Genomic DNA, 456513 nt, shown 5'->3' with positions numbered 1-456513 from the left:
GTTCCGAAATGCTCACGCCGACACCTCCGGCAGGGCCACCCGCACCGTTCCGCGCACGTGCTCACCGGTTCCGTTGCGCCCGAGCACTTCCACCGAGAACCGCGTCTCGCCGTCCTCGACGACGCGATCGAGGACCTGCCCGAACAACGTCAACGTGTCGTAGGCGTAGCAAGGCACCCCGAGCTTCACCGACACACCGCGCACCAGCGCCTCCGGTCCCGCCCAGTCGGTCACGTACCGCTGCGCGATTCCGGTGGTGGTGAGGATGTTGACGAAGATGTCCTGCGATCCCTTGGCATGGGCCAGGTCGCGGTCGTGGTGCACGTCCTGGAAGTCCCTGGTGGCCAGTGCGGTGCTGACCACGAACGTGGGCGTGACCTCGATGCTCTCCTCCGGCAGGGCCGCACCCACCTGCACCTCTGCGGCCGTCCGGGTCCTGGGCAACGTGCTCATGCCGCACCCCCGTCCTGCCGCGGCCGCCAGAACGGCATGGTGACCTCCTCGGTCAAGCGCTGGAATCCGACTTCGACGCGCAGCCCCACCGCCACCTCGCCGGGATCGATGCCGTGCAGCTCGCCCAGCATCCGCACCCCCTCGTCCAGTTCGACGAGCGCGATCACGATCGGCAGTTCTTTGCCGGGGATCGGCGGGTGGTGGTGAACCACGTAGCTGTAGACCTCGCCGTGCCCGCAGGCGACGAAGTGCTTGCGGGCGGTGGAGCCGCATTCCGGGCACATCGGGCCGGGCGGGTGCCGCAGCAGCCCGCACTGGCCGCAGCGCTGGATGCGCAGTTCGCCTTCGGCGGCGCCTTCCCAGAAGTACGCGGTGTCGCGGTTGATGGGCGGCAGGATCTGCGCGCCCGGCGCGGGCTGCGACTGCGGCTTCGGCGGTTCCTGTTCCTGTTCCTGTTGCGGGGGGCGGAATTTCAGCACCCGGAACAGCATCTCGGCCACCGGCTCCGAGCCGACGTACCAGACGTTGCGGGTCGTGACGAACCAGCCTTCGCCCAGTCCGGTGCGCTTCGGGCCGACGACCGATTCGAGCCGCGCGGTCACCGCGACCTGCTCACCGTGGCGCAGGTAGCGGTGGTAGGTCTGCTCGCAGTTCGTCGCGACCACGGAGGTGTAGCCGAGCTCGTCGAGCGCGCCCATCATGGCGTAGAGCGGATCGTCGGTGTCCCGGACCGGCCGCAGTCCCGGCATCGTCCACACCTGCGCCATCGCGGGCGGCGCGACGAGTCCACCGTGGACGGACGCGGCGGCCTGCTCCGCCGAGGTGTACACCGGGTTCCCGTCGCCCAGCGCCTCCACCCAGTTGTTGATCATCGGCAGGTTCACCGGGTCGCGCGCGGCCCGGCTGGCGGACTCCCCCGCCTGCCTGATCCGCTCGGCGATCGCCGGGATGGCTTCCTCGCCGAGGGTTTCCTCCGGTGTGTCGACGGTCATCGCGTGCTCCCTCCGGTCAACGCGGCGATCGGGGCAGCCCGAGCCCGGCCGTGGCGATCAGTTCCCGCTGGACCTCGCTGACGCCGCCGCCGAAGGTGAGCACCAGGTTCCGCTTGGCCTGCACGTCCAGCCAGCGCAGCAGGTCCGCGGTCGCGGGCTCGGCGGCGTCGCCGTGGCGGGCGACGACCTCTTCGAGCGAGCGGCCGAGGACCTGGATGCGCTCGGAGGTGAACACCTTCGTCGCCGAGGCGTCCGCCACCTGCACCGGACCTGCCGCCGACGAGGCCGCGACCTGCCAGTTCAGCAACTCGTTGACCCGCGTGCAGGCGTGCGCGCGGGCGAGCGCGCGACGCACGTCCGGCAGGTCCAGCAGCGGAGTCCCGTCCGGGTCGCTGCGCCGGCCGGCCCAATCCCGCACCCGGGCGCACATCCCGTCGATCCGCCCGGCCGGGCCGAGCATGACCCGCTCGTGGTTGAGCTGCGTGGTGATCAGCTTCCAGCCGCGGTCCTGCTCGCCCACCAGCATCGACGCGGGCACCCGCACGTCGCTGAAGTACGTCGCGTTCACGTGGTGCGCCCCGTCGCAGGTGATGATCGGCGTCCACGAGTAGCCGGGGTCCGAGGTGTCCACGATGAGGATGGAGATGCCCTTGTGCTTCGGCGCCTCCGGATCCGTGCGGCAGGCCAGCCAGATGTAGTCGGCGTCGTGCGCGCCGGTGGTGAAGATCTTCTGGCCGTTGACCAGGTAACCGTCCCCGTCGCGCACTGCCGAGGTGCGCAGCGCCGCGAGGTCGGTGCCCGCTTCGGGTTCGGTGTAGCCGATCGCGAAGTGCACCTCACCGGCGAGGATCTTCGGCAGGAACAGGTCCTTCTGCTGCTGGGTGCCGTAGGCCAGCAGCGTCGGCCCGACCGTTTGCAGCGTGACCGACGGGAGCTGGATGTCGGCGCGCGCCGCCTCGCTGGCGAAGATGTGCTGGGCCACGTCGCCGAACCCGTGCCCGCCGTACTCGACGGGCCAGCCGACGCCGAGCCAGCCGTCCCGGCCCATCCGCCGCACGACCTCGCGGTACACCGCGTTGTGCCGGTCGGCGGCCATCTCCGCGCGCTCTTCCGGCGACATCAAGCCCGCGAAGTACTCGCGCAGCTGCGCGCGCAGCGCCTCCTGCTGTTCGGTGCATTCGATGAACATCAGCACTCCATCGCGAGCTGGTCGGCGAGCGCGTCGACGCGGTGGCCGGCGCCGCCCACCAGCCGCGCCAAGTCTTTGACCAGCGAATAATGCCGGTGCAACGGGTAGGTCGAATCCACCCCGACGCCGCCGTGCAGGTGTTGGGCCACGTGCATGGCCGCCGGTGCCTCCTCGGCGAGCCACAGGGCCGCGACGGCCAGCTCGTCGTCGGCATCGCGGCCTTCGGCCAGGCGCCAGCACGCGGACAGCGCCGCCAGGTGCAGCGTGCGCGCGGTGACGTAGATGTCGGCGGTTTGCCCCGCCACGGCTTGGAAAGTGGCCAGCGGGCGGCCGAACTGGGTGCGGGTGCGCACGTGCTCGGTGGTCAGGTCGAGCGCGCCGCCCACCGCGCCGTCGCCGAGCGCGCACATGCCCGCGAGTGCGCAGCGGTACAGGTCCGCCACGGCGTCGGGATCTTCGCCGAGCCGTTCGGCCCGCACTTGCTCGAACCGCAACGTCGCGGCTCGCGCGCCGGACATCGGGCCGGTTTCCCGCGAAAGCCCTGCCGCATCCGGCCGCACGACGGCGATCGCGGTGCCGCCATCGTCGACCGTGACCGGCACCAGGATTTCCCGCGCGACATCGGCGTGCAGCACGTCGGTCTTCGTACCGGACACCACGAGCGAGCCCTTTTCCCACCGTGCCGACGTTTTCGGCGCACCCGGCAGCGGGGCGGACGGCTCGTTCACGGCGGCGGTGAGGATCTGCCCGGAGTCCGCTTCGCCCAGCAGGCGATCCTGCTGCTGTTCCGTGCCGTGCCGCGCGATCGGCAGCACACCGAGAGCCAGCGTGGCCAGCGCGGGGACTTGCGCCGCATACCGGCCCACTTCGGTGAGCAGTACGCCGGTGGCCATCGGGCCGAGGCCCGCACCGCCGAGCCGTTCCGGCACCGCCAGCGAGAGCAGGCCCGCCGCCGCCATCGCCTTCCACAGCGAAGCGGTTTCCGCATCGGCGGGCTGCTCGCGGTCCCGCTCCCGGCTCAGCACCTCGGTCGCCAGGTCCCGCACGGATTGCTGCGTGTCGTCGAGCGCGAACTCCACACCGGCTCCTCGCCTCGTCCAGCCATCCCAAATGAAACTTGTTCTAGTTCTAGCGGTCGAGCGGGATGTTCCGCAAGCACGGCTCAGGCCCGCGGGAGGCCGAGGATTCGTTCGGCGGCCACCGTGCGCAGGACCTGGGTGGTGCCGCCCGCGATGCTCAGGCACCGGGTGAGCAGGAATTCGTGCGCGGATTCCGCGGCGGCGCCGTCGGTCGCGGCACCGTCGGTCGCGAGGAGTTCGAGCGCGGTCTCGGCGGCTTCCTGCCGGTGCCGGACACCGACGAGCTTCTCCACACTGGACTGAACACCCGGATCCTGGCCGTTGAGGCTGCGCAACGTCCCCCGCAGCCGCAGCAGCGACACCGAGAGCCCTTCGGCCACCCGCGCCCCGACCCGCTCCTGCGCGGTTTCCGCCAGCGCGAGCAGCCGCTCGACCTCCTGCCCCAGCGACGATCCGCCGCTCATCGCGACGCGCTCGTTGGACAGCGTCGTGCGCGCCAGCCGCCAGCCGCCGCCCGGCGCGCCCACGACCAGCTCGTCCGGCACGAACACCCCGTCCAGGAAGACCTCGTTGAACCGCTCTTCGCCGGTGATCTCCCGCAGCGGACGCACTTCGAGGCCCGCGGCGGCCATGTCGACCAGGAAGTAGGTGATCCCCTTGTGCTTCGGCGCGTCCGGATCCGTGCGGGCCAGGCAGATCGCCCAGTGCGCCTGCTGCGCCATCGACGTCCAGACCTTCTGGCCGTGCAGCCGCCAGCCGCCGGAGACCCGCTCGGCGCGGGTGCGCAGCGCGGCCAGGTCGGAACCGGCGCCCGGCTCGCTGAACAGCTGGCACCAGGTGATCTCGCCGCGCATCGTCGGCCGGACGAACCGCTCCTGCTGCTCGGCGGTGCCGTGTTCGAGCAGGGTCGGCACCGCCCATGCGCCGATGACGAGGTCGGGCCGGTGCACTGCGGCCCGGTGCAGCTCCTCGTCGATGAGCAGTTGCAGCGGCGGCTCAGCACCGAGGCCGTACGGCTCGGGCCAGTGCGGGGCGAGGTAGCCGGACTCGCTGAGCCGCTCCCGCTGCCGATCCGGCGGCAGCGCGGCCAATTCCGCGGCGATTCCGCGAACTTCGGGCCGCATGGCCTGCACGTCGTCCGGGATGTCGCCGCTGATGCTCAGGTTCCGCCTGGCCCCGTCCAGCGCCAGCTCGGCCGTGCGCTCGCGCCACGCGGCGCCGCCACCGAGCCATTGCCGCAGCGCAACGGCTCTGCGCAAGTACAGGTGCGCGTCATGTTCCCAGGTGAATCCGATGCCGCCGAGCACCTGCACGCAGTCCTTCGCGGTGTCCACCGCCGCGTCCAGCGCCACCGCACCGGCCGCCGCCGCGGCAAGCGGATGCTCGTCCGGGCTCTCGTCGAGCGTGCGCGCGGCGTCCCAGGCGAGCGCGGCGGCCTGCTCGGCGCGGCACAGCATCTCCGCGCAGAGGTGCTTGATCGCTTGGAAGGTGCCGATGACCTGCCCGAACTGCTCCCTGCTCCGAGCGTGCTCCACAGCCGTGCGCAGGCACCACCCGGCGATGCCCGAGGCTTCGGCCGCGGACAGCGCCACCAGCGCGTCGCGCACCTGAGCCGCATCGAGCCCGTGCACCACGGCGTCCGTCGCGACTTCGAGGTCTTCGCACCCGACGTCGCCCAACGACCGCGACAGGTCGAGCGCACGCCGCTCGTCCACGCGCACCGCACCGGATTCGACGAGGAACCACACCTCGCCGGAGTCCGGAGTCCGAGCCGCCAGCAGCAGATGCGATACCTCCGGCGCGGACAGCACGGGACCGACCGTGCCGGAAACGACCCAGCCGCCGCCCTGCCGCACAGCCGTCAGCTGCCCCGAATCCGCCGCCACTGCAACGGAAATCTCGCCTCCGGCCAATTGCCGCAACAATTCGCCAGGGACGTCCGCGCGGCCGAGCAGCACGCTCGCCGCGCAGGTGCTCAGCACCGGCCCGGGCACCAGCGCCTCGGCCGCCGCTTCCAGCGCTGCCGCGAGATCGGCGACTCCCGCACCGGCGCCACCGACTCGCTCGGGCAACGCGATCGAGAACACGCCGATCTCGGCGAGCCCCTTCCACCCGGGCCCCGGCGCCGGACACCCGCCCTCCCTGATTGCGGCGGTGTCGAGCTCCTGCGACCAAGCCCGGACCGACTCCCGCACGTCCTGCTGCACCTCGGTGATCGCGATCGCCATAGCGCCTCCTATCCGCCGGAACAGCAGCGTAATAGAACAAGTTCTACCTAGACCAGAGCATTCCTGCGTAGGCTCGTCGGCGACAGCGACCGTGGAGAGGAAAACCGTGAGCAGCACCGCACCGACCCCGGGCGACCGATCGAACGCGGAGCCGGCGATGCCGCCGGACCTGCTGGCCGTCGCCGAGCAGGCAACCGGCTTCATGCCCGCGGACGAGGGGCTGGCGCTGCACCGGGCGGCCACCGAGTTCCTGGGCACCGGGCTCGCGGCGGAAATCGGTTCGTACTGCGGGAAATCGACGGTCTACCTCGGCGCGGCGGCCCGCGCCACCGGCGGTCGCGTCGTCACGGTCGATCACCACCGGGGGTCCGAGGAGCACCAGCCCGGCTGGGAGTACCACGATCCGAACCTGGTGGACCCGCAGGTCGGGCGGCTGGACACCTTGGGCGAGTTCCGATCCACCATCGCCCGCGCCGGGCTGGAGGACGAAGTCGTCGCGATCGTCGGCAGCTCCCCCGTCACCGCCGCCTTCTGGCGCAGCCCGCTGAACCTGGTGTTCATCGACGGCGGGCACACCGACGCCGCCGCGAACGCCGACTACGAGGGCTGGGCGCCGTGGATCAACCCCGGCGGCGCGCTGGTGATCCACGACGTGTTCCCCGACCCGGACGACGGCGGCCAAGCGCCGTACCGCATCTACCGCCGCGCCCTGGACGGCGGGAACTACCGCGAACACAGCGCGACCGGCTCGCTGCGGGTGCTGGAACGGGTCGGCGGGAGACTCGGCGAGCTCTGAAGCGAACGCGGCGCCGCTACCCGGAGCAGTTCAAGGTGAGTCCGGTCCCCCAGCACTTCGGGCACGTGCGGGGGCGGGAATCGAATTGCGGCGCCGCGGCGCCATCGGTGTAGCGCGCTTGGAGCGCCTCGACTTCGCGTTGTCCTGTGCAATGTTCGCACTTGGCGCGCGGCCAGACGGCGCTCGGCAGCGCTTCGGCCCGGCGGATCACGATCGATCGCAGTTCGTGCAGGCGCTCGTCATCGGCGTCCGGGCTCGCGTGCCGCTGCCCGTCCGGGGCGATCTCGGCCAATCTGGCTTCGAACACGCGCAGCGCCTGTTCCAGGTCCTTGCTGTGCGGATTCGGGGTGTCGGTGTCGCTCACGTGCTACTCCCTTCGCCTGGCCAGACATTCCGGACGTGGACTCCCGCCCGTGAAAACGCGCTGCGGCAGGCCACGTCGACATGCTCTGACGGACCGCGCTGCGCTGCGGCGCGGAACGGCTGGATTCAGTTTCAGGACCCCGACCATGCGAAGGGCAATCCTGACAACGGAAGCGGCGGAGAAATAGGGCAAGACACACATCGCCGAAAACGATTCGATAACTTCTGCGAATCAATGCCGACAGTACGGTGAGTTGCTTGTAGTTACCAAACACGAGCCGAGCCGTCGATTTCGAAAAGCTCGCACGTTCATTTGTGGCAGTGCTCTCACAAAGTAACGCTCAATACGACTTGTAAATCGCCGAGCCGGACTCGCACGATCCCGGCGACGAGCTACCGCCCGCGAGATCCGTACGTTGATCAACCTGGGCAGGCCGCCCAGGAGAGCACCGCCGCGATCCCCACAGCCGCTCACTGGCCAACGCGGCACCTTCGGTCAGCTGTAGTACTCGTTGCGCTGCCCGACCGCCGCGCTCGCGGGCGCGACCACCGGGAGGAACGCCTCCACCGCGTCGCTGCCCTGCAGCGCGCTGCGCAGGTTCTCGATATCACGGCGCACCTGCGTGGGGTCGTACTCGATCGGACCGGTGCACACCGGCGTCTGCGCACGGGCCGTGGCCACGAGGCTGTTCGTGTTGCCGTACCAAAGCCCGTTCTCGATGGCGTCCGCGTAGTAGCCGGGGAAATCGCGCTGGTCCTGACCGTTCAGCGCCTCGGTGCGCTCGGCGGGCCGATGTTCGAAACCGGACAAGCGGCTCGTCACGTACCAGGACCACTCGGGCTTTCCCATCTCGCCGTCGTTGACCACGTCGAGACCGGCGGCGCGCTGCTGCTCGACGACGCCCGCCACGCTCCGCGGCAGGAGATCGGCGAAGGACTCCGGCTGGTGCGGCCGGTCGACCATGGTCTCTTCCACAGGGCTCCGGCGTGGGTGGTCAGCAGCCGATTCGTGCTGTGCTCCACGAACTTCCTCCATACCTCGACTCGCCCGTGGCACGAGCCGGCCGCGAAACCACAGCACGGATCAACTCGTGCACCTGTTGTCACCAGGCAACCGATCACACGATGTCAAAGGAACCGGGTCGGCGGACAGCTTCACGAACTCGCCGGGTTCACGACCCCATCAAGCGCTCCTGTTGCGACTCGGACGCAGCCGCGCCGGAGTGGGCGACGGAACTGGACGACCCGGTGCAACGGGCGCACGAAGTCGCGGCTACTCGCCGACCGGGATCGGTGCCGAGCAGCCGCAGCCGTCGTCGACCGGTAAGCCCGCGCGCGGCACGCCGGTGCGGAAGATGTCGCCGCCGGGCGTGGCCCCGGACAGCGCGTCGGCGGCGAGGATCACCGCCGCGCCCGTCCACGTGGTGCGCTCGTCGGGCCAGCGCTTGCCGTCGGCGTGCACGTACCCGGTCCAGTAAGAACCGTCCTGCTCGCGCAGGTGCTGCATGGAAGCGAGCACCTCCACCGCGTGCTCGCGCCAGCCGAGCAGGTCCAGGCTGAGCACCAGCTCGCACGTCTCCGCACCGGTGACCCACGGGTGGTCGTCCACGCACAGCACGCCGAGCCCGTCGACCACGAAATCCGGCCACCGCCGGACGATCCGGTCCCGCCCGGCGTCGTCGCGCAGCGGGCCCGCCAGCACCGGGTAGTACCAGTCCATGGCGTAGCGGTCCTTCTCCGCGAACGCCTCCGGGTGGTGCCGCAGCGCGTGCGCGAGCCGGTCCAGCGCCACCTCCCAGTCCGGTTGCGCGCACCCGAAGTGCTCGGCCAGTTCGAGGGCGCACACCAGGCTGTGATGAATGCTGGAGGAACCCGCCAGCAGCGCCTCACCGGTCGCGGTACCGCCCGCGCCGCGCGCCCAGTCGATCTCGCCGCGGTCGCGTTGCAGGCCGAGCACGAAATCGATCGCCCGGCGCACCACCGGCCACATGCGCTCGGCGAACCGCTCGTCGCGAGTGATCCGGAAGTGGTGCCACACCCCCACCGCCGGGTACGCGCAGAAGTTCGTGTCCGCGGCGGCGTCCTCGACCACACCGGCCCGCACCCGCAGCGGCCAGGAGCCGTCCCGGCGCTGCGTGCGGCGCAGCCAGTCGTAGGCGCGCTCCGCCTCGGGCAGCAGACCCGCCGCGGACAGCGCCATCGCCGACTCGACGTGGTCCCACGGGTCCACGTGCCCGCCGTGGAACCACGGCACCGCACCGGAGCGCTCCTGCACCGCGGCGATGGACCGGGCGGTCGCCAGCGCATCCGCCGCCGAGAGCACCCCGTCGACCGCGGGCGGCTCAGACACCGCCGGGCTCCGAGTCGTCCAGCGGCTTGTACAGGTAGACCGCGAGGCTCTTGCCGAGGAACGGGTCCAGCGCCTGCTCGGCCGCCCGCGTCACCCACGGCTTGCTCATCAGGTCCCACACCAGCAGCTTGTGGTAGAGCTTCGGCAGCGGGTGATCTTCGCGATCCACCCCGACCGCGCACTTCAACCACCAGAACGGCGCGTGCAGCGCGTGCGCGTAGTGGTGGTGCACCGGTTTCAGACCGGCGATCCGCAGCCGCTCGACCAGCTGCTCGCGCCGGTAGATCCGCACGTGCCCGCCTTCGGCCTGGTGGTAGTCGTCGGACAGCGCCCAGCACACCCGCTCCGGGAACCAGCGCGGCACGGTCACCACGACCCGGCCGCCGGGCTTGACCACCCGCACCAGTTCGCTCATCACCCGCCAGTCCTGCGGGATGTGCTCCAGGATCTCGGAGGCGATCACGTGGTCGAAGTGGTCGTCCGGGAACTGCAGGGCGAGCGCGTCGCCGGTGACGGTGGTCGCGGTCGCGCCCGCGGGCGCTTCACCGCCCGCCTCCATCGCCCCGAACATCGTCTTGACCTCGGTCAGCGCCTCGGCGTCCTGGTCGAACGCCACCACGTCCGCACCGCGCCGGTAGCACTCGAAAGCGTGCCTGCCCGCACCGCACCCGAGGTCGAGCACCCGCTGTCCCGCACGCACCCCGAGCAGTTCGAAATTCACCGTCAGCACTGGTCAGCCGCCATTTCCGTTCCCGCTTCAACCGCTTCTGCGTAACACTCGGCGGTGGCCGCGGCCACCGAAGCCCAGCTATACCGGCTCAGCACCCGGCGCCTGCCGGAGGCCCCCAGCCGCCGCCTGCGCGCCGGATCGTCGAACTGCGCACCGAGCGCCCCGGCCAGCGCTTCCGCGTCGCCGGGCGGTACCAGGTCGGCGCACTCCCCGTCCGGTCCGACCACCTCCGGGATCGCGCCCGCACGGCTGACCACCAGCGGTGTCGCGCAGGACATGGATTCCACGGTGGGCAGCGAAAAGCCCTCGTACAGCGACGGCACGCACGCGATCTCCGCCGAACCGAGCAGCGCGGCCAGCTCCTCGTCGCTGATCCCGCTGACCGTGCGCACCGCGTCCTGGATGCCGAGCTCGTCGATCAGCCGATCGGTCGGGCCGCCCGGCGTCGGGTCCGCCACCAGCACCAGCTCCACCTCCCGCTCGGTGCGCAGCTTCGCCACCGCTTCCAGCAGCGTGCCGATGCCCTTCAGCGGGGTGTCCGCGCTGGCCATCGCGACGATCCGGCCCGGGACCCGCGGCGTCTGCGGCGGCTCGAACACCTCGTGATCGACGCCGAGCGGCACCACCCGCAGCCGGTCCGGCCGCACCTGGAAGTCCTCGACGATGTCGCGGGCGGAGGATTCGGAGACGGTCAGCAGCTCGGGGATGCGCTGCACCACGCGGCGCTGCATCCGCAGGAAGCCGTACCACCGGCGGACGCCGAGCTTGCGCCAGCCCTTGGCCGCGGCCAGCTCCAGCCGCCGATCGTGCGTGATCGGGTGGTGCACCGTCGCCACCAGCGGCAATCCCGCCTTGCGCAGGCCGAGCAAGCCGTAGCCGAGGGACTGGTTGTCGTGCACGACGTCGAACTCCGACGCCCGCTGGCGCAGCAGCTTCGCCGCGCGCAGCGTGAACGTCAGCGGCTCCGGGAAGCCCGCCGACCACATGGTCGCGAGTTCGAGCACGTCGGTGGAGTCCCGGAACTCGCGCCAGTGCGGGGTGCGGAACGGGTCCGGATCCCGGTACAGGTCCAGGCTGGGCACCTTGGTGAGCTCGACGCCCGGATCCAGCTCCGGGTACGGCGGGCCGGAGAAGACCTCGACGCGGTGCCCGAGCCCGGCCAGTTCCCGGCTCAGGTTCCGGACGTAGACGCCCTGCCCGCCGACGTGCGGCTTGCTCCGATAGGACAAAAGAGCTATTCGCACGAGTTCACCTCCTGAGTCAGAGTCCCGGAGCTCGCTTTGCGTAGCTGGTCGCTTGGCGGAACCCCGCGGCGGTGCCGGTTGCATATGTGGTGCAAGCGGCTTCGCCGCTTCGAGACATGCAACGACCACACCGAACATGGGTTCCGAGACAGGTGTTGCAGCCGCCGCGGCACGCAACGGGTAGAGTGGAACATGTTCTCTTTTGAACATGAGGTCAGCGCAGACCCGCCGAGCCAGGCAGTACTTGAACAGTCGGGCGCACACCGACTCCGACGCACGAGAGGACCGACCTCATGGGTACGACGCCGCGACGCGGCTCCGCTGCGGCGCAACCGGTCAGTCTGCTGGCCGACCAGGGCGGGTCCGCGGCGCAGAACGCGCGCCGCAAACGCATCATCGACGCCACCATCGCCCTGGCCGGAAAGGGCGGGTACGAGGCGGTGCAGATGCGCGCCGTGGCCGAACGCGCCGACGTGGCGCTGGGCACGCTCTACCGCTACTTCCCGTCCAAGATCCACCTGCTGGTGACCGGCCTGGCGCGCGAGTTCGAGCGTTCCCAGGAACGGCTGGACCGCGCCAAGATCCCCGGTGAGACCCCGTACGACCGGGTGCTGTACGTACTCGGCCGCACGACCCGCACCATGCAGCGCAACCCGCAGCTGACCGAGGCGATGACCCGGGCGTTCATGTTCGCCGACACCTCGGCGGCGAACGAGGTGGACGCCGTCGGCTCGCTGACCGAGACGCTGTTCAGCGGCGCCATGGTCACCGGCGAGGACGAGCCGACCGAAGAGCAGCGCGCGATCGCCCGGGTGATCGCGGACGTCTGGCTGTCCAACCTGGTCGCCTGGGTGACCAGGCGCGCTTCGGCGACCGACGTGTCGAACCGGCTGGAGCTGACCGTTCGGCTGCTGCTGCGCTGAGCCGGGCGCGGGTTCGGGAGCTTTCCTGCGCGCCGCCATCAGATCGCCCGGTACCTCGCCACCCCGTCCACGACCCGGTGCAGCCGGTCGCGCGCGACGAGTACGTCCAGGTGCGCCGCGGTTTCACCCACGGCCAGGACCTGGTTGAACGGGTCGAGGTCGGTGAAGGACCGCTCGCGCCGGGTCCACCCGAGTTCACCCGCGACTTCGCGGGCCGTCGCCGCCCCGGTGCGGACGGCCCGCTCGGTCCGGTCGAGCCGGTCCTCGTGGTGCGCGAGCAGTTCGTCCACCCGGGAGTGCGCGCTGCCGGTCACCGGCCCGTGCGCGGGCAGCAGCCGCAGGTCCGGGAGTTCGCGCACGCGCCGCAGCGAGTCGAGGTAGTCACCCAGCGGCAGCTCCGTCCGCGCGGCTTCGAGCCCGATGGACGGCGTGATGTGCGGCAGCACGTGGTCCCCGGCGAACAGCAGCGAGTTCCGCTCGTCGACGAACACGACGTGCCCGCGGGTGTGGCCGGGAGTGTCGACGACTCGCAGGGTGCGGTCGGTGAGTTCGATCTCGGCACCGCCCTCGAGCCATTCGTCGGGGTGCTCGAAACCTTCCTCGGGCCGCTCGGTCTCGGGGCCCTTCGCGGAGCGGATGAGTTCGGCGAGCTCGGTCGCGCCGCCCCGGTCCAGCTGGGACAGCTGCTGATCGTGCGTGCCCGCCAGCAGAACCTCCAGCGACGGCCGCTCCCCGGCGCCCACCGCCACGGGAGTGCCGAACGTGCTGCGCAGCTCGATGCCCAGGGTGTAGTGGTCCCGGTGCAGGTGCGTGATCAGGTAGCGGCGCACGTCACCGAGGCCGCAGCCCAGCTCGCCCAGCGCGGTCTCGAGCGCGGCGCGGGCTTCCGGGATGGCCCAGCCGGAGTCCACCAGCACGAGCCCGTCGCCGTCCCGGATCGCGTACACGTTGACCGCGCGCAGCCCGTCGCCCGGCATCGGCAGCGGGATGCGGTGCACCCCCGGCGCCACCTCGAACGCGCCGGCGCGCAGCCAGTCGTGCCGCCCGTGCGCCACGTCGACGCTTGCCAAGTGCACCTCCCGAGTCGTGACAGTCGCCCTGACAAGGTAAACGTGAAATGCCCTCAGATGGTCACGTGCGTGCTAGAACACAATCCGCCCGCGATCATCGCGAGCCGTTCCGGGCGGCGATCCCGCAGCGAGGCGGCCGCCACCCGCGCGAACGCGAGCAGCGGCGCCGGCCGCTTGCGGTGCCCGAAACCCGGCCCGGCCAAAACACCTGCGCAAACCGCTCCCCGAACAATTCCTAGAGCCGCTCGAGGATGGTGACGTTGGCGGTGCCGCCGCCCTCGCACATCGTCTGCAGCCCGTACCGGCCGCCGGTGCGCTCCAGTTCGGAGAGCAGCGTCGCCATCAGCTTCGTGCCGGTCGCGCCGAGCGGGTGGCCGAGCGCGATGGCGCCGCCGTTGGGGTTGACCTTGGCCGGGTCGATGCCGATCTCCTGCTGCCAGGCCAGCACGACGCTGGCGAACGCCTCGTTGATCTCCACCACGTCGATGTCCGCGGCCGAGAGCCCGGACTTCTCCAGCGCGTGCCGGGTGGCCGCGATGGGTGCGCTGAGCATGAACACGGGATCGTCGCCGCGAACGCTGAGGTGGTGCACCCGCGCCCGCGGCGTCAGGCCGTGCTCGGCGACCGCCCGCTCCGACGCGATCAGCAGCGCTGACGCCCCGTCGGAGATCTGGCTGGACACGCCAGCCGTGAGCCGTCCGCCCGGACGCAGCTCCTTGAGCCCGGCGAGCTTTTCCCGGCTGGTGTCGCGCCGCGGCCCTTCATCGCTGGTGACGCCCTCGATCGGCGCGAGCTCCGCGTCGAAGTGCCCCGCGTCGGCCGCTTCGACCGCCCGCCGGTGGCTGGTCAGGGCGAACTCCTCCATGTCGGCGCGGGAGATGCCCCACTTCTCCGCGATGAGCTCGGCGCCCTGGAACTGGGTGACCTCCTCGTCGCCGTAGCGGCGTTGCCAGCCGGTGGAACCGGAACCGGGACCGTAGGCGATCGGGAAGTCCAGGCCGTCGGCCGCGCGCAGCGCGCTGCCGATCGGGATGCCGCTCATGTTCGCCACACCGCCCGCGATGACCAGGTCGTCCGTGCCGCTGAGCACCGCCTGCGCACCGAAGTGCACCGCCTGCTGCGAGGACCCGCACTGCCGGTCGATGGTGACGCCGGGGACGTGCTCGGGATAACCGGCCGCGAGCCAGCCGGTGCGGCCGATGTTGCCCGCCTGCGCGCCCACGGCGTCCACGCAACCCCAGAGCACGTCGTCCACCCGCCCCGGGTCGATGCCGGTGCGTTCGACGACGGCCCGGATCACGTGCGCGGACAGGTCCGCGGGATGCACGCCGCTGAGCCCGCCGCCGCGCTTGCCGACCGGTGTCCGCAGGGCCTCCACGATGTACGCCTCGGTCATGCTCGATCCCTCCCGGGTTGCGCTGAACGAGCGATCACTGAGCAAGCGCCCGCTTGGTAAATGTAACATGTTATTGTTGGCTTCAACCAGTTTCCGCCAGTCACCGGAACTCGCTACGGCCGCGGAGCACAACCCTTCGGCCGTTCGGGGCCGGGCCCCGGTACCTGTACGGCCGAGCGGAGGAACATGGGCACCATCGCGATCACCGGTTCGGCATCGGGCATCGGTGCGGCGACCCGCGAACGGCTCGAACAGCAGGGGCACCGGGTGCTCGGCGTCGACATGCACGGAGCCGAGGTCGCGTGCGACCTCGGGACGGGCGAAGGGCGCGCGGAGGCCGTGAACCGGATCACCGCGGAGTGCGATGGCCGCCTCGACGGCCTGGTGACCTGCGCGGGCATTCCCGGCGTTCCGACGCGGCAGGGGTCAGCGCTGGTGTCGGTGAACTACTTCGGCACCGTCGCCCTGCTGCGCGGCCTGCGTCCGGCGCTGGCTGCCGCCGAGCGACCGGCCGTGGTGTGCCTGAGCTCGAATTCCGCGACGTGCCAACCGAATTGGCCGGTACCGGTCGCCGAAGCCTGCTTCGCCGACGAAGAGGAGCGGGCGCGGGAACTGGCCGACGAGCACGGAGCCGTCGGCGCATACCCGGCGACGAAGGCCGCGATCGCCTGGTACGTGCGCAGCCACGCGCCCGCGGCGGAGTGGACCGGCGCCGGTATCCGCCTCAACGCCGTCGCGCCCGGGCACATCGAGACGGGCATGACCGCCGAGGTGCGGCGCGATCCGGCGCTGGGTGAAGCGCTCGAAGCCTTCCCCACTCCGCGCGGAGCTCCCGGACGTCCGGCGGAGGTGGCCGCGCTGATCGACTTCTTGCTCGGCGCGGAAGGCGCGCTGCTGTGCGGCTCGGTCGTCTACGCCGACGGCGGCACCGACGCCGCGCTGCGCCCGAAGGACTGGCCTGCGGTCTGGTCGCTGTAGCCCGGCCTCACGAACGCCCACCCGTTGCGGACGGCTGTCCCCTCCATCCGGCTCCGCGGTCCCGGCCCCGTCGCCCGACACGCCCGTGCGTCCCCCGCACCGCGGAACCCCGCCCGGAGTGAACGGAACTTTCGTCCGAATAGATTGGGCGAAGAGGCCGTTCACTCGGAAAGTTCGGAGATCAGGTGGTGCCGTAGACGGGTTCCGGGCGCGGATCCCGGTCGAGCAGGTCGCGGACGACGGGACCGAGTTCGGTAGGGGACCAGCGGCGGCCCGCGTCGTGCTCGGCGCCGTGGCGCCAGCCGGTGGCGACGCGGACCGCGCCGCCCTCCACCTCGAAGACCCGCCCGGTGACGTCGGCGGATTCCGCGCTGCCCAGCCACGCCACCAGCGGTGAGACGTTCTCCGGCGCCATCGCGTCGAAACTCCCGTCGGTGGGCTGCGACATGGCTTCGGTGAACACGTCCTCGGTCATGCGGGTGCGCGCGGACGGCGCGATCGCGTTGACGGTGACGCCGTAGCGGCCGAGTTCGGCGGCGGTGTTCACGGTGAGCGCGGCGATCCCGGCTTTCGCCGCGGCGTAGTTGCTCTGGCCGATGCTGCCCTGCAGACCGGCACCGGAGCAGGTGTTGATGATCCGCGCGTCGACGGCCTCCCCGGCCTTCGCCAGGTCCCGCCAGTGCGCCGCGGCGTGCCGCATGGTCGCGGCGTGGCCTTTGAGGTGCACCCGCAGCACGTCGTCCCACTCCTGCTCGGAGAGGTTCACGAACATCCGGTCCCGCACGACACCGGCGTTGTTGACCAGCACGTCGAGCCTGCCGAAGCTGTCCACGGCCCGCGCCACGAGCTGCCGGGCCTGATCCCAGTCGGCCACGTCCGCCCCGTCGACGACCGCTTTCCCGCCCAGCGAACGGATTTCCGCGGCGACTTCGACAGCGGGCTGCTCGTCACCGCCGGTGCCGTCGAGCTGCACGCCGACGTCGTTGACCACCACCGAAGCTCCGTGGCGAGCGAACTCCAGCGCGTGCGCGCGGCCCAAACCCCGGGCCGCGCCCGTCACGACGACGACCCTGCCTTCGCAGATGCCGGGCACTGTGGACTCCCTTCGGAATGATGTTGCCTAGCGGACCCTCGGCGGCTTCCCCGCTCCGGAAGCAGCCCCCGCTGAACCGGCTACCTCCCGCGCCGGATCAGTCCCGGGAAAATTCCCGGGCGAGCTGCTTGAGGTGCGGGTGCGGTTCGCCGCCGCCGTCCACGGCCAGCACCGCGCCGGTGAGGTATTCGGCCAGCGGCGAGGCCAGGAACGCGCAGGCGTTGCCGACCTCGACCGGCTCGGCGGGCCTGCCCATCGGGATGGTCTCGGCGAAGCCGGACTGCTCGGCGTCCGCGCCGAAGTGCTCCCGGAAGTTGTCGGTGCGGGCCACCCCGACGGACACCGCGTTGACCCGCACGCTCGGCGCGAACTCCAGCGCGAGGGTGCGGGTGAGGCTTTCCACCCCGGCCTTGGCCGCGGCGTAAGCGGCGATGGTGGGCGCGGCGCGCTGCGCGGCAACGCTGCTGATCATGGTCATCGAGCCGCCGCTCTCGCGCATCACCGGCCAAGCCCGCTGGCACACCAGCAGCGGTGCCAGCAGGTTCAGCTCGACGATCTTGGAGTGGAACCGGGGCGACGCGGTCGCGGTGTCCGCGGGCGGTGCCCCACCGGCGTTGTTCACCACCGAGTCGAGCCTGCCGCTGCGGCGCACGACCTCCTCGATCAGCCCGTCCACCTGCTCGGGATCGCGCACGTCCGCTTGCACGAACTCGGCGCGAACGCCGTCGTCTTCGGGCAGCCGCTCGGGTTCGCCGCGCGAGCAGACGTGCACCCGCGCCCCTGCCCGCAACAGTACTTCGGAGATTCCGGCGCCGATGCCGCGCGTTCCGCCGGTCACCAGCACCACTCGGCCGGAAAGGTCGATCTCGACGCCCACGAGTTCCTCCGGGGTTCGCCCCTGGCGGGGCCTTCGCCTCGGTTGCTAACGTACCAACCCAACCTAACAAGTGCTAGGTTTGGTAGGTGCGGATGAGCACGAGAATCCGGCGCCACGACAACGGGATCGTGGTGCTGACCATGGACAACCCACCGGTGAACGCGCTGCCCGCGCACGGCTGGCAGGAACTCGCGGAGTCGCTGCGGCAGGCCGGTGCGGACGAGCGGACCCGCGTCGTGGTGCTGCAGGCCGAAGGCCGCGGCTTCAACGCGGGCGTGGACATCAAGGAACTCACCGCGGATCCCGGGCACAGCAAGCTCGTCGCCGTGAACCACGGCTGCTACGAGGCGTTCAAGAGCGTCTACGAGTGCCCGGTCCCGGTGATCAGCGCGGTGCACGGGTTCTGCCTCGGCGGCGGCATCGGCCTGGTGGGCAACTCGGACATCATCATCGCCTCCGCGGACGCGACGTTCGGACTGCCCGAAGTGGACCGCGGTGCGCTCGGCGCGGCCACGCACCTGCAACGGCTCGTGCCGCAGCACTACGCGCGGGCGATGTTCTACACCGGCCGCACCGCGACCGCGCACGACTTGGCGCGGTTCGGCTCGGTGTGGGAGGTCGTCGAACCGGAGCGGCTGCACGACGCCGCGCTGGAGCTGGCCGGCTCGATCGCGGACAAGGAACCGCTGGTCGTGCGCCGGGCCAAGGAAGCGCTCAACGGCATCGACCCGGTCGACGTCAACCGCAGCTACCGGTTCGAGCAGGGCTTCACCTTCGAACTCAACCTCAGCGGTGTCTCCGACCGGGCGCGGGAGGCGTTCGTCGACGGCGAGCGCCCGGCGGACGGGTGAAAGGCGGGCAGGTGCGGGACAAGCAGGTCAACGTCGACGAGATCGTCGGATCGTTGCGGGACGGCATGACCATCGGCATCGGCGGCTGGGGATCGCGGCGCAAACCGATGGCGCTGGTGCGCGCCATCCTGCGCTCGCAGCTTCGCGATCTGACGCTGGTGTCCTACGGCGGTCCGGACGTGGGATTGCTGGCGGCGGCGGGCAAGTTGCGCAAGGTCGTCTACGGGTTCGTCTCGCTGGATTCGATCCCGCTGGACCCGCACTTCCGGGCGGCGCGCCAGCGCGGGGAGCTCGAAGTCGCCGAGTACGACGAGGGGATGATCCTCGCCGGGCTGCGCGCGGCGGCGGCGCGGGTGCCGTTCCACCCGACGCGGGCCGGAATCGGCTCCGACGTGCCCGCGTTGAACCCGGGGCTGCGGACCGTGCGCTCTCCCTACGACGACGGCGAAGAGCTGATGGCGATGCCTGCGCTGCGCCTCGATGCCGCGCTGGTGCATCTCAACCGCGCCGACCGGCACGGCAACGCGCAATACCTCGGGCCGGACCCCTACTTCGACGATCTGATGTGCGCGGCGGCCGATCGCGGCTACGTCACCTGCGAACAGGTGGTGCCCACCGAGGAACTGCTGCAGAAGGCCCCGGTGCAGTCGTTGCTGCTGAACCGGACGCACACCGACGCCGTGGCCGAGACGCCGAACGGCGCGCACTTCACCAGCTGCGTCCCCGACTACGAGCGGGACGAGGCTTTCCAGCGGCGGTACGCGGCCAGCGCCTCCGACGAGGAGAGCTGGCGGGCGTTCCGCGACGAGTTCCTCAGCGGCGACGAGCAGGCCTACCAGGCCGCCGTCCGGGCACCGGAGGTGGCGCAGTGAACGCAGAAGTGACCCGCGCGGAGATCTGCGCCGTCGCCTGCGCCGACACCTGGCGCGACGCGGGCGAGGTGCTGGCGTCGCCGATCGGGCTGATCCCCTCGCTCGGCGCCCGGCTCGCCCGGATGACCACCGCACCGGACCTGCTGCTTACCGACGGCGAGGCGCTGCTGACCGCCGAACCACCGCCGCTCGGCCGGGAAGGCGGCGTCGTCGAGGGCTGGATGCCCTACCGGCAGGTGCTCGACCTGCTCGCCGGCGGCCGCAGGCGGGTGATGATGGGCGCCACCCAGATCGACCGCTACGGCAACCAGAACATCTCCCGGATCGGCCCGTGGGACCGGCCGAAGGTGCAGCTGATCGGGGTGCGCGGCGCGCCGGGCAACTCGGTCAACCACACCACGAACTACTGGGTTCCCAAGCACGGCAAGCGGATCTTCGTGGGGTCGGTGGACCTGGTCTCCGGTGTCGGGCACGACCGGGACGGCGGGCCCTTCCACGACGTGCAGGTGGTCGTCACCGATCTCGGCGTGCTCGACTTCGCCGGGCCGGATTCCGCGATGCGGCTGCGTTCGGTGCATCCCGGGGTCACGGTCGAGCAGGTGCAGGACAGCACCGGGTTCGAGCTGGACACCGGCTCGGTGGAGCAGACCCGGATGCCGTCCGATGTGGAATTGGAGCTGATCCGCACGGTCCTCGACCCGGACGGTCTGCGGCACCAGGAGGTTCCGGCGTGAGCGGGCTCGGCACGGCGCTGACCCGGCTCGTCGGCGTGCGGCATCCCGTGGTGCAGACCGGAATGGGCTGGGTGGCCGGTCCGCGGCTCGTGTCGGCCACCGCCGAAGCGGGCGGGCTCGGCGTGCTCGCCTCCGCGACGATGACCATGGATCAGTTGCGCTCGGCGGTCCGGGAAGTGCGCGAGCGCACCGAGGAACCGTTCGGCGTGAACCTGCGGGCCGACGCGGGCGACGCGGAGGAGCGCGTGGACCTGCTGATCCGGGAAGGCGTGCGAGTCGCCTCGTTCGCCCTGGCGCCGGACAAGCGGCTGATCGGCAAGCTCAAGGACGCGGGCATCGTCGTGATCCCCTCGGTCGGTGCCAAGCGGCACGCGGAGAAGGTCGCCTCCTGGGGCGCCGACGCCGTGCTCGTGCAGGGCGGCGAAGGCGGCGGGCACACCGGCTCGGTCGCCACCACGCTGCTGTTGCCGCAGGTCGTCGACGCCGTGGACATTCCGGTGATCGCCGCGGGCGGGTTCTTCGACGGCCGCGGGCTGGCCGCCGCGCTGTGCTACGGCGCCGCGGGCATCGGGATGGGCACGCGGTTCCTGCTGACCAGCGACAGCGCCGTGCCGGACGAGGTGAAGCAGCGGTACCTGGCGGCAGCGTCCGGGGACACCCTGGTCACTTCGCGGGTCGACGGGCTGCCGCACCGGATGCTGCGCACCGGGCTCACCGACGCGGCCGAGTCCGCGAGCCGGTTGCGCCGCCTGCCGGGCGCGCTGCGGCAAGCGGCCGCGTTCAAGGCGATGAGCGGCATGTCCTGGAAGCAGCTGATCAGCGACGGAATCGCGATGCGCCGCAACAGCGAACTGCCGTGGAGCGCGGTGCTGCTGGCCGCGAACACGCCGATGCTGATCAAGGCCGGTCTGGTGGACGGTCACGCCGACGCGGGCGTGCTGCCCGCCGGGCAATCCGTGGGAATGATCGGCGAACTGCCCAGCTGCGCCGAACTCATCGAGCGGATCGTGGACGAGGCCGTGCGCGCGCTCGAATCCGCTTCGCGCGGCCCGCGGGAATCCGCTTCGTGACCACCGATCGCGCGCTGCCGGCGAACGCGGCCGGGCAGGCTCACCCCTGCCCGGTCATGATCCCTTCGCACAGGATCGTGATGTGCTGCTCGGCGATCACGTCGGCGTTCAACCGGCCGCGCGGGTTGTACCAGTGCACCGTGGTCCAAACGGTGTCCCGGATGAACCGGTAGGCGATCTTCACGTTGAGGTCGCTGCGGAAGATCCCGGCCTGCTGGCCCTGCTGCAGCACCTTCATCCAGGTGCGCTCGAAGTCGTTCGCGGCGCGGCGCAGGTAGCTGAAGCGCTCGAACTGCTGGAGGTATTTCGCCTCGTTCTGGTAGATCGTGACCGCCGAGCGGTATTCGTTCATCGCGCGGAACGACTGCCGGACCAGCTCGGTGATGGTGCCGCGCGGGTCGGTCTTCTCGTGCAGCACCTCGTCGTAGAGCCGCTGCTGGAAGTCCAGGAACTCGCGCAGGATCTCGTCGACCATCGATTCCTTGGAATCGAAGTGGTAGTAGAGGCTGCCGGAGAGGATGCCCGCGGCGTCGGCGATCTCGCGCACGGTGGTGACCACGAAACCGCGCTCGGCGAACAGGTCGGCGGCGATCGCCAGCAGCTCCGCGCGCCGCTGCGAACCGCCCGCCTCAGCCGCCGCCGGGCGCTGCGCGCGACCGGTCGAGCGCTTGGTCTCCGCCATGTCCTCATCCTCTCACTGGCCGTTGCCGACCCCGCGCACCCGCTCGTTCCGCCGGCAGTGCCCTTGTTCTCGGAGTGCTCTGGTTTTCGGAGCGAACGGCCCGTTGGCCCAATCTATTGGGACGAGCGGTCCGTTCGCTCCGGGGGCGCGCGGGTGTCACGGATGCTGGTTGCTGGCGGAGATGACCTCGCCGGTGAGGTAGGACGAGTAGTCACCGGCCAGGTAGACGATCACGTTGGCGATCTCCCAAGGTTCGGCGGAGCGGCCGAACGCCTCTTTGGACTCCAGCTCGGTCAGCAGCTCGTCGGAGGTCACCTTCGCCAGGTTCTCGTGCATCACCAGGCTCGGCGCCACCGCGTTCACCCGCACCCCGAACTCCGCGGCGTCCACCGCCGCGCACCTGGTCAGCGCCATCACGCCCGCTTTCGCCGCGGCGTAGTGCGCCTGCCCGGCCTGCGCGCGCCAGCCGACCACCGAGGCGTTGTTGACGACCACGCCCCCACCGCCCTGATCTCGGAAGCGCTGGATCGCGGCCCGCGTGCACCGGAACGTGCCGTTCAGCGTCACGTCCAGCACGCGGCTCCACTGCTGGTCGGTCATGTCCTGAATCGGCGCCGTCCCGCCAAGCCCGGCGTTGTTGACCAGCACGTCGAGCCGCCCGAACGCCTCGGCCGCGGCGTCCAGCAGGTGCTCGACCTGCTCGACGTCGGTGACGTCGCAGGGCACCGCGATGACTTCGGCACCGGGCAGTTCGGCCAGCTCGGCGCGGGTGGCCTCCAGCCGCCGCTGGTGCGAGTCGCTGATCACGACGCGTGCGCCTTCCCGGATCATCCGGCGCGCGGCCGCGGAGCCGATGCCGGTCCCGGCGGCCGCGGTCACCACCGCGGTCCTGCCCGCCAGCAGGCCGTGCGGTTCCGGTTCGGTCGGTGTTCTCAAGGCCGGGCCTCCTTCGGCAACCCGAGCACCCGCTCGGCGATGATGTTGCGCTGGATCTCGTCGGAACCGCCGTAGATCGTGTCGGCGCGGGTGAACAGGAACAGCCGCTGCCGCTCGTCGAGCTCGCCGTCCGGCGCGACCAGGCCGCACGCACCGGCGACCTCGACGGCCAGCTCACCGAGCCCGCGGTGGAAGTTCGCCCAGTACAGCTTCGCGATGGACGCCTCCGGTCCCGCGGTCCCCTCGGCGACCCCGGTCAGCGTGCGCAGCGCGTTGAACCGCATGATCTCCAGGCCGATCCAGGCCCGGCTGATCTTGTCCCGCAGCACCGGATCGTCCAGCGCACCGCCGGAACGGGCGAGCTCGGTGATGCTTTCCAGCTCGCGGCGGAACACCACCTGCTGGTCGACGGTGCCGATGCCACGTTCGAAACCGAGCGTGCCCATCGCGACCCGCCAGCCGTCGCCGGGCTCGCCGACGACGTTGGTCGCGTCGGTGCGCGCGCCGTCGAAGAACACCTCGTTGAACTCGGAAGTACCGGTGAGCTGCACGATCGGCCGCACCTCGATGCCCGCGGAATCCATCGGCACCAGCAGGTAGGACAGCCCGCGGTGCCTGCGCTCGGCGGGATCGGTGCGCGCGAGCAGGAAGCACCAGTCGGCCACGTGCGCGTGCGAGGTCCAGATCTTCTGGCCGTGCACCACCCAGTCCGAGCCGTCGCGGTGCGCCGCGGTGGACAGGTTCGCCAAGTCGGACCCGGCGCCGGGCTCGGAGTAGCCCTGGCACCACAGCTCCCGCACGCCCACGATCGGCGGCAGGAACCGCCGCTGCTGCTGCTCGGTGCCGAACGCGATGATCGTGGGACCGATCAGCTCCTCGCCGATGTGCCCGACCCGGACCGGCGCGCCCGCCTTGGCGTACTCCTCGTGGAAGATCACCTGCTGGGCGATGGACGCGCCGCGGCCGCCGAACTCCTCCGGCCAGCCCAGGCAGGTCCAGCCCGCTGCCGCGAGGTGCCGGTCCCATGCGAGCCGCACGTCGAACGCTTCGTGCTCACGTCCCGGTCCGCCGAGTCCCCGCGCCTGGGCGAACTCGCCGGTGAGGTTGTCGCCGAGCCATTCCCGCACTTCCCGGCGGAACGCCGCTTCCTGCGCGCTGTCGGTGAGATCCATCCGAAGCACCTCCGGCCGATCACGGTGTGAGCCCTGCTGGAAAAGCGGTGTGCGCCCCGCTGGAAGCTCCGACTGGACCGGAAGCCTACCAAGCACTTGCTAGTTTCGCTAACCTCGGAGCACGACGGCGCGACTCCCGGACGAGGAGGGTGACGATGGCCGAAGAGGAACCGATCGTGCGCTACGAGCGCAACGGTCCGACAGCGGTCGTGACGATGAACCGGCCGAACTACCGCAACGCGCAGAACTCCGCGATGACCTACGCACTGGACGACGCGTTCTACCGCGCCTGCGCCGATGACGAGGTCCAGGTCATCGTGCTCGCCGGCGCGGGTGAGCACTTCTCAGCAGGGCACGACATCGGCTCACCGGGCCGCGATGTCGACGTGGACTACGAGCGCCGCGCGGGCCTGTGGTGGGGCCACACCGACAAGGCGGGCGGCGAGTCCAGGTTCGCCCGCGAGCAGGAGGTCTACCTGGGAATGTGCCGCCGCTGGCGGGACATGCCGAAACCCGTCGTCGCGAGCGTGCAGGGCGCGTGCGTGGCCGGTGGCCTGATGCTGGCGTGGGTGTGCGACGTGATCGTGGCCGCCGAGGACGCGTTCTTCGCCGATCCCGTGGTGCGGATGGGCATTCCGGGCGTGGAGTACTTCGTGCACCCGTGGGTGCTCGGGCCGCGAATCGCGAAGGAGTTCCTGTTCACCGGCAAGCGGATGAGCGCGCAGCGGGCCTACGAGGTGGGGATGGTCAACCGGGTCGTCCCGCGCGAGCAGTTGACCGATACCTCGCTGGAACTGGCCGGCGAGATCGCCGCGATGCCGCGGTTCGGGCTGGCGCTGGCGAAGAAGGCCGTCAACCAGGCCGAAGACCTCATGGGGCGGCACAGCGGGCTCGATTCCGCGTTCGGGCTGCACCACCTGGCGCACGCGCACAACGCCGAGGTCGAGCAGGACTCGCTCAGCGGCATGGACGCCAAGAGCATGAAGCGCGCCGCCGAGTGAGCGCGGGGAGGCTGCCGTGGATCTGACGTTCTCCGCCGAAGACCTCGCCTTCCGCGACGAGGTGCGCACCTGGTTGCGGGCGAACGTGCCCGCCGAACCGCTGCCGTCGCTGGAGACCGAAACCGGTTTCGCCGCGCACCGGCAGTGGGAGAAGACCCTGCACGCGGCCGGTTTCTCGGTCGTGTCCTGGCCCGTCGAGTTCGGCGGCCGGGACGTCTCGCTGGTGCAGTGGTTGCTGTTCGAGGAGGAGTACTACGCCGCGGGCGCGCCCGGCCGGGTCGGGCAGAACGGGATCTTCCTGCTCGCGCCGACGCTGTTCGAGCACGGCACGGCCGAGCAGCGGGAACGCTTCCTGCCGCGAATGGCTTCCGGCGAGGACGTCTGGGCGCAGGCTTGGTCGGAGCCGGAAGCGGGCAGCGACCTGGCCGGAATCCGCAGCCGAGCGCGCCGGGTGCCGGGCGGCTGGCGGTTGTCCGGGCAGAAGACGTGGAGTTCGCGGGCCGCGTTCGCGGACTGGGCGTTCGGGCTGTTCCGCAGCGATCCCGATGCCGAGCGGCACCGCGGGCTGACGTACTTCCTGTTCCCGCTCGACGCCGCGGGCGTGACGGTGCGGCCGATCGGGCGGATCGACGGCAAGCCGGCGTTCGCGGAGATCTTCCTCAACGACGTCTTCGTGCCGGACTCCGACGTGCTGGGCGAGGTCGGCGAAGGCTGGCGGGTCGCGATGAGCACCACCGGCAGCGAGCGCGGGTTGTCGCTGCGCAGCCCGGGCAGGTTCCTCGCCGCGGCGCAGCGGCTCGTCGAGTCGTGGAACGGTGCCGCGCAGCTGCAGGACCGGGTGGTCGACGCTTGGATCGGCGCGAGCGCCTACCGGCTGGCGACCTTCGAGACCGTCACGAAGGTCCTCGCGGGCAGCCCGGTCGGGCCGGAGTCCAGCATGAACAAGGTCTTCTGGTCCGAATTGGACATCGCGCTGCACGAGGCGGCGATGGACCTGCTGGGGCCGGACGCCGAACTCACCGCCGGATCGCCCGCCGCACCGGATGGCGGCGCCTGGCCGGACGGCTACCTGTTCGCGCTGGCCGGGCCGATCTACGCGGGCACCAACGAGATCCAGCGCAACGTCATCGCCGAGCGCGTGCTCGGCCTGCCCAGGGAGCCGCGTTGAGGTTCACCCGCACCACCGAACAGCAGGACATGGCCGAGGCGTTGCGCGCGTTGTTCGACGCAGGCGACGGCGCGGCGATCGCGCGCAGCTGGGCCGCGGGCGACGCGGCTCCGTGGCGCCGGGTTTGGGCGCAGCTCGGCGAGATGGGGTTGTGCGGGGTCGCCGTTCCGGAGCGGTTCGGCGGTCTCGGCCTCGGGCCGGTCGAGTTGGTGACCTGCCTGGAAGAGCTCGGGCGCGCCGGACTTCCCGGGCCGTGCGTCGAGTCGATCGCCGTCGTGCCTGCGCTGCTCGCGGACACCGCCGCAGCCGAGCGGTGGCTGCCCGGGATCGCTTCCGGGAACGCGGTCGGCACCGCGACGTTCACCGAGCACGTGCCGCGGGCGCTGGACGCCGATGCCGCCGACGCGGTGTTCCAGTGCGACGGGGAGCGCGCCACGGTCGCGGAACGGCCGGATGCGGTGGCGCAGCACTCCATCGACCCGGCCCGTCGCTTGTGGACGATCGAATCCGCTGGTGAGCCGGTTCCGGGCGCGCAGGTCGCCGAGGCGTTCGACCTCGGCGCGCTCGGCTGCGCGGCGCAGCTGCTCGGCATCGGGCAGCGGCTGCTCGACATGTCCACCCGGTACGTGCAGGAACGCCACCAGTTCGGCCGGCCGGTCGGGCGGTTCCAGGCGGTCAAGCACCACTTGGCGAACGTGGCGGTGCGGCTCGAATTCGCCCGGCCGCTGGTGCACGGCGCTTGCCTCGCCGAGCCGCGGCACCGTTCCCGGGACATTTCGGCAGCGAAGATCGCCGCCTCGGACGCCGCGTACTTCGCGGGCCGCATCGCGCTGCAGGTGCACGGCGCCATCGGCTACACCGCCGAGCACGATCTGCACCTGTGGTCGACCAAGGCCACGGCGCTGCACGCGGCGTGGGGCACCACGACCTGGCACCGGCGACGGGTCGCCGCTGCGCTGGCCGCCGGTGAGACCGCGCCGGTCGGCGCGTAGGTGCGGCGTCGGCCGCTTGCTATCGGCCACCTGAGCACCGGCACCGCCGCGGTTCCGCTAGGCGGCGACCTACGCGAACCACCTTCCAAAAACCCGAGTTTCGAAGAGGAATCCGATGCGTTTCGCGTTCACCGAGGAGCAGGAAGACCTGCGGCGGGCAGTCCGCGCGCTGGTGGACCGCGGCGGCGGGCCGCACATCCCGGATCCGGAGGCGTCGATCGCCGAGCACGACACGGAGTTGTGGCGGCGGCTGGCCGGTGAGATCGGCGCGGCCGGGCTCAGCGTGCCCGAGGAGTTCGGCGGGATCGGTTGCGGCATGGTGGAAAGCGGCATCGTCGCCGAAGAACTCGGCAGGCGGCTCGTCGCCGGTCCGTTCCTGGGCAGCGCGGTGATCAGCGCGGAACTGCTGCTGGCCACCGACGACGCGGACGCGCGCTCCCGGCTGCTGCCCGGGATCGCCTCGGGTGAGCGGGTGGTCGCGCTCGCGTGGGCCGAGCCGCAGAGCTGGTGGAGCACTTCGACGTGCGCCACGAAAGCGCGCCGTGACGGCGAAAACTGGCACCTGACCGGTGAGAAGAGCTTCGTGCTGGACGGGGCGCAGGCGGATGCCGTCCTGGTCGTAGCGGCGACGGAGCACGGGCTGTCGCTGTTCGAAGTGGACGCCGCGGAGCCGGCCGCTTCCGCCCCGATGGACCTGACCCGGCCGATGGCCGAGCTGCACCTGCACGAAACGCCCGCTCGGCTGATCGGAGCCGAGGGCCAGGCCGCACCGGCGCTCACCCGCTGCCTGGACGTCGCCGCCGCCGCGCTCGCCGCCGAGAACGTCGGTGCCGCCACGCGATGGCTGGAGGAGACGGTCGCCTACGTTCAGGTGCGCGAGCAGTTCGGCCGCGCGATCGGCTCGTTCCAGGCCGTCAAACACCGGCTCGCGGACCTGTTCGTGGCGGTCGAATCGGCCCGTTCGCTGTCCCAAGCCGCCGGCTGGGCGGTGGCCACCCGCGACGACCGCGCCGCGGAATTCGCGGCGATGGCGAAGTCCTTCTGCTGCGAGACCTACGCCGACGTGGCCGCCGAAGGAATCCAGCTGCACGGCGGCATCGGCATCACCTGGGAGCACGAGGCCCACCTGCACCTCAAACGTGCGCACTCCGCAACCCACCTGTTCGGCACACCCCGACGGCACCGGGAGCGGCTGGAGGATCTGCTCGGGTTGGCCGGTTCCGCCGCGGGCTGAACCGGCTCAGCTGCCCGTGCTTTCCCAGACCCTCGCGAACGCGGTGACGGTGTTCTTGGCCGGATCGAACGAAACCTCGTCGATGTAGGCGATCCGGTTGCCGGCGGTGCGCACGCAGAACCGGCTGGAGTCGGTGAGCGTCAACTTCGCGGCACCCTGCTTGCCGATCCGGTCCGCGCACTGCTGGCGGTTCGGGTCGTCAGGACCGTTCCACGCAGCGATGGTGGGTGGGGCGTTGGAGGTTCCCGAGCCGAGTCCGTGCAATTCGGGCTCCCCCGCCTCGTCGTGCGGATCGATGCCGCTGGCCCACACGCTGCGTTGGGACCCGTCGGACTGGATGTTCGGCGGTTTCAGGTCGAGGTTCACGTTGCGGAGATCGACCCTGCCTTCCGAACGGACCGCGGCGATTCCCGAATTGGCGGTGCCCGAGCTCGGCTGCCCGGCGGCCGGGACACCGTCCTCGCCACGACCGAACCGATCGACCGCGGCCAGGACGATGACGACGGCCAAGGCACAGGCCAGGATGATGCCGATCCACTTAACCGGGCCGCTCGGCCTGCCGAAGTAGATGTCGCGCGCCGAGCCGGTTTGCACCGTCGGTCCCCGGGACTCGCCGGAGATCGAGTTGCGTGTCTTCTCTCGGTCGTCCGATTCACGCATCGGCCGAGTATCGCGCGGTTCGCAGTCGTCCAGGGGGCACGAAACGCAGTGATCAACCGAATGCAGCAACCGCTGGGTGATCGGGTGCCGACGCCGCGGCGGTCGACCGGATCGGGGTGACCGGGCCGATCTCGCACAACCGCGCAGCTCGACGTCAGTGGTCGTACTGACCGGCCTTGATCGCGCCGATGAAGGCGCTCCACCGTGGATTGGCGATTCGCAGGGCTGCACCGCCGCGATTCTTGGTATCCCGCACCCCTGCAACGCCCGGTGCACGGCCGACTTCGACGCAGGTTTGAGTTGCGCTCGTGCGGCTGCTCGTACGCCATCCGGCGATCTCACTGGGTGTCACGTTTTCTCCCCTTCTCACCCGTAGTTCCCCCGCAGTCCTAGTATTCGCCGGTGTCGCCGGGCGGTTGGAGCTGCAGGGTCGCCTAGCTGTCGAACCGATCGGCCTTCACTGCCCGGATGAGGTCGCCGAACCTAGTTGTGTCTAATACCAGGGCTTCTGCACCAAGCTGCTTGCTGTCCCGGATCGCGCAGATCCCCGAGATGTTCGTCGCAACTTCGACGCACTGTCCGTGTGCTGAGCTGCGGCTGGACTTGCGCCATCGGGCGTGCGTGCGGTCCATGATCGCTCGCTTTCGACTCGCTGAACAGGGGCCAACCAGGTCGATGTCAGCAGTCGTAGCGACCGGCTCTGATCGCCGAGACGAACGCGGACCACTGGTGTCGGCTCGTCGTGAAATGGCCCGCCGCGCGGTCCTTCGTGTCGCGGACGGCGGTGTGCTCTGCGGTTATGCGGACCTCTACGCACTGCTCGGGCCGGTGCAGACTTTTGGTGGACTTGCGCCACTGCGCGGGCATGATCACTCCTAGGTTGCCGGGGTGGAGCGCTCGGACAAGTCCGCGGAGATACCGACCAGCAGTCGTCGTGCCTCGTCACCTTCTACCGCCGCGAGCCACAGGTTGTCGATGAGCCGGTGGTAGAGGGCGAGATCGTCAGGGTCGTCGGTGTTGATCTCGGTGTTGACCGTTTCGACGAACACGGCGTCGCCCACGATCCAGAACCCGCTCGCCGGGATGTACGGCAAGCGCGTGTCGAGCGGGATGATCCCGAACCGGACGGTGGACAAGCCGCACAGCGCCAGCAGCCGGTCGAGCTGCGCCAACATCGTCTGCGCCGGGCACGCGAAGTAGCGCAGGGCCGATTCCGCGATGAGCAGTTCCACATGTTTCGCCGAGTCGTACAACGCGTGTTGCCGTTCAAGGCGTACTTGGACGGCAGCGTCGGTGTCTTGCGGTACTTGCTGGAGCTCAGCGGAAGTGCTGAACACGCGACGAGCGTAGTCCGCCGTCTGCACGAGGCCGGGCACGACTACAAGCTCGAAGGCGCGGATCGCGTCGGCTTGCTCTTCGGCCTCGCGACTTTGATCTTGCCGTTGCTGATGCCCGGTCCGCAGTTGCCGCTTCCAGCTCGCCACTTCGAGGTCGCCGGGCTTCTGCGAACCGATGCGGTACGGCTCCCCCACTGCACCTCCTGCGAACGAAACTCTCAGTATTCGTATCTACCGGACTTGATCGCGCTGATGAAGTCGCTCCATCGTGGTGACGTGATGCGGAGGGCGCCGCCGTCGCGGTCCTTGGTGTCCCGCACTCCCGCGATGCCCGGAGCGCCGCCGACTTCGACGCAGGTTTGGGTCGCGCTTGTGCGGCTGCTGGTACGCCACCCGGTGATCTTGCTTGATGTCATGCTCTCTCCCCTTCCAACTTCTGCGCGTAGCTGCCCAGCAGCTCGACGGAGTCGCCAGTGCTGAGCGCTGACGTGAGGCTGGAACTGCCGGTTCACCTAGCTGTCGAACCGGTCGGCCTTCACTGACCGGATGAGGTCGCCGAACCTGGCTGCGTCTAACACCAGGGCTTGTCCACCAGGTTCCTTGCTGTCCCGGATGCCGCAGACTCCCGGGATGTTCGTCGCAACTTCGACGCACTGGCCTTGTGCTGAGCTGCGGCTGGATTTGCGCCATTGGGCGTGTGTGAGGTCCATGCTCGTTCGCTTTCGGATCAACGTGTGTACTGCGCGAGCAAGTGCGCCGTGTCGTGCTCCGACAGCGCGCGTTCTTGCAGCCCGTCGAACAGCGTAGCGAGCGATTGCACCGCCTCGTGGTCGTCCACCAGGTGGCCGCCGACGTTGTACTCCTGGTGTCCGGTTTCCGGCCAGGTATCCGCAGGGAAGTTCAACAGCACGAAACCACCGGCCATGGCCTGGTGAATCCCCGAATCCATTGGCATGACGCGGATCGACACGTGCGGCAGGTTCGCGGCGTTGATCAAGTGGGCCAACTGGTCGTCCGCGAGGTCGCGCTCTGCTGCGCACCGTTGAATAGCCGATTCGGATACCACCGCCACGAGATTCAGAGGGTCGTCCTTCGCTGTGAGCCGATCCTGGCGACGCATCCGGGCCGCGACCCGTTTGTCCACTTCGGCATCCGATGCGGACGGATCGCCCATGGCCACCCGACGCGCGTACGCCTCGGTTTGCAGCAGGCCGGGGATCAGCTCGGCTTCCCAGTTGCGGACCCGTGTCGCCTCGGACTCCAAGGTCACGTAGTTCGCGAGCCACTTGGGCAGGCGGTGGGTCTGCCACCAGCCTGGTTTCTGAGCCTCCGACCGGGTCGTGAGCAGAACTTCGCGTTCATCTTCCGGAACGCCGTAGACCGAGCACATCACGATCAGGTCCGGTCGGGACGGCGTATTGCGGCCGCTCTCCAAGTGGCGCACCCGGTCAGGGGTGCAGCCGAGTTCGGCCGCGATGTCGGCGCGCGTGACCCCGGCACTCTCGCGCCACCTTTCCAGGCTCTTGCCCAGCATCAACCGTCGCAGCGTCATGTGATCAGCCTAAGACGCAGTACGCGGACACCTCGAATCACCTGATCGTGATCATCTATGACAGTACCCGTACTTGGTTAAGTATGTGACAGTACGTGTACTGGATAATCCGGTTTCTGAGTGCGGAACCGCGGCGATACGGGCCGCGACAAGAGGAGGTCTGCGTGGTGGAAGCAGCGGTCAAAGTGTGGGCGGCGTCGTGTGGGCCGGTGGATTCGTTCTGGCACGCGGTGCGGCGGACGGATGGGGGCGTTTTGCCGGCGGTGTGCGGGGTTTTCGTGTACGGGCCGCTGCATCTGAGGCGTGGCGAGTGTCCGGACGGGGAGTTCGACCGCGATGCGTGCCGGAAGTGCCTGGATGCCTGCGATGTCTGAGGAGTCCGCGCGGCATTTCTGGCGTCCGAGCGGTGATGTGGTGCGACACGCCTTCCGCGGGCGCCGCTGGTGCGGGCAGACCGAGGCGACCGCGGTGTGCGGAACCGAAGTAGAGCTGGCCGCCGAGGTGCCCGAACTGGACTGGGTCCGGGCTCCCACCTGCGAAGCCTGCAACGCGGTGCTGCGCAGCGAACTCCCGAAGATCACCGGATTCTTCGGCTGATCCCTGAACTTCCTCGGGCCCGAGCGGCTCTCCCGCCCCTCCGCCGCCGGGCCCCGAGGACGGCCTCCTGCCCGCCGCGACGCCCAGCCCCGACACGGCGCCGCGCGACGGAGGCCCGCGGGGGCACGCCATTCCTCCCCGGCGCGCCCCCGCACCCTTCCTTCCCGAGCGAACGATCTCCCGAGCGAACGGACCGTTCGTCCGAATAGATTGGACGAACAGGCCGTTCACTCAGAACGGGACGTGCGCGAACCCGGGCGGGGTTTCCGAGTGAAGGGGTCCTTCGACCGATCTGTCGGGGCGAAGAGGTCCGTCCCTTCCACCGAATCTGATTCGCGCGGGAAATCCCGCGCGTCGCCACCGGGGTTTTCCCGGATGTTCCCGGAAGTGGGCTGTGACCTGGGGAAACGGCCGTGCTTCGGCGGTGCGGGTGGTCGCGCTGACGTTCTACGGTCGCGACCGCATTTTCCTGGGGATATCGAGTTCAAGGAGGCGTGATCATGAAGATGTCCGCTGCGAAGCGCGCGATCATCGGCGGTCTGCTGGCCGTCACCGGTGTCGTCGGAGCCACCGGTATGGCGGCCGCGAGCCCGGGGTCGCCGAGCCAGGTGCTGATCGACAACCAGGGCAACTACACCCTGACCTACAAGCTCATCGACGACAACGGCGAAGTCCGGCGCGCTGAGGTGGCGGCCGGTCAGCAGGACCAATTCGAGCCCGTCACCGGCGAAACCATCGAGTTCTGGATCGGCGACGAGCGCCTCCGCGAGTACGGCCCGCTGGACAACGCGACCTCGGTCAAGTGCAATACGGCCGGCTCCGCCGCGGCTCCCGAGGCCGCCTGCCGCGACCTCAACAACTGAGCCGATCTCGGCGCGTTCGGCCGGGCAGCCACCCATGCTGCCCGGCCGTTCCGCATCGGCTTCACCCCGAGTGAGCGGGCCGTTCTGGCCGAACGGTTCCGTTCTGAACCGGCGCAGGTTCCCGGCAAGCCGGTCAGTTGAGCGGGAACGGTAGTGGCGGCTGGCCCTGTTGGGGAGGTGCTACCGCGTCGGGGATCGGGGCGCGCGGCACGTTGGCGGAGCCGCGGACGTTGGTGGGGCTGCCCGGAGGTTCCTGGCACTCGATGTTGCGGTTGGTCGGGGCCGGTGTGGTGTCGCTGCCGGGGCGGCGCTGGGTGTCCTCATACCCCTTCTCGCACGCGAGCGGGTTGAAGAAGTTCAGCACCACGCCCAGATGTCCGCGGCCGTCGCCGTCCTGCGCGCTGTGGCTGGCCGCCGACATGATCGGCAGCGCGACGAGCATGTTCTCCAGCGCGGGCGTGCGGACCTCCAGCAGCTGCATGGTGGTCAGCAGGTTCGCCGTGGTCTTCTCGAAACCGGAGCGGCTGGTGCGCAACAGCTCGTCCACCTCCTGCGCGGCAGGCGGCGCCGCGTTGATCAGCCGCCGCAGGTCCGGGTCGGAACTCTTGAGCTGCCCGGAGATGTCCCGCAAACCCTTGCTGAAACCGGTGATCCGCTCGGCTTCCTGCTGCTGCGTCCGCAGCACCACATCCGAGTTGTCCAGCAGCCCCGTCGTCTGCGGCAGGTTCCGATCGGCCGCTTTGACCAGCGAACTGGTGCTGTCCAGCATCTGCTGCAAGTGCGGGCCGGTGCCTTGGAAAGCCTTCCCCGTCTCGTCCACGACGGTGCGCAACGAGTCGAGGGGCACGCTGGTCACCAGGTTGTCCAGGTTCACCAGCAGGGACTCCGGCGGTGGCGGCAACTCGGTGCGCTCGACCGGGATCACCGAACCCTCCGCCAGCATCGGCCCGCGGTTGTCGTCCGGGCGCAGGTCGATGTACTGCTCGCCCACCGCCGAGCGGTTCGCCACCGCGGCCCGCGCGTCCGCGGGAATCGGCGGTGTTCCGTTCTCGATGTGCAGGTCGGCGGCCATTCCGCGGTCGGTGAGCCGCAGCGCGGTGACACGGCCGACCGCCACGCCGCGGTACGTCACCTCGGAATTGACGAAAACCCCGCCGGAATCGGGCATGTTCACGGTGACGGCGTAACCGTTGCCGCCGAACAACCGGTCCACGCCCGCGTACCGGGCACCGGTGAAACCGATCCCGATGACCGCGATGGCCAGGAACAACCCCAGCCGGATCTTGGTGCCTCGGCTGAACATCACTTCCCCCCGAGCAGGTGGTCGAGCAATCCGCCGGACTGACCGGGCGGCGGAGCCTGTCCCGGCTGAGCCGAGTCCGGAGGCAGGCCGGGAACCGGGGACCGGCCGGGCTCCTGCGGTGCCTGCGGCGTCGCGTCGTTGAGCCCGGGCAGCGGCAGCAGCGGCCCGGAACTGTTGGAGAGATTCCCGAGCACGCTGGTCAAGTCGAGATCCAGGTCCACGTCCACGTTCACGAAATCGCCCTTGAGCGGGTGCATCGCCTCCTCCGGGAACGGGTAGGTGGCCAGGTAGCCGATCGCCTTCGGCAATCCCTCGCCGGCCTTGGCGAGCTCGCGCAGCGTCGGCTCCAACGCGCGCAGATCCGCGACGAGATCTTCCTGGCTGGCATCGATGGTGTGCGTCGCAACCCCGGAGAACCGGTCCAGCGACTGGAGCATCGCCACCAGCTGGTCGCGTTGCTGCTCGATCGTGCGCAATCCCGGCGACAGCCCGTCCAGCCCGGCGACGAGGTCACCGGTCTGCGCGCGCAGATCGGCCGAGAGCCGGTTGAGCCCGTCCAGGGCGCGGGTGATGTCCTGCTTCTGCCCGTCCAGCCGGGTGACCGCTTCATCCACTCTGGACAGCATGGAGCGGATTCTGGGTTCGTTGCCGGACATCGCGGTGTTCAACTCGTCGACGATGCCGCGCAGCTCGCCGACTCCGCCGCCGTTGAGCAGCAGCGACAGCGCGCCCAGCACCTCCTCCACCTGCGGGTTGCGGTTCGTGCGCTCCAGCGGGATCACCGCGCCGTCGCGCAGCGAGCCGCGCGCCGGTTCGTTCGCCGACGGAGCGAGTTCGACGAACTTCTCGCCCAACAGGCTGGATTGGCGCAGCCGCGCCTCGGCATTGCCGGGAAGCCGCATGTCGCCGTTGACCGCCAGGGTGGCGACCGCGGTCGTGTTGTCCGGGGCCAGCCCGATCTTCTCGACCTTGCCGACGGTCACGTCGTTGACCTTCACCCCGGCCTGCGGCACCAGATCCAGCACGTCGGCGAAGTGCACGCGCACCCGGTACGGCTCATCGCCCAGATCGGCACCGCCGGGCAGCGGGGCCTCGTACAGCGAGGTCCCGCAGCCGGACAGCAGCAGCGTCACCAGCGCGCAGACCAGCAGGCGTCGCATCACGGCCCCCCGTTCGGCGGCGCGGCCGGAGCGCCCCCGGTGGGCGTGTTCGCGGCCAGCGGCAACGGCAGCGGCGGCAGTTGGCCCTGGCCGAGGTGGTGCACCGTCTCGCCCACCGACGGCAGCTTGAGCGTGCCGTCCAGCACCGGCGCCAACTCACCGCACGCCTTGCGCAGGTCCTCCGGGACCTGCTGCGGCGTGGAGTGCTCCAGCAGCTTGCAGACCATCAGCACCGGCGGATTGGTCAGCTCGTTGATGTTCGCCCGCACCGCGACGGAACCGGACGCGGCGTCGTAGGCGTTGATGAAGTTGCTGGCCCCGGTCGGCGCGATGTCCAGCACCTCACCGAGCGCTTCGCGCTGATCCACCAGCGCCTGGGTGACCCCGGCCAGGTTGTGCACGTTCGCCGAAGCGGATTCCCGGTTGTCCCGGACGAAGCCCTCCAGGTCGCCGAGCGCGGTCGCCAGCGAACTCAGCGAAGCCGCGGTCTGCTGCCGCTCGTCGGCGAGGAAACCGGAAACATCGGCGATCCGGCCGTAGAACTCCTGCACCTGCGCGTCGCTGGAAGCCAGCGTCGCGGTGAACTCGTTCAAGTTGTCCACCGTGGCGAACAGGTCGCCCTGCGAATGCTCCAACGTGCCGGACAATTCGCCGAGCCGCTGGATCGTGCCGTTCAGCTTCTCCCCGTTGCCGTCGAGGTTGGCTGAGGCCGTGTCCAGCAGGTTCGACAGGTCCCCGCGCTTGTTCGCGCCATTCGGCCCGAGCGCCTGGGACAGCGCGTTCGCGCTGCGGTAGAGGTCGTCGAGGTCCGCGGGCGTCATGGTGCGGTCCTTCGGCACCACCGCACCGGAAGCCATCGTCGGCCCGTCGGTGTAGGCCGGGGTCAGCTGCACGTAGCGGTCGCTGACCAGGCTCGGCGCGACCATCACGGCCTTCGCCCCGGCCGGGACGGCCACGCCCTCGTCGACGGTCATGTCGACCCGCACTTGACCGCCTGCCGGGACGACCGAATCGACCTGGCCCACTTCGACGCCCAGCACGCGCACCGACGAGTGCTCGTAGAGCCCCACCGCCCGGTCGAAGTAGGCGGTGATCCGCAGGTCCGGGTTCCGGAAAGCCCACCACAGCCCGCCGCTGATCAGCAGCGCGAGCACGCAGCCGAACGCGATCAGCGCCGTGGCCGCGGGATGCCGCGCGGTCGCGGTGTTCATCGTCCGCCCCCCGATCCTTGCTGTTGCGCGAGATCGCAGCCCTCGGGATTGACCTGCAGCGGACCGGCGCTGACCGAAGGCGGCAGCAGCCCGCAGAGGTAGCCGTCGAACCAGCGCCCGTTGCCGACGGTGTTGTTGAAGCCGGTCACGTACGGCTTGAGCGAGGCGATCGTGTTCGCGAGGTTGTCCTGGTTGCGCTGCAACATCGAGGTGACGTTCTCGAGCTCGCGCAGCGCGGGGTTCAGGTCCGCCTGGTTGTCCGCGATCATGCCGCGGATCTGGGTGGAGACCGCCTGCGTGCCGCGCAGCAGCGAACTGATCGACTCCTTGCGGTGCTGCAGTTCCGCGAGCAGCAGGTTGCCGTCCTCGACGAGCTTGCGGACCTGCTCGTTGCGGTCCGCGGCGACCTTGCTGACCCCGGCGGTGTTGTGCAGCAGCTCGGAAAGCTGCTGGTCGCGGGAAGCGATCGTGCGCGACAGCGCGGAGAGCCCGTCGACCGCGCCGCCCAAGTGCTGCGGGGTGTCGCGCAAGGTCTCGGAGAGCACCTGGAAACTGCGGCCGAGCTGGTCGGTGTCGATCCGCTCGGTGGTGCGGGTCAGCTCGTCCAGCGCGTCCGGGATGTCGAACGGCACCTCGGTCCGCGAGGCCGGGATCGTCTCGTCCGGGTCCTGCTCGGCGCTGCCCTGCGGCTGCAACGCGAGGTTCTTCGCCCCCAGCAGCGTCTTGATCTGCAACGACACCCGGCTGCGGTCGCCGACCCGCGCGTCGTCGACGGTGAAGTGCACCAGCACTCGATCACGTTCCAGTCGCACGTCGCTGACCTCGCCGACCTTCACGCCCGCGAGCTGGACCTCGTCGCCCGCGGTTAGCCCGGCCGACTCGGTGAACCGCGCCGAGTAGGTGGTGCCCCCGCCGATCAGCGGGAGGTCCTTGGCGAAGAACGCCACCAGGCAGGCGGTGATCAGCAGCCCGAGGGCGACGATCCCGACGGTCGCCTGGTCGCGGTCCCGCAGTGGTGTGCTCATGACTGGCACCTCGTCGCCGTCTCGGTCAGGGGCAGCGGCAGCACCTGCGCGGTGATGTCCAGACCGGCGATGCCGACCGTCCCGTTCATCTGGCACAGGTAGAAGTTGAACCAGCTTCCGTAGCTGACCGTGCGGGTCAGCGAATCCAGCCGGTTCGGCAGCGTTTGCAGGTCGTGCTCCAGGCCGGGCAGCCCGGCGTTGAGGCCCTTCGAGAGGTCCTTGAGCGCGGAGACGTCCTGCTTCAGCGGCGGCCGCGCCTGCTCGAGCAGACCGGCCGTGGTGTTGGTGAGCTCGTCCAGCGCGCCGACCGCCTCGCCGATCGGTTCGCGCTGCTCGGCGAACCCGCTGACCAGCCGTTGCAGCGAGGTGATCAGTTCGGACAGCTGCGGGCCGCGGGAGTTGACCTGCCCGAGCACCGCGTTCAGGTTGTCGATGACCTGCCCGATCACCTGGTCCTTCTGCGCCATCGTGGCGGTCAGCGATGCGGTGTGCTGCAGGATGCTGTCGATCGTGCCGCCCTGGCCCTGCAACACCTGGATCAGCTCGCCGGAGAGCTTGTTGACGTCCTGCGGCTGCAGCGCCTGGAACAGCGGGCGGAACCCGTTGAACAGCGCCGTGAGGTTCAGCGCGGGCCGGGTCTGGCTCACCGGCAGCGTGCCGCCCGCCGGCAGCACCGGCTTGCCCGGCGACATCGCCGCGTCCAGCGCGAGGTAGCGCTGTCCGGCGAGGTTGCGGTACTTGACGGTGGCGACCGTGCTCGTCGGCAGCTTGCGCGCGGAGTCGACCTCGAAGCGCACGAGCGCGCGGGTGCCGTCCACGACCTCCAGCGAGGACACCTGGCCGACGCGGACTCCGGCCATGCGGACCTCGTCGCCCTCGCCGATTCCGGACGCGTCGGCGAACTTCGCGCCGTAGGAGGAAGTTCCGCCGACGTTGGAGGCGGCCACGGTCATCGCCAGCAGCGCCGTGAGCACGACCGTGACGACGGTGAACGCGATCAGCTTCAGCAGCGGCCCGGTCAGTCCCCTCATCGCAGCTGCACCTCCGTTCCGCGGTAGACGGGGCCGACGAGCAAGCTGCTCCACTCCGGCACCTCGCTCGGCTGCCGGTGCAGCGACGGCGCTTGCAGCGCGGCGATCAGATCGCGTTCGGCGGGTGAGTTGGGTTCCAGCGGGCCGCCCGAGCTCCCTCCGGCGGACTGCGGGCTGGTGGACGCGGGAGCCGCGGCCTCGCCCCCGGCAGGCAGCTGCTCACCGGGACCGTGCGGCGGAGGCGGATGCGTCGAACCGTCCTTCAGCGCCCCGCCCGGCGGGTATTGCGGGAAGCGGGCGGGCGGCTCGACCCACGGGTAGCACCGCGGGCCGCGGCTGTCGTTGTACTCCGGGGAGTCGGTGCCCGGCAGGTACTTCCCGCGGCTGCCGGTGACCTCGATGGTCACCTTCTGCATCGGCACCGGATCGCCCTTGCCGAACGCCTTCTCCGCCAGCGGGATACTGTCGTTGACCTGGTCGAGCACGCATTTGTACTGCGGCGCGTAGCGGCCGAACAGCTCCAGCGTCTGCCGGGAGTCGGAGGCGAGCCGGATCATGTTGTCCTGGTTGGCTTCCAGGAACCGGGTCGCGTTCACCGCGGTGACGTTGGTGGCTTGCCACAGGTGCTGGAGCTGATCCTGGTGCTGTGCCACGGTTTTGCTCGTCGTGGTGAAGTCGTTCATCGCGCGCAGCAGGTCCGGGGCCGCTTCGTGGTAGGTCTGCGCGACGTCGTCGACCCGGTCGATGACCGATTCCAGCCGCGGCAGCTGCGGGTTGAACTTCGCCAGGTAGCTGTCCAGGTCCCGCACGGTCTGGCCGAGCTGCTCACCGCGCCCGTCCAGCGCCTGCGACACCGCGTTCAACGTCGCCGCGAGGTCCTGCGGCTGCACGGCCTGCAGCAGCGGCAGCAGGTCGCCGAGCACCTTCTCAATCTCCATCGCGGCCCCGCTGCGGTCCTGGCCGATCACGTCACCGCTGGCCAGATGCGCACCGGAGTTCTTCTCGGGCATCTGCAGCGAGACGTAGCGCTCGCCGAACAGCGTCTTCGGCAGCAGTCGCGCCGAGACGCCGGCCGGGATCTCGGCGGCCATTCCCGGTTGCAGCGCCAGGTTCAGCACCGCGTTGCCCTGCCCGGAGGTCACCGAACGCACCTCGCCGACCACCACGCCGCGCACCTTCACGTCGGCGCCTTCGCGCATCTGGTTGCCGACGCGGTCGGTGTGCAGCGCGACGGGCACGACCGGCGTGAACGCCTTCTGGTAGACGCCGATCATGGCGGCGAAGAACAACGCCGAGACCAGCAGGAAGACCAGCCCGTAGAGCTGGTAGCGGCGCCGGCCGCGGTGTTCACGAGTCCTCATCGGACACTCCTCGTTCCCCGGTCAACCCGCGATTCGGACCGTGGTCGTCGAGCCCCAAATGGCTAGGCTCAGGAAGAAATCGAGCACGGCCACCAGCACGATCGAGGTGCGCACCGCCCGGCCGACCGCGGTCCCCACGCCAGCGGGCCCGCCGCTGGCGGTATAGCCGTAGTAGCAGTGCGTCAGGATCACCACGAGGCTGAACACCAGCACCTTGCCGAACGACCACAGCACGTCCTGCGGCGGCAGGAACAGGTGGAAGTAGTGGTCGTAAGTACCGGCCGACTGCCCGTAGAACAGCACCGTGATCTCCCGGGACGCGAAGTACGAGCCGAGCAGCCCCACCACGTACAGCGGGATCACCGCGGCCAGCCCGGCCAGCACCCGGCTGGTCACCAGGTACGGCACCGTGCGCACCCCCATCACTTCGAGCGCGTCGATCTCGTCGGAGATCCGCATCGCGCCCAGCTGCGCGGTGAAGCCGCACCCGACCGTCGCCGACAGCGCCAGGCCCGCGGCCATCGGCGCGACCTCGCGGGTGTCGAAGTAGGCGGCGATGAACCCGGTCAGCGCGGACGTGCCGAGCTGGTCCAGCGAGGAATAGCCCTGCAACCCGACGATCGCGCCGGTGCACACGGTCATGCCGATCATCACGCCGAGCGTTCCGCCGATGACGGCCAGCGCGCCGCTGCCGAACATCACCTCGGTCAGCAGCCTGCCCGTCTCCCGCGGGTACTTGCGCAACGTCAACGGGGACAACGCCAGTGCGCGCAGGTAGAACGACAGCTGCCAGCCGAGCCCGGCAATCGCGTCACCGGGTTTGGACACCAGCAGGGACAGCCGGCGGCGCCAGGCCGTCGGCGGCGGCAGGTACTGCTCGGTCGCGGCCATCGCTCACAATTCCTTCGGCGGGACCAGCTGCAGGTAGATGCCGGTGATCACGAGGTTGATCGCGAACAGCAGCAGGAAGGTGATCACCACGGCCTGGTTGACCGCGTCGCCGACGCCCTTCGGCCCGCCCGCGGGGTTCAGCCCGCGGTAGGCGGCGACCACACCGGCCACGAACCCGTAGATCAGCGCCTTGAGCTCGCTGACGTAGATGTCCGGCAACTGCGCCAGCGCGTTGAAGCTGGCCAGGTACGCGCCGGGCGTGCCGCCCTGCAGCACCACGTTGAAGAAGTAGCCGCCGACCACACCGACCACGCTGACCAGGCCGTTGAGCAGCACCGACACGAAGATCGCGCCGAGCACCCGCGGCACCACCAGCCGCTGGATCGCGGAGATGCCGAGCACTTCCATCGCGTCGATCTCGTCGCGGATCTTGCGCGCGCCGATGTCCGCGCACACCGCGGAACCACCGGCGCCCGCCACCAGCAGCGCGGTGATCAGCGGACTCGCCTGCTGCAGGATGGACAGCGCGCTGGCCGCGCCGGTGAACGACTGGGCGCCGATCTGCTGGGTCAGCGAACCCAGCTGCATCGCGATCACCGCGCCGAACGGGATCGCGACCATCGCGGTCGGCAGGATCGTCACGCTGGCGAAGAACCACGCCTGCTGCACCCATTCGCGCACCTGGAACGGCCGCCGCGGCATCGCGCGCAGCACCTCCCAGGACAGCGTCGCCAACCGGCCCACTTCGACGAAGGCGGCGCGCAGCGGGACGCGGTGGCTGGCACCGGGAGAACTCATGGGCGATCACCGGGGCCAGGCCGCGGCGGGGCGCCCCACTCGCGGCGTTCGGCGTCGGACAACCCGGCGAGCACCTGCTCGCGCACCGCGGGCGGGTAGGCGTTCAGGTCGCGCATCATGCGCTGCTTGCGGCGGCGCACCGCGATCCGCTCCGGCAACCCGGGGCCGGGGGTCAGCTGCGGGACGACGGTGCGCGGGGCCGGCGCGCTCGTGGCGTCCAGCCCGGCCAGCTCGGCGGCCACGGTCCCCGAGTCCTTCTCCTCGCTCATCCCGATCGGCCCCGCGCGGCGACCGTTGACGAACTGGTCGACCACCGGTTCTTCGCTGGTCAGCAGCACCTCGCGAGCGCCGAAGAGCACCAGCTTGCCGCGGAAGAACAACCCGATGTTGTCCGGGACCGTGCGCGCCACGTCGATGTTGTGCGTGACCAGCAGGATCGTCGCGTCGATCTGCGCGTTCAGGTCGATCAGCAACTGCGAGAGGTAAGCGGTGCGCACCGGGTCCAGCCCGGAATCCGGCTCGTCGCAGAGGATGATCTCCGGTTCGAGCACCAGCGCCCGCGCCAGCCCAGCGCGTTTGCGCATCCCGCCGGACAGTTCGCCGGGCAGCTTGTCCTCCGCCCCGGAAAGGCCGACCAGCTCCATCTTCTCCAACACGACCCGGCGGATCTCCGCCTCGGACTTGCGGGTGTGCTCGCGCAACGGGAAGGCGACGTTGTCGAACAGGCTCATCGAGCCGAACAGCGCACCGTCCTGGAACAGCACGCCGAAGCGCTTGCGGACGTCGTAGAGCTCCCGCTCGGAGCACGAGCACATGTCGACGTCTTCGACCATGACCCGGCCGCGGTCCGGGCGCAGCAGCCCGATCAGCGACTTCAGGAACACCGACTTGCCGGTTCCGGACGGGCCGAGGATGGCGCTGACCTCCCCGTGCGGCAGCGTCAGCGACACGTCCGACCACACCTGGTGGGCGCCGAAGGACTTCGTGAGCCCCTGCACCCCGACTTCGACACCCAACTCGGGTCACCACCTAAGAAGTTCCAAGAAGTTCTTTCAGAATGATTTGCGTAGCGGTGCCGGTAGCGGAACCTCAGCGGCTTCCTCGCTGCGGGATCGATTTCTGACGTATGCCCATACGCGGCGAAATCGCTGTCCTCGCGAGGAAGCCGCTGAGAACCCGCCGCGGTGCCGGTTGCTGGCATGGTCACTGCTCAGCGGCTCCGCCGCTGACAAGACAAGACCGAAAATCATACTGAAACGACTCCTGCGAAGCGTTCGTTGCTACGGGTCGAGCAATGGCACTGATGCCTTTCGTCGCAGCGGGTTGCAGTGCTATCGGGACAGCGAGTGCGTGGCGGTGGCGCCGCCGTCGGCGACGAATTCGGCGCCGGTGGAGTACGAGCTCTCGTCGCTGGCGAGGAAAACCGCCAGCTGCGCGATCTCGTCCGGCTGGCCGACCCGCTTGAGCGCGACCCGGGCGCCGACGTGGTCGTTCATCTCGGGTCCGCCCAAGCTGCGCACCATGTCGGTGTCGATCATCCCGGGGTGCACCGAGTTCACCCGGATGCCGCGCTCGCCGAGTTCCATCGCGGCGACCTTGGTCATCCCGCGGATGGCGAACTTGGTAGCGGTGTAGGCGACCGTGAACGGCATCCCGCCCAGACCCTCCACAGAGGACACGTTGATGATCGAGCCGCCCGCGGGCATCGAGCTCAGCACCGCGCGCATCCCGAGGAAGGTGCCGATCTGGTTGATCCGCACGACCCGCTCGTAGTCGGCCAGCGCGGTCTCGCCGAGTTCGGCGAAGTGCAGCACTCCGGCGTTGTTGAGCAGCACGTCGACCGGCCCGAACGCGGACTCGGCCGCGCGCACCGCGACCGGCCATTCGTCCTGTTCGGACACGTCGAGGTGCTCGAAGCGCGCGCTCTCGCCGAGTTCGTCGGCCAGCGCCTTGCCCGGCTCGTCGGCCACGTCGGCGAGCAGCACGCTCGCGCCCTCCGCGACGAAGCGCCGCGCCGCAGCCGCGCCCTGACCCCTCGCCGCGCCGGTGATGATCGCGGTCTTTCCTTGCAAACGCGCCATAACGGGACTCACATCATCTCGTCGGTCAACGGCATGAGCACCGTTTTGAGTTCGGTGTAGGACTCGAAGGAGCTGCGGCCGCCTTCCCGGCCCAGCCCGGACTGCTTGTATCCGCCGAACGGCAGGTGCGGCTCGACCTGGAAGCCGTTGATTCCGACCGTCCCGGCGCGCAACCTCCGCGAGACCCGGAACGCGCGCTGCGCGTCCGCGGTGAAAACGCCCGCGCCGAGGCCGTATTCGGTGTCGTTGGCCAGCCGCACGGCTTCGTCCTCGTCCGAGAACGGCACGACCGAGAGCACCGGCCCGAAGATCTCCTGCTGGGCGATGCTCATCTTGTTGTCCACGTCCGCGAAGATCGCCGGGTTCACGAAGTTCCCGGCACCGAGTTCGCCGTCCGGCCGGTCTCCGCCGGTGATCAGCCGGGCGCCGTCCTGCTTGCCGGATTCGACGAAGCCCAGCACCCGGTGCAGCTGCTTGTCGTTGATCAGCGGGCTGGAGAGCACGGCCGGGTCGAACGGGTCGCCGTAGGTGACCGAACCCGCGATCATCTCGGCCGCAGTCAGGAACTCGTCGTAGACGTCGCGGTGCACCAGCGCCCTGCTGCACACCACGCATCCCTGCCCGGACAACCCGAGCGTCACCATGCCCATCGCGGTCATCCCGGCCAGCGAGGCGTCGGTGTCCGGGAAGACGATGGCGGGGCTTTTCCCGCCGAGTTCCAGCGAAACCCGCTTCAGCGTGGCCGCGGAGACCTCGACGATGCGCTTGCCGACCTCGCGGCTGCCGGTGAAGCTGATCTTGTCCACCAGCTCGTGGCCGATCAGCGCTCCCCCGGTGGGTTCGCCGGTGCCGGTGACGACGTTGACCACGCCGTCCGGCACACCGGCATCGGCCAGCAGTTCCACCATCCGCAGCACGACGAACGTCGCGTACTCGGACGGTTTGAGCACGACCGTGCAGCCCGCCGCCAGCGCGGGAGCGATTTTCTGGGCGTAGAGCAGGAAAGGCGCGTTCCACGGCAGGATCGCGGCGGCCACGCCGATCGGTTCCCGCAGCGTCATCGCGAGGTGCTCGCCGCCCTGATAACCGGGCAGCGTCTCGCCACCGGCCTTGTCGATCCAGCCCGCGTGGTGGTCGAAGACGTCCGCGGCGGCGTCCACCGAAGCCGCGTAGACGTTGCCGAACGACAGCGGAACTCCGTTGTCGAGCGCTTGCAGCCCGCGCAGCTCGTCGGCGTTCTCGCGCAGCAGATCCGCGTAGCGGTGCAGGATTTTCACGCGCTGCCCGGCAGGCAGGTTCGGCCAAGGCCCCTCGTCGAAGGCGCGGCGCGCGGCGCGGACCGCTTCGTCGACGTCTTCGGCATCGGCGACCGGGAACGTACCCACCGGTTCCTGCGTCGCCGGGTGCAGATGCGTCCACGTCTTGCCGGAGCGGGCCTGCCGCCACTGGCCGTCCACGAACAACGAGCCGTCCTGCAGCCCCACCTGTGCGCGATGCTGTTGCACGGTCAGCGACATCGTTGTCACTCCTGTCGGTCGTCCGGCGCAGGTTGCTCGTGAATCCGCGGCACAGCCGGAAGTTCTCCGCCGCGCGCCTGCCTGCTGCGCTAGCCCAGCGAGAGCAGGTCGGTGCTGGAGAACATGCCTTCCCCGCGGTCGGCGAAGTAGCCGCCGACCACCTCCGCGAGTTCCGCGGTGCTCCAGGTATCGCCTGCCGCGTCGAACCGCTGCTCGATCTTCGGCGGCGCCATCAGCGCGACTTTCCCGCCGTGCACGACGAAAACCTGTCCGTTGATGGCGTCGGCCGCGGGTGCGGCCAGGTAGCTGACGAACGGCGCCACGTGCTCGGTGGACAGCGGATCGACCCCGGTTTCCGGAGCGGGGCCGAAGATCTGGTCGGTCATCGCCGTCCGCGCACGCGGGCAGATCGCGTTCGCCCGCACGCCGTAGCGCGCCAGCGCGCGAGCGGTGGAAACCGTTAGCGAGGCGATGCCCGCCTTCGCCGCGGCGTAGTTCGGCTGGCCTTCGGCGCCGAACAGGAACGCCTCCGACGCGGTGTTCACGATCCGCCCGTACACCGCCGACCCGGTGTCCTTGGACTGCTGGCGCCAGTGCGCCGCGGCCCCGCGGCAGACCAGGAAGTGCCCGCGCAGGTGCACCCGGATGACGTCGTCCCACTCCTGGTCGCTCATCTTGAAGACCATGCGGTCGCGCAGCAGGCCGGCGTTGTTCACCACGACGTGCAGTCCGCCGAAGCGCTGCACCGCGGTCGAGAGCAGCTCGTCGGCCACGGCCTGTTCGCTGATGTCGCCGCGCACGGCGGCGGCTTTGCCGCCTGCCTCCTCGATCTCGCCGACCACCGCGTCCGCGGCCGCCGAGACGTCGTTGACCACCACGTCCGCACCGGCGCCCGCCAGCGCGAGCGCTTCCGAACGGCCGAGCCCGGCGCCCGCGCCGGTCACCACGGCGACCTTGCCGCGCAGGTCCAACGCCTGACTGTCCACAGTAGAACTCCTTCGTCGCGGGTTTCGCGGTTGCGCACCGCCGCGGCGGTTCGTGCGCGGAGCACGGCCGCGGCGAACGGCGGCCGGACTCCACTAGTCGAAAGTGACGATCTGGCGGACCAAGGCGGCATCACCGCTGCTCAGCGCGCTCAGCCCGTCGTTGATGTCGGAAAGGGCGATCCGCCTGCTCACCATGCCTTCGAGGTCGAGCAGTCCGGCCCGCCAGAAGTCCAGCAGCCGCGGGATGTCCCGGCGCGGGTCGGCCGAGCCGTAGAACGACGGCAGGATGTTCCGCTCGTTGACGAACAATTCCTGCGCGGAGAACTCGACCTTCTCGTCCGGCCCACCGGCACCGACGAGCACCACGTCGCCGCCGCGCCGCGCCGCGTCGTAGGCGGCGCGGATCGTGGCGGAGCGCCCGACGACCTCGATGGCGTAGTCGAACCCGGCACCGCCGGTCAGTTCCTGCTTGAGATCGTCCAAGCCCTCCGGCGTGGTCGCGTGCGTCGCACCGAACCGCTTCGCCCCGGCGTGCTTGGCGGTCACCGGGTCCACGGCCACGATCTGCCGCGCACCGGCGATCCGGGCGCCCTGGATGACCGAGATCCCGACGCCGCCCGCGCCGATCACGACCACTGTGGACCCCGGCTCGACCCGCGCGGTGTTGAGCACCGCGCCGACCCCGGTCAGCACTCCGCAGCTGAGCAGCGCGGCGACCTCGAACGGCACGTCCGGTTCGACCTTGACCACGCCGTCCCGGGGCACGACCAGCTCCTCCGCGAACGTGCCGGTGCCGGTGAATCCGAAGGCGGGCGCGGCACCGACCTTGAACCTGGGCGAGGTGAACGACGCGACCACGTGCACCTGGCACAGGTGCGGCTGCGCGTTGAGGCAGTCCCGGCAGTTGCCGCACGGCGGGACGAACGCGATGGTGACGCGGTCGCCCGGTGCCAGGTCGGTCACCTGCTCGCCCACCGCGAGCACTTCGCCCGCCCCTTCGTGGCCCAGCACTCCGGGAGCGAGCGCGGGAAGGCCACCGTTCATCGCCGAGAGATCGCTGTGGCAGATCCCCGCGGCGCGGACGCGCAGGTGCACCTCGCCCGGCCCCGGCGGCACGACCCGGACGTCCGTGCGGACGTCCAGCGCGTCGTCGCCGATCTGGTTGAGCACCGCTGCCTTCACCGGCCCGTCTCCCCACCAAGTCCGAGAACGCCGCATAGCGGCTGTTATGTGCGACACACACTAGAACTTGTTTTCAGGATGTTCAAGAGTCGTCGTCAGCTTCACTTCCTGCAATGAACAGTGCACCTTTCGGACAAAGATGCACGGCTTTCGCAACACGTTCTACATCTTCGTCCGGTACCGGGTGCCGGATCTGCAACAGCTCGTCGTCGTCCAGCTCGAACACCGCCGGGGCCAGCCCGACGCAGACTCCGTTCGCCTCGCACAGCTCGGTCCGCACGCCGATCTCCATCGCTTCCTCCGCGTTCGTAGGGCTCGGCTCATCGGGCGCTCGACGCGGGCGGACCTAGAAGGGCAACGAGACGGTGCCGCGGGATTCACTACTCCATTCGGAGGCCATCGGAACTTGACCGCTCATGCGACACCGGCGCGCACCGCTCCGGCCTGCCCGCTCATCGCCGGCACACGATGTAGAACAAGTTGCATATTAGCGACCCAGGGAAGCCTGCGCGGAAAAAGACGTTGTCACCACGCTGGTCGACTCCGGGGCACCCGGCGGTCTAAAGTAACTGAAACTTGTTGCACACAGCGCCCGGCCGGGTCGCTCGCCCAGGAGGCCCCATGCGCATCGGCTTCAACTCCGACCAGGAACGGCTGCGCAAGCGCCTGCGCGACTACTTCGCGCAGCTGATGACCGACGAGCTCCGGGAGGAGCTGGCGACCGGGGGTGATTACGGCGACGGCGAGGCGTACAAGCGGATCGTCCGCCAGCTCGGCTCCGACGGCTGGCTCGCGCTCGGCTGGCCCCGGGAGCACGGCGGGCACGGCGGCACGATGCTGGAGCAGCTCATCTTCACCGACGAGGCCGCCATCGCCGGAGTGCCGGTTCCGTTCCTGACGCTCAACAGCGTCGCGCCCACGATCATGCGCTACGGCAGCGCCGAGCAGCGGGCGCACTTCCTGCCCGGCATCGCCGCCGGTGAGATCCACTTCTCCATCGGCTACTCCGAGCCGGAAGCGGGCACCGACCTCGCTTCGCTGCGCACCACCGCGGTCCGCGACGGCGACGAGTACGTGATCAACGGCCAGAAGATGTGGACCAGCCTGGTGCAGTACGCCGACTACGTGTGGCTGGCCTGCCGGACCGATCCGGAAGCCCGCAAGCACAAGGGCCTGAGCATGCTGATCGTCCCGACGGACGCACCGGGTTTCTCCTGGACACCGGTGCACACCGTCGCCGGGCCGACCACCAGCGCCACCTACTACGAGGACGTGCGGGTTCCGGCCACGGCGCTGGTCGGCGGCGAGAACGAGGGCTGGCCGCTGATCACCAACCAGCTCAACCACGAGCGGGTCGCGCTGACCTCGGCCGCGCCGATCCGCTCCGCCCTGGCGCAGGTCCGCGAATGGGCGCGGGAGACCGAGCTGCCGGACGGCCGCCGGGTCATCGACCAGGAGTGGGTGCGCACGCACCTCGCGCGGGTGCACGCGGGTGCCGAGGTGTTGAAGCTGATGAACTGGAAGATCGCCTGGACCGCGGAGCAGCAGCCTGCTCCCGCGGCCGCCTCGGCGACCAAGGTCTACGGCACCGAGCTGGCCACCGAGGCCTACCGGCTGCTGATGGAGGTGCTCGGGCCCGCCGCGCACGTCCGCGGAGGTTCGCCCGGCGCCGCGCTGCACGGCCGGGTCGAGCGGATGCACCGCTCGGCGCTGATCCTCACCTTCGGCGGCGGCACCAACGAAGTCCAGCGCGACATCGTCTCGACCGTTGGGCTCGGACTGCCCCCTGCGCGGCGCTGACCCCCTGCGCCGACCCCTGCCGAACACGTTCACCGCCGAGGTTCCGCCCGGCAGTTCCTTCCCGAAGGAGTCCGCAGCCGATGGATTTCGCACCTACCGAGGCCCAGCAAGATCTGACCGAGTTGACCCGCAGCATCCTCACCGACCGGGTGACGACGGCTCGGCTGCGCGAGGTCGAGTCCCAGCCCGACCGCTTCGACCGTGCACTGTGGACGGACCTGGCGAAGGCCGGGGTGCTCGGCGCGGCGCTGCCGGAATCCCTCGGCGGCGGTGGCTGCGGACTGCTCGAGCAGTGCAGCGTGCTGGTGGAGCTGGGCCGGGCGGTGGCGCCGGTGCCGTACCTGACCTCGATCGCGGCGGGCGCCTCCGCGGTGGCCCGCTTCGGCGACGAGCAGCAGCTGGAACGGTTCGCGCGCCCGGCAGGTGACGGCGAGATCGTGCTGACCGCCGCGCTCGCCGAAGATGCCGACCCGCTGCCGGAAACCCCCGCGACCCGCGCGGATCGCTCCGGCGGCGAGTGGTTCCTCAGCGGCCGGAAGGTCGCCGTGCCCGCCGGTTGCGCCGCCGACTTCTTCCTGGTGCCCGCGGCCACCGAGCGCGGTCCGCTGGTGTTCGTGGTCGGGGCGTCCGACGAGGGCGTGTCCGTGCGGCGGCAGGAAGTGGTCGACTCCGACAGCGAAGCGCTGCTCGACCTCACCGAGGTCCGGCTGGGCGATGATCGGGTGCTGGGCGGCGAGGACGCCGCGAGCTGGCTCGCCGCGCGCAGCACGCTCGGCCTGTGCGCCGAACAGCTCGGCGTGCTGGAACGCGCGCTGGAGCTGACCGCCGAGTACGCCCGGGAACGGACCCAGTTCGAGCGTCCGATCGGGAGTTTCCAGGCCGTTTCGCAGCGCCTCGCGGACGCCTTCGTCGACGTCGAAGCGGTCCGGTTGACCACCTGGCAGGCCGCTTGGCGCGCGACCGAGGGCCTGCCCTGCCACAGCGAGGTGGCGACCGCGAAGTTCTGGGCCGCCGAGGCAGGTCACCGCGTGGCGCACACCGCCGTGCACGTGCACGGGGGCGTGGGCATCGACCTCGAACACCACCTGCACCGGTATTTCGTCGCCGCCAAGCGCCGCGAGTTCGCCCTCGGTGCCGCCTCCGCCAACCTGCGCCGGATCGGCGCCGCGCTGGCCGGTGCGGACGGACCCGACCTGGACTGAGCGGCGACATCGTTCGCGCAGTCACCCGGCGGGCGTCCGCGAGTGCATTCGGCCGCCCGGCATCTGACGAGGGAGTCGCATGTCCGAGCACGTTCCGACGGTCACCGAACTGCTCGTCGCGCGCGCCGCCGACGAGCGCCCGGGACTCAAGTTCGAGCAGCAGGAATGGTCGTGGTCCGAGCACGTGCAGTGCTGCGCCGACCGCGCCGCCCTGCTGCAGGCGCTGCACCGCGGCGATCGCCCGTTCCACGTCGGCGTGCTGCTGGACAACGTTCCCGAGTTCTCGTTCCTGCTGGGTGCGGCCGCGCTGTCCGGCTCTGTCCTGGTCGGACTCAACACCGGGCGGCGCGGCGAGTCGCTGGGCCGCGACGTGCGGTTGGCCGACTGCGAACTGGTCGTGACCGAGAGCAAGCACTCGGCGCTGCTCGCGGGAGTGGACTTGGATTCCGCGCGGGTGCTGGTCATCGACGATGCCGAATGGGCGGGCCTGCTCGCCGAGCATCGCGGCTCGCCGCTGGACCCGGTGGCGGCCGAACCGGACGACCTGCTCGCGCTGCTGTTCACCTCCGGCACCGGGGGTGAGCCGAAAGCCGTCCGCTGCACCCACGAGAAGATCGCCTTTCCCGGGCGGATGCTGGCCAACCGGTTCGGTCTCGCGCCCAGCGACGGGGTTTACCTGTCGATGCCGATGTTCCACTCGAACGCGCTGTTCGCGGGGTGGGCGGTCGGATTGGCCGCCGGTGCCGCGCTCGGGCTGCGCCGGCGCTTCTCCGCGTCCGGGTTCCTGGCCGACGTGCGGCGATTCGGCTCGACCTACGCGAACTACGTCGGCAAACCGCTCTCCTACATCCTCGCGACCCCGGAGCGGGACGACGACGCCGACAACCCGCTGCGGATCGTTTACGGCAACGAGGGCGCCGAAAACGACCTGGACCGGTTCGCCGAGCGCTTCGGCTGCCAGGTCGTGGACGGTTTCGGCTCCACCGAAGGCGGCGTGGTCGTGCAGCGCACCCCCGACACACCGACCGGCGCGCTCGGCCGTCCCGGGCCGGGAGTGGCAGTGCTCGACCCGGCGACCGAGCAGCGCTGCCCCGCCGCCGAATTCGACCGCGACGGCCGGGTCACGAACCCGGATCAAGCGGTCGGCGAACTGGTCAACACCGCGGGCGCGGGCTCGTTCGCCGGCTACTACAAGGCGCCGGAGGAGAACGCGCAGCGGATGCGCGGCGGCATGTACTGGAGCGGGGACCTCGCCTACTTGGACAGGGACGGGTTCTGCTACTTCGTCGGCCGCTCCGGCGACTGGTTGCGGGTGGACGGCGAGAACCTGGGCACCGCCCCGGTCGAACGGATCCTGCTGCGCCACCCCGGCATCGCGCAGGCGGCGGTCTACGCCGTGCCCGACGCCGAGGTCGGCGACCAGGTGATGGCCGCGATCGTGCTCGCGGACGCACCGCTTACCGCCGCCGAGCTCGGCGATTTCCTCGCCGCACAGCCGGACCTGGCCCCCAAGCAGCTCCCCCGCTTCGTCCGCATCGCCGCCGACCTGCCGCGCACCGCCACGCACAAGGTCCTCAAACGCCCGCTGGCGGCGGAACGCTGGAACTGCACCGACCCGGTGTGGTGGCGCCCGGGCCAGGACCCGTCGTTCGAGCTGCTGACCCCCGAGCGCGCCGCCGAGCTCACCGCCTCTGAGTGAACGACCTGTTCGTCCCACTAGATTGGTCAAACGGTCCGTTCACTCCGAAAGTTCGGCTCGCGGGGACCTCCCGGAATCGGACGGCAGCGCGGAATCGGGCGGCAGCGCAACGCTCTGCCGGTCCGGGGTGATGGTCCACTGCCACGCCGACAGCGGCGGTTCGCCGCGTTGCTGCCACCACCGGTAGGCCGCCTCGGCCGCGTCCCACAACCGGCGCGGACCGAACTGGCGGACCACGTACCGACCGTTGCCCTCCGGGACGATGCTGGCCCACGATCCGGACAGCGGATCGCGCAACCACGCCACTCCGGGCCGATCCTCGGTGCGGTCCCACACGTTCACCCGGCACGACGGCACCGCGACCGCGATCGGCCAGCGGTGATCATCGGCCAGTAGTGGCACCCACGGCGCGAGATCGGTGAAGCCGAGGTCCGCCGCCGGATCGTCGAAGCGTTCCGCCCCGACAGGATCGGACGCGACCCGGTGCGAACGCAGCTCCATGAAACCGACTCGCAGGGCGGTGGCGCGCCCGGTCGCCGTCCCGTCCTCGCCGACGACGAACCGCACCAGCGGGCCGGAAGCGAGATCGGTCCGCATCGGCGCGAGAATCACCCCGCCCGGACGGGTGTTCGCCACCCACGGGAACGGCAACTGTCCTACGTGGACACCTGCGGTCGAGATCACGCGATCCACCCGGTCCGGCAGAACGTCGGCCACCCCATCGGCCAACCTGGCGTCCACCGCTGCGAAACCCGCCGTCTCCAGGCGCTTCCGCGCGTCCGCCGCCAACACCGGGTCGATCTCCACCGTGGTGACGCTCCCCCGCGCACCGACGATGTGAGCGAGCAGCGCAGCACTCCACCCGGTACCTGTGCCGACCTCGAAAACCACGTGCCCCGGACGCACGTCCGACTCGGCCAGCATGCCGAGCACCACCGACGGCATGGACGCCGAGCAGGTAGGCCGATCGCCGACCACCGGCCAGGCGGTCGCCCCACCGTCGAACTGGGTCACGATGACGCGGTTGGAGTAGACCGCCGCGAGCCAGCGGTCCGGTTCCGCGGCCCGATCCAGCGCCAGGTACGGCCCGTCCTCGGCCTCTCGCACCCACATGCGATCGGGGATGAACCACTCGCGCGGGACCGCGGTCAGCACCGAACGGAAATCGGCCGGGAGGCCCCCGGCCGATTCCAATTCGTCGATCAGCGTACGCACGCCGTCATCATCGGCGGCGAGGGTCACGCGTCGTCCTCGTATTTTTTCGGGTCCACGTCTCCGCTGGTCTTGCCGGTCTGCTTGTCGTCCTCGACCGAGTGGTCGTTCTTTTCTTCGCCCACTGCCGTGACCTCCTTCGACCTCGCCAAGATTAGGAAACGCGCCCGGTAGCGCGGAACCCTACTCGCTCGCCCGGACCAACGGCCCCGGCAAACGAATTCCGGCAACTGAATAATTGCCAGAAGCGCAAGGCGAGATCTACGAAATCACGGAGGACGGCGAGTCCCTTCCGGACCCTCGGCCTGCGCAACGGAAACGCGGGAACGCCATGCGCAATGGCATCCCCGCTCCCGCGCTTCAGCGGATCTTGTCCAGCCGGTCGAAGGTTTCGCCCGCCTCGCGCAGCAGGCTCTCCATCACGTCGGCGACCGGGCGGACCTCGTTCATCCGGCCGACGATCTGGCCGACCGGCATGGACACCACCTCCGGATCGCCGGATCGGGTGATCCGCTGGTGGGCCTCGCTGACCAGGATGTTCTGCAGCGGCATCGGCAGCGGGTCCGGTGCGTCCGGCTCGGCCCAAGCGTCGGTCCAGCGGGTTTTCAGCAATCGCGCGGGTTTTCCGGTGTAGATCCGGGTGCGGACCGTGTCGCTGGAGTCCGCGCCGACCAGCGCGCGCTGCATCGCCTCGCCGCCGAGGGCGATGCCGTACTCCTTGGTGGCCAGCCAGCACGAGCCCATCCACGCGCCGCTGGCACCCAGCGCGAGCGCAGCCGCGACCTGACGCCCCGAGCCGATTCCGCCCGCGGCCAGCACGGGTACCTCCTCGCCCACCGCGTCGACGATCTCCGGCACGAGCACCATCGTGGCGATTTCCCCGGTGTGCCCACCGGCTTCGTGGCCCTGCGCCACCACGACGTCCACGCCCTTGTCCACGTGGCGGCGGGCGTGCTCGGCCTTGCCCGCGAGGGCCGCGACCAGCACGCCGTCCTCGTGCGCGCGCCCGATGACGTCCGGCGGCGGCGATCCGAGTGCGTTCGCGATCAGCTTCACCGGGTGCTTCAGCGCCACGTCGACGTGCGAGCGCGCCACCGAGTGCAGCCAGCCCAGCACCGCGTCCCCGCTCCGCTCGCCCTCCGGGAGTTCGGGCAACCCGAGCCGGGTCATCGTCTGCTGCACGAATTCCCGGTGCTGATCCGGAATCAGCGACTCGATGTCCACATCGGACACTTCGGTCGGCACGGTGGACGGCATCACGACGTCCACCCCGTAGGGGCGGCCGCCGGTGTTCTCGTCCATCCAGTCCAGCACCGAATCCAGCTCGTCGGCGTCGTTGAACCGCACGCAGCCGAGCACGCCGAGCCCGCCGGCGCGGCTGATCGCCGCGGCGACGTGCTCGGACGGGGTGAACCCGACGATCGGCTGCTCGATGCCGAGTCGGTCGCAGAGGGCGGTGCGCATCACGGCTTCCTTTCGACTGCGTCGGCCACCGCTGCGGTGCCCGGCTGCTTGGTGCTGCTGGGTTCGTGCTGCTCGGCGTGCTGCTGCGCCCAGCGGTAGTCCGGTTTGCCGCTGGGTGAGCGCTGCACCTGGTCGACCAGCCACAACTTGCGCGGCACCTTGTAGCCCGCGATCCGCTCGCGGTTGTGCGCTTCGAGCTCCGGCCAGGCCAGGTCCGCGCCCGGCCGGGGCTGCACGACGGCGGCGACGCACTGGCCGAGCCGCTCGTCGGGCGCGCCGAACACCAGCGCGTCGAACACGTCGGGGTGCGCTTTCAGCACGCCCTCGACTTCCTCGGGGTAGACCTTCTCGCCGCCGGTGTTGATGGACATCGAGCCGCGGCCCAGCATCGTCACCGTGCCGTCGGCCTCGTAGCGGGCGTAGTCACCGGGCACGACGTAGCGGGTGCCGTCGATCTCGACGAACACCTTCGCCGTCTTCTCCGGGTCGTTGTAGTAGCCCAGCGGCACGTGCCCGGCGCGGGCGAGCAGGCCGACCTCGCTGGAGTCGGCGGGCAGCACGTTGCCGTCCGAGCCGATGATCGCGGTCGACGAGTCCGCGTTGACCCGCGGGCCGCCGGTCTGCGCACCGCCCTTGGACAGCACGCCGATCCCGCTGAACCCGGTCTCCGAGCTGCCGATCGAGTCGGTGAGCACCACGTTCGGCAGCGCCTCCAGGTACTGCTCCTGCACCGACGGCGAGAAAAGCGCCGCACTGCTGGAGATCGCGACCACCGACGACGCGTCGTAGCCGCCCGAGTGATACGCCTCGATCAACGGCCGGGCCATCGCGTCACCGGTGATGGCCAGGACGTTCACCGAGTGCTGCTCGACGGCCCGCCAGATCTCGTCCGCGTCGAACTCGGGCAGCAGCACGACCGTGCTGCACGCGAACAGGTTCCCGAACGTGGCCCACTGCGCCGCGCCGTGGATGAACGGTGCGGCCGGTAACCGGACGAGGCCGCCGCTGTCGGCGCCCTCGCGCGCCTGCTGCCACTCGTCGGCGACCGGCTCACCGGTCATGAAGTCGATCCCGCCGCCGAGGGTGCGCCAGACGTCCTCGTGGCGCCACATCACGCCCTTCGGATTCCCCGTCGTGCCACCGGTGTAGAGCAGGAACAGGTCGCCGTCCGAGCGCGGCTCGAAGTCCCGCTCCGGTGCGGCGCCCTGCAGCGCCGACTCGTAGGAAACCCCGCCGTAGCGGGCGAAATCGAGGTCGCTGCCGTCCTCGATGACCAGCACGTGCCGCAAGCCGTCGGGCAGCGACTCGGCGACCCGGTCGGCGTAGCGGCGCTCGTGCACCAGCGCGGACAGGTCCGCGTCGTCGAAGATGTAGCGCAGTTCGTTGGGCACGTAGCGGTAGTTCACGTTGACCGCGACGGCCCGCAACTTGTAGGCGGCGAGCATGGCTTCCAGCGCCTCGATGCCGTTGCGCGCGTAAACCCCGATGTGCGAACCCCGGCCGAGGCCGCGTTCGGCGAGGTGGTGCGCGAGCCGGTTCGCCCGCTGCTCCAGTTCGAGGAAGGTGACCCGGCGTTCGCCGCAGATCACGGCGACGCGGTTCGGTGTCAGGTCGACGGCGTGCTCGAAGAGATCTGCGATGTTGTGTGCCACCCGATCGAAACTAGAACATGTTATCGTGCGTGGCAACGGGCCGCCGCACGACATCCTCCGGAGGACGCCCATGACCGCCACGCCGGCGCAAGAGAACCGAGAAGTCTCCGAGCAAGCGCACTGCCTGGTGCAGCGGCACGGCCCGGTGCTGGTCGTGACGCTGAACCGGCCCGAAGCGCGAAACGCGCTCTCCGCCGAGATGATGTCGATCATGCGCGAGGCGTGGGACGAGGTCGACGCCAACGACGAGATCCGGGCCTGCGTGCTCACCGGCGCGGGCGGGGCGTTCTGCGCCGGTGCGGACCTCAAGGCGATGAGCAGCGCGCATCCCGGGGACAACGACAACGGCGACCTCTCGGTGATCGAGCCGCTGCTGAAGGGCCGCAGGCTCAGCAAGCCGCTCATCGCCGCCGTGGAAGGCCCGGCGGTCGCCGGTGGCACGGAGATCCTGCAGGCCACCGACATCCGCGTCGCGGGCAGCAGTGCGCGCTTCGGGGTTTCCGAATGCCGGTGGGGACTGTTCCCGCTGGGCGGTTCGGCCGTGCGGCTGCCGCGCCAGATCCCGTACACGCTGGCGGCGGAAATCCTGCTCACCGGCAGGCACCTGACCGCAGAAGAAGCACGCGAGATCGGCCTGATCGGCCGGGTCGTGCCGGACGGCGAGGCGTTGAACACCGCGCTCGAACTGGCCGAGGCGGTGGCCGCCAACGGGCCGCTGGCGGTGCGGGCGATCCTGCGCACGATGCGGGAAACCGAAGGCATGCCGGAGAACGAGGCGTTCGCGGTGGACACCCGCCTCGGCCTCGACGTCTTCCGCAGCGCCGACGCCAAGGAGGGCCCGCGCGCCTTCGCCGAAAAGCGCAAACCCGAATTCCGCGGCGAATGACTTTCAACTTCCGGAGTGAACGGCCTGTTCGCCCAATCTATTCGGACGAACGGTCCGTTCGCTCACGGAGCACCGCGCATAGGCACCCCGTGCTGACACCCCGACGCGCCACCCCAACCGGGCAGATTGAGCCGAGTGAACGGCCTGTTCGTCCCACTAGATTGGTCGAACGGTCCGTTCGCTCGGTATCGTCCCGCGCGAGCAAGCAAGATTTCCGCGTTTAGCTGCGGGTGACGCCCGGAATCGCTGTGACAGCTGGGCGCGGGCGTTGCCGTGCCGCCTGGTACGAGCGCCTGAGTTCGTCGAGCACGGCATCGGGTTCGGTACGTATGCGCGCAGGCAAGCTGTGCACGACCACGATCCCCGCAGCGGTCATCATCGTGTGCCGCCGGACGGTGTTCTCGTAATCAGCGGGCGATAGGTGGTAGGCGCGAGAGTCGATCTGCCAAGCGAGGCCGACCTCGTCGATCCATCCATCAGGGACGCCGAGCAGGGTTCCGTCCGCAGCCAGCAGTCGCGCGTTCCACCACATCGCGGGCAGGTCGGAGCCCCGCACCAACCGGTAAGCCCATCCCTCAGCAGCGGAATGGACGTTGACCGACATCTCGCCCAGCGCCACTCTGCACCGGGACGAACCACGTTGTGAGCCGGCAGCGAGCTCCGCGGCTAACGCCGCCGGGGTCACCATGCCCCGTTGCACGGCCTCCGCGAGCAATGCGCGCACCTCGTCCAGCGAGGTCAGCTGACGTGCCGCGTCGAGCAGTGCGCGGACCAGCGGCGCCACCCTGAAGCCGCTCCGGATTACGGCTGTCGGCAAGCGCTCGGTTCGCTCGACCTCCACGAATCCCTTGCTGGCGCGCTTGCGAGCCACCGGTATCAACACGTGGACAGCGTCGGTCTCGGGCCGCCGTCGAATCCCGTGCAACGCGCATCCAGCCAAACCGGTGATCATCGAACCGTCACCTGCATAGCGCAGCGCCGCTGCATAACGTTGTTCGGTTGTCGCTTCGCCCGAGCGAAGCAGCATTACGCCGGGCAGCAGTCTGGTCCACGATCCGGCGTCCGATGCCCGGTAAAAGACCGTCTGGCGCGGTACGCCGAGCTGATCAAGCTCGCGGACCGTGATGACATCACGATCCGCCGCAGTGACCACTGCGTCCCAATCTGCACGCGCTCGAATCGGCATCCTTCCAAGTTGCTCCGATGCCGCTCCGTGAGCAAGTGTGGTTTCGCGGATCTGTGGACAAATCCGCTCCCTGTGGACAACCCTCGCCGATGTCGGTGAGCGAACGGACCGTTTGACCAATCTATTCGGACGAACAGTCCGTTCGCTCTAATGCTTGGCGGTGGAGTCGGCCCAGTACGGCTCCTTCAGCTTGCGCTTGTAGAGCTTGCCGTTGGGGTCGCGGGGGAGTTCGGCGGTGAACTCGACACTGCGGGGGAGCTTGAACTTGGCGAGCTTGCCGCGGGCGAAATCCAGGAGTTCGGCGGCGAGTTCGTCGCCGGCGGCGGCATCCTCGGCGGGCTGGACCACGGCTTTGACCTCTTCGCCCCAGTCCTGGTGCGGCACGCCGAAAACGGCGATGTCCGCGACCTTCGGATGCACCGACAACACGTTCTCGATCTCGGCCGGGTAAATGTTCACGCCACCGGAAATGATCATGTCGCTCTTCCGGTCGCACAGGTACAGGTACCCGTCGTCGTCCAGATACCCCATGTCCCCGAGCGTGAACATGTCGCGGACGCGGGCTTTCCGCGTCTTCTCCGGATCCTGGTGGTACTCGAAGGTGGACGCGCCCATCCGCATGTAGACCGTGCCGACCTCGCCCACGGGCAGCTCCCCGCCCTCGTCGTCGAGGATCTGCACCACCGAACCGGGCCACGGCAACCCGACCGAACCCGGTTTGCGCAGCCACTCCTCGGCCGGAATCACCGTTCCGCCGCCTTCGGTCGCGGCGTAGTACTCGATCACCACCGGACCCCACCAATCGAGCATCTGCCGCTTCACCTCGATCGGGCAGGGCGCGGCACCGTGGATCGCGGCCCGCATCGACGAAACGTCGTAGTGCTGCCGCGTTTCCTCCGGCAGCGCCAGCAAGCGGTGGAACTGCGTGGGAACCATGTGGGTGTGCGTCACCCGGTGCTGCTCGATGAGTTGCAGCATCCGCTCCGGATCCCAGCGGTCCATCAGCACCGCCGTGTGCCCGAGCTGGATCGAAATGCTCACGAAGTTCAGCACCGCCGTGTGGTACAGCGGCGAGCCGCACAGGTGCACGTGATCGTCGAACGCCTGCAGGCCGAAGATCCCGAAGAATCCCTGCGACTGCGCCGGAACCTCGTCCGGGTCGGCGCCGCTGAGCGCGCGGCGCACGCCCTTCGGCCGCCCCGTGGTCCCGGACGTGTAGAGCATCGGCGAACCGGCGGTGCGAACGTCCGGCCGCGCCACGGGTTCCTTCTCGCCGAGTTCGGACAGCGGCCGGAAACCCGCCACTTCACCCACGGCGAAGCAGCGTTCTTCCGCAAGACCGGCCTCCGCGGCGGCCTCGCCCGCCGCCTCGGCGAACCGCTCGTGCGCGAGGAACGCCTTCGCGCCGCTGTCCCCGACGATGTAGGCGATCTCCGCGCCGACCAGGTGCCAGTTCACCGTGACCACGTACAGCCCGGTCTGCATCGCCGCGAAGTACGCCGCGACCAGGTCGAATCCGTTCGGCAGCAGCAGCACGATGCTGTCGCCGGGCGAGAGGCCCATGCGCTGCAACCCGCGCCCGATCCGGTCGGCTTCGGCGGCGAGTTCGCCGTAGCCGGCCTCCCGCCCGTCCGGAGTGACCAGCGCGGTCCGGCTGGGCTGTTCCGCGGCGATGTTCCACAGTCCGATAGCGGTCACGGTGCACTCCTGTTCCCGGACGCCGACAATGCCCACGAAGCTAGAACGTGTTTCACGATTGCGGCAAGTCCGGGCCGAGCACCGCATCGGCGACCGCGCGCAGCTGCGCCGCGTCCCGGCAACCGACCAGCAGCGTGTCCACACCGGACTCCTCCCAGCGCCGGACGCCGGCGCGCACCTGCTCGCGGTCGCCGATGATGGAGACGTCGTCGACCAGCTCGTCCGGCACCGCGGCTGCGGCCTCAGCGCGCTGACCGGCGCGGAAAAGCGCGGTGATGTCCTCGACCACCTCGCCGTAGCCCATCCGGCGGAACAGGTCGGCGTGGAAGTTCACCTGCTCCGAGCCCATGCCGCCGATGTAGAGCGCCAGGTAGGGCTTCACCTTCGCCTTCTCCGCAACGGGATCGTCGGTTACGACGACCGGGCAGGTGGCGGCCACCTCGAACCCGGAGCGGTCGTTGCGCGCGCCGGGACGCGCGAAACCGTCCGCGAGCCACTGCTGGTAGACCTCGGCGATGCGCGGCGAGAAGTACACCGCGATCCAGCCGTCCGCGATCTCCGCGGTCTGCGCGACGTTCCGCGGACCTTCGGCACCGAGCCAGATCGGCAGGTCGGCGCGCAGCGGATGGGTGATCGGGCGCAGCGGCTTGCCGAGCCCGAGCGAGCCGGAACCGCCGAACGGCAGCGGATAGTGCGGACCGTCGTTGCGCACCGGCGCTTCCCGCGCCAGCACCTGGCGGATGATCGAAACGTATTCCCTGGTGCGCGCCAACGGTTTTCCGAACGGCTCGCCGTACCAGCCCTCCACCACCTGCGGGCCCGAGACGCCGAGCCCGAGCACGCAACGGCCTCCGGAAAGGTGGTCCAGCGTCAGCGCGTGCATGGCGCAGGACGTCGGCGAGCGCGCGGACAACTGGGCCACCGAAGTGCCCAGCCGGACCCGGTCGGTTCCCGAGCCCCACCAGGACAGCGGCGTGAACGCGTCGGAACCCCAGGACTCCGCGGCGAAAACGCCGTCGAAGCCGGCGCGTTCGGCTTCCGCGACGAGTTCCGCGGCGTTGTCCGGCGGTGCGGCACCCCAATATCCGAGCTGCAGACCGAGACGCACGATGGACCTCCTGACGTGGCGGGCGGCCGGTCCGGCCGCGGTCCTCCCATCCTGCGCCAGCGTTGCCCGATTGACGAGAACATGTTTCACTAATCGACGTGACTGAGATCTCCGAACCGCTCAGCGCACCGCTGGAAGTCGGTTTCGACTACACCCGTTCACTGGGATCCGTGCTCGGCCGCTTCGCCACCGCGCTGCGGCAGCGTCGGATCACCGGAGTGCGCGGATCGGACGGCCGGGTGCACGTGCCCGCGATCGAGTACGACCCGAGCACCTTCCAACCCCTCGACGAACTCGTCGACGTCGGCCCGGAGGGCACGGTGCTGAGCTGGTCCTGGGCACCGGACCCGCTGGAGGGCCAGCCGTTGCAGCACGCCTTCGCCTGGGCGCTGGTGCGCCTGGACGGCGCGGACACCCCGCTGCTGCACGCGGTCGACGCCGGTTCCGCCGACGGGATGCGCACCGGGATGCGCGTGCGTCCACGTTGGACGGACGAGCCCTGCGGGAGCATCCGGGACATCACCTGCTTCGAGCCCGCCACCGGCAACGCGCCGCAGCCGCCCGAGGCGCCGGAATCCGATGAACCGGTCACCATGCTGACCACCCCGATCCACCTGCACTACCAGCACTCCGCCTCACCGGAGGAGAGCCGCTACCTGCGCGGGCTCGCGGAAGGCAGGCTGCTCGGCCAGCGCTGCCCCGTCTGCGAGAAGGTCTACATCCCGCCGCGCGGCTCGTGCCCGATCGACGCGGTGCCCACCGAAGACGAGGTCGAACTCCCGGACACCGGGATCGTGACCACTTTCTGCATCGTCAACGTGCCGTTCCTCGGCCAGCGCATCGACCCGCCCTACGTCGCCGCTTACGTGCTGCTGGACGGCGCGGACATCCCGTTCCTGCACCTGGTTCTGGGCTGCGCGGCCGAGGACGTGCGGATGGGGATGCGGGTGCGCGCGGCGTGGAAACCGCGCGAGGAGTGGGACACGACGTTGCAGAACATCGACCACTTCGAGCCGTCCGGACAGCCGGACGCGCCCTTCGAGTCCTACTCCCACCACCTCTGAGGAGTCCTTTCGGAATGATTTGCGTAGCGGTGCCGGTAGCGGAACCTCAGCGGCTTCCTCACTCCGGGATCGATTTCTGACGTATGCCCATACGCGGCGAAATCGCTGTCCTCGTGAGGAAGCCGCTGAGAACCCGCCGCGGTGCCGGTTGCTTGCATGGCCACTGCTCAGCGGCTCCGCCGCTGACAAGACAAAGATCCGGACACCACACTCAAACGCCCCCTAAGAGCACCCCACCGCGTTCCCGACGGGGCGTGAAACCCCACCGCTGCGCGGGAAAACTCAACCGACATCGGGAAGGAGCGCGCATGGCCGACAACGATGTCGCCGTCGTCGGATTCGCCCAGGCGCCGAACGTCCGCGCCACCGACGGCACCACCAACGGCGTCGAGATGCTGGTGCCGGTGTTCGAGCAGGTTCTCGCGGACACCGGACTGTCCAACAAGGACGTCGGGTTCTGGTGCTCCGGCTCGTCGGACTACATGGCCGGTCGCGCGTTCTCGTTCCTCGCGGCCATCGACGCGATCGGCGCCTTCCCACCGATCAACGAGTCGCACGTGGAGATGGACGCCGCGTGGGCGCTCTACGAGGCGTGGGTGAAGATCCGCACCGGCGAGGTGGACACCGCGCTGGTGTACGGCTTCGGCAAGGCCTCGGCGGGTGACCTGCGGCGCACGCTCGCGATGCAGCTGGACCCGTACTTCGTCGCGCCGCTGTGGCCGGATTCGGTCGGTGTCGCGGGATTGCAGGCCCGGCTCGGCCTGGAATCCGGGCGGTTCACCGAACGGCAAATGGCCGAAGTGGCGGCCCGATCCCGGGCCGATGCCAGGAAGAACCCCAACGCGCAGTTGTCGGGCGAGGTCGAAACCGCCGACCTGCTCCGCGAGCCGTACCTGGCGGATCCGCTGCGCAAGCACGACTGCGCCCCGATCACCGACGGAGCCTCCGCGATCGTGCTGGCCGGCGCGCGCCGCGCCCGCGACCTCTGCGACCGTCCCGCGTGGATCACCGGCCTGGAACACCGCATCGAATCCGCTCACCTGGGCATTCGCGACCTCACCACCTCGGAGTCGACCGCAGGCGCGGCGCGCGCGGCCGGTACGGCGGAGGTCGAAGTCGCCGAGCTGCACGCACCGTTCACCCACCAGGAACTCCTGCTGCGGGAGGCGATCGGGCTCGGCGACGACGTGCGCGTGAACCCCTCCGGTGGCGCGTTGTGCGGCAACCCGATGTTCTCGGCCGGACTCTCCCGGATCGGCGAAGCCGCGAGCCGGGTTTGGGACGGCGCGGCTCGGAAAGTGCTCGGACACGCCACCAGCGGCCCCGCGCTGCAGCAGAACCTCGTGTGCGTGATGGAAGGCGGGAATCGATGAGCAAGCAGCACACCGCCGTACTCGGCACCGGGCAGACCAAGCACGCCAGCCGCCGCACCGACGTCTCGATGGCCGGGCTCTGCCGCGAAGCGGTGGACCGCGCCATGGCCGACGCGGGCGTGGACTGGCAGGACATCGACGTGGTCGTGGTCGGCAAGGCCCCGGACCTGTTCGAGGGCGTCATGATGCCCGAGCTGATGCTCGCCGATGCGTTGGGCGCCAACGGAAAACCGCTGATGCGGGTGCACACCGCCGGTTCCGTCGGCGGCTCCACCGCGAACGTCGCGGCGAGCCTGGTGCAGGGCGGCGTGCACCGCCGGGTGCTGGCGGTCTCGTTCGAGAAGCAGTCCGAGTCGAACGCGATGTGGGCGCTGTCGATCTCACCGCCGTTCAACATGCCGGTCGGCGCGGGCGCGGGCGGCTACTTCGCGCCGCACGTGCGCTCCTACATCCGCCGTTCCGGCGCGCCGGAGCACGTCGGGGCGATGGTCGCGGTGAAGGATCGGCTCAACGGCAGCAAGAATCCCTACGCGCACGTGCGCAAATCGGATCTGACGGTCGAGTCGGTGATGGGCTCGCAGATGCTGTGGGACCCGATCCGCTACGACGAGACCTGTCCGTCCTCGGACGGCGCCTGCGCGATCGTGCTCGGCGACGAGACCGCCGCCCGCGACGCGGCGGCACCGGTCGCGTGGGTGCACGCGACCTCGATGCGCACCGAGCCCATCACCTTCTCCGGCCGCGACCAGGTGAGTCCGCAGGCGGGCAAGGACGCCGCCACCGCGCTGTGGCAGCAGGCGGGAATCACCGACCCGCTGTCCGAAGTGGACGTCGCGGAGATCTACGTGCCGTTCTCCTGGTTCGAGCCGATGTGGCTGGAGAACCTGGGGTTCGCCGCGGAAGGCGACGGCTGGCGGCTGACCGAGTCCGGTGCCACCGCGATCGACGGTCGGCTGCCGGTGAATCCTTCCGGCGGCGTGCTCTCCTCGAATCCGATCGGAGCCTCCGGCATGCTGCGCTTCGCCGAAGCCGCCAAGCAGGTGATGAAGCGCGCCGGGGACAACCAGGTCGACGGCGCGCGCACCGCGGTCGGGCACGCCTACGGCGGCGGTTCGCAGTACTTCTCGATGTGGGTCGTCGGTTCGGATCGGCCGGGTGAGCGCTGATGAAGTTCACGTTGTCGGTGGCCATGTGCCCGCTGGAAGAACTCACCGAACTCGCCCGAACCGCCGAGCAGGCCGGATTCTCGGCCATCGCGCTGCCGGATTCCCTGTTCTACTCCGAAGATGTCGCTGCCGACTACCCGTACACCGCGGACGGCAAGCGGATGTGGAACGCGGAGACCCCGTGGGTCGATCCGCTCGTGGCCGCGGGCGCGATGGGCGCGGTGACCGAGCGGATCCGGTTCTACACCTCGGTGCTCAAGCTCGGTCCGCGCAATCCGGTGCTGCTGTCCCGGCAGGTCGCCTCGGCCGCCCGGCTGACCGGCGACCGCTTCGGGCTCGGGATCGGCATCGGCTGGACCCCGGAGGAGTTCGAGTGGTGCGGTGCGCCGTTCGAGCACCGCGGGCCGCGGGTGGACGAGGCGATCGACGTGCTGCGGCTGATCCTCGGCGGCGGAATGGTGGAGCACCACGGGGAGTTCTTCGACTTCGACCGGCTTCAGATGTCGCCGGCACCGGCCGAGCGGGTGCCGATCTACATCGGCGGGCACAGCAAGCGGGCCTTGCGCCGCGCCGCGCTGCGCGGCGACGGGTGGGCTTCGGCGATGATGAGCCTGGATCAGCTGCGCGAGACGATCGACCGGCTCACCGAGCTGCGCACCGAATTCGGGCGCGCGGCGGAACCTTTCGAGATCCAGGCGGTGTGCGTAGACCGCTTCGGCTTGGACGGCTACCGGGAGCAGGCCGACATCGGCGTCACCGACGCCATCACGGTCCCGTGGCTGCTGGACGGTCACCCCTTCGACGCGGACCTCCAGGCCAAGAAGGACTCCATAGCCCGCTTCGGCGAAAAGATCATCGCCCAGCTCTGACCGCCGCTCCCATGGGAGTCCGGCGCGCGGCCGACACTCCCGGACGCCACCCGATCAGCGCATCTTCCCCCGGAGTGAACGGACCGTTCGACCAATCTAGTGGGACGAGCGGTCCGTTCACTCGGATCGATTCACCGGATCGGGCTAGGCGCAGGCATGTCGGCGCAGCGCGTCAGTTTCCGGAGTGAACGGACCGTTTGACCAATCTAGTCGGACGAGCGGTCCGTTCACTTGGATCAATCCGCGTACGAGGAGGAACCATGCACCCCGATGTCGTCTGGACCGCCACCAAGAACGCGCACCCCGCCAGGCAAGCCGCGCTCGCCTCGATGGATGCCGTGGTGCGCGGCGCGAAAGCCGAATGGCTCGAGCTGTTCGCGCCGGACGCGGTGATCCAGGACCCGGTCGGCAAGTCCCCGCTGGACCCGGAAGGCAACGGCCACCACGGCAGGTCCGGGATCGAAGGGTTCTGGGACAACACCATTTCCACGGCCGCACGCCTGGAATTCCACATCCACGAGTCCTTCGCGGCGGGCGACGAGGTCGCCAACGTCGGCTTCATCCGCACCCACCTGCCGGACGGCTCGATCATGGACGCCGAGGGCGTGTTCATCTACCAGGTGGACGGCGACGGCAAACTCCGCTCCATGCGGTCCTTCTGGGAGTTCGAGCGGGCGATGGCCACGCTGCGGCAGGGCTGACCCGGCGAAGCCGATCCAACGAAAAGCGCGGCACCGGAACTCCCGGTGCCGCGCTTTCGCTTCGCCTCAGCGGTACTTGACCTGGAACTCCTTGATCCCGTTGAGCCAGCCCGAACGCAGCCGCCGCGGCTCACCGGCCTTGGTGATGTCCGGCATCTGCTCCGCGATCGCCTGGAACATCAGGTCGATCTCCAGCTTCGCCAGATTGGCCCCGAGGCAGTAATGCGCGCCAGTGCCACCGAACCCGACGTGCGGATTCGGGTCCCGGGTGATGTCGAACTTCTCCGGCGAGTCGAAGACCTCCGGGTCGAAGTTCGCCGAGCTGTAGAACATCGCGACCCGCTGGCCCTCCTTGATCGGCACCCCGCGCAGCTCGGTGTCCGCGAGCGCGGTGCGCTGGAAGGACATCACCGGAGTCGCCCACCGCACGATCTCGTCGGCGGCGGTCGATGGCCGTTCGGCCTTGTAGTGCTCCCACTGCTGCGGGTTCTCCAGCAAGGCGCGCATGCCGTGGGTGATCGCGTTGCGCGTGGTCTCGTTGCCCGCAACGGCCAGCAGCAGCACGAAGAACCCGAACTCGTCGTCGGTGAGCGCGTGCCCGTCGACGTCGGCCTGCACCAGTTTCGTGACGATGTCGTCCATCGGACAACCGCGGCGCTGCTCGGCCATGTTCATGCTGTAACCGAGCAGTTCGGTCGCTGCGGTGACCGGCTCGATCTCGTACTCCGGGTCGTCGTAGGACACCATCTGGTTGGACCAGTCGAAGATGTCCTTGCGGTGCTCCTGCGGGATGCCCAGCAGTTCCGCGATCGCCTGCAGCGGCAGCTCGCACGCGACGTCGGTGACGAAGTCCCCGGTCTCGCCGGCCAGCGCGGTGCTGACGATCTTCTCGGCCCGCTCGTTGAGCGCGTCCCGCAGGTTGTTGATCGCCCTCGGGGTGAAGCCGCGGGAGACGATGCCGCGCAGCTTGGTGTGCTCCGGCGGGTCCATGTTCAGCAGGATCAGCCGCTGCATCTCGATCTGATCGCGGCTCATCTCGTCGTTGAAGCGGGTGATCGCGGTGTTCTTCCAGGAGGAGAACACGTCGCTGCGGCGGGACACCTCCCGGACGTCCGCGTGCTTGCTGACCACCCAGTAGCCGTCGTCGTCGTACCCGGCCTTCCCGTGCGGCAGCGGGTTCCACCACACCGGGGCGGTCCGGCGGAGTTCGGCGAACTCCTCCATCGGCACTCGGTGGGCGTAGAGGTCTGGGTCGGTGAAGTCGAAGCCGGCGGGGATGCGGGGCGCGACCACGGCAACCTCCTGCGGTCGGATCCACGGGATCTCAGTGAGAACTTGTTCTATGTGAACGGAACCACAGTGATCTCGAAAAGTAAACCCGTGTAACCAGCGCCGAGCACCGGCATCTTGCTCCTGACAACGGAAGATCGTTCGCGGGCGCACAAGCACCCGCGCGGAGCCTTGCCGACCGGGAGAACACGTTCTACATTCCTGGTCGAGTCCGTTCACACCGAGGGGAGACGACGGTGGGCTATCCGGTGATCGTGGACGCGGCGCGCACGCCGATCGGCAAGCGGCGGGGCGAGCTGTCCGGCTTGCATCCCGCGGAGATCCTCGGCGGCGCGCAGCGCGGCCTGCTGGAACGCGCCGGGCTCGGCGCCGAGAACGTCGAGCAGGTGATCGGCGGCTGCGTCACGCAGGCGAGCGAGCAGGCGGGCAACATCACCCGCACCGCGTGGCTGCACTCCGGCCTGCCCGAGCAGACCGGCTGCACCACGATCGACTCGCAGTGCGGTTCGGCGCAGCAGTCCACGCATCTGATCGCGGGGCTGATCAGCGCGGACGCCATCGACTTCGGCCTCGCCTGCGGCGTGGAGGCGATGAGCCGGGTGCCGCTGGGCGCCAACATCGGCGAATCCGGCCGGCCCAGGCCGGAATCCTGGGACATCGACATGCCGAACCAGTACTCGGCGGCCGACCGGATCGCCGGGCGCCGCGGGCTGAGCCGCGCCGACATCGACCGCTTCGGCCTGCGTTCGCAGCAACGCGCCCGCGTCGCGTGGGACGAAGGCAGGTTCGAGCGCGAAGTGCTGCCGACCCGCGCGCCGGTGCTGGACGCCGACGGGGCGCCCACCGGTGAAACCCGGCTGGTGACTCGGGATCAGGGGTTGCGCGACACCAGCGAAGAAAAGCTCGCCGCGCTCAAGCCGGTCCTCGACGACGGCCTGCACACCGCGGGCACGGCCTCGCAGATCTCGGACGGCGCGGCCGCGGTGCTGCTCGCTGATTCCGATCGTGCCAAGGCTTTCGGGCTGCGGCCGCGGGCGCGGATCGTCGCGCAGTGCCTCGTCGGGGCGGAGCCCTACTACCACCTGGACGGCCCGGTGCAGGCGACCAACCGGGTGCTGGAACGCAGCGGGATGAAGATCGGCGACATCGACGTGTTCGAGGTGAACGAGGCGTTCGCTTCGGTGGTGCTGTCCTGGGCCTCGGTGCACCAGCCCGACATGGACCGGGTCAACGTCAACGGCGGTGCGATCGCCCTCGGCCACCCGGTGGGCAGCACGGGTGCCCGGCTGATCACCACCGCACTGCACGAGCTGGAGCGCCGCGACGCCACGACCGCGCTGGTCACGATGTGCGCGGGTGGGGCGCTGTCCACCGGCACCATCATCGAGCGGATCTGAGGCGTGGCGGCCCCCGGCACGATCCCGGCCGCGCTCGCGCGCGCGGCCGAGCGGTTCCGCGACGAGGAGGCGCTGGTCGACCACTCGGGCGGCCGCGAAGTGCGGCTGACCTACCGCGAGCTGCACGAGCAGGTTCGCGGGCTGGCGCGGTTCTTCCTCGCCGAGGGCGTCTCGCCGGGTGACCGGGTGGCGCTCAACTCGCCGAACACGCATCACTGGGTCATCGCGGCATTGGCCGCGCTGCACATCGGCGCGGTCGTCACGCCGATCAACACCCGGTTCACCGCCGTGGAGACGCGGGACGTGCTGGCGCGCAGCGGTGCGCGAGTGCTGGTCGTGGCGGGGATCTTCCTCGGCCGCGACCGGCTCGCCGAACTGCGGGAGTCCGAAGAGGACGGTCTGCGAGGTCTGCCGTCGCTGCGCACCGTCCTGCGGTTACCGGTGGAATCGGCCGAGCCGTCGGTGGCGGATTGCCACGACTGGGCGGATTTCGCCGACCGCGCGAGTTCGGTGCCGATCGAGCGGGTGGACGAGGCCGCGGAATCGGTGGACGCGGGCGATGTGAGCGACGTGCTCTACACATCAGGCACGACCGGCCGCAGCAAAGGAGTGCTCAGCACGCACCGGCAGGCGCTCGCGGTCGCCGACGCCTGGGCCACCTGCGGCGAACTGGACCGGACGGATCGCTACCTGGTGGTGAACCCGTTCTTCCACAGTTTCGGCTACAAGGCGGGGATCCTGGTGTGCCTGCTGCGCGGGGCGACGATCGTGCCGGTGCCGGTCTTCGACACGCACGCGGTGCTCGGCCTGGTGCATCGGGAGCGGATCACCGTGCTGCCGGGGCCTCCCACGATCTACCAGTCCATTTTGGACGAACCGGCGCGGAGTGCGCACGACCTTTCCAGCCTCCGCCTCGCGGTCACCGGTGCCGCGTCCGTGCCGGTGGTGCTGGTCGAGCGGATGCAGCGGGAGCTGAGCTTCGACACGGTGCTGACCGCCTACGGGCTCACCGAAGCCGTGGTCGCCACGATGTGCCGGCCCGATGACGACGACCAGACCGTGGCGAGCACGTGCGGACGCCCGACCTCGGACTTCGAGCTGCGCATCGCCGATCCTTCGGGCGCCTCGCTGCCTGCCGGGTCGGTGGGCGAGGTGCTGTTGCGCGGGCCGAACACGATGCTCGGCTACCGCGACGAGCCCGAGCAGACCCGCAGCGCCATCGACGCGGACGGCTGGCTGCACACCGGCGACCTCGGCCGGGTCGACGAGCACGGGCGGCTCACCATCACCGACCGGCTCAAGGACATGTACATCTGCGGCGGCTTCAACGTCTATCCGGCCGAGGTGGAGCAAGCAGTGGCCAGGCTCGACGGGGTCGCGGAGAACGCCGTGGTCGGCACCGGCGACGCGCGCCTCGGCGAGGTCGGCAAGGTCTACGTGGTGCCCCGGCCCGGCCACGAGCTGACCGAACGCGAGGTCCTGGAGTTCTGCCGCGAACGCCTGGCGAACTACAAGGTGCCCCGCCACGTCGAGTTCCGCGCGAGCCTCCCCCGCAACCCCAGCGGCAAGGTCCTCAAGCACGAGCTGCGCTGAGCCACGCACCCCCGCGCTTTCCGAGCGAACGGACCGTTCGACCAATCTAGCGGGACGAACAGGCCGTTCACCCGGGGAGAAGTGAGCGCAGCGCGAGTTCGCGGGTGCATGCCATGCAGGGCATTCCGAGCAGGTCTGAGATCAGTTCGGTGTCGGCGCTCGGCAGACGCAGGTCGCAGGGTGCGTGGAAGTCGCCGTTCGGCAACGGCATCGCGATGTGCACCACGCGTTTGGTTTCGCCGACGACGCCCGAGCGGTAGCGCACGCGTGCCGGATTTTCCGGGGCGTCCGCGGGAGTGCAGCTCGGTTCTGCTCGCTGATCCGACCGAGCTGGCTCACCGTGGGCATGGCCGGAATCCCGCAACAGCTGGCGGGCGCGATCGAGTGTGAACGCGCGGCTTCGGCGATCACCGAGTGGTCGCCGATGGGCGTGCCGGGCTTGTTGCAGACGGCCGACTACACCCGCGCGATCTTGGAACAAGTCGACCTGCCCGGCCATGAGCTGGACGCACGGACCATGGCCCGCGCGGGTCGTGATGAGGTGCTGCTCAGACGAGAGCCCGCGTCGTTCGAGGCGCTGATCAGCGAAGCCGTCGTGCACGAGCCGATCGGTTCCGCGCGCATCATGAGCGCTCAAATCACGCACCTAACCGAAATGGCCCGACAACCGAACATCACGATCCGGGTTATCCCTCTGCAAGTGGGGTGGCACCCAGGATGGGCAGGCCCATTCGTCGTCTACGACTTCGCGAACGTACCCGCTGTCGTGCACTTCGAGCACTATAGTTCCGGAGCATTCGTCCCGGACCAACACGATGTTGGCGAATACCGCAAAGCACTGGTCAAGATGCGTGATTTCGCCTTGAGCTCGTCCGACTCGGTAGACTACTTCACGAAAGCCCGGAAGAAGTGGGAGACGGCAGATGAGTGAGATGCGCTGGCAGAAGTCTAGCTACACCAACCCCAACGGCAACTGCGTGGAGTTGTCCGATCCGCGTGGCCAGATCCGCGACTCCAAAGACCCCGGCGGCCCCAAGCTGCACGTGCACATCCCGGAGTTCCTCAACGCCATAAAGAGCGGACGGTTCGATCAATGAGCGATGTGCACTGGCAGAAAAGTAGCCACTCCAACCCCAACGGCAATTGCGTCGAGATTTCCTGGCAAAAGTCCAGCTATACCGGCCCCAATAGCAATTGCGTCGAATTGTCCGATCCGCGCGGCCGGGTCCGCGACTCCAAAGACCCCGACCGCCCCAAGCTGCACGTGAACATCCCCGAATTCATCGATTCCGTGAAGAGCGGCCGCTACGACCCGAAGTAGCCGCGCCGAACGGCTCCCCCGGCAGCGTGCGGGTGGCACCCAGCCACCTGCGCCAGTTGCCCGTAGCTGTGGGACGGAGAGGATCAGCTGCCGAGCGGATCATCCCGCTCGGCGAAGACCTCGCGGGCCACGAAGGTCGCGTTCAGGGCTCGGGGGAATCCGCAGAACACGGCGGCGTGCAGGAGCGCTTCGGTGATTTTCTCGCGGCTGATGCCGACGTTGAGGGCGGCGCCGATGTGGACCTTGAGCTGCGGTTCGCATCCCCCTAGAGCGGTCAGGACCCCGAGGGTCACCAGCTGGCGGCTGCGGGCGTCGAGGCCGGGTCGGTCGTAGATGTCCCCGAAAGCGAACGCGGCGACGTGGTGTCCGAGGTCGGGGTTGATGTCGGCGAGCGAGTCGATGACAGCCTCGCCCTGATGTCCGTCGATCTTGGACAGGACCGATTGCCCGTGACGGCGGCGGGCGAGATTGTCGGGACTGTTGATGTCGTGCTGCGGGGCGGTGCTCGTCATAGCTGGTGCACTTCCTGGTAGGTAGCGATCTTGTACTCGGTGGTGGCAAGGGCGAGCTGTAGTTGGGCGATCTGGGACCGCAAGGTGTCGCGGTGCTCCAGCAACATGTCCATGCGTTCGGACACGGTGTCTTGGTCGGCGTCGGCGAGGTCGATGTAGTGGCGCAGGTCGCTGATCGGCATGCCCGAGGTGCGCATCCGGGTCAGGAACACCAGCCGGCGCACCGCGGGCGCGTCGTAGCGGCGGTGACCGGCTGCATCCCGGGCGACGTGGACCAGACCGATGCGTTCGTAGTACCGCAGCGTGTGGGGGTTCACCCCAAGGTGCTTGGCCGTTGTGGCGATGTCCCACTCGGTTGCGTCGTCATCGCGCGCGAGCTCACGCAGAGCCTCGATCGAGACCCCGCCGGGCGGATCCACTGCCAGGCGTAAGGCCTGTCGCAGTGCCTCGTCTTGTTCCACACCAACCGAAGGTAGGGGTATGAGTGCGCTCAAACGCAAGAACGCGCTCGATCAATGTCCCCGGTCACTACAGCGAGCTGGTAGCGGTACGGCTACCGAAGTCATGGCCAACGGGAAATCGTGCTCGCCACCGTCCGATGTCGAAGTGGTGGCAGGACGCCTCGATGTGGTCGAGGTGCCGGCTGCTCCAGTCGCCCATTCCGCCGACGATGTTGCGCAGATCCAGGCCCGGCGCGCTGAGCGCGAATTCCGACGGGCAGCGACGCCCGGGGACGGTTCCGGCGGCGAACTCGATCAGGCAGGCTGGCGGGATGAGTTCGACAGCGCTTCCGGACGCCTTGAACCGCGCCCTGCCGCTGCTCGCGGAGGCACCGGACTCCCCAGAGGCACCCGACGGCTACCTCGATCTGCTCGGCGAAGACCAGGGCAGTCCGCAAGAGGAAAAGGCGGCGATCTGGTCCTCGCAGGCCGTTTCCGCGCTCTACGACTACGGCCAGTCGCTCGTCCGCACGGTCGCGACCACGCTTCCCGCCTCGGCGACCCGGCTGCCCGAAGGCACGCGGGTGCTCGACGTCGGCTGCGGGCCCGGGAACATCACCGGCAAGCTCGGCCGCGTGGTGGGGCCGGACGGACTCGCCCTCGGCGTGGACATCTCCGCTGCGATGCTGGAACGCGCCGTGCAAGCAGAAGACGCGCCGCAGGTCGGTTTCCTGCGTGCCGATGCTTGCCGGCTTCCGTTCCACGACGGCAGTTTCGACGCGGTGACCAGCATCGCCGCGGTGCACAACACTCCTGATCCGCTGACGGTGCTGAGCGAACTCGCCCGCGTGCTCGCACCGGGCGCACGCCTGACCGTCCTCGTGCTGGCCACGGGCGGCCTGTTCGATCAGGGAGCGAGCCTGATCGAGCACCTCACGAGTCGGTTCCCCAGGCCCAACGCGGTGCGCCCGGAACAGGTCGCCGAGGTGCTGCACGCATCAGGAGTGGCGACCGTGCACACGCACCGCAACGGCTCCCTGCTGTGGGTCGACGCGCTCAAGCAGCAGTAGCCCAACGGAGCTCGGAGGCGCGTTCACCGGCCCACGGCCGGAAGTTCGGGCCTGACGGCCGGTGATCCGCTCCGCGGAGCGCTCGCTCTCAAGCGGGTCGCAAGGCAACCGCGCGCGGAAAGCTCACATCCAATCGTCGTGGCACGGCCACGTGAGGAAGTCCTCCAGGCCCTCCGCGCGCGTCAGACGTTCCACGTTCGCGTAGGAGCCCTGGTAGAACAGCAGCGGCGAGTCCTCATCGGACTCTCCCAAGGAGTTCACCCGGCCGATCACGACGTAGTGGTCCCCGGCCTCGTGCACGGTCTCGACCGTGCAGTCGATCCAGGCGAGAACGCCTTCCAGCACCGGAGAACCCGACGGCGCAGGCCGCCACGGCGCCTCGGCGAACTTGTCCGCGCCGCCGCGGCCGAACACCGAACTCACCGCTTGTTGGGGCTGTGCAAGGACATTGACGCAGAAGCTGCCGGAAGCGGCCAGCAGCGGCCAGGTGCGCGAGCTCTTGCCGGGGCAGAACAGCACCAGCGGCGGATCCAGCGACAACGCCGCGAACGACTGGCAGGTGAAGCCGACCGGCTGCGCGCCGTCCAGCCCGGCGATCACCGTGACGCCGGTGCAGAACCGCCCGAGCACCCGCCGGAAATCGTGCTGATCCACCTCGGCGGCTGGTGCGGACACCGCGCTCACCCCTGCATCCCGACGCTGAAGTCGTGGCCCCACAGGCTCACCGCGGTGCTCTCCCGCGCGATCCAGTCCTCGTCGTCGACCTGCCTGCCCTCGCAGCCGAACTCCACGTCGAAACCGCCGGGAGTCTTCATGTAGAACGACAGCATCAGGTCGTTGACGTGCCTGCCGAGCGTGGCCGACATCGGAACCTTCCGCCGCTGCGCGCGATCCAGCGTCAAACCCACGTCGTCGACGTTCTCGACCTCGATCATCAGGTGCACGATCCCGCTCGGCGTCGGCATCGGCAGGAACGCCAGGCTGTGGTGCCGCGGGTTGCAGCCGAAGAAGCGCAGCCACGCCGGATCGCCGTCCTTGGACCGTCCGACCAGCTCCGGGGCCAGGCGCATCGAGTCACGCAGCCGGAAACCCAGCACGTCCCGGTAGAAGCGCAGCGCAGCCTCGTCGTCGTGGGTGGACAGCACCACGTGCCCGAGGCCCTGCTCTTCGGTGACGAAACGGTGGCCGTAGGGGCTCACCACGCGGCGGTGCTGCAACACCGCGCCGTGGAAGACCTCCTGCGTGTTGCCGGACGGGTCCTCGAAGCGCAGCAGGCCGTTCACCCTGCGGTCGGCCAGGTCGTCCGCGCCGCCTTCCTTGTAGGGCACGCCCGCGGCTTCCAGATTACGCGCCACCTCGCGCATTTCCGGCTCGTTGGCGACCTCCCAGCCGGTCTGCGCGAGCCGGTCGGTCTCGCCCGGCACGATCACCAGCCGCGCCGGGAAGTCGTCCATCCGGAAGTACACCGACTCCGGGTCCGGCCCGCTGCCCTCGACCATGCCGAGGACCTTGGTGCCGAACACGCGCCACGCCTCCACATCGGTGGCCTCGATCCGCAAGTAGCCCAGCGAACGGATGCCCATCACGATCCCCTCAATCCAGCAAGAAGTCCTGCGTGATCCGGTTGAACTCGGTGGACTTCTCCACCTGCGCCCAATGCCCGCAGCGGCCGAACACGTGCAGTTGCGCCCGCGGAATCATCTTCAGCGCCAGCAGCGCCCCGTCCAGCGGGTTCACCCGGTCCTCCCGGCCCCACACGAGCAGCACCCGCTGGCGCAGGCGGTACGCCTCGCGCCACAGCAGGCCCTGCTCATAGCTCTCGGCGCGGGCGAAAGATGCGCCCATCGCGCGCATCGCCGCCAACGCCTCCGGGTCGGACGCGTTGGCGTAGCGCTCCTCGATGAGATCGTCGGTGATCAGCGACTGGTCGTACACCATCGTTCGCAGGAACTCGGCGAGCTTCTCCCTGCTCGGGTCCCCGCCGAACGCCGCGAGCCGCTGCACCCCTTCGGTCGGGTCGGGCGCGAACAGGTTCACGCTCAGCCCGCCCGGGCCCATCAGCACCAGCCTGCCCGCCCGTTCCGGGTGGTCCAGCGCGAACCGGACCGCCGTCCCGCCGCCGAGCGAATTTCCCAGCAGGTGAGCCTTTTCCACGCCCAGCGCGTCGAACAGCTCGTGCAGCGCCGATGCGCTGTGGGTGAAGTACTGGCCGTGCTCGGTGGGTTTGCCGGAGCTGCCGAAGCCCGGCTGGTCCGGCGCGAGCACGTGGAACCGCTGCGCGAACTCCGCGAAGTTGCGGCTGAAGTTGCTCCAGGCGGCGGCGCCCGGGCCGCCGCCGTGCAGCATCACCACCGTCGTCGCGTGCTCGGTCCCGGCCTCGTGGTAGTGCAGCCGCAGCCCGGACGGCAGCTCGACCGAGCGGCTGGTGGACCGGTAATCGATGGCCGGTTCGTCGTGGACGGTCGCCACGGTTCCTCCTACCTGTTCGGGCGGAACTCAGTTCTGTTCAGGAAGCGGCGAAGCCGCTTGCGCCGACCACCTGAGCAACCGGCACCGCCGCGGGTTCTCAGGCGTCTGCTCGCGAGGACAGCTCCGACGCCTAGTAGGGCGCTACTTCAGGAGGAGATCCCGCAGCGAGCAGGCGCCTGAGGTTCCGCCACGCAACCAGCTACGCAAACCACTTTCCAATACTCATTTGGCTCACACCATCGAATCCTTGACCGGCAAGCCGAATTCGCCGGTGCCGAACATCGTGTAGGCGCGTTCCGGATCGTTGGCCGCGTGCACCCGGCCGGCGTGCGCGTCCCGCCAGAACCGCTGGATCGGGGTGCCGTTGGCCAGCGCGCGGCCGCCGGAGTTCTCGAAGAGCCGGTCGATCGCCTCGATCGCCCTGGCGGTGCCGCGGACCTGGTCGCGGCGGGCGCGCAGGCGCAGCGCCATCGGCACTTCCTGCCCGTCCCGCAGCAGTTCCAGCTCCTCGGAGATGTTGCGGGTCAGCTGCAGCCAGGCGGCATCGATTTCGCTGGCCGCCTCGGCGATCCGCACCTTCGCGAACGGGTCCTCTTTGGACCGCTCGCCCGCGTAAGCCGCTCGCACCCGCTTGCCCTGGTGCTCCACGTGCGCGTCGTAGGCACCTTGGGCCATGCCGACGATCGGAGCCGTGATCGTCGTCGGATGCACCGTCCCCCAAGGGAGTTTGTAGAGCGGGGCGGTGTTCACCTCGTGCCCCGGGCACTGCGTCTTCGACATGGCCATGAAGCTCAGCGCCCGGTGCGCCGGGATGAACACGTCGTCCACGACGATGTCGTTGCTGCCGCTGCCGCGCAGGCCGACGGTGTCCCACACGTCGTCGATGCGGTAATCGCCCAGCGGCAACAAGTAGGTGCAGAAGTCCACGGCCTCGCCCGCCGCGTTGTAGGCGGGCCCGCCGACGAACGCCCACCGCGCGTGGTCGCAGCCGGAGGAGAAGCTCCACCGCCCGGACAGCCGGTACCCGCCGTCGACGAGCGTCGCCTTGCCCATCGGCGCGTACGACGAGGAGACCAGCGTGTCGGAGTCCGAGCCCCACACGTCGTCCTGCGCCTGCTGCGGGAACAGCGCGAGGTGCCAGGGGTGCACCCCGATGATGGAGGCGACCCAACCCGTCGAGCCGCACGCGCTGCCGATCAGCTTGACCGCGGTGTAGAAGTCGACCGGGTCGGCTTCGGCGCCGCCGTAGCGGGCCGGTTGCAGCAGCTTGAAGAAGCCGGTCTGCTGCAGCGCCTCGATCGACTCCTCGGGGACCTTGCGGGCGTCCTCCGCCTTCTGCGCGCGTTCGCGCAGATCCGGGAGCAACTGCCGCACCCGGTCGATGACCTGCCGGCCGTCCTGGTCACTCATCCATGCGCTCCCGTTTCCTCGTGCACGGCGCGAGCACGGCGTGCAACTCGTTCTGCCGATGAATCGATGGACCGAAGCGGAACCACCGTCGTCGAACCACTCCTCCGCGGATCACGACGCTGCTCCAACACTAGAACTTGTTCTCGTTTTTGTCGACAGCCGCGCCGCGCCACCGTCGCGAACTCGCGAGTGAAGGACTCCTGCGACCAACCTCGCGGGGCGAGCGGCCCCGCACTCCGAGGCGCCAGCGGGCAGCGTCAGGATTCGGCGCGCAGCTCCAGGGCCAGCTGGATGAGCTGGTCCTCCTGGCCGCCGACGAGGTTGCGCTCACCGGCGCGCACCAGCAGCGCCGCGGCATCGACGCCGTAGCGCTCGGCCTGCTGCTCGGCGTGCTTTAGGAAGCTCGAATACACGCCCGCATAGCCCATCATCAGCGCCGACCGGTCCAGCAGGCATTCCTGCGGCATCGCCGGACGCACCACCTGCTCGGCGGCCTCGGCCATCGCGAAGAAGTCCACACCGGTGCGGATGCCCAGCTTGTCGCAAACCCCGACGAACGCCTCGACCGGCGTATTTCCCGCGCCTGCGCCGAATCGGCGCGCGCTGCCGTCGATCTGCACGGCACCCGCCCGCGCCGCCGCGATCGAGTTCGCCACACCGACACCGAGGTTCTCGTGCCCGTGGAAGCCCACCTGCGCCTCGCCACCGACCTCGGCCACGATCGCCGAAACCCGGTCGGACACCTGCTCCAGCACCAGCGCACCAGCGGAGTCCACCGCGTACACGCACTGGCAGCCCGCGTCGACCATCACCCGGGCCTGCTTGGCCAGCACCTCCGGCGGCTGCGAGTGCGCCATCATCAGGAAGCCCACGGTTTCCAGGCCGCGCTCCCGGGCGAGCTGGAAGTGCTGCACCGACACATCGGCTTCCGTGCAGTGCGTGGCGATCCGGCACACCGAGGCGCCGTTGTCCTGCGCCGCGGCGATGTCGTCGAGCACGCCCACACCGGGCAGCATCAGGAACGCGATCTTCGCGTTGCGCGCGGTGCGCACCGCCAGCTCGATCAGCTCTTGTTCCGGCGTGCGCGAGAATCCGTAGTTGAACGACGAGCCGCCGAGCCCGTCGCCGTGCGTCACCTCGATCACCGGCACCCCGGCGCCGTCCAGCGCGGTGACGATGTCGCGGACCTCGTCGGCGGTGAACTGGTGGCGCTTGTGGTGCGAGCCGTCGCGCAGCGAAGTGTCGGTCACGCGCAGGTCGAGGGAATCGGAGTACGTCCTGGGCAGTTCGGTCACGGGACTCGCTCCCCTTCGGTGTCGAGCGCGCCCGCGCGGGCCAGTCCTTCGCCCACGCGCACGGCCGCGGCGGTCATGATGTCGAGATTTCCGGAGTACGGCGGCAAGAAGTCGCCCGCACCAGCGACTTCGACGAACGTGGCGACCCGGGTGTGGTCCGCGGCGGCGTCGAACTGGGGCTCCGCCAGCAACCGGTAGCCGGGCACGTACTCCGCGATCTCACCGGCCATCCGGGTGATCGACTCGCCGACCGCGTCGGTGTCCGAACCCGGCGGGATGGCGCAGAAGATGGTGTCGCGCATGATCATCGGCGGGTCGGCGGGGTTCAGCACGATGATCGCCTTGCCGCGCTGCGCACCGCCGATGGTCTCGATACCGGCGCTGGTGGTCTTGGTGAACTCGTCGATGTTCGCGCGGGTGCCCGGACCGGCGGAGACCGACGCCACCGAGGCGACGATCTCGGCGTAGCTGACCGGTGCGACCCGGGAAACCGCGTGCACCATCGGAATCGTCGCCTGCCCGCCGCAGGTGATCAGGTTCAGGTTCGGCGCGTCCAGGTGCGCACCGATGTTCACCGGCGGGATCACCGACGGCCCCACCGACGCCGGAGTCAGGTCGATCGCCCGGATCCCGGCGGCGGCGTAGCGGGGCGCGTTCGCGCGGTGCACCGACGCCGACGTCGCCTCGAAGACCAGGTCGGGCCGCTCGTCCTGGTCGAGCAGCCAGTCCACCCCGGCGGCGCTGGTGTGCACGCCGAGCTCGGCTGCGCGGCGGAGCCCTTCGCTGGCCGGGTCGATGCCGATCATCCAACGCGGCTCGACCAGCCCGGACCGGTGCAGCTTGTAGAGCAGGTCGGTCCCGATGTTGCCGGATCCGACGATCGCCGCGGTCGCTTTCCTCGCACTCATCTGCGCTCCTCGAAACCTCGCTGAATCTCGCTGGCCCGGAACCTCGCTTGCCCGGAACCTCGCCGGCCCGGTCACACGAACGACACGGAAACCTCGCCCAACCGCCGACCGTCCGCGCTGAACTCCGCAGCGAACCGTTGGCCTGCGGAAACATCGACCGCGCGGGTGCACGAGCCGGGCAGCACGACGTTGCCCGCCCACAGCCGGACGCCGAAGCTCGCGACCTTGCGCGCCAGCCACGCCACCGCGGTCGCCGGGTTGCCGAGCACGGCGTCCGAACTGCCCGCGGCGATCTGCTCGCCGTCCCGGCACAGCACCGCGTCGATCGCGCGCGGATCGACCTCGTCCGGACGAATCCGCTCCTGCCCCAGCACGAATCCGGCCGAGGACGCGTTGTCGGCGATGGTGTCGGGCAGGCTGATCCGCCAGTCCGCGATGCGGCTGTCGATGAGTTCGATGGCGGGGACGAGCGCCTCGGTCCGGTCCAGCACGTCCTGCTCGGTGCAGGACTCGCCCGGCAGGTCCGCGCCGAGCAGGAAGCCGACCTCGACCTCGACCCGCGGATGGCAGTAGCGGCCCGCGTCGACCGGCCGGTCCTCGGTTAGCCGCATGTCCGCGAGCAGGTGGCCGTAGTCGGGCTCGTCCACGCCCATCATCCGCTGCATCACCGGTGAGGACAGGCCGACCTTGTGCCCGACCACCTCGGTCGCCGACAGCCGGCGGCGGATGTTGCCGAGCTGGATCTCGTAGGCGTCCACCGCGGTCAGCTCGGGGTGCGCATCGATCAGCGGGGCGATCGGCGCCCGGTCGCGCTCGGCGCACCACAGCCGCTGCGCGAGCCCGTCGCGCTGTTCACTCGTGAGCACATCGCCTCCCGACTCCGTGCCGCAGCGGCCGGGGACGACTGCGGCGGCGCCCCTCGTCAGCACCGATTGGAACAGGTTCTCATCGTCGTCCGACCGGGCCGAATCCAAGTTTCTGCGACACACCATAGCGCCATCCCGCCCAAGAACTATAACATGTTTCAATAACAACTGCGATGGAGGTGCCATGAGCGCAGCCGCCCCGGAGACGCCGGACCACCGGTTCGACGTCGTGGTCGTAGGCAGCGGCGCAGCCGGGCTGTCCGCGGCGATCACCGCCGCGCGGCAGGGCTTGCGCGCCGTGGTGGTGGAGAAGGCCGCCCGCTACGGCGGATCCACCGCCCGCTCCGGCGGCGGGCTGTGGGTGCCGAACAACCACGTGCTCGCGCGCGCAGGCATCGAGGACACCACCGACGACGCCACCGCCTACCTCGACCACATCGTGGGCAGCACCGCGCCCGCCGAGCTGCGCAGGGCTTTCCTGGAGCACGGACCGGAAATGCTCGCGACGGTGCTGCGGCGCACTCCGCTGCGGATGCGGTGGGTGCCGGGATACTCCGACTACTACCCGGAGGCGCCCGGCGGCCGTCCCGGCGGGAGGTCCATCGAGCCCGCTCCGCTGGACGGGCGCGTGCTCGGGCAGGATCTCGCCGAGCTGGAACCGGACTTCACCAAGGCACCACCGAACTTCGTGGTCACCCAGGCCGATTTCCGCTGGGTGAACCTGCTCGCCCGGCATCCGCGCGGCGTGCTGCGCGGTGTCCGGGTGGGACTGCGCTGGGCCTTCGCGCAGCTGATGCGGAAACGGCTGCTGGTGCGCGGGCAAGCGCTCGCCGCCGGGCTGCGCGTCGGACTGCGCAACGAGCAGGTGCCGCTGTGGCTGAACACCCCGCTGCTCGACCTGGTCCAGGACGACGAAGGCCGCGTGACCGGCGTCGTCGTGGACCGCGCGGGCGAACGCACCACACTGCACGCGCGCAGCGGCGTGGTGCTCGCGGCCGGCGGTTTCGAGCACAACGAGGTCATGCGCAAGCAGCACCAGCGCGAACCGATCGGTACCCAGTGGACGGTCGGCGCGAAGGCCAACACCGGCGACGCGATCCAGGCCGCGCAGGCGATCGGCGCCTCGATCGACCTGATGGATGACGCCTGGTGGGGACCGTCCATCCCGCTCACCGGCGGCCCGTGGTTCTGCCTGGCCGAACGCACCCTGCCGGGATGCATCCTGGTCAACGGCGACGGGCAGCGGTTCGTCAACGAAGCAGCGCCGTACGTGGACGCGGTGCACGCGATGTACGGCGACGGCGACGGGCCCGCGCGGAACATGCCGACCTGGCTGATCGCCGACCAGCGCTACCGCAACCGCTACGTGTTCGCCGGACTCGGGCCGCGGCAACCGCTGCCCCGGCGCTGGTACGACGCGGGAGCGGTGCGCCGGGCGGGCACTGTCGAAGAACTCGCCCGCAAGATCGACCTGCCCGCCGAGACCCTGCGCGGCACCGTGGACCGGTTCAACGGCTTCGCCCGCAGCGGCGAGGACACCGAGTTCCACCGCGGCCGCAGCGCCTACGACCACTACTACGGCGACCCGCGCAACCGCCCCAACCCGTGCCTGGCTCCGCTGGAAGTGCCGCCGTTCTACGCCGTGAAGATCGTTCCCGGAGACTTGGGCACCAAGGGCGGCCTGCGCATGGACGTGCACGCGCGGGTGCTGCGCGACGACGACACCCCGATCCCCGGTCTGTACGCGGCGGGCAACGCCAGCGCCGCGGTGATGGGCCGCACCTACGCGGGGCCGGGAGCCACGCTCGGCCCCGCCATGACCTTCGGCTACCTGGCCGCGCTGCACATGGCGGCGCAGCCGGCCGCACGGCAACCCGAATGACCGAGCTGACGAGAACCGCATCGAGCCCCGTTGGGGGGCGGACGGAGGAGACAGCGATGACTCAGCCGGAGCACAACGGCCACAGCGACGTGCGGACCATCGACGTCGGCACCCCGCCGACCAGGTTCGCCCGGGGCTGGCACTGCCTTGGGCTGTCCGAACCATTCAAGGACGGCAAACCGCACTCCGTCGAGGTGTTCGGCACGAAGCTGGTGGTCTTCCAATCCAGCGACGGCGAGCTGAACGTGCTCGACGCCTACTGCAGGCACATGGGCGGCGACCTCAGCCAGGGCACGATCAAGGACAACGCGGTGGCCTGCCCGTTCCACGACTGGCGCTGGTCGGGCGACGGCCGCTGCGCGGGCATCCCGTACGCCAAGCGGGTTCCGCTGCGCGCCCGCACCCAGGCGTGGACCTGCATGGAGCGCAACAAGCAGCTGTTCGTGTGGAACGACCCGGAGGGCAATCCGCCGCCGCCGGAGATCACGATCCCGGAGCTGCCCGAGGTGTTCTCCGACGAGTGGAGCAATTGGAGCTGGAACTCCGAGCTCATCGAGGGCTCCAACTGCCGCGAGATCATCGACAACGTGGTGGACATGGCGCACTTCTTCTACGTGCACTACGCCTTCCCGACGTACTTCAAGAACGTCTTCGACGGCCACATCGCGACGCAGTACCTGAACACCAAGGGACGCCCGGACGTCGGCAACAACGAGTCGAACTACGCGGGTGAGGACAACCTCGGCCGCTCGGAGGCTTCCTACTACGGGCCGTCGTACATGATCGACCGGCTGTGGAACGAGCACAACGGCACCACGATCGAGACGATCCTGATCAACTGCCACTACCCGGTCACCTCGAACTCGTTCGTGCTGATGTGGGGCGTGCTGGCGAAGAAGCTGCCCGGGCTCAACGACCGGCAGGCGGACAAGATCGCGCACAAGATCTCGGAGAACACCAGCGTCGGCTTCCTGCAGGACGTCGAGATCTGGCGGCACAAGACGCGCATCGACAACCCGCTGCTGTGCGAGGAGGACGGCCCGGTCTACCAGCTGCGCCGCTGGTACGAGCAGTTCTACGTGGACGTCGCCGACGTCACCGAGGACATGACCGGCCGGTTCGAGTTCGAAGTGGACACCACGCGGGCGAACAAGGCGTGGGAGCAGGAGGTCGCCGACAACCTCGCCCGCCGCGCGGCGCAATCCACGGACGGGGCGTGAGCGTGGCTGCGGACAGCTGGGCCAAGGCGCCGTCCTTCGACGACCGGCCGGAGGTGCGGGCGCGGCTGCGGGAGCGCACCGCCGCGGACCGCCGCGAGCAGCTGGAAGGCGGGCTGCGCCCGGTGGAGTGCGCGCGGTGCGGCTCCTGCGTGCTGGCGAAGAAGAACAGCCCCGACCACACCAGCATCCAGTGGACCGCCGAAGCCGTCGAGAACTGCCCCGAACTGACCACCCACGCCCCCGGCGGCAACACCGCGCACGTCGACGGCTGTCCGGACCTGTCGGCCAGCGTCAACCAGTCGGCGCACGCCCCCGACTCCGAAACGAGATGAGCGAACGGACCGTTCGACCAATCCAGCGGGACGAACGGTCCGTTCACCGACTGCGTGCCACCGGCGTCTCCCACCGCGAGCGGCTTGGCCGCTGATGAAACAGATCCTGGGAGTGTTCATGTCCGCACCACGGACCCCCGAATCCCATCGGCTGAAGGTCGACGAGGTCGTCGAGGAGACCGCCGACGCCCGTTCACTGGTGTTCGCGGTTCCCGAGGACGCCGACGAGGCGTTCAGCTACGCACCCGGCCAGTTCCTGACCCTGCGGGTCCCGGACGACCGGGGCGGGTCGGTGGCCCGCTGCTACTCGCTGTCGAGTTCCCCGCACACCGACGGCGCGCTGCGCGTCACGGTCAAGCGGGTCGACGGCGGGCACGGCTCCAACTGGTTGTGCGACAACATCACCGCCGGGTCCACTGTGGAGGTTCTGCCGCCCGCGGGGGTGTTCACGCCGAAGTCGCTGGACGGGAACTTCCTGCTGTTCGCGGGCGGCAGCGGGATCACGCCGATCATGTCCATCGTGCGGTCGGCGCTGGCGCGCGGCGACGGCCGGGTCGTGCTGGTCTACGCGAACCGGGACGAGAGGTCCGTGATCTTCGCGGATGCGTTGCGGGACCTGGCCGCGCGGCATCCCGGGCGGCTGACCGTCGTGCACTGGCTGGAGGCGGTGCAAGGGCTGCCGGAGGCGTCGGCGCTGCAAGCGCTCGCCGAGCCGTTCGCGGACTACGAGACGTTCGTGTGCGGACCGGCGGCCTTCATGGACATCGCTGCCCAGGCGCTCAAAGCCGTGAGCACGAACAAGGTGCACGTCGAGAAGTTCCTGTCCCTGGAGCAGAACCCGTTCGAGGACGCGCCGGAGCCGGTCGAAGCCTCCGGCGAGGACGCCGCGACCGTCGAGGTCGACATCGACGGGGAGCAGCACCGGATCACCTGGCCGCGGCAGCAGCGCCTGCTGGACCTGCTGCTGGAACGCGGCATCGACGCGCCGTTCTCGTGCAGGCAGGGCGCGTGCAGCGCGTGCGCGTGCCGGATCAACAGCGGCGAGGTCGCCATGCAGCAGAACGACATCCTCGAGCAGGAAGACCTCGACGAGGGCATCGTGCTCGCCTGCCAAGCGCTGCCCGTCACCGACGAGGTGCACGTCAGCTACGAATGAACGGGCTCAGGGTCGTCGGTTCTTCGGCTCGGCGACTCGGCGCGCGAATTCTCCCGCACCGCCGGAAAACGCACTGCGAAAGGACGCCAGATGCCGATCGATCCGGACGTCGCCATCGGGGCGACGGTGGCCGCCCAGGACGTCGAGTGGGATTCCTCCGACGTGCTGCTCTACCACCTGGCCCTCGGAGCCGGAGATCCGCCGACCGACCCCGGCGAGCTGCGCTACGCCTACGAGCGGGACCTGCGGGTGCTGCCCACGTTCGCGGTCGTCGCGCCGAACCTGCGGCAGTCCGAGCCGCCCGCGGTCTCCTTCCCCGGTGTCGAGATCGACCTGGCGAAGGTGCTGCACGGCGGGCAGGAGATCGCCGTGCACCGCCCCATCCCGACGAGCGGCCGCGGACGCTCGACCACCCGCATCGCGGATGTGCAGGACAAGGGCAAGGCCGCGGTGATCGTGCAGGAGAGCACGCTGACCGTGGACGGCGAAGCGCTGTGCACCACCCGGTCGTCGATCTTCGCCCACGGCGAAGGCGGATTCGGCGGTGAGCGCGGGCCGTCGCACCGCGTGCAGCCGCCGGAGCGCGAGCCGGACATCGTCGCGGACTCGGTCACCCAGCCGCAGCAGGCGTTGCTCTACCGCCTCTGCGGCGATCGGAATCCGCTGCACGCCGACCCCGCGTTCGCCGAGGCGGCGGGCTATCCGCAGCCGATCCTGCACGGCCTGTGCACCTACGGCGTGGTGTGCAAGGCCGTGGTGGACAACGCGCTGGGCGGCGAGGCGGAGCGGGTCTCGTCCTTCGCCGCGCGGTTCACCGGCGTGGTCTTCCCCGGCGAGACGATCCGGACCCGGATCTGGGACGAGGGCGGCAGCCTCGTCGCGGAGTCCTCCGTCGTGGAGCGCGACTCGCGGGTGCTTTCGGACGTGGTGCTCGCGGTCGGCTGATCGCGGTCGGCTGATCGCGGCTCGCTGCGGCGAATTGACAGTCGCCGCACGACCGCCGGATAGTCGGATTCGCGCATCGCGTTTCGAGATGTGCAACGCGGAGTCCGACTGGCTGCTCGTGCGAGTGTCGATTCGCAGGAACCGGAGGGAGCGCAGCATGGTGTACTACCGCCGAATCGGTGAGGTGCCACCGAAGCGGCACACCCAGCACCGCAGCGCCGAAGGCACGTTGTACTTCGAGGAACTGATGGGCGAGGAAGGCTTCTCCTCGGATTCATCGTTGCTGTACCACCGCGAAATCCCCTCGGCGATCGTCGACGCGACCCCGTGGGAACTGCCCGATCAGTCCACGGTGGCCAACCATCCGCTGAAGCCGCGGCACCTGAAGCTGCACGAGCTGTTCGACGATCGGGAGTGGAAGGCCCGCGACGTCGTGACCGGGCGGCGGCTCGTGCTCGGCAACGGCGACGTGCGGATCTCCTACGTGGCGGCCGGGGAGGCTTCGCCGCTGTACCGCAACGCCATCGGCGACGAGTGCGTTTACCTCGAGTCCGGCGATGCCGTCGTGGAAACCGTGTTCGGCGAGCTGCGGGCGGGTGGCGGCGACTACGTCCTGCTGCCGCGCGCGACGACGCACCGCTGGATTCCGCAGGGCGACGAGCCGCTGCGCGCCTACTGCATCGAGGCGAACAGCCACATCGCCCCGGCCGCGCGGTACCTGTCGCGGTACGGGCAGTTCCTGGAGCACTCGCCGTACTGCGAGCGCGACCTGCACGGCCCGACCGCCCCGCTGCTGGCAGCGGGCACCGACGTGGAAGTGCTGGTCAAGCACCGCGGCCGCGGTGACGCACCGATCGGAACCCGGTACGTGTACCCGCAGCACCCGTTCGACGTGGTCGGCTGGGACGGGTGCCTGTACCCGTACACGTTCAACGTCGCCGACTTCGAGCCGATCACCGGGCGGGTGCACCAGCCGCCGCCGGTGCACCAGGTGTTCGAGGGCGCGAACTTCGTGGTGTGCAACTTCGTCCCGCGCAAGGTGGACTACCACCCGCTTTCCATCCCGGTGCCGTACTACCACTCCAATGTGGACAGCGACGAGGTGATGTTCTACTGCGGTGGCGACTACGGCGCCCGCAAGGGTTCCGGGATCGGCCAAGGCTCGATATCGCTGCACCCCGGCGGGCATTCGCACGGCCCGCAGCCCGGAGCCTACGAACGCAGCATCGGCACCGAACGCTTCGACGAACTCGCCGTCATGGTCGACACCTTCCGCCCGCTGGAACTCGGCGAGGCCGGCCGAGCCGCCGACGACGGCGCCTACGCCTGGACCTGGGCCGGCCGGGGCCCGCTGTCGTGAACGCGCGGCGGCTGCTGACGGCCCGCTCCGGCACGCCCTTTCCGCTGTTCAGCCACGACGAGATGCGGAACTGATCTCTCTTCGCGAGCGGCTGGTTCGCCGACCGGGAGGTCGATCAGGCCGCGGTGTCGATGCCCAAGAGGGCGGCGGCGTTGGCCGAGCGAACTTTGTGCCGGTCGGTGGTGAGGTGGCCGAAGAAGGTGTCGATCTCCGCCCGGGTGGGCTGCTGGAAGGGGTAGTCAGTGGAGAAGATCAGCCGGTCGGTGGTCGTCACCGTCAGGGCGTGGTGCAGCAGAGCGGGGTTGAGCATTCCCGAGGCCGTGAGAAAGACGTTGGTCCGGACGTAGTCGGAGATCGGGCGATCGAGGCCGGCGATGCGGGAAAGGCTGTCGGCGCGGTCGAGCCAGAAGGGCAGCAGTTCGCCCCAGTGACCCAGCACGATCTGCAGGTCGGGGTGGCGGTCGAAGGTGCCGCGCAGGATGAGCCGCAGCGCAGCGGTCGCCGCCTCCAGGTGCCAACCCCAGCCGAAGGTGGCCAGCCCCAGGTCGGTCATGGGGTCGAAGCCCCGGTAGGCGGCATCGCGCAATTCCTCGGAGGGGATCTGCGGGTGGATGAAGACCGGCTGGCGCAGGTCGGCTGCGGCGGCGAAGAAGTCCTCGTAGGCGGGATCGTCGAGGAACCGGTCGCCAGACCGCCCATAGACCATGGTTCCCACGTGGCCCTGGGCTGCGGCGCGTTCGAGTTCGGTGGCGACGTGGCCGGGGGAGGAGATCGGCAGGGTCGACAGCGACCGGAAGCGCGTCGGGCGGGTGCGGACGGCTTCGGTGGCGGTGTCGTTCGCCAAGCGGCTGAGCGCGACCGCCTCCGCCGGGGGCAGCGCCTGCGTTCCCGGAGGGGTGAGAGCGAGGACGGCCAGGTCGATGCCCTGGGCGTCCATGGTGGCGATCCGGCCGGCTCCGAGGTCTTCAAGCCGCTCGCCCACATCGCCCCGCTCGTTGAAGTGGAGACTCTCGTCCGGCTGCGGTACGGCCTTTAGGGCGGAGGTCAGTTCGGGCAGCATCCAGTGCTCTTCGATGCCGATGAGGGTCATGGTCGGCGTTCCTCCGGTCTCGCGACGCACGCCCCTGCGCGCTGGTGGACGGGGATCGGTGGGATTGCGGTTCCGCACCACACGTGGCGGAGCCGTGCGCGGCCAGCGCGCTGGCCCGGTAAGAGCGCACCTGAAGCAGGTCGTCGAGCGACTCCGGCCACCTGGCAAACGTAGACCCAGGGCCGGACCAAGTCGTCTCGGATGCCGCTGAGGCGGACGTGGTGATCGCCACGCGTCGCCGCATCGAGTCGGGGCTCTTCCGCATCCCCAACCCCGGCACAACGAAGAAGCCGCTCCCGCCTCAGCCGCGGAAACGGCCTCGAAAGGAGCGGTTCGCACCATGACTAAATCGGTGGAGTTTGCACGAGCCCACTCGAACACAGAACCGCTATTCAGAGCCCAGGCCGGGAACACCACCCGCCGGGAGGAGCCGACAAAAGCAGCCACCGCACCGTAGGGGCCTGCGGGGGCTCGGCCCCCGCAACTAATACACGAAACGCAAAAAAGGCCCGCGCCCTCCGCGAGCACGAGCCTCCTACTGCGAGAAGCCCACCGAACCTCACGCGAACACCCAACCGCTAGTCCGCAACCAAGCCGACAACCACCCCAAAACACGGAGCCAACGGAGAGCGACCACCGCACCGTGGGGGCCTGCGGGGGCTCGACCCCCCGCAACTAATACGCGAAACGCAAAAAGGCTCGCGCCCTCCGCGAGCACGAGCCTACTACTGCGTGGAGGTTGGGGGAGCTTACTCGAACACAAAGGACCAGGTCAGCGCCTTGGAAACACTGCGAATGAAGCTGCCGGACCTGGCTACACCGTCCCAACCGATACCGAAGCGGGCAAAGCCCGGCCGCACCCGGCGACTCCCCGACGACCAAGTGCAGCGACTGATCGAGGGCTACAAGTCCGGCGCCACCGTCTACGAGCTGGGTGATCAGTTCGGCATCGAGCGCCGCACCGTCAGCACGATCCTCCACCGCCACGGCGTCCCGATGCGCCGCCGCGGCCTGTCCGAGAAGCAGATCGACGGCGCAATGCGGCTCTACAACCAGGGGTGGTCACTGGCCAGGATCGCCGCACGCATGGACGTCGCCGCCGGCACCGTCCGCCAACGCCTACACGAGCGCGACGTCCCGATCCGCAACACCCAGGGACAGCCTCGGGCGGGTGACGCCCGATGAACAACCGACCATCCCCGTCGAGTCCCGCCCCCGATCGATCACTGCATCTGCAGTGCGCTTGCACACTCCTTGTAGCTGTTGGCGCGGCCTATGTCTCCTACCGACACGGCCGCGAATTCGCCCTCCGGTTCGGCGCCGACGAGACGACCGCCACCCTCTGGCCGCTCATCGTCGACGGCTTGTTGACGATGGCGACCATCGAACTGTGGAAAACCGGCCACCACCGGACCACCGGGCAGTGGAAGGCATGGCTGTCATTCACCCTCGGCATCGGGCTGTCGCTGTGCGCCAACATCGCCTCCGCACCCGAACTGAACAACTTCGCCATCGCCGTAGCCGCCTGCCCACCCCTGGCACTGCTGCTCTCGGTGGAACTGCTCAATCAGGCACTCAAGCGGCACCGCACGGAGACAGTAAGGGAGGCCGTTCATGAATCCGACGAGAGCCCGTCAGCGCACCCGAACTCGACGGACTCGGGCGATGCCAGCCAGCCGCTGAAGGCTCCCGAGGAGGCCGAGGATGTGCCAGCGCTGCGCACAGTGGAGAACAACATGCCTGGTCACAGCGCCAACAGTGCGGGCGCCGTCCAGGAGACAGCGTCCGGTGAGGATGATGATCCGCTGCGCGAGGAGGCATACCGGCTCGACGCCGAACACTGGAACCTATATCAACGTCCGATCTCAGCCGACACCCTCCGCCGAAAGCTCAGCATCGGCTCAACACGAGCCCGCGCCCTGACCCGCCACATTCGCCAGCACCACCAGCCAGGAACAGTGTTGGCGGCGGTGGAATGAGCACCGGCCTGGCAATGGGTTGCCGAGCCTCAGGCAGCCCGCCGTGGCAGGTCCTTCATTGATCGAAAGCGTGCCCATGCTGCTCCGACCCCCCGCAACTGCGTTGTCACCGACTTCCGGTGTGAAGAAATGCGGTGATGGAACCGATCCGGCACCCGATGGTGACCAGGTGTGCCAGAGCGGGGGACCTGTGGCGGGCTTGCCACCGGGGTCGACGCCGGCTGGTCATGAGCCGTCCTCGGTGACTGGCATCGGGCGTGGTGCGTCGGCGAGTCCGATCACCGGTCGGGTGGTGATGCGGTGGCCGAGGAAGACCGGCCGGTTGGCCTGGCCCAGGAGCAGCGGTAGCAGTTCGTCTGCGCGGACGTTGCCCCACCAGCCGTGCCGGGCAGGCAGTTCTCCCCATTCGGTGACGGTGTCCGGTCGGACCGTTGGGCCGGCCACGAGCAACGGGGTCGGGTCGGCTGTGTGCATCACCCCGTGAGTGGAGGGTGTGGCGTGGTCGCCGGTCACCGCGACGATCGCCCGCTCGGCCAAGGAGGCCAGGCCGGCCAGGCCCCGGTCGAGCGCTTCCAGGACGTCACGTTTGGCATGGGGTTGTTTGGTGTGGCCGGCCTCATCGGTGGCCTTGGTATGGACGTGCACGAAGCGGGCACCGGACGCAACGAGGTCGTCAGCGGTTTCGAGCCGGGCCGCGATGTCGCAGGCTGGGTCGTCGGCCGAGGACAGGTGAACCGAGGCCATGTCCAGGGCTGTGGCGATCCCGCGGTACAGGCGCGTGCTGGTGACCGCGGCACCGGCGACGCCGACCTGCTCGACGAACGAGGGAATGTCGCCGTAGCGGCCGGACCACTTCGTCGTGAGCACGTCCAACGCGGGCAGCCCGCGGCGTTCCCGCGCGGCATTGATGTCGCTGGCGAGCAGGTAGCGGTGTGCTGCCTGTAATGCCGCGGTGAGCGCTTCAGCGAAGGCCGATCCCTCCGCGCTGGTCGGAATCGGCTGCATCCAGGGGTGGAAGTTCTCGAACAGCGGATCCGAGTCAGTCACCTGCGCACACCCGTGAGCGGGGGCGGTCAGCAGCGCTTCGCCGGTCTTGCCGTGGCGTTGCAGGCTCATCCCGTGCTCGGCGAGCACCGGCCCGAGGCCGCTCAACAGGGCCGCGATGTCGGCGTCGTCGTCGACCCGGGCTCGTCCGGTGATCCACAGGCGGTTGCCGTCGCGGCGCGAGGTGCGCAGCGCCGCGTGGGTGACCGCGCAGTCGCGGGCGATGTCGAGTCCGGCGCCGAGTGCTTCCAGCACGGCGCGACCGGGGAAGGGCACCGTGGCGTAGCCAAACATCGCCCAGTGGGCCAGTTCCGAGGCCGGCGCTCGCCCCCATCCGAAAGGCAAGTGCCATCCGGAAGCGCCGTCGTGGGCCAGGGCATCAAGGTGCGGGGTGTGGGCCGCCTCGGCGGGAGTGCGCCCCCCGAGTTCCGGGATGGGGCGATCGCCCAGCCCGTCGAAGATGACCAGCACGACCGGCAACCGGTCGTCGTCCAGCCGAGGCTGGGTTTCGCCGTATCCAGGTGGCGTCATCATCGACCTCCAGTGCGTGCTGCTGACCGCTCTTTCAGCAGCTCAGTCAGGATCGGTGCGATGGAGGCTGGCACCATGTCCGTCCACGTCGCCGTCTTGTCCTCCAGGCGTGCGCGGATGTCGGTGGCGGAGACCTTGGCAGCGGGATCACCGTCGAGCACCGTGAGCCAATAACCCGCATCAGCCAGCAGCCCCGCCTTGTAGCGCTCCCAGTCGCTGTAGACACGCACCACCTGCCGGGCGCGCAGCGGGACATAGTGCGGCCAGCACTCCGGCCGGGTGAGATCGAACGGCACAATGGTCGTCTTCTCCACCCAGCCCCGGTCGGCCAATGCCGCGTACAGGAGCCGGGCACGTTCGAAGTAGGTGAAGGGATTGGCCGCGGACAGATGCCGGTGCGCCGAAGTCGATTCCTCCTGCCGCGCACCGGGATCAGGGTTGGTGATCGCAATGATGAGATGGTCGGCATCACGCAGCGCGATTTCGAACAGCTCCAAGTGCTGCTCATGAACCGGTTGGAACCGGCCGGTCACACAACTCAAACGGTCCATCCCGACTCCCCTCCACCGGCGCCTGGCGGTGTCTCGATCGCGACGTGTCCAGGACGTCCGGCTACGAGCTCTCCGACCACGGCTGCATCCGCATCACCCCGCTCGTCCAAGGCCGCGACCGTCGAGCTCGCGATGGCCGGGGGGACGCACAGCAGCAGACCGCCGGACGTTTGGGCATCTGCCAGCAGCAGCTGCGTGGTCTGGTCGGCGGTGGAGGGGTCGAACCAGCCCGCGGCGAGCGCGTCGGTGAGAGTGCGACGGCTGCCATCAGGGGCACAACCCTGCCGCACGAGCTCAGCAACCGAGGGCAGTAGCGGCACGGCCTCCGGCCGGATTCGGGCCTCGAGACCGGCCGCAAGCGCCATCTCGTGCAGGTGGCCGATGAGGCCGTAGCCCGTGACATCGGTCCCACCGCGCAGCCCCGCGGTGGTCGCCACCCCGGCCGCGGACGCGTTGGAACGGCTCATCGTGGCGACCGCCTCGCTGACGGCCGAGCCCGGTGCCTGCCCCCGCTTCACCGCCGTGCCGATGACCCCAGCGCCGAGCCGCTTGGTCAACACGAGCAGGTCACCGGCACGACCTCCGCCCTTGCGCAGGATGGAGTTCTCGTCGACCTCGCCCACGACGGCCAGCCCGTATTTGGGGGCCGGGTCAACGATGCTGTGCCCGCCGGCCAGCACCGCGCCAGCATCGGCGACCGCGCCCGCGCCTCCCCGCATGACCTCCGCGAGCAGGGCACGGTCAAGGTTCTCCGGCCAAGCGAGCAGGTTCAGCGCCAACAGCGGGCGCCCACCCATCGCGTAGACGTCCGACAGGGCGTTGGTGGCCGCAATGCGTCCCCAATCGTAGGGATCATCCACCATCGGAGTCAGGAAATCGGTGGTCACCACCAAGGAACGGCCCTCAAGGCCAGGCACGTCAAGAACAGCCGCATCATCTGCGGGCGACAACCCGACCCTCAGAGCCGCACCAGCAGGACTGGTGCGGCCACTGCCCGCGGGGTCGCCATCGCCCGCATTCAACGACGCCAACACGTCGTCGAGCAGGCTCTGCGGCATCTTGCAAGCACACCCCCCGCCCGACGAGTACTGCGTGAGCGGGGTCGTCAAGGTCGTCATGCAGCTCGCCTCTTCAACAGGCCTCGCGCAATCCCGTTGCGCTGGATCTCAGACGTTCCTGCCGGGATGCGGAGGTTTCGCGCGACCCGGAACAGCTTTTCCTCAGGCGAGTCCTGCATGAGCCCCATCGCACCGCGCACCTGCACCGCGGTGTCTGCGACGCGGAAGAACGCCTCGTCGTTGATCACCTTGACCAGACTGATCAACCGGGGAGCATCGGAGTGCATCGGGATCGCGAACGGCCCTAGTTCATCGAGCTCGGCCTGCGCCACCAGAGAAGTCGCGCGGGCCTGGTAGATGTCGGCGTCCATGTTCGCCAACATGTGCTGCACCGCCTGCTGCGCGGCGATCGGCTCGCCACCCGAGGTGCGCTGCTGGGTGTAGTCCAGGGCCCGCTCGAGCAGCCAGGCGCCCCAGCCCGCGCACATGCCACCGCGGCAGAGCCGGCGCCAGTTGATCCACGACATCGCCAGCGCGAAACCGTCGCCGATCTCGCCGACGACGTTCTCGGCCGGAACCCGCACGTCGTTGAACTCCAGGGTGCCGGTCAGACCGTCGGCCATCATCGTGGGCAGATCACGCCCCCGGGTGACCCCGGGCGCGTTGGCGTCGACCAGGAACATCGACAGCGACCGGGTCCGGGCACCGGGCTCGGTGACGGCCACGACCTGCAGGACGTCGGCGAAGTGCGAGTTGGTGATCCACGCCTTTTTCCCGTTGATGATCCAGTCGTCGCTGTCCCGGGTCGCGTGCGTCGACATCGCCAGGACGTCGGAGCCGACGCTGGGTTCGGTGTTGCAGAACGCCGCCGTGATCTCCCCCGCGATCAGCGGCTGCAGATATTGCTCCCGCATGGTCGGCGAGCAGTGTTCGATCGCCGGGTTCGGCCCCTCCGTCCAGGCCAACGCGGCCAGGCCGAGCCCAAGCCCGGACCGGCGGTAGACGAACTCCTCCACGTGATGCATCTCAACCCGGTTGAAACCCCTGCCACCAGCAGAGACCGAGTTGTGCGGCGCGTAGAGGCCAAGCGCACCCGCGCGGCGCTGCACCTGCCGCCGCGCCTCCCACACCGCCGGATGCATCCGCCCCAGCTCGTCGAACTGCGGCCGGCTGGCCGTGCCAGCACCCTGCTGCGCCAGCTCTTCTTCGATCGGGGCGACCTCCTGGTCGAGGAAGGTCTGGAAGCGGTCGGTGCAGTCGGCGACTCGCTCGCTGGCACCGATGGCGGCGACGGCAGTCATGAACTGACTCTCCCTCTCGACGATTGAACAGTGTTCATTCGATTGAACGCTGTTCACAGGGTAGCGTCACCGTCAACACGAAGGAAGGGCAAAGGACATGTCTGAGGGTGCGCGCGCGGACCGACTCGACGCGGTGAGCGAGACCAAGCGAGCGCTGATACTCGAGGGAGCGCTGAGCGTTTTCGCACGTGACGGCCTGCGTGAGGCCAGTATGCGGGCGATCGCCAAAGAGGCCGGCTACACCCCGGGAGCGATCTACAGCTACTTCCCAAGCAAAGAGCACATCTACGCGGCGGCACTAAACGAATCGCTCAAGCGGCTACAGAACGCGACCGAAACCGCCGCGTCCCAAGCCGCCACCGCAGCGTCCCGCTACGTCGCCACCGGGTTGGCCTTCTTCGACTTCTACGACGAGAACCCCCGCGACCTGGACATGGGGTTCTACCTGTTCTCCGGCGGAATGGCACCGCACGGGCTCTCCGACGAGGAAACCAATCGCGATCTCAACGCGGCACTGCTCGCCACCCTGGAACCGGCCCGCCGTGCCGCGGAAGAGTTGTTCGGTGCAGCGGCGGCCACCCGCCTGACAGCGGAAGCGTTCGCGCACGCTTCCGGGTTGCTGCTGTTGCGGCACACCCGTCGGCTGAACCTCTTCCGGCTCGATGCTCGGGAGTTGATGCAGCGCTACCTCACTGAGCAGGTCAGCCGAGACGAGGTGTCCGGAACCGAATGACGCTTGCCGCGGGCGGGCCGCGCTCCCGCGGCACGCCGACCGCCTGGGCTCGAACCGCGGCGCTCGGAACAAGTCGTCGCGATACCGGCTCGCAAGGGCTGCGCGAGCCGCGCTCTACCGCATGCACAACGAGCTCCCCCCACGCTGCGTTCACTACGCCTCGTAGCTCTACGACCAGGTTGCGATCACTGAACTCGTCACCACCCGTTTGAAACAGGTCGGCGCGGCAACGCAACGGGCAGGTGCTCAGCCATGAACGGCGACCGGCCGTGACGACTCAGCTCCGGCAGTGACCGCACGTCACCATGAGCACACTCCTGCAAGCCAAGGACAAGCCGGACGAAGACAGCTACGACGAGCGTCATGCAGGAGAGCGCTATCGCCGCGTTCGTGGTCGGCCAGGATGCGCGTGCGATCGTCGGCTCCAAAGACGTGGGTGGCCACGAATTCAAAAAGCTTCACCATGAGCGACCTAGCTCTTGCCGCCAAGCAGACCGCCAACGGCCCTTCCCGGATCCACTCACCCGGCGGGAGCGTGCCGTCAGCAATGTTCTCGCGGATGCGCTCGTACACCGCGGCGCGCGCGCCACCGGACGTAGTTGGTGTTGCCGTGGTGGACAAGCAACCTCCTCAGAACGTAGTCAGTCACCATCGTCCCTTATGGCGCGTACGTGGCCGCGTTCTACGGGAAGAGACAGCAAGGCCGATTCAGATCGGCAGATGGTCGCAACGTAGTCACTGCTGCTCTCCGGCGATGCGTTCGAGCAGTGGAGCGAGGCGGTAGGTGACCATGTCCCGCATGACGAGCGCGGTGTTGGTGCGTTCGACTCCCGGGATGGCCAGCACCTTGCCTGCGATCCGGTACAGATCGTCCGCGTCCCTGGCGACTACGCGCACCAAGAGATCCGCCTCACCGCTAAGTCCGTGGACTTCGACCACCTCTGGAACGCAGCTCAGCGCGTCGGCGACGTCGTCGAGTTCCCGCTGCGTCACGACGGTCGTGACGAACGCCAGCAGAGGGTAGCCCAGGGCCTCGGGATCGATGCGACGCTCGAAGGCGGCCAGCGCTCCGCGCTGCTCCAGCTTGGTTAGACGCGCCTGCACGGTGTTGCGGGAGATGCCCAGGAACTCAGACAGGGCCAGGACGGTGGCTCGCGGCTGCGCAGCCATCGCCATAAGCAGCCGAGCATCGACGGCGTCGATGCCGCCGTCGTTTCTCATCGTGCTCGACCTCGCCGCAGACACAGAGGGGACTGTTGTGCATTATGCTCAACTTTTTCTCGACACATTGTACTTGTGTCGGTCTTCTGTTGGTCTGTGGATCGATCTGCACTTCCACCGCAGCTCGCATCCGCACGGAGGTGAACGACGGATGACCAGTGTCATTCCTGCGCACAACGACGTTCCCGCCCGCGGTGAGGGGCCCAGCCCCGATGTGCTCCGCGAGGTGGAGGAGCGCGTGCTGTGGCTGTCCACCGCGATCATCGACCACGCCAACCGGGTACGTCCGAATCCGTCAGGTCTGAAGGTGGGCGGACACCAGGCGTCGAGTGCCTCGATGGTCTCGATCATGACCTCGCTGTGGTTCACCCAGCTCACCGCGGACGACCGGGTCTCGGTGAAACCACACGCCTCCCCGGTGCTGCACGCGATCAACTACCTCCTGGGTGAGCTGGACGAGTCCTACCTGACCTCGTTGCGTTCTCTGGGCGGCCTGCAGAGTTATCCGAGCCGGTCGAAGGACCCTGATCCGGTCGATTACTCGACCGGATCCGTCGGGATCGGCGCCACTGCCCCCATCTGGGGCGCCGTGGCCCGCCGGTACATCGACAGCCACCTCGGCGGTGCAGGCTGGGGTCGGCAGTACTCGCTCCTGGGTGACGCGGAGCTGGACGAGGGCGCGGTATGGGAAGCGATCCTCGATCCGACGGTGGGCAAGCTGGGCGAAATCGTGTGGATCGTCGACCTCAACCGCCAATCCCTGGACCGGGTCGTCCCCGACATCGCGGCCAGACGCTTCGAAGGCATGTTCGCGTCCGCCGGCTGGCAGGTGCTCACCGCAAAGTACGGTCGCCAGCTGGAGGATCTGTTTACCGAACCCGGTGGCGACGCGCTGCGCGCTCGCATCGACGCGATGAGCAATCCCGAGTACCAGCGCATGCTCCGCTGCACGGCGAAGGAACTCCGCGAGCGCCTCCCCGGCACTGGCTCGGCGGCGGGCGAGATCGCGTCCCTGCTGCACCAGCTCGACGATGCCGCGCTACGCTCAGCGATCCACAACCTCGGCGGGCACGACTTCGACGCCCTGACCAACGCGTACGCCCTGATCGACGATACGCGCCCTACCGTGATCTTCGCGTACACGGTCAAGGGCTACGGGCTGCCCACCCGGGGCCACCCGCAGAACCACTCGTCCCTGCTTACCCGCGCGCAGATGCTCCAGCTGGCTACGGACACCGGCACAAACCTCGAGAACCCGTGGGTACGCTTCGCAGCCAAGAGCCCCGCAGGACGACTGTGCACGGCGACAGCTTCCCGCCTCCGGCGAGACGAGCCGCCCACGGCGCAGTCGTTCGCGCTGCCGAGTGACATCGGCCGGACTCCCGGCGGGACGGCGACGACCCAGGCGGCCCTGGGGCGGGCGCTGCTCGACCTGACGCGGGAATCACCGCAGGCGGCAGAACGCGTAGTGACGGTGAGCCCCGATGTATCGTCGACGACAAACCTCGCCGGCTGGTTGAACAAGGTGGGGACGTGGTCACCGGCCGAGGGCACGAACTGGTTCGCCGACGACCCGGAGACGATGCTGCACTGGAGGGAAAATCCGGAAGGGCAACACGTCGAGCTGGGCATCGCCGAGACCAATCTCGTCGGCCTGCTGGGAGAGCTGGGTGCCACATGGAGCCGGTGGAACCAACCATTGCTACCTATCGGCGTGCTCTACGACCCCTTCGTGGAGCGTGCCCTGGAACCGTGGTCGTTCGGCACCTACGCTGGTGGGCAGTCTATCCTCGTCGGAACGCCATCCGGAGTGACCCTCGCCGCCGAAGGCGGTGCTCACCAGTCCGTTACGACGCCGTCGATCGGTATCGAACAGCCCGGGTGCACGACCTACGAGCCGGCGTTCGCGATCGACGTCGAATGGTGCTTGCTGTCCGCGCTGGCACGGCTGGGGCAACCAAGTGGGAGCTCCACCTACCTGAGGCTCTCGACCAGACCGGTGAACCAGAAACTCGCGCGGGTTCCACAGGACTCCGCAGCGCGCGAACGCCGCCGCCAGCAAGTCGTCGCAGGCGCGTATTCGCTGCGCCGACCGCGCGAACCGACCGTGACGATCGCGGCGATGGGCGCCCTGCTGCCCGAGGCGCTGGCAGCAGCGGACCGCCTCGATGAACTCGAGTGCTCCGCGGACGTCGTGTGCGTCACCAGTCCAGGATTGCTCTTCCGCGCCCTACAAGCGCGGCGTGGAAACGGGGACGATTCCAGCTGGATCCTCGACCAAGTATTCCCCGCCAACCGCGCCGCACCGATAGTAACCATCCTTGATGGACACCCGCACACGCTCGCGTTCCTAGCCAACATCAACCAAGTGGCCAGCAACAACCTAGGCGTGACCCGGTTTGGGCAGTCCGGAGATCTCGAGGACGTCTATCGCCACCACGGCCTCGACACCGAGAGCATCATCCGAGCCGCCCTGGACCTCGTCCATTAATAGATCTCACCCGTCTTGTCAAGCGGCATCTCTACGACCGCTACTTACAGTAAGTTGGCAAGTGGTCACAAATAGTCCCGGTGTCCCCAATGGTGCGGCGCCACTGAAGCGGCATAGCCGGACGATCGAAACTGCCCGTGTGTGATAGGCCGAGCGGAAAAACCACGTCACACAGGCCAACTCAGCGCTTAAACGGCTGCTGAGCAGCAAAGATAGACCGAGTACAGCATCGAGTGATTGACAAGCTCGCCCGATGTCCAGTCCTGACGCATGTGCGGACGCTAATGCCCCGACCAGCGCCACGATCGAGTGATCACTACTTTGCGGTTGGTCGAGTAACCAGAGACCCGGGGCCCACTTGAGCTGGTCCTTGTCTGGATTTCGGGGATCAAGGGTTCTCGGGTGCCCACCGGTGTCGTGCGATCACGTGGAGGTTGCTGAGGGGACTCCAGTCGGGTTCGCGTGTGTGGGGTAGGTCGAAGCGCTTGCGGACTTCGCGGTCGAAATCGTCGCGATGGGGTAGGCCGGGCACGTGGTCGTCCCAGGTGGCGTTGGGGGCGCGGCCCTGGTGCTGGTCGTCGGGTGGGTATCGCCGTGCCGCGTGGCCCCAATAGGACGAGAGCAGAAGCGCGGCGCAGATCACGGTTTCGGGGTAGCGACTGATCAGGGTCCGTGTGGCTCGATGTAGGTCGGCGCCGAGCTGCTGTTCACGGTGCTGCCAGCGCTGGGTGAGCGGGTGGTGCGGGCCGGGATCACCGATGGTGACGTTCCGGGCGTCGCGGAATGCGCTGGCGACGGCGGCTGCGCAGCCGAACCGTGATCCGCCCCTCGGCGAGATCGACCGTGTGCAGCGCGTCCAGGAACCCCCGCAGGACCTCGGCGTGGATGTCGCTGGGGTCGTCGGCGTAGCGCTCGGTCAGCCGGGCCGCCAAGGGGGTCAACATGGGCAGCGCCAGCCCAACCGCGGTGATCGTCCAGGTGCTGCCTTCGATGCGGGCACGGCTGATCACGTGTGCCCAGACCTGGTCCCACACCCGGCGGGGGCAGCGCTGGTCCAGCAACAGGTCCCGGAGTTCGTCGACCGAGATGATCCGGGCCGGAAGGTGGTCGAACAGGCGGCCGTCCACAGCCACCGGGTGATCCCCCGCGGTCAGCCAGCCGAAGGCTTCACGGGCGGCATCCAGCGGATTGTGTCGCCACTCTTCGTGCTCGGCACAAGTGGGGAGAGCCATCGCTCGGCTCCTCTCGAACGGCGGTTGATGACGCCGCCGAGAGGGCCAGGAGAGGAACAGCGCAGCGCACGGTTCCGTACTAAGACGAAACTAAAATGATCTTCTTGTTCCGGAACAAGAAGATCATCTTCTGAGCAACTTCAAGATCGCGATCTAGACGAACAGCAATCCTGTGCGCTGCGGCGTTAGTCAGACGCTGTTCCGTTGCTGTCATCCCGAGCAGACGGAGAGACGGAACAAGAAAAAGGATCTTGAGAAATTTCCGGGACGATCTTGGACAAGCCCACCGCGGGCTCTACTGGCCCCCGCCAGCCGGAGCGGCCGTTGATCTTGCATAGGCCATCTCAAGATCAACTAAGCGGAGACGAAGCCAGTGACGCTAGGTGTCCACTCCGGCTGAGAACTCTTCAAAAAAATCTTGGAGGCCGGTGGCGAATCGAGGCCGTTTTCGCGGACTTCAGGGGTGTCCTTGGCAAGACCGACCGATCACCGGAGCACGCGATGTCTGCCCTCCCGCTCCCGGAGGTACCGCCTCCCGACACCCCCGACAGCCACGAACCGAGCCCTCGCATTGGGGTGGTCCGCGAACGCACAGGCCCGCCGGTGTCGGCGACGGTGCGGCTGTGCCTTGTCGACCCCGCCGCAGACGCCGACGAGATCGTCACCGCCGCGGTCTCGATGATCACCACCACCTACACCGCGCCCGGAGACCGGATCATGCTCGCAGCCCCCGAGTCCCCGACGACCGGTTCGAGCCGGACGCGTCGGGACCGACTCGTGGAGTCCGTCCTCCGACTCGGCCGCGGCGCGACCACCGATCCGGACTTCCGGTCTCACAGCGATCAGGAATTCGCCGCGGCGGGTGGGGAGCTGCCTGCCGCCCCGGGGTCCGGGTCCGGACTCGGACCCCGGGGCGGCGACACGACCGATCCCGTCGCGAACCCGACCGACCGGCAGTCCCCGGCGAGCAGTCCGGTCCGGGTTCCGACGGCTTCGAGTTGATCATTACGGGCTGGTCCGAGCAGCCCGCGGACCCGTTCGCGATGGCGGACTTCACGGCCGCGCTAGCTCCTGCCGGCACCGTCGTCGTACTCACGCACAGTAGCGATCACCGGGCGCGAGTGGGCCATTCGGGGCAGTTGTCGCGGGCCGCGGCATTGGCCGGATTGATCTTGAGCGACCGGCTGATCCTGGTTCACGAACCCCCGTCCTCCCCTCGGCCGGCGACCCGGCGCAGGCGCCGGGAGATCGCTCTCGGCGGCCACCGCCGCATCCACACCACCGCCTCCGTGTTCCGTCGTTCGACCCCGCTTCCGGAGGTCCGCCATGCCTAAGACCGCCCTGCGCCCCGGCAGCGTCTGGGACACCGGCCGCACCACCCCTGCCCAGCAGGTCGCGGACCGACACGTCGGGGCCACCCGCAGCGATACCGCACTGACCCCGGAGGTCGCGCGGCAGATCATCACTACCTACACCGCTCCCGGCGACACCATCTGCGACCCGAACCCGGGACCGGGACTGGTCCTGGCCGAAGCCCTCCGGGCGGGCCGGGACGCGCTCGGCCTGCCCGCCGATCCTCGGTGGGAATCCGCCTTGGAAGCCAACCTCGACCTCGCCCGCCTCGCCGGCCCGGTCGGCCCGCGACCCTGTTGGACAGCGTCGACGACCCCCGCGCCGCCGAGCTGCCCGGTGCCGTCGACCTCGTGTTCACGGGGCTACGGCACACCCCGCGCAGCGACCCCAGCCGGGTGCTGGTCGGGCTGTATGAGGACTTGGACGCCGTCGCCGACTGGGTCTGGCCCGGCGGGCACATCGTCATCACCTGCCGCCCGTGGCGCCGTCACGGCCGGCTGCTCGACCTGCCCGGCAAGATCCACGACGCCGCCGACGCGATCGGTCTCGTCCCCGCCGACCACTGCATCGCCCTGACCGCGCCCATTCGAGGAAACCGGGTGCGCCCGAGAATCGTCAGCCGCGCGGGGCGCCTCCCGGAAAGCACAGATATTCACGGCCCCACGACCGCCATCTCTGCTCATCTTGACGTGCTCGTTTTCCGCCTCCCCGCAACCGCACGTCGCGAAGAAACTCCCGAACGAGGTGTCGCGTGAACAGGCTCTACTATCGTAAGGACGCCATCGAATTGCATGTTGGCGATGCACTTCAGGTCATGGAATCGATGTCCAGTGCCTCGGTGGATTGTGTCGTCACCTCGCCGCCCCACTGGGGATTGCGTGATTACGGAACTGCGGTCTGGATCGGCGGAAACCCGGAATGCCGACATACCTTGGGAACAACACCCCATCAACGCCGGACTACCAAGAAACGTACATCCTCGTGGCTTCGTTCGAGCGTGAACAAGCGTTGCAGGAAGTGCGGCGCTCTTGCGCATGATAGGCAATATGGCCTGGAGCCGACGATCGATGATTACGTTGATCGGCTGCGGAAGGTGAGCGCGGAAGTCTGGCGCTTGCTGACCCCACGGGGAACGTACTGGCTCAATCTCCGAGATGGTTTTAGCTACCACAACAGCGGCACGGGAAGCACGCGCAAAATAACGAACGAAGAGACCACCTCGATCGTTCGTCACAAAAGCCTTATGGGAATTCCGTGGCGGGCTGCTCTCGCCTTGCAACACGACGGGTGGATTATTCGCAACGCGATGGTCTGGCACAAGCCCAACGGCATACCGGACCCGGCATCGGATCGATTCTCCGCGCGCTACGAGATGGTTTTCTTCTTGGTGAAGCAGCCGGATTACTACTTCGACGCAGCCCGCGCGCTCGAACCGTTGTCGCAGAGCCGTCCGGAGCATCGGAAGAACCATCGTGGGGGCAACAAGCCGCACACGGTCCGGTCCCCGTGGCAGCCGCGGGGAACCGGGAAGAATGTCGGCGACGTCTGGTCGCTCTCCACACGACCGTTGCCGGATGCGCACTGTGCTCCGTTTCCGGTCGACCTTCCGCAGCGGTGTATCGCGGTGGGCTGCCCGGAAAACGGCCGCATTCTCGACCCCTTCTCTGGCGCTGGCACGACGGGCCTCGCCGCGCGACAGTTGGGCCGATCCTTCCAAGGAATTGACCTGCGGCCGGATTATCACGACATATTCATTCGTCGGCTGCTCGGTGAACTACCCAGCGACGCCGGAGAGGCGGCCTGACCGAAACGAGGACGATCCGAAACGTCGCGTCCCCAACGCCATAACGCGCTATCGGGAAGGGAGTACGAGCTACGAGCTGAATCGTGATTGCGAATCAACAGAGTGAGACCGCCTGATCCCGCTTACTGAAATCTGGACCGCGCGTCGACCGTCCCGCGCCGCCCACCCAGTACCGAGCGCTTCCCGTACGGGTGTGCCCCGGGGCGCCGAGGTCCAGTCGGTCGGTGGAGTACTGGCCCCGATGAGTGCCCGAGAGCAGTCGGGGAGTCGAAGTCCCACTGATCGCCCACGCCGACACCCCCAGCCACCACAGCGCGCGTCATGGCGCGTGCCCGCGCCCGATCAAGCCCCCGTGGTAAGGGCCGCGGGTGACCCGGCTGGGGTGTGTCCGCTGCGTCGACGGTTGCCCAACCGGCCGACCAGCGCCCGCGACCTCCCGCTCGGCAGCGGGCTCGCGGGCTCGAAAGGTGCGCTCATGTGCCCCGACGAACCCCACGCCCAGCACGCCTCAACCGATGGAGGCGAACACGAACCCGGCAACGTCGCCAAGTTGCCCCACGTCGACGACAGCGCCGGCGTTACGGTTCCGACCGAACCCCAGCCGCGGGGCAACGCCAGCGCATCAGCCAGGAAGACGCGAAGGCGAGGCAACGCCCGCCGGACCGGCCAGAACCTGGTCGTTCGCGGTGTCCGCCGCGATCCACCAGATATCCACAAGCTCGCGCAAGTGGTCGCCAGCCTCGCGGCAGAGATGTTGGAGGACGAGACCGACGATGAGCAACCGGCCCTGGCCGACACCGACGCATCGGACAGCGCAACGACGGCTGACCAGCGACAACCTCGCCGGGCAGCGTAGGTCCGGGAGTTCCCTTCAACACGCACCGCCACCACACCGAGCACGCGGTTACGCAACACTCGCAAGGAGGTCTGACGATGTCCCACGCACCGCCTCAACTACACGACCTCAGCCGGGGAACAGCGAGCCTGAACTCCCCGGAATCGGTCCGGGTCGGGATCTACACCCGGTGGCCTTCGGCCGGAGAGGACGACTTCATCCAGTCCTATGTGGAGTCTCGACCCGGCTGGCACACGGTCATGCGATGTTCTGACCACGCGTCCGGGCGCACGTTGAACCGACCGGGTCTGCAACGGGCTCTGAATGCCGCCCGCGCCGGACTGCTCGACGTCCTGCTGGACCACGTCCACAGCCTGTCCCGCAGGGTGCGTCACTTGCACTTCCTGCTCGGAAAGCTGGACGCCTACGGCGTGGCCTTCCGCTCGGCTATCGACCAGTCCTTGGACACCTCGACGCCCGAGGGGCGGTTCCAGGTTCAGATGCTGGGCTCTTTTGCACAGTTCGAGGAAGAAGGAGTACTCGAAGATCGCCGTGCCGCACGCGCCTCCAGCACTGGACTGAGCGACGGTTGCTCCCCTAGCCATGACCTGGGCCGCGAGGTCAATGGCCGACAGGTGGGCCACAGCGCCGCTGTTGACCAGTGAGCCGTTGGACGAAAATCCCTTTGCTCACACCGAATCACGAAGGGCTGTCATGACCAGCGCATACGCTGACTCCAACGACGAGTTGCAGCAGGACATCGCTGTTCCTGTCGAGCACCCCGCGGATGACGTGGAACCAGGCGCGCGGGCGGTGATCTACCTGCGCGTGTCCTCTACTGGGCAGGTTAAGACCGACTACGACCCCGAGGGCATCTCCATCCCGGCCCAGCGGGAGGCGTGCCTGCGCAAGGCCAAGGACTTGGGCCTGACCGTCATCGATGAGTATGTCGAGCCCGGCCGCTCAGCGACGGAGATGACCAAACGGGAAGCATTCCAGCGGATGCTGGCACGCGTGCGCGCTCAGGGTGATGTCGACTACGTCATCGTCTACATGCTCTCCCGCATGGCGCGGAACCGCTACGACGACGCCATCGTCATGGCTGACCTCCGCAAGCGCGGCGTCACGCTCGTCTCCGCCACCGAAGCGGTCGATGACTCGCCCGTCGGACAGCTCATGCACGGCATCCTGGCCACCTTCAACGAGTACCAGTCCCGCCAGTCCGGCGCCGACATCGCCAACAAGATGGGGCAAAAAGCCCGCACTGGCGGCACTCTCGGCCGCGCCAAGATCGGGTATCTCAACCACATCGACCACTCCGACGGCCGGGTGATCCGCACCATCGTCCTCGACGACGAGCGGGCGCCTTTCGTACAGCTCGCCTTCGAGCTGTACGACACCGGCAACTACACACTCGATGAGCTGGCCGACGAACTCTACGACCGCGGCCTGCGCACCCGCCCTACCGCCAAGCACCCGGCGAAGAAGGTCTCGATCAACAAGCTCTCCCAGATGCTGCGGGACCGCTACTACATCGGCTACGTGACCTACAAAGGCGAAGAGGTCCGAGGCCGGCACGACCCGTTGATCGACGAAGACCTCTTCGACCGGGTTCAGGACCGGATCAACGCCCGGTCCGCCGCCAAGGAGCGGCGACGGGTGCACCACCACTACCTCAAGGGCTCGCTGTTCTGCGGGCGCTGCCGCCGAGCCAGAGTCACCCAACGGATGATCATCCAGCGCACCGTCAACTCCAAGGGCGCCGAATACCTGTACTTCTTCTGCCGCAACCGGCAGAACAGCACCTGCGACGCCCCACACGTCAACGCCGAACTCGTCGAGGACGTCATCGAACGGCACTACGCCACGATCCGCTTCAGCCAGGCGTTCATCAGCGACGTCCGAACCCAGATCGACACCGTCATCAGCGAACAGGAGAAATCCGCACGACTGCTGCATCAACAGCTCTCCACCCAGCTCGCCGAACTCGACACCCAGGAGGAAAACTTGATCGACCTCGCAGCCGACGGCACCCTGCCGCAAACCAAGGTCAAAGCCAAGCTCCGCGACATCGAACGCCAGCGGCGGCACCTCAACCAGCGCCTCGACACCGCCTCCGCCGACCTCACCGATGCCGCCCGCCTGATCGACGTGAGCCTGAAGCTGCTCGAACGCCCCGAGGAGCTGTACCGGCGGTGCAACGACGAGCAGCGGCGCCTGCTCAACCAGGCGATCTTCCACAACATCTACATCGAGGATGAGGAGGTCACCGACCACGACCTCCAGGAACCGTTCAGTCAGCTCCATGCCATCCAGCAGACGCAACGGTCAACGCGAGACGCACAGCACAACATGCCCGCCATTCCGGAGCCCCGAGACAGCAAAAGGGCCACTCGCCAAGCGGGTGGCCCGTCCTCGCCTTCCGGCGTCGCGGTACTACTCCAGGGCCTTCAATCAGGCACGTGTTCTAGTAATACCTCTAAGGTGGAGCTGAGGGGAATCGAACCCCTGACCTTCTCGATGCGAACGAGACGCGCTACCAACTGCGCTACAGCCCCTTTTTCCGAGTGCTGTTGCAGCTTAGCAGGCCGCCGACAGCACTCGGAGCACCCCCCTCGCTTGCGGGCGGGAGGTTCATTCGCCCACCGCACGGCGGTACGGCTGCCAGGTGCGCTCGTCGAGTTCGTCGAACATGGGGTCTTCGTCGTCGATCTCGACGACCACCGCGTCGGAGCCGCGCCGGTCGTCGCGGCGGGGCTCGTAGTCGTATCGGTCGTCCGCGGCGGGCTCGGCCGGTTCGTCGTAGTACGTCTCGCGGTAGTCCGCGTCGGGTTCGTCGCGGGACTCGGACATGCGGGCGAGCCGCCGATCCCGGATGTCCTGTTCGATCCGCACCTGCCGCCGCAGGTAGGTGAGGTAGCCGACGATGCCGAGGTCGATCATGCCGTGCAGCCACCAGGCCGCGGTCCAGGCGAAGGCGGCGAGCAGTGCGGTCGCGACGGCGGCGGCCACGATGAGCAGCAGGACGCGCTGCCTGCGGGCGTACTTGGTGCGCGCGGCCAGTGCCGCGGCTTCCGGGTCGTAGCCGCCGCGGCCGGGCCGGTAGCGGCGGCCGGCGCGGACGTCGTCGCCGTTGACCGGCCGCCCCTGCTCGTCCTGCTCGTCGGGTACGTCGTCGAAGTCGGGTTCGATGTCGTCGTCGTGCCGGTCGGTGTCGGCCATGCCGTACGCCTCCTGCGCCCTGTCGGTTTCCGCGTCGCCGGGTTCCGCGGGTGCCCGGTCGCCGCCTCTGCGCACCACTCGTGCCGCCAGCGCTGAGTCGGTGGTCCGGGACACCTCCTGCCGACGGCGGGCGAACATCGGAACCAGCACGACGAGCCACGCCGCCGCCAACGCCGCGAAGATCAAAGAACTGGGCACGCGCCGCCACCTCCCCCTGGCTGCCTGCCGCACACTTCTGCGATCGCCACGCTAGCCACTTCTGTCACATCTGTCTCTGAGCCACGCCGATTCGTTTCCGTTTCGCCTGCGCTCGAGAGAAACGCACGCGGGGTCGCACGGGCGGGAGATGATGTACCGGCGTGTCGGCCCGCGCACGCCTGTGAACAGCGGAAATACACTCGATCGGGCGATGTGCGCGGACGGGCGCGGTGACGAAGCTCTCGCCGCGGTTCAGGCGCGTTCGGCCCACCCGGCGCGAACCAACGCGCGCACCGCGCCGCCCGGCACGTCCTCGGTGGTCAGCCCGTAGACGTAGTGATCGCGCCAAGCGCCTTCGACGTCGAGGTAGCGCTCGAACAGCCCTTCCCGGCGGAACCCGGACTTCTCCAGCACCCGCACGCTCGCCGCGTTCTCCGGGCGCACCGTCGCCTCCAGCCGGTGCAGCCCCGCCGGGCCGAAGCACTGATCGACCGCCATCGCCACGGCGGCCGTCGCAACGCCCCCACCGGCGCACTCGGCCGCGACCCAGTAACCGACCCACGCGGAGCGCAACGCCCCGCGCACGATGTTGCCGACGGTGAGCTGCCCGGCGAACCGGCCGTCCACGGTGATCACGAACGGCAGCGCCTGACCGCGCCGCGCCAGCCCGCGCAGCGCGCTCCACTGGGCCGGCCAGGCCAGCAGCGCGTTGCGGTCTTGCCAATCACCGAACGTCGTCGGCTCCCAACGCTGCAGGTAGTCCCGGTCCTGCAACCGCAGCCCGCTCCACGCGGAGGCGTCCCGCAGCCGGGGCGGGCGCAACGCCACCGCGCCCGCGCGCACCGCCAGCGGAGCGGGGCGGGCCGGCCAGCCGGGATGCCGCCCGGCGAAGATCTCGGAATCCGTGGCCATCGTCGCCGCGGGTCAGGCGCGCTGCGACAGGAAGCGGATCTGCACGTCCTCGCCCGCGGACACCTCGGAGACGTCTTCGTCGATCAGCACCAGGCAGTTCGCCTCGGCCAGCGAGGCCAGCAGGTGCGAGCCGGAGGTGCCCAGCGGTTGCACCAGGTAGGAGTCGGTCTCCGGGTCGCGCAGCAACTGCCCGCGCAGGAACCCGCGGCGCCCGGCCGTCGAGCTCACCGGGGACAGCAGGTTCGCGGTCACGGTGCGCCGGTGCGGGTTCTCGCGCCCCAGCGCTGCGCGGATCAGCGGACGCACCAGGACCTCGAACAGCACGAGGGCGCTGACCGCGTTGCCCGGCATCAGGAACGTCGGCACCTCGTCCGGTCCGAGCCGGCCGAAGCCCTGCATCGAACCCGGGTGCATCGCGACCCGAGTGGTGTCGAGCTCGCCGAGATCGGACAGCGCCGCGCGCACCTCGGCACCCACCGCGCCGCCGATGCCGCCCGCGATCACGACGATCTCGGACAGCAGCAACCGGCCCTCGATCACCTCGCGCAACCGCTTCGGGTCGATGCCGACGATGCCGACGCGGGTCACCTCGGCGCCGGCGTCGCGAGCCGCGGCGGCCAGCGCATACGAGTTGACGTCGTAGACCTGCCCCTGCCCCGGCGTGCGGTCGACGTCGACGAGCTCCTCGCCCAGCGAGATCACCGAGACGCGCGGGCGCGGGTGCACCAGCACCTTGTCCCTGCCGACCGCGGCGAGCAGCCCCACCTGCGCGGAGCCGATCGCCGAGCCGCGGCGCACCGCCACGTCACCGGTCTGCACGTCCTCCCCGGTGCGGCGCACGAACGCCGCCGACGGCACGCCCTCGCGCACCGTGACCTTCGCCGGGTGCTCGTCGGTTTGCTCCAACGGGACGACCGCGTCCGCGAGCGTGGGCAGCGGGGCGCCGGTGGCGACCCGGACCGCTTGCCCCGGCTGCAGCCTGCGCGGCTGCCGCGAACCGGACGTTATCTCGCCGACCACGGGCAGCACCGGAGCTTCGCCGTCGTCGGTCCGCACGTCCACGCTGCGCACCGCGTAGCCGTCCACCGCGGCCTGGTCGAACCCGGGCAGCGCTTGCCCGGCCACGACTTCCTCGGCGCACAGCAGTCCCTGCGCCTCCGAGATCGCCACGCGGACCGGAGAGGGCCGCACGGCGGCGGCGAGGACTCGCGCGAGCTGTTCGTCCACTGACCTCATGGCACTCGACCTCTTCCGCGCGGAGCCGAGGCCGCGAGTCCTCAGCTCCTGTTCAACCTCTTGCCGAGCCAGTCCCGCAGGCCCGGCCCGTACTCGGAATCCTCCAGCGCGAAGTCCACCGCAGCTTTCAGGAAACCGCCAGGATTTCCCAAGTCGTGTCGGTCTCCGCGGTGCACCACGACGTGCACCGGATGACCCTCCGAGATCAGCAACGCTACGGCATCGGTGAGCTGCAACTCACCTCCGGCACCGGGTTCGATGCGCTTGAGCGCGTCGAACACCGCGCGATCCAGCAGGTACCGCCCGGCCGCGGCTAGGTTCGAGGGGGCTTGCTCCGGCGCGGGCTTCTCGACCATGCCGTGGACCTGCTTGACGTCCTCCTCGCCGGTGTCGGCCACCTGGAACACGCCGTAGGAGGCAACCTGCTCGGGCGGGACGTCGAACGCGCACAGCACGCTTCCGCCGTACCGCGCCCGGGCTTCGGCCATCTTGCTCAGGACCCCGTGGGGCAGGACCAGGTCATCGGGCAGCAGGACGGCGACCGCGTCATCGTCCGGGCCGAGCTTCGGTTCAGCGCATCCGACGGCGTGCCCGAGCCCGAGGGCGCTCTCCTGCAGCGCGGTTTCCGCGGTGATCAGGCCGGGGCCGCGCTGCACCTTCTGCAGCAGGGTGTCCTTTCCGCGGTCGCGCAACGTCCCCTCCAGCTCCGGGGCCGGCTGGAAGTAGTCGGCCACGGCCTGCTTGTCCGGTGAGGTGACGATCAGTAGCCGGTCCGCGCCCGCCTCGGCGGCCTCGGTGGCCACCAGTTCGATCCCCGGGGTGTCGACGATCGGCAGCAGTTCCTTGGGGACGGATTTCGTGGTCGGCAGGAACCTCGTGCCGAGGCCCGCAGCGGGCACGATCGCGGTGCGGAATGCAGCGGTCGCGGGGTTGCTGGCAGCGCTGTTCATGGTCCCGGAGCCTATCGGCCGGGCCTACAGTGGAGCTGTGACCTCGCTGGGAGAACTACGGGAAGCCAAGACGCAGTGGCGGCGCGAGCTGGGCGAACTCCGGCGGTCCAGCGCCGAGACCACACGATCAGCGGAGGCGGAGGCGCTGCGGGCGGCGGTGCTGAGCTGGGCCGCCCGGCGCAAGCCCGGTGTGGTGGCCGGTTACGTGCCGGTGCGCGGCGAACCGGGATCGCTGGCGATGCTGGACGCCCTGCGGGAATCCGGTTGGCGCGTGCTGCTGCCGGTGGTCGTCGGCGCCGAGCCGCTGGAGTGGGCGGACTACACCGGCGCCGATTCGCTCCGGAGAGCCGAGTACGGCTTGCTGGAGCCGGTCGGCGCCCGGCTCGGCCAGGCGGCGATCTCCGCGGCGGATGCGGTGCTGGTACCGGCTCTGGGCGTGGACCTGCGCGGTGTCCGGCTGGGCCGGGGCGCTGGTCACTACGACCGGTCGTTGCCGTCGGCAGCGCCGGACGCGGTGCTGATCGGCGTGGTCCGGGACGAGGAATTCGTGGATTCGCTGCCGGGCGAGCCGCACGACGTGCGGCTGCACGCGGTCATGACGCCTGGTCGGGGCGTTGTGCAGCTGGCTGCCGACGCCGATCTCGGACGTCGTGTGACGTAGGAGTGTTTGCGCTGGGCACCCGATTTGGCGCATCATCGGGTTGGCACTCTGTCCGCTCGAGTGCCAATACCATGAACGCCCGGAGGTTGACCGCCGTGCCCACGTACCAGTACGCCTGCACCGAGTGCGAGCACCGCTTCGAGACGGTGCAGTCGTTCAGCGAGGATTCGCTGACGGAGTGCCCCGAGTGCGAGGGCAGGCTGCGGAAGCTGTTCAACGCCGTGGGCATCGTGTTCAAGGGCAGCGGGTTCTACCGCACGGACAACCGGTCGAACTCCGGCTCGACCGGTTCGTCGGATTCGTCGTCGTCCGGCTCGTCCGGCTCGTCGGATTCGTCTTCCGGATCGTCGTCTTCGGGTTCCGGCTCTTCGGAGTCGAAGAGCTCCGGTTCGGACTCGTCGGCGAGTTCCTCGTCGTCCTCGAGTTCTTCGAGCTCGTCCACCGCGACCGCGGCGTCCTGACTGGGGCCGCAGCTCGCGGCACCTGAGCTCGCCGCGTTCGAGCTCGCAACGCTGCAGTCGCAGCACTGAACTCGCAGCAGTTGCCGAATCGCCGATCGCTTGCAGCGGTCGGCGATTTTCGATGCTCACCCGCGGCCGAGTTGTCCACAGGCTGCCGGTTCATCCACAGATTCCGGATTTGACCCTGCCCGCCGGTTCCCGGCTCTTCTAGCGTCGATCACAGGTGGTCAACGACGCAGGGGGCGACATGAGCGGGCGAGGTAGCGGTGCGAGCGGGAACCCGGGTTCCGGTGGGAAGGCGGGTCCCAGCGGGAAGGCGGGCTCCGGCGGGAACCGGCGACGCGGGATGCGCCGGAGACGGCGGAAGGAGCTCTCGCTCGAACCGACGTGGCGGGACCGGGTCTCGGCCCGGCTTCCCTGGCTGCACGGTGCTCGCGTGCTGTTCGCCCGCCGAGCGGCCGCGGGGATGCTGATCGTGCTCGCGTTGCTGCTCGCGGTGCGGCCGGAGTCCGCTCCGCCGGATGACCGGGTCCGGGTCGTGGTGGCCGCGCACGACCTCGCGCCGGGGCACGTACTGACGGACTCGGACCTGGCGCAGCGGGCGCTGCCCGCAGATGCGGTGCCGCGCGGAGCGGTGCGCGAGGTCGCCGCGGCCCGCGGACGCACGCTCGGCGGCGCCTCGCGCGGCGGTGAGCCGTTGACCGACGTGCGCTTCACCGGGCCGGAGCTGACCAGGATCACCACCGGGCGGGAGGACCACGTCGCGGTGCCGATCAGGCTGGCCGACCCGGCCGTCGCCGACCTGCTGCGCTCCGGCACCCGGGTGGACATCGTCACGATCCCCACTCGGTCCGATACCGGATCAGTGCTGGCCGAGCGGGTACCGGTGCTCGCCGTCCGCCCTGCGGGCAGCGGCCCCGATCAGGGACGACTCGTGGTAGTCGGGCTGCCGGAGCAACGCGCCCCGGCAGTGGCAGGAGCGTCACTGACCCGATCGGTGACCGTTACGCTGCGCTGAGCAGACGTAGGGCCGAGCGGACGGACGGCTTCCGCCGCGCCTACCGGCCCGGGACGGCCCCGGGCATCTCGATCGAAGAAGGAGCGTGCCGTGCTCAAGGGCTTCAAGGACTTCCTCATGCGGGGCAACGTCATCGACCTCGCGGTGGCGGTCGTCGTCGGCAGTGCCTTCACGGCACTGGTCACCGCGGTCACGAACAGCATCATCCGGCCGGTGATCGCCTCCGCGGGCGGTGCCCAGGTGGACGGCCTGACGATCCAGCTGGTCAAGGGCAACGAGTCGTCGAAGATCGACTTCTCGCTCGTGATCAACGCGGTGATCACCTTCCTGATCACCGCCGCGGTGGTCTACTTCCTGTTCGTGCTGCCGATGCAGAAGATCCAGGAGCGGCGCAAGAAGGGCACGGAGGAGTCGGTCGACCCGACCGAGGCGGAGCTCCTGCTGGAGATCCGGGACCTGCTGCGCAAGGAGCAGGGCCTGCCTGCCATCAAGGGGCTGGCGGACGACGAGACGACCAAGGGCGGCGACGGCGAGGCGGCGACCGCGAGCACGTCCGCTTCGGCCTCCAAGAGCTCGAACGGGAACGGCAGCAAGAACTGAGGCTGCGATTCGAGTGGGCGCGGACGGCGTCCGGCAGCCTCGGCGTGCAGCACCGCGGCGTGGTCGACGGCCTTCGGCCCGATGCGGGCGGCACGCGGCGCGTCGGCCGTACGCGGGTAGCTCAGCCGCCGTGGTGGGGTGGGCGGTTCTCCGCGTACCAGCGGTCGGAGTCCCGCGCGGCGTCCGCGCCGGACTCGGAGGCGCTCTGCTCGTCGGAGGTCGTCTCCGGCAGCACCTCGCCGAAGATCTCCGCGAGTCGCCGCTGACGCCGCCGTTCGTCGTCGGTCACGCCACCATCGTCCCCCATCGCGGCGACCGCGGAAGCGCCGGGAGGCGGGTCGCTTCCTCCGCCAAGATCACGATGTCACCATGGGAATATCGGGAAACACCCGGTGACGGCACGGACACGCCGGGCCGCGACGAGCACCGGCTCGCGGCACCTGCTACCACCGGCCGGGCAGCGTCGAAGCGGAGGCAGCCGATGAGTTTCGTGGACAAGGCCAAGGACCTGGCCAACCAGGCCAAGGGCAAAGCAGGCGAGTTCGCCGAGAAGGCCGGGCCGAACGCCGCCAAGGGGCTGGACGCCGCCAAGTCGAGCGTGGACAAGGCTACCGGCGGCAAGTACCACGACCAGATCGAGAACGTCAGCGGCAAGGTCGAGGGCATGCTCAAGCGGGACGGGCAGGCCAAGCCGGACGGGCAGGACGGCAAGTCGTCCGGCGAATCCGGCTCCGGCCCTGACAAGCCTTCCGGGCCGGACAAGCCCTCCGGCAGCTGAGCCGGAACCGACCGCGAACAGCACGGTGGCGGCACCCGAGCGGGTGCCGCCACCGTTTTGTACGTCCCGCCCACCGCGGGCGGGGATCAGGCCGATTCGAGTCCGGACAGCTGCTCGATCACGTGCGTGACCAGCGGGGACAGCGTCGCCATCCCGTCGCGGACCGCGGCCCGCGAACCGGCCAAGTTGACCACCAGCGTGCTGCCGGAAACCCCGGCCAACCCGCGGGACACCCCGGCGTCGACCGCCCCGGCCGCCAGCCCGGATGCCCGCAGCGCCTCGGCGATGCCCGGCACCGGCATGTCCAGCACCCCGGAAGTCGCATCCGGTGTCACGTCCCGCGGCGACACTCCGGTGCCGCCGACCGTGATCACCACGTCCACCCCGCCGATCACCGCGGTGTTCAGCGCGTTTCGGATGTCCACCGTCTCACCGGCCACCGCGACGCTGCCGTCCACGATGAATCCGGCCTCCTCCAGCAGTTCGGTCACCAGCAGACCGATGCTGTCCTCCTGCTCGCCCCGCGCGACCCGGTCGTCCACCACGACCACCAGGGCGCGTCCCAGCCGCTGCGCGCTGCGTTCCATGTCGTTCACCGTAGTGGCAAGGAATTCGTCGTTGAGATCGAGTGACCCTTCGGGTTCGACCAGGCGTATCCGGTCGCCGGGCAGAACGGTGCCGTTGCGTTCGGACATCGGACGGGTCCTCCTTGTTCAACCTGCCCCGGTGGGGGCACGGGTCGGGGCGGCCGCGGCTGGTGGCCGGGCCGGTTCGCGTCAGCGCTTCTCGCCGGTGAGCACGACCTCCACGGTCTGCTCACCGCCGCCGTTCGGGGAGACCGTGGTCATCGGGACCTTCTGGCCGGGCGTGTGCGAGCGCACCGCGGCGATCAGCGAGTCGGCGTCCTCGATGGTGCGGCCGTCGAACTTGGTGATCAGCTGGCCCGGCTGGACACCGGCTCGCTGCGCGGCTCCGCCCGGGGCGACGGTGCGCACCAGGGCTCCGGGCTGGTTCGCCGAGACGATGCCGACGCCGAGCGTGGTGTGCGTGGCCGAGCCGGTGTTCTTCAGCTCGGTCGCGATGCGCTTGGCGTGATCGATCGGGATGGCGAAGCCGAGACCGACCGAGCCGCCCTGCTCCTGGCTGGACCCGGGGCTGTAGATCGCCGAGTTGATGCCCACGACGCGCCCGTCCATGTCGACCAGCGGCCCGCCCGAGTTGCCCGGGTTGATCGCGGCGTCGGTCTGCAGCGCGTTGAGCACGCTCGACTGGTCACCGCTCTGCCCGCCCGCGCGCACGGCCCGGTTCTTGGCGCTGATGATGCCGCTGGTCACGGTTCCGGAAAGGCCGAACGGCGAGCCGATGGCCACCACCGGAGCGCCGACCGGCAGATCGTCGGAACGGCCGAGATCGGCAGGCTGCAAGCCGTTGATGTCCGCCTTCACCACCGCCAGGTCCGAACTCGGGTCCGAGCCGATGACCCGCACCGACGCGGTTCGGCTGTCGCTGAACACCGCGGTCAGCCGTCCTTGCTGGGCGCTTTGCGCGACGTGCGAGTTGGTGAGGATGTAGCCGTCCGGGCTGAGCACGATGCCCGAGCCCTCACCGGATCCTTCGGCGCTCTGGATCTGCAGCTGCACAACGCTCGGCAGGACCTTCTGCGCCACGCCTTGCACGGAGCCCTGCGGGGCGTTGCTGGCGCTGCGCGCCGGTGGCTGCTGCTCGAGGCTCGTGACCGCGGAAGAGCCGTTGTTGCTGCCGAAGTGGTAGCCGACGTACCCGCCGATGCCACCACCGAGCAGGCCGATGAGCAGGGCGCCGCCGAGCGCCACCCCGACCGTCGAGCCCCGCCGCCTGCGGCGTTCCTGCTGCACCGGAACCGCACCCATCGGCGGGTGCGGTTGCTGCTGCCAACCTTGGTTCGGCGGTGTCCCCATATACGGGTAGTGCCCACTGGGAGCGCCGCCGATACCCGGTTCCTGCGCGCCGTAAGCAGCGGCGCCAGATTGAGTTCCGGGGTACTGCGGGTACTGGACGGTGCCGTACTGCCCGATGCCGGACTGGCCGGCGCCGTATTCCCCGGTTCCGGCTTGGCCGACGCCGTGCTGCCCGGCGCCGTACGGCCCGCCCCCGTACTGCTCGGTGCCGTACGGCCCCGTACCGATCTGATCGGTGCCGGCCTGGCCCGCATCGGGCCTGTCCGGCCGCCCGGTTCCCTGCTGGGCCGCCCCGTACTGCTGGCCCTGCGCACCGGTGCCGGACCGCCCGCTCTGCTCGCCACCGGTTGCGCCGTAGGCGTCACCGGCCGAGGTCTGCGACTGCGTGGTGTGCTGCTCGGAAAACCCCGCCGGCGGAGTGTCGGCGGAGGCTTTCGGCGCGTCCGTTTCGCCTGCTGCCTGCTGCTGCGGCTCCTCGGGTTGCTCGCCCGAACCGCGCTGGGGCGTGTCGCTCATGTTTCCCACTTTGGGGCATCGAGCTGAGAGGCACCTGAGACCCCCCTGTGGACGAGCAACGGAAATTCAACACGATGCGCAAGCTCATCCGCCCAGTCGGGAACGAGGCAGTTCACGCAGCGTATCGACGCAGCAGTCGACTCGGCGGGCGGCGCGGCAGGAGGCGCTCAGATCGCCTTGAGCCGGTCGGCGATCTGCTCCGGAGTCACGTCGTTGATCCACACCGCCATTCCGGACTCCGACCCGGCGAGGTACTTGAGCTTGTCCGCGGACCGCAGCACCGAGAACACCTCCAGGTGCAGCCACGACAGGTCCCGCCCGGTGCGGACCGGCGCCTGGTGCCAGGCGGCGATGTACGGCAGCGGCCGGTCGTAGAGGCCGTCCAGCCGACGCAGCAATTCGAGGTAGGTCACCGCGAAGTCGTCCCGCTCGGCATCGGTCAGGGCCACCAGGTCGGGCACCTGCCGCCGGGGCACGACGTGCACCTCCACCGGCCAGCGCGCCGCGGCGGGCACGAACGCGGTCCAGTGCTCGGAGTCGACCAGCACGCGCCGCCCGGAAGCGCGCTCACCGGCCAGCACATCGCCGAGCAGCGGCCTGCCGTGCTCGGCTCGGTACTGCTCGGCGACGCGCAACATCCGGTCCGTCTTCGGCGTGACGAACGGGTAGCCGTAGATCTGGCCGTGCGGGTGGTGCAGCGTCACGCCGATCTCTTCGCCCCGGTTCTCGAAGCAGAACACCTGCTCGACGCCGGGCACCGCGGACAGTTCGGCCGTGCGGTCCGCCCACGCCTCCACCACGGTGCGCACCTGCGCGGGCGTGAGCTGGCCGAACGAGGTGTGGTGATCGGAGGTGAAGCACACGACCTCGCAGCGCCCGCGCGCCGATCCGGTGGGCACCATCGGCATCTCCGGCACTTCGGACGTGTCGGCGGGTGCGGCGGCGAACGAGGGGAACTGGTTCTCGAAGACCGCGACGCCGTAGTCGGACTCCGGGATCTCGGTCGCGCGGCCCGGCGCGCTCGGGCACAGCGGGCACTGGTCGGCCGGCGGCTTGTAGGTGCGGCTCTGCCGGTGCGCGGCCATCGAGACCCACTCGCCGGTGAGCGGGTCGCGGCGCATCTCCGAAACCGGCGGGCGCGGTGGCAGCTCGCGGGTGTCCTCGGCCGCGCGGGGCGGCGCCTCGTCGGAGTCGAAGTAGATGATCTCCCTGCCGTCGGCCAGGTGCCGAAGCGTGCGCTTCACCGCGCGACCTCCTGTTCGGTGCCGGGGCCAGCCGGGCTCGCACCGGCCGAGCCGGAATCGGCCGGGACTGAATCGGCTCTGCCTGCATCAGCCGGGATGGAATCCGACGAACCGGGTTCTGCTGAGCCGGATTCCGCTGCGCCGGATTCCGCTGGCCCGGACCCCGCAGACGAGGACTCACCCGCACCGGCCCCGGCGTGCTGATCGGCCTTGAGCCCGGCCGCGGGTTCGGCGATCACCAGCTCGTGCACCTGCTCGGACAGCACCTGCCTGGCGTCCGCGGGCAGGCCGTCGTCGCTGATCAGCACGTCGACCTCGGCGAAGTCGACGATCGTGGAGATGCCCACGGTCGACCACTTGGCGTGATCGGCGACCACGACCAGCCGGCTGGCCGCCTCGGCCAGCGCCCGGTTCGCCTCGCTCTCGTTCAGGTTCGGCGTGGTGAAGCCGGCCCGCGGCGCCATGCCGTGCACGCCGAGGAACACCAGGTCCAGGTGCAGCGAGCGCAGCGCCTGCACCGCGACCGGGCCGACCAGCGCGTCCGAAGGAGTGCGCACGCCGCCGGTGAGCACCACGGTCCGGTCGGCCCGGCCGCGCTGCTGGAGCACGTCGGCGACCCGCACCGAGTTCGTCACCACGGTCAGGTCCGGGATGTCGTCCAGGTGCCTGGCCAGCGTCCACGTGGTGGTGCCCGCGGACAGCCCGATCGCGGTGCCGGGCCGGACCATGCCTGCCGCGACGGCCGCGATGGCTTCCTTCTCGGCGAGCTGGCGCACCGATTTGGCTTCGAAGCCGGGTTCGTCGGTGCTGCGCCCCAGCGTGGAGGTAGCGCCGCCGTAGACCTTCTCCACCAGGCCCTGCCTGGCCAGCGCGTCCAGGTCCCGCCGGATGGTCATGTCCGACACGCCGAGCCGCAGCACGAGTTCGCTGACCTGCACGGCGCCGGTGCGGCGCACTTCGTCGAGGATCACTTCCTGGCGTTGCCGCGCGAGCACTCCACCCGTCCCATCCGGCCCGGCAGGAACCGGGCGCTGTGTCCTGAGCAGTGAGCTTGAGTCCATCAAGTCAACACGAAACAACACTACCCGCAACTACCCGAACGAAAAATCCGGGTGTTCGGCCGAACTGATCACCAACCGTGTTCGGTGCTGTTGGATTATCGGCCGAACCGGGCAACCGCTCGGTCAGCCGAGCCCACCGGGCAACATCATCCGCAACAGCGCGCCGCCTTCCGGCGCGGGCCCGGCCCACACGCTGCCGCCGTGCCGCTCGGCGACCTGCTTGACGATCGAGAGCCCGAGCCCGGAACCGGGCAGCGTGCGCGCGTGCGACGAGCGGTAGAACCGCTCGAAGACGTGCGGCCGGTCGCCCTCGGCGATGCCCGGCCCGCTGTCGGCGACCTCCAGCGCCGCAGAGCCCTGCCCGTCCGGATGCAGCTCGACCCGCACCCGTCCGCCGTCCTGGCTCCACTTCGCGGCGTTGTCCAGCAAGTTCAGCACCGCGCGTTCCAGGGCGGTGGCATCGCCCGGCAAGGTCCACGGCTGCAGCCGCACGTCGAACTCCACCGAGCCCGCGCGCCGCCGCGCCCGGCTCAGCGCCCGTTCCACCACGTCGACCAGCTCGACCGGCTCGTGCACCGCCTGCGGAGCGTCCTCCCGCGCCAGCTCCACCAGGTCGCCGACCAGCGCGGACAGCTCGGTGATCTGGCCGCGCACGTCGGCGAACATCTCCTCGCGGTCCTCCTCGGACAACGTTGGCGCGCCCGGCTGGGCGGCGGCCATGAGCAGTTCGAGGTTGGTGCGCAGCGAGGTCAGCGGGGTGCGCAGCTCGTGCCCGGCGTCGGCGACGAGCCTGCGCTGGCGCTCCTGCGATTCGGCGAGGGCGCCGAGCATCCCGTTGAACGAAATGGTCAGCCGGGCCAGCTCGTCGTCCCCGGACACCGGGATCGGCCGCAGATCACCGGTCAGCGCCACCCGCTCCGTGGCCGCGGTGAGCCGCTGCACCGGCCGCAGCCCGGCGCTGGCCACCGCCGTTCCCGCCGCGGCGGCGAGCAGGATGCCCGCACCGCTGATCACCACCAGCACCAGGCTCAGCTGCGCCAGCGTCGCCTTCGTCGAAACCAGCGACTGCGACATCACCAGCGCGCCGTTGTCCGCGGGCACCGCCACGACGCGGCTGTTGCTGCCCTCGTCGGTGCGGACCGAGCGGGGCAGCTTGTCCTGCGCGACGGCCAGCTCCAGCACGCCGGTCGGCGGGCGTTTGCCCGGCGCGATGTCCGAGCCGTTCGGCGCGAGCAGGCTGATCTGCAGGTTCGCCGCGGAGTAGAACGCCAGCGGCACGCTCTGCATCCCGGGGGCGCTGATCAGCGGCCCGGCGGCGGCTTCCGCGGCACGGCGGGTCAGGTTGTCGTCGAGCTGCTCGTACAGGCTGTCCCGCACCGTGTAGAAGGCGCCGAGCGACACCAGCGCGACCGCTCCGGCCACGCACAGCGCGGCGAGCAGCGTGACCCGGTTGCGCAGCGAAACGCCTTGCAGCGAGCCACCTTTGGGCTGGGCGTCGCCCTCCTCGGGCGGTGGTTCGGGCGCGGTCACGGCGGGGTCTCGCGCAGCACGTAACCGACGCCCCGCACGGTGTGGATCAAGCGGGGTTCACCTTCGGCTTCGGTCTTGCGGCGCAAGTATCCGACGTAGACCTCCAGCGCGTTGCCGGAGGTCGGGAAGTCGTAGCCCCACACGTCCTCCAGCAGCCGACTGCGGGTGAGCACCTGCTTGGGGTGCGCCATGAGCAGTTCCAGCAGCGCGAACTCGGTGCGGGTGAGGCTGATCGGCCGGTCGCCGCGGCGCACTTCGCGGGTGCCGGGATCGAGGTCCAGGTCGGCGAAGTGCAGCGCGGCGGGTCCTTCGCCGCCGTCGGCCTCCGGCGGAGATGCGCGCCGCAGCAGCGCGCGCACCCGCGCCAGCAGTTCCTCCAGCGCGAAGGGCTTGGGCAGGTAGTCGTCGGCGCCCGCGTCCAGCCCGGCGACCCGGTCGGAGACCGCGTCGCGCGCGGTGAGCACCAGGATCGGCAGGTCGTCGCCGGTGCTGCGCAGCCTGCGGGCGACCTCCAGGCCGTCCAGCCGCGGCATCATCACGTCCAGCACCATCGCGTCGGGTCGCTGGTCGGCCAACCAGTCGAGTGCCTGCTGACCATCCGCGGCGAGTTCCACCTGGTACCCGTTGAACTGCAACGAGCGGCGCAAGGACTCGCGCACGGCACGGTCGTCGTCGACGACGAGGATGCGCATACCGACAGTGTTCCTCGGAGCCCTGAGAGGGAGCTGAGAAGCACGCCGCGACCGCGGACCCGATGTGATCGATCCCGCGCTGGACCTGCCGGACGCGGCCCCGCTCGCCCGGAAAGCCGTGACGAGCGGGGCCGCAGGCGGGTTCAGCGCTGCTGGAAATAGCGCACCAGGCGCCGCGGCACGAGCTTGCGCTCGCCGTCCACGACGACCGGCACCAGCTCGGGCGCGCTCGCCTTCCACTGCGAACGCCGCTGCCGGGTCTTGCTGCGGGGCTTCTTCTGCTTGGGGACCGCCATCGCTTCCTCCTCAGCGGGTTCGGCCGCCGTAGCGGCGGCGGAACTTCTCCACACGTCCCTCGGTGTCCAGAACCTGCTGGGTGCCGGTCCAGAACGGGTGCGAGTCCGCGGAGACGTCCACGACGACCAGCGGGTAGGTGCCGCCGTCCTCCCAGGTGGTGGTGTGCTCCGAGGTGGCGGTGGACTGCATCAGGAACTGCTTGCCGGTGTTGCGGTCCTGGTAGACCACCGGGCCGTAGTCGGGGTGGATGTTCGGTTTCACGCTTGCCTCCTCACTTCGGTTCCGCGTTCGCGGGTCATTGGTTGCGGCGCTCCTGCGAGGCCGGTTCTTGCTCGCCCTCGGCGGGGTCCTCGCACGGGTCCTCGTGCCATTCGCCGAACGGGTCCGGGTAGTGGCGCCACGCCGGTTGCCCCTCGGCGATCTCGTCGTCGGTGAGCACCGCGCCGAGCAGCGCCTGCCGGATCTCGCCGGGATCGGCCTCGTGCGCGATCACGACGAGTTCCTGCATCCGGTCGCCGTAGTCTTCGTCCCAGTTCAGCGAGGCTTTGAGCTGCTGCTCGGAGTCCAGCTCGGACCACTGCGGGCCAGCTTGCGAGGCCAGCCACGGCCCCGCGTGGCCCACCCGCATGCCGCCACCGGCGGATTCCAGCCACAGCGCGATGTCCGGCTGGCTCGCCACCCACGCGCGGCCGCGGGTGCGCACGACGCCTTGCAGCAGCACGTCCAGCGCCTGGTGCAGCCGCTCCGGGTGGAACGGGCGGCGTTCCTCGAACAGCAGCAGCGACACGCCCGCGTCGGTCTCCATGGACGGTTGCCCGCGCAGCAGCTGCCCGTGCGGGCCGTCGACCTCGCCGCGCCGCGCGTTGTCCGGGATGCGCCGCAGCAGCTCCGGCAGGTCCAGCCGGCCGAGAGCGGTGGTCGGCGCGAGCGGAGTGAGCCGGTCGACGACCGCCTCGGTGCGCACCTGCTGCCAACGGTCGGTCTCGCCGGCGAACACCACGGCATCGGCGAACTCGACCTGGCCGACCGCGACCTGAGCGACGGTTCGCTCGTCGTCCGGGCTGCCGCTGAGCCCGCGCTCGTGCAGCGGCTCGTCCCCACCGGCGTCGTCGAGCCAGCTCGGCAGGTCGACCGCCGCGACGACCGCGCGCAGCTCGACGTCCTCGACGACCGGGGACTCACCGACCAGGACGTGCTCCATCGCCCAGCAGATCGCCTCCGGCTCCACCGACGGGTCCAGCTGCACCACGATCCGTCGCACGTCGGGCGCCGCGGCCAGCCGCCGCAGCAGCGGCAGGAAGTCCTCGCGCAGCGTGCAGGACACGCAGCCGTGCGCCAGTTCCAGCGCGGTGACCTGGTCCGAGTCGCCCTGCCGGAGGTGGCGGCGGACCACGCCGTGGGCGATCTCGCGCAAGTCGTGGTGCACGAGCGCGGTGCCCTGCGGGTCGTCGTCGGCGGCGGCCCTGGCGATCCGCGCGAGGTGTTCGGCGTGCACCCCCGTGATCACGGTCAGCGGGACTCGGGACGGCTCGGCTTCGGTTCCCACGTGCGGCCCCAATCGGGAATGGTTTTCATCTGGTCCGGTGGACACGGTACTCTTGTTGAAAATGGATGTCGTTACCAGGAGGTCTCCGTGTCCGTCCGCTGCCAGGTGACCGGGAAGAAACCCGGCTACGGCAAGCAGGTTTCCCACTCGCACGTGCGAACCAACCGGCGCTGGCTGCCGAACGTGCAGCGACGCCGGTACTGGCTGCCCTCGGAAGGGCGCTGGGTGCGGCTGCAGGTGTCCACCAAGGGCGTCAAGACGATCGACAAGCGCGGCATCGAGTCGGTCGTCGCCGAGATGCGCGCCCGCGGGGAGCGCGTCTGATGGCCGCCTCCGAGATCCGTCCGGTGATCAAGATGCGGTCCACCGCAGGAACCGGCTTCACGTACATGACCAGGAAGAACCGCCGCAACAACCCGGAACGGCTGCGGTTGCGCAAATACGACCCGGTGCTCGGCGAGCACGTCGAGTTCCGCGAAGAGCGCTGAGGAGGACCCGAGTTGGCCAAGAAGTCCAAGATCGCCCGCAACGAGCAGCGGCGGGCGGTGGTGGCGCGCTACGCACAACGGCGCGCCGAGCTCAAGAAGATCATCTCCGCGCCCGGCAGCAGCCCCGAGCAACGCTCCGCCGCGGTCACCGAACTGTCCCGCCAGCCGCGCGACGCCAGCGCCACGCGAGTCCGCAACCGCGACGCGATCGACGGGCGCCCGCGCGGCTACTTCCGCAAGTTCGGGCTCTCCCGGGTGCGGCTGCGCCAGGCCGCGCACAACGGCGAACTGCCCGGCGTGACGAAATCGAGTTGGTGAGCATGGCCCAGCACGACCGGCGCGCACCGCGCCGCAAACCGAACCTGCTGCGCAGGGAAGGCGTGGTCGAAGTGGACTGGAAGGACACCGCGCTGCTGCGCAAGTTCATCTCCGACCGCGGCAAGATCCGTTCCCGCCGGGTCACCGGGCTGACCCGGCAGCAGCAGCACGAAGTCGCCCGCGCGATCAAGAACGCCCGGGAGATGGCGCTGCTGCCCTACCCGAGCCCGGCCAGCCGCTGAGCCGCCGCGGGTGGGCGGTGCGGCCGCCCACCCGCCGCGCCCGGTCCCCTCGTTGTCACGCGCGGCAACACGGCAGGATGGCCGGGATGACCACCATGCGCAACGCGCCCGAACCTTCCGCCGATCTCTACGACGTGCTCCAGCGCCGCCGCGACGTGCGCAACGAGTTCACCGGGGAGCCGATTCCGGACGAGGTGCTGCACCGGGTGCTGACCGCCGCGCACAGCGCGCCGAGCGTCGGGCTCACGCAGCCGTGGGACTTCGTGCTGGTCCGCGACGACGCCACCCGCCGCGACTTCCGGGAGCACGTGCTGGCCGAGCGCAGCGTGTTCGCCGCCGAGCTCAGCGGAGAGCGCGCCGAGACGTTCTCCAAGATCAAGGTCGAGGGGATCGTGGAATCCAGCCTCGGCATCGCGGTCACCTACGACCCCGCCCGCGGCGCTCCCGACGTGCTGGGCAGGCACGCCATCGCCGACGCGGGCCTGTACTCGGTGTGCCTGGCCATCCAGAACCTGTGGCTGGCCGCGACGGCCGAGGGCATGGGCGTGGGCTGGGTCAGCTTCTACCGCGAGGAGTTCCTGCGCAGGCTGCTGGACATCCCCGGCGGCGTGCGGCCGGTGGCCTGGCTCTGCGTCGGCCCGGTGCGCGACCTGGCCGATACGCCTGACCTGGAACGACACGGCTGGCGGCAGCGGTCGCCGCTGGAAGATGTGGTTCATCACGACAAGTACCGCCGGGAACGCTGCCGGTAGCCTGAGTCGGGAACGCGAGCGGCGGGGATCCCGCCGCGGATGAATGCGATCCTCGGAGCAGCCGTGCGGCAGGACGATCCAGTGATGGCCGGGCACCTCCCGGCGCAGGATCGCCACGTCCGGCTGCTGGTGGAAGCGGGCAAGCTGCACGCCGCCGACGTCGCGTTCGACGAGCTCACCGCGGCCGGGCTGAACCTGGTCGGCGAGCAGTGGAACCGCGCGACGGTGCTGGTGCATCGGGCGTGGCTGGCGTGGCGGCTCAGCCGCATCCCGCAGGCGCTGGAGCTGGCCGCGGAGGGCTGGACGGAGCTGGACACCGACCGGCCGGCGGATCAGCCGACCGCGCAGACCGTGAGCATCCTCGGCTACCTGCTGGAGAGCATCGGGCACCGCGAGTCGGCGATGGACCTGATGTCGCTAGCGGTGCAGATCGCCCGCAAGGCGGGCGGCGGCGAGACGCTGGCGCACTGCCTGGTGCGGGAAGCGCACGCGCTGCTGTTCCGCGCGTTCGCCCGCGAAGTGGACGTGCACGAGCACTACCGCACCGCCCGCGACCTCTTCGACGAGGCTTTGCTGCTGGTGGACGAAGGTCCGACGCAGCGCATGGCGCTCGGCGGCGGTGCGCAGAGCATGGCCGGTCTCGGGCAGCCGCGGCAGGCGGAACGGCTGGCGCAGGAGGCGCTGGTGCTGTCCCGGGACGCCGAGGACTGGTTCGCGGCCGCGGTGGCGAACTGGGTGCTGTCCACCATCCGCCGGGTGGACGGCGAGCTGGACGACGCGCGCACGTTCGCCAGCCGCGCGCTCGACGGCGCGGAGACCCTCGGCGACACCATGATGATGATGCGGTTCTCGCTGGACCTGGCCAAGATCTGCGATCTGCTCGGAGACCCGGTCGGCGAGGCCGCGGCGCTGCGGCGCACGGTGCGCGCCAGCAGTACCGCGGTGGAGACCTTGCAGGAAGGGCTCGGGCAAGCGCTGGAGCAGCGGCGGGTCGCGGTGCAGGCACAGCGGATGGCCACCGCCGCGCAGGAGGCCGCGGTGCGGGATCCGCTGACCGGCCTGGTCAACCGCCTCGGCCTGCAACGGCGGGCGCCCGCGCTGCTGGAGGCGACCGCCGCGCAGGGCCGGGTTCCGTGGCTGGTGCTGCTGGACGTGGACTGGTTCAAGAACGTCAACGACCTCGCCGGGCACGCCGTCGGTGACGCGGCCTTGCAGGAGGTCGCGCACTTGCTGCGGCGGGAGTGCCGCGAGCAGGACCTCATCTGCCGGTGGGCCGGCGACGAATTCGTCGTGCTGCTGGTGGACGAGTCGGAGGATTCGCGCAGCGCAGGGCCGGTGGTCGCGGAACGGATCCGGGCCGCGGTGGACGAGCACGACTGGCGGCTGGTGGTGGGCCGCACCCGGAAACCACCGACGGTGAGCATCGGCGTCGCGGGCGGACCGGCCAAGCTGGACCACCTGTTCGCGGCCGCGGACATCGCGCTGTACCGGGCGAAGCGCGCGGGCCGGAACCGGGTGGAGATCGACCGCACCGGACCGGAGCGGGACCGGCCGCAGATCAGCTGATTAGGATCGGCGGTCATGCCCGTGACCGACGCCCGGCCGCTGCCCGGTACGGCGATGCGCGATCAACTGGGACAATTCCGGCCGGAGAGCCGGAGAGCCGGAGAGCCGGAGAGCCGGAGAGCCGGAGAGCCGGAGAGCCGGAGAGCCGGAGAGCCGGAGAGCCGGAGAGCCGGAGAGCCGGAGAGCCGGAGAGCCGGAGAGCCGGAGAGCCGGAGAGCCGGAGCGGGCATGGCCGCTGAACGCGCCGACCGCTGGTCCACCGTCCCGGTGCGCCGCCGCGTGCTCGGCGTGGTCCGCACGCTGACCGCGCTGGACCGGCTGCACGACGTTTTCGGCGTGCTGGCCGACGATTTCCGCGTGGAGGTGCGGTTCGCGGTCGCGGAAGGTTCGGAGTTCTCCGACCGCCTCGCCGAACACCTGCACGCCGCGGGCATGACCGTCGTCGATTGGCAGGACGCGACGAAGGAGCACTTCGACCTCGCGATCTCCCCGAGCAGCAACGGCGCGCTGCACGAACTGGACGTCCCGCTGCTGACGCTGCCGCACGGCGCCGGCTACCACAAGCTGCGGCCGACGGATTCCGGCGTGGCGGGCGCGATTTCCGGTCTCGCACCCGAACAGCTCCTCCACAATGGACGCGTGGTGGCGTCGGTCCTGGCGCTGTCGCACGACGACCAGCTCGACCTGCTCCGCCGTTCCTGCCCGCAAGCGGCCGAGCGCGCGGCGGTCGTCGGCGACCCGTGCTTCGACCGGCTCCGGGCGAGCGTGCCGATGCGCGCGCACTACCGATCCGCCATGAGCGGCGGAAAACTGGTGATGGTGAGTTCGACCTGGGGCGGCGAGTCCCTCTTCGCCCGGCAACCGGACCTGGCCGCACGCCTGGTCGCGCAGTTGCCCGGCGATCACCGGGTCGCGCTGGTGCTGCACCCCAACATCTGGTCCCGGCACGGTGCTTGGCAGATCGACCGGTGGACGCGCGGTGCGCAGCGCGCGGGGCTGATCGTGGTGCCGCCGCACCGCGGTTGGCGGGCGGCGCTGGTGGCTTCGGACGTGGTCCTCGCCGACCACGGCTCATTGGCGCTGTACGCAGCAGCGCTGGGGAAACCGCTGCTGCTGGCCGAGTTCGGCGCCGCCGAGGTCGCTGCGGGAACTCCGGCGGCCGATCTGGGCACTCGCGCGCAGTTCCTCGGCCCTGGCGACTTGCGGTCCCAAGTGGACGGTGCGATCCCGCTGCCGGAACGCGCCTCGTTCGCCTCCCGGACGTTCGCCGAACCGGGCGGATCGACGGCTCGGTTGCGCGCGGTCATCTACGACCAGCTCGGCCTGCCGGAGCCCGACTACCCGGCACGTCCGGAACCGGTCGAGGTGTTCGCCGGGAGTTAGAGCTGTTCGCGCAGCTGCTCGGCGCGCGGACTACCGGCCTGTTCCAAGATGTTCAGCGCCTCCGCGGCGCATTCCCGCGCGGCCGCGGTTTCGCCGATGTGCGCGAGGGATTCCGCCAGCAGCTCCAACGGTTCCGCGAGGTCGTGCGAAACCCGCCGCTCCCGCGCGTCGGACTCCGCGGCACGCAGCACCCGCACGGCCTCGGCGTGGTCGCCGAGCCGCTGGTGCACCCGCCCCATCGCGACTCGGATCCGGCCCGGTGTGCGCTTGTCCTGCGGATAGTCCTGGAGCCGGTCCAGCGCGCTGTGCAACTGCCGCAGCGCATCGTCCGGTCGTCCATCGCCTCCGAGCGCGCGCCCGAGCATGTATTCCTGCAGCGCCATGGCGCGCGGCAGCCCCAACTCCGCGTTGAGGTCGCGGGCCCGCCGGAACAGCGGTATCGCTTCGGCCCACGAGCTCTGCTCGAGGTGGGCGCGGCCGTGGAACTCCAGCGCCGAAGCCAACGCCCGCCGGTGCCCGGCCCGCTCCGCCACCTCCCGAGCATGAGCGGCCTGCTCGTGCGCCGCGGAGAAATCGTGCTGTTCCGTGTACAACCGCACCAGCAAGGTCCGCATCCGGGCCTCGGCGACCAGGTCCTGCGCGCGCTCGGCGGAAGAAACTCCGTTGCGCAGCGCCGAGATCGTGTCCGCGTAGTGCTTGTGCTGGTTGTGCAGCGTCCACACCGGACTGTCGCAGAGCGAGATCACGACCCGGTCCCATCCCTGCTGGTGCGCGGTGTCCAGCACGGCCAGCAGGTTGACCCGCTCGCGCTCCAGCCATTCCAGCGCGGAGTCGTGGTCGAACGGGTTCTCGCCCAGCAGCTCGTCGTCGTGGCCGACTCGGAACCGCTGCGGCTCCATCACGGCCCGGTCCGCGTACGCCCCGCGCAACCGGTACCAATCCGCGAGCCTGCGCAGCGCCGCCGCGTCGACACGCCGCTTCTCCACCGCGTGCAGCCGGACGAGGTCGTGGAACCGGAACTCGTCGTGGTCGTTGCGTTCCAGGAGGTTCGCATCGTGCAGCTCGTAAAGGAGGTCTTCGGCCTCGTCGACAGTCAGCCCTGCCAGCGCGGCCACGGCGTCGGCCGCGAACGCCGGCCCCGGAACGTTGCCCAGCAGCGCGTACAAATCCCGCTGCGCCTGCGGCAGTTCCTCGACGGCGCGGTCCAAGGCGTTGCGCACCACCGGCTCCCCGCCTTCCTGCAAGCGGTCAAGCCTGCTGTGGTCGTCTTCGAGTTCCGCGGCGACCCGGGCGAGTTTCCAGCCGGGCCGCTTCGCGAGCCGCCCCGCGACGATCCGCAACGCGATGGGCAACCCGCCGCACAGTTCGACGAGCCGCCGCGCGTGCGCGGGTTCGGCATCGACACGCGCAGCGCCCGCGGAGCGCAGCACGTCGACCCCCGCAGCCGCGTCGAGCCTCGGCACTTGCAGCGACAGCACACCGTCGACCGCCAACTCCGCCATGCTCCGCCCGCTGATCACTCCGACCAGCGCCGCGGACGAGGCGGGCCGCAGCTGAAGCAGCTCCCGCGGTTGCACGACGTTGTCGAAGACCAAGGCGACCGAGCGACCGCTGGTCTTGCTGCGGTAGAGCGCCAGCGCAGCGTCCGACGACCCCGGATACTCCTCGCCCAGCGCGGACAGGCAATGCCACAGCACTTCGTCGAGCCCGACGCTGCGCCCCCGCATGTCCAGGTACACCACATCGTCGAACCGCGCCCGCGCACCGTGCACCCACCGCGCCACCAACGCGCTCTTGCCCGTCCCGCTGCCCCCGCTGACCAGGACGCACAAGGCTTGATCAGGAGCCCGCTGCGCACCCAACGCCGCGTCCAGCTCCGCCAGCACGTCCTCCCGGTCGACGAAAAGCGCCGGCGCGGGCGGCAACTGCTGAGCACGCAACGCTTCGCCGCGATGATTGTGAATGTGCACGTCGCCGACCGTCTGCGCCTGCACCAGGTTCCGGACGTCGCCGACGTTCTCGTTGCGGCCGAAGTTCTCGTTCTGGCCAGCGCTCTCGTTGACCATCCCACTCCCCAGGCACGACCGACTCGACCCCGTGACGATCACATCACCCTACGCCACCCGCCACCCCTGCCCCGGCCGTCCGCACTCCCTGCTGTCAACAACCACGCCCCGGCCGGTACCCTCCAGGGGTCGACACGTCGACCACGCCCCCGTAGCTCAGGGGATAGAGCACGGCTCTCCTAAAGCCGGTGTCGCAGGTTCGAATCCTGCCGGGGGCGCATACGCTGACCAGCGGAAACGCTGAGGCGGATCACGGGGTTCGAGCGCTGTGGGCATGGTTTGGGCATGAGTTGCCTTAGCCTTGAGGCCCATGTCAGCTCGCAAGCAGCGAGTCCGCGGCAGCATCGAGGAGCGCGGAGACGGCTTCCGAGTCCACGTCTACGCCAGCACCGACCCGATCACCGGCAAGCCGCACTACCTCCGCGAGACGCACGGCAGCTACGACGAAGCCGAGAAGGCTCGGACCCGCTTGCAGAACCAAGTCGACGAGCGTCACACCGCAGTAACGTCACTGCGACACAAGTTGTCAATCAATGGATGGACGTGGCGGGTCATGCGGAGTCCACTCGGGACCGCAACGAGAACCTGATCCGCAACTACATCAAGCCGAACTTCGGCACGATGTCCGCCGCCAAGCTCGATGCCGAAACCCAGGAGCGCTTCTACGCGCGCCTGCTGAGGTGCAGCGAGCTGTGCTGTGCATCGGCCGCCGGACCAAGAGCCACGAGTGCACTCCTCTGGCACCGAACACGGTCCGCAAGATTGACTTCCATCTTCCGCTCCGCGCTCGACCGCGCGGTGCGGTGGCCCTACCTGTCGGTCAACGAGGCCGAAATCGCCGAACCATCCCAGTTCGAGGCCACCGACCCGGACCCGACCACATCCAAGGAAGCCGCCAGCCTGCTCAACGAAGCCTCCCGCGACCCGCAGTGGTGCCTGCTGCTGTGGATGTCGATGATCACCGGCTTTCGCCGCGCCGAGCTGTGCTCGAGTGGCCCGGAAGCCATCATGTGCAAGGATCGGGCCATGGCCGTTTTCCGCCACCCCGCTCGCCACCACGTCGCCGTCCTGGTGCGGCAAGGCCTGCTGCCGATGGAGCCGGGCATCGTGCACCAGCTGTTCTCGCTGGCCGCGAACTCCGCGGGCGAGCAGCTGTACGAGGTCGTGACCTGCGGTGTCACTCCCGGCGCGGTGCGCACGACCGCCGATTTCAGCGTGTTCGTGGAGCACGGGCCGGAAGCGTTGGCCGAGGCGGACACGGTTTTCGTGCCCGCCTCCGACGAGGATTACGAGCCGACCGCGGGCGACCTGTCCGATCCGCTGGCGGCAGCTGTCGAACACATCCCTGCGCACGCCCGCGTCGCCTCGATCTGCACCGGTGCGTTCGTGCTGGCGGGGGCAGGGCTGCTCGACGGGCGGGCGGCGACGACGCACTGGAATTCCGCCGCGCGCTTCGAGCAGCGGTTCCCGGACATCCGGCTCGACCCGGACGTGCTCTACGTCGACGAAGGATCGGTGCTGACCTCCGCGGGCGAAGCTTCCGGGATCGACCTGTGCCTGCACCTGATCCGCAAAGATCACGGCACGGCCGTAGCGAACGACGTAGCTCGCCGGGCGGTCGTCCCCGCGCACCGCGATGGCGGCCAGGCGCAGTTCATCCGCTGGGCGGTGCCGGAGCCGCAACGCGCCAGCACCGGCCGTGCGCGGGCATGGGCGTTGCAGCACCTGGACCGCACGTTGCCCCTGAGCGAACTCGCGGCGCGCGAGTCGATGAGCGTGCGGACCTTCACGCGCCGATTCCGGGACGAGGTCGGGCTTTCGCCGCTGCAATGGCTCACCCACCAGCGCGTGGAACGCGCGCGGCAGCTGCTGGAGGAGACCGACCTGCCGGTCGACCAGATCGCCGAGGACTCCGGATTCGGCACCGCGGCCTCGCTGCGCCAGCACTTGCGCGCGAAGCTCGGCACCTCGCCGAGCACGTACCGCAGCACCTTCGGGTCGGCTCGGCCTGCCGGTTAGAACCCGCGCTGCTCCGTTAGGAGTGCACTCCCTGGGCACGGACCTGCCGCCCTGCTAAGCAAGAACGGGCGACGCTGCGGGAGGAACCGTGCAGGACGCGCGCAAGATCGTTCGCGAAGAATCCCGGGACCGGTGCCCGGTGCACCGGGATCCGGACGGGATTTGGCAGGTCAACGGCCACGCAGCAGCTCGTGCGGTGCTGCGCAGCTCCGACACCGTGCAGGCCGGGCTCGGCGTGCAGACGCTCGAGAAGATGCCGCCGAACATGCGCCGCCCCGTGCTGTACCGGGACGGGCAGGGGCATCGGGACGACCGGAGGCAGACCGCGCGGTTCTTCACCCCGCGGCGAGTCGACGAGCACTACCGCAGCGTCATGCAGCGCACCGCCGAAGCCCAGATGGCGACACTGCGCCGCGACGGCGAAGCGCACCTGGGCGACCTGGCCTTCCAACTCGCCATCGGGGTCGCCGCCGAGGTGATCGGGCTGACCGAAAGCCGTCCCGGTATCCGGCGGCGACTCGAGCGGTTCTTCCCCGAAGAGTTCGGCACACCCGGTTTCACCAGCATCGATGGACTCCGCTGGCTCTTGCGGCAGGTGGTCAACTGGAGCGCGATCCACATCCGCGACGTGCGCCCCGCGGTGCGGGCGAGATGGCGGGAACGTCGCGACGACGTCATCTCGCACCTGCTCGACGAGGGTTGTTCCAGCGCGGAGATCCTCGCCGAGTGCATCACGTTCGCCGCGGCGGGCATGGTCACCACCCGCGAGTTCGTCAACCTCGCGGCCTGGCACCTGCTCACCACACCCGAGCTGCTGGCCCGGTACCGCGCCGCGGACGAGCCGGAACGGCTGGCCGTGCTGCACGAATTGCTGCGCCTCGAACCGGTCCTCGGCCATCTGCGCAGGCGCACCACCGCACCGCTGGAACTGTCGGGCACGACCATCCCGGCAGGCGCGCTGGTGGACATCGCGCTCGGCGACACCAACGTCGACCCGGCCGAGATGGGCGCCGAACCGCTGCAGGTGTGCCCCGGACGCGAAGTTCCCGGTGACGCGGCGGGGCTTTCGTTCGGGGACGGTGCGCACAAGTGTCCCGGCGCAACGATCGCGATCTTGGAGACCGACGTGTTCCTGCGGGAACTGTTCGCCCTGCCGGTGCGGATGAAGACGCCCCCGCGAGTCTCGTTCAGCGAGGCCACGACCGGCTACGAACTGCGTGGCCTGGTGGTCGCGGTGGATTGAGCCGGTCAGCTCAACGCGGCTTGCACCGCGACGAGCCCGAGCAAGGCCGCGCCGACCGAGGCCAGCACGCTCACCACTACGTTCACCGCGGCGTAGAAGTACGCCTCCTGCTCGGCGAGCCGCAGCGTCTCGTAGCTGAACGTGCTGTACGTCGTAAGCGCACCGCAGAAGCCGACGCCTAGCAGCGCCGACACCTGCTCGGGCAGCACACCACCGGTCAGCGCTCCCAACAGCAACGAGCCGACGACGTTCACGGTGAGCGTGCCCCACGGGAAAACCGTGTCGTGGCGCTGCTGCACCGCGCGGTCGGTCAGGTATCGCAGCGGTGCCCCGATCGCCCCGCCGAGGAACACGAGCACGGCCGTCACTGTTGCACCTGCTTTCCCACGATGGAACGGGTGAGCGCCACGCCCGCCAGTACCGCGAGCAGCGCTCCCAGCACGGTGCCCACGAGGTACAGGCCCGCGGGCAGAACTGATCCCGGCCGCAGCAACCCGGCGAATTCCACCGCATACGTGGAAAAAGTGGTGAACCCGCCGAGGACACCGACTCCGATGAACGGTCGGAGCAGCCGATGCACCGACCACACCTCGTGGATCAGCACCATCAGCACTCCGATGAGCAGGCAACCGAGCACGTTGACCCCGAAGGTCGCCCACGCTCCGATCGGCAGCAGCACCCCCACCGCGTACCTCGCCAGCGCGCCGAGACCCCCTCCCAGCGCGATCACCAGCAACACCGCGCCGTGCGTGCGGACCAGCTCACCGCGTTGCTCCGCGACGTGCACGTCCACGTCGGGGTCGATGGGTTCCTCGCGATCGGCCTCGGTTGCCATGCTGCCTCCCGATTCCGGACGGGTTCGGGTCGAGCAGGGACCGTTGGCGGCTCGCAGCCGCGGTTCTCCGTGCCGGACCGGTGAGCCCCACCACCGCGGCCCGCGATGCTATCGCGCCAGGTCCGCACCGGTAGATTGGTCCGCGTGCAGGACGGGAGCCTCGGGCGGTGAGCGGTCAGCGCAAGACCCGCGCGTTCGAGAAGCGGATGGCCGAAGTGCTCGGAATCCGGGCGAACCAGGTCGAATCGGTGTTCCGGGGCGCGCGCCCCACGTCGATCCGGGTGAACCGGCTGCTGGACGAACCGCGCTACCAGGAGACGCTGGCCGAGGTGCGGGCCAAGGCGCCGAGCGTGCAGCCGGTGGATTGGTGCGAGCACGCCTTCTTCTGGCCGGAGCAGGACGGTTTCGACGACATCCTGCCGATGGCTCACGAAGGCCGGGTTTACCTGCAGAACGCCGCGAGCCTGATCCCGCCGGTCGCGTTGGACGCGCAGCCGGGCGACGACGTCCTCGACGTCGCCGCGGCGCCGGGTGGCAAGGCGTTCCACATCGCCGCGCGCACCGGCAACGAGTGCTCGTTGTGGCTGAACGATTCGGCGCCGCCGCGGGCGAAGAAGCTCGCCGAGCTGGCCGAGCTCTACGGCGTGCGCCATTCGGAGCTGACCACGCACAGCGCGCAGTACATCGACAAGTCGCTGCCTGCGGAATCCTTCGACCGGATCCTGCTGGACGTGCAGTGCTCCGGCGAAGGCCGGGTCAACCTGCGCAAATCAGACGCGCTGCGGTACTGGTCGGAGGAGCGGGTCGAGAAGTACAAGTTCCTGCAGACGAAGATGTGCGACGCGGCGTACAAGCTGCTGCGGCCGGGCGGGGTGATGGTCTACTCGACCTGCACGCTCAGCCCGGAAGAGGACGAGTTCCCGGTGCACAAGGTGCTGCAGCGGCATTCGGACCTGACCGTGGAACCACTCGGGTTCACCGAGGAGGAGTTCCTCGGCGGCGTGGGTTCGTGGCAGGGCACCAAGTTCGACAAGCGACTCCGGCACGCTGTGCGGGTGCGCCCGTCGGAGCTGTTCGAGGGCTTCTTCGTGGCGCGGCTGACGAAGGGCTGAAGCCACCCCTTCGTGTCATGGCGAACGACTGTTCGACCCAGGATCATGGAGTCATGGCCGCCGAGTTCCGCGACTCACACCCGGGAACCCGCAGGCGGTCACTGCCGACCATGTCAACGCCAGAGGTTTGCCCAGGACCACCGAGAGCTCCCCGCGAGAGGTAGACGATGTCCCCGACGGTTGCCGAAAACGACCAGGTCGAGCTGGCCGTGCGCGGCATGACCTGCGCCGCGTGCGCCACGCGCGTCGAGCGCAAGCTGAACAAGCTCGACGGAGTGCGCGCGGGCGTGAACTACGCGACCGGGCGGGCGAGCGTCGCGGGCGCAGGGGACGTCGACCTGCTGTTGCGGACGGTCCGCGATGCGGGCTACGAGGCCGATCCGATCCCGGAAGAGGCGCCGGAGTCCGCCGCCGCGGAGGAGCCGGATCGGGTGCGGGACCTGTGGCGGCGGATGCTGGTGGCGATCGTGCTGTTCATGCCGCTGTGCGATCTGTCCATCATGTTCACGGTGCTGCCGCAGTACCGGTTCGCGGGCTGGCAATGGCTGCTGGTGGCGTTGACGATCCCGGTCGCGGGCTGGGCGGCGTGGCCGTTCCACCGGGCCGCGTTGCGCGGCGCCCGGCACGGTTCGTCCTCAATGGACACCTTGGTGTCGCTGGGGATCACCGCCGCGGTCGGCTGGTCGCTGTATTCGATGTTCTTCCAGCCCACGCTGCCCGCCGAGGCGGGTTGGCACCTGCTGCTGAGCCCGCAGGGCGCGCTGTACCTGGAAGTCGCGGCCGGAGTCACGGCGTTCGTGCTGGCCGGGCGCTACTTCGAGGCGCGAGCGCAGCGTCGCGCCGGGGACGCGTTGCGCGCGTTGGCCGCGTTGCGCGCCAAAGCGGTGACCGTGGTCCTCGACGATGGCGCGCAGCAGGAGATCCCGGCCGAGGATCTGCAGGTGGGACAACGGTTCCTGGTGCGCCCGGGCGGCACGATCGCCACCGACGGCGTGGTCGTGTCCGGTCAGGGCGCGTTGGACCGCAGCTCCATGACCGGCGAGTCGGCACCGGTGGAAGTGACCGAGGGCGATGCGGTGCTCGGCGGCACAACGGCGCTGAACGGCCGGCTGGTCGTGCGGGCCACGCAGATCGGTGCGGACACCCGGCTTTCCGCGATGCTGCGGCTGGTCGCCGATGCGCAGTCCGGGAAAGCGGCCGTGCAGCGGCTCGCGGACCGGATCGCCGCCTACTTCGTCCCGGCCGTGCTGGCGCTCGCAGCGGTCACCCTGCTCGGCTGGTCGCTGCTGGACGGCTCGGCGGACCGGGCGTTCACCGCCGCACTGGCCGTGCTGGTGATCGCTTGCCCGTGCGCGCTGGGCCTGGCGACGCCGACCGCGCTGATGGTCGCTTCCGGACGCGGTGCCGCGCTGGGCATCTTCATCAAGGGCTACCAGGCCCTGGAGTCGACCCGTGCGGTGGACACGGTGGTGCTGGACAAGACCGGCACCGTCACCGAAGGCCGGATGTCGGTGGTGGAACTGGACTTCGTCGCCGATCAGGACCGCGCTTCGGTGCTGCGCCGCGCGGGCGCCGTGGAAGAGGCGTCCGAGCACGCGGTCGCCGCGGCGATCAGCGAACTCGCCCGCTCCGAGACCGGGCAGCTCCCGGCCGCCGAATCGTTCGCGGCACGGCCGGGCTTGGGCGCGAGCGGCACGGTCGACGGCCGCGAAGTCCTCATCGGCCGCCGGGAACTCTTCCAGGAACAGGACTGGTCCGTTCCTGAAGAACTCGACCGGACCCGCGAGCAGTGGCAGGAACAGGGCCGCACCGTGGTCCTGTCCGGTGTGGACGGAGCGGCGGTCGCGGTGTTCGCGCTGGCGGACGCGGTGAAACCCTCTGCGCCGCAGGCGGTTTCCGAACTGCATCGGCTCGGCCTGCGCACGGTGCTGCTGACCGGCGACAACGATGCCACGGGACGCACGGTGGCGGACGAGGTCGGCATCGAGCGGGTGATCTCCGAGGTACTGCCGGACGAGAAGGCCGAGGTGGTGCGCGGTCTGCGCGCGGAGGGCCGGACCGTCGCGGTGATCGGCGACGGCGTCAACGACGCACCGGCGCTGGCGACCGCCGACCTCGGCCTCGCGGTCGCGACCGGCACCGACATCGCGATCGACGCAGCCGACTTGATCTTGGTCCGACCGGACCTGATGGTCGCACCGGACGCGATCCGCCTTTCCCGCGCTACCTTGCGCACTATCCGCGGCAACCTGCTGTGGGCGTTCGGCTACAACGTGGCCGCGCTGCCGCTCGCCGCCTTCGGCCTGCTCAACCCGTTGATCTCCGGTGGCGCGATGGCGTTGTCGTCGTTCTTCGTCGTCTCCAACAGCCTCCGCCTCCGCCGGTTCACCGGGAGCGGTGTAGTCGCCGGTTCCCAGGCACCGCAACGGGAAAGGACAACGGCAACAGCCGAAGCCGCCGCTTGATCGCGCTCACCGAGCGCAGCACGGGCGCTTCGACCACCCTCGTGGCCGAGAAGTACGAAGTCGACGGGTGATGGGGTGGCCGGACAGCGCGCTTTTCGGGGAGGAACTGCGCGCGCTGCCCGGCCACTCGGTCCGTCGCTGCTCGGGAGAGTGGGCAGTTCCGGACCGCATCGGGAAAGCCGCGGGGGACTCGGCCTTCCCAGCCTTGGCGGTTGAGCTTCGGCGCGGCGATCAAGCCGCCGTGTCGTTCATCAGCGGTTGCACCAGCTCGCTGGGATTCCGTTCGTTTCCTGGCATGGGAGCGAAAACAGCGTGCTCACCGGTGATCGTCACGGGCCCCACCTGCGGACCGGGATCTTCCAGCACGATCCGCTGGTTGCAGGCACGGCAAAGCCACCTTCCGCTGCGAGGAACGGGAATCCGTTGCCGGTGGTGGACCGGCCCGAGCACGACATGACCGCATTCGGCGACCGGCGCCAAGAAGCCCCCGACCCGGCGGCGGCTCGCCAGCCGGTGCCACACCGACTCCGCGACACCGCACACCCACCGTTCAGTCCCCACGCGGCCCTACCTCCGGAAGCGGATTCCTCGCGTTGTGCCGTTCCGCGATCGGCCGGACCTTTTCCGCGCAGGTTGCGCACGTCGGCCACAGCCACGCGGCAGCCCCTTCCTCCGCCACCAGCGCAGCACCGCACAACGCCTCGACACACGTCCCCGCTCGAAAACCCAGCCGCGGCGCGGAATCCCGGCCCGCATGACGCTCACCCCTCGCCGGAAACCAACGAAACGGATACGGCAACGCACACCTCCAGGGAGCACTACCCGCGATCGATCACGGGCTCGAGAGCAATGAACCGCCGTCAACTTGTCCCATGAATCTATCTTGTCCCACGGGACACATCTATTCCACGTTGGAGTGATCTATCCGGTCGCGTGGTCGACATCGGCCCCGCCTCTAGGATCGCGACCATGGCGACCACACCAGCCAACTCACCAGCGACACGTGCACTCGGGGCTGAGCTGCGGAACGCGCGCACCCAGGCCGGATTGACCGTGCGGGCGCTGGCCGAGAAGTTGGACCTGCCGAAGACGCGCATCAGCAGGTGGGAGACGGGCAGCGGAGTCCCGCAGCCCGAAGACGTCGCTAGCTACCTGACCGCGCTCGGTGTGACCGGAGACGAGTACGAGCGCTTGCTGGAACAAGCTCGCAGCACCGAAGCGCCGAGCTGGGTGACCTCCGGCATCCCGGGAGTCCAGAAAGAACTCGCATCACTGGTCCAGTTCGAGCGGACCGCTACCGAGATCGTCGATGTCGCACCGATGCTGATACCCGGCCTGCTGCAAACCGCTGACTACATGCGAGCGGTCATGAACGGCATGGACGACAGCCAGATCGGTCCGCGCATCCTCACCCGCATGGAACGGCGCACGATCTTGACCAAGAAGCGAGCTCCGACCTTCACCGCACTGATCGGCGAGTACGCCCTCCAGGAACCCTTCGGTGGGCCGCACGCGATGGCGGAGCAGTTGGCCCACATCGAAGCTACGGCCGTCGACGTGCCGAACGTGACGGTCCGCGTCCTGCGTTCCGGGGCTGAAGGCTTTCACCCCGCGCACGCTGGGCACTTCGTGCTGATGCGCTTCCCGAAAGCCGATCCGATCGTAGAGGTCGAGCACTTCAGCAGCCTGGTCTTCCTCAAGTCACCGCGCGACATCGCTGCTCATTCCAAAGCCGTGGACACGCTGACCGATCTCGCCCTGAGCGAATCCGAGTCCCTCGACCTCATCGCAGATATCCGAAAGACGATGGAAGGATGAACGATGAATCCTGAGCTGCGCGGATGGCGCAAGAGCAGCAGGTCCGCCCAGCAAGGCTCCTGCGTCGAAGTCGGCGGAGCCCCCGGCCTCGCCGCCGTCCGCGACACCAAGGACCGCGACGGCGGACACTTGATCTTCGCCGCACCGGCTTGGTCCGCGTTCCTGCGGCACCTCCGCACAGGCGCCCTGGACCGCTCGCACACCTGAAGGTTCGCCGAGAACACCCGCTGGCGAGCGTGCCGCGTCAGTTGCCGCGGCGTTGGGCGAGTTGGGCGAGCATTTCGTTGTAGGCAGCGAGTTCCTCGTCGCCGGAGCGATCGGCGCGGCGGGCCTCACGCATGTCGTGCCGGTACCACTGGGTCATCAGGGCCAGCAGCACCACGATCAGCGGGCCTTCGCCCGCCGCCCAAGCGATCCCGCCCGCGAGGTACTGGTCGGCGAGCAGGTCGTGCGCCCACGGCAGGTCGAGGGTGCGGTAGAAGTTCTCCGCGATCACGCCGTCCATGCTCATCATGATCACGCCGAAGAAGGCGTGGAACGGCATCACCGCGAACACCATTCCGAGTTTCGCCAGGTGCGGCAGCGGTTTCGGCGCCGGGTCCACGCCGATCACCGTCCAGTAGTACAGGTAGCCGACCAGCAGGAAGTGGATGTTCATGAGCTCGTGCGCCCAGTGCTCGGACATCGCGGCCTCGAACAGCGACGTGAAGTACAGCGCGTAGAACGAGACGACGAACAGCACCGTGGCGATCGCCGGGTGCGCGAGCCACCGCGCGAGCGGCGAGTGCACGGCGGTGAGCACCCATTCCCTTGGGCCGTGCGGATTTCCGCGTCCGGCCGGGGTGCAGGCGCGCAATGCCAGCGTGATCGGCCCGCCCAGCACGAGCAGCACCGGAGTGAGCATGTTGAGCACCATGTGCACGAGCATGTGCACGCTGAACACCCCGGACGAGTAGACGCCGAGCCCGGAGGACGTGGCGATCACGAGCGTCGCGCACCCCACCAGCCACGCCGCCGTCCGGCCCGGCGGCCAGGAATCCCCGCGCCTGCGCAGCGAACGCACTCCCAGCAGGTAGAGCGCGGCGAGTGCTACGGCGGCCGTGCCGAGAATGAGGTCGAAGCGCCAAACCGTCAGCAGGTTCAGCAGGCTCGGCGGCTCGGGCAGGTCGTAGCCGAGGATCACTTCGGACGTGCTGGTCGTGCGGTCCAGCAGGTTCGGCGGTGGCGTGTGCGCCATGCCCATCGATACCCCGACCGACACGAGCATGATCGTGAGCTCGGTGCCCAGCAGCGCCGCCGGTGCCGCGAGCCGCCGTCGCGCCCACATCCCGGCCGCGCCCAACGCGGCCAGCAGCACCACCTTGGCCAGCACCAACGCGCCGTATCCGGTTGCCAGTCGACTCGGCGGCAGCAGCACGAACGCATCCACGAGCCCGGAAGCTGCCAGCACGAACCAGCAGACGGCCGCGAGCTTGCGGTAGCGCGCCAGCACCAGTTCCCGATGTCCACCGCCACGGCGCACGTGCGCGATGACGGCGATCAGCACGCCCAGCCACAACGCGGCCGCCACCACGTGCAGCACGATCACGTTGGTCCCGTAGTCGTGCCCGGCGTTGGATGCCGAATGACTCACCACCGCCGGTGGCAGCAAGCCGATCGCGGCCAGCGCCGCCAGTCCCATCGCGGGTCGCCACATCAACGCCATCCGCGCGCACACCGCGACGACCAGCGCGATGAGTGCCGTGGCCAGCCACGCCTTCGGCTCGTACAACGCGGACAGCAGACCGGTGAACGCCGATGGCTCCACCACGTCGGCCAACGACTGCCCGGACGAATCAGCCATTTCGAGCGGAATCATCAACACCGCTGCCACGAACCAGACCCAGCCCGCAGCGCCACCAGCACGCACCGCCGCGAAACCGTCCGGAGACACCCCACCGGAACCGCGCGGTGTGGTGAAGAACGTCGCGAACGCCAACGCTCCCAAGCAGATCGCTGCGGACACGTCGGCTACCAGCCGCACGAGTCCGATGCCGAGCTGCACCACCGCGCCCGGTGCCGACAGCCCTAGCTGCGCGTAGACGTCCGCGCCGCCGAGCGCGGCGACGAACACCGTCAGCAGCACCGCGAAGCCACCACCCAGCAGCCACGGCAATCCGCTCCGCACCCGGCCCGTACGTTCCTCCGACATCGGTGGTTGCTGCTCCCTGCGCCTATCGACACCGGCCGCCCGAGATGGCAGGCCGCACAGGACGGGTCGGCCGCGAGTTCGTCGCGGTTCCGGCAGATGTTGCGGCGTGACAAGGCACACGGCCGAACCGGCGCGGCCGTTCCCAGTTGATGGACGTCATTTTCCCGGCCGGGAACCGATGCCGATGATCCCGCGACTAGTGGTGCGACGACACGCGCCGAACGGTGGGAGAAGCGATGGCGACGGATCCGACGCTCGTGCGGCAGGACCCGCTACCGGAAGCCGGCGCCCCGGAGGACGTGCCGCCGGGGCGTTCCACCTGGGCGGTGCTGCGCCCGCTGATCATGCGGCTGCACTTCTACGCCGGGATCTGCATCGCACCGTTCCTCACCGTCACCGCGCTGACCGGCCTGCTGTACGTGTTCACCCCGCAGCTGGAGCAGTGGGCCTACGCGCACGAGCTGCACGTTCCGGCCGCCACGACCAGCGCACCGCTGTCCGCGCAGATCGACACCGCGAAGGCGGCGCTGCCGGACCGGGAACTCAGCGCGGTGCGCCCTGCGCCGACCGCGACCGACACGACGCAGGTCATCTTCGCGCCCGACGCAGGCCGCTCGGACAGCTACCACCGCACGGTGTTCGTCGACCCGCACACCGGCGAAGTGCGCGGGAACTTGGAGACCTACGGCGACGGCCAGTCGTTGCCCCTGCGCACCTGGGTCGACAACCTGCACCGGGGACTGCACCTCGGCGACGCGGGCCGGGTCTACAGCGAACTCGCCGCGAGCTGGTTGTGGGTGGTGGTGCTCGGCGGACTCGCCTTGTGGATCGGGCGGCGCCGCCGCGAGCGCCGCGCCCGGCTGCTGCTGGCACCGGAGTTCCGGCCCGCCGGGCGCAAGCGGGTGCTGTCCTGGCACGGAGCGGTGGGCATCTGGGCCGCGATCGGCCTGCTGTTCCTCTCCGCGACCGGACTGACCTGGTCGCTGTTCGCCGGTGAGAACGTGACCGCGTTGCGCGCCGCGCTGTCCTGGGAGACCCCCGAAGTCACCACCGATGTGCCACCCGCTCCGGCCGCGGGCCCGAGCGGAGACGTGGGCGTCGACCGGGTGCACCAGGTCGCGCTCGGGCAAGGGCTCAACGGACCCGTGGAGATCACCCCGCCCGACGGCCCCGGCAGCGCCTACACCGTGATGCAGGTGCAGCGGCACTGGCCGACGCAGCAGGACCAGATCGCCGTCGACCCGGCGAACGGGAACGTGACCGGAATCGTGCGGTTCGCGGACTACCCGCTCACGGCGAAGCTCTCGCGCTGGGGCATCGACGCGCACATGGGGATCCTGTTCGGCTGGGTCAACCAGGTGCTGCTGGCCTCGCTCGCCCTCGGCCTGCTCAGCATGATCTTCTGGGGCTACCGGATGTGGTGGCTGCGGCGGCCCACCCGCGGTTTCGGCCGGTTGCCGGAACGCGGGGCGTGGCGCCGGATCCCCGGCCGGGTGCTCGCGCCGATCATCGTCGGAGGCGCCTTCATCGCCTACTTCGTCCCCTTGCTGGGGGCTTCGCTGCTGTTGTTCCTGATCGTCGACATCGTGCTCGGGCTGCGCGCCCGGCGGATCACCGGAGCCTGACCGTGGTCGAATCGTCGCTGCTGCGCTGGGTCCTGACCGTGCTGTTCACGCTGACCGCGGTGTGGTGCGGATTCCGCGCCGCCCGCCCGGCCGGTGGGTGGCCGGACCGGCTCAGCTCGATCAGCCACCTCGCGATGAGCCTGCTCATGATCGCGATGGCCTGGCCGTTGGGCATGAGCGTGCCCGCAGGGCCGCAGATCGCGCTGTTCGCGGTCGCCACCGGGTGGTTCCTGGTGCTGACCGCGCTGCGGGTGCCTTGCGGCCACGCCCGGCGGGCGCGGATCGCGCACACCCACCATGCCGTGATGTCGGCGGCCATGGTGTGGATGATCGCGACGATGCCGATGCTGATGATGGGCGGATCCGACTCCGGCGGCGGGCATCATCACCACTCCATGGGCGCACCGTCGTCCGGAGTGCTGGCCGCCGCGGCGACGCCCGGGCCGCCGAGCGGTGTCGTGACGATTTCGGTGCTGCTGGCCGGTTTCCTGGTGCTGTCGTCGGTGGCGTGGATTTCCAGCGCCGTCGACACCGGCCGTCGCGCCCTGGCGGAATCCACCGCGACCCACCCGGCGTGGGACTCGGCCTGCCACGGGGCGATGAGCATCGGCATGGGCGCGATGCTGCTCAGCATGGTCTGAGGTTCACAAGCTGCCGAAGAAGGTCAGCAGCGCATCCGCGGTCTCCTGCGGCGCTTCTTCCGGCACGTAGTGACCGGACGGCAGTGCCGCCCCGCCCACGTTGTCGGCATAGCCGCGCCACACCGACAGCACGTCGTAAGTGGCGCCCACGAACCCTTCCGCGCCCCACAACGCCAGCAACGGCGCGATGACGCGGTTCGCGCGGTCGGCTTCGTCGTGTTCCAGGTCGACCGAGGCCGCCGCGCGGTAGTCCTCGCAGGACGCGTGGATCGCCGCCGGATCGGAGAAGCACCGCACGTACTCGTCCACAGCCGCGGGCTCGAGCAGCCCGGCGTCGCCGCTCCACGCGTCGATCCGGCTGCGCACCCAGAACTCCGGCGCGCCACCGATCAGCCGCTCCGGCACGCCATCGTCAGCGGCCAGCAGGAACCAGTGGTAATAGCCGAGCGCAAAATGCATGTCGGCGTGCCTGAACGCGTAGTGCGTCGGCACGATGTCCAGCACCGCGAGCCCGCGCACCGCGTCCGGATGGTCCAGCGCCATCCGGTGCGCGACCCGGCCGCCGCGGTCGTGCCCGGCGACGGCGAACCGCTCGAAGCCGAGCTCCCGCATCACCAGCACTTGATCCCGCGCCATCGTGCGCTTCGAGTACCCCTCGTGCCCCGGCCCGCCCGCTGGCTTGTCGCTGTCGCCATAGCCGCGCAGGTCCGTGAGCACCACGGTGTGCTGCTCGGCCAGCGCGGGCGCGACCCCGTGCCAAATCAGGTGCGTCTGCGGATAGCCGTGCAGCAGCAGGACCGGCGGGCCGTCGCCCCCGACGAGGGTGTTGATGCGGACATCGCCGACTTGGACGGTTTCGCGGCGGAACGAGTCGGGCAGCGGGACGCTCATGCAGGTGCTCTCCTGACTGTCTCGGCAGCTCCTCCCCGCACGCTAACCCGCCGGTCAGCGCTCGCGCGTCAACGTCGTCACGATCACTTGCTCGGCCGGGGACAACGCGGGCTCGCCGTCGTCGAAGTGCCACACCATCTCTTGCAACAACCGCCCGCACGTCCACGCGCGGGCGCGGGCCCGGTCCAGCTCGAGCACTTCGGTCATGAGGTCGAACCGCCGCCGCACCGCTCGCGCCGGGTCCCCGGTCGCGACCACGTCGTCCCACCGGTTGTGCAGCGCGGGCAGCAGCTCGAAGCACGGGTCGCCGGCCAGCGGTTGCGGGTCGATGGCCAGCCACGGTTCCCGCCGATCGGCGGGATGCGCGGCGAGCACGTTGTCGTAGTGCAGGTCCCAGTGCAGCAGCCGGTCGCCAGGTTCGTGCACGACCTCGCGGACCTGCGCGGCGCACCACGCCAGCCACCGCTGCTGCTCGGCAGGCAGCTGCGGCTCGATCTCGGCGGCGCGGTGCAGCATCACCCCGGCCAGGTCGGACAGCCTCCGCACACCGGCAGGAGCGGGCACGGCGACCAATCTGGACAGCAGTTCGGAGAGGATGTGCAACGCCGCCACGTCGTCCGGCACGCCGCCCAGCGTGCGGTCGCCGTCGAGCCTTTCGAGCAGCATCGTCCCGGTCGCCGGGTCGTGGTCGAGCAGCTCGACCGCGCCGGCGCCGTTCCAGGCGCGCAGGCCGACCGGCTCGGCTTCGGTATCCGGCTCGACGAAGCGGAGTTTGAGCACCGCGGCCCCGTCTGCGCGGTTCACCGGCAGCACCAGCGAACCCACGCCGTGCCAGGGGTTCCCGTCCGGTTCGAGTTCCCAGCGGCGCAGGAATTCCGCCGCCAGCCCGGGCAGCGCCGCCACGAACTCGCGGCCGGACCGGCCGTGGTGCCGGACGATCGACGCCGCGAGCTCGGCAGGCACGGTGATCGGCATCGTGACTCCGGGACATCCGTTGTTGAGTTCAGACAGCAAGGTAGCCGCTCTTGGACCGAATCCCAACCGAGTTCCTCAGCTGCTACGCAGTGTCGAGTTTTTACTGCCGCCAAACCCCTTCGGACCAGCAGACCCGCCAAAAGAGTCGCCAGCAAGAGGTTTCCGCGAAAGGTGATTAGTCAGCCACTTTGATTTGCGCTCTTGTTCAGCCAACATTCTCGGGGTGCATCGTCGAGGGCCGTCGAACGCAGGACCCACAGGGGGAACGTGCATGACCTGGATCGACCAGGTGATCGAGGCAGTAGAACACCAGATTCCCGATGAAGAGGGCCCCGTACCGGACAGGCGGGCAATCGCACCGGCCGTTCAGGTGGAGCCCGGTTGGTACAAGGTATCCACCCGCAACCGGCCGGTCCGAATCGAGAACTACACGGACCTCAAACTCGCCGCTGAAACAGCTGAACGAACGGATTCCTACCGCGTTATCGCAGCGGTAGAAGGTCACGAGGAGATTCGGGTCCAGGTCGGCAGACACGCACCGGACTCAGGCCTGAGCTTGTTCGGAACTCCGCGCCTGCCCGGCTTCCTGCCAAAAAGCCTGCGGGACGCGCTGTCCAGGGCACCGAGACGGAGCCTGGCAGACGACGTGGCCGCCGGCCGCGCCGGTGCGGTCCCGGACGCTGTGCCGGAAGTCGCCGGGCTCACCCCGGAGCAGCGATGTGCCCACCACGCTTGCGTAGCACCGGGGGTGCATCTTGTCTGGGGCCCACCCGGGACGGGCAAGACCACGGTTCTCGGTCGAGCCATTGACGACCTGCTGAACACCGGCGCCAGAGTGCTACTCGTTTCCGGCACAAACATTGCAGTAGACAACGCCCTCGAAAGCGCGCTTACCCTGCGGGAGCACGAGCCGGGTGAGCTGCTCCGGGTCGGTACTCCCCAACTGCCTCGCATCGCCACCGACGATCGGGTTTCGCTAACTCGTATCGTCGCCGCACGGCTCAAAGAACTTACCGAGCAACGCGACCGGCTCGAAACGCAACTCGTCGAACTCGAAGACCACTCCGTGCTGCGGAGGTTCTTCGAGCTGGACGAGCAGGTTGACGATGCGGAGATCGACAACTATTACGCCGCCCAGAGTCGGATCGAGGCAGGGAGGCGCATCGACTCCTGTGCCACGGCGGTGCGAAACGCCGAAACCTCGGTTCAGTCCGCGAACGAACAGTTCGACACCAACCGCAAGGCGGCAGAGGCAGCGGCCGAGGCGGTGGAGCAGGTACAAGCACAGCTACGTCACCGGCGGATCGCGAACGACTTGGCGCACAGGTTCAAGCAGTTGTCCGACGCAGTAGAGCACGCTCAACGCGACCGCGTGACGATCAACGCCCGGAGACAGCGGCTCGCCGAAGACATCAGTGCTACCGGGAGTTCGCTCTTCGCCCGGATATGGCGGCGGCGAACCTTGCGCAGACTCCACCAGGACAAGGATGCAGCCGACCACGAATCCGCTGCGGCAACGCTGCGGCTGCGCAGCGCCGAAGAAGAGCAGCGCAACCAGCTCACCGAATTACATCCGAAGTACGCCGAGCACGACCGGCTCGCCGGAAACGCCGACGCGAACATGCTCGAGCGGCTCCGGCTCCGCTTGTCCACAGCGCAGACCGCTTCGGACGAGGCCCTACGCATCGCCGGCGACGCGGAACGCCATCTGCAACGTTGCGAGGCGGAACTGAGGACGGCAAGCCAAGCAGAACGGGAGGCCGAGCACGATTTCCGCCTCGTACGTGACGTGCAGCAAAACGGACTGCTCGCCCGTTACGAGGAGCGTGAAGAACTTCGCGATGATGCAATCGACATCGACCAGCGGCGGACGGAACTCGCTGCCGAGCATGACGAACTCCTGGGGAGGCTGGAAGACGAACAAGCCAACGCGCAGCCGAAGGTGATCCGGGAAGCACGACTGGTGGCCACGACGCTTACCCGCTTCCACATCAACAGCACGGTGGCCGAAGGCCCTTACGACGTCGTACTGGTAGACGAAGCGGCTGCCGCCCCGCTGCCGGAGATCCTTCTCGCGGCCACCGCGGCGAAGCGCACTGTGACCTTGCTCGGGGACTTCTGCCAACTTGGACCGATCAGGCCGAAATCGTTGCCGGATGATACGAACGTCGCGCGATGGTCCACTCGGGACTGCTTCGAGCTGTTCGGGATTACGACTCCGGACGCGGCCAGTGCGCACGACGGCTGTGTCTGCCTGCGCAGGACGCACCGATTCGGCCCCCGCATGGTCGAGTTGGCGAACAGAATCGCCTACGGCCACCACCTGCGGACCGCCAACGGCACCCAGCAGGACACCGAGGTGGTGCTAATGACCACCGACGAACTCGATGACATGGCTTCGGTCAAAACCGCGCCCACGATGAATGGAAGATGGTGGGCTGCGGGAAGTGTGCTGGCCCATGCACTGGCTGAACACCACCTCGGTGCCGGGGAGACCGTCGGCGTCGTGACGCCGTACAAGATCCAGCAACAGGCGACCTACGAATACCTGCGCGACCGCGGCTTGGACCGGAATGTGGAGGTCGGCACAGCGCACAGCTTCCAAGGACGCGAGTTCGATGTCGTCATCTTCGACACGGTCGAGTCCGGATACGAATCGCAAGGCTGGGTAGCGGCGGGCAACATGCGCGGCAACGATTACGCCCGCACCGGTGCTCGCTTGTTGAACGTCGGTCTCAGCAGGGTCAAGCACCGTGTTTACCTGCTGGCCGGCTGGAAAGCGATCACGTCCGCGCAATCCGGTACCGCACTGGCCGCGGTTCGCGAGACGTTCGATCAGTTGCAGCTCAAGGGAGTCCGGGCCTTCAAGTTCCTCGGCGTCGACGAGCAGGAGCGCCCGGAAAAACTCGACGCGATCGACGAAGACGTGTGGAACGCATTCGACGAGCACGTCCACGTCACCGCGCATGGCTGGTACGACGAGCACAGCTACTACCCCGCAGTGCTCGAAGAGATCGACCGAGCAGAGCATTCGATCTACATGTGGTCCCCCTGGGTACACAAGCGGATGGAGTCCGTGCTGCCACAGCTGCACGCGGCGTCCCAACGCGGGGTCGATGTCCGCGTGTTCATCTCCGACGAGGGCGACATCAACGACCGCAAGGACGATGAGGCCGCGGAACGGCTCGACCGGCTCGAAAGCTCCGTCACCCGCATGGTGCGGATGCGGAACATGCACCAGAAAATCGTCGTCATCGACAAGATGACCGTGTTCCTGGGCAGTCAAAACACCTTGTCGAGCAGTCCGCAGAAGCCCCGGCGCGAGATCATGGTGCAACACCGCGGTGGCCGATACGCCGCGAAAATACTGGAACATCAACACGCGGATGTACTCAGCGATCCGCCGGACTGCGACCACTGCGACGTGCGGATGGAGGTCTACCGGTCGCAGTCGCAGCGCAGCGATGAGTGGCTGTTCGTCTGCCCAGTCGAGAGACGGCGGCATCGCAAACCCATCACGCGAGGGAGCACCGCGCCCAAGGCCGGCACCACCTGTTCCCGGAGACGCCCACGCTGATGAGGCGCCCGGTGAGCGCGGCCGGACAGGTGCGCTCACCTTGCACCGAACGGCGGGGCATTCATCGCACACCGCGTCCCGCATTCGCCCGAATCCATTTCTTGGCCTGCACGCGCACATCCTGGTCATCGATCCAATCGGTGCCGACCTGCACGGTGTCGACCAAACCGTCATCACCGTGCGAACCACGCGCGTCGCCGCGATGCACGGTGATCACTCCGGCGCCGCGGCCCCAGCGGAATGTGTAGCTCTCGCGCGCCGACACCCGCTCGAAGTGCCAAGCCATCGGCAAGTGCTTCTTGTCGTTCACCGCGCACCCCCGGGCTCCGCGCGACGTTGCTGCGGGATGCGCGGCCAACGCCGCCGGAAATGCGAATTCGCGCAGGTGTGCGCCTCGTCGCCGGCTGCGGGCGGAATCGGTGCTGCGGCTGAAGAATCCCGGGTTCGCGGAAGTTCCGGGACCACTGGTGAACCGCGCGCGCCGTGCACGGGTAACGCGAGCAACGCGGGAACCACCTGGTCCACGGGCCCGGATCGCCGCCACGACGCGAGCGGTTCGGGATTTTCCAGGTCCGCCACCCGATATCGGGCGGCGACCGAGTCGTCGGGCGCGCTGGCGAGGAACACGTCCAGCACACCTCGCACCACGCGGAATCCTTGCAACACCGGCGCCGCCGGGACGCGCGCGCACCGGAATCGGAACCCCTCGCGCGCCGCGGCGCGAATCGCCCGCGACTGCGGCTGGAAGAGCGCGTCGAAGTCCACAATGGCCACCTTTCGTCGGATCGCCTTCTCGAACGCGGGAAATCACCTGGAACAAGGCGGTGCCGCCACCCGAGAACGATCTCGGGAGCGCGCCGCGACAGCTCGCTCAGGCGCTGTCGAGAAGTGGGATTAGTCGGCCATCGGCCGCTATTGAGGAATGTTAGCGGCCGGATAACGACGGGCGCACTCTTTCAATTGGGTGAATATTTCGCAGCGGTCCGGCACGGCCACTTGCGCACTTTCCTCCATAAAGGACCGTGCCGCGCAAGTGGCCGGACCAGCCGGAATCCGCGTCCGCAGACTCCGGAAGTCACCGCACAGCAGGCAAAAACCGCGCGCCGCGCGGGCGCGCACCGGCATACCCGGGTGGACGAACGCGGCACCGTCCACCGAAGATCGTCAAGAACACCGTGGACAGTGCCCGCGCCCGGGACCGGCGCCCGGCCGGGCACGAGATTTTCCCCGCACAGCGCAAAAAAGAGCGCGCCGCTCGAACGTTTCCGCTCGAACGGCGCGCTCGCGCAGGAGTTCCACCGCGGCAACCGCGGCGGGCCCGGTCACCGCAACCGGTTCACCGGGATGCTTGCGCGCCCTGCTTGGCCTGCCAGTGCCGCATCGAGTGCTGCACCAGCGCGATCAGCGCGTGCTTGGTGGACTGCTGGTCCCGCGCGTCGCACGGGCCGATCGGCACGTGCGGGCCGATCGCCATCGCCTCGCGGATCTCCTCCATCTGGTGGCGCAGCTCCCCGTCGAAGCAGTTCACCGCGATCAGGTAGGGCAGCCCGCGATCCTCGAAGAAGTCCACGGCCGAGAAGGAATCCGCGAGTCTGCGGGTGTCCACCAGCACGACGGCACCGATCGCACCGCGCACCAGGTCGTCCCACATGAACCAGAACCGCTGCTGCCCGGGCGTGCCGAACAGGTACAGGATCAGATCCGAATCCAGCGAGATGCGGCCGAAGTCCATCGCGACGGTGGTGCTGGTCTTGTCCGGCGTCGCCGCGAGGTCGTCGACGCCGGAACTGGCCTCCGTCATCACGGCCTCGGTGGTCAGCGGGACGATCTCGGAGACCGACCCGACGAAAGTCGTCTTGCCGACCCCGAAACCGCCGGCGACGACGATCTTGGCCGAGGTGGTGGCACTGCGCTGCTGGGCAAGCGGTCCCTGAGCGCCTGCTTGGGGAGCTCTAAAGCCGACGGAGTCCACTCAAAACCCTTTCCATCAACATCATGTGTGGTGCGCTGCCGCTTTCCGTCACAGTCTGGTGCACCGTGATCATCCCCAGTTCAGCCATGTCGGCCAGCAGCACCCGGGCCACCCCGATCGGAACGGACAGCATCGCCCCGACCTCGGCAACCGACCGCGGGTGCCTGCACAACTCGGCGATCGACTCGTGTTCCATCCGTCCCGCCGCGCCGGATCGGTACGACTCGCTGGTGGACACGAGCGTTTCCATTTGAAGCTCGTAGTTCGACCGGGTCCGCCCCCCGGTCCAGGTGTAGGACCGGATGCTGGAAGCCGCCGGCACGTCCGATTCGGCGTCCTGCGCAGGCCACTCCGCCGCGGGCCGCTCCCACTCCTGCCCCGCGGGCCGCTGCCCGCCGGTGGCCGGGACTCCGCGCGCAGGTCCCGCGGAGCCCCAGTCCGGTGGCGGCTGCGGCGGAACCGGCGGCTGCGGACCCGTGGACCACCCGCCGGGCGGCTGCTGCGCCTGGAAATCCGGCGGCGGCCCGGGAGGCTGCCTACCGGGCTGCGGAGGCGGAGCAGGCGGCCCGGGCTGCTGCGGAGCCGGGCCGGGCGGCGGTGCCTGTCCCGGCCCCGGCGGCCCCGGCGACTGCTGCCGCTGCGGCGGCTCCGGCTGCTGCGGTTGTTCCGGCTGCGCAGGTCCCGCTTGCGGAGGCTGTTCCGACGGCTCCTCCGACCGCTGCGCGCGCTTGCGCCTGCCGCGCCTGCCGCCGCGACCGCTGTCGAAGCTGAAGCCGTTCATCACATCGGCGAACGTGGTGCCTTCCGGCCCCTCTTGCGGACCCGTGTCGTCCCGTCTTCGGTCCTCGTGTTCGCCGAAATCGGAGTCGTCCATCGGTTCACCTCACCGCGGCCGGTGGGGAGAACGGATTCCCGGCGCCCTGCAACTGGTGCCGCAGCTCCGGCGTGAGGATCTGGCCGACGCGCTCCACCAGCATCGCCATCTCGTAGGCGATCAGGCCCATGTCGCACTGCGGCGCCGCGAGCACCGTCAGGCACGAACCGTCGCTGATGCCCATCTGGATGAGCGTGCCGTAGTGCATCTCGACGATCGTCTCGGTCACCTCACCGGCCTCGAAGCACTTGGCGGCGCCGTTGGTGAGGCTGAGCAGACCGGACGCGACCGCGGCCAGCTGGTCCGCCCGGTCCGGGGGGAGTTTCGCCGACGAGGTCAGCAGCAGGCCGTCCGCGGACACCACGATCGCGTGCGCCACACCAGCGACGCGCTCGGTGAAGTCCGTGACCAGCCACCCGAACCGCCGGGACATCGTCTCCTGGGGAGTCATGCAACCTCCTGGCTGTTGCTAGTGGAGTCGCCGGTCGAGACGACCCCGTGTTGCCGTATCGGTGGAACCGGGCGCGACCGGCGCCCGCAGTGGCCTGGTTCAGGACTCCTCGTCGCAGCGCAGCTCATCCGCACCTGAGCAACGCATTCACACCATCTCCTAAGTCTTTTCCGCCGGCGTGCGTTCTCAGGACTCGTCCGGTGCGCGGTGGCGTCCACGTTGGACACCGGTCTGGAAGCTGGAGAGCCGTCCGCGCAGCGCGTTCGCGTCCCGCTCGAACGGTTTGTCCTGCTCCTCCTGCTCACCGAAGAACGTGCCCGCGCTGCCGGGTGCGAGCTGCGCCTTCGGCGTGCGCCGCGGCAGGCCGGAAGAGGTGAACGACTCCGGGCTGGAGCTCGTCGCCGCTGCGGCCTGCTTCCAGCCGTCGTCGGTGGCGAAGTTCCAGCCGTCGGCGCCCGCCTCGGCACCGTTCGAGTCCGCGCCGTGCGATTCGGCGGACTCGGTGATCCAGCTCGAACCACCGTTGCGGCGCGGCTGCAGCTGCCGGTCCGCCGCGGTTTCCGGCGCGGCTTCCTGTTCGGTCTCCTGCGACTGCACTGGCCCCTTCCTCCCGAAACGCAGACCGCCTTGGAGGTCGGCCAACCGGCGGCTCAGTTCGTGCGGGCTGCGTCCCGCGGAATCGGGTTCCGCGGCAGCCGTCCCGTTCCCGGCGGCACCGGAGCGGTCGAGATCTTCACCGCCGGTGCCGTTGCGCCCGTCGGCGAGGTGGTCGATGCCGAGCGGGTCGGATTCGTCGATGCGCGGCTCGGAACCGGCCGAGCCGCCGGGATCGCGGCGGGGCAGTCCGGAACCGGTGGCCTGCTCACCGGGGAACCCGGCGGTTCCGGAGTCCGCTGTGGACCCGCCGGTGGGTTCCCCGGTCGGCCAGGCGTGCTCGTCCGGAGCGGCCTCGGGTTCGGGGGCCGGCTGGAACCACTGCGTGGAGACTTCCTCGAAGATCGGCGAGGGCGCGTCCCCGGACGTGCTCGGCGCCTGCGTCGCCGAGTCCTCGATGGCCGGCGGCCACGCCAGGTCCGAAGAGGTCCAGTCGGAGCGGAAGTCCTGCCCGTCCTGCTGCTCCGGGATCTCCAGCGGCGTGAACAGGCTCGCGGTCGGCGCGTCGCCCGGATCGTGCGTTTCCTCGTCGCGCTGCGAAGGCGCGAACATGCCCGCGGACGGTTCCCGCTTCGGCAGCGCGTTGCCTGCGACGTCCTCCCCGGACCCGGTGAAGAAGCCGCTGTTGAACGTGTTGTCCGGCTGCGCGGTGGAGAAGCCGGTCTCGGCGCTGTCCACCCCGCTGTTGTTCCGCTGGAACGCGGTTTCCTCAGCGGTAGCCGCGCCCGAGGCCGATGCGCCCGACTGCGCGGACTGGGCGGCGCCGATCGCTCCCGAGGTCGGCATGTCGTGGTGCGCGAACCCGTTGCGCTGCCCGCCCTGCGCCGGGGTGGGCTGGGCGCTCGCGGGCGGCCCGGCGGTGGAGACCACGTGCTCGGCGGGCACGACCACGGTGGAGCGCACGCCTTCCACGTCCGGACCGCCGTAGAGCCGGACCGCGATGCCGTGCCGCAGCGCCAGCCTGGAGACCACGAACAGGCCCATCCGGCGCGAGGTGGCCAGGTCGTTCTCCTCGACGCGCGCGAGCTTGGCGTTCGCGTCGGCCAGCTCCGCCTCGCCCATGCCGATGCCTTCGTCGAGCACGTCGACCGTGATCGAACCGTCCCCGGCCTGGTAGGTGGAGACCGTCACCGAGGTGTCCGGCGAGGAGAAGTTCGCCGCGTTGTCCATCACCTCGGCCAGCAACCGCACCATGTCGCTGGCGGTGTGCCCGAGGATCTTCGCCTGCGGCGGCGGCTGCAGGACCACCCGCGGGTACTGCTCGATCTCGGAGACCGCGGCGCGCAGCACGTCGGACAGGTCGGTGGGCCGCACGAAGCGCCGCGCCAGGTCGCTGCCGGAGAGCACCATCAGGTTCTCGTTGTTCCGGCGCATCCGGGTCGCCAAGTGGTCCAGCTGGAACAGCCTGGAGAGCTGGTCGGGGTCTTCCTCGTCCTGCTCGAGCTGCTCGAACAGGCGCAGCTGGCGTTCCAGCAGGCTCTGGCTTCGCCGCGAGACGCCCACGAAGGATTCGCTGTAGCCGTGCCGCAGCACGGCCTGCTCGGCGGCCAGCCGCAGCGCCTGCCGCTGCACCTCGTCGAAGGCGCGGGCCACCTGGCCTACCTCTTCGGTGGTGGACACCGGCAACGGCCGGATCTCGTTGACCTCACCGCCCGCGCGGATGCCTTCCACCGCGTCCGGCAGCTCGTTGTCGGCCGCGTCCAGCGCGCCGCGGCGCAGGGCGCGCAGCGAGCCCAGCAGCTGCCGGCTGATCGTGATGATCACCGCGGCAGCCGCGATCAGCGCGGACAGCAGCAGCACCGAGTCCCAGCCCGCCGCGGCGCTGGCGTCCTCCTCGAGCTTGGCCGCGCCGCCGCGCACCTCGTCGGCGAGGTCGTTGTGCCCGTCGTCGATGAGCGCGACGACCTGGTCGGACACGGAGTTCCACTGCTCGGTCCCGACCGGGTAGCCGCCGGAGGACTTGTCGTCCATCGTCGCGGCGACGATCGCCGTGAGCAGCCCGTTGCGCTGCTGGATCGGCGGGCTGAGCAGCGTCGCACCGAGCCGCTTCTCCCAGTGCCGGGCCACCGTGGCGCGCGCGTCGGTGATCTTCGATTCGAGCCGGGCGCGGGACCCGAGCAGCTCGTTGATCGCCTGCTGGTCCAGGTTGCCCTCGGACAGCCCGGTGAGCACCCACGCCTGCTGGAAGCGGACTTCCTCCATCAGGCCCAACATGTCCTGCAACGCCGAGGCGGTACTGGAAAGGCTCGGCTCGGACACGGTGCTGGTGAGCGCACGGTCCATCGACAGCACGGTGTTGATGGCGGTGGTGTAGCCCTCGATCACCTGCGGCGCCGGGGCGAGGCCCGCCTGCACCGCGGGGCGCGCGGTGCGCAGCTTGTCCAGCGCGAGGTGCATTTCCCGCTGGCGGTCCTGCACGAGCTGGCCGAATTCGCCGGGCTCACCGAGCTGGGCGTCCACCTCGCTCGCCGTCTTGTCCACATTGGAAATCCGCTCGGCGAGGCCGACGTCCTCGCCGAGGGTGCGCTGCACCGCCGCGTTGCGCTCGGCCTGCAACGCCTCCACCAGCGGTTCCACCCGCTGCGCCGTGTCCAGCACTTCGGCCACGCGGTTGTACTCGTCCGCCTGCTCGACCTGCCAGCGAATCTGCGAGACGCCGAGGCCGACCGCGAACAGCACCGGCACCAGCACGACCGCCGCGAATTTGACGGGCAGGCTCCAGTTGCGCCACTCGCGGACTCCGGCGCGTCCGGGTGCGACGTCGTTGCGCGCCTCCGTCCGGGCGTCCGGCGTCGTCACGAGCACCACCCCGGCAGCAGCCGAACGGCCCGGCGAGGCAGGAGGTCTCTTTCGAGTGGACTTGGCGTCGGGGAACGGCGCATCCGTGTGATCCCGCAATCGTCGTCTGGGTTGTCGGTGGGAAAGGTTTCCGGCGGCGGGCAGGCTCGCAGGCAAGGGCTCGCACTACCAGCACGGAACCGTATCGGAACGGCGGCTCCGGCGAGACCGAGCGTTACCGAACCGAGCTGGCGCAGCCGCGGCGGAGGCATTCCGGACACTGGCACCTAACCGGGGCGGAGGAAGAGGAGCGGTCTGGTTTTCAGGTGCCTCGCACTATAAACCCCCCGTCCGGGAAACAGCGGAGGGCGTTTTCAGCGGAATCCACTGCTGTGAACACCGCACAGCGAAGGCCGTCCGGATGCGGCCGGAAGCGGCCGGAACGAGGAATTTTTCACTACGCGGAAGGGCCTCCGGCACCCGCCGAGCCGCCTCGACAACGAGCTGGTAACACTTCTTCCAAGATCATCGACAGTCGACTGAGTACCAGCCGTTCGCGTGACGCCCCACCCCGAACGTCGGTATGCCTGTGACCTACAGTGACAAAATTGGTCACTCCATGTGCCCCAAGGGTGTACTTTCTGCTCCACCGACAGAGTCGTTATGCTTCGCCGCCGCGAGGTCCTTCGCCTCCCCGCGAAGTCCTCGACGCCCCCAACTCCGCCGGGTCCTGAAGGGTTTGGCCGACCCGACGCACAACTTCCTGGAAGGAAGCATGAGCAACGCAACGCAATCCGCGCTGCGCGGTCGCCCCCACGACCGGTCCGGGAAAGCACGGACCGGCTTCGGGGGAATCGAGAAGAGCGCGGTCCGCACCCAGCAGACCGAGCCGAATTACCAGGCCATCGCGCAGAGTACGGAATTCAACGACCTGCGCCGCCGGGTGTCCGCGTTCGTATTTCCGATGACCGCGCTATTTCTGCTCTGGTACCTCGCCTACGTGATCATCGCGGCGTACCTTCCGGACTTCATGTCCCAGCCGGTGTTCGGCTCGGTGAACGTCGGGCTGCTGATGGGCATCGGCCAGTTCGTGTCCACTGTGCTCATCACCGCCGCCTACGTGCGGTTCGCCGATCACTACATGGACCCGCGGATCGAGCAGCTGCAGGCCGCTGTGGACGGTCGCGCTGAGGAGGGTGCGCAGTGATCCCGACGCTGTCCGCGCAACATCGGCAGCCGATCCTGGCGCAGGCACCCGGAAGTGACCTGCTGCCGTCCGAAGGCCCGATCATCAACACCGTCATCTTCGCCGGCTTCGTGCTGCTGACGCTGTTCATCGTGTACCGGGTCAGCAGCGCGAACACCTCCAGCGACTACTTCGCTGCAGGCAGCTCGTTCACCGGCGTGCAGAACGGTGTCGCGCTGTCCGGCGACTTCCTGTCCGCGGCGTCGTTCCTCGGCATCGCCGGCGCGATCGCGGTGCACGGCTACGACGGGTTCCTGTACTCCATCGGGTTCCTGGTCGCGTGGCTGATCAACCTGCTGCTGATCGCCGAGCGGATGCGGAACACCGGCCGCTTCACGATGGGCGACGTGCTGAGCTTCCGGATGAAGCAGCGCCCGGTGCGCGCCGCCGCGGCGATCTCCACGATGGCGATCACGTTCGTCTACATGATCGCGCAGATGGCCGGTGCCGGCGGCCTGGTCGCGCTGCTCGCGGACGTGCACAGCTACTGGGGCCAGGCGATGGTGATCGCCGTCGTGGGCCTGGTGATGATCCTCTACGTGCTGCTGGGCGGCATGAAGGGCACCACCTGGGTGCAGATCATCAAGGCCACGCTGCTGATGCTGTGCGCCGCGATGATCACGATCTTCCTGCTCGGCAAGTTCGGCTACGACTTCAGCCGGGTGCTCGACGAGGCGGCGGCGAACAACCCGAACGGCAGGGACATCCTCGGACCGGGCGTGGAGTACGGGAAGTCCGAACTGACCAAGTTGGACTTCGTGTCGCTGTCGCTGGCGCTGGTGCTCGGCGTCGGTGGTCTGCCGCACGTGCTGATGCGCTTCTACACCGTCCCGAACGCCAAGGAAGCCCGCCGCTCGGTGGTCTGGGCGGTGTGGACGATGTCGCTGTTCTACCTGTTCACCCTGGTCATCGGCTACGGCGCCGCCGCGCTGGTGGGCACTCCGACGATCGTCGGCGCACCGGGCGGGGAGAACTCCGCGGCGCCGCTGCTGGCCTACCGCATCGGCGGCACGCTGCTGCTGGGCATCGTCGCGGCGATCGCGTTCGCCACGATCCTCGCGGTGGTCGCCGGGCTCACGCTGACCGCGTCCGCGTCGTTCGCGCACGACGTCTACGCGAACATGATCAAGCGCGGCAACGTCGAATCGCACAAGGTGGTGCGGGTGGCGCGGCTGACCGCGCTGGGCATCGGGCTGGTCTCGATCGTCGGCGGGGTCGCGGTCAACGGCCAGAACATCGCGTTCCTGGTCGGGCTGGCGTTCGCGTTCGCGGCGTCGGCGAACCTGTCCACGTTGCTGTTCTCGCTGTTCTGGAAGCGGTTCAACACCACGGGCACGCTGTGGGGCATCTACAGCGGACTGATCTCCTGCCTGCTGCTGGTGGTGTTCTCGCCGGTGTTCTCCGGCGCGGCCGACTCGATCTTCCCGGACGTGGACTTCGCGTTCTTCCCGCTGAAGAACCCGGGCATCGTGTCCATCCCGATCTCGTTCCTGTGCGCGGCGATCGGCACCCTGTTCGGGCCGCGCTCGGACGACCACGAGCGGCAGTCCGAGATGGAGGTCCGGTCGCTGACCGGCATCGGCGCTCGCATCGGCTGACCGCGGGCAGCGGTCGAAGCGGCCGGGACGGGCATCGCCCGCCCGGCCGCTTCGCTTTTCCGGGCCGAACGGTGCCGCGGGCTCGCGCGTCCGGACTCAGGCGCACGGCGCCGGGGCCGCCGACTCAGCCGCCTGCCTGCTCGAACCCGACGCACTCGACGACCGGCAACCCCGGGTAGCGCGGCAGCCGCTCGTCCCAGGACGAGCGCGTGCAGCGCATGTAGGTCACGCCATGCCTGGTGCGGTTCAACGACGGATGCGCGCACCAGCGGCACAGGCCGGGCGGCACGGCCAAGCCGTCCCAAAGATCCGCCTCGCTCATCGCACGCCCCTCTCAGACCCGGCCGAGGTTAGTCGCCGCTCCGTCACGCGCGGCGAACGCACCGCGCCGATACCCCCACGTAGGTGGGCACTCCCGCGGGAATCCGCGTGGCGAACGGTAATCCACCTGCGAATTCCATTCAGGACTCCGCACGAAAGCGCGCAGCTGCCCCGATACCTGAACGGCTACTCCCGGAAACCGGGCCACCGCCGATAAAATGAGAGCGCGTTGCAGAGATCGACCGGCCGCGCCGAACGCCGCCGAGCGATCTTGTCGCGAGACTCCCGCCCAGGGCAACGGCCCCCGGCGGGAGTTTGGGGGGAAAACATGCATGCGATCCGGAATGCGGTGCTCGCCGCGGTGGCGACCCTGGTGCTGCCGATGAACGGCGTGGCCAGCGGCGTCGCGCACTTCGTTTTCGAATTCGGCGAGCGGCTCGGCGAACTCAGCCGCGCCGCCGATCGCACCGGCGACTTCCGGGTTCCGGGGGTGAACCTGCGGGCGGCGCCGGACACGGCCTCGGCGGTGCTCGGCCTGGGCAACGCCGGCGACCGGGTGCGGAAGAACCGGCAGGCGGAGGGCGAACCGGTGACCTGTCCGGGCGGCCGACCGGACCGCACCTGGTGGCACGTCCTGGACCGGCACACGCGCGTCGCCGGGTGGGTCAGCGCCTGCTACCTGTGAGCCGGTGGGGCCGCGCTGGACACGGCCCCACCGGCCTGCACACGGGGTTGTCAGCGGTGCGGCCCTGCGCGTCCGGGCCGCACCAGGCTCACGCCACGCCTTCGGGCGCGGCGCCCTCGATGGACATGCCGTCCGCGGTGATGCGCTCGATCTCGGCGAGGTCGTCCGCGCTGAGGTCCACTTCGGCCGCGGCCAGGCTGTTCTCGATGTTGCGCGCGCTGCGCGCCCCCACGATGGCCACGTGCACGCCGCGCTGCGCCAGCACCCACGCGATGGCCAGCTGGCTGACCGTGAGCTCGCGGGCAGCGGCGAACTCCTTCAGCCGCTGCACCACGGCCAGGTTCCGCCGCAGCATCTCGCCCCGGAACGCCGACGAGTTCGCACGCCAGTCGCTGTCCTCGAACGTGCTCTCCGGCGTCAGCGTCCCGGTCAGCAGCCCGCTGGCCAGCGGGCTGTAGGCGAGCACGCCGATGTCGTGCTCGCGGGTGTAGGGCAGCACCTCGTCCTCGATGCCGCGCCGGAACAGGTGGTACGGTGGCTGCAGCGTCTCGACCGGGCGGGTGCGGTCGAACGCGGCGAGCTGGGCGGCGTCGTAGTTGGACACCCCGGCGTGCCGGATCTTGCCCTCGTCGACCAGTTCCTGCAGGGCACCAGCGGTCTCCTCGGCCGGCGTGTCCGGGTCCGGCCAGTGCACCTGGTACAGGTCGATGTGCTCGAGCCCGAGCGCCCGCAGACTCTCCTCCACGCCTTGGCGCAACCAGGCGCGCCCGGCGTCGCGGGGACGTTCACCGCCGGGGTTGATGCCGCCCTTGGTGGCGATGACCAGGCCGTCCCGGTCCCTGCGCAGCTCGTCCGCCAGCGCACGGCCGAGCACCTGCTCGGAGCGGCCGAAGCCGTACGCCTGCGCGGTGTCGAAGAAGTTCACGCCCTGCTCGCGGGCGTGCCGGATAGCGGCCACCGCGGCGTCCTCGTCGAACGAACCCCACTCACCTCCGAGCTGCCAGGTGCCGAAGGCGATGCGGGACACGTCCAGTCCGGTCTTTCCCAGCACGATGTTTCGCATGTGCCCATCACATCACGGAACCGCGAATCGGTTCAGCCCGTCGCCCGCGCGGCCGCGCGCCCGGCGGTGCGCCCGGAGAACAGGCAGCCGCCGAGGAAAGTCCCCTCCAGCGAGCGGTATCCGTGCATCCCGCCGCCGCCGAAACCGGCGACCTCGCCCGCCGCGTACAGGCCCGGCAACGGGTTCCCGGACGACCCGAGCACTCGAGCGTCCAAATCGGTCTCCACCCCGCCGAGCGTCTTGCGGGTCAGCAGCGACAGCCGGACCGCGATCAGCGGGCCCGCCGCCGGATCCAGCAACCGGTGCGGCGGTGCGACCCGCGCCATCCGGTCCACCCGGTAGCGGCGGGCTTCCCGCACGAGGTTGACCTGCGCGTCCTTGCCCAGTCCGGAGTCGACTTCGCGGTCCCGCGCGCGGATGTCGCGTTCCAGTCCGGACGGATCGATCAGGCCCTCGCCGACCAGCTCGTTCATCCCGCGCACCAGGTCCGGCAGGTTGCGGCGGACCACGAAATCGGTGCCGCGCTTGACGAACTCGGCGACCGGCGGTGGCGTGACCTCGCCGCCGCGGCGCAGCACCTCGGCCACGTTGCGCTCGGTGAGGTCGGGGTTCTGCTCGGAGCCGGACAGCGCGAACTCGCGGCTGATGATCCGCCGGTTCAGCACGAACCAGGTGTGCTCGTGCCCGCTCGAGTTGATGTGCGCCAACGTCGCCAGCGTGTCCGCGCCGGGGAACAGCGGCGGCGGCAACCGGCGCCCGCGCGCGTCGATCCAGAACGGTGACGGGCCGGGCAGAATACGGATGCCGTGGTCCGTCCACACTGGACTGTAATTGCGGATTCCCTCGGTGTAGTGCCACATCCGGTCGGAGTTGATGACGCGGCCACCGGTCTCGCCGACGACTTCCAGCAGCTGCCCGTCCACGTGATCGGGCACTCCGGCGATCATCTCGCGCGGTGCCGGACCGAGCCGTTCCGGCCAATTCCGCCGCACCAGCGGGAGATTCGCGCCGATCCCGCCGGAGGTCACGACCACGGCCTGCGCGCTGAGCGCGAATTCCCCGGCCACGGCCCGAGAACTCTTCTGCCCGCGGGAGACACCGCTGGGCTCCAGCACCTCACCGCGCACTCCGTCGACGGTGCCGTCGGTAGTGCTCAACCCGGTCACGCGGTGCCGGAATCGCAGCGACACCAGCCCGCGCCGCTCGGCATCCCGCACCCGGCGCAGGAATGGTTCGAGCACGCCCGGACCGGTTCCCCAGGTGACGTGGAAACGCGGCACCGAATTGCCGTGCCCGGTGGCCAGCGACCCGCCGCGTTCGGCCCACTGCACCAGCGGGAACAGCGAAATCCCCTGCTGCCGCAGCCAAGAACGCTTCTCCCCCGCGGCGAAGTCCACGTACGCCTCGGCCCAGCGCGCCGGCCAGTGGTCGTCGTCCCGGTCGAAACCCGCGGTACCGAGCCAGTCCTGCCACGCCAACTCGTGCGAATCGCGCACCCCGAGACGTCGTTGCTCGGGCGAGTCCACGAGGAACAATCCGCCGAACGACCAGTGGGCCTGACCGCCCAAGGACGCTTCGGGTTCCTGGTCCAGCAGCAGCACCCGGCGGCCCGCATCAGCGAGTTCCGCGGTGGCGACCAGACCGGCGAGCCCGGCTCCCACGACGATGACGTCCGCGTCCACGTCCGCCTCCTTAACGCGCCAGTAGCAACGTCTCGGCACTATAGACACCGCAGCCATCGAGCGGTGCTGCGAGACGGCGCAACAGCCCGCTGGCACACGGCCCCGAGCAGATGGCGCCGATCCGCCGCAGCGCTTGCTGCGACCAGCCCAGACGCATTGCCTTATCAGCATCTGACAACGGCTCTTTGCTCCTCACGGGACGCCGTACACCCTGTGGTGCGGGACACAGCTCAACGGAGAGGAGCCCGCCGTGAAGGCAGTCAGAGTGCACGCCTACGGCGAGAAACCCGCGGTCGAATCGATACCCGATCCGGCCGTGCGGGACCCGCTGGACGTGCTGGTCGAGATCAACGCGGCGGGCGTCTGCCGCACCGACCTGCACATCATCGAAGGACAGTGGGCGGACAAGAGCGGTGTCGCGCTGCCCTACGTCATCGGCCACGAGAACGCGGGAACGGTCCGCGAAGTCGGCTCCGCGGTGAGCAACGTGCGCCCCGGCGACAAGGTCATCCTGCACCCACTGGTGACCTGCGGCTTGTGCCGCGCATGTCGCAGCGGCGACGACGTGCACTGCGAGAACTCGCAGTTCCCCGGCATCGACACCGACGGCGGCATGGCCGAACTGCTGCGCACCAACGCCCGCTCGGTGGTCAAGCTGGACGACGGGCTGGCACCGGCCGACGTGGCCGCGCTCGCCGACGCCGGACTCACCGCGTACCACGCGGTGCGCAAAGCGGTGCCGCTGCTGTACCCCGGCGCGCACGTGGTGATGATCGGCGCCGGCGGACTCGGCCACATCGGACTGCAATCCCTGCTGGCGCTCACGCCGGCGGAAATCACCGTGGTGGACCGGTCGGCGGAAGCCCTGCGGCTGGCCACTGAGCTCGGCGCGCACCACACCGTCAACGCCGACGGCAAGCACGTGGACACCGTCCGGGACATCACCGGCGGCAAGGGCGCGCACGTCGTCCTGGACTTCGTGGGCGAGAACGGCACCGAAGCCGAGGGCGTGGCGATGACCCGCGACGCGGGCTCCTACTTCGTCATCGGCTACGGCGGCCGGGTGGACGTGCCCACCATCGACGTGATCTCCCGCGAGATCAACGTGATCGGCAACCTCGTCGGCTCCTACAACGACCTCGACGAACTGATGACGCTGACCGCGCAGGGCAAGGTTTCGCTGCGCACCCGCACCTACCCGCTGGACGGCGCGCTGGATGCGCTCGCCGACCTCGACGCAGGCCGCATTCCGGGCGGCCGCGCCATCCTCGTCCCCTGATCGCTCCCACCACGGAGGTAATTCATGTACGAGAAGGACGGCACGAAGTACTTCATCGTCGACAGCCACATCCACGCCTGGGACGGAACCCCGGCCAACCAGGCCAACCGCTACGGCGAAGGCTTCCTGAACTGCTTCTACGACTACCACCGCAACCTGAGCCCGGAATCCGCGCTGTGGTCGCACGAGCAGTTCCAGAAGCAGAGCGAGGAGAAGATCCTCCACGACCTGTTCGAGGTCGGCTACGTGGACAAGGCGATCTTCCAGCCCACCTACCTCACCGACTTCTTCGTCAACGGCTTCAACACCACCGAGCAGGACGGCGTGCTGGCCGAGAAGCACCCGGACAAGTTCATCGTCAACGGCGGCTGGGACCCGCGTGACGGCGAGTCCGGGCTGGCGGCGCTGGAGCGGCTCGCGGAGCGCTGGCAGCTCAAGGGCACCAAGCTCTACACCGCCGAGTGGAAGGGCGAGTCGAAGGGCTGGAAGCTGACCGACCCGTGGTCCTACCGGTACCTGGAGAAGTGCCAGGAACTCGGCATCAAGAACATCCACATCCACAAGGGCCCGACGATCTACCCGCTGAACCGGGATGCGTTCGACGTCGCCGACGTGGACGACGTGGCCTCCGCCTTCCCGGAGCTGAACTTCATCGTCGAGCACGTCGGACTGCCGCGGCTGGAGGACTTCTGCTGGATCGCCACCCAGGAGCCGAACGTCTACGGCGGGCTCGCGGTGGCGATGGCGTTCATGAACCACCGCCCGCGCTACTTCGCGCAGATCATCGGTGAGCTGCTGTTCTGGCTGGACGAGAACCGGATCACCTTCTCCAGCGACTACGCGATCTGGACGCCGAAGTGGCTGGTGGAGCAGTTCGTCGACTTCCAGATCCCGGAGGACATGCAGTCCGAGTACGGCGCGCTGACCACCGACATCAAGCGCAAGATCCTCGGGCTCAACGCCGCCCGGCTCTACGACATCGACGTGCCCGCCGAGATGCGTGCCAGCGAGGCCGCGGTGCCGGCCGGTGGCGAGCCGGTCGCCTCCGAGCTGAACAAGGAGGTCCTGCCGTCATGACCACTGCCGTGAGCCTGGAAACCGAGGTCTGGCGGGCGCTGGGCACGGTGCTCGACCCGGAGCTGGACCAGCCCGTCACCGAACTGGACTTCGTCGCCGAAGTGCGCCTCGACGGTGCGGACGTGCACGTGGACCTGCGGTTGCCGACCTACTTCTGCGCCCCGAACTTCGCCTACCTGATGGTCGCCGACGCGCACGACGCGGTGGCCGAGCTGGCCGGGGTCGAGCGGGTGCGGGTGCGGCTGCTGGACCACTTCGCGTCCGAGGAGATCAACGCGGGGGTCGCGGCCGGGGACGGCTTCAACGCCGCGTTCCCCGGTCTCGCCGCCGGTGAGCTCGAAGAACTGCGGGTGACCTTCCTGCGCAAGGCGCACGTGGCCTACCAGGAACAGGTCGCGCAGGAGTTGTTGCGGGACGGCGTCACGCACGAGGAGCTGGTCACCAAGCGCCTCGGCGAGTTGTCCGCGAGCACCCCGCTGGACCGGTTGCGCAGGCGCCGGGAACAGCTGGGGCTGCCCACGGGCCCGGATGCCCCGCTGCTGCTCGACGAGCAGGGCGAACCGGTCCCGGTCGAGGGGCTCTCGGCGCGGCTTCGGTTCGCACGCACCACGAGGGTCAGCATCGAAGGCAATGCCGGTTGGTGCCGCGGGCTGCTGGACACCCGATATGGTTCACCCGTACGGCGTAACGGGTCTGACCTACATTGAGGAGTATGAACGCGCTACCCACCGGCGGATCGAACCCGCAGAACGGCGCGAAAGCGGCATCGGGAACGCTTCAGTCGGTGGGTCGCGCGCTGCGCGTGCTGGAAGCGATCGCCGCATCACCGTGCGGGATCAGCGCCAAGGACCTCTCCACGGCGCTGGGGTTGACGCTGCCGACCACGTACCACCTGCTGACCACGCTGGTGGAGGCCGGGCACGTGGTGCACCTGACCGACAAGAAGGTGTTCGCGCTGGGCTACAAGGCGCGCTACCTAGGTCAGGCGCTGTCCCGGCAGCTGGCGGTCCCTTCGGAGATCGCCTCGTCCATCCGGGTCGTGCACCAGCAGGCGGACGCGGCCGCGTACTACGCGATCTACCGGGACACCGAGGTGGTCATCGCGCACGTCGAGGACTCCGACCGGCGGCCGCGGGTGCAGCCGCTGGACGTGGGTTTCCACCAGGCCGTGCACGCCACCGCGTTCGGCAAGATCATGTTGTCCGCAATGGAGGCCGAGCAGCGGACGCAGTATCTGGACCAGGCGGGCATGGACCCGTGCACGCCGTCGACGATCCGTTGCAGAGACGGGCTCGAGGAGCACCTCACGCACGTGCGGCAGTCGCAGATCGCGCTGGAGATCGGCGAGTTCCAGCACGGGCTGGCCTGCATGGCCGCGCCGGTGTACGACCCGGCGGGCGGGGTGACCGCGTCGGTGGCGATTTCGCTGCCGATCGCGGAGTTCCGCGCCCGGCGGTGGTCGGTGGAGCGCGCCGTCCGGCAGGGCGCGGTGCGCGTCACGCGCTCGTTGGCGCTGGTCGGCAGGTCCGGAGCCTGAGTTCCGGCCGATCCCCGCTCGTCGTCCGCCGCCCGGACGACGGGCGGAGATCTTCGCATTTCCGCTCGGAGAAAAATCCCGGAACAGCACACGGTCGGGGTGTATCCGGTCGAAATGCTGGCGCGGCGATCACGGCTTCGGGAATCTGGATCTCATCGGGCCGCCGCAAGGCGCGACCGCCCGGAATCCGTTGATTTCCCTTGCTGTGAAAGGTGATCCCTGATGTTCGCTCGCGTCCGCATGATCGTCCGCCGCGGTTCCCGCATCCGTCCTTTTAGGACCAGCAGGGTCGTGATGCCCGCGGTCCTGCTCGCACTCGGCGCCGCGTCGACCGGGCTGAGCGGTGCCGCGCAGGCCGAAGCTCCGGCCGGCTGCGGAACCGGAACCTTCTGCGCCTACCCGGAACCGGACCACCGGGGCGAACCGCATCGCGCCGAGCTGCGCTCGACGACGTTGGAGCAGTGCATGCCGCTTCCCGCGCGTCCGGAGACGAAATCGTTCGTCAACAACACCGGCAAACCCGTGACGGTGTACCAGGACCCGGAGTGCGACACGCACGCCGACTTCGCCACTTACCCGACCGGGACCTTCGTACCCGGCTCAGACTTCGTCGCCCGCGCCATCAAGGTCTGGCCGCGGTGAGCCCGGCACCAGCACTTCGAGCAACCGTCGGGCCGAACGGTCCCAGCTGAACCGCTGCGCCTGCTCCCGGCCGCGGTGGGCGAGCCCGGCGCGCACCGCGGGATCGGTCACTTCGCGCACGGCCGCGGCGAAGGCTTCGGCGTCGCCGGGCGCGAAGAACCGCGCGTGACCGCCCGTGACCTCTCGGAAGATGTCCAAATCGCTGCACACCACAGGAGTTCCGCAATGCATGGCTTCGATGAGCGGCAGTCCGAAACCCTCGTCGCGGGATGCGGTGACCAACGCGGCCGCCCGGCTCAGCAAAGCGCGGTAGTCGGCTTCGGCGATTCCGCGCCAGAACACCACATCGGTCCCGTCCGGGACGAGCCCGCGCAGCTCGGCCTCCCGCGCCGGCGGGATCCGGCTCAGCAGGTGCAAGCGGTGGCCGGGCAACGAGCGCATCCCGGCGATCAGCGTCTCGACGTCCTTGTACGGCATGAAGGACCCCATGTAGACGAGGTCTCGCGCGCCGTCGGAGTCGGCTGCCTCGATGTCGGCCGTCTCGGGCAGCCCAGACGGTGCGTTGTGGACGACGGTCACCGGGTTCCGGGTGAGCCGGTGCCGCTCGATCAGCCGCCGGGTCGTCTCGCTGACCGTCACCACCGCGTCCCCGCGGTTGAGCAGTACGCGCTGCGGCCAGTACGCCTTGTGATAGATCCGCCAGAGCAAACGCACCGGCCACGGCAGGAAACCCGGCGGCTGCGGATGGCGGTAGTAGATCAGGTCGTGCAGCGTGAGCACGAGCCGGTACCGGCGACGGAAACCACCGATGACCTGCATCGGGCTGAACACGACGTCGGCACCGAGGGCGTCCAGCCGCCGGGAGACGGCGAGTTCCCGCACCGACATCGGACTGTTGATCTTGATGTGCGGCACGCCGTCCGGCAACAGCGCGAGCTGGCGTTCGTCGTGGATCAGCATCGTCACCGGGTGCAGCCGGTGCAGCGCTTCGGCCAGGCACGCGCCGAACCGGCTGATCCCGTCGTGGGCGTCGACGCGGGTCCACCGGGCGTCGATGAACACCCGCGGCCGCCCGCCTCCGTCGGCGGCGGTGCCGAGATCCGCGCCGGACCGTGATTCGCCGGTCAGCGATTCGCCGGCTGGTGATTCGCCGGCCGGTGATCGTTCGGGCACGGGACTCATCACCGCTCCACGAACCGCTCGATGGCCTCGGCCGCAGCCCGCGGCGTCTCGTAGTGCACCAGGTGCCCGACCTCGTCGAGCACGACGAGCTCGGCATCCGGGAGTCCTTCGACGAACGCGCGCTGCCCCTCCAGCGGCGCGATCTCGTCGGACTCGCCCGCAATGGCAAGCGTCGGAAGCTGCAACGCACCGCGGTAGTCGGCGACCGTACCGCTGACCGACGCGGTGTAGGTCTCCTGCAGCAGCTGAGGGCTGTGGAACCGGCTGAAGTGCCGCAAGTGGCTCTCGTGCACGAACCGGCGCACCTCCGGGTCGCGCGAGCGCAGCATCGCCCGGCTGGCACCCAGCACCACGAGCCGGTTGGACAGCAATGCGCGGCCCAACCGGCTCGGCAGTGCCGTGCCGAGCTTGTAGTAGAGGGAGGTCAGCCAGGACAGCAGGACCCGAGGTCCGCGCAACGCCGGGGTGGAGATCGGGTTCACCAGCACCAGCCGCCGCACCAGATCAGGCTCGGAGGACACGACGTGCGCCGCCACGATGGAACCGAAGGAGTGCCCGAGCAGCACCACGGGCCGCTGCCGACCACCCAGCGACTCGATCAGCTCGCTGATCGCGGCCGCGTACCCCTGCACGTCGTGCGTACGCCCCGGCATCGGGCCGGAATCCCCGAAGCCGGGCAGGTCCGGCACCACCACGTGGCGGCCCGGCAGGTGTTCGACGATCGGTTCCAAGCCGTGGTGGGTGCCGCGCAGGCCGTGCACCATCACGATCAGCGGTTCCTCGATCTGGGCCTGCGCGGCAGCGCTGGCGCGCTGCTCTGCGCCCGCACCGTAGACCCAGAAGTGCAGGTCGGTCCCTTGGATCCGCTCGACCCGCTCGACCGGCTGATCGGCGCTGCCGCCGGCCGCGCCCGGCTGGGCCGTGTCAGGAGTGCGTCCCATCCCGGCGGCTCAACTCGCCAGCTCAGCGGGCACGTCGACCGGCTCGGCCGCGTCCTCCTGGGCGAGCGCGTGCCGGTAGATCGACTCGAACCGCCCCAGCACCGCGTCGATGTCGTGCTTGCGCACCAGCTTCGCGCTGGCCGCGCCCATCCGGTCGATCGTGGCGCGGTCGGCGATCACGTCGTCGATCGCGTGCGCCAGGGAATGCACGTCGCGCGGTGGGTACAGCCAGCCGTTCTCGCCGGGCTCGACCAAGTGCGGCAGCGCCATGGCGTCGGCCAGCACGACCGGGGTGGTCGCCGACATCGCCTCCATCGTGGCCAAGCTCTGCAGCTCGGCGATGCTGGGCATGCAGAACAGGTCGGCGCGCGCGTAGGCGTCGAGCAGTTCTTCCTCGCTCACCAGCCCGGCGAAGTGGACCTGGTCGGCGATCCCGAGTTCCGCGGCCAGCTCGCTCAACGGCTCGCGGCAGCTCCCGTCGCCGACGATCTCCAGCCGGACCGGCTCCGTGGTCTTGCGCAACGCGACCGCGCGCAGCAGGTCGTCGATGTGCTTCTCCTCGTCGAGCCGCCCGACGAACAGGATGGAGCGGGTGCTCGGCTCCGGGCTTTCCAGGCGGTGCTGCTGGGCCCGCCGCCGATACCGGTCCACGTCGATGCCGCAGGAGACCGGCACGGCGGGGCGGTCGAACCCGTTCTCCTTGAGCAGCTGCACCGCACGCGGTGTGGGCGCGGTGACCAGCTGCGCCTTGGCGTAGTGCTTGATCAGGTAGTGCCAGAGCACCCGGGCACCCGCCTTCTGCAACGCCCGCGGGATCCGCACGTAGCCGAAGATGTTCTCCGGCATGAAGTGGTTCGTCGCGATCAGGCCGATGCCCAGGTCGCGCGCCGCGTTGATCAGGCCCCGGCCGATGAAGAAGTGCGACTGCACGTGCACCACATCGGGCTGGATCTCCTCGAGCAGCCGCCGCGCGACCGACTTGGCCTGCCACGGCGGGCAGACCCGGAACGTCGGGTGCGCCGGAGTCCGGTAGGAGGCGACCCGGTGCACGGTCACCCCGTCCTCCACCGACGTGCTCGCCTGCCGATCCACCGAGTGGCAGATGACGTGCACGTCGTGGCCGCGGCGGGCCAGTCCGATGGCGAGCCGGTGGCCGAAGTTCGCCGCGCCGCTCACCTCGGGCGGGTACATGACCGCGCCGAGCACGATGCGCAGCCGGCCTCCGCCGAACGGTTGCGAAGTCAAGTCACTCTCCCGTCAGAACGATCGGAACGCGACGCGATGGCGGCACCACCGGCGTCGACGTCAGTCGATTGCACTCGCCGCTGTTCGGTTTCGGGGTGGAACCGCGCGAGTGCGAAAACCCCGGCGCAGGCGACGAGTCCGCAAAGCACTTCGCCGACCGCGGTGGCGCTGCCGACCTTGTCGGCTTCGCCGAGCAGCCCGATGCCCAGGCTCACCGCGATCAGCGGGTCGATGACCGTCAGGCAGGCCACGACCAGATCGGGGGGACCACTCGCGTAGCCGTGCTGCAGCAGCCAGCCGCCCACGAGCATCGCGACGACGATCACCAGCAACGGTGCCGGGTTGATCTGCAGCAGCGGGGTGCTGCCGATCTGCTGCGCGACCGCGCGCACCAGCAGCGACACCAACCCGTAGGCGACCGCGCAACCGGCCGCGTAAGCCATGCAGCGCACCTTGGATCGGGTGAACAACCCGAGCACGCCCAGCAACACCACGGCCGCGCCGACGAGCTGAGTGGCCGTTATCTGGTCGTCGCGCAGCACCGGCGTGGCGGTCGCGCTGCCCGCGGCGAGCACGACGAACGCGGCGACCCCACCAGTGGCGCCGCACACCGCCAGCACGGCGTTGATGTTCAAGTTCCGGATCGCCATGCCCTGTTGCCTGGCGTTGAGCAGCACGGTGATCGGCAACGCCAGGACCCCCACCGGCTGCACGACGCTCAGCGGGGCCAACCCGAGCGCGACCGCGTGCAGCAGCGCACCGAAACCCAGCGCGAACAATCCGAGCAGCCAGCGCGGGTTGCGCAGCAACTGCAGCTGGCTGCGCACCTTCAGCCCGCCGTCACCGATCGTGGCGTGCACCGCTGTGTGCTGCACCCGCGCACCGACCGCCTGTGCGCAGGCGGCGATGACGACCAGTCCCACCGCGAACGCGGTCATGGCGCACCACGTCCCATGAAACCAACGACGGCCGTTGGTTTCGGACGACAGGAGGACGCCGAGTGCGGACGGGCGTCAGCGCTCGTCCGGAACGCCTGCGACAACCGCACGGGCCGGGCTGCGTCCTGCGCAGCACCGTCGTCTCCGGCTTCGAGCCGTTCCTCGACAGCTTCGCCCGCAAGGTCGCGCCGACCCGTCACTGGCAGCTTGTGCTGTTCGTCCACACCGCTCAATCTCGCGCATCGCGGATACGCCCCACATCGGGGTGCACCCTCAATTTCCCTGAGCCCGATCGCCCGGCCGCCCCGTGCAGCTCCCTCGGCGCGGTCGGCCGCGGCCCGTGCCATCGCGCCCAATAGTCCCGCGCCTTCGCGCCCCAATAGTCCCGCGCCATCGCGCCCCAATAGTCCCCGCGCCTTCGCGCCCCATAGTGCTGCAGGCGCACCTGCGCGCGCGGCGTTTCCAGCGATCCATCCGGTTCCGGCCGCGGACCACAACACCGCGTCGAGCGGCGCGCTTCGCCCGGCCAACACCCGGAACACCGCAAGCCCGCGTGGTTCCGGAATCCGCGCGCACCTGGGTACGCATCCGGCCGAACACCTTCCGTGGCCGCGGCCGCGACGGCGAATTCCGCAGCTGCGCCCACTTGACCGAAAGCGGACGCAGTCCGTCCAGAACGCGCGGGCGAACATTCGACGAATATTCGCGCCCTGCGCGGGAAAGGCGTCGGCGAAGCCGGGTCGGCCGCTGCGAACCGAACAGCGCTCGCTTCACGGGAATGCGCCACGTGATCGGCCGAGTGCGACGCGTGCAAGTCGGTTCGCGGTGGCTCGGCGACGGCCTCCGAATAAGCGGACGCGAGCCGGGACGGGGTATGCCTCGCGCACCCCGCACGCCCATTACCGTCCGCCGGATCCATGTGCCCGACTCTAGAACAACCCCTCCGGGGCCTTTGTCAGCAACACATCAACCCGGGAGTTTCCCTCAGCTACGCAGAGCTGATCCGCCGCGCCGGGAACCCGCCATTTGCAGGGACGACGACGTCCCGCTCGACCCGGCACGCACAATCAAGATCAACAACTTCGGTCGTCGAAATGGTGATCGGACCGACATGTCGAACCGTTTCGGCGCCCGCTCCCCGACGGGCTGCGGCCGGTCGTGCGGGCCCGCCGTGCTGCCCGCACGCCGACCGGAACCGGTGCAGCGGACTTCTCGCCGCCCGCTGCCGGTCGAAGTGCAACTCCGCAGTGGCTCACCGCGGGATGCGCAGCACTTGCCCCACGTAGATCAGGTTCGGGTCGGTGATGCCGTTGGCCTGCGCGACCGTCTGCCACGGCACGCCCACCTTGTTCCCGATGTCGGAAAGCGTGTCGCCCGGCTGCACCACGTAGGTCTCCGGCGCGGGCTGCGGAGCCGGTTGCGGCGCGGGCGCCGGTCCGGTTCCACCCGTCAGGACCTGCAGGTCCACCAGCGAAACGTTCAGGTCGGTCGCCCCGCCGATGCCGGGAACCTGGCCGTCGTCAGCGTGCTGGTGGATCGCGACCCGGTCGGTGAGGTAGCCCGGCTCCCCCGGTGGACGCCCGTAGTGCGCCACCCAGAGGGACACTCCGGGGTCGACCCACGAGTCGGTGGCGAGCTTCCCGGACAACCAGCTCGACGATGCGTACACGACGACCTCGTTGCGTCCGGTGTGCCCGCGCAGCGCGGCGATAAACCCCTTGGTCCAAGCGGCGAGGTCGCCGCCTTCGGTCTCCATGTCCAGGCACGGCGGCAGGTTCCCGCCCGCGCTGGAGTTGGTCCGCGCCAGCTGCCCCGCGAAGTCGGCCGCCTCGGCCTCCGGTGCGTTGGTGTCCGGTCGTGCGTAGTGGTACAGCCCGGTGACCAAGCCCGCCCCGCGCGCCCCGCCGAGCTGCGCGTCCAGCGTCGGGCTCACGTACCCGATGCCTTCGGTGGCTTTGATGTAGGCGAAGGCGTATCCGGCGCCGCGAACCGCTGCCCAGTCCGGTTCCCCCTGATGCTTCGAAACATCGATTCCCGGAATGTGACCTGCCATGCCGACCCCCTCACTGCGCCGAATTCCGGCGGCGCGCGCCGCGCGCCCGCGCCACGGCGATTGCGTTCGGTTCTGCGTTCTGTGCACGCCCCGGGGGCGGCATTTCCCGGGAAACCGCCGGAACGGTTCGCCCGCCGCACACCGGGCGCAACTCAAAGTATCGGAGGTCGACGATCATGCAGTTCCGCCGTTCAGGTCAAGGTGGCAACCCGAACGGGCCTGTTGCGGCAGTGCACGGCCGCGGTCCTCCCCGGCGACCTGTTCGCAGCGGTCCGGCAGGTCGCGACGTGCCGCGGGCAGCGGGAGGGTTGACCCGGCAGCACTGCCCGCCATCCGGGGGAACTCGGGCGGATCGGGCGCCAGACGTGCAACCGCCCACGGCGCCATACGTCCTCATATCAGCGGACCGGTAATCGAAAACCCGCCGCACGAGGCGGCCGACGGAGGTGGTCACCGTGACCCCGCAACGCATGGGCAAGCTGAACCGACTCGGACCTGCCGGAGCGGCGGTGCTGACCGCAGCGCTGCTCGGCGGCTGCGGCACGATCGCGAACCAGGCCGAGCTGCCGAACGCGGCAGGCAACGCGGTCACGCCGAGTTCCCCGGCGCCCGCACCGGCTCCGGAACCGGCGTCGAGGCCGTCCCCGGCTGCGGAAAGCAGTGCGGAGCCGGCCGCTGAACCGGCCACGGAACCGGCGCGCGAGCAGGCGCAGGCGCAGCCCTCCCAGGTGGAGCGCTGCCACACCTCGATGCTGTCCGGCAACGTGCAGCGCGGTGAGCCGGGTGCCGGCCAGCGCTACGCCGAGCTGGTGCTGACCAACACCAGCGGCGAAGCGTGCACGCTGTACGGCTACGGCGGGATGCAGCTGATCGACGAGAACGGCGACCCGTTGCCGACGGACGTCGAGCGGACGCCGAGCCCCGGCCCGGAGGTGGTCCGGCTCGCACCGGGCGATTCGGCCAGCGCGACCTTGCACTGGACGGCCGTGCCGCACCAGGGCGAGCCGACCGATGGCCCCTGCCAGCCGCGCCCTGCCAGCGCGCAGGTGATCCCGCCGGACGAGACCGACCCGCTCACGGTGAGCTGGCAGTTCGGCCCGGTGTGCGGCTTCGGCTCGATCGACGGCAGCGCTTACCACGCCTGATCGGGATCCGTGTTGCCCGTCGCGGAACCTGCTCCGGTGCCGGCTTTTCAAGCCGCATCAGCCGCTTCCGCCACACCGGCGCAGATCGAGTCGACGTCGTGCACCGGGGCGCGCGGCGGAGCCGACCGGGTTCCGCCGCGCGCCCACACGCGAGCGGCTCGGGTGCTGGCCGGGAAAGCAACGGTGTGCTGAGGTGAGGGCATGATCGAGCCTTCGCAGCGACGGGTGTCGGGTTCCGGCGGCGAGCGCGTGGTGCGCGAGTGGTCCGGGCGCTCGCCCGGCTGGATCGCCTTGCTCGCGCACGGCTACGGCGAGCACTCGGGCCGCTACCAGTGGCTGGCCGAGCAGCTGGTCGGCAACCGCGCGCTGGTGGTGGCCGAGGACCACGTCGGCCACGGCGAGTCGCCCGGCGAGTGGGCGGCGGTTCCCGACGCCGATCAGGTCATCGCGGACCTCGACGCGGTGCGCCGAGACGTCCTCGTGCGGCACCCGGACCTGCCGGTGGTGCTGATCGGGCATTCGCTGGGCGGCATGTTCGCGGTGCGCTTCGCGCAGAAGCACCCGGACGCGCTGGCCGCCCTGGTGCTCTCCGCGCCGGTGCTGGGCACCTGGCACGTGCTGGATCTGCTGGAGTGCGACGAGATCCCGCAGACCCGCATCGACCCGGCGACGTTGTCCCGCGACCCGGAGGTCGGCCGCGAGTACACCGAGGACCCTCGGGTGTGGCACGGCCCGTTCAAGCACACGACGTTGACGATGGTCGACCGCTGCCTCACCGAGATCAACGATGGCCCGGCGTTGCGGATTCCGACGCTGTGGCTGCACGGCGCGGACGACGAACTGGTTCCGGAAGCGGACACCCGGACCGGCATCGACCGGGTGCGCGGCACCGAATTCCACGAGCACATCTACCCCGGCGCGCGGCACGAGCTGTTCAACGAGACGAACAAGGCCGAGGTGGTCGAGGAAGTGCTGACCTTCGTCGGGCGCGAGCTCAACACGTGAAACCCGAACGGTCTGCTGCTATTACTCGTTCGTAGTGCTGACTGCGCACCCTCGATCACTTCGACTCGATCGCGCAGTTCGACTATCACTCACACGGGTCGACGTCGCCGGCCGACCGGTTGCGACCTGCTGTTTCGGAGCGCAGCGTTGGAAGCGTCGGCGACCGGCCCCCGGAGCGGGCTGCTTTTCCGGCGGCCTTCGGACGATCCCGAGCTGCTCCGGCAGCGACGAGTGAGGCGGTAGTCATGAAGGACGTGAAGCGTGCGCAGGACTTGATCGGCAGCGACGTGTACGACACCGGCGGCGAACGCATCGGCCGGGTCGGCAACGTCTACGTCGACGACAGCAGCCACCAGCCGGAATGGGTCACCGTGCGCACCGGGATGTTCGGCACGAAGGAGAGCTTCGTGCCGCTGACCGGTGCGGAGCGAAGTGACCGGGGCATCAACGTGGGGGTGTCCAAGGAGAAGGTGCGCGACGCCCCGCGCGTCGACGTGGAACACGGCCACCTCTCCGACAACGAGGGCCGTGACCTCTACACCTACTACGGGATGCAGCCCGGTTCGACCTCGCCGCAGCAGCGGGACGTGCCGCGGCAGCAGAGCACCGGCGGCACCGAGGGTGCTGCCGCGGGAACCGCGACCGCGGCTTCCGGGAGCCGTACCACCGAGCAGGAGAGCCGTTCGAGCGCCACCGGTTCCGAAACCGGGACCGCGTCGACCTCGGCTGCGGGCACGGCGTCGACCACGACGGGCGCGACCGAGACCGGCTCGATGTCCGGAACCCGCCAGTCGGGCGCCACGGCGCAACGCACCGCGGGCGAGAGCCCGACTCGCGGGGACAGCGCGGGCATGAAGTCGATGACCCGCTGCGAGGAACGGCTGCGGATCAACACCGAGCAGGCGGAATCCGGCCGGGTGCGGGTGCGCAAGTACGTCGTCACCGAGCAGCAGTCGGTGACCGTGCCGGTCAGCCACGAAGAGGTCCGCATCGAGCGCGAGCCGATCAGCGAGTCCGAGCGCGGTTCGATGTCCTCGGCCCGGATGGGCGAGGAGGAGCAGGAGGTCGTGCTGCACGAGGACCGGCCGACGGTGAGCAAGGAATCCGTTCCGGTGGAGCGGATCCGGCTGCGCACCGAGACGGTCACCGAGGAACGGACCGTGCAGGACGAGGTGCGGATGGAGCGCTTCGACGTGCAGGACCAGAGCGGCAGGCACCACGAGCGCTCCGACGGACGCGGCAGCTCCGGCCGGACCGAGACCGGCGGCTCCGGCACCGGCGGCCAGAGCGGTTCCGGCGGCCAGAGCGGCACCGGTGGCCAGCGCAGCGGTGGCGGCACTCCCCGCTCCTGACCCGCATCGACACCGATGGCCCGCACCCGAACGGGGCGGGCCATCGCTCGTTCGCAGCGCCGCCACCGGTCGCCGGGAGTTCACCTGATCAACCCTTCGCCGGGTTGCGAAGGATGCGGGACAATCTCCGCGCGATGACTGAGAACACCGGCCTGGAACTGCTCATCACCGTCGTGCTCGGCGCCGAGGACGACGGTCGCGCCCGCGAGGCGTGCCTGCCGCTGCTGCAGCGCGTCGGCGGCCGGATCGTGGAGTCCGGCGACTGCTCCGACGAGGAACCGGGCTGCTGGTCGGTAACGATCAGCAGGCCCGCGGCCTCGACGCACACCGGTCCGGCCGCGCTTGCCCGCGCGGTGCGCACCTTCCTGCGCGAGCTCGGTTCGCTCTACAGCGGCCAACGGGTGGCGTGCGAGCCGCCTGCGGCGTGGGCCGTGATCGACGATCCGGAACTGGTCGGCGAGCTGGTTCCGGGCGGGGAACGACTGCTGCTGGAGGCGTGGGCCGCCGGGCCGGTGCTGCAGGACGGAGCCGGTGCCGACGACGTCGCCGTCGACACCTTCGCGGACGACCCGGACGAACCCGCCCCGCCCGCACCGGAACCGGGCATCGACGACGTGGACGAGCACGGCAGGCCGCGGGCCCGGCTGCAACTGCTGGTCGACGTGGTCACCGAGCGCCGCGCGGGTGCCGAGTGGCCTGCTCGCGCGCTGGCGGCCAGGTTGTCGCGGCAGCCGACGATCACCGGCTGCTCCGAACATCCGCCGGTGGTGCGGGTTGCGCTGGATCTCGGCCCGTCTCCGGGAGAACCGGCCGAGATCGTGCTGGGCGCGGTCACCGCGCTCGGCGGCGACGGCTGGTCGCGGCTGCGGGTGCGGGACAGCAGCGCGATGTCGCGGTGGTCGGCGGCGCCGACGCCGCGGTCCGGGATCGCGGCCGTGGAGTTGAACGCAGCGGCGCCGGACCCGGCTCAGCGGCAGCCGGCGGGATGAGCGCGCACCGGCCGTCCGGGCGCGTCCGGACGGCCGAGCCGGTTCGTCGCACCAGGGGGCCACCCCTGATCAACACCGCCGCCCTGCCCGCGTCCGGGCGGGTGGCGCGGGATAACTTTGCACCGTCAACTGATCACCTTCGGCGGAAGGGTCGGCGAAGAACACATGGCAAGCGTGGATGAAGTTCGCCAGGAAGTTGCACGCGCCAAGGACAAGGCCGACGAGAGCCTCGGGAGGATTCAGGAAGCGATCTCGTCGCTGGACGAGGCGCGAACGGCTCTGCACGGGGCGACGCACGACAGCGTGCAGGACGATGTTCACCAGGCGTACGGAATGCTCTCCGAAGCCGTGAGCAACCTGACCGCGGTACAGGGCGCGATCCGGTCCAGCATCACGCAGGCCGAGGGCTACGCGGGACGGCTGTGACGTGTCGTCGCTGACGGAGCTGATGGCGGCGCTGCGCGCCACCGAGGCGAAGCTCGACGAGGCGAACCGCGGCCTCACCGCAGGCCGCCGTTCACTGGCGGAGGCGAAGGTCGCATTGGCGAAGTTGGATCCGGATCATCCGGAGACCGTGGTACCGGCGGGAATGTCCCACGCGGACGACCAGCTCGAGCGAACTCAGGCGGCGGTGGCGCACGTGGTGGACACGTTGCGTACGTACGCCGCAGGGCTGTGAGTCGACCGGCCGGACGGCCGTCTCCGAGCGGCCGCACCGGAATCCAGCGGTGGCGAGTGCCACCGGAACCGACTCCAGGAAACCTTCGGGTGGTAGTTTCCTCACGGTCCGTAACACCGGCTGCCGAGGTGGGGTGTGCGCAAACGCAACGAGCGGCGTAGCAGCATCGAGTCGGCCTTCGACCACCTGCGCAGCACCGTCGCCGGTGCCCTCGGCGCCGCGGAGAACGAACTCGACCGGGTCCGCGTCTCGTTCGCCGAGCAGGAATTCGCCAAGCGCATCGCCACGACGGGACTGGCAGCGGTGGAGCGCGATCCGGATTCGATCGAAGACACCCCGAGCCTGGCCTTCGACAGCGCGCTGCGGGAAGCCCGCGCCGAACGCGAGCGGTTGTTCACCGGCTGGACCGGCGACGGTCCCGACCAGCTCACCGAACTGGTCGCCGCGGCCGCACCGGGCACCGCGGGGCGGCCGATGCACGAATGGCTCGGCACGACCGGCACCGCGGAGCTGAACTCGCCCCCGCCGCAGCTGTGGCGGATCGGAACCGGCCACGTGCCGGAATCGCCGGACCCGCGCCCGTTCCCGGTGGCGATGCCGATGCTCGACGAGTCGCACCTGCGCATCACGTCGAGCTCGCAGACCACCGAGGCGCGCGAGGCGCTGGTGCAGAACCTGCTGCTGCGGATGCTCAGCCACTACAAGCCCGGGCTGGTGCGCGTGCACGTCTGGGACGTCGCGCAGCTGACCGGCACGCTGCCGGGCCTGTACCCGCTGACCAATGCGGAACTGCTGACCGCGCACGACCCGACGCGGCTCGGCGAGATGCTCGAAGAGCTGTCCGACCACATCCGCCGGATCCACACCAACGCGCTCAACGGCGGGCACATCTCGCTGCGATCGCTGGCCGAGCAGACCGGTCAGCGCGATGAGCCGTGGCGCGTGGCGGTCCTGTTCGGCGATGGCGAACCGCTGCGGGAGGAACGGCAGCAGCAGCTGCAGCGCGTGGCCCGCAACGGCCTGGCCTGCGGGATCCAGCTGATCGTTGCGGACCTGCCGATGACCGTGAACAGCTCGGTGGAGTCGGTGCGGCTGCTGGATGCCGACGATGTCCGCACCAGCATGACCGGCCCGGAAACCGCCGTGCGGCTGGACGAGGCGCCGCCGCGCGACCAGGTCACCAAGGCGTGCACCGCCATCGCGCAGGAGTTCATCACCCATCGCGCGCGCGTGCGCACGTTCGACGATCTGGTGCCGGAGCAGATCTGGACGCAGCGCTCCGCGTCCGGATTGCAGGCTCCGGTGGGTTTCCACGAAGGCGAGCCGTCGAAGGTGACCCTCGGCGACGCGAGCCCGCACACGCTGATCGGCGGCCCGAGCGGCTCCGGCAAGACGAACCTCCTGTACTCGATGCTCGGCGGGATGGCGGCCCGCTATTCGCCGGACGAGCTGGAGCTGTACCTGCTCGACTTCAAGGAGGGCGTCTCGTTCGCGCAGTTCACCCCGGGCCGCCGGGACCCGACCTGGCTGCCGCACGCGCAGCTGGTCGGGGTGAACGTGAACGCCGACCGCGAGTTCGGCCTGGCGCTGCTGCGATTCCTGTCGACCGAGATGCGCAGACGTGCCGACGCGGCCAAGGAGCACGAGGTCACCAAGCTCGAGGAGCTGCGCGCGGAGGACCCGGACGGGCGGTGGCCGCGGATCGTCGCGGTGATCGACGAGTTCCAGTACCTGTTCGCCGAACGCGACACCGTTTCCACGCAGGCGACCTCGCTGCTGGAGGACGTCGCCCGGCGCGGCCGCTCGCAGGGCATCCACCTGGTGCTGGCCAGCCAGGACGTTTCCGGGATCGAGGCGTTCTGGGGCAAGCCCGCGATCTTCGAGCAGTTCATCCTGCGCATCGCGCTGCCCAAGGCGCGGCGGGTGCTGGCCGAGCAGAACGACGCCGCGCTGGAGCTGCCGCGCTGGCACGCGGTGGTCAACCACGAGTCCGGCGTCAAGCACGGCAACGACGTCGCGCGCATCCCGGACGCCACCGCGAAGGGCACGTTCGACGTGTTGCAGCGGCGGTTGTGGGAGCAGCGCCCGGAGGGCTCGGCGCCACCGCGGCTGTTCGACGGCTCGCTGCTGCCCTCGCTGGCCGCGCTGGCTGATTTCCGCGCACTGAGCACCGCGGCGGGCACCCCGGCGGCGCTGCTCGGTCAGGTCATCGACGTGGACGGCACCGCGGCGGAGGTGCGGCTGGCCCGCTCGCCGGGGCGCAACATCGCGGTGCTCGGTTCGGTGCGGGTGGACGCCACCAGCGTGCTGGGCGCGGCGGCGCTGTCGCTGGCCCGCCAGCACGAGCCGGGCAGTGCCCGGTTCACCGCGCTGGGTCTGGTGGAGGAGGTCGAGCCGGACGTGCGGCAGCTGGTGCAGGCGCTGCTCGGGGACGGGCACGCGGTGCAGTCCTACGGTTTCGGCGACGTCGACAAGACCGTCGAGGAACTGGCCGCGGAGCTGGACAAGCGCGCTTCCGGCGCGGAGGACTCCGACCACACCCCGCACTACGTGCTGATCTACGGCGTGGACGCGGCGCACTCGCTGCTGGAACGCAAGGACCCGGCGACGCTGACCAGCGGCTTGGACCGGCTGCGCAAGCTGCTCAAGCAGGGCCCGGAGCAGCGGATGCACGTGCTCGGCTGGTGGCGCAGCCCGCAACGGCTGAAGAACACGCTGATGGGCCCGGTCGACGAGATCGGCGCGTGGATCGCGTTCGACGTGCACGGCCAGGAGCTGTCCAGCTTCGCCGCCGGGCAGCTGGTGAACTGGTCGCCACGGGAGCGGCGCGGGTTGTTCTTCGACCGCTCGGTCCACTCGCAGCCGGAAGTGGTGCTCCCGTTCGACCTCTCCGCCGCGCTTTCGCAGGAGGACGTGCAGTGACCGATCCGCAGGTCCCGGCTTCGTCCCGCTACAAGGAGATCATCGCCGCCGCGACCGGCGCCGCGGAGAAGATGCGCGAGCACGAGCGGGAGAAGGCGGCCCGGCTGGCCAAGGAGGTCGCGTCGGCGGACGAGCGGATCGCCGAGGCCGAGCAGCAGCGCGACGACGTGGTCGAGGGCGCCGAGCTGCGCTGGAACCACGCGATGGAAGCGCTGTGGGACGAGCGCTGGATGCGGGTGACCCCGATGCCGCAGCCGGACCACCGGGCGCAGCCGGGCCGCGCCGCCGACCTGATCGCGCTGATGCAATCCGCCTACCTCGGTTTGCGCCGCTCGCTGGAGAAGTCCCGCTGGACTCCCACGCTGCGCCGCGGCAAGCGGGAAGAGTAGCCCGGGTCGGGCACCGCGGCCGGTTCTGCCCTGCGGTGATCCGTCAGGTGGAATGGAGCGGCGGCCGCACGGCGTTGTCTCGTCGAGAGGCCGTCGTCGCGCCGGGGCAGCCGGTCGGATCCGGAACGGAGATCCATCCAGTGCGGAGACCCGTCCTCGGCGTGACATTTTCGGTACCGATAAGTTCCGTATATGGAGGTCAGTGTGACGACCCAGGCACTTCCCGACCTCGGCGTGGAGATCCGGCTCGCCGCCCGCCCGCAGGGCTGGCCGACCCAGGAGAACTTCGAGATCGCCGAGGCCCCGGTGGCCGCTCCCGGTGACGGCGAGATCCTGGTGCGCAACAAGGTCATGAGCGTCGACCCGGCGATGCGCGGTCGGATGAACGACGTGCGCTCCTACGTCGCACCGTTCCAGCTCGGCAAGCCGCTCGACGGCGGCGCGGTCGGCGAGATCATCGCGTCGAACTCGCCGAAGTTCCAGGTCGGCCAGCACGTGCTGCACGCGCTCGGCTGGCGCGAGTACGCCACCCTCAGCGCCGACCACGCGACCGCCGTGGACCCGGATGCCGCGCCGCTGAACGCCTACCTGGGTGTGCTGGGAATGCCGGGCATGACCGCCTACGCCGGCCTGTTCGACGTCGCCCGTTTCCAGGAGGGCGACACCGTGTTCGTCTCCGGCGCCGCGGGCGCGGTCGGCTCGCTGGCCGGGCAGCTGGCCAAGCTGAGCGGTGCGGCCAAGGTGATCGGCAGCGCCGGCTCCGCGGAGAAGGTCCGGCACGTCACCGAGGACCTCGGCTTCGACGCCGCGTTCAACTACAAGGACGCGCCGGTCGCCGATCAGCTGGCCCAGGCAGCGCCGGACGGGCTCGAGGTGTACTTCGACAACGTCGGCGGGGACCACCTCGAAGCCGCCATGGACAACCTCAACGACTTCGGCCGGGTCGCCGCCTGCGGCGCGATCTCGCAGTACAACAACGCCAAGCCGGAGCCGGGCCCGCGGAACATGTTCCAGATCGTGAAGAAGCGCCTGCACATCCAGGGCTTCATCGTGATCGACCACGCGAACCTGAAGGACCAGTTCGTCGACCACGTCGCACCGCTGGTGCGCGATGGCCGGATCCACTACACCGAGACCGTGGTGGAGGGCCTGCGCAATGCGCCCGAGGCTTTCCTGGGCCTGCTGCGCGGTGAGAACACCGGAAAGATGCTCGTCACGGTCTGACCGCCGACCGGATCTCCAGCGAACGGACCGCCCGCCGCTGCAACGGGGCAGGCGGTTCGTTCGCTCGTCGGCGACTGCTTTTCGAGCGGTCCGGCGGCCGCTCGGTCCAATCGCTTGCGGATGCTCGCGGGAACTCGCGATGCTCCGAGCCGATTCCCCGATTCCGCCATTTCCGATCTTCGCCGCGGATACCATGACTCGCGGTTCCAGCGCGCCGGCGCGGCTCGGCCCCGACTCCGGTCACCTCGAGCGCCCCCGCGCGGGAACCGGAGGGGGGAATCGATCATGAGCGGCTGGCACAAATCCAGTCGATCCGGAGCGAACAGCGGCTGCGTGGAAGTCGGCGGTTTCGCGGACACGGCGGCGATCCGGGACACCAAGAACCGTTCCGCCGGGCAGCTGAGCGTGCCGAAACCGCAGTGGTGCGCGTTCCTCGCGGCGCTGAAGCGAGGCAGGTTCGACGGCTCCGGTCAGTCCACCAGCTTGCCGGGGTTCAGGATGCCGGTCGGGTCCACCGCCCGCTTCGCCGCGCCCAGCACCGCCGTGCCGACCGGACCGACCTCGGATTCCAGCCACGGCAGGTGATCCGCGCCCACGGCGTGGTGGTGGGTCAGCGTGCCGCGGCCGATTTCGCCGCCGGGCGGGCGTTCGGCGATGGCGTCGGTGGCGGCCTTCTTCGCGCGCTGCCACTGGCCGATCGGGTCGTCGGAATCCCGCGCCGCGAGCACCGTGAAGTACAGCGAAGCTCCCGTTTCGTAGGCGTGCGAGAGGTGGCACATCACGATGGGCGTCCGGCCGTCGCCGTCCAACGCCCCGATCAGCGCCGCGCGCACCGCCGAGCGCAGCTCGGCCAGCCGGGACCAGTGCGTGGCGGTCTCCAATGTCTCCACGCACACGCCGACGTCCAGCAACGCATCCCGCTGCCGCGGAGCCGCGAACCTGTTGGCGCGCCAGGACTCGCCGCCACGCGCACCCAGCTTGAACGTGCGGAATCCGCGCAATGCGCGAAAAGTCGCCGCGCGGCGTTGTTTGAGCTCGGCCCCGGTGGCCGCCTCCCAGCCGAGCACCAACATGCACGGTTCGCTGATCCCCCTGCCGCGCAACAACGTTCGCAGCGCACGCGCCTTCGTCGCGCCGGACAGTTCCAGCTGCACCGCGGTCTCGTCCACATCGGACAGACGGGTCACGTCGGCGAGCACCCGCTGCTGGGCCAACGCCCGCACCGCACCGGCACCCGCCTGCCAGCCGTCCAGCACCAGTGCCTCGTAGCGGGTTTCGGAAGGCTTCGGGCGCACCCGCAACGCCACCTCGGTGAGCACGCCGAACGCGCCTTCCCCGCCGATGGCGAACTGGCGCAGATCCGGGCCTGCCGCCGAGTTGGGCGCGGTGCCCAGCCGCCACTCCCCGGCCGGAGTCGCCACCCGCACGCCTTCCACCAGGTCGGCGAACCGGCCGTAGCCCGACGACGCCTGCCCGGCCGAGCGGGTCGCCGCGAAGCCGCCGATGGTGGCGCGCTCGAACGACTGCGGGAAGTGCCCGAGCGTGAACCCGTGCGCGGCCAGCAAGGACTCCGCTTCCGGCGCGCGCACCCCGGCCTGCAGCACCGCCACCCGCGAGACCGGGTCGACCGACACCAGCCGGTCCAGCCGGGCCAGGTCCAACGCGATGACGGCGGTTTTCCCGCCGCGCAGCGCGGAAACACCGCCGACCACGGAGGTGCCGCCGCCGAAGGGCACCACCGCCACGTCGTGGCGCACGCAGATCTCCAGCAGCCGCTGCACCTGCTCGGGATCGGCGGGTAGCACCACGGCGTCCGGGACCGCGAAACCGGTGCCGTCGCGCCGTCGCATCAGGTCGCTGTAGGAGAGCCCGCCCGCCCGGCCGAGGCGGGCGCTGCCGTCGGTGTGCACGTAGCGCTCACCTACCAGGTCGGCCAGCTCGGCCCGGGCGCTCTCCGGCAGTGCACCGTCCGGGATGTCCAGCAGCGAGGCGGGCAGCGCGGGCGTCGTCTCGCCGCTGAGCCCGAGCCTGGCGGACAGCCACCGCAGCGCGTGCGCGGGCAGCGGTGCCGCACCGGCCCCCGAAGGGGTCCAACCGCTGCGCAAGGTGTGGTCGATCAACTCGCTCACCAGTACAGTGTTACACATGACGGCGCAATGTCACAGCGCCTCGGGTTGGTCGGGCACACCACCCCGGAGCACCCGCGTGGAAGATGCCGAGATCCTGCGCGCGGCGCGGGATTGCGTGCTCGCGCACGGCGTGCGGCGCACGACCCTCACCGGCATCGCCCGCCGCGCCGGAATCAGCCGGATGACGCTGTACCGCCGGTTCCCGGATGTGACCAGCGTGGTCAACGCGCTCATGACCGAGGAGTTCTGCGCGATCCTGCGCGGCGCCCAGTACGACGAGGGCACCGGGACCGCCCGCGAGCGCCTGGTGACCACGGCCGTCGAGGCGGTGCGGCAGTTGCAATCCTCCCCGCTGCTGCGGCGCGTGCTCGACACCGACGCCGAGCTGCTGCTGCCGTACCTGGTGGAACGGCTCGGCAGCACCCAGCGCGCGGCCGAAGCCTTCCTGCTCGGTTACGTCACCGAAGGCCACCGGGACGGTTCGGTGCGCCGATCCGATCCCGCGGTGCAGACGCGGGCGCTGCTGCTGCTCGCGCAGTCCTTCGTGATCTCCGCGAAGGTCGCCGCCGACGGGACCGATCCCGGGGCGCTGGCCGCGGAACTCGCCGACGTCCTCGACGCCGCGTTGCGGCCGAACCTCACCCGCGCCTGTTCGGAGTCCGCATGACCGCCACACCGCTGCCCGCCGGATCGCTTCGCGCCACCTCGCTGAACGCGGGCAGGCGCAGCGCCGAACTGTCCGCCGCCGCGGACGAGGTGCTGGACCTGCTCGTGGTCGGCGGTGGGGTGACCGGCGCAGGCACCGCGCTGGACGCCGCCGCCCGCGGGCTGCGGGTCGCGCTGATCGAGGCCGAAGACCTCGCCTGGGGGACGTCCCGCTGGTCGAGCAAGCTCGTCCACGGTGGACTGCGGTACCTGGCGCGCGGTGACGTGCCGCTGGCGCGGGAAAGCGCGGTCGAGCGCAACGTGCTCATGACCCGCACGGCGCCGCACCTGGTGCGCACGCTGCCGCAGCTGATCCCGCTGCACGACGAACTCTCCCGGAAATCCGAGGTGATCCTCAATGCGGGCCTGCGGGCGGGTGATGCCCTGCGGCGCAGCGCACGCACGCCGTCCGCGGTACTGCCCGCGCCGCGGCACGTTCCGGCGGTGCAGGCGAGCGCACTGGTGCCCGGGCTGCGCACCGACGGACTTCGCGGCGGGCTGCTCAGCTACGACGGACAGCTCATCGACGACGCGCGGCTGGTCGTCGCGATCGCCCGCACCGCAGCGGGATTCGGCGCGAAGGTGCTTCCCCGGGTGCGCGCCACCGCGCTGCACCGGGACGGCGCGGACGCCGTCGACCGGCGCAGCGGCGAGTCGCTGCGGATCCGCGCGCGGGCGGTGGTGAACGCGACCGGGGTGTGGGCAGGCGAGCTCGCGCCGGACGTCCGGCTGCGGCCGTCGCGCGGATCGCACCTCGTCATCGACGCCGCATCGGCCGGGTTGACCGGGACCGCGCTGGTGCTGCCCGCCTCCGGCGGGAGATTCCTGTTGCTGCTGCCGCAATCCGACGGCACCGCCTACCTCGGACTGACCGACGAGCCGGTGCGCGGGCCGATCGAATCGGTACCCGAGGTACCGGAGTCCGATGTGGACTTCCTGCTCGACGCGGCCCGCTCCGCGTTGAACGTCCCGCTGAGCCGCGAGCACGTCGTGGGCTCGTTCGCCGGGCTGCGGCCGCTGCTGGACGCCCCGGCGGGCCGCAAGAAGTCCGATTCCGCCGACCTGTCCCGCCAACACGCGGTGCGCACCTCGCCGGACGGCGTGGTGACCGTGGTCGGCGGCAAGCTCACCACCTACCGGCGGATGGCCGCGGATGCCGTGGACACCGCGATCCGGGCCGCGGGCCTGCCCGCCGGACCGTCCCGCACCACCGCGGTGCCGCTCGTCGGGGCTGCGCCCCGCGCCGACCTGGAGCGCGTCGAAGCCGACCCGAGGCTTCTCGCGCGCTACGGCACCGAAGCCGCGCGGGTCGCCGCGCTGGCCGAACTCGACTCCGACCTCGACTCACCCGTCGCCGAGGGCATCGACCTCACCGCCGCCGAAGTGCTGTGGGCGGTGCGGCACGAAGGCGCACTGGAAACCGAGGACGTGCTGGACCGGCGCAGCCGCATCGGCCTGCGGCGCGATCGGCGGGATCGGGCGCAGCCCGCGGTCGCCGAACTGGTCGACAAAGCACTGCACGGCGTTCTCGCCTAGGTCAGGAGCGGCGGAGCCACTTGCGCCAACCCGCTGAGACCGGCGTCGCAGGCGGATCAGCGCAGCGTGCGAACGGCCCTGGCCTGCGCAGCGCGGTCGGCCAGCCCCGCGGCGTCCGGATAATCGACGCCCACGAGGGTGAGCCCGTGCGCCGGCGCGACCGAACTGGTCCGCTCCCCCGAATCAGCCAGCTCGGCGGGCCACTCCCGGCCACGCCGCCCATCGCCGACCATGAGCAGCGCCCCCACCAGGCTGCGCACCATCGAATGGCAGAAGGCGTCCGCGCTGACCCGCGCGAGGATCAGGTGCTCACCCACCCGCTCCCAGGAGAAGCGCTGCAACTCGCGCACCGTCGTGGCGCCCTCGCGCGGCTTGCAGAACGCGGCGAAATCCTTGAGCCCCAACAAATCCTGCGCGCACGCATCCAGCACGTCCACATCGACCGGACGGTTCCAAGCCAGCGTGTCCCGCCGCCGCAACGGATCCACGCCCCACGGCGCATCCGAGACCTGATACCGGTAATGCCGCCGCAGCGCGGAAAACCGCGCGTCGAACCCCTCCGGAGCCACCGACACCCGCAGCACGCGCACGTCGCCGGGCAAGATCCGGTTCCACCGGTGCCGCATCCGCTCCAGATCCGGAACGCCCCGCTCATCGACGGGAACTCGTGCTTGCGCAGGCGACTCGAACGGCACGGCGTCGACGTGCACGACCTGCCCGTCCGCGTGCACCCCGGCATCGGTGCGGCCCGCCACGACGACCGAGCGCGGCACCGCACGCCCCGGCGGCTGCTTCGCCAGCGCGTCCTCGAGCAGGCCCTGCACCGTGCGCAATCCCGGCTGGCGCGCCCAGCCCGAGAAGTCGGTGCCCTCGTAGGCGATGTCCAGCCGAAGACGAACGAGCCCGCCGCCCCCGGAGGGAGCAGCGGGCTCGTTCCCGGCTTCGGGAGGAATCAGGACTCGTCCTTCTTCTCGGTCTCCTCGGCCGACTCGGTGGACTCGACGGCCTCGGCGTCCGCGGCACCGCCCTTCTCCTCGGCCGGCGTGGCCTCGGTGATCTGCTCGGCAGGGGCGGCGTCCTTGGCGAACTTGGTGCCGCGCGCGGCCTCCGCCTCGGACGTGACGGTCTTCTCCGTCACCAGCGCGATCACGGCCATCTTGGCGCTGTCACCGCGGCGCGGCATCGCCTTGATGATCCGGGTGTAGCCGCCCGGCCGGTCCGCGAAGTGCGGGCCGATCTCGTCGAACAGCTTGTGCACCACGTCCTTGTCGCGGATGGTCTTCATGACCTCGCGACGGTTGTGCAGATCGCCCTTTTTCGCCTTGGTGATCAGACGCTCGGCCAGCGGCCGCAGCCGCTTCGCCTTGGCCTCGGTCGTGGTGATCTTCCCGTGCTCGAACAGCGAAGTGGCCAGGTTGGCCAGCATCAGCCGCTCGTGCGACGGCGACCCGCCGAGACGCGCTCCCTTGGTGGGGGTGGGCATCGGTTGCTCCTCTCAAAGCGCGGATCGGGTAGCCCTCCGCGCAACACAGCTACAGCTGCTCTGTCTCCGCGTAGTCCTGGCCGTCGTCGTAGTCGCCGTCCTCGGCAACCGACAAGGAACCCAGCGGGGTGTCGTCGCCTGCGGCCCAGCCTTCCGAGGGGTACTCGGCGGCCGCGGCCGTCGGGTCGAACCCGGGCGGGCTGTCCTTGAGCGACAGGCCCAGACCGACCAGCTTCAGCTTGACCTCGTCGATGGACTTCGCACCGAAGTTGCGGATGTCCAGCAGGTCCGCCTCGCTGCGCGAAACCAGCTCGCCGACGGTGTGGATGCCCTCCCGCTTGAGGCAGTTGTAGGAGCGCACCGTCAGGTCCAGGTCCTCGATCGGCATCGCGTAGGCCGCGATGGTGTCGGCCTCCGCGGGCGACGGCCCGATCTCGATGCCCTCGGCGTCCACGTTGAGCTCGCGCGCCAGCCCGAACAGCTCAACCAGGGTCCGACCGGCCGAAGCCACCGCGTCCCGCGGGGTGATCGACGGCTTGGTCTCGACGTCCAGGATCAGCTTGTCGAAGTCGGTGCGCTGCTCGACGCGGGTGGCCTCGACCTTGTAGGTCACCTTCAGCACCGGCGAGTAGATCGAGTCCACCGGGATGCGGCCGATCTCCGCGCCGGTCTGCTTGTTCTGCACCGCAGGGACGTAGCCGCGACCGCGCTCGACGACGAGCTCGATCTCCAGCTTGCCCTTGCCGTTGAGCGTGGCGATGTGCAGATCCGGGTTGTGCACGGTCACCCCGGCCGGCGGCACGATGTCCGCCGCGGTGACCTCACCCGGGCCCTGCTTGCGCAGGTACATGGTCACCGGCTCGTCCTCCTCGGAGCTCGTGACGAGCTCCTTGAGGTTCAGGATGACGTCGGTGACGTCCTCCTTCACGCCCGGAATCGTGGTGAACTCGTGCAGCACACCGTCGATGCGCAGGCTGGTGACCGCCGCGCCGGGAATGGAGGACAGCAACGTCCGGCGCAGCGAGTTGCCGAGGGTGTAGCCGAACCCGGGCTCCAGCGGTTCGATGGTGAACCGGGAGCGGGTCTCGGTCACGGCCTCTTCGGCCAGTGAGGGTCGCTGGGAGATGAGCACTTGGGTTTCCTTTCCTCACGGCGCCCGCCATTTGACGCCGATGGGATGGCGGCCCGCGGAGATCGCGGGCGGGCGGCGGAATCCGATCCCGCCACCCGAACTGCCACCGCCGGCGACCACGCGTGGCCGCCGGCGGGAAGCGTCACTTCGAGTAGAACTCGACGATGAGCTGCTCGGTGACCGGGGTGTCGATCTGCGCGCGCTCCGGGAGCTGGTGCACCAGGATCCGCAGGTTCGACGGCACGACCTGCAGCCAACCCGGAACCGGCCGCTCGCCCAGGGTCTCCTTGGCGATGATGAACGGCGTCATGCCCAGCGACTTCGGCCGCACGTCGATGATGTCGAACTTGGACACCTGGAAGCTGGGGATGTTCACGTTCTGGCCGTTGACCAGGAAGTGGCTGTGGTTGACCAGCTGGCGGGCCATCCGCCGGGTGCGGGCCAGGCCCGACCGGTAGATGACGTTGTCCAGCCGGGACTCCAGCAGCTGCAGCAGGTTCTCGCCGGTACGGCCGGAGCGCCGGTTGGCCTCCTCGTAGTAGGAGCGGAACTGCCGCTCCAGCACGCCGTAGGTGTAGCGGGCCTTCTGCTTCTCCTGCAGCTGCAGCAGGTACTCGGTTTCCTTGATCCGCGCGCGGCCGTGCTGGCCCGGCGGGTACGGACGGCGCTCGAACGCCTGGTCACCGCCGACGAGATCGACCTTCAACCGGCGGGACTTACGGGTCGCGGGACCGGTGTAACGTGCCATCTTCTTCTACTCCCTTCCCGCGATCAGACCCGGCGCCGCTTGGGCGGCCGGCAGCCGTTGTGCGGCTGCGGGGTCACGTCCTGGATCGTGCCGACCTCGAGGCCGGCGGCCTGCAGCGAGCGGATCGCCGTCTCCCGGCCGGAACCGGGGCCCTTGACGAACACGTCGACCTTCTTCATGCCGTGCTCGGCGGCCTTGCGGGCGGCGTTCTCCGCGGCCATCTGCGCGGCGTACGGGGTGGACTTGCGGGAGCCCTTGAACCCGACGTGGCCCGCGGAGGCCCAGCTGATCACCGCACCGGTCGGGTCCGTGACCGACACGATGGTGTTGTTGAAGGTGCTCTTGATGTGCGCCTGTCCGTGCGCAACATTCTTCTTTTCCTTGCGCCGCACCTTCTTGACGGCGCCGGCGCGAGACTTGGGTGGCATAGCTGTCGTGGTCTCCTAGCGAGGCTTACTTCTTCCCGGCCTTCTTCTTGCCGGCGACCGTCTTCTTCGGCCCCTTGCGGGTGCGGGCGTTGGTCTTCGTCCGCTGCCCGTTCAACGGCAGGTGGCGGCGGTGCCGCGTGCCCTCGTAGCAGCCGATTTCGATCTTCCGGCGGATGTCGGCCGCGACCTCGCGGCGCAGGTCACCCTCGACCCGGTAGTTGTTCTCGATGTGCTCGCGCAGCCGCGCGAGCTGATCGTCGTCGAGGTCCTTCGCCCGGACGTCGAACGGGACGTCCGTCGCCTTCAGGATCTCCTGGGACCGGCTGCGGCCGACCCCGAAGATGTAAGTCAGCGCGATCTCCATGCGCTTGTCGCGCGGGAGGTCGACACCGCTGATCCGTGCCATCTCGGCAGGTCTCCTTCGGTTCGTTCCAGGTCTGCAACCCCTGCCGTCCCCGCGCCGGTGTCAGCGCGCGGAGCCCCGGCCTGGACCCGGGGGTCGCACCGGTCCACTCGCGGACCGGCTGGTCAGGGGAGTTCCCTCGGTTGTCTGGCTGCGAGTCGCGATCAGCCCTGGCGCTGCTTGTGGCGCTGGTTGTCGCAAATCACCAGCACCCGCCCGTGACGGCGGATGATCTGGCACTTGTCGCAGATCTTCTTCACACTCGGCTGGACCTTCACGGTCGTGCTCCTGCTCGGACGGCGTGCCCGGTCTCGCCGGACACCGTGGAGGTCACTTGTAGCGGTAGACGATGCGCCCACGGGAGAGGTCGTAGGGCGAGAGCTCCACGACGACCCGGTCTTCGGGCAGGATGCGGATGTAGTGCTGTCGCATCTTGCCACTGATGTGCGCGAGGACCTTGTGCCCGTTCTCCAACTCGACGCGGAACATCGCGTTGGGTAGCGGTTCGATCACCCGACCCTCGACCTCAATGGCCCCGTCCTTCTTGCCCATGTCCTCCGCGTTTCGTGACGGTGACGGTTTGTAGGCTTGCGCCTTCGGCCGCCCGCCCCGGAGACTTCCCAGGACAAGCGATCGGACGCACTTCGACCGGTTCGGACACCCCCTGGAAAACGGCGGCGAGCCGTGCGGCGAGAAGACGCTCCCAGGAAAAAGCCCCCTGCGAACCCCTCCGAGCGCAGCGCCCGGAGGACAGCAGCCCGAAAAGGACTTCCGTTCCTGGAACCAGGCTCCTCATGGGCCGGATCCTCGAAGCGGAACCGACTCCCCAAGGGGCCGGTGTTCCCTCAAGGCACGGCAAACCGGCGCGATGCGTGCGCCGATGCTCCACTGTACGCGCACGCCGAATGGGCACTTCACCCCGGGTGCGAGGCGGACTGCGCCGGTCGCGCCGGGCACGGCCGAGCGCACCGCCCGCAACACCGGAAACGCGTAGAAGATCACCGGTTTGCGCCCGCCGATCACTGGCGGGGGTGGTTGCGGTGCGCGTTCCCCGCTGTCTACGTTCAACTCGATCGGCTGCCCGACAACGCGGTCCGGCAGCAGTGCGTCCACGCGCAGGCCGGCGCACCGCCTGATCATTCCGCTCGTCCACCGCCGTGATCGTCCGATCGCTCGACCATCGGCGCGCGCGGCCCGTGCTCCGAGGAGAGACGTGACAGCCCAGCAGGACAGCCGCTCGTCCGCCCGCAGGAAACCGCTGATCAAACCGGCCGCCCGGATCGGCGAGTACCGCACGTTCTTCAGCAGCGCTTTCCACAACCCCAAGCAGGTCGGCGCGGCCACGCCCACCTCCGCCGCGGTCGCCGATGTCGTCGCGCAGGTGGTGCCGACCACCGGGCGGCCGGTGGTGGTCGAGCTGGGTCCGGGCACCGGCTCGCTCAGCAGCGGCATCCGGCAGCGGCTGCCCGCCGAAGCGCGGCACATCGGCATCGAGGTCGTCGCCAGCATGGTCGAACACCTGCGGGTGCACGCGCCGTGGATGGAGCTGGTGCACGGCGACGCGGGCGAACTGGTCGAACTGCTGGCGCAGCGGGGCATCGAGCAGGTGGACGCGGTGATCACCAGCATTCCGTGGTCGCTGCTGGAAGACACCGAGCAGGACCGGATCCTGCGCCAAGCCGCCGAGGCGCTGGCGCCGCACGGCGCGTTCACCGCGCTCACCTACGTGCCGGCCGAGCACAACTCGGGGGGTCGGCGCTTCCGCACTCGCCTGGCCGACACCTTCGACGAGGTCCTCACGCACACCACCTGGCGCAACTTCCCCCCGATCCTGCACTACATCTGCCGCCGGCCGCTGCGCTGAGCGGGCTCCCGCCGTACGCCTGCGGACCGCGCACCGGCCGCACCCGTACGGCCCACTACCGTGCGGGCAGGACAGCCCAGCCCGACCGAGCCAGGAGAAGCCGCCCGTGAGCAACCAGGCCAAGCTGCGCGAGTACCGCACGTTCGTCACGCGCGCCTTGCGGCAGCCCAGCACCGTGGGCGCCGTGCTGCCCACCTCCGAGCACGTCGCGAAGGCCGTGGCGCGGGTCGTGCCCGCCAGCGGCGCGCCGAGAGTGCTGGAGCTGGGGCCCGGTACCGGTGCGCTGAGCAACGCGCTGCACGAGCGGCTGCCCGCCGCCGCCGATCACTTCGCGGTGGAGATCGACCCGGAACTGGTGCGCTACCTGCGAAGCGCCAAACCGTGGCTGGAGGTCATCGAGGGCGACGCGCGGCACCTCACCGAGCTGCTCGCCGCCACCGGCCGCGACCAGGTGGACGCGGTGATCAGCAGCATCCCGTGGACGCTGCTTCCCGCCGAGCAGCAACGCGCCCTGCTCGGCGAGGTCGCGAAGATCCTCACCCCGCAAGGCGTGTTCACCACGGTCACGTACCTGACGACGCTGTGGCGGGCGAACACGATCGCCTTCACGCGGATCCTGGAAGAGACCTTCGAAGAAGTGCTGCCGCGCAGCGCGGTGTGGCGCAACGTCCCGCCCGCCCGGGTCTACGCCTGCCGCCGCCCGATCAACTGAGCGGCGGCCCGGCGGCCATCAGCGGGCGTCGGCGTCCTCGGCCTCGGTGAGCACCCAAGGGCCGTTCTCGGTGATCGCGACGGTGTGCTCCCAGTGCGAAGCGCGCGAACCGTCGAAGGTCACCACGGTCCACTCGTCGTCCAGTTCGCGGGTCACCGCCGAACCCAGCGTGAGCATCGGCTCCACCGCCAGCGCCATCCCGACCCGCAGCTTCGGGCCGCGGCCGGGCTTGCCGAGGTTCGGCAGGAACGGCTCCATGTGCATCTCGGTGCCGATCCCGTGCCCGCCGTACTCGGCGATGATCCCGTAGTCGACGCCGTCCACCGCCGACGAGGTCTGCGCCGCGGTCTGCACCGCGTAGGAGATGTCGGACAGGTGCTTGCCCGGCTCGGCGCGCTGCAACCCCGCCCACATCGCCTTGCGGGTCGCCTCGGACAGCGCCCGGTCCCGGGAGCTGAGCTCGCCGACGCCGATGCTGACCGCCGAGTCGCCGTGCCAGCCTTCCAGGATCGCCCCGCAGTCCACCGACAGCAGGTCGCCTTCGGCCAGCACCTCCGACTTCGACGGGATGCCGTGCACCACCTTCTCGTTCAGCGAGGTGCAGATCGACGCCGGGAACCCGTGGTAGCCCTGGAAGGACGGGACGGCGCGGGCGTCCCGGATCGTCTGCTCGGCTATCTCGTCGAGCTCGCCGGTGCTCACGCCCGGCTTCGCCGCCGCGGAAACGGCGGCCAGCGCGCGGGCCACGACCAACCCGGCCGCGCGCATCGCCTCGATCTCCCCCGCCGACTTGAGCTCGATGCCCTTGCCTCGCCGAAACACCCGCGATCCCGTCCGTTCCTGGTTGCTGGTGAGCTGTCTCAGGCCCGCTGCTTGCCCAACGCCTGCAGCGCGCGCTCGGTGATCTCCTCGACCGAACCGACGGCGTCGACCGTGATGACCTTGTCCCGGTAGTACTCCAGCAGCGGCGCCGTCTCCGACTCGTAGACCGCGAACCTGCGCCGGATCACGTCCTCGGTGTCGTCCGAGCGGCCGCGCTCGAGCATCCGCTTGACCAGTTCCTCCTCCGGCACGTCGAACTGCAGCACCGCGGTCAGTTCCATGCCGTTCTCGCCGAGGATGTCGCCGAGCACGTCGGCCTGCGGCGTGGTGCGCGGGAACCCGTCGAGCAGGAAGCCCTGCTGCGCGTCCGGTTCGGCCAGCCGCTCGCGCACCATCTCGTTGGTGACCTCGTCGGGTACCAGCTCACCGGCGTCCATGTAGGACTTGGCCTTCTGCCCGAGCGGCGTGGAGTTGCCGATGTTCGCCCGGAACAGGTCGCCGGTGGAAATGTGCGGTACGGCGAGCTGTTCGCCCAGCACGGCCGCTTGGGTGCCCTTGCCCGCACCCGGCGGGCCGACGAGAACCAATCGCACCAAGGGTCTGCCTCCGAATCAGTCCGGTGGTCTGCCGCCACCTTCGTCGAGCGCTCCGCATTTCACGCCGAACGCGGATGCTGATCGCCGTGCCCGTTGCCCGGCGCGGGGACCGGTGCGGATCGGCTCGACGTCCCGGAAGCTCCGGGCGGCGGCCGAGCCGCGCACCGCCACGAACGAACACCCTAACGCACGGGTTCCGCGAAACGGCTTTTCTATTTCGCGATGCGGAACCGGAAGCGTCGCCCGGTGCTCGTGTCGAGCGAGTTTACCGGAGGAATCCCTCGTAATTGCGCTGCGTGAGCTGGCTCTCGATCTGCTTCACCGTGTCCAAGCCCACGTTGACCATGATCAGCACTGCGGTGCCGCCGAACGGGAAGTTCTGGTTCCCGCCCTGGCCGGTCAGCCCCAGGAAGAAGTTCGGCAGGATCGCGATGATGCCCAGGTACAGCGAACCGGGCAGCGTGATCCTGGAGAGCACGAAGCTCAGGTACTCGGCAGTGGGCCTGCCCGGGCGGATGCCCGGGATGAAGCCGCCGAACTTCTTCATCTCGTCGGCACGTTCCTCCGGGTTGAACGTGATCGAGACGTAGAAGTAGGCGAAGAAGATGATCATCGCCATGTACAGCAGGATGTGCACCCAGCTGGACGGATCGACGATGTAGGTCTGGATGAACTGGGCCCACCAGGAGTTCTGGTTGCCCGCCAGCTGCCCGAGCAGCTGCGGCAGGTACAGCAGCGAGGAACCGAAGATCACCGGGATGACACCGGCCTGGTTCACCTTCAGCGGCAGGTAGGTCGAGGTCCCGCCGTACATCCGGCGGCCGATCATGCGCTTGGCGTACTGCACCGGGATCCGGCGCTGCGCCTGCTCGATGAACACGACCGTGCCAATGATCACCACGGCGAAGGCGCACACGACGCCGAACACCAGACCGCCGTGCGTCTGCAGGATCTTGCCGCCCTCGGCGGGGATCCGCGCCGCGATCGAGGTGAAGATCAGCAGCGACATGCCGTTGCCGATGCCGCGCTCGGTGATCAGCTCACCCATCCACATCAGCAGCGCCGCACCCGCGGTCATCACGACCACGATGGAGATCAGGTTCAGCACCGAGCTGTCCGGGATGACGTCCGCGCTGCAGTTCGGGAACAGCTGGCCCCGCTCGGCGAGCGCGACGATGCCCGTGCCCTGCAGCACCGCCAGCGCGATCGCGAGGTATCGGGTGTACTGCGTCAGCTTCGCCTGGCCGGACTGGCCTTCCTTCTTCAGCTGCTCGAAGCGCGGGATGACCACCTGCAGCAGCTGCACGATGATGCTCGCGGTGATGTAGGGCATGATGCCCAGCGACAACACCGACAACTGCAGGAGCGCGCCGCCGCTGAAGAGGTTCAGCAGCGAGAAAACGCTTTGACTGCCCTGCAACTCCTGGTAGCACGTCTGGACGTTCGGGTACGAAACCCCGGGAGAGGGAATCGTGGCGCCGAGCCGGTAGAGCACGACCATGCCCAGGGTGAACAGGATCTTGCGGCGCAGGTCCGGCGTCGCCAGAGCCGAGCGGAAGGCGCCGAGCACGCGAACCTCCTGTTGCGCGAGCCGGGTGGTACCGGCCGGGACGGTGGCCGGCTTCCCAGAACCTCGTAGCGGGGGCCGGCACGGCTGGAAAATCCGCAGCACCGTGCCCGGCACGGTGCTGCCTGGGCGACCCTAGCAGGTCGCCGGACACGCTCCGTCGGTCGGCGGTGATTCGCCGCACCCGGCGTCAAGCCTGCCCGCGTTCGCGCCCTGCCGGGCACGACCAGTGGTAACTCGAGGGGCCGCCCGGCGCGGTGCCGGACGGCCCTGTCGAACCGTTTCACCGAGGGTCAGCCGCAGTTGGCCTGGCGCTCCTCGTCGGTCATCGGGCTGGTGTCCTGGGTGACCGTGCTCGTCTGCTCGTCGGCCGGGCCGGTGACCTCCATCGGCACGTACCAGATGTAGTGGTCGTAGAACTTGTCCTCGAAGTGCAGCTCGTAGGTTCCCTTGACCTTCTGCATCTGCGGACCGTGGTAGACCCGCCCGACGTCGCCGCCGTTGACGTCGATGTTCGTCGTCTGGGTCTCGGTGTGCGACTGCTTCCACTCGTGCCCGTAGGTGGTCTTGAAGCTCACCTTGAACACCTCGCCGAACGAGGTCTCCATCGACAGCCCGAGGCTGTTGCTCTCGCTGGTGGTGTCCGACCACGAAACCGTCATGCGCTGCTTGCGGTCGGTGCAGTTGAACGTCGGGCTGCCCACCTGCTCGGAGTTGTTCTGGAAGTACTCCGGTTCGCCCTCGGGGTGGAACACGCAGCTGTCGGTGCCGTTGTCGCACTTCTCCAGCAGTTCCCGCGCGGTCGGCTCATCCGCCGCGGAGGCCGGTGGCGCGATCAGCAGTCCCGCCAAGGCGGTCACGCCCGCGGCGGTGATGGTGCGGCGGATCATCAGAAGATCTTCCTTCCTGCCCACGAGCGCGTCGTGATCACGGGCACTGGCCCTTCTCCTCATCCGTCATCGGCCGGACGTGCTGGCTGACCGCCTGCGAGGAGTCCTCGGCAGGGCCGGTGACCTCCATCGGCACGTACCAGATGTAGTGGTCGTAGAACTTGTCCTCGAAATGCAGCTCGTAAGTGCCCTTGACCTTCTGCATCTGCGGGGCGCGCTCGACCCACCCGACCTCGGCGGGCCGGGTGTCGACGTTCGTGGTCTGGGACTCGGTGTGCGATTCCTCCCAGGTGTGCTCGTAGGTCTGCTCGTAGGAGACCGCGAACGCCTTGCCGAAACCGGCCTCGGTGGTCATCGACAGGCCGACGCTGTTGCTCTGCGAGGTGGTGTCGGACCACTCGACGGCCGAGCGCTGCAGACCGTCGGTGCAGTTGTAGACGGGGTCGCCGACGGTTTTGGCCTCGTCGGTGTAGTACTCCGGTTCGCCTTCGGGGTGGAACACGCAGCTGTCGGTGCCGTTGTCGCACTTCTCCAGCAGCTCACGGGTGGTCGGCTCCTCAGCAGCCGCCGCCGGACTCGCGAACGCGACCGCGGCCAGCGAGCACGCTGAGGCCAGGACCGCGCACGAGCGTCGATGGGACATGGGGGCTCCTCGATCTGGGTCCGCCGGGCACGGCGCCCGCGACCGGCTGGGTTCGCGGGCGGCTCAGCTGAGCCCGACCGACCGGGTGCGGTCGTTCATCAGCTCGCCGACGTCGCCGGTGTTCTGCTTGAACGGACCGTCCCGATCGCCGCCGAGATCCGGTTCCGGATACAGCCAGATCCAGCAGTCGCCCCACGGCTGCACCGAGGACACCCGGTTCTGCCAGTCCTCCGGCAGGTTGATCTGGTAATCGACCTGGTCGTTCTTCTCGCACAGCCCGTCGCCGTAGACGGTGAAGCTGGCGCCGCCGAAGTCCTTCTCGTCGAACAACGTCGCCTGGGTGATCTCGCCTGCGCGCACGCCCGATCGGGCCCGGACGTCGGCGGTGGCCTCCTGCACGCTGCCGAAGCAGCGCTGCTGCCCGGTCATCGCATCGAAGTTGCAGTGCCGCGCGGTCTCGCCCGCGTCACCGCCCTGCGCACCCGCCACAGCGGGTGTGCCTGCGGCCAGCAGGGACAGCGCCACCACCGACAGCCCCGCTCGTAGTTTCCGATGCCGCATACCCGCTCCTCACGGTCGATCCGCGCCGATGTCGCCGCGCACCGGCACGGTCAACCTAAGCGGGTCGCGAAACGCCATGTACCGACCGATGGGAGCGCTCGCATGCATCGTTCGGAAGGCACGGTCAGCAATTTCCGCACCACTGTGCGGCGGAGCCGGGCTGCTCCGGACCGGTCCGAGCGCCCCGCACGGCACCGCTGACCAGCGCTCGCGCGCACCACCCGCGCATCGGCGCAATACCGCTGAAAACGCGAAAAGGCCGGCCGACCCGAAGGTCGACCGGCCCTTGCGAGGCGATGCGTTCCGGAGCTCAGCGCTCCAGCTTCGTCGCCGAACCGCCCACGGCGGTGATCTTCTCCTGGGCGCTGCCGGTGAAGGCGTGCGCGGTGACATCCACCTTGACGCCCTCCAGCTCGCCGCCGCCCAGCACCTTCACCAGCTCGCCCTTGTTGGCCAGCCCAGCGGAGATCAGCTCGTCGATGCCGACGGTGCCCCCGTTCGGGAAGGCCGCGGCGATCCGGCCGATGTTGACGCCTTGGTACTCCACGCGGTTGCGGTTCTTGAAACCGCGCAGCTTCGGCAGCCGCATCTGCAGCGGCATCTGCCCGCCCTCGAAGCGCGGGGAGACGTTCTTCCGGGCCTTGGTGCCCTTGGTGCCGCGACCGGCGGTCTTGCCCTTCGAGCCCTCACCGCGACCGACCCGGATGCGGTCCCGGTTCGAGCCCGGAGCAGGCCGCAGATCGTGAATCTTGATGACCATGCTCAGTCGACCTCCTCAACCGTGACCAAGTGGTGCACGGCCTTGACCAGACCACGCGTGTTCGGGTCGTCCGGGCGCACCACGGACTGCCGGATCTTGCGCAGGCCGAGGGAGCGCATGCTCTCGCGCTGGTTGCGCCTGGTGCCGACCAGACCGCGAACCTGGGTGATCTTCAGCTGCGACATCGGATCACACCCCCTGACCGGCGCGCGCCCGCAGCACGGACGCCGGGGCCACGTCTTCCAGCGGCAGGCCGCGGCGGGCCGCGACCTCCTCCGGACGCTGCAGGGCCTTCAGCGCCGCCACCGTGGCGTGCACGATGTTGATCGGGTTGTCGCTGCCCAGCGACTTGCTCAGCACGTCGTGCACGCCTGCGCCTTCCAGCACCGCGCGCACCGGGCCACCGGCGATGACACCGGTACCGGCGCTGGCAGGCCGCAGCATGACCACGCCTGCGGCGTCCTCACCCTGCACGGGGTGGGTGATGGTGCCGCCCAGGCGCGGGACGCGGAAGAAGTTCTTCTTCGCCTCCTCGACGCCCTTGGCGATCGCCGCGGGCACCTCCTTGGCCTTGCCGTAGCCGACACCGACCATTCCGTCGGTGTCGCCGACGACCACGAGCGCGGTGAAGCTGAACCGCCGGCCGCCCTTGACGACCTTCGCGACGCGGTTGATCGTCACGACGCGCTCGAACTGCATGCTCTTGTCTTGGGCCGCCCCGCCACGGCCACCGTCGCGGCGGTCCTTGCGGTCTTTGCCGCCGGACTCCGAACCGCCGTCACGCCGAGTGCGTCCAGGCATCAGGCGTCCCTTTCGATCGTCGTCATTTCAGTCGTACGCATGTCAGAACTCCAGCCCGCCGTCGCGAGCGGCGTCCGCCAGCGCGGCCACCCGGCCGTGGTAGGCGTTGCCGCCCCGGTCGAACACGACCTTCTCGACACCGGCGTCCTTGGCCCGGGCCGCGACGAGCTCGCCGACCTTGGTCGCCTTGGCCTTCTTGTCGCCCTCGATGCCCTGCAGGCCGGCTTCCTTGGTGGAAGCCGAAGCCAGCGTGTGGCCGGCGACGTCGTCGATGACCTGCGCGACGATGTGCCGCGTGGAGCGGGTCACGGCCAGGCGCGGGCGCGCGGGCGTGCCGCTGATCTTCTTGCGCAGCCGGAAGTGGCGCTTGTCCCGGGCGTTCCGACGCACGGTCGAGATGCTCTGACCCACGGGCTTGCGCTTCGTAGCAGTAGTTGTCTCGCTCATGGTCACTTACCCGTCTTCCCGACCTTGCGGCGGATGGCTTCGCCCGCGTAGCGCACACCCTTGCCCTTGTACGGGTCCGGACGGCGCAGCTTGCGGATCCTGGCGGCGACCTCGCCCACCAACTGCTTGTCGATGCCCTTGACCGTCAGCTTCGAGGGACCGTCGATGGCGAACTCGATGCCCTGCGGCGGCTCGATCACGATGGGGTGGCTGTAGCCCAGCGCGAACTCCAGGTTCGCGCCCTTGAGCTGCACCCGGTAACCCACGCCGTGGATCTCCAGGTCCTTCTGGAAGCCCTGGCTGACGCCCAGCACCATGTTGTTGACCAGGCTGCGCGACAGGCCGTGCAGCGAGCGGTTCTCCCGCTCGTCGTCCGGCCGGTTGACCAGGACCGACCCGTCGTCGTCCTGCGCGACGGTGATCGGCTCGGCGATCTGCTGCGACAGGGTGCCCTTCGGCCCCTGGACCGTCACCGCCTGCCCGTCGATGGTGACCTCGACACCGGAGGGCACGGTGACCGGAAGTTTCCCGATACGCGACATGCTCCTCCTCCCTCACCACACGTAGGCGAGGACTTCCCCGCCCACGCCCTGCTTGATGGCCTGCCGGTCGGTCACCAGACCGCCCGACGTGGAAATGATCGCGATGCCCAGCCCGCCGAGGACCTTCGGCAGGTTCGTGGACTTCGCGTAGACCCGCAGGCCGGGCTTGGAGACCCGCCGCAGGCCGGCGATGCTCTTCTCGCGGTTCGGCCCGTACTTGAGCTCGACGACGAGGTTCTTGCCCTTCTCGCCCTGCTCCTCGCGGGAACCCGAGACGTAGCCCTCGCGCTTGAGGATCTCGGCGATGTTCGCCTTGAGCTTCGAGTGCGGCATCACGATCTCGTCGTGGTATGCCGAGCTTCCATTCCGCAGACGGGTCAGCATGTCTGCGATGGGGTCGGTCATCGTCATGGTGACCTGGTCCACCTTTCTCACCTGGTTCCGACGGAGCCGGACGCACCCGCGCACGGGGGTCTGGATCCTGGCCTGGGCGAAGTCGGATCACGCCTGCCCGCGGGCAGGCCACGTCATCGGCGCGCGCGGGTCGTCGAACCCGGCAGCGCCCGCCCGCCGAAGCGGGTAAAAGCCCTGGTGATGCCCACCGAGCGTACCGATTGCCTATCGCAGCCCGGTGGGCGGGCGGTCACCAGGAAGCCTTGCTCACGCCCGGCAGCTCGCCGGCGTGCGCCATGTCGCGGAAGCACACCCGGCAGAGGCCGAACTTGCGGAAGACCGACCGCGGACGGCCGCAACGCTGGCAGCGGGTGTAGCCCCGCACCTTGAACTTCGGCTTGCGCGCGGCCTTGTTGATCAGCGCCTTCTTGGCCATCGGCTCAGTTCTCCTTGTTTCGACGCCCAGCGATGCCCGACATCACTGCTCCTTGAACGGGAAGCCCAGCTGGCGCAGCAGCACCCGGCCTTCCTCATTGGTGGCGGCCGTGGTCACCACGGTGATGTCCATCCCGCGCGGGCGGTCGATCGAGTCCGGGTCGATCTCGTGGAACATCGACTGCTCGTTGAGCCCGAAGGTGTAGTTGCCGTGCCCGTCGAACTGCTTCGGGGACAGGCCCCGGAAGTCGCGGATCCGCGGCAGCGAGATCGTGACCAGGCGGTCGAGGAACTCCCACATCCGGTCGCCGCGCAGCGTGACGCGCGCGCCGATCGGCATCCCCTCGCGCAGCTTGAACTGCGCGATGGACTTGCGGGCCCGGCGCACCTCGGGACGCTGGCCGGTGATGGTCGTCAGGTCGCGCACGGCGCCTTCGATCAGCTTGCTGTCCCGCGCGGCGTCGCCGACACCCATGTTCACGACGACCTTGACCACGCCGGGCACCAGCATCGGGTTGGAGTACTGGAACTCCTCCTGCAGCGCCGAGCGGATCTCGTCGCGGTACCGGGTCTTGAGCCGGGGGACGATCTTCTCCGTCGTCGTCATGATCAGATGTCCTTCCCGTTGCGGCGGGAGATGCGGACCTTCTTGCCGTCCTCATCGAACCGGTAGCCCACGCGCGTGGGGGTGCCGTCGGAGTCGACCACCATCACGTTGCTGATGTGGATGGGCGCCTCCTGCGTGACGATCCCGCCGGACTGCGCACCGCGCTCGGTCCGGGAGACCTTGGTGTGCTTCTTGATCCGGTTCACGCCCTCGACCAGCACCCGCTCGCGCTGCGGATAGGACGCGATGACCTTGCCCCGGGCACCCTTGTCCTTGCCGGAGATCACGACGACCGTGTCGCCCTTCTTGATCTTCATCACAGCACCTCCGGCGCGAGCGAGATGATCTTCATGTACTTCTTGTCGCGCAGCTCGCGGCCGACGGGGCCGAAGATGCGGGTGCCGCGCGGACCGCCGTCGGTCTTGATCAGCACCGCGGCGTTCTCGTCGAAGCGGATGTAAGAGCCGTCCGGACGGCGCTTCTCCTTCTTCTGCCGGACGATGACGGCCTTGACCACATCGCCCTTCTTGATCCCGGCACCGGGCATTGCTTCTTTCACGGTGGCGACGATGACGTCGCCGATGCCTGCATACCGCCGACTGGAACCACCGAGGACGCGGATCGTGAGGATCTCCTTGGCCCCAGTGTTGTCGGCGACACGCAGTCGCGACTCCTGCTGGATCACTTCTGACTCCTGACCCTAAGTGCCCGCACCCTGCGCCCGGGCACACTCTGGCACGCCAAATTCCCGACCTGACGTGCGCGGTCATCACCGCGCGCGGGCCGCCCGCCGGGGCGAGCGGCCCGCGCGACGATGCCTTACTTGGCCTTCTCCACGATTTCGACGAGCCGCCAGTGCTTCGTCGCCGACAGCGGCCGGGTCTCCATCAGGACCACCCGGTCGCCGACGCCCGCGGTGTTGGCCTCGTCGTGCACCTTGACCCGCTTGGTCTGGCGCATGACCTTGCCGTAGAGCGCGTGCTTCTTGCGGTCCTCCAGCGAGACCACGACGGTCTTGTCCATCTTGTCGGACACGACGTAGCCCTCGCGGATCTTGCGGTAGTTCCGCCGCGCCGCAGCGGTCTCCTCGGTCTGGCTGCTCATGCCGCGCCCTCCTCGGTCGCGTCAGGGGACACCGTCAGGCCGAGCTCGCGCTCGCGCATGATGGTGTAGATCCGGGCGATGTCCCTGCGGACCACGCGCAACCGGCGGTTGTTCTCCAACTGGCCGGTCGCCATCTGGAACCGGAGGTTGAACAGCTCCTCCTTCGACTCCCGGACGCGCTGGATGAGCTCCTCGTCGCCCAGTTCCCGGAGTTCGCTAGCGGTGACACCCGCTGCCATCAGAAGTCACCACCCTCGCGGGACACGATCTTGCACTTCATCGGGAGCTTGTGCGCCGCGCGAGTCAGCGCCTCGACCGCGGTCTTCCGGTTCGGGAAGTTCAGCTCGAACATCACGCGGCCCGGCTTGACGTTGGCGACCCAGTACTCCGGCGAACCCTTACCGGAACCCATCCGGGTCTCGGCGGGCTTCTTGGTCAGCGGGCGGTCCGGGAAGATGTTGATCCACACCTTGCCGCCACGCTTGACGTGCCTGGTGATGGCGATACGGGCCGACTCGATCTGGCGGTTGGTCACGTAGCCGTGCTCGAGCGCCTGGATGCCGTACTCGCCGAAGTTGATCCGGGTGCCGCCCTTGGCGAAGCCCGAGCGCTTCGGCGCGTGGGCCTTGCGCCACCTCACCTTGCGTGGGACCAGCACTGCTCAGCCCTCCGTCTTCTGATCGGCCTGCGGCTCGGCCACGGCCGGAGCGTTCGCAGTGGCCGCGTCGCCCGCGGTCTGCGCCTGCTCCGGGCTCTCCGCCGAACCGCCCTTGGCGGCGCGACCGGCCTCGGTACCGCCGGAGCCGGTGGTGCCGGAAGCGCCGGAACGACGCCGGCCACCGCGCTCGGAACGGCCGCCGCGCTCACCGCGTCCGCCGCCGCCCTCGCCGCGCGGCGCGCGCACCTCGGACTCCTGCTGCTTCTGCTTCAGGCCGCCGACCAGCTCGCCCTTGTAGATCCACACCTTGACGCCGATGCGGCCGAACGTGGTGCGGGCCTCGAAGAAGCCGTAGTCGATGTCCGCGCGCAGCGTGTGCAGCGGCACCCGGCCTTCGCGGTAGAACTCCGAACGGGACATCTCGGCCCCGCCCAGACGACCGCCGCACTGCACCCGGATGCCCTTGACCTGCGGCGAGCGCATGGCCGACTGGATGGCCTTGCGCATCGCGCGCCGGAAGGACACGCGGTTGGACAGCTGCTCGGCCACGCCCTGCGCGACCAGCTGGGCGTCCGCCTCGGAGTTCTTCACCTCGAGGATGTTGAGCCGGACCTGCTTGCCGGTCAGCTTCTCCAGCGAATCGCGGATGCGGTCCGCCTCGGCACCGCGGCGGCCGATGACGATGCCCGGCCGGGCGGTGTGGATGTCCACCTGGACCCGCTCGCGGGTGCGCTCGATCTCCACCTTGGAGATACCGGCGCGCTCCATACCGCGAGAGAGCCGACGGCGGATCTTGACGTCCTCCGCCACGTATTCCGAATACTGCTTGTCGGCGTACCAGCGGGACTTCCAGTCCGTGGTGATGCCGAGTCGGAAGCCGTGCGGGTTGATCTTCTGACCCACTACCGGGCACTCCCCTTCTGGCTCTTCGACTTGCTAGCCGCCTTCGGCCGCGACTCCACCTCGACGGTGATGTGGCTGGTCCGCTTGCGGATCCGGTAGGCACGCCCCTGGGCGCGCGGCTGGAACCGCTTCAGCGTCGGACCTTCGTCCACGTACGCCCGGTGCACCCACAGGGTGTCGGGGTCGAGCGACTGGTTGTTCTCCGCATTGGCGACCGCGCTGGCGAGCACCTTCGACACCTGACCGCTGGCGGCCTGCGGTGCGAACTGGAGCACGGCCAGGGCTTCGCTGGCGCTACGGCCCTTGATGAGCTCGACCACGCGGCGCGCCTTCATCGGCGCCACGCGGACGAAGCGGGCCCGCGCCACCGCGCGGTTGGCGTCCGCGGCGGTGTCGTCGGAACGGGCTGTCATCCTGCTACCCCTTGCTCTTGGTTCGCCCCCGCTCAGCGGCGGCGCGACTTCCGGTCATCCTTGACGTGGCCCTTGAAGGTCCGCGTCGGCGCGAACTCGCCCAGCTTGTGCCCGACCATCGCCTCGGTGATGAACACCGGGATGTGCTTGCGGCCGTCGTGCACCGCGAAGGTGTGGCCGAGCATGTCCGGGATGATCGTGGACCGGCGGGACCACGTCTTGATCACGGTCTTCTTGTTCGCCTCGTTCAGCGCGTCCACCTTCTTGAGCAGGTGGTCGTCCACGAACGGGCCCTTTTTCAGGCTGCGTGGCATTTGCTGCTACCTCCCTGCTCAGCGCTTCTTCTTGCCGGTGCGACGGCGACGGACGATGAGCTTGTCGCTGGGCTTGCTGCGGCGGGTGCGACCCTCCGGGCGGCCCTTCGGGTTGACCGGGTGGCGACCGCCGGAAGTCCGGCCCTCACCGCCACCGTGCGGGTGGTCCACCGGGTTCATGACGACACCGCGGACGACCGGGCGCTTGCCCTTCCACCGCATCCGGCCCGCCTTGCCCCAGCTGATGTTCGAGTGCTCGGAGTTGCCGACCTCGCCCACCGTGGCCCGGCAGCGCGCGTCCACGTTGCGGATCTCGCCCGAAGGCATCCGCAGCTGGGCGTGCGGCCCGTCCTTGGCCACCAGCTGCACCCGGGCGCCCGCGGAACGCGCGATCTTCGCCCCGCCGCCGGGGCGCAGCTCGATCGCGTGGATCACGGTGCCGGTGGGGATGTTGCGCAGCGGCAGGTTGTTGCCCGGCTTGATGTCCGCACGCGCGCCGGCCTCCAGCCGGTCGCCCTGCTTCACGTTGTTCGGCGCGATGATGTAGCGCTTCTCGCCGTCCACGTAGTGCAGCAGCGCGATGCGGGCACTGCGGTTCGGGTCGTACTCGATGTGCGCGACCTTGGCCGGCACGCCGTCCTTGTCGTTGCGGCGGAAATCGATCACGCGGTAGGCGCGCTTGTGGCCGCCGCCCTGGTGCCGCGTGGTGATCTTGCCGTGCGCGTTGCGGCCGCCGCGGCCGTGCAACGGGCGCACCAGCGACTTCTCCGGATGCGACCGGGTGATCTCGGAGAAGTCGGACACGCTGGAACCGCGACGGCCCGCCGTCGTCGGCTTGTGCTTGCGAATGCCCATCTCTGTAGAAACCTCGTCCTAATCAGCGCCGGTCAGGAAGCCGAGCCGCCGAAGATTTCGATCGGCTTGCTCTCCGGGGACAGCGTCACGATCGCCCGCTTGGTGTCCTTGCGCTTGCCGTACCCGGTCCGGGTCCGCTTGCGCTTGCCGACGCGGTTGATCGTGTTCACGTTGTTGACCTTCACGCCGAAGATCTTCTCCACGGCGATCTTGATCTCGGTCTTGTTCGAGCCGGGACGCACCAGGAAGGTGTACTGGCCCTCCTCCAAGAGCCCGTAGCTCTTCTCGGAGATCACCGGCGCCAGGATGATGTCTCGCGGGTCGGGGATCACTGCTGTGCCTCCTCAGCGCTCGCGGCCTCGGCCGACGTGGCCACGGCCTTGGCCGAACGACCCCGTGCAGGCCCGGCGACGAACCGCTCGAACGCAGCCTTGCTGAACACCACGTCGTCGTTGACCAGCACGTCGTAGGTGTTGAGCTGGCTCGGGTCGATCAGGTGCACGTTCTGCAGGTTGCGCAAGCTCAGCCAGGAGTTCTCCTCCTCCGAGCGGTTGAGCACCACCAGCACGCGCTTGGCCTCGGTCCAGGTGCGGACCGCGGACTTGGCGGCCTTGGTCGACGGCGTCTCGCCACCCACCACGTGCGTCACGACGTGCAGCTGACCGGCGCGCGTGCGGTCGGACAGCGCACCGCGCAGCGCGGCGGCCTTCATCTTCTTGGGAGTCCGCTGGGTGTAGTCCCGGGGCTGCGGACCGTGCACCGTGCCGCCACCGACGAACTGCGGGGCGCGGATCGAGCCCTGGCGGGCGTTACCCGTGCCCTTCTGCCGGTACGGCTTCTTGCTGCCACCGGAGACCATGCCGCGGGTCTTCGTGGCGTGCGTGCCCTGGCGCGCGGCCGCGAGCTGGGCCGTCACCACCTGGTGCAGCAGGGCCACGTTGGCCTGCGCGTCGAAGATCTCGGCGGGCAGCTCCACGCTGCCGTCGGTCGCGCCGTCCGGAGTACGGACGTCCAGCGTCAAGCTCATCACGCACCACCCTTCGCAGGGCTCTTAACCAGCACCAGACCGCCCTTCGGGCCGGGGATGGCGCCCTTGATCAGCAACAGGCCGCTCTCCTGCTCCACCCGGTGCACCGTGAGGTTCTGGGTGGTCACGCGGTTGCCGCCCATCCGGCCGGACATCTTCATGCCCTTGAACACGCGGCCCGGGGTGGCGCAGCCGCCGATGGAACCCGGCTTGCGGTGCACCGCCTGAGTACCGTGGCTCATCGGCTGCCGGTGGAAGCCGTGCCGCTTGATCGTGCCGGCGAAGCCCTTGCCCTTGCTCGTACCGACCACGTCGACCACGGCGCCGTTGTCGAAGACTTCGGCGGTGAGCTCCTGGCCGATTTCGTACTCACCGGCGTCGTTGGTGCGCAGTTCCACCAGGTGCCGCCGCGGGGTGACCCCGGCCTTGGTGAAGTGGCCGGTGCGCGGCTTGTTCACCTTGCGGGGGTCGATGGCGCCGTACGCCAGTTGGACGGCCGCGTAGCCGTCCTTGTCGGGGGTCCGGATCTGGGTGACCACGTTCGGCCCGGTCTGCACGACGGTCACCGGCACGACCCGGTTGTTCTCGTCGAAGACCTGGGTCATACCGAGCTTGGTGCCCAGAATCCCCTTGATCTGCCTGTCAGACATCAGTCTCGTTCTCTCCGCACTAGGCCCGTGCAGGCCCGCCTCACGATGGGCCGACCCTTACTGGATGTTCACGTCGACGCTGGCCGGAAGGTCGATGCGCATCAACGCGTCCACCGTCTTCGGCGTCGGTTCGAGGATGTCGATCAGCCGCTTGTGCGTACGCATCTCGAAGTGCTCCCGCGAGTCCTTGTACTTGTGCGGAGAGCGGATGACGCAGTAGACGTTCTTCTCCGTCGGCAGCGGCACCGGCCCGACGACCCGAGCGCCGGTGCGCGTCACGGTCTCGACGATCTTGCGCGCGGACGCGTCGATCGCCTCGTGGTCGTAGGCCTTGAGCCGGATGCGGATCTTTTGTCCCGCCATAGTGGCTTGCCGTTCCTCTAGTCTCGTGCCGCCAGTGGTCGGCGCGACGTCGCTGCGCAGCTCGGAAGCTGCCTGCGGCGCCTGGCGCCCATGGGCTTCGGGTGCCCGTCGCGGCCCGGGCCGGTCGAGCACCCCGCCGCGGGAATCCGCGCGGAGGAGCTCCAGCCCTTGGTCCGCCCCTGTTCAGGTTGCTGGTGCCCGGTACACGCGGTCGGGCGTGTCGCCCACTGTGCACAAACCGGTCCCACCGAACTCCGCCGCTGGGATGGGCCGCTGAGATGATTCCGCGCGAAGAACTCGCCGGAAAAGATCCCGAAGACCCGTACACCTCTTGCTTTGCACCCTGCCGGACCGGCGAATACCGCGAACCAGCGGATCGCAGCGCCCAGGCCCGGCCGAAACCGGTCCTGATCCGAAACTTCCAGGGCGCGGGCTTCTCGCAGCGGAGCGGCCGGGACTTCCCCAGCTCGACGGACAATTCTCCGAACGCCGAACGACTGGTGGAAACCGGCCGCTCCGAACGAGCAACCCATACAGGATGGCACATGCCTTGCGCCAGCCCGAATCGGGGGTGGCTTTCCGGGCAGCACCGCGGTACGGCCCCGGAAAACCGACGAGGACCCGCCCCTACTGGAACGGGTCCTCGCCCTCAGATCACTTGTTGATCTTGGTAACGCGGCCGGCGCCGACCGTGCGGCCACCCTCGCGAATCGCGAAGCGGAGGCCTTCCTCCATCGCGATCGGCTGGATGAGCTGCACCGACATCTCGACGTTGTCGCCCGGCATGACCATCTCGGTGCCCTCGGGGAGGGTCACCACACCGGTCACGTCGGTGGTGCGGAAGTAGAACTGCGGCCGGTAGTTGTTGAAGAACGGGGTGTGCCGGCCACCGTCCTCCTTGGACCGGATGAAGACCTGGCACTCGAACTCGGTGTGCGGGGTCGTGGTACCCGGCTTGACGACGACCATGCCGCGCTCGACTTCTTCGCGCTTGGTGCCGCGGATCAGCAGGCCGACGTTGTCCCCGGCCTGGCCCTGGTCCAGCAGCTTGCGGAACATCTCGACGCCGGTGACCGTGGTCTTGATCGACTTGTCCTTGATGCCGACCAGCTCGACCTCTTCGCTGGTCTTGATGATGCCGCGCTCGACCCGGCCGGTCACCACGGTGCCGCGGCCGGTGATCGAGAAGACGTCCTCGACCGGCATCAGGAAGGGCTGGTCGGTCGCGCGCTGCGGGTCCGGGACGTTCTCGTCCACGGCGTCCAGGAGCTGCATGATCTTGTCAGTCCACTCCGGGTCGCCTTCCAGCGCCTTCAGCGCGGAGACGCGGACGACCGGAACGTCGTCGCCGGCGTACTCCTCGCCGGTCAGCAGCTCGCGGACCTCCATCTCCACGAGCTCCATGATCTCCTCGTCGTCGACCATGTCGGCCTTGTTCAGCGCGACGAGGATGTAGGGCACGCCCACCTGGCGGGCCAGCAGCACGTGCTCGCGGGTCTGCGGCATCGGACCGTCGGTCGCCGCGACCACCAGGATCGCACCGTCCATCTGGGCGGCACCGGTGATCATGTTCTTCACGTAGTCGGCGTGACCGGGAGCGTCGACGTGCGCGTAGTGACGCTTCTCGGTCTGGTACTCGACGTGCGCGATCTGAATCGTGATGCCGCGGGTCTTCTCTTCCGGAGCCTTGTCGATCTCGTCGAACGGCGTGAAGGGGTTCAGCTCCGGGTGCTTTTCGTGCAGCACCTTGGTGATGGCCGCGGTCAGCGTGGTCTTGCCGTGGTCAACGTGACCGATGGTCCCGATGTTGACGTGCGGCTTGTCCCTCTCGAACTTCGCCTTCGCCACTGGATTGTCCTCCTGGACTTGTTCTCTTTCCGCCGTACGACTTGCCAGTCCCCGCGTTGCTGACGCGAAGATTCAGTGCCAGGCGGAGTCCTGTCGGGTTTGGCGGCGGACGACCGGCGGCCACCCGCCCCCGAACTACAGGGAATTACTCGCCCGTAGCCTTCGCGATGATCTCCTTCGCCACGTTCGCGGGAACCTCGGCATAGGAGTCGAACACCATCGAGTAGTTCGCGCGGCCCTGCGTCCGAGAACGCAGGTCGCCGACATACCCGAACATCTCGGACAGCGGCACCTGCGCCTTGACGACGCGCGCACCGCTGCGCTCCTCCATGGCCTGGATCTGGCCACGTCGGGAGTTCAAGTCGCCGATGACATCGCCCATGTAGTCCTCGGGCGTGGTCACCTCGACCGCCATCACCGGTTCCAGGATCGCCGGGGAAGCCTTCTGCGCGGCTTCCTTCATCGCGATCGAACCGGCGACCTTGAACGCCATCTCCGAGGAGTCGACCTCGTGGTACTGGCCGTCCAGCAGCGTCATCTTGACGCCGACCAGCGGGTAGCCGGCCAGCACGCCGTACTGCATGGCGTCCTGGGCGCCTTCGTCCACCGACGGAATGTATTCGCGCGGGATGCGGCCGCCGGTGACCTTGTTGTCGAACTCGTACGTCGCACTGTCCGCGGTCTGCTCGATCGGCTCGAGCGCGATGATGACGCGGGCGAACTGCCCGGAACCACCGGTCTGCTTCTTGTGCGTGTACTCGTACTTCTCGACCGGCTTGCGAATCGTCTCCCGGTAGGCCACCTGCGGCTTACCGATGTTCGCCTCGACCTTGAAGTCCGTCTTCATCCGGTTGACCAGGACTTCCAGGTGCAGCTCACCCATGCCGGACAGGACCATCTGACCGGTCTCCTCGTCGTGGTGGACGCGGAAGGTCGGGTCCTCCTCGGCGAGCTTCTGGATCGCCGTGGACAGCTTCTCCTGGTCGGCCTTGGTCTTCGGCTCGACCGCCACGTCGATGACCGGTTCCGGGAAGGTCATCGACTCGAGCACGATCGGGTTCTGCGGGTCGCAGAGCGTGTCACCGGTGGTGGTCTCCTTGAGCCCCACCACGGCGTAGATGTGCCCCGCCTGCGCCTCCTCGACCGGGTTCTCCTTGTTGGAGTGCATCTGGAACAGCTTCCCGATGCGCTCCTTGCGCTCCCGGGTGGCGTTCATGATCTGCGCACCCTGGGAGATCTTGCCGGAGTAGACCCGGACGTAGGTCAGCTTGCCGTAGAACGGGTGCACCGAAACCTTCGAGACCAGCGCCGCGAACGGCTCCTGGGTGCTCGGCTTGCGCTCGGCCTCGGTCTCGCCGTCCCGCAGCAGGCCCTGCACCGGCGGCACGTCCAGCGGCGACGGCAGGAAGTCGACCACCGCGTCGAGCATGGGCTGCACGCCCTTGTTCTTGAACGCGCTGCCGCACAGCACCGGGAACGCCTCGCGGTTGATGGTGAGCTTGCGGATGCCGGTCTTGATCTGCTCGGTGGTCAGCTCCGCACCACCGAAGTAGGCCTCCATCAGCTCTTCATCGGACTCCGCCACGGCCTCGATGAGCTCCTCGCGGTACTTGGCCGCGCTCTCGGCCAGGTCCGCGGGGATGTCCTCGATCTCGTACTGCTCGCCCTTCTTCACGTCACCGCGCCAGGTCAGCGCCTTCATGCTGATCAGGTCGACGACGCCCTCGAACTCGGATTCCCGGCCGATGGGCAGCTGCAGCACCAGCGGGCGGGCACCGAGCCGTTCGCGGATGGTGTCCACGCTGAAGTAGTAGTCCGCGCCCAGCTTGTCCATCTTGTTGATGAAGCAGATGCGCGGCACGTCGTACTTGTCCGCCTGCCGCCAGACCTGCTCGGACTGCGGCTCGACACCTTCCTTGCCGTCGAAGACGGCGACGGCACCGTCCAGGACGCGCAGCGAACGCTCCACCTCGGCGGTGAAGTCGACGTGCCCCGGCGTATCGATGATGTTGATCTGGCAGTCGCCCCAGAAGGTCGTGGTAGCAGCCGAGGTGATCGTGATCCCCCGCTTCTGCTCCTCGGCCATCCAGTCCATCGTCGACGCGCCGTCGTGCGTCTCGCCGAGCTTGTGGTTGATCCCCGTGTAGAAGAGGATCCGTTCGGTCGCGGTGGTCTTGCCCGCATCGATGTGGGCCATGATGCCGATGTTGCGGACCTTCGTGAGGTCCGTCAGCACGTCGCGTGCCACGAGTTTCTTCCCCGTTCCTACAGCAGGTAAAAGCCGTCGAATCGGTGAGCCGAGGCGGGCAGGAGCCGACCCGTCGTCACCAGCGGTAGTGCGCGAAGGCCTTGTTGGACTCCGCCATCTTGTGCGTGTCTTCGCGCTTCTTGACGCTCGCGCCGAGTCCGTTGCTGGCGTCGAGCAGCTCGTTCATCAGGCGCTCGACCATGGTCTTCTCCCGGCGCTTGCGGGAGAAGGTGACCAGCCAGCGCAGGGCCAGCGTGGTGGAGCGGCCGGCGCGAACCTCGATCGGCACCTGGTAGGTCGCGCCACCGACGCGGCGGCTGCGGACCTCCAGGGTCGGCTTGACGTTGTCCAGCGCGCGCTTGAGCGTGACCACCGGGTCGGTGCCGGTCTTCTCCCGGGCGCCTTCCAGCGCGCCGTAGACGATCCGCTCGGCCAGCGAGCGCTTGCCGTCGACCAGGACCTTGTTCACCAACTGCGTGACCAGCGGCGAGCTGTACACGGGGTCGGCGTTCAGCGGCCGCTTCGGGGCCGGACCCTTGCGGGGCATCAGCTCTTCTCCTTCTTCGCGCCGTACCGGCTGCGAGCCTGCTTGCGGTTCTTCACGCCTTGCGTGTCAGCGGACCCGCGGATGATCTTGTAGCGCACGCCGGGGAGGTCCTTCACACGGCCGCCGCGAACGAGCACGATCGAGTGCTCCTGCAGGTTGTGCCCCTCACCCGGGATGTAGGCCGTGATCTCGGTGCCGCTGGTGAGCTTGACACGGGCGACCTTGCGCAGTGCCGAGTTGGGCTTCTTCGGGGTCGTGGTGTACACGCGAGTGCACACGCCGCGCCGCTGCGGGCTCCCCTTGAGCGCCGCGGTCTTGGTCTTCGCGGCCTTGTCCTGGCGGCCCTTACGGACCAGCTGCTGGATGGTGGGCATGGACCGGCTTTCTCTTGAGCGTTCGCGTCTTCGTGGTTGCTCTCGCCCGGCGGCGCTCGCACGAGTCGGCGTCCGGGCACGTGCCCTGGCGCCGAGCACCTGGCAGGCACTGTGTACTTGGGACTCCCCCGCACCACGAGGTCGGGCGTGTCGGCCACTCCCCGGCCCTTGCGGCGCTAATGGTGTCTCCCACGGGAGCGAACCGACAGGAACGAACCCGATGGTTGTCAGGAGAGTTCCGCACGGCCCATGTCCATGGTCGCGGTCACCTCGATGAACCAGTCACCTCAACGACCACGTCGCACGCACGGGCATACGGACCGACCCGATCGCTTTCGGGTCCGATAAGCAAAGATACCCGCCCCGTTCTGAGGGGGTCAAAACGGGGTCCCCATGACCTGCTCGGTCGTCCCCAAGCGCCGCAGACCGAGCTAATGGTGTGGTGTTCTTCGCGACTTTACCCGCGATGACAAGGGGTGCGAGCGGACGCGGCGGCGGGCCCCGGCGCCCGGTGAGCCGCGCAGACCTCGAGGTGCTGCGACGCGGTCGTCCGCTCGTGGCGCTGTCCAGGACCGGCAACACCGCAAATGGACGGCGGGCCGCGCCGCGCGCCGACCATGAACTCCTCACCAGGCAGGATAGCGCCGGGTCCAAGCCGGGTCGGTAGGCGCGGCGGGGCTGAACTCAGTCAGCGCGTCGGTGGCCAGCGCCTCGATCACGTCCCGCAGTTCCAGCGCGCGCAGCCATTCCGGGGGAACGGCCCGAGTACCGTACAGCGCACCCGCGATGTTGCCGCAGACGATGCCGGTGGAGTCCGAGTCCCCCGAGTGGTTCACCGACAGCAGCAGCGCGCTGCGCAGGTCCTCGGTCGCCAGCACGGAGTAGAGCCCGATCGCGAGCGCTTCCTCACCGGTCCAACCCTCTCCCAGCGTCTCCTTGAGCTCTTCGGGACCGACCGGCCCCTTGCTCGCGAGCTGGACGGCGGCGTCCAACGCCCGCAACTGCTCTTCGTGACCCGGCCAGCGCACGAGGAGTTCACGCGCCATCCGCACGCTTTCCGGCAACGAGACGTCCCGCAGCAACTGGTGCACGAGCACGGCGAGCACGCCGGCCGACACGAAGCCGCTGGGATGACTATGGGTCAGCGCCGCCGTCCCGACCGCGGCCCAGAAGACCTCGGCCGGATCGTTCGACCACACCGCGACCGGAGCGGCCCGCATGACTCCGCCGCAGCCCTTGGAGTCGTTGATCCGGTGTTCCGGGGTCGCGTGCTGATGCGTCCGCGCGAAGTTCAGCAATGCCGACATGCAAGTGCTGCCCGGGGCCCGCGGCGCGAACAGCTCCTGGTTGCTGATCAACCACCCGTCCGGGACCTGGAGGTGCTGCGCGTAAGGACCACCGGCCTGCTCCCACGGCCGGTTCTGGGTGTGCAACCACCGCAGGTAAGCGTGCTGCACCTCGGGAACCGGGTCGTTGTCCACGGGCTTGATCCGGCGCGCGACGTGCGCGCGGATCAGTCCTTCCGCGGTGAACAGCATCATCTGCGTGTCATCGGAGATCTGCGCGACGCCATCCCGCAGGACCGGCTCGGTGAGCCCGTGATCCCCGTGATAGCGGCGGATCATCCCGATGTCGTGGAACTCGATCGCATAGCCGAGGGCATCGCCCAGGGCACCGGCGAGCATCGAGGCGATGAAGCGCTCTTGAGGGGTTCGGGGAGACATCGCGTCGGCAGGCGAAGTCGAGCCTGCCTGCGTCGAATCATCGCGCAAGATCGGGTACCGCCGTTACCACTCGTCGTCGTTTCGCGGACCATCCGCTCAGCCGCGCTGATGCCGCCGACCCGAACGCTCGCGACACCGCGCGGTCGACGTCCACGCAGCGCTGCGTCCTTGGCCGGCGAGAACGCTATCAACATCAACACTGGCCGAGAGTCGATTCACCGCATCCGGCCGCTGCATCCCGGATCACGGCGAAACCGATCGGATCGCCCTCAGCCCTCGCTGTCGTAGGCGGGCTGTGCACCGTGGATGCGGCGCGGAGCAGGCTTCGGCGCGGGGAACGCGGCCAGCGGCTCTGGATCCGCGGGCGCGTCCGGAGCCGCCTGCTCGGGCTCGGCCGGAGCATCGCCGGGCTGCGCGGACTCGGACGCCGGTGCGCCCACCGCGGGCAGCAGGGCCGTCGGCGAATCACCCCGCCCGGCGGCGGGCAGCGGCTGCACCGGATAGCGCTGGTCCCACTCCTCGTCGGCGGGCCGCTCATCGGCCGGGGGCTCCGGGGAGTCCGGATCGTGCAGCAGCGGTTCGCCGAACTCTGCGACGCAATCCAGCGCGATCTGCTCGACGACGTCGCGCAGTTCCAGGTCGGCCAGCCAGCTCACCGGGAGCTCTCCCACCCCGGTCAACGCGCCGACGATGTTGCCGCAGATCGCACCGGTGGAATCGCTGTCACCGTCGTGGTGCACCGCGATGCGCAGCGAGTTCGGCACATCGCCGCCCGCGAGCGCGGCGCACACCGCGATCGCCAGCGCCTGCTCGCCGACCCAACCGCCGCCGAGGGTCTCGGCGATCTGCTCCGGCGTGGGCTCGCCCTGCTCGGCCAGTTCCACGGCCAGCTTGAGCAGCTCGCTGGTCTCCTCGTGCCCGTCCCAGGTCTCGAGGACCTGCAACGCCAGCCACACGCCGTCGTCGAGGGTTTGGCCGAGCAGCGCCTGCTGGACGATCACGGCCAGTGCACCCGCGGACAGGTAGCCGGACGGGTGGCCGTGCGTCAGCGCCGTCACCCGGGCCGCGAACTCGAACGCGACCGGCGGGTCGGGCGAGTACAGCGCCACGGGAGCTGCCCGCATCACGCCGCCGCAGCCCTTCGAGTCGTTGACCGGCTCGGCCAACGAGCCCGCCTGCTGCCCATCGCCGAAGCGCGACAGCGCGCGGAAGATCGTCTTTCCGGGGGCGCGAGTGCTGAACAGGCCGCGCACCCCCATCAGCCAGCCGTCCGGTTGCGGATACCGGTCGTGGAACACGCCCGCGGCGGCCTCCCACTCGACGCCCTGGGTGTGCAGCCAGCGCTGGTAGGCCAGCTGCACCTCCGGCATCGGGTCGGTGCCGCCGAGGGTGCGGCGGGCGACGCTGCCGCGGATGAGGCCCTCCGCGGTGAACAGCGTCATCTGCGTGTCGTCGGTGATGGCACCCGGCACGCCGTACGCCTCGCGGAGTCCTTGCGGGCCGCCGGGCCCGAACCGCTCGGTGATCTGCTCGGCGGTGGCGAACTCCAGGTCCGAACCGAGCGCGTCACCGAGCGCGCCGCCGAGGAAGCAGCCGAGCACCCGCTCGGTCAGCGAGGGCGCGACCTCGTCGGTGAACTCGGGCTTCGCGTGGCCACCGGAGACCGGTTTAGCCGCGCGTGCCTCGGAAACCGGGAGCGGATCGGTGTGCGTCTCGGAGGGCTCCGGCTGGTCCGCGTGCTCGTCGGGGGATTCCGGAGCTTCCGCGGCGACCGCTTCGTCCGATGTCTGCGCCTGCTGGACGGGTGCTTCCCAGAGCTGCGCAGCGGAGTCCGCGGGCGCGGGCTCGGACTGTTCACCCGTCGACGGCTCCGACTCCGAACGCCCAGGATCCTGCCACTGCTGAACCGGCTCAGCAGGCTCATCCCAAGCCTGTCCGACGGACTCCTCCGGCACAGGAGCGGGCTGCTCGCCCACCGGCGAGTACGACTCGGAGCGCCCGGGTTCCTGCCACTGCTGAACGGGCTCAACAGGCTCATCCCAAGATTCGGCGGATTGCGCGAACGCCGACGCGGACTGCTCACCCATCGACGGGACCGACTCCGAACCAACAGGCTCCTGCCACTGCTGAACCGGCTCAGCAGGCTCATCCCAAGATTCCGCGGACTCCGCGAACGCCGACGCGGGCTGCTCGTCCGCCACCCCGCCGACTTCCGACGGCTCCGCAGCAGCCGCATCGGAGCGGTCGGCAGGCGCGTCCGCCCCCGAGCCGGCATCTCGCGCGGGCTGCGGTGGTGGCTCGGCCGGGATGCGGCCCGCTTCCTCGGGACGTAACGAGACCAGCCTGGCCAGCCTCGACAACTCCTCCCGGTCGGTGCGGTCCGCGGAGAGGCCGAACATGTTGTTGCTGAAGTCCGGCGTGATGCTCGGCGCAGGCCGGTCGGCGTCGACCGGATCGTCGTCCTCGCTACCGAAGTCCAGTCGGGACAGATCGGTGCGGTCGGTCGGTTCGGCGGAGGTGTCCGCGACCGGCCGGGGCTCCTGGTCCGCGGGTGGGAACTGCGGTTCGGGCTGCGCGGGTTCGGGCTGCGCGGGCGCGGGTTCGGCGGACCGCGGCCGATCGAAATCCACCTTGCTCAGGTCGATGACCATCGTCGGATCGTTGTTGCCGTCCACCTGCCGCGCCGGTTCCGGACCGCGACCACTGTCCACAGTGGTCATCGGCTCCGCGGGCGGCGCGGCGCCCAGCTCCCGCGGCGCAGGCGTGGCACGGCGCGGATCGGCGACGTAGCGCTGCGCCCACTTGGGCAGCGGCGGAGGCGGCGGTGGCGGCGCGAAGGCCTCCGCGGCATCCGCGCACAACGTCTCGATGATCTCGGCGAGTTCCAGTTCCTCGCGCCACCGCGGCGGAATCGCGTCCGGCCCGTACAGCGCTCCGGCGAGCTGGCCAGCCAGTGCTCCGGTGACGCTGCTGTCCGCGGAGACGTTCACCGCCGTGAGCACGGCCGCGGGGAATCCGCCGCCCGCTCCGACGGCGGCCAGCGCGGTGCCCAGCTCACCCGGCTGCTGCTCCGTTTCGAACTCGGCATCCAGTTCCGCGGGCGCCGGCCGCCGGCCGCCGCGGGTCGCGAACATCGCCGCGTGCACCGCCCGGCGCACCGCTGCCGGGGCGGCCGCTCCGGTGTTCAACGAGCTCAGCCGGGCATCGGCGAGCCCGACCGCGTCCCAGAGCCCGATGTCGCCCTGGATCAGCTGAGCCAGCACGTCCGCGTGGAAACCCGTCGCACCGTGCACGTTGACGTCGTCGGTGAGCAGCCGCGCGGTGTCCGCGCCCGCCGCGAAGACCCGATCCTCCGAAGTGCTCCACACCATCGTCGGCGCCGCCCACACCGCGCACTCGGCGAACCCCGGCCGAACCGACGGGCCGAACCGCGGGTCGTACGAGGCCTCCGCAGGCGGCTGCGCGGCGAGCTTGCCCAACCCGGCCAGCGCGCCGCCCCCGGGATTGCGGGTGGAGAACAGCTGCGGGCGTTCGAGCAGCCATCCACCCGGTTCCGGATGCGTGCGCAAGTAGCCGGACATGGCGAATTCCCACGGCACGCCCTGGGTGTAGAGCCAGCGCAGGTGATTCGTGCGGATCACCGGAGTCGGCAGCCACTCGGCGGCCGCGCCGTTGACGGCGCGCGCCCGCAACAGCGCTTCGAGGGTGAACACGGACAGCTGGGTCAACTCCGTGACACCACCGCGGCGGCCGAACACCGGCAGGTAGTCGGCGACCCCCTGCCTGCCGAACCAGTGCTGGATGTCCCACACGGAACGGGTGCGCACTCCCGAGCCGAGCGCGTCGCCCACGGCACCGCCGAGCAGCGCGCCGCGGAACCGCTCGGACCAGCTCAGCTCGGGCGGCTCTCGGCGCGACACCGCCGACGTGCCGGTGTTCGCGAACCTCGAGGTGTCACCGCTCATCCCCAGTCTCCTGTCGGGTCACCGTGCGGGGCAGCGCTTGCGTCCACGAGCGCGGGCCGTGGAGCGCCGGTCGGGAGCGGAGCCGGTCCGATCCCGAGACCTTCATCCACATGTTGCCGCACGGGCACGACGATCTGGGCGGCTCCCCCGGTGGATCGACGATCGAATTGCCCCGCTCCGGCGAACGCCGGAGGACACGAGGCGTCCGCCGGCCGAGCGAGATCTTGCTCACCGATCCAAGTGGTTCGCGCACCGAGCCGGGCCGCGGAAGACGCCGGAGCTGAGCCGGGCAGGGCCTTGCTACCCAGCGCGGATGCCGCTTCCGAAGCTCTGCGCGGCCATCCGAATCAGCGCTCGCCCGGCGCAGCCCACGGCGCGCGCGACCGAGCTGCCGCGTGCCGGTTCCGAATCACCGGAACGGTTGATCGACAACGGGCCCGGCGTCCGGCGCCGCTGTCCCTCAGCTGTCGCACCACGCACCGATCAGCAGGAGTCGGCGGCGCGGTCCGTTAAAGTCCGATCCCGTGACCGACCCACGGCCCGGATCCGCCGGGCTGGACCTGCACCTGGACTGGTCCGGGCGTCCGGACAGCAGCGGTCTCGCCGAAGCGCTGCGCACGGCGATCCGGGACGGGCGGCTGGCGGCTGGGACGCGAGTGCCGTCGACCCGCGCGCTCGCCCGAGACCTCGGCGTCGCCCGCGGCACGGTGACCCGCGCGTACACCCAGCTCACCGCGGAGGGTTTCCTGCTGTCCCGGCAGGGCGCCCCCACGACCGTCGCGGAACGGCTCCGCACCGGCGAGAGCTCCGCGCCGCCCGCGCGTCCCGCACCGCACCCGCCGCGCTGGGATTTCCGGCCGGGCCGGCCGGATCTGAGCTCCTTCCCGCGCAAGGACTGGCTCAGCGCGCACCGCCGGATCGTGCGCAACATGCCTGCCGGGGACCTCGACTACGGCGACCCGCAAGGACCACTGGAACTGCGCGAAGTGCTCGCCGACTACCTGCGGCGTTCCAGGGCGGTGGACACCGCGCCTGATCGGTTGATCGTCTGCAACGGCTACAGCGAAGCGTTGTCGCTGCTCAGCAGGGCCCTACTGGCGCAGGGAACCGGCTCGGTGGACTTCGAGGACCCCTCGCTGCCGCAGTTCCGGGACATCGCCGCGAGCGCGGGGATGCGGGTGCGCGGTGTTCCCGTGGACGACCAGGGCATCGAAGTGCAGCGGCTGCGCAGTCCGGTCACCGTGATCACTCCCGCGCACCAGTACCCGCTGGGGGTGACCATGCGGGCGCAGCGCCGCTCGGCGCTGATCCGCGCGGCGCGCTCGGCGGGAGGTCTCATCGTCGAGGACGACTACGACGGCGAATTCCGGTTCGACCGCCGACCAGTCGGATCGCTGCAGGGGATGGCGCCCGATGTGGTGATCTACGCGGGAACGGCGAGCAAGAGCCTCGCCCCGGCGCTGCGAATAGCGTGGCTCGCATTGCCCGCACGCCTCGTGGAACCGGTGCGGGCGATGAAGCTGCCCGGTGGGCACGGCTTCGATCAGCTCGCCTTGGCCGAGATGCTGCGATCCGGTGCGTACGACCAGCACGTCCGGCGATCGCGCAACACCTACCGCTCGCGGCGCGAACAGCTCTTGCGCGCGCTGGACGGTCTTCGCGCCCGGCACCGGCTCTACCCCGCGGGGATCTCGGCCGGGCTGCACCTGACCCTGGGACTTGATCCGGACGGCCCCGGCGAACGTGAAATCCTGACCCGCGCCCGCGCACGCGCCGTTGAACTCGAAGCTCTCGGGCCGCACTGGGTGAACGCGCAGTCCCGGCCGCCCGGCGTCGTCATCGGCTACGCGGCACCTGCGGAGCACGCCTTTCGGCCAGGGCTCGCCGCGCTGCTCGACGCACTTGACCCATGACAGCCGGTTCCCGTGGTCCGTCCCGATAAAGTGCGGTCTCGCGAGCGACCGCGGGACACCACAGGGGAACTGGTGTTCTACTCTATGCCGCAGGTTCGTGAGATCGAGGAGGAACTTTGGACGCGGAAGCAGATCAGGGCACCAGCGAAGGAACCGAGCAAGCCGCGGCGCCGGAATCGGGCCAGACCCCGGCCGCGGGCACCGACGAAGGCACGGGTGCAGCCGCCGCGGCGGAGTCCGCGCCGAAGAAGCCGAAGCCCCGCAAGCAGAGTTCGGCCAAGAAGACCCGCACCGTCGAGCTCACCCTCACCGTGACCGGCACCGCCGAAGGCGAATGGCAGGCCGAGCTGCTGCACTCCGGCAAGCGGGTCGTGCAGGGCCTGCCGATCCCGGCCGCCGCCGTGTCCAAGGCCGCGGCGGAACTGCACGAGGACATCTCGGAAGCCATCGAGGGGGTAATCAGCGCCGCGCGGGAACAGCACGAAGCGAAGCTGGCCGAACTCGAAGCCGAGGTCGAACGGGTCCGCAAGGCCCTTTCCGACCTGGAGGGCTGAGCCCCGCAGCGACGCAGCCGACAGGTGGTGGCGGCGCGCACGCCACCACCCGGCGGCCCGGCGGCTCAGAACATCAACACCATCCGCCCCCGCGCACCGCCGGCCTCCAAGGCGCGGTGCGCCTCCGGCGCCTGGTCCGCGGAGAAGGTCTGGGCCACCCGCAAGCTGAGCACACCTTCCTCGACCTGCGCGCGCAGCCGGTCCAGCTTCTCCTTCTCCAGCTGATAATCGCGCACTGACACCGGGTGGTACGTGATCCCGCGCTCGCCCTCAGCGGAGAAGAACCGCACGGTCGCCACCCGGCCTCCGTCGCGAACCGCGGGAAGCACGAGTTCGTTGTGCACGGCACCATCCGCCACGGCGTGCACGCCCTCCGGTTCGACCTCGCGGAGCCGTTTCGCCACGTCGTCGCCGCGCTCGACGATGACGTCCGCGCCCAGCGACCGGACCAGCTCGCGATCCTTGTCGGCCGCGTCCGCGATCACCTTCAGCCCGTCGGCCTTCGCCAGCTGCACGACGTGGCCACCGAACGCGCCTGCCGCGCCGGTCACCGCGAGCGTCTGACCCGGTTGCAGTTCCAGCAGGTCGAGGGCTTGCCGGGCGGTGAGCGCGTTCATCGGCAGACTCGCGGCGGCGACGTCGTCCGCGCCTGCGGGAACCCGCACGACCGACCGCTCGGGCAGCACCAGGCTTTCCGAATAGCCACCGTGCGCTCCATCGGGCACCACGATCGCCATCACGTGCTCGCCGACCGCCAGATCGGAGACCTCGGACCCGACCTCGTCCAGCACCCCGGCCACGTCCATCCCGGGCACGTACGGGGGCGGATTCGTGCGCAGGCGTTCGGCATAGGCACCGCTGCGCAGGACCGTGTCGGTGGGGTTCACCGCGGCGGCTCGAACGTCGATCCGCACTTCGCCGGGCCCGACATGCCGCTCGGGGATCTGGAATTCCCGCAGCACATCGGGACCGCCGAACTCAGAGACACCTATCGCTCGCATACGGCGTACAACCCGATCTCCGCGGGCGGCTATTCCGCGGCCGGACACCACCCGCACGTGTAATGGCGAACGGATGTTCGATGCTGGATGATCGAACACATGAACGCCAAAACGAAGCCGCTCGACTGCGGCCCGCACCTCAGCGCCGTGCCCGCCGATCGCGCCGGGCCGGAGGAGCTGGACCTCGACCCGCCGGCCCAGGAACAGCAACCGTCCCAGCAGCTGTCGGAGTGCTCGGACGGTTCGCTGGTAGACGCGATCCGGCAGTGCGAGGCGATCCGCTACCGCGCGCTGTCCGATCAGCTCGCCTTGATCACCGAGGCGCAGCGCCGCGGGCTGTGCCTGACCCCCGGGCCGCGCCCGGCGGACCGCCACGCCGCGGCGGGCACGGATGCGGAGGACCCGCCGACATGATCACCAACGCACGACACCGACGGCAGTCCGGAACACGGCAGCCGGAAAAGCGGAAGGCCCCCGCCCGGGAACGGGCGAGGGCCTTCCGAAAGCAGATCCGCGGCCGCGGATCGCGGACTTCGTTACCGGTAGTCGCGGCCGAAGTCGTAGTCGTCCAGCGGCACCGCAGCACCGGTGCCCGCACCGAACACGTCCGGGGTGTAGTAGCCGTCGTCGTAGGACGGGATCGCGTAGGCCGCGGCCCGTGCCTCCTCGGTCGGCTGCACCTGGATGTTGCGGTAGCGGTTGATGCCGGTACCGGCCGGGATCAACTTACCGATGATCACGTTCTCCTTGAGGCCGACCAGCTTGTCGCTGGCGCCCTCAATGGCGGCGTTCGTGAGGATGCGGGTCGTCTCCTGGAAGGAGGCCGCCGACAGCCAGGACTCGGTCGCCAGCGACGCCTTGGTGATGCCCATCAGCACCGGACGGCCGGAGGCCGGGTCGCCGCCCTCGGCCACCACGCGGCGGTTCTCGCCCTCGAACTGCGAGCGCTCCACCGGGGAGCCGGGCAGGAACTCGGTCGCACCGGAGTCGATGATGATGACCCGGCGCAGCATCTGGCGGACGATCACCTCGACGTGCTTGTCGTGGATGCCCACACCCTGCGAGCGGTACACCTCCTGGACCTCGCGGACCAGGTGCAGCTGCGCCTCCCGCGGGCCCATCACGCGCAGCACCTCGTGCGGGTCGACGGCGCCTTCCAGCAGCTGCTGGCCGACGTCGACGTGGTCCCCGTCGGAGATCTGCCGCTCGGTGCCGTCCACCGAGATCACCGCGAGCCGCTGCCGCTTGGACAGCTTGTCGTAGACGATCTCGTCGCTGCCGTCGTCCGGAATGATCGTGATCTTCCAGTACCGGTCGTTGTCCTCCATCCGGATCCGGCCGGGGGCGTCCGCGATCGGCGCCTTGCCCTTCGGGATCCGGGCCTCGAACAACTCGGTGACGCGCGGCAGACCGGTGGTGATGTCGTCACCGGCGACACCGCCCTGGTGGAAGGTACGCATCGTGAGCTGCGTGCCGGGCTCACCGATGGACTGGGCGGCGACGATGCCGACGGCCTCGCCGACGTCCACCAACTTGCCGGTGGCCATCGAGCGGCCGTAGCAGACCGCGCAGACCCCGTTACCGGACTCGCAGGTCAGCACGCTGCGGACCTTGGCCTTGGTGACCTTGGCGGCGAGCAGCTTCTCGATCGCCGGGTCGCCCAGGTCCGAACCGCGGGTGAGCACGATGTTGCCGTCGGCGTCGGTGACGTCGTCGGCCGTGGTGCGGGCGTACACGCTGGTCTCCGCGTGCGCGTCCCGCAGCACCGTGCCGTCCGGCAGCACCTCGGCGATCGGCATCCGGATGCCGCGCTCGGTACCGCAGTCGGCCTCCCGGACGATCACGTCCTGCGAGACGTCCACCAAGCGCCGGGTCAGGTAACCGGAGTCGGCGGTGCGCAGCGCGGTGTCGGCCAGACCCTTGCGGGCACCGTGGTTGGAGATGAAGTACTCCAGCACGGAAAGGCCCTCGCGGTAGTTCGCCTTGATCGGACGCGGGATGTACTCGCCCTTCGGGTTCGACACCAGCCCGCGCATCCCGGCGAGCTGCACGACCTGGGTCATGTTCCCCGCCGCCCCGGACTTCACGATCATGCTGATCGAGTTGTCGTCCGGGAAGTTCTTCTCCATGGCGTCGGCGACCTCGTCCTTGGCCTCCGTCCACACCCGGACCAGTTCGGCGTTGCGCTCCTGGTAGGACAGCGCACCGCGGCGGTAGCGCTTCTCCACCTGGTCGGCGCGCTGCTCGTAGGAGTCCAGGATCTCGCCCTTGGTCTCCGGAACCACCACGTCGGAGATCGACACGGTCACGCCCGAACGGGTCGCCCAGAAGAACCCGGCGTCCTTGAGCTTGTCCAGCGTCTGGGCGACGGTGACCATCGGGTACCGCTCGGCCAGGTCGTTGACGATCGCCGCCTGCCGCTTCTTCGGCAGCAGGTCGTTGACGAACGCGTAGTCCTCCGGCAGCAGCTCGTTGAAGAACACCCGGCCCAAGGTGGTCTCGGCCAGCCAGGGCTTGCCCGGCTCCCAGTCCTCGGGGGTGGCCTCCTTGGCCGGGACCACGTCGCGCAGCCGGATCCGGATCTTCGCCTGCAGCGAGAGACCGCCGCGGTCGTAGGCCATGATCGCCTCGCCGACCGACGAGTACGACTGGCCTTCGCCCTCGGCACCGTCGACCTGCCGCGTCAGGTGGTACAGGCCGGTGACCATGTCCAGCCGGGGCATCGCCAGCGGCCTGCCGGACGCGGGCGAGAGGATGTTGTTGCTGGACAGCATCAGCACCCGGGCCTCGGCCTGCGCCTCGGCGGACAACGGCAGGTGCACCGCCATCTGGTCACCGTCGAAGTCGGCGTTGAACGCCTCGCAGACCAGCGGGTGCAGCTGGATCGCCTTGCCCTCCACCAGCTGCGGCTCGAACGCCTGGATGCCCAGGCGGTGCAGCGTGGGAGCACGGTTGAGCAGCACCGGGTGCTCGGCGATGACCTCTTCCAGCACGTCCCACACCTGCGGGCGCTGGCGCTCCACCATCCGCTTCGCGGACTTGATGTTCTGCGCGTGGTTGAGGTCGACAAGCCGCTTCATCACGAACGGCTTGAACAGCTCGACCGCCATCTCCTTCGGCAGCCCGCACTGGTGCAGCTTGAGCTGCGGGCCGACGACGATGACGGAACGGCCCGAGTAGTCCACGCGCTTGCCGAGCAGGTTCTGCCGGAATCGGCCCTGCTTGCCCTTGAGCAGGTCGGACAACGACTTCAGCGGCCGGTTGCCGGGACCGGTTACCGGACGCCCGCGACGGCCGTTGTCGAACAGCGCGTCCACGGACTCCTGCAACATCCGCTTCTCGTTGTTCACGATGATCTCGGGTGCACCGAGGTCGATCAGCCGCTTGAGGCGGTTGTTCCGGTTGATCACCCGGCGGTAGAGGTCGTTGAGGTCGGAGGTCGCGAACCGGCCACCGTCGAGCTGCACCATCGGGCGCAGGTCCGGCGGTATCACCGGGACGCAGTTGAGCACCATGCCGCCGGGGTTGTTCCCGGTGGTCTGGAACGCCGCGACGACCTTGAGCCGCTTCAGCGCGCGCAGCTTCTTCTGGCCCTTGCCGGAGCGGATGGTCTCGCGCAGCGACTCGGCCTCGGCGTCGATGTCGAAGTCCTGCAGCAGCGCCTGGATGGCCTCGGCGCCCATGCCACCGGTGAAGTACTCGCCGTAGCGGTCGTAGAGCTCGCGGTAGAGCAGCTCGTCCGAGATCAGTTGCCGGGGCTCCAGCTTGGTGAAGGTCTCCCAGATCTCGTCGAGCTTGTCGATGTCGCGCTGGGCCCGGTCGCGCAGCTGGCGCATCTCGCGCTCGCCGCCTTCCTTGACCTTGCGCCGCACATCGCTCTTGGCGCCCTCGTTCTCGAGCTCGGCCACGTCGGATTCCAGCTTCTGGGCCCGGGCCTCCAGGTCCGCGTCCCGCTGGTCCGCGATCCGCTTGCGCTCGACCTGCATCTCGTTCTCGAGCGTGGACAGGTCGTTGTGCCGCATCTCGGTGTTCACCGAGGTGACCACGTAGGCGGCGAAGTAGATGATCTTCTCGAGATCCTTCGGCGCCAGGTCGAGCAGGTAACCGAGCCGACTCGGCACGCCCTTGAAGTACCAGATGTGCGTCACCGAGGCAGCGAGCTCGATGTGCCCCATCCGCTCGCGGCGGACCTTGGCCCGGGTCACCTCGACGCCGCAGCGCTCACAGATGATGCCCTTGAACCGGACCCGCTTGTACTTGCCGCAGTAGCATTCCCAGTCACGGGTCGGGCCGAAGATCTTTTCGCAGAACAGCCCGTCCTTCTCCGGCTTCAGGGTGCGGTAGTTGATCGTCTCGGGCTTCTTGACCTCGCCGAACGACCACTGGCGGATGTCGTCGGCCGTGGCGAGGCCGATGCGGAGTTCATCGAAGAAGTTGACGTCCAGCACGTCGGGTCTTCTCCCTTTGTCGAAAGGTCCGGCCGGCTACCGGCCGGGAATGCCAGGTCAGGTCCGTGGCCGGTCCGCGGGCGGGCACGCGCCCGCGGACCGGCGGCGAGGTCACTGAACGACGTCGTCCACCGACGGCGACTCGTTGCGGGACAGGTTGATGCCGAGGTTGGCCGCGGCACGCTCCAGGTCCTCGTCGTCGCCATCGCGCATCTCGATCGCCGCACCGTCCGTGGAGAGCACCTCGACGTTCAGGCACAGCGACTGGAGCTCCTTGAGCAGCACCTTGAACGACTCCGGAATGCCCGGGTCCGGGATGTTCTCGCCCTTGACGACGGCCTCGTACACCTTCACGCGGCCGATCACGTCGTCCGACTTGATCGTCAGCAGCTCCTGCAAGGTGTAGGCGGCGCCGTACGCCTGCATCGCCCAGCACTCCATCTCACCGAAGCGCTGGCCACCGAACTGCGCCTTACCACCCAGCGGCTGCTGCGTGATCATCGAGTACGGGCCGGTGGAGCGGGCGTGGATCTTGTCGTCCACCAGGTGCGACAGCTTCAGGATGTACATGTACCCGAGAGCCACCGAGTAGGGGTACGGCTCCCCGCTGCGCCCGTCGAACAGCTGCGCCTTGCCGTCCTCCTTGACCATGCGCTCGCCGTCGCGGTTCGGCTTGGTGGAGGCCAGCAGGCCGGTGATCTCCTCCTCGCGGGCACCGTCGAACACCGGGCTCGCGGTGTTCGTACCCGCGTCGACCTCGTAGAGATCGGCGGGCAGCCGCTTCGCCCAGTCCGGATCCCCGTCGATGGACCAGCCCTGCGAGGCGATCCACCCGAGGTGGGTCTCGAGCACCTGCCCGATGTTCATCCGTCGCGGCACGCCGTGCGTGTTCAGGATGATGTCGACCGGGGTGCCGTCCTCGGTGAACGGCATGTCCTCGACCGGCAGGATCTTGCCGATGACGCCCTTGTTGCCGTGCCGGCCCGCGAGCTTGTCACCATCCTGGATCTTGCGCTTCTGCGCGACGTAGACCCGCACGAGCTCGTTGACCCCGGGCGGCAGCTCGTCGTCCTCGTCCCGGTTGAACACCCGGACGCCGATGACCTTGCCGGTCTCGCCGTGCGGCACCTTCAGCGAGGTGTCCCGGACCTCGCGGGCCTTCTCACCGAAGATCGCCCGCAGCAGCCGCTCCTCCGGCGTCAGCTCGGTCTCACCCTTCGGGGTCACCTTGCCGACCAGGATGTCGCCGCCCTGCACCTCGGCGCCGATCCGGATGATGCCGCGCTCGTCGAGGTCGGCCAGCACGTCCTCGGAGACGTTCGGGATGTCCCGGGTGATCTCCTCGGCACCGAGCTTGGTGTCCCGGGCGTCGACCTCGTGCTCCTCGATGTGGATCGAGGTCATCACGTCGTCCTGCACCAGTCGCTGGGACAGGATGATCGCGTCCTCGTAGTTGTGCCCCTCCCACGGCATGATGGCCACGCGCAGGTTCTTGCCCAGCGCCATCTCGCCGTTCTCGGTGCACGGCCCGTCCGCGAGGACCTGCCCGGCCTCGACCCGGTCGCCCTCGTTGACGATCGGCTTCTGGTTGGTGCAGGTGCCGTGGTTCGAGCGGTTGAACTTCTGCAACCGGTAGGTGTGCCGGGTGCCGTCGTCGGCCATCACCGTCACGTAGTCGGCGCACAGCTCCTCGATGACGCCGGCCTTGTCGGCCACCACGACGTCGCCGGCGTCGACCGCACCGCGCAGCTCCATGCCGGTACCCACCAGCGGAGCCTCGCTGCGCAGCAGCGGGACCGCCTGCCGCTGCATGTTCGCGCCCATCAGAGCGCGGTTGGCGTCGTCGTGCTCCAGGAACGGGATCATCGCGGTCGCGGCGGAGACCATCTGCCGCGGCGAGACGTCCATGTAGTCGATCTCGGTCGGCGCCAGCAGCTCGACCTCGCCGCCCTTCCGGCGGCCAAGGACGCGCTCCTCGAGGAAGTTGCCGTCCTCGTCGATCGGCGTGTTCGCCTGCGCCTTGACGTGGCGGTCCTCTTCGTCCGCGGTCAGGTAGTCGATCTGGTCGGTGGCCTGACCGTCGATGACCTTGCGGTACGGCGTCTCGATGAACCCGAACGGATTGACCCGGGCGAACGTGGCGAGCGAGCCGATCAGGCCGATGTTCGGGCCTTCCGGCGTCTCGATCGGGCACATCCGGCCGTAGTGCGACGGGTGCACGTCGCGGACCTCCATGCCCGCGCGTTCCCGGGACAGACCGCCCGGCCCGAGCGCGGAGAGCCGGCGCTTGTGCGTCAGGCCCGCGATCGGGTTGGTCTGGTCCATGAACTGGGAGAGCTGCGAGGTGCCGAAGAACTCCCGGATCGCCGCCACCACCGGGCGGATGTTGATCAGGGTCTGCGGCGTGATCGCCTCGACGTCCTGGGTGGTCATCCGCTCTCGGACGACCCGCTCCATGCGGGACAGGCCGACCCGGACCTGGTTCTGGATCAACTCACCGACGGTGCGCAGGCGGCGGTTGCCGAAGTGGTCGATGTCGTCGACCTCGACCGGGACCTCGAGCTCGCCCTCGCCCATCGAGGTCTCGGCCGCGTGCAGCCGCACCAGGTACTCGATGGTGGTGACGATGTCGTCCTCGGTGAGCACGCCGGACTCGAAGGGCAGCTCCAGGCCGAGCTTCTTGTTGACCTTGTACCGGCCGACCCGGGCCAAGTCGTAGCGCTTCTCCTTGAAGAACAGGTTCTCCAGCAGGGTCTGCGCGCTCTCCTTGGTCGGCGGCTCGCCGGGGCGCAGCTTGCGGTAGATGTCCAGCAGGGCCTCGTCCTGCCCTGCGGTGTGGTCCTTCTCCAGGGTCGCCAGCAGCGTCTCGGAGAAGCCGAACCGCTCGCGGATCGCCTCCGCGGACCAGCCCAGCGCCTTGAGCAGCACGGTGACCGGCTGGCGGCGCTTGCGGTCGATGCGGACGCCGACGGTGTCGCGCTTGTCGACGTCGAACTCCAGCCACGCACCGCGGCTGGGGATGATCTTCACGCTGTAGACGTCCTTGTCGGTGCTCTTGTCGACCGACTGGTCGAAGTAGACACCCGGGGACCGGACGAGCTGGGACACGACGACCCGCTCGGTTCCGTTGATGATGAAGGTGCCCTTGTCCGTCATGACCGGGAAGTCACCCATGAACACCGTCTGGCTCTTGATCTCGCCAGTGGTGTGGTTGGTGAACTCCGCGGTGACGAACAGCGGGGCCGCGTAGGTCATGTCCTTGTCTTTGCACTCATCGACCGTGGCTTTGACCTCGTCGAAGCGCGGGTCGGTGAACGACAGGGACATCGAGCCGGAGAAGTCCTCGATCGGGGAGATCTCGCTGAGGACCTCTTCCAGACCACCGACGGGGTTGTCCTCGCCGGCGTCGACCCGGCGCTGGAACCAGGTCTCGTCGCCGACGAGCCATTCGAAGGACTGGACCTGCAGATCGAGCAGATCAGGCACTTCCAACGGTTCGCGGATGTTCGCGAAAGAGACCCGCTTGGGTGCCCCAGGGATCCCCGACGTGTAGTTGGAAGCTGCAGAGACCTTGGTCGCGCGGGAGACTGCCAAGATGCGTCCTTCCGGGACTCTGAACTGGCTACAGCCGCGTCAGAAGGCGTTGGCGACCAACTAACACGACTGTCAAGGGTGCAATGGCGCCCACGATCCTACGTCCCGGTTCGGGGCGGGCGGAAAGAGGGCAGCGCAAAGTAGCAGTCTAGATGCTACGACGCCACCTGTCGAGGGGCTCGCTGACGAACGTCCCGAAAGTCGCCAGCTCCAGCCGCACCCCGCGAGGCCCTGCCCGTGTTGCTGACCAGAGTGAACCCGCCGCCGCCGACAGTCAAGAGATCACGCTGCGATCACCCTCGTGGCGCAGGACACGATCACGGGCAGTGCCTGCCGATCAAGCACTTTTAGCTGCTCAACGTGCCAAAGGCGGCGCTGAAGAAGATCCATCCGGGGTTCTCCGGCGAGCCCGCGAACCGTCGGCGACGGCTGTTCCACGCGCGATCGCGGAGGCGTTCGACCGGGAACCTCGACGGCTTACCTATGCTCTGGGCGCGTTGCCGCTGCTGTAGGGCATCTCACCCGCCGGCCTCCGGGGGAACCGGCAGGTCAGCGGTGGACGCCTGGCCAGCGGGCTTGTGACCTCGGGGGAGGCCTGCCGAGCACGCGGCGCCCGCGCCTCGCGCCCGGCAAGGTTCCGCGTCGTGCACGGTCTACTCGGCGGCGGTCAACGCCGGTAGCGTGAAACGCCCCGCCACGCCGCGACGCTGTTAGTCGTGTGAGCACGCCACAGGAGAATCGCCGATGAATGACGATGCGGGCCGGCCGGAGGGCGACTCCGGCGGGCAGCAGCGTTCCAATGGAGGCAATGCGCACGCCGCGGCGGGGTCCACATGGTTCGCCGGCGAGCAGGAGCAGCCGTCCGCTCCGCAGGCGCGGCCCAGCCTGGAGCAGCGCTACGCCGACGCGATCGCCGCGATGAACCGGATCATCTCGACGTTGGAGTTCGAGGATCTGCCGTGGGTGACCGAGGTCTTCCGCACCACCGCGGGAGTGCTCGACGAGCGGGACCCGGCGCGCGCCGGTGTGCTGAACAACCTGGGCAGCGCATCCCAGCTGGCGCATTTGAACAGCAAGCAGCTCGGGGATCTGGAAGACGCGGTCGGCTACTACCGCGACGCCTCGACCAGCGCGCAGACCGACGATCCGGACCTGGTGCTGTACCTGTGCAACCTCGCCCTGGCGCTGACCGACCTGGGCACGAGGAGCGCAGCGGCGCAGCCCGCCGAGGAGGCGGTGCGGGCGGCTCGGGAAGCGGTCGAGCAGACGCCGCGCCGGGATCCAAGGCGCGTGATGGCGCTGGTCCGGCTGGCCAATTCGCTGAAGGCGCACGCGCGACTGGCCGATGACGCCTCCTCCGACGACGCCTCGATCGGCGCCTTCCGGGACGCGGCCCGCGCCGCCTCCAGCAGCGGCGGTTCCGACCCGTCCGAGCTGCGGATCAACCTGGGAGCCGCGTTGATGCGCAGGCACCAGCGCACCGGGTCCCCGCAGGACCTGGAAGAGGGGATCTCGCACCTGCGCGGCGGCGCGGACGGGCTCGCCGACGGGGAGCCCCGGCGCAACGCCCTGTGCCACCTGGCCAGCGCGCTGCGACTGCGCTTCGAGCAGGCCGGGGACCTGGGCGACCTGGAATCGGGGATCAGCGAGCTGATCGGGGTGCTGGGCGTGCTCGGCGCCGGGCATCCGCTGACCGGGCGGGTACTGGTCCTGCTCGCCGAATCGACTGTCGAGCACGTGGACAGCACCGGCGAGCCGGGGCCGTTGCGGCGGACGTTGCGCGCCTACGCCTCCAGCGCCCGCGGGATGGCCGCCGACGACGCTCGCCGGGCATTGGCTTTCGCCGGCTACGGAGCCTTGCTGCGCAGGCATTTCCAGCACGGTGGCGAGACCGACTCGCTGGATACGGCCGTCACCGCCGGGGAGGTCTCGGCGCAGGAGGCCGCGGGAGCCGACCGGCGGGCGGTGCTGAACTCGCTGGCGATGACGCTGCTGACCCGGTACGGCAACAACGGCGATGAGCAGGATCTGCGGCGTGCCGAGGAGGTCTGCGAACAGGCGGTCGCGGCCGGGCAGGATTCGCCGCACATCGCGTGGACGCAGCTCGGCGTGATCGCGGGGCACCGGTTCCGCCGCAGCACCCGCACCACGGACATGGAATCCGCGGTCGACTGGTTCGACCGCGCGCTGCAAGCGATGTCGCCGTACGCGCCTGAGCGTGCCTACGTGGCTACGCAGCTCGGACGCGCGCTGCGATCGCTGCACCAGCGCACCGGCAGGCGCCGGTACTACCGGTGGGCGCGCAGGGTGCTGTCCGAGGCGGCCGGGCAGCAGACGGCGCCTGCCGATCAGCGGCTGCGCGCGGCGAGCCTGGCCGGGCGGCTCGCGGCAGGGGCGCAACGCTGGTCCGAGGCGCTGGAGTCCTTCAGCGCCGCAGTGGAACTGCTGCCGCTGGTGGTGCGAGGTAAGCGCGCCGTGGCTTCTCCGGCCGTGCAGCAGCATTGGGCGCTGATCGCCGCGGATGCGGCCGCCTGCGCCGTGGAGAACGGCGAACCGGAACGCGCGGTCGAGCTGCTGGAGCACGGTCGCAGCGCGCTGATGTCGGACTTCCTGCCCGCCGAGGGCGAGCTGGGCAGGCTGCACCGGGACCACCCCGAGCTCGCGGACGAAGCGGTGCGGCTGCGCAGGCTGCTGGACCGGCCTCCGGGCGAGCCCGCGCTGGCCGATCCGGAAGACGGCACGGGCTTGCGCAGCAGGCTGGTGCACGCCTGGGAGGACATGCTGCGCGAGGTGCGTTCGGATTCGGCGCACGCCGAGCACCTGCGGGTCCGGTCGTTCGCCGAGCTCTCCGGCGGCGAGGAGGGCTCGGTGGAGGGTTCGGTGGTGCTGGTCAACCTGAGCCGGTACCGATCGGACGCGCTGATCTTGTTCGCCGGCCGGGTGGTGATCGTGCCGCTGCCGGGCGCCGGCCCGGACTCGGCGCGGGAGCAGGCGCGCGCCGCGCTGGCCGCCACCGAGCGGCGTGACCAGTCGGCGATGGTGGAGGCGCTGGATTGGCTGTGGCACAACATCAGCCGCCCCACCCTGGACCGGATGGGCTACGTGGGGACGCCCGAGGAAGGCCAGCGCTGGCCGCGCGTGTGGTGGTGCGTGATCGGCGCCCTCGGATATCTGCCGTTGCACGCGGCCACCGCGAAGGACGGCCCGAGCGCGCTGGACCGCGTGGTGTCGTCCTACATCCCGTCGCTGGGAGTGCTGGAGGACACGCGGCAACGGCCGCTGCCGGAGAACGGGGCGGCGTTGGTCGCCGCGAGCTCCAACGGCCGGGTGTCCCGCGAGTTGCCGCCGCAGAACCAAGTGCTGGCGCAGTACTGGCCGAACGCCGAGATCGTCTCACCCGAGACGGCGGCGCCGGACGAACTGCTGCGCATCCTCCCCGGCTACGCCTGGCTGCACGTGTGCGAACCGAGCGTGCAGTACCCGGGGCAGCCCGCTGCTGGCCGCCTCGTCGAGCGGGAGGCGCCGCAGCGCCCGGTCGGGCTGGTCGACCTCGGCCAGGTGGGGCTGCAACACGCCGAGTTCGGTTTCCTGGGCAACTGCTCGACGTTCGTGGACAACCCCTCGGCCGCCGCGCTGCCGCTTGCCACGGCGCTCGGCTTCGCCGGGTTCGCGCACGTCATCGGGACCCTGTGGGAAGTCGACGAGGACAGCGCGCTGCGCGTGCACACCGAGGTCTACGACGACGTCTTCGGTTCGGGTGAGAACGACACCGCCCGCTCGGCGCACGCGTTGCACGGCGCGGCCCGCCGGCTGCGCGCCGCGCACCCGGACTCACCGGCCCGCTGGGCGGCGCACCTGCACGTCGGTCCGTGAGGTGCGGCCGCCGGGCCGTCCGCGCGGGCGGTACCTGCGCGGACGGCTGATCACTTCTGCGAGATGTGGGTGATCTTCCACTGGTCGCCGTGCTTCTTCGCGTTGAACACGACCTGCGCCGGGCCGACCTGGTTCTGGCCGTTGTCGGTGCGGGTGGCGTTCTGGTCGACGAACAGCAGCACCTCCGCGCGGTCGCGCTCCAGCCGCAGCACGCTGCTGGCCTTCACGGTCGTGGTGACCACGAGCTTCTGCGCGGGAGCCTGCTGCTTGACGGTCGAGAACAGCTGGTTGTACTCGTTGATCGCGTCGCCTTCGAGGAGGTTCTTCGCCGCCTGCTCGGCCTTGCCGGTGTCGGCGAAGTCGTAGGAGAAGATCTTCGCCGCGGCGTCGCTCAGCTGCCCGTTGACCTCGCTGGTCGCAGCTTGGTCGACGAGTGCTTCGTTGGAGGTGGCGGCGCTGCTGCGGTACGTCTCGATGCCGAACCAGACCGCCAGGCACGCCAGCACGAACGCCGCGACGAATCCGGCCGCGATCAGGGGGACAGCGGGCTGCTTCGGCCCGGTCTGCACGCGCTGCTGCTCGGACTGCTCCGTGGTCTGCGTGCCGGATCGCCAGACCGACGTGGGCTCGGATGCCGCGGAATCAGCAGTCGCGGAATCGGTGCTCGCGGACCTGGACTGGCCGGACTGGGACTCCCCGGACTGGGCTGACTGCGACTGGGCGGACTGGTCCGTCCCGGATCGGGACGCGACGGCCGAGTCTTCGGATCGGACGTCGTCCGCGGTGGTCGCAGCGGCTGCCGAGCTCCGGACGTCCGCAGTTTCGTCGCTGTTCTCGTCCGACGCGTCCTGCGACGACTCGGTCCCGGAACTCTCCGGCGTCGTCTGGACCGCATCCGCGGCGGCATCAGCCGAGTCGGCGGCCGCATCTTCCCGGCTCCGGTCGCGCGAGGCCGCCGAGTCCTCGCCCGCCGGTTCGGTCCCGGCTTCCGCACCCGCCGCGGTGTCCACGGCTTCGACGGCGCCGTCGGCCTGCTCCTCCTGCTCCGGCGGGCCGCCGGGCCGGGTGAGGCCGACCCGGGACGACCGGTTCGACTTCGTTTCCGGTCGGTTGCGCTGCCCCGCGACGCGCTTGCGCGAGGTCGCTCTGGGACGGCGGGATTCGGGCACGGGAACCACTCCTCGAACGAACGGGTCAGCAGGTCTCGGGCGCGGCGTCAGCCGACGGGCACCGGACCGAGCACGCTGAGCTTCCACTCCTGGCCTTCGCGGGTGAGCTCGGCCTGGTAGCGGCTGCGCTTCTCGGTCGGCGGCTGGCCGTCCGGGGTCACGGTCACCTTCACGACCGCGATCATGCGGGCCTTGCCTGCGCGCTCGTTGAGCTCGGTCAGACCTGCGGAGAGCACCTCGGCGTTGGTGACGGTCTTGGCCTGGGTGATTCGCTCGGCGTTGGCCTGCCGCCCCTTCACGACCTCTTCGTGCAGCGGGCCGGTGGAGGACTCCGCCCACCGGTCCAGCCCGCGCTGCACGTCGTGGTAGTCGAGGGTGTTGAAGTTGATGACCGCCTGGGTGCCCGCTTGCAACGCCTCGTCGCGCGCGGTGGCGTAGCCGGCGGCGCCACCACCGGCGGCCAACGCCCAGGACACCCCGAAGAACAGCGCCGCGGCGGCCGCGACGACCACCGAGATCAGCGAGGCCATGGCCGGTAACCGCGTCCGCTCGGAGCTGCCGCGATCGGTCCCGACGGCCGTCTCGTTCTCGGACATCTGCTCACCTCGTTTCCCGGTCGGCCGGTCTGTCACTGGCCTGGGGCATTCTGCGCGCCGCGTACGTTGATCGGACTACCTGGTGGCTCCGCACAGTGTGCATCAGTGTTCAGCGGCATCGGAGCCAGGTCATTTCCGGCACGTTTCTCGGTCGACTCGTAACCCTTCGTGCAAGGCATCGGGTCGAAGACGTTCAGCGCCAACCCGAAGTGGGCGGTGCCGTCCCCGGGCACCACGCTGTAACCACCGGCGGAGACCATCGGATAGGTCACCATCAGCTGCTCGATGCCGTCGTTGTGCTGCGCCAGCAGCTCGGTGGTGCTGGTGAGGTTGCCGATCAACGTCCCCAGCTGCGGCCCCGTCTCCCGCAGCAGCCCGCTCACCTGCTGCGCGGCCGGTGGCGCCCGCTTGATCAGCTTGCGCAGGTCCGGATCGGAATCGCGCAGCTGCTCGGACAGCGCGCGCAGGTCGGAGCTGTAGGACCGGATCGCCGAGCCCTTGTCGTTCTGCGTCGCCAGCACGTCGGTGCCGTCCGCGAGCAGCTGCCGGGTCTGCGGCAGGTGCTGCTGGGCCTCGGTGGTGAACTCCCGCGTGGTGTCCAGCACCGTCTGCAAGTTGCCGCCGTTGTCCCGGAACGCCGTGCCGAGCTCGCCGACCACGGTCCGCAGCGAGTCCTCCGGAACCGACTTGGCGAACTGGTCCAGGTTCGTCATCAGGTCTTCGACGGGCAGCGGAGTGCTGGTGGACGAGCGCTTGATGACCGACCCGTCCTTCAGGTACGGCCCGCGATCGCGCTTCGGGTGCAGGTCCACGTACTGCTCGCCGACCGCGGAGCGCTGCGCGACCACGGCATCCACGTCGGCCGGAATGCGCGAGAAGCTCTTCTCGATGTCCAGCGGCACCTGCACGCCGTCCGCGGTCAGCTGCATCTCGCCGACCCGCCCGACCGGCACCCCGCGGTAGGTGACCTCCGCGTTCTTGAAGATCCCGCCGGAGTCGGCCAGCTGCATGGTCACCTCGTACCCGCGCGACCAGAACAGCCTGTCCAGCTCGGCGTAGCGGAAGCCCGCGTAGCCGACGCCGACCAGCGCGATGGCCACGAACGCGGCGATCTGCACGCGCATCTTGCGGCTGAGCATCAGTCACCTCCGAACAGGAAGCCGAGCAGGCCGCCGTTGTCGGACTTGCCCGGTTCCGGCGCCTTCGAGGTCTCCGGCGACTCCTTGCCCGGTTTGGCCGAGTCCGGTCGCGGTAGCAGGCCACCGGGTTGCTGCTCCGGCAGCGGCAACGGCAGCTTCGGCGGCTGGATCAGCGGCTGCCGGGAGCGTCCGATGTTGCCGAGGATGTTGGTGAGGTTGAGGTCGGCGTCGATGTAGAGGTTCGTGTAGTCGCCCTTGATGCCCTCGACCGCCTTGTCGGTGAACGGGTAGGTCAGCAGGATCTCGAAGGACTTCGGCAGGTTGTCGCCCGCCGCTTCCAGCTGGGTCAGCGTCGGCTGCAGCTGCTGCAGGTTGTGCACCATGTCCGCCCGGCTCTGGTCGACCACGTTGGTGGCCACCCCGGAGAGCTTGTCCAGCGACTGCAGCATCGTGACCAGCTGCCCGCGCTGCTCGTTGAGCACCCGCAGTCCGGGCTCGAGATCGCGCAGCGCGGTGTCGATGTTGCCGCGCTGGTTGTTCAAGCTGGCCGAGAGCCGGTTGACGCTGTCCAGCGCGCGGGTGATGTCGTCGCGCTGCGCGTCCAGCCCGCCGACCAGCTGGTCCAGGTTGTTCAGCAGCGAACGGGCATCGCCTTCGCGGCCTTGCAGCGCCGTGTTTAGTTCCTTGGTGATGTTCTGCAGCTGGGCCACGCCGCCGCCGTTGAGCAGCAGCGACAGCGCGCCGAGGACTTCTTCGACCTCGGGGTTGCGGTTGGTGCGGTCCAGGCCGATCACGTCGCCGTTGATGAGCTTGCCGCGCGGTTGCTCGGGTGCGGGCGGATCGGCCAGCTCGACGTACTTCTCACCGAGCAGGCTGGATTGGCGCAGCCGCGCGATGGCGTTGCCCGGCAGCTTGACGTCCCGGTTGACCTGCAGCGTCGCCTCGGCGTCCCAGGAACCGTCGGCGAGCCCGATCGCGCTGACCCGGCCGACCGGCACGTCGTTGACCCGCACCGCCGCGTTGGGCACGAGGTCGAGCACGTCCCGGAAGCGCACCTTGACCTGCAAGGGCTTGTCGCCGACGTCGGCGCCGCCGGGCAGCGGCAGCTGCGAGACGCCGGTGAACCCGCAGCCGGTCAGCAGCACCAGCGCGGCGACGGCCAGGCCGAGCAGTTTGCCCGCACGCCCGCGGTTGAGCGTGATCACTGGCCACCTCCGGTGACGAGCGGTGCCCCGGCCGAACCGAGCGGCATCGCCGGCCCGCCGGATGCCCCGCCGCTCTGCGCGGGCGGATTGCCCTGCGCCTGGGACAGCAGATCGGCGATGCTGGAGACCGGCAGCAGCCCGTCCAGCACCGGCTGGATCGCCTTGCAGGCGTCGAGCACGTTGCCGGGCAGTTCGACCGGGGTACCGCCGGTGGGCTGGCGGACGAGCTTGCACACCGAGACCAGCGGCGGCTGGTTCAGCTCGTTGATCACCGCGCGGGTGTCCAGCGTCCCGGACGCGGCGTTGTAGGAGTTCTGCAGGTTGCCCAGCGCCAGCGGCGCGTCGGTCAGCGACTCGGCCAGCGCCGACTTCTGGTCGACCAGCACCTTGGCCACCGAGTTGAGCTGGTCCACATTGGACTTCAGGTTCTCCCGGTTGTCCCGGACGAAGCTCTCCACCTTGCCCAGCGCCACGGCGAGTTCGGCCATCGAGGCGCCGAGGTCCTCGCGCTCGCCGGCCAGCAGCGAGCTGACCTCCTGCATCTGGTCGTTGAACCGGCGCACCTGCTGGTCGTTGGCCGAGAGCATCCCGGTGAACTTCTGCAGGTTGTCCACCGTGGCGAACAGGTCCTTGCTGCTGCCGGAGAGCGTGGTGCCCGCCTGCCCCAGGTGCTGCAACGTGTCGGCGAGCGCCTGTCCGTTGCCGTCCAGGTTGGCCGCGCCGGTGTTGAGCAGATCGGTCAGCGCGCCGTTCTTGTTCGCTCCCTGCGGGCCGAGCGCGTGGGTGAGGTCGTTGAGGCTGCGGTAGACCTCGTCCAGCTCGACCGGCGTGGCGGTGCGCTCCTTCGGGATCACCGCGCCGTCGCGCAGCTGCGGCCCTCCCTTGTAGACGGGCGCCAGCTGCACGTACCGGTCGCTGACCACGCTCGGCGAAACCGCGACCGCGCGGGCTTCGGCGGGCACGTTCACGTCCCGGTCCAGCGACATGGTCACGCGCACCGTGCGGCCCTGCGGGACCACTTCGTCGACGGTGCCCATCGGCACGCCGAGCATCCGCACGTCCCCGCCGGGGTAGATGCCGACGGCCGCGGTGAAGTAGGCGGTGACGCGCTTGTCGTTGCCGGAGAACATCCACCACACGCCAGCGGTGGCCAGCAGCACCACCGCGCAGCCGATGGCCAGCAGGCGGGTGATCGGGAATTTCGCGGACCGGGTGCTCATGGCTTGCAGCCCTCCGGGTTGATCGGGCCGACGGCGGGCGGCAGCAGCCCGCAGATGTAGGTGTCGAACCAGCGACCGGTGCCGAGCACGTTGGAGAACAACCTGGTGAACGGTCCGAAGGCGGCGATGCTGCGGTTCAGGTTGTCCTGGTTGCGCTCCAGCATCGCGGTGACCTTGTCGAGCTGCTGCAGCGTGGGGCCGAGCTGCGCCTGGTTGTCGTCGACGAGTCCGCTCAGCTGCACCGACAACGCGCGGGTGCCGTCCAGCAGCGAGCTGATCTGCTCCCGCCGGTCGCGGATCTCCTCCAGCAGCAGGTTCCCGTCCTTGAGCAGCTTCTCGAACTCGGCGTTGCGGTCGGCGACCGTCTTGGACACGTTCGAGGTGTTCTCCAGCAGCTGCTTGAGCTGCTGGTCGCGGGAGGCGATCGTCTGCGAGAGCGCGGAGAGCCCGTTCAGCGCGCCCCGCACGTCACCCGGGGTGTTCGCGAAGGTGTCGGACATGACGCGGAAGCTCTGCGCGAGCTGATCGGAGTCGATCGAACCGACGGTGCGCTGCAACCCGCTGAACGCCTCGATGACGTCGTAGGGCGCCATCGTCCGGGACATCGGAATCGGGTCCGAACTGGACTGCTCGGCATCGCCGCGCGGGTCCAGCGCGAGGTACTTCTGCCCGAGCAGCGTCTTGATCTTGATGGCGGCGGTGGTGTTGTTGCCCACCCAGGAGTCGGTGACCCGGAACTTCACCGCCACGTGGTCGCCTTCCAGCTCCACCGAGCTGACCGTGCCGACCTTCACCCCGGCGACCCGGACCTCGTTGTCGGTCTTCAACCCGGCGGCTTCGCTGAAGTTCGCCTGGTACGTGGTGCCGCTGATCAGCGGCAACCGCTCGAAGTTCATCGCGAGGACGAACCCGAGCACCAGCACCAGCAACCCGGCGATGCCGATCTTGAGCGGGTCGCGTTTCTGGAAAGACGTCATCCTTGGCACCTCGGCTGGGTCGCCGGCAGCAGCGGCAGCGGCAGGTTCACGTCACCGACACCGACATTCCCGGAGACCCCGCACAGGAAGAAGTTGAACCAGGCACCGTGCGAAGCGGTCCGCGAGATCGTGTTCAGCTTGTCCGGCATGTTCTGCAGCACCCGCTCGGTGATGTCCTCGTTGTCGTTGAGGTTCTTGGACAGTTCGCCGAGCTGGTTGATGTCCTCCCGCAGCGGCGGGCGGGCCTCGGAGAGCAGTCCGGCGGTGGTGTTGGTCAGCCCGTCCAGCGCGCCGACCGCGTCCCCGATCGAGTCCCGGTCCGCCGAGAGCCCGGAAACGACCTGCTGCAGCTGCACGATCAGTCCGGACAGCTGCTGGTCGCGGGCGTTGACGGTGCCCAGCACGCCGTTGAGGTTGTTCACGACCTGGCCGATCACCTGGTCCTTCGCCGCGATCGCCGAAGTCAGCGACGAGGTGTGCGACAGCAGGCTCTGCACGGTGCCGCCCTCGCCCTGCAAGACCTGGATGATCTCGTAGGACAGCTGGTTCACGTCCTTCGGCGACAACGCCTGGAACAGCGGCTTGAACCCGCCGAGCAGCGTGGTCAGGTCCAGCGCGGGCTTGGTCTGCGCCAGCGGGATGGTGCCGCCTGCGGGCAAGTGCTGGTTGACCGGGCCGGGGCCCTGCTCCAGCGCCAGGTAGCGCTGACCGACCAGGTTCCGGTACTTGATCGTGGCGGTGACCGACTTCGGCAGCTTGCGCTGGGCGACGCTGAACTTCACCTCGGCCAGCCGCCGGTCGACCACCCGGATGTTCTCGATCTCGCCGACCTTGACTCCGGAGATCCGCACCTCGTCGCCCTCGTTCAGCGCGGTCACGTCGGTGAACCGGGCGGTGTAGGAGTTCGAGGAGCGCAGGTCGTTGTTCGCGATGGTCATGATCAGCAGGCCGGTGGCCAGCACGGTGACCAGCACGAAGATCAGGAATTTGACCAGCGGGCCGGTGATGCCGCGACCGTTCATCGGTAGCTCACCTCCGCTCCGCGCAAGACCGGGCCGACCAGCAGCGATCCCCAGCCGGGGACGTTCTCGGCCGGCACGCCCATCGACGGGGCAAGCACCGTGGAAACCATGTCCCGCTCCATCGGCGAGTTCTGCAGACCGAGGTCACCGCCGGCGGCCCCGGAAGCGGACTGCGGCGACGTGCTCGCGGGCGCGCCGCCTCCTGCGCCACCGCCCGAGCCGGGCAGCAACCCTTGATCGGCCGGGCGGGCGGCGGGCGGCGGCACCGAGCCGTCGTGCAGCGGGCCGTCCGGCGGGTACTGCGGGAACGGATTCGGGCCGTTGCGGAAGTCGTAGCAGCGCGGCCCGCGCTTGTCCCCGTACTCCGGCTCGTCCTGGTTCGGTTCGTACTTGCCGCGGTTGGGCACGACCTCGAGCGTGATGTGCAGGCCCGGTTCGTCGGTGCCAGCGCCGAAGGCTTGGTTGACCCGCGGGATGAACTCGGCCATGTCCTTGGTGAAGCACGGGTAGGCCGGGGAGTACTTGGACAGCACGTCCAGCGTGGGCCGGGAGGTCTCGCCGAACCGGATCAGGTTCTGGCCGTTGGCTTCGAAGAACTTCGTCGCGTCCCCCGACGCCGTGGTCAGCTGCGAGGTCAGCGTCCGCAGGTTCTGCTGCTGATCCACCAGCGTCCGCGCCGTGGTCGAGAGGTTGCCCAACGCCTGCAGCACGTCCGGCGCCGCCTGCTCGTAGGTCTCCGCGACCCCGACCACCTCGCGCAGGTTCGCCTGCAGATCCGGCAACGACGGATTCAACTCGGACACGTAGGAGTTCAACCGCGAAATCGTGTCGCCGATCGACTGGCCCCGGCCCTCCAGCGCGTGGTTCAGCGAGTTCAGCGTCGTCGCCAGCTCGGCCGGATGGATCGCCTCCAGCACCGGCATCGTGTCCGACAGGACCTGCTCCAGCTCCACCGACGCCCGCGTGCGGTCCTGCGAGATCACATCCCCCGCCTGCAACCGGCCCGCCGGATCCTCGGGCGTGTCCAGCGACACGTACCGCTCACCGAACAACGTCCGCGGCAGCAGCCGCGCCGAAACGTTGGCGGGCAACAACTTCGCCTTGTCCGGCTCCAACTCCAGGTGCACCGCCGAGCCGTTGCGCGTCGGCTCCACTTCGGACACCCGGCCGACGATCATGCCGTGGGTCTTCACGTCCGAGTCCGGCAGCAGCTGGTTCCCGGTCGAAGCCGCCTTCAACACCACGTCCGTGCTGGAGGTGAACGCGCGCTGATACGTCGCCACCGTCAGGGCCAAGAACAGCACGATGCACATCAGCAGTGCTAAGCCCAATAGGCGCCGTCGCGCCGTGAACAGAGCGGTGCGAGTACTCATCCCGTGATCCGAACCGTCGTAGTGGTGCCCCAGATCGCGAGGCTGAGGAAGAAGTCGAGCAGCGCGGTCGTCACGATCGCGGTGCGCACCGCGCGGCCGACCGCGATGCCGACGCCCGCCGGTCCGCCGCTGGCCCGGTAGCCGTAGTAGCAGTGCGTCATGATCACCACGACGCTGAAGACCAGCACCTTGCCGAACGACCACAACACGTCTTCAGGTGGCAAGAACAAGTTGAAGTAGTGGTCGTAGGTGCCCGCGGACTGCCCGTAGAGCATCACCGTCACGGCCCGCGAGGAGATGTACGAGGTCAGCAGGCCCAGCACGTAGAGCGGCACCACCGCGACGAACCCGGCCACCACCCGCGTCGTCACCAGGTACGGCAGGCTCGGCACGCCCATGACCTCGAGCGCGTCGATCTCGTCGGAGATCCGCATCGCGCCGAGCTGCGCGGTGAACCCGGAACCGACCGTGGCCGACAGCGCCAGACCGGCCACCAGCGGCGCGATCTCGCGGGTGTTGAAGTACGCCGAGATGAACCCGGCGAACGCCGAGGTGCCCAGCTGGTTCAGCGCCGCGTAGCCCTGCAGCCCGACGACGGTGCCGGTGAACAGCGTCATGCCGATCATCACGCCGACCGTGCCGCCGATGACCGCCAGCGCCCCGCTGCCGAAGCTGACCTCGGTCAGCAGCCGCAGGGTTTCCTTGATGTAGCGGGTGAGCGCCTTCGGCACCCAGGCCAGCGTCCGCAGGTAGAACGACATCTGGTCGCCCAGGTCGTCCAGCGTCTCCAGCGGTCGCCGGAACACGCGCTTCGCGCGCTGCGAGATCGTCGTCATGACCCGCTCACATCCCCTTGGGCGGCACGAGCTGCATGTAGACCGTGGTGAGGATGAAGTTCACCGCGAACAGCAGCAGGAAGGTGATCACCACTGCCTGGTTCACCGCATCGCCAACGCCCTTGGGCCCTGGCGGCGGGTTCAGCCCGCGGTAGGCGGCGACCACCCCGGCCAGGAAGCCGAAGATCACCGCCTTGAGCTCGCTGATCCACACGTCCGGCAGCTGCGCCAGCGCGTTGAAGCTGGCCATGTAGGCACCCGGGGTGCCGCCCTGCATGATCACGTTGAAGAAGTAGCCGCCGAGCACGCCGACGACGCTGACCATGCCGTTGAGCAGCAGCGCCACCAGGATCGCCGCCAGCACCCGCGGCACCACCAGGCGCTGCACGACGGAGACGCCGAGTACCTCCATGGCGTCGATCTCGTCGCGGATCTTGCGCGACCCCAGGTCGGCGCAGATCGCCGAACCACCGGCGCCCGCGATCAGCAACGCGGTCACGATCGGGGCGGCCTGCTGGATGATCGCCAGCACGCTGGCCGCGCCGGTGAACGACTGCGCGCCGATCTGCCTGGTCAGCGAGCCGAGCTGGAGCGCGATCACCGCGCCGAACGGGATCGACACCAGTGCGGTCGGCAGGATGGTGACGCTGGCGATGAACCAGCACTGCTGGATGAACTCGCGGTATTGGAACGGCCTGCTCGGCAGCTGCCGGCACACGTCGAGCCCGAGCGCGAACAACCGTCCCGTCTCACGCAGCCCTCCCGCTCCCGGGAAGGACCGTGCGCTGCTCGCCCGCGACTTCGTGGGCGGTGCGCTCACTGCTCACCGCCTTTCCGGCGACCGAACCAGCGGCGCCGTGCGCGCACCGGTTCCTCATCTGGCTGGTGCCCGGACGAGAACGGGGGCTCGCCGGGGTGCGGACGCGGCCGGGGCCGCGGGGTCGGGCCGGGTCGGCCCCCTCCGTCCTGCGCCGGGTTCGGCGGGAACTGGCCGGGGCCGGACTGATTCGCCGGACCGGGTTGATTCGCCGGACCGGCCTGGTTCGCCGGCCCCGGCTGGTTGGCCGGGCGGGGCTGATTGGCAGGACGGGCCTGGTTGGCCGGGCCGGGCTGGTGTGCCGGCGCCTGCTGGTGCTGCGGCGCGGCTTGCTGCTGGTGCTGCGCGGCTTGCTGCTGGTGCTGCGGCGCTTGCTGCTGCGACGGAACCCGAGCCACATCGGCGGTCGGCAACGACCCGCTCATCGACGCGGCCGGAACCGGCGCAGCACCCTCGCGAATGCCGTAGTACTCGCGGTCTTTCGCGCTGAGGCTGTTGACGATCTCGCGCTGAGCTTCCGGGGGCAGCGAACCGAGATTCGCCATCACCCGGTTCTGCCTGCGCCGCACCGCGGCCCGCTCCGGCAGTCCCGCGGTGGCCTCCAGCTGCGGAATGATGTGCGGCACCCGCGACTCGTCCTGCAACTCCGCGAGCTCGGCGGCGGCCTGCCCGGCGTCCTTCTCCTCGCTCATCCCGATCGGACCCTGCTTGCGGCCGTTGAGGAACTGCTCCACCACCGGCTCGGTGGAGGTCAGCAGCATTTCCCGCGGCCCGTACATCGCGAGGTTGCGGCGGAACAGCATTCCGATGTTGTCCGGCACCGTGCGCGCGGTGTTGATGTCGTGCGTGACGATCAGGCAGGTCGCGTCGATCTGCGCGTTCAAGTCGACGATCAACTGATTCAGATATGCGGTGCGCACCGGGTCCAGACCGGAGTCCGGCTCGTCGAACAGCAGGATCTCCGGATCCAGCACCAGCGCGCGCGCCAGGCCCGCGCGCTTGCGCATACCGCCGGAGATCTCGCCGGGCAACTTGTCCTCGGCACCGATGAGACCGACCATCTCCATCTTCTCGAGGACCACTTCGCGGACCTGCGACTCGCCCTTGCGGGTGTGCTCGCGCAACGGGAACGCGATGTTGTCGTAAAGGTTCATCGAACCGAACAGCGCACCGTCCTGGAACAGCACGCCGAACAGCTTGCGCACCTCGTAAAGCTTGCTCTCCGAACAGTCGCAGACGTCCACGCCGTCGATCAGCACGCTGCCCTGCTCCGGTTTTAGCAAGCCGACCAGCGATTTCAGGAACACGGATTTGCCGGTGCCGGAAGGTCCGAGCAGCACGCTGATCTCCCCGGTCGGCAGGGTCAGCGTTACGTCCCGCCAGATGGTCTGCGCGCCGAAGGACTTGGACAAGCCCTCGACCTTCACCTCGACACCCATCCGGCACCTCCGCGTTCCGTCGTTGGCCGCGTTGCTCGTCGGCAGCGCTTCCGCCAGGTGCAGTAGTGCAACCCGGCCGGGAGCCTCGCATACGTGACTCGACTAACGAACGTCAGTAGCGTCACACCTGGCTAACGAGCGAGACCCGGACAGGTTACTCACGAGTTCAGTTGATTCCCAGAGGCGCACCGGAACTGTTCCGAAGTGTCCGAAACCATCGATCCGGCGGCCGAAATGATCAAGCGTTCGTGCGCGGAGCGCAAAAAAGCGGGCACTCTGCGCGAGTACCCGCTTGCAAAACCTTGCACGGCAGCCGTTTGAGCGGCAGCCGCATCCCGCGACGCTGAACCGCGGAACAGTCCGGCCACCCGCGAATCGTTATCGGATCGAACCTGCGGTCGTCGGCCACCGCGGATGAATGCGCGCGGAACGCGCGACAAAAGCCATTCGACGGGCGCGGAACGCGCGCCGGGGCGAACTATTCCGGAAAACGGAAAAGCCGTTCGGTCCCGGGACCCTTGCGGCCCCGGGACCGAACGGTGAAGATCACTTCAGGGAGATCTTGGCGCCGGACTCCTCCAGCTTGGCCTTGGCGTCGTCGGCCTTCTCCTTGTCGACCTTCTCCAGGACGACCTTCGGGGCGCCCTCCACCATTTCCTTGGCCTCCTTCAGGCCAAGGCCGGAGACGACCTCGCGGACGACCTTAATGACCTGGATCTTCTTGTCGCCGGCGTCGTCGATGACGACGTCGAACTCGTCCTGCTCCTCCTCCTCGGCGGCCTCGGCACCGGCGGCGGCCGGGGCGGCGGCCGCGACCGGGGCGGCAGCGGTGACGTCGAAGGTCTCCTCGAACTGCTTCACGAACTCGGACAGCTCCAGGAGGGTCATCTCCTTGAAGACGTCCAGCAGCTCGTCGTTGCTCAGCTTGGCCATGTCGGCATTCCTTTCAGATCTGCGCCCGCCGCAGGCACGTGCGGGCGAGCGGTGCGGTGCACGGGCGTGGTCCCCGGTTGCGCGGCGCAGTCAGGGCCGGGCGGGTCGGGGCCGGGGGCGGATCAGGAGGCCGCCTCGTCGCCCTTCTTCTCCTCCAGCGCAGCGGCCATCCGTGCGACCTGCGAAGCAGGGGCGGCGAACAGGCTCGCGGCCTCGTTCAACTTGCCCTTCAGCGCACCGGCCAGCTTGCTGAGGGTGGCCTCGCGGGAGTCCAGCTCCGCGATGCGCTCGACCTCGGAGACCGAGATCGGGCGGCCGTCCATGTAGCCGCCCTTGATGACCAGGTTGCTGTTGGTCTTCTGGAACTCACGCAGCGCCTTGGCCGCGTCCACCGGTTCGCCCTCGATGAAGGCGATCGCGGTCGGCCCCAGGAACAGCTCGTCGAGCCCCTCCACCCCGGACTGCTCCGCGGCGCGCTTGACCAGCGTGTTCTTCGCGACCCGGTAGGTCGTGCCCTCGCCGAGGGCGTCGCGCAGCTGCCCGAGCTGCGCCATGGACAACCCGCGGTACTCGGTCACTACGGCGGCCGTGGCGGTGTTGAACCGCTCGGCGATCTCGTCGACCGCGTTGACCTTCTCGGGCTTTGCCATGTCGCCTCCTCTCTTCTAACGACTCGCCAACCCGCGGTGCGGGTTCGTAGCCGGCAAGTGATCCCGAGGAGACGAAAAACGCCCCGGCGCAGCAGGCACGGGGCGTACGTGGCACCGGCGCGAAAGCGTCCTGAATGAGGTGCCGCCTCGTCCTCCTGCGCGGGCCGCCCGCATCGCACGGGACCTTCGTTCCCCGGACCGGCGTGCGGCGCGGGGAAAGACCAGCGGTCTTAGGTGGAACTGCGGCGACTATACACGGCGGTTCACCAGGCTCTCCGCGGCCACCCCCGGATTGCGCGGCAGGCCGCGGTGATATTCGGGCGCCCCAGCCGCGGTGACATTCGGGCGGCCCAGCCGCGGCGACATCCCGCAGCCGAGATCCGGCGACCTTGCCCGGCACGGCAGGATGTCAGGCGTGGCCGACCCGAACGAGTCGCACCGCGACGACCGATCCCAGCGCCCGGACGCGAAACCTGCTGCCGAGGCCGCCGACTCCGCCGAGATCGTGGAAGCAGAACTGGTCGAAACCCCGCCGGAGGCCGACCGGCAGCGCGCCGCGCCCGGCCCCGCCGACGACGAGCAGTTCCGGCAGTACCAGCAATTCCTCGAGTTCCAGCGGTTCCAGGAATGGCAGCGCCAGCAGGGCACGACCCAGCAGGGCGAAACACCGCCGGGCACGCCCCCGCCGGAGCAGGACGGCTCCGCCACCGGCTCGCCGCGGCGGCCCGAGCAGCGCGCACCCGGCTGGAAGAAGGCGCTGGGGCTGCTCCGGTACAAGATCGTGCGCAGGTTGATCTACCTCGTCGTGATCCTGCTGGTGCTGTACTACCTGCTGCACTCGCTGCTGGTCTCGTTCACCGGCGGAAGCGGCGGCTCCTCCGCGCCCGGCACGGGCGGTGGTTCGCAGGCTGCCGCGCCGATCGCACCGGGAGAGCCGGACCTGGCGATCTACGCGCTGTACAACTACATCGGCGGGAACTCGCCGGAACAGGCGTGCGCGTTGTTCACCGATACCGGCAAGGCGGCCTTCGCCGCGAGTTACGGCACCGGCGACTGCCCGTCCGCCGCGCGCCAGGCCCGGGCAGCGGTCACCGGACCGGCGAGCTACCGCGACCCGATGTTCCTCAACGCGCTGCAATCCACCGGCACCCAGACCAAGGTCGACTCCTGCGCGGTGCAGGTCGGCGGCGGCCCGGCGCTGGGCACCATGCGCATCAGCAGGCAGCCCGACGGCGGCTGGCTGATCGACCAGTACGCGCCCGCGAACTGCGGCTGAACGCAAAAAGGTGGGCCGCCCATCGCGGGACGGCCCACCTTCAGCTGCGGTGCTCGATCAGGCGGAAGCCTCGGTGAGGTTCCGCGTCAGCGCCGGGTCGACCGGGATGCCCGGGCCCATCGTCGTGGTGAAGGTGACCTTCTTCAGGTACCGGCCCTTCGAGGTGGACGGCTTGGACCGCAGGACCTCGTCCAGCGCGGCCGCGTAGTTCTCCACCAGCGCGTTGTTGTCGAACGACGCCTTGCCGATCACGAAGTGCAGGTTGGCCTGCTTGTCCACCCGGAAGCTGATCTTGCCGCCCTTGATGTCCGCGACGGCCTTGGAGACGTTCGGGGTGACGGTGCCGGTCTTCGGGTTCGGCATCAGGCCGCGCGGGCCGAGCACCCGCGCGATCTTGCCGACCTTGGCCATCTGGTCCGGGGTGGCGATCGCCGCGTCGAAATCGAGCCAGCCGCCCTGAATGCGCTCGATCAGCTCCTCCGAGCCGACCGCGTCCGCCCCGGCGGTCTCGGCCTCAGCGGCCTTGTCGCCGGTCGCGAACACGATGACCCGGGCGGTCTTGCCGGTGCCGTGCGGCAGGTTCACGGTGCCGCGGACCATCTGGTCGGCCTTGCGCGGGTCGACGCCCAGCCGCAACGCCACCTCGACGGTGGGGTCCATCTTGACCTTGGAGGTCTTCTTGGCCAGCTCGACGGCCTCCAGCGGCGCGTACAACCGCGCGCGGTCGACCAGCTCGGCGGCCTGCAGGTATGCCTTGCTGCGCTTAGTCATTTCCTCTGTCCTTAACGGGATCAGTCGTGGTCGAGCAGGGCTGCGCGAGCCCTCCCACACGGGCCTGGTCAGCCCTCGACGGTCAGGCCCATCGACTTGGCGGTACCGGTGATGATCTTCTCCGCCTGGTCCATGCTCTTGGCGTTGAGGTCGACCCACTTGGTCTGCGCGATCTCGCGGATCTGGTCCACGGTCACCTTGCCGACCTTGGACTTGTGCGGCTCACCGCTGCCCTTCTGCACGCCCGCGGCCTTGAGCAGCAGCTTCGCCGCCGGCGGGGTCTTCAGGTTGAAGGTGAACGAACGGTCCTCGAACACCGAGATCTCGACGGGCACCACGTCGCCGCGCTGGTTCTCGGTGGCGGCGTTGTAGGCCTTGCAGAACTCCATGATGTTCACGCCGTGCTGGCCGAGCGCGGGACCGACCGGCGGTGCCGGGTTGGCCTGGCCGGCCGAGATCTGCAGCTTGATGATCGCTGCGAGCTTCTTCTTCTTGGGCGGCATCTTCAGCTTCCTGTGTCCTCGGAGTGCTCGCCCGGCCCGTTCTCCCGGACCGGGCACGGGCGCGGGCCACGATGGCTTCGCCCGTCGCCGCGGGAGGTCCTGCCTGGTCCTCCCGCGGCCGGCCGGAATCCCCGTGTCGGCCGGTGGCGGCGCGGGGAGCCGGTCAGATCTTGGAGACCTGGTTGAACGACAGCTCGACCGGCGTCTCCCGGCCGAAGATCGAAACCAGCACCTTGAGCTTCTGGTTGTCCGCGTTGACCTCGCTGATCGTCGCGGGCAGCGTCGCGAACGGGCCGTCCATCACGGTGATCGACTCGCCCACCTCGAAGTCCACCTCGACCGACGGCTTCGCGGAAGCCGCGGCCGGCTCGGCGGCCTTCTTGCCCGGCTCCGGCTTGGCCTCCTTCTCGGCCTGCGGCGCCAGGAACTTCAGCACGTCGTTGATGCTCAGCGGCGAAGGCTGCGAGGTCGCGCCGATGAAGCCGGTCACGCCCGGGGTGTTGCGCACGGCGCTCCACGAGGAGTCGTTGAGCTCCATGCGCACCAGGATGTACCCGGGCAGCACCTTGCGCTGCACCATCTTGCGCTGGCCGTTCTTGATCTCGGTGACCTCTTCGGTGGGCACCTCGACCTGGAAGATGTAGTCCTCCACGTCCAGCGTCTGCGCGCGGGTCTCCAGGTTCGTCTTGACCTTGTTCTCGTAGCCCGCGTACGAGTGGATCACGTACCACTCGCCGGGAGCGCGGCGCAGTGCGGCGCGCAGCTCCTCGACCGGGTCCGGCTCGGCCTCGCCTTCGGTCTCCGCCTCGGCGTCGGTCTCCGTGCCGGTCGATTCCGCCTCGTCGGCCTGCTCGGCCGCGTCGGCGGAACCGGGGGCATCCGCGCCGGTGCTGTCCTGCTGCGCGTCGGCGCCGGCGGCTTCGGGCGAACCGGTGTCCTCGCCGGAGTCGGCGGCGCGCGCGGAGTCGACGGCCGCGGAGCCCGGGACCGCCTCGGCGGCCTCCGGCTCCTCGTTGCGGCCGGTCAGCTCCTGGCCCTCGTGGGGAGTCCCCTCTCCTGAGGTCACAGTCGGTCTCGCTTCCTCTCGTGCGTTGTGCGCCGGGTCGATGGCGGCTCGGCCCGCGTGGTCCGCCGGGCCGGTGGCGCTCAGCCGAACAGCCAGAGCACGCCCTTGGCGAACAGCACGTCCAGACCCGCCACGAACGCCACCATGATGCTGACGAACACCAGCACCACCAGCGTGTAGGTCACCAGCGCCCGGCGTGTCGGCCAGATGACCTTGCGCAGCTCGGCGACGACCTCGCGCAGGAAGCGCCAAACCTTGCGGAACGGCGAGACCCGACCCTGCCGACCGTCCCGCGAAGGGGTCGGCCGGCCCTTCGACTCGGTTGTGCGCGTCGAGCCGTTCGACCCGCTCGCGCTTTCCTGCCCGCCCTTGCGGGCGGCGGCACGGGAGGAGCGGCGCTCGCGTCGTGCGGCGGCGCCGGAAGGCTGGGCGGCGTCATCACGCTGCTCGTCCGGGCCAGCCCCCTGTTCGCGGTCGTCGCTCACGCCTGCATCCTCCGCTCACCGTGTGCATCGACGCAGGGGTGACAGGACTCGAACCTGCAACCTGCGGTTTTGGAGACCGCTGCTCTGCCAATTGAGCTACACCCCTTCGCGACCGGCGGTCGCGACGGCACACACGATACAGCCCGCTCCAGCACGACCGACGCCCAGTTCGGCCGCCCAGGTGCGAGTGCACCGGTATCCCGGGACGGGAAGTCTACGGCACGGTGCTGATCACTTCGCACGCGCGTCCCCGTTCGCCCGCCGCCCGCAGGTGGGGAGCGTGCCCGCAGCCGCGGTCCTCTGCAAAGATGCCCGCATGGCCGCACCAGAAACACAGCACACGAAGGCGCGCGTGTCCGCGCGCATCGGAGGGATCAGCGAGTCCGCGACGCTGGCGGTCGACGCCAAGGCGAAGGCGCTCAAGGCCGCGGGCAGGCCGGTGATCGGTTTCGGTGCCGGCGAGCCCGACTTCCCGACCCCGCAGCCCGTCGTCGACGCCGCGATCGCCGCGTGCTCCGACCCGCGCAACCACCGCTACAGCCCGGCTTCGGGCCTGCCGGAGCTGCGCGAGGCGGTCGCGGCCAAGACGCTGCGGGACTCCGGCTACCAGGTCGAGCCGAGCCAGGTCCTGATCACCAACGGCGGCAAGCAGGCCGTCTACCAGGCGTTCGCCGCGCTGCTCGACCCTGGCGACGAGGTCCTGCTGCCGGCGCCGTACTGGACCACCTACCCGGAGGCGATCACCCTCGCCGATGGCAAGCCGGTCGTGGTGCCCACCGACGACTCCACCGGCTACCTGGCGTCCGTCGAGCAGCTGGAGGCGGCGCGGACCCCGCGCACCAAGGTCCTGCTGTTCAACTCGCCCTCCAATCCGACCGGCGCGGTGTACCCGCCGGAGCAGATCGCCGCGATCGGCCGGTGGGCCGTCGAGCACGGCATCTGGGTGATCACCGACGAGATCTACGAGCACCTGGTCTACGGCGACGCCGAGCACGTCTCGATGCCGGTGGCGGTGCCGGAACTGGCCGACACCTGCGTGGTGCTCAACGGGGTCGCCAAGACCTACGCGATGACCGGCTGGCGGGTCGGCTGGATGATCGGCCCGAACGACGTCATCAAGGCGTCGACGAACCTGCAGTCGCACCTGTCGTCGAACGTCGCGAACGTTTCGCAGCGCGCGGCGCTGGAGGCCGTCAGCGGGCCGCTGGACGCGGTGGCCGAGATGCGGTCGGCCTTCGACCGCCGCCGCCGCAAGATCGTGGACCTGCTCTCGGCGATCCCCGGCGTGTCCTGCCCGGAACCGGAGGGCGCGTTCTACGTCTACCCGTCGGTGAAGGGGCTGCTGGGCAAGGAGATCCGCGGGCAGCGCCCGCAGACCAGCGTGGAGCTCGCGGAGATCGTGCTGGAGCAGGCCGAGGTCGCGGTCGTGCCCGGCGAGGCGTTCGGCACTCCCGGCTACTTCCGGTTGTCCTACGCGCTCGGCGACGACGACCTGGCCGAGGGCGTCGGCCGGGTCGCGGAGCTGCTCGGCGAAGCCGAGTAACCGCCCGGGCGACCGAAGACGAACGGACCGCGCATCCTCCGGGTGCGCGGTCCGTTTCAGTTCGTGCCGGAGTTCGCCGGGCGGGCCGCGGCACCGACCGTCCGGTTGATCCGGCGCGGCGCCTGAACTCGCGGCACCGGTTACTCCGGCAACCGGACGACGGCGCTGGCACCGCCGAGCACGCTCTGCTCGGCGCTGCGGGCGGTGATGTTCACCTTCACCGTGCCGTCCTCGTTGACCGCGGCGACCTTCCCGGACAGCTCGACGACGGCGCCGCCCTCGTCCGGCGCGGCACCGTCGTCGGGCACGGCGACGGGCCGGGTGAACCGCACCGAGTGGTCGACGATCGCGGCCGGGTCCCCGGTCCACTCGGTGACCAGCCGCGCCGAGAGCGCCATCGTGAGCATTCCGTGCGCGATCACGTCGGGCAGTCCCACCTCGGCGGCAAACCGCTCGTTCCAGTGGATCGGGTTGAAGTCGCCGGAGGCGCCCGCGTAGCGCACCAGGTCCGCGCGGGTCAGCGGCACGCTCAGCGGCGGCAGTTCGTCGCCCTTGGCGACCTCGGACGCACGTACCTTCACGCCTGCTCCTCCTCCGCTGCCGTACCGCGAGCCACCAGCGTGGACAGCGCGGTGCACACCGGTTCTCCCTCGACCGTGCCGATCTCGGCGCGCACGGTCAGGAAGTCGTTGCCCGCGCGGGCCTTGATGTCGTCCACGAAGACCGTGGCGCGCAACCGGTCCCCGGCCCGGATCGGGCGGTGGTGGGTGAAGCGCTGGTTGCCGTGCACGACCTTGCTGTAGTCCAGTCCGAGCGCCGGATCGTCGACCAAGGCGTCCTGCGCGCGCATGGTCAGGATGATCGCGAAGGTCGGCGGCGCGATCACGTCCGGGTGGCCCGCCGCCTTGGCGGCCTCCGGGTCCCGGTGCAGCGCCGAGCCGTCGTGGATCGCGTCGGCGAACTCGCGGATCTTCTCCCGGCCCACCTCGTAAGGCTCGGTCGGCGGGTACTCACGTCCGATGAATGCTTGGTCGAGCGGCACGCCACGCAGATTACCGCCGCCCGTCGCGCAGGCAGCCAGCGCGCGGTCGTCGCGCGTCGGGCGCCACCAAGTCGACAGGGCCGCCGGACGCGAAAAACCCGCCGCGGCCGGAGCCGGGCGGGTTTTCGGTGATCGGGAGACCGCTGTGCCTCAGCGGGTCTCCTTGTGCGTGCGATGCGTGCCGCAGTGCGTGCAGAACTTCTTCATCGCCAGCCGGTCGGGGTTGTTCCGCCGGTTCTTGTTGGTGATGTAGTTCCGGTTCTTGCACTCCTCGCAGGCCAGCGTGATCTTGGGGCGAACGTCGGTGGTGGCCACAGAGGTGCCCTTTCTCTCTAGTACTGCGTACCGGTCGGCTCGCTCGGGAAATGGGCGAACCACGAGCTGGTAGCGGTGGCCGGACTTGAACCGACGACACAGCGATTATGAGCCGCTTGCTCTACCGACTGAGCTACACCGCCATCCTGAGACCACCGGCTCGGCAGGTCTCAGCACCACCGAGGGTATCTCATGCAAAACAGCCGCAGCACCCAGGTAACCGAGCACCGCGACTGTCTACCGAGCCCCAATACGGAATCGAACCGTAGACCTTCTCCTTACCATGGAGACGCTCTACCGACTGAGCTATTGGGGCGTGCCCTTGCGGAGCGATTAGAACTCTACACACCCGCTGACCATGGTCGACAACCGGGGTCTGGTTCTATTGAACGCGCAGGTCAACGGCACTATTCCGGTGTTGGACCGGCGGCGGCGAGCGGAACCGGCCGATCAGTGCACGAGTGTGAGCACGGTCTCGGATCGCGATCCGCGCGCCTTCACCGTGCGGGCCTGCAACCACGCCTCGAACCGGTCCTCCGGCAGCGGCCGCGAGATCAGGTAGCCCTGCGCGATGTCGCAGCGCATCCCGACGAGCTGGTCGCGAGCGGCGTCGTCCTCCACGCCCTCGGCCACGACCCGCAGATCCAGCGAGTGGCCCAGCTCGACGATGGTGCGCACCACCGCCATGTCGCTGAGGTCGGTGCCCATGCCGAGCACGAAGCTCTTGTCGATCTTCACCTCGTCCACCGGCAGCGTGCGCAGGTAGGCCAGCGAGGAGTAACCGGTGCCGAAGTCGTCCACGGCCAGCACCACGCCCAGCGCGTGCAACCGCCGCAGCACCGGCATGGACCGCTCCGGCTCCTCCATCACCGACGACTCGGTGAGCTCGAAGGTCAGCAGCTCCGGCGGGATGTCGTGACGCAGCAGCGCCTCGCCGACGCGGTCCGGGAAGGACTCGTCGTTGAGGTTGCGCACCGAGAGGTTCACCGCGACCGACATCCGCAGATCCCGGTCCAGCCACTCCCGCACCTTGATCAACGCGCGCTCCAGCACGAACGAGGTCAGCGCGTCGACCAGGCCGGTCGCCTCGACCACCGGCACGAACTCGTCCGGGTCCAGCCGCCCGTACTCCGGGTGCCACCAGCGCACCAGCGCCTCGGCGCCGACGACCTGCCTGCCCGGCAGCGCGACCTTCGGCTGGTAGTGCACCTCGACCTGGCCGGTGTCCAGCGCCTGCCGGAACTGGGTGACCAGCTGGAAGCGGCGCAGGAAGACCTGCCCCATCGCGGGCGCGTAGCCGCGGACCACGTCTTTGCCGTTGCGGGCGGCCCGCACCGCCACGTCGGCGTGCTGCAGCAGGGTGTCGATGTCGTCCTCGTCATCGGCGTCGGCGGGCGCGGAAGACGAATACCCGGCGACCCCGGTGGCTTCGACCACCAGCCGGTCCAGCGGGTAGGGCTCGGCGATCACCTCGCAGAGCCGTTCGCCGAGCTGGTGCGCCTGCTGCTCGGTGCGGTCGATCAGCAGCACCGCGAACGAGTTGGCCTCCAGCCGCGCCAGCGGCACTTCGTGGCCGAGCTCGTCGCGCATCCGCTGCCCGGCGGCCACGACCATGCGGTCGCCCCAGGTGTAGCCGAGCGCTTCGCTGACCGTGGTGAGCAGGTCCAGATCCACCCGCAGCACGACCGCCGTGCGCTCGTTGCGCAGCTGCTCGGCGGCCATCTCGCGGAACCCGGCGCGGTTGAGCAGCCCGGTGAGCAGGTCGTGGTAGGCGTCGTGGCGCAGCCGCGCCAGCAGCCGCCGGTTGTCCATCGCGGTGGCCAAGTGGCTGGCCAGGGTGTGCAGCAGCCGCACGTCGGCCTGGCCGAAGCCGCGCCAGCGGCTGACCCTGTCGTGCGCCTCCACCGCGCCGAGCAGCTGGTTCGCGCCGCGCAGCGGCACCACCAAGGACTCGTAGGCGCCGCGCAGCCGCAACGCGCGGCGCACCTCCTCGGGCGCTTCCAGCGTCCGGAACGAGCGGACGTGGGTGCCGGGCAGCTGCAGCAGCGGGTCGTCGCGCAGTGCCTGCGGGCTCGCCGACTCGGCCGCCTCGGGCAGCGGCTCACCTGCGACGAGCGTGCTGACTTCGCCACGGGGGTCCAGACGCAGGCGGACCACGACGCGCGTGGCGTTGAGCTGTTCGCGGATGCGTTCGGCGACCGGTTCCCACTCGCTGACCGAGGTCTCCGGGTCCGCCGCCTCCGCCGGAGCGCGCACCGCGGACTGCCCGGAACGCGCCACGCTGAGGCTGACGTCGCTGAGCGCCTCCAGGTCGCGCTGTTCGCGCAGCAGCCCGGAATACGCGCGGTAGAGCCCGATCACGGCGACGGCGACCAGCGCGACCAGCAACCATCCCCACTTGGTGCTGCGGGCCACCTCGTAGCCGATCAAGCCGACCGAGGTGTTCAGCAACCCGACCGCCAGGGTGCGCACCGCCAGCCGTGCGGCCGCGGTCAACCGCATGCCGCCGCCCAGCACGTGCAGCGCCGCCAGCGCGAACCCGCAGGAGATCAGCGGAGAGGTCAGCGTGCCCAGCACCGGGCCGAACCAGGCCGGCGCGATCGGGTTCAGCGGATCGTCCAGCGCGTTGTTCACCGCGGTCGCCACCGCGAACGGCACCGCTACCTCGAGGCAGAAGACCCCGGCGTTGTAGACGACGTGGGTCGCCGCGCGCCGACCGACCTGCGCGCCCAGCCCGGCGAGCAGGTTCGCCGCGAGCACCACCTCGAACGGAGCGGTCAGCAGGCCGAGGATCAGCGGGATCTCGGTGAACGAGATGGTCCAGCCGACCCGCTTCACGTCCACGTCGATGGTCAGCTGCTCGGCCAGCAGGAACCCGACGGCCAGCAGCGGCCCGATGATCAGCAGCTCGGGGCCGTATTCGTGCCGCGTCCAGTAGGAGGTGAGTCCGGAGACCAGCAACCCGGCCAGCAGCACGAGCACGGAGAAGGTGGTGAACGAGCGCCTGCGCGCCGGATCGACCTCGGCTCGCACGGGCGGGCGCGGCGGGTCCAGCGTCGCCTGTGGATCGAGGGTGTGGTGACGCTCGATCATCCACCCTCCTCTGCCCGGCGACACGAATGTCGCACCGGAATGCCGCGCCGATCGTGACGCACGACGGCCACGGTTGGCCAGGGCCGGATGCCCCAGTCACCGCGCGCGCGGGCGGCGCAATCGCCCGTACCGGTATCGGGCGCCGACCGATTCGCCTGCGCAGAGCTTGGACTGACCAGCGCGTTCCGCGAACTGGCCGAGTGCGGGCGGGTCGTGCGGGAAAGCCCGCGGCGGCCCTGCGAGCGCTGTGAGAAAGGCCGCAGCAACCGATCACCATGCGCGCGGAGAGTGTTCACGGAACACCCTCCGTGATGTCGATTCCGTCGATCAGGGCAATGGGGACGGAGCGAGCCCGCTCCCGCCGCGGCTCGCCGGCAGGATCATGTCAAGCCGAGCTCGTCCAGGTAATCCCGCAACGCGCGGTCGAGGTCGGCCAAGCCCGACTCCTCGGACGGCAGGTGCCCGGCCCCGTGCAGCGCAGCGAACCGGCCCGCCGGACCGAGCCGGTCGAAGAACTCCCTGGAGAACCGCAGCGGCGTCCACCGGTCTTCCGCCGGATGCGCCAGCAGCACCGGCGGGCCCGCGTAGTCCTCCGGCTCCACCGCGGGCGGCGCGCAGACGAAGCTGCGCAGGAATCCCAGCGACATCCAGTTCCCGCCGCCCAGCGGATCCGCCCAGATCGCGTGCGCGAACTGGGCGTGGTTGGACATCGCGGCGATGTTGACCAGCCAGCGCGCCGGTGCCCACGCGGGCGGCAGCGGCATCGACACCGCCCCCGGCAGCAACCCGAGCAGCACCGACCACCGGCCGAGTTCGGGGGTGCTCGCCAGCCGGCGGCGAACGACCTCCCGCCGCGGGTCGGCCAGGCCGGTGGCCACGACTCCGGCGATGGGTGCGACTCCGGCGACGGGTGCGCCGCCGCTTCCCGCGCGGGCGGCCACGTCGTAGGCCAGCCGCCCGGCCGAGCCCACTCCCATCAGCACGATCGGCCGCTGATCCTTGCGCTGCTCGGCCACCACCAGGTCCGTGACGCACTGCTGCCAGGTCCGGTAGGTGACCTGCCGCAGCCCGCTGGCGGTGAGGCCGAAGCCGGGCAGGTCGGGGGCGAGGAACTCGACGTCCAGCGAGGGCAGCCTGCTGTAGGGCGCCAGCATCCGGCCGTATCCGCCGATGCCGTGCAGCGCGATGAGCTTCGCCGGGGCGTCCGGGCGCGGCACCCGGTCCACGTGCACCCGTCTGCCCCGCCACGACCACCAGCTCTCCGCCGGCGCTTCGCCGGGCGAGTCGAAGCTCATGCCGCTGGGGAAGTACTCCTGGTAGCGCAGCCAATGCTCGTGCTGCGCGTAGCTGGGACCGACGACGCTGTCGGAACCTGGGGAATGGACGGTACGCACGTCTCGAAAATACGGAGCGGGTTCAGCGATGCGCATCAGCCAGGAGAAGGCACGCTACTGGTTCTCGACCTCGGGAGTCGCCCGGTTGGGAACCGCCGATTCGGCCGGTGCACCGCACTTGGTGCCGGTGACTTTCGCGGTGCGCGAGAACGTGGTCGTCACCGCAGTGGACCACAAGCCGAAAACGACCACGTCGCTGAAACGGCTGCGCAACATCACCGAGAACCCTCGGGTGTCGTTGCTGGTCGACCACTACGAACACGATTGGTCAGCGCTGTGGTGGGTGCGCGCGGACGGCGTCGCCGAGATCGTCGCGGCCGCCGATCACCCGGAGCTCACCGAAGCGCTGGCGGCGAAATATGAGCAATATCGCAACCAGCCGCCGCAGCATTCGATGATCGTCGCGCGGATCGAGCGCTGGAGCGGCTGGAGCGCTTCCTGATGGTTCGACTTCCTCATTCGCGGATTTCCGCGTTCAGCCCGCCGGTTCCATGAGGTAGAACCGACGCCCCTGGTCGTCCGAGCAGCTCGCCAGCCGCCCGAACGGCCGCTGCTGCGACGGCTCGGCCTGCCCGCCGAGCTCGCGCACGCGCGCCAGCGAGGCGTCGATGTCGTCGACGCGGAAACACAGCTGCACGTCGTCGTGCTGCCCGCCGTGCATTCCGGCCATCGGGTGCACGCCGTCGATCTGCCAACCGTCCGGGACGTTGCCGGCGGAGAAGCGCCAGCCGAGCAATCCGCCGTAGAACTCCTTCGCCGCCCCCGAATCCGGAGTGGCGATGGTGATGTAGTCGATGTCGCCCTGCCGCGGCCTGCGCGGTGCTTCCGCGAAGCCCGCCGCGGGAGTCGTGATCTGCCAGCGGTGCCCGAACGGGTCGTCGAGCCGTCCGGAGCGGCCGTAGAACCGGTCCTCGGCGTCCCAGATCTTCGGCGCGCCCGCGTCCCGCGCGCGCTGCAGCACCGCGTCGACGTCCGCGATCTGGAGGTTCAGGTTCACGCTGGCACCGCCGCGGGTCGCCGGGCTCGCCATGTCGATCTCCGGGAACTCGTCGGCGAGCATCAGCGCGCAACCGTCGACGTCGAGTTCGGCGTGCCCGATGCGGCCGTCGTCCATCACGTGCGGCTCGCCGCGCAGGCGCGCGCCGAAGACCGTGCCGTACCACTCGATCGCCTGCCTGGCGCCGTTCACCGCGAGATAGGGAGTAAGGGCGGTGCCGGTCCGTTCAACGGTGGTCATGGCGGTGCTCCCCTCGTCGTGCGCAGCCGCGTCGCTGCGCTCGCCCCATGGTGTCCCCGGGCACCGACATCGCGTCGGTTCCGGCGTGCCGGGTCGTAAGGTGCGTGGCGTGCCCGAACCGTCCGAACAGCAGGTCGCCACCGCAGAGCTGTCCCGCTTGGCGGCGGCGCTGGACGTGGTCGACGCCCGCGCCGAGCTGAACCACCGCTATCGCAAGCTGATCACCGATTCGCGGCAGGCGCTGGCCGCGCACCGGGTCCGGCTCACCCAGGCCCGCGGTATCGGCAAGAAGTTGATGGTGCTGGTGAAAGCGGCCGGGCCGGACTTCCGCGCGGCGTTGGACGATGCCGAAGCCGCGGCGATCGACGCGGGGCTCGCGCAGGCCGACGAGCTCGTGTACGGGACGTGATCCGGATTTCCGGCAGCGGGCACCGCCGGCTTTCGGCGGAACGCGGCGGCGAAGCTTGATCGACCGGTTCGGCGGGCACCCTCCCGGTGCACCCCCGCGAAACGGAGGACCGATGAACGCCCCCGAGCCGAACACCGAGCAGATCACCATCTGGCGCAACCTGCTGGACTCCTTCGCCCAGCTCAGCGCGGCCTGGCAGGCGGCGGAACAAGCGCAGCGCACCGCTGAGCAAGGCGCCGGACCCGGCACGTTGCAGATGCCGGACTCGCTGGTCACGTCGTTCTCCCGAGCCGGGTCGGAGGCCTCCGACGCGCTCAGCGGTGTCGCCGCGGTGCTGTCCAGGCAGACCGGGAACGACGAGACGTTCGAGGGAGTCGCCGAATCGCAGCGCGAAGCCAGGGACGCTTGGGCGGCAGCGCATTCCGCGTTGTCCGACGAGGAGTCCTGAACCGGTTTCGGACCCGCACGATCCTGGCCGGGAAATACCCTGAGTCGAGCGTAGAACACGCATCGTGCGAAACCGCCCGGAAATCGCGCACGACCTTGAAGCCGACCGCCTTGACCTGAGTAGAATCCCCGATGCCCGACGGCGGTGATCTCCGCTGTGATCGGGTGGAACCGAACTGGGGAGTTCCCGCGTCATAGCGGTTCGCGAACACGGTCGCCACTGGTGGCAGCGGCGAGAACCGGGAGGGTGTTGCGTGAAGTTCGACATGGGGTCGTCGACGTTGTCGGCGTTGACGAAGCAGACGCAGGGTTCCAGCGATGATCTGGGCGCGTTGATCCGCCAGCTCATCACCGCCGCGGAACCCCTCGAAGGCAAGTTCAACGGGGCCGGGCGGGCCGCGTTCGACTCGTTCAAGGCACGGGCCGACGAGATCACCGGCGAGCTCAACGGGTCGCTGTCGGCGATCTTGGGCGGGCAGTCCGGCATGGACCGCTCGTTCGGCCAGGGCGACACCGAAATGGCCGACAACGCCTCGGCCAACCAAGGCTCGGCCAACTTCGACGCGGCCCGCTTCGGCGCCCGCTGAACCCGGGGGAATCGTCATGAGCATGGACCGGCGCAGCTTCGACACCGGCATCTCGCAATCCGTCCAAGGCGACATTCAAGGCATCATCGGACGCCTGGAATCGGTGATCTCGCAACGCGACCAGGCCGTGGCCGCGGCGATGGCCGACTTCCAGGCCGACGGCGTCTCCGACGACTACCACCACGTCGAGCAGCGCTGGAAGTCCGCGGCCACCGAAGTCCGCCAGATCATCAACCTGCTCAAGCAGACCATGGCCCAGAACGACGACTCCGCCAACAGCGCACTGTCGCGGGCGCGCTCCGCGGTGCAAGGCATCGGCTGACGCCGGCGAACTGGGGAGGGAACCGTCGTGGGCCGGTGGGACATCCAGCCGTCCGGAGTGCAGGGCGTGCTGCAGCGCGTGGAAGGCGTGGCCGAGCAGTTCGAGAGCCACGTGCGCTCGATCAACGAGGCGATGCAGGGCGCGGGAGCGGAAGCGTCGTCCGGGATCGTCGGGCAGGCGCTGCAAGGCTTCGCGGAGTCGCAGCGCAGCGACATCCAGTTCGTGTTCAGCCGCACCGGCGCCGCGATGACCGGTGCGGCCAACGCCACCCAGGCGTACGTCCAGGGTGATCTGGAGATGGCGGCCAACGCGCAGAGCAGCGCGAGCGCCGCACCGGAGCCCCGGATGCCCGGAGGCCCGCGGTGATCAAACCCGCCGAGATCCCGCAGATCCCCGGCGACATGGAGGCGCTGCGCGGGCACGCCGCCACGCTGCGCAGCTCCGGCTCGTCGTTCAGCTCGACCGGTGCGAACGTGCACTCCACCTGGCAGGGCCTGGCCGCGGTCTACGAGGCGCCGGAAGCCGGGCAGCTGCTGAACGCGACCCGCCCGGTCTCCGAGATCAGCGATTCCATCGGCGGCGACGTCGAACTCGTCGCGAACGCGCTGACCACCTACGCCGACACCGTCGCGCCGATCAAAGCGCGGCTGGAGTCGCTGCGCACACAGGCTCGGGCGTTCGTCGGCTCCGTCGAAGGCCACGACGACTGGCGCGAGGACGAGGGCAAGGTCGGCGCGCACAACCAGCTCCTCTCGCAGGTCAACGAGGCCGTCGCGGAATGGATGGCGGCGCAGCGCGCCTGCGCGAACGCGATCAACGCGACTTACGGCGGCACCCGGTACGTCGCCGACAACGGCGATGGGCGCCGGGAGGGCAACGAGTTCGGCTATTCCAAGGACCAGCTCAACTCGGCCATGGCCGGCGAGGGGCTGCCGTGGGGCAAGCCGGAGGAGCACGACGGCGGCATCCTCGGCGACGTCTCGGACTTCTTCGTCGGCATCAAGGACGGTGCCGTGCAGATGGTCACCGACCTCGGCGCGCTGATCGGCTACTCCGACGGGCAGTGGAGCTGGTCGACGGCCGGTGCGGCGTGGAAGGGCCTCGGCACCTTCGCGCTGGCGATCGGCACCTACTCGATGCCCGGTGGCATGACGCTGGACCAGTCGGTCGGCCTGCCCGGCTTCAAGCGCGGCGAGATGGGCGGCACGCTGCTCAACGCCGGCAAGTCCATCATCGCCTACGACCAGTGGGGCAACGGCCACAACGGCCGCGCCGCGGGCCAGGCCACTTTCAACGTCGTCTCCGCCGTGGTCGGCACCAAAGGCGCGGGCGGCGCGCTGCGCGGCACCGGAGCCGCCATCCAGGGCGCGAAAGCCGCCGGGACGGGCGCCCGCGTCGGCGGCGCCATGGTCCGCGCCGGGGACTTCGTCGCCAAGATGCCCACCGTCGGCGAACTCGGCCTCAAGGTCGCCAACAAGCTCGACGTCCACATCCCGCACCTCGGCCCGACACCCGCGGTCGCGGGCGCCGGACACCACGTCGACATGCACGTCCCGGAAACCCGCGGGCCGGAGGTCGCGCGGATGGACGGCGGCGGGCACGGCGACGGGCCGAGCCTGGGCGATGGGGAGCACCGGGGATCGGACGGTAGTTCTGAAGGGCACACCGGTTCGTCGTCCGATCGGCATTCAGACGAAGGGAATCACGTCGCACCAGACCACGCTGGTCCGAGTCCGGCGGACACTCATTGGACCAGTGAGCATTCTTCACCCGAACACTTGCAACCTGCCCTGGACAACACCGACGCTCAACGACAGGTCGATGGGCATGTGGAACCCGCCGACCGCATTCAGCTGCGGGATGAAGAGGGGACGCCGATACCGACCGATGAGCTGTCCCACCCTAGCGCTGATCTGTTGGATCACGACCTGCTCGCTGAATCTCGTGCACGGCCACAAGACGAAGTGAAGGCGGAGGCGTTGCAAAACGGTAAGCCTGCGGACGCACCAGAAGTTCAGCGACTCGTGGAAGATTACGACCCGTTCGGTGGCATGACGCGCCAAGAATGGGAAGATCGATACTGGCCCGGCAGAGAGTACGACCACCTCGGACGTCGCGATTTGGCATGGGGCCAAGATTCACAGGAGGCACCGGAAGGGTTCGATGGTGCGGAAGGCCGCACGCCTGAGGTCTTGCCTCCGGGACAGGTAATCGACCGGTTCGGCGTTGGATTCGGCAGGTTCACCTCGCCCGATGGCGTGCCTTACGCAGACCGTGGACTCCCGCCGGACAATCTCAGCAGTGGTTACCACCGTTACCGAGTCCTCCGCCCACTCCCGGTGTGGGCTGGTCCGATCGCAAAGGACATGGCGCAGCCCAGCGGGGGCATGCAGTATTATATGTCCGACCCGGTCGTACATTTGGTCCACGCTGGCTACTTGGAGGAGATCTGACTGTGAAGATGACGATCGAAAAATTGAAAACCGCAGTCGCCGCGATCGGCTTCCCCGAAGAGGCGTTGGCGCTGGGCGGCCATGCTGAGCAGGCATACTGCCTGGAACAAGATCCTGACGGCAAGTGGGAGGCATACTGGCGCGAACGAGGACGCAAGCACGAATTGAAACGGTTCGACGACGAGGAAGCCGCCTGCTACTACATGCTCGGGAAGCTCGCGTACACTCAACTGATCTCAAAAAAGATTTGACGGATTTACCTCCACTGCAAAATATCGCCGAGCGGGACGTGGTTTCAAGCAACCTAGTTGCCTACCGACACCCGCAAGATCAGGCTTCGCGACCAATGAGGAAAGCAGAAATTCCTCGCGGATGGCCGTGTCTCGGCCCAGTGGTTGCGTGACTCAGTGGACCGCTTCGCCGTACCAGTGGAATACGCCGGTGACAGCTCGATCGAAGTCGAAACCGTCGGCTCGCCCGACAACGTCTTCTACTACGCCAAGGTCGATGAAACTCATCCTCGCACCGATCCTCGCGGCATCGTCCGGCGCCGGGTCGTGGACGGGACGGCGCATGATGAGGCATTCACGCGGAACCTGCGCTGGGAGCCGACCGAATACCTCAAGCGCTACGAGTTGGGCCACAATGACGTGGAACACCTGAAGATCACCCTCGGCGAGGCTGAGGAGTTCGTGCAACGGATGACCCGCGAATTCAGCCGGTAATCACCACCTTAAAGCAGCCTGGTGGGCGAACCACCTCTCACCGCCGTCCTCCGCGGCCGACGAGTTAGGAGATGCCGCCGGAGGAGCAACGGCCGTTCCCGCGGCCGGATCGGTGCTCGGGCGAACCGCTCGGGACGGACGGCGACGGGCACATCAGGACCCGCCGGTCCGAGTGAGCTACTCGCGGGCGGACTGCCCGAAGTGTTCGAGGACGTCGGTGAGCACCTCGTACGGTGCCCGCGAGTCATCGGTGAGCGAGCACCAGGCCGCTTGCCGGCGGTCGAGTCCGAGCAGCTGGACCTGCGCGGGCGCGCGCCGGGCGTGTTCGGCGCCGTGTTCCGCGACTATTCGATGGCCGAGCAGGATGCCGTGGGGCAGCGGGGGCGGGTTCGGCTTGTTCCAGCGCAGGCCGTCGAGGCGGCCGGGTTGGGTCGCGACCAGCATGGAGCGGGCGTTGCCTGCCACTGCGGCCGCGAGCTGGTCGATCGCGGCTCGGCCGACCGCGCGGGCAGCGGGCCCGGCCAGCCGCAGGCGCTCCCGCACCCCCTCCTGGACTCGAGTCACTTCAATCGTGCCGATCGCGGTCGCGGAATCCTGACCGCCGACGAGAACCACCGTGGACGGATTCGGCGCGCGCTGTTCGCAGTGCCGGGTGAGCTCCCGCGGCGACCACGGTTCGGAAGCCGGTTCGGCCACGCCCCAACCGCTCGGCCGACCGCCGGTGAGCGCCTGCACCGCCGCTTCCGCGCTCAAGCCGAGCTGCAGCGAAGCATGGGCGCCGTGCAGCGTGGTGATCTGCACTTCGACGCTTTCCGAACCGGTGGCCACCAGCGGGCCCGGCGCCCCGGCGGCGGCGAACCGGGCGCCGTCCCAGTGCAGCGGCTCACCGGTGAAACCGTCGCGGAACCGCTCCTCGTCCTCGCGCACGATCCACTGCGCGTGCCCGTCGTCGATGAACAGTTCGAGCGGGTAGGTGATCTGGCTGCGCAGCGGCGTGAGGATCTGCAGCACCCGGCCGTCCCGCGCCGCGCTCACCGCGGCGTCGGTGAGCCAGCCGGTCAGCGCCACCACCCGCCGGTCCTGCTCGACGACGACGGCCTGCGCGGTTTCCCGGTCGGCGGCGGGGTGGTTCAGCGGGTCGACCACGACACACCCCCGGACGCGGCGATCAGCGCGCCGGTGAAGTTCCGGGCCGCTGCCTCGGCTTCCGGATCGCGCCCAGGGGCGTGGGTTTCCACCCACCACGCGGGATGCGGCGCGTCGCTGACGCCGAGCAGCCGCTGCGCCTCACCGGGAACCTGGACGAGGCGGGCGCCTTCGGTGCTCAGCAGCAACCGGCCGTCCTCGCGGTAGAGCTGGATCAGCTTGGACTCGTCGATCGTGTTGACCCGCAGCTGCGTTCCCGCGGCCCGCATCGCGGCGATCAGCTCGCCAGGGCCCGGCTGGTCGCGGCACAGCGCGACGATGTCGAAAGTCACGATCTTCTCCCAGTGCTCGCCCTCAGTGTTAATAGCAGCGGTTACGTGTCCCCCAGGTACGCGCTCTGCACCATGCGCATCGGATCGCCCGGCCTGATCAGCTGCGCCCGCCCCGGCGGCAAGGTCGTGGGCCGGACGCCGGGGAACAACTGGCCCTCCGAACGGTCGCCGGACATCAGCAGGCTCAGGCAACCGGACTCCCGGACACCCATGGTGAACGGCTCGAACAATCCGCGGGCCGCACCCATCACCCGCCGCGTCAGCACCACGTGCAGCCCGAGGTCGCGGCCAGCGGCCAGGTGCGGCACGAACGGCGCCAGCGGTTGGCTGCCGGAGGCGGCGAGCACGTCGTAGTCGTCGACGACCAGCACGATCCGCGGGCCGGCCGGGTGCTCCGGGTCGCCGCGTTTGACCAGCTCCTGGCACACGGCCTGGGCGAGCTGGTTCGCCAGCGCGTGGTTGGTCGCATAACCGCCCAAGTGCTCGTCCGGCACCAGATCACCGAGCCCGTGCCTCGGGTCGAACACCGCGAAGGTGATCTCGTCGGCGGGATACCGGCGCACCAGCTCGCCGGTGACCAGCTTCAACAGGTTCGTCTTGCCGGTGGCCGAGTCGCCGAGCACCAGCAGGTGCTGGTCGCGGCCGAACAGGTCCAGCACCGCGGGCTCGAAGTCCTGCTCGAACCGGCCCAGCGGCACCCCGGACTGGGGTGATCCGTCGGACTGGGGCAGCTCCGCCGGATCCAGCACCGCGGGCAGCACCCGGATCGGCGGCGGCACCGGACCGGTCCACGTGCTGCGCACCAGCGCCGCGGCTTCGGCCAGGCCGCTGCCCGCCGGGTCGGCCACCGAATCCAGCCGCGGCAGCGCGAGCTGCCCGAACAGCTTGTCCGCGGTGAGCGCGCGGCCGTTGTCGGCGATGGTGCGGGCCAGCTTCCCCTCGATGCTGGACTCGGCGGAGTCGGTCAGCTTCAGCTCGATCCGGTTGCCGAAACCGACCTGCTGCGCCCCGCGCACCTCGTTCCAGCGCCGCGCGGTGGCCACCACGTGGATGCCGTAGCGGCCGCCGCGGGCCAGCAGGTCGTGCACCCGCGGCTCGATCGACTCGAAGGCGGCCGCCAGCTGGCCGTAGCCGTCGAGCAGCAGCACCACCTCGGTGCAAGGCAGCTCGCCGGGCTCACCGCGCAGTTGCGCGATGTCGTCGATCTGCTTGCGCTGGAACAGCTTCTCCCGATCGGCGAGCATCCCGTGCAGTTCGTCGATGGTGCGGCGCACCCGCTCGAAGTCGTCGCGCCCGGCGACACCGCCCACGTGCGGCAGCTCGGCCAGCCCGCGCAGGCCGTTGCCGAGCAGGTCGATGGCGTAAACGCCGACGTCGGTCGGCCGGTGGGTGCTCGCCAGGCCCAGCGCCAGAGTGCGCAGCGCGGTCGTCTTCCCGGTGCCGGGACCGCCGAGGATCATCAGGTTGCCGCCGGACTCGGCCAGGTCGAGCGTCCAGGTGCCTTGCCACTGGTGCGCCGGATCGTCCAGCAGCCCGACCGGCACCGGCAGCCCGCCGTCCGATTTCGCGCGCAGCCGCAACCCGTCCTCGGTGATGTCGAAACCGCCCGCGGCCCGGTCCAGCGACACCGCCCGCGGCAACGGTTCCAGCCAGATCGGCGCCACCGGTGCACCGACCGGTTCGAGCTGAGCCACGATCGTCGAAAGCAGCGTCGGTCCGTCGGTGCGGCGGGTGGCCTGCGCCTGATCCGCCTGCTCCGCCGCGCCGGGTTCGCCGTAGGCCGGGACCGGCAGCACCCGCGGCCGGTCGGTCGCGGCGGGCTGCGGCTCCGCGGACTCGTCCGGCGGGCCGGACACGTAGGCGGATTTGAACTGGTCGTAGACGCTGGTGTCGACCTTGAGGTACCCGGCGCCGGGCAGCGGCGGCAGGTGGAACGCGTCCGGGGTGTCCAGCACCGTGCGGCTCTCCATCTCGGAGAGCGTGCGCAGCCCCAGCCGGTAGGACAGGTAGGTGTCCAGCCCGCGCAGCTTGCCGCCTTCGATGCGCTGGCTGGACAGCAGCAGGTGCACCCCGCCGGACCGGCCGATCCGGCCGATGCGCAGGAACAGCTCGATGAACTCCGGTTTCGCGGTCATCAGCTCGCCGAACTCGTCGATGACCACGAACAGGTGCTGCAGCGGTGGCAGTTCCGGCGGTTCGCCCAGCGCCGCGCGGCGCATCGCGTACTGGGTGATGTCCACGCTCTTGTCCGCGTCGGCCAGCAGCTGCTGCCTGCGCTGCACCTCGCCGTCGAGGCTGGCGTACATCCGCTCCACCAGCGAGGAGTCCGACTCCAGGTTCGTGATCAGCCCCGCCACGTGCGGCAGGTTCTCGAACGGGGCGAACGTGGCGCCGCCCTTGTAGTCGACCAGCACCATGCTGACCTGCTCCGGCGGGTGCGTGACCGCCAGCGCCAGCACCAGCGTGCGCAGCAGCTCGCTCTTGCCGGAACCGGTGGCGCCGACGCACAGCCCGTGCGGGCCCATGCCGAGCTGCGCGGACTCCTTCAGATCCAGCAGCGTCGGGCTGCCCAGCCCGGTGACGCCGATCGGCACCCGCAGGAAGTCCCGCTCGCCGCGCCTGCTGCGCAACTTGTCCGGGTCCAGGCGCGCCGGGTCGTCGATGCCCAGCAGCGACAGGAAATCCGCCGGCGGCGTGCCGGAACCGTCGTCGTAGGAGTCCGCGGACAGCCGGAGCGGAGCGAGTTCCCGGGCGAGTCCGGTGGCGAACGCCTGCGAAGTCGGCTCCAGCGCACCGCTGATCGAAGCGGCCGGGGAGAGCTGCTCCACGGTGAGCCCGTCGCCCACGGTGATCCGGCTGGAGATCTCGCTCGGCTCGTGCAGCCGGTCGGCCAGCAGGTGCAGCACCGTCACCCCGAGCCGGTCCAGGCCCACGCCCTGGTCCGGTGTGGACAGCGCACCGGCGACGCCGCCGTAGGCGTCGTCGATCACCAGCAGCCGCGAGCGGGTCACCGACTCGGACTGCCCGGAACCGTGCCGGAGCGCCTGCGCGGCGCGGGTGGCCCGGTCGGAGAGGTCGTCGGCGAGCAGCGCGGCGAGACGTTGCGCGTCCGGCGCGAACAGCGGTTGCGGGCCTGCGGGACCGATGGAGCCGCGGTCCAGCGCGTGCGGTAGCCAGCGCACCCACGCCCATTCCGGTTCCCGCTCCGGCGGTGCGATCACCGCGATGGTGACGTCGTCCGGTGCGTGCGTGGCCGCGACCTGCACCAGCAGCGTCCGCGCGGCGTCGAGCACCTCGGCCCGGTCTGCGCCGATCAGCGAAACATCGCCCGCGCGGTCCAAGTTCGCCCGCAGCGGCAGGTGCGGGACGGTACCGAAGCGGCGGCGCAGCGCCTCGGCCTCGGCGAGCATGAACGGGTCCGGCGGGTTGACCGGGTTGCCCTCCACCCGCATCCGCAGTTCCCGCACCGGCTGGTGCCCGGTGCCCAGCCGGACCCGCAGGAAGTCCGGGTCGCGGCGGCGGCGTTCCCACAGCCGCGCCGGATCGCCGACCAGGTCCAGCAGTTCCGCGGCGGGCGGGTCGGGTGCGGCGGCGCGGCGCTGGAAGTCCCGCTCCCAGTCGCGCAGCTGGTCCCGGAGCTGTTCGAGGTGGTCCAGGTAGCGCTCGCGCTGCTGGCGGCGCTTGCGGGTGGCCTGCCCGCGCTGGGTGACGTAGAACAGCCCGGCCGCGCACACCGACACCAGCATCACGCAGGCGCCGAGCGCGGCGAACCCGGTGCCGCGGAAGACCATCATCATGGTCATCGACGCGGCCGCCCCGGCCATCGGCAGCAGTCCCTGCACACCGGCGGCGGTCTTGCCCTCGGGCAGCAGCGGCGGCGGGTCCAGGTCCAGCGGTTCCTGCGCTTGCAGCGGGCGCACCGCGCGCGCCGGCCGGTGCACCAGGCGGGTGGTCAACTGCGCCTCCTCCCTACAGCGTCCGCGACCGGCGCAACGACCAGGCCGCGAGCCGGGAGCCCGCGGTGATCGTGGGCTCGGCGAGCCGCCCCGGGTCGATGGTGCCGCCGGACGCGACGTGCCGGTCGTAGGGCAGCACCACGACGGGAAGGCCGAGGCGGGAGAACAGCGCCTCCGCTGGACCTCGCTTCAGCGTCGCGACGCCCTGCTGGTCCGCGGCGTTCAACGCCACCACGACGTGTTGGAGGGCGGCCGGGCCGATGCGCGCCAGCGCGTCCGCGGTCGTGCGCACTCCGTCCGGGGTCGCAGGGGTCACGACGACCACCGAATGCGCGTCGGAGAGCACCGCGCTGGTCGCCGGAGCGTTCAGCCCCGTTCCGCAATCCAGCACCGCGACCGCGAACAGCCGGGACAGCGCCCGCGTCACGTCCCGCGCGAGCTGGTGCTGCGCGCCGGACGATCCGGGCGCGACCCACAACCCGCGCGAGGTGCGCGGCAGCAACCGCTCGATGCTGCCGAGGCTCTGCCCGCTGGCGGTGCGCAGCGCGGGAGCCAGGCCGGGCAGCGTCATCGCGGTGTCCACGCCGAGCCGCCAAGCCAGCGAGCCGGATTCCGGTTCGGCGTCCAGCGCCAGCACCGGCTCGGTCCGGCGGGTCGCGAACACCGAACCGAGCAGTGCCGCGACGGCGGTCTTGCCCGCACCGCCGCGCACCGAGGTCACCGCGATGCGGCGCCCGGTGGTGATCGGGGCCTGCACGGCCGCGAGGACTTCTTCGAGTTCGCGCGGCTGCTTCGAGCTGCCGAACACGCGCGCCACGGCCCTGGTGACGCGGCGGGCGGTGCTGTCGCCGCGCGGTGCCTGCCCGGTGAGTTCGCTGCGCTTCGGCGGCTGGTTCGGCGCGGGTTGCTGCGGCGCGGGTTGCTGGGGCCCGGGTGGCTGGAACCCGGGTTGCTGGGGACCGGGTTGTTGCGGACCGGACGGGTCCGTCGCAGCCGGATTCGGTCCCGGCGCGGCCGGTGCCGCGAACGGGCCGGGCTGGGATTGCGGATGAGCCCAATTCGGCGGATTCGGGCTCGGCGGATTCGGGGTCGGCGGCCCTTGGCCGGGCTGGAGCTGCGGCGGCTGGTCGGGATGTTCCGGGTACGGGTGGGTTCGGCCGTGCGGTGACCAACCTTGGTGCGGCTGGGCCTGGACGGGGCCGGAGCTGTTCGTGCCGGAATGGGTCGAGCCGGAATGGGTCGAGCCGGAATGGGTCGAGCCGGGGCGGCCCGCCTGGCCGCGGCCCGCCGGGTCGGCCTCCGGATGCCCGCCAGCAAGCGGCTGGTCCGGCCGCGTCCGCTCCTCCTGCGCCCGTTGACCTTGGAACCGGCTCGGGTCGATCCGCTGGGTGCGCTCCGCGCCCTGACCTTGCGCCTCCGCTGGGCTCTGCACAGCGTCCTGCCCGGACTGCGGCTGCTGCCCGGACTGCGCTCCGGACGTCTCCGGAGCGGATTCCGGAGCCCCGGCAGCTTCGGACGCCCGGTCGCTACCGGCGGCTCCCGGCAGCTGATCCGGCCGCACCTGCTGGGTCGCGTCGGCGTCCTGCTCCCACGGCGGCCGGTCGGTCGCGCCACCTCGCCACGGCCGCCCGGCGGGCGGTTCCGGCGTGCGATCCGATGTGGACACTTTCGAGCGCCTTTCCTGGTTGCGGGTGTGCGGGGGAGCCGGCGAGGCCGCGGAACTAGTTCAGCAACTGCGAGTAGAGCCCGAACACGCCGACCGCGACCGGCACCATCGCGATCACCGCGATCCCTTCGACGCGGTCGGCGATCTGCCGGGCACGCGCCTGCACGTGCGCGGGCGGCCGGTAGGTCAACGCCACGAATCCGGCCGCGAGCACCAGCAGGGCGACCAGCGCGGCACCCCACCACTGGGCGGGCAGCGCCTCGGCCCATCGGCTCACCAGCCCGGCCACCACTACCAGCGTCGCCGCGGTCAGCGCCGCGACTTCCACGACCAGCGGACAGGCGCGGGTGCGCAGGAAAGTGCTCACCCCCAGCAGGCAGGCCAATGCAAGGGCCCAAGCATTGGCGCCGTGCGCGAGCACCCAGCCCGCCACCGCGGCCGAGGCGGCAGTGCACAGCACGGCCAGCGCCAGTCCGCGGTGCGCCGAGTCCACCGCGGCCCGGACGGACCCCCGGCTCGCGGGCCGCTCACCGAGCTGCTGATCATCGAGCCTGGTCAGCCCGGAGGTCACCAATGCGATCCGCGGCAGCAGTCCCAACAGGACGGTGCTGGCCAACGCCAGCACCGTCGCCGTCCACAGCAGCGGAAACCCGAGCACGGGCGGAACGACCCACAACGCCAGCAGCCCGAACAGCGCTCCCGCCCCGGTCAGCCCGGAACGCGGCCGCCGGTTCGCCGCACTGGCGCCCAGCACGGTCAGGCCGGCCAACGCGATCCACGCGACCAAGCGCTGCGGCCATTCCGGCGACCACTGCGGCACCGCGGTGGCCGCGACCGCAGCGCCCGCCAGCAGCACGGCCGTCCCGGCCGCGCGCACCCCGCCGATCCCGAGCGCACTACCCGCGATCAGCACGACCAACCCGGCCGCGAGCGCGGCAACGGGCGGCACGACCGGCAGCGCCATCGCCACCGCCCACGCCCCGGCCGCGGCGATGACGCCGGTAGCCACCCAGCGCCGAGCCGCGTCGCCCCAGCGGCCCGGCCGCCGTTCCAGGTCGTCGGCGACTTCGTCGGTCACGTCGTGCACGACCGCGGGCATCGGCGCATCGCTGATCCGGTCCACGCGCAGCAGCGCACCATCGGCGATGTCCGCCGAGCGCGGGCTCTGGTCGAGTTCCACGACCGTGCCGTCGAACAGCGAAAGCCGGTACGACTGCGGCGACTCGACGGTGCGGTAACCGAGCAGCCGCACGATCTCCGGCAACAGCTCGCCCAGCGCCGTCTCGGACGGGATGACCAGGTCCACCCGCCGCCAGGGCGCGGCGAGGGTGACGCGGGTGAGCGTGCCCGTGGCCGCTGCGGGGTTCATCGCACCACCTGGCTCTGCTTCTGCTGCGTCAGCGCGTTCTCCAGGAACGAGAAGCCGACGCAGCCCGCGCAGGCCACCGCGGCCACGATGAGGCTGATCGCGAAGCGCTTCAGGTTGTCGACGGTCGCCCGCTGGCGGCGCGCACGCCCCCACAGCAACGACTCCCGCAACCGTCCGCGCCGGACGGCCACCGATTCGAGCAGCTGGGCGTCGTACTCTCGTGCCACTCGCGGCATGGTACTCAGCCGATTACTGATCATGCGGGCTAATCGGTGCTCCCGGGGGGGGCGTCGGAGTTCCCGGGGCTCATCGATGATCCCGGCGCCCGGCTGCGATCTCGGGGCGCATCAGTGCCCGCGGCGCTCAGAGCATCCGGACCATGTTGTCGATGGTGGCCACCGACGGCAGCTCCGCGCGGCTGCGCACCAGCGGTTCCAGCTGCTCCCAGCGGGACTTCAGCCGATGCGGCCGCGGTTCGTCGTCGGCGAGTTCCTCTTGCAGCACCTCGAGGTGCCGCCGCGCTTCCCGGAACTCCTCGCGCGCCGACCCGGTCAGTTCCGCGCCCAGTTCGCCGACCTTCGCGCGCAGCGAGTCGAGCTCACCGGCTGCGGCGTTGTACACGACCGAACCGACGTGCACCTCGTTGTGATCTCCGATGGTGTTCGCGCCCGTGAAGTTCCCGCCTTGCACGATCGTCGTGTTCTTCGGTTCCTCGGCAGGAGGTCGCGCCGCAGGGCTCATGACTCCTCCTGCGGCTCGGCGGGTTGTGCGGCGTTCGCGGTCTCGACCCGGGCCGCCGAGTTCGCGCCGAAGGTGTTCGCGCCGGTGAAGGTGCCGCCGTTGATGACCGTGGTGTTGATGACCGCGTTGCGCCGCGCTTCGAACTCGTCGGTGGAGAAACCGTTGTCGTGCAGGTGGCGGTGCACCGCCGACAGCGTTCTCCGTTCGATCAGCTTGACGTAGCGCAGGCCGTCCAACTCCTGGAACTCGTTGCCGAATTCGGTGGCTGCGACCACCTCGCGGATGCTCTGCACGCTGCCGTAGTCGGCTTCCCGCGAGGCGCCGTGCTCCGGCAGCACCATCCGGCGCAGCCCACCGGCCGCGGTGCGCACCCGGGAGGGCAGGCTCGACGGGAACCGCAGCAGCTCCAGCGCCGCCGCGCGCACCGAGCCGCCGGAAGCGGCCGGACCGCTGTGCCTGCTGTCGATCGGCAGCAGGCAGTAGGCGCTCCACTCCAGGTAGAGCGTCCGGTCGTCGCAGCCGACGTGGAAGAAGGTGGACACCACGACGTCCGATTCCCACCCGGCGACCGAGCTGCGCTGGAAGTGCCGCGCCCACTCCGGCCCGCGGTCGGCGATCTGCTCGACCAGCTCCGGAGCAACCGCGGGCACCGGGCGCCCGCCCCGGTCGGGCAGCAGCGTCCGGCCGAGCGGGCTCTCGGCGTGGGCCGACATCGTTCCCGCGTGCACCGCGACCACCGGGTCGACGGTGAGCCCGCGCAGCCGCGAACCCGGAACCAGCAGGTCGGACGTGTGCATCTGGCGCAGTTCCGCGGCGACCGCGCGGTACAGGTCGAGCGGCCGCACGTCGGCACCACCGGCTTCGCCTTCCGGCAGGCCCTCCTTGTGCAGCGGGATCACCATCGACCACTGGTTCAGCCGGTCACCGTGTCCCGGGAAGGCGCTCCACCCGGATTGCACCAGGACGTTCCCGGAATCCGGGCGGGCGGACATCTCACCCAGCAGGCGGCCGTGACGCCGCGTCCCCACCGTTCGCACGGCTTTGCCCAGCCGCGCGACCGGCGAGTCGGTGCCGCCCGAGATGAGCAGCTGATCACTCACCAGCACGGCGAACAAGCCCGCCAGCCACCCGATCACGAGCAACGACGACAGCGCCGAATCGGGCAGCGCGTACAGCGAGTCGTCGATCTCGAACGCGTCGTCCAGCGGGTCTTCCAAGTCCGACGCCAGCAGTGACCACAGCAGGAACGCGACGATCACATGCGCCACCCCGGCGCGTAACCGCTCCGGCACGCGCCTGCGCCGGAAAACCCGCGCCAGCAGCCGCACGAGCAGCCAAACGGCGATGAAACCGAGCCAGAACCACACGAGCCCCGCATCCGCGTAGTACAGCGCCACGCCCATGACCAGGCTGAACACCAGCAGCACCAGGTCGCGGAGGCCGCGCCGGTACCGGGCGGCCAGTGAATGGCCCAGCACCGCGGCCGCGTCCACTCCCGGTTCGGGCGGCAGCGCCTGCTGGGGACTGCGCAGGTAGGCACCGATCACCGCGTCCGAAAGCTTGGGGACATGTCCCGTGGCCGTGGCCAGCCGCTGCGTGTTCCGCTCCCGCTGCCGCGCCAGCCCGGCTGCGTCGTCCGCGGTGACCGCGGCCGACGGCGTTGTCCCGTTGTTCAATCGGACCCCCGTGGCAGTCGATGTCGCGCAATTGTGGTGACGTCGACGATCAGGGAAGCCGCTTCCGTGCGGTTTTCACCCGCTGAGCCCATTCGTGCGCGGGGTCGCACGCGAAACGGCCGGGCACCCGCGGAATCGCGGATGCCCGGCCGGGCCGGCGCGGTGCGCCGCTTCTCGCCGGAAGTCAGGCCCGTTCGGCCTGCAAGTGCCACATCGGGAAGGTGAACCGGCCGTTGTCGTCGGTGATCGCCGCACCGGCGTCGAAGGGCATGAATTGCTCGAAATGGCGCGCCGCGGTTTCCGGGTCGAACGCCCCGGAGTAGCGGACCTGCTCGATCGCGTTGATCCGCCAGTGCTCGCCGAGGTTCGTGCGCAGGTCGTCCTGGCTGACCGTCGCGGGCGCCGGTGCGTCTTCGACGTCGGCGAAGCAGAGCACGTGCAGCTTGGCGCCGGGTTTGGTGACCCGGTGCAGCGCTGCGCCGTACGCGGCGCGCGACTCCGCGGGCAGGCAGTGGTAGAGGGCGCTGTCCAGGACGGTGTCGAACTCCTGCGGAACCCCTTCCATGGTGGTCGCGTCGGCGACCTGGAAGTCGGCCCGGACCCCGCGGGCGGCCGCGCGTTCACGCGCCGTTCCGAGCGCCGTCGCCGATCCGTCCACACCGGTCACGGAATAGCCGCGCTCGGCGAGGAAGATCGCGTTGTCGCCGGGCCCGCATCCGGCGTCGAGCACGCGGCCGGTGATGCCGCCGTCCCGCTCCAGCTGCACGAGCACCGGCTGGGGCTCGCCGATGTCCCACGGCGCGCGGTCGAACTCGATGTCGGCGAACCCGCCTTCACCTCGGTAGAAGGACTCGAAGTCGACGCTTCCGATGTCGATTCCGGCTCCGGACCGATTGGTCATGCATCGCTCCCTGGCTGTATTAATCGGACGGTCGGTAGATTACTCCGGCCGTCAAGCTGACCCTGTCCGCTAGCCTCTGCCCCTCGAGGAGGTCCGAAATGGCACGAACGACCGGTAGCTCCGCGGCCCGCACCCGGGCGCGGGTGCTGCAAGCGGCCCGCGAGCTGTTCACCGAGCGCAGCTACGCGGGCACGTCGATCCGGGACATCGCCGAGCGCCTGGAGATGACGAAAGCCGCGCTGTACTACCACTTCCCGGCCAAGGAGGACCTGCTGCGCGAGCTCGTCGCGCCGGTCGTCGACGAGCTCGGCGCGTGCGTGCGGGCGGCCGAGGACGGCAGCGAATCCTCGCGGCGGCTGCTGCGCCGGGTCGTCGACCTCTTCGACGACCACCGGCACATCATCCGCGGCACCCTCTACGACGCTTCGGCACGCAGTGTGCTGCTGGCCAAGGACGACATGTTCGCCGACGTCCGGGCGCTGGAGAACGCCTTGGCAGCCTCCGACGACCCGGCCGACCTGCTGCTGGCCCGGTGCGCGATCGGCACGGTGCGCGGCGCGATCATCTCCACCGGCGACATCGACTCGCTGGCGCTGAACCGACCGCCGGAGGCCGACGTCGGTCCGCGCCTTTCCGAGCAGGACCGCGAGCTGGTCACGAACGCGGCGGTCGCGGTGCTCGACACCGGTGCGCGCGACGACTGAGGCCGGGCCCGCGCGACGACGCGGGCCCGGCCGCGGGTTCAGCCGCCGAACCCGGCGCCCGCCGCGCCCGCGGGCACCGGCTCGTCCTTCGCCAGCGCGCCGAACAGCTGGGCGGCCTTCTCCGCATCCCACTTGATCACCGACGCGCCGTCGCTGCTCTCGCCGAAACCGCTCATCGGCACCGTGGTCGTGATGCCCTTGCCGGAGGCGATCCCGTTCATCGCGAACGCCAGGGCGCCCAGATGCCACACGTGCTCGTCGCGACCGACCAGGAACGCCCCGGAGGTGTCGGTGATCAGCGGGAACAACCGGAACGGGTTGAGCAGCACCTGCGGACTCGACGCCCGCTCGGTCAGCGCGGCGAGGAATTCCCGCTGGTGCTCGACGCGGTCGAGGTCGCCGCGGGAGGACGCACGGCTGCGCACGTAGCCCAGCGCCTGCGGGCCGTTCACGGTCTGGCAACCGGGCTGCAGGTCCAAGCTCGCCTTCGGGTCGGTCATCCGCTCCTTGACGCACAGGTCGACGCCGCCGACGGCGTCGGTGATGTCGGCGAAGCCGCCGAGGCCGATCTCCGCGTAGTGATCGATGCGCACTCCGGTGGCGCCCTCGACGGTCCGGCTGAGCAGCTCCGGCCCGCCGTAGGCGAAGGCTGCGTTGAGCTTGTCCTTGCCCTTGCCCGGAATCCGCACGTAGGAGTCGCGCGGCAGGCTCACCATCGTCGGCTCCCCGCCGCTTTCCGGGATGTGCACCAGCATCATCGTGTCGGTGCGCCTACCGGCCGCATCGCCGGTGCCCAGTTCGGCCTGCCGCTCGGCGTCGAGCCCTTCGCGGCTGTCCGAACCCACCAGCAGCCAGTTCGTGCCGGGACCGGCAGCGGGCCGTTCGCCGCCCGCGGGCAACGCGTCCTCCCGCTTCAACGACATGTCCACGTACAGGCCGAAGCCGGCCAGGGCCAGCAGCAGCACGACGAGGACGATCAGGACGTTTCGTCCGGTACGCCGTTTCCGGCGAGTTCGCCGCGGCGGTGCGTCATTCGGCTGTCGCGCTGTGTAAGTCATTCCGCCCTCGAATTCGCGCCCAGCGGCGCACCGTTGTCCTGTGCCGTGCGGCGCGCAAGCATGGCCAAAATGCGCGTGCCGAGTTAGGACGAAAACCACACGGAAAAGCAACGATGCGCAAACGCGGCCATCACGCAGGAATAACTCGTTGCATTCATCGACTAATCTGTTGCGGATTTCAACAATCGTTTCCGCTGGCACAGGCGGGGATGCCGAACGATTTTCGCGTTCGTCGCGCGTTACTGCGCCGTCCCGCCCACTTCGCGCGCGACCGGCGCGGGGTTGTTGCCGCCTGTCAGCGGTCCGCACAATCGCCGCCCATGAACCATCCCCAGCGCGGCCCTAATCAGTACCCGCAGTACGGAAATCCGCCCCCGCCCGGGCGCGGACCGCATTACGGGTACGACCAGAATCCTTACCCGCCGCACCAGTACGATCACGGTGCGCCGCCGGACGGCTATTACGACCGGCCACCGGAAGGCCGCTCCAGGGACGGGCGCGGCGACCGCGGCGACTCCGGCGCCAATACGCTCGCCAACATCGTCGACGTCCTCACCAGCGTGATCGTGCTGGCTTTCGTGCTGCACATCCTGTTCGTCGTTTTCGACGCGAACCAGGGAAACCAATTCGTCTCCGCCGTCTACACCCTGGCCAAGACGCTGGTGCTGGGCTTGGGCGACGTGTTCACGCCGAACGACGCGCTGCTGGGCGTCGTGCTCAACTACGGGGTGGCGGCGCTGGTCTACCTGGTCATCGGCCGACTGATCGCCAGAGCGCTCCGGCGCAGGTGAACCGCTTCCCGGCGGCGTGCGCGCGCAGCCACGCGCGCACGCCGCCGCGGCCGCACGAAGACCGCGGTCAGCGGCGCGGCAGCCACCTCCGGCGGCGCAGCTCCCCGCGCCGGGAAAGCCAACCGGCGAATTCCGCGGCATCCGCGCGAGCTTTGGAACCGGCCGCGCGCGGCTGCTCCGCGGCGTAGCGCTCGAACAACGACCGGAACCGGTCGCCGAGCAGTTCCGGCAAGTCCGGACGCAGCCGCGCGACGACTCGCCGCCGCTTGTCCAGGAACGCCTGCTGCTGAACCCGCAACTGCGCGCGGTCGAACCCCGGCGGGTCCTGGCGCTGACCGAGCAACGCGCCCAGCAGTTCCGCTTGCTGGGCCGCCAGCCGCTCCCGGCTCACCGCGCCACCGCCCGGCGAATCGCGGCGAGCTCGGCGGCCAGCTCGTCGTCATCGGGGAACCGGTCGTCCCGTTCCAGCAGCACCCCGCGCGGCCGGGTGCGCGCACCCAGCTCGCAGAGCAGTTCCAGCACTTCCGGCAACACCGGGTGAGCGTGCGTGTCGTGGTAGGTGCCGTCGCGCCAGACACCGCCACCGACGTGCACGTAAGCGACTCGTTCCAGCGGCACGGTGTCCAGGAACGCAGCGGGGTCGGTGCCGAGGTTGTGCGCGTTGGCGTAGAGGTTGGCGACGTCCACGATCAGCAGGCAGCCGGTGCGCTCGACGAGCCTGGCGAGGAACTCCGCTTCGCCGAACTCGGCACCCGGCCATTCCACCAGCGCGGCCACGTGCTCCAGGGCCAGCGGGACCGGGAGCTCGTCCTGGGCGCGCCGCACGTTGTCGACCAGCACGTCCAGCGATTCGCGGGTGCGCGGTGGCGGGAGGATGTGCCCGGCTTCCCACTCGCCGGCGCGGGTGAATGCGACGTGGTCGCTGACCAGCGGCGCGTCGACCGCCGCGGCCACTCGCGCCAGGTGCCGCACCCGCTCGGTCCGCAGCGGTTCCGCTCCGGCCAGCGACAGCGACACGGCGTGCGGCAAGGCGGGCGTTCCCCGTTGCAGCAGCAGGCGCAGCGACTCCGGGATGCGGCGCGGGTCGACGTCCTCGGCAATGAACTCGACGAAATCGGTCCGCAGCCGTTCCACGGTGAGATCGATTTCGGCCCGCCAGCCGATCCCGACACCCAGCACCGGTGATTCCGAGGCGGTCAACCGCCGCCTCCTCCGCCGCAGCCACCACCACCGCCACCGCCGCAGCCACCGCCACCACCGACGCCGCCCGCTCGTCCGCCGCGAGCGGAGTTCGGCGGCTCCAGCAGCTCCGCGATCGTCCGGTCCGGGTAGGCGCTCAGGCCGTACGCGGCGACCTGGTTGGCGGCGTCATCCTCCGGCAACCGGGAAGCGTGGTCCTGCGTGCCGCTCTCGGCGTGCTTGCCCGTGCTCGGCCGCACAACGGCGTCCCCGGCGTCCGTGGGCATCGGGTGCCCGCATTTCCCGGCCGCGAACAGCCACACGAAAAGCGTGATCGCCAACTCGATGATCAGGCCGCCGATCGGGAAGCCGAGCTCTGCCCCGTTGACCGCCCGCACCACGTTGATCAGCATCAACACCGGAAAGCCCCACAGCAGGACCAGCAACATCGTGCGATGGCGGGCGGAGACGATCAGGCGGTCTTCGCGCAGCAGGTGCAGCAGCGAGTCGCAGTACTCGCTCTCCTTGAACTGCGCGCGAACTCGGCTGACGGTGCTGCGGTCACCGAGCCCCTCCAGCAGTTGGCGCTGCACGTCGTCGGCGGGCCTGCGGCCGGTGCTGTAGAGCTCGCGGCGCCGGTTCACCCGAACCGCCCCGAGTTCGATCAATCCCGCCAACGCGGTGTCGGCCACCCGTCCCGACGCGCCGTTGAGGTATGCCCTGGCGTAGAGACCGGGATCCGTTTTCTCGCCCGCCCAGACCTGCTTCTCCTTCGCCTGCGCGCGGACCGCGAACAGGCATACGCACAACATGGCCAGGACCAGCGCGTACGCCAGCAGGTAATCCGGGCCGTTCAGTCCCCACGGACTGTCCACGCGTTCCCCCTCGACATGGCATCCCCCGAGCTGCACCGCACTTTAGAACAACCAAGCCGATCGCAGAGAGGGCTGATCCGGGGAAACGGAAACGGGCTGCACCGGGCGCGAACAGCCGAATGGCGGGCGACCGCAGCCGCCCGCCATTCGTGAATTCGCCGCTCAGACCGCGGCCAGCTCCGGTTCGCGCTGCGGCCGGGCCGGCGCGAGCTCGTCGGTCCCGGACCCCTCGGCCACCGTCTCCTCGGACGCGGCCTCCTCGGACACCGACTCGTCGGACACCGACCGGGCGGGGACCTTGCGGTCCACGCTCGCCGACACCACGGCCAGCCCCAGCCCGAGCATGGTCAACGCGGACCCGACCATGCTGGGACCGGTCAGCCCGAGCCCGTGGGCGATGGCGAGACCGCCCAGGCAGGCGCCGATGGAGTTCGCGATGTTGAAGGCGGACTGCACGGCCGCCGAGACCAGCAGCGGCGTTCCACCGGCCTTCTCCATGATCATCGCTTGCATGATCGGCGCGACCATGAAGCCGCCGACACCGATCAGGAAGACCGTCACCGCGGCGGCCACCTGGTTGCCCGAAGTGACCGTGAACGCACCGAGCACCGCCGCGACGCCGATCAGCGCGGCGTAGAGGCCGGGCACCAGCGCCTTGTCGGCCACCCGGCCGCCGAGGACGTTGCCGACCGTCATGCCGAGCCCGGCCACCATCAGCAGCACCGTCGCGCCGGTCTCGGAGTAACCGGACACGCCGGTGAGGATGGGCGTCAGGTAGCTCAGGCACGCGAACGTGCCGCCCAGACCGAAGGTGACGATCGCCAGCGCCAGCCACACCTGCGGCTTGCGGAAGGCGGCGAGCTGGCCGCGCACCGAGGTCTCCTCCGGCCCCGGCCTGCCCATGGCGGGCAGCAAGCGGGCGATGGCGGCGATGGCGAGGACGCCGACCGCGGCGACGACGGCGAACGTGGCGCGCCAGCCGACCTGCTGGCCCAGCAGCGTGCCCAGCGGGACGCCGACGACGTTGGCCAGCGTCAGGCCCATGAACATCATCGAAACGGCCTTGGCCCGGTCGGCCTTGCGCACGAGGCCGGCTGCGACCACGGCCCCGACGCCGAAGAAGGCGCCGTGCGGCAGCCCGGCCACGAAGCGGAACGCCATGCCCACTCCGGCGCTCGGCGCCAGCGCGAACAGCGCATTGCCCGCGGTGAACAGCCCCATGGTTCCCATCAGGACGGTCTTCCTGGGTAGCCGGTTGCCCAGCAGCGTGAGGGTCGGCGCCCCGATCACGACCCCCAGCGCGTAGCCGGTGATCAGGTTCCCGGCAGTGGATATCGAAACGCCGAGGTCGGCGGCGGCCTGCGGCAGCACGCCCATCATGACGAATTCGGTCGTGCCGATACCGAATGCGCCGAGGGCGAGTGCGAGCAGCGCTATGGGCACAGTTCTCCTCTCGGGGAAGCGGAGTGATGAGGCAGCGCCATTGCTGAATCGATACAGGCTTTGCTCAAAAGAAGAGACAGTCGGTCGCGGTGGAGGTCGCTGTCGGCTGTCTTGGTTCCCAGTCTCCGAGCTCCGCCGAGGATGTGTCCACCCAGCTGGCGGTGAACCTCACCACCGGGCGTAGCAACGGCGGCGTCCGGTTGTCACCCACTCGTTGGGCCAACCTGCGGAGTCCTCTCGCAGGTCACGCGAGTGATGGCACCCCGTGACCGACTGCAGCGCACCCAGCGCTGCACCGCCCCGAACACCGACGAATCAGACAATGCACAGCTTCGCTGAGCTCGTTCTAGCCGACGTCTCGGGGGTGCTGACCAATTGCGGCGTCGCCGAGTTGGCACCCACCCCATGACCAGGCCCAGCACCACGAGGCTCACGACGATTGCCGCGCCCGCAACGACCAAGTTCGGTGTTCTGATCAAGTCGAACAGGTTCAGCGCAGCCAACGCCACAACACCGCCGCAGAGCACGAGCAGCACGCCGACCGCGATCCGTTGTTTGACCGGATGACTCATAGCGCCGTTGCCCGAACGGATTGCAGACCACCGGCGTGAACGGCGGCGCACCGATCAAGTACACGTAGCTCGAGCCGTTCTCGTGCTTGCACACGTTCACCACCGCGGAAAGGAACGCGAGCACTGCTGAAATGGCGCCGGCAGGCGCGCTGTTCCCCAGCTGCACCGACACCGGCCACAATGACCGATTCACCCGCGGCGCAGGTCGAGACCTTGCCGGCAAGATACGAGTCCAAGCTGACGGCGCCCGTCCGAATCAAATGCGCGGCCACGCGGCGACGAGCTCCCGGTCGCCGCTGACGAACAGGCCCAGCGGGTCACGCCGGTGCCACAGTCCGAGCAGCAGGTCGGAAGCAGCGCCGCGCAGGGTGGTCACCGGGCCCGGGCGCGGCAGATCGCGGCGGACGTGCCGGTCGAGATCGGTCATTTCGAGGACGATCGTGGCCTCCGCCTCGGGTGTCGCGCCACCGGCGAGCGCGGTGCCGATGAACACGTGCAGGTACTCATCGACGCCGTCGAGCGCGATGTCGGCAGGCACCGGGTCCGGACTGCGACTGATCAGCCGCGCCGCGTCCCAGCGGTGAATCGCCACGTCCTGCGCGCAGCGGCGCAGCCAAAACTTCGCGGTCTGCGGCCCGATCGACCAGTTCGGCACCGCTGCCTGCGGATCGGTCCCGCGCAGCAGCGAGAGCAGCTCCTCGAGAGTCCGATCCCACTCCAGCGTGCAAGCCCCGGGATCGATAACGGGAACCGGAGCCGCGATGTCGCCCTTCCCGTCGTACAAGCCGCGCAGCCAGCGGGTGAAACCGGTCAGGTGCGCGAGCAGATCCGCGCCGGTCCAGTCCGGACAGCTCGGCACGGTCTGCGCAGGGTGCAACCGGCACAGCCGGCCGATCTCGGCGCCGTCCACGGCGATGCTGTCGAGGTAACGACCGGGGGCCAGCGGCGACATCATGGCGTCGAGTGTTTCAACTCGACGCCGAGGCGGCGCCCGATTTCGCCGACCTCCCGGCATCTCACCGCGACCATGCTCCCCGCCTCGGGGTGCGAGAGCTCGCTAATCAGCGAGTAATCCGTTCGCGAGAGCGGTGCAGGAGCCTCCCGCAGCCTGCTGATCGGACCCCGTGCCACCAGAACTCCCGGCGAAGGAGTCAGGGGTCGTCGGTGTCCTTGCGGCGGCGTGACGTGATGAACGCTCTGATTCCGATCACGATCCCGATGAGGATGGCGAGTTCGCCCATCGTGATCAGTGTTGCGGCTCCGAAGTGAACCCCCGTGCCGGGAGTGTGGACCGATAAGGACCACACGAGTCCCGCGACGAACACGGCCACACCGGACAGGACGACGCTCAACGGACGTGCAGCGGGTTTACGCGCGAGACCCATCACAGCGGATTTCCTTGTCGGACAGCGCACAATGACCCGGTGACCGTTTCGGCAGGTCACCGGGGCGTCGTGGCTGGTGTGCCGGGTAGAGGATTCGAACCTTTGAAGCTTGCGCGGCTGATTTACAGTCGGCCGAACAGACCCGGTGCGAGCTGCGGTTTCGTTTGCCTTCAGGTCCACAGGGGACCACATGGGGACGGCGCCTTGTCTTGACCGCCGGGAGAGACTGCGTCGCATGGGGAACTGGGAGAACCACGATCAGGTTGTGGCGAACACCGACGTTGGCGGCAGCGGGATCTTCGGCAGCCACGTACGACAGGGCACCAGTGGCGAGGTCGTCGATACCCGCACAGGACTGTTCGACTCGTACGCCACCGTGAAGTTCGACAACGGCTACACAGAGGAGGTTCGCGCCAGCGACCTGCAGAAGCACAGCTGGTGAGCGGAGCATCGGTGATGCTTGATGCGCCTTGCCCGCGCGGCCCCTCGTCGCGCGGGTAGGCGCCACCAACCGCCCGGAGGAACCAGCGATCCTGGCCGCGCTGGAAGCGGTTGGGTACGCGCATACGAGTGACGTAGCCAGCTTGCCCTGCTGTGCCCCGGTCAGCGGAAACTCGCAACACAGCTCACTCACGGAGCTTCTTGCCGGGCTAATCCTCGGTGCCCGGGCCGTTACTGCGCACGAGAGCGTGCCGGAACTTCGACGCATGGACCGATGCCTCTCCGAGGGCGCCGTGTAGCCCGGCCACCGCGGCGACAGCGTGCGTCAACGGGGTTTCCGTCCCGCGTTGTTCACGGTCGGCAGCTTCTTCCCGGTGCAACGACTGCTCGGACAGCACCGTAGAGAGATCATAAAGCGAGTTCGTGACGTCACACAGCCGTTCGGAAATCTCCCGTAGCTCGTCCAGGGGGATCGCGACACGCAAGTAGCCCGATCTGGCTGCGGACCGCAGTGCGGCAGCAGCAAGGCGACACGACTCGATCGGATCATCTAGTTCCCCGCTCACATCGCCAGGGAACGTCGCGTTGACGACGACCGCAAGGTCATGCCGACGTCCTCGCTCCAAAGGGGCGGTCCCCGCTGACACTCGGTGGGCTTCCACTCAGCACGAACATCAACGAGAGACCCCGCCGCAGAAGACGCGCTTCCTGACAAATGAGGCCGGAGGTGTTCACCTCCGCCAACCGGGTACGGCGTTGCGTTGACGTGTCCAGCCGTTGGGGTGGTTGGCCCGCTCGCACCCGTATTTCGAGGAATCAGCGGGGTCGGTGTCGGTACGCTGGGATGGGGCCGGTTGCCCGGGAACGTCACTGCTTCTGCCGGTGTTGTGGATCAGATGCAGGGGCAACCGGCCCCCGCGCACCCTAAGCCTTTGTGCTCGGCTGTTCAGGGATGCGGGCCGTGTCCGGAGCGGCCAATCTGGCAAGTTCGGTCGGGGCCGCGACGGTCAACGCCGCACCCACAGTGGCGCGCCCATGGGTGTCGATGAGCGCGTGCAGCCGATCCAACGCCTCGTTCTCGTCGGTTTCAGCAAGTAGCAATAGGGAGCGCAACTCGACAACAAGATCCACGTCGGTCTGCTCGATCACGATGACTTCCTTTCGGCCAGGTCACGGCTCTGTCCGGCAGCAGGCGAGCACGCGCTCGTGAGCAGGGCAGCTCTGGCGCACCCCAAGCTCGCCAGAGCCGCCCCGGGCGTTGTTCCACACACCACGCAGTGCGCAACACGCGCGTCGAACCAACCACCGCCCCGACCGTGGTGATTCGCCCATACCAGATCATTTGTGGACATGCAGGACTAGAAACTTCCTCCAGATCCACCCCATCGAGCGTTATCCGAGCGCTGCCCTGTGCCTGCTTGTGACGTCAATAGCCACAAATGATGAAAGGCCGCTGCCTTACGGATCGTCGACTCTTGGCAACGTCATTCCCTACTGGTCACGATCAGTGGCGGTTCCGGGCGGGCATTCCCCCACCTGCCCAGCCCGGAACCATCTACGAGGATGGGGCTTCTACAGGAACTCTGCCTGATCTCCCACTTTCCTCCGTCAGCTCGCCGGGAGCAGCGTTGTTGGACGTGGCGTCGGCGAATGAGGGCGGGCCGCGCCGGGGTGCACCGGCCGGCCCGCGTGACCGCGACGGCCAGCTCCCCAGCAGGCCGAACACGGTAGTGAGCAGGGTAAATGGTCGCTCCTGCGCGGTGTTGGGAGCCGGTGCACGCTGCGGGCGTGGCGGTGTTGCATCCGCCCGTGTCGGTGGCGGTGGCCCACAGTGCGCGGGACATGCCCACGGGTGTGGGTTGGGCGTTTGAGCCAAAGCTCGACGGGTGGCGCGCGGTCGGGTTCGCCGAGACCGGCGTGCTGCACTCGCGGCGCGGTGCTTTGCTGGCTTCCCGGTTCCCGGAGGTTTCTGCCGCGGTCGCCGAGATCGGCGCGGGTGCCGTGGTCGATGGCGAACTGGTCGCGCTGCACAACGGGCGGCTGGAGTTCACCGCCTTGCAGGGCGGGCCACAGCGACGCGCGCGGGCGGGCATCACGGCGTACCTCGTCGTCTTCGACCTGCTCGCCACCGAGGACCGCGACCTGCGCCAGTGGCCCTACGAGCAACGCCGCGACGAGCTGGAACGCCTGCTCGGCCCGCCACGGCCGCACCTCCAGCTCGTGGAAATGACCACCGACCGCGGTACCGCCCTGGAATGGATGGACCCCGCCTTCGCTGCGGCGGGCATCGAAGGCGTCATGGCCAAGCCGCTGACCTCCCGCTACGCCCCTGGCGCCCGAAGCGGCTGGCTCAAGATCCGCCACCGGATCACCACCGAGGCCGTCGTGCTCGGCGTGGCAGGCCCCGACACCCTCGTCCTCGGCCACCCGACCACTGCCGGATGGCGCGCGAGCGGCATCTCCCTGCCAGTCCCGAGCAACCTCCGTGCCGAACTCACTACCGCCCTACGCCCAGACGAAGAACACCCAGAGCCGCGGGAACTTCCGGGAGTAGCCGCCGGTCTCCCCGGCACCGAGCCGATCACCTACCTACCCGTACACCCGGACATCGTCGTAGAGATCGAAGCTGACACCGCCATCGAGTTCGGCCGCTGGCGCCACCGCCCCCACGTCCTGCGCATCAAGGACCAATTGGGATAGATGCAACATTGATGCATCGCTGGATACCGCGCTGAGCAGCAGGTCAGCGGGGAGAGTAGCGCGCGGTCGACTCCTGCCGTCGTTGGGGTGTGCAGGGAAAACAGCAGTCCTGCTAGATCAGGAGCCACAATGTTGTGTTTAATGCAACATCGTGGATCAGGTGGATTTGCCGGGTACCGCGCGCTCGGTGCTGACCGACGGGGTGGTGCATCTCGACCCGGCGCCGGCGGTGTTCGCGGCGATGTTGGAGGGTTGGGCGCGTCAGCAGCGTGTCCGGTTCTTACGGGACGAGACGATCAAGCGGCGGCTTGATCTGCTGCGGCGCCTGCACCGGTTCTCCGAGCTGTACCCCTGGCAGTGGAATGTGGGTGAGGTCGAGGCGTTCTTCGATCACCTGCGGTCCGGTTCGCGGCCGATCGCGGTGTCGACCGCGCGGGGCTATCAGACGGACCTGCGGATGTTTCTCGACTACCTGGTCGATGCCCGTTATGGGTGGACCGAGCTGTGCAGCGAGAAGTTCGCGGAGGTGCCGCGACAGCTGCTGCATCCGGAGAACAGTGTCGTGCACGCCGCGGAGTTCGAGGGGCGGCCGGGACGTCGGCCGTTGAGCTACGACGAGGTTCAGGAGCTGTTCGACGCCGCTGACGGCAGGGTGGAGCACATCCGGGCCCGAGGCCGTAAGGGCGCTCTGGCTGCCCAGCGGGGTGCGGTGATGCTCAAGACCATCTATGCCTTCGGACTGCGACGCCGCGAGGCCTGGGGCCTGGATGTGGTCGACTTCCGCCGCAACCCGAAAGTGCGGGAGTTTGGCCAGTTCGGCGGGGTGTTCGTGCGCTGGGGCAAGTCCTCACGGGGTGGCCCGCCGAAGCGGCGCACGGTGTTGCTGGTGCCGGAGATGGACTGGGTCGTGCCGGTGTTGGAGCAGTGGGTGGCTGAATTGCGGCCGCTGTTTAGCCCCGGCAAGCACCCCGCGGTGTGGATCACCGAGCGGCGGGGCCGGTTGAGTTACCGCAAGATTGACCAGCTCTTCGCGGTCGTGCGCGACGAGGCCGGTCTGGACCCGGAGCTGGATCTGCATTGCCTGCGCCATTCCTACGTCACGCACCTGATCGAGTTCGGCTACCCGGAGAAGTTCGTCCAGGACCAGGTGGGCCATTCCTACGCCTCGACAACCGCCCTGTACTCCGGGGTTTCCGACGAGTACCGCAACCGGCTGCTGACCAGCGCGCTGCGGTCACGCAACAGCGACCTGTGGGAGAGCACCTCGTGATCAAGAAGATGGGCATTGACTGGCACCTGCGGCTACGGATGGCCGAGCAGGGGATGTTTCAGACCTCCGACCTCGTTCCGTTGCTGGCCGAGCGGGGAATTCACCTGTCCCGCGAGCAGGTCTACCGCCTGGTGGCCCAGCCGCCGCAGCGGCTGTCGATGGACGTGCTGGCGGCGTTGTGCGACATCCTCGGCTGCCAGCCAGGCGACCTCATCGAAGTCCAGGTCGTCAACGAGGAGCGTCGCAAGACCGCCGAGCAGGGGCGCGCGGCCGCGCCGCCGGTGCGGCGCAGCACGATCCGGCGGCCGGACTGATGGCGAAAACCACGACCCGGGAACGGGTCGCGGCCACCCTGGCCGCGCGTGCCCGGGTGCTCGACCATCTGGTAGCCCGCCTTCCAGGTGTTGACCGGGGCCAGGCGCGCGAGATCCTCGTCGCGGTCAACGCTGACGGCTACACCGGGCTGCGCAACCTCGACGCGCACCTGCAGGCCACCCCCGACGCGCTGGTCGCTGGCTCGCCGGAGTGCCCGACAGTGCTGGTGAGGCTGGTGCAGAACCTGGCCGCACGCGGGTTTGCCGTCGTGCTGGTGCCCTGCGCAGGGTGCGGTCGCACCGACAAGCCGTTGCCGCTACAGGGAACCGGCGGACGGATCTGCGATACCTGCTGGGTCCGTGATCCCGCGCGACATGAGCCGTGTGCACGGTGCGGGAAACGTCGGCGGCCGCAAAAGCGGCAGCCCGACGGCTCCGCCCTGTGCTCCAGCTGCCACACGAACCCTCAGCACCGCTGCAGCGGTTGCAGCCAGGTTGACATCGCCGCCGCACACGGTCCGGATGGACCGCTGTGCCCGCGCTGCTACGAGTCGACCACGCGCCCTCGGCGTCGCTGCGGTCAATGCGGCGAGGTCCGGGTCATCAACAAGCGCGACCCCGATGGCGACCGGGAGCTGTGTAAGCGCTGCAACCACACCATCGCGCAGTGTTCGCGCTGCGGCCGGCGGCGGCCGTGCCGCAGGATCACCACCGGCCAGCCGGTGTGCCGCTCCTGCGTGGAGGTTCCCACTCCGCCGTGCGCTCGCTGCGGTCGACTGCGCCCGGTCGCGGCCTACTGGCCCATCGGCGGCGTCTGCCGGGACTGCTATCGCACCAGCCGAGCCAACCCGCAGCTGTGCCCGAACTGCGGGCACATCCGGCCCCTCATCGGAGTCGACCCCGTCGGGCGCGACGCGTGCGGACCGTGCTCAGGCTCGGACATCGACTACGCCTGCCGCACATGCGGATCCGGCGCCGAAGAGCTGTTCCACCAGGGGCGATGCGTGCGTTGTGTGGCCGCCGAGCGGCTTCGGCTGAAGTTTGCCGACAGCCACGGCGAAGTACCCGCGGCACTGCAGCCGCTGCTCGCCTCGCTGACGCGGGCCGAACGCGCCCGATCGGTCCTGGAATGGCTGCGCCGCGACAACAGCGGTGCCGAGATCCTGCGCGACCTGGTCGGCCGCGACGACATCAGCCACGACGCCCTTGATGCTCTGCCACCAGGTCACGCGGTCATCGCGTTGCGCGCCATGCTCGTCCATCTGGGCATCCTGCCCAAGCGCAACGAAGCCCTGGCCGCAGCCGACGCCTGGGCCGAGCGCGCGGTCCAGGCGCTTCCCGAGCACCACCGCCGCATCATCGGCCCCTACGCCCACTGGTCGGTCCTGCGCAGCGCCCGCCAGCGCGCTGAACACAAGCGATTCACCGAACACAGCGGTGCCCGTGCCCGCATGCTGATCACCGTGGCCATCAGCCTGCTGACCTGGGCGGATGAGAGAAACACCAGTCTGGCCGAGCTCACCCAGGCTGACGTCGACGAATGGCTGTCCGCGGGCGGGAACCGCCTGCAGTCCCGCCACTTCCTGCGTTGGGCACGGAGACGGCGACTCGTTGGCGAGCTCGACCTGCCCCGTCACCGCAGAACGGATCCGCAGGACTTCCTCACCGAGGACGACTACGGGCACCTCCTGCACCGCTGCCTACACGACCAGGACGTACCGCTCGACGTCCGGATCGCCGGCACACTCGTACTCGTCTACGGGCTCCATGTAACCCGGATCGTCGAACTGACCACCAACAACCTCGACCTCAGCGACGAGCCACAGCTGCGGATCAACGGCCACAGCCTCGTCCTGCCACCAGCCCTCGGCTCTCTGCTTGCCCAGCACATCGCCACCGCCACGACCACCTCCCTGGTCGGACGGTCGGGCACACCCGCGAACTGGCTGTTTCCCGGGCAACAAGCAGGCCGGCCACTGGCCGCGGCCAGCCTGGTCTCCAAGCTCACCGCCCACGAGCTCCCCGCCCGGATCAGCCGCAACTCAGCCCTGCTCAGCCTGGCCAGCGATCTGCCCGCAGCAGTGCTCTCGTCGCTGCTCGGGCTCAGCGAGACTGCGGCCGTGCAGTGGGTACACCGCACCAAACGAGACTGGCACGCCTTCCTACGAGCCCGCGCCCACGATCAAGCGCAACAGCGGAAACGGTGAGGGTCAGCCGAGTGCGGCTGGCCCTCACCGGTGTGGTGGCCGGGCTGTCACGCGCGCGCCTCGATCGCGGGACGGGCTGTTCCCAGCGACTGCTGTGCTGCAGGCAGGGGGCGGGTGCGGCCTGCGCGGACGCCGTTGGCGATGACAACGACCTCGGCGAGCTCGTGCACGGCCACCACTGCGGCTAGGCCGAGGATGCCGAACAGGGCCAGCGGCATCAGCACAATGATCAGCCCGAGGGACAGGGCGACGTTTTGCAACATGACCCGCCGCGCCTGTCGCGCATGCTCCAGCGCCTGGGGCAGGTGCCGCAGGTCTTCGCCCATCAGCGCGACGTCGGCGGTTTCGATGGCCACGTCGGTGCCCATCGCGCCCATCGCGATGCCCAGGTCGGCGGTGGCCAGGGCGGGGGCGTCGTTGACGCCGTCGCCGACCATCGCCGTCGGCCGCTGGCCGCGCAGTGCCTCGATGCGGCGGGCCTTGTCCTCCGGGCGCAGTTCGGCGTGCACATCGGTGATGCCGGCCTCGGCCGCCAGGGCGGCGGCGGTGGCGTGGTTGTCACCGGTGAGCATCGCGACCTCATAGCCGTTGGCGTGGAGCCGGTCGACGACCTCACGGGCCTCCGACCGCAGCTCGTCGCGCACGGCGATGGCGCCGATGACGGCGCCGTCGTGCTCGACCAGGACCGCGGTGGCGCCGGCCTGCTGCATCCGGGCCACCTCGCCGGACACGTCCCCGGCGTCCAGCCAGCCGGGGCGGCCTAGCCGGGCGGTGGCTCCGTTGAAAGTGCCGACCAGTCCGGCGCCGGTGACCGCCTCGACCTCCGTGGCGGGGGTGAGGTCGTCCACGGCGGCCAGGATCGCTCTGGCCAGGGGGTGTTCGCTACGTGCCTCCAGCGCGGCGGCGGTGGCCAGGACCTGTTCGCGGGTGGCAGCGCTTGTGGTGGCGACGTCGATGACGGCGGGCTGGTTGCGGGTGAGGGTGCCGGTCTTGTCCAGCGCGATCCCGCGGATTCTGCCGAGCCCTTCCAGCGCGGCACCGCCCTTGACCAGCACGCCGAGCTTGCTGGCCGCGCCCACTGCCGCGACGACCGTGACCGGCACCGAGATCGCCAGCGCACACGGTGAGGCGGCCACCAGCACGACCAGGGCCCGCTCGATCCAGGTGACCGGGTCGCCGAACACGCTGCCGATCACGGCGATGAGCGCGGCGGCGACCATGATCCCGGGCACCAGGGGTTTGGCGATGCGGTCGGCCAGGCGCTGGCTGGCGCCCTTGCGGGACTGCTCGGCCTCCACAATGGCCACGATGCGGGCCAGTGAGTTGTCCTCGGCGGCGGTGGTGACCTCGACTTCCAGGAACCCGGTGCCGTTGATCGACCCAGCAAACACCTCGTGGTCGGGTCCGGCTTCCACCGGCACGGACTCGCCAGTGATCGCCGAGGTATCCAGGGCAGTACGCCCGGTACGGATGATGCCGTCGGTGGCGATCCGCTCACCGGGCTTAACGAGCATGGTGTCGCCGACGCGCAGCTCGTCAGGAGCGACGACAGATTCGACACCGTCGCGCTTCACTGTGGCCTGTTCGGGCACCAAGTCCAGCAGCGCACGCAGCCCACGTCGGGTGCGGGCCAACGAGTACTCCTCCAGCCCTTCGCTGATGGAGAACAAGAACGCCAACATGGCGGCTTCGCCGACCTCACCGAGGATCACCGCACCCACTGCGGCGATCGTCATCAGCGTGCCGACCCCGATCTTGCCCTTGACCAGCCGCTTCAGCGTGGAGGGCACGAAGGTGTAAGCGCCGGCGGCCAGCGCCAGCCACTCCAGCACCGTCACCGCGATCTCCGGCGCGCCCACCCACGCGGAAATCCACGCCGCCGCTAGCAGTACCCCCGATACGGCGGCGGCCTGCAGCTCGAAGACCTCCCACAGGCGTTCCGGTTCGTGTTCGGCAGCTTCCTCGCCAGTGCGGGGCTCGTCGCCGCCGCAACCGCAAGCGTCACTCATCGCCCGACCTCCTCGGTCTCCTCGACGGCTGCCTGTGCGCCGGCGCCGTAGGTGGGGCACAACGCCACCGCGCTACCGGTTGCCGCCAGCAGGGTCTCCGCCGACGCCAGCAGGTCCATCAGCTCCGGACGTGCCAGGGCGTAGAACATCTGCCGGCCCTGCGGGCGGCCCACCACCAGGCCGCAGTCACGCAGACAGGCCACGTGCGCCGACACCGTCGACTGCGCCAACCCCAACTCGCGGACCAGGTCCGCCACCCGGACCTCTCCACCGGCCAACCGCTGGACAATCGCCAGCCTGGTCGGATCCGAGAGGCTGTGGAACAACGCCACCGCCGGAGCAACATCCGCCCCCGTGCTCGACGCGGGACACGCTCCCGTGCTATTCATCGCCATAGTCCGATAATAAACAGACTTGGACGATGAATCGAGAGTGACGGCCACCATGTTGATGAACCGGATCGAAACCATGCTGGTCAACTCCCCACCCCGGCGGTGGCTCCAGCGCTACGAAGCCCGAGAGCTCGTCGACCTCGGCGGACGTGTCCCCGGCGGCCGGGTGGCCGAACTCGGCTGCGGTCCCGGCTATGGCACCCGGCTCATCCTCGACCGCTTCGGCGCCGCCCACGTCGACGCTGTCGACCTAGACCCAGCGATGATCGCCCGAGCCCGCAAGCGCCTGGCCCGCCGCGCCGGTCGCGTACACCTCGCCCAAGGCAGCGCCACCGACCTGCGCACCGCCTTCGCGCCCTTCGGCAGCGGCCAGGACGCCAGCTACGACGCGGTATTCGACTTCGCGATCATCCACCACATCCCCAACTGGCGAGACGCCCTCGCCGAAGTCGCCCGCGTGCTCAAACCCGGCGGGCGGTTCTACTTCGACGAGGTCACCGCCACCGCACTCGCCCGCCGCACCTACCAACTGCTGTTCGACCACCCCACCGAAGACCGGTTCACCGCGGGAGAATTCCTCGCCGAACTCCCCCGCCACGGCCTCACTGTCTCCGAGAGCTGGCGCACCCACATCGGCAGCGACTACCTCCTCGGCGTGGCCGTCCGCGCCTGAACGCGGCGAATACGGCAGCTTCGGAATACGTGCACTACGCCAGCTATCCGCCCCGACCTACGCGCCACCGACCTCTGATCGCGCGTGTCACATATCGCGCGGTCGCACCAGGCGGGACGGCAACCAGTGCGTCAACATCATCCCGCCACCCGAACCATCAGCACGAGCAAGCCGGTACCGCACCAACGCAATCCACGCACCCGTGGACGCCCGCCCCCAACAACACAACTCACCCGGCACCTGCTCGCCCACAGCCCACCCCGACCCGAACACCACATCCCCGGCACCGAACAGCCCCGGCAGATCCACCCACACCGGCCGCGGCGGACGCACCGGACGATCCTGATCGAGATAGCCCGGCGCCGGAGCCTCCAAATCGAACACCCGTTCATACTGCTCGTTGCGCAGGCAAGATCGCCAATCAAGGCGCAGCAAGTGCAGGAACGATCAGACCACTACCTATCGTGGCTGGGAGGGCACCGAAGTCACCGACTCTGAGGTCTACGGGATGAGCAGCAGGAACCAACCGACCGTTGCCGTGGTTGGTGTGGGCAGTGTCGGGGCGATGGCGTTGTGGCAGCTCGCCAAGCAAGGCGTGTCGGCAGTGGGCTACGACAGCTATGCCCCGGGGCATGATCGCGGCGCGGCCGGTGGGGAAAGCCGGATTCTGCGGGCCGCGCCTCGGCGGGGTCCGCAGTACGTGCCGCTGCTGCGGCGCGCTCGGGAGTTGTGGCAGGAACTCGAAGACGACAGCGGACATCGGCTATTTCACCGGACTGGGTGCGTCACCGTCGGCCCCGCGGAGCACGCCGGACTTCGCGCAGTCCAGGACATCGCCGAGGCACAAGATCTACCGCTTGAGTGGTTGGAAGCAGCCGAGGCCGCACGTCGGGTGCCGGAACATCCGCTCCGCGACGGAGAAGCAATGGTGCTGGACCCGGAGGGCGGGCTGCTGCGCCCCGAGGTCAGCGTGCTCGCAGCCGCATCCCGCGCGGAAGCGCTCGGCGCGCAGATCCACCGGTACACGCCCGTCGTGGATGTCGAGGATGACGGTGACTCGGCGACCGTGGTCACCGAGCACGGTCGGCAGCACTACGACCGCGTCATCCTCGCTCCAGGCCCGTGGCTCCAGGGGTTTCCGGTGATCCCGTCGCGCGACGTGACCGTGAGCAAGGTCGATGTTCTCTGGTTCGCCCGCCGCACGCCCGGGACCTTCCTGCCGGAACGGACCCCGGTGGCCATGCGGGTCGGTGACCCGGCCATGTCCTGCTGTCCCGGAGCAGACGGTGCCAAGATCGTGCCGCGCGAACAGGACAAAGCCGAGATCGACTACCCCGAGACACTGCCGCGCGACGTTCCCGCCGACCAGGTCGCACGGGCTCGTGAGGCCGTCCAGCAGGTCATGCCCGGACTCTTCCCCAGCCCGATCCGCACGGCGACCTACGGCGAGGCGTACACCGCCGACGGGCACGGGATGCTTGGCGCACCAGGCATGAGCGAGGCACTGGTCATCGCTGCCGCATTCTCCGGGCACGGCTTCCAACTCGCGCCCGTGCTCGGCGAGATCAGCGCCGATCTCGCCCTCACCGGCATCACGGACCACAACGTCGCGTTCCTCGGCCCGGACCGCCAGCAGCACGGTTGACGCTCACTCGTCATGTGAGTGCGGGATCAAGGCACCGCACGCCACCCATCCCATGGACGTGGGCCGTTGCGCCCCTGAAGACATGCCAGCCGGTGAGCGAGCTGTTCGCCAGTCGCAGGGTTCTTCTCGGCGACCTGGGCGGCCATGGTGGTCATGCGGAGTTCGCGGATGTCGCGCAGGACCTCGAAGCCGTCCCAGGTGGTGACGTCGTAGCCGTAGGTGCGGCAGTACTGCTTCCAGGTCTCTGCGTTGAGCCAGCCCGTGGTCACGTGCGAGACCGCAGTGGAGACCAGGTCCCACTCCGGCGGCCCGTAGGCACAGCGCTCGAAATCGAGCAGCACCACACCGGTCGATGTCGCGGCGACGTTGCCGCGCCAAGCATCCCCGTGCACCAACCGCCACGGAATGCCTGCGGGCAGCTCGGCATAGGCGTCCTGCAGCTCGGACAGCCGCTTCTGCAGCCAGTCGCGATCAGCTGGAGCGAGCGAACTCGCGGCCTCGATGCGCTCGGCCAACCGCACGAACGGCGCGAGTGCGGGCAGTTCCAGCGAGTCCGGCGAAGCCAGGCTGTGCAGGTCGCGCAGCAGCGCGGCGACATCGGTCGTGGTGCCCTGCTCGTGCGACGGAAGTTCGTGCCAGAACGTCACCGGCCGCTGTCCGATGAGGACCGGCTCGTCCCGGTCACCCCACGGGCGCACGACCGAGACCCCGGCACCCGCAAGCCAGCGCGTCACCAGCAATTCCTTCCGCGCCGCAGCCATTTGGCCAACGCGGGCAATGCGTGCGACGACACCACCAGACAGGCGGTACAGAACGTTCTCACCATCACGGATCAGCTCCGCCGACGCATGATCCAAGCCGACCTGAGCGCACGCTTGCCGCAGCACATCCGCAGTTCCGACGCTCATACCGTGGCCACCGCCGATGCGATCCGACCACGCAGCTCCGTGACCTCATCGACCTCCTGATGAGCACGTGCGTACCCGCTCAGCACGCGGAGATCGTCCGCAGCACGCCGCGACTTGATCGGCGTAGCCGCTTCCAACGCGCCGCTTCCCAAGCCCGCCGCTTCGACCGGATCGCCAGTGACCATGACCAGGGACGCAAGCTTGGTCTGGCTGATCGCGCGCGACCGAGCCGCAGTGTCCCCGTGCCCGCGCACCGCCATTTCCAACCGCGTGGTTGCGTCAGTGATGAAACGGCCCTGGACGGCCAATTCCCACAGCGCATGACCGGTGTCGCCAGCATGTTGAGCAGCGTCGTAGTACGCCATCCACGGCGGATCATTCGCCGGTTCAGCATGTCCGAACGCTTCATCGGCGTTGCCGACGGCCATCGCCGTCTCCTGGAATCGTTGAAGCTTGCCCAATGCCCGCGCGCGGGCCGTGTGCAGCATCGCCTGCTCCGTGGCCGCGAGCCGGTCAGAACGAACCAGCGCCATCTCGGAGAAGGTCAGACCCGAGTCGGGGTCGCCGCACCAAATCGCCTGTCGCGCCATCGAGGACAGGATCTTGGCGCGCAAGTGCCAGTCACCGGCATCTTCGGCGCAGCCCAACGCGAACCGGAACATCCGACGCGCATCGTCGTGCGCGTAGGCGTCGAATGCCATGAAGCCGGTGACGTGGCCGAGGTAGCCCACTGCGGAAAGCAGGTCGGCCCGCGTCCGCTCGGAGCACCGCGCGTTGAGGAGCTGCACTGCGAACCGCAGTTGAGCCATCACCGCTTCACGGACGAAACCCCCGCCATAGCGGGCATCCCAGCTCCCGAAAGCTTGCGCTGCGGCACGCACTTCGGCGACCTCGCTCGCCCCGACCACGGGCGGGACGGGAGTCGGCTCGGTGAACGCGAACATGTCGATGACGCGCGCGCTGCCAATCGCGGCCGCGCCGACTCCGATCGTGCGTAAGAACTGTTGCCTGTCCACGTTGTCCTCGTGACGGTGCTCCCGCCGCGGGCGCCGGAACCCAAGCTCGCTGTCGGTGTCCACACCCAGCGTCGCGCGCAGCGCTGCACGTCGATGCTCGTCCTGCGGCCAGCGGATCTTTCCCTGCTCAAGCTTGCCGACGTAGTTGGCGTCGATCTCCGCGATGTTGGCTTCGGTGTTCTCGTAGATCCACGCATTGACCAGCTCGGCAAGCTCCTGGCGCGTCAATGGTTCCCCGGAGGCGTTCGGTGACTCGACGCCCTCCCGAGCACGACGCAGCAGCTCATTAGCCTCTGGCATGGACGACCCCTCATCCACGGTTTGGGAGTTCCCTCACACAAACAGTAACCGTGATGGCGCAGCTCGATCTTCCCTCAATCCTCCCCCTCCATTCCCCTTGACGGCCCCGCAATCCGCCGTCCCGCCCACCAGGCTCCGGCGCCAATCTGTACGCAGCGTGAGCAACGACGCCTAGGTAGCGGCTCGCCGATCAGTGGGGAGGTAGTCGATCCATGTCGTACGAAGAGGTCGAGCATGGAAAGGCGCGGACGGATGTCGAGTTCTCGTTGGCGGACTACCGCTTTCGTTACGTCCCGGGAGTCGTCGGCGAGTCCAAGCGGGTGGTTCACCAGGCTGTTTTCACCGATGGCCCGTCGGTCTGGTCCCTGTGCCGGAACAAGTTCGACATCGTCGAGGTCGAGGAGGTCGGACGCTGCGGAATGCCGTGTATGCAATGCGCCGCCCGAGCAGCCGCAGCGGCGACGAAACCAGTGCTCAATGCAGGTCCGCAGGTCATCGAGGGAAGTGACGTGCAATGACCGGCACGTTCCTACAGAACCCGGTCAGGCCGTGGAGTCGTTGATGACGGGACGGGTGTGGGCGGCGAGCATCACGGAATCGCAATGGCACGCCGTGAGTCGGTGGGAGTGGTGCGGTGCTCGGCCGGTGGCCGTCTGCGGCCACCTCATTCCGGGCAAGGTCCACGGCCGCCGAAACGTGGAGCCACCTCAGGACCTTGGCCGGTCGTCGTGCGCTGCGTGCTGCGCCGCGTTGGCGGTCGAATACGGCCGGATGGCCGGTTCGCCTGCGGCGCAGGCAAAGGAGCCCGACGCGACCGAGGTGTTCGAAGCCCTGGCGAACAAGGAGACCGCTCGCGACTTCGAGCTAGCGAGTGTGCTTGAGCGGTTCCCGTGCTGGCCGTCGGCCGACCCCGACAGGCGTGCGCCGAGGAATCCGCGACATGTGTCCTGGTTAGCCGCTTGAACCCCGTGACCGCGACCCACCTGTCAGGCCCAGCCGTGGGCCGTCTCGATCCCCGGTCGGCGGTGTTGGCCCCGATACAGCACCGCTGACCGGTTTCCACCTGTTCAGGCCGAGGGCGCCGCCTAGGCAGCCGTTCGGCCTGCCCGTAGCCTTAAGCGAGCCGATGAGGAGCAGCGCTTGATGGAGAACGCGACGTTCACGCCGCAGACCACCCGCCAAGTTCTGGAGACCGCGAGCGAAGCCGCAGGAGTGGACCCCCGCGGCGCCGAGCTTGTCCGGATGGGCGAGAACGCCATGTTCCGTCTCTCCACCGCCCCGATCATTGCCCGTGTCGGCCGCTCGGTCACCGCCGCCCGCAAGGAAACCCGCGTGGCCAGCTGGCTTGCCGCGCACCAGCTGCCCGCTGTCCGGCTCGCTCCGACCGATCGGGAGTTCGTGGCCGTCGGAGACCTGGTGGTGACCTTCTGGGAGTTCATCCAGGAAAGCGACCAGCCGGTCACTTCCGGCGAACTCGGCGACATGCTTCGTCGGCTGCACTCCATCCCCGAGCCCTCAGACCTCGCTCTGCCGTTCTTCGAGCCCATGCCGAAGGTTGAGAGCCGCCTCAAGAACATCGGCTCGGCGCTGTCCGACGACGAACGCGCGTTCCTCAGCAGCCGTAAGGCCGAGCTTGACGAACAGTTCGCCAGCCTGAGCTTCCAACTCGGCTTCGGCCCAGTGCACGGCGACTACCACAAGGCCAACCTCATGCGGGACCGCAGCGGGACCGTGCGGGTCATCGACTTCGAAGACTTCTGCTGGGGGCCGCGCGAGTGGGACGCCTGCGTCGAAGCTGTCCGCTACCAAGCCATGGGCTGGGTCAGCGACGACGAGTACACCACCTACGTCGATGCTTACGGATTCGATCCGTTGCAGTGGCAAGGGTTCCCCGTAGTCCGGGCCATCCGCGAGCTCAATATGACTACGTGGCTTGCCCAGCAGCTCGGGCAGTCAAATGAAGTCGACGATGAGGTGCATCGGAGGGTCGCAGACCTGCACGACAGTGAACACCCTCGTCGGTGGCGCACCTTTTAGCCAGACAGCATCGACAGCGATGCCGATCTGTCTCAATCCTCCATGTAGGTCTCGTTGCAGCGGCTACCCTCCAGAGCCGTGATCAACGCACCTTGCCAGCTTGACATGAGCAAGCAGGCGCACAATCCGGAGGAATTTTGAACGAACTCGAAGCACAGGCACTGATCATAATCGAGTTCCTTGCTCTCTTAAATATGATCCCCGAAGCTGGCATGGGAGCATACGTCAGATTTCAACTTCGGGACCGATTGACCATTAAGTTAGCGTGGTTAGCACTGTCACTTCTCCCGCCCGCTATTTACGCGACAGCGTTCGGGTTCATTTCCTACAGCATTATGTCGAAGCATGACGCCGGTCTCAACGAAAAAACAATTGGGCTAGCATCTTTAGCGACCGTGCTCACTTTCATCCCCCCGGCGATCTACTTCACAAAATCTGCAGACTACGCGCGGGGCATCAAGAATGCTGCAGGTTCATGGGAAAAGTGGATAGGCCCTTTGCCGGACTCGTTTATCGAACTTGCGGCTAGGCTAGAACTTGGAAAGAACGCGCTGGTTTGTGTTTGCGTCGCTTCGATCCAGTTCGCCCTGTTCAACGCCTCCGCTATAACGGCGGCGGAGTACGCGCAGCCTGACACAATGAACCGATTTATGGATCGACTCTTCCACGACTACAGATCCACATTCACCATCTGCGCGATTTTCCTTATTTGTACACTAATTTACCGACGGTACCTAAACCCGAGCCGAGTCATGGCCGAGAGTTCGCTTTCGTACTTTGTCCTCGCTCAGAGGACCAGCTTGAAGTCCTCGACAATTCATTCATTGAACGTGCCGAGATGGCGATCGCGCCAGCACACGAACGCATTCAAGCTCGCAAAGTCACTGACCCGATCGGTGTCAGGATTAAAGACAAAGCTCACGAAGCAAGACTTTGAACAGGTAAGCGAAACAGCGAGAAATCTTGCACACCTGATACGCAAGAGATCAATCGGCATCGTAGACGGTGAGCCAGATCCCCAATACGGGGAATTTTGCTTGGCAGCGCTCTCCCTAGCAGTCTCGAACAATCCAGTACTCGCGTGCGAAAATGCGCAAGAGTTAATACTGCATGACGATGTAGTCGCAACCTCAAGGTACTCGAGACTGGCTGTAGCCTTAGAAATCGTCGACAGCGCAATTCAAAAGTACTCAAGATTGCTGTTTGTCGGCCTAGGGCTACTGGTCCTTGCCCTTCTATTAATCACCGGGCAGTTTTCACAAACGCTTGACTTCTTGCGCGCAATCGTAGTTTCTGGGAGCTAATTTTACTTTAAGTGTTCGCCTTGCTAGGTCTTGCCAAGGGCTGCTGCATACTCTTCAAACTCGCTAGCTGCCGCCGAGTCTGAGGACTGGCGTAGACGAACTCGGAACTCGTCGAGGTAGGAGTTGACTCGGTAGGACTTCAGCCCTGCCGCGGTGTTAACCACCTCGCGGGCGATCTTCACCGCCTGTTCGACCTCGTTTGCCTGAAGGTACGACGTGGCCAGGACGGTGCGGCAGAAGGACAGGCTGCGTACGTAGAGGCTTTCGGATGCCTCGATGGACTTGGACGCGTGCTCGGTCGCCAGCTCCGGCTTTTCGAGGTCGCGGAAGCAGTGGGCGAACTCGGCGTTCAGCTCGGCAGTGTCGAAGTACTTGATCCACTCGGGATCATTCTCGGGGTTGCTGGCGCTGAGCTGCTTCTCTGCCTCCAACATCGCCGCAGTGGTTTCCTGCTCATTGCCCTGTGAGGACAGCGCGCGAGCCTCCATTGAGTGGAACAGCGCCATCGCCGTCGGCGTCGCCTGCCCACGTGCGCCCTGCGCGGCAGCGCGCGCCAGGTGCACGGCCTGCTCGTAGTAGCCCAGGAAGTTCGCCTGGTGGCTCATGCCCGCGAGGATGCGACCGGCCAGCGGCCGATCCCCTGCGGCCCGCGCGAGCCGGAAAGCCTGGTGCAGGTAGCGCTGCGCGAGCGCGTGCTGTCCAGTGTCGTAACAAGTCCACCCGGCCAATCGAGTCAGCGCGGCGACCTCTTGGAAGTACCGCTGCCCGAGCTCGGTGCCCGGGGAGACGTGCGGCAGCAGCGGAAGGACTTCGCTTTCGAGGTACTGCGCGACCAGCGGCTTGGGCCGACCTCCGCCGTAGCGGTAGTCATAGCCTGCGAACATCGCCGTCGCGTCGTGCACGGCCTGGACGTCGAACTCGCTGATCGGCCGCGGCTCCACCGGCCTCGAACGCTCTTCATCGCTGCCGAACATCCACTTGACCAGCAGGTTGCTCCACGCCGCCGGAACGACGAGCAGCTTGTCCGACTGGCCCGACGGCCTCAGCTCGAACTCGGCGAGCCTGGTCAACGTCGTGATCGAGTCGCTGACGGTCTCCGGGTACTCAAGCGTGTCGTCGACGTTCTCGGCCGGCACTTCGCCGTAGCCGACGTCATCGACCGTCACCGGCCGCCCGACCGCGTGGCTAAGCACCCTGACCAGGACATGACAGGTTCGCGCCTTCGGCCGTCTGGTCGCCCCGCTCAGCCACTTCTCGACGTTGGTGTGCGTAGGAGCGATCGGTTCCCCGCCGTCGATGTTGCTGAGGTCGGCCATGCGCTTGGCCAGACCCTTGTTGGTCATGCCTGCTTCGCGCATCAGCGCAGCTAGACGGCGGTTCGGTTCCCTCTCAGCCATGATCGATTGCCTCCGCCGAGTAGTAAAACATGCGGGCCAACCGCAAGGGGCACAAACGACATGTGGCGTGTGCCCCCTGTGCGCCAATGCGCCCCCACGTGTGCGCTGCCGTAAGAGCGCTGCGGCGCGGAGTCTTGAGTCATGGCAACGGAGACGGAGTCCGGGAGCAACCAACCCCGGCGTTCCGAGTCCACAGTGCAGAGAGGAGAAAGCCATGGCCAAGCAGTCGTTCCCCATGCCCGGCACCAGCGGCGGAGGGTTGCTGCCGAAAGTTCTCGGCACGCTGGTGACGCTGGCGGTCGTGACGCTGGTCGTGAAGGATCCGGTCGGAGCCGCGCACTTGGCCGGCCAGCTCGCCGGGTTCCTCGGGACCGTGGTCACCGGGCTGGCGACGTTCCTGCAGAACGTCCTCGGCTAGCCCAGGCGCTGTTCCAGGTGCTCCACGCGCTTCCGCAGCGATCGCAGCTCAGAGCGAAGAGCCTCCAGGGTCTCCGAATCGTTGTCCGGAGTGGACACCTCCCCGCCGCGCAAGACCTTCTGTAGGTGGTCCTCCGGCCACCCGAGGGCCTTCGAGATGCGGCTCAGCGTCCGGGGGTTCCGCCGACGGGTGCTCAGGACGTGCACCAGCTCGCGCACCGTCGTCAGCGAGACCTCAGCCTGCCCCGCCAGATCGGTCATCGTCATGCCGCGCTCGTCCAGCCGCTCGCCGATGGCTTGGCCGACCGCACGCCAGTCCTCGTTCAAGGGGCCTCCCGCCCGTCGTGACCTGCGGCAAGCCTAGCTGAGCCGATCACTTCACTGCCAATCCACTACCGGAACCGTTGACAATCCACTGCCAGTTCACTATCAATATGAGCGTAAATCGACACCAGGAGGACGGCATGAATGAGCCCGCCCGCGAAGTTCCCACCGCCGCCGAACTGGCTGGGATCGAAGCCGAGTTGCCAGAAGAGGACCGCCTGCGTGTGCGGGACTACTGGGACGCCGTGGTGGCCGAGGAGTTGGGAGCGCCGGAGCCTGCGGCTTCGCCTGGCGACTGGTCGGTGCTGCGCTCGGGCGAGCGGACCCGTCTGCGCCGCTACGAGCGGCGGGCCGGGAACGCGGTGCTGCGGCTGGTGACCGCCGAGAGCGACGGCCCGTCCGTTCCGCAGGACGGGGAGGCTGCCTGATGATCGACCACCTTGGACCCGCGGTGACCTTTGCCGCGACGTTGCCCGCGCTGCTGGTGGCGCACCACGTGGCTGATCACTGGGTGCAGACCTCGCACCAGGCAGCGAACAAGGGGCGCCCGGACGGGCTGGGCCGGTGGAGCTGCGCCAAGCACGTCCTGTCCTACACCGCAGTGACCGCCGGGACGGTCGGGCTGCTGTGGGCGGTGCTGGGTCTGCCGATCACTGCTGCCGGGTTCGTCACCGGCCAGGTGGTCAGCGCCGTGACCCACTACTGGGCGGATCGGCGCTTCACGCTCGCTGCGCTGGCTGAGCGGGTCGGCAATGGCGAGTTCTACCGGGTCGGCACGCCGCGGACCGGCCACGACGACAACCCGAGCCTGGGCACCGGTGCCTACGTGCTCGACCAAGCCTGGCACTGGCTCTGGCTCGCCGTCGCAGCCCTGATCACCGCCGTTCTCTGACCATCCTCATCTGTCCACTGTGGCCACTGAGTGTGAAAGGACCGTCATGAGCAGCAACGACTTCACCATCCAGATCGGCGGTCGTACCTACTCCGCCGAGGACATCGAAGCGGGCAGGCACCACGACGACCCGGCGATTACCGAGCCCGGCGGCAGCGTGGTCAACGTCCAGCGCGGGTCGGCGGTGGTCGGCATCCAGGCCGGGGTCATCACCGGCGACATCACCTTTGACTGACTCCGAGTCCCGCATCACGGCCCGAACACATCCTGAGCTGGAAAGGCACTGTCTTGTCTGAGATCACGAACGCCAGTCTGACTACCGATGTCGTGCTGTTCGCCGAGCGCGGCGGCATTGATCATGTGTTGTTGATCCGCCGTGGCTGGGATCCGTTCGCCGGGTGCTGGGCGTTGCCCGGTGGCTATGTCGACGCCGGGGAGCGGTTCGCCGACGCTGCGCGGCGCGAACTGCGCGAAGAAACCGGCCTTGCCGCCGAGCACCTGATCCGGGTCGGCGTCTACGACGAGCCACACCGCGACCCCCGAGGCCGCGTCATCTCCGTGGCCTACACCGCCCGTTTGTCGACCATGCCGCAGGCCCGGGCCGGAGACGACGCCCGCGATGCCCAGTGGGTGCCGGTCACCCAAGCCCTGACCAGCCCGCTGGCGTTCGACCACACCGACATCGTCCGCGACGCCCTGCGCCGCATCCACAGCTAGTGGCGCCCCCGGCCCAGCCGTCCCGCCAAGAACCGAGCTGGGCCGGGGCTCCCAACCAATGCCTGATCAATCAGGAGGAATCCGATGCTAATGCGCCTGTACCGGCTCGTCGCCCCGCCCGTGCGGACGACCTGCCGAGGGCTGCGGCAGTTGGTTCTGCCGATCGCGCTGCTGATCGCTCTGTCGCTGTGCTCCGGGCTCGTACGCACCACCGCCCTGTGCGCGTTCGCCTTGGTCGCGCTGCTGCGTGCCGCGATCGTGTCCGTCGACTACCTCGCCGAACAGGTTCCGGCGCCGCGATTGAACTGGGAGGTGACCCGATGACGACGGCGACGACGAAAAGCGCCTACCCGGTCCCGGTCGAAGACCTGCTGCCGCAGGCCGAACGGCTCACCACCGACCTCGGCGAGGTTCCATCGCGGAACCGGCTGATGTCCGAACTGCGGATCGGCGCGAAGAAGGCCAACGCGGTGCTGAACATGCTCGGCACAGCCACGGCAGAGCCGGACACGTCGAATCCGGGGCGACTGCACTTGGTCTCGTCGGCGGACTCGCAGGAGTCCAGCGACGAGCCGACGCAGCCACTCGCCGACGGTCACGACGACGAGCAAGACCCGGAACCGGAGCCTGCCGAGTCCGGTTCCGCCGACACCGACAAGCCGGAGCAACCGACGCCGGACAGCGATCCGAAGTCGGTCGGCTCGGAGCAGGTCAGCGATCACGCGAGCCCGGGGCCGCCGGTGGTCGGTAGGCCGGTGCCGCGGTGGCCGGTGTTGTTGTTGGCGTTGCCCGCGTTTGTGGCGATCTGGTCCGGCTGGGTCGGCCTCGGTGGCCTGACCGGGTTCGGGATCGTGCACCCGCTTCCCGGCATTTGGTCCGGGTTCGAGGTGAACACGGCGATCACGCTGCCGATCGGGGTCGAGACCTATGCCGCCTACGCCCTGCGCGTGTGGCTGTCCGGGCGGGTGCCGTATCGGGCTCGGCGGTTCGCCAAGGTCTCCGCGCTCGGCTCGCTCGGACTTGGCGCGCTCGGCCAGATCGCTTATCACCTGATGACCGCCGCAGGCATGACCGCAGCCCCGTGGTGGATCACCACGGTGGTCGCCTGCCTGCCCGTAGCGGTGCTCGGCATGGGCGCCGCCCTGACTCACCTGCTGCACACCGACCCTCCGGAGGTGTCCCCATGAACCAGCACCACGGCGAGGAACACCAGGACCAGGCCGAGCAGGAACCCGAGACCGCGCGGGTGCTGCGGTTGCCGTCCGAACGCATCGACGCTCCCAACAGGGGCGCGGCCGGACCGGATGACAAAGCCCGCGAGACCGAGGCGCCCGAGGACGAACCGGCCGCCGCGGAGCCGACCGCGGGGGAGTCGGGCGAGTCGCCGGTGATCGATGGCGAGGTTGTCGAGTCGCCGCAGGTGGACCAGCCGGAGGCGAAGTCCGAGGCCAGTAACTCGTTGGCGCGGTCGGAGAAGCGGTTGCCGATCCTGCCCGCGTGGGCCAAGGACCCGCAGGAGTTCCAGGCCGCGGCACGGTGGGCGCTCGGCTATGCCGGGCACACCAGCGCTTATCACGCGGTGCGGTGCCCGGTGTATCTCGGACGGCTCCTCGCTCGGGTTCCACAGGGCACGCTGCGGCTGATCCAGGCGGTGTCCCGGTGGATCGGCGACGCCGAAGGCCGCCCCGTCCGGCACGCCTCCGCCCGCCGCGAAGATGCCGCCGAGTACTTGAAGCTCTCGCAGCAGCGGGACGGCCGTGTCCGTGCCCGCGCGGCCTTGGCGGCCGGGCTCGGCGCCGCCGGCATCACCGCAATCGTGCTGGGCTACGAGCTGTTGCCGTCGTTGGTGCAGTGGGTGTCGGTGGCCGCCATGATCGGCGGGCTCGGCTGGTTGGGAGCCCCCTCGGACAAGCCCATCGCCAGCCGGGCAGTCGAGTCGACCAAGGCCCCCAAGCTCACCTCGGGGGCGGTCGAAACGGCGCTGGCTTCGCTCGGGATTTCGCTGATCAACCAAGCACTGGGCAAGGGCGGTTCCGGGGTCGGGTTCCCCCGCCCGATCGCCCGCGACGGCAAAGGGTGGCGTGCGGACATCGACCTGCCGCCCGGGGTGATCCCCGGCGACATCATGGAGCGCCGCGCCAAACTCGCCTCCGGACTGCGCCGCCCCGTGGGGTGCGTGTGGCCCGAATCCGACAACTCGGAGCACGCGGGCCGGTTGGTGTTGTGGGTCGGGGATCAGGACATGCGCAAGGCCGCACAACCGGCATGGAAGCTGCGCAAAGGCGCGCAAGTGGACTTGTTCCAATCGCAGCCGTTCGGGACCGACCAGCGCGGCCGGTGGGTCGACCTCCGGCTGATGTTCACCAGCATCGTGATCGGCGCGATCCCACGCATGGGCAAGACCTTCGCGCTGCGTGAGTTGCTGCTGATCGCCGCATTGGACCCGCGGTCGCAGCTGCACACCTATGACCTCAAGGGCACCGGCGACCTCGACCCTCTGGAGAAGGTCACCCATGTCCACGGGGTCGGTGACGAGCCGGAGGAGATCGACAAGGCCGTGGCGGACATGCGCGGGCTGCGTAAGGAGTTGCGGCGGCGGGCGAAGCTGATCCGGGATCTGGCCAAGCAGGGCATGTGCCCGGAGAACAAAGTCACTCCCAACCTGGCCAGCAAGCCCTCGCTCGGATTGCAACCGATCGTCATCGGCGTCGACGAGTGCCAGGTGTGGTTCGAGCACCCCGACTACGGCGAAGAACTGGAAGAGATCTGCACCGACCTCGTGAAGCGGGGTCCGGCGCTGGGGATCGTGCTCATGCTCGCCACCCAACGCCCCGACGCCAAGTCCCTGCCAACGGGGATTTCCGCGAACGCCTCCACCCGGCTGTGCCTGAAAGTCCAGGGACAGACCGAAAACGACATGGTCCTCGGAACCTCCAAGTACAAGCAGGGCGTACGTGCCACGACCTTCGCGTGGGAAGACAAGGGCATCGGCTACCTCGTCGGCGAAGGCAGCGATGCACAGATCGTCCGCTCTGTCGCCGGACTCGACGGACCCGCCTCGGAGAAGATCGCCGCCTACGCCCGGCACCTGCGGGAGCAGGCCGGAACATTGTCGGGCCATGCCATCGGCGAAGCCCTTCAGTCCGAAGAGGACTCCCGCCGGGACACGCTGCTCGAAGACATCCTGACCGTGGTTCCCGAGACCGAGAAAAAGGTCTGGAACGAGCGTGTCATCGCTCGGCTCTACGAGCTGCGCCCGGAGGTGTACGGCACCTACCGGGAAGCCGCCGATCTGACCGCCGCGCTCAAACGGCACGGCATCCGCACCGCCCAAGTCTGGGGCACCACCGACGACGGCAAGGGTGCCAGCCGCATCGGCATCACCCGCGCCGAGGTCACCACTGAAGTAGCAGAGCGTAACCGCGGTAGCGGCGCCGCCTAGCCCCCGGCGGGTCTCTAGACCTAGAGCCTGCCGCCTCTAGGTCTAGAGACCCCGCTAGACACCCCTCCCCGCCATCACCAGCGCCCTAGTGCCTAGAGGCGCCGGGCCGACCTGTGCCCAAAACCGCCCAGGAGGCATCCGTGACACCCGACGGCTCCACCACCGTCTTCCTGCTCGCCATCCTGCTTATGTTCACTCTGGGTTACGTCGCGAGCTGCAAGATCTGGCCGTTCAAGGCGTGCCGGACCTGTGAGGGCACCGGCAAGCTGCGTTCCCCGTTCATCCGCGCGATCCGCCACTGCCCGCCCTGCGAAGGCACCGGACTGCGGCCACGGATCGGTCTGAAGGCGTGGAACGCCTACCGGCGCGTGCAGCGCGAGAACCGTCGCAACCGCTGACCGAAAGAGCCGCGGTCCCGCCCGTCGAACTCCGGCCAGAGACAGCCGGGCGGGACCACGTCACCCCCTGCGTAGGAGGCGCATCGCATGTTCGCAGAGATCACCGTGGCGCTGGCGACCGCCGGATGGGCGGCCATCACCACCGCCACCACCCTCACGCTGCATCGTCGTCTGCACACCGACGAGCTGACCGGGCTCGGCAACCGCGCCGCCCTGCGGCGCCACGCCCGACGCACGGGCCGCTCGGAGCTGGTCGGGGTGCTGCTGATCGACCTGGACCAGTTCAAAGCCATCAACGACACCCACGGCCACAACTACGGCAACCACGTCCTGGCCGCCGTCGGCGCCCGACTCGCCGCGGCCACCGAGCCCGGCGAACGAGCCGTGCGACTGCACGGCGACGAGTTCGCCGTGCACCTCGGCCGCATCCCGAACCGGGCGCACGCCCGGCAACGGGCCGCAGAGATCGCCGCCGCACTCATCGAACCCCTCGATGTAGACGGCCGCTCGATCACCGCACTCGGCAGCGTCGGGCACGCCGTCGCCGAAGCCGGAACTCCGCTCGGCGACCTGCTCGGCGCGGCTGACCGCCGCATGTATCGGACCAAGCGCGCGAAGCAGGCCCGTCGCGTCCCGGCGCTGCCGACCGGGCGGCCACAGCGCATCCGCGATCTGCCGCCGCCCGACCACGCCGCATGAGCCACTCCGAGGAGGACAGCATGACGACATCGTTTGACCGGGCCGCCTGGTTCGCCCGGCACGGGCTGCACGTGTTCCCGCTGCGCCCGTCCAGCAAGAAACCGTTCGGCAACTGCCTGCCGTGCAAAGCCGACCAGTGCACTCCCAGCGAATGCCGCTGCCGGACCGCAGTGCGGCCCTGCCACGGCTACCTCGCCGCGACCACGAATCCGGCCATGCTCCGGCGTTGGTGGACACACACGCCCCGCGCCAACGTCGGCATCAGCACCGGACCGTCCGGGTTGGTCGTGCTCGACCTCGACCGCAAGCCCAAGACACCCCAACCGGCCACGCACGACGTGCCCACCCTCGCCGCGGACGGGTTGGAAGCCCTGCACGCCCTCACCGCGGCCGAAGGTGTGGCCTGGCCGGAAACGCTGACCATCGAAACCCCCAGCGGCGGGCGCCACCTGTACTTCCGCGCCCCGAATGGGCTGGAGGTCACCAGCGACGCCACCGGCCGCGTCGGGCACCAAATCGACCTGCGCGCCCACGGCGGCTACGTCGTCGCACCCGGCAGCGAGATCACCGCGCCACCCGAAGACAGCTCCGGCCGGTACGCGCGGGTGTCCCACGCCGTCGACATCGCGCCGCTGCCCGACTGGCTGCGGCCGCGCGTCGCCCCGCCGAAACCAGTGGTGGTGCCGAGGAAGGCTCCCAACCTCGCGCGGATTCGGGCGGGCAACCACTCTCCCGGCTATTGGCGCCAGATCTGGGAAGACGAACTGAGCAAGGTCGAAACGCGCGACGGCGAGCGCTGGAAACTCCTCTACGCCTCCGCCCGACGCCTGGCCAACCTCGCCACCCACGACACCGCCCCCTGGGACGAACACGAGGCCATCGACGCGCTCGTGAACGCCGCCCTTCGCCGCCGCCACCACACCGGCAAACCGCTCGAAGAGACCACGGCCCGCAAAAACGCCTCCCGCGGCTGGCGCCGCGGCACCCAGGACGGCCCCGACTCCCTGCACGGCCTCAGCCGCACCGCATGACCACAACCCCGCCCCCTGGAGAACCCCTGATGACACCTCAACCCGCCTGGCCCGGAGACGCACTGCTCGACGAGCTGCACGACGCCCTCACGCGGTACGTGATCCTGCCCAGCACCCACGCCACCAATGCCGTCGTGCTCTGGATCGCCGCCACCCACGCACAACCCGCCTGGGCACACGCCCCACGGCTGGTCATCCGCGCCCCCGAGAAGCGCTGCGGCAAATCCCGGCTGCTCGACGTTGTCGAAGCCACCAGCCACGACCCGTTCCTGACCGTCAACGCCAGCACCGCCGCGGTCTACCGCTCCATCACCGACGACCCACCGACGATGCTCGTCGACGAAGCCGACACCATCTTCGGCACCAACGCCGAGGCGAACGAAGACCTGCGCGGACTGCTCAACGCCGGACACCAACGCAACCGGCCAGCCAAGCGCTACGACGCCGCCACCAACCGAGTCGAGTCCATCCCCACCTTCGCCATGGCCGCCCTGGCCGGGATCGGCACCATGCCCGACACCATCGAAGACCGCGCCGTCATCGTGCGAATGCGCCGCCGCGCACCCGGCGAGTCAGTACTGCCCTACCGGCACCGGCGCGACCGCTCCGCGCTCCTGGAACTGGCCGAGCAGATCGGCTCCTGGCTCCGCGCCGATCTCTCCGTGCTGGAACGAGCGACACCGTCCATGCCGATCGAAGACCGCGCGGCCGACACCTGGGAACCCCTGATCGTCGTCGCCGACCACGCCGGAGGCGACTGGCCCGACCGCGCCCGGCAAGCCGCACTCGCGCTCATCGCCGAAGCCCAGGGCGACAACGAAGGAACCCTGCGCACCCGGTTGCTGATCGACTGCCGCACCATCTTCGGCGAGCAGACCGAGATCTCCAGCTCCGACCTCATCCGAGCGCTCAACGCCGACCCGGAATCACCGTGGCGCGACTACGGCGCTAACGGACTTACCCAAGCCAGGCTCGCCAAGCTGCTGGCCGAGTTCGACATCAAATCCGGCAACGTCCGCTTCCCCGACGGCTCCCAAGCCAAGGGCTACCGACGCGCCGACTTCGCCGACGCCTGGACCCGCTACTGCCCACCCGAGGGGGAGCCGTCCCAGCCGTCCCAAGCGTCCCAACCCAGGTCAGCGCGGGACACCTTGACCCTCTGGGACGGCTCAAGTCGTCCCAACACCCCCGCACGGGACTCACCGGAGCAGTTCGTCGATCTCGACGAGCACGAACCGCCCGACCACCCCGCAGACCCGTCCTGGGACGGCTCAAGCCGTCCCACCGAACCAAGCCGTCCCAGCCTGACCAGCATCGGGACGCTTGGGACGGCTGGGACGGCCACACCTTCCGATACGGACAACGCCGCGTGATGCGCCAACCGCACCGACGGCAATCACCACGGTCCGACACGGGAGCCAATTGAGCACGAAGAGCACACCACTCACCGTCGCCGAGTTCTGCGCCGAACTCCGCATTGCGCGCTCCACCTTCTACGAGTGGCGCGCGAAGGGCATCGGTCCCCGCTGCATCAAGCTGCCAAACGGTGGGCTCCGCATCCGCCGCATCGAAGCCGACCGCTGGCAAGACGACCTGGAAGAGGCCGCCTGATGAACACCACCTACGACGTTCGGATCCACGCGATCGAGAAGCGAAAGAGGAAGACGACGACGAATTACCGGGTCGCCTGGCGGGTAGCGACGAAACCACGGTTCAAGCAGACGTACACAACCTTGGCTCTGGCCGAAAGCTTTCGCTCCCGCCTGCTCATAGCCGCCAAGGAAGGTGTCGCGTTCGACCTTGAAACCGGCCTGCCCATCACCATGCTCCAGACCACGGAAACCATGACGTGGCACGACTTCGCCTGCGCCTACGTCGACATGAAGTGGCCGGACGCCTCGCCCAAGCATCGGCGCAGCATCGCGCAATCGTTGACACCCGTCACCGTCGCCATGACGACCACCGACCGGGGAATGCCCGACAGGAAGACCCTTAACAGGGCGCTTCAGCACGCATTCAACCCGGCTATGCGTGACAACACGCATCCGGAGGACGTTCGCAGCGCACTGCACTGGTTGGCCAACCACAGCCGCAAGGTGAGCGCCCTGGAGGACCCCGACGTGTTTCGGGAAGTGATTGCGGCAATCAACACGAAGATAGACGGCAGCCGGGCCGCAGCGAACACCATTCGACTGCGACGCACCACGCTGGCCAATGCGATTCAGTACGCCATTGAAAAGAAGCTGCTCACGAGCAACCCCATCGATGAGGTCAAGGTCAAGAAGAACAAGACGACGCTCCGGCAGGTCGACCGTCGCTCAGTGGCCAACCCCGTCCAAGCCCGAACGCTCCTTCGCGCCGTGCACGAGGACAAGCCACGGCTCCACGCCTTCTTCGCATTGCTCTACTTCGCCGCACTGCGCCCAGAAGAGGCATCCAACGTCCGCGAAACCAACCTCGCCCTTCCGGCCACAGGGTGGGGCGAGATCCACCTCAGCAGGGCCACGCCCGAGATCGCGAAGGAGTGGACCGACAGCCGCACGCGCGCCGAAGAACGGAGCCTCAAGCACCGCGAGGACGACACCGGGCGGACCGTGCCGTGCTGTCCCGAACTCACCGATATCCTGCGGACTCATCTCGATCACTACGGCACTGCCAGAGACGGAAGGCTGTTCCGGGGGCAACGCGACCACGGCGGCATTAGCAGCAGCGTCTACGGCCGCGCCTGGGCCCGGGCGCGAGCGGCGACCTTCACCGATGCCTTTCACGAATCACCGCTCGCCAAACGACCTTATGACCTGCGCCATGCCGCGGTGTCCACCTGGCTCAACGGTGGAGTCGAACCCACCCGCGTCGCCGAGTGGGCCGGACATTCGGTGGGCGTCCTGTTGCGCGTGTACGCCAAATGCCTGGACGGGGGCGAGCAGACCGCCCGGGACCGCGTCGAACTGGCCCTAAAAGGCCAGTAGGAACGTCCCACCGGAGGCCAGATGGCCGTAGAACACCGGACTGTTCCGGACTCAACCGGACCAAAGAGGACGGCCCCTGAATGCGTCACCGCTTATCAGGGGTCGTTCTTGGCTGGTGTGCCGGATAGAGGATTCGAACCTCTGAAGCGTGCGCCACAGGGTGCGGCGCCTTGAACAGCGAAAACATCGACATCCGGGCGAATCTGGGTACGGGTTTGGCGCAGAATGCCATCGGGCCTACTTTCTAGCCCTACGACTACAGCCCAAGAGGCTCCATCGAAACCCGGTGACATGCTTGTGATTCTAGCCAGATTTGTCGCAGTGCACCGTCGGGGTTCACTCGGTCTCGAAACCCGTCGGCAGCGCGCTTTGTCGCGCCTGGTCAAGGTCAGCGGGCCGGAGCCGGTACAGCTCCATCGTCAGCCCGAAGTACTTGCTGGTCTCGCCCACCCATTCCATGCCGTTGCGGCGGACCAAGCTGGTCGCGCGCGTGTTTTCCGGCCGTACGACCGCGAAGACCTCGTCGACGTCGTGACGGAAAGCCCACTGTGCCAACGCATACGTGCTCTCACTGGCATATCCCTGCCCCCATACGGAGGGATCCAGGTGCCAGCCCAGCTCAAGGTCTTCGCCCCCTGGAGGCAAATACAGCAGCGTCGCCCCACCGAGCATCGCCGCGTCCTCTCGACGCTGAATGCACCACCGTCCGGTGGGCGGTGGTGCGCGCAGATCTTCGACGATCCACTGCCGCACCAGCACCCGCATTGCAGCGAGGTTGGGCACCTGGTCCATGATCGGACTGAGCCAGCGGGCGACGTCGGCGTCTCCGTAAATCTCCAACGCCGCGGGCGCGTCGTCGATCTCCCAACTCCGCAGCACCAACCGGTCCGTGACCAGGCGTTCAGCCATACGTGCAGCCTAGCCGGGTGCCGTTGCAGCGGCAGCCCGGCAAGTCGCCGTAAGTGCGGTTCCGGGCTCCGGTCGGAGTCATCGTGCCGGTGGGTCAGAGGGCTTTGGCAATTGTTACGGCTTCTGCGAACTGAGGAAGGTGCGGAATTCTGTGGTGGAAAGGGGATGTGAGAACAGCCAGCCCTGGTAAAGATCGATGCCGAGCTCGTCGAGGGCGTGGAACTGACCGGTGGTTTCGACGCCTTCGGCCACGCAGCTGCGGCCCATGGCGTGGCCCATACCGATCATGGCTTGGGCGATGGCGAGGTCGGCGGGATCGGTTTCCACGCCGGTGACGAACTGGCGGTCCAGTTTGATGATCTGGGCGGGCAGGTCTTTGAGGCGGGCCAGCGAGGAATATCCGGTGCCGAAGTCGTCCAGGGCGAAGCGCACACCGCGTTCTGCCAGTTCGATCATGGCCTCGCGGGGCCGTGTGGGCAGGTCGACCAGGGATGTTTCGACCATTTCCAGGATGAGGCGGTCACTGCGAATTCCGGTCTCGGTGATGGCCGCGGTGATCTCGTCGGTGAACTCCGGATCGTGCGGCAGCAGATCGGACAGGTTGACCGCGACAGATACGGGATGCCCGTTCGGGGCGTGCCAGCTGGTGGCCTCGCTCAGGGCGGCACGCAGGACTCGTCGATCCAGCGCGCGGAGGAGGTTGCCTTGCTCAGCCACGGGTAGGATGACTGCGGGGGCCAGCAGGCCGCGCTCCGGGTGCTGCCAACGCACCAGTGCCTCGGCCATGGCAATGGAACCTGCCCGGTCCACAATCGGCTGGTAATGCAGGCTCAGAGAGTCGCTGTTGATGGCCTCGCGCAGCTGCTCTTCCAAACCCAGCTGTCCTTCCCGCGTACCGATCAAACCTGGGTTGGCCAGCGCGATACGACCGGGCCCTCGGCTTTTGGCCTGGAACATCGCCGTGTCGGCGTAGCGCAGGAGGTTTGTTCCGGCGGTGTCCTGATCGAGCATGGAGGCCCCGATCGAGGCCGACACGGTGACCAGTTGGCCGCGTAGCGGCACGGACGTGCGCAGCAGCTCGGCCACCCACGTGGTGAAGGACTCCAGGCCACCGACGGTCTCGACGTCGGAGCACACGATCAAGTATTCGTCGCCGGAGAGCCTGGCCGGAGTGCATCCGGGCGGCAAACCGTCCGCCAGGCGCCGCGCCACGGCCGTGAGTAGTTCGTCGCCGGCCTCATGCCCAAGTGCGTCGTTGACGCGTTTGAAATTGTCCAGGTCGCAGAAGAGCACGGCGACCCGATCGGCTCCGCCGTGCAACGCGGTGTCGAGCAATTCGTTGAGGCCGGTGCGATTGAGCAGCCCGGTCAGCTCGTCGTGGGAGGCCTGATACCGCAGCGTCTCCGCGTGACGTTGCCGCTCGGTGATGTCCTGGAAGACCACGAGCCAGAACCTGCCTCCGTCGTCGGCCACCGACGACGTAGTGCGCACCTCACAGGGCACGGGATGACCATCCGAGCGCAGCAGCACCCGCTGCTGCACCTGCGGCTGGTTCAGCGCCACACGCGCCGCCGCCCCCTCGCTGATGAGGCTGGTGTCCCGGTCGTTCGGGTGCAGCAACCCCACGGCGGGCATGGCGCTCAGGTCATGCATCCGGTACCCCAGCAGGCTGCACAGCGCCTCGTTGGCGTCCAGCACATGCCCGGCCTCGTCGAACAGCGCGATCCCGGCAGGGGTGAGGTCGAACAGGTCACTGAACCGTCGACTGGACCGCTGCTGGCGGACACCGGCTTCGGTCTCATCGCGCAGGACCTGGAGAAAGCCGCACACGCTGCCATCCGAGAATCGACGCGCGATCAGCACCATATGCGCCCAGAAGCGGGTGCCGTCCCGCCGCCGACACCACCCCTCATCTACGAGGCTGCCAGCCTCGGCGGCCCGAGCCAGCCGCCACTCCGCGTGCTCAGCAGCGACTTGTTCCGCCGGGGACAACGTCGAGACATGCTCACCGATAATCTCCTCGGCCCGATAACCCAGCACGTGTTCGGCCCCGTCATCCCAGCTGCTCACCCGACCAACCGCATCGAGCACGACGATCGCGTACTCCCGCATACCCGCAGCAAGCAGCCCCAACCGAGCCTCGGACTCCGCCTGCAACCGCGCGATCCCCGAGTGATCGCCTCCAGCACCGGCCCCGACATCAGGTTGCTTCTGCATCACACCTCCTGAGAACGCGCCGCGGTCGGAAACGCCCCCACACACCCATCAATCTTGCCCCTCTGAGGCGGTGACGTGCGCGCCGACTCGCCGCAGGCCGACAGCATCTGCCGCACTGGTTGCCCAGGAGAACAACGGTTCTGCTGCGGTCGTCACTCGGCGCCCGGAGATCATCGTGGAAATCGAAGTCAACACCGCTGTGAGTACGGCCGCTGGCGCCACTTATCGTTAGCCGCCGGAATTTGGCACGACTGGAACGGAAAAGCTGTCGGCCCCAAAGCGCCTGACGGCCGTCGTCTCTACTGCCCGACTTGTTGGTATCAGAGCCTTAAGTCCTCTGGGCACATCCGGCGGCAGTGCGATGAAGTCGAGGGTGGGTCGCCGTAACCATCGCGGGATCTGGCCTGAGGGTAAGCCCGCTCGGGAAGTGTGCGGCAGGCTTTCCATGCGGAGAAGCATTCGGCCGAGTCGGCCGAACGGGATGTTGAACGACGCTGAAAGGACAACATCATGAGTAACGTCAAGAGCACGTTTGTCTACATCGGCGGCGGCCGCAAGAACGGTGGCTGGGGCCATGGCGGTGGCTGGGGCCATGGCGGTGGCTGGGGCCATGGCGGTGGCTGGGGTCACGGCGGTGGCTGGGGTCACGGCGGTTGGGGCGGATGGGGCTGCAAGAACAAGTAGCCACGCCTCGGGACTGCTTTCCACGGACTGGCGGCTGCGTCACCACAGCGCGGTCGCCAGTCCGCTCGAACGCCCCCCGCCGGGGACCACCGGGGGACCAGATGGCCGTAGAACACCGGACTGTTTCGGACTCAGCCGGACCAAAGAGAACGGCCCCTTACCGCGTCACCGCTGGTCAGGGGCCGTTCTTGGCTGGTGTGCCGGGTAGAGGATTCGAACCTCTGAAGCTTGCGCGGCTGATTTACAGTCAGCTCCCTGACCACACCTGGCCTGCCAGTCAAGGCCGAGCACAGGTTGCCATGGCCGGTGATCGGCCAGACGACTCCGCCCGGCGGTCGGCCCACGGCCGGGTGCCCGCGAGCCGTCGGTGGTTGATCGGGTCAGCGCTCGGTCGTAGCGGGTTTCGAGTCGAGTTCGGCCTCGATGCGAGCGAGGCGCTGGTTAATCTCTGCTAGCTCGTCGCTGTGCACCGAGTGGGTTTCATACACAGCCTGCTCAACGATCTCTCGCAGCAGAGCGGTGTACCGGACCCCCCGTGCTTGAGCGAGCTTCTTCAACGCCTCGACCACATCGGCCGGAAGCCGCAGAGATGTCGTCTTCATCGGCTGTGGTTCGACCCACTGCCCTTGTTCCATCTCTTCGGAGGTGTCATGTGCGTCGTAGTAGGCGGCCAGCTCATCGAGCTCTTCGGTCGACCTCGCTTGACCTTGATCCTTTTTCTTCGTTGCCGTCATAGTTATCGCGCCTTCCGCAGGAACGTTTGCTTCTCGCTCGGCGTCATATCGCGTGCGGTCACGATGTAAGCCGCACCAGGGTGGCCGTTGGCAGGCGCTACCACCACGAACAGGTAGCGCCCTGCATAGGTGCGTCCGTAAATCAGCGTGGTGTTGCCCCGCCCAGAGACCATCCAGTGCGGACGTTCGAGGATGGCTTCTCGGGTCTCTTTCAGCGTCACGCCATGCCGAGCGATGTGCTGTGCGGACCTCTCGCTCTCTTTCACCTCCTTGAACTGAGCCATAGGCACAGCGTAATGCAAACGCATTACGCAATGCAAGCGCATTACGTCGGCCCTGCCTAGCGGCGCTACGGCCGCGCGGCAACACAAAACGGCCCGGTGCCCTGTCTGTGCAGGTCACCGGGCCGTTGTGGCTGGTGTGCCGGGTAGAGGATTCGAACCTCTGAAGCTTGCGCGGCTGATTTACAGTCAGCTCCCTTTGGCCACTCGGGCAACCCGGCGGTGCGAACCAGCGCCTGCTGGCTTGCGGGCTCAAGGGTACAGAAGCGCGGCGAACGGCTCGGCGAGGGGGGCGGGCCGGTAGCGTGGCCGGGCGAAGTGACTGACGTCAGCAGGAGGTTGTGCGGTGGCAGACCCGTCGTTCGACGTGGTGAGCAAGGTGGACCGGCAGGAGGTGGACAACGCGCTGAACCAGGCGAGCAAGGAGCTGTCCAACCGTTTCGACTTCCGCGGCACCGGTACCAAGATCGAGTGGTCCGGGCAGGAGGCGATCACGCTGGAGTCCGAGACCGAGGAGCGCTGCCGGGCCGCGATCGACGTGTTCAAGGAGAAGTTGATCAAGCGCGGGGTCTCGTTGAAGGCGTTCGACGTCGGCGATCCCGCCAACTCCGGCCAGGTGTACCGGGTCACCGGCAAGGTCAAGCAGGGCATCGAGCAGGACGTCGCGAAGAAGATCTCCAAGAAGATCCGCGACGAGGCGCCGAAGGGCGTGCAGGCCCAGATCCAGGGCGACCAGCTGCGGGTGTCCGGCAAGAAGAAGGACCACTTGCAGGACGTGATCCAGCTGCTGAAGTCGTCGGACTTCGAGGTCGCGCTGCAGTTCGAGAACTTCCGCTGAAGATCCGCGCGCCCGGGCCGGGTGCCGCTCGGGGGACAGGCGGCACCCGGTCCGGGCGTTCGAGGCTCCGGGAACCGCCCGGAGCACCCCGAGTGGGATGCGGAGACCCCGCGGGATGTGTCGCTCGGCGGGCGGTTGAACGTTTCACCAGTTCTGCCCGCCCACGGCAACGAGTCCTGGTGGAAACTGCCATCCGGCCGTCGGGATTCCTCTACGGTGGTGAGCGACCGAACGGGCGCTGGAGGGATGCCGGGTGAAGGGAATCGTGCTGGCCGGTGGCAGCGGCACCCGGCTGCACCCGTTGACGCAGGGCGTGTCCAAGCAGCTGCTGCCGGTTTACGACAAGCCGATGGTCTACTACCCGCTGTCGGTGCTGATGCTCGCCGGGATCCGCGACGTACTGCTGATCTCCACCCCGGTCGACCTGCCGCTGTTCCAGCGGCTGCTCGGGGACGGTTCGCAGTTCGGGCTGCGCATCGAATACGCCGAGCAGCCGCAGCCGAACGGGCTCGCCGAGGCGTTCGTGATCGGCGCGGATTTCATCGGCGATGATCCGGTGGCGCTGGTGCTGGGCGACAACATCTTCTACGGGCAGGGCTTCTCGCGGGTGTTGCAGCGCAGCGCCCAAGAACTGGACGGCTGCATGCTGTTCGGATACCCGGTGCGCGACCCGCAGCGCTACGGCGTCGGCGAGATCGACGCGGACGGCAAGCTCCGATCGATCGTGGAGAAGCCGCAGCAGCCGCGCTCCAACAAGGCCATCACCGGCCTGTACTTCTACGACAACGACGTGGTCCGCATCGCAGGCGAGCTGCGGCCGTCGGCGCGCGGCGAACTCGAGATCACCGACGTCAACAACGCGTACGTGGCGGCCGGGCGGGCGCAGCTGACCGAACTCGGCCGCGGCTACGCCTGGCTGGACACCGGTACGCACGACTCGCTGCTGGAAGCCGGCCAGTTCGTGCAGGTGCTGGAGCACCGCCAAGGGGTGCGGATCGCGTGCCTCGAGGAGATAGCGCTGCGGATGGGCTACATCTCCGCCGACGACTGCCACGCGCTGGGCAGCAAGCTCGCCAAATCCGCCTACGGCGAGTACGTCATGGACATCGCGCGCGCCGCGGGCGCCACCGGCTGAACCGGAGCGGGTCTGCGGCGTCGGACCGAATCAGGGTTCCGGGGCGGAATCATGGCGCCGAGCGCCGACCCGCCATGCCTTCCAAGCGCTGCACCCGGTCGCTGATCGGCGGGTGCGTGGAGAACATCCGCGCCATCCGCTCACCCGGCCGGAACGGGTTCGCGATCATCAGGTGCGATTGCGAAACCAGCTGCGGCTCCGGTGCCAGCGGCGCCTGCTGCGTACCGCGCTCCAGCTTGCGCAGCGCCGAGGCCAACGCCAGGGGGTCACCGGTGAGCTCCGAGCCCGACGCGTCCGCCTGGTACTCCCGCGAGCGGCTCACCGCCATCTGCACCACCGCGGCCGCGACCGGCCCCAGCAGCGCGACGAGCAGCATCGCCACCGGGCTCGGCCGGTCCTCGTCGTCGCCGCCGAACATGCCGAACAACATCCCGAAGTTCGCCAGGAACGTCACCACCGACGCCAGCGCACCGGCCACGCTGGAGATCAGGATGTCCCGGTTGTACACGTGCGAGAGCTCGTGCCCGAGCACCGCGCGCAGCTCCCGCTCGTCCAGCAGCTCCAGGATTCCGGTGGTGCAGCACACCGCGGCGTTGCGCGGATTTCGGCCGGTGGCGAACGCGTTCGGCGCCTTGGTGGGGCTGATGTAGAGCGTCGGCATCGGTTGCCGCGCCGAGGTCGCCAGCTCCCGCACGATCCGGTACATGGCGGGCTGCTGCGCCTCCGAGACCGGCTGCGCGTGCATCGAGCGCAACGCCAGCTTCGCCGAGTTGAAGTACGAGTACCCGTTCATCCCCAGCGCCACCAGCAGCCCCACGACGAGGCCGACCCGCCCGAACAGCCCGCCGATCAGCACGACCAGCGCACTCAGGCCGCCGAGCAGCACCGCGGTCTTCAGACCGTTGAGGTGCCCGCCGAATCCGTGTCCGCGCATGGTCTCGCCCACTCGTCCTTCGCCTCCGGGTGCCGCGTGCCACGACCCGCGCCCAGCGCCGGGTCCACTTGGGAAACGAGCGGTGCGGGGGCGAAGTTCCGCTACCGGGACGTGCCGCAGGCCACCCGCCGGCGGAACCGGAGTTTTTTCGTCCGCTGTGCACGTTGCAACGCTGACCTGCACCGGAACGATCAGCCCGCACGGGACCGGATGCGCAAGATCGACCGGGCCTAGCATGACCCGCGCCACCTAGTCGCACGACTTTCCCGCCCGGGGGGTGGCGGGAGAGCGGAAAGGAACGAAGAGATGTTCGCCAGACTGCGCAAACGCCGATCGAGCAACGGCGCCGCGCCCCGCCCCGGTGCGGGCAACGCCGGCTACCTTCCCGAAACCCCCCTCGACGGCGGTGTGATCAGCTGCCAGGTGCACGACGAGCAGGGCAGGCTGCTGCCGGGCGCCACCGTCACGATCAACGACCGGCTCGGCCAGGTGATCGCCCAAGCAGACACCGACACCTACGGATCGTTCCTGGCCACCGTCCAGCCGGGGGAGCACAAGATCTCCATCAACGCGGGGGGCTACAAGCGCAAGAGCACCCGCATCGAGGTGCGGGTCAACCAGCACACCTCGCTCGGCGGGGTGCAGCTGGAACAGGACGAGTCGCTCGCGCTGCCGCAGCCCGGGGTGTGGAACTTCGACCCGATGCACACCGAGATGCACTTCGTGGCCCAGCACGTGGGCATGTCGAAGATCCGCGGCCGGTTCAACAACTTCGAGGGCCGCATCCAGATCGCGCCGCGGTTCGAGGACTCGCGGATCGACGTGGTGATCGACGCGGACAGCATCGACACCGGCGTCGACATGCGCGACAACCACCTGCGCTCCAGCGACTTCCTGGACGTGGAGAAGTACCCGAAGCTGTACTTCACCAGCAGCAAGTTCCAGCAGGTGCGCGGGGACCGCTGGCTGATCGACGGGATGTTCACGCTGCGCGGCACCAGCAGTCCCGTGCAGCTCGACACCGCCTACCTCGGGCAGCGGTACTGGAACGCCCCCGGAACCGGTTTCGACCCGCACCAGCGGGCGGCGTGCAAGGCCACGACCACGCTCCGCCGCGAGGATTACGCGGTGAACTGGAAGACCGCCCTGTCCACCGGCATCGCGATCGTCGGTTCCACGATCGACATCGAACTCGGCGTGCAGGCCGTGCTGGAGGAGTGACCGCCCGCGCCGGCGGTTGCGGGGAACCGTCGGCGCTTCGCAGACGCGAGCGGCTGCGGGCCGCTGCGAGCGGGTTCGGGGAAGCGGCGAAGACGCTTGCGGCCGAGCAGCCGGCACCGCACGCGACTCCTCCCTAGAAGCTGTGCAGCTCCATCGTGCAGCACTTCGGGCCGCCGCCGGACTTGCGCAGCTCCGAGACGTCGAGCAGCACCGGCTCATAGCCGCGTGCGCGCAACTGCGCGGCCAGGCCGGTCGCCTCCAGCGGCAGCACCACGTTGCGGCCGTCCGAGACGCCATTGAGGCCCAGGCAGGACGCATCGGCCTCGTCGGCGATCACCGCGTCCGGGTACAGCCGCTCCAGCACCCGGCGGGACCCCGCGGAGAACGCCTCGGGGTAGTAGGCGATCTGCGGCTGCGCCCCCTGCTCCAGCACGAACAACGCGGTGTCCAGGTGGTAGAACCGGCTGTCGACCAGCTGCAAGGACACCACCGGCACCCCGAGCGCCTCCTGCGCCTCGGCGTGCGCGGCCGGTTCCGTGCGGAACCCCGACCCGGCGAGCAGCAGACCGCCGGTCCAGGCGAAGTCGCCTTCCGCTTCGTTGACCCGGGACGGCATCACGATCTCGCGGTGCCCGCATTCGGTGAACCAGCGGCGGAAGTGCTCGGCCTCCGCGGCGCGCTCCGGGGCGCGGAACCGGGCGCCGAGGGCGCGACCGCCGATCACGACACCGGTGTTGGCCGCGAACACCATGTCCGGCAGACCCGGGTGCGCGGGCCTGACCTGCACCGAATGCCCCAACCGCTGGTAGGTGCGGCGCAATTCGAGCCACTGCTGCATCGCCACGCTGGTGTCCACCGGCTCGTCCGGATCCATCCACGGGTTGATCGCGTACTCCACGGCGAAGTGCTCCGGAGGGCACATCACGTAGCTGCGGCGGGTGGTGGTGCGCTGCTGGACGGGCGTGACCGCGAGAGCGGCTGTGTCGGTCATGATGCGAAATCTAGACGCGGCTTTGACGGCATTCAACAACGCTGCATTGCTTTCCATGCGCCAGAATGTTGCGCATGGACTCCTTGGACCAGCGAATCGTTTCGCAGCTCGTCTCCGACGCGCGCGCGAGCTACGCCGAAATCGGAACGGCGGTCGGGCTTTCCGCGCCCGCGGTGAAGCGGCGCGTGGACAAACTGCTGGACCTGGGGATCCTGCGCGGGTTCACGGCCGTGGTCGATCCGGAGGCGCTGGGCTGGGGCACCGAAGCGTTCGTCGAGGTGCACTGCCACGGCAACGTGCCCACGCATCGGATCCGCAGCGGGCTGGAACCGCTGCCGGAAGTGGTGGCCGCCTACACCGTCTCCGGTCCGGCGGACGCGATCGTGCACCTGCGGGCGGCCGACATCCACCACCTGGAAACCGCGCTGGAGCGGTTGCGGGCCGTGGAGTTCATCAACCGCACGGTCTCCACGGTCGTGCTCTCGCGGTTGCTGGAGCGGCCTCCGCAACCGTGAAACGGCAGCGCCGGGAACTCAGCCTTCGGCGTCCCACGGCTCGAAACCGGCTTCTTCGGCATCGGCGGTGGTCCGGAACCACACCTCGGCGACGATCCGGTCGTACTGCGGCGAGTCCGGGGTGTGGTACTGCCGCGAGGCGAAGTGCCCCTTGATCATGCCGTCCTGCTGCTCCGGCTCCTGCGGCTCGGCCAGCGACGCCCGCCTGCGGTTGGCCTGGGCCTGCGGGTCGTGCGCCCATTCCGGGGCACCCCGCTTGCCCGGCCGGGGACCGGCCCCGGGCGTGCGGCGCGGCAGCGGCGTCTGCTCGGACTCGTCGACGATCGGGATCTGGGTGGTGACTTCGGACTCGCCGGGGCGCTCGGCGGCGAGGTCCTGCGAACGGTTCTCGACCAGCGTGCGCAGGTTGTCGGCGAAACCGGGCGGGCCCTCGCGGCCGTCGGTTCCCGGCTCGTCCGCGGGCGCCTGCCGATCGGTGTCGTCGGCCACCGGCTCCGCCGGTGCGCCCGGATCCGGCCAGTCCGGCAGCTCCTTCTGCTGGAACCACGAGCTGGAGGACTCGGCGGGGCGGTCCGCCGCCGGGTCCGCGTCCGGCCGGTTCCGGGTGAACGCGGCGGCGCTCCCGCCGAGCCCGGAGATCGCCGGGCGGTTCAGCGAAACGGTGTCCTCGGCCCGAGCTGCGCTGCCGTTCGTGCCCGCGGAGCCGACACCGCTGGTGTCCCAGGCATCGGCGCCGTTCGTGCCCGCGGCGTCGGTCCCGTTCGACCACGCGGGGTCGGCGCCGTTCGACACGGCGCGGCCGGTGTGCTCGCCCGGTGCCGCGCTCGGCCACCAACCGCCGGGCTGAGCCGGGTCGGCGTCCTCGGCCCAAGCCCGGACGCGCTCGCGCACCGAAGAACTATCGCTGCGGTCTTGCTCCGCAGCGCGGGCCTGCTCCGGCTGTTCGGCGTCAGCCGCCCTGCCGGGCTCGGCGTAGTCGTCGAGCACCAAGTCGGCGACCTGCGAGCCGCCGCCAGCGCGCACCGACACCGCGGCCCGGTCGTCCGGCGCAGCGGGCTCGTCCGCTTCCGCGATCGGCAACCGCGCGGTGCCCTCCGGCGAAGCCCACACGCGGCCCGGGTCGAACCGTTCCTCCTCGGCGGGTCCCGGCACCGGCTCGGCCACCGCGGTTTCGTCGAGCGGCGCGGACGGTTCGTGCGACCGCCACACCTGGCGTTCCCGGCGCGCCTCGGTGGCGGCCACGTAGTCGTCGTAGTCCCGCGCCACCGCACGCAGCCTGCGGCGCGCGGGCCAGGCGAACAGCAACCAGGTGATCAACGATCCGAGCAGGAACCCGGCTATGCTCCAAAGCCACACCTGCGTAAACAGCCACACCACCGGCGACGTCCCTCCTCAAAGGCCACCTAGGGGCACTGAGCCCAGCCAGGCTACGTCCCCGAGCCAGCGGCCTGTACCCAGGCATCCCGGCGGGCACCCGAATTCACGATCGGGGGATGCGTTCAGCGGTTCATCGGGTGCGGGCCACGACGTAGTGCACGAGCGCCGTCAACGCCTCCCTGGCCGGGCAGTCCGGCAGGGCGCTGAGCACCCGCTGCGCCTGCTCGGCGTAATCGTCCAGCGTCTCCCGCGCGCTCTCCAGGCCACTGGATTCGCGCAGCAGCTTCAACGCCTCGGCTACGTCGGCGTCCGCGGTCAACGGCTCGGCCAGCAGTTCCCGCAGCCGCGGATCGGTGTCCGCGGCGCTGAGCGCGTACAGCATCGGCAGCGTCCGCACGCCTTCCCGCAGGTCGGTGCCCGGGGTCTTGCCGGAGTCCGTCGCGGGCGAGGCGATGTCGATCACGTCGTCGGAGATCTGGAACGCGATCCCGATGAGCTTGCCGAACTCCTCCAGCGCCGCGACGTGCGCGGGCGGCGCCCCCGAGGCGTTGCCGCCGAACCGGCCCGCCGTGGCGATCAGCGAACCGGTCTTCTCGTAGATCACCTGCAGGTAGTGCTGCACCGGATCGTCGTCTTCGCGGGCACCCACGGTCTCCCGCATCTGGCCGGTGACCAGCGCCTCGAACGTGATCGCGATCTGGCGCACCGCGTCAGGGCCGAGGTCGGCCACCAGCCGCGAAGCGTGCGCCATCAGGAAGTCGCCGGTCAGGATCGCCACCGAGTTGTCCCAGCGAACGTTCGCGCTGGTGGCGCCGCGGCGCATGGTGGCCTCGTCCATCACGTCGTCGTGGTAGAGCGTGGACAGGTGCACCATCTCGATCACCGTCGCCGAGGTGATCACCGCGTCCGGCGCCGGGTCGGCGAAGTGCGCGGCCAGCAGCGTGAACAGCGGGCGGAACCGCTTGCCGCCCGCGTCCACCAGGTGCAGCGAAGTGCGGGTGGCGAAGTCGAAATCGCTGCGCACCGAGTCGTGCAGCAAGGCTTCGACGCGGTCCATGCCCGCCGAGACGGACTCCGCCAGCGCCGGATCGGCGATGTCGAAGCCGCTCGCCGCCGCCTGGGCCGCCCGCGACACGTCCCTGATCGGATCACCAGATGGGCTGCTCACGTCACCGTCGCCTTCGCTCCCCCACCGAAACGCCCTACGGGCGGGCACTCTACGACACGAAACCACCCACACCGGCCCAGTCCAGGGCCACCGTCGGCAGCACGCCCAGCAACAGCGTCACGACCACGCCCAGCGTGATCGCCGCGGTCGTGAACGCTCCCGGCACGCTCACGGTGGGCCCGTCCGCGGCCGGTTCGCTGAAGTACATCAGCACGATGACACGAAGGTAGAAGAACGCCGCAACCGCACTGGCCACCAGGGCCACCACCACCAGCGGCGCCATGCCGTCCGCGAACGCGGCCTCGAAAACGACGAATTTCCCGACGAAACCGCTCGTCAGCGGAATCCCGGCCAGCGCGAACAGCAGGAACGTGAACACCGCCGCCAGCAGCGGCGACCGCTTCGCCAGCCCGGCCCAGTCGGAAAGGTGAGTAGCCTCACCATCCGCCGTGCGCACGAGGCTGATCACGCCGAACACCGCGATCGTGGTGAAGCCGTAGGCCAGCAGGTAGAACATCGTGCCGGACAGCCCGCGGTCGGTGAGCGCGATCGCCCCGATCAGCAGGAACCCCGCGTGCGCGATGGACGAGTACGCGATCATGCGCTTGATGTCGCTCTGGGTCAGGCCGAGCACCACGCCGATCACCATCGAGACGATCGCCACGGCCCACAGCACTCCGCGCCACTCCCAGCTCGAAGCCTGGAACGCGACCTGCAGCACCCGCAGGATCCCGCCGAACGCGGCGACCTTCGTGCAGGCGGCCATGAATCCGGTGACCGCGGTCGGCGCACCGTGGTAGACGTCCGGCGTCCAGGTGTGGAACGGGCCGACCGAGCCCTTGAACAGCAGGCCCACCACCAGCAGGCCCAGCCCGGCGAACAGCAGCGTGTCCGAGCGGTCGGTACCCGCGGTGGCCTCGGCGATCGCCGCGAGCCGCACCGAACCGGCGTAGCCGTACAGCAGCGCCAGCCCGTACAGGAAGAACGCGGACGCGAACGCGCCGAGCAGGAAGTACTTCACCGCGGCTTCCTGCGACAGCAGCCTGCGCCGCTTGGCCAGCCCGCACATCAGGTACAGCGGCAGACTCAGCACCTCGAGCGCGATGAACATCGTGAGCAGGTCGTTCGCAGCGCAGAACACCATCATCCCGCCCAGCGAGAACAGGGCGAGCGGGAACACCTCGGTGCGCATCCCGGCGGTGGGAGCGCGCTCGGCGCCGGGCCCTGGTTTGGGCGCCGCGGCCTCCGCGACGAACGCGCCGCCCGGTTCCACCGAGCGGTCCGCGATCAGCAGGATCGCCGCCAGCCCCAGGCCCAGCAGCGTGCCCCACAGGAACAGCGTCGGCGGGTCCACGGCGATCGAGTCGGACAGCGTGGTCAGGCCGGTGGTGCTGCTGCCGCCGGCGAAGACGCCGAGCGCGATCCCGGCGGCGATCAGCGCCAGCAGGCTCAGCGCGACCTGGCTGCTCCAGCGGCCGCGCCGCGGCACGAAGGCTTCGACGAGCACGCCGACGCAGGCGGCGCCGAGCACGATCAGCACCGGCGTGATCGCCGCGTAGTCGATCGGCGGGGGCTTGATCTGCTGCTGCGCGAGGACCGCGACCTGGTCAGTGGCACCCACTTCAGTTCCCTCCCTGCGAGGTCACGGGGTCGGACGCGCCGACATCGCTCATGGTCGCCCCGACCGCGGGCGAGATCACCTCCAGCACCGGCTTCGGGTAGAAGCCCAGCGCCAGCACCAGCACGATCAGCGGAGTGAGCACGGCGATCTCGCGCGGTTTGAGGTCGGTGACCCGCGCCCGATGCGCGCCGGTCTTGTTCGGGTCCGTGACCGCGCCCGGCCCGCCCGCGGTGCCGACCAGCGCGTCGCCGCGCACCGGGCCTTGCATGATCCGCTGGTAGAGCCACAGCACGTAGACGGCGGCGAGCACCATGCCGATCGTGGCCAGCACCGTGTAGACGGGCCTGGTCGGGAAGGCGCCCAGCAGCACCAGGAACTCGCTGATGAACGAGTTCGTGCCGGGCAGCGACAACGTGCTCAGCCCGGCGATCAGCAGCGTGCCCGCCAGCAGCGGCGTGACCTTGGACATGCCGCCGTAGTCGGCGATCCGGGTGGACCCGCCGCGCGCGATGATCATGCCGATGACCAGGATCAGCAGGCCGGTCGCGATGCTGTGGTTGATCATGTACGAGACCGCGCCGACCTGCGCCTGCGAGGTGTAGGCGAAGATCCCCAGCGCGATGAACCCGAAGTGCGCGATGGACACGTAGGCGATGAACCGCTTGAGATCGGTCTGCCCGAACGCCTGCAGCGAGCCGTACAGCACCCCGAGCACCGCCAGCACCAGCACCAGCGGCGCCAGCACCCGAGAGGCCTCCGGCGTCAGCGGCAGGCTGTAGCGCAGGAAGCCGAACGTGCCGACCTTGTCCAGCACGCCGACGACGATCACCGCGACGCCGATCGGCGCCTGCTGCGCCGCGTCCGGCAGCCAGGTGTGCAGCGGCACCAGCGGCGCCTTGATCGCGAACGCGGTGAAGAAGCCGAGGAAGATCCACACCTGCACGCTCAGCGGCGCGTCCGCCAGGATCGGCACCAGCGCGGCCCAGTCGAACGTTCCCTGGCCGGTGGCCTGCGCGGCGTAGGCGTAGGCGCCGATGGCGGAGCCCAGCATGATCAGGCCGCCGAGGAACGAGTACAGGAAGAACTTCACCGCCGCGTACTTGCCGCGCTCGCCGCCGTACCCCCCGATCAGGAAGTACATCGGGATCAGCATGATCTCGAACAGCACGTAGAACAGGAACACGTCGGTCGCGGCGAACACCGCCACCGTCAGCGCCTGCTCCACCAGCAGCAGCGCGAAGAACCCGCCGTGGCTGCGGCCCGCGGGCAGCCGCTCGCCCCAGCTGAAGCCGAGCACCAGCGGCATCAGCAGCGCGATCACCGCGACCATCACCAGCGCGATGCCGTCCACGGCGAACGACAGCCGGATGTCGAAGGCCGGGATCCACTCCACCGAGGAGGCCAGCTGCAGCCGCGGCCCGGCCGGGTCGTAGGCGAACCAGGCGCCCGCGGCGAGCGCGAACTCGGCCAGCGAGACCGCCAGCGCGGTCCACTTCGCGGCCGGTGCGTTGTGCCGCAGCAGCCCCACCGCCACGGCCCCGGCCAGCGGTAGCAGGATCAACGCGAGGAGCAGGGTCATCGGGTCTCCTCCCTCGATGCCTCGATGACGGGCAGTTCTCCGGAGGGAACCGCGAGAAGGCGCTCGGCGATCATGGCGTCCCCACCGCCATCAGCGCGGCGATCAGGATCACGCCGCCGCAGAGCATCGACAGCGCGTACGAGCGCACGAAGCCGGTCTGCCAGCGCCGCATCCAGCCGGAGCCGCCCTGCAGCGCACCGGCCAGGCCGTTCACCGCGCCGTCGACGGCCTTGTCGTCGAACGCGACCAGACCGCGGGTGAGCCCGAACGCCGGTTTCACCGCGACGAGGTCGTTGAGCCGGTTCCCGCCCAGGTCGGCCCGCGCGGCCCGCACCACCGGCGACACCCGCTGCGGGCGGGTGACCGGCACCTGCTTGCGCCCGACGGCCAGCCAGGCCACCAGCACGCCCGCGGCCGAGAGCGCGACGGTCAGCACCGGGATCACCGAGTGCGGCAGCGCCCCGCCGTGCGCTTCCTGGAGTTCACCGAGCGACGGCGCGAGGAACGTGACGAGCCGGTCGCCGACCGCGAAGAACGCGCCCGCGCCGATCGAGCCGATCGCCAGCACGATCATCGGGCCGGTCATGATCGGCGGGGATTCGTGCGGGTGGAATTCCTGACCGTCCGCGGACTTCAGGTTCTCCCAGCGCTTCTCGCCGAAGAACGTCAGCAGCATCAGCCGCGTCATGTAGAACGCGGTCAGCGCCGCGCCCAGCAGCGCCGCCCCGCCGAACACCCAGCCCTGCCAGCCTTCTTGGCCGAACGCGGCCTCGATGATCGCGTCCTTGGAGTAGTAGCCGGACAGGAACGGGAACCCGATCAGCGCCAGGTAGCCGAGCCCGAAGGTGGCGAACGTGATCGGCAGGTGCTTGGCCAGCCCGCCGAACTTGCGCATGTCGACCTCGTCGCGCATCGCGTGCATCACCGAGCCGGCGCCGAGGAACAGCCCGGCCTTGAAGAACCCGTGCGTGAGCAGGTGCATGATCCCGAGCGCGTACCCGGCCGGGCCGAGCCCGACGGCGAGGATCATGTAGCCGATCTGGCTCACCGTGGAGTACGCGAGGACCTTCTTGATGTCGTCGTAAGCGCAGCCGATCACGCACCCGACCAGCAGCGTCACCGCGCCGATGACGGTGACCACCAGCCGCCCGTCCGGCGAGAGCGTGAACAGCGGGTTGGCGCGCGCGATCAGGTACACGCCCGCGGTGACCATGGTGGCCGCGTGGATCAGCGCGGACACCGGCGTCGGGCCTTCCATCGCGTCCGGCAGCCACGCCTGCAACGGCACCTGACCGGACTTGCCGCACGCGCCCAGCAGCAGCAACAGCGTGATCGCCAGCAGCACGCCCGGCGTGAGCTCGTCCGCGCGGGCGAAGACCTCGGTGTACTGCGTGGTGCCGAGCTTCGCGAACAGCAGGAAGATCGCCAGCGCCAGGCCGACGTCGCCGACGCGGTTCATCACGAACGCCTTGGTCGCCGCCGCGGCCGCCGACGGCCGGTGCTGCCAGAACCCGATCAGCAGGTAGGACGCCAGCCCGACGCCCTCCCAGCCGAGGTAGAGCGTCACGAAGCTGTTGCCCAGCACCAGGATCAGCATCGCGGCCACGAACAGGTTCAGGTAGCCGAAGAACCGCCGCCGCTCGGAGTTGTCCCGGCCCTCGCGCCCCTGCTGGTCGTGCGCCATGTAGCCGACCGAGTAGAGGTGGATCAGCGCGCCCACTCCGGTGATCAGCAGCACGAACACCATCGACAGCGGATCCAGCCGCAGGCCGAAGTCCACCTGCAGCGCGTTCACCGGGATCCACGAGAACAGGTGCAGCTCGCGCACCGGGGCCACGTCACCGGAGATGGAGGTGAACAGCAGCACCCCGTAGGCGAAGGCCGCGATCATGGTGGCGCAGCCGAGCAGGTGCCCCCACCCGTTGGCGCGCCGCCCGGCCAGCAGCAGCACCGCCGCGCCGAGCAGCGGCAGCGCGATCAGCAGCCAGGCGTTGCCCTGGATGGCGCCCTGCGCGGCCTGCACGGCCGAGCCGGGACCTGCCAGCTCGGGGCCTGCCAGCTCGGGGCCTGCCAGCTCAAGACCGACAGCCGGAAACGTCGTCGTCACGCCAGGTCTCCCTCGATGAGCGCGGTCAGTACTTGAGCAGGTTCGCGTCGTCGACCGAGGCCGACCGGCGGGTGCGGAAGATCGACATGATGATCGCCAGCCCCACCACGACCTCGGCTGCGGCGACGACCATCACGAAGAACGCCATCACCTGCCCGTGCACCGAGCCCTCGATCCGGGCGAAGGTCACCAGCGTGAGGTTGACCGCGTTGAGCATCAGCTCCACGCACATGAACACGACGATCGCGTTGCGCCGCACCAGCACGCCGACGGCGCCGATGCTGAACAGCAGCGCGGACAGCAACAGGTAGTAGGTCGGGGTCACTGCCGGACCTCCTCGGGTGCGGCGTGCCCGGACTCGGACCGCCCGTTGTTGCCGTTGTCCCCGTTGCCGTTGCCCTCGTCGCCGGACCGGGTTCCGTTGCGCTGCCCGGGTTCCGCGGTGTCCGGTGCGGACTCGGGCTTCTCGTGCTTGCCGCGCCGTTCGGGCGTGGTGAGCGCGTGCGGGTCCGGCTGCTCGGTGCGGCCCGCGACGGCGGCGCGTTCGCGGGTGAGCCGTTCCGCAGGCAGGTTGTCCAAGATCTCGGACAGCGACTCGGGAGCCACCGTGCCGTCCGGCAGCAGCGCGGGCGTGGCGACCGAGTTGGCGGTCGCGTACACGCCGGGACCCGGTAGCGGCGACGGCCGCGCACCGCGGAACCGGGCGTCGGCCCGCTCCCGCTGGCCGATCTTGGCCGCCCGGCCCTTGCCGCCGTAGGCCAGCACCATCGCGCCGATCGCCGCGGTGATCAGCAGCGCGGAGGTCAGCTCGAACGGGAACAGGTAGTCGGTGAAGATCAGCGCACCGAGCCCGCCCGCGCCGCCGCCCTGCGGCGACCACGGGTCCAGCGGCGCCGCCACCGGCACGTCGGTCAGCGACCGCGCCAGCCCGGTCACCAGCAGCAGCGCGAAGCCCACCCCGGCCACCGCGGCCGCCAGCCGCTGCCCGCGCAGCACTTCCACCACCGAGTCCGACGAGTCCCGCCCGACCATCATCAGCACGAACAGGAACAGCATCATGATCGCGCCGGTGTAGACGATGATCTGGGTGAACCCGAGGAACTGCGCGCTCTGCGCCATGTAGAGCACCCCGAGGCTGAGCATCGTCAGCACCAGCCACAGCGCCGAGTGCACGGCGTTGCGGGCGAACACCATGCCGAGCGCCCCGACCAGCGACAGCGGGCCGAGGATCCAGAACACCGCGGTCTCACCGGCGCCGACCACGTCCGCGGCCTGCTGCTGGGCGAGCACCGCCGTTGCCGCGAGCATCACCGCCGCGCCTCCTCTTGGCCGGTCTCGACGGTCTCGCCCGACGGCACTCCGGCCTGCCGCGCGAGTTCGGGGCCGCGCACGTAGTAGTCCTGCTCGTCCTCGCCGAGCCGCATCGGGTGCGGCGGCTGCTCCATGCCGGGCAGCAGCGGCGCGAGCAGGTCCTCCTTGGTGTAGATCAGGTTCTGCCGGTTGTCGTCGGCGGTCTCGTACTCGTTGGTCATGGTCAGCGACCGCGTCGGGCACGCCTCGATGCACAGGCCGCAGCCGATGCAGCGCAGGTAGTTGATCTGGTAATCGGCGCCGAAGCGCTCACCGGGCGAGTACCGCGCGTCGTCGGTGTTGTCCCCGCCCTCGACGAAGATCGCGTCGGCCGGGCAGGCCCAGGCGCACAGTTCGCAGCCCACGCACTTCTCCAGCCCGTCCGGGTGCCGGTTGAGCTGGTGGCGGCCGTGGAACCGGGGCGCGGTGACCTTCTTGACCTCGGGGTACTCCTCGGTGACGACCTTCTTGAACATGGTCGAGAAGGTGACGCCGAAACCTTTCAGCGGATCAAACACTGCCCGCTCCCTCCTTCGAGCCGTCCTCGGCCCCGGACGGCACCTGCCGCCGCCGCGGTGGGGTCGGGGGCACTTGCAGGTCCAGCGGTGGCACCGGGTAGCCGCTGCCGGACAGCGGCGCCGCGGGCTCCTCCGGTTCCGGTTCGCCGCGGCCGGGCAGCAGGAACACGACTGCGGCCAGCGCGACGATCACGACCGCGCCGATGATCAGTGCCGGTGGCGAGGCGAGCAGCTGCTCGTTGCGCAGCGCGCGGATCACGGTGACCACCACGATCCACACCAGGCTCACCGGGACCAGCAGCTTCCAGCCGAGGTTCATGAACTGGTCGTAGCGCAGCCGCGGCAGCGTGCCGCGCAGCCACACGAACACGAACAGGAAGAACAGCGTCTTGCCGAGGAACCACAGCACCGGCCACCAGCCGGTGTTGAGCACCCCGTCGCCGATCAGGCTCAGCGGCCACGGCGCGTGCCAGCCGCCGAGGAACAGCGTGGTGGCCAGCGCCGAGACGGTGACCATGTTGATGTACTCGGCGAGGAAGAACAGCGCGAACTTCAGCGAGGAGTACTCGGTGTGGAACCCGCCGACCAGCTCGGACTCGGCTTCCGGCAGGTCGAACGGGGCGCGGTTGGTCTCGCCGACCATGGACACCGCGTAGACCAGGAAGCTGACCGGCAGCACCAGCGCGAACCAGCCGTTCGTCTGCGCCTCGACGATGCCCGATGTGGACAGCGTGCCCGAGTACATGATCACCGCGACGAACGACAGGCCCATCGCGATCTCGTAGGAGATCACCTGAGCGGCCGAGCGCAACGACCCCAGCAGCGGGTACGGCGAACCGGACGCCCACCCGGCGAGCACGATGCCGTAGACGCCGATGGAGGCCATCGCCAGCACGACCAGCAACCCGACCGGCAGCTCCACCAGCTGCAGCGCGGTGCGCTCCCCGAAGATCGTGACCTCCGGCCCGATCGGCATCACCGAGAACGACACCAGCGCGGGCGCCGCGGAGATCACCGGCGCCAGGAAGTACACCCACTTGTCCGCCAGCACCGGGCGGATGTCCTCCTTGAACGCGAGCTTGAGCCCGTCGGCCAGCGACTGCAGGATGCCGAACGGTCCGGCGCGGTTCGGTCCGGGCCGGTGCTGCATCCGCCCGAGCACGCGGCGCTCGGCCCAGATCGTCAGCAGCGTCATCAGGACCAGGAAGGCGAAGATCGCGACGACCTTGATCAGGACCAGCCAGATCGGGTCGTCGGCGATCAGCTCCGCGGTGTGGGTCATGACCGGCTCCCCTCGGCGTCCGGACCTGCCGGCGCCTGCCCGGTGTGCCCGTTACCGGTGTGCCCGTTGGCCCCGTTGATGCCGTGCCCGGCGACGCTGTCGCCCCCGGCTGGGAACGTGGCGGCGGGCGCGAGCGCGACCGCGGCGCCGTGCCCGACGCCGAGCGCCCGGTTCACCTTCGACGGCCCGGATTCCGACGGCAGCCAGACCACGTCGTCCGGCATCTCGGTCACCTCGGCTTCCAGCGAGATCGCGCCGCGGTCACCGCGGACCTCGACCTGCTGCCGCGGCCCGAGCCCGAGCCGCCGCGCGGTGCCCGGCGAAAGCATCGCGACCGGGCGGCGCCGGGTGCCCGCGAGGTTCGGTTCCCCGTCCTGCAGCGACCCGTCGTCGAGCAGCAGCCGCCAGGTCGCCAGCAGCGCACGGCCCGGTCCTGGCGGGGACACCGGCCGCACCGGTTCTTCCGGTGGTGCTGCCCGCGGCCGGTCGCTGATCCCGAGCCGGTCGAGCTCGGCGCGGGATGCCGCCGGGGTCTGGGTGAACAGGTCGGCGTCCATCTCCACCGCGAGGGTGTCCAGCACGCGGCAGTCCGGCAGCGCACCGCTGCCTTCGATCGTGACGGCGAACTCGCGGCGGCGGCCTTCCCAGTTCAGGTAGCTGCCGGACTTCTCGACGCTCGGCGCGATCGGCAGCACCACGTCGGCGTGTTCGGTGACGCCGCTGGGTCGCAGTTCCAGGCTCACCACGAACCCGGCGCGCGCCAGGGCTTGGGCGGCCAGTTCCGGATCGGGCAGGTCGTCCGGGTCGACGCCGCCGACCAGCAGCCCGGACAGTTCGCCGCGCGCGGCGGCGGTGAGGATGCCGGTGGTGTCCCGGCCGGGGATGCCGGGCAGGCTCGGCTGTCCCCACTCGCGGGCGAGTTCCACGCAGGAGTTCAGGTCGGTGACGCTGCGCCCGCCGGGCAGCAGGTTCGGCAACGCGCCCGCTTCGACCGCGCCGCGTTCCCCGGCACGCCGCGGGATCCAGGCGATCCCGGCGCCGGTGCGCGCGGCGGTGCGCACGATTTCGGAGTACAGCCCGGGAATCTGCGCGGCGCGCTCACCGACGGCGAGCACCGCGCCGTCCGCGCGCAGCAGTTCGTCCACTTCGGACGGAAGCGCGGCGAGCGCGGCGGCCTCCCCACCGGGCGGGCAAGGCAGCAGCGCACCGGCGTCGATCGGCCCGCCACCGCCCATGATCCGGGTGGTCTTCTCCACCCCGGGCGAGTTCCACTGCCCGAGGTGGAAGACCTTCGTGCTGCCCTTGCGAGCCGCTTTGCGCAGCCGCAGGAACACGATCGGCGATTCCTCCTCCGGCTCGAAGGCCACGCACAGCACCGCGGGCGCGGCCTCCAGGTCCGCGTAGGTCACCGCGCCGGAGCCCGGCCCCATGCCGACCACAGTGGACTCCAGGAACGCCAGCTCCTCGTCCGAGTGCGCCCGCGCACGGGCGTCGATGTCGTTGGTGCGCAACGCGATCCGCGCGAACTTCGAGTAGGCGTAGGCGTCCTCGACGGTCAGCCGCCCGCCCGGCAGCACACCGACGCCGTGTTCGTCGCGCGCGGCGATGAGCCCGTCGGCGGCCGTGCGCAACGCCTCCGTCCACGACGCCGGTCGCAGCGCACCGTTCTCCCGCACCTGCGGCCGCGTGAACCGGTCGGTGGCGGTGGCGTAGCGGAACGCGAACCGGCCCTTGTCGCAGGTCCACTCCTCGTTGACCTCCGGGTCCTCACCCGCGAGCCGGCGCATCACCTTGCCGCGCCGCCAGTCCGTGCGGGTAGCGCAGCCCGAAGAGCAGTGCTCGCACACACCGGGCGTGGACACCAGGTCGAACGGCCGGGACCGGAACCGGTAGGCCGCACTGGTCAACGCGCCCACCGGGCAGATCTGGATGGTGTTGCCGGAGAAGTAGGACTGGAACGGCTGCTGCTCGGCGATCCCGATCTGCTGCACCGCCCCGCGCTCCAGCAGCTCGATGAACGGATCACCCGCGATCTGCTTGGAAAAGCGGGTGCAGCGCTGGCACAGCACGCAACGCTCGCGGTCCAGCAGCACCTGCGCCGAGATCGGCACCGGCTTGGCGAAGGTCCGCTTGGTGTCGTGGAAGCGGGATTCCGCGCGCCCGTGCTTGAGCGCCTGGTTCTGCAACGGGCACTCGCCGCCCTTGTCGCAGATCGGGCAGTCCAGCGGGTGGTTGATCAGCAGCAGCTCCATCATGCCCTGCTGCGCCTTGTCCGCCACCGGCGAGCTGCGCTGCGTCTTGACGACCATCCCGTCGGCGACGGTGATGGTGCAGCTGGCCTGCGGCTTGGGCATCGCCCGGCCGTTCATCTCCACCTCGACCAGGCACTGCCTGCACGCGCCCGCGGGATCCAGCAGCGGGTGGTCGCAGAAGCGCGGGATCGTGATGCCCATCCGCTCGGCGGTGCGGATCAGCAGCTCGCCCTTCGGCGCGTCGATCTCGACGCCGTCGATGGTGAGCCGGACGTGCCCCTCCGGGACCGGCTTGCTCTCTCGCTCGGGTGCCACCGTCATCGGGCCGCTCCTGCCAGTGCGGGCTCGCCCGGTTCGGCGCCGGGCCGGTTCTGCTGACACAGCGCGAGGAATTCCTCGCGGAAGTACTTGATGCCGCTGGTGATCGGACTGACCGCGCCGTCGCCGAGCGCGCAGAACGAGCGGCCGAAGATGTTGTCGCAGACGTCGAGCAGCGTCTCGATGTCCTCTTCGGTGCCGTTGCCGCCGACCATCCGCTCCAGCACCTGCGCGAGCCAGAACGTGCCCTCGCGGCAGGGCGTGCACTTGCCGCAGGACTCGTGCTCGTAGAACTGGGTCCACTTCATGACCGCCCACGGCACCGAAACCGTCTCGTTGAACACCATCAGCGCCGTGGTGCCCAGCATCGATCCCGCCTCGGCCGCGCCCTCGAAGTCCAGCGGCACGTCCAGGTGCTCGGCGGTGAACAGCGGTGTCGAGGAACCGCCCGGGGTCCAGAACTTCAGCGGAATCCCGTCCTTCATCCCGCCGGCGAGTTCCAGCAGCTCCCGCAGCGTGGTGCCCAGCGGTGCCTCGTACTGGCCGGGCCGCTCGACGTGGCCGGACAGCGAGAAGATCTTCGGCCCCGGCGACTTCTCCCGCCCCATGGTGCGGAACCAGTCCGAACCGCCGTTGACGATGAACGGCACCGAGGCGATCGTCTCGACGTTGTTCACCGTCGTCGGGCAGGCGTAGAGCCCTGCCGCGGCCGGGAACGGCGGTTTGAGCCGCGGCTGGCCGCGCTTGCCTTCCAGCGAGTCCAGCAGCGCGGTCTCCTCACCGCAGATGTAGGCGCCCGCACCCGCGTGCACGACGATGTCGCAGTCGAACCCGGAACCGAGGACGTTCTTGCCCAGGTAGCCCGCCTCGTACGCCTCCTGCACCGCGTTGTTCAGCCGCCGGATGCAGTGCAGCGCCTCGCCCCGCACGTAGATCAGGCAGTGGTGCGCGCGCATGGCGTAGCTCGCGATGATGCAGCCCTCGATCAGCGAGTGCGGATCGGCCATCATCAGCGGGATGTCCTTGCAGGTGCCCGGTTCGCCCTCGTCCGCGTTGATCACGAGGTAGTGCGGTTTGACCGGCTCCTTCGGCATGAATCCCCACTTCACGCCCGCCGGGAACCCGGCACCGCCGCGGCCGCGCAGGCCCGCGGTCTTGACCAGCTCGATCAGCTCGTCCGGCTGCGCGGCCAGCGCCTTGCGCAGCGCGGTGTAGCCCTCCAGCCGCTCGTAGGTGCGGATGCTCCACGAGTCCGGCGACAGCCACCGCTTGGTGAGCACCGGGGTCAGCGGGTCCGGCCGGGAGTTCGCGTCGGTCATGGTCACTCCTTCTCCGGCAGCGGCGGGATCGGTGCGTCGTCCGGCATCGCGGGGGAGGTCCATCCGCGCTGCTCGGCCATCCCGGCGCCGCGCAGCGTCTCCGGCGCGGCCGACGGTCCGTCCACTGTGTCGCCGAGGCGAGCGCCCGGCCGGTCGAAGAACCCGGCGAGCTGGCGCTCGGTGGTGCGGAAGTCGGTCAGCGGGGCGCCGCGCGTGGGCGCCGGCTTCTCCCCGCGCTGCAACGCTTTCACCAGTTCCAGCGCGGATTCCGGCTGCTGCTTGTCGTAGTACTCGTAATCGACCTGCAGCACCGGGGCGAGGTCGCAGGCCGCGAGGCATTCCGCGTGCTCCAACGTCAGCGAGCCCTCTTCGCCCGGTGTGCCCGCGGTTTCGTCGTGCCCGACGCCCAAGTGCTCGGAGAGTCCCTTGTAGATCTCGTCGCCGCCGAGCGCCGCGCACAACGTGTTCGTGCAAACGCTGACGATGTGCCGCCCGCACGGCGTGCGCTTGTACATCGTGTAGAAGGTGGCGACCGCGCTGACCTCCGCGGCCGACAGCGCGAGCTGCTCGGCGCAGAACTCGATGCCGTCGTTGCTGACGTGGCCCTGCACCGACTGCACCAGGTGCAGCATCGGCAGCAGCGCCGACCGCGACTCCGGGTAGCGCTCGACGATCTTGCGCGCGTCGGCGCGCACGTCCTCGCCGAACACCTGCTCCCGCGGCGGGGAGATCGTGTGCTCGGTGGTGGTGAAATCGAACTGCTCGGTCATCGGTCCACCCCGCCCATCACCGGATCGATCGAGGCGACCGCCGCGATCACGTCCGCTACCAGGCCGCCCTCGGACATCGCCGGGAACGCCTGGAGGTTCACGAAGCTCGGTTCCCGCACGTGCACCCGCATCGGCCGGGTGCCGCCGTCGGAGACCAGGTGGTAGCCGAGCTCGCCGCGCGGCGACTCCACCGGCGAGTACACCTGCCCCGGCGGCACGTCGAAGCCCTCGGTGACCAGCTTGAAGTGGTGGATCAGGGACTCCATGGACTGGCCCATGATCTTGCGGACGTGCTCCAGCGAGTTGCCCATGCCGTCCGGTCCGATGCTCAGCTTCGCGGGCCAGGCGATCTTCGGGTCCTCGACCATGACCGGGCCGGGCTCGAGCTTGTCCAGGCACTGCCGGACGATCTTCAGCGACTGGTGGATCTCCTCCAGCCGCAGCTGGAACCGCGCGAAGCAGTCCCCGTCGGTGCTGGTCGGCACCTCGAACTCGAAGTCCTCGTAGCCGCAGTACGGCTCGATCTTGCGCAGGTCCCACGCGATGCCCGCGGAACGCAGCATCGGGCCGGTCACGCCGAGCTGCAGCGCGCCGTCCAGCGGCAGGTAGCCGACGTCCTGCAGGCGCTGCTTCCAGATCGGCTGGCCGGAGAACAGCTTGTGGTAGTCCGGCAGCCGGGAGTCCATGACCTTGATGAACTCCAGCACCTTCTCCCGGTAGCCCTCCGGCAGGTCCTGGGCGACCCCGCCGGGCCGGATGAAGGCGTGGTTCATCCGCAGCCCGGTGAGGAACTCCAGCAGGTGCAGCACTTCCTCGCGGTCGCGGAAGCCGAAGGTCATGCCGGTGGTGGAACCGAGCTCCATCGCGCCGGTGGCCATGAACACCAGGTGCGAGGAGATCCGGTTCAGCTCCATGAGCATGACCCGGAACGTCTGCGCCCGCGGCGGAGCCTCGATCTCCAGCAGCTTCTCCACGCCGAGGCAGTACGCGGCCTCGTTGTACAGCGGAGCCAGGTAGTCCATCCGCGTCACGAACGTGACGCCCTGGGTCCAGGTGCGGTACTCGGTGTTCTTCTCGATCCCGGTGTGCAGGTAGCCGATCACCGAGCGGGCCTGGGTGACCGTCTCGCCCTCCAGCTCCAGGACCAGGCGCAGCACGCCGTGCGTGGACGGGTGCTGCGGTCCCAGGTTGATGACGACGCGCTCGTCACCGGCCGTCTCGTCCAGGAACTCGTCCCAGTCGCCGCCGGTGACGGTGTAGATCCGGCCCTCGGTGGTCTCCCGCGGCGCGGCGGGATCGGTCGGACCGGTGGTGGGATCGGTCAGTGGTTCGGTGGTCATGTTCAGCACCTCTCCGCGTGCTGCCTACCGGTGATCATGTGTAGGCCCGGCGCTGGTCCGGCGGCGGTATTTCGGCGCCGCCCTTGTACTCCACGGGAATCCCGCCCAGCGGGTAGTCCTTACGCTGCGGGTGCCCGTCCCAGTCGTCCGGCATCAGGATCCGGGTCAGTGCGGGGTGCCCGTCGTAGATCAGGCCGAACATGTCCCACGCTTCCCGCTCCTGGAAATCCGCGGTCGGGTAGACGGAAACGACCGAGGGCAGGTGCGGATCGTCGACGTCCACGGCCACTTCCAGCCGGATGCGGCGGCGGTAGGTCATCGACGTGAGGTGGTAGACCGAGTGCAGCCGCTGCGGCACGTCCGGGCCGTAGTCCACTCCGGACACCGAGCTGCACAGCTCGAACCGCAGGGCTTCGTCGTCGCGCAGCGAGCGGCAGGTTTCCACCAGGTGCTCGCGGTCGATGTAGAAGGTGATCTCCCCGCGGTCCACTGTGGTCTGCTGCACCGCGGACTCGATCCCCTTGTCGCGCAACGAATCCAGCAGCGCGTCCGCGACGTCGTCGAACCATCCGCCGAACGGCCGCTGCGCCTGCTGCGGGACGTGCGCGGGCAGTTGCAGCCCGCCGTAGCCGGAGGTGTCACCGCTGCCCTGCACGCCGAACATGCCCTTGCGGGCGCGTCCGGCCACGACCGGACCCTGCCGGTGCGCGGCGGCGCCTTCACCTTCCCTGGCCGGTTCCAGCCCCTGCCCGGGGCGTTCCGCGCTGGAGCCCTTCTCGCCGGGGTCGGGTGTGGTCCGCTTCGAGTCCGTCATGGCTCACCTGCCCGCCCCGAGCTGCCGCTCGACTTGTTCGCGCTGCGCGCCGGTCTCGACGGCCAGCGCCCCCTCGGAACCCATTTCCTTCTGCTGCGCCCGCTGCTGGCGCTCGGCCCGCTTGCGCTGGGAGCGGTTCTTCGGCGCGTAGCGCTCGGAGGAGGCGACGAGTTCGGTGCGCTCGCCGCTGTCCGCGCGGATCGCGGCGCGCTTGGCGTTGATCGGCTCGTCCATGACCTTGGCGTGCAGCTTCAAGATCGCGTCGAGCAGCATCTCCGGACGCGGCGGGCAGCCCGGCAGGTACATGTCCACCGGCACCACGTGGTCCACGCCCTGCACGACCGCGTAGTTGTTGAACATGCCGCCGGTGGAGGCGCACACGCCCATCGCCAGCACCCAGCGCGGCTCCGGCATCTGGTCGTAGATCTGCCGCAGCACCGGGGCCATCTTGTTGGTCACCCGGCCCGCGACGATCATCAGATCGGCCTGCCGCGGGGTGGCCGAGAAGCGCTCCATGCCGAACCGCGCGACGTCGTAGCGGGACCCGCCGATCGTCATCATCTCGATCGCGCAGCAGGCCAACCCGAAGGTCGCCGGCCACATCGACGTCTTCCGGGTCCAGTTGACGAGCTTTTCGACGTTGGCCAACAGGATGCCGTTGGGCAACTGCTCCTCTAGGCCCATCTCGGCACTTCCTTCCGCTTCGCCATTGAGAACGGTCAGTGCTCGCCCGAGGCCGCGCCGGGCGCTAATTCCAGTCGAGTCCCCCTCGGCGCCACACGTAGGCGTAGGCGAAGCCGACGGTGGCGATGAACAGCACGACCTCGACCACGCCGAACAGGCCGAGGGAGTCCGCGGAGACCGCGAACGGGTAGAGGAAGACCATCTCGATGTCGAACAGGATGAACAGCATCGCCGTGAGGTAGTAGGCGACCGGCATCCGGCCGCCGCCCATCACCGGCTGCGGCGACGGTTCGATCCCGCACTCGTAGGCGTCGAGCTTGGCCTTGTTGTAGCGGCGGGGGCCGACGATCGGGGCGATGGCGACCGAGAACACGGCGAATCCCAGCGCCAGCGCGAACATCAGCACCAGCGGGATGTACGGGTCGAGAACACCCGAAGCACTCGAACCACCCACGGCACTGCCCTCCTTGCGGCCCCCGCCGCGACGAACGTCACGTCTGCGGTTGTCGGTTGCGCACTCTATGCGCTCGCCCGTTTCCGTTTTGCAGTGAGGCGAACCTAACTTTGTGAGTTCTCACACCGTCTGGCGACCATCTGACCAGACGCGGACTCTCAGGCGCTAGGGGTGAGCCGAGTAGTGGCGCTGATCACACGGTCCATCGCGTCGCCGTCGCGTCCGTCGTAGAGATTTGCCAGCAGTTTCAACACGAAACGCATCAACGTGCGGCGCGGCAGACCGTGCTTGGTCGCCATCCGCATCACGGTCGGATTGCCTATCAACTTGCTGAAGATGTTGCCCATCCGGAAGTAGCCGCCCATCGCTTCGGAAACCGCGGCCGGGTACCGGTGCAGCGCGTGCTCCCGCGACGGCCCCGCCGGACGGGCGAACGCCTGCGCCACGCATTCGGCGGCCAGCCGTGCCGACTCCATGGCGTAGGCGATTCCTTCGCCGTTGAACGGGTTGACCATCCCGCCCGCGTCACCGACCAGCAGCAGCCCGTCGCGGTAGTGCGGCTTGCGGTTGAAGCCCATCGGCAGCGCCGCGCCGCCGACCCGGCCGTTGGCGTTCTCGTCCCGGAAACCCCATTCCTCCGGGGTGCCGTCCAGCCACGACTTGAGCAGCTGGCGGTAGTCGGTCTTGCCGTAGGCGCTGGAGGTGGACAGGATGCCCAGCCCCACGTTCACCGTCCCGTCGCCCATCCCGAAGATCCAGCCGTAGCCGGGCAGCAGCTTCGGATCGTCCGGCGCGGAGCGGTCCCACAGCTCCAGGTGCGACTCCATGAAGTCGTCCTTGGTGCGCGGGCTGTCGTAGTAGCGGCGCACCGCCACGCCCATCGGGCGCTGGTCGCTCTTCTCGATGCCCATCGACAGCGCGAGCCGGGCGGAGACGCCGTCGCAACCGACCACGATCGGCGCGCGGTAGGTCACCGGCACCTTCTCGGGGCCGGACTTGGCGGTGACGCCTTCGACGCGGCCGGTGCGCTCGTTGCGCACGGCCCCGGTCACGCTGGTCTGCTGCACCATGCGGGCACCCGCTTGCTGGGCGCCGCGGGCGAGCAGGTCGTCGAAGTCGTTGCGCGGGCGGACCACACCGTAGGGCGGGAATTCCGCCAGCTCCGGCCAGTCCAGTTCGAGCGTGACACCGCCGCCGACGACCCGAAGTCCCCTGTTGTGCAGCCAGCCCGCCTCCTCGCGGGTGTCCACCCCGAGGTCGATGAGCTGCTTGACGCCGCGCGGCGTGATGCCGTCGCCGCAGACCTTCTCGCGGGGGAAGACGCTCTTCTCCAGCAGCAGGACGTCCAGGCCCGACCGGGCCAGGTACGTCGCCGCGGTCGCTCCGGCCGGTCCGGCGCCGACGACGATGACGTCGGCGTCGTCGTTCGGGCCGCGTCGACTGGGGGCGCTGGTCATGACACTCCTTGATCGCCGTGCTCGGTGCGCGCCGCGGCGGGGCCCGGCCCGGGCGGTGACCGGCTCCCGGCCCCGGTCCCGCGGGCCCGCGCTGCTCGGAGCCCGGTGCCCGGTTCGACCGGAGTCCCGTTCGCCGGGCGGCCGCCCGGCCCGCGCCGCCCCACCACGACGCCGGAGAACCCGCTTGTGAACGAGTTCACTATCTCCCCGAGTCTAGGCCGGTCAACGGACTCGATCGACCCCGTTCGGTAGGCCGCTCGGGTGACTGTCATCGCAGGTAGGGCTCGTGATCTGGGGATGCCGTGCGGCGGCTCACCCGGATGCCGCCGCCTGCTGCGGCGGTTCGGCGGGCCGGTCTCAATCCGGCAGCGGCATGGCCAGCAGTCGGTAGCTGAGACTCTTGCCGTGGGTGTCCAGCGCCAGCGAGGTGGTCACGCCGCCGTCCAGAGCCTGGTGGCAAACGAACTGCAAGCCGCACAGCAGCGGCAACTCGTAGCGGACGACCTCGCCGCGCACGTGATCGGCCAGGTGCGCGCGCACCCGCTCGGCGGTGATCTGCCGGACCAACCGGTCGTAGTCGCGGTCGTCGCGCGGGAACAGCGACAGCGTCGAGGTGTCGCCCTTGTCGCCTGCTCGGCAGTGCGCGATCTCATGCAGCAGCATCGCCGGTCTCCAGCACGGTCACCTCGGGCGTCACCACGTCCCGCGGCAGCAGCGCGGAGACGACGCCGAGCACTTCGCGCACCGAGGTGCGCACTCCGCCGCCGCCCGCCGGGCCGTTGGTGTAGAGAGCTTCGACCTCGTGGCAGACCAGCTCGGCGGTCTCCGCGGTCGGCGCCATCGCCGCGATCCGCAGGCGGCAGTCGGCTGCGGCGCCGTCCACCTCCACGGGCCCGGCGGCACCGCCGGCTCCATCGGCACCACCGGCTCGGCCGGCTCCGTCGCCGCCATCGACACCGCCGACGCCACGCACCTCCGCGCGCATCCGCAGGTCAGCGCCGCGCAACCGCTCGGTCACCACGTCCGCCGCCAGCCGCGCGCGGCGTGCCGCGTTCGGACCGGCGTAGCTGATCTCGGCCTCGGCCCGGTGCCCGGCGCGGTAGCCGACGCTGACCTTGAGCCGGTCCGGACGTTCCCGGCCGCGCGCGCCCGCGACCCGCACCCGGTCCGGACCGGCCGGTTCGGCCGTGACGCCGCGGAAGTCCAGCACGACGTCCGGGGTGATGTAGCCGGTCGGGTCGGTGACCTCGTAGAGCAGCTGCTCGCGCACGGTCGCTCGCGAGATCGTCCCGCCGGTGCCCGCGAGTTTGCCGAGCACGGCCGGACCGTCCGCGGCGACGTCGGCGAACGGGAAGCCGAGCTCGGCCGGTCGCGGAACGTCGTTGACCCCCGGGTCGGCGAAGTAGCCGCCGGTGACCTGGCCCGCGCACTCCAGCAGGTGCCCGGTCAGCGTTCCCGCCGCGGCGAGCGCCGGATCGCGCAGGTCCCAGCCGAGGCGGTGCGCGATCGGCGCCAGGAACAGCGACGGATCGGCGACCCGTCCGGTCAGCACCACCGAGGCGCCGGTCCGCAACGCGGGCAGCAGGTCCTCGGCACCGAGGTAGGCGTTCGCCGAGACGACTTCGCCGTGCTCGCCGAGCGGCCTGCCGTCCTCCAGCGCCGGGGCCGACAGATCGATCCGATCCAGCACGTCATCGCCGGTCAGCACGGCCACCCGGCCGGTGAGGCCGTGCTCGCGCAGCAGATCGCGAGCCACCTCGGCCGCGGCCGGAGGGTTCGCCGCGCCCATGTTGCTCACCAGCCGCACCCCGCGCCGCGCCGCCACCGGCAGCAACCTGCGCAGCCGGGCGCGCAGCATCGGGTCGTAGCCGGTGGCCGGGTCGGCGAGCCTGCGCTGCTGGCCGAGCGCGATGGTGCGTTCGGCGAGGCACTCCAGCACCAGGTCGTCGAGCCCGGCGTGCTCGGCCAGCGCCGCCGCGGGCTCGATCCGGTCTCCGGCGAAACCCGCTCCGCTGCCGATCCGCGTCGTCCGGTTCGCAGTCGTCCGGTTCACAGTCGTCCGGTTCACAGTCGTCCGGTTCACAGGGCTCCCGTCAGCAGCGCCACCGCGCTCATCACCAGCGTCGTGCCGAACGCCCACTTGAAGATGAACCGCTGGTGCTCGCCGAGGTCCACGCCGGTCATGCCGAGCAGGATGAACGTGGAGGCGGTCAGCGGGCTCAGCGGGAAACCGGTGGTCATCTGCCCGAGCACCGCGGCCCGGCCGACCGACAGCGGGTCGCCGCCGAGCGCGGCGGTGGTCTCGGCCAGCACCGGCACGACGCCGAAGTAGTAGGCGTCCGGGGTGAACACCAGGCTCAGCGGCATCCCGAGCACGGCGCTGACCACGGGCAGCGCACCGCTCGCCCCGCTCGGCACGACCGCGACCAGCGTCTCGGCCATCGCCCGGATCATGCCGGTGCCGGTGAGCACGCCGGTGAACACGCCCGCTGCGAAGATCATCGTGGTGACCAGCACGACGTTGTGGCCGTGCCGGTTGAACAGCTCGCGCTGGGCGTCCCAGCCCGGCCGGTTGATCAGCAGCGCGAGCAGGAACGCCAGGATGAACAGCACCTCGAGGTCGGCCAGCTGGGTCAGCAGCGCCACGACCAGCAGCAGCGTCAACGCCGCGTTGAGCCGGAAGCGGATGCGCGCCGGGCGGTCGAGCCGGGGCCGGTCCACCTCCGGCGCGGCACCGACGCCGATGCGCCTGCGCTCGGCCCGGCCGATCAGGTAGGCCGCCACCAGCACCCAGGCGATGCCCGCCAGCATCGCGGGCAGCACCGGCAGGAACAGCTCCGCACCGTCGGTGCCCAGCGCGGCCATCGCGCGAGCCGTCGGACCGCCCCACGGGACCATGTTCATCACGCCCGCGCCCAGGCACACGACTCCGGCCAGCACCAGCGGGCGCATCCCGAGCCGCCGGTAGATCGGAAGCAGCGCGGACACGGTTATCAGGAACGTGGAGGCGCCGTCGCCGTCGAGCGCCACCAGCAGCGTGAGCACCGCGGTGCCGACGGTGATCTTGAGCGGGTCGCCGCCCGCCCAGCGCAGGATTCGGGACACCACCGGGTCGAACAGCCCGGCATCGACCATCAGGCTGAAGTACAGCACCGCGAACGTGATCATGATGGCGACCGGGGCGACCGTGCTCAGCCCGTCGGCGACGAGCTCGCCCAGCCGCGGTCCCGCGCCGATCACCACCGCCGCGAGCAGCGGCACCAGGGTCAGCGCCAGCAGCACCGACACCCGCCGGGACAGCACCAGGGCCAGGAATATCCCGATCGTCAGGAAACCGGCAACGGCGAGCATCGGACCTCCGGCGTTGGAGCTGCGAGCACTGTGAGCCGCGGCGCACATCGCGGTCAAACATCGATACCGGATAGATTCATGGCCGATGCGCATGGATCTCACGTTGCAGCAGCTCAGGCTGGTGGTCGCGGTGCACGACGCGGGCGGCTTCACGCTCGCCGCGCAGCGGTTGCACCTCGCCCAGTCCTCGCTGAGCCGGACCGTGCGCGAGGTGGAGCGCAAGCTCGGCGTCGAGCTGTTCCGGCGCACCACCCGCGAGCTGGCGAGCACCCCGGAGGGCGCGGAGTTCTGCGCCGTCGCGCGCCGGATCGTGGGCTCCTTCGACGCCGGGATGAACCACTTCGACGGCTTCCTCGCCGGGGCCCGCGGCCAGGTCCGGATCGCGACGCTGCCGTCGCCGGCTGCGATGCTGCTGCCGCCGGTGATCTCCGCCTACCGCGCGGCGCACCCGCACGTCGACGTCGCCATCGAAGACGCGTTGTCCGGCGAGGTGCTGCGGCGGGTCCGCTCCGGTGCGGTCGATCTCGCGGTGACCGTGCGGCTGGACGGCTCGGAGGACGACCTGGAGGTGTACCCGCTGGCCGCCGACCGGTTCTGCTGCGTTTTCCCGGCGGGGCACCGGTTCGCGGACCGCACTCGGCTGGAGTGGGCCGATCTCGCCGATGAGCCCTGCATCGCGTTCGACACCAGCAGCAGCATCCGCTGGCACACCGACCGCGCCGTGCCGAACGCACGGCCGGCGCTGGAGGCGCGCAACATCGCGGCCGTCGCCGGGCTGGTCGCGGCCGGGCTCGGGGTTTCCGCGGTGCCCGGGCTGGTGCTGCCGCTGATGGAATTCGCCGGGCTCGGCCACCTGCCGCTGTCCGGACCGGAGGTGCACCGGCGCGTCGTGGTCATCCGCGACCCGGCGCGGCCGTTGGCACCGGCGGCCGACGCGTTCCTGCGGACCTTGCGCAGCCCGGCGGGCGAGCTGCCCGCGGAGGCGTCTTGGCAGCTGCGCTGATCATGCTCAGCAGCGCCGCTCCCGGAGCGAACGCGGGCTGCTCAGCCGAGTTCGGGTTTGAACGCGCGGTGCACCGCCACCGCGCCGCCCATCAGGTCGCGCCAAGCGACCTTCGACCAACCGGCGGAGCCGATCTTCGCGGCCAGCGCGGGCTGGTGCGGCCACGCCCGGATCGACTCGGCGAGGTAGACGTAGGCGTCCGGGTTGGACGAGACCGCGCGGGCGATCGGCGGCAACGCGCGCATCACGTAGTTCATGTAGACCGTCCGGAACGGTTCCCAGGTGGGCGTGGAGAACTCGCACACCACGAGCCGCCCGCCGGGGCGCACCACGCGCGCCATCTCACGCAGTCCCGCGACCGTGTCCACCAGGTTGCGCAGCCCGAACGAGATCGTCACCGCGTCGAACGCGGCGTCGGCGAACGGCAGCCGCAGCGCGTCCGCGGCCACCAGCGGCAACCCCCGGTCGCGGCCGACCGAGAGCATCCCGAGCGAGAAGTCGGCCGCCACGCACCACGCGCCGGACTCGGCGAACTCCGCGGTCGAGACGCCGCTGCCCGCGGCCAGGTCGAGCACCCGCTCGCCCGGCTCGGGCGCCAGCGCTTCGCGGGTGACGCGCCGCCAGTGCCGGTCCTGGCCGAACGACAGCACCGTGTTGGTCAGGTCGTAGCGCTTCGCGACGCCGTCGAACATCGCGGCGACCTCGCGAGGGTCCTTGTCCAAACCGGCCCGAGACACGCTCGCAGCCTACGTGCCGCGAGCTCTCACGCGGCCATCCGGTCGTCGCGCGGACGCCCGATGACCTCCGCGTAGTGCTCGATGAGTTCTTCGCACACGGCAGGCCACGTGCGTTGCGCGACGGAATTGCGCGCGGCCGAACCGAACCTCGCACGCAGCAGCGGATCCCGAAGCGCCTGCACCGCATCCCGCAACGCCTGCGCGTGCGCGTCCGGGTCGTGCGGGGGCAGCAGGTAACCGGTGCGTCCGGGCTGCACGAGATCGCGCGGGCCACCGGCGTCCGGTGCGATCGCGGGAACGCCGGAAGCCATCGCCTCCTGCACCGCCTGGCAGAACGTCTCGTACGGGCCGGTGTGCACGAACACGTCCAGGCTCGCGTAGATCCGCGCCAGTTCCTCTCCGGTCTGCAAGCCGAGGAACGCGGCGTCCGGCAACTGCTCGGCGAGGTCTTGGCGCTGCGGCCCGTCGCCGACCACCACGACCCGCACACCCGGCACGTCGTGCAGCGCGGCCAACCTTTCGATGTGCTTCTCCGGCGCGAGCCTGCCCACGTAGCCGACGAGCAGTTCGCCGTTCGGAGCGAGTTCGGCGCGCAACGCCCGATCCCGCTTGCCCGGCGCGAACCGCGCGGTGTCGACGCCGCGGCCCCAGCGGTGCACTCGCGGAATCCCGCGCTCGCGCAAGGCTTCGGCCGCCCAGGTGGACGGCGCCAGCGTGCGGTCCGCGCCGCAGTGCAACCGCCGCGTCCAGCGCCAAGCCGCCCGCGCGGTCAGCCCGAGCCCGTAGGACTCGGCGAATCCGGCGACATCGGTCTGGTAAACCGCGACCGACGGCACACCGAGCTTGCGCGCCGCCGCCAAGCCGCGCGCCCCGACCACGAACGGCGATGCCAGGTGCACGAGGTCCGGGCCGAACTCCTGCATCGCGAGCAGCAACCGGCGGGTCGGGAACCCGATCGGCAGCGACGAGACCACCGGCAGGTCCACGGCGGGCAGCCGGATCACGGGGGTTCCTTCGTGCTCCTCCGGGCCGGCACCCGGGGCGATCACGAGGGCCTGGCCGCCTCGGCGGCGCACGTGCTCGACCACCCGCAACACGGAGTTCGTGACCCCGTTGACCTGCGGCAGAAAGCTTTCCGACACGATGGCGATCCGCACGGTGCACACCGTGGCGAGCCATCCCGGCGCCCAGACGACCGCCACGTGACGGCAGGCCCAACGTCTTCCGAAACTCCTCCCAACACGCAGGCGGCTCTTGATCCCGCAGGTGGTCCTTCGCAGGTGGCGCGGTACCGCCACGGAACGCTCGTCGCGACTCCCATTCACGTCCACCTCCGCGTAGCGCCCCGGTCACCCGCAGCGCGCACGCTGGAGCGGCATGACGGTCTTGCCCTCCCAACCGCGCATCGAACCCGGGCTGTTGTCGCGCGCGCTGGAAGTCGCCGGGCGCCTCGCGAACGATGCGGCGGACGTGATCACCGCGACGGCCGGGCGGGGCGCCAGCCCGGCCGACACCGACTCGCCGTTCGACTGGGTGACCGACACCGGGCGCACCCTGGAACGGCACACCAGGCGCGTGCTCGCCGACGAATTCCCCGGCGTGCCGGTGTTCGGCGAGGAATTCGACTCCACGCCCGACGCGGGCACGACCGTCGCCGAACAGCTCACCGCACGCGGCTCCTCGGCGCGTTACCGCTGGTCGGTGGACCCGGTGGACGGCACAGCGAACTACGTGGCCGGGTTGCCGTGGTGCGCCTACAGCCTGGCGATGCTCGACGAGCACGGGCCGGTGGTGGGCGTGGTCGCCGACCCGTACCGCTCGCAGATCTACGCGGCCGCGCGGGACCGCGGGATGCGGGCGAACGGCAGCCCGGTGCGGTTGGCGGACCGGCAGGACACCCGCGCGGGCATCGTGTGCACCGAGCTCACCCGCAGCGGCCCGTGGCCGGGCATAGACCGGTTCATCAGCAATGCGGCCGCCGCGCAAGTGGGAGTCCGGTTGCTGGGCTCGCCCGCGCTGGCGATCACGCAGGTGGCGCTGGGCCACGCCATGGCCGCGGTGCTGGACGCCTACGAGGAGTGGGACGTGGCCGGTGCGTTGTCGCTGGCCGCGGAGTCCGGTGCCGCCGTGCTGGATCGGCGCGGTGAGCCGTCGCCGCTGCCCGCGGGCGGGCTGCTGGTGGCGGCGCCTGCGGTGGCCGGTGAAGTGCTGGACTGGTGGCGGCAGGCGACCGGCTGATCAGGTTTCCAGCGGACAGGTAGGCGGTGCCCCGGCTCCCGAATCTCAGCGCCCAAGTCCCGCTCGGGTTCCGACCTCTCGGGTCCCGGCGCAGCGGGCTCCGGCGGCATCGGCGCGGCAGGTTCCTGCCGGAGAACCGCGGACATCGGCCGCAGCAGCGGGAACTGGTCGCGCAGCACCGCGACGTCACCGCGCAGGCGGGACAGGTCCGGATCCGCCACCAGCCGCTGAACGATCTCCAACAGCTCCTCGGCGATCGAGCCGAAGCGTTCGGCGGCATCGGCGACCTGCCCGCGGACCCGTCCCCGCACCTGGGCGCCGCGCGCCTGCTCCGGCGGGTTCTCGGCCGCCAAACCGCGCCCCAGCTCGACCAGCGCGGCCACGTTCGGCAGCTCGGCGTCCATCCGCCGGACCACCATGAGCAGTCCCTCGCGGGCGGGCGCGGACGAGACCGAATGCACCGCGCTCGCAGCGCGCGACACGGCTTGCTCACAACGGTCCAGGTCACGCGCCCAACAGTCGTAGCGGGCCGGTCGCACCGGAGCCGGCGCGGACGTGGTCCGGCTGCTGCGCGCGCTCAACAGCCGCAGCAGCGCCGCAGCAAGCGCGCCCGCGACCGCACCGGCCAGCACCGCCGACCACAAAGCGTTCATCACCAGGTGTGCCTTCCGCTTGGCTTCCGCGCACCGATCTCGCCCCTTGCGTCGGTGGCGGACCACGGCGGGGGATCTTCGGCGACACCGCCTCCACAGTGCACCCGGCACGGCCCGGATTTCGTCCGGGAAAGTACTCATTCGTCAACGATGATCAGGACATTTCGACCGGGTCCGCGCGCACCAGGTGCTGCATGTCCGCGAGCACGAACGGCATCGACTCGGTGTGCACCCCGTACCGGCCGCCGCGTTCGGAGAACTCGGCCCGCGCCAAGTCCGGCAACTGGAGCCGGGCCACCGACAACGCCTCGTCCACGGCGGTGGCCACGTCGGTGCGCACCGAATCCGGATGCACCGCCGCACCCGCCTCGGCCAACCTGACCTCCACCGGGTGTGCGGCGAACAACTCCCCGGCGAGCGGCCACAACCGGTGCAGCGCCGCCGGCATCCGCCGCCGGGATTCGCCGTCGCCGAGCAGGATCACCCACTGCGCGGCGTGTTCCCGGTGCCTGCGCAGGTCCTGCCCGCACCGCTGGGCGATGTCGCTGAGCACCGGATCCCGGCTGCTCGCCAGCCGCTCGAAAATCGCGTGCCGCCAGGTGGCGAACAGCAGCAACCTGCCGATCGTGCCGGCGAAATCACCACCCGGCCCCGGCCCGCAGTCGATCTCGGCGAGCCGGACGTTCCGGAACTGACCGCTGTCCCGGTGGTAGGCGAGCCGATCGACGTCCGCACCGGTGAGTTCCGCCGCGCGGGACAGCAGCGTCCGCGCTTGGTCCAGCAGGTCGATCGCGATGCCCGCCAGCGCGGCGCTCTCCTCCAGGTCCGGCCCGCGCACGCCCCAACCGGAAAGCCGGTGCGCCATCAGCAACGCGTCATCGCCGAGCATCAGGCCGTACTGCGCGAGGTCCACGGCGGCGACGCCCGGCGGGACCGAACGGTTCACGATCCGCGACGGCGGTGTCCCCAGCACCCAGCCGCGCTGCTGGTCAGCGCCGGTGTCCCGCTCGGTGGCGTGGCCGCCGGAACCGGCCGGCTGCTGCCTGCCCACCGGCCTGATGCGGGTCCGCTCGATGGGATGTCCCGGTCCGGAGTCGAAGCTCACTGCGTTCATCTCGCTCACCACCTCACGGCGGTGCCGGCGTCGGCGCCCGCGAAAACACCCGCGTCTCGGGATCACGGCTCCACTGTGAACCCGCCCGAGGCGGCGCAGAAGGGACGGATTCCCCGGATCAGCTGCCTGCGGAGCGCTCGGCGGAGCGGCGCAACAACCACCACGCCGGCAACACGACCAGCCAGAGCACGACGAGCACACCGGCCACCGGCAGCAGCGAGAGCACCATGCCGCGGCCGGCGACGCGCACCAGGTCGGGGTTGCGGGTGTCGTACTCGACCTGCACGTACTGGCCCTTCTGCAAACCGGCCGGGTAGAGCACCCCGTTCGCCGGGATGTAGACGCCGCCTTCCGGGGTGCTGAACCGGACGACCGTGCGGGTCATCGACGTGCCGACCACTTCGGCGACGCCGCTGCCGCGGGATTCGGAGATCGTGCGGTCGTCGATCGCGCAGGCCACCACGACCGACAGGCCCAGCAAGCTGATCAGCACGCCCAGCGCCAGCACCGCCCGGGCCCCGACGCGGCGCACCCGGTGCGCGGGCCAACGAGATGCCGCGGTCCCGCCCGCACCGCCGGCCGCTTCCGACTCCGCTTCGCTCGCCACGGCCGCCGATTGTAGGGAGCCGGACCTCGGCTACCGCGGGGCAGTGCGCATACCCTCGGCGGAGTGGCGACCCCGAGCCCTCTCCGCGTCCGCACCCGCGAGATCCCCGACGACGATCCCCGCTACCACCGCCCGCTGCTGGACCTGCTGCCGAACCGCGCCGCGATGAGCTGGGTGCGGGACGGGTCCGGGCTGGTCGGCTGGGGCGTGGCCGCCAGGTTCGACACCGCTGGACCGGACCGCTTCGCCGAGACCGACACGTATTGGCACGAGCTGTGCGCACGGATGGACGTCGACGACGAGGTCCGGCTGCCCGGCACCGGTCCCGTCGCGTTCACCAGCTTGGCGTTCGGTGACCAGCCGGGAGATTCCGTGCTGCTGGTGCCTCGGGTGGTGATCGGCCAGCGGGACGGCGTCCGCTGGATCACCACCGTCGGCGAAGACGCCGCCGACGGAAACGCAGCCGACGAACCGGTGCTGCCGGTGCACGGACCGGGAACCGTGCGCTACGGCGACGGCCGGTTGCCCGCCACCGGATACCGCGACGTGGTCGCCGAGGCGGTGCGGACGCTGGCCAATGGCGGCGAGGTGCGGAAGGTGGTGCTCGCGCACGACCTGCTGGCCGAGACCTCGGAACCGCTGGATCCGCGGTTCCTGCTGGACAACCTGGCCAGGCGGTATCCGAGCTGCTGGACGTTCGCGGTCGACGGGCTGGTCGGTGCCACACCGGAGCTGCTGCTGGAGCGCACCGGGCACCGGGTGCGCTCGCACGTGCTGGCCGGGACGGCCTGGCCCCGTCCGGGCGTCAGCGCCGACGAACTGGCCGCGGGTTTGCTCGACTCGGCCAAGGACCGCGCGGAGCACGCGTTCGCCACGGAATCGGTCGCCGCGGAACTGCGCCCGTTCTGCGGGGAGCTGGCGGTGCCTGCGCAGCCGGAGGTGTTGCGGCTGCGCAACGTGCTGCACCTGGCTTCGCTGATCAGCGGCGAACTGCACCAGCACGCGGCGAGCAACGGCGTCGCCGCACTGCTGCGGCTGGCCTCCGCGCTGCACCCGACCGCAGCCGTCGGTGGCACTCCGACCGCCGAAGCGGTCGAACTCATCGAGAAGCTCGAGCCCATGGACCGCGGCCGGTACACCGGCCCGGTCGGCTGGGTCGACGGAGCAGGCAACGGTGCGCTGGGTCTCGCGTTGCGCTGCGCGCAGATCGAGCACCAGCCGGGCGACAGCGCCGCAGTGCCGGACGGCGGCAGCACGGTCCGGCTGTTCGCCGGCGGCGGCATCGTCACGGGCTCCGATCCCGATCAAGAGGTCGCCGAGGCCGCGGCGAAACTGCGTCCGATTCGCGAAGCCCTGGAAGGCGACGCCTGAACGCACCGCCCGGCCCGCGCGCAGGTGGGCGGCGCGTCCGGCGAGCGATCAGTGGTGGTCGTGCACCCGCTGATGCGTTGCGTCGATCTCGGCCACCGACTTCGGCGGTGTGCTCCCGGCACGGGTCGCCGACTCCGGGATCCCGCTGTCCGCTCCCGGCGCGGGCTTGCCCGGTGTGAACAGCCAGATCCGGAAGAACTCGTCGAGCTGCTTGCCGGAACGCTGCTCGGCCAGCGCGATGAAGTCCTCGATCTTCCCGTTGGAATACCGCTTCTCCGAGACCCAGGTGCGCACCGCGTCCAGCAGCGCCTCGTCCCCGATGACGTTGCGCAAGGCGTGCAAGGTCATCGCACCGCGGTCGTAGACGGCGTCGCCGAAGACGTTCTCCACACCCGGATCACCTGGCGGCACCTGCCAGAACGGGTCGTCCGCTGGAAGTGCCGAGTAATAGTGGTCGAACAGCTCCTGCGCGGTGCCGTTGCCCTTCGCCTCCGACCAGAGCCACTCCGCGTAGGTCGCGAAGCCCTCGTTGAGCCAGATGTTGCGCCAGGTGTCCACCGACACCGAGTCGCCGAACCATTGGTGGGCGTTCTCGTGCACCACCACGGACGTGTTCGCGCCGTCGTCGAAGAACTTCGGGCTGTAGGTGGGCCGCCCCTGGTTCTCCAGCGCGAAGCCCATGTCCTGCGACGCGGACACGAGCCCGCCCTGGGTCTGGAACGGGTACTCGCCGAACAGCCCGGACAGGAACTCCAAGATCTCCGGGGTGCGTTCCACGCTGGCCCGCGCCGCACCGGCGTTCGGCCCGAGATCCTCCGCGTACGCCGTGACCGACTGCTGACCGAACGCGCCGGGCTTGGTCTCGACCGCGTACTGCCCGATGCCGATGAAGGCCAGGTAGGTCGCGGTGGGCTTCGGGTTGCGCCACTTCCAGGTGGTCCACCCGGCCTGCGACTCGGTGTCGGTGTTGGTGCCGTTGGAGACCACCTTGGTGCCGTCCGGCACCGCGACCGAGATGTCGAAGGTGGCCTTGTCCCGCGGGTGGTCGTTGCCGGGGAACCACCACGCGGAGATCTCGGGCTGACCGGCCGCGAGCGCGCCGTCCGGTGTCCGGATCCACGGGTTGGTGCCGCCGACCTCGACGCTGGAGGGCACCCCGGCGTACTCGACGACGAAGGTGGCGGGCGCGCCTTCGGGCAGGTCCTGCGACGGCGTCACGGTGAGCTCGCTGCCCCGCTGGCCGAACTCGGCGGGCGCGCCGTTGACCCGGATCGACTTCACCGGGAGCGCGAAGTCGAGGTTGAACGCGGACAGGTCCTGCGTCGGGTTCGCCACGATCGTCGTGGTCCCCGCCAGGTGATCATCGGCCGGGTCGTAGCGCAGCTGCACGTCGTAGTGCGAGACGTCGTAGCCGCCGTTGCCGTACTCCGGGAAGTACGGGTCGCCCAGACCCGGTGCGCCCGGGCTCCCGGTGCCCGCCGCCGCGGGCTGCGCGAGGAAGGCCGCGGCACAGCACGTGGCGGCGGCGACTCGCAGTCCATGTCGTCGGAACACCAGGACACACCTCCCGAAGATCAGGTTCGCTCGCCGCAGCCTACGAATCGCACCGCAAACCCCGCGACACACTGCCGGGTGGGTTTTTTCCCAGAGGAAGCGAGAATTTTCGGCAATGCCGCCGGTGTCCGCGTGCGGAGCACTGTCGCGCAACCACGCGATCCACTCAGATCGACTCACGCCGCAGCTCAAGAGTGTCCACTAAGGACTGCGCGGTGACGTGCACCGCTTTCCGCCGACACCGGGAGCACAGCGCTGGAGCCGCGATGAGCAGAAGCGGCCCGCCGATGCGCCTCCCGATGATTGGGAACCGGCGATCTCAACAGGTGGCGGCGAAGGGATCAGCCGAGCAGCGCGGAATTCACCACCGATTGCAGGCGCCCGTGCAGACTCCGCGTCTGCGTCCGGTCCGCCTGGACCTCGACCACCCGCAGGCCCCGCGCACCGTGCAACGCCTGCGCGAATTCCGAACGCTGCCGCACCCGGACGTGCTCCACCCCGTGCGCGGCGCAGAGCGCGGCGAGATCGGTGCCGTGCGGGGTGCCGAAGACCCGCTCGAACGAGGCCCGGTGCTCCGGAGTGCCCTGCTCCAGCAGCGAGAAGATCCCGCCGCCGTCGTCGTTGAACACGACCATCGTCAGGTCCGGGCGCTGCTCGTGCGGCCCCAGCAGCAGCCCGTTGCTGTCGTGCAGGAAGGTCAGGTCCCCGAGCAGCGCGTAGCACGGACCGTCGTGCGCGGTGGCCGCACCGACGGCGGTGGACACCGTTCCGTCGATGCCCGCCACTCCCCGGTTCCGGTGCACCGTCACGTCCGGACGGTGCCGGGCGGCCAACGCCACGTCCCGGGTCGGGTTGGACGATCCGAGCACCAGCAGCGACCGCGCGGGCAGCTCGTCGACCAGGTCGCGGGCCAGCACCGGTCCGTTCGGCCAGCGCTCCAGGTCCAGCGCCGCGTGCAGCGCGGCGGACACCTTCTGGTCGGCCTGCTGCCAGGCGGTGAGCCAGTCCGGGTCGGCCTCCCGCTCCGGAGCGGCGCCGAAGGAACGGGCCACCTCCCGCACGGCGTGCCCGGGCGCAGGCCAGTCGACCGCGGCGCCGTGCGCCAGCAGCACCTCCACCCCGGCGTCGGTCAGCAGCGACTGCACCTGCCGGAAGACCGTGGGCCTGCCCACGCACAGCACCTGTTCCGGCCGGTGCTCGCGCACGAACTCGGGCAGGTTCAGCAGCCACATGCCGGTGTCCACGGCCGCCGAACCGGCCAGCCCCACCCCGCCGGTCTCCGAAACGACCGGCCACCCGTGGCGCTCGCCCCAGTCCGCGGCCGCCTCGGCGTCTCCGTCGGCGACCAGCACCAGACCGCGCCGGGCGGTCAGCCCGCGCAGGCTGCTCGGCGCACCACCGCGTTCGGCGATCTCGGTCCACCGCGCCCCGCCGGGACGTCCGTCCAGCGACTCGCACCAGTCGAGGTCGCCGTCCGGCACCAGCGGCTCGCGGAACGGCAGGTTCAAGTGCACCGGCCCCGAGTGCGGGGAACCCCCGGCCGCGTTTGCCGCGCGGCAGGTCTGGCTGCGCCAGTACGCCTGCTGACCGGGCCGGTTCTCGGCCACCGCCAGCTCGTCGAACATCCGGACTTCGGAGCCGAACATCCGGTGCTGGTCGATCGTCTGGTTCGCGCCGGCGGCCCGCAGCTCCGGCGGCCGGTCGGCGGTGAGCACCAGCAGCGGTATGCCGGAGTGCGCGGCCTCGCTCACCGCGGGATGCAGGTTCGCCGCCGCCGTGCCGGAAGTGCCCACGACGGCGACCGGCCTGCCGTCGACGGCGGCCAGCCCCAGCGCCAGGAACCCCGCGCTGCGCTCGTCGATGCGCACGTGCAGCCGCAGCCGCCCGGCCGCGTCGGCGGCGTGCAGCGCGAAGGACAGCGGTGCGTTGCGCGATCCCGGGGAGAGCACGACGTGGCTGATCTCGTTGCGGATCAGTTCGTCGACGATGACCTCGGCCTGTGCCGCGGACGGATTCAACCCATCACCCCGGACTCCCTCGAAAGCTGCCCCCTGCGGACCGCTCCCAGTGTCGCCCGGGACACCGGACCATTCGGACCCGGTACCGGCTGCGCCACCGGAACGGGCGGCCACTGGGCCACCGGGACGGACAAGCGCTGGGCAGCCGCACCGCGCGGCCGGCGCCCTCCTGATGTTCCGGGCGCCGGGGCTCGGCCTATTGTCCCAGGCGTGCTGAACTCCCGTGTTTCTGAGCTGTTCGACCCCGCCGCGTGGGAGCCGGTGGCCGGGTTCGACTTCACCGACATCACCTATCACCGCTGCGTCGAGGACGGTCCGGGACGCGGCACCGTCCGGATCGCCTTCGACCGCCCGGACGTGCGCAACGCCTTCCGCCCGCACACCGTCGACGAGCTGTTCCGCGCGCTCGATCACGCGCGGATGACCAGCGACGTCGGGTGCGTGCTGCTGACCGGCAACGGCCCGTCCGCGAAGGACGGCGGCTGGGCCTTCTGCTCCGGTGGTGATCAGCGCATCCGCGGCCGTTCCGGATACCAGTACGCCTCCGGGGACACCTCGGAGACCGTCGACCCCGCCCGCGCGGGCCGGCTGCACATCCTGGAGGTGCAGCGCCTGATCCGGTTCATGCCCAAGGTCGTGATCGCCGTGGTGCCGGGCTGGGCCGCCGGCGGCGGGCACAGCTTGCACGTGGTGTGCGATCTCACGCTGGCCAGCGACGAGCACGCCCGCTTCAAGCAGACCGACGCCGACGTCGGCAGCTTCGACGGCGGGTTCGGCAGCGCCTACCTGGCTCGCCAGGCCGGGCAGAAGTTCGCCCGCGAGATCTTCTTCCTCGGCCGCCCGTACTCCGCCCAGCAGGCCCACGAGATGGGGATGGTCAACGAGGTCGTCGAGCACGCCGAGCTGGAGTCGACCGCGTTGCAGTGGGCGCGGGAGGTCAACGGCAAGTCGCCCACCGCGCAGCGGATGCTCAAGTACGCCTTCAACGCCATCGACGACGGGCTGATCGGCCAGCAGCTGTTCGCGGGCGAGACCACCCGGCTCGCGTACATGACCGACGAAGCGGTCGAGGGCCGCGATGCGTTCTTGCAGCGCAGGGAGCCGGACTGGAGCGAGTTCCCCTGGTACTACTGACCGCGCCACCGGGCCGCGGGCAGCGCTGAGCGCCGGTGGCCGGGGCGCCTCCGCCGCGGCCACCGGCAGCGCGCCGGGAAGTTCGCAGCCGTTGCGGTCCTGGAGCCGCACGCCCATCGTCATCACCGCTTCCGCTCGTCACCGGTCTCTGCAAGAACCATCGACCGGCCGGGTCGAACAGTTGAGCGAGTTCATCCGAACTGGTGATCGAGTTGTGATGGACGGAACCGTTGCCGCAGGCCGCCGACCCGCCGCGAGCACCGGCAGGCGCAAGATGAGCGGTATGCCGACCGCCCGCGAACCCCGGCCCGGTGCGCTCCGCTCCCGGGAACTCCGAGAACTGCCCGTCCCCGCGGGAGCAGCGGCGCTGACCGTGCTGCCCGACCTGCGCCGGGCCCTCAGCGGCGAAGGCCCGGCGCTGCTCCCGGTGCCCGCGGGCACCGACCCCGCACCCGCCTTGGGCGCGGGTGAACCGCTGGAGTCCGATGCGGACGATCCCGCGGACCCGACGGCCCTGGTCATCGCGACGTCCGGTTCCACAGGAACGCCCAAGGGCGTGCTGCTGCCCGCGACCGCGCTGCGCGCATCGGCCGAGTCGACGCACCGCCACCTCGGCGGCCCGGGGCACTGGCTGCTGGCGATGCCTGCGCACCACATCGCAGGCATCCAGGTGCTGGTCCGGTCCCTGATCGCCGGAACGGACCCGGATGCGGTGGACGCTTCGGACGGTTTCCGCCCGGATCGGTTCGCCGAAGCCGCGCAACGGACTTTGACCACCCGGGGAAGGCACTACACCGCGTTGGTTCCCACTCAGCTGCACCGCCTGCTCGACGACGCCTCCGCCGGACTGGAAGCCCTGCGCGGATTCGACGCGGTCCTGCTCGGCGGAGCGGCCACGCCACCCGCGCTGCTGCGCCGCGCGCGCGAGACCGGTGTCCGGGTGGTCACCACCTACGGCATGAGCGAGACCTCCGGTGGCTGCGTCTACGACGGCGTGCCGTTGGACGGGGTACGGGTGCGAGTCGAGGCCCCCTCCGGTGCCGCGGAGTCCGGTGTCGCGGAGTCCTGCGCGCCCGGTCCGGTGTCGCTGTCCGGCCCGACGCTGGCCCGCGGCTACCGGCGGCAGGCTCCGGCCGCGGCGTTCGACGACGGCTGGTTCCGCACCGGCGACCTCGGCCGGTGGTCGGGGGACCGGTTGGAGATCGTGGGCCGCGCCGACGACTTGATCATCACCGGCGGCGTGAACATCGCCCCGGCCCAGGTGGAACGCGTGCTCGGCGAACTCGACGGCGTGCGCGAGGTCTGCGTGCTCGGGGTGGACGACGCCGAATGGGGCCAGGCGGTGGTGGCCGCGGTCGTGCCCGCCGACCCGGCGGCGCCCCCGCGGGCGGAAGCGCTGCGCGCGGCGGTGCGCGCCGAAGCGGGCCCCGCGGCCGTGCCCAAGCGGGTGGAGTTCCTGGCCGAACTGCCGTTGCGCGGGCCGGGCAAGCCGGACCGGCGGGCGTTGCGGTCGACTCTTCATCAATGACCACGAGCGGTGCGAGATGATGACCCCCATGGCGACTGTCACTCAGTGGATCGAAGGCGCGCGGCTGCGCACATTGCCGAACGCGATCACGCCCGTGCTGGTCGGAACCGGCGCGGCCGCCGGGGTGGACGGGTGGTCCGCACCGATCGCGCTGCTGGCGCTGGCGGTGTCGGTGCTGCTGATCATCGGGGTGAACTTCGCCAACGACTACTCGGACGGAGTCCGCGGCACCGATGACAGCCGGGTCGGGCCGATGCGCCTGGTCGGCTCCGGCGCAGCGACGCCGGAGTCGGTGCGCACGGCCGCGTTCACCTGCTTCGGCTTGGGCGCGCTGGCCGGGATCGGCGTGGTGCTGCTCAGCGGTCAGTGGTGGATGCTGCTGGTCGGGCTGCTGTGCATCGGTGGCGCCTGGTTCTACACCGGCGGCAAGCGCCCGTACGGCTATTCCGGGCTCGGTGAGGTCGCCGTGTTCGTCTTCTTCGGCTTGGTCGCGGTGCTGGGGACGATGTTCGCGCAGGCGGGCACGGTCAGCGGGTTCGCCATCGGTGGCGCGGTCGCGGTGGGCGCGTTCTCCAGCGCCGTGCTCGTGGCGAACAACCTGCGCGACATCCCCGGCGACCGGGTCACCGGCAAGCGCACCCTGGCGGTGCTGCTCGGCGATCGGGACACCCGCACGCTCTACTTGGCGCTGGTGCTGATCCCGTTCCTGATCACGGTGCTGACCGGGCTGCGCAATTCGTGGGCACTGGTGGGTTTCCTCGCGCTGCCGCTGCTGATCAACCCGGTGCGGGCGGTGACCGGCGGCGCTTCCGGGCGCGGGCTGATCCCGACGCTGCGGGACACCGGCCTGGCGATGCTGGTGTGGGGCGCGGCGACCGGGGTCGCGCTGGCCGCCGGCTGAGCCCGGGCTCAGCTCGTCGACACAGCTGAGCTCCGGCTCGGCCCGTCGACACAGCTGAGCCCCGGCTCAGCCTGCGGACACAGCCGAGCTCGCCTCAGCGCACCCCGGCCAGCACGTACTGCGCGACCCCCTGCGCGGTCTCGCAGTCGTCCGAGTCGGCTTCCGGCGCGTTCACCGCGACCTGCAAGGTCGCCCCGGCCTGCGGCGCGAACACGGTGCAGTCGTTGACGTGCAGCTGCTGGGTGCCGCGCACCGCGCCGAGCTCGACCTCTTCGTCGCCGAGCCCGCCGAAACCGTCCGGTTGCGAGCCGATCAGGATCGACCGCGACCCGTTCTGCGCCTCGAACTGGCAGCCGCGCACCGACGGCTCCAAGCCGATCTCGCGCGGCGCGCCCGCGCCCACCGGGAACGCGAGCTTGCCGAGTTCGTCCACCGTGACCAGCCCGCACAGCTGTTTCGCTGAGGCGTCCGCGAGCGCGCGGCGCTGCTCCGGCGGCACCTGCCGAGTGATCGACGGGGCGACCGACTCGGGCTGACTGGTGGTGGTCCCCGGCGAGGTGGTCGCGGGTGCGGGACCGGGCCCGCCCTGGGTGCATCCGGCCGCGAGCAGGGTGATCAGCGCGGCGGGCACGATCGCGCGCATGTCACCTCCTGGAACGACTGCTGATCGCAGAGTACGTGCCGTCGCCAGGACCGCCGCGGACGGCTCAGCCCGCGACCGGCCACGCGCCGGTGCGGTGGAACTCCGCCAGCGCCTCGAGGGGCCCGCTCAGGTCCATTCCTTGCGCGGCCACCCATTCGTCGTCGTAGTAGGTGTTCGCGTAGCGCTCGCCGCCGTCGCAGAGCAGCGTGACGATGCTGCCGCCGCGCCCGTCCCGCACCATCTCGGCGATCAAGCCGAACGCGCCCCACAGGTTCGTCCCGGTGGATCCGCCGACCCGGCGGCCGAGCACGTCCGCGGCCCAGCGGACGGTGGCGATGGAGGCCGCGTCGGTGACCTTGACCATGCGGTCGATGGCCTCTCCGACGAAGGAGGGCTCCACCCGGGGCCTGCCGATGCCCTCGATCAGCGAGCCGCGGGAACCGGTCTGCGCCGGATCGCCGCGGCGCCAGGCGTCGAAGAAGACCGAGTGCTCCGGGTCGACCACCGCGAGCCGGGTGCGGTGCCGCCGGTAGCGGATGTAGCGGCCGAGGGTCGCGCTGGTGCCGCCGGTTCCCGCGCCGGTGACGATCCACTCCGGCACCGGGTGCCGCTCCAACGCCATCTGCTCGAAGATCGACTCGGCGATGTTGTTGTTCCCGCGCCAGTCGGTGGCGCGTTCGGCGTGGGTGAACTGGTCCATGAAGTGCCCGCCGAGTTCGCCGGCGAGCCGCCGGGACTCCGCGTAGATCGCGTCCGCGCGATCCACGTAGTGGCAGGTGCCGCCGTGCCGTTCGATGAGCGCGACCTTCTCCGCGCTGGTCGAGCGGGGCATCACGGCGATGAACGGCAGGCCGAGCAGGTGCGCGAAGTGCGCCTCGGAAACCGCGGTGGAACCGGAGGACGCCTCGATCACCGGCGTGTTCTCCGTCACCCATCCGTTGCAGATGGCGTAGAGGAACAGCGATCGGGCCAACCGGTGTTTGAGCGAACCGGTCGGATGCGTTGACTCGTCCTTGAGGTAAAGGTCGATGCCCCACTCCGGCGGCAGCGGGAACCGCAGCAGGTGAGTGTCGGCGCTGCGGTTCGCGTCGGCCTCGATGAGCCGGACGGCTTCGTTGCACCAGGCCCGCGTGCTCCCGCAGGAGCGGTCCACGACAGCGCGGGCCCGCTCGACGTCACTGCTGGTCATCGGACTCGTCGCGGTCGCCGCGGAGCTGCGCGCGGAGTTCTTCGCGGCGCTGCGCCCGGTGCACCATGCCCGCCGCGACGCGGCGGCGCAGCTTGCCGAACACCAGCATCGACAACGGCATCACGACCACCACGGACACGGCCGCGGCCACCAGCACCGGCACCTGGCAGGCGGCGATCACGGCGGTGACCGCGACCAGCAGTCCCAGCCTCGCCAAGGTGTAAAGCGCGATGTCCCGCGCCAGGTTCGTCCGCCCGTCCGGCCCCGCGTGCTCGGCCACCTGCTGTTCCTGCACGTCAGCCAGGGTAGAGCACGGCGGTTTCGGCTCGGCGCCCGGCGGTCCCGCCCGATGCGCCGGTTTCGTCCCTTACCTTCCCTTTACCTGGAGCCAAATGTTCGAGTACCTGACCATCCGGGTGCCAGGATGCGACCGGAATGCCCGAAAACCGTCCGCATTGTGGAGGTCCGCTGTGACCGCGACGACTCCCCAGTCTCGTCAGAACGGCCAGGAACAACTGCTCACCCCTGGTGAGGTCGCCTCGCTGTTCCGGGTCGACCCCAAGACGGTCACGAGATGGGCGACCGCGGGCCGGATCGGCTCCATCCGCACGCCCGGCGGGCACCGCCGGTTCCGCGAGTCGGAGGTCCGCACGCTGCTGGCCGAGCTCACCAACGACGTCCGCTCCGCTTGATCCGCACCCGGGGGACCCGCCCGCGCGGCGGGCTCCCCGGGTCGTTGCCTGATCGGCGCACCCACCGGCCCCGCCACTCGGGCTAGTCTCGGCGGGGAAGTGTTGGAGGTGTCCGATGATCTACGTCCTGGCAGCGATCGGCGCGCTCACCGTCGCCGTACTGATGTGGCGGGCTTTCGGCCCGATGCGCGACGACGAACCGGAAAGCGCCTCCGGCCGCAGGACGGTGGCACCCGACGACGATCCCGAGTTCCTGCGGCGGCTCGGCGAGCAGCAGCAGCGCAACACCGGCGACCACGACCAGGACTGATCCCAGGCGACCGGGACCGATCCGGGCGCGGCCGCCCGCGGTCACACCTGCCGCTGCCTGCCGAACGCCTGCGGGAAGTCGTCGGCGACGATCGCGGCCAGTTCCAGCAGCGCCAGCCTGGTCGGCGCGGCGAGCTGGTCGAGTTCCACCTCGGCGCCCTCTTCCAGGTGCGCGTCGAACGGGATGCGCGCCACCGAGCGGCAACGCGACCCGAAGTGCGCGCTGAGCTTGTCCACGTCGACCTTGCCGGAACCCGGCCGCACCGAATTGATCACCGCGACCGAGCGCGCCACCAGCGAGCCGTAGCCGTGCGCGTCCAGCCAGTCCAATGTGGCCGAAGCACTGCGCGCACCGTCTATCGAGCCGGGCGAGACGATCACCAGTGAGTCCGCGACGTCCAGCACGCCCTTCATCGCCGAATGCATCAGTCCGGTGCCGCAGTCGGTGAGCAGGATGTTGTAGAAGTGCTCCAGCAACGTCACGGTGCGCTGGTAGTCGTCCTCGCTGAACGCCTCGGAGACCGCCGGGTCCTGCTCGCTGGCGAGGATCTCCAACCGGCTCGGGCCCTGCGAGGTGTACGAGCGCACGTCGCTGTACTTGCGGATGCGCTGCGCGTCGCGCAGCAGGTGCCGCACCGTCGCGGTGGTCTCCAGCGGGATCTTCTGGCTGAGCGTGCCGCGGTCCGGGTTCGCGTCCACCGCGATCACCCGGTCACCGCGCAGCGACGAGAAGGTGGAGCCCAGCGTCGCGGTGGTGGTGGTCTTGCCGACGCCGCCCTTCAGGCTCAGCATCGCGATCTTGTAGCAGCCCTGCAGCGGCTGGTTGATCCGGCCGATCAGCTCCCGGCGGCGCACGTCCGAAGCGGATTCGCCCAGGTTGATCGAGCGGCCGCTGGCCACGTAGAGGGCCTTGCGCCAACCGGACTGCGGTGGGCGCCTGGTCTGCCGGAGCAGCTGCGCCGAGGACAGGTCCTGGCCGAACGCCTGCTGGTTGCCGCCCTGCGGCGGTTGCTGCGGCGGGAACCCCTGGGGCTGCCCGGGATTCGGCTGCTGGGGGTTCTGCGGGTATCCGGGCTGCTGCGGGAACGGACCGGCCGCGGGCGCGTACGGCCCGGACGGGACACCGCCCACCTGGTGCGGCCCGGACTGCCCGGGCGGTGCCGGGAACGGCCCGGAGCCCCCCGGCGGCACCTGGTGCGGTCCGGACTGTCCACCTTGGACGGGCTGGGGGCCGGGCGGGCCCTGCGCCGGGTTCGGCCCGGGCACGCCGGCCTGCTGCTGCGGGCCGGACTGGGTCGGGTCGGCGTAGAGCGGCCCGGACTGCGGGCGGACGTCCGGGAACGGCTGTCCACCTTGGACACCGGGTGCCGGGTAGTGCTGCGGCGGCATCTCCGGCGGCTGCAGCGGGGTGTTGTTCGGCGTCGTGCCCGGCTCGACGTACGGCGCTTGGGCGGACTCCTGCGGGCCGTAGCCGTAATCCGGTGCGCCGTGCCCGGCCGGGCCGTTCGACGCCGCGGACGGGTTCCGGGCTTCCGTGGACGACTCCGGGCGCGGGCCGTCAGCGGCCGCACCGGGCGACGTCGAACCCGCCTCGCGCTGCGTTTCGGGCTCTTCGTAGCGTCCGGTCACCGTTCCCGTACCTCCTGCACTTGGCTCGATCATTACCGGGACGAGTGCCGGCCGCCCGCGTGACGCGGGTGGCCGGACGCCGCGCTCCGGCTCGGATCATGGACTCACAGCCCAGCGTACGAGTGCAGCCCGGAGACGACGATGTTGATGAAGAACAGGTTGAAGATCATCACGGCCAGCCCGGCGATGTTGACCCAGGCGGCCCGCACGCCGCGCCATCCCGCGGTCGCGCGCGCGTGCAAGTACGCAGCGTAGACGACCCAGGCGATGAACGAGCAGGTCTCCTTCGGGTCCCAGCCCCAGAACCGGCCCCAGGCGGCCTCCGCCCAGATCGCCCCGGCGATGATCGCGAACGTCCACACCGGGAAGATGATCACGGTGGCGCGGTAGGCCATCCGGTCCAGCGCCTGCCCGGCGGGCAGCCGGGAACCGAATTTCACCATTTTCAGCGGGTTGTTCTCGTACCGCGCGCGCAGCAGGTACAGCACGCTGGCGGTACCCGCGAACATCAGCGCACCGCTGGAGATGATCGCCGCGGTCACGTGGATCACGATCCAGTAGGACTGCAGCGCGGGCTGCAGCGGAGCCGCCTTCGCGTACAGCACCGTGCCGGACAGGAACAGCAGCAGCACCACCGGCAGCAGCAGGAAACCGCCGAGCCCGCGCAACTGCGCCGGAGTCGCGTCGCGGCGCTCGGCCCGCATCTGCCGGAACAGCACGATCGTCCAGGCGATCACCGCCGCGAGGCAGATCGCCGAGCCGAACTCGTACATGTTGCCCCACGGCGCCCGGCCGGTCGCGACCCCGCGGAAGATCAACGAGGCGGCGTGCACCAGCGCGCCGAGCACCGTCATCGACACCGCCATGCCGCCGAAGCGCTCGGACAGCGGGCGGCCCTGCGGCTGCTCGACCCGGCCGACGCCGCCGTTGGACTCCGCGGCCGAGCCACCGCCCGCGGTGACCAGCTCCGCCTCCCGCGCGGCCTTGACCTGCTTGCGACCGCCGTAGGCGAATTCGGCGAAGTACAGCAGCATGGCCGCGATGTAGATCACGACCGAGGTCGCGAAGGCCATGTCGCTGTAGGTGGACAGCGTCTGGTTGACCGGCATCAGCTCTTCCTTCCGCGCACGGATTCCGACCCGGAAGGCTCCGCGTCGGAGCCATCGGTCCCGAGCAAGTCCTTGGCCAACCTGGTGAATTCTTCGCCATAGCCGGCCTGATCGGTCCGGGCGAGTCCGCCGACCTCGACAACGGTACGCGCGGAACCGTCCTGTTCGGCCTCCGGGTGCGAGGCCACCCGCACCCAGATCCGGCGGCGCTTGATGCTCAGCGAAGCGGTCAGCCCGAAGATCACCGCGATCGCCGCGATCAGCACGTACTGCTGGGACGGGTCGTGCGAGACCTGCAGGTTGGCCCACCGCTCGACGCCGTCGAAGTGCACCTTGGTGCCGTCGGCGAGCCGGAGTTCCTGCCCGACGCGCAGGTTCTCCCGCGCGACCCGCTGCAGCCGCCCGGACTCGACCATCTTCTGGTCCACGCCGAAGATCGACTGCCCGCGTCCGGAGTCCAGCCCGAGGTCGCCGCGCAGCACGTCCACCGCCGCAGCCGGGTCCAGCAGGTCCGGGAACCGCGAACCGAGCACCTTGCCGTCGTAGCCGGCCGTCGGCGCGAACAGCCCGGTAACCGCCATCTGGGTCTCGCGCCGCTGCTTCTCATCGGTCACGCCGGGCTGGTCGAACTTGGTGGCGCCCTGGGACAACTTCGTCGTCGTGTCCATCGGCTGCCACTGCACGGTGCTGGTGCGCTTCTGCCCGTCCGGCCAGGTGACGGTGAACGTCGGCGCGTAGCCCTCACCGGTCAGGTAGACCCGGTCGCCAGCAGTGCGCAGCGGATGGTTCACCTGCAGATCGTGCTGCTGCCAGTCGCCGCTGGCCAGGTCCTCCCCGGACTGGTAGTCCACGTCGGCCTGGAAACCCGCAGGCTGTCCGGTGTGCTGGTACTTGACGTTGAGGTCGTTGACCCGCAAGCAGAACGGGCTCAGCCGGGTTCCGTCCACGTTCAGCCCGGCGCGGAACGAGTCGTAGTTGTAGGTGCCGGAGTTGCAGAACTCCGAACCGTCGGCCATCACGATGACCTGGCCCTCGTAGCTGTAGAGCTTGCCGCCCGCGAGCCCGATCAACAGGGCCACCAGTGCGAAGTGGAACACCAGGTTCCCGGCCTCGCGCAGGTAGCCGCGCTCCGCGCTGATCGAGCGGCGGCCTTCGTCGTCGGTGCGCTCGTCCTTGCGCCAGCCGCGCAGCTTGCGGTTCGCGGTTGCCAGCACCTCGTCCGGCGTTCCGTCCACAGTGGCCGTCGCGTGGTGCGGCATCCGCTCGAGATTCCGCGGCGTGCGCACCGGCCTGCCGCGCAGCTGCCGGTAGTACTCCAGGCAGCGCGGCAGCAGGCAGCCGATCAGCGAGATGAACAGCAGCACGTAGATCGAGGCGAACCAGACCGAGCTGAACACCTCGAACACGCCCAGCTTGTCCAGGATCGGCGCGACCTTCGGGTAATCCTTGAAGTACTTGTCGACCTCGCCCGGGTTCAGCGAGCGCTGCGGGATCAGCGCGCCGGGCAGCGCGGCCATCGCCAGCAGGAACAGCAGCACCAGCGCGGTGCGCATGGACGTCAGGCCACGCCAGGTGTTGCGCAGGAAAGCCAGGGCGGTGCGGACTCGGGACATCAGATCGGCGTCTCGAATCCGTTTACAGGTTCACGCAAAACCGCGATCAGTTCTCCCCAAAGACCGGTGACGAGCAGCAAGCCCACCACTACCAGCAGCGCACCACCGGCGATCTGGATGACGCGCCCGCGGCCGCGCAGCCAGCCCGCGCTGCGCACCGCCCACCGGGCACCGAGCGCCAGCAGCACGAACGGGAGGCCGAGGCCGAAGCAGTAGGCGGCGACGAGCAGAACACCGCGCACGGCCGTGCTGGTGCTCACGTCGGTGCCGATGGCCAGCGACATCACACCGGTCAACGTCGGCCCGAGGCACGGTGTCCACCCGAGACCGAACACGGCACCCAGCAGCGGGGCGCCCCACAGCCCGGCCTGCGGGACCTTGTGCACCCGCACGTCGCGTTGCAGCGCGGGAACCAGGCCGATGAACACGAGCCCCATCGCGACCGTGATCACTCCGCCGATGCGTTGCAGCAGCGGCTCGTTGGCCAGCAACGCGTCGGACAACCCGAGCAGCAGCAGCGAACTGGCGCCGAACACGACGCTGAACCCGGCCACGAACAGCAGCGCGGCGCCGGCGACCCGCCAGCGGCCGCGGCGCGTGCGCTGCGCCTCGCCCGCGTCGATCGGCGGGGATTCCGCGCCGACGACGCCCGCGAGGTAGGCGAGATAGCCCGGCACCAGCGGGACCACGCACGGCGAAGCGAAGCTGACGGCCCCGGCGAGCACCGCGATGACGGCCGCGAACAGCAGCGGGCCGGACGCGGCGAGCTCGGTCGGGTTCACGGCTCCGAGGGTAGGGCCGAGGCTAGTGTGGCTACGCACCACCCCGCGTGACCACGCGCACAACCACTTGCCAGGCCCGCACCGGCTCGCGCTCGGGCGCGCCGGAGCGATCAGCAGCCGCTCGCGGACCGGCCGGATTCCGCTCAGCGCCGAAGACCTGCAAGCGGCAACGGCGGAGCACTACGCGGGAACGTGGTCGGCCTCGAGCTGCGCGGCCCGCTCGGTGATCAGCCGGACCGAGTCGTCCGCGGACAGCGCGGCTCCGGCCACCCGGGACAGCGACTCGAAGAACGGCGCGGTTTCCGCGCTGTCGTCCAGGAAAGCACCGGACCGCAGGTGCTCGACGTGCACGATGGGCCGTTGCCGCCGGAACTCCAGCAGCATCTGATCGCCGTTCATGCCCGCGTGCGCACCCGCCGCGAACGGCACGACCTGCACCGTGATGTGCGCGCGCCGGGCCATCCGCAGCACGTGCCGGAGCTGGTCGAGCATCACCTCCGGCCCGCCGACGGGGCGGCACAGCACCGCCTCGTCCAGGTAGGCGCGGAACCGCACCGGCTCCTGCTCCCTGGTCAGCACGCCTTGCCTGCCGAGCCGCAGCGCGACGTGCGATTCCAGGTCGGCACCGGTGACACCGCCCGCGGTCAGCACCGCCCGCGCGTAGTCGGCGGTCTGCAGCAGCCCCGGCACCAGCGCCAGCGCGACATCGGTGATCTCGGTGGCGAACCGCTCGTAGTCGATCAGCGCGGCCAGCGCGGCCGGTGTTCCGGCGTGCCCGCCGACCTCCCACCAGCGCGGCTCGGCGGCGGCCTGCACCAGCTCGAAGAGCCGGGCGCGTTCCGGGCCGGTGACCCCCAAGGTGCCCAGCAGCGTCGCCATCTCGGTTTCACCGGGAACGCGTTCGCCGGATTCGATGCGGCCCAGCGTCGCCCTGGACCATCCGCAGCGCTGCGCGAGTTGTTCCAGCCGCAGCGCGGCGTTCTTGCGCAACGTGCGGATTTCCATGCCGAGGCTGCGGGCGCGGACGCTGGATCCGGCCGCGCCGGGAGTGCGCTGTTGAACAGGGCTTTCCCCGGCGTCGGTTGCTCGAACGCTGGACATAGCAGGAATCTATTTTCTGCGCTGAGACCGTGCCATCGCTCGATTCGGTGAAGCGGATTGCCTTTCCGCGTTCCGGGACGGTCTCATTCTGGAATGAGCGCGACCGCGCGGCCCCGCTCCGGCAAACCGACCCCGGCATACCGACTGCGGCAACACCGACGGGGCAACACCGACTCGGCAACGCGGACCGCCGCAACACCGGCCGACTGCGGCGACCCGGTCACCGTCCGCCCGCCGCTCCGCCGGAACACCGCAGGCGGACCGGGACCGTCGACCACCGGTCGCACCTGCCGCGCCGGTCGAGGCGCGAACCGAACGACGCGGAATGGAGCCACGATGCCCCGGCAGCAAGGCTTGACCTACGTGTGGCGCCCGATCCCGACCGGGCGGCACGCCTTCGCTGCCGCAGCGCTGGACGCGGCGCCGGATTCGCCGGTCACCTCCTACTGCGGAGTGCACACCGAAGCGGGCGAGCTGCACGGGCGCACCGAGCGGGAATGGGTGCAGCAGGGCACCTGCATGGAATGCTGGCGGGCCTTGACCGGATCCCGCGTCCAATAGGTGCGCCCGTGAGTCAGCCTCGGGCAGCCTGCTCCGACGCGATCTTCTGCACTTCGGGGAGCAGTTCGCTCTCCAGCATCTCGGTCAGGAAGATCGCAGCCACCCGGTGCTGCCGGTCCAGCACGATGGTGGAAGGCACGGCGCTGCGCGGATAGTTGCGCAACGCCAGCAGCGAACGACCCGACGCGTCGAAAATGGACGGGTAGGTGAGTCCGCGATCGCGGTGGAAGTCCCGCGCCGCCGAGCGGCTGTCCCGCACGTCGATGCCGAGCACCTGCACGCCCTGCGGACCCAACTTGTCCTGCACCGCCTGCAGGTCGTCGGCCTCCGAGCGGCACGGGCCGCACCACGAACCCCACAGGTTCAGCACCACGACCTGGTTCGGGAAGTCCTTGATCCCGATCTGCTTGCCTTCCTCCAGCAAGCTGTCCCCGCCCAGGCTGGCCAGCGGCTTGCGCTCGGCGGGCGGGTAGAAGATGCGGGTCTGCCCGCCCGGCGAGACGAACGTGAACTCGGAGCCCTGGTCCACCGCGTCCTTGCCCGCCGTGGCGCAGCCGCCGACCAGCGCGAGCACCGTGACCGCGAGCACCAACCGCAGCAACAGCTTCCTCATGCCCCGGTCACCCTCGGATCGGTTTCGCCTGCCGGTTCCGCGTAAGCCACCCGCACCAGTTCCTCGTCCCGGAAGACCAGGCTAGTCAGCGAAGCCAGCGAGCACTGCCGGTTGCGCGGGTCGTGCCACATCCGCTTTCCCTCCACGAAGCGGCGCAACGTCCAGATCGGGAGCTGGTGCGACACGCACACCGCCTCGTTGCCCGCGGCGGCGGCCCTGGCGCGCTGCGCGGCGGCGAGCATCCGGTGCGCGACGCGCAGGTAGGGCTCGCCCCAGGACGGGGCGAACGGGTTCCACAGCTTCGGCCAGTGCTGCGGCGAGCGCAGCGCGCCGTCACCGACGGAAACCCGCAGGCCCTCGAACTTGTTCTCGGACTCGATCAGCCGCTCGTCGGTGTGCACGTCCAGCGCGAACGCCGCGGTGATCGGTTCCGCGGTCTGCTGGGCGCGCTGCAGCGGCGAGGCCGCGACGTGCGTCACCGGGCGCCCGGTCAGGAACTCCGCGACCGTCTTCGCCTGACGTTCGCCCTGGTCGGACAGCCGGTAGCCGGGCAGCCGCCCGTAGAGGACCTGCTCCGGGTTGTAGACCTCGCCGTGCCGCAGGAAGTGCACGATCGTCTTGACCGGGCTCACGCGGGCTCCTTCGCCGCGGCCGCGGCGGCCGCGGCGTGCGGAGCGGCTTCGGCGATCCGCTCGAACGCCCCCTCGTCCATCGCGGCGTTGACGAACCAGCACTCGAACGCGCTCGGCGGCGGGTAGACGCCGCGGTCCAGGAAGGCGTTGAAGAAGGCCGGGAAGCGCCACGCCTGCTGCGCCTGCGCCTGCTCGTAGTTCGTCACCGGCGTTTCGCTGAAGAACACGCTGACCAGGTTGCCCGCGAACGCGACCTGGTGCGGCACGCCTTGCGCGGACAGCGCCGAGCCGAGCAGATCGCCCAGCCGCGCCGCGTTGCGGTCCAGCGCCGCGTAGACGTCCGCGTCCGCGGCGCGCAGGTTGGCCAGCCCGGCAGCGACCGCGACCGGGTTCCCGGCCAAGGTGCCCGCCTGGTACACCGGCCCGGTCGGCGCCAGCAGCTCCATCACGTCGGCGCGGCCGCCGAACGCCGCGGCGGGCAGGCCACCGGACATGACCTTGCCGAAGGAGTAGAGGTCGCCTGCCACGCCGTCCAGGCCGAACCAGCCCGAAGCCGAGACTCGGAAGCCGGTCATCACCTCGTCCATGATCAGCAGCGCCCCGGCGGCGCTGGTGATCTCGCGCAGCGCCGCGTTGAAGCCGGGCTGCGGAGCGATCGCGCCCATGTTGCCCGCGGCGGCCTCGGTGATCACGCACGCGATGTCGTCGCCGTGCTCGGCGAACGCGGTGCGCACCGCGTCGACGTCGTTGTACGGCAGGACGATGGTGTCCGCGGCCTGCGCGCCGGTGACCCCCGGCGTGCTCGGCAGCCCCAGCGTCGCCAGTCCCGAACCGGCGCCTGCCAGCAGCGAGTCGACGTGCCCGTGGTAGCAGCCCGCGAACTTCACCACCTTGCGCTTGCCGGTGAACGCGCGCGCCAGCCGCACCGAGCTCATCGTGGCCTCGGTGCCGGAGTTGACCAGCCGGACCTGCTGCACCGGCTCGACCCGGCGGATGATCTCGGCGGAGAGCTCGATCTCACCGACGCCCGGCGTGCCGAAGGACAGCCCGCTGCCCGCGGCGTCCTGCACGGCCTTGACCACGTCCGGATGCGCGTGCCCGTTGACCATCGGCCCCCACGAGGAGACGAGGTCGACGTACTCGTTGCCGTCGGCGTCCCACATGCGAGGACCTTCGGCGCGCACCATGAACCGCGGGGTGCCACCGACGGACCGGAAGGCGCGCACCGGGGAATTGACGCCACCCGGGGTGACTTCCTGCGCTCGATCGAACAACTCCCGCGAACGGGGCGCCGCAGGATTCGGGTTGCCAGGGGTTTCGGCTGTCACGCCTCCAGTCTGACAGGCCGCGGAGTGTGCGTTGCCGCACCCCGCGCGGGCCCCGGCCGTCAGCGGCGCGGTCCGCGGGAGCGGCGCACCCGCCATGCCAGCATCGACTGCCGGACCACGTCGATCACGGCGAAGGCCGCCGCGGTCGCGGCGGTGACGCTGAGCCCGACCCAGTTGCCCGCGATCCGGGTCGAGTGCATCGGTGCCCCGTCCGCACCCGGCACCTCGACGCTCGATCGCGACTCGCCCCAGCACCACCACGCGGCGAACACGAGCGCGATGATCAGCAGAACTTCCCCGGCTGCGATGGCCAGCCGCCACGGCTGCGCCAGCCGCCCGGCCGGGGCAGCGGTGTTCGCGGTGTCCTCGTGCGGCATCGGCCCGTCGGCCGAACACGGTTCCGGAAACGTCACGCCACGCAGGGTCTCACGCGGTCGTGCGACCCGACGCCGCGTCGTGGGTCCACGGCTCCGCCCGAGTCCGGCTCTTGATCTCTGCCCGGTCCGCAGCGCAGCCGCTGAGCAGCCGCCCCTAGGGCTCGACCAGCAGCGGCCGCAGTTCCTCGAGCAAAGCCGCGGGGTCCTTGGCCCAGGCCAGCACTACGCGGTCGTCCGCTAACCGCAGCGGAATCTCGCCCATGCCCTTCGGCGGGGTGAAACCGCCGCCCAGCACCGGCACGCCCATCGGCGCTCCCACGTCGGTGATCGCGGCGATCCGCGCGATCTCCAGATCTTCCCGGCCGACCGTGAGCAGCGTCGGCGTCAACCGCACCAGCAGCGCGCGCCGCCGCGCGTACACCCACGCCGCGGCCGCCACGGCCAGCACTCCGGCCAGCAGCAGCCACGCGGCGAGGTTCACGACACCGGGTGTGAGGAGTTCGACGAGCAGTCCGCAGCCGGCGAAGACCGGCCCCCACGCGACGGGCCACCAGGTCGAACCGTCCTCGGCGTAGAGGACCGGGCCGGTTTCGGCGTCACTCATGCTCGCCGGTCACCCATTCCGTTCCGGTCTTCGACCAGCAGCACCACGCGGCCGCGCCGCCGAGCACCAGCACGATGAGGTTGACCACGGTCAGGGATTGGCTGCCGAGCATCATCACCACCTGCACCGCCAGCAGCACGGACACCCCGATCCTGGACCACGGCCGCCGGGTCAGGATCAGCAGCCCCAGCACGACGTATCCGGCGGCGAAGACCACCGCGATGCCGGTGTTGATCAGCAGCAGTTGCAGCGTCCGGTCCGCCGCCTGCTCGGGTGCCGCCGCGTGGTTGGCCACCAGCTGCTGCTGCAGCGCGGACCGTCCCGCCCACGAGAAGGCCGTCTGCACGAGCAGGAAGGCCGCCAGCGCGCACCAGAGCCCGACGCCCGCGCGCACCGCCTGCGGCGCGGTGTTCGCGGCGCTCACCGGTACGACCTCGCTGCGAAGTACCACTGCGAAGGCTTGAGGTAGCTGAGCACGATGAACGCGGCCATCGCGACGAGTTCCAAGGCGCTGCGCGCGTAGCCGAGCGCGACGAGGCCGGCGGGTTCGACCACGCCGGGCGGCAGTTCACCCTCGCCCCAGCCCGAACCGCCGACGATCAGGCCGGACAACGCGGCGAGCACCCAGACCGCGGCGAACACGGTGAGCGTGACCCGCGCCCAGTTCCGGCCCGCGCGGAGGCTGAACCCGAAGATGATCCACAACGCGGTCAGCACCACCAGCACGACCGTGGCGACCACGAAGAACGCCACGAGCACGTTGGCAGCGGTCTGCGCCGCCAGTTCTTGCTGCCCGCCTGCGAACTCCGCGGCCAAGAGTTCCCGCGTGAAGCCCTGGGTCTGGAAGAAGCTCACCGCGTAGAGCACCGTGGCCACCACCGGCACCACCACCGCGAGCCAGAACGCGGCTTCGACGGTTCCCGGCCTGCGCGGCTCGCCCGGATCCGGTGCGGACGGCGCCGCGTACGGGTCGGCCTGCTGGTATTGCGGGTAGCCGCCCGGCTGCTGCGGAAATCCACTCGGTGGCGGCTGCTGGCCGCGCTGCTGCCCAGGATCGTGCGGTGACGTCACGTGCAGAACAGTAGAAATCCGGCAAGGTCGCTGTCCACCTGTTCGATCAACATCACCGGTTCGCGAGCACCTGGCGTGCCGATCAGGGGCGGTAGGTGAAGTGATCGCGCGCCGAGCTCGCGAACATGCACAGCACCGTCGCGCTCAGCGCCACGACCTGCGCCGCCTCCAGCACCACGTACAGCGGGCCGTACGGGTTCTTGCCCACCAGCGCCAGCAGGCTCGAGACCGCCCACACGAACGCGATGGAGGTCAGCACCAGTCGTGCCCACTCGCGGCCGCGGAGCATCGCGAACAGCAACAGCGACCACAACGCCGCCGCGAGCACGGCCATCGCCACCAGGCCGCCGAGGATGCCGAGGTAGACGCTGCGGACGTCGCCGCCGGTGAGCAGGAACTCGGCGTCTCCGAGCATCCGCAGCAGCAGGTCGTCGGAGGCGACGCATTGCACCGCCAGCAGCGCCGAGCCGATCATCACGTCGACCACGCCGAGCCAGAACGCAGCGGTCACCGGCCGCGGGCGGCCCGCATCGGGCTCGCCGACCCAAGCCGGGGAATCGACGGCGCCGGCCTGCGGCCAGGGCGACGCTTGCAGCGCGCCGGAACCGCCGGGCGAGGAATCCGAGTCCGGTTCCGGCCGGGAATCCTGCGAGCTGTTCACATCATCGAGCGTAGATCAGAACAGCCGGATGCTCCCGCGCCGAAATAGCGGGAAACCCCACTACCGGAGGAACGGCGGCCCCTGCATCGGCGGCCCTTGCATCGGCGGGAACGACCGCGGCGCACCGCGCTGGTAGAACCGGTTGGAGTCCGGCAGGAACATCAACACCAGCGCGGCCGCGTGCAACAGCGCCACGAAGACGCTGAAGACGATGTCCAGCGGCGCGATGTCCGCGCCCACCATCCGCACCACCTCGGCGCGCCCCAGCACCGCGAGCGTCAGCAGCGTGACCAGCGTGCCGAACACGCCGAACCCGCCGAACACCGCCAGCACCACGCGCGCCCAGTTGCGGCCTTGCAGCATCCGGGTCGACAAACCGGCGTAGACCACGACAATCGCCGAGGCGAACAGCAGCGTGATCAGCACCCCGTTGTTCGCGGCCGCGTCCAGCTCCTGCTGGTTGAGCTGCGGAGCCGCGCCGTGCAGCTCGTTGATCAGCCGCTCCCGGTCGGCCAGCTGCCACAGCGACCGCACGAACTCGAACGCCGCGGCCGCGATCCACAACCACCGGGCCAGCTCCAACGTCCGCGGCGCGGGTGGCTGTCCCTGCGGTTCGGAAGCACCCTCGGACGACTGCGGTGCGATCACTTGAGCCCCAGGCTTTCCCGGTACCACTGGGACAGCTCGGTCGCGTAGTAGGTCAGCACGATGTCCGCGCCCGCGCGCCGGATGGAGGTCACCGTCTCCTGCACGATGCGCCGCCGGTCCAGCCAGCCGTGCGCGGCGGTCGCCTCGATCATCGAGTACTCACCGGAGACCTGGTAGGCCGCGACCGGCACGTCGGACAGCGCCGCCACGTCGCGCAGCACGTCCAGGTAGGACATGGCGGGCTTGACCATCACCATGTCCGCACCCTCGGCCAGGTCCAGGTCCGCTTCGCGCAGCCCCTCCCGGCCGTTGCCGGGGTCCTGCTGGTAGGTGTTGCGGTCCCCGGACAGCTGCGAGTCCACGGCCTCCCGGAACGGCCCGTAGAACGCCGAGGCGTACTTCGCCGAGTAGGCCAGCACCGAGGTGTCGGCGAACCCGGTCGCGTCCAGCGAATCCCGGATCACCGAAACCTGGCCGTCCATCATGCCGCTCGGCGAGATCACCTGCGCCCCGGCCTCGGCCTGCGCGACCGCCATCTCGCCGTAGACCTGCAGCGTCCGGTCGTTGTCCACCACGCCGTCGTCGTCCAGCACACCGCAGTGGCCGTGGTCGGTGAACTCGTCCAGGCAGGTGTCGGCCATCAGGACCGTGCTGTCGCCGACCTCGGCGGCCAGGTCCCGCAGCCCGGTGTTGAGCACGCCGTTCGGGTCCACCGCGCCGGAACCGGTGGCGTCGTGCTCGGCGGGCACGCCGAACAGCATCAGCCCGCCCACTCCGGCGCTGACCGCTTCGGTCGCGGCTTTGCGCAGCGAATCCCGGCTGTGGTGCACCACGCCCGGCATGGAGGTGATGCCCACCGGTTCGGACAAGCCCTCCCGCAGGAACATCGGCAGCACCAGGTGCCTCGGTTCCACGCTCGTTTCGGAAACCAGCCGGCGCACGGCGGCGGTGCGGCGCAACCTGCGCGGGCGATGCGACGGATACATCGGCGAGCTCCTCGCGACGACGAACGGCGACCGGCGAGCGGTCGCGAATCAGGCGGATCTCCGGGCACCGCGAGCCGGTGTCCACGGCCTCCCCAGGACCAGCCTGCCAGTGCCGGAAAGCAACGTGGCCCGGACCCCGCGTTCGCGAGATCCGGGCCACGACGTCGTCAGCTCCGGCGGGCGCGCTTGGCCTTCTTCGGCGGCGGCAGCGCTCCCTCGGCGCGCAGCTTGGCCGCGTGCTCGGCCAGCGCGTCGACCAGCGCCGGTACCTGCGCCAGCTCGGGCTGCACGTCCACCCGCAGGCCGAATTCCTTGGCCGTCTCGGCCGTGTTCGGGCCGATGCAGGCCACCAGCGTGCGCGCGTGCGGCTTGCCCGCGATGCCGACCAGGTTCCGCACCGTCGACGAGGAGGTGAAGCACACCGCGTCGAACCCGCCGGTCTTGATCATCTCGCGGGTCTCGGCGGGCGGCGGCGCGGCCCGCACCGTGCGGTAGGCCGTCACGTCGTCGATCTCCCAGCCGCGCTCGCGCAACCCCGCCGACAGCGTCTCGGTGGCGATGTCCGCGCGCGGCAGCAGCACCCGGTCCACCGGGTCGAGGATGTCGTCGTGCGGCGGGAAGTCCTGCAGCAGGCCCTCGCTGGTCTGGTCGCCGGAGGGCAGCAGCTCCGGGGTGATGCCGAACGAGCGGACCTTCTCCGCGGTGGCCTCCCCGACGCAGGCGAGCTTCACACCGGAGAACGCGCGCGCGTCCAGGCCGAACTCGCGGAACTTCTCCCACACCGCGCGGACCGCGTTGGTCGAGGTGAACACCACCCACTGGTAGCGGCCGTCGACCAGGCCCTTCACCGCGCGCTCCATCTGCGCGGGGCTGCGCGGCGGCTCCACCGAGATCGTCGGCACCTCGTGCGAGACGGCGCCGTGCGACCAGAGCCGCTCGCTCATCGAACCGGCCTGCTCCTTGGTGCGCGGCACCAGGATCTTCCAGCCGTACAGCGCGCGGGACTCCCACCAGGACAGCCCGGAGCGCTCCGAGCTGACCGATCCGATCGTCACCACCAGCGGGCCTTGCAGCTCACCCGCGTCCGCGGGCAGCGAGGCCAGCGTGGTGTCGATCGTGCGCTGCTGGACCGTGGTTCCGGACGAGGTCACCGCGACCGGGGTCTGCGCGGCCATGCCGTGCTCGACCAGCGCCGAAGCGGCCTCCGCCAGGTGGCTGCCGGTCGCGTGCAGCACCAGCGCACCCGGCTGCGCGGCCAGCGCCGCCCAGTCCACCTCACCGCGCACGTCGACCTCGGTGTGGCCGGCGCCGAGCGCGACACCCGCGTAGGCGGGCACCGCGCTGCCCGGCGAAACCCCGGGCACGATGTCGAACGCGGCGTCGGTGCGCGCGACCTCGCGGACCTCGCGGACCACGGCGTCCGAGGTCAGCGGGTCACCGGAGACCAGCCGGACCACCGGCCGCCCGGTTCCCGCCTCGTTCGCCAGGTCCTGGGCCACCTCGCCCGGCTCGCCCACGGCGGGGCGCACCTCGGAGCCGTCCGCGGCCATCGCGACCACGTCGGCGGGCACATCCGGATCGGTCACCACCAGCGAAGCAGTGGTGAGCACATACTTCGCCCGAACGGTGAGCAGTCCCGCGTCACCGGGGCCGGAGCCCACGAATGCGATCCGTCCTGGGCTCTTGCGTGTCATCAGGGCACTCCCCATCAACTACTACCGGGACCGCTGAGCAAAGCGTCCCTGGCATCGAGCAGCTCGGCGGCCAGCGCCCGGCCGAGCTGCTCTGCGGCGGTCGTCTCACCAGTGCTGGAGGCGCGCACCAAACGATTCCCGTCGGTCGCCACGACCCCGCGCACGGACAGCCGCTGTGCCAGGCCGCCGTCCGGTTCGAGGTCCTCCACCACTTCGGCCAGCGCGCCGATCGGCGCATTGCAACCGCCCTCCAGCGCAGCCAACATGGCGCGCTCGGCGATCACCGCGGCGCGGCAGGCCGGGTCGTCCAGAACGGACTGGAGCAGGTGCTCGTTGTCCACGTCGTCGACGCGGCATTCCACGGCCAGCGCGCCTTGGGCGGGCGCGGGCAGCATCTGGAGTGGATCGAGCGATTCCGTGATCACCCCGAGCCGGCCGACTCGGGCCAGCCCGGCGCGCGCGAGCACGACGGCGTCCATCTCGCCGTCGCTCACCTTGCGCAGGCGGGTGTCCACGTTGCCGCGGATGCCGCGCACCTCCAGACCGAGGCCGAGGGCCTCCAGCTGGCTGGCGCGACGCGGCGAACCGGTGCCCACGACGGAGCCCGGAGGAAGTTCGCCGAGCGTCAAACCGTCCCGTGCCACCAGAGCGTCCCGCGGGTCCTCCCGGACGGGTACGGCGGCCAGCGACAACCGGGGGTCCGGTTCGGTCGGCAGGTCTTTGTAGGAATGCACCGCGACGTCCACCTCGCCGCCCGCGAGCGCATCGCGCAGCGCGGAGGTGAACACCCCGACGCCGATCTCGGCGATCGGAGCCATCGAGCGGTCCCCGGGCGTGTCCACCCGGACCAGCTCGGTCGAGTAACCCGCGGCTTCCAGCGCTTCGGCGACCGTGCTGCTTTGCGCCATCGCCAGCGCGCTGCCCCGGGTCCCGATGCGCAGCGTCTTGTTCACCGGTTTTCACCGTCCTGTTCCGGCCCGTCCGGCTCGGAGCCGCCCTGTTCGGAGCTCCGCAGCAATGCCTGCGCGGAGCGTGCGCCGGTGACCGGCACGTCCTCTGCCGAACGGGGCGCGCGAATCGCGGCGGGGGATTGCGGGTCGAGTTCGAACAGCTCGCGCAGCGCCTCGGCGTAGCCGGAGCCGCCGGGCACCGAGGCGAGCTCCTTGACCCGCACGGTCGGCGCGTGCAGCAGCTTGTCCACCACGCGGCGCACCGTGCGGTTCAGCTCGTTGCGCACGTCGCCGTCCAGGTCGGCGGGCAGCCGGGAGTCCAGCCGCAGCAGCTCGGAGTCCACCACCTCGGCGGCGCGCTTGCGCAGCGCAGTCACGGTCGGGGTGACCTCCGCCGAGCGCTGCGCGGCCAGGTAGCCGCGCAGCTCTTCGGCCACGATCCGGTCGGCGCGTTCGCTCTCGCTGCCACCGCGCTGCTCGGTCAGCCGCTGCTGCAGGGTCTCCAGGTCGACCACGGCCACTCCGGCCAGCTCGGCCACGCCGGGAGAGGTGTCCCGCGGCAGCCCGAGGTCGCAGAACAGCAGCGGCCGCTGCGGATCCTGCCGGTCCTGCACCGCACCGGCGACGATGTCCTCGGTGACCACCGCACCGACCGCGCCGGTGCAGGTCACCACGAGGTCGGCGGCGGTGATCGCGGTTCGCAGCCGGTCCAGTTCGACGGTGCCGGCCGCGACGCCCTCGGCGCGCAGCGACTCGGCGAGCCGCGCACCGTTGGCGGCGGTCCGGTTGGCGATCGTCACCTCGGCGATCCCGGCGCGCCGCAGCTGCGCGGCGGCCAGCGCGCCCATCGAGCCCGCGCCGACCAGCAGCGCGCGCCGACCGGCCACGCCGCCCAGAGCGGCCTCGGCGTCCGAAAGCGCCTCGGAGACCACCGAGGCACCGGCGCCGTCGATCTCGGTTTCGGCGTGCACCCGCTTGCCGACGCGCAACGCCTGCTGCGCCAGCTCGTGCAGCGTGCGGCCAACGGTGCCGGCCTGATCGGCGACCCCGTACGCCTGCCGCAGCTGACCCAGGATCTGGGCCTCGCCGACGACCATCGAGTCCAGGCCGGCGGCAACCGAGAACAGGTGCTCGACGGCCGCACCGGCGTAGTGCACGTAGAAGTGGTCGGCCAGCTCAGCGACCTCGGCACCGGCCTGCCTGGCCAGCACCGCGGTCACGTCGTCCAGCCCGCCGTGGAAGGTCTCGGCGACCGCGTACACCTCGACGCGGTTGCAGGTGGAGACCAGGAAGGCCTCGCTGATGTGGTCCCGGGCGATCAGCTCGTCGAGCACCTTGCCGACGTCCTCGGCGCCGATCGCGGCGCGCTCCAGCACCCGGACCGGCGCGGTCCGGTGCGAAAGCCCGACGGTGAGCAGGTTCACGGCCGAACCACCATCCCGTCCGCATCCTCGCGCTGCTGCGCGGGTTCCGAATTCCCTTCGCCGTCCGCGCCGCGGCCCGGCGGACCCCCGTCGCCCGCGATGCCGGTACCGACGGCCGCCGCCTCCTGATTGCGCCGCGCCACGTGGAACGAAAGGATCTGCATCTCCACCGCCAGGTCGACCTTGCGCACCTCGACGTGCTCGGGGACCTGCAGGACGACCGGTGCGAAGTTCAGGATGCACACCACGCCGCCCTCGACCAACCGATCGCACACCTCCTGCGCGCCTTCGGCCGGGGTGGCGATCACGCCGATGGTGACCTCCCGCTCGCGGCAGACATCGACGATGTCCTCGACCGCGTTGACCGGGATGCCGCCGACCGGCACGTCCAGCAGATCCGGATCCAGGTCGAACAGCGCGGCGACCGGGAAGCCGCGGTTGAGGAAGCCGCCGTAGTTCGCGAGCGCGTGCCCCAGGTTACCGATGCCCACGACGGCGACGCGGTGCTTGCGGGTCAGCCCCAGCGTCCGCTCGATCTGCCCGATCAGCACGCCGACCTCGTAGCCGACGCCGCGGGTTCCGTAGGAGCCGATGTAGGACAGGTCCTTGCGCAGCTTCGCCGAGTTCACCCCGGCGAACGCGGCCAGTTCCTCGCTGGAAACCGTTCCGGTGCCCTGCTCGTCCAGGCTGGAGAGCACGCGCAGGTACACGGCCAGCCGCGCGACGGCCGCCTCCGGGATGGCCCTCGCGCGCTCCCGCGCGGCGGGTACGTCGATCGACTCGGGTGACCGTCCGGACCCGGACGGGACTTCCGCCGACTGCCCGGCTTCGTCCCGCACGCCCTCTCCGTGGGCCGTCACTGGCGCTCCCTTGACCTGCCTTGGTGATGCTGCCCGCCGCGCCCGCTCCGCGGGAGCGCACACCGGCGAACACGGGGTGCGAACCGCCGACTCCGCTGGCACGGCTCCGTCGACCACCGTAGCCACTTGTGAAGACGGGCACAAAGTCCGCGTGCGCTGCCTACGACGGCCGCACGAGCACCCCGCTCCATGATGTCCGAAACGCCGCCGGGAACCAAAACGGCTGGTCAGCGCGATGACTGAGAACGCCCCCGCGAGCGGCGGAGGCGGTGGCGCCGGGTACCGGCGGATCAGTCGTTGATCTTGAACGGTGCCGAACGACACATGCCAGGACAGCCGTGCTCAGCGCTGCAGCGCCGCCCGCAGCCGCGCGGGCTCGACCTTCCAGAAGCCGTGCTCGGCGCCGTCCACCAGGATCACCGGGACCCGGTCGCCGTACTCGGCGCGCTGCTCGGCGTCCGCGTCGACGTCCTCGGTCGTGCAGCGGGCGCCGAGTTCGGAGCAGATCTCGCGCACCGCGGCCACCGCCTCGTCGCACAGGTGGCACTGCTCGCGCACCAGCACCGTCACCGCGTGCCCGCTGCCCGGCTGCTCGGACACCGCCACCTCCCCGCTTCGTTCGGCCCGCGTCGTTCGCCGTCCGACCGTACTGAACGGCTCACTCGGCCGGCCGCGAGCCGCGCAGCGGCCTGCGGGCGACCTTGCCCGTCGGCGAGTGCGGCAACGAGGCCGCGAACACGACCGACGCGGGCACCTTGAACTTCGCCAGCCGCGCGGCGCAGTGCTCGCGCACGCCGTCCGCGGTGAGCCCCGCGTCCGGATCGGCGACCACGACGGCTTTGATCGTTTCGCCCTGCGCCTCGTCCGGCACGCCGATCGCGGCCGCTTCCCGCACCCCGGGCAGCTCGGCCAGCACCGACTCGATCTCGTGCGGGAACACGTTGAAACCGTGCACCACGATCAGGTCGGTGGCCCGGTCCACCAGGTGCAGGTCACCGTCGGCGTCGAAGTAGCCGACGTCGCCGGTGCGGAACCAGCCGTCCTGGTCCGGGCCGTGCACCGCGTCCGGCCAGTAGCCGCGGAACAGGTTCGGCCCGCGCGCCGCTACCCGCCCGGTGTCCCCTTCCTCGATGGACGAACCGTCGGCGTCGACCAGCCGCAGCTGCACGTCCGGCAGCGGGCGGCCCACCGAACCCGGCTTCGCCCGCGCGCTGGCCAGCGTCGTGGTCAGCACCGGACCGGTCTCGGTGAGCCCGTAGCCCTCGAAGATGTCCAGCCCGGTCGCCGAGCGCACCGCCGTGGCCACGTCCACGCCCAGCGGAGCGGCGCCGGAGGTCAGCAACCGGACCGTCGACATGCTTTGCCGCAGGCGCTGCGCCGGGACCTTCAGCCACGCCTGGTACATCGGCGGCACGCCGACCACGGCGGTGACCCGGAATTCGGCGATCGCGGCCAGAGCCTCCTCCGGGTCGAACTCGGGCAGCAGCACCGCCGTGGCGCCGACCGAGGCGACCTGCAGCAGCCCAGGGCCGAGCCCGTAGACGTGGTACATCGGCAGCGCGAGCAGCACCCGGTCGGCGGCGTTGACCGGCATCGGCCGCAGCCGCGCGCATTGGCGCACGTTGGCCAGCAGCGCCGAGTGCGACAGCATCGCGCCGCGCGCGGGCCCGGAGGTGCCCGAGGTGTAGCAGAGCACGGCCAGGTCGCCGCCCGGTGACTCGACCTCAGCCCCGGCCGCTTCGGTGTCCACCGTCGGCGCCAGCACCGCGACCCCGTCGAACGACTCGTTGCCCAGCAACAGCCGAGCACCGCTGTCCTCGAGCACGCGCAACGTCTCGAGCCGCGGAGACGCGGGGGACAGCGGCACGGCGATGGCACCGGCGCGCAGCACCGCGAACAGCGCGACGCAGAACTCCACGCCGTTCGGCAGCGCCATCGCGACCCGGTCGCCGGGCTGCACACCGGCCGCGCGCAGCCGCAGGGCTTGCCCGGTCACCGCGGCGTCCAGTTCGGACCAGGTCAGTTCGCGACCGGTGCCCGCGTCCAGCACCGCCGGGTGCTGCGGCCCGCGTTCGGCGGCCGACCGCAGCAGGCGCGCCAGGTTCGGGTCCTGCTCGGCACCGCCGCCCAGCAGCGGCGGGCAGGTTTCGGCCGACATGACTGCACCTCCTTTCGGGCGCCGGTCAAACGGGTGGTCCGGCACCGGGCTGACCCCCGCAGTCTTGCACGGAGTGTTTTACGTCACCCGAGCGCGCGTCCCGCATGCCGCGCAAACCGCGATGAATCCGAGACCTGCAAGCACTACCTACTTCTGAGTAACAACCCGTATGCTCCGGCGCACGCCCCCGACTCAGATCGTTGCACCAGGCCAGCAGCCAACTCGGTGACCCGGGGTGCGGCGGTCGGCACCGCGGCAGGGTCGCCCCCACGGCAGGAGGTCGGTCGAAACAATGCCCACCAGCACGCTGCCCAGCCCGGCACCATCGCCCGCTACGGCACCGGCCACCGGCCGGCACGCGGGCCTAGCGGCACGCAGGCACGCACCGACCCGTCCGGCCGCGGCGCCGCACAGCGACAGCTGGCGCCACGTCGACGCGGCGCAGAACGGCGACAACGACGCCTTCGGCAGGCTCTACGACGAGTACTCGCACATCGTCTACCGGTACGTGCTGTTCCGGGTCAGCGATCACTGCCTGGCCGAGGACATCACCAGCGAGACCTTCCTGCGCGCGCTGCGGCGCATCGCGACCGTCAGCTACCAGGGCCGGGACGTGGCCGCGTGGTTCATCACGATCGCCAAGAACCTCGTGCTCGACCACGTGAAGTCCAGCCGCAACCGGCTGGAGGTCCCGGCCGCCGACCTCACCGACACGCACCGGCCGCAGACCCAGTGCGGGCCGGAGCAGCAGGTGCTCGACGCCGCCACCCAGCACGAGCTGCTGCACTGCGTCCGGCAGCTCAACCCGGACCAGCGGGAGTGCATCCGGCTGCGGTTCATGCAGGGGCTCTCGGTCACCGAGACCGCGCAGCGGATGCAGCGCGGAGAAGGGGCGATCAAAGCCCTGCAGCACCGCGCGGTTCGCCGCCTCGCGCACCTGCTGCCGGACGATGTGCGCTGAGCGAACGGATCACGATCATGTTCCGGCCGGGTCGATCGGCGTGGACCGCGCCAACCGGACAGCAGGCAGCCTCTAAGCTGGGAGCCTGCTGATCCGGGTCGCCGCGCCGGCGGCAACGGCCCGCGCACCAGCCACCAGACCAGGAGACCCACCAAGCCGGAGACCGGGAGGCGCGGCGGTGCCGACACGTCCAGGCTCAGCCGGAGGCCAGGGCGACGGCTGTCCGGGCGACGACCAGCGCAGCCTCGGCAGGCACGATGCCGACCAGCCCGATGCCGACCAGCCGAACCGGAACGGCACCGGAGACGGCCCGGCCGAAGGCCGCGCGCGCAACGGCCGGGGCAGCGGCGAGCCGAACGGCCCGATTCCGGCGCAGCTCCCGCTGGACAGCGCGAAGCTCGCCGGACGCGCCTCCGCGGAGGCCGCCGTCGCCGGTGCCGAACCGGACGGCGCGCTGGCCGCGCCCCCCGACCTCACCGCGGCGGCGTTCTTCGACGTGGACAACACGATGATGATGGGCGCGTCGCTGTTCCACTTCGCCCGCGGGATGGCCGCGCGGAAGTTCTTCACCGCCGCCGACCTGGCCGGATTCGCCTGGCAGCAGCTCAAGTTCCGCGTCGGCGGCCGGGAGAGCGCCGGCGACGTGCAGGCCAGCCGGGAGCAGGCGCTGTCGTTCGTGGCCGGGCGCAGCGTCGCCGAGCTGGTCGAACTCAGCGAGGAGATCTACGACGAGCTGCTGGCCGACCGGATCTGGGCGGGCACCCGAGCGCTGGCCCAGATGCACCTGGACGCCGGTCAGCGGGTGTGGCTGGTCACCGCGACCCCGGTGGAGCTGGCGCAGATCATCGCGCGGCGGCTCGGGCTGACCGGAGCGCTCGGCACGGTGGCCGGGCACGCCGACGGTGTCTACACCGGCCGGCTGGTCGGGGAGATGCTGCACGGCCGGGCCAAGGCGCACGCGGTGCGCGCCCTCGCGGCCAGCGAGGGGCTGGACCTGCGCCGCTGCACCGCGTACTCGGACTCGGCCAACGACGTGCCGATGCTGTCCGCGGTGGGCACCGCGGTCGCGGTGAACCCGGACCAGCGCTTGCGGGACATCGCGCGCTCGCGCGGCTGGGAGATCCGCGACTTCCGCACCGGCCGCAAGGCGGCCCGCATCGGCGCGCAGTCGATGCTCGGCGCCGGTGCCGTGGCCGGTGCGATCGCCGCAGGACTCGCCTACCGGCGCCGCGACCGCTCCTGAACGAGGCGGGCCGCTCAGCCGAGGAAAACGCTGCGGCGCTGGGAGAGCAGCCGGTAGAGGGTCTGCTGGATGATCTCGCGGACCTGGTCGCTGAGGCTGAACACCACCATCGGATCGTCCGCGGCGCCTTCCCCGTACGAAGCGGTCTCCACCGGCTCGCCGAACTCGATGTACCACTTCGACGGCAGCGGAACCGCCCCGAGCGGCCCGAAATGCGGGAAGAACGGCGTCACCGGGAAGTACGGCAGCCCCAGCAGCCGGGCCAGCGGCTTGAGGTCGCCGATCTTCGGGTAGATCTCCTCCGCGCCGACGATCGAGCAGGGCACGATCGGCACCCCGGTCCGCATCGCCGCCGAGACGAACCCGCCGCGGCCAAACCGCTGCAGCTTGTAGCGGTCCCGGAACGGCTTGCCGACGCCCTTGAAGCCCTCCGGCCACACCCCGACCAGCTCGCCCGCCCGCATCAGCCGCTCCGCGTCCGGGTTGCAGGCCAGCGTGTGCCCGGCCTTGCGGGCGATGGACCCGACCATCGGCAGCCGGAACACCAGGTCCGCGCCCAGCATCCGCAGGTGCCGCCCGGGATCGTGGTGATCGCGCAGCGCCACCGTCGTCATCAGCGCGTCCAGCGGCAGCGTGCCGGAGTGGTTCGCGACGACCAGCGCGCCCGAGTCGGGCACGTTGTGCAGCCCGATGGTCTCGACCCGGAACCACTTCTCGTACAGCGGCCGCAGCGGCGGCACGACGAGGTGGTCGGTGAGGTCCTCGTCGAAGCCGAACTCGTCCACCCGGTAGTCGCCGAGCAGCCGGCGCCGGGCGAAGGCCATCGCATCGGCGACCGCGTCCTCCCAGCCGCCGTCCCCGGCGGGCACCGCGTCCGGCACCGGCGCCACCGGTCCGCGGCGGGCTCCGGGGCCGCGCTGCTCCGCCGGGTGCAGCGGGATCACGCGCGCATCAGCCATCAGGTCTCCCATCACCGCAGTCGGGCGAGCAGGTCACCGACGCCGTGCTCCAGCGCGGTGATGCGCTCCGGGTCGATCACCGGGTGCAGGTCCCGCCCGCGCACGAAGTCGTCGAACGCCTGCTGGGTCGTCCAGCGCGGGGTGAACCCGAAGCGCTCCCGCAGCTTCGTGGTGTCCACCACCCGGCCGAAGTTGAGGAACCGCATCTGCTCGGGGGAGAAGTCCACCAGCCGGGCACCGCGGAAGAACCGGCTCATCGCGGGCACCCCCAGCCGCGGCACCGGGACCGCGACGCGACCGGCGCGGCGGATCGCCTGCGAGAGCATCAGGACCCCGTCGCCGCCGACGTTGAAGACCCCGGGCAACGCCTGCGCGGTCGCCTTCTCCAGCACCGCCAGCGCGTCCTCGGAGTGCAGCAGCTGCATCCGGGCGTCGTAGCCGAGCACGGTCGGCACCAGCGGCAGGGCGAAGTAGCGGGTGAGGTCGGCGTCGATGCGCGGCCCGATCAAGTGCGTGAACCGCAGCGTCGTGATGTCCACGTCGGGCCTGCGCCTGCCGAAGCCGCGCACGTAGCCCTCGATCTCCCCGGCGTCCTTGGCGTAACCGGAGGACGGCACGTCCTTGGGTTCCATGTCCTCGGTGAACACCGCCGGATCGCGCGGGCTCGCGCCGTAGACGGCGGTCGTGGACTTCACCACCAGCCTGCGCACCAGCGGCGACTTCTGGCAGGCGGCCAGCAGTTGCATGGTGCCGATGACGTTGAGCTCCTTCATCGCGGCCCGCCCTTCGGGGCCGGCGTTCGAGCTCACCGCCGCGTGCACGACCGTGTCCACGTTCGCCCCGGAGATCACCTTGGCGATCAGCGGGTTGCGGATGTCGGCGCGCACGAACTCGGTGCGGCCGAGCCTGCGCTGCAGGTCCGGACGCGGCGGGGCGGTGTCCACGCCGAGCACTCGTTCGATCGCGGGGTCCGCGGCCAGCCGGGCGGCGAGGTGCCCGCCGAGGAAGCTGCTGACGCCGGTCACGAGCACGACGTTCGGCACCATGGTTCTCCCCGAGATGTGCGGCCGGAAAGCGATCGCTCGCGCTTGCGCGAACCAGCGCGGCACCGAAAGCACGAACCTCGCTCGTGATGCTACCGAGAGCGCGCGAGGCCCCGGTTACGTGCGCGGAAACGCCGAGGGCGATCGGTGGGAACCCCAACAGCGCACCCGGAGCCGGGCAACCCGAGATCGCGTACACCACCGGAGCGGGTGGTAAACGAACCGCCGCCGACCGCAACGGGTCGGCGGCGGTGCAAAACGCCGGGCGGCGCGCCCCCGGGTACCGGGTCGCGTCGGCGCGAGGTCTTACTTGCCCAACTTGCGACGCTGGACGCGGGTCCGGCGCAGAAGCTTGCGGTGCTTCTTCTTGGACATGCGCTTGCGGCGCTTCTTGATGACCGAGCCCATGCGGCATCCTTCGCTGTCGGCGGTGCTACGAATCCCGTGCCGGTGCGGGCCGCTCCCTGGCGCAGCCGGTGTGGCACCGGCACCAGGCACGAACGATCCCGCAGCTTACCGCGCCGCCGGTGCCGCCCTGACGGAGTGGTCCCGGCACGGCGGCACGGCGTGCGCGGCGAGCACCGCGCTCGAACAGCGAATCCGTTGCTGCGGAGCGAAAAACCGCTCCTCAACCCGCGTTGTAGTAGGCGTGCTCCAGGTAGTGGTGCACGTCGCTCTCCGCCACGCGGAAGGAACGGCCCACTCGCGCGGCGGGGAGCTCACCTGCGTGCACCAGCCGGTACACGGTCATCTTGGACACCCGCATCATCCTGGCCACCTCGGCCACGGTGAGGAACTGCACCTGACCGGCCTGCGGGGGCGCTTGCTGGCTGGGTTCCGAGTTCGCGGACATGCTTCACCGAGCCCTTCGCACACCACGCTCCGCCGGCTTCCCCTCCGGCGGACACTGCACGGGCGTGCCCTGTCGAGAGTAGCGGGACGGCTGGGATGGCTGCGATGCACGAACGACCCGGTTTCAGGAGTTTGCGCCCGTCAGCGGCGGGGAACCGGGCGCTCAGTCGTGCGCGCGGCCCAGTTCCGCCGATCGGTCCCTGGCGGCCTCGACGGCGTCGGTGAGCGCGGCGCGCACCCCGTGCTTGTCGAGTTCGCGGATGCCCGCGGCGGTCGTGCCCGCCGGGGACGTCACCGCTTCGCGCAGGAGCGCCGGATGGTTCTCCGGTCCGTCGCGCAGCATCGTTGCCGCGCCCATCGCGGCCTGCACCACCAGGTCCTTGGCGGTGCCGCGCGGGACGCCGAGCAGGACTCCCGCGTCCGTCATGGCCTCGACCAGGTAGAAGAAGTAGGCGGGCCCGGAGCCGGACAGCGCGGTCACCGCGTCCTGCTGCTGCTCCGGCACGCGAACCACGCGGCCGACGCTGCCGAGCAGTTCCTCCGCCAGTTCCAGGTGCTCGTCGGTGGCGTGCGCGCCGCCGGAGATCGCGCTCATCGCCTCGCCCACCAGCATCGGAGTGTTCGGCATGACCCGGATGACCGGCGTGCCCTCGGCAAGCCGCCGCTCGAAGAGCTTGGCGGGCAGGCCCGCGCACATCGACACCAGCAGCTTGTCCGGTCCCAGCAAGGGGGCAACCTCGTCCAGCAGCGGGTCGATGTCCTGCGGCTTGACCGCCACCACCAGCACGTCCGCGCGGTTCGCCGCGGTGGGCACGTCGACGTGCTCGATGCCGTACTTCCCGGTGAGTTCGGCGGCCCGCTGCGAGTAGCGCTCGGTGAACATCAGCTCGGCCGGGGCGCGCCCGGCGTCCAGGAGCCCCGCGAGCAGCGACTCGCCGATCTTGCCCGCTCCGAGCACGGCAATGGTCTTCATGCGGCACAGGGTGCCAGAACACCTGGAGTAGACCCTCCCCCAGGCGGCGGGTGCGCGGTTAGTGTGTCCGCACCCAGAAGCGTGCCGGACGAGGAGGTCCGAATCCGATGCTGAGCACCATGCACGACGGCCCGCTGTCGATCGCCAGGATCCTGGCGCAAGGCACCGGCCCGCACGGCTCCTCCGAGGTCGTGACCTGGACCGGCGCGGAGCCGCGGCGGCGCAGCTACGCCGAGGTCGGCAGGCGGGTGGCTCAGCTGGCGCACGCGCTGCGGGAGCTCGGCGTGACCGGTGACCAGCGGGTCGCCACGTTCATGTGGAACAACGCCGAGCACCTGGAGACCTACCTGGCGGTGCCGTCGATGGGCGCCGTGCTGCACACGCTGAACATCCGGCTGTTCCCGGAGCAGATCACCTACATCGCCGACCACGCCGAGGACCACGTGGTCGTCGTGGACGGCAGCCTGCTGCCGCTGTTCGGGAAGATCCTGCCGACGCTGAGCACCGTCCGGCACGTGATCGTCGCCAACGGCGACGCGTCGGCCCTGGAAGCGCCCGCGGGCGTTCAGGTGCACGACTACGACCAGCTGCTGCGCGGCCACCCGGACACCTTCGACTGGCCCGAAGTGGACGAACACGCCGCCGCCGCGATGTGCTACACCTCCGGCACCACCGGCAGCCCGAAGGGCGTCGTCTACTCGCACCGCTCGATCTGGCTGCACTCGATGCAGGTGTGCATGTCGGACGGGATGGGCCTGGGGCAGTCCGACCGCGGGCTGGCCGTGGTGCCGATGTTCCACGCCATGTCCTGGGGCCTGCCCTACGCCGCGTTGATGGTCGGCGCCTCGCTGGTGATGCCGGACCGGTTCCTGCAGCCCGAGCCACTGGTGCGGATGCTCAGCACGCTGCACCCGACGATGGCGGCCGCGGTGCCGACGATCTGGCAGGGCGTGCTGCAGCACCTCGACGCCGATCCGCAGGACATCTCCGCGCTGCGGGAAGTCGTGGTGGGCGGCTCGGCGTGCCCGCCATCGCTGATGCGGACCTTCCAGGAGCGCTACGGCGTGCCGGTGCTGCACGCGTGGGGCATGACCGAGACCTCGCCGCTGGGCAGCGTCGCGCGCCCGCCCGCGGCCGCGACCGGCGAGGCGCAATGGCCCTACCGGGAGTCGCAGGGCCGGCTGTCGTCGGCCGTCGAGGCGCGGCTGATCGGCGAGGGCGGCACCGAGCAGCCGTGGGACGGCAAGAGCGTCGGTGAGCTGGAGGTGCGCGGCCCGTGGGTCGCCTCGTCCTACTACCGCGACGACGACCCGGACAAGTTCGACGACGGCTGGTTGCGCACCGGCGACGTCGGCACGCTGTCCCCGGACGGCTTCCTGCGGCTGACCGACAGGGCCAAGGACGTGATCAAGTCCGGTGGCGAGTGGATCTCCTCGGTGGAGCTGGAGAACCAGATCGTCGCGCACCCCGCCGTGGCCGAGGCGATGGTCGTGGGCGTGCCGGACGAGAAGTGGGACGAGCGGCCGCTGGCCGCCGTGGTGCTGCTCGACGGCCAGCAGGCCGACGCCGCCGAGCTGCGGGAGTTCCTGACCGGGCGGATCGCCAAGTGGCAGGTTCCGGACCACTGGGCGTTCCTGGCGGAGGCGCCGAAGACCAGCGTCGGCAAGTACGACAAGAAGCAGCTGCGCAAGCAGCACGCCGAAGGCGGCTTGGACATCAAGCACGCCTAGGACCCCTGATCGGCGATCGCCGGAGGGCCGTCGCGCCCTCGGTCCAACCGTGCCGGTGATCCGGTGCCGACCGCGGCTTCGGCCTTGCGAGGCCGCGGTCGGCGCGGGTCACTCCTCGGTCTGCTCGGACTCGTCCGCGGCATCGGACTCCGCGGAGTCGATCGACTTCTCCTTCTTACGCTCCGCTCCGGAGAACGTGCCCTGCAAGTCCTCCAGGTGCTCCCGCGCCAGATGCGTCAGGTGCAGCGACCGGTCGTAGGCGGCGCCCTGCACGGTCGGCTGCGCCGCCGCGGTCCACTGTTCCTGCGCACCGCAGAGCTTGCAGTACTGCCCGCCGCCGGAGTGCCGGTACTCCTGCTGCAGCGGGTGGATGCGCACGGTGGGCACGGTGATCTCCCTCGGTTCGACGGTGGCGGACCGCCAGCCTAACCCCGGTACCGCGGCACGACGCCGACGTCGATCAGTCCGGCGCGCGCAACGGGCTCAGCGCGAGTTGCCTCGCCTGGCACACCAGTTTGCCGGTGGAGTCGATCACCAGCGTGTCCTCGTCGAACCAGGCACCGTGCACCGCCTTCGACTCCACCACCAGCCGCAGCCAGCCGTTCGCCGGGCGCGCCCGCAGCAGCGCCGTGAGCTGCACCGTCGGCGACCAGCCGAACCTGCCCAGGTTGAACGTCACGGGCATCGTCAGGTCGCCGGCGACCAGGCCGAACAGCACGTCCGGCTGCCCGGCGTGCGGTCGCGCCCACAGCCGCAGCCGCAGCGGATCCGAGGTGCTGCCGCGCAGGAAACCGGCACTGCGCGGATCGATCCGCATGTCGCAGGTGCGGGTGAGGCCCGGCGCGGCGCGGGTGTCCGGGTTGGCGAGGTCGACCGCGTCCTGCGGCGGATTCACCGGCATCTCCGGCAGGTCCGAGTACGCCGGTTCCTCGTCCGGCAGCTCGCCGAGCGTGATCATGGCGTCCACGCAGGTCTGTCCGCTCTGCTCCAGCACCGAGCGCACCGCGGTCACGGTCCGCCCTGCCTTGAGCCGTTCGGTGCGCAGCAGCACCGGGCCCACCTTCGGCGGGCGCAGGTATTGCGCGCTGACCGAGAGCGGTTGCAGCGAACCGCCGCCGACGGCTGCCCGGCTCAGCAGGGCCAGCAAGTAGCCGCCGTGCGGACGTTCGCCCACCGCCCAGTCGGGGTGCAGATCGGCGGCGAACGTGCCGTTGCCGAGCGGTCGGATGGCGAGGGTGTCGAAGAAGGGGGTGGCGTTCACGCGTGGCCTGCGAAGTGCCGGCGCGGCCCGTTTCCGGGCGAGACGCGCAGATTATTCATGAGCACGATTCTACGAACCCGCGAGGAAGTTGATCACTACCCGGTGTGCGGAGCATCCTGTCGAGGCGCGCCCGGCGCCTGCAGGTGCAGTCGGCAGAACACCAGCGCCTCCGCGAGCTGCGCAGCCCGTTCCTGCGGTGTGCGCGCCTTGCGGGTGTTGACCTCCAGCACCACCGAGCCGGGATACCCGTCCGCGGCCAGCGCCTCGCAGACCTGCGCGCACGGCTGGCCGCCGTGGCCGGGGACGAGATGTTCATCACGCGGAGCGCCGGTGCCGTCCGCCAGGTGCACGTGCGCCAGCCGGTCCTGCATCCGCTTGTACAGCTCCAGCACGTCCGCGTGCGCCGCCGCGGCGTGCGAGATGTCCAGCGTGTAGCTGCGGTAGCCGACGTCGGTCGGGTCCGGGGAGGGCGTGAACGCCGACAGCCCCGAGGACCGGCCGCCGCGCAACCGGTTCAGCCGGTTCGGCGGGCGGATCGGGAACATGTTCTCCACCGCGACCCGGATGCCGCTGGTCTCCTCCAGCTCGCCGACCAGCTCGCCGAAGCCGTCGGCGTAGCGGCGCTGCCAGCGGAACGGGGGATGCACCACGACCGTCGAGGCACCGAGATCACTCGCGGCCGCCACCGCCCGGCGCAGCCGCTCCTCCGGTTCCGGCGACCACACCCGCTGCGTGATCAGCAGGCACGGCGCGTGCACCGCGAGGATCGGCACCCCGTGCTCCTGCGCCAGCCGGTGCAGCGCGTCGACGTCCTGGCTGACCGCGTCCGCCCACACCATCACCTCGACCCCGTCGAAGCCCAGGTCGGCGGCCATCTCGAAAGCAGCCCGCGCGGGCTGCGGCCACACCGAGGCGCTGGACAGGCCCACCGGGATCTCCGGACGCGCTTGGTCGAGCGGAGCCGGCTGTGCTTGCGGTGCCATCTCCTGCCCTACCGTCGCGCTCACCCGCCGCCCGGTGCCGCCCCGCCTTCCCCGGGCAAGCCCGCCGGAGCCGGGCATGCGCGGCGCGACCGGGCTCACTGGCTGATCAGCAGCAGCGCGGCGGGCGACACGGTGCAGATCAGGCCGACCAGCACCGCGAGCAGGATCGTCTGCAGGTCGTCGGTGCGCAAGAACTTCCGGGCGATGAACACCAGCGCACCGGTGATCGCCAGCGCCGCGACCAGCGCGGCGATCGGGATGGAGGTCCACAGCCAGCGGAACGCCACCCAGACCACGCCGCCCGCGACCAGCCCGGCGCCGCCCTGCAGCGCCAGCACCGCCCACTCCTTGCCGGTGGTCTGGTGCGGCTCCTCGTCGTCCGCGTCGTAGTCGGCGCGGTAGTCGTCGGCGTCCATCCCGGCGGGCAGCGCCGCGTCGTAGTCGTCGGCGTCGTAAGCGTCGTAGTCGGCACCACCGGCCGGGTAGTCGTCGTAGTCGCCGCGCGCGTAGTCGTCCTGGCGGTATCCCTCGTAGTCGTAGTCCTCGTAGGGATAGTCGTAGGGGTCGTCCGCAGGCGCGTCCTCGCCGACGCCGGGATAGGCCATCATCGCGGTGCCGTCGCCCGCGCTCCTGGCTTCCGCCTGCACCCGGGGCAGCTGTTCGGTGGCACCTTCGACCGGAGGCGCCGCCATGTTCGACGGGTTCTGCACCGGCGGGACCTGCGAGCCGGTGCCCAGCGGTGGGTGCTGGACCGTCGAGGGCCCGTCCGGGCCCGCCCCGTCACCGGCGTCGGCGGGCGCGTTGCGCGGCGGCGAACCGGCTGCGGCGAACCGGCGGGCCCAGAAGCTCACGCCGCTCTCGCCCACTGCCGGGCCTTCTTCCTCGGCCTGGTGGGCTTCCGGCGGCATGGCGCTGCCGGGCGGAGCTTGACCCGGCTGCGGCGCGGCGCGTTGCGGACCGGTGGACGGGCCGAACTGCCCGGTGGGCGGCGGTGCTTGCGGGGGCGCTGGGTTCTGGGCAGCCGGATTCGGTGCGGCCGGACTCTGGGCGGCCGGACTCTGGGCGGCCGGACTCTGGGCGGCCGGATTCTGGGCGGGAGGTGGCTGCGCGGGCGGCGGGCCTGCGGGCGGGGCCTGCGGCGCCGGTGGCTGCGCGTTCGCCGGATTCCCGGCGGGCGGCTGCGCGGTCGGAGCCTGGGCGCTCGGCGGCTGCGCATTCGGAGGTTGGGCGTTCGGGGCCGGACCACCTGCCTGCGGCGGGTTCGGCGGACCGGCGGGCGGCTGCGGAACCGGCGGCTGCTGCGCCCCGCTCGCGGAATCGGCACCGGGCTCCCGGACCTCTTCCTGAATGGCCCGCATCTGCCCGCTGTCCGAGAGCACCCGGTCGATGATCGCCTGCGGAGCCGTTTCGCTCGGGTCCTCGGCACGCCTGCGGCGCCGGTGGGCGCTGCGCTGCGAGCCACCGCCGTACTCGGCGAGCAGCTCCGCGACGGTGCGCTGGCTCGGGTGCTCCGACCCGCTGTCCCGACTCATCGATCCCACCGTGCCGTTTGCTGGGCTTGCCGTCCAGTTCCCCGATCAGCGTGTGCCTGCGCCGCGGGTGTCGACCCGACCGGTGCAATGGTGCGCATCGCAGTGTGGTCCTCTCCGTTGGCGTGGTCCAGCCGCCGGAGGATGATCCCTTCACGCAGCGCCCACGGGCAGATGTCGAGCTCTTCGACCTGCAGTGCGCGCAGCACCGCCTCGGCGACCAGCGCACCGCTGACCAGCTGGTGCGCGCGGGCGCTGCTCACCCCGTCCAGCGCGGCCAGGTCCGCCGAGGACATCCGGGTGATGAACGCCAGCAGCTGCTGCAACCCGGTGGCGGTGAGCTTGCGCGGCGCCCGCGGACCGGCCGAGGCCGGGGCGGCACCGGTCAGCCGGGCCAGCGAGCGGAACGTCTTGGACGTCGCCACCGCGCGGTCCGGACGCCCGTTCGCGCGGAAGTCCTCGGCGGTCGGCGCGAGCTGCTCGTCCAGCCATTCGCGCAGTTCACCGACCTGCTGCTGGCTCGGCGGATCCTGCGGCAGCCTGGTGCGGTTGACGCGTCCGGCCCCGAGCGGCAGCGAAGCGGCCAGGTCCGGCAGCTCGTCGATGCCGATCGCCATCTCCAGCGAACCGCCACCGATGTCGGCCAGCAGCAACCGCCCGGCCGACCAGCCGAACCAGCGGCGCACGGCGAGGAACGTCAGCCGCGCTTCCTGCTCGCCGCTGAGCACTTGCAACTCGACACCCGTCTCGTCGTGCACCCGCTGCAGCACTTCCGCGGAGTTCTCGGCTTCCCGGATCGCAGAGGTCGCGAAGCCCATCAGGTCCTCGCAGCCGGTCCGCACCGCCGCGGTTTCGGCTTCCGCGACGGTGCGCACCAGCTCATCGGCGTCGGCCGCGGCCAGTCTGCGCTCCGGGCCGATCCGCTCGGCCAGCCGCAGCACCGTCTTCTCCGAAGTCATCGGGGTCGGATGCGCACCACGAAAGGCGTCCACCACGAGCAGGTGGACGGTGTTTGATCCGACGTCGAGCACCCCTAGGCGCATGTCCGCCAACGTTACCGGCCGCAACCGGGCGGCCGGTCCGGGTGGGGGCGGAAAACCGTTCGAGCCCGGCGCAGCGCCGTTCTCACACCTCGAACTTGTAACCGAGGCCACGCACGGTGACCAGGTACTGCGGTTCCGCAGGGTCCGGTTCCAACTTGGAACGCAGTCGCTTGACGTGCACGTCGAGGGTCTTGGTGTCGCCGACGTAGTCCGCACCCCACACCCGGTCGATCAGCTGGCCGCGGGTGAGCACCCGGCCCACGTTGCGCAGCAGGTACTCCAGCAGGTCGAACTCCTTGAGCGGCAGGCTGATCTCCTCGCCCGCGACCGTGACGACGTGCCGCTCCACGTCCATCCGCACCGGCCCGGCCTCGAGGGCCTGCGGCAGCAGCTCCTCGGCCTCACCGCCGCGGCGCAGCACCGCGCGCACCCGCGCGATCAGCTCCCGCGCCGAGTACGGCTTGGTGACGTAGTCGTCGGCGCCGAGCTCCAGGCCGACCACCTTGTCGATCTCGCTGTCCCGGGCGGTGACCATGATCACCGGCACCGCGGAGCGCTGCCGCAACTGCTTGCACACGTCGGTGCCGCTCATGCCGGGCAGCATCAGGTCCAGCAGCACGATGTCCGCGCCGTTGCGGTCGAACTCGTCCAGCGCCTCCTGGCCGGTCGGCGCGACCGCCGCGGTGAATCCCTCCTTGCGCAGCATGAACGCCAGTGGGTCGGCGAAGGACTCCTCGTCCTCCACGATCAGCACCCTGGTCACCGGACTCCTCCCGTTTCGACGGTCGTACTCCCGCTGTCGGTCACGGCCCGGTCCGCACCGCGGTCCCGATCCGCCGTTGCGTGCCGGTCGTGCCCCTGTTCGTCCTCGTCCGCGGGTTGCTCCTGCTCACCGGCTGCGCCGGGTTCGGCCTCCTCCTGCCCGGCGCCGTGCCGCGGAATGCGGAGCGTGAACGTGGAGCCGGTGCCGGGCCTGCTCCACAGCTTCACCTCGCCGCCGTGGTTGGCGGCCACGTGCTTGACGATGGCCAGCCCCAGCCCGGTGCCGCCGGTTGCGCGCGAGCGAGCCGGGTCGACCCGGAAGAAGCGCTCGAACACGCGCTGCTGGTGCTGCGGTTCGATGCCGATGCCCCGGTCGGTCACCGCGATCTCGACGAACTCGCCCGCCATCCGGCGGCTGATCGAGACCGGCGAACCGTGCGGGGAGTACGACACCGCGTTGTCGATCAGGTTGCTCAGCGCGGTGACCAGCAACGTGCTGTCGCCGTCCAGCAGCAGGCCGGTCGGCTCGTCCACGGCGATCTCGATGCCCGCGGACTCCGCGGCGACCCGGGAGCGGCCGAGCGCTTCCTCGATCACCGCGTCGACCTCGACGGTGGTCAGCTCCGGCAGCCGTTCCGCGCCCTGCAACCGGGACAGCGCGATCAGCTCGGAGACCAGGGTTCCCAGCCGGGTCGACTCGTGCAGGATCTTGGTGGAGAAGCGGCGCACCTCTTCGGGGTCGTCGGCCGCGTCCAGCACCGCCTCCGCCAGCAGCGCGAGCGCGCCAACGGGAGTTTTCAGCTCGTGCGAAACGTTGGCCACGAAGTCCCGGCGGGTCGCCTCCAGCCGCACCGCGTCGGACTCGTCGCCCGCGTCGATCACGGTGAATCCGTCGCCGAGCGGGCGGACCTCGCCGTGCACCGCCGCGGGCCCCCGCCCGCGCAGCGAGCGGTTGACCGGGGAGAGGTCCACCGCGACCGGTTCCCCGGATTCCAGCGCCTGCCCGGCGGCCGTGCGCGCGCGGACGTCGGCCTGGTTGTCCCGTACGAAGCCGAGTTCGTCGGCGCGCGGGTTGTGCAGCACGACGTCGCCGAAGCGGTTCAGCACGACGATGCCGTTGTCGGTGGCGTGCACCAGCCGCTGCAGCAAGTCGGCGACGGTCGGCCCCGCCGGCCTCCTGGGGGTGCGGTGACTCGTCGCCCGCGCGGCCAGGAAGCCGGCCGCCACACCGATCGCAAGCACGCCGATGATCAGGGCGGTATAGCCCAATGCGGTCACGTCAGCATCGTAAGCAGGCGACGGCGGGGGTGGACCAGCCCGCGAGCTCGATCCGTGATGCCCGTGACACGAACCGGCGAGTTCTTCACCCGCGGTTCACCGTCCGGTGCGCGGCGGTTCAGCCGTGGACCGGGCTCGCGTCGACGCGGGTGGACGCGGCGGAGCCGGAACGCCCGCGCATCTCCTGTTCGAGTGACCGGCTGCGCGGCTACCGAAGGTATCCGCGCCGCCACCCGGCGCATTGCCCGGCGGCGGCGCGGTCCTGCTCGGTTCAGCGGCCCTTCGTTCAGCGCCCCTGCTTGGCCACGGCCGCGGCGGCCGACGCGGCGGCATCGGGGTCCAGGTAGGTACCGCCCGGGTTGGTCGGCGCCAGGTCGGCGTCGAGGTCGTAGCGCAGCGGGATTCCGGTCGGGATGTTCAGCCCGGCGATGTCCGAGTCGGAGATCCCGTCCAAGTGCTTGACCATCGCGCGCAGCGAGTTGCCGTGCGCGGCGACCAGCACCGTCCGCCCGGCCCGCAGGTCCGGCACCACCGCGCTCTCCCAGTAGGGCAGCAGCCGCGCCACCACGTCCTTGAGGCACTCGGTGCGCGGCATCTCCGCGCCGAGATCGGCGTAGCGCGGGTCGCCTTCCTGGCTGTACTCGTCGGTCGGCTCGATCTCCGGCGGCGGTGTGTCGTAGGAGCGGCGCCAGAGCATGAACTGCTCCTCGCCGTAGGTCTCCATCGTCTGCTTCTTGTTCTTGCCCTGCAGCGCACCGTAGTGCCGCTCGTTGAGCCGCCAGTCCCGGCGCACCGGGATCCAGTGCCGCTCGGCGGTGTCCAGCGCGATGTTGGCGGTGGTGATCGCCCGGCGCAGCAGCGAGGTGTGCAGCACATCGGGCAGCACCCCGGTCTCGCGGAGCAGCTCGCCGCCGCGTTGCGCCTCGCCCTTGCCCTTCTCCGACAGGGGGACGTCGACCCAGCCCGTGAACAGGTTCTCGGCGTTCCAGGTGCTTTCCCCGTGCCGCAGCAGTACCAGAGTCCCGACAGTCATGGCTTCAGGTTATGCCAGGGCGCGCGGCGGGCGTGCCGGGCCGTTCGGGGCGGGCGCTCGGCCTTTCACGGTGGACGCGAATTGATCACGTTGCGCCAGCGCGCCACCGTTTCGAGTGACGATCTTCGGGTGCGCGGAGCGACCGCGGCGGCTCGCGGATTTCGTTGCTCTTGTCACCTTACGGTTATCGATTCACCGTGGCGCCGTGACACGTGCGAGCAGGCGATCACTCTGCAGTGCAGGATCTCCGGCCTGCGATTTCGTTGCGTTACGTCCCGTGTCGAATATCACTCGTACGGAGTAATGCGTCGGCCTTGTGGCCAGTGCGTGACTCTGCGAAGTTGTCACTGCTCTCGCTGATCGGCTCCCACGCACTCCCCGATCGCGCGAGAGCGAACGAGCGCGGTTCGTCTCCCCCGTCGATCCGCGCCCCGCCGGGCCTGGGGTGCCCCCCGCCCACTTGGCCCGCTGGCGGGACCCCCACGCGGGGCGGTTCGAGCTCGCGACTCCCCCTCTCTCCCGAGCCGTCCCGCGCGGTCCGCTAGTTCGCAGGCGGACGAATTCCAGCCGCCGTGCCGCTCACACCGCTCTGCTGAGCGCGGCGCTGCTGCTCACACAGCTGTGCCGAGCACGCTGCTCGGCCGATCACACCGTCGTGTCGATCCCGCAGCTGCTTCGCTCGCTCAGGAGTCGGGCCGAGCACGCAGCTGGGCCGATCACCGCGCCTCGCCGACCGGGCTCTCCGGCGCCTGCGCGTCGTCCGCGGGCCACAGCGGCCCGTCCCGCCGCACCAGCTCGGTGAACGGCCGGAGGTTCGCCAGCGACTCGCCGCGCGACTCCCGCCAGCCCCACTCCCGCCGGATGGCGGTGCGGAAACCCAGCTCCAGCAGCGTGTTGAAGTCGCCGTCGGCGGCTTCCAGCACCTGGCCCAGCACCCGGTCGAGCTCGTCCGCGGTCACCGCGTGCAAACCGACGCGCCCCACCAAGTAGATGTCGCCGGTGCTGTCGATCGTGTAGTGCACGCCGTAGAGCCTGGCGTTGCGCCGCAGCAGGTAGCGGTAGACGTCCTCGTGCGCCTCGTCCGGCTGCCTGCACACGAACGCCTCCACCACCAGCGCGTGCTCGGCGACGATCAGCCAGCAGTTGGTCTGCAACTTCTTGGTGCCGGGCAAGGTCACGAAGAACCGGCCCGGGGACTCGTGCCGGTAGTCGAGTTCGCTCGAATCGAGTGCGGACTTGATGGTCGCGTCGGCGGTCACGCCGTCACCTCCCGGAAGCTGAACTGCGAGTGGAAAGTTCTCCTCGCTCGCGCATAAGTGTCCAGCAACGCCTCCGTGGTGCGATCCCAGGAGAACCGCTGCGCGTGCTCGACCGTGCCCGCCGCCAGCCGCCGCCGGTGCGCGGGATCGGCGACCGAGCTCAGCGCGTCCGCCCACTGCTCGATGCGGTGCCCCTGCACGAGCAGTCCGGAACGCTCGTCGGCCACTGCGACCGGGAGCCCGCCGACGGCCGCGGCGACCACCGGCGTCCCGCACGCCTGCGCTTCCAGGGCCACCAGGCCGAACGATTCGTTGTAGCTGGGCACCGCGACAACGTCGGCGGCGCGGTAGACGTCGGCCAGCGCCTCGCCGCGCTGCGGCGGCAGGAACCGGACCACGTCGGTGATGCCGAGCTGCGCGGCCAGCTCGTGCAGCGACTCGGGCCGGTCCAGCCCGCTGCCGGACGGACCGCCGACGATCAGCACGGTCAGTTCCGCGCGCAGTTCGGGGCGCCGCCGGAGCAGTTCCGCGGCCGCCCGCAGCAGCACGTCCGGCGCCTTCAACGGCTGGATCCGGCCAACGAACGCGAACACCAGCGACGCGGCGGGCAGCCCCAGCCGAGCCCGCGCCGCATCAGCAGCGCCCGGGGTGAACCGGCGCAGGTCCACTCCCGGCGGGATCGTGGCCACCGCTTCCGGTTCCGCGCCGTAGAGCTCCACCAGATCGGCGGCCTCCACACCGGTGTTCGCGACCAGCCGGTCCGCTTCGGACACGACCTGCTCCTCGCCGACCACGCGGACCCGCGGTTCCGGGGTGTCGCCTTCGGCCAGCGCGGCGTTCTTGACCTTCGCCAAGGTGTGCGCGGTGTGCACCAGCGGGACGCCCCAGCGTTCCCGCGCCAGCCAGCCGACCTGTCCGGACAGCCAGTAGTGCGAGTGGACGATGTCGTAGAAACCGGGCTCGTGGCGCGCTTCCGCCCGCAACGCGCCTGCCGCGAACGCGCATAACTGGGCGGGGAGCTCGTGCTTGTCCAGCCCCTCGAACGGTCCGGCCACCACGTGCCGCACGGTCACGCCGGGAGCCAGCTCGGCGACGGGCGGCATCTCCGACGAGGTCGCACGGGTGAAGATCTCCACCTCGGTGCCCTGCTCGGCCAGCCTGGTCGCGGTCTGGGCGATGTAGACGTTCATCCCGCCCGCGTCGCCGGTGCCGGGCTGCTCCAGCGGCGAAGTGTGCAACGAGAACACGGCGGCCCGGCGCGGCCGCATCCGGACGGTGCTGGAAGTCATCGGCTGCCCATCGCAGATCGGGAACGCACCACGGCGCCCGAGCTGGTCCGCGCGCGCGTGGGCGGGCATCCGCCTTCCCGGACGCCTTGAGTCCCGACGCCGCACCCGGGGAAAACATTCCTGGGAGCCGGAACGCGGTGCGCCACGCCGCGCACCCGCCCGCGCCGACCAGGCTCGTCCCGCAGCCCGCGTGACCGCGTTCACACCCCGCGATTGCGAAGGTCCCGTGCCGGTGGGCACTCCCACCAGCACGGGACCGGCACGTTCGCGCCCGGTGTCGGCGCGCTGCTCGCGCCGGGATGCGGATCAGCGGTGCGCGCCGACGGTGCGGCGACTCCGGCCGATCCGGAAAGGACCGATCCTCACAGCGCCGACTTCTGCTGCCACTGACCCCAGTCCAGCAGCCAGTCGAACACCTCGTAGCGCGGCTCCATCGCCCGCACACCACCGCTGACCTCGATCGGATCGCCGACCATGGCGCTGTCGAAGTACGCCTTGGCGTCCGCCTCGGACAGGTTGATGCAGCCGTGCGAAGTGTTGACCTTGCCGAGGTTGGCGCGGTTCTCCTCGTTCTCGTGGATGAACTCGCCGTGGTTGGACATCCGGATGGCCCACTTCTTCTCCACGTCGGTGTAGCCGTACCGCGGGTTGTCCATGATCTCGACGGGGTTCTTCTGCATCACCATGTAGGTGCCGTTCGGCGTGTTCAGCTCCGGATCCTTGTCCTTGCCGTAGCTGGCCGCGTAGCTGGCGACCTGCTTGCCGTCCCGCTCGACCACCATCTGGTGCGTCTGCGCGTCGGCCTTGACGATCTGCGCGCGGCCGACGGTGAACTTGGTGGTCAGGTCCTCGCGCCCGTAGGCGCCCTTGCCGTAGTGCACCCCGTAGAGGTTCGCGTCCACTTCGACCTGGGTGTTCGCCGGCCAGTACTCCTTCGGCCGCCAGTCCACCTGGGTGCTGGACAGCCATGCCCAGGAGCCCTCGACCGGGACCGAGGTGCGCACCGCCAGCGCCCGCTCCGCGGCGGCCTTGTCGGTGACCGGCTCGTCGAACTTCACGCTGATCGGCATCGCGATGCCGACCTCGCTGTGGTCGGTGGGGTTGATCGTGGCGCGCACCTTCTTGTCCGGCGACACCGTGCGGAACGAGCCCTGCACCTGCACGGTCTTGCCGTCGACGCCGGTGGCCTGGCCGGACCAGGTGTAGTCCTTGCCGTAGCCGAGCGCTTCGCCCGCGGTCCAGGTGTGCCCGTCGGGGGCGAGCTGACCGCCGACCTCCTTGCCGTCGCCGTTGGTGAGCTTGACCGAGTCGAGCCGTCCCTGCTCGACGCTGGCGCGGATCGGAGCGGCGGGGTTGATGTCGGCACCGCCGCCGGGCTCCAGGTGCACCTGCGCCTTCGGCGCCGACGCCCGGGAACCCGATCCGCCGCCGGACGCGGATTGGGCTCCGCACCCCGATATCAGCAGCACGGCCGCCAGCGCTCCCGCCAGCGCAGCCCACAGCAGCCGTATCCGCGACCGACTCACCCTGCTCAGCACTCCTTGACCCCGATCCGTTCCGACATGACTTGCATTGGGTAGACGTGCGGCGCTCCGCCAAGATGCCGCCGATCAGCAGTGTGTCGCGTCACAGCTGTCGGCCTTCGGGCGGGCCGGTGCCGCGGATCGCTTCCCCGGGTAGCCGGGCGACGACTCGGGGTGCGCCGATGACCTGCGTCGATCTTCATCGGCGAGCGCGCGGGGGCGGGATCGGAGCGGACCGCGCGGAAATCGACGGTCCACAATGGAACAGATCACGGTCCGGGAACGTGTGCGAACTCACCGCGGTCACACGCCGATGTGCTGGTGCTGCACGCAAAGTTCCACATCGAGTTCGGCGAGCACGTCCACGATCGGACTGGCGAACCCGGTCGATCCGGTGCGGCACCCCGCGAACAGCAAACCGACCACCCGCCCGTCGCTGTTGACCACCGCGCTGCCCGCGTCACCGGAGGCGGTGAAGCAACCATCGACGGCGTCGATCCGGATCTGCTCACGCAGCACCCGCACCCCGAGAGCCGCGCCGTGATCCACCCGCAGCGTCGCGTCCACAGAGGACACGACTCCTGCGGTGAGCCCGCTGCCGTGCCCGCTCTTGCGCACCGGCTCGCCCGGGTAAGCCGCGCACTGACCGGCGATCGGGCCGATGCCCGGAATCACCGGCGAGTGCTGCACGCCGCATCCGAGAGTCACCGCCGCCGCATCGACCCGCCCGGACAGCGCACCGCGCGCCAGCTCGGCGAACACGTACCCGGTGTCCGGATCGACCATCCGGTCGCCGACCGCCCAAGCATCGTCCAGGCACGCGACGTCGAACGTCGTCAGCCCCATGGCCGCTGCCGCGGGCTGGTGCCCGATCACCAGCGCACCCAGCGTTCCGGTGCGGCGGTAGCGGCCCGCGTTGCGGACCTCCGGCGGGGACAGCTGCACCGACCGGCACGGCGCCACGCCGTCCCCGCCGGTGACCGCGCCGTCGTGCGCGAAATCGCGGCCGCGCAACGCCACCGACTCCTCCGCGCCGTGGTGGGCGTGCTGCAGAACCGGCTTTTCCTCGATGACGTCGGTGGGGATGCCCAGCACGTCCGGCGGGATCTGCGTGCCGGGCCAAACCCGGTCGGGCGCGCGCTTGCGCGCCACCGACACCACGATTCCCTGCCTGCCGGTGCCCCGGCCTGCGATGCGCTTCTCGCCGATGTCGACGGCCGTCACCCCGGGGAGGTCCAGCAGCTGGTCCTCCACCGCGCGTTTGATCGGCCGAATGACCGCTCTGTCCCGAAGTTCCCTGATGCTGAGCATGGCGGCCCTCCAGCTACCATTTAACACTCAGGGTAAGCATTAGTCACGAAGAGTCACTCCGACGGCCCTCCGGAACGCTGGAAACCGCCCCGGCCGAACGCCCTCGCGGACTCCTCGGACAGCGAGCCCGGAAAACACGCTTCAGATCGAACAGTCCACGAGTACCGGTTCCGGTGCCAGCGACACGCCGAACGCGGAACGTACCCCCTCGCGCACTTCACGCGCGAGACCCAGCAGGTCTTCGGTGCAGGCCGAGCCGCGGTTGGTCAACGCCAGCGTGTGCTTGCCGGACAACGCGGCCCGCGCCGCGCCACCGGGGTGCCCCTTGCCGAACCCGGCGCGTTCGATCAGCCAGGCCGCGGAGAGCTTGGTGCGCCCGTCGCCCGCCGGGTACTGCGGAACCCGCTCGTCCGGGCCGACCCGAGTGGCGATCAGCTCCAGCACCCCGGGAAGGTCGGCGGTGTCCACGATCGGATTGGTGAAGAACGAGCCGGCGCTCCAGGTGTCGTGGTCGGCCGGGTCGAGCACCATCCCCTTCGTCCGCCGCAACTCCAGCACCGCTTCCCGAGCGCGGGCGACGTCGACCCGCGCGCCCGGCTGCACCTCCAGCGCGCGGGCGAGTTCGGCGTAGCGGATCGGCGCGGACTCGGCGCCGTCCCGCAGCAGGTAGCGGGCGCGCAGCACCACCGCTTCGTCGCTGTGCTTGAGCGAGCTGCCGCGGTAGACCAGCCCCAGATCCTCGGCCAGCACGGTGCGGATCCGGCCCGTGCGCCGGTCCAGCAGGTCCACCGAGACCAGCATCTCGGAGATCTCCACGCCGTAGGCACCGACGTTCTGCACCGGTGTCGCACCGGTCAGCCCCGGAATCCCGGACAGGCACTCCAGATTCCCCAGGCCCTGGTGCACCGTGTCGGCGACTACGTCGTCCCAGTCCTCACCGGCCTCGACGGTCAGCTGCACGAAACCGTCCACAATGTCGTAGCTGCGGCCGCGGGTGGCGACCCGCACCACCCGGCCGTCGAACCCGGAGTCGGCGACGACGAGGTTCGACCCGCCGCCCAGCACCAGCAGCGGCTGGCCGGCGGCGTCCGACTCGCGGACCGCCTCGGCCAGTTCGTCGGGATGCTCGGCGAGCACGAACTCTGCGGCCGGGCCGCCCAGCCGCAGCGTCGTGTACTCCGCCAAGGGGTGTTCGCCGGGGGTTCGAGCGCCGGCCGGGCCGCCGCGGATTCCTTCGGCACCGGACATCGAGGAGTTCACGACTGCCAAAGGTAACCTTCCGCCCATGGCACGCCGCATCGAGCACCGGAGCACCTCCGAGTGGGCATCGTCGCAGGTGCACCAGGCGCTCATCGACATCGACTACCTGCGGGACCGGCTCGCCGAGCTCGGCGGCACCCGCAACGAGCTGGTCAAGCACGACGTCCTCGGTGATGCGGTCCGCTTCCAGCTGCGCCAGGGGGTCAGCACGGAGGCGCTGCCGCCGGTCGCGCGCACCGTGGCTGGCGCGGGTGATCTGGTGATCGACCGCACCGAGTCCTGGCGGTGCGAAGAGCCCGGCCACTACAACGGCGAGATCGCCGCCGAGGTCGCCGGGGTGCCGTGCACCATCACCGGTTCGATGTGGCTGCGGGACCTGCCCGAGACCGGCAGCGAGTTCCTCGTGGACGGCGAGGTGCGGGTGAACGTGCCGTTCGTCGGCGGGCGGGTGGAAGACCTGGTGGCCGAGCAGGTGCAGAAACTGCTCGCCCGGGAGGAGCAGTTCACCGGTGAATGGCTCGCGAAGCATTCGCAGTGAACCACCCGTCGTCCGGCGATTCCGCCCCTGCCATGCCTTCGCACGCCCGAATCCGCAGGTCCATGCCTTGAACCAGCCGCGCAAACGCGCCCCGCGACTCGCCGCGGGCCGCGCCAGGGCACTCGGCATGGCCACCCGGGGCACCACCAACCCGAACCGGCTGCGGCGCGTGGACCGCTGGATCACCGGCGCACCGTGGGCCGCCCGCGCGCTGCGATCGGCGGCGGATCCGCTGGTCGTCGATCTCGGATTCGGCTCGGCACCGACCACCACGGTCGAGCTCGCCGAACGGCTGCGGCCGCTGCGGCCGGATGCGCGGGTGTTCGGCCTGGAGATCGATCCCGAGCGGGTCGAGGCCGGGCGGCGGGTCGCGGTACCGCCCGGCCTGAACTTCCGGCGCGGCGGATTCGAGCTGGCGGGCCTGGCGGCTGGCATCGGCGGCGCGGCCGGTCCGGTGCTCGTGCGCGCGTTCAACGTGCTGCGCCAGTACACCGAGCCGGAAGCCTGGAAGGCGTGGGAGGAGCTGCGCGGCAGGCTCGCCCCCGGCGGGTTGCTGGTGGAGGGCACCTGCGACGAGATCGGCCGGCGTTGCTGCTGGGTCGCGCTGGACCGCGGCGGGCCCCGCACGTTCACGCTGGCCTGCCTGCCCGCGGACCTGGCGCGACCGTCCGATCTGGCCGAACGGCTGCCGAAGACGCTGATCCACCGCAACGTCCCCGGCGAGAAGGTGCACTCGTTGCTCAACGACCTCGACTCCTGCTGGGCGCGGGCCGCGCCGCTGGTCCCGTACGGCCCGCGGGCCCGCTGGGCGGAGTCGGTGCGGTCGCTGGCCGCCCGCGGCTGGCCGGTGCTGGATCGCCCGCGGCGCTGGCGCGCCGGCGAGCTGACCGTCGCCTGGTCCGCCGTGGCTCCCGCCGGCTCGCCCGGCTCGTAAACTCCGCGGCATGGTCGGCGAATTTTCGCAAGCAGTGTTGAAAGAGCAGGTCGGAGCGTTCCGCGCGGCTGCGGTGGCAGCTGGCCCGGACGCCACCGTGCCCACCTGCCCCGGCTGGGACGTGCGCAAGCTGCTGCGCCACCTGGCCCGCGTCTACGCGATGGTGCAGCTGGGACTCGAATCCGGCCCGGACGATCAGCGGCCGCGGCCGCCCGCCGCGCCCGACGCGTTCGACGCGGCGCTGACCTGGTTCGACGAGCGCTTCGCCGAACTCACCACGGCGCTTTCCGCGCCGGACCCGCAGCGGGCGGTGTGGGCGTTCTTCCCGGGTGGCACACCCGAGTCGTGGACCCGGCGCATGACGCACGAAACCGCGATCCACCGCCTCGACGCGGTGCTGGCCGCGGACGGCGGTTCGGAGCTGATCTTCGATCCGGAGCTGGCCGCGGACGGGATCGACGAGATGCTCACCGTCATCGCGCCGCTGGGCGACTGGTCGCAGTCCGCGCACCAGGGCCGGGTGCTCTACCACGCCGCCGACGCCGGGCGGACCTGGCTGGTGCGATTCCTGGCCGGGCAGCCACCGCAGATCGGAGCGCCCGCCGATGCCGCGCTGGGCGCCGACGAGGTCGACGCGACCGTCGCGGGCACCGCCGACGCGGTCTACCGCCGGGTCTGGGGCCGCCCGAGCGGCGCGATGATCACCGGCGACGCAGCGCTCGGCGGGCTCGTCGCCGGGCGTTGATCCCGGCCGAGACGGCCTTGCGGTGCGAGAATGCGCAGCTGTGTCGTACGTGATCAGCCTCAGCTGCCCGGACCGCACCGGGATCGTCGCCCGCATCACGTCGTTCCTCGCCGAGCACGGCGGATGGATCGTCGAGGCCGGTTACCACACCGACCCGGACACCAACTGGTTCTTCACCCGCCAGGTCGTCCGCGCGGACTCGCTGCCGTTCGGCGTGGACGAACTGCGGGAACGCGTCGGCCGGGTCGCCGCCGAGCTGGGCAGCACGAGCTGGCAGGTCACCGACACCGAACAGCGGCGGCGCGTGGTGATCCTGGTTTCCCGCGAAGGCCACTGCCTGCACGACCTGCTCGGGCGGATCTCCTCCGGGGAGATCGACGTGGATCTGCGGGCGGTGATCGGCAACCACCCGCGGCTGCGCCCGATCACCGAGGCGCACGGCGTGCCGTTCCACCACGTGCCGTTCCCGCCCGCGGCGGACCCGGAAGGCAAGGCCGCTGCCTTCCAGGAAATCCGCGCACTGGCGGACGGCCACCAGCCGCACGCGCTCGTGCTGGCCCGGTTCATGCAGGTCGTGCCGTCCGAGCTCTGCGAAGCGTGGGCGGGCAGGGCGTTGAACATCCACCACAGCTTCCTGCCGTCGTTCGCCGGTGCCCGCCCGTACCACCAGGCGTACGAGCGCGGGGTGAAGCTGGTGGGCGCCACCTGCCACTACGTGACGGCCGAGCTCGACGCGGGGCCGATCATCGAGCAGGACGTGACCCGCGTCGACCACACCGACTCCGTCGCGGACATCATCCGGCAGGGCCGCGACATCGAGAAGATCGTGCTGGCCCGCGGGCTGCGGGCGCACCTGGAGGACCGCGTCCTGGTGCACGGCAAACGCACCGTCGTGTTCTGAGCGCCGATCGGCACGCTCAGGCACTTCACCGCGCGCCGCGCCGTAGTGGGCGGGCCTTCACTCCGCGGGCGCGGGGCGGGCCAGGTCGGGGAGTGTTTCGGCGCCGGGCAGATCGGCCAGCACCTCGCCCGCCGTGAGGATCTTGCTGCCGCGCAGGCCGCTGCCGACCACCACGGCCGGAGTGCGCGCCACCGCCGCGTCGACCAGCACCGGCCACCCGGCGGGCAGCCCGAACGCAGTGATGCCGCCGTAGGCCATGCCGGTCAGCGACACCGCGTCGTCCATCGCCGTGAACGAGGCTTTCCGCACGTCCAGCCGCCGCCGGACCACGCCGTTCACATCAGCGCGGGTGGTCGCCAGCACCAAGCAAGCCGCGTGCCGGACTTCGCCGCCGCGCTTGCCGGTAACCACGACGCAGTTCGCCGACAGCTCCAACGGCGAGCCGTAGTGCGCGCAGAACTCGGCGGTGTCGGCCAGCGCCGGGTCGATCTCGGCGACACCGACGCGAGCGGCTTCGGTCCCCGGCAACGCCCGTACCGCGGCGAGCACCGGCTCAGCCAGCAGTTCCGGGCGGTCGAGGGCGGGCGAGACCTGCAACGTCCCGGCCGCGAGCGACCAGTCAACAGCCATGCGCCGACGATACGGGGTCCTGCCGAGGAATCAGCCGCCCAGGAAACCGCTCAGCAACGCCCGCACTTCGCGGCGGTGGGTGACCATCGGCGCGCGGGAATCCAGCAATTCCAGCCGTGCGCCCGGAAAAGCTTCGGCGGTTCGCCGCGCCGCCGAAGCCGGATGCATCGGATCCTCGGTGGCCCCGATGACCAGCACCTCGGAACGCACCGCGCGCAAGGTTCCCGCGTCGTCGAGCACCCGCTGATCGCTCAGGGCGTGCAATGCGGCCCCCAGGCGCTGCAGCGCCGACACGCGGAGTTCGACATGCTCGCCGACCTGCGCTTCGGGCGGAAACTCGGCGGCGACCAGCTCGCGCAGCGCCGCGCCGCCGTCGTCCGCGGCGACGGCCTCGGCCAGCCGCTCCAACGCCCACGCCGAGGTCACCTCGCGGGGACCGTCCAACGCGGCGGGCAGCAGCAGCGCCAACCGCTCGAACCGCCCAGGACGTTCGGCCACGATCCTGGTCAACGCCCCGGTGCCGAGCGAGACGCCGACCGCGCGGGTCGCGCCGACCGCGTCCGCGACCGACCGCACGTCCTCGGCGATCGTCCCGTAACGCCAGTAGCCCTCCGGCGCATCCGGCGCGTTCCCATGGCTCGGCAGCGTGAGCACGACCCGGGTGCCGGGCAGGCCGGACGCGGGGATCCGCGCTTCACCTTCGGTCGCGCCCAGACCGTGCGCCACCAGCGTGACCGGCGAACCCCGGCCGTAGGAGTTCCAGCGCGCACCCGAAGGCAGCTCACCGGCGGGCCCGGCCGAGGCGCCGGTGGCTACCAGGAGCTGCCCTTCTGCACTTCGGTGACCTTGGGCCGGACGTCGACCAGGTAGACCAGCACGGCGATCAGCGCGGCGATCCAGATGATCGTGATCGGACCGCTGGTGAGCACCGCGAGCAGGATCAGGCCGGCACCGGTGATGCCCAGCCACGCGGGCTTGGACAGCTTCCCGACGGCCGTGAACGCGTCGGAGCGCTGCAACAGCGCGTGCACGAAGGCGTACAGCCCGGTCGGGATCCCCGCCAGCCAGATGATCTTGAGGATCCAGAACTGCAGCAGCAGCTCCGGCACTACGGATGACAAACCCACGAGTTCACCTTACGTGCGTCGGGGGCCCCGGAGAACCGTCCGGGGCCCCGACGTGCCGTGCGGACTCAGCTGCCCGCCTTGCCCTTGCTCTGCTTCGAGCTGGCGCCCTTCGCGGAGCCGGTGGACTTGGCCGCCGAGGTGCGGTTGGCCGTCTTCTGCGCGGTGCTGCGCGTCGCCGTCGCGGTCTCCGAACCGGTCTCCTCGACCGACTCGGCCACGTCGTCGGCGGTTTCGCGCACCGTCTGGGCGGCGGAGGCGCTGGCCTGCTCGGTGCTCCGCGCGGCCTTCTCGCCGAACGAGCGGCTCGCGGTGCTCACCTTGCCGAGCACGTCGTCGGCCAGCCCGCGCGCGTCGGTCACGGCCGCTTCCATCCGGCCCTGCGCCTGCTCGACCTGGCCCCAGGCGCGCTGCACACCGGGCTGGGACTGGAAGCGCTCGAACGCGGTCTCACCGCGCTCGGCGAGGTAGCCGTAGAGCTGCACGGCCGACTGGGTGTATTCGTCGACGAGCTTGCGCAGCTCCGCCGGATCGAACCGCTCGCGCAGGTCCTGCGGCAGCTCGTTGACGCCGCTGCGGGCGGATTCGGCGCCTTCGTTCAGCTTGCTGCGCAGCTTGCCGAGCGCATCGGCGATGGTGTGCGCGGCGAGATCGCCCGCGCCGAGCGCGGCCAGCAGCGGCGTGCGGGCCTGGTCCACGGCCTCACCCAGCGGCTGGCCGTTGCCGGTCTCGTTCGTCTTGGTGGTGCCTTCGGTGCGCGTCGCCATAGCGGATCACTCCTTGAGCAGGTCGGTGCCGTCCGGCTCCGGCGCGTCGGTGGATTCGGAGCCGTCGTGTTCTCGCCGGAACGAGGCGTAGATGTCGAGCAGGACCTGCTTCTGCCGCTCGCTGAGTTCGTCGTCGGCGAGGATCGCGTCCACCACCGGCCCGCCCTCGCGGCGTTCCAAGATCCCGGCCTGCACGTACAGCGCCTCCGCGGAGATCCGCAGTGCCGTGGCGATCTGCTGCAGGATCTCCGCGCTGGGTTTGCGCAGGCCGCGTTCGACCTGGCTGAGGTACGGGTTGGACACGCCCGCGCTCTTCGCGAGCTGGCGCAGCGAGATCTGGGCGTTGCTGCGTTGCGCCCGGATGTAACCGCCGAGGTCGCTGACCGCCTGGTTCACGGCCTTGTTGACGGTCTTGTCCACCCGCTCCATCGCCTGCGCTCCTTCCGGTTCGCCGTCCACGGTAGGCGCGAGTGCTAGCTCTAGCAAGCAGGGTGCTTGCACCCTTCCGAGTGAGCTGCGCAACGCCGGGCAGGAGCCCGGAGCAGCACGGACTCCGTCAGGAGCCCGCGCACATGCAGAACGGGTGCCCGTCCGGATCGGCGTACACGCGGAAAGTCGCATCGAGCTGATCGGACGGCTGCGGCAGTTGGCGTGCACCGGCGGCCACCGCGCGCTCGTGCCCTTCGGCGAGCGTCGCCACCCGCACGTCGACGTGCATCATCTGCGGGCGCGCACGATCCGGCCAGGTCGGCGGCACGAAACCGGGGTCGAGCTGGAAGGCCAGCCGCGTCCCGCCCGATGGGTCCGCCAGCTCCACCCATTCCTCGGCGGATTCGGGCTCATCGATCTCCCAACCCAGCAAGCGCCCGTAGAACTCCGCGAGCGCGCGCGGATCCGGGGTGTCGATCGCGAACGCCGCGAGGCGCAACGGGGAAGTGGTAGCAGCGGTCATGGCGGAACCCCTCGTCTCGTCCTGTTCTCCCAGCCCTGCTCCGCGAACCAACGCCCTTCGAGGAACCAGTAAAAAGATTATGGCGGTTATCCGTGCTAGCTGCAACCGGCTAATCGCCTACGATGGTGTTCGTGAACAGCAAAGCCGTCGCCGACCGAGCTCCTGCGCAGGCTTTCGCGGACCTGGACCCCGAACGCGACGTCGAGCTGGTGCTGGCTTTCCTCAACACCTGCGACGCCGAAGCGGGAACCGAGATGCTCGGGACGGCCGAGTCGTGGCGGCAGTGGTGCGCCGGACAGGGCCTGGGTGCGGCCGAGGCCCCGGGACGAGCGCAAGACATCCGCGACGCCATGCGCCACGCCGTGTCCTGCGACCACGCCGCTTTTCCACCCGAATCCGCGCCCGGCAGTCCGATGAGCTGGAACGTTCCGGTGGTACTGCGGGACGGGATCCCCGTGCTCGCCGGCGCCGATGCACTCGGACGAGTGCTGGTGGCGGCTGTGCACCTGGTGCACACCGGCCACTGGGACCGGATCAAGATCTGCCCAGCGTCGAACTGCCTGTGGGCGTTCTACGACAGATCCCGGAACAAGTCCCGGACGTGGTGCTCCATGCGGGTCTGCGGGAACCGGGAGAAGGCCCGGTCCTGGCGGGAACGCCACACCGCACCGGGCTGATCCCGCCGCCGTGCCCGCCGCACCGGCGCGCCCGGCCGCTCAGAGCACGAGCTGGGTGAGGGTGTAGATCGCCAGGCCGGCCAGCGCGCCGACCACGGTGCCGTTGATCCGGATGAACTGGAGATCGCGGCCCACCTGGAGCTCGATCTTGCGGGAGGTCTCCTCGGCGTCCCAGCGCTCCACGGTGTCCGTGATCAGCGTGGTGATCTCGGCGCGGTAGTGCGAGACGACGTACACCGCGGCGCCTTCCAGCCATCCGTCGACCTTGGCGCGCAGCTCGGGCTCTTCGACGAGGCGCCTTCCGAGTCCCTGCAGTCCGTCGCGGACCCGCAGCCGCAGCTCGCTGGAGGGGTCCTCGGCCGCGTCCAGCAGCATCCTCTTGGCAGTGCCCCACGCGGAGGCGACCAGGTTCTGCACCTCCGGGTGCGCGATCACCTGGCGCTTGATCTGCTCGGCCTTGGCGATCGTTTGCTCGTCGTGCTGCAGGTCGTGCGCGAAGTCGACCAGGAACCGGTCCACCGCCTTGCGCATCTGGTGGTCCGGGTCGGTCTTGACCGCCCACGCGAACGACAGCACCTCGGCGTAGATCTTGTCCGCGACCATGCCGTCGAAGAACTTCGGCGACCACGAGGGCGCCCGCTGGCTGACCACGCGCAGCACCGTTTCGTGGTTGTCCCGCACCCAGTCGTAAGCGCGGTCGCAGACCAGATCGACCAGCCGGTGGTGCGAACCGTCCGCGAAGACCTGCCCGAGGATCCGGCCCAGCGGTGGCCCCCACGGCTGGGCGAGGACTTTGCGCAGCACCGCCTGCTCCAGGACGGCCTGCACGTCCTCGTCCCGGAAGACCTGCACGGCGCCGCGCACCGCGGTCGCCAGCTCCGAGGTCACGCGCTCGGCGTGGTCGGCGTCGTCGAGCCACACCCCGACCCGGTGGCCGATGTCGGCCCGGCCCAGCTTGTCCCGCACCACCGGCTCGGCCAGGAAGTTCGAGCCGACGAATTCCCCGAGGTTGTGTCCCAGCGCGTCCTTGCGGGTGGGGATGATCGCGGTGTGCGGGATCGGCAGTCCCATCGGACGCCGGAACAGCGCCGTCACCGCGAACCAGTCCGCCAGCGCACCGACCATGCCCGCTTCGGCCGCGGCCCGGACGTAGCCGGCCCACGCGGCCCCCTCGTGCTCCCGCCACTGCGCGAGCACGTAGATCACGGCGACGGCGAGCAGCAGACCGCCCGCGACGGTCTTCATCCGCCGCAGCGCACGTCGCTTGAGCTCGTCCGCCTCGGTCGCCCCTGTCGTTCGCACCCCTCGATTCTTACAGCACACCGCCGCCCGTCCGGCGTGATCGAGCCCGGCGACACCGCCGGAAGCGGGTCCGCAGGGCGGGACGGGCCGAGTGCACCCGTTCGGATCGGCCGTCGATTCGACTACGCTGCCGTGCCGTGCGTTCTGAAGCTCTCACCTCCCGGTTGCGCCCGTTCACCTCGACGATCTTCGCCGAGATCACCGAACTGGCCCGGCGGACCGGCGCGGTGAACCTGGGGCAGGGCTTCCCGGACACCGACGGACCGGCGGGCATGCTGCAGGCCGCGCAGCGGGCCATCGCCGACGGCGTCAACCAGTACCCGCCCGGCGCGGGCGAGCCCGAGCTGCGCGCCGCGATCTCCGAGCACCGCCGTGCGCACTACGGCATCGAGCACGATCCGGAGGGCGAGGTCCTGGTGACCGTCGGCGCCACCGAAGCGATCACCGCTTCGATGCTCGCGCTGATCGAGCCCGGCGACGAAGTGGTCCTCGTCGAGCCCTACTACGACTCCTACCCGGTCGCCGTGGCCATGGCAGGCGGCGTCCGCCGCACCGTCGGCCTGCGGCAGGGACCGGACCACCGCTTCGAACTCGACCTGGACGCCCTGCGCGCGGCAGTGGGGCCGCGGACCCGCGCGCTGGTGCTGAACTCGCCGCACAACCCCACGGGCACGGTGCTCACCGACACCGAGCTGGCCGCGGTCGCGCAGGTCTGCCGCGAGAACGACCTGATCGCCATCACCGACGAGGTCTACGAGCACCTGCTCTACGACGGGCGGGCGCACACCCCGCTGGCCACGCTGCCGGGGATGGCCGAGCGCACCGTGTCGATCTCCAGCGTCGGCAAGAGCTTCAGCGCCACCGGCTGGAAGATCGGCTGGGCGTGCGGCCCGGCCGAGCTGATCGCCGCGGTGCGGGCGGCCAAGCAGTTCCTCACCTTCGTCGGCGGCGCCCCGTTCCAGCCCGCGGTGGCGCACGCCCTGCGGCACGAACTCGACTGGGTCCGGGATCTGCGGGATGGCTTGCAGCGCAAGCGGGACCGACTCGCCAACGGACTCGCCGAGGCCGGTCTGGACGTGCTGGCCAGCGAAGGCACCTACTTCATCTGCGCGGACGTGCGCCCGCTCGGTTTCACCGACGGGGCCGAGCTGGCCCGGGCACTGCCGGAGAAGGTCGGGGTCGCCGCGATCCCGGTGCAGGTGTTCTGCGACAACCCGGAGGACACCCGGCACCTGGTGCGCTTCGCGTTCTGCAAACGGGACGAGGTGCTGGACGAAGGCATCCGGCGGCTGCACAAGCTCGCCTCGTCCTGATCCGCGGGCACGCAGCAGCGCCTGGCCGGTCATGATCGGCCTCCGTATCCGAGGCAGAGGAACCCCGTTTCGCCGTGCCGCGCCTGCGCCGAGGCCAGCGCCTCGGCCGGGGCCACGCCGCGACGGAGCGAATCGTGCAGCGCCACCATCACGTGCGCGGTCCGCTCGTCGGGAATCGGCACGACGCTGGCGATCACCGTCACCGTCCCCCGCCCGAGCAGCGTCGCGGCGAGGCCGGTGAGCTGGTCGGCGCGGCCCACCACCGAGCGGCCCGCTTCGCAGGCCGACAGCACCACCGTGCGCGGGCCGCTGCGCAGCCGGTCCAGGTCGTAGCCGTACAGCGGCCCGTCGGCCAGGTCCAGGCAGGACAGCAGCGGCTGGTCGGCGCGGAACCAACCGTGCGCCGCGATGTGCGCCGCACCGGCACCGTCCACAGCGGACAGGACCTGTTCTGCACCGGCGTCCGCGCCGGTCAGCAACCGGCCGCCGCCGGCGCGGTGCAACGCCCGCACCTCCCGTTCAGCGTGTTCCAGACCAGGGCCCGCGACCCACACCGATTCCCCGTCGGATTCGCTTCGACCGTCCGCCCTGCCGCGCATCCAACAGCGCAGCGAAGGCGCCACCGTGACGCTGCGTCCGCGGCAGGCGGGCAAGGCCGACCACGGGACGGCGTGCAACCGACCGGTGGGAACCACCAGCAAACTGCGACCTCCGGACAGCGAGTCGACCAGCGGGCCGAGTAGGCGCTGCTGGAGAGCATCCGCCGTGACCTGCGCGCTGCTCAGGAAGGCTGCGTGCTGTCGTTCGTCCCCGGACTCCGCGGCCCTGCCCAGCGCGTGGCGCAGCCGTTGCGCCTCGGCCACCGCGCCGTCTTCCGAACCGAGCGAGTGCAACTGGATCCGACCGTCCACAACGGACACGGCGTGCAACTCCCCGTCGTGCGCGAACAAGGTCAGCAGCACCGCATCGCCGATGGCGGCGACCACCTCGTCGATCCCGAACGCGCCCGCGGACTCCCCGGCCCCGCCCTCGACCAGCAGTGCCCGATCCCGGACGTGCCGTTCCAACGTGCTGATCTCGGACATCGCATGACGCAACCGCGCGTCCTTCGCGCCCCACATCCCGGCCACCGCCGAGCGCAGCCGCACCAGCGCCGTGCGCAGCTCCGGATCGGAGGGCGGGCGCAGCGCCCGGCGGTGCAACGCGCTCACCCGGCCGCGTTCGGTCCAGCGCAGCGCGGTTCGAGGATCACCGGTGCGCAGTGCCGCCCGGACCGCCGTCGCGCCGAGTTCCTCCGCCAGTCCGAACGCTTCGATCCGCAGCTCCAGCGCCGCGATACCGGCCGCGTGCGTCTCGACGGCGCGCAGACCTTCGCGGCAGGAGTCGAACAGCCGAACCGCGTCCCCGGCGTCCTCGGCCAGCAGTGCCTCGGCGAGCCGGCCCAACGCCAGTTGTCGCGCGTCACCCGGTGCCGCACCGCGCACCGTCGCCGCCAGTTCCAGCAGGTGTCGCGCCGTAGTCCGGTGGCCGCGGCCCGCGGCCACCCGGGCCGCGGTGAGCCACAGCTCGGCCGCCGCAGTGCTCCACCCGTGCGCCGCGCAGGCCGAACCGGCACGCCGCGCCGACGCGAGATCGCGCCGGGTCGCCTCCCCGGCCCGCAACCTCGCCTGCCACCGGGTCGCAACCGCCAGTGCGGTCCACGCCGGACGACGCTGGGAGCGGAACAACCGAGCGGCCTGCTGCGCAGCGTTGATCGCTTCCAGCGGTTCTCCCGCGCGCAGCGCACATCCCGCCAGCGCCAGCCTGGTCTCGGCGAGCCGCACCGCGCGGCCGAGCCGTTCCAGCCGGTCGGCCGCTCGCAGCAGCTCGGCTCGCGCGGGCTCGTGCATACCTGCGCCTGCGAGCGCCTCCGCGCGGTCCACCAGGACCTCCGGGCACTGGTCGGGGTCCACGCCCCGCACCCGCGCCTGGTCGAACAGCTGCAACGCGCGCGGCAGATCTCCCGCGCGCAACGCCACGCAGCCCCGGTTGTGCCTGCACAGCGCGGCACGGTTGACCCGGCCATGGGTGCGGAACGTCCGTTCGGCCGCGGCCAGGTCCGACTCCGCCTCGTCGAGCCGGTTGCGGTACAGGTGCGCCAGCCCGCGCCCGACCAGCGCATTCGCCGCCCACTGGTGGTCGTTGTGCCCGGTCAACCGCGGCAATGCCGCGGACAGGTCGCGGACCGCCTCGTCATAGCGGTCCTCCTGGCACCGCAGCAGGCCGCGCAGGCAGGTGGCCCTCGCGAGGTCACCGCCGCTCAGGTGCGGCTCCGCGGTCAGCAGGTGCTGCCACGCGGCATCCGGATCACCGCGGTCCAACTCGGTCCACGCGTAGGTCAGCCGCACCTGCGCCGCCCGATCCCATAGCCGCGCGCGGAGCGCGGCCGCAAGAGCGAGCCGGGCGTGTTGCCGCGCGTCCGACGAACGCCCCTGCTCGACCGCGACCAGGCAGGCGACGTGCCTGGCGAGCACTCGCAGCTGCGGATCCCCGGCTGTGGCCAGCACTTCCTCGGCGACGCGCAAGGCGCCAGCCGGGTCCGCACCGACCCGATCCCGCCACCACAGCACCGACGACTCGGAGATCCTCGCCGGTGCGACGGCGGTCCCCGCGCTCAACAGACCAGCCAATCAGCCACGGCGGGCGCCGCCGCGCCCGCCGGCCGGAACACGACGCTCAACGGCCCGCTGTGCAGATCGGCCGCACCGTACCGGCCGTTCTCGTCCAGCTCCGCGATGTGCTGATCATCGGCGCAGCGCAAGACGACCTCACCTTGCGGAACGCCATCGCCCGCTTGGTTGAGCACGATCCCGGACGCTCGGAGCATCCCGCCGACCATCGGCACCAAGTCGACCTCGACGATCCGCCCCGGCATCAGATACGTCAGCACCCGCGTCCGAGACGCGGCGCCGTGCAGCCGGGTGTTGGCCGGTTCGTCGGCCGAGTCCCCGATCAGCTCCAACCCCGACGGATCTTCGAAACCGTGCGCCCGGCCCACGGCTGCATAAGCGGCGGTGAGCATCCGTCCCGGTGGCGGATCGCACTGGTGGAACAGATCGTCCAGCACGCGCAGCTCCGCTGGTTTCCGCGTCCTCATCCGGCGGCCTCCTCCGGAACCGAGCCACCGGAAAGCTGCTCCCGCAGCGCCGCCAGGCACCGCCCCTTCTTCGGGCCGATGCTGCCCCGCGGCATCCCCAGGGCCTTGCCGACCTGCTCGTAGCTGGCATCCGGCGCGACCGCGACCACCCGCAACAATTGCTGGCACCGCAACGACATCTGCGCGAACGCCTGCCACATCCGGGAAACCGTCAGCGAGCGCAGCGCGCTGCTCTCCGGCCCGTCGCCCCCGTCGACCACGTCCAGGATCCCGTTCTCGAATCCGACCGGTGACTCCCGACGCCGCGCCTTCGACAACCGGACGGCCTCCCGCCGCGCGGTCGTGGCCAGCCATCCCGGTAACGCACGGGGATCACGCACGCTCCCCAGCTTCTCCGCGAGCAGCAGCCACGTCGCCTGGCACACGTCTTCCGCATCGGTCACCGTGGGCGAATACGCTCTGGCTGCAGCCCACACGACCGCGCTGTTGCGGTCCACGAGCTCCCGCCAGGCCAACTGGTCCCCGGCCGCCGCCCGCTCCATCAGCTCCGGCTCCCCAGCCGGATCGGAACCGTCCTGCACGGCACGCATCGGGCACCTCCCCTCTTGATCGCCTTCTCGCGATTAAGAGGGGCGAGACCGCCGATCAGATTCACCCCACCCCAATTAACCCTCGAACGGGTAACGCCGGAGGACGGTACTGATCGCGTCGTCCCTGCTCCGCCCTTCCCGGAGTGCGGCCGCCACCGCGGCCGCGACCTGCGGTGCGGCGAACGAGGTCCCGCTCCAGCGCGCGAAGCCGTAGTCGCGCTCGCTCCCGGGCCGCAGCCGCACGAAACTGCTCACCACGTCCACGCCCGGCGCACACGCATCGACCCAGCCGCCGGAGTTCGAGAACTCGGCGAGCCCGCCTTGCCTGTCACCCGCGGCCACCCCCAGGACCCGCGGCGACGCGGCGGGCCAGAACGGCCGCGACGAGCTGTGGTTGCCCGCAGCCGCCACCAGCACGCTGCCCGCGAACCGCTCGATCTCCGCCCGCAACACCGGTGGGCATTCGTCGTCGGGCGTGTGGCAGCCGGAGGTCATCACGACCACGCCGACCGGCTCACCGCGCCGCCGGGCATCGGCGCGCAACGCCCGCAGTCCGGCCACGACCGTCATGTCGTCGGTGAACCCCAGCGAGGAAAGCACCTTCTGCACCCGGATCGCGGCGCCCGGCGCGTGGCGCAGCACCACACCGGACACGAACGTTCCGTGCCCCGCTTGGCGGTCCTGATCGCTGTCGTCGTCGGCGTCCAGGACTTCCGGCACCTCCTCGAACCAAGATCGCCCGGCGAACCAGGGATGCGGGTCGCAGCCGGTGTCCAGCACACCCACGGTCACGTCCCAGTGCTGGTCCGAGGGCTCGGGGACCGGCGGCGCCGGGTCCGGCTCCGCCCCGCTGCCGAACATCACCGGCGTGCCGAACATGACCGGCGAACCGATGTGCAGGTGGTTCGCGCAGGCGTCCGGCACGTCGCAGGCGATGTCCACGCAGCGATCCCGCTCGGACGGCCGCAAGCGAATCCGCGCAAGTTCCAGATCGTCGTCCTGCTGAACCCGATCGACCCAACGGCGCACCCGCGACAACGCCGCGTCGAGGGAGTCCCGCGCGACGACCAGTTCACCTCGGCGCACCAGGCATTCCGCGGGGCCGCCCTGGTCGTGCACCAGGACGTCGTGGCCGTAGTGCGCCCAGTTCCGGCCCAGTTCGACGGCGCTGAACCGGCCTCCGATCGTAGAGTCCACAGCGGACACTGTGCGGTCGGTCACCGGGTTCGTCCACTCGGGACACACCGTAGTGGCAAGCGGCGCGGATCTCGTCGCGGTACGCGCGTGATCTGCGCTGCGAACGGCTTCAGTAGACCGCCTGTACGGGTGGTTGAAACCGGTGTGGGCTCCCGACCATCCTGTAGCGGGGGACCATTGATCCCACTTGTTCCGGGCTCCGGCCGCCAGACGGGCCGGCCGGAGAAGGCGGTCCGCCGGGACCGCGGCCGAGCAGCCGGAACGACAGCAGTCGACGAACAGGCCGCCAGGAAACAGGCAGCCGGAAATTGGCGGTGGTGCAGGTGACCGGTAGCTGCGCGCGGCGCAGGCACTGGTCCCGCCTGCGCGCCTGCACCACGCGGGCCGTCGCCGCCGCGGGCATCGCGGCCGGTGCCTGGCTGCTCGGCACCGGCGTCGCGGCGGCCGAGCCGGAACGGTTGCCGGACGTGTCCGCGCAGGTGCAGGAAGCCATGCCGGACATCGCCGCGCGAACCGAAGCCGCGCAGCCGGACGAGATCGAGATCGCCGAACCGCGCTCCCCGGAAGTCGAACAAGTCCGAGTCGAAGAACCCGACGTCCAGCTGGCCACGGCCGTGCAGGAACCGATCGACGCCTCGCTCGGCGAGGAAGTCACGGCACCTGCGCGCGACGCCGAGCAGGCCGACGAGCCCGTTTCGCCGGACAACTCCGCACCACCGGCGACCACGTCCCTGACACCGCAAAAGCCGAGCCCGAACGCCGAAGTCCCCGTTCCGGCTCCACCGCGGGCCGTCGCTCCACGTCCGGCAGAGCAACACATCGGCCACGCCGACAGCGCCTGGAGCCCGCCCGACGCCGTGCAAACGCCGGAAGCGCACCACGAGGCGCCACCTGAACCGTCGCCGGTTCCACCGCCACCCGCACCCAGCACGATCACCGCACCTACCTCGTCCGCGCCGGGACATGAGTTGCGCGGGCCGCACGCCGTCCTGCCCGCGCAAGTCCGGCTATCCGGGCCCGCCCGCGCCGCGGGCGGCCACGCCGAGCCGCCCGCCTTGCGCGGCATCGCTCTGGTCGAACCGTCCGCCGCACCCGACTGAACCGGGGTCCGGCCGGGCCTCCGGCGCGCACATCGCAACCGCAGTCTCCCGTCCCGCCGCCTGCGCCCGGCCGGACGGGATCGGGGGCGCTTTCCGGACGAGCGAATGTTGACCTGACCTGTCACTCGCCCGGAAGCCCCGGCCCCGGTGCCGCACTGCCCCTGCGGCACCGGGGTGCCCGCGGTCGCCCTCCGGCACGACGAGGGGCCGTGCCGGAGGGCGAACCGCCGGGCGTCAGTTCACCGGAACGTCCAGCGGGCACGGACCGCTGGTGCCGCCGAGCGGCGCGGCCGCAGCGGCGATCCGCCGCACCGACTGCCGGAGTTCCTCCGCTGGCAGGGTGTACGGGAACCGCAGATAGCGATCCAGCGAGCCCTGCACCGCGAACCGACTGCCCGGAACCAGCCGCAGCCCGTGCTGTTCGGCGGCCACGACCAACCGGCTGCTCACCGGGGAACCCAAGTTGCACCACAACGACAGCCCGCCGTCCGGAACGCGGAACCGCCAGCCGGGAAGGTGCTCCGCCAGCTCGGCGATCAAGACATCCCGCAGCCGCGCCACCTCTTCGCGTCTGCGGCGCAACACCGGATCCGGATCGCGGAGCAGTTCGGTCAGCAGCAGTTGCTCCAGGACTGGACTGCCGAGATCCACCGCAGCCCGGTCCAGCAGCAGGCGCTGCACCAGGTCCTCCGGCGCCCGGACCCAGCCCAGCCGCAGACCGCCCCAGAACGACTTGCCCGCCGACCCGAGCGTGATCACCCGCCCCTCGTCGAACGCGGCCACCGGCGCGGGCGCTTCGCCGTCGGTCAGGTCCAGATCGACCAACGTCTCGTCGATCACCGCGGGAGTTCTGGTCCGGCGCAGCATCCCGGCGAGCCGTTCCCGCCCGTCGGCGCCCATCCGGATGCCGGTCGGGTTCTGGAAGTCCGGGATCAGGTACGCGAGCTTCGGGTTGGCCTGGTGCAGCGTCGCCGACATCAACTCGAGGTCCCACCCCTGCGCGAGCATCGGCACGGCCACCGCCTCGGCACCGACGCCCCGAATGGCCTGCAGCGGGTTCGGGTAGGTGGGGTGCTCCACCAGCACCCGTTCACCCGGAGACACCAGTGCGCGCAGCACGAGCGCGAAGCCGTGCTGGGCGCCGTTGGTCACCAGGATTTGCTGCGGGTTCGTGGGCAGGCCGCGGCGCGCGTAGCTCGCGGCGATCAGTTCGCGCAGCTCGGGGAGGCCGAACGCCTGGTAGCCGTGCCCGCTGAGGTACTCGGGCAGCAGGCACCGGGCGCGATCCAGTGCAGTGGTCAGCTCCGGTGGCGCGGGCAGCGTCGCTTGCGCGAGGTTGATGAACTCGCCGGTCGCCGGGGGCCAGCCGCCCGGATCGGGGTTCGCGCGGTCGCCGGGGAGCCGGACCCAAGAACCGGATCCCTGCCTGCTGGCCGCGAAACCCTCTTCGCGCAGCAGTTCCAGCGCGCGCACCACGAGGGTGCGGCTCACCCCGAGCGCTTCGGCGAACTCGCGCTCGGCAGGCAGCCGGGTACCGGGCGGCAACCGGCCGTCGAGGACGAGCCGCCGCACGGCGCGGTGCAGGCCGCGGGAGCTGGGGCGGCCGGAGTGCCAGTCCTGGAGCAGGTCCGCGATACCGCGGGCGCCGACTCGACCGATCACGCGGGACATGGGTCCAATAATTGCAGATTGGACCTCGTATTCGGTACCAATACCCGGGTACCTCTCGAAACATGACTTCGACAACGGCTCAGGTGGATCTTTCGCCGATACCGGTGCGAGTGCGCCCGGCCGCCCGGCTGCCGCAGCTGCTGATCGGGCTTTGGCTCTACGGCACGAGCATGGCGTTGATGGTCCGCGCCGGGCTCGGATTGTCGCCGTGGGACGTGCTGCACGACGGGCTGACCAACCGGCTGGGCTGGAGCTTCGGTGCTGTCACGGCGTTGACCAGCATCATCGTGCTGCTGCTGTGGGTGCCGCTGCGGCAGCGACCGGGCATCGGCACCGTCGCCAACGTCGTGGTCGTAGCCGGGTCGGTGGATGTGGCGCTGGCCGTGCTGCCGCAGGCGCACGCGCTGGTCTGGCAGCTCGCGTTGCTGGTGGGGGGAGTACTGCTGAACGGCGCGGCCACTGCGGTGTACGTCGGCGCCCGGCTCGGCCCCGGGCCGCGGGACGGCCTGATGACCGGCTTGCACGCGCGCACCGGCTGGTCGGTGCGGGTGGCGCGGACCGTTGTCGAACTCGTCGTGCTCGCCGCCGGGTGGCTGCTGGGCGGTTCCGTCGGCGTCGGGACCGTCGTGTACGCCCTGCTGATCGGGGTTCTCACGCAGTCGCTGCTGCCGTTGGTCGCGGTGCGCCGCAGCGGACAATCGGACCATGCCTAGCGTTGAAGTCGCGGAACAGGCCGGTGATCACTTCTCCGGACCCGGCCGGAGCGAGGACGTGGTGCTGGTGCTGCCCAACGCGGTGGCGGTGCTCGACGGCGCGACGTCGTTGAGCCCGGCGGCACGCTCCGGAGGCTGGTACGCCGCGCAGCTCGCCGAGGCGTTGCGGCCGCGCTTGGCCGTTCCGGGCGCGGACCTGGCGGATGTGCTCGCCGAGGCGATCAGCGATGTGGCGGACACCTGGGAACTCCGGCCCGGCGCCTCCCCTTCGAGCACTGCATCGCTGTTGCGCTGGGACGACGACCACGTCGAGGCCCTGGTTCTCGCGGACAGCCCGATCGTGGTGTTCACCGGGGACGGCCCGCAGCCGGTGATCGACGACCAGCTCGCGGCGCTGGGCAGCGGCGGCGGTTACCGCGAACGCCTGCTTTCCGGCGGCGGATTCGGCGCAGGGCACCGCCGCGCGCTGGGTTCGTCGATGGATCGCACGTCCCGCTGGCGCAATGTCGACGGAGGTTTCTGGGTCGCCGAGGCAGTCCCCGAAGCAGCGTTCCACGCCGCCCGCGCCGACTGGCCGCGGCCTGCGGTGCGAGCGGCCTTGGCGGCCACCGACGGTGTGTCCTGCGGAGTGCAGGAGTACGGCAGCTACGAGGACTGGTCAGCGATGCTCGAGGAGGCGTCCCGCGCCGGGCCCCGAGCCGTGCTGGACCGAGTGCGCGCAGCCGAGGAGGCAGACCCGGACGGAACCCGCTGGCCGCGACCGAAACGGCACGACGATCAGGCGCTCGCACTGGTCCGGTTCGCTAGTCCGATCGTGTGATGTTGCACACCGGGCTCCTGGAAAAAAGATCTCTGCACCTAGAGACATTCGGCATACCACCAAGTAACCTGGAAGGCGTCCACCTGACCCCCAGGGGTGGACTTAACGCCCCCGCACTCCCGGTGACCCCCAGGCCGGTTGAGCGCGGGGGCGTCCTACTTTCAGGGGTAATTCACTTTCTCGCGCAACTTTGCGGATGCTCACTCGTTTGTGTGGACAAGGGAACCTGTCACCGCCGCCCGCGGTCTCATCCGGTGGCCGCACGCAAGACTCCAGCCCTGGGAGGGATCACCCGTGGACCTGCACACTCGGATCGAGCTGTTCGGTGGCCCCGAGGACGGCCGGGAGATCACGCTGCCTGCCGGGGCCGACGGCGCTCCGCTATCGCCGCTGCCCGTGCCGCGAGACGGTTCGGAACCCGCCGATGAAACCCCCGCGTGGTACGTGAAGGATCACCAGCGTCCGCACGGCGTCTGGGTGTACAAGTACACGATCTCCCCGTCCGTCCGTGAGACCCGCGTGCAGTGAACCGGCGGCCGATCAGCGCTCAGCACGTCTTCCCCCACCACGCACACCGCATGATCAGCCGCGCCGAGCACAGGCGCCCGCTTCCAAGCAGCCCCGCACATTGGCGGAATTCGAAACAAGCGGGCCCACCGGAATCGGTGCTCAGCTCAGGGCGCGTCAGCCGCTGGTCCTCGGCGTCCCCGACCGGACCGTCATGGACATGATGGGTTGGTCGACGTTGTCGATGAAGAAGCGCTACGCCACCGACGAGATCCGGCTAGACGCGGCGGGCAGGCTGAACGCCTTCCTTGGGGAAGCGACTGAGACCTCAAACGAAGACCTGAAAAAGCCCCACCGGCAACCGGTGGGGCTTTTTGGCTGGTCTGAGCGGTGGCCAGGGGCGGGGTCGAACCGCCGACCTTCCGCTTTTCAGGCGGACGCTCGTACCAACTGAGCTACCTGGCCGTGGCGCCCGGCTCCTCAGCCGATCGCTCTGGCGACCCAGACGGGACTTGAACCCGCGACCTCCGCCGTGACAGGGCGGCGCGCTGACCAACTGCGCCACTGGGCCATGTGCTGTTGTAGCGTACCCCCAACGGGATTCGAACCCGCGCTACCGCCTTGAAAGGGCGGCGTCCTAGGCCGCTAGACGATGGGGGCTTGGCCGATTCGGAACCGACCCGGCCTTGCCTCCTACCGGCTTTCCCTTCGCGGGGCGCCCCGTTCGGAGTGATTAAAGCTTACGACACGACCTTGGCGGGCTCCAAACCGGGGGGTCCGTTGCGCGCGGGCCGCCCTCCCGCGGCCGCCGGAGCGGCCGCGACAATGCCTAATGGTAGCGCTTTGACCAGCGTTTTTCACGCCTCAGCCGGGGTGCTTCGATGGGCGCCGGGCAGCCGGCGGAGGTGGCCGAGCGGGGTCGGCGAGCGCTTCGGAGGCGCTCCGCGGCGAAAAACCGGATCGCGTGACGCCGCTCTCAGCGGCCGGCGGGGGGAGCGCTCACCGACGGGTTCTCCCGCAGCCACTCCGCGCTGGCGATACCGCCGAGCATCACCCGCCACACGTCGCCGATCTGCTGGGTCATGCCGGTCGCACGTCGCTGCGCGCCGAGCACCCGCACGCCGACGAGGGCCGCGTGCACCACGCGGGTCGCCGCCACCGGATCGACCCCGGAACGCAGCAGGCCGCGCTGCGCGGAACGCCGGAACAGCTCTCCGAGCCGCTGCTCCCAGTCCAGCGCGGAGCCGTTGTCGCGCTGCGCCAGTTGCGTGCCCGCGCGGATCACCACGTCCCGCTCCAGGATCCGCACCGCCTCGTCGACGATGCCGACCGCGGTGGTCAGCGGGTCGAGTCCGCGTTCGGTCCAGCGCTGCCAGACCTTCGACCACGCCTGCGACTGGAAGCGGACCAGCGCGGCGGCTACCGCCTCCTTCGACGGGAAGTGGAAGTAGAACGCGCCTTTGGTGACGCCGCTGCGGCGAAGGATGGCGCTCAACGGCGTGGCCTCGTAGCCGGTGCGGTCGAACTCCTCGGCAGCAGCGATGACGATGGCACGACGGGTGACTTGCGCCCGGCGCTGCTGGGGCATGGCGCGGCTCCGGCGGCTGGAACGTGGACCGCGCCGCTGCGCGAGCGGTGACATTCACCAATGCGGTGACGCAGTCCACGAAAGGATGATCAACTACGCCACGCGAAGTTACCGCGCTGCACCGTCGGCTGCCCATGCGCCGTGCCCGTGTCACACCGGTGACCACTGCGGGACCGAGCGGTGACCTGGACGGAACGGGAAAGAAACCTCGCGGTATGTTTCCCGCAGGCCGGGCGCGGCTCGGCCGGTTCCTTCCCCCGCGAGGCGGGCGACCGGGGGGTGCACGCCTCGCGGGGAAGGTTCCGCACGCCGGATCGCCGATCCGCTCCCGGGTTCGCCGCCGAGCAGGCGCGGCCGCGGACGGTGCGCTTCTCCGAAGTAGCAGAGTCCGACACCGCGCAGCGCGGTTCGCCGACACCGCAACCGTTTCCGGCCGCGGCCGCGGGTTCAGCGGATGACCGGCGGCTCGCCGTCCTCGTCGTCCGGGACGAGTCCGAGCATGTCCAGCAGCAGCCGGCAGTCCTCGGTGTCCGCCGCGCTGCGGGCGACCGCTATGCGCGCTCTGTGCACCTGGTCGGCGGTGATCCGGGCGGGCTCACCGCTGCGCGGAGCGGGCACCGCCGAGGATCCTCGGTGGGCGGTTTCCTCCTGCTGCCACAGGAACTTTCGCACGTCCAGCGACCCGTACATGACGCCTCCCCGGCTCGGGTTTCGGCCGCAGGTTATCCACAGGCTGTCAACAGCCGCAGCCCCCCACAGAGTGATTCGTTTAGGACGCTGCGTAATCAGACGCTCTGATCGATCCACTTCGGAATCACCCAGCGAGCCCGCTCCGGCGACACCCGACAAGCGATCCACATCGGACGCACGGGCGGTGGCCGGCGCCCGCGAGCGGTCGGCGGCGCTGCGCGTTTCGCCAGAGGGAACGGGTCCGGCGCAAGCGGTGCGGTTCTCCGCGAATCCCTCCCCAAATCAGGGAGCGCGTGCCACAATCAGGTCGCTGACACACCCCCGGTCAGCGACTGTGGAGATCCCCTCCGACCCCCGCGCTCCTCCCCCTGGCGTGGGGGTCCTCCGCTGTTCGGGGCAAGTGTGTCGACACCGTCGGTCATCCGCTCAGACGCGCGGCGGGCAGCACCTGGAGCTCCGCCCGAGCAGTGCCGACCACCCAGACGTCGCCGTTGCGCGGATCCACCGCGACGTCGTTGGGCTGCTGCACCGCGGGAAGCAACCGCGGCGCGGCGGGCGTCCCGTCCGGCCGGATGTCGAGCACCGCGAGCTGGTTCGTGTTCGCCGAGGTCGCGTACGCCCTGCCGCGCGCCGGGTCGGTTGCCAGGCCGTACGCCCGCCCGGGCAGCGGTGCGGCGCCGAGCTGCCGCGGGCGCCCGGTGATCGAAAAGGTGAGCACCGCATGTCCGCGCGTGTCGGCCACCGCTACGCGGCCTTCGCCGATCGGCCGGACATGGCTCGGCCCCAGACCTGCCGGCAGCACCGCGACCTCGCGCAGCGTCGACGCGTCGAACACGTGCAGCCGGTTGCCGCGGACGTCCACGGCGGCGATGCGCCCGCCGGTGGCGGTGAGGCCGCCGGGCTGGGCCAAGCCGGGCAGCTCCCGCACCATCCGCCCGTCGCGCACCACACCGACGGATCCGCCCATCTCGTTGCTCACGAACACGGTTTCGCCGACCTGCGCGGCGTCGTGCGGTTGCGGGCCGACGGGGACCTCGCCGAGGACCTGTCCGCTCGGCACGGCCACCCGGGCCACTCGCCCGGTGTTCTCCCCGAGCACCAGGACTTCGCCGGGCCGCCCGGTGACCAGGTGCCGGGCCGCCCCGGGTGCGGGCACGACGTCGACCCGCCGGGTGTCGAGGTCGACCATGGCGAGCCGGTCGGGTTCGCGCAGCGCCACGACGAGCGTGCGCGAGCCCGGTTCGACCACCGCGCCTTCGGGAGCGCCCGCAGGCAGCGAAAGGTCACCGGCGGCCGCGGTCTGCGCGGGCGCTTGCTCGGGTTCGGCCGGCGGTGGCAGCGGCTGCGGCGCAGCGGGCGGTGGGGGAGGAGGCGGCGCGGGTGGCGCGGCGCATCCGGTGAGCGCGGTAGCGATCGCGAACAACAGCAAGGCGGGTTTGCGCATGGGTTTTCCTCAGCCGTGGGAGAGTTCGGCGAACCAGCGGTGGCGGTCCTGCGCCGTCCAGATCAGGGCGAAACCGGCGGCCTCGCCCAACCGGCGCAGCGTGTCGGTGTCGAGCTCGGCCCACGGGAACCACGGACCGCGGTGCAGTCGTGCGGAGCCGGTGCGCAGCCCGGTTCCGGGAGAACCGGTCTCGATCAGCGCGGTCCCGCCCGGGCGCAGCAGCGCCCGCACCCGCCCGAGCAGTTCGACGGGATTCCCGCCGATGCCGATGTTCCCGTCGGCGAGCAGCACGTGCTGCCACTCGCCTTCGTCCGGCACGTCGTCGAAAACGCTGCCCAGCATTGCGCGGCAGCCGTGTCCGGTGGTGAGCCGCACGGCCTCCGGTGAGGTGTCGAGCCCCAGCACCGGTACATCGCGGACCGCCAACGCGCGGACGAACCGGCCCGGTCCGCAGCCGACGTCCAGCGTGCTGCCGCGGCAGCGCCGCACCAACCGGGCATCGAGGTCGTCGGGATCGGCGAACCAGCGCCGCACTTGCAGCTCGGTGGTGGTGCCGTTGTCGTGCTCCAGCACGCTGGCGCGGCCCTGCAGGACGGCGTCGAACGCGGCGCTCAACGCGCCTCCCCGACCGGCGCGGGCACGTCGCTCAGTGCGGCGGCGAAGCGGGTTCGCGGGGCGAGCGCGGCGACCTGGTGGGCGTCGTCGATCGTGTCCACGTCGGCGAGCGCGGGCAGCGACAGCACCGAAAGTCCGCGTCCGAGCAACGCGGAGCGGGTGTGCTCGCCGGTGTCCGGCCGGGACATGGGCACGTTCCGCAGCGCGTCGGCGTGGCGCGGGTCGCGCAGCCCGAGGCCCCACCAGCCACCGTCCTCGGCGGGTCCGAGCACCGCGTCCGGGAGGCGCTGCGCGGGACCGCGCGCCAGGCGGGCCAGCGCCGCTTCGAGCAGGGCGCTGGTGACCTGCGGGGTGTCCATGCCGATCTGGAGCACCGGAGCTCCGGGCAACGCGGCCGCGACGTCGCTGTGCGCGGCGGCGAGCCGTTCGCCGAGACCGTCGCCGCGTTGCTGGAACACCGTCACGCCTGCCAGGGCCTCTGCGACATCGGTGGCGCGCGCCGCGTTGCCGAGGTCGCCGGTCCACCCGACGAACGTCCGCCCGCCTGCGACGTCACCGGCGGCTTCGAGGGTGTCGAGCAGGCTGGCTGCGGCGATGTCGGCGGCGGCCGCAGCGCCTGCCGCGGGCGCCAGTCTGGTTTTGGCCTTGCCCGGTTCGGGGGCTTTGGCGATCACCAGGATCGCCGCCTCCGCGGGGACTTCCCGCTGGGCGGGCGGCGGACAGTCGGACTCCGGCATGGCGGCGCTCCACGGTCGGTGAAATGTCTACATGTGCATTTCGGAGCCGATCAGTGCGCCGATTGGGCGGAATTCGTCTCAGGCCGGCGGGTAGCCCAGCGGGGTCCGGTCCCCTTCCCAGCCCCAGCGGCGTTGCGAGCTGGTCGCGGTGTCGTAGGCGTCGCGGCGCATCGGGTAGTCGACTTGCACCAGGCTTCCCCAATCCTGGTGCAGCGGCTCGTCCTCGGCCCCCAGCAACCGGGTCGCCATGGTCGTTTCCCGGCCGACCTGCCGGATGCCCGCGAAGGCCCCGCCGATCTCGCGCACGAACGACGCCTGGCCGTCGAATCCCAATTCCTTGGGCGGGGTGAGCAGCATCGTCGGTGCTTGCGCGAGCCCACCCGACACGCGCGGGGTGCGTCGGACGCACGGCGCGTCCCAGATCATCGACCAGTCGACGTAGGTCGGTCCGCGGCCGAGGGAAGCCCGCAGCGGCGCGATGTCGCGCACGCGCGGACCAGTGGTGGCGAGCCACCCGCCGGAGTCGACCGTGGCGTCGACGGCCTTGATCCGCACCGTGTTCGCCTCCGGCGGCACGTCGCGGACGGACAGCTCGCGCCAGGACGGGTGATCCTGCGGCGTGTCTTCCACGACGCGATCGCTGGGATAGGTGCGCCGCGCGGCGCGGTCGTCGCCGGAGTCGTCCAGCACCCGCTGCCCGAGCGGCTGGGCGTCGCGGCCGAACTCCAGCACCAGCCGGTTTCCGTCGCCGGTGCGACCGGCCGCCGAGACGGTGAGTTCCTGGTTCTGCCGCAGCTCGGGCAGGCCGAACCAGCGCGTGGTGAGTTCACCGGTACCGGCGGCGCCGCCATCGAGGCTGCCCCAGAGGTTCTTGGCGCTGCCGCTACCGGGCGCCGACGGCGGCGGCGAGTTCTTCGCGTAGCCGCCGAGCTCGGTGAACCCGGTGGATTCGTCGGTGCCGCCGGAAGGTTCCAGCGTGCGCACGTCGGTGGTGGTCACGACCTCGTCCACGATGCCGCAGTCGTCGCCGGTCAAGGCATCGATGTTCTGCCCGCCGACGGAGTAGCCGTCGCTTTGCCGGATGGGGGCGATGACGAACGAGGCGAGCAGCACCGCCACTCCGGTCGCGACGGCCAGCCCGCCGAGCCACGCGGGCATCCGGCCGAGCGCGGCGCGCCAATGCCGCCTGCCGAAGATCAGCAGCACCACTGCGAGCCCGATCCACAGCAGCGGGCTGTTGAACGGCGCGAACGGCGTTTCCTCGTGCGGCACACCGAAATCGCCGTAGAGGAACCACTCGTTCTTGCCGGCGAACGCGACGCTGACGCCGATCACCAGCAGCACGCTGCCGAACAACCCGACCAGCTCGTTCCGCGCGGCCACCAGTAGCACCGCGGAGGCCGTCAACGCGACGGCTCCGATGCCCGCGAGCGCTCCGAAGTAGTGCGTCCACTTCGACGGCGTGAACCACAGCAGCCCGAGCGCCACCGCGAGCGACACCGGCGCGACGTGCGCGTTGCGCAGGCCGGGCAGCCCGCGCCCGCCGCGCGCGAGCAGCAGTCCAGCACAAGCCAGCAGCGGCAACGTGATCAACACCGGCAATCGGCGGCCGAGACCGCCTTGCTCGTCATCGAAGCCCAGCAGGTACTCGTAGCGCCGGATCTCCTCGAACCACGGCACGTTCGGCCCGTAGAACTGGTGCAGCTCGGTGGCTCTGCTGACCCCGTACCAGGACTGATCGGCGAACATCGCCACGAGCCCCACCGCCGCGAGGCACGCCATGAGGGCGAACGCGCCCCACGGCGCTCCCGATGCGCGCAACGTCCGCCGGATCCGCGGGGCCAGGATCAGCAGCGGTGCTGCCGCGGTGAGCCCGACCGGGTTCACGGCCACGGTGAGGCCGGTGGCCAGCGCGCCGCAGCCGAGCAGCAGCAGGCTCTCGCGCTGCAGGCCGCGCAGCACGCACGTGAGCACGGCAGTCGCGCCGAACGCGACGAACGGCTCCGGCCGCACCCCCAGGTCGAACGGCAGCCACCACACGAGCAGCGCGCCGGCCAGCAGGGCCCGCACCCATGGTCGCCGCGCGTGCTCCGGCAGCAGCACCGGAAGTGCACCGCGGCTGAGCAGCAGCCAGGTGGCGAGCACCGCGATCAGGCTCGGCACCCGCAGCAGCAGCGGGCTCGCGTGCGCCGCGATCAGCGGCTGGACGAGGTGGAGCACCGCGGTGAACGGTGATTCGGCCGCGTTCTCCCAGCGGAAGTAGTTCGTGAACGCGCCGGAGCCGAGCCCGTTGCGGACGATGCCTTCGGTGAACCCGTCGTCGGGAGTGCGCGGCCCGAGCAGCGTCCACGCGAGCAGTGCGACGAGCATCCCCAGGTCGACGCCCCAGCGCATTGAGCGGCGGATGCGACTCGAGTCCGCAGTGGACGAATCGGACGGCGCCGGTTCGTCGGACGAGTCCGCGGGACGCACCCGCACCCGTCCGAGCAGGACGAGCGCGGCGGCCGCGAGGGCGAGCTGCACGGCGATCAGCGCGATCTTCCCGCCGGTCGGCGAACTCTCGAACCACGTGCTGGTCCGCGCCCGGACCGTCATCCCGTCGCCTTGATCGCCGGACAGGTCGGTGGTGAACGCGAAGACCTCGCGCACCCGGTCCTGCGGGTACTGCGAGGTGTTCGCGCCGACGCGGACCGTGCTGCCGTCGCCGGTGGCGTCGAGCCGCACCGAGCAGTCACCCGCCGGGATCGGGGTGCGCTGCACCTGCCTGCCGCCGATCTGCACCAGCAGATCGCCGTCGGCGGTCACGAGCGCGAAGCCCTTGGAAGCCGCGCCGGGGTTGGTGCTGGAGACCAGCGTCGCCGGTTCTGGACGCGCCTGCGCTGCGCGCACCACCGGGCACGGGACGTCGACGTGGGTTTCGGCGGGCGCGTACGGGACGAAGAACGCGGTGGTGGATTCCGGGGACTCGCCCGCTTTCGGCCACGTCACGGTGGTCTCGTCGGCGAGCACCGGCGCGAACGGCAGCAGCACCGCCGCCAGCAACCCGAGGATGCCGATGACCAGCGCGGGAGCCGATCTCAGCGGGGAACCGGCGGCGGAGTTCGGATGCGCGGACACGCCCGGACACTGCCATCCCGGTGCTGCGGCCCTGCGGCCGAGGCCGACACGCGGGCGGTGAGTGACCACACAAGGCTCGGTCGTTCGCAATAGAACCGTTATCGTGTCCGGCGTGGCTCTAGGACGAATCAAGGCCGGACTACGGCAGCAGGAACAACGCGGCAGGCCCGCGAACCAGCAGCCCGAGGAACCGGATCACGAAATGGACTCCTACCTCGCAGCCCTCGCGCCGGAGGAGGACAGCAGCAACGAGACCACCGGCACGGGTCAGCGGTTCGGCGGCTCGCAGGTCTACCAGCTGCGGCTGCCGCTGATGGCCAACGAGCAGCTCAAGGAGATCGCGGCCCGGCGCGGCACCTCGCCAGCGGCGCTGGCCAGGGACTGGGTGATGCAGCACCTGTCGGACTCGCCCAGCCCGGCACCGGCCGACCCGGAACCGATGCGGACGCACCACACCCCGGACGGCACGCCCGCTTGGCCGCAGCAGGAGGACACCCGCCGGTTCGGCGGCGATCCCGCGGCGCACTACGGTTTCCCGGCCGCGGAGACCGACACCGAGATCACCATTCCGCGCGGTCCGCTGCGCTGACCCCCCGCCCGATCCGACCCCCGAACCCCCATCTGAAACCGCAGCACGCTTTCCCCGAACTTCCCCCCGAAACCCCGGATCCTGCTGCCGGTGAAGGCGCCCCCCGACCGCCTTCACCGGCAGCTCTTCCGCGCCTCAGCCGACGCCGAGCTCCCGGGAGATCAGCATCCGCTGCACCTCGCTGGTGCCTTCACCGATCTCCAGGATCTTCGCGTCGCGGTAGAACCGACCGACCGGCGTCTCGTTCATGAACCCGTAGCCGCCGAAGATCTGGGTGGCCTCCCGCGCGTTGTCCATCGCCGCGTTCGACGAGGTCAGCTTGGCCAGCGCGGCCTGCTTGCGGAACGGTTCGCCGCGCAGCATCCGCGAGGCCGCGTCGTAGTAGGCCAGCCGCGCGGTGTGCGCGCGCAACTCCATGTCCGCGATCTTGAACTGGATCGCCTGGTACTCGCCGATGTGCTGGCCGAAGGCTTCGCGTTCCGCGGCGTAGCGCACGCATTCGTCGACGCAGCCCTGCGCGAGCCCGGTGCCCAGCGCGGCGATCGCGATCCGCCCCTCGGCGAGGATCGACAGGAACTGCGCGTAGCCGCGGCCGCGTTCGCCGAGCAGGTTCGCGGCGGGCACCCGGCAGTCGTCGAAGCCGAGTTCGTGGGTGTCCGATGCGTTCCAGCCGACCTTCGAGTACTTCGGCGCGACGGTGAACCCTGGCGTGCCGGAGGGCACGACGATGGTGGAGATCTCCTTGCCACCGTCGGGTTTCCGGCCGGTGACGGCGGTGACGGTGACGAACGCGGTCAGGTCGGTGCCGGAGTTGGTGATGAACGACTTGGAGCCGTTGATGACCCACTCGTCGCCGTCCAGCGCGGCGGTGGTCCGGGTGGCGCCCGCGTCGGAGCCGCCGCCCGGTTCGGTCAGCCCGAACGCGCCGAGCACCTCCCCGCTGCACAGGCCGGGCAGCCAGCGCCCGCGCTGCGCGCTGTCGCCGAAGCGGCGGATCGGCATGATGCCGAGGGAAACGCCGGCCTCCAGCGTGATCGCCAGCGAGGAGTCCACTTTGGCCAATTCCTCCAGCGCCAGGCACAGCGCGAAGTAGTCCCCGCCCATGCCGCCGTAGGACTCCTCGACCGGCAGCCCGAACAGCCCCATCGAGCCCATGGTGCGCACCAGCGGGTAAGGGAATTCGGCGCGCTCGTAGTAGTCGCCGATGACCGGAGCGACTTCCTTGCGGGCGAAGGTCCGCACGGAGTCGCGCAGTGCCTCGTGCTCCTCGCTGAGCCGGTGGTCGATCATTTCAGGACTCCTCGTGGTGAGCGGGATGCGCGGTGACGACGGCCAGCGGCTCGTCCAGGCCCACCGACTGTCCTTTTCGGACGTTCACGGCGGTGATCGTGCCGTCGGCGGGAGAAGTGACGATGTGCTCCATCTTCATCGCCTCGACGACGAACAGCGTCTGTCCCTTGTGGACTTCTGCGCCGGTGGTGGCGTCCGCGCTGAGCACCGTGCCGGGCATCGGGCTGGTGACCGCACCGCCCGCGCCGCCCGCGTCCTCATCGGGGCCTGCCAGCAGCCGGTGCTCGTGCACCGCCCAGGTCCGCCCCTCGGCCGCCAGCCACGTCGTGTCGCCGTCGCGTGCGCAGCGGAAGCGGTGCGTCCGGCGGCGATAGGTGAGGGTGAGCAGATCGCCGTCGAGCACCGCGCTCGCGGGGCCGCCCTCCTCGCCGGTCGCGACCTCCGCATCGGCGGCGCGCCCGCGCACCCGCACCTCGCCGGCCGCGAAGCGCCACGTGCTCCACGCCGGTTCGCCGAGCCGCCAACCGCTCGGCACCTCCCACGGGTCGACCACCGGACCGCCCGGTTCGGCCGCGGCGAGGTCGAACAGCGCCGCCGCGACCGGCACTTCCGGCGGCATCGGATCGGTGGTGAGCGCTTCGGACTCCCGCTCGACCAGCCCGGTGTCCAGCCGCCCGGCCAGCACGTCGGGATGGCCGAGCAGGTTGCGCAGGAACGCGATGTTCGTGGTCAGGCCCAGCACCGCCGTTTCGGCCAGCGCGGCGTCCAGCTTGCGCACCGCGTCCGCGCGCGCCGGGCCCCATGCGACGACCTTCGCCAGCATCGGGTCGTAGTCCGAGCCGACGACCGTGCCCTGCGAGATCCCGGAATCCACCCGCACACCGGCGGGTTCGTGCACCGCGAGCACTCGGCCGCCGGTGGGCAGGAAGCCGCGGGTGGGATCTTCCGCGTAGACGCGGGCCTCCACGGCGTGCCCGTCGAGGCGCAGGTCCTCCTGCGCGAAGGGCAGCGCCTCCCCGGCCGCGACGCGGACCTGCTGCTCGACCAGGTCGACGCCGCGCTGTTCGCCGACGGCGGTGACCAGCTCGGTCACCGGGTGCTCGACCTGCAGCCGGGTGTTCATCTCCATGAAGAAGAACTCGTCCGGCCGGTCCGCGGAGACGATGAACTCCACCGTTCCCGCCCCGGCGTAGCCCACCGAGCGGGCGACGGCGACCGCCGCGGCACCGATGCGCTCCCGCGTCGAGGCGTCCAGCAGCGCGGACGGCGCCTCCTCGATGATCTTCTGGTGGCGGCGCTGCAAGCTGCACTCGCGCTCGCCGAGGTGGACAGCGCCGCCGCGGGAATCAGCGAGGACCTGCACCTCGACGTGCCGCGGGCGGGCCACGAAGCGCTCCGCGAACAGCGTGTCGTCGCCGAACGCGGCGGCGGCCTCGCGGCGCGCGGAGGTGATCTGCTCGGGCAGCCGCTCCGGGGACTCGACCAGCCGCATCCCCTTGCCACCGCCACCTGCGGACGGCTTGAGCAGCACCGGATACCCCACTTCGCGGGCTGCTTCGACGAGGTCCGCGTCGGTCATGCCGGGATCGCTGCGGCCGGGCACCACCGGGACTCCGGCCGCGGTCACGGTGGCCTTGGCGCGGATCTTGTCGCCCATCGCTTCGATCGCGCTCGCTGACGGTCCGATGAAGGCCAGGCCCGCGTCTTCGCAGGCGCGGGCGAACTCCGCGTTCTCGGACAGGAAGCCGTAACCGGGGTGCACGGCCTGCGCACCGGTCCGCTCGGCGGCTTCGAGCACCCTGGCGGCGTCGAGGTAGCTCCGATTCGCTCCGATGTGGACGGAGGTGTCGGCCTCGGCCACGTGCCGCGCGCCGCGGTCGGCATCGGTGTGCACCGCGATGGCGCGGACGCCCATCCGCCGCAGCGTCCGGATCACCCGGACCGCGATCTCGCCCCGGTTCGCCACCAGCACCGCGCCGATGGATCCCGTCACAGCACCTCACCTCACATCCGGAAGACGCCGTAGCCGACCTGCTCCAGCGGCGCGTTGCCCGCAGCCGACAGCGCCAGGCCGAGCACCGTGCGGGTCTGCTTCGGGTCGATCACGCCGTCGTCCCACAACCGAGCCGTCGAGTAGTACGGATGCCCCTGCTGCTCGTACTGCTCGCGGACCGGGCGCTTGAACTCCTCCTCGGCCTCGGCGGGCCAGTCCTCGCCGCGGGACTCCTTCTGGTCGCGGCGCACGGTCGAGAGCACCGAGGCGGCCTGCTCGCCGCCCATCACGGAGATCCGCGCGTTCGGCCACATCCACAGGAACCGCGGCGAATACGCCCGCCCGCACATCGAGTAGTTCCCGGCGCCGAACGAACCGCCGATGACCACGGTGAACTTCGGGACCCGCGCGCAGGCCACGGCGGTGACCATCTTCGCGCCGTGCTTGGCGATCCCGCTCGCCTCGTAGTCCTTGCCGACCATGAACCCGGAGATGTTCTGCAGGAACACCAACGGGATCGAGCGCTTGTCGCAGAGCTCGATGAAGTGCGCGCCCTTGAGCGCGGACTCGCCGAACAGGATGCCGTTGTTGGCCACGATTCCCACCGGATGCCCGTGCAGCCGGGCGAATCCGGTGACCAGCGTGCTGCCGTAGTCGCGCTTGAACTCCTGGAACCGGCTCCCGTCCACGATCCGCGCGATGACCTCGTGCACGTCGTAAGGAGTTCTGCTGTCGGTGGGCACCGCCGCGTACAGATCTTCCGGTGGCACGACGGGTTCCTCGATCGGCAGGACGTCCCACGGCCGCGGCTCGCGCGGGCCGAGCGTGCTGACGATGGAGCGCACGATGCGCAGCGCGTCGGCGTCGTCGGCCGCGAGGTGGTCGGTCACCCCGGAAGTGCGCGAATGCAGCTCACCGCCGCCGAGCTCCTCGGCGGTGACCTCCGCGCCGGTTGCGGCCTTCACCAGCGGCGGACCGCCAAGGAAGATCGTGCCCTGCGCGCGCACGATCACCGCCTCATCGCTCATCGCGGGGACGTAGGCGCCACCGGCGGTGCAGGAGCCGAGCACCGCGGCGATCTGCGGGATGCCGCGGGCCGACATCGTGGCCTGGTTGAAGAAGATCCGCCCGAAGTGCTCGCGGTCCGGGAAAACCTCGTCCTGCCGCGGCAGGAACGCGCCGCCGGAGTCCACCAGGTACAGGCACGGCAGGTTGTTGTGCAGCGCGACCTCTTGCGCGCGCAGGTGCTTCTTGACCGTCATCGGGTAGTAGGTGCCGCCCTTGACGGTGGCGTCGTTGGCGACGATCACGCACTCGCGCCCGGAGACCCGTCCGATGCCGGTGATGATCCCGGCCGAGGGCGCTTCGTCGTCGTAGAGGCCGTGCGCGGCCATCGGCGCGAGCTCCAGGAACGGCGAGCCCCGGTCCAGCAGCGCGTCCACCCGGTCGCGCGGCAGCAGCTTGCCGCGCTCGGTGTGCCGGGCGCGGGACTTCTCCGGACCGCCGAGCCGGGCGCGGGCGAGCTCGGCGTTGAGGTCGTCGACCAGCGCCTCGTGCTCGGCGGCGAACCGCGCGGCGGGTTCGGCGGCCGGGTCGAGTGCGCTGCTCAGAATGGGTGCGTCCACGGGCGAACCTTCCGCTCGCGCGGTGCCGATGGGGATCGGTTAGTCATCGTTAACATGGCCGATGTTAACGAGCGCTAACCGATGCGTCTAGTATCGGTTCCGATGACCGGCACCGCACGTCCGACCCGCCGCGAGCAACTGCTCGACGCTGCGGCGGAGCTATTCGCCCGCTACGGCTTCCACGGCGTGGGCATCGACGACATCGGCCGGGCCGTCGGCATCTCCGGTCCCGCGCTGTACCGGCACTTCCGCAGCAAGGACGCGATGCTCGCGGAGATGCTCACCGGCATCAGCGACCGGCTGCTCGACGGCGGCCGCAGCCGCGCGGACACGACCGGCGAACCGCGGGCGGCGCTGGAGGAGCTGGTGCGCTGGCACGTCGAGTTCGCCCTCACCAACCCCGCGCTGATCAGCGTGCACATGCGCGACCTGGACAGCCTCGCGGAAACCGATCACCACCGGGTGCGCGAGGTGCAGCGCTCGTACGTGGAGGTCTGGGTGGAGGTGCTGCGCCGGGCGCGGCCGGACCTGGACGTGCCGACGGCGCGGGCGGCCGCGCACGCGGTGCTCGGGCTGATCAACTCGACGCCGTACAGCGCGCACCTGGACACCGCCGCGATGGGCGCGCTGCTGCACCGCATGGCACTGGCCGCGCTGGAAGGCTGAGCCGCCGGAACACGGCGCGCTGCCCGGATTCCGGCGAGCTACCCGGGTTCCGGGGAGCCACCCAGACCCAGTGAGCTACCCGGTGCTGGCGAGCCACTGGGGTTCCGGCGAGCTACCCGAGTCCCGGTGAGTTACCCGAACTCCGGCGAGCTACCCGGCCAGCGGCACGCCGTCGACTTCGGTGGTCAACCCGTCCGCGTGCAGGCACAGGTACCCGGCGATCGCGCGGGCACCGTCCAACGGTTCCGGGTAGGACCAGGCCGCGTCCGGGATGAGCCGGTCATCCGTGTGCAGCGAGCGGTAGGACGCGGTGCCCTTGTACGGGCACACCGTGTGCGTCGCGCTCGGCCCGAACAGGTCGGTGCGCACGTCCTCGGGCGGCAGGTAGTAGCGGTTCGGCAGACCGGTCTCGGACAGCAGCTTCGCGCGCCTGCTCTCGGCCACCACGACATCCCCGGCCAGCACCCGCACGTGCCGTCCGGTGCTGCGCACGTCGACCCGGTGGTACGGGTCGCGGATGTGGCCGAAGACCTCTTCGTCCTCGTCGAACCAGGCGTCCATCGCAGCCCAGTAGACGGCGGCGTAGCCGTCCAGCCAGGTCGCGTCCTCGGTGGGCTGCGGGTAGGTCCACACCGCGTTCTCCGCGATGCGATCACCGACCCGCACGGAGAGGTAGGCGGCGTCGCCCTTGAACGGGCAGTGCGTGCTGTGCGCGGTGGGTTCGAGCAGGTCCGTGCGCAGGTCCCGCTCCGGGACGTAGAGCTGCGGGAGCAGGTTGCTCTCGTGCAGCAGCTTCGCGCCGGTGCTGTCGAGGACCACCTGCCCGCCGAACAGCGCCCGCACGCGGCGCGGGAAGTCGTGCCAGAACAACCGGTGCGGCGGGCCGTCGATGCGGTAGTTCACCGTCTCCGGCGGCCGGGTGGTCAGCGGGCCGCCGCCGAGCGTGAGCGCCATGGTTCCCTCCGATGTCAGCCGTGATGCCGTACCTGGGCAACGCCCTGGCGAGCAGCAGCCTTCCACCGCTCACGGATCAAGCGCCGCACCGGATTGCAGGCGCCCACGACCGGGTCAAGACTGGCCGAACCGCCCGAGCAGCGGACAACACGTCGCCGAGCCGCAGGAGCTGGCATGGCCACCGTGCAACGACCCGTCCCGGAACCGACCCGCGCTTCCACCACGCCCCGGCCGTCGAAGAGTTCCAAGGTCGTTTCCTGGGCGCACAGCACGGACCCGAAGGTGATCGGCAAGCTCTACCTCGCCACGGCCTTCGGATATTTCGTCGCGGGTGGCCTGATGGCGCTGCTGATCCGCGGCGAGCTGGCGCAGCCGGGCCTGCAGTTCCTGTCCACCGAGCAGTACAACCAGCTGTTCACCATGCACGGCACGATCATGCTGCTGCTGTTCGCGACGCCGATCGTGTTCGGGTTCGCCAACGTGATCCTGCCGCTGCAGATCGGTGCGCCGGACGTGGCGTTCCCGCGGCTCAACGCGCTGTCCTACTGGTTGTTCCTGTTCGGCGGGCTGATGGTGCTCAGCGGGTTCGTCTTCCCCGGTGGCGCGGCCGACTTCGGCTGGACCGGGTACACGCCGCTGTCCCGGTCGATGTTCAGCGCCGGGTTCGGCGGCGACATCTGGATCACCGGGCTGGTGGTCAGCGGGCTCGGCACCATTCTCGGCGGGGTCAACATGATCACGACGATCGTGTGCATGCGCGCACCCGGCATGACGATGTGGCGGATGCCGATCTTCACCTGGAACATCCTGGTGACCAGCATCCTGATCCTGATCGCCTTCCCGATCCTGACCGCGGCGCTGATGGGGCTGCTGGCCGACCGGCACCTCGGAGCGCACGTGTTCGACCCGGCCAACGGCGGGGTGATCCTCTGGCAGCACCTGTTCTGGTTCTTCGGGCACCCCGAGGTCTACATCGTGGCGCTGCCGTTCTTCGGCATCATCACCGAGATCATCCCGGTGTTCAGCCGCAAACCGCTGTTCGGCTACACCGGCCTGGTCTTCGCGACGCTGCTGATCGGCGGGCTCTCGGCGGTGGTCTGGGCGCACCACATGTTCGCCACCGGCGCGGTGCTGCTTCCGTTCTTCTCGTTCACCACGTTCCTGATCGCGGTGCCGACGGGGGTGAAGTTCTTCAACTGGATCGGCACCATGTGGCGTGGGCACATCACCTTCGAGACGCCGATGCTGTTCTCGGTCGGCTTTCTGGTCACGTTCCTGCTCGGCGGGCTGACGGGGGTGCTGCTGGCCGAGCCGGGCGTGGACTTCCACGTGCACGACACGTACTTCGTGGTGGCGCACTTCCACTACGTGCTGTTCGGCACGATCGTCTTCGCGGTGTTCGCCGGGATGTACTTCTGGTTCCCGAAGATGACCGGCCGGATGATGGACGAGCGGCTGGGCAAGCTGCACTTCTGGCTCACCTTCATCGGCTTCCACACCACGTTCCTGGTGCAGCACTGGCTCGGCAACGCCGGGATGCCGCGCCGCTACGCGGACTACCTGCCATCGGACGGGTTCACCGGGATGAACGTGGCCTCGACGGTCGGGGCGTTCATCCTGGGCGCTTCGATGCTGCCGTTCCTGTGGAACGTGTTCGTCAGCGCCCGGTTCGGCACCCCGGTGACCGTGGACGACCCCTGGGGGCACGGCAACTCGCTGGAGTGGGCCACTTCGTCCCCGCCGCCGCGGCACAACTTCACCGAACTGCCCCGCATCCGCTCGATCCGGCCGGCGTTCGAGCTGCACTACCCGCACATGGCGCGGCGGTTGGAGGAAGAGGCGCACGTCGGGCGCAGAGCCGGCTCCGAATGATCCGGGGCTCAGCGCCCGCGAACTCGGCCGTGATCACGGTGGGCGCTGTGCACAACGGCTTCGCGGCGAGCGTCCGACCTCGCACAAATCGTTTCGCAACCGGTAACGCAGGGGCAGGGGCGCACGACGCACCGGACGACGCCGCCGAACGGGTGAGAAGGCTCGGGTGCCGCAGTGGCCCGCTTCATATCCTCCTCGGGAACATCAGTCGCACTGGCTAGTGTTGTGCGCGTCGGGAGCGGCCAGCGTCGGCCGGTCTTCCTGAATCCATTGAGCACGCACCGCCGGAAAAGCCGGCGGCGCCTGCACGTGCCGCTGTCGAATCGGTTCGGTCGCGGCATTGACCCTGGTCCGGCACGCTCGCACAGGAGACCGCCTTGCCCATTGCCCTGCTGGCTCTGGCCATCGCCGCATTCGGCATCGGCACCACCGAGTTCGTGATGATGGGGCTGCTGCCCGAAGTGGCCTCGAACTTCCACGTGTCGCTGTCCGACGCCAGCGGCTACATCTCGCTGTACGCGCTGGGCGTCGTCGTCGGCGCACCGCTGCTGACCGCCGCCGGGATGCGCGTCCGGCGCAAGACCATCCTGATCAGCATGATGGGGCTGTTCACGCTGGGGAACCTGGCCTCGGCGCTAGCCCCGACGCACGGCACGCTGCTGGCGGCGCGGTTCGTCGCCGGACTGCCGCACGGCACCTTCTTCGGCGTGGGCGCCGTCGTGGCCGCGGGACTCGTGGCCCGCGACAAGCGCGCGCAAGCCATCTCGATGATGTTCATCGGGCTCACCGTGGCCAACATCGTCGGTGTCCCGCTGGGCACGCTGCTCGGCCAGAACTTCGGGTGGCGCTTCACGTTCGGCGTGGTGGCGGTGATCGGCGTGGTGGCGCTGGCCGCCGTGGCCGCGCTGGTGCCGCAACAGCCGAAGCCGACCGACGTGAGCCTGCGCGGCGAGCTCGTCGCGTTCAAGCGCCCGCAGGTGTGGCTGGCGTTCGCGGTGGTGGTGTTCGGCTTCGCCGCGACGTTCTCGTTCTACAGCTACATCAAGCCGCTGCTGACCGACGTCACCGGCTACACCCCGGCGATGGCGACCGCGCTGCTGGCGCTGTTCGGCGTCGGCATGACCGTCGGCACCATGATCGGCGGGCGGCTGGCGGACCGGGCGCCGATGCGCACGCTCTACGCGTTCCTCGCCGCGCTGGCGCTGGCGCTGACCGGGTTCCTGTTCACCGCGCACAGCATGACGCTGGCCGCGATCAACGTGTTCCTGGTCGGGCTGGCCGGATTCGCCGCGATCCCCAGCATCCAGGCGCGGATCCTGGACAAGGCCAAGGAGGCCCCGGCGCTGGGCTCGGCCAGCATCCAGTCCACGTTCAACATCGCCAACTCGCTGGGTGCCTACCTCGGCGGGCTGGTCATCGCGGGCGGCTTCGGGCTGACCGCGCCGAGCTGGGTGGGTGCGCTGCTGGCCCTGGTCGGGCTCGGGTTCGCTGGGCTGTCGGGCTGGCTGGACCGCGGACCGAAGGCGGGCGAACTCGTCGCCTCGCACCGCGCGGAGCAGCAGGGTTCCGCCGCGCAGGCCGAGGCGCCGCACGCGAGCTGAGCTCGGCGCGGGACCGGCAGGTGCGGATAGCTCGCCGTCCGGCGGCGTGCTGTGATGGAACGCGCCCCGGCGGGAATCCGCGCCCCGCGCAGCTGGTTGCACGGGGCGGCTCCCCCGCACGACGCGCCGACGGTGCGGGCCACGACAACGTTCGACCCGAAAGGTACGAGTAGATGACCCAGGTTCCGAACCTCACGCTCAACACCGGCGCAGAGATCCCGCAGATCGGCTTCGGCGTTTTCCAGGTGCCGCCGGACGAGGTGATCGAGCCGGTGCAGGCGGCGATCGAGGCCGGGTACCGCAGCATTGACACCGCTGCCGCGTACGGCAACGAAGAAGGGGTCGGCAAGGCGATCGCCGAATCGGGGGTCCGGCGCTCGGACCTGTTCGTCACCACCAAGCTGTGGAACGACCGGCAGGGCTACGACGAGACGCTGAAGGCGTTCGACGAGAGCATCACCAAGCTCGGCCTCGACTACGTGGACCTGTACTTGATCCACTGGCCCGCCGCAGGTCAGGACAAGTACGTCGAGACCTGGAAGGCGTTCGAGAAGCTGCACGCCGACGGCCGGGTCAAGTCCATCGGCGTGTCCAACTTCCAGATCCCGCACCTGCGCCGGCTGTTCGAGGAAACCGAGATCACGCCCGCGCTGAACCAGATCGAGCTGCACCCGAACCTGCAGCAGAGCGACCTGCGCGCGTTCCACCGCGAGCACGGCATCGTCACCGAGGCGTGGAGCCCGATCGGGCAGGGCAAGGGCCTGCTGGAGGACTCCACGCTGGTCTCGCTCGCCGAGAAGTACGGCAAGTCCGCTGCGCAGATCGTGCTGCGCTGGCACGTGCAGCTGGGCAACGTCGCGATCCCGAAGTCGGCGACGCCCGCGCGGATCCGGCAGAACATCGAGGTCTTCGACTTCGAGCTCGCCGACGACGACATGACGGTGCTGGCAGGGCTGGAGACCGGCAAGCGCGTCGGCCCGGACCCGGACGTCTTCGGCGCGTGATCGACACCACTCATCGCTGATCGAAGCGACGCCAAGGCCCGCTCGGCACCCGCCGGGCGGGCCTTTTCGCGGCCGGGCTCCGGGCGCAGCACCGATTCGGAGTGCGGGCGTGTTCCGGCTTCAGGTGGCGGGCAGGGGGCGCAGGACGGTGCTGCCGGAGCGCAGCGACGCGACCTGGCTTCGGGTGGCGATCGACTTCGGCATCCGGCCGAGCCGCTGCAGCGGCGTGCTGCGCTGCGCCGAGGTGAGCGCGGCGGTGCGCGACACCTTCAGCACGCGTGACCTGCGTTCGCACTCGTAGCTGCGCAGCGCCTCCTCCGGATGCCGCTCGACGGCCCCGAGCAGGTGCGACAGCAGCCAGGCGTCCTCCAGCGTCTGGTTCGCCGCCTGCGCCACCGCGGGCGGCATCGCGTGCACGGCGTCACCGATCAGCGTGGTGCGCGGCCCGCCCCAGATCCGCGGAACCTTGTGCCGGATGTGCGGGAAGAAGCCCACGTCCTCCGGGCCGATCTCCTCCAGCAGCGGCCAAACCGGATCCGGCCAGCCGGCGAACGCCCGGCGCAGCTCGCGGACCGATCCGATCGGCTCGCCGTCCTGCCACGGCAGGTCGAACCACCAGTGCAGCAGGCCGCCGCCTGCCGGGATGAATCCGCAGTGCGCGACCCGCCCCGCGATGTTCACGGTCTGGTTCCCCTGCGCCATGGGCAGGTCGCTGCGGGTGAGTCCTTGCCAGCTCGCCCAGCCGGTCATCCGCGCGGGCCGCCCGCCGAGCACCTGGTTGCGCACCACCGAGCGCTGCCCGTCCGCGCCGATCAGCACGTCTCCTTCGGCGCTGGTGCCGTCGGCGAAGCGCGCGACGACCCGGTCCGCGGTCTCCGCGACGCCGGTGCAGCGGCGGCCGAAGTGCAGCACGTGCGTGGGCAGCGCGGCCGCGAGCTTGCCGGTGAGCAGCCTGCGCGGGGTTTCGATGGTGGGGGAGCCGAGGCGTTCGGTGACGTCGGCGAGGTCGGCTTCCCACAGCAGCCGCCCGGAATCGGTGATCGAGCGGAGGCTGTGCAGCGGCCTGCCCACGTCGGCCAGCGACACACCGAGCTGGCCGAGCGCCGCGGTTCCGTTGCTCCACACCGTCACCGCCGCGCCGCCGTCCCGCAGCGCCTCCGCGTGCTCGAAGACCTCCACGTCGTGACCGGCCTCGAGCAGTCCTTTGGCCGCGGCGAGGCCACCGATCCCGGCGCCGATGACGAGAACGCGCATGGTCTCCATCCGTCCCGCGAAGCTGGTCTGCCGTGGCGATATTTTAGCCACCCGTCCGGAGTATCCCGGTTGTCGTTACTCACATATGGTGACGAATGCCTCCCTGCGGGCCGGTTGCGCTGGGATCATCCGCCCAGTGGCAAGCGGGCTCCGCACGGCCTCGCGGCGGGCAGTATCTTGCCGGGCCATGACCCCTCGCGTCGCACCGCCGTTCCGCGCCGACCACGTCGGCAGCCTGCTCCGCCCGCCCCGCTTGCTGGAGGCCCGCGACGAGTTCGCGGCCGGTCGCCTGGACACCGCCGGGCTGCGGCAGGCCGAGGACGAAGCGGTCACCGACGTGGTCGCGATGCAGGAAGAGGTGGGCCTGTCCAGCGCCACCGACGGCGAGTTCCGCCGCAGCTCCTGGCACATGGACTTCCTGTACCAGCTGCGCGGGATCTCCCAGGTGCAGGACTCGTCGCTGACCGTGCAGTTCCACAACGCCGCGGGCGACATCGAGTTCGCCACCCCGGAGATGCGGGTGGACGGCAAGCTCGGGCTGGACGAGCCGATCTTCGGCGACGCCTTCACCGCGCTGGCCGACCGCACGACCAGGACCACGCCGAAGCTGACCATCCCGTCGCCGGGGATGGTGCAGTACCGCGGCGGCCGGGCGGCGATCGATCCGGAGGTGTACCCGGACCTGGCCGAGTTCCGCGCGGACCTCGCCGCGGCCTACCGCGCCGAGGTGCACGCGCTGGCCGGGATGGGCTGCCACTACCTGCAGCTGGACGACACCAGCCTCGCCTACCTCAACGACCCCAAGCAGCGCGAGCAACTGGCCGCGCGCGGCGACGACGCCGAGCACGAGCACCTGCGGACCATCGAGCTGATCAACGCTTCGCTGGCCGAGCGCCCGAAGTCGATGTCGGTGACCACGCACATGTGCCGCGGCAACTACCGCTCGTCCTGGGTGGCCGAGGGCGGCTACGAGTTCGTGGCCGAGTCGCTGTTCAACCAGCTCGACGTGGACGGGTTCTTCCTGGAGTTCGACGACGCCCGCTCCGGCGGATTCGCCCCGCTGCGGTTCGTGCCGAAGGGCAAGCAGGTGGTGCTCGGGCTGGTCACCACGAAAAGCGGTGAGCTGGAGTCGGCCGACGAGCTCAAGCGCCGGATCGAAGAGGCGTCCCGCTACGTCGACCTGGACCAGCTGTGCCTGTCACCGCAGTGCGGCTTCGCCTCCACCAAGGAAGGCAACGCGCTCAGCTACGAGCAGGAGGTCGCGAAGCTGCGGCTGGTCGTGCAGGTCGCCCAGGACGTCTGGGGCTGAGCGGAGCCCGCGCGGCGGTCCTGCCGCGGGACCGCCGTGAGGAGGTTCCGTCGTGCATGGCAGCAGTGCCCGCGGCGGCGCACCGCCGCGCACCCTCGGTCCCGGCGCTCAGGCGGCGGCTGGTTCGAGGAACCGGCCCGCCACCAGCCCCGGCTCCTCCTCGCCGTCGAACCGGACCCACAGCACTGGGCCGTCGAAGACGTCGGGAAGCCCTGACGCGGTCTCCACCACCGTGCCGACCTGATCGCGGAACCGGCCGAACGAGGCACGCACCCTGGTGCCAGGCTCCAGCGGACTCGATGACTGCTCCATGACCGAGGACGTTACGTCCCCGTGAGGCGGAACGGAAAATCGCGTCCGGGTGACGCCAGGATGAACGGGATGACCTGCGGTAGCGACCCCGCGACGCCCCCGCTGCCGGGCGAATCGGGCTTGTTCAGGTGACTGACCTCACCATCGTCGCAGGTAGAAGCGTTGCGATCGGGAAGGGGAGCCGATGCGCCGAATTCGCGCCGACGGCGAGCACGAGCTGGTGATCAAGCGCTCCCGATTCCGCTGCGTGCTCGCCCGGGTGGAGACCGAGCAGCAGGCCAAGGACTTCGTCGCCGAGCAGCGCAAGCTGCACCACGAGGCGCGGCACCACTGCTCGGCGCAGGTGCTCGACCACGGCCGCACCCAGCGGTCCAACGACGACGGCGAGCCGGCCGGCACCGCGGGTGCGCCGATGCTGGAAGTGTTGCGGCGCAACGAGATCACCGGCGTGATCGCCGTGGTGTCGCGCTACTTCGGCGGAGTGCTGCTCGGCGCGGGCGGGCTGGTCCGCGCCTACGGCTCAGCGGTGTCGGCGGCACTGGAGCAGGTGGGCCTGGTCGAGCTGCGGCCGGTGCGCGTGGTCTTCACCACTGTTGACCACGCCGCGGCGGGAAGGCTGGACAACGACCTGCGGGCGGCCGGATTCACGGTGTCCGATGTGGACTACGCGGCGCGGGTGCGGTTCGAGCTGCACGTGCCGGTGGACGAGGTCGAAGCGTTCGAGGTGTGGCTCGCGCAGGCCACCAACGGGTCCGCACAGGCCGAACTCGGCGCGGTCCGCTACGCCGAAGTCCCGATCTGACCAGCTCAAACCGCCAGCAGGTAACCCGCCCCGCCTGCGACGATCCCCATCAGGGCACCGACCACGACCTGAGCCGCGGTGTGCTCGCCCAGCCGCACCCGCGACCACCCGATGGCCACCACCAGCAGCCACAGCACCAGCAACCAGCCGGAGTAGACGACCGCCAGGATCGCCACCGCACCGGCTGCGACCGCGGTGTGCACCGAAACCTTCCACCACACCGTGATCAGCGCGATCGCCAGCAGCGCGGTGAGCATCGCGACGTCCAGCGCGACCATCAGGTGCGGTGCGCCCGTCCGCAGCAGCACTCCGAGGCCGAGCGAGCTCAGCACGATCAGCAGCGCGAACGGGATCAGCCTGCCTTCCCGGTTGCGCACGTGGTGCCCGTCCCACCAGCCGAGCCGGGAGCCGGCGACGATCCCCGACATCGGCAGCACGCTGCTGGTCAGCGACACGAACAGGCCCCAGCCCAGGGTCGCCCACGGCTCGTGCGTCGCGCTCCAGGCCACTGCCAGCGGCAGCACCAGCACGATCAGCGACGGGGAGAACAGTTCGGTCAGCAGCAGCGCTAATACGTCCGCGGAGGCGCGCTGCGCCCATGCGGCCTCGAACCTCGCTCTGGTCCTCGTGTTGACCTCGGTCATGTCCGACCTCCCCGGCTGGTGCCCTGCGCCTCCCGCACCATGATCACTCAACTCAGTGGATCTCGCCGTGGAAATTCCCC

General features: G+C 69.9%; 448 protein-coding genes, 10 tRNA genes and 4 pseudogenes (1 of these 462 cut by a window edge). 162 read left to right on the top strand and 300 right to left on the bottom strand.

Going from position 1 to position 456513, the window contains the following annotated elements; all coding sequences use genetic code 11:
- The 6 genes from V1457_RS11250 to V1457_RS11225 form a co-directional block, all read right to left on the bottom strand.
- Nucleotides 1-16, bottom strand: partial view of a lipid-transfer protein gene (locus V1457_RS11250; RefSeq protein ID WP_295142168.1) — the start only. The gene continues 1154 nt to the left of window position 1, outside the view; 16 of the gene's 1170 nt are visible here — the first part of the coding sequence; the start codon lies at nt 14-16; the stop codon falls past the left edge of the window.
- On the bottom strand, nt 13-453 hold the full coding sequence (locus tag V1457_RS11245; RefSeq protein ID WP_200069221.1) for a MaoC/PaaZ C-terminal domain-containing protein: 441 nt from the start codon (nt 451-453) through the stop codon (nt 13-15). The genes V1457_RS11250 and V1457_RS11245 overlap by 4 nt, the downstream gene beginning before the upstream one ends.
- On the bottom strand, nt 450-1445 hold the full coding sequence (locus tag V1457_RS11240) for a bifunctional MaoC family dehydratase N-terminal/OB-fold nucleic acid binding domain-containing protein (RefSeq protein WP_338603240.1): 996 nt from the start codon (nt 1443-1445) through the stop codon (nt 450-452). The genes V1457_RS11245 and V1457_RS11240 overlap by 4 nt, the downstream gene beginning before the upstream one ends.
- Before the next feature lie 16 nt (nt 1446-1461).
- On the bottom strand, nt 1462-2634 hold the full coding sequence (locus V1457_RS11235; RefSeq protein ID WP_338603237.1) for an acyl-CoA dehydrogenase family protein: 1173 nt from the start codon (nt 2632-2634) through the stop codon (nt 1462-1464).
- Nucleotides 2634-3713, bottom strand: a complete 1080-nt coding sequence (locus V1457_RS11230) for an acyl-CoA dehydrogenase family protein (protein ID WP_338603234.1) — start codon at nt 3711-3713, stop codon at nt 2634-2636. Before V1457_RS11230 ends, V1457_RS11235 begins: the two co-directional genes overlap by 1 nt.
- A gap of 83 nt (nt 3714-3796) precedes the next feature.
- On the bottom strand, nt 3797-5941 hold the full coding sequence (locus tag V1457_RS11225; RefSeq protein ID WP_338603231.1) for an acyl-CoA dehydrogenase: 2145 nt from the start codon (nt 5939-5941) through the stop codon (nt 3797-3799).
- 106 nt (nt 5942-6047) lie between these two features.
- On the opposite strand from V1457_RS11225, the gene V1457_RS11220 reads away from it, so the two are divergent.
- Complete coding sequence (locus V1457_RS11220) at nt 6048-6737, top strand: class I SAM-dependent methyltransferase (RefSeq protein ID WP_307849944.1); 690 nt, start codon at nt 6048-6050, stop codon at nt 6735-6737.
- A gap of 16 nt (nt 6738-6753) precedes the next feature.
- On the opposite strand, the gene V1457_RS11215 is transcribed toward V1457_RS11220, so the two are convergent.
- From V1457_RS11215 to V1457_RS11195, 5 genes are all read right to left on the bottom strand, one after another.
- The gene (locus V1457_RS11215; protein ID WP_200069216.1) at nt 6754-7101 is read right to left on the bottom strand and encodes a hypothetical protein; all 348 of its coding nucleotides are present in this window, start codon (nt 7099-7101) and stop codon (nt 6754-6756) included.
- A gap of 495 nt (nt 7102-7596) precedes the next feature.
- Nucleotides 7597-8064 (bottom strand): hypothetical protein, encoded by a 468-nt coding sequence (locus V1457_RS11210; protein WP_200069215.1) that lies wholly within the window; start codon nt 8062-8064, stop codon nt 7597-7599.
- Nucleotides 8065-8373: 309 nt separating this feature from the next.
- Nucleotides 8374-9450: a prenyltransferase gene (locus V1457_RS11205; RefSeq protein WP_338603226.1), complete on the bottom strand. Its 1077-nt coding sequence runs from the start codon at nt 9448-9450 to the stop codon at nt 8374-8376.
- Entirely contained in the window at nt 9443-10171 is a 729-nt protein-coding gene (locus tag V1457_RS11200; RefSeq protein WP_295144874.1) for a class I SAM-dependent methyltransferase, read from the bottom strand. The genes V1457_RS11205 and V1457_RS11200 overlap by 8 nt, the downstream gene beginning before the upstream one ends.
- A gap of 2 nt (nt 10172-10173) precedes the next feature.
- On the bottom strand, nt 10174-11424 hold the full coding sequence (locus tag V1457_RS11195; protein WP_338603221.1) for a glycosyltransferase family 4 protein: 1251 nt from the start codon (nt 11422-11424) through the stop codon (nt 10174-10176).
- A 293-nt stretch (nt 11425-11717) separates the two neighbouring features.
- Between V1457_RS11195 and kstR the strand changes: the two genes are divergently transcribed.
- Entirely contained in the window at nt 11718-12347 is a 630-nt protein-coding gene (gene kstR / locus V1457_RS11190; RefSeq protein WP_200069211.1) for a cholesterol catabolism transcriptional regulator KstR, read from the top strand.
- Between the two features lie 38 nt (nt 12348-12385).
- Here kstR and V1457_RS11185 read toward each other — a convergent pair whose 3' ends face one another.
- Together V1457_RS11185 and V1457_RS11180 are read right to left on the bottom strand one after the other, a co-directional pair.
- Nucleotides 12386-13417, bottom strand: coding sequence for an MBL fold metallo-hydrolase (locus V1457_RS11185; RefSeq protein ID WP_338603216.1), 1032 nt, complete (start codon nt 13415-13417; stop codon nt 12386-12388).
- Nucleotides 13418-13652: 235 nt separating this feature from the next.
- Nucleotides 13653-14813, bottom strand: a complete 1161-nt coding sequence (locus V1457_RS11180; RefSeq protein ID WP_295144863.1) for an acetyl-CoA C-acetyltransferase — start codon at nt 14811-14813, stop codon at nt 13653-13655.
- A gap of 186 nt (nt 14814-14999) precedes the next feature.
- On the opposite strand from V1457_RS11180, the gene V1457_RS11175 reads away from it, so the two are divergent.
- Nucleotides 15000-15791 carry an SDR family oxidoreductase gene (locus V1457_RS11175; protein ID WP_338603212.1) on the top strand — a complete coding sequence of 264 codons (792 nt, stop codon included), beginning with the start codon at nt 15000-15002 and terminating at the stop codon, nt 15789-15791.
- Nucleotides 15792-15972: 181 nt separating this feature from the next.
- On the opposite strand, the gene V1457_RS11170 is transcribed toward V1457_RS11175, so the two are convergent.
- Together V1457_RS11170 and V1457_RS11165 are read right to left on the bottom strand one after the other, a co-directional pair.
- Nucleotides 15973-16884 carry an SDR family oxidoreductase gene (locus tag V1457_RS11170; RefSeq protein WP_295141558.1) on the bottom strand — a complete coding sequence of 304 codons (912 nt, stop codon included), beginning with the start codon at nt 16882-16884 and terminating at the stop codon, nt 15973-15975.
- A 97-nt stretch (nt 16885-16981) separates the two neighbouring features.
- Complete coding sequence (locus tag V1457_RS11165; RefSeq protein ID WP_338603208.1) at nt 16982-17761, bottom strand: SDR family oxidoreductase; 780 nt, start codon at nt 17759-17761, stop codon at nt 16982-16984.
- Between the two features lie 92 nt (nt 17762-17853).
- Here V1457_RS11165 and V1457_RS11160 point away from each other — a divergent pair, with 92 nt between their 5' ends.
- The 4 genes from V1457_RS11160 to V1457_RS11145 are packed head-to-tail and all read left to right on the top strand — an operon-like array spanning nt 17854 to nt 21288.
- On the top strand, nt 17854-18612 hold the full coding sequence (locus tag V1457_RS11160; protein ID WP_200069206.1) for an enoyl-CoA hydratase family protein: 759 nt from the start codon (nt 17854-17856) through the stop codon (nt 18610-18612).
- Between the two features lie 11 nt (nt 18613-18623).
- Nucleotides 18624-19484 (top strand): CoA-transferase, encoded by an 861-nt coding sequence (locus V1457_RS11155; protein WP_338603205.1) that lies wholly within the window; start codon nt 18624-18626, stop codon nt 19482-19484.
- Nucleotides 19481-20218: a CoA-transferase subunit beta gene (locus tag V1457_RS11150; protein ID WP_200069204.1), complete on the top strand. Its 738-nt coding sequence runs from the start codon at nt 19481-19483 to the stop codon at nt 20216-20218. The genes V1457_RS11155 and V1457_RS11150 overlap by 4 nt, the downstream gene beginning before the upstream one ends.
- A complete protein-coding gene (locus V1457_RS11145; protein WP_200069203.1) occupies nt 20215-21288 on the top strand; it encodes a nitronate monooxygenase family protein in 1074 nt (357 codons plus the stop codon). The genes V1457_RS11150 and V1457_RS11145 overlap by 4 nt, the downstream gene beginning before the upstream one ends.
- A gap of 40 nt (nt 21289-21328) precedes the next feature.
- On the opposite strand, the gene V1457_RS11140 is transcribed toward V1457_RS11145, so the two are convergent.
- The 3 genes from V1457_RS11140 to V1457_RS11130 all read right to left on the bottom strand — a co-directional run bounded on the left by V1457_RS11140 (nt 21329) and on the right by V1457_RS11130 (nt 24078).
- A complete protein-coding gene (locus V1457_RS11140) occupies nt 21329-21970 on the bottom strand; it encodes a TetR/AcrR family transcriptional regulator (protein WP_200069202.1) in 642 nt (213 codons plus the stop codon).
- A gap of 156 nt (nt 21971-22126) precedes the next feature.
- Nucleotides 22127-22906 (bottom strand): SDR family oxidoreductase, encoded by a 780-nt coding sequence (locus tag V1457_RS11135; RefSeq protein ID WP_295143243.1) that lies wholly within the window; start codon nt 22904-22906, stop codon nt 22127-22129.
- Nucleotides 22903-24078, bottom strand: a complete 1176-nt coding sequence (locus tag V1457_RS11130; protein WP_338603197.1) for an acyl-CoA dehydrogenase family protein — start codon at nt 24076-24078, stop codon at nt 22903-22905. Before V1457_RS11130 ends, V1457_RS11135 begins: the two co-directional genes overlap by 4 nt.
- 155 nt (nt 24079-24233) lie before the next feature.
- Here V1457_RS11130 and V1457_RS11125 point away from each other — a divergent pair, with 155 nt between their 5' ends.
- From V1457_RS11125 to V1457_RS11110, 4 genes are all read left to right on the top strand, one after another.
- Nucleotides 24234-25079 (top strand): enoyl-CoA hydratase, encoded by an 846-nt coding sequence (locus tag V1457_RS11125; protein ID WP_338603194.1) that lies wholly within the window; start codon nt 24234-24236, stop codon nt 25077-25079.
- 16 nt (nt 25080-25095) lie between these two features.
- The gene (locus V1457_RS11120; protein WP_338603191.1) at nt 25096-26247 is read left to right on the top strand and encodes an acyl-CoA dehydrogenase family protein; all 1152 of its coding nucleotides are present in this window, start codon (nt 25096-25098) and stop codon (nt 26245-26247) included.
- Nucleotides 26244-27239 (top strand): acyl-CoA dehydrogenase family protein, encoded by a 996-nt coding sequence (locus tag V1457_RS11115; RefSeq protein ID WP_338603188.1) that lies wholly within the window; start codon nt 26244-26246, stop codon nt 27237-27239. Before V1457_RS11120 ends, V1457_RS11115 begins: the two co-directional genes overlap by 4 nt.
- A 115-nt stretch (nt 27240-27354) precedes the next feature.
- Complete coding sequence (locus V1457_RS11110) at nt 27355-28473, top strand: acyl-CoA dehydrogenase family protein (RefSeq protein ID WP_338603185.1); 1119 nt, start codon at nt 27355-27357, stop codon at nt 28471-28473.
- A gap of 6 nt (nt 28474-28479) precedes the next feature.
- Here the strand turns inward: V1457_RS11110 and V1457_RS11105 are convergent, their stop codons facing one another.
- The 8 genes from V1457_RS11105 to V1457_RS11070 all read right to left on the bottom strand — a co-directional run bounded on the left by V1457_RS11105 (nt 28480) and on the right by V1457_RS11070 (nt 32022).
- Nucleotides 28480-29133 carry a hypothetical protein gene (locus V1457_RS11105; RefSeq protein ID WP_338603182.1) on the bottom strand — a complete coding sequence of 218 codons (654 nt, stop codon included), beginning with the start codon at nt 29131-29133 and terminating at the stop codon, nt 28480-28482.
- A 154-nt stretch (nt 29134-29287) separates the two neighbouring features.
- Nucleotides 29288-29485 (bottom strand): DUF397 domain-containing protein, encoded by a 198-nt coding sequence (locus V1457_RS11100; protein WP_338603179.1) that lies wholly within the window; start codon nt 29483-29485, stop codon nt 29288-29290.
- Nucleotides 29486-29567: 82 nt separating this feature from the next.
- Nucleotides 29568-29765, bottom strand: coding sequence for a DUF397 domain-containing protein (locus V1457_RS11095; protein ID WP_338603176.1), 198 nt, complete (start codon nt 29763-29765; stop codon nt 29568-29570).
- Nucleotides 29766-29811: 46 nt separating this feature from the next.
- On the bottom strand, nt 29812-30000 hold the full coding sequence (locus V1457_RS11090; protein ID WP_338603173.1) for a DUF397 domain-containing protein: 189 nt from the start codon (nt 29998-30000) through the stop codon (nt 29812-29814).
- A gap of 8 nt (nt 30001-30008) precedes the next feature.
- On the bottom strand, nt 30009-30665 hold the full coding sequence (locus V1457_RS11085) for a DUF5753 domain-containing protein (protein ID WP_338603171.1): 657 nt from the start codon (nt 30663-30665) through the stop codon (nt 30009-30011).
- Nucleotides 30666-30688: 23 nt separating this feature from the next.
- Nucleotides 30689-30886, bottom strand: coding sequence for a DUF397 domain-containing protein (locus V1457_RS11080; protein WP_200069193.1), 198 nt, complete (start codon nt 30884-30886; stop codon nt 30689-30691).
- 96 nt (nt 30887-30982) lie between these two features.
- Nucleotides 30983-31180, bottom strand: a complete 198-nt coding sequence (locus V1457_RS11075) for a DUF397 domain-containing protein (RefSeq protein ID WP_200069192.1) — start codon at nt 31178-31180, stop codon at nt 30983-30985.
- Nucleotides 31181-31197: 17 nt separating this feature from the next.
- Complete coding sequence (locus V1457_RS11070) at nt 31198-32022, bottom strand: helix-turn-helix transcriptional regulator (RefSeq protein WP_200069191.1); 825 nt, start codon at nt 32020-32022, stop codon at nt 31198-31200.
- 366 nt (nt 32023-32388) lie between these two features.
- On the opposite strand from V1457_RS11070, the gene V1457_RS11065 reads away from it, so the two are divergent.
- Complete coding sequence (locus tag V1457_RS11065) at nt 32389-32619, top strand: hypothetical protein (protein WP_200069190.1); 231 nt, start codon at nt 32389-32391, stop codon at nt 32617-32619.
- Nucleotides 32620-33119: 500 nt separating this feature from the next.
- Nucleotides 33120-33482, top strand: a complete 363-nt coding sequence (locus tag V1457_RS11060) for a hypothetical protein (protein WP_338603163.1) — start codon at nt 33120-33122, stop codon at nt 33480-33482.
- 133 nt (nt 33483-33615) lie between these two features.
- Here V1457_RS11060 and V1457_RS11055 read toward each other — a convergent pair whose 3' ends face one another.
- The 14 genes from V1457_RS11055 to V1457_RS10990 form a co-directional block, all read right to left on the bottom strand.
- Nucleotides 33616-34785 carry an MlaD family protein gene (locus V1457_RS11055; RefSeq protein WP_338603160.1) on the bottom strand — a complete coding sequence of 390 codons (1170 nt, stop codon included), beginning with the start codon at nt 34783-34785 and terminating at the stop codon, nt 33616-33618.
- The gene (locus V1457_RS11050; RefSeq protein ID WP_338603157.1) at nt 34785-35945 is read right to left on the bottom strand and encodes an MCE family protein; all 1161 of its coding nucleotides are present in this window, start codon (nt 35943-35945) and stop codon (nt 34785-34787) included. Before V1457_RS11050 ends, V1457_RS11055 begins: the two co-directional genes overlap by 1 nt.
- A complete protein-coding gene (locus V1457_RS11045; protein WP_200069186.1) occupies nt 35945-37156 on the bottom strand; it encodes an MCE family protein in 1212 nt (403 codons plus the stop codon). Before V1457_RS11045 ends, V1457_RS11050 begins: the two co-directional genes overlap by 1 nt.
- On the bottom strand, nt 37153-38181 hold the full coding sequence (locus tag V1457_RS11040; RefSeq protein ID WP_200069185.1) for an MCE family protein: 1029 nt from the start codon (nt 38179-38181) through the stop codon (nt 37153-37155). Before V1457_RS11040 ends, V1457_RS11045 begins: the two co-directional genes overlap by 4 nt.
- On the bottom strand, nt 38178-39212 hold the full coding sequence (locus V1457_RS11035; protein WP_338603152.1) for an MCE family protein: 1035 nt from the start codon (nt 39210-39212) through the stop codon (nt 38178-38180). Before V1457_RS11035 ends, V1457_RS11040 begins: the two co-directional genes overlap by 4 nt.
- Nucleotides 39209-40573, bottom strand: coding sequence for an MCE family protein (locus V1457_RS11030; RefSeq protein WP_338603149.1), 1365 nt, complete (start codon nt 40571-40573; stop codon nt 39209-39211). The genes V1457_RS11035 and V1457_RS11030 overlap by 4 nt, the downstream gene beginning before the upstream one ends.
- A 21-nt stretch (nt 40574-40594) precedes the next feature.
- Nucleotides 40595-41464, bottom strand: coding sequence for an ABC transporter permease (locus V1457_RS11025; RefSeq protein WP_295145592.1), 870 nt, complete (start codon nt 41462-41464; stop codon nt 40595-40597).
- 3 nt (nt 41465-41467) lie between these two features.
- The gene (locus V1457_RS11020; RefSeq protein WP_200069181.1) at nt 41468-42262 is read right to left on the bottom strand and encodes an ABC transporter permease; all 795 of its coding nucleotides are present in this window, start codon (nt 42260-42262) and stop codon (nt 41468-41470) included.
- Complete coding sequence (locus tag V1457_RS11015; RefSeq protein ID WP_338603143.1) at nt 42259-43278, bottom strand: ABC transporter ATP-binding protein; 1020 nt, start codon at nt 43276-43278, stop codon at nt 42259-42261. The genes V1457_RS11020 and V1457_RS11015 overlap by 4 nt, the downstream gene beginning before the upstream one ends.
- A gap of 315 nt (nt 43279-43593) precedes the next feature.
- Nucleotides 43594-44343: a glucose 1-dehydrogenase gene (locus tag V1457_RS11010; protein WP_338603140.1), complete on the bottom strand. Its 750-nt coding sequence runs from the start codon at nt 44341-44343 to the stop codon at nt 43594-43596.
- An 8-nt stretch (nt 44344-44351) separates the two neighbouring features.
- Nucleotides 44352-45860, bottom strand: coding sequence for an aldehyde dehydrogenase family protein (locus V1457_RS11005; RefSeq protein ID WP_338603137.1), 1509 nt, complete (start codon nt 45858-45860; stop codon nt 44352-44354).
- 89 nt (nt 45861-45949) lie between these two features.
- Entirely contained in the window at nt 45950-46846 is an 897-nt protein-coding gene (locus tag V1457_RS11000) for a 3-oxoacyl-ACP reductase (RefSeq protein WP_338603134.1), read from the bottom strand.
- Between the two features lie 93 nt (nt 46847-46939).
- Nucleotides 46940-48028 carry a Zn-dependent alcohol dehydrogenase gene (locus V1457_RS10995; RefSeq protein ID WP_338603131.1) on the bottom strand — a complete coding sequence of 363 codons (1089 nt, stop codon included), beginning with the start codon at nt 48026-48028 and terminating at the stop codon, nt 46940-46942.
- Between the two features lie 82 nt (nt 48029-48110).
- Nucleotides 48111-48320: a ferredoxin gene (locus V1457_RS10990; RefSeq protein ID WP_200069175.1), complete on the bottom strand. Its 210-nt coding sequence runs from the start codon at nt 48318-48320 to the stop codon at nt 48111-48113.
- 329 nt (nt 48321-48649) lie between these two features.
- On the opposite strand from V1457_RS10990, the gene V1457_RS10985 reads away from it, so the two are divergent.
- The 3 genes from V1457_RS10985 to V1457_RS10975 all read left to right on the top strand — a co-directional run bounded on the left by V1457_RS10985 (nt 48650) and on the right by V1457_RS10975 (nt 52729).
- Entirely contained in the window at nt 48650-49828 is a 1179-nt protein-coding gene (locus V1457_RS10985) for an acyl-CoA dehydrogenase family protein (RefSeq protein ID WP_200069174.1), read from the top strand.
- A gap of 80 nt (nt 49829-49908) precedes the next feature.
- A complete protein-coding gene (locus V1457_RS10980; protein ID WP_200069173.1) occupies nt 49909-51030 on the top strand; it encodes an acyl-CoA dehydrogenase family protein in 1122 nt (373 codons plus the stop codon).
- Between the two features lie 79 nt (nt 51031-51109).
- Entirely contained in the window at nt 51110-52729 is a 1620-nt protein-coding gene (locus V1457_RS10975) for a long-chain-fatty-acid--CoA ligase (protein ID WP_338603124.1), read from the top strand.
- A gap of 39 nt (nt 52730-52768) precedes the next feature.
- Here V1457_RS10975 and V1457_RS10970 read toward each other — a convergent pair whose 3' ends face one another.
- The 3 genes from V1457_RS10970 to V1457_RS10960 all read right to left on the bottom strand — a co-directional run bounded on the left by V1457_RS10970 (nt 52769) and on the right by V1457_RS10960 (nt 57057).
- A complete protein-coding gene (locus V1457_RS10970; protein WP_338603121.1) occupies nt 52769-53971 on the bottom strand; it encodes a methyltransferase domain-containing protein in 1203 nt (400 codons plus the stop codon).
- A 330-nt stretch (nt 53972-54301) separates the two neighbouring features.
- Nucleotides 54302-55405: a nitronate monooxygenase family protein gene (locus V1457_RS10965; protein WP_338603117.1), complete on the bottom strand. Its 1104-nt coding sequence runs from the start codon at nt 55403-55405 to the stop codon at nt 54302-54304.
- The gene (locus tag V1457_RS10960) at nt 55405-57057 is read right to left on the bottom strand and encodes an acyl-CoA synthetase (RefSeq protein WP_295140513.1); all 1653 of its coding nucleotides are present in this window, start codon (nt 57055-57057) and stop codon (nt 55405-55407) included. Before V1457_RS10960 ends, V1457_RS10965 begins: the two co-directional genes overlap by 1 nt.
- Before the next feature lie 70 nt (nt 57058-57127).
- On the opposite strand from V1457_RS10960, the gene V1457_RS10955 reads away from it, so the two are divergent.
- Nucleotides 57128-57943 (top strand): crotonase/enoyl-CoA hydratase family protein, encoded by an 816-nt coding sequence (locus V1457_RS10955; RefSeq protein WP_200069169.1) that lies wholly within the window; start codon nt 57128-57130, stop codon nt 57941-57943.
- 220 nt (nt 57944-58163) lie between these two features.
- On the opposite strand, the gene V1457_RS10950 is transcribed toward V1457_RS10955, so the two are convergent.
- From V1457_RS10950 to V1457_RS10940, 3 genes are all read right to left on the bottom strand, one after another.
- Nucleotides 58164-59096, bottom strand: coding sequence for a hypothetical protein (locus V1457_RS10950; protein WP_338603113.1), 933 nt, complete (start codon nt 59094-59096; stop codon nt 58164-58166).
- A 180-nt stretch (nt 59097-59276) separates the two neighbouring features.
- Nucleotides 59277-60827 carry an acyl-CoA synthetase gene (locus tag V1457_RS10945; RefSeq protein ID WP_295140520.1) on the bottom strand — a complete coding sequence of 517 codons (1551 nt, stop codon included), beginning with the start codon at nt 60825-60827 and terminating at the stop codon, nt 59277-59279.
- A gap of 52 nt (nt 60828-60879) precedes the next feature.
- Nucleotides 60880-61935 (bottom strand): LLM class F420-dependent oxidoreductase, encoded by a 1056-nt coding sequence (locus V1457_RS10940; protein ID WP_338603108.1) that lies wholly within the window; start codon nt 61933-61935, stop codon nt 60880-60882.
- Between the two features lie 107 nt (nt 61936-62042).
- Here V1457_RS10940 and V1457_RS10935 point away from each other — a divergent pair, with 107 nt between their 5' ends.
- The 5 genes from V1457_RS10935 to V1457_RS10915 all read left to right on the top strand — a co-directional run bounded on the left by V1457_RS10935 (nt 62043) and on the right by V1457_RS10915 (nt 67108).
- Nucleotides 62043-62999 carry a Zn-ribbon domain-containing OB-fold protein gene (locus V1457_RS10935; RefSeq protein ID WP_407074781.1) on the top strand — a complete coding sequence of 319 codons (957 nt, stop codon included), beginning with the start codon at nt 62043-62045 and terminating at the stop codon, nt 62997-62999.
- 308 nt (nt 63000-63307) lie between these two features.
- On the top strand, nt 63308-64372 hold the full coding sequence (locus V1457_RS10930; protein WP_338603102.1) for a thiolase domain-containing protein: 1065 nt from the start codon (nt 63308-63310) through the stop codon (nt 64370-64372).
- Nucleotides 64369-65538 carry a thiolase domain-containing protein gene (locus tag V1457_RS10925; protein ID WP_338603099.1) on the top strand — a complete coding sequence of 390 codons (1170 nt, stop codon included), beginning with the start codon at nt 64369-64371 and terminating at the stop codon, nt 65536-65538. Before V1457_RS10930 ends, V1457_RS10925 begins: the two co-directional genes overlap by 4 nt.
- Nucleotides 65538-66407, top strand: coding sequence for a TIGR03619 family F420-dependent LLM class oxidoreductase (locus V1457_RS10920; protein WP_200069163.1), 870 nt, complete (start codon nt 65538-65540; stop codon nt 66405-66407). Before V1457_RS10925 ends, V1457_RS10920 begins: the two co-directional genes overlap by 1 nt.
- A gap of 260 nt (nt 66408-66667) precedes the next feature.
- Nucleotides 66668-67108, top strand: coding sequence for a nuclear transport factor 2 family protein (locus tag V1457_RS10915; RefSeq protein ID WP_338603095.1), 441 nt, complete (start codon nt 66668-66670; stop codon nt 67106-67108).
- 66 nt (nt 67109-67174) lie between these two features.
- Here the strand turns inward: V1457_RS10915 and V1457_RS10910 are convergent, their stop codons facing one another.
- Nucleotides 67175-68401: a cytochrome P450 gene (locus V1457_RS10910; RefSeq protein WP_295140544.1), complete on the bottom strand. Its 1227-nt coding sequence runs from the start codon at nt 68399-68401 to the stop codon at nt 67175-67177.
- Nucleotides 68402-68634: 233 nt separating this feature from the next.
- On the opposite strand from V1457_RS10910, the gene V1457_RS10905 reads away from it, so the two are divergent.
- Together V1457_RS10905 and V1457_RS10900 are read left to right on the top strand one after the other, a co-directional pair.
- Nucleotides 68635-69795: a steroid 3-ketoacyl-CoA thiolase gene (locus V1457_RS10905; protein WP_338603090.1), complete on the top strand. Its 1161-nt coding sequence runs from the start codon at nt 68635-68637 to the stop codon at nt 69793-69795.
- 3 nt (nt 69796-69798) lie between these two features.
- The gene (locus tag V1457_RS10900) at nt 69799-71388 is read left to right on the top strand and encodes a FadD3 family acyl-CoA ligase (RefSeq protein ID WP_295140550.1); all 1590 of its coding nucleotides are present in this window, start codon (nt 69799-69801) and stop codon (nt 71386-71388) included.
- Nucleotides 71389-71455: 67 nt separating this feature from the next.
- On the opposite strand, the gene V1457_RS10895 is transcribed toward V1457_RS10900, so the two are convergent.
- Entirely contained in the window at nt 71456-71653 is a 198-nt protein-coding gene (locus tag V1457_RS10895) for a hypothetical protein (protein ID WP_338603085.1), read from the bottom strand.
- Nucleotides 71654-71734: 81 nt separating this feature from the next.
- Between V1457_RS10895 and V1457_RS10890 the strand changes: the two genes are divergently transcribed.
- The 3 genes from V1457_RS10890 to V1457_RS10880 are packed head-to-tail and all read left to right on the top strand — an operon-like array spanning nt 71735 to nt 72709.
- Nucleotides 71735-72319, top strand: a complete 585-nt coding sequence (locus V1457_RS10890) for a DUF5753 domain-containing protein (protein WP_338604943.1) — start codon at nt 71735-71737, stop codon at nt 72317-72319.
- Complete coding sequence (locus V1457_RS10885; RefSeq protein WP_295140556.1) at nt 72312-72485, top strand: DUF397 domain-containing protein; 174 nt, start codon at nt 72312-72314, stop codon at nt 72483-72485. Before V1457_RS10890 ends, V1457_RS10885 begins: the two co-directional genes overlap by 8 nt.
- Nucleotides 72482-72709, top strand: coding sequence for a DUF397 domain-containing protein (locus V1457_RS10880; RefSeq protein WP_295140559.1), 228 nt, complete (start codon nt 72482-72484; stop codon nt 72707-72709). Before V1457_RS10885 ends, V1457_RS10880 begins: the two co-directional genes overlap by 4 nt.
- An 83-nt stretch (nt 72710-72792) precedes the next feature.
- Here V1457_RS10880 and V1457_RS10875 read toward each other — a convergent pair whose 3' ends face one another.
- Entirely contained in the window at nt 72793-73221 is a 429-nt protein-coding gene (locus V1457_RS10875; protein WP_295140562.1) for a carboxymuconolactone decarboxylase family protein, read from the bottom strand.
- Entirely contained in the window at nt 73218-73682 is a 465-nt protein-coding gene (locus V1457_RS10870; RefSeq protein ID WP_295140565.1) for a MerR family transcriptional regulator, read from the bottom strand. Before V1457_RS10870 ends, V1457_RS10875 begins: the two co-directional genes overlap by 4 nt.
- Before the next feature lie 311 nt (nt 73683-73993).
- Here V1457_RS10870 and V1457_RS10865 point away from each other — a divergent pair, with 311 nt between their 5' ends.
- Nucleotides 73994-74731 carry a methyltransferase domain-containing protein gene (locus V1457_RS10865; RefSeq protein WP_338603077.1) on the top strand — a complete coding sequence of 246 codons (738 nt, stop codon included), beginning with the start codon at nt 73994-73996 and terminating at the stop codon, nt 74729-74731.
- Nucleotides 74732-74854: 123 nt separating this feature from the next.
- On the opposite strand, the gene hsaB is transcribed toward V1457_RS10865, so the two are convergent.
- From hsaB to V1457_RS10830, 7 genes are all read right to left on the bottom strand, one after another.
- Nucleotides 74855-75406: a 3-hydroxy-9,10-secoandrosta-1,3,5(10)-triene-9,17-dione monooxygenase reductase subunit gene (gene hsaB / locus V1457_RS10860; protein ID WP_374220917.1), complete on the bottom strand. Its 552-nt coding sequence runs from the start codon at nt 75404-75406 to the stop codon at nt 74855-74857.
- Between the two features lie 5 nt (nt 75407-75411).
- Nucleotides 75412-76314, bottom strand: a complete 903-nt coding sequence (gene hsaC / locus V1457_RS10855; RefSeq protein ID WP_338603071.1) for an iron-dependent extradiol dioxygenase HsaC — start codon at nt 76312-76314, stop codon at nt 75412-75414.
- Nucleotides 76315-76324: 10 nt separating this feature from the next.
- Nucleotides 76325-77173: a 4,5:9,10-diseco-3-hydroxy-5,9,17-trioxoandrosta-1(10),2-diene-4-oate hydrolase gene (gene hsaD / locus V1457_RS10850; protein WP_338604940.1), complete on the bottom strand. Its 849-nt coding sequence runs from the start codon at nt 77171-77173 to the stop codon at nt 76325-76327.
- 258 nt (nt 77174-77431) lie between these two features.
- On the bottom strand, nt 77432-78610 hold the full coding sequence (gene hsaA / locus V1457_RS10845) for a 3-hydroxy-9,10-secoandrosta-1,3,5(10)-triene-9,17-dione monooxygenase oxygenase subunit (RefSeq protein ID WP_200069151.1): 1179 nt from the start codon (nt 78608-78610) through the stop codon (nt 77432-77434).
- A gap of 257 nt (nt 78611-78867) precedes the next feature.
- Nucleotides 78868-79905: a 4-hydroxy-2-oxovalerate aldolase gene (gene dmpG, locus V1457_RS10840; RefSeq protein ID WP_295150923.1), complete on the bottom strand. Its 1038-nt coding sequence runs from the start codon at nt 79903-79905 to the stop codon at nt 78868-78870.
- Nucleotides 79902-80813: an acetaldehyde dehydrogenase (acetylating) gene (locus V1457_RS10835; RefSeq protein ID WP_200069149.1), complete on the bottom strand. Its 912-nt coding sequence runs from the start codon at nt 80811-80813 to the stop codon at nt 79902-79904. The genes dmpG and V1457_RS10835 overlap by 4 nt, the downstream gene beginning before the upstream one ends.
- 71 nt (nt 80814-80884) lie before the next feature.
- The gene (locus tag V1457_RS10830) at nt 80885-81679 is read right to left on the bottom strand and encodes a 2-keto-4-pentenoate hydratase (protein WP_200069148.1); all 795 of its coding nucleotides are present in this window, start codon (nt 81677-81679) and stop codon (nt 80885-80887) included.
- A gap of 184 nt (nt 81680-81863) precedes the next feature.
- Here V1457_RS10830 and kstD point away from each other — a divergent pair, with 184 nt between their 5' ends.
- The 6 genes from kstD to V1457_RS10800 all read left to right on the top strand — a co-directional run bounded on the left by kstD (nt 81864) and on the right by V1457_RS10800 (nt 88574).
- Nucleotides 81864-83561: a 3-oxosteroid 1-dehydrogenase gene (gene kstD / locus V1457_RS10825; protein ID WP_200069147.1), complete on the top strand. Its 1698-nt coding sequence runs from the start codon at nt 81864-81866 to the stop codon at nt 83559-83561.
- Nucleotides 83562-83617: 56 nt separating this feature from the next.
- On the top strand, nt 83618-84781 hold the full coding sequence (locus V1457_RS10820; RefSeq protein ID WP_338603060.1) for a Rieske 2Fe-2S domain-containing protein: 1164 nt from the start codon (nt 83618-83620) through the stop codon (nt 84779-84781).
- Complete coding sequence (locus tag V1457_RS10815; protein ID WP_295144635.1) at nt 84778-85113, top strand: hypothetical protein; 336 nt, start codon at nt 84778-84780, stop codon at nt 85111-85113. Before V1457_RS10820 ends, V1457_RS10815 begins: the two co-directional genes overlap by 4 nt.
- 118 nt (nt 85114-85231) lie before the next feature.
- Nucleotides 85232-86269 carry a ferredoxin--NADP reductase gene (locus V1457_RS10810; RefSeq protein WP_295144638.1) on the top strand — a complete coding sequence of 346 codons (1038 nt, stop codon included), beginning with the start codon at nt 85232-85234 and terminating at the stop codon, nt 86267-86269.
- A 90-nt stretch (nt 86270-86359) separates the two neighbouring features.
- Nucleotides 86360-87214 (top strand): MaoC/PaaZ C-terminal domain-containing protein, encoded by an 855-nt coding sequence (locus V1457_RS10805; protein WP_338603054.1) that lies wholly within the window; start codon nt 86360-86362, stop codon nt 87212-87214.
- A 157-nt stretch (nt 87215-87371) separates the two neighbouring features.
- Nucleotides 87372-88574: a homogentisate 1,2-dioxygenase gene (locus tag V1457_RS10800; protein ID WP_200069143.1), complete on the top strand. Its 1203-nt coding sequence runs from the start codon at nt 87372-87374 to the stop codon at nt 88572-88574.
- A 115-nt stretch (nt 88575-88689) separates the two neighbouring features.
- Here the strand turns inward: V1457_RS10800 and V1457_RS10795 are convergent, their stop codons facing one another.
- Nucleotides 88690-89664: an amidohydrolase family protein gene (locus V1457_RS10795; RefSeq protein ID WP_338603050.1), complete on the bottom strand. Its 975-nt coding sequence runs from the start codon at nt 89662-89664 to the stop codon at nt 88690-88692.
- 795 nt (nt 89665-90459) lie between these two features.
- Here V1457_RS10795 and V1457_RS10790 point away from each other — a divergent pair.
- Together V1457_RS10790 and V1457_RS10785 are read left to right on the top strand one after the other, a co-directional pair.
- A complete protein-coding gene (locus tag V1457_RS10790; protein WP_233626975.1) occupies nt 90460-90849 on the top strand; it encodes a helix-turn-helix domain containing protein in 390 nt (129 codons plus the stop codon).
- Nucleotides 90846-91643 (top strand): DUF2637 domain-containing protein, encoded by a 798-nt coding sequence (locus tag V1457_RS10785; protein ID WP_338603045.1) that lies wholly within the window; start codon nt 90846-90848, stop codon nt 91641-91643. The genes V1457_RS10790 and V1457_RS10785 overlap by 4 nt, the downstream gene beginning before the upstream one ends.
- Before the next feature lie 225 nt (nt 91644-91868).
- Here the strand turns inward: V1457_RS10785 and V1457_RS10780 are convergent, their stop codons facing one another.
- Genes V1457_RS10780 through V1457_RS10765 form a run of 4 tightly spaced genes read right to left on the bottom strand, consistent with a single transcriptional unit; the run spans nt 91869 to nt 96128 of the window.
- Nucleotides 91869-93158 carry a phosphoglycerate mutase gene (locus V1457_RS10780; protein WP_307849956.1) on the bottom strand — a complete coding sequence of 430 codons (1290 nt, stop codon included), beginning with the start codon at nt 93156-93158 and terminating at the stop codon, nt 91869-91871.
- A gap of 59 nt (nt 93159-93217) precedes the next feature.
- Entirely contained in the window at nt 93218-93769 is a 552-nt protein-coding gene (locus V1457_RS10775; RefSeq protein WP_200069138.1) for an adenylyltransferase/cytidyltransferase family protein, read from the bottom strand.
- Nucleotides 93757-94887, bottom strand: a complete 1131-nt coding sequence (gene selD, locus V1457_RS10770; protein ID WP_338603041.1) for a selenide, water dikinase SelD — start codon at nt 94885-94887, stop codon at nt 93757-93759. Before selD ends, V1457_RS10775 begins: the two co-directional genes overlap by 13 nt.
- Nucleotides 94884-96128, bottom strand: a complete 1245-nt coding sequence (locus tag V1457_RS10765; protein ID WP_338603037.1) for an acyl-CoA dehydrogenase family protein — start codon at nt 96126-96128, stop codon at nt 94884-94886. The genes selD and V1457_RS10765 overlap by 4 nt, the downstream gene beginning before the upstream one ends.
- A 133-nt stretch (nt 96129-96261) precedes the next feature.
- Here V1457_RS10765 and V1457_RS10760 point away from each other — a divergent pair, with 133 nt between their 5' ends.
- Entirely contained in the window at nt 96262-96861 is a 600-nt protein-coding gene (locus tag V1457_RS10760) for a TetR/AcrR family transcriptional regulator (protein ID WP_200069135.1), read from the top strand.
- Nucleotides 96862-97596: 735 nt separating this feature from the next.
- On the opposite strand, the gene V1457_RS10755 is transcribed toward V1457_RS10760, so the two are convergent.
- On the bottom strand, nt 97597-98082 hold the full coding sequence (locus tag V1457_RS10755; RefSeq protein ID WP_200069134.1) for an Lrp/AsnC family transcriptional regulator: 486 nt from the start codon (nt 98080-98082) through the stop codon (nt 97597-97599).
- Nucleotides 98083-98233: 151 nt separating this feature from the next.
- On the opposite strand from V1457_RS10755, the gene V1457_RS10750 reads away from it, so the two are divergent.
- Nucleotides 98234-100573 carry a transketolase-like TK C-terminal-containing protein gene (locus V1457_RS10750; RefSeq protein ID WP_200069133.1) on the top strand — a complete coding sequence of 780 codons (2340 nt, stop codon included), beginning with the start codon at nt 98234-98236 and terminating at the stop codon, nt 100571-100573.
- Between the two features lie 752 nt (nt 100574-101325).
- Here the strand turns inward: V1457_RS10750 and V1457_RS10745 are convergent.
- A complete protein-coding gene (locus V1457_RS10745) occupies nt 101326-101805 on the bottom strand; it encodes a hypothetical protein (RefSeq protein ID WP_338603029.1) in 480 nt (159 codons plus the stop codon).
- A 1649-nt stretch (nt 101806-103454) separates the two neighbouring features.
- Here V1457_RS10745 and V1457_RS10740 point away from each other — a divergent pair.
- From V1457_RS10740 to V1457_RS10720, 5 genes and pseudogenes are all read left to right on the top strand, one after another.
- Complete coding sequence (locus tag V1457_RS10740; RefSeq protein WP_338603026.1) at nt 103455-103913, top strand: hypothetical protein; 459 nt, start codon at nt 103455-103457, stop codon at nt 103911-103913.
- Nucleotides 103910-104962, top strand: coding sequence for a site-specific DNA-methyltransferase (locus tag V1457_RS10735; RefSeq protein WP_200069131.1), 1053 nt, complete (start codon nt 103910-103912; stop codon nt 104960-104962). The genes V1457_RS10740 and V1457_RS10735 overlap by 4 nt, the downstream gene beginning before the upstream one ends.
- Nucleotides 104963-105437: 475 nt before the next feature.
- Nucleotides 105438-105818, top strand: coding sequence for a hypothetical protein (locus tag V1457_RS10730; protein WP_200069130.1), 381 nt, complete (start codon nt 105438-105440; stop codon nt 105816-105818).
- A 77-nt stretch (nt 105819-105895) separates the two neighbouring features.
- Complete coding sequence (locus V1457_RS10725; protein WP_200069129.1) at nt 105896-106462, top strand: recombinase family protein; 567 nt, start codon at nt 105896-105898, stop codon at nt 106460-106462.
- A pseudogene (locus tag V1457_RS10720) lies at nt 106401-107597 on the top strand (recombinase family protein); the annotation flags it as partial. The gene V1457_RS10725 and the pseudogene V1457_RS10720, both read left to right, overlap by 62 nt.
- Nucleotides 107598-108282: 685 nt before the next feature.
- Here V1457_RS10720 and V1457_RS10715 read toward each other — a convergent pair.
- The 5 genes from V1457_RS10715 to V1457_RS10695 form a co-directional block, all read right to left on the bottom strand.
- Nucleotides 108283-108355: transfer RNA gene (locus tag V1457_RS10715), tRNA-Ala, on the bottom strand.
- Nucleotides 108356-108431: 76 nt separating this feature from the next.
- Entirely contained in the window at nt 108432-109217 is a 786-nt protein-coding gene (gene glpR / locus V1457_RS10710) for a gephyrin-like molybdotransferase receptor GlpR (RefSeq protein WP_295140186.1), read from the bottom strand.
- 252 nt (nt 109218-109469) lie between these two features.
- Nucleotides 109470-110129, bottom strand: coding sequence for a GNAT family N-acetyltransferase (locus V1457_RS10705; protein ID WP_200069127.1), 660 nt, complete (start codon nt 110127-110129; stop codon nt 109470-109472).
- Nucleotides 110130-110141: 12 nt separating this feature from the next.
- The gene (gene glp / locus V1457_RS10700; protein ID WP_200069126.1) at nt 110142-111365 is read right to left on the bottom strand and encodes a gephyrin-like molybdotransferase Glp; all 1224 of its coding nucleotides are present in this window, start codon (nt 111363-111365) and stop codon (nt 110142-110144) included.
- Between the two features lie 41 nt (nt 111366-111406).
- The gene (locus tag V1457_RS10695; protein ID WP_200069125.1) at nt 111407-112315 is read right to left on the bottom strand and encodes a UTP--glucose-1-phosphate uridylyltransferase; all 909 of its coding nucleotides are present in this window, start codon (nt 112313-112315) and stop codon (nt 111407-111409) included.
- Between the two features lie 37 nt (nt 112316-112352).
- Here V1457_RS10695 and V1457_RS10690 point away from each other — a divergent pair, with 37 nt between their 5' ends.
- Together V1457_RS10690 and V1457_RS30590 are read left to right on the top strand one after the other, a co-directional pair.
- Nucleotides 112353-112976: a 5-formyltetrahydrofolate cyclo-ligase gene (locus tag V1457_RS10690; RefSeq protein ID WP_307849936.1), complete on the top strand. Its 624-nt coding sequence runs from the start codon at nt 112353-112355 to the stop codon at nt 112974-112976.
- A 71-nt stretch (nt 112977-113047) separates the two neighbouring features.
- Nucleotides 113048-113212 (top strand): annotated as a pseudogene (locus V1457_RS30590) (FmdB family zinc ribbon protein); the annotation flags it as partial.
- A 14-nt stretch (nt 113213-113226) separates the two neighbouring features.
- Here the strand turns inward: V1457_RS30590 and V1457_RS30585 are convergent.
- Nucleotides 113227-113418: a hypothetical protein gene (locus V1457_RS30585; RefSeq protein WP_374220927.1), complete on the bottom strand. Its 192-nt coding sequence runs from the start codon at nt 113416-113418 to the stop codon at nt 113227-113229.
- Nucleotides 113419-113873: 455 nt separating this feature from the next.
- On the opposite strand from V1457_RS30585, the gene V1457_RS10680 reads away from it, so the two are divergent.
- Both V1457_RS10680 and mscL read left to right on the top strand, forming a co-directional pair.
- Nucleotides 113874-114455, top strand: a complete 582-nt coding sequence (locus tag V1457_RS10680) for an SAF domain-containing protein (protein ID WP_295145124.1) — start codon at nt 113874-113876, stop codon at nt 114453-114455.
- A 90-nt stretch (nt 114456-114545) separates the two neighbouring features.
- Nucleotides 114546-115055: a large conductance mechanosensitive channel protein MscL gene (gene mscL, locus V1457_RS10675; protein ID WP_200069122.1), complete on the top strand. Its 510-nt coding sequence runs from the start codon at nt 114546-114548 to the stop codon at nt 115053-115055.
- 121 nt (nt 115056-115176) lie between these two features.
- Here the strand turns inward: mscL and V1457_RS10670 are convergent, their stop codons facing one another.
- A complete protein-coding gene (locus tag V1457_RS10670; RefSeq protein WP_233627172.1) occupies nt 115177-115344 on the bottom strand; it encodes a hypothetical protein in 168 nt (55 codons plus the stop codon).
- A gap of 192 nt (nt 115345-115536) precedes the next feature.
- Between V1457_RS10670 and V1457_RS10665 the strand changes: the two genes are divergently transcribed.
- Nucleotides 115537-115833 carry an antitoxin gene (locus V1457_RS10665; protein ID WP_200069120.1) on the top strand — a complete coding sequence of 99 codons (297 nt, stop codon included), beginning with the start codon at nt 115537-115539 and terminating at the stop codon, nt 115831-115833.
- An 86-nt stretch (nt 115834-115919) separates the two neighbouring features.
- Here the strand turns inward: V1457_RS10665 and V1457_RS10660 are convergent, their stop codons facing one another.
- From V1457_RS10660 to mrf, 9 genes and pseudogenes are all read right to left on the bottom strand, one after another.
- Nucleotides 115920-116420, bottom strand: a complete 501-nt coding sequence (locus V1457_RS10660; RefSeq protein WP_200069395.1) for a molybdenum cofactor biosynthesis protein B — start codon at nt 116418-116420, stop codon at nt 115920-115922.
- Between the two features lie 189 nt (nt 116421-116609).
- Nucleotides 116610-118286, bottom strand: a complete 1677-nt coding sequence (locus V1457_RS10655; protein WP_338603003.1) for a trypsin-like peptidase domain-containing protein — start codon at nt 118284-118286, stop codon at nt 116610-116612.
- A gap of 167 nt (nt 118287-118453) precedes the next feature.
- The gene (galT, locus tag V1457_RS10650) at nt 118454-119530 is read right to left on the bottom strand and encodes a galactose-1-phosphate uridylyltransferase (protein WP_338603000.1); all 1077 of its coding nucleotides are present in this window, start codon (nt 119528-119530) and stop codon (nt 118454-118456) included.
- A gap of 200 nt (nt 119531-119730) precedes the next feature.
- Nucleotides 119731-120525, bottom strand: a pseudogene (locus V1457_RS10645) (DeoR/GlpR family DNA-binding transcription regulator); the annotation flags it as partial.
- 189 nt (nt 120526-120714) lie between these two features.
- Complete coding sequence (locus tag V1457_RS10640; protein ID WP_407074760.1) at nt 120715-122121, bottom strand: sensor histidine kinase; 1407 nt, start codon at nt 122119-122121, stop codon at nt 120715-120717.
- Nucleotides 122118-122813 carry a response regulator transcription factor gene (locus V1457_RS10635; RefSeq protein ID WP_200069117.1) on the bottom strand — a complete coding sequence of 232 codons (696 nt, stop codon included), beginning with the start codon at nt 122811-122813 and terminating at the stop codon, nt 122118-122120. Before V1457_RS10635 ends, V1457_RS10640 begins: the two co-directional genes overlap by 4 nt.
- Nucleotides 122814-122956: 143 nt before the next feature.
- Nucleotides 122957-123109 carry a 50S ribosomal protein L32 gene (rpmF, locus tag V1457_RS10630; RefSeq protein WP_200069116.1) on the bottom strand — a complete coding sequence of 51 codons (153 nt, stop codon included), beginning with the start codon at nt 123107-123109 and terminating at the stop codon, nt 122957-122959.
- 10 nt (nt 123110-123119) lie between these two features.
- Nucleotides 123120-123371, bottom strand: coding sequence for a type B 50S ribosomal protein L31 (locus tag V1457_RS10625; RefSeq protein WP_200069115.1), 252 nt, complete (start codon nt 123369-123371; stop codon nt 123120-123122).
- 34 nt (nt 123372-123405) lie between these two features.
- Entirely contained in the window at nt 123406-124668 is a 1263-nt protein-coding gene (mrf, locus tag V1457_RS10620; RefSeq protein ID WP_233626964.1) for a ribosome hibernation factor-recruiting GTPase MRF, read from the bottom strand.
- A 75-nt stretch (nt 124669-124743) separates the two neighbouring features.
- Between mrf and rpmB the strand changes: the two genes are divergently transcribed.
- From rpmB to V1457_RS10585, 7 genes are all read left to right on the top strand, one after another.
- On the top strand, nt 124744-124980 hold the full coding sequence (rpmB, locus tag V1457_RS10615; protein WP_200069114.1) for a 50S ribosomal protein L28: 237 nt from the start codon (nt 124744-124746) through the stop codon (nt 124978-124980).
- A complete protein-coding gene (gene rpmG, locus V1457_RS10610; protein WP_200069113.1) occupies nt 124980-125144 on the top strand; it encodes a 50S ribosomal protein L33 in 165 nt (54 codons plus the stop codon). Before rpmB ends, rpmG (V1457_RS10610) begins: the two co-directional genes overlap by 1 nt.
- A 12-nt stretch (nt 125145-125156) precedes the next feature.
- Entirely contained in the window at nt 125157-125462 is a 306-nt protein-coding gene (gene rpsN / locus V1457_RS10605; protein WP_200069112.1) for a 30S ribosomal protein S14, read from the top strand.
- A gap of 2 nt (nt 125463-125464) precedes the next feature.
- A complete protein-coding gene (gene rpsR, locus V1457_RS10600) occupies nt 125465-125704 on the top strand; it encodes a 30S ribosomal protein S18 (protein ID WP_338604932.1) in 240 nt (79 codons plus the stop codon).
- A gap of 86 nt (nt 125705-125790) precedes the next feature.
- Entirely contained in the window at nt 125791-126456 is a 666-nt protein-coding gene (gene bluB / locus V1457_RS10595) for a 5,6-dimethylbenzimidazole synthase (RefSeq protein WP_338602990.1), read from the top strand.
- 84 nt (nt 126457-126540) lie between these two features.
- Nucleotides 126541-128022: a diguanylate cyclase gene (locus tag V1457_RS10590; protein ID WP_295142217.1), complete on the top strand. Its 1482-nt coding sequence runs from the start codon at nt 126541-126543 to the stop codon at nt 128020-128022.
- Nucleotides 128023-128250: 228 nt separating this feature from the next.
- The gene (locus V1457_RS10585) at nt 128251-129405 is read left to right on the top strand and encodes a hypothetical protein (RefSeq protein WP_338602986.1); all 1155 of its coding nucleotides are present in this window, start codon (nt 128251-128253) and stop codon (nt 129403-129405) included.
- On the opposite strand, the gene V1457_RS10580 is transcribed toward V1457_RS10585, so the two are convergent.
- Nucleotides 129402-131471 (bottom strand): hypothetical protein, encoded by a 2070-nt coding sequence (locus tag V1457_RS10580; protein WP_338602983.1) that lies wholly within the window; start codon nt 131469-131471, stop codon nt 129402-129404. The genes V1457_RS10585 and V1457_RS10580 overlap by 4 nt on opposite strands.
- Nucleotides 131472-131616: 145 nt before the next feature.
- On the opposite strand from V1457_RS10580, the gene V1457_RS10575 reads away from it, so the two are divergent.
- The 3 genes from V1457_RS10575 (at nt 131617) to V1457_RS10565 (ending at nt 134733) form a co-directional block, all read left to right on the top strand.
- Nucleotides 131617-131689 (top strand) — tRNA-Arg (locus V1457_RS10575).
- 808 nt (nt 131690-132497) lie between these two features.
- Nucleotides 132498-133490, top strand: coding sequence for a GlxA family transcriptional regulator (locus tag V1457_RS10570; RefSeq protein WP_200069100.1), 993 nt, complete (start codon nt 132498-132500; stop codon nt 133488-133490).
- 88 nt (nt 133491-133578) lie between these two features.
- Nucleotides 133579-134733, top strand: coding sequence for a cytochrome P450 (locus V1457_RS10565; protein ID WP_338602980.1), 1155 nt, complete (start codon nt 133579-133581; stop codon nt 134731-134733).
- Nucleotides 134734-134738: 5 nt separating this feature from the next.
- Here the strand turns inward: V1457_RS10565 and crcB are convergent, their stop codons facing one another.
- Together crcB and V1457_RS10555 are read right to left on the bottom strand one after the other, a co-directional pair.
- The gene (gene crcB / locus V1457_RS10560; RefSeq protein ID WP_200069098.1) at nt 134739-135101 is read right to left on the bottom strand and encodes a fluoride efflux transporter CrcB; all 363 of its coding nucleotides are present in this window, start codon (nt 135099-135101) and stop codon (nt 134739-134741) included.
- Entirely contained in the window at nt 135098-135568 is a 471-nt protein-coding gene (locus V1457_RS10555) for a CrcB family protein (RefSeq protein WP_200069097.1), read from the bottom strand. The genes crcB and V1457_RS10555 overlap by 4 nt, the downstream gene beginning before the upstream one ends.
- A gap of 167 nt (nt 135569-135735) precedes the next feature.
- Here V1457_RS10555 and V1457_RS10550 point away from each other — a divergent pair, with 167 nt between their 5' ends.
- Nucleotides 135736-136680 carry an RsmB/NOP family class I SAM-dependent RNA methyltransferase gene (locus V1457_RS10550; protein ID WP_295140923.1) on the top strand — a complete coding sequence of 315 codons (945 nt, stop codon included), beginning with the start codon at nt 135736-135738 and terminating at the stop codon, nt 136678-136680.
- A gap of 167 nt (nt 136681-136847) precedes the next feature.
- Entirely contained in the window at nt 136848-139145 is a 2298-nt protein-coding gene (locus tag V1457_RS10545; RefSeq protein ID WP_338602973.1) for a heavy metal translocating P-type ATPase, read from the top strand.
- A gap of 550 nt (nt 139146-139695) precedes the next feature.
- On the opposite strand, the gene V1457_RS30580 is transcribed toward V1457_RS10545, so the two are convergent.
- Nucleotides 139696-139944 (bottom strand): zinc finger protein, encoded by a 249-nt coding sequence (locus tag V1457_RS30580; RefSeq protein ID WP_407074759.1) that lies wholly within the window; start codon nt 139942-139944, stop codon nt 139696-139698.
- Between the two features lie 134 nt (nt 139945-140078).
- Here V1457_RS30580 and V1457_RS10540 point away from each other — a divergent pair, with 134 nt between their 5' ends.
- Complete coding sequence (locus V1457_RS10540; protein ID WP_307849935.1) at nt 140079-140963, top strand: helix-turn-helix transcriptional regulator; 885 nt, start codon at nt 140079-140081, stop codon at nt 140961-140963.
- Between the two features lie 3 nt (nt 140964-140966).
- Nucleotides 140967-141170 carry a DUF397 domain-containing protein gene (locus V1457_RS10535; protein WP_200069093.1) on the top strand — a complete coding sequence of 68 codons (204 nt, stop codon included), beginning with the start codon at nt 140967-140969 and terminating at the stop codon, nt 141168-141170.
- Nucleotides 141171-141207: 37 nt separating this feature from the next.
- Here the strand turns inward: V1457_RS10535 and V1457_RS10530 are convergent, their stop codons facing one another.
- On the bottom strand, nt 141208-143154 hold the full coding sequence (locus V1457_RS10530) for a cytochrome c oxidase assembly protein (protein WP_338602966.1): 1947 nt from the start codon (nt 143152-143154) through the stop codon (nt 141208-141210).
- 236 nt (nt 143155-143390) lie between these two features.
- Between V1457_RS10530 and V1457_RS10525 the strand changes: the two genes are divergently transcribed.
- Both V1457_RS10525 and V1457_RS10520 read left to right on the top strand, forming a co-directional pair.
- The gene (locus V1457_RS10525) at nt 143391-144779 is read left to right on the top strand and encodes a PepSY-associated TM helix domain-containing protein (protein WP_338602963.1); all 1389 of its coding nucleotides are present in this window, start codon (nt 143391-143393) and stop codon (nt 144777-144779) included.
- A gap of 2 nt (nt 144780-144781) precedes the next feature.
- Entirely contained in the window at nt 144782-145420 is a 639-nt protein-coding gene (locus tag V1457_RS10520) for a DUF5134 domain-containing protein (protein ID WP_338602960.1), read from the top strand.
- A 3-nt stretch (nt 145421-145423) separates the two neighbouring features.
- Here the strand turns inward: V1457_RS10520 and V1457_RS10515 are convergent, their stop codons facing one another.
- Nucleotides 145424-146311 carry an alpha/beta fold hydrolase gene (locus tag V1457_RS10515; RefSeq protein WP_200069089.1) on the bottom strand — a complete coding sequence of 296 codons (888 nt, stop codon included), beginning with the start codon at nt 146309-146311 and terminating at the stop codon, nt 145424-145426.
- Between the two features lie 54 nt (nt 146312-146365).
- Nucleotides 146366-147286, bottom strand: a complete 921-nt coding sequence (locus V1457_RS10510; protein ID WP_338602955.1) for an aminoglycoside phosphotransferase family protein — start codon at nt 147284-147286, stop codon at nt 146366-146368.
- A gap of 271 nt (nt 147287-147557) precedes the next feature.
- Here V1457_RS10510 and V1457_RS10505 point away from each other — a divergent pair, with 271 nt between their 5' ends.
- Nucleotides 147558-150863, top strand: coding sequence for an AAA domain-containing protein (locus V1457_RS10505; RefSeq protein ID WP_338602952.1), 3306 nt, complete (start codon nt 147558-147560; stop codon nt 150861-150863).
- Nucleotides 150864-150924: 61 nt separating this feature from the next.
- Here the strand turns inward: V1457_RS10505 and V1457_RS10500 are convergent, their stop codons facing one another.
- The 6 genes from V1457_RS10500 to V1457_RS10475 all read right to left on the bottom strand — a co-directional run bounded on the left by V1457_RS10500 (nt 150925) and on the right by V1457_RS10475 (nt 157613).
- Nucleotides 150925-151173, bottom strand: coding sequence for a hypothetical protein (locus V1457_RS10500; RefSeq protein WP_200069088.1), 249 nt, complete (start codon nt 151171-151173; stop codon nt 150925-150927).
- Nucleotides 151170-151511 carry a hypothetical protein gene (locus tag V1457_RS10495; RefSeq protein WP_338602948.1) on the bottom strand — a complete coding sequence of 114 codons (342 nt, stop codon included), beginning with the start codon at nt 151509-151511 and terminating at the stop codon, nt 151170-151172. The genes V1457_RS10500 and V1457_RS10495 overlap by 4 nt, the downstream gene beginning before the upstream one ends.
- Before the next feature lie 688 nt (nt 151512-152199).
- Nucleotides 152200-152835 (bottom strand): ATP/GTP-binding protein, encoded by a 636-nt coding sequence (locus V1457_RS10490; RefSeq protein ID WP_200069087.1) that lies wholly within the window; start codon nt 152833-152835, stop codon nt 152200-152202.
- Complete coding sequence (locus V1457_RS10485; RefSeq protein ID WP_338602945.1) at nt 152816-153709, bottom strand: DUF742 domain-containing protein; 894 nt, start codon at nt 153707-153709, stop codon at nt 152816-152818. The genes V1457_RS10490 and V1457_RS10485 overlap by 20 nt, the downstream gene beginning before the upstream one ends.
- Before the next feature lie 4 nt (nt 153710-153713).
- A complete protein-coding gene (locus tag V1457_RS10480) occupies nt 153714-154160 on the bottom strand; it encodes a roadblock/LC7 domain-containing protein (RefSeq protein ID WP_200069086.1) in 447 nt (148 codons plus the stop codon).
- A gap of 186 nt (nt 154161-154346) precedes the next feature.
- Complete coding sequence (locus V1457_RS10475) at nt 154347-157613, bottom strand: nitrate- and nitrite sensing domain-containing protein (protein ID WP_295142418.1); 3267 nt, start codon at nt 157611-157613, stop codon at nt 154347-154349.
- Between the two features lie 754 nt (nt 157614-158367).
- Between V1457_RS10475 and V1457_RS10470 the strand changes: the two genes are divergently transcribed.
- Both V1457_RS10470 and V1457_RS10465 read left to right on the top strand, forming a co-directional pair.
- Nucleotides 158368-158799 carry a DUF485 domain-containing protein gene (locus V1457_RS10470; RefSeq protein ID WP_295142415.1) on the top strand — a complete coding sequence of 144 codons (432 nt, stop codon included), beginning with the start codon at nt 158368-158370 and terminating at the stop codon, nt 158797-158799.
- 32 nt (nt 158800-158831) lie between these two features.
- Nucleotides 158832-160436, top strand: coding sequence for a cation acetate symporter (locus V1457_RS10465; protein WP_407074780.1), 1605 nt, complete (start codon nt 158832-158834; stop codon nt 160434-160436).
- A 124-nt stretch (nt 160437-160560) separates the two neighbouring features.
- Here V1457_RS10465 and V1457_RS10460 read toward each other — a convergent pair whose 3' ends face one another.
- A complete protein-coding gene (locus tag V1457_RS10460) occupies nt 160561-160758 on the bottom strand; it encodes a hypothetical protein (RefSeq protein WP_338602936.1) in 198 nt (65 codons plus the stop codon).
- 327 nt (nt 160759-161085) lie between these two features.
- Here V1457_RS10460 and V1457_RS10455 point away from each other — a divergent pair, with 327 nt between their 5' ends.
- Nucleotides 161086-161442: an SH3 domain-containing protein gene (locus V1457_RS10455; RefSeq protein WP_200069082.1), complete on the top strand. Its 357-nt coding sequence runs from the start codon at nt 161086-161088 to the stop codon at nt 161440-161442.
- An 88-nt stretch (nt 161443-161530) separates the two neighbouring features.
- On the opposite strand, the gene V1457_RS10450 is transcribed toward V1457_RS10455, so the two are convergent.
- Nucleotides 161531-162505, bottom strand: a complete 975-nt coding sequence (locus V1457_RS10450; RefSeq protein WP_200069081.1) for an aldo/keto reductase — start codon at nt 162503-162505, stop codon at nt 161531-161533.
- A gap of 32 nt (nt 162506-162537) precedes the next feature.
- Nucleotides 162538-164187 carry an FAD-binding dehydrogenase gene (locus V1457_RS10445; RefSeq protein ID WP_338602931.1) on the bottom strand — a complete coding sequence of 550 codons (1650 nt, stop codon included), beginning with the start codon at nt 164185-164187 and terminating at the stop codon, nt 162538-162540.
- Nucleotides 164188-164437: 250 nt separating this feature from the next.
- On the opposite strand from V1457_RS10445, the gene V1457_RS10440 reads away from it, so the two are divergent.
- The 5 genes from V1457_RS10440 (at nt 164438) to V1457_RS10420 (ending at nt 168722) form a co-directional block, all read left to right on the top strand.
- A complete protein-coding gene (locus V1457_RS10440; protein ID WP_200069079.1) occupies nt 164438-165466 on the top strand; it encodes an NAD(P)-dependent alcohol dehydrogenase in 1029 nt (342 codons plus the stop codon).
- A 24-nt stretch (nt 165467-165490) separates the two neighbouring features.
- A complete protein-coding gene (locus tag V1457_RS10435) occupies nt 165491-166543 on the top strand; it encodes an amidohydrolase family protein (protein ID WP_200069078.1) in 1053 nt (350 codons plus the stop codon).
- The gene (locus tag V1457_RS10430; protein ID WP_200069077.1) at nt 166540-167250 is read left to right on the top strand and encodes an iron-sulfur cluster assembly protein; all 711 of its coding nucleotides are present in this window, start codon (nt 166540-166542) and stop codon (nt 167248-167250) included. The genes V1457_RS10435 and V1457_RS10430 overlap by 4 nt, the downstream gene beginning before the upstream one ends.
- 5 nt (nt 167251-167255) lie before the next feature.
- Entirely contained in the window at nt 167256-168080 is an 825-nt protein-coding gene (locus V1457_RS10425; RefSeq protein WP_200069076.1) for an IclR family transcriptional regulator, read from the top strand.
- 222 nt (nt 168081-168302) lie between these two features.
- A complete protein-coding gene (locus tag V1457_RS10420; RefSeq protein WP_338602925.1) occupies nt 168303-168722 on the top strand; it encodes a peptidase inhibitor family I36 protein in 420 nt (139 codons plus the stop codon).
- Here the strand turns inward: V1457_RS10420 and V1457_RS10415 are convergent.
- The 5 genes from V1457_RS10415 to V1457_RS10395 all read right to left on the bottom strand — a co-directional run bounded on the left by V1457_RS10415 (nt 168681) and on the right by V1457_RS10395 (nt 175081).
- Entirely contained in the window at nt 168681-169904 is a 1224-nt protein-coding gene (locus tag V1457_RS10415) for a glycosyltransferase family 1 protein (protein WP_338602922.1), read from the bottom strand. The genes V1457_RS10420 and V1457_RS10415 overlap by 42 nt on opposite strands.
- Nucleotides 169904-170845: an alpha/beta hydrolase gene (locus tag V1457_RS10410; protein WP_338602920.1), complete on the bottom strand. Its 942-nt coding sequence runs from the start codon at nt 170843-170845 to the stop codon at nt 169904-169906. The genes V1457_RS10415 and V1457_RS10410 overlap by 1 nt, the downstream gene beginning before the upstream one ends.
- A gap of 9 nt (nt 170846-170854) precedes the next feature.
- Nucleotides 170855-172090 carry a glycosyltransferase gene (locus V1457_RS10405; protein ID WP_295146215.1) on the bottom strand — a complete coding sequence of 412 codons (1236 nt, stop codon included), beginning with the start codon at nt 172088-172090 and terminating at the stop codon, nt 170855-170857.
- Nucleotides 172087-173028 (bottom strand): hypothetical protein, encoded by a 942-nt coding sequence (locus tag V1457_RS10400; protein WP_200069072.1) that lies wholly within the window; start codon nt 173026-173028, stop codon nt 172087-172089. The genes V1457_RS10405 and V1457_RS10400 overlap by 4 nt, the downstream gene beginning before the upstream one ends.
- Before the next feature lie 1252 nt (nt 173029-174280).
- On the bottom strand, nt 174281-175081 hold the full coding sequence (locus V1457_RS10395) for a GH25 family lysozyme (RefSeq protein WP_338602913.1): 801 nt from the start codon (nt 175079-175081) through the stop codon (nt 174281-174283).
- Nucleotides 175082-175536: 455 nt separating this feature from the next.
- Between V1457_RS10395 and V1457_RS10390 the strand changes: the two genes are divergently transcribed.
- The 10 genes from V1457_RS10390 (at nt 175537) to V1457_RS10345 (ending at nt 185371) form a co-directional block, all read left to right on the top strand.
- Nucleotides 175537-176226, top strand: a complete 690-nt coding sequence (locus V1457_RS10390; protein ID WP_338602910.1) for a DUF4232 domain-containing protein — start codon at nt 175537-175539, stop codon at nt 176224-176226.
- Between the two features lie 201 nt (nt 176227-176427).
- Nucleotides 176428-177231 carry an alpha/beta hydrolase gene (locus tag V1457_RS10385; RefSeq protein WP_200069070.1) on the top strand — a complete coding sequence of 268 codons (804 nt, stop codon included), beginning with the start codon at nt 176428-176430 and terminating at the stop codon, nt 177229-177231.
- Between the two features lie 245 nt (nt 177232-177476).
- Nucleotides 177477-178583, top strand: a complete 1107-nt coding sequence (locus tag V1457_RS10380; protein WP_338602907.1) for a PRC and DUF2382 domain-containing protein — start codon at nt 177477-177479, stop codon at nt 178581-178583.
- Between the two features lie 134 nt (nt 178584-178717).
- On the top strand, nt 178718-179572 hold the full coding sequence (locus V1457_RS10375) for a hypothetical protein (RefSeq protein ID WP_338602903.1): 855 nt from the start codon (nt 178718-178720) through the stop codon (nt 179570-179572).
- Between the two features lie 165 nt (nt 179573-179737).
- Complete coding sequence (locus tag V1457_RS10370) at nt 179738-179998, top strand: hypothetical protein (RefSeq protein WP_200069067.1); 261 nt, start codon at nt 179738-179740, stop codon at nt 179996-179998.
- A 1-nt stretch (nt 179999) separates the two neighbouring features.
- Nucleotides 180000-180251, top strand: a complete 252-nt coding sequence (locus V1457_RS10365) for a hypothetical protein (protein ID WP_200069066.1) — start codon at nt 180000-180002, stop codon at nt 180249-180251.
- 135 nt (nt 180252-180386) lie between these two features.
- On the top strand, nt 180387-183173 hold the full coding sequence (locus tag V1457_RS10360; protein WP_338602898.1) for an FtsK/SpoIIIE domain-containing protein: 2787 nt from the start codon (nt 180387-180389) through the stop codon (nt 183171-183173).
- Complete coding sequence (locus tag V1457_RS10355) at nt 183170-183562, top strand: hypothetical protein (protein WP_200069064.1); 393 nt, start codon at nt 183170-183172, stop codon at nt 183560-183562. The genes V1457_RS10360 and V1457_RS10355 overlap by 4 nt, the downstream gene beginning before the upstream one ends.
- A gap of 204 nt (nt 183563-183766) precedes the next feature.
- Nucleotides 183767-184786 carry an NADP-dependent oxidoreductase gene (locus V1457_RS10350; protein WP_338602895.1) on the top strand — a complete coding sequence of 340 codons (1020 nt, stop codon included), beginning with the start codon at nt 183767-183769 and terminating at the stop codon, nt 184784-184786.
- Between the two features lie 120 nt (nt 184787-184906).
- Complete coding sequence (locus V1457_RS10345; protein WP_338602892.1) at nt 184907-185371, top strand: DUF397 domain-containing protein; 465 nt, start codon at nt 184907-184909, stop codon at nt 185369-185371.
- Here V1457_RS10345 and V1457_RS10340 read toward each other — a convergent pair.
- Nucleotides 185257-186915 carry an FAD-binding oxidoreductase gene (locus tag V1457_RS10340; protein ID WP_338602889.1) on the bottom strand — a complete coding sequence of 553 codons (1659 nt, stop codon included), beginning with the start codon at nt 186913-186915 and terminating at the stop codon, nt 185257-185259. The genes V1457_RS10345 and V1457_RS10340 overlap by 115 nt on opposite strands.
- 16 nt (nt 186916-186931) lie before the next feature.
- Here V1457_RS10340 and V1457_RS10335 point away from each other — a divergent pair, with 16 nt between their 5' ends.
- Both V1457_RS10335 and V1457_RS10330 read left to right on the top strand, forming a co-directional pair.
- Nucleotides 186932-187582 (top strand): TetR/AcrR family transcriptional regulator, encoded by a 651-nt coding sequence (locus V1457_RS10335; protein ID WP_338602886.1) that lies wholly within the window; start codon nt 186932-186934, stop codon nt 187580-187582.
- Nucleotides 187579-189156, top strand: a complete 1578-nt coding sequence (locus tag V1457_RS10330; protein WP_200069059.1) for a glycerol-3-phosphate dehydrogenase/oxidase — start codon at nt 187579-187581, stop codon at nt 189154-189156. Before V1457_RS10335 ends, V1457_RS10330 begins: the two co-directional genes overlap by 4 nt.
- A gap of 56 nt (nt 189157-189212) precedes the next feature.
- Here the strand turns inward: V1457_RS10330 and V1457_RS10325 are convergent, their stop codons facing one another.
- The 8 genes from V1457_RS10325 to infA form a co-directional block, all read right to left on the bottom strand.
- A complete protein-coding gene (locus V1457_RS10325; protein ID WP_338604925.1) occupies nt 189213-190043 on the bottom strand; it encodes a tRNA pseudouridine synthase A in 831 nt (276 codons plus the stop codon).
- Nucleotides 190044-190108: 65 nt separating this feature from the next.
- A complete protein-coding gene (rplQ, locus tag V1457_RS10320) occupies nt 190109-190639 on the bottom strand; it encodes a 50S ribosomal protein L17 (RefSeq protein WP_338602883.1) in 531 nt (176 codons plus the stop codon).
- A gap of 49 nt (nt 190640-190688) precedes the next feature.
- Nucleotides 190689-191771: a DNA-directed RNA polymerase subunit alpha gene (locus V1457_RS10315; RefSeq protein WP_200069057.1), complete on the bottom strand. Its 1083-nt coding sequence runs from the start codon at nt 191769-191771 to the stop codon at nt 190689-190691.
- A gap of 142 nt (nt 191772-191913) precedes the next feature.
- Nucleotides 191914-192519: a 30S ribosomal protein S4 gene (rpsD, locus tag V1457_RS10310; protein ID WP_200069056.1), complete on the bottom strand. Its 606-nt coding sequence runs from the start codon at nt 192517-192519 to the stop codon at nt 191914-191916.
- A gap of 23 nt (nt 192520-192542) precedes the next feature.
- Entirely contained in the window at nt 192543-192947 is a 405-nt protein-coding gene (gene rpsK / locus V1457_RS10305; protein ID WP_200069055.1) for a 30S ribosomal protein S11, read from the bottom strand.
- A gap of 25 nt (nt 192948-192972) precedes the next feature.
- Nucleotides 192973-193353, bottom strand: coding sequence for a 30S ribosomal protein S13 (gene rpsM / locus V1457_RS10300; protein WP_200069054.1), 381 nt, complete (start codon nt 193351-193353; stop codon nt 192973-192975).
- A 161-nt stretch (nt 193354-193514) separates the two neighbouring features.
- Nucleotides 193515-193628, bottom strand: a complete 114-nt coding sequence (gene rpmJ / locus V1457_RS10295) for a 50S ribosomal protein L36 (protein WP_184476415.1) — start codon at nt 193626-193628, stop codon at nt 193515-193517.
- A gap of 52 nt (nt 193629-193680) precedes the next feature.
- On the bottom strand, nt 193681-193902 hold the full coding sequence (infA, locus tag V1457_RS10290) for a translation initiation factor IF-1 (RefSeq protein ID WP_009948665.1): 222 nt from the start codon (nt 193900-193902) through the stop codon (nt 193681-193683).
- 661 nt (nt 193903-194563) lie between these two features.
- Here infA and V1457_RS10285 point away from each other — a divergent pair.
- Nucleotides 194564-195214 carry a methyltransferase domain-containing protein gene (locus tag V1457_RS10285; protein WP_307849931.1) on the top strand — a complete coding sequence of 217 codons (651 nt, stop codon included), beginning with the start codon at nt 194564-194566 and terminating at the stop codon, nt 195212-195214.
- Nucleotides 195215-195320: 106 nt separating this feature from the next.
- Nucleotides 195321-195926: a methyltransferase domain-containing protein gene (locus tag V1457_RS10280; protein ID WP_200069053.1), complete on the top strand. Its 606-nt coding sequence runs from the start codon at nt 195321-195323 to the stop codon at nt 195924-195926.
- Nucleotides 195927-195944: 18 nt separating this feature from the next.
- On the opposite strand, the gene map is transcribed toward V1457_RS10280, so the two are convergent.
- The 33 genes from map to V1457_RS10115 all read right to left on the bottom strand — a co-directional run bounded on the left by map (nt 195945) and on the right by V1457_RS10115 (nt 221983).
- Complete coding sequence (gene map, locus V1457_RS10275; RefSeq protein WP_200069052.1) at nt 195945-196748, bottom strand: type I methionyl aminopeptidase; 804 nt, start codon at nt 196746-196748, stop codon at nt 195945-195947.
- Between the two features lie 38 nt (nt 196749-196786).
- Nucleotides 196787-197344 carry an adenylate kinase gene (locus V1457_RS10270; RefSeq protein ID WP_200069051.1) on the bottom strand — a complete coding sequence of 186 codons (558 nt, stop codon included), beginning with the start codon at nt 197342-197344 and terminating at the stop codon, nt 196787-196789.
- Nucleotides 197345-197609: 265 nt separating this feature from the next.
- The gene (secY, locus tag V1457_RS10265) at nt 197610-198914 is read right to left on the bottom strand and encodes a preprotein translocase subunit SecY (RefSeq protein WP_200069050.1); all 1305 of its coding nucleotides are present in this window, start codon (nt 198912-198914) and stop codon (nt 197610-197612) included.
- Nucleotides 198915-199204: 290 nt separating this feature from the next.
- Nucleotides 199205-199801, bottom strand: a complete 597-nt coding sequence (locus V1457_RS10260) for a hypothetical protein (RefSeq protein WP_200069049.1) — start codon at nt 199799-199801, stop codon at nt 199205-199207.
- A gap of 37 nt (nt 199802-199838) precedes the next feature.
- Nucleotides 199839-200444 (bottom strand): hypothetical protein, encoded by a 606-nt coding sequence (locus V1457_RS10255; RefSeq protein WP_338602865.1) that lies wholly within the window; start codon nt 200442-200444, stop codon nt 199839-199841.
- 63 nt (nt 200445-200507) lie between these two features.
- Entirely contained in the window at nt 200508-201005 is a 498-nt protein-coding gene (locus V1457_RS10250; RefSeq protein WP_338602862.1) for a hypothetical protein, read from the bottom strand.
- A 310-nt stretch (nt 201006-201315) separates the two neighbouring features.
- Nucleotides 201316-201765: a 50S ribosomal protein L15 gene (gene rplO / locus V1457_RS10245; RefSeq protein WP_200069046.1), complete on the bottom strand. Its 450-nt coding sequence runs from the start codon at nt 201763-201765 to the stop codon at nt 201316-201318.
- Nucleotides 201766-201767: 2 nt separating this feature from the next.
- Nucleotides 201768-201950: a 50S ribosomal protein L30 gene (gene rpmD, locus V1457_RS10240; protein ID WP_200069045.1), complete on the bottom strand. Its 183-nt coding sequence runs from the start codon at nt 201948-201950 to the stop codon at nt 201768-201770.
- Nucleotides 201951-201954: 4 nt separating this feature from the next.
- Nucleotides 201955-202566, bottom strand: coding sequence for a 30S ribosomal protein S5 (rpsE, locus tag V1457_RS10235; protein WP_200069044.1), 612 nt, complete (start codon nt 202564-202566; stop codon nt 201955-201957).
- 42 nt (nt 202567-202608) lie between these two features.
- Nucleotides 202609-203013 (bottom strand): 50S ribosomal protein L18, encoded by a 405-nt coding sequence (gene rplR / locus V1457_RS10230; protein WP_200069043.1) that lies wholly within the window; start codon nt 203011-203013, stop codon nt 202609-202611.
- A 2-nt stretch (nt 203014-203015) separates the two neighbouring features.
- Nucleotides 203016-203555 (bottom strand): 50S ribosomal protein L6, encoded by a 540-nt coding sequence (gene rplF, locus V1457_RS10225; protein ID WP_200069042.1) that lies wholly within the window; start codon nt 203553-203555, stop codon nt 203016-203018.
- A gap of 12 nt (nt 203556-203567) precedes the next feature.
- Nucleotides 203568-203966, bottom strand: coding sequence for a 30S ribosomal protein S8 (rpsH, locus tag V1457_RS10220; protein ID WP_200069385.1), 399 nt, complete (start codon nt 203964-203966; stop codon nt 203568-203570).
- A gap of 232 nt (nt 203967-204198) precedes the next feature.
- Nucleotides 204199-204384, bottom strand: coding sequence for a type Z 30S ribosomal protein S14 (locus V1457_RS10215; RefSeq protein ID WP_200069041.1), 186 nt, complete (start codon nt 204382-204384; stop codon nt 204199-204201).
- A 42-nt stretch (nt 204385-204426) separates the two neighbouring features.
- Entirely contained in the window at nt 204427-204990 is a 564-nt protein-coding gene (gene rplE / locus V1457_RS10210; RefSeq protein ID WP_200069040.1) for a 50S ribosomal protein L5, read from the bottom strand.
- A gap of 2 nt (nt 204991-204992) precedes the next feature.
- Entirely contained in the window at nt 204993-205307 is a 315-nt protein-coding gene (gene rplX / locus V1457_RS10205; RefSeq protein WP_200069039.1) for a 50S ribosomal protein L24, read from the bottom strand.
- Entirely contained in the window at nt 205307-205675 is a 369-nt protein-coding gene (rplN, locus tag V1457_RS10200; protein WP_200069038.1) for a 50S ribosomal protein L14, read from the bottom strand. The genes rplX and rplN overlap by 1 nt, the downstream gene beginning before the upstream one ends.
- 134 nt (nt 205676-205809) lie before the next feature.
- The gene (rpsQ, locus tag V1457_RS10195) at nt 205810-206094 is read right to left on the bottom strand and encodes a 30S ribosomal protein S17 (protein ID WP_200069037.1); all 285 of its coding nucleotides are present in this window, start codon (nt 206092-206094) and stop codon (nt 205810-205812) included.
- Nucleotides 206091-206333: a 50S ribosomal protein L29 gene (gene rpmC, locus V1457_RS10190; RefSeq protein ID WP_200069036.1), complete on the bottom strand. Its 243-nt coding sequence runs from the start codon at nt 206331-206333 to the stop codon at nt 206091-206093. Before rpmC ends, rpsQ begins: the two co-directional genes overlap by 4 nt.
- Entirely contained in the window at nt 206333-206752 is a 420-nt protein-coding gene (gene rplP / locus V1457_RS10185; RefSeq protein ID WP_200069035.1) for a 50S ribosomal protein L16, read from the bottom strand. The genes rpmC and rplP overlap by 1 nt, the downstream gene beginning before the upstream one ends.
- A 3-nt stretch (nt 206753-206755) precedes the next feature.
- The gene (gene rpsC, locus V1457_RS10180) at nt 206756-207655 is read right to left on the bottom strand and encodes a 30S ribosomal protein S3 (protein WP_200069034.1); all 900 of its coding nucleotides are present in this window, start codon (nt 207653-207655) and stop codon (nt 206756-206758) included.
- Nucleotides 207655-208068, bottom strand: a complete 414-nt coding sequence (gene rplV / locus V1457_RS10175; RefSeq protein WP_200069033.1) for a 50S ribosomal protein L22 — start codon at nt 208066-208068, stop codon at nt 207655-207657. Before rplV ends, rpsC begins: the two co-directional genes overlap by 1 nt.
- 32 nt (nt 208069-208100) lie before the next feature.
- The gene (gene rpsS, locus V1457_RS10170; protein ID WP_338602849.1) at nt 208101-208382 is read right to left on the bottom strand and encodes a 30S ribosomal protein S19; all 282 of its coding nucleotides are present in this window, start codon (nt 208380-208382) and stop codon (nt 208101-208103) included.
- Nucleotides 208383-208400: 18 nt separating this feature from the next.
- Nucleotides 208401-209237 carry a 50S ribosomal protein L2 gene (gene rplB / locus V1457_RS10165; protein WP_200069031.1) on the bottom strand — a complete coding sequence of 279 codons (837 nt, stop codon included), beginning with the start codon at nt 209235-209237 and terminating at the stop codon, nt 208401-208403.
- 32 nt (nt 209238-209269) lie between these two features.
- Complete coding sequence (rplW, locus tag V1457_RS10160; protein WP_295150907.1) at nt 209270-209569, bottom strand: 50S ribosomal protein L23; 300 nt, start codon at nt 209567-209569, stop codon at nt 209270-209272.
- Nucleotides 209566-210264, bottom strand: coding sequence for a 50S ribosomal protein L4 (rplD, locus tag V1457_RS10155; RefSeq protein WP_200069030.1), 699 nt, complete (start codon nt 210262-210264; stop codon nt 209566-209568). Before rplD ends, rplW begins: the two co-directional genes overlap by 4 nt.
- Nucleotides 210264-210914, bottom strand: a complete 651-nt coding sequence (rplC, locus tag V1457_RS10150) for a 50S ribosomal protein L3 (protein ID WP_200069029.1) — start codon at nt 210912-210914, stop codon at nt 210264-210266. The genes rplD and rplC overlap by 1 nt, the downstream gene beginning before the upstream one ends.
- A gap of 57 nt (nt 210915-210971) precedes the next feature.
- Nucleotides 210972-211277, bottom strand: a complete 306-nt coding sequence (gene rpsJ, locus V1457_RS10145) for a 30S ribosomal protein S10 (RefSeq protein WP_009948626.1) — start codon at nt 211275-211277, stop codon at nt 210972-210974.
- Between the two features lie 654 nt (nt 211278-211931).
- On the bottom strand, nt 211932-213125 hold the full coding sequence (tuf, locus tag V1457_RS10140; protein WP_200069028.1) for an elongation factor Tu: 1194 nt from the start codon (nt 213123-213125) through the stop codon (nt 211932-211934).
- A 145-nt stretch (nt 213126-213270) separates the two neighbouring features.
- Complete coding sequence (fusA, locus tag V1457_RS10135) at nt 213271-215373, bottom strand: elongation factor G (protein ID WP_200069027.1); 2103 nt, start codon at nt 215371-215373, stop codon at nt 213271-213273.
- A gap of 76 nt (nt 215374-215449) precedes the next feature.
- Nucleotides 215450-215920: a 30S ribosomal protein S7 gene (gene rpsG / locus V1457_RS10130; protein ID WP_200069026.1), complete on the bottom strand. Its 471-nt coding sequence runs from the start codon at nt 215918-215920 to the stop codon at nt 215450-215452.
- Nucleotides 215920-216294, bottom strand: coding sequence for a 30S ribosomal protein S12 (gene rpsL / locus V1457_RS10125; RefSeq protein WP_200069025.1), 375 nt, complete (start codon nt 216292-216294; stop codon nt 215920-215922). The genes rpsG and rpsL overlap by 1 nt, the downstream gene beginning before the upstream one ends.
- A gap of 626 nt (nt 216295-216920) precedes the next feature.
- A complete protein-coding gene (locus V1457_RS10120) occupies nt 216921-217979 on the bottom strand; it encodes an ADP-ribosylglycohydrolase family protein (protein WP_338602822.1) in 1059 nt (352 codons plus the stop codon).
- A gap of 308 nt (nt 217980-218287) precedes the next feature.
- Nucleotides 218288-221983 (bottom strand): ADP-ribosylglycohydrolase family protein, encoded by a 3696-nt coding sequence (locus V1457_RS10115; RefSeq protein ID WP_338602819.1) that lies wholly within the window; start codon nt 221981-221983, stop codon nt 218288-218290.
- Between the two features lie 524 nt (nt 221984-222507).
- On the opposite strand from V1457_RS10115, the gene V1457_RS10110 reads away from it, so the two are divergent.
- Together V1457_RS10110 and V1457_RS10105 are read left to right on the top strand one after the other, a co-directional pair.
- The gene (locus V1457_RS10110) at nt 222508-223896 is read left to right on the top strand and encodes a PLP-dependent aminotransferase family protein (protein ID WP_338602816.1); all 1389 of its coding nucleotides are present in this window, start codon (nt 222508-222510) and stop codon (nt 223894-223896) included.
- Nucleotides 223897-224012: 116 nt separating this feature from the next.
- The gene (locus V1457_RS10105) at nt 224013-224450 is read left to right on the top strand and encodes a DUF6319 family protein (RefSeq protein WP_200069023.1); all 438 of its coding nucleotides are present in this window, start codon (nt 224013-224015) and stop codon (nt 224448-224450) included.
- A 65-nt stretch (nt 224451-224515) separates the two neighbouring features.
- Here the strand turns inward: V1457_RS10105 and V1457_RS10100 are convergent, their stop codons facing one another.
- A complete protein-coding gene (locus tag V1457_RS10100) occupies nt 224516-225451 on the bottom strand; it encodes an NADP-dependent oxidoreductase (protein ID WP_338602811.1) in 936 nt (311 codons plus the stop codon).
- Nucleotides 225452-225550: 99 nt separating this feature from the next.
- Here V1457_RS10100 and V1457_RS10095 point away from each other — a divergent pair, with 99 nt between their 5' ends.
- Nucleotides 225551-225865, top strand: a complete 315-nt coding sequence (locus V1457_RS10095) for a hypothetical protein (protein WP_338602808.1) — start codon at nt 225551-225553, stop codon at nt 225863-225865.
- Between the two features lie 122 nt (nt 225866-225987).
- On the opposite strand, the gene V1457_RS10090 is transcribed toward V1457_RS10095, so the two are convergent.
- Both V1457_RS10090 and rpoB read right to left on the bottom strand, forming a co-directional pair.
- Nucleotides 225988-229899: a DNA-directed RNA polymerase subunit beta' gene (locus V1457_RS10090; RefSeq protein ID WP_338602805.1), complete on the bottom strand. Its 3912-nt coding sequence runs from the start codon at nt 229897-229899 to the stop codon at nt 225988-225990.
- 111 nt (nt 229900-230010) lie between these two features.
- Nucleotides 230011-233493, bottom strand: a complete 3483-nt coding sequence (gene rpoB / locus V1457_RS10085) for a DNA-directed RNA polymerase subunit beta (protein ID WP_338602802.1) — start codon at nt 233491-233493, stop codon at nt 230011-230013.
- Between the two features lie 744 nt (nt 233494-234237).
- Here rpoB and V1457_RS10080 point away from each other — a divergent pair.
- Nucleotides 234238-237366, top strand: coding sequence for a CHAT domain-containing protein (locus V1457_RS10080; protein WP_338602799.1), 3129 nt, complete (start codon nt 234238-234240; stop codon nt 237364-237366).
- A gap of 50 nt (nt 237367-237416) precedes the next feature.
- Here V1457_RS10080 and V1457_RS10075 read toward each other — a convergent pair whose 3' ends face one another.
- The 13 genes and pseudogenes from V1457_RS10075 to rplJ form a co-directional block, all read right to left on the bottom strand.
- The gene (locus V1457_RS10075) at nt 237417-238535 is read right to left on the bottom strand and encodes a hypothetical protein (RefSeq protein ID WP_338602796.1); all 1119 of its coding nucleotides are present in this window, start codon (nt 238533-238535) and stop codon (nt 237417-237419) included.
- 47 nt (nt 238536-238582) lie between these two features.
- Nucleotides 238583-239131, bottom strand: coding sequence for a hypothetical protein (locus V1457_RS10070; RefSeq protein ID WP_338602792.1), 549 nt, complete (start codon nt 239129-239131; stop codon nt 238583-238585).
- A 32-nt stretch (nt 239132-239163) separates the two neighbouring features.
- Complete coding sequence (locus V1457_RS10065; protein WP_338602790.1) at nt 239164-240270, bottom strand: MlaD family protein; 1107 nt, start codon at nt 240268-240270, stop codon at nt 239164-239166.
- Entirely contained in the window at nt 240270-241475 is a 1206-nt protein-coding gene (locus V1457_RS10060) for an MCE family protein (RefSeq protein ID WP_374220916.1), read from the bottom strand. Before V1457_RS10060 ends, V1457_RS10065 begins: the two co-directional genes overlap by 1 nt.
- Complete coding sequence (locus V1457_RS10055) at nt 241472-242695, bottom strand: MCE family protein (protein WP_233626957.1); 1224 nt, start codon at nt 242693-242695, stop codon at nt 241472-241474. The genes V1457_RS10060 and V1457_RS10055 overlap by 4 nt, the downstream gene beginning before the upstream one ends.
- Nucleotides 242692-243672, bottom strand: a complete 981-nt coding sequence (locus tag V1457_RS10050; RefSeq protein ID WP_200069015.1) for an MCE family protein — start codon at nt 243670-243672, stop codon at nt 242692-242694. The genes V1457_RS10055 and V1457_RS10050 overlap by 4 nt, the downstream gene beginning before the upstream one ends.
- Nucleotides 243669-244694 (bottom strand): MCE family protein, encoded by a 1026-nt coding sequence (locus V1457_RS10045; RefSeq protein ID WP_295142736.1) that lies wholly within the window; start codon nt 244692-244694, stop codon nt 243669-243671. Before V1457_RS10045 ends, V1457_RS10050 begins: the two co-directional genes overlap by 4 nt.
- Entirely contained in the window at nt 244691-246067 is a 1377-nt protein-coding gene (locus V1457_RS10040) for an MCE family protein (RefSeq protein WP_338602784.1), read from the bottom strand. The genes V1457_RS10045 and V1457_RS10040 overlap by 4 nt, the downstream gene beginning before the upstream one ends.
- Nucleotides 246064-246903, bottom strand: coding sequence for an ABC transporter permease (locus V1457_RS10035; RefSeq protein WP_200069012.1), 840 nt, complete (start codon nt 246901-246903; stop codon nt 246064-246066). Before V1457_RS10035 ends, V1457_RS10040 begins: the two co-directional genes overlap by 4 nt.
- Before the next feature lie 7 nt (nt 246904-246910).
- Nucleotides 246911-247723 carry an ABC transporter permease gene (locus V1457_RS10030; protein ID WP_200069011.1) on the bottom strand — a complete coding sequence of 271 codons (813 nt, stop codon included), beginning with the start codon at nt 247721-247723 and terminating at the stop codon, nt 246911-246913.
- Nucleotides 247724-248019: 296 nt separating this feature from the next.
- Nucleotides 248020-249159, bottom strand: a pseudogene (locus tag V1457_RS10025) (ABC transporter ATP-binding protein); the annotation flags it as partial.
- Nucleotides 249160-249705: 546 nt separating this feature from the next.
- Nucleotides 249706-250092 (bottom strand): 50S ribosomal protein L7/L12, encoded by a 387-nt coding sequence (rplL, locus tag V1457_RS10020; RefSeq protein ID WP_200069009.1) that lies wholly within the window; start codon nt 250090-250092, stop codon nt 249706-249708.
- Between the two features lie 122 nt (nt 250093-250214).
- Nucleotides 250215-250742 carry a 50S ribosomal protein L10 gene (gene rplJ / locus V1457_RS10015; protein ID WP_200069008.1) on the bottom strand — a complete coding sequence of 176 codons (528 nt, stop codon included), beginning with the start codon at nt 250740-250742 and terminating at the stop codon, nt 250215-250217.
- A gap of 415 nt (nt 250743-251157) precedes the next feature.
- Between rplJ and V1457_RS10010 the strand changes: the two genes are divergently transcribed.
- Nucleotides 251158-252018 (top strand): hypothetical protein, encoded by an 861-nt coding sequence (locus V1457_RS10010; RefSeq protein ID WP_200069007.1) that lies wholly within the window; start codon nt 251158-251160, stop codon nt 252016-252018.
- Nucleotides 252019-252075: 57 nt separating this feature from the next.
- On the opposite strand, the gene rplA is transcribed toward V1457_RS10010, so the two are convergent.
- From rplA to V1457_RS09985, 5 genes are all read right to left on the bottom strand, one after another.
- Entirely contained in the window at nt 252076-252789 is a 714-nt protein-coding gene (gene rplA, locus V1457_RS10005) for a 50S ribosomal protein L1 (RefSeq protein WP_200069006.1), read from the bottom strand.
- Nucleotides 252790-252857: 68 nt separating this feature from the next.
- A complete protein-coding gene (gene rplK / locus V1457_RS10000) occupies nt 252858-253292 on the bottom strand; it encodes a 50S ribosomal protein L11 (RefSeq protein WP_200069005.1) in 435 nt (144 codons plus the stop codon).
- Between the two features lie 163 nt (nt 253293-253455).
- The gene (gene nusG, locus V1457_RS09995) at nt 253456-254358 is read right to left on the bottom strand and encodes a transcription termination/antitermination protein NusG (protein ID WP_200069004.1); all 903 of its coding nucleotides are present in this window, start codon (nt 254356-254358) and stop codon (nt 253456-253458) included.
- A gap of 80 nt (nt 254359-254438) precedes the next feature.
- The gene (gene secE / locus V1457_RS09990) at nt 254439-254843 is read right to left on the bottom strand and encodes a preprotein translocase subunit SecE (RefSeq protein ID WP_200069003.1); all 405 of its coding nucleotides are present in this window, start codon (nt 254841-254843) and stop codon (nt 254439-254441) included.
- A gap of 33 nt (nt 254844-254876) precedes the next feature.
- Nucleotides 254877-254949, bottom strand: a tRNA-Trp gene (locus V1457_RS09985).
- Between the two features lie 246 nt (nt 254950-255195).
- On the opposite strand from V1457_RS09985, the gene V1457_RS09980 reads away from it, so the two are divergent.
- Nucleotides 255196-256386 (top strand): pyridoxal phosphate-dependent aminotransferase, encoded by a 1191-nt coding sequence (locus V1457_RS09980; protein ID WP_200069002.1) that lies wholly within the window; start codon nt 255196-255198, stop codon nt 256384-256386.
- A gap of 140 nt (nt 256387-256526) precedes the next feature.
- Here V1457_RS09980 and V1457_RS09975 read toward each other — a convergent pair whose 3' ends face one another.
- The 7 genes from V1457_RS09975 to V1457_RS09945 form a co-directional block, all read right to left on the bottom strand.
- Nucleotides 256527-256967, bottom strand: a complete 441-nt coding sequence (locus V1457_RS09975; protein ID WP_200069001.1) for a MaoC family dehydratase — start codon at nt 256965-256967, stop codon at nt 256527-256529.
- Nucleotides 256964-257428, bottom strand: a complete 465-nt coding sequence (locus tag V1457_RS09970; RefSeq protein WP_200069000.1) for a MaoC family dehydratase N-terminal domain-containing protein — start codon at nt 257426-257428, stop codon at nt 256964-256966. The genes V1457_RS09975 and V1457_RS09970 overlap by 4 nt, the downstream gene beginning before the upstream one ends.
- A gap of 150 nt (nt 257429-257578) precedes the next feature.
- On the bottom strand, nt 257579-257743 hold the full coding sequence (gene rpmG, locus V1457_RS09965; protein ID WP_200068999.1) for a 50S ribosomal protein L33: 165 nt from the start codon (nt 257741-257743) through the stop codon (nt 257579-257581).
- A 67-nt stretch (nt 257744-257810) separates the two neighbouring features.
- Nucleotides 257811-257886: transfer RNA gene (locus V1457_RS09960), tRNA-Met, on the bottom strand.
- Between the two features lie 100 nt (nt 257887-257986).
- Nucleotides 257987-258059 (bottom strand) — tRNA-Thr (locus V1457_RS09955).
- Between the two features lie 134 nt (nt 258060-258193).
- Entirely contained in the window at nt 258194-260836 is a 2643-nt protein-coding gene (locus tag V1457_RS09950; protein ID WP_200068998.1) for a bifunctional diguanylate cyclase/phosphodiesterase, read from the bottom strand.
- Between the two features lie 380 nt (nt 260837-261216).
- Nucleotides 261217-262230 (bottom strand): alpha/beta fold hydrolase, encoded by a 1014-nt coding sequence (locus V1457_RS09945; protein ID WP_307849928.1) that lies wholly within the window; start codon nt 262228-262230, stop codon nt 261217-261219.
- 28 nt (nt 262231-262258) lie between these two features.
- Here V1457_RS09945 and V1457_RS09940 point away from each other — a divergent pair, with 28 nt between their 5' ends.
- Entirely contained in the window at nt 262259-262672 is a 414-nt protein-coding gene (locus tag V1457_RS09940) for a TIGR03668 family PPOX class F420-dependent oxidoreductase (RefSeq protein ID WP_295146384.1), read from the top strand.
- Nucleotides 262673-262705: 33 nt separating this feature from the next.
- Here the strand turns inward: V1457_RS09940 and V1457_RS09935 are convergent, their stop codons facing one another.
- Nucleotides 262706-263467 carry a VOC family protein gene (locus V1457_RS09935; RefSeq protein WP_338602763.1) on the bottom strand — a complete coding sequence of 254 codons (762 nt, stop codon included), beginning with the start codon at nt 263465-263467 and terminating at the stop codon, nt 262706-262708.
- Between the two features lie 109 nt (nt 263468-263576).
- On the opposite strand from V1457_RS09935, the gene V1457_RS09930 reads away from it, so the two are divergent.
- The 8 genes from V1457_RS09930 to V1457_RS09895 all read left to right on the top strand — a co-directional run bounded on the left by V1457_RS09930 (nt 263577) and on the right by V1457_RS09895 (nt 268410).
- Entirely contained in the window at nt 263577-263876 is a 300-nt protein-coding gene (locus V1457_RS09930) for a hypothetical protein (protein WP_338602760.1), read from the top strand.
- A 112-nt stretch (nt 263877-263988) separates the two neighbouring features.
- Entirely contained in the window at nt 263989-264324 is a 336-nt protein-coding gene (locus V1457_RS09925) for a hypothetical protein (protein WP_295147367.1), read from the top strand.
- Nucleotides 264325-264577: 253 nt separating this feature from the next.
- Entirely contained in the window at nt 264578-264910 is a 333-nt protein-coding gene (locus V1457_RS09920) for a hypothetical protein (RefSeq protein WP_200068992.1), read from the top strand.
- 16 nt (nt 264911-264926) lie between these two features.
- Entirely contained in the window at nt 264927-265232 is a 306-nt protein-coding gene (locus V1457_RS09915) for a pore-forming ESAT-6 family protein (protein ID WP_200068991.1), read from the top strand.
- 27 nt (nt 265233-265259) lie between these two features.
- On the top strand, nt 265260-265598 hold the full coding sequence (locus V1457_RS09910; RefSeq protein WP_295141268.1) for a DUF6507 family protein: 339 nt from the start codon (nt 265260-265262) through the stop codon (nt 265596-265598).
- Nucleotides 265595-267685, top strand: coding sequence for a TNT domain-containing protein (locus V1457_RS09905; protein ID WP_338602751.1), 2091 nt, complete (start codon nt 265595-265597; stop codon nt 267683-267685). The genes V1457_RS09910 and V1457_RS09905 overlap by 4 nt, the downstream gene beginning before the upstream one ends.
- Nucleotides 267686-267687: 2 nt before the next feature.
- The gene (locus V1457_RS09900; RefSeq protein WP_338602748.1) at nt 267688-267936 is read left to right on the top strand and encodes an AP2 domain-containing protein; all 249 of its coding nucleotides are present in this window, start codon (nt 267688-267690) and stop codon (nt 267934-267936) included.
- A gap of 156 nt (nt 267937-268092) precedes the next feature.
- A complete protein-coding gene (locus V1457_RS09895) occupies nt 268093-268410 on the top strand; it encodes a hypothetical protein (RefSeq protein ID WP_338602744.1) in 318 nt (105 codons plus the stop codon).
- A 177-nt stretch (nt 268411-268587) separates the two neighbouring features.
- Here V1457_RS09895 and V1457_RS09890 read toward each other — a convergent pair whose 3' ends face one another.
- From V1457_RS09890 to V1457_RS09850, 9 genes are all read right to left on the bottom strand, one after another.
- A complete protein-coding gene (locus V1457_RS09890) occupies nt 268588-269556 on the bottom strand; it encodes a DUF6177 family protein (RefSeq protein ID WP_338602741.1) in 969 nt (322 codons plus the stop codon).
- Nucleotides 269541-269888, bottom strand: coding sequence for a hypothetical protein (locus V1457_RS09885; RefSeq protein ID WP_338602738.1), 348 nt, complete (start codon nt 269886-269888; stop codon nt 269541-269543). The genes V1457_RS09890 and V1457_RS09885 overlap by 16 nt, the downstream gene beginning before the upstream one ends.
- A gap of 41 nt (nt 269889-269929) precedes the next feature.
- A complete protein-coding gene (gene eccCa / locus V1457_RS09880) occupies nt 269930-273844 on the bottom strand; it encodes a type VII secretion protein EccCa (protein WP_338602736.1) in 3915 nt (1304 codons plus the stop codon).
- Between the two features lie 13 nt (nt 273845-273857).
- A complete protein-coding gene (locus V1457_RS09875) occupies nt 273858-275510 on the bottom strand; it encodes a hypothetical protein (protein WP_338602733.1) in 1653 nt (550 codons plus the stop codon).
- A gap of 55 nt (nt 275511-275565) precedes the next feature.
- Nucleotides 275566-276879: an EsaB/YukD family protein gene (locus V1457_RS09870; protein ID WP_200068984.1), complete on the bottom strand. Its 1314-nt coding sequence runs from the start codon at nt 276877-276879 to the stop codon at nt 275566-275568.
- On the bottom strand, nt 276876-277115 hold the full coding sequence (locus tag V1457_RS09865) for a hypothetical protein (RefSeq protein ID WP_233626953.1): 240 nt from the start codon (nt 277113-277115) through the stop codon (nt 276876-276878). The genes V1457_RS09870 and V1457_RS09865 overlap by 4 nt, the downstream gene beginning before the upstream one ends.
- Before the next feature lie 127 nt (nt 277116-277242).
- On the bottom strand, nt 277243-277620 hold the full coding sequence (locus tag V1457_RS09860; protein WP_200068982.1) for a hypothetical protein: 378 nt from the start codon (nt 277618-277620) through the stop codon (nt 277243-277245).
- Nucleotides 277617-279296, bottom strand: a complete 1680-nt coding sequence (locus V1457_RS09855; protein ID WP_338602726.1) for a hypothetical protein — start codon at nt 279294-279296, stop codon at nt 277617-277619. Before V1457_RS09855 ends, V1457_RS09860 begins: the two co-directional genes overlap by 4 nt.
- Nucleotides 279297-279480: 184 nt before the next feature.
- The gene (locus V1457_RS09850) at nt 279481-280197 is read right to left on the bottom strand and encodes a class I SAM-dependent methyltransferase (RefSeq protein WP_200068980.1); all 717 of its coding nucleotides are present in this window, start codon (nt 280195-280197) and stop codon (nt 279481-279483) included.
- Between the two features lie 98 nt (nt 280198-280295).
- Between V1457_RS09850 and V1457_RS09845 the strand changes: the two genes are divergently transcribed.
- Nucleotides 280296-280901, top strand: coding sequence for a TetR/AcrR family transcriptional regulator (locus V1457_RS09845; protein WP_200068979.1), 606 nt, complete (start codon nt 280296-280298; stop codon nt 280899-280901).
- Nucleotides 280902-280939: 38 nt separating this feature from the next.
- Here V1457_RS09845 and V1457_RS09840 read toward each other — a convergent pair whose 3' ends face one another.
- On the bottom strand, nt 280940-281866 hold the full coding sequence (locus V1457_RS09840) for an LCP family protein (protein ID WP_295149588.1): 927 nt from the start codon (nt 281864-281866) through the stop codon (nt 280940-280942).
- Nucleotides 281867-282279: 413 nt separating this feature from the next.
- On the opposite strand from V1457_RS09840, the gene V1457_RS09835 reads away from it, so the two are divergent.
- Nucleotides 282280-282750: a hypothetical protein gene (locus V1457_RS09835; RefSeq protein WP_338602721.1), complete on the top strand. Its 471-nt coding sequence runs from the start codon at nt 282280-282282 to the stop codon at nt 282748-282750.
- A gap of 67 nt (nt 282751-282817) precedes the next feature.
- On the opposite strand, the gene V1457_RS09830 is transcribed toward V1457_RS09835, so the two are convergent.
- From V1457_RS09830 to V1457_RS09805, 6 genes are all read right to left on the bottom strand, one after another.
- Nucleotides 282818-283141: a hypothetical protein gene (locus V1457_RS09830; RefSeq protein WP_338602718.1), complete on the bottom strand. Its 324-nt coding sequence runs from the start codon at nt 283139-283141 to the stop codon at nt 282818-282820.
- Nucleotides 283138-283950 carry a DUF692 family multinuclear iron-containing protein gene (locus V1457_RS09825; RefSeq protein WP_233626951.1) on the bottom strand — a complete coding sequence of 271 codons (813 nt, stop codon included), beginning with the start codon at nt 283948-283950 and terminating at the stop codon, nt 283138-283140. Before V1457_RS09825 ends, V1457_RS09830 begins: the two co-directional genes overlap by 4 nt.
- A complete protein-coding gene (locus V1457_RS09820) occupies nt 283947-284804 on the bottom strand; it encodes a TIGR04222 domain-containing membrane protein (RefSeq protein ID WP_200068976.1) in 858 nt (285 codons plus the stop codon). The genes V1457_RS09825 and V1457_RS09820 overlap by 4 nt, the downstream gene beginning before the upstream one ends.
- A gap of 162 nt (nt 284805-284966) precedes the next feature.
- Nucleotides 284967-286247 carry an MFS transporter gene (locus tag V1457_RS09815; RefSeq protein ID WP_295145866.1) on the bottom strand — a complete coding sequence of 427 codons (1281 nt, stop codon included), beginning with the start codon at nt 286245-286247 and terminating at the stop codon, nt 284967-284969.
- Between the two features lie 828 nt (nt 286248-287075).
- On the bottom strand, nt 287076-287774 hold the full coding sequence (locus V1457_RS09810) for a maleylpyruvate isomerase family mycothiol-dependent enzyme (protein ID WP_233626950.1): 699 nt from the start codon (nt 287772-287774) through the stop codon (nt 287076-287078).
- 196 nt (nt 287775-287970) lie between these two features.
- Nucleotides 287971-288207, bottom strand: coding sequence for a hypothetical protein (locus V1457_RS09805; protein WP_200068973.1), 237 nt, complete (start codon nt 288205-288207; stop codon nt 287971-287973).
- Nucleotides 288208-288439: 232 nt separating this feature from the next.
- On the opposite strand from V1457_RS09805, the gene V1457_RS09800 reads away from it, so the two are divergent.
- A complete protein-coding gene (locus V1457_RS09800; protein ID WP_338602709.1) occupies nt 288440-288646 on the top strand; it encodes a hypothetical protein in 207 nt (68 codons plus the stop codon).
- A gap of 923 nt (nt 288647-289569) precedes the next feature.
- Here V1457_RS09800 and V1457_RS09795 read toward each other — a convergent pair.
- Nucleotides 289570-289794 (bottom strand): hypothetical protein, encoded by a 225-nt coding sequence (locus tag V1457_RS09795; RefSeq protein WP_338602706.1) that lies wholly within the window; start codon nt 289792-289794, stop codon nt 289570-289572.
- Nucleotides 289795-290433: 639 nt separating this feature from the next.
- Here V1457_RS09795 and V1457_RS09790 point away from each other — a divergent pair.
- From V1457_RS09790 to V1457_RS09775, 4 genes are all read left to right on the top strand, one after another.
- Nucleotides 290434-291345, top strand: a complete 912-nt coding sequence (locus V1457_RS09790) for a hypothetical protein (protein WP_338602703.1) — start codon at nt 290434-290436, stop codon at nt 291343-291345.
- 187 nt (nt 291346-291532) lie between these two features.
- Nucleotides 291533-292615, top strand: coding sequence for a site-specific integrase (locus V1457_RS09785; protein WP_338602700.1), 1083 nt, complete (start codon nt 291533-291535; stop codon nt 292613-292615).
- On the top strand, nt 292612-292929 hold the full coding sequence (locus V1457_RS09780; protein ID WP_338602696.1) for a helix-turn-helix transcriptional regulator: 318 nt from the start codon (nt 292612-292614) through the stop codon (nt 292927-292929). Before V1457_RS09785 ends, V1457_RS09780 begins: the two co-directional genes overlap by 4 nt.
- Nucleotides 292929-295136 carry a hypothetical protein gene (locus V1457_RS09775; protein WP_338602693.1) on the top strand — a complete coding sequence of 736 codons (2208 nt, stop codon included), beginning with the start codon at nt 292929-292931 and terminating at the stop codon, nt 295134-295136. The genes V1457_RS09780 and V1457_RS09775 overlap by 1 nt, the downstream gene beginning before the upstream one ends.
- A 47-nt stretch (nt 295137-295183) precedes the next feature.
- Here V1457_RS09775 and V1457_RS09770 read toward each other — a convergent pair whose 3' ends face one another.
- Both V1457_RS09770 and V1457_RS09765 read right to left on the bottom strand, forming a co-directional pair.
- A complete protein-coding gene (locus V1457_RS09770; RefSeq protein ID WP_338602690.1) occupies nt 295184-297145 on the bottom strand; it encodes a cation-translocating P-type ATPase in 1962 nt (653 codons plus the stop codon).
- Complete coding sequence (locus V1457_RS09765) at nt 297142-297540, bottom strand: metalloregulator ArsR/SmtB family transcription factor (protein WP_338602687.1); 399 nt, start codon at nt 297538-297540, stop codon at nt 297142-297144. The genes V1457_RS09770 and V1457_RS09765 overlap by 4 nt, the downstream gene beginning before the upstream one ends.
- Before the next feature lie 55 nt (nt 297541-297595).
- Here V1457_RS09765 and V1457_RS09760 point away from each other — a divergent pair, with 55 nt between their 5' ends.
- Nucleotides 297596-298210 (top strand): methyltransferase domain-containing protein, encoded by a 615-nt coding sequence (locus V1457_RS09760; RefSeq protein WP_338602684.1) that lies wholly within the window; start codon nt 297596-297598, stop codon nt 298208-298210.
- An 87-nt stretch (nt 298211-298297) separates the two neighbouring features.
- Here V1457_RS09760 and V1457_RS09755 read toward each other — a convergent pair whose 3' ends face one another.
- Nucleotides 298298-298594, bottom strand: a complete 297-nt coding sequence (locus V1457_RS09755; protein WP_338602681.1) for a hypothetical protein — start codon at nt 298592-298594, stop codon at nt 298298-298300.
- A gap of 124 nt (nt 298595-298718) precedes the next feature.
- On the opposite strand from V1457_RS09755, the gene solA reads away from it, so the two are divergent.
- A complete protein-coding gene (gene solA / locus V1457_RS09750; protein WP_338602678.1) occupies nt 298719-299855 on the top strand; it encodes an N-methyl-L-tryptophan oxidase in 1137 nt (378 codons plus the stop codon).
- A 26-nt stretch (nt 299856-299881) separates the two neighbouring features.
- On the opposite strand, the gene V1457_RS09745 is transcribed toward solA, so the two are convergent.
- Nucleotides 299882-300763, bottom strand: coding sequence for an aminoglycoside phosphotransferase family protein (locus tag V1457_RS09745; protein ID WP_338602675.1), 882 nt, complete (start codon nt 300761-300763; stop codon nt 299882-299884).
- Entirely contained in the window at nt 300760-302007 is a 1248-nt protein-coding gene (locus V1457_RS09740; protein ID WP_338602672.1) for an XRE family transcriptional regulator, read from the bottom strand. Before V1457_RS09740 ends, V1457_RS09745 begins: the two co-directional genes overlap by 4 nt.
- A gap of 284 nt (nt 302008-302291) precedes the next feature.
- Here V1457_RS09740 and V1457_RS09735 point away from each other — a divergent pair, with 284 nt between their 5' ends.
- The 3 genes from V1457_RS09735 to V1457_RS09725 all read left to right on the top strand — a co-directional run bounded on the left by V1457_RS09735 (nt 302292) and on the right by V1457_RS09725 (nt 305420).
- On the top strand, nt 302292-302597 hold the full coding sequence (locus tag V1457_RS09735) for a hypothetical protein (protein WP_338602669.1): 306 nt from the start codon (nt 302292-302294) through the stop codon (nt 302595-302597).
- Nucleotides 302598-303222: 625 nt separating this feature from the next.
- The gene (locus V1457_RS09730) at nt 303223-304116 is read left to right on the top strand and encodes an aminoglycoside phosphotransferase family protein (protein WP_338602666.1); all 894 of its coding nucleotides are present in this window, start codon (nt 303223-303225) and stop codon (nt 304114-304116) included.
- A gap of 137 nt (nt 304117-304253) precedes the next feature.
- Nucleotides 304254-305420, top strand: coding sequence for a hypothetical protein (locus tag V1457_RS09725; protein ID WP_338602662.1), 1167 nt, complete (start codon nt 304254-304256; stop codon nt 305418-305420).
- A 23-nt stretch (nt 305421-305443) separates the two neighbouring features.
- Here V1457_RS09725 and V1457_RS09720 read toward each other — a convergent pair whose 3' ends face one another.
- Nucleotides 305444-306778 (bottom strand): hypothetical protein, encoded by a 1335-nt coding sequence (locus V1457_RS09720; RefSeq protein ID WP_338602659.1) that lies wholly within the window; start codon nt 306776-306778, stop codon nt 305444-305446.
- A 253-nt stretch (nt 306779-307031) separates the two neighbouring features.
- Here V1457_RS09720 and V1457_RS09715 point away from each other — a divergent pair, with 253 nt between their 5' ends.
- Entirely contained in the window at nt 307032-307235 is a 204-nt protein-coding gene (locus tag V1457_RS09715; protein WP_200068870.1) for a hypothetical protein, read from the top strand.
- Here the strand turns inward: V1457_RS09715 and V1457_RS09710 are convergent.
- Nucleotides 307232-307561, bottom strand: coding sequence for a helix-turn-helix domain-containing protein (locus V1457_RS09710; protein WP_338602655.1), 330 nt, complete (start codon nt 307559-307561; stop codon nt 307232-307234). The two genes, V1457_RS09715 and V1457_RS09710, sit on opposite strands and share 4 nt — an antisense overlap.
- A gap of 137 nt (nt 307562-307698) precedes the next feature.
- Here V1457_RS09710 and V1457_RS09705 point away from each other — a divergent pair, with 137 nt between their 5' ends.
- The 13 genes from V1457_RS09705 (at nt 307699) to V1457_RS09645 (ending at nt 317706) form a co-directional block, all read left to right on the top strand.
- Nucleotides 307699-307986 carry a hypothetical protein gene (locus V1457_RS09705; protein ID WP_338602653.1) on the top strand — a complete coding sequence of 96 codons (288 nt, stop codon included), beginning with the start codon at nt 307699-307701 and terminating at the stop codon, nt 307984-307986.
- Nucleotides 307986-308450, top strand: coding sequence for a DUF3307 domain-containing protein (locus V1457_RS09700; protein WP_338602650.1), 465 nt, complete (start codon nt 307986-307988; stop codon nt 308448-308450). The genes V1457_RS09705 and V1457_RS09700 overlap by 1 nt, the downstream gene beginning before the upstream one ends.
- A gap of 46 nt (nt 308451-308496) precedes the next feature.
- Nucleotides 308497-308685 carry a hypothetical protein gene (locus V1457_RS09695; protein WP_338602647.1) on the top strand — a complete coding sequence of 63 codons (189 nt, stop codon included), beginning with the start codon at nt 308497-308499 and terminating at the stop codon, nt 308683-308685.
- Between the two features lie 53 nt (nt 308686-308738).
- Nucleotides 308739-309167: an NUDIX hydrolase gene (locus V1457_RS09690; protein ID WP_338602644.1), complete on the top strand. Its 429-nt coding sequence runs from the start codon at nt 308739-308741 to the stop codon at nt 309165-309167.
- Between the two features lie 84 nt (nt 309168-309251).
- The gene (locus V1457_RS09685; protein WP_338602641.1) at nt 309252-309491 is read left to right on the top strand and encodes a hypothetical protein; all 240 of its coding nucleotides are present in this window, start codon (nt 309252-309254) and stop codon (nt 309489-309491) included.
- On the top strand, nt 309488-310354 hold the full coding sequence (locus tag V1457_RS09680; protein ID WP_338602638.1) for an ABC transporter permease: 867 nt from the start codon (nt 309488-309490) through the stop codon (nt 310352-310354). The genes V1457_RS09685 and V1457_RS09680 overlap by 4 nt, the downstream gene beginning before the upstream one ends.
- Nucleotides 310351-312609: a cell division protein FtsK gene (locus tag V1457_RS09675; RefSeq protein ID WP_338602635.1), complete on the top strand. Its 2259-nt coding sequence runs from the start codon at nt 310351-310353 to the stop codon at nt 312607-312609. The genes V1457_RS09680 and V1457_RS09675 overlap by 4 nt, the downstream gene beginning before the upstream one ends.
- A 140-nt stretch (nt 312610-312749) precedes the next feature.
- The gene (locus V1457_RS09670) at nt 312750-313007 is read left to right on the top strand and encodes a hypothetical protein (protein WP_338602632.1); all 258 of its coding nucleotides are present in this window, start codon (nt 312750-312752) and stop codon (nt 313005-313007) included.
- An 87-nt stretch (nt 313008-313094) separates the two neighbouring features.
- Entirely contained in the window at nt 313095-313706 is a 612-nt protein-coding gene (locus V1457_RS09665; protein ID WP_338602629.1) for a diguanylate cyclase domain-containing protein, read from the top strand.
- 20 nt (nt 313707-313726) lie between these two features.
- Nucleotides 313727-314737, top strand: a complete 1011-nt coding sequence (locus V1457_RS09660) for a bifunctional DNA primase/polymerase (protein WP_338602626.1) — start codon at nt 313727-313729, stop codon at nt 314735-314737.
- A gap of 29 nt (nt 314738-314766) precedes the next feature.
- Nucleotides 314767-316110: a DUF3631 domain-containing protein gene (locus V1457_RS09655; protein WP_338602623.1), complete on the top strand. Its 1344-nt coding sequence runs from the start codon at nt 314767-314769 to the stop codon at nt 316108-316110.
- Nucleotides 316111-316159: 49 nt separating this feature from the next.
- Nucleotides 316160-316348 carry a helix-turn-helix domain-containing protein gene (locus V1457_RS09650; RefSeq protein WP_338602620.1) on the top strand — a complete coding sequence of 63 codons (189 nt, stop codon included), beginning with the start codon at nt 316160-316162 and terminating at the stop codon, nt 316346-316348.
- Nucleotides 316348-317706 (top strand): integrase, encoded by a 1359-nt coding sequence (locus V1457_RS09645; protein WP_338602617.1) that lies wholly within the window; start codon nt 316348-316350, stop codon nt 317704-317706. Before V1457_RS09650 ends, V1457_RS09645 begins: the two co-directional genes overlap by 1 nt.
- A 336-nt stretch (nt 317707-318042) precedes the next feature.
- Here the strand turns inward: V1457_RS09645 and V1457_RS09640 are convergent, their stop codons facing one another.
- On the bottom strand, nt 318043-318615 hold the full coding sequence (locus V1457_RS09640; protein WP_338602614.1) for a GNAT family N-acetyltransferase: 573 nt from the start codon (nt 318613-318615) through the stop codon (nt 318043-318045).
- 114 nt (nt 318616-318729) lie between these two features.
- Entirely contained in the window at nt 318730-320832 is a 2103-nt protein-coding gene (locus V1457_RS09635; protein ID WP_338602611.1) for an EAL domain-containing protein, read from the bottom strand.
- Between the two features lie 510 nt (nt 320833-321342).
- Here V1457_RS09635 and V1457_RS09630 point away from each other — a divergent pair.
- Entirely contained in the window at nt 321343-321516 is a 174-nt protein-coding gene (locus V1457_RS09630; protein WP_338602608.1) for a hypothetical protein, read from the top strand.
- A gap of 198 nt (nt 321517-321714) precedes the next feature.
- Here the strand turns inward: V1457_RS09630 and V1457_RS09625 are convergent.
- The 4 genes from V1457_RS09625 to V1457_RS09610 form a co-directional block, all read right to left on the bottom strand.
- A tRNA-OTHER gene (locus V1457_RS09625) sits at nt 321715-321786 on the bottom strand.
- Nucleotides 321787-321896: 110 nt separating this feature from the next.
- Nucleotides 321897-322250 (bottom strand): CopG family antitoxin, encoded by a 354-nt coding sequence (locus V1457_RS09620; protein ID WP_200068972.1) that lies wholly within the window; start codon nt 322248-322250, stop codon nt 321897-321899.
- 2 nt (nt 322251-322252) lie between these two features.
- The gene (locus V1457_RS09615) at nt 322253-322534 is read right to left on the bottom strand and encodes a hypothetical protein (protein WP_200068971.1); all 282 of its coding nucleotides are present in this window, start codon (nt 322532-322534) and stop codon (nt 322253-322255) included.
- Nucleotides 322535-322671: 137 nt separating this feature from the next.
- Nucleotides 322672-322752, bottom strand: a tRNA-Tyr gene (locus tag V1457_RS09610).
- A gap of 125 nt (nt 322753-322877) precedes the next feature.
- Here V1457_RS09610 and V1457_RS09605 point away from each other — a divergent pair.
- Entirely contained in the window at nt 322878-323369 is a 492-nt protein-coding gene (locus V1457_RS09605) for a YajQ family cyclic di-GMP-binding protein (protein WP_200068970.1), read from the top strand.
- A gap of 253 nt (nt 323370-323622) precedes the next feature.
- Nucleotides 323623-324504, top strand: a complete 882-nt coding sequence (rfbA, locus tag V1457_RS09600) for a glucose-1-phosphate thymidylyltransferase RfbA (RefSeq protein ID WP_200068969.1) — start codon at nt 323623-323625, stop codon at nt 324502-324504.
- A gap of 49 nt (nt 324505-324553) precedes the next feature.
- Here the strand turns inward: rfbA and htpX are convergent, their stop codons facing one another.
- On the bottom strand, nt 324554-325438 hold the full coding sequence (gene htpX, locus V1457_RS09595; protein WP_200069373.1) for a zinc metalloprotease HtpX: 885 nt from the start codon (nt 325436-325438) through the stop codon (nt 324554-324556).
- A 306-nt stretch (nt 325439-325744) separates the two neighbouring features.
- Between htpX and V1457_RS09590 the strand changes: the two genes are divergently transcribed.
- Nucleotides 325745-326659 (top strand): YceI family protein, encoded by a 915-nt coding sequence (locus tag V1457_RS09590; RefSeq protein WP_200068968.1) that lies wholly within the window; start codon nt 325745-325747, stop codon nt 326657-326659.
- A gap of 133 nt (nt 326660-326792) precedes the next feature.
- Here the strand turns inward: V1457_RS09590 and ddaH are convergent, their stop codons facing one another.
- Nucleotides 326793-327650, bottom strand: coding sequence for a dimethylargininase (gene ddaH, locus V1457_RS09585; protein ID WP_338602600.1), 858 nt, complete (start codon nt 327648-327650; stop codon nt 326793-326795).
- Nucleotides 327651-327724: 74 nt separating this feature from the next.
- Between ddaH and V1457_RS09580 the strand changes: the two genes are divergently transcribed.
- Nucleotides 327725-328165 carry an Lrp/AsnC family transcriptional regulator gene (locus tag V1457_RS09580; protein ID WP_200068967.1) on the top strand — a complete coding sequence of 147 codons (441 nt, stop codon included), beginning with the start codon at nt 327725-327727 and terminating at the stop codon, nt 328163-328165.
- Between the two features lie 18 nt (nt 328166-328183).
- On the opposite strand, the gene V1457_RS09575 is transcribed toward V1457_RS09580, so the two are convergent.
- The 20 genes from V1457_RS09575 to V1457_RS09480 all read right to left on the bottom strand — a co-directional run bounded on the left by V1457_RS09575 (nt 328184) and on the right by V1457_RS09480 (nt 351926).
- Nucleotides 328184-329542 (bottom strand): hypothetical protein, encoded by a 1359-nt coding sequence (locus V1457_RS09575; RefSeq protein ID WP_338602597.1) that lies wholly within the window; start codon nt 329540-329542, stop codon nt 328184-328186.
- Nucleotides 329543-329672: 130 nt separating this feature from the next.
- Nucleotides 329673-330710 (bottom strand): polyprenyl synthetase family protein, encoded by a 1038-nt coding sequence (locus V1457_RS09570; RefSeq protein WP_374220915.1) that lies wholly within the window; start codon nt 330708-330710, stop codon nt 329673-329675.
- 49 nt (nt 330711-330759) lie between these two features.
- Nucleotides 330760-332331: an NADH-quinone oxidoreductase subunit NuoN gene (gene nuoN, locus V1457_RS09565; RefSeq protein WP_338602594.1), complete on the bottom strand. Its 1572-nt coding sequence runs from the start codon at nt 332329-332331 to the stop codon at nt 330760-330762.
- Between the two features lies 1 nt (nt 332332).
- Nucleotides 332333-333910 (bottom strand): NADH-quinone oxidoreductase subunit M, encoded by a 1578-nt coding sequence (locus tag V1457_RS09560; RefSeq protein ID WP_338602592.1) that lies wholly within the window; start codon nt 333908-333910, stop codon nt 332333-332335.
- Between the two features lie 70 nt (nt 333911-333980).
- On the bottom strand, nt 333981-335912 hold the full coding sequence (nuoL, locus tag V1457_RS09555; RefSeq protein ID WP_338604919.1) for an NADH-quinone oxidoreductase subunit L: 1932 nt from the start codon (nt 335910-335912) through the stop codon (nt 333981-333983).
- A gap of 130 nt (nt 335913-336042) precedes the next feature.
- A complete protein-coding gene (gene nuoK / locus V1457_RS09550) occupies nt 336043-336342 on the bottom strand; it encodes an NADH-quinone oxidoreductase subunit NuoK (protein WP_200068963.1) in 300 nt (99 codons plus the stop codon).
- A complete protein-coding gene (locus tag V1457_RS09545) occupies nt 336339-337325 on the bottom strand; it encodes an NADH-quinone oxidoreductase subunit J (RefSeq protein ID WP_200068962.1) in 987 nt (328 codons plus the stop codon). The genes nuoK and V1457_RS09545 overlap by 4 nt, the downstream gene beginning before the upstream one ends.
- Nucleotides 337325-337885, bottom strand: coding sequence for an NADH-quinone oxidoreductase subunit NuoI (nuoI, locus tag V1457_RS09540; RefSeq protein ID WP_200068961.1), 561 nt, complete (start codon nt 337883-337885; stop codon nt 337325-337327). Before nuoI ends, V1457_RS09545 begins: the two co-directional genes overlap by 1 nt.
- The gene (nuoH, locus tag V1457_RS09535; protein ID WP_200068960.1) at nt 337878-339167 is read right to left on the bottom strand and encodes an NADH-quinone oxidoreductase subunit NuoH; all 1290 of its coding nucleotides are present in this window, start codon (nt 339165-339167) and stop codon (nt 337878-337880) included. The genes nuoI and nuoH overlap by 8 nt, the downstream gene beginning before the upstream one ends.
- Entirely contained in the window at nt 339164-341740 is a 2577-nt protein-coding gene (locus V1457_RS09530) for an NADH-quinone oxidoreductase subunit G (RefSeq protein ID WP_200068959.1), read from the bottom strand. Before V1457_RS09530 ends, nuoH begins: the two co-directional genes overlap by 4 nt.
- Entirely contained in the window at nt 341737-343056 is a 1320-nt protein-coding gene (gene nuoF, locus V1457_RS09525; RefSeq protein ID WP_338602585.1) for an NADH-quinone oxidoreductase subunit NuoF, read from the bottom strand. Before nuoF ends, V1457_RS09530 begins: the two co-directional genes overlap by 4 nt.
- A gap of 2 nt (nt 343057-343058) precedes the next feature.
- Nucleotides 343059-343826: an NADH-quinone oxidoreductase subunit NuoE gene (gene nuoE / locus V1457_RS09520; RefSeq protein ID WP_200068957.1), complete on the bottom strand. Its 768-nt coding sequence runs from the start codon at nt 343824-343826 to the stop codon at nt 343059-343061.
- Nucleotides 343823-345166, bottom strand: coding sequence for an NADH-quinone oxidoreductase subunit D (locus V1457_RS09515; protein ID WP_200068956.1), 1344 nt, complete (start codon nt 345164-345166; stop codon nt 343823-343825). Before V1457_RS09515 ends, nuoE begins: the two co-directional genes overlap by 4 nt.
- Before the next feature lie 34 nt (nt 345167-345200).
- Complete coding sequence (locus V1457_RS09510) at nt 345201-345980, bottom strand: NADH-quinone oxidoreductase subunit C (RefSeq protein ID WP_338602577.1); 780 nt, start codon at nt 345978-345980, stop codon at nt 345201-345203.
- Nucleotides 345981-345983: 3 nt separating this feature from the next.
- A complete protein-coding gene (locus V1457_RS09505; protein WP_200068954.1) occupies nt 345984-346664 on the bottom strand; it encodes an NADH-quinone oxidoreductase subunit B family protein in 681 nt (226 codons plus the stop codon).
- Between the two features lie 64 nt (nt 346665-346728).
- Entirely contained in the window at nt 346729-347118 is a 390-nt protein-coding gene (locus V1457_RS09500) for an NADH-quinone oxidoreductase subunit A (protein WP_338602572.1), read from the bottom strand.
- Nucleotides 347119-347276: 158 nt separating this feature from the next.
- Complete coding sequence (locus tag V1457_RS09495) at nt 347277-348575, bottom strand: geranylgeranyl reductase family protein (RefSeq protein ID WP_295140207.1); 1299 nt, start codon at nt 348573-348575, stop codon at nt 347277-347279.
- 357 nt (nt 348576-348932) lie between these two features.
- Nucleotides 348933-349238 (bottom strand): hypothetical protein, encoded by a 306-nt coding sequence (locus V1457_RS09490; protein WP_338602567.1) that lies wholly within the window; start codon nt 349236-349238, stop codon nt 348933-348935.
- The gene (locus V1457_RS09485; RefSeq protein WP_338602564.1) at nt 349225-350628 is read right to left on the bottom strand and encodes an acyclic terpene utilization AtuA family protein; all 1404 of its coding nucleotides are present in this window, start codon (nt 350626-350628) and stop codon (nt 349225-349227) included. Before V1457_RS09485 ends, V1457_RS09490 begins: the two co-directional genes overlap by 14 nt.
- A 26-nt stretch (nt 350629-350654) precedes the next feature.
- Nucleotides 350655-351926, bottom strand: coding sequence for a citrate:proton symporter (locus tag V1457_RS09480; protein ID WP_338602561.1), 1272 nt, complete (start codon nt 351924-351926; stop codon nt 350655-350657).
- An 85-nt stretch (nt 351927-352011) separates the two neighbouring features.
- Between V1457_RS09480 and V1457_RS09475 the strand changes: the two genes are divergently transcribed.
- Nucleotides 352012-352929 carry a LysR family transcriptional regulator gene (locus tag V1457_RS09475; protein ID WP_200068948.1) on the top strand — a complete coding sequence of 306 codons (918 nt, stop codon included), beginning with the start codon at nt 352012-352014 and terminating at the stop codon, nt 352927-352929.
- 41 nt (nt 352930-352970) lie between these two features.
- On the opposite strand, the gene V1457_RS09470 is transcribed toward V1457_RS09475, so the two are convergent.
- Both V1457_RS09470 and V1457_RS09465 read right to left on the bottom strand, forming a co-directional pair.
- A complete protein-coding gene (locus V1457_RS09470; RefSeq protein ID WP_200068947.1) occupies nt 352971-353666 on the bottom strand; it encodes a demethylmenaquinone methyltransferase in 696 nt (231 codons plus the stop codon).
- A gap of 26 nt (nt 353667-353692) precedes the next feature.
- Nucleotides 353693-354823 carry a glycosyltransferase family 1 protein gene (locus V1457_RS09465; RefSeq protein WP_338602556.1) on the bottom strand — a complete coding sequence of 377 codons (1131 nt, stop codon included), beginning with the start codon at nt 354821-354823 and terminating at the stop codon, nt 353693-353695.
- 220 nt (nt 354824-355043) lie between these two features.
- On the opposite strand from V1457_RS09465, the gene V1457_RS09460 reads away from it, so the two are divergent.
- Nucleotides 355044-355904, top strand: a complete 861-nt coding sequence (locus tag V1457_RS09460) for an inositol monophosphatase (RefSeq protein WP_200068946.1) — start codon at nt 355044-355046, stop codon at nt 355902-355904.
- A gap of 807 nt (nt 355905-356711) precedes the next feature.
- On the opposite strand, the gene paaC is transcribed toward V1457_RS09460, so the two are convergent.
- On the bottom strand, nt 356712-357671 hold the full coding sequence (paaC, locus tag V1457_RS09455) for a 1,2-phenylacetyl-CoA epoxidase subunit PaaC (RefSeq protein WP_338602551.1): 960 nt from the start codon (nt 357669-357671) through the stop codon (nt 356712-356714).
- Between the two features lie 118 nt (nt 357672-357789).
- Nucleotides 357790-358278: a DUF3592 domain-containing protein gene (locus tag V1457_RS09450; protein WP_200068944.1), complete on the bottom strand. Its 489-nt coding sequence runs from the start codon at nt 358276-358278 to the stop codon at nt 357790-357792.
- 63 nt (nt 358279-358341) lie between these two features.
- Between V1457_RS09450 and V1457_RS09445 the strand changes: the two genes are divergently transcribed.
- A complete protein-coding gene (locus V1457_RS09445) occupies nt 358342-359649 on the top strand; it encodes an isochorismate synthase (RefSeq protein ID WP_307849922.1) in 1308 nt (435 codons plus the stop codon).
- Between the two features lie 48 nt (nt 359650-359697).
- On the opposite strand, the gene V1457_RS09440 is transcribed toward V1457_RS09445, so the two are convergent.
- Both V1457_RS09440 and menD read right to left on the bottom strand, forming a co-directional pair.
- Nucleotides 359698-361203 (bottom strand): M1 family metallopeptidase, encoded by a 1506-nt coding sequence (locus V1457_RS09440; RefSeq protein WP_338602546.1) that lies wholly within the window; start codon nt 361201-361203, stop codon nt 359698-359700.
- 341 nt (nt 361204-361544) lie between these two features.
- Nucleotides 361545-363221: a 2-succinyl-5-enolpyruvyl-6-hydroxy-3-cyclohexene-1-carboxylic-acid synthase gene (gene menD, locus V1457_RS09435; protein WP_295141798.1), complete on the bottom strand. Its 1677-nt coding sequence runs from the start codon at nt 363219-363221 to the stop codon at nt 361545-361547.
- A 210-nt stretch (nt 363222-363431) separates the two neighbouring features.
- On the opposite strand from menD, the gene V1457_RS09430 reads away from it, so the two are divergent.
- The 3 genes from V1457_RS09430 (at nt 363432) to V1457_RS09420 (ending at nt 366784) form a co-directional block, all read left to right on the top strand.
- Complete coding sequence (locus V1457_RS09430; protein WP_200068941.1) at nt 363432-364355, top strand: 1,4-dihydroxy-2-naphthoyl-CoA synthase; 924 nt, start codon at nt 363432-363434, stop codon at nt 364353-364355.
- A 283-nt stretch (nt 364356-364638) separates the two neighbouring features.
- Complete coding sequence (menE, locus tag V1457_RS09425; protein ID WP_407074779.1) at nt 364639-365883, top strand: o-succinylbenzoate--CoA ligase; 1245 nt, start codon at nt 364639-364641, stop codon at nt 365881-365883.
- 28 nt (nt 365884-365911) lie between these two features.
- Nucleotides 365912-366784, top strand: a complete 873-nt coding sequence (locus tag V1457_RS09420) for a 1,4-dihydroxy-2-naphthoate polyprenyltransferase (protein WP_338602539.1) — start codon at nt 365912-365914, stop codon at nt 366782-366784.
- 94 nt (nt 366785-366878) lie between these two features.
- Here the strand turns inward: V1457_RS09420 and V1457_RS09415 are convergent, their stop codons facing one another.
- From V1457_RS09415 to V1457_RS09405, 3 genes are all read right to left on the bottom strand, one after another.
- Nucleotides 366879-367427 carry a DUF3558 family protein gene (locus tag V1457_RS09415; RefSeq protein ID WP_338602536.1) on the bottom strand — a complete coding sequence of 183 codons (549 nt, stop codon included), beginning with the start codon at nt 367425-367427 and terminating at the stop codon, nt 366879-366881.
- A gap of 64 nt (nt 367428-367491) precedes the next feature.
- Nucleotides 367492-368616, bottom strand: coding sequence for a PLP-dependent cysteine synthase family protein (locus tag V1457_RS09410; protein WP_338602533.1), 1125 nt, complete (start codon nt 368614-368616; stop codon nt 367492-367494).
- A complete protein-coding gene (locus V1457_RS09405) occupies nt 368603-368911 on the bottom strand; it encodes a DUF4229 domain-containing protein (protein ID WP_200068937.1) in 309 nt (102 codons plus the stop codon). Before V1457_RS09405 ends, V1457_RS09410 begins: the two co-directional genes overlap by 14 nt.
- A gap of 175 nt (nt 368912-369086) precedes the next feature.
- Between V1457_RS09405 and V1457_RS09400 the strand changes: the two genes are divergently transcribed.
- The gene (locus tag V1457_RS09400; protein WP_184476042.1) at nt 369087-369308 is read left to right on the top strand and encodes a BldC family transcriptional regulator; all 222 of its coding nucleotides are present in this window, start codon (nt 369087-369089) and stop codon (nt 369306-369308) included.
- 115 nt (nt 369309-369423) lie between these two features.
- Nucleotides 369424-369618 (top strand): hypothetical protein, encoded by a 195-nt coding sequence (locus V1457_RS09395; RefSeq protein ID WP_200068936.1) that lies wholly within the window; start codon nt 369424-369426, stop codon nt 369616-369618.
- Between the two features lie 41 nt (nt 369619-369659).
- Here the strand turns inward: V1457_RS09395 and V1457_RS09390 are convergent, their stop codons facing one another.
- From V1457_RS09390 to V1457_RS09370, 5 genes are all read right to left on the bottom strand, one after another.
- Nucleotides 369660-371006, bottom strand: a complete 1347-nt coding sequence (locus V1457_RS09390) for an AAA family ATPase (RefSeq protein WP_407074778.1) — start codon at nt 371004-371006, stop codon at nt 369660-369662.
- A 344-nt stretch (nt 371007-371350) separates the two neighbouring features.
- Complete coding sequence (gene ccsB / locus V1457_RS09385) at nt 371351-372355, bottom strand: c-type cytochrome biogenesis protein CcsB (RefSeq protein ID WP_200068934.1); 1005 nt, start codon at nt 372353-372355, stop codon at nt 371351-371353.
- On the bottom strand, nt 372355-373968 hold the full coding sequence (locus tag V1457_RS09380) for a cytochrome c biogenesis protein ResB (protein WP_200068933.1): 1614 nt from the start codon (nt 373966-373968) through the stop codon (nt 372355-372357). The genes ccsB and V1457_RS09380 overlap by 1 nt, the downstream gene beginning before the upstream one ends.
- A complete protein-coding gene (locus V1457_RS09375) occupies nt 373968-374750 on the bottom strand; it encodes a cytochrome c biogenesis CcdA family protein (protein ID WP_200068932.1) in 783 nt (260 codons plus the stop codon). Before V1457_RS09375 ends, V1457_RS09380 begins: the two co-directional genes overlap by 1 nt.
- Before the next feature lie 180 nt (nt 374751-374930).
- Entirely contained in the window at nt 374931-375851 is a 921-nt protein-coding gene (locus V1457_RS09370; RefSeq protein ID WP_338602515.1) for a helix-turn-helix transcriptional regulator, read from the bottom strand.
- 336 nt (nt 375852-376187) lie between these two features.
- On the opposite strand from V1457_RS09370, the gene V1457_RS09365 reads away from it, so the two are divergent.
- Nucleotides 376188-376412 (top strand): hypothetical protein, encoded by a 225-nt coding sequence (locus V1457_RS09365; protein ID WP_200068930.1) that lies wholly within the window; start codon nt 376188-376190, stop codon nt 376410-376412.
- A gap of 13 nt (nt 376413-376425) precedes the next feature.
- Here V1457_RS09365 and V1457_RS09360 read toward each other — a convergent pair whose 3' ends face one another.
- The 16 genes from V1457_RS09360 to V1457_RS09285 all read right to left on the bottom strand — a co-directional run bounded on the left by V1457_RS09360 (nt 376426) and on the right by V1457_RS09285 (nt 390418).
- On the bottom strand, nt 376426-377025 hold the full coding sequence (locus V1457_RS09360; protein ID WP_295142387.1) for a TlpA disulfide reductase family protein: 600 nt from the start codon (nt 377023-377025) through the stop codon (nt 376426-376428).
- A complete protein-coding gene (locus tag V1457_RS09355) occupies nt 377022-377657 on the bottom strand; it encodes a histidine phosphatase family protein (protein ID WP_200068928.1) in 636 nt (211 codons plus the stop codon). Before V1457_RS09355 ends, V1457_RS09360 begins: the two co-directional genes overlap by 4 nt.
- On the bottom strand, nt 377654-378985 hold the full coding sequence (hemL, locus tag V1457_RS09350; protein ID WP_307849921.1) for a glutamate-1-semialdehyde 2,1-aminomutase: 1332 nt from the start codon (nt 378983-378985) through the stop codon (nt 377654-377656). Before hemL ends, V1457_RS09355 begins: the two co-directional genes overlap by 4 nt.
- 59 nt (nt 378986-379044) lie before the next feature.
- A complete protein-coding gene (locus V1457_RS09345) occupies nt 379045-379398 on the bottom strand; it encodes a hypothetical protein (RefSeq protein ID WP_200068926.1) in 354 nt (117 codons plus the stop codon).
- A gap of 118 nt (nt 379399-379516) precedes the next feature.
- Entirely contained in the window at nt 379517-379966 is a 450-nt protein-coding gene (locus V1457_RS09340; RefSeq protein ID WP_200068925.1) for a hypothetical protein, read from the bottom strand.
- Nucleotides 379959-380390: a hypothetical protein gene (locus V1457_RS09335; protein WP_200068924.1), complete on the bottom strand. Its 432-nt coding sequence runs from the start codon at nt 380388-380390 to the stop codon at nt 379959-379961. Before V1457_RS09335 ends, V1457_RS09340 begins: the two co-directional genes overlap by 8 nt.
- On the bottom strand, nt 380387-381037 hold the full coding sequence (locus V1457_RS09330) for a hypothetical protein (RefSeq protein ID WP_338602505.1): 651 nt from the start codon (nt 381035-381037) through the stop codon (nt 380387-380389). The genes V1457_RS09335 and V1457_RS09330 overlap by 4 nt, the downstream gene beginning before the upstream one ends.
- Before the next feature lie 82 nt (nt 381038-381119).
- Nucleotides 381120-381698 carry a hypothetical protein gene (locus V1457_RS09325; RefSeq protein ID WP_200068922.1) on the bottom strand — a complete coding sequence of 193 codons (579 nt, stop codon included), beginning with the start codon at nt 381696-381698 and terminating at the stop codon, nt 381120-381122.
- 60 nt (nt 381699-381758) lie between these two features.
- The gene (locus V1457_RS09320) at nt 381759-382346 is read right to left on the bottom strand and encodes a hypothetical protein (protein WP_200068921.1); all 588 of its coding nucleotides are present in this window, start codon (nt 382344-382346) and stop codon (nt 381759-381761) included.
- Nucleotides 382343-383332, bottom strand: a complete 990-nt coding sequence (hemB, locus tag V1457_RS09315) for a porphobilinogen synthase (protein WP_200068920.1) — start codon at nt 383330-383332, stop codon at nt 382343-382345. The genes V1457_RS09320 and hemB overlap by 4 nt, the downstream gene beginning before the upstream one ends.
- Nucleotides 383333-383499: 167 nt before the next feature.
- Entirely contained in the window at nt 383500-385026 is a 1527-nt protein-coding gene (locus tag V1457_RS09310; RefSeq protein WP_338602500.1) for a bifunctional uroporphyrinogen-III C-methyltransferase/uroporphyrinogen-III synthase, read from the bottom strand.
- Between the two features lie 14 nt (nt 385027-385040).
- Complete coding sequence (gene hemC / locus V1457_RS09305) at nt 385041-385979, bottom strand: hydroxymethylbilane synthase (protein WP_338602497.1); 939 nt, start codon at nt 385977-385979, stop codon at nt 385041-385043.
- Complete coding sequence (locus V1457_RS09300) at nt 385976-387400, bottom strand: glutamyl-tRNA reductase (RefSeq protein WP_338602494.1); 1425 nt, start codon at nt 387398-387400, stop codon at nt 385976-385978. The genes hemC and V1457_RS09300 overlap by 4 nt, the downstream gene beginning before the upstream one ends.
- Nucleotides 387397-388260 carry a redox-sensing transcriptional repressor Rex gene (locus tag V1457_RS09295; RefSeq protein ID WP_200068916.1) on the bottom strand — a complete coding sequence of 288 codons (864 nt, stop codon included), beginning with the start codon at nt 388258-388260 and terminating at the stop codon, nt 387397-387399. The genes V1457_RS09300 and V1457_RS09295 overlap by 4 nt, the downstream gene beginning before the upstream one ends.
- A 342-nt stretch (nt 388261-388602) precedes the next feature.
- Nucleotides 388603-388860, bottom strand: coding sequence for a glutaredoxin family protein (locus tag V1457_RS09290; protein ID WP_295148950.1), 258 nt, complete (start codon nt 388858-388860; stop codon nt 388603-388605).
- 58 nt (nt 388861-388918) lie between these two features.
- Nucleotides 388919-390418, bottom strand: coding sequence for an AMP-binding protein (locus V1457_RS09285; protein ID WP_338602487.1), 1500 nt, complete (start codon nt 390416-390418; stop codon nt 388919-388921).
- Between the two features lie 292 nt (nt 390419-390710).
- Between V1457_RS09285 and V1457_RS09280 the strand changes: the two genes are divergently transcribed.
- The gene (locus V1457_RS09280; protein WP_338602484.1) at nt 390711-391379 is read left to right on the top strand and encodes a sigma-70 family RNA polymerase sigma factor; all 669 of its coding nucleotides are present in this window, start codon (nt 390711-390713) and stop codon (nt 391377-391379) included.
- Between the two features lie 382 nt (nt 391380-391761).
- Nucleotides 391762-392622: an HAD family phosphatase gene (locus V1457_RS09275; RefSeq protein WP_200069366.1), complete on the top strand. Its 861-nt coding sequence runs from the start codon at nt 391762-391764 to the stop codon at nt 392620-392622.
- A gap of 14 nt (nt 392623-392636) precedes the next feature.
- Here the strand turns inward: V1457_RS09275 and V1457_RS09270 are convergent, their stop codons facing one another.
- The 5 genes from V1457_RS09270 to proC all read right to left on the bottom strand — a co-directional run bounded on the left by V1457_RS09270 (nt 392637) and on the right by proC (nt 396449).
- Nucleotides 392637-393581: a lysophospholipid acyltransferase family protein gene (locus V1457_RS09270; RefSeq protein ID WP_338602481.1), complete on the bottom strand. Its 945-nt coding sequence runs from the start codon at nt 393579-393581 to the stop codon at nt 392637-392639.
- An 11-nt stretch (nt 393582-393592) separates the two neighbouring features.
- The gene (locus V1457_RS09265; RefSeq protein ID WP_295143979.1) at nt 393593-394627 is read right to left on the bottom strand and encodes an NAD-dependent epimerase/dehydratase family protein; all 1035 of its coding nucleotides are present in this window, start codon (nt 394625-394627) and stop codon (nt 393593-393595) included.
- A 303-nt stretch (nt 394628-394930) separates the two neighbouring features.
- Nucleotides 394931-395032 carry a 30S ribosomal protein bS22 gene (locus V1457_RS09260; RefSeq protein ID WP_003402602.1) on the bottom strand — a complete coding sequence of 34 codons (102 nt, stop codon included), beginning with the start codon at nt 395030-395032 and terminating at the stop codon, nt 394931-394933.
- 220 nt (nt 395033-395252) lie between these two features.
- A complete protein-coding gene (locus V1457_RS09255) occupies nt 395253-395477 on the bottom strand; it encodes a helix-turn-helix domain-containing protein (RefSeq protein ID WP_200068910.1) in 225 nt (74 codons plus the stop codon).
- 162 nt (nt 395478-395639) lie between these two features.
- Nucleotides 395640-396449: a pyrroline-5-carboxylate reductase gene (proC, locus tag V1457_RS09250; RefSeq protein WP_338602470.1), complete on the bottom strand. Its 810-nt coding sequence runs from the start codon at nt 396447-396449 to the stop codon at nt 395640-395642.
- 107 nt (nt 396450-396556) lie between these two features.
- Between proC and V1457_RS09245 the strand changes: the two genes are divergently transcribed.
- Nucleotides 396557-398179, top strand: a complete 1623-nt coding sequence (locus V1457_RS09245; RefSeq protein ID WP_338602467.1) for a long-chain fatty acid--CoA ligase — start codon at nt 396557-396559, stop codon at nt 398177-398179.
- 108 nt (nt 398180-398287) lie between these two features.
- Here the strand turns inward: V1457_RS09245 and V1457_RS09240 are convergent, their stop codons facing one another.
- The 13 genes from V1457_RS09240 to V1457_RS09180 form a co-directional block, all read right to left on the bottom strand.
- On the bottom strand, nt 398288-398566 hold the full coding sequence (locus tag V1457_RS09240; RefSeq protein WP_338602464.1) for a hypothetical protein: 279 nt from the start codon (nt 398564-398566) through the stop codon (nt 398288-398290).
- Nucleotides 398567-398639: 73 nt separating this feature from the next.
- Nucleotides 398640-399440, bottom strand: a complete 801-nt coding sequence (locus V1457_RS09235) for a thioesterase family protein (protein ID WP_338602461.1) — start codon at nt 399438-399440, stop codon at nt 398640-398642.
- A 95-nt stretch (nt 399441-399535) separates the two neighbouring features.
- A complete protein-coding gene (locus V1457_RS09230) occupies nt 399536-400423 on the bottom strand; it encodes a sugar phosphate isomerase/epimerase (protein ID WP_200068906.1) in 888 nt (295 codons plus the stop codon).
- Between the two features lie 95 nt (nt 400424-400518).
- Nucleotides 400519-401955 (bottom strand): hypothetical protein, encoded by a 1437-nt coding sequence (locus tag V1457_RS09225; RefSeq protein ID WP_338602458.1) that lies wholly within the window; start codon nt 401953-401955, stop codon nt 400519-400521.
- Nucleotides 401952-402995, bottom strand: a complete 1044-nt coding sequence (locus tag V1457_RS09220) for a Ppx/GppA phosphatase family protein (RefSeq protein ID WP_295142550.1) — start codon at nt 402993-402995, stop codon at nt 401952-401954. Before V1457_RS09220 ends, V1457_RS09225 begins: the two co-directional genes overlap by 4 nt.
- An 82-nt stretch (nt 402996-403077) precedes the next feature.
- Nucleotides 403078-403758, bottom strand: coding sequence for a response regulator transcription factor (locus tag V1457_RS09215; RefSeq protein ID WP_200068903.1), 681 nt, complete (start codon nt 403756-403758; stop codon nt 403078-403080).
- On the bottom strand, nt 403755-405035 hold the full coding sequence (locus tag V1457_RS09210) for an ATP-binding protein (RefSeq protein ID WP_338602453.1): 1281 nt from the start codon (nt 405033-405035) through the stop codon (nt 403755-403757). Before V1457_RS09210 ends, V1457_RS09215 begins: the two co-directional genes overlap by 4 nt.
- Before the next feature lie 286 nt (nt 405036-405321).
- Nucleotides 405322-406068 carry a phosphoglyceromutase gene (locus V1457_RS09205; protein WP_200068901.1) on the bottom strand — a complete coding sequence of 249 codons (747 nt, stop codon included), beginning with the start codon at nt 406066-406068 and terminating at the stop codon, nt 405322-405324.
- Nucleotides 406069-406784: 716 nt separating this feature from the next.
- Nucleotides 406785-407327 carry a YbjN domain-containing protein gene (locus V1457_RS09200; protein ID WP_200068900.1) on the bottom strand — a complete coding sequence of 181 codons (543 nt, stop codon included), beginning with the start codon at nt 407325-407327 and terminating at the stop codon, nt 406785-406787.
- On the bottom strand, nt 407324-408616 hold the full coding sequence (mshA, locus tag V1457_RS09195) for a D-inositol-3-phosphate glycosyltransferase (protein ID WP_200069364.1): 1293 nt from the start codon (nt 408614-408616) through the stop codon (nt 407324-407326). Before mshA ends, V1457_RS09200 begins: the two co-directional genes overlap by 4 nt.
- A gap of 362 nt (nt 408617-408978) precedes the next feature.
- Nucleotides 408979-410142 carry an Ig-like domain-containing protein gene (locus tag V1457_RS09190; RefSeq protein ID WP_338602447.1) on the bottom strand — a complete coding sequence of 388 codons (1164 nt, stop codon included), beginning with the start codon at nt 410140-410142 and terminating at the stop codon, nt 408979-408981.
- Between the two features lie 300 nt (nt 410143-410442).
- Nucleotides 410443-411450: a hypothetical protein gene (locus V1457_RS09185; protein ID WP_200068898.1), complete on the bottom strand. Its 1008-nt coding sequence runs from the start codon at nt 411448-411450 to the stop codon at nt 410443-410445.
- Nucleotides 411451-411591: 141 nt separating this feature from the next.
- A complete protein-coding gene (locus V1457_RS09180; RefSeq protein WP_200069363.1) occupies nt 411592-412698 on the bottom strand; it encodes a UDP-N-acetylmuramate dehydrogenase in 1107 nt (368 codons plus the stop codon).
- A 37-nt stretch (nt 412699-412735) separates the two neighbouring features.
- On the opposite strand from V1457_RS09180, the gene V1457_RS09175 reads away from it, so the two are divergent.
- The 4 genes from V1457_RS09175 (at nt 412736) to purU (ending at nt 415828) form a co-directional block, all read left to right on the top strand.
- Entirely contained in the window at nt 412736-413248 is a 513-nt protein-coding gene (locus tag V1457_RS09175; RefSeq protein WP_200068897.1) for a DUF2505 domain-containing protein, read from the top strand.
- Between the two features lie 127 nt (nt 413249-413375).
- The gene (locus V1457_RS09170) at nt 413376-414182 is read left to right on the top strand and encodes a class I SAM-dependent methyltransferase (protein ID WP_338604911.1); all 807 of its coding nucleotides are present in this window, start codon (nt 413376-413378) and stop codon (nt 414180-414182) included.
- A gap of 10 nt (nt 414183-414192) precedes the next feature.
- Nucleotides 414193-414927, top strand: coding sequence for a maleylpyruvate isomerase family mycothiol-dependent enzyme (locus V1457_RS09165; RefSeq protein WP_338602441.1), 735 nt, complete (start codon nt 414193-414195; stop codon nt 414925-414927).
- 49 nt (nt 414928-414976) lie between these two features.
- Entirely contained in the window at nt 414977-415828 is an 852-nt protein-coding gene (gene purU / locus V1457_RS09160) for a formyltetrahydrofolate deformylase (RefSeq protein ID WP_200069361.1), read from the top strand.
- A 57-nt stretch (nt 415829-415885) separates the two neighbouring features.
- Here the strand turns inward: purU and V1457_RS09155 are convergent, their stop codons facing one another.
- The 6 genes from V1457_RS09155 to V1457_RS09130 all read right to left on the bottom strand — a co-directional run bounded on the left by V1457_RS09155 (nt 415886) and on the right by V1457_RS09130 (nt 419301).
- Complete coding sequence (locus V1457_RS09155; protein ID WP_200068895.1) at nt 415886-416458, bottom strand: YbaK/EbsC family protein; 573 nt, start codon at nt 416456-416458, stop codon at nt 415886-415888.
- Between the two features lie 30 nt (nt 416459-416488).
- The gene (locus V1457_RS09150; RefSeq protein ID WP_307849918.1) at nt 416489-417184 is read right to left on the bottom strand and encodes an alpha/beta hydrolase; all 696 of its coding nucleotides are present in this window, start codon (nt 417182-417184) and stop codon (nt 416489-416491) included.
- An 86-nt stretch (nt 417185-417270) separates the two neighbouring features.
- Nucleotides 417271-417585 (bottom strand): DUF2516 family protein, encoded by a 315-nt coding sequence (locus V1457_RS09145; RefSeq protein ID WP_374220914.1) that lies wholly within the window; start codon nt 417583-417585, stop codon nt 417271-417273.
- Between the two features lie 65 nt (nt 417586-417650).
- Nucleotides 417651-418349: a hypothetical protein gene (locus tag V1457_RS09140; protein ID WP_338602436.1), complete on the bottom strand. Its 699-nt coding sequence runs from the start codon at nt 418347-418349 to the stop codon at nt 417651-417653.
- Between the two features lie 6 nt (nt 418350-418355).
- On the bottom strand, nt 418356-418778 hold the full coding sequence (locus tag V1457_RS09135) for a helix-turn-helix domain-containing protein (protein ID WP_200068894.1): 423 nt from the start codon (nt 418776-418778) through the stop codon (nt 418356-418358).
- A gap of 127 nt (nt 418779-418905) precedes the next feature.
- Nucleotides 418906-419301 (bottom strand): VOC family protein, encoded by a 396-nt coding sequence (locus V1457_RS09130; RefSeq protein ID WP_200068893.1) that lies wholly within the window; start codon nt 419299-419301, stop codon nt 418906-418908.
- A gap of 122 nt (nt 419302-419423) precedes the next feature.
- Here V1457_RS09130 and V1457_RS09125 point away from each other — a divergent pair, with 122 nt between their 5' ends.
- The gene (locus V1457_RS09125) at nt 419424-419978 is read left to right on the top strand and encodes a CGNR zinc finger domain-containing protein (protein WP_200068892.1); all 555 of its coding nucleotides are present in this window, start codon (nt 419424-419426) and stop codon (nt 419976-419978) included.
- Nucleotides 419979-420017: 39 nt separating this feature from the next.
- Here the strand turns inward: V1457_RS09125 and V1457_RS09120 are convergent, their stop codons facing one another.
- Entirely contained in the window at nt 420018-421223 is a 1206-nt protein-coding gene (locus V1457_RS09120) for a DUF445 domain-containing protein (RefSeq protein WP_200069357.1), read from the bottom strand.
- A gap of 194 nt (nt 421224-421417) precedes the next feature.
- On the opposite strand from V1457_RS09120, the gene V1457_RS09115 reads away from it, so the two are divergent.
- Complete coding sequence (locus tag V1457_RS09115; RefSeq protein ID WP_338602430.1) at nt 421418-422593, top strand: pyridoxal phosphate-dependent aminotransferase; 1176 nt, start codon at nt 421418-421420, stop codon at nt 422591-422593.
- 29 nt (nt 422594-422622) lie between these two features.
- Here the strand turns inward: V1457_RS09115 and V1457_RS09110 are convergent, their stop codons facing one another.
- The 4 genes from V1457_RS09110 to V1457_RS09095 form a co-directional block, all read right to left on the bottom strand.
- Nucleotides 422623-425250, bottom strand: a complete 2628-nt coding sequence (locus tag V1457_RS09110; RefSeq protein ID WP_338602427.1) for a CHAT domain-containing protein — start codon at nt 425248-425250, stop codon at nt 422623-422625.
- On the bottom strand, nt 425247-425729 hold the full coding sequence (locus tag V1457_RS09105) for a hypothetical protein (protein ID WP_338602424.1): 483 nt from the start codon (nt 425727-425729) through the stop codon (nt 425247-425249). Before V1457_RS09105 ends, V1457_RS09110 begins: the two co-directional genes overlap by 4 nt.
- Complete coding sequence (locus V1457_RS09100; RefSeq protein WP_233626944.1) at nt 425726-426319, bottom strand: RNA polymerase sigma factor; 594 nt, start codon at nt 426317-426319, stop codon at nt 425726-425728. The genes V1457_RS09105 and V1457_RS09100 overlap by 4 nt, the downstream gene beginning before the upstream one ends.
- A gap of 75 nt (nt 426320-426394) precedes the next feature.
- A complete protein-coding gene (locus tag V1457_RS09095) occupies nt 426395-427516 on the bottom strand; it encodes a S8/S53 family peptidase (RefSeq protein WP_338602419.1) in 1122 nt (373 codons plus the stop codon).
- A 308-nt stretch (nt 427517-427824) separates the two neighbouring features.
- On the opposite strand from V1457_RS09095, the gene V1457_RS09090 reads away from it, so the two are divergent.
- Entirely contained in the window at nt 427825-428616 is a 792-nt protein-coding gene (locus V1457_RS09090; RefSeq protein WP_338602417.1) for a hypothetical protein, read from the top strand.
- Nucleotides 428617-428850: 234 nt separating this feature from the next.
- Here V1457_RS09090 and V1457_RS09085 read toward each other — a convergent pair whose 3' ends face one another.
- A complete protein-coding gene (locus tag V1457_RS09085) occupies nt 428851-430287 on the bottom strand; it encodes a PLP-dependent aminotransferase family protein (protein WP_338602414.1) in 1437 nt (478 codons plus the stop codon).
- Nucleotides 430288-430349: 62 nt separating this feature from the next.
- On the opposite strand from V1457_RS09085, the gene V1457_RS09080 reads away from it, so the two are divergent.
- The 3 genes from V1457_RS09080 (at nt 430350) to V1457_RS09070 (ending at nt 432348) form a co-directional block, all read left to right on the top strand.
- Nucleotides 430350-431000, top strand: coding sequence for a YitT family protein (locus V1457_RS09080; RefSeq protein ID WP_200068887.1), 651 nt, complete (start codon nt 430350-430352; stop codon nt 430998-431000).
- Complete coding sequence (locus V1457_RS09075) at nt 430993-431820, top strand: hypothetical protein (RefSeq protein ID WP_338602410.1); 828 nt, start codon at nt 430993-430995, stop codon at nt 431818-431820. Before V1457_RS09080 ends, V1457_RS09075 begins: the two co-directional genes overlap by 8 nt.
- Nucleotides 431821-432114: 294 nt before the next feature.
- Nucleotides 432115-432348: a hypothetical protein gene (locus tag V1457_RS09070; RefSeq protein WP_200068885.1), complete on the top strand. Its 234-nt coding sequence runs from the start codon at nt 432115-432117 to the stop codon at nt 432346-432348.
- Nucleotides 432349-432718: 370 nt separating this feature from the next.
- On the opposite strand, the gene V1457_RS09065 is transcribed toward V1457_RS09070, so the two are convergent.
- The 9 genes from V1457_RS09065 to V1457_RS09025 all read right to left on the bottom strand — a co-directional run bounded on the left by V1457_RS09065 (nt 432719) and on the right by V1457_RS09025 (nt 440518).
- Nucleotides 432719-432792, bottom strand: a tRNA-Phe gene (locus tag V1457_RS09065).
- A 29-nt stretch (nt 432793-432821) separates the two neighbouring features.
- Nucleotides 432822-432898 (bottom strand) — tRNA-Asp (locus V1457_RS09060).
- A gap of 16 nt (nt 432899-432914) precedes the next feature.
- Nucleotides 432915-432987, bottom strand: a tRNA-Glu gene (locus V1457_RS09055).
- A 316-nt stretch (nt 432988-433303) separates the two neighbouring features.
- The gene (locus V1457_RS09050; protein ID WP_200068857.1) at nt 433304-433915 is read right to left on the bottom strand and encodes a TetR/AcrR family transcriptional regulator; all 612 of its coding nucleotides are present in this window, start codon (nt 433913-433915) and stop codon (nt 433304-433306) included.
- 447 nt (nt 433916-434362) lie between these two features.
- Nucleotides 434363-434605 carry a hypothetical protein gene (locus tag V1457_RS09045; protein WP_200068856.1) on the bottom strand — a complete coding sequence of 81 codons (243 nt, stop codon included), beginning with the start codon at nt 434603-434605 and terminating at the stop codon, nt 434363-434365.
- Nucleotides 434606-435023: 418 nt separating this feature from the next.
- Nucleotides 435024-436049 carry a YncE family protein gene (locus V1457_RS09040; protein WP_338602403.1) on the bottom strand — a complete coding sequence of 342 codons (1026 nt, stop codon included), beginning with the start codon at nt 436047-436049 and terminating at the stop codon, nt 435024-435026.
- Nucleotides 436050-436058: 9 nt separating this feature from the next.
- Nucleotides 436059-436664: a methyltransferase domain-containing protein gene (locus V1457_RS09035; protein WP_338602400.1), complete on the bottom strand. Its 606-nt coding sequence runs from the start codon at nt 436662-436664 to the stop codon at nt 436059-436061.
- Nucleotides 436661-437401 (bottom strand): DUF2064 domain-containing protein, encoded by a 741-nt coding sequence (locus V1457_RS09030; protein ID WP_338602397.1) that lies wholly within the window; start codon nt 437399-437401, stop codon nt 436661-436663. The genes V1457_RS09035 and V1457_RS09030 overlap by 4 nt, the downstream gene beginning before the upstream one ends.
- 78 nt (nt 437402-437479) lie before the next feature.
- A complete protein-coding gene (locus V1457_RS09025) occupies nt 437480-440518 on the bottom strand; it encodes an arabinosyltransferase domain-containing protein (protein ID WP_338602394.1) in 3039 nt (1012 codons plus the stop codon).
- 112 nt (nt 440519-440630) lie between these two features.
- Between V1457_RS09025 and V1457_RS09020 the strand changes: the two genes are divergently transcribed.
- Nucleotides 440631-441107: a hypothetical protein gene (locus tag V1457_RS09020; protein WP_295144161.1), complete on the top strand. Its 477-nt coding sequence runs from the start codon at nt 440631-440633 to the stop codon at nt 441105-441107.
- A gap of 135 nt (nt 441108-441242) precedes the next feature.
- On the opposite strand, the gene V1457_RS09015 is transcribed toward V1457_RS09020, so the two are convergent.
- Genes V1457_RS09015 through V1457_RS09005 form a run of 3 tightly spaced genes read right to left on the bottom strand, consistent with a single transcriptional unit; the run spans nt 441243 to nt 446015 of the window.
- On the bottom strand, nt 441243-442397 hold the full coding sequence (locus V1457_RS09015) for an acyl-CoA dehydrogenase family protein (RefSeq protein WP_200068853.1): 1155 nt from the start codon (nt 442395-442397) through the stop codon (nt 441243-441245).
- A gap of 1 nt (nt 442398) precedes the next feature.
- Nucleotides 442399-444390, bottom strand: coding sequence for a biotin carboxylase N-terminal domain-containing protein (locus V1457_RS09010; protein ID WP_338602389.1), 1992 nt, complete (start codon nt 444388-444390; stop codon nt 442399-442401).
- Nucleotides 444391-444401: 11 nt separating this feature from the next.
- Nucleotides 444402-446015 carry a carboxyl transferase domain-containing protein gene (locus tag V1457_RS09005; RefSeq protein ID WP_200068852.1) on the bottom strand — a complete coding sequence of 538 codons (1614 nt, stop codon included), beginning with the start codon at nt 446013-446015 and terminating at the stop codon, nt 444402-444404.
- A gap of 102 nt (nt 446016-446117) precedes the next feature.
- Here V1457_RS09005 and V1457_RS09000 point away from each other — a divergent pair, with 102 nt between their 5' ends.
- Complete coding sequence (locus tag V1457_RS09000; protein ID WP_200068851.1) at nt 446118-446681, top strand: TetR/AcrR family transcriptional regulator; 564 nt, start codon at nt 446118-446120, stop codon at nt 446679-446681.
- A gap of 150 nt (nt 446682-446831) precedes the next feature.
- Here V1457_RS09000 and V1457_RS08995 read toward each other — a convergent pair whose 3' ends face one another.
- On the bottom strand, nt 446832-447635 hold the full coding sequence (locus V1457_RS08995) for a DUF427 domain-containing protein (protein ID WP_338602383.1): 804 nt from the start codon (nt 447633-447635) through the stop codon (nt 446832-446834).
- 174 nt (nt 447636-447809) lie between these two features.
- Between V1457_RS08995 and ctaD the strand changes: the two genes are divergently transcribed.
- From ctaD to V1457_RS08980, 3 genes are all read left to right on the top strand, one after another.
- Nucleotides 447810-449507 (top strand): cytochrome c oxidase subunit I, encoded by a 1698-nt coding sequence (ctaD, locus tag V1457_RS08990; RefSeq protein WP_200068849.1) that lies wholly within the window; start codon nt 447810-447812, stop codon nt 449505-449507.
- A 377-nt stretch (nt 449508-449884) separates the two neighbouring features.
- Nucleotides 449885-451108, top strand: a complete 1224-nt coding sequence (locus V1457_RS08985; protein WP_200068848.1) for an MFS transporter — start codon at nt 449885-449887, stop codon at nt 451106-451108.
- A gap of 173 nt (nt 451109-451281) precedes the next feature.
- Nucleotides 451282-452112 carry an aldo/keto reductase gene (locus V1457_RS08980; RefSeq protein WP_200068847.1) on the top strand — a complete coding sequence of 277 codons (831 nt, stop codon included), beginning with the start codon at nt 451282-451284 and terminating at the stop codon, nt 452110-452112.
- Between the two features lie 120 nt (nt 452113-452232).
- Here the strand turns inward: V1457_RS08980 and V1457_RS08975 are convergent, their stop codons facing one another.
- Complete coding sequence (locus V1457_RS08975; protein ID WP_233627023.1) at nt 452233-453366, bottom strand: FAD-dependent monooxygenase; 1134 nt, start codon at nt 453364-453366, stop codon at nt 452233-452235.
- A 187-nt stretch (nt 453367-453553) separates the two neighbouring features.
- Between V1457_RS08975 and V1457_RS08970 the strand changes: the two genes are divergently transcribed.
- Nucleotides 453554-454675: a 5-methyltetrahydropteroyltriglutamate--homocysteine S-methyltransferase gene (locus tag V1457_RS08970; protein WP_338602371.1), complete on the top strand. Its 1122-nt coding sequence runs from the start codon at nt 453554-453556 to the stop codon at nt 454673-454675.
- A gap of 108 nt (nt 454676-454783) precedes the next feature.
- On the opposite strand, the gene V1457_RS08965 is transcribed toward V1457_RS08970, so the two are convergent.
- On the bottom strand, nt 454784-454987 hold the full coding sequence (locus V1457_RS08965; protein ID WP_200068845.1) for a hypothetical protein: 204 nt from the start codon (nt 454985-454987) through the stop codon (nt 454784-454786).
- 184 nt (nt 454988-455171) lie between these two features.
- On the opposite strand from V1457_RS08965, the gene V1457_RS08960 reads away from it, so the two are divergent.
- On the top strand, nt 455172-455789 hold the full coding sequence (locus V1457_RS08960; RefSeq protein ID WP_200068844.1) for a YigZ family protein: 618 nt from the start codon (nt 455172-455174) through the stop codon (nt 455787-455789).
- Between the two features lie 5 nt (nt 455790-455794).
- Here V1457_RS08960 and V1457_RS08955 read toward each other — a convergent pair whose 3' ends face one another.
- Nucleotides 455795-456433, bottom strand: coding sequence for a hypothetical protein (locus V1457_RS08955; RefSeq protein ID WP_295139146.1), 639 nt, complete (start codon nt 456431-456433; stop codon nt 455795-455797).
- Nucleotides 456434-456513: the final 80 nt, after the last annotated feature.

It is taken from the genome of Saccharopolyspora sp. SCSIO 74807 (assembly GCF_037023755.1).
Lineage (GTDB): Bacteria > Actinomycetota > Actinomycetes > Mycobacteriales > Pseudonocardiaceae > Saccharopolyspora_C > Saccharopolyspora_C galaxeae.
The sequence above is the reverse complement of the archived record's forward strand: the minus strand, read 5'-3'. Positions and strand labels throughout refer to the sequence as shown.

Excerpts from the sequence above, each read along its gene's own strand:
- V1457_RS11245 (WP_200069221.1), bottom strand. The coding sequence starts at position 453 with ATGAGCACGTTGCCCAGGACCCGGACGGCCGCAGAGGTGCAGGTGGGT.
- V1457_RS11240 (WP_338603240.1), bottom strand. The coding sequence starts at position 1,445 with ATGACCGTCGACACACCGGAGGAAACCCTCGGCGAGGAAGCCATCCCG.
- V1457_RS11235 (WP_338603237.1), bottom strand. The coding sequence starts at position 2,634 with ATGTTCATCGAATGCACCGAACAGCAGGAGGCGCTGCGCGCGCAGCTG.
- V1457_RS11225 (WP_338603231.1), bottom strand. The coding sequence starts at position 5,941 with ATGGCGATCGCGATCACCGAGGTGCAGCAGGACGTGCGGGAGTCGGTC.
- V1457_RS11210 (WP_200069215.1), bottom strand. The coding sequence starts at position 8,064 with ATGGTCGACCGGCCGCACCAGCCGGAGTCCTTCGCCGATCTCCTGCCG.
- kstR (WP_200069211.1), top strand. The coding sequence starts at position 11,718 with ATGGGTACGACGCCGCGACGCGGCTCCGCTGCGGCGCAACCGGTCAGT.
- V1457_RS11180 (WP_295144863.1), bottom strand. The coding sequence starts at position 14,813 with ATGACCGAGGCGTACATCGTGGAGGCCCTGCGGACACCGGTCGGCAAG.
- V1457_RS11175 (WP_338603212.1), top strand. The coding sequence starts at position 15,000 with ATGGGCACCATCGCGATCACCGGTTCGGCATCGGGCATCGGTGCGGCG.
- V1457_RS11160 (WP_200069206.1), top strand. The coding sequence starts at position 17,854 with ATGAGCACGAGAATCCGGCGCCACGACAACGGGATCGTGGTGCTGACC.
- V1457_RS11140 (WP_200069202.1), bottom strand. The coding sequence starts at position 21,970 with ATGGCGGAGACCAAGCGCTCGACCGGTCGCGCGCAGCGCCCGGCGGCG.
- V1457_RS11130 (WP_338603197.1), bottom strand. The coding sequence starts at position 24,078 with ATGGATCTCACCGACAGCGCGCAGGAAGCGGCGTTCCGCCGGGAAGTG.
- V1457_RS11125 (WP_338603194.1), top strand. The coding sequence starts at position 24,234 with ATGGCCGAAGAGGAACCGATCGTGCGCTACGAGCGCAACGGTCCGACA.
- V1457_RS11110 (WP_338603185.1), top strand. The coding sequence starts at position 27,355 with ATGCGTTTCGCGTTCACCGAGGAGCAGGAAGACCTGCGGCGGGCAGTC.
- V1457_RS11105 (WP_338603182.1), bottom strand. The coding sequence starts at position 29,133 with ATGCGTGAATCGGACGACCGAGAGAAGACACGCAACTCGATCTCCGGC.
- V1457_RS11095 (WP_338603176.1), bottom strand. The coding sequence starts at position 29,765 with ATGGACCGCACGCACGCCCGATGGCGCAAGTCCAGCCGCAGCTCAGCA.
- V1457_RS11090 (WP_338603173.1), bottom strand. The coding sequence starts at position 30,000 with ATGCCCGCGCAGTGGCGCAAGTCCACCAAAAGTCTGCACCGGCCCGAG.
- V1457_RS11080 (WP_200069193.1), bottom strand. The coding sequence starts at position 30,886 with ATGACATCAAGCAAGATCACCGGGTGGCGTACCAGCAGCCGCACAAGC.
- V1457_RS11075 (WP_200069192.1), bottom strand. The coding sequence starts at position 31,180 with ATGGACCTCACACACGCCCAATGGCGCAAATCCAGCCGCAGCTCAGCA.
- V1457_RS11070 (WP_200069191.1), bottom strand. The coding sequence starts at position 32,022 with ATGACGCTGCGACGGTTGATGCTGGGCAAGAGCCTGGAAAGGTGGCGC.
- V1457_RS11065 (WP_200069190.1), top strand. The coding sequence starts at position 32,389 with ATGTCTGAGGAGTCCGCGCGGCATTTCTGGCGTCCGAGCGGTGATGTG.
- V1457_RS11060 (WP_338603163.1), top strand. The coding sequence starts at position 33,120 with ATGAAGATGTCCGCTGCGAAGCGCGCGATCATCGGCGGTCTGCTGGCC.
- V1457_RS11055 (WP_338603160.1), bottom strand. The coding sequence starts at position 34,785 with ATGTTCAGCCGAGGCACCAAGATCCGGCTGGGGTTGTTCCTGGCCATC.
- V1457_RS11050 (WP_338603157.1), bottom strand. The coding sequence starts at position 35,945 with ATGCGACGCCTGCTGGTCTGCGCGCTGGTGACGCTGCTGCTGTCCGGC.
- V1457_RS11045 (WP_200069186.1), bottom strand. The coding sequence starts at position 37,156 with ATGAACACCGCGACCGCGCGGCATCCCGCGGCCACGGCGCTGATCGCG.
- V1457_RS11040 (WP_200069185.1), bottom strand. The coding sequence starts at position 38,181 with ATGAGCACACCACTGCGGGACCGCGACCAGGCGACCGTCGGGATCGTC.
- V1457_RS11035 (WP_338603152.1), bottom strand. The coding sequence starts at position 39,212 with ATGAGGGGACTGACCGGGCCGCTGCTGAAGCTGATCGCGTTCACCGTC.
- V1457_RS11030 (WP_338603149.1), bottom strand. The coding sequence starts at position 40,573 with ATGAGGACTCGTGAACACCGCGGCCGGCGCCGCTACCAGCTCTACGGG.
- V1457_RS11025 (WP_295145592.1), bottom strand. The coding sequence starts at position 41,464 with ATGGCCGCGACCGAGCAGTACCTGCCGCCGCCGACGGCCTGGCGCCGC.
- V1457_RS11020 (WP_200069181.1), bottom strand. The coding sequence starts at position 42,262 with ATGAGTTCTCCCGGTGCCAGCCACCGCGTCCCGCTGCGCGCCGCCTTC.
- V1457_RS11010 (WP_338603140.1), bottom strand. The coding sequence starts at position 44,343 with ATGGCGCGTTTGCAAGGAAAGACCGCGATCATCACCGGCGCGGCGAGG.
- V1457_RS11005 (WP_338603137.1), bottom strand. The coding sequence starts at position 45,860 with ATGTCGCTGACCGTGCAACAGCATCGCGCACAGGTGGGGCTGCAGGAC.
- V1457_RS10990 (WP_200069175.1), bottom strand. The coding sequence starts at position 48,320 with ATGGAGATCGGCGTGCGGACCGAGCTGTGCGAGGCGAACGGAGTCTGC.
- V1457_RS10985 (WP_200069174.1), top strand. The coding sequence starts at position 48,650 with ATGCGCATCGGCTTCAACTCCGACCAGGAACGGCTGCGCAAGCGCCTG.
- V1457_RS10980 (WP_200069173.1), top strand. The coding sequence starts at position 49,909 with ATGGATTTCGCACCTACCGAGGCCCAGCAAGATCTGACCGAGTTGACC.
- V1457_RS10975 (WP_338603124.1), top strand. The coding sequence starts at position 51,110 with ATGTCCGAGCACGTTCCGACGGTCACCGAACTGCTCGTCGCGCGCGCC.
- V1457_RS10965 (WP_338603117.1), bottom strand. The coding sequence starts at position 55,405 with ATGCGCACCGCCCTCTGCGACCGACTCGGCATCGAGCAGCCGATCGTC.
- V1457_RS10955 (WP_200069169.1), top strand. The coding sequence starts at position 57,128 with ATGACCGCCACGCCGGCGCAAGAGAACCGAGAAGTCTCCGAGCAAGCG.
- V1457_RS10930 (WP_338603102.1), top strand. The coding sequence starts at position 63,308 with ATGGCCGACAACGATGTCGCCGTCGTCGGATTCGCCCAGGCGCCGAAC.
- V1457_RS10925 (WP_338603099.1), top strand. The coding sequence starts at position 64,369 with ATGAGCAAGCAGCACACCGCCGTACTCGGCACCGGGCAGACCAAGCAC.
- V1457_RS10920 (WP_200069163.1), top strand. The coding sequence starts at position 65,538 with ATGAAGTTCACGTTGTCGGTGGCCATGTGCCCGCTGGAAGAACTCACC.
- V1457_RS10915 (WP_338603095.1), top strand. The coding sequence starts at position 66,668 with ATGCACCCCGATGTCGTCTGGACCGCCACCAAGAACGCGCACCCCGCC.
- V1457_RS10890 (WP_338604943.1), top strand. The coding sequence starts at position 71,735 with ATGGCCGGAATCCCGCAACAGCTGGCGGGCGCGATCGAGTGTGAACGC.
- V1457_RS10885 (WP_295140556.1), top strand. The coding sequence starts at position 72,312 with ATGAGTGAGATGCGCTGGCAGAAGTCTAGCTACACCAACCCCAACGGC.
- V1457_RS10880 (WP_295140559.1), top strand. The coding sequence starts at position 72,482 with ATGAGCGATGTGCACTGGCAGAAAAGTAGCCACTCCAACCCCAACGGC.
- V1457_RS10875 (WP_295140562.1), bottom strand. The coding sequence starts at position 73,221 with ATGACGAGCACCGCCCCGCAGCACGACATCAACAGTCCCGACAATCTC.
- V1457_RS10865 (WP_338603077.1), top strand. The coding sequence starts at position 73,994 with ATGAGTTCGACAGCGCTTCCGGACGCCTTGAACCGCGCCCTGCCGCTG.
- hsaC (WP_338603071.1), bottom strand. The coding sequence starts at position 76,314 with ATGGGCATCCGTTCGCTGGGCTACTTGCGGATCGAGGCCACCGATGTG.
- hsaA (WP_200069151.1), bottom strand. The coding sequence starts at position 78,610 with ATGAGTGACCAGGACGGCCGGCAGGTCATCGACCGGGTGCGGCAGTTG.
- V1457_RS10835 (WP_200069149.1), bottom strand. The coding sequence starts at position 80,813 with ATGAGTGCGAGGAAAGCGACCGCGGCGATCGTCGGATCCGGCAACATC.
- kstD (WP_200069147.1), top strand. The coding sequence starts at position 81,864 with ATGAGCGCAGCCGCCCCGGAGACGCCGGACCACCGGTTCGACGTCGTG.
- V1457_RS10820 (WP_338603060.1), top strand. The coding sequence starts at position 83,618 with ATGACTCAGCCGGAGCACAACGGCCACAGCGACGTGCGGACCATCGAC.
- V1457_RS10810 (WP_295144638.1), top strand. The coding sequence starts at position 85,232 with ATGTCCGCACCACGGACCCCCGAATCCCATCGGCTGAAGGTCGACGAG.
- V1457_RS10805 (WP_338603054.1), top strand. The coding sequence starts at position 86,360 with ATGCCGATCGATCCGGACGTCGCCATCGGGGCGACGGTGGCCGCCCAG.
- V1457_RS10800 (WP_200069143.1), top strand. The coding sequence starts at position 87,372 with ATGGTGTACTACCGCCGAATCGGTGAGGTGCCACCGAAGCGGCACACC.
- V1457_RS10795 (WP_338603050.1), bottom strand. The coding sequence starts at position 89,664 with ATGACCCTCATCGGCATCGAAGAGCACTGGATGCTGCCCGAACTGACC.
- V1457_RS10790 (WP_233626975.1), top strand. The coding sequence starts at position 90,460 with ATGAAGCTGCCGGACCTGGCTACACCGTCCCAACCGATACCGAAGCGG.
- V1457_RS10785 (WP_338603045.1), top strand. The coding sequence starts at position 90,846 with ATGAACAACCGACCATCCCCGTCGAGTCCCGCCCCCGATCGATCACTG.
- V1457_RS10775 (WP_200069138.1), bottom strand. The coding sequence starts at position 93,769 with ATGGACCGTTTGAGTTGTGTGACCGGCCGGTTCCAACCGGTTCATGAG.
- selD (WP_338603041.1), bottom strand. The coding sequence starts at position 94,887 with ATGACGACCTTGACGACCCCGCTCACGCAGTACTCGTCGGGCGGGGGG.
- V1457_RS10765 (WP_338603037.1), bottom strand. The coding sequence starts at position 96,128 with ATGACTGCCGTCGCCGCCATCGGTGCCAGCGAGCGAGTCGCCGACTGC.
- V1457_RS10755 (WP_200069134.1), bottom strand. The coding sequence starts at position 98,082 with ATGAGAAACGACGGCGGCATCGACGCCGTCGATGCTCGGCTGCTTATG.
- V1457_RS10750 (WP_200069133.1), top strand. The coding sequence starts at position 98,234 with ATGACCAGTGTCATTCCTGCGCACAACGACGTTCCCGCCCGCGGTGAG.
- V1457_RS10745 (WP_338603029.1), bottom strand. The coding sequence starts at position 101,805 with ATGGCTCTCCCCACTTGTGCCGAGCACGAAGAGTGGCGACACAATCCG.
- V1457_RS10730 (WP_200069130.1), top strand. The coding sequence starts at position 105,438 with ATGTGCCCCGACGAACCCCACGCCCAGCACGCCTCAACCGATGGAGGC.
- V1457_RS10725 (WP_200069129.1), top strand. The coding sequence starts at position 105,896 with ATGTCCCACGCACCGCCTCAACTACACGACCTCAGCCGGGGAACAGCG.
- V1457_RS10705 (WP_200069127.1), bottom strand. The coding sequence starts at position 110,129 with ATGGCCACGGATTCCGAGATCTTCGCCGGGCGGCATCCCGGCTGGCCG.
- glp (WP_200069126.1), bottom strand. The coding sequence starts at position 111,365 with ATGAGGTCAGTGGACGAACAGCTCGCGCGAGTCCTCGCCGCCGCCGTG.
- V1457_RS10695 (WP_200069125.1), bottom strand. The coding sequence starts at position 112,315 with ATGAACAGCGCTGCCAGCAACCCCGCGACCGCTGCATTCCGCACCGCG.
- V1457_RS10665 (WP_200069120.1), top strand. The coding sequence starts at position 115,537 with ATGAGTTTCGTGGACAAGGCCAAGGACCTGGCCAACCAGGCCAAGGGC.
- V1457_RS10660 (WP_200069395.1), bottom strand. The coding sequence starts at position 116,420 with ATGGAACGCAGCGCGCAGCGGCTGGGACGCGCCCTGGTGGTCGTGGTG.
- V1457_RS10655 (WP_338603003.1), bottom strand. The coding sequence starts at position 118,286 with ATGAGCGACACGCCCCAGCGCGGTTCGGGCGAGCAACCCGAGGAGCCG.
- V1457_RS10635 (WP_200069117.1), bottom strand. The coding sequence starts at position 122,813 with ATGCGCATCCTCGTCGTCGACGACGACCGTGCCGTGCGCGAGTCCTTG.
- rpmF (WP_200069116.1), bottom strand. The coding sequence starts at position 123,109 with ATGGCGGTCCCCAAGCAGAAGAAGCCCCGCAGCAAGACCCGGCAGCGG.
- rpmG (WP_200069113.1), top strand. The coding sequence starts at position 124,980 with ATGGCCGCCTCCGAGATCCGTCCGGTGATCAAGATGCGGTCCACCGCA.
- rpsR (WP_338604932.1), top strand. The coding sequence starts at position 125,465 with ATGGCCCAGCACGACCGGCGCGCACCGCGCCGCAAACCGAACCTGCTG.
- bluB (WP_338602990.1), top strand. The coding sequence starts at position 125,791 with ATGACCACCATGCGCAACGCGCCCGAACCTTCCGCCGATCTCTACGAC.
- V1457_RS10590 (WP_295142217.1), top strand. The coding sequence starts at position 126,541 with ATGGCCGGGCACCTCCCGGCGCAGGATCGCCACGTCCGGCTGCTGGTG.
- V1457_RS10585 (WP_338602986.1), top strand. The coding sequence starts at position 128,251 with ATGGCCGCTGAACGCGCCGACCGCTGGTCCACCGTCCCGGTGCGCCGC.
- V1457_RS10580 (WP_338602983.1), bottom strand. The coding sequence starts at position 131,471 with ATGGTCAACGAGAGCGCTGGCCAGAACGAGAACTTCGGCCGCAACGAG.
- V1457_RS10570 (WP_200069100.1), top strand. The coding sequence starts at position 132,498 with ATGGCCGTTTTCCGCCACCCCGCTCGCCACCACGTCGCCGTCCTGGTG.
- V1457_RS10555 (WP_200069097.1), bottom strand. The coding sequence starts at position 135,568 with ATGGCAACCGAGGCCGATCGCGAGGAACCCATCGACCCCGACGTGGAC.
- V1457_RS10545 (WP_338602973.1), top strand. The coding sequence starts at position 136,848 with ATGTCCCCGACGGTTGCCGAAAACGACCAGGTCGAGCTGGCCGTGCGC.
- V1457_RS10535 (WP_200069093.1), top strand. The coding sequence starts at position 140,967 with ATGAATCCTGAGCTGCGCGGATGGCGCAAGAGCAGCAGGTCCGCCCAG.
- V1457_RS10530 (WP_338602966.1), bottom strand. The coding sequence starts at position 143,154 with ATGTCGGAGGAACGTACGGGCCGGGTGCGGAGCGGATTGCCGTGGCTG.
- V1457_RS10525 (WP_338602963.1), top strand. The coding sequence starts at position 143,391 with ATGGCGACGGATCCGACGCTCGTGCGGCAGGACCCGCTACCGGAAGCC.
- V1457_RS10515 (WP_200069089.1), bottom strand. The coding sequence starts at position 146,311 with ATGAGCGTCCCGCTGCCCGACTCGTTCCGCCGCGAAACCGTCCAAGTC.
- V1457_RS10510 (WP_338602955.1), bottom strand. The coding sequence starts at position 147,286 with ATGCCGATCACCGTGCCTGCCGAGCTCGCGGCGTCGATCGTCCGGCAC.
- V1457_RS10505 (WP_338602952.1), top strand. The coding sequence starts at position 147,558 with ATGACCTGGATCGACCAGGTGATCGAGGCAGTAGAACACCAGATTCCC.
- V1457_RS10485 (WP_338602945.1), bottom strand. The coding sequence starts at position 153,709 with ATGGACGACTCCGATTTCGGCGAACACGAGGACCGAAGACGGGACGAC.
- V1457_RS10480 (WP_200069086.1), bottom strand. The coding sequence starts at position 154,160 with ATGACTCCCCAGGAGACGATGTCCCGGCGGTTCGGGTGGCTGGTCACG.
- V1457_RS10470 (WP_295142415.1), top strand. The coding sequence starts at position 158,368 with ATGAGCAACGCAACGCAATCCGCGCTGCGCGGTCGCCCCCACGACCGG.
- V1457_RS10460 (WP_338602936.1), bottom strand. The coding sequence starts at position 160,758 with ATGAGCGAGGCGGATCTTTGGGACGGCTTGGCCGTGCCGCCCGGCCTG.
- V1457_RS10455 (WP_200069082.1), top strand. The coding sequence starts at position 161,086 with ATGCATGCGATCCGGAATGCGGTGCTCGCCGCGGTGGCGACCCTGGTG.
- V1457_RS10450 (WP_200069081.1), bottom strand. The coding sequence starts at position 162,505 with ATGCGAAACATCGTGCTGGGAAAGACCGGACTGGACGTGTCCCGCATC.
- V1457_RS10435 (WP_200069078.1), top strand. The coding sequence starts at position 165,491 with ATGTACGAGAAGGACGGCACGAAGTACTTCATCGTCGACAGCCACATC.
- V1457_RS10430 (WP_200069077.1), top strand. The coding sequence starts at position 166,540 with ATGACCACTGCCGTGAGCCTGGAAACCGAGGTCTGGCGGGCGCTGGGC.
- V1457_RS10425 (WP_200069076.1), top strand. The coding sequence starts at position 167,256 with ATGAACGCGCTACCCACCGGCGGATCGAACCCGCAGAACGGCGCGAAA.
- V1457_RS10420 (WP_338602925.1), top strand. The coding sequence starts at position 168,303 with ATGTTCGCTCGCGTCCGCATGATCGTCCGCCGCGGTTCCCGCATCCGT.
- V1457_RS10415 (WP_338602922.1), bottom strand. The coding sequence starts at position 169,904 with ATGAGTCCCGTGCCCGAACGATCACCGGCCGGCGAATCACCAGCCGGC.
- V1457_RS10410 (WP_338602920.1), bottom strand. The coding sequence starts at position 170,845 with ATGGGACGCACTCCTGACACGGCCCAGCCGGGCGCGGCCGGCGGCAGC.
- V1457_RS10400 (WP_200069072.1), bottom strand. The coding sequence starts at position 173,028 with ATGACCGCGTTCGCGGTGGGACTGGTCGTCATCGCCGCCTGCGCACAG.
- V1457_RS10395 (WP_338602913.1), bottom strand. The coding sequence starts at position 175,081 with ATGGCAGGTCACATTCCGGGAATCGATGTTTCGAAGCATCAGGGGGAA.
- V1457_RS10385 (WP_200069070.1), top strand. The coding sequence starts at position 176,428 with ATGATCGAGCCTTCGCAGCGACGGGTGTCGGGTTCCGGCGGCGAGCGC.
- V1457_RS10380 (WP_338602907.1), top strand. The coding sequence starts at position 177,477 with ATGAAGGACGTGAAGCGTGCGCAGGACTTGATCGGCAGCGACGTGTAC.
- V1457_RS10375 (WP_338602903.1), top strand. The coding sequence starts at position 178,718 with ATGACTGAGAACACCGGCCTGGAACTGCTCATCACCGTCGTGCTCGGC.
- V1457_RS10370 (WP_200069067.1), top strand. The coding sequence starts at position 179,738 with ATGGCAAGCGTGGATGAAGTTCGCCAGGAAGTTGCACGCGCCAAGGAC.
- V1457_RS10345 (WP_338602892.1), top strand. The coding sequence starts at position 184,907 with ATGCTCGCGGGAACTCGCGATGCTCCGAGCCGATTCCCCGATTCCGCC.
- V1457_RS10335 (WP_338602886.1), top strand. The coding sequence starts at position 186,932 with ATGACGGCGCAATGTCACAGCGCCTCGGGTTGGTCGGGCACACCACCC.
- V1457_RS10330 (WP_200069059.1), top strand. The coding sequence starts at position 187,579 with ATGACCGCCACACCGCTGCCCGCCGGATCGCTTCGCGCCACCTCGCTG.
- rplQ (WP_338602883.1), bottom strand. The coding sequence starts at position 190,639 with ATGCCCACCCCCACCAAGGGAGCGCGTCTCGGCGGGTCGCCGTCGCAC.
- rpsD (WP_200069056.1), bottom strand. The coding sequence starts at position 192,519 with ATGGCACGTTACACCGGTCCCGCGACCCGTAAGTCCCGCCGGTTGAAG.
- rpsK (WP_200069055.1), bottom strand. The coding sequence starts at position 192,947 with ATGCCACCCAAGTCTCGCGCCGGCGCCGTCAAGAAGGTGCGGCGCAAG.
- rpsM (WP_200069054.1), bottom strand. The coding sequence starts at position 193,353 with ATGGCACGGATCAGCGGTGTCGACCTCCCGCGCGACAAGCGCATGGAG.
- infA (WP_009948665.1), bottom strand. The coding sequence starts at position 193,902 with ATGGGCAAGAAGGACGGGGCCATTGAGGTCGAGGGTCGGGTGATCGAA.
- V1457_RS10260 (WP_200069049.1), bottom strand. The coding sequence starts at position 199,801 with ATGATCCGCCGCACCATCACCGCCGCGGGCGTGACCGCCTTGGCGGGA.
- V1457_RS10255 (WP_338602865.1), bottom strand. The coding sequence starts at position 200,444 with ATGTCCCATCGACGCTCGTGCGCGGTCCTGGCCTCAGCGTGCTCGCTG.
- V1457_RS10250 (WP_338602862.1), bottom strand. The coding sequence starts at position 201,005 with ATGCGGCATCGGAAACTACGAGCGGGGCTGTCGGTGGTGGCGCTGTCC.
- rplO (WP_200069046.1), bottom strand. The coding sequence starts at position 201,765 with ATGGTCATCAAGATTCACGATCTGCGGCCTGCTCCGGGCTCGAACCGG.
- rpmD (WP_200069045.1), bottom strand. The coding sequence starts at position 201,950 with ATGTCGCAGCTGAAGATCACCCAGGTTCGCGGTCTGGTCGGCACCAGG.
- rpsE (WP_200069044.1), bottom strand. The coding sequence starts at position 202,566 with ATGCCTGGACGCACTCGGCGTGACGGCGGTTCGGAGTCCGGCGGCAAA.
- rplR (WP_200069043.1), bottom strand. The coding sequence starts at position 203,013 with ATGAGCGAGACAACTACTGCTACGAAGCGCAAGCCCGTGGGTCAGAGC.
- rplF (WP_200069042.1), bottom strand. The coding sequence starts at position 203,555 with ATGTCGCGTATCGGGAAACTTCCGGTCACCGTGCCCTCCGGTGTCGAG.
- rpsH (WP_200069385.1), bottom strand. The coding sequence starts at position 203,966 with ATGACGATGACCGACCCCATCGCAGACATGCTGACCCGTCTGCGGAAT.
- V1457_RS10215 (WP_200069041.1), bottom strand. The coding sequence starts at position 204,384 with ATGGCCAAGAAGGCGCTGATCAACAAGGCCGCGCGCAAGCCGAAGTTC.
- rplE (WP_200069040.1), bottom strand. The coding sequence starts at position 204,990 with ATGACGACGACGGAGAAGATCGTCCCCCGGCTCAAGACCCGGTACCGC.
- rplX (WP_200069039.1), bottom strand. The coding sequence starts at position 205,307 with ATGAAGATCAAGAAGGGCGACACGGTCGTCGTGATCTCCGGCAAGGAC.
- rpsQ (WP_200069037.1), bottom strand. The coding sequence starts at position 206,094 with ATGAGCAGCCAGACCGAGGAGACCGCTGCGGCGCGGCGGAACTACCGC.
- rpmC (WP_200069036.1), bottom strand. The coding sequence starts at position 206,333 with ATGGCAGCGGGTGTCACCGCTAGCGAACTCCGGGAACTGGGCGACGAG.
- rplV (WP_200069033.1), bottom strand. The coding sequence starts at position 208,068 with ATGACAGCCCGTTCCGACGACACCGCCGCGGACGCCAACCGCGCGGTG.
- rpsS (WP_338602849.1), bottom strand. The coding sequence starts at position 208,382 with ATGCCACGCAGCCTGAAAAAGGGCCCGTTCGTGGACGACCACCTGCTC.
- rplB (WP_200069031.1), bottom strand. The coding sequence starts at position 209,237 with ATGGGCATTCGCAAGCACAAGCCGACGACGGCGGGCCGTCGCGGTTCC.
- rplD (WP_200069030.1), bottom strand. The coding sequence starts at position 210,264 with ATGAGCTTGACGCTGGACGTCCGTACTCCGGACGGCGCGACCGACGGC.
- rplC (WP_200069029.1), bottom strand. The coding sequence starts at position 210,914 with ATGTCTGACAGGCAGATCAAGGGGATTCTGGGCACCAAGCTCGGTATG.
- rpsJ (WP_009948626.1), bottom strand. The coding sequence starts at position 211,277 with ATGGCGGGACAAAAGATCCGCATCCGGCTCAAGGCCTACGACCACGAG.
- rpsG (WP_200069026.1), bottom strand. The coding sequence starts at position 215,920 with ATGCCCCGCAAGGGTCCGGCCCCGAAGCGGCCGCTGAACGCCGACCCC.
- rpsL (WP_200069025.1), bottom strand. The coding sequence starts at position 216,294 with ATGCCCACCATCCAGCAGCTGGTCCGTAAGGGCCGCCAGGACAAGGCC.
- V1457_RS10120 (WP_338602822.1), bottom strand. The coding sequence starts at position 217,979 with ATGCTCGCCGGTGCCCTGGGCGATGCCCTCGGCTATGCGATCGAGTTC.
- V1457_RS10115 (WP_338602819.1), bottom strand. The coding sequence starts at position 221,983 with ATGAGCGGTGACACCTCGAGGTTCGCGAACACCGGCACGTCGGCGGTG.
- V1457_RS10100 (WP_338602811.1), bottom strand. The coding sequence starts at position 225,451 with ATGCGAGCGATAGGTGTCTCTGAGTTCGGCGGTCCCGATGTGCTGCGG.
- V1457_RS10095 (WP_338602808.1), top strand. The coding sequence starts at position 225,551 with ATGAACGCCAAAACGAAGCCGCTCGACTGCGGCCCGCACCTCAGCGCC.
- V1457_RS10080 (WP_338602799.1), top strand. The coding sequence starts at position 234,238 with ATGAATGACGATGCGGGCCGGCCGGAGGGCGACTCCGGCGGGCAGCAG.
- V1457_RS10070 (WP_338602792.1), bottom strand. The coding sequence starts at position 239,131 with ATGTCCGAGAACGAGACGGCCGTCGGGACCGATCGCGGCAGCTCCGAG.
- V1457_RS10065 (WP_338602790.1), bottom strand. The coding sequence starts at position 240,270 with ATGCTCAGCCGCAAGATGCGCGTGCAGATCGCCGCGTTCGTGGCCATC.
- V1457_RS10055 (WP_233626957.1), bottom strand. The coding sequence starts at position 242,695 with ATGAGCACCCGGTCCGCGAAATTCCCGATCACCCGCCTGCTGGCCATC.
- V1457_RS10050 (WP_200069015.1), bottom strand. The coding sequence starts at position 243,672 with ATGACGTCTTTCCAGAAACGCGACCCGCTCAAGATCGGCATCGCCGGG.
- V1457_RS10045 (WP_295142736.1), bottom strand. The coding sequence starts at position 244,694 with ATGAACGGTCGCGGCATCACCGGCCCGCTGGTCAAATTCCTGATCTTC.
- V1457_RS10040 (WP_338602784.1), bottom strand. The coding sequence starts at position 246,067 with ATGAGTACTCGCACCGCTCTGTTCACGGCGCGACGGCGCCTATTGGGC.
- V1457_RS10035 (WP_200069012.1), bottom strand. The coding sequence starts at position 246,903 with ATGACGACGATCTCGCAGCGCGCGAAGCGCGTGTTCCGGCGACCGCTG.
- rplL (WP_200069009.1), bottom strand. The coding sequence starts at position 250,092 with ATGGCCAAGCTGAGCAACGACGAGCTGCTGGACGTCTTCAAGGAGATG.
- rplJ (WP_200069008.1), bottom strand. The coding sequence starts at position 250,742 with ATGGCAAAGCCCGAGAAGGTCAACGCGGTCGACGAGATCGCCGAGCGG.
- rplA (WP_200069006.1), bottom strand. The coding sequence starts at position 252,789 with ATGACTAAGCGCAGCAAGGCATACCTGCAGGCCGCCGAGCTGGTCGAC.
- rplK (WP_200069005.1), bottom strand. The coding sequence starts at position 253,292 with ATGCCGCCCAAGAAGAAGAAGCTCGCAGCGATCATCAAGCTGCAGATC.
- V1457_RS09950 (WP_200068998.1), bottom strand. The coding sequence starts at position 260,836 with ATGATCGAGCGTCACCACACCCTCGATCCACAGGCGACGCTGGACCCG.
- V1457_RS09940 (WP_295146384.1), top strand. The coding sequence starts at position 262,259 with ATGCGCATCAGCCAGGAGAAGGCACGCTACTGGTTCTCGACCTCGGGA.
- V1457_RS09935 (WP_338602763.1), bottom strand. The coding sequence starts at position 263,467 with ATGACCACCGTTGAACGGACCGGCACCGCCCTTACTCCCTATCTCGCG.
- V1457_RS09925 (WP_295147367.1), top strand. The coding sequence starts at position 263,989 with ATGAACGCCCCCGAGCCGAACACCGAGCAGATCACCATCTGGCGCAAC.
- V1457_RS09915 (WP_200068991.1), top strand. The coding sequence starts at position 264,927 with ATGAGCATGGACCGGCGCAGCTTCGACACCGGCATCTCGCAATCCGTC.
- V1457_RS09870 (WP_200068984.1), bottom strand. The coding sequence starts at position 276,879 with ATGAACCCCGCAGCGGCCACGGGCACGCTCACCCGCGTCACCCTCGCC.
- V1457_RS09865 (WP_233626953.1), bottom strand. The coding sequence starts at position 277,115 with ATGCCGCGAGTGGCACGAGAGTACGACGCCCAGCTGCTCGAATCGGTG.
- V1457_RS09860 (WP_200068982.1), bottom strand. The coding sequence starts at position 277,620 with ATGAGCCCTGCGGCGCGACCTCCTGCCGAGGAACCGAAGAACACGACG.
- V1457_RS09850 (WP_200068980.1), bottom strand. The coding sequence starts at position 280,197 with ATGACCAATCGGTCCGGAGCCGGAATCGACATCGGAAGCGTCGACTTC.
- V1457_RS09845 (WP_200068979.1), top strand. The coding sequence starts at position 280,296 with ATGGCACGAACGACCGGTAGCTCCGCGGCCCGCACCCGGGCGCGGGTG.
- V1457_RS09835 (WP_338602721.1), top strand. The coding sequence starts at position 282,280 with ATGAACCATCCCCAGCGCGGCCCTAATCAGTACCCGCAGTACGGAAAT.
- V1457_RS09810 (WP_233626950.1), bottom strand. The coding sequence starts at position 287,774 with ATGATGTCGCCGCTGGCCCCCGGTCGTTACCTCGACAGCATCGCCGTG.
- V1457_RS09800 (WP_338602709.1), top strand. The coding sequence starts at position 288,440 with ATGGGGAACTGGGAGAACCACGATCAGGTTGTGGCGAACACCGACGTT.
- V1457_RS09775 (WP_338602693.1), top strand. The coding sequence starts at position 292,929 with ATGGCGAAAACCACGACCCGGGAACGGGTCGCGGCCACCCTGGCCGCG.
- V1457_RS09770 (WP_338602690.1), bottom strand. The coding sequence starts at position 297,145 with ATGAGTGACGCTTGCGGTTGCGGCGGCGACGAGCCCCGCACTGGCGAG.
- V1457_RS09765 (WP_338602687.1), bottom strand. The coding sequence starts at position 297,540 with ATGGCGATGAATAGCACGGGAGCGTGTCCCGCGTCGAGCACGGGGGCG.
- V1457_RS09760 (WP_338602684.1), top strand. The coding sequence starts at position 297,596 with ATGAACCGGATCGAAACCATGCTGGTCAACTCCCCACCCCGGCGGTGG.
- solA (WP_338602678.1), top strand. The coding sequence starts at position 298,719 with ATGAGCAGCAGGAACCAACCGACCGTTGCCGTGGTTGGTGTGGGCAGT.
- V1457_RS09745 (WP_338602675.1), bottom strand. The coding sequence starts at position 300,763 with ATGAGCGTCGGAACTGCGGATGTGCTGCGGCAAGCGTGCGCTCAGGTC.
- V1457_RS09735 (WP_338602669.1), top strand. The coding sequence starts at position 302,292 with ATGTCGTACGAAGAGGTCGAGCATGGAAAGGCGCGGACGGATGTCGAG.
- V1457_RS09730 (WP_338602666.1), top strand. The coding sequence starts at position 303,223 with ATGGAGAACGCGACGTTCACGCCGCAGACCACCCGCCAAGTTCTGGAG.
- V1457_RS09720 (WP_338602659.1), bottom strand. The coding sequence starts at position 306,778 with ATGCGCGAAGCAGGCATGACCAACAAGGGTCTGGCCAAGCGCATGGCC.
- V1457_RS09715 (WP_200068870.1), top strand. The coding sequence starts at position 307,032 with ATGGCCAAGCAGTCGTTCCCCATGCCCGGCACCAGCGGCGGAGGGTTG.
- V1457_RS09705 (WP_338602653.1), top strand. The coding sequence starts at position 307,699 with ATGAATGAGCCCGCCCGCGAAGTTCCCACCGCCGCCGAACTGGCTGGG.
- V1457_RS09700 (WP_338602650.1), top strand. The coding sequence starts at position 307,986 with ATGATCGACCACCTTGGACCCGCGGTGACCTTTGCCGCGACGTTGCCC.
- V1457_RS09695 (WP_338602647.1), top strand. The coding sequence starts at position 308,497 with ATGAGCAGCAACGACTTCACCATCCAGATCGGCGGTCGTACCTACTCC.
- V1457_RS09685 (WP_338602641.1), top strand. The coding sequence starts at position 309,252 with ATGCTAATGCGCCTGTACCGGCTCGTCGCCCCGCCCGTGCGGACGACC.
- V1457_RS09680 (WP_338602638.1), top strand. The coding sequence starts at position 309,488 with ATGACGACGGCGACGACGAAAAGCGCCTACCCGGTCCCGGTCGAAGAC.
- V1457_RS09675 (WP_338602635.1), top strand. The coding sequence starts at position 310,351 with ATGAACCAGCACCACGGCGAGGAACACCAGGACCAGGCCGAGCAGGAA.
- V1457_RS09665 (WP_338602629.1), top strand. The coding sequence starts at position 313,095 with ATGTTCGCAGAGATCACCGTGGCGCTGGCGACCGCCGGATGGGCGGCC.
- V1457_RS09660 (WP_338602626.1), top strand. The coding sequence starts at position 313,727 with ATGACGACATCGTTTGACCGGGCCGCCTGGTTCGCCCGGCACGGGCTG.
- V1457_RS09655 (WP_338602623.1), top strand. The coding sequence starts at position 314,767 with ATGACACCTCAACCCGCCTGGCCCGGAGACGCACTGCTCGACGAGCTG.
- V1457_RS09645 (WP_338602617.1), top strand. The coding sequence starts at position 316,348 with ATGAACACCACCTACGACGTTCGGATCCACGCGATCGAGAAGCGAAAG.
- V1457_RS09640 (WP_338602614.1), bottom strand. The coding sequence starts at position 318,615 with ATGGCTGAACGCCTGGTCACGGACCGGTTGGTGCTGCGGAGTTGGGAG.
- V1457_RS09635 (WP_338602611.1), bottom strand. The coding sequence starts at position 320,832 with ATGCAGAAGCAACCTGATGTCGGGGCCGGTGCTGGAGGCGATCACTCG.
- V1457_RS09630 (WP_338602608.1), top strand. The coding sequence starts at position 321,343 with ATGAGTAACGTCAAGAGCACGTTTGTCTACATCGGCGGCGGCCGCAAG.
- V1457_RS09620 (WP_200068972.1), bottom strand. The coding sequence starts at position 322,250 with ATGACGGCAACGAAGAAAAAGGATCAAGGTCAAGCGAGGTCGACCGAA.
- V1457_RS09615 (WP_200068971.1), bottom strand. The coding sequence starts at position 322,534 with ATGGCTCAGTTCAAGGAGGTGAAAGAGAGCGAGAGGTCCGCACAGCAC.
- htpX (WP_200069373.1), bottom strand. The coding sequence starts at position 325,438 with ATGCGCGGACACGGATTCGGCGGGCACCTCAACGGTCTGAAGACCGCG.
- V1457_RS09590 (WP_200068968.1), top strand. The coding sequence starts at position 325,745 with ATGTTCGCCAGACTGCGCAAACGCCGATCGAGCAACGGCGCCGCGCCC.
- ddaH (WP_338602600.1), bottom strand. The coding sequence starts at position 327,650 with ATGACCGACACAGCCGCTCTCGCGGTCACGCCCGTCCAGCAGCGCACC.
- V1457_RS09580 (WP_200068967.1), top strand. The coding sequence starts at position 327,725 with ATGGACTCCTTGGACCAGCGAATCGTTTCGCAGCTCGTCTCCGACGCG.
- V1457_RS09560 (WP_338602592.1), bottom strand. The coding sequence starts at position 333,910 with ATGACCCTGCTCCTCGCGTTGATCCTGCTACCGCTGGCCGGGGCCGTG.
- V1457_RS09545 (WP_200068962.1), bottom strand. The coding sequence starts at position 337,325 with ATGCTCGCGGCAACGGCGGTGCTCGCCCAGCAGCAGGCCGCGGACGTG.
- nuoH (WP_200068960.1), bottom strand. The coding sequence starts at position 339,167 with ATGACCCACACCGCGGAGCTGATCGCCGACGACCCGATCTGGCTGGTC.
- V1457_RS09530 (WP_200068959.1), bottom strand. The coding sequence starts at position 341,740 with ATGACGGTGGCACCCGAGCGAGAGAGCAAGCCGGTCCCGGAGGGGCAC.
- nuoF (WP_338602585.1), bottom strand. The coding sequence starts at position 343,056 with ATGACCGACGCGAACTCCCGGCCGGACCCGCTGACCCCGGTGCTCACC.
- nuoE (WP_200068957.1), bottom strand. The coding sequence starts at position 343,826 with ATGACCGAGCAGTTCGATTTCACCACCACCGAGCACACGATCTCCCCG.
- V1457_RS09515 (WP_200068956.1), bottom strand. The coding sequence starts at position 345,166 with ATGACCACCGAACCACTGACCGATCCCACCACCGGTCCGACCGATCCC.
- V1457_RS09510 (WP_338602577.1), bottom strand. The coding sequence starts at position 345,980 with ATGACGGACTCGAAGCGGACCACACCCGACCCCGGCGAGAAGGGCTCC.
- V1457_RS09505 (WP_200068954.1), bottom strand. The coding sequence starts at position 346,664 with ATGGGCCTAGAGGAGCAGTTGCCCAACGGCATCCTGTTGGCCAACGTC.
- V1457_RS09495 (WP_295140207.1), bottom strand. The coding sequence starts at position 348,575 with ATGACCAGCGCCCCCAGTCGACGCGGCCCGAACGACGACGCCGACGTC.
- V1457_RS09490 (WP_338602567.1), bottom strand. The coding sequence starts at position 349,238 with ATGCTGCTGCATGAGATCGCGCACTGCCGAGCAGGCGACAAGGGCGAC.
- V1457_RS09480 (WP_338602561.1), bottom strand. The coding sequence starts at position 351,926 with ATGCTCGCCGTTGCCGGTTTCCTGACGATCGGGATATTCCTGGCCCTG.
- V1457_RS09475 (WP_200068948.1), top strand. The coding sequence starts at position 352,012 with ATGCGCATGGATCTCACGTTGCAGCAGCTCAGGCTGGTGGTCGCGGTG.
- V1457_RS09460 (WP_200068946.1), top strand. The coding sequence starts at position 355,044 with ATGACGGTCTTGCCCTCCCAACCGCGCATCGAACCCGGGCTGTTGTCG.
- paaC (WP_338602551.1), bottom strand. The coding sequence starts at position 357,671 with ATGAACGCAGTGAGCTTCGACTCCGGACCGGGACATCCCATCGAGCGG.
- menE (WP_407074779.1), top strand. The coding sequence starts at position 364,639 with ATGCCGACCGCCCGCGAACCCCGGCCCGGTGCGCTCCGCTCCCGGGAA.
- V1457_RS09420 (WP_338602539.1), top strand. The coding sequence starts at position 365,912 with ATGGCGACTGTCACTCAGTGGATCGAAGGCGCGCGGCTGCGCACATTG.
- V1457_RS09415 (WP_338602536.1), bottom strand. The coding sequence starts at position 367,427 with ATGCGCGCGATCGTGCCCGCCGCGCTGATCACCCTGCTCGCGGCCGGA.
- V1457_RS09410 (WP_338602533.1), bottom strand. The coding sequence starts at position 368,616 with ATGACCAGCAGTGACGTCGAGCGGGCCCGCGCTGTCGTGGACCGCTCC.
- V1457_RS09395 (WP_200068936.1), top strand. The coding sequence starts at position 369,424 with ATGATCTACGTCCTGGCAGCGATCGGCGCGCTCACCGTCGCCGTACTG.
- V1457_RS09390 (WP_407074778.1), bottom strand. The coding sequence starts at position 371,006 with ATGCCGCCGCAGCACTACCCGGCACCCGGTGTCCAAGGTGGACAGCCG.
- ccsB (WP_200068934.1), bottom strand. The coding sequence starts at position 372,355 with ATGCCGGTCAACCAGACGCTGTCCACCTACAGCGACATGGCCTTCGCG.
- V1457_RS09380 (WP_200068933.1), bottom strand. The coding sequence starts at position 373,968 with ATGTCCCGAGTCCGCACCGCCCTGGCTTTCCTGCGCAACACCTGGCGT.
- V1457_RS09370 (WP_338602515.1), bottom strand. The coding sequence starts at position 375,851 with ATGTCCAGCGTTCGAGCAACCGACGCCGGGGAAAGCCCTGTTCAACAG.
- V1457_RS09365 (WP_200068930.1), top strand. The coding sequence starts at position 376,188 with ATGCCCCGGCAGCAAGGCTTGACCTACGTGTGGCGCCCGATCCCGACC.
- V1457_RS09360 (WP_295142387.1), bottom strand. The coding sequence starts at position 377,025 with ATGAGGAAGCTGTTGCTGCGGTTGGTGCTCGCGGTCACGGTGCTCGCG.
- V1457_RS09340 (WP_200068925.1), bottom strand. The coding sequence starts at position 379,966 with ATGAGTGACGCCGAAACCGGCCCGGTCCTCTACGCCGAGGACGGTTCG.
- hemB (WP_200068920.1), bottom strand. The coding sequence starts at position 383,332 with ATGTATCCGTCGCATCGCCCGCGCAGGTTGCGCCGCACCGCCGCCGTG.
- V1457_RS09310 (WP_338602500.1), bottom strand. The coding sequence starts at position 385,026 with ATGACACGCAAGAGCCCAGGACGGATCGCATTCGTGGGCTCCGGCCCC.
- V1457_RS09285 (WP_338602487.1), bottom strand. The coding sequence starts at position 390,418 with ATGTCGGCCGAAACCTGCCCGCCGCTGCTGGGCGGCGGTGCCGAGCAG.
- V1457_RS09280 (WP_338602484.1), top strand. The coding sequence starts at position 390,711 with ATGCCCACCAGCACGCTGCCCAGCCCGGCACCATCGCCCGCTACGGCA.
- V1457_RS09270 (WP_338602481.1), bottom strand. The coding sequence starts at position 393,581 with ATGGCTGATGCGCGCGTGATCCCGCTGCACCCGGCGGAGCAGCGCGGC.
- V1457_RS09265 (WP_295143979.1), bottom strand. The coding sequence starts at position 394,627 with ATGGTGCCGAACGTCGTGCTCGTGACCGGCGTCAGCAGCTTCCTCGGC.
- V1457_RS09260 (WP_003402602.1), bottom strand. The coding sequence starts at position 395,032 with ATGGGCTCGGTCATCAAGAAGCGCCGCAAGCGCATGTCCAAGAAGAAG.
- V1457_RS09255 (WP_200068910.1), bottom strand. The coding sequence starts at position 395,477 with ATGTCCGCGAACTCGGAACCCAGCCAGCAAGCGCCCCCGCAGGCCGGT.
- proC (WP_338602470.1), bottom strand. The coding sequence starts at position 396,449 with ATGAAGACCATTGCCGTGCTCGGAGCGGGCAAGATCGGCGAGTCGCTG.
- V1457_RS09245 (WP_338602467.1), top strand. The coding sequence starts at position 396,557 with ATGCTGAGCACCATGCACGACGGCCCGCTGTCGATCGCCAGGATCCTG.
- V1457_RS09230 (WP_200068906.1), bottom strand. The coding sequence starts at position 400,423 with ATGGCACCGCAAGCACAGCCGGCTCCGCTCGACCAAGCGCGTCCGGAG.
- V1457_RS09225 (WP_338602458.1), bottom strand. The coding sequence starts at position 401,955 with ATGAGTCGGGACAGCGGGTCGGAGCACCCGAGCCAGCGCACCGTCGCG.
- V1457_RS09220 (WP_295142550.1), bottom strand. The coding sequence starts at position 402,995 with ATGCGCCTAGGGGTGCTCGACGTCGGATCAAACACCGTCCACCTGCTC.
- V1457_RS09205 (WP_200068901.1), bottom strand. The coding sequence starts at position 406,068 with ATGACTGTCGGGACTCTGGTACTGCTGCGGCACGGGGAAAGCACCTGG.
- mshA (WP_200069364.1), bottom strand. The coding sequence starts at position 408,616 with ATGACTTCCAGCACCGTCCGGATGCGGCCGCGCCGGGCCGCCGTGTTC.
- V1457_RS09185 (WP_200068898.1), bottom strand. The coding sequence starts at position 411,450 with ATGCTCAGCATCAGGGAACTTCGGGACAGAGCGGTCATTCGGCCGATC.
- V1457_RS09180 (WP_200069363.1), bottom strand. The coding sequence starts at position 412,698 with ATGTCCGGTGCCGAAGGAATCCGCGGCGGCCCGGCCGGCGCTCGAACC.
- V1457_RS09175 (WP_200068897.1), top strand. The coding sequence starts at position 412,736 with ATGGCACGCCGCATCGAGCACCGGAGCACCTCCGAGTGGGCATCGTCG.
- V1457_RS09170 (WP_338604911.1), top strand. The coding sequence starts at position 413,376 with ATGGCCACCCGGGGCACCACCAACCCGAACCGGCTGCGGCGCGTGGAC.
- V1457_RS09165 (WP_338602441.1), top strand. The coding sequence starts at position 414,193 with ATGGTCGGCGAATTTTCGCAAGCAGTGTTGAAAGAGCAGGTCGGAGCG.
- V1457_RS09155 (WP_200068895.1), bottom strand. The coding sequence starts at position 416,458 with ATGGCTGTTGACTGGTCGCTCGCGGCCGGGACGTTGCAGGTCTCGCCC.
- V1457_RS09140 (WP_338602436.1), bottom strand. The coding sequence starts at position 418,349 with ATGGCGACGCGCACCGAAGGCACCACCAAGACGAACGAGACCGGCAAC.
- V1457_RS09135 (WP_200068894.1), bottom strand. The coding sequence starts at position 418,778 with ATGGAGCGGGTGGACAAGACCGTCAACAAGGCCGTGAACCAGGCGGTC.
- V1457_RS09130 (WP_200068893.1), bottom strand. The coding sequence starts at position 419,301 with ATGACCGCTGCTACCACTTCCCCGTTGCGCCTCGCGGCGTTCGCGATC.
- V1457_RS09125 (WP_200068892.1), top strand. The coding sequence starts at position 419,424 with ATGGTGTTCGTGAACAGCAAAGCCGTCGCCGACCGAGCTCCTGCGCAG.
- V1457_RS09120 (WP_200069357.1), bottom strand. The coding sequence starts at position 421,223 with ATGAAGACCGTCGCGGGCGGTCTGCTGCTCGCCGTCGCCGTGATCTAC.
- V1457_RS09105 (WP_338602424.1), bottom strand. The coding sequence starts at position 425,729 with ATGAGGACGCGGAAACCAGCGGAGCTGCGCGTGCTGGACGATCTGTTC.
- V1457_RS09100 (WP_233626944.1), bottom strand. The coding sequence starts at position 426,319 with ATGCGTGCCGTGCAGGACGGTTCCGATCCGGCTGGGGAGCCGGAGCTG.
- V1457_RS09085 (WP_338602414.1), bottom strand. The coding sequence starts at position 430,287 with ATGTCCCGCGTGATCGGTCGAGTCGGCGCCCGCGGTATCGCGGACCTG.
- V1457_RS09080 (WP_200068887.1), top strand. The coding sequence starts at position 430,350 with ATGACTTCGACAACGGCTCAGGTGGATCTTTCGCCGATACCGGTGCGA.
- V1457_RS09075 (WP_338602410.1), top strand. The coding sequence starts at position 430,993 with ATGCCTAGCGTTGAAGTCGCGGAACAGGCCGGTGATCACTTCTCCGGA.
- V1457_RS09050 (WP_200068857.1), bottom strand. The coding sequence starts at position 433,915 with ATGCCCCAGCAGCGCCGGGCGCAAGTCACCCGTCGTGCCATCGTCATC.
- V1457_RS09045 (WP_200068856.1), bottom strand. The coding sequence starts at position 434,605 with ATGTACGGGTCGCTGGACGTGCGAAAGTTCCTGTGGCAGCAGGAGGAA.
- V1457_RS09040 (WP_338602403.1), bottom strand. The coding sequence starts at position 436,049 with ATGCGCAAACCCGCCTTGCTGTTGTTCGCGATCGCTACCGCGCTCACC.
- V1457_RS09030 (WP_338602397.1), bottom strand. The coding sequence starts at position 437,401 with ATGCCGGAGTCCGACTGTCCGCCGCCCGCCCAGCGGGAAGTCCCCGCG.
- V1457_RS09015 (WP_200068853.1), bottom strand. The coding sequence starts at position 442,397 with ATGATCGACCACCGGCTCAGCGAGGAGCACGAGGCACTGCGCGACTCC.
- V1457_RS09000 (WP_200068851.1), top strand. The coding sequence starts at position 446,118 with ATGACCGGCACCGCACGTCCGACCCGCCGCGAGCAACTGCTCGACGCT.
- V1457_RS08995 (WP_338602383.1), bottom strand. The coding sequence starts at position 447,635 with ATGGCGCTCACGCTCGGCGGCGGCCCGCTGACCACCCGGCCGCCGGAG.
- ctaD (WP_200068849.1), top strand. The coding sequence starts at position 447,810 with ATGGCCACCGTGCAACGACCCGTCCCGGAACCGACCCGCGCTTCCACC.
- V1457_RS08980 (WP_200068847.1), top strand. The coding sequence starts at position 451,282 with ATGACCCAGGTTCCGAACCTCACGCTCAACACCGGCGCAGAGATCCCG.
- V1457_RS08975 (WP_233627023.1), bottom strand. The coding sequence starts at position 453,366 with ATGCGCGTTCTCGTCATCGGCGCCGGGATCGGTGGCCTCGCCGCGGCC.
- V1457_RS08970 (WP_338602371.1), top strand. The coding sequence starts at position 453,554 with ATGACCCCTCGCGTCGCACCGCCGTTCCGCGCCGACCACGTCGGCAGC.
- V1457_RS08965 (WP_200068845.1), bottom strand. The coding sequence starts at position 454,987 with ATGGAGCAGTCATCGAGTCCGCTGGAGCCTGGCACCAGGGTGCGTGCC.
- V1457_RS08960 (WP_200068844.1), top strand. The coding sequence starts at position 455,172 with ATGCGCCGAATTCGCGCCGACGGCGAGCACGAGCTGGTGATCAAGCGC.
- V1457_RS08955 (WP_295139146.1), bottom strand. The coding sequence starts at position 456,433 with ATGACCGAGGTCAACACGAGGACCAGAGCGAGGTTCGAGGCCGCATGG.